Annotated in this window: 312 protein-coding genes, 1 tRNA gene, 2 rRNA genes, 6 pseudogenes and 1 riboswitch (1 of these 322 only partly in view); of the genes and pseudogenes, 133 read left to right on the plus strand and 188 right to left on the minus strand. The window is 73.0% G+C overall.

The window, feature by feature from the left end:
- The 6 genes in view from PKE99_RS04670 to PKE99_RS04695 are tightly spaced (at most 35 nt apart) and all read right to left on the minus strand, a layout consistent with a single transcriptional unit that may run on beyond the window.
- Positions 1-635: the 5' portion of an NAD(P)-dependent alcohol dehydrogenase gene (locus PKE99_RS04670; RefSeq protein WP_037043752.1), read on the minus strand. Its footprint begins 412 nt before the window's first position; 635 of the gene's 1,047 nt are visible here — the first part of the coding sequence; the start codon lies at positions 633-635; its stop codon lies off the left edge, out of view.
- Positions 632-1,699, minus strand: coding sequence for a TIGR03857 family LLM class F420-dependent oxidoreductase (locus PKE99_RS04675; RefSeq protein WP_231498143.1), 1,068 nt, complete (start codon positions 1,697-1,699; stop codon positions 632-634). The genes PKE99_RS04670 and PKE99_RS04675 overlap by 4 nt, the downstream gene beginning before the upstream one ends.
- Positions 1,699-2,793: a phosphotransferase gene (locus PKE99_RS04680; RefSeq protein WP_051737173.1), complete on the minus strand. Its 1,095-nt coding sequence runs from the start codon at positions 2,791-2,793 to the stop codon at positions 1,699-1,701. The genes PKE99_RS04675 and PKE99_RS04680 overlap by 1 nt, the downstream gene beginning before the upstream one ends.
- 35 nt (positions 2,794-2,828) lie before the next feature.
- A complete protein-coding gene (locus PKE99_RS04685; protein WP_037044047.1) occupies positions 2,829-3,755 on the minus strand; it encodes an alpha/beta hydrolase in 927 nt (308 codons plus the stop codon).
- A complete protein-coding gene (locus tag PKE99_RS04690; protein WP_051737172.1) occupies positions 3,752-4,399 on the minus strand; it encodes a TetR/AcrR family transcriptional regulator in 648 nt (215 codons plus the stop codon). The genes PKE99_RS04685 and PKE99_RS04690 overlap by 4 nt, the downstream gene beginning before the upstream one ends.
- 2 nt (positions 4,400-4,401) lie before the next feature.
- Entirely contained in the window at positions 4,402-5,772 is a 1,371-nt protein-coding gene (locus tag PKE99_RS04695; protein ID WP_037043750.1) for a flavin-containing monooxygenase, read from the minus strand.
- 213 nt (positions 5,773-5,985) lie between these two features.
- Here PKE99_RS04695 and PKE99_RS04700 point away from each other — a divergent pair, with 213 nt between their 5' ends.
- Positions 5,986-6,777, plus strand: coding sequence for a coniferyl-alcohol dehydrogenase (locus PKE99_RS04700; protein ID WP_037043749.1), 792 nt, complete (start codon positions 5,986-5,988; stop codon positions 6,775-6,777).
- Between the two features lie 135 nt (positions 6,778-6,912).
- On the plus strand, positions 6,913-7,959 hold the full coding sequence (locus tag PKE99_RS04705; protein ID WP_037043747.1) for an alpha/beta hydrolase: 1,047 nt from the start codon (positions 6,913-6,915) through the stop codon (positions 7,957-7,959).
- A 42-nt stretch (positions 7,960-8,001) separates the two neighbouring features.
- Here the strand turns inward: PKE99_RS04705 and PKE99_RS04710 are convergent, their stop codons facing one another.
- The 15 genes from PKE99_RS04710 to PKE99_RS04780 form a co-directional block, all read right to left on the minus strand.
- The gene (locus tag PKE99_RS04710; protein WP_081923989.1) at positions 8,002-8,841 is read right to left on the minus strand and encodes an alpha/beta fold hydrolase; all 840 of its coding nucleotides are present in this window, start codon (positions 8,839-8,841) and stop codon (positions 8,002-8,004) included.
- 46 nt (positions 8,842-8,887) lie between these two features.
- On the minus strand, positions 8,888-9,640 hold the full coding sequence (fabG, locus tag PKE99_RS04715) for a 3-oxoacyl-ACP reductase FabG (protein WP_037043746.1): 753 nt from the start codon (positions 9,638-9,640) through the stop codon (positions 8,888-8,890).
- Entirely contained in the window at positions 9,637-9,867 is a 231-nt protein-coding gene (locus PKE99_RS04720) for a GntR family transcriptional regulator (protein WP_037043744.1), read from the minus strand. Before PKE99_RS04720 ends, fabG begins: the two co-directional genes overlap by 4 nt.
- A complete protein-coding gene (locus PKE99_RS04725) occupies positions 9,860-11,059 on the minus strand; it encodes a CoA transferase (protein WP_037043743.1) in 1,200 nt (399 codons plus the stop codon). Before PKE99_RS04725 ends, PKE99_RS04720 begins: the two co-directional genes overlap by 8 nt.
- Positions 11,056-12,270: an acetyl-CoA C-acetyltransferase gene (locus tag PKE99_RS04730; RefSeq protein ID WP_037043741.1), complete on the minus strand. Its 1,215-nt coding sequence runs from the start codon at positions 12,268-12,270 to the stop codon at positions 11,056-11,058. The genes PKE99_RS04725 and PKE99_RS04730 overlap by 4 nt, the downstream gene beginning before the upstream one ends.
- A gap of 70 nt (positions 12,271-12,340) precedes the next feature.
- On the minus strand, positions 12,341-13,744 hold the full coding sequence (locus tag PKE99_RS04735) for an aldehyde dehydrogenase family protein (RefSeq protein ID WP_051737171.1): 1,404 nt from the start codon (positions 13,742-13,744) through the stop codon (positions 12,341-12,343).
- A gap of 133 nt (positions 13,745-13,877) precedes the next feature.
- Positions 13,878-14,741: an SDR family NAD(P)-dependent oxidoreductase gene (locus PKE99_RS04740; protein ID WP_037043740.1), complete on the minus strand. Its 864-nt coding sequence runs from the start codon at positions 14,739-14,741 to the stop codon at positions 13,878-13,880.
- A 37-nt stretch (positions 14,742-14,778) separates the two neighbouring features.
- Entirely contained in the window at positions 14,779-15,582 is an 804-nt protein-coding gene (locus tag PKE99_RS04745) for an enoyl-CoA hydratase/isomerase family protein (RefSeq protein ID WP_231498142.1), read from the minus strand.
- Positions 15,579-16,364 (minus strand): enoyl-CoA hydratase/isomerase family protein, encoded by a 786-nt coding sequence (locus PKE99_RS04750; RefSeq protein ID WP_037043738.1) that lies wholly within the window; start codon positions 16,362-16,364, stop codon positions 15,579-15,581. The genes PKE99_RS04745 and PKE99_RS04750 overlap by 4 nt, the downstream gene beginning before the upstream one ends.
- A complete protein-coding gene (locus PKE99_RS04755) occupies positions 16,361-16,582 on the minus strand; it encodes a hypothetical protein (RefSeq protein WP_197040555.1) in 222 nt (73 codons plus the stop codon). The genes PKE99_RS04750 and PKE99_RS04755 overlap by 4 nt, the downstream gene beginning before the upstream one ends.
- Before the next feature lie 34 nt (positions 16,583-16,616).
- Positions 16,617-17,135, minus strand: coding sequence for an aromatic-ring-hydroxylating dioxygenase subunit beta (locus PKE99_RS04760; RefSeq protein ID WP_051737170.1), 519 nt, complete (start codon positions 17,133-17,135; stop codon positions 16,617-16,619).
- The gene (locus PKE99_RS04765; protein ID WP_231498141.1) at positions 17,132-18,427 is read right to left on the minus strand and encodes an aromatic ring-hydroxylating oxygenase subunit alpha; all 1,296 of its coding nucleotides are present in this window, start codon (positions 18,425-18,427) and stop codon (positions 17,132-17,134) included. Before PKE99_RS04765 ends, PKE99_RS04760 begins: the two co-directional genes overlap by 4 nt.
- Before the next feature lie 110 nt (positions 18,428-18,537).
- The gene (locus PKE99_RS04770) at positions 18,538-18,990 is read right to left on the minus strand and encodes a MaoC family dehydratase (protein ID WP_037043737.1); all 453 of its coding nucleotides are present in this window, start codon (positions 18,988-18,990) and stop codon (positions 18,538-18,540) included.
- A gap of 23 nt (positions 18,991-19,013) precedes the next feature.
- Positions 19,014-19,205, minus strand: a complete 192-nt coding sequence (locus tag PKE99_RS04775; RefSeq protein WP_037043729.1) for a ferredoxin — start codon at positions 19,203-19,205, stop codon at positions 19,014-19,016.
- A gap of 26 nt (positions 19,206-19,231) precedes the next feature.
- Positions 19,232-20,485 carry a cytochrome P450 gene (locus PKE99_RS04780; protein ID WP_037043726.1) on the minus strand — a complete coding sequence of 418 codons (1,254 nt, stop codon included), beginning with the start codon at positions 20,483-20,485 and terminating at the stop codon, positions 19,232-19,234.
- Between the two features lie 146 nt (positions 20,486-20,631).
- Here PKE99_RS04780 and PKE99_RS04785 point away from each other — a divergent pair, with 146 nt between their 5' ends.
- From PKE99_RS04785 to PKE99_RS04805, 5 genes are all read left to right on the plus strand, one after another.
- Complete coding sequence (locus PKE99_RS04785; RefSeq protein WP_037043723.1) at positions 20,632-21,429, plus strand: SDR family NAD(P)-dependent oxidoreductase; 798 nt, start codon at positions 20,632-20,634, stop codon at positions 21,427-21,429.
- Between the two features lie 96 nt (positions 21,430-21,525).
- A complete protein-coding gene (locus PKE99_RS04790; RefSeq protein ID WP_156067412.1) occupies positions 21,526-22,716 on the plus strand; it encodes an enoyl-CoA hydratase-related protein in 1,191 nt (396 codons plus the stop codon).
- Between the two features lie 19 nt (positions 22,717-22,735).
- A complete protein-coding gene (locus PKE99_RS04795; RefSeq protein ID WP_037043721.1) occupies positions 22,736-23,902 on the plus strand; it encodes an acyl-CoA dehydrogenase family protein in 1,167 nt (388 codons plus the stop codon).
- A 10-nt stretch (positions 23,903-23,912) separates the two neighbouring features.
- Positions 23,913-24,545 carry a TetR/AcrR family transcriptional regulator gene (locus PKE99_RS04800; RefSeq protein ID WP_037043718.1) on the plus strand — a complete coding sequence of 211 codons (633 nt, stop codon included), beginning with the start codon at positions 23,913-23,915 and terminating at the stop codon, positions 24,543-24,545.
- Positions 24,546-24,572: 27 nt separating this feature from the next.
- Positions 24,573-24,965, plus strand: coding sequence for a nuclear transport factor 2 family protein (locus PKE99_RS04805; protein ID WP_197040554.1), 393 nt, complete (start codon positions 24,573-24,575; stop codon positions 24,963-24,965).
- On the opposite strand, the gene PKE99_RS04810 is transcribed toward PKE99_RS04805, so the two are convergent.
- The 4 genes from PKE99_RS04810 to PKE99_RS04825 form a co-directional block, all read right to left on the minus strand.
- Positions 24,956-25,927, minus strand: coding sequence for a DUF7064 domain-containing protein (locus PKE99_RS04810; RefSeq protein WP_037043713.1), 972 nt, complete (start codon positions 25,925-25,927; stop codon positions 24,956-24,958). The genes PKE99_RS04805 and PKE99_RS04810 overlap by 10 nt on opposite strands.
- Positions 25,928-25,949: 22 nt before the next feature.
- On the minus strand, positions 25,950-26,975 hold the full coding sequence (locus PKE99_RS04815; protein WP_051737169.1) for a phosphotransferase family protein: 1,026 nt from the start codon (positions 26,973-26,975) through the stop codon (positions 25,950-25,952).
- A gap of 34 nt (positions 26,976-27,009) precedes the next feature.
- Complete coding sequence (locus PKE99_RS04820) at positions 27,010-28,704, minus strand: class I adenylate-forming enzyme family protein (protein ID WP_037043710.1); 1,695 nt, start codon at positions 28,702-28,704, stop codon at positions 27,010-27,012.
- 65 nt (positions 28,705-28,769) lie between these two features.
- Positions 28,770-29,930, minus strand: coding sequence for a CaiB/BaiF CoA transferase family protein (locus PKE99_RS04825; protein WP_037043707.1), 1,161 nt, complete (start codon positions 29,928-29,930; stop codon positions 28,770-28,772).
- Positions 29,931-29,979: 49 nt separating this feature from the next.
- On the opposite strand from PKE99_RS04825, the gene PKE99_RS04830 reads away from it, so the two are divergent.
- From PKE99_RS04830 to PKE99_RS04845, 4 genes are all read left to right on the plus strand, one after another.
- Positions 29,980-30,738 carry an SDR family NAD(P)-dependent oxidoreductase gene (locus PKE99_RS04830; protein WP_051737168.1) on the plus strand — a complete coding sequence of 253 codons (759 nt, stop codon included), beginning with the start codon at positions 29,980-29,982 and terminating at the stop codon, positions 30,736-30,738.
- Complete coding sequence (locus PKE99_RS04835) at positions 30,728-31,378, plus strand: TetR/AcrR family transcriptional regulator (protein WP_051737167.1); 651 nt, start codon at positions 30,728-30,730, stop codon at positions 31,376-31,378. The genes PKE99_RS04830 and PKE99_RS04835 overlap by 11 nt, the downstream gene beginning before the upstream one ends.
- Positions 31,379-31,445: 67 nt before the next feature.
- Entirely contained in the window at positions 31,446-32,618 is a 1,173-nt protein-coding gene (locus PKE99_RS04840) for an acyl-CoA dehydrogenase family protein (protein ID WP_037043697.1), read from the plus strand.
- Positions 32,619-32,681: 63 nt separating this feature from the next.
- Positions 32,682-33,995 (plus strand): phytoene desaturase family protein, encoded by a 1,314-nt coding sequence (locus tag PKE99_RS04845; RefSeq protein ID WP_037043695.1) that lies wholly within the window; start codon positions 32,682-32,684, stop codon positions 33,993-33,995.
- A 53-nt stretch (positions 33,996-34,048) separates the two neighbouring features.
- Here the strand turns inward: PKE99_RS04845 and PKE99_RS04850 are convergent, their stop codons facing one another.
- Entirely contained in the window at positions 34,049-35,146 is a 1,098-nt protein-coding gene (locus PKE99_RS04850; protein WP_231498140.1) for an MBL fold metallo-hydrolase, read from the minus strand.
- Positions 35,147-35,200: 54 nt separating this feature from the next.
- Here PKE99_RS04850 and PKE99_RS04855 point away from each other — a divergent pair, with 54 nt between their 5' ends.
- Positions 35,201-36,001 carry an enoyl-CoA hydratase/isomerase family protein gene (locus PKE99_RS04855; RefSeq protein WP_231498139.1) on the plus strand — a complete coding sequence of 267 codons (801 nt, stop codon included), beginning with the start codon at positions 35,201-35,203 and terminating at the stop codon, positions 35,999-36,001.
- A 38-nt stretch (positions 36,002-36,039) separates the two neighbouring features.
- Here PKE99_RS04855 and PKE99_RS04860 read toward each other — a convergent pair whose 3' ends face one another.
- Positions 36,040-37,209 carry a thiolase family protein gene (locus PKE99_RS04860; protein WP_037043690.1) on the minus strand — a complete coding sequence of 390 codons (1,170 nt, stop codon included), beginning with the start codon at positions 37,207-37,209 and terminating at the stop codon, positions 36,040-36,042.
- A 100-nt stretch (positions 37,210-37,309) separates the two neighbouring features.
- Here PKE99_RS04860 and PKE99_RS04865 point away from each other — a divergent pair, with 100 nt between their 5' ends.
- Positions 37,310-37,939, plus strand: a complete 630-nt coding sequence (locus PKE99_RS04865; RefSeq protein WP_037043688.1) for a TetR/AcrR family transcriptional regulator — start codon at positions 37,310-37,312, stop codon at positions 37,937-37,939.
- 38 nt (positions 37,940-37,977) lie between these two features.
- Here the strand turns inward: PKE99_RS04865 and PKE99_RS04870 are convergent, their stop codons facing one another.
- The 11 genes from PKE99_RS04870 to PKE99_RS04920 are packed head-to-tail and all read right to left on the minus strand — an operon-like array spanning position 37,978 to position 49,175.
- Positions 37,978-39,024: an ABC transporter ATP-binding protein gene (locus PKE99_RS04870; protein ID WP_271214842.1), complete on the minus strand. Its 1,047-nt coding sequence runs from the start codon at positions 39,022-39,024 to the stop codon at positions 37,978-37,980.
- Positions 39,025-39,031: 7 nt separating this feature from the next.
- A complete protein-coding gene (locus PKE99_RS04875; RefSeq protein WP_051737164.1) occupies positions 39,032-39,895 on the minus strand; it encodes a hypothetical protein in 864 nt (287 codons plus the stop codon).
- A 17-nt stretch (positions 39,896-39,912) separates the two neighbouring features.
- Positions 39,913-40,467: an Rv1363c family protein gene (locus PKE99_RS04880; RefSeq protein ID WP_037043685.1), complete on the minus strand. Its 555-nt coding sequence runs from the start codon at positions 40,465-40,467 to the stop codon at positions 39,913-39,915.
- Positions 40,464-41,843 (minus strand): MCE family protein, encoded by a 1,380-nt coding sequence (locus tag PKE99_RS04885; protein ID WP_051737163.1) that lies wholly within the window; start codon positions 41,841-41,843, stop codon positions 40,464-40,466. The genes PKE99_RS04880 and PKE99_RS04885 overlap by 4 nt, the downstream gene beginning before the upstream one ends.
- On the minus strand, positions 41,840-43,111 hold the full coding sequence (locus tag PKE99_RS04890) for an MCE family protein (RefSeq protein WP_051737162.1): 1,272 nt from the start codon (positions 43,109-43,111) through the stop codon (positions 41,840-41,842). The genes PKE99_RS04885 and PKE99_RS04890 overlap by 4 nt, the downstream gene beginning before the upstream one ends.
- A complete protein-coding gene (locus tag PKE99_RS04895; protein WP_037043683.1) occupies positions 43,108-44,340 on the minus strand; it encodes an MCE family protein in 1,233 nt (410 codons plus the stop codon). Before PKE99_RS04895 ends, PKE99_RS04890 begins: the two co-directional genes overlap by 4 nt.
- On the minus strand, positions 44,337-45,374 hold the full coding sequence (locus PKE99_RS04900; protein WP_051737160.1) for an MCE family protein: 1,038 nt from the start codon (positions 45,372-45,374) through the stop codon (positions 44,337-44,339). The genes PKE99_RS04895 and PKE99_RS04900 overlap by 4 nt, the downstream gene beginning before the upstream one ends.
- Entirely contained in the window at positions 45,371-46,402 is a 1,032-nt protein-coding gene (locus tag PKE99_RS04905; RefSeq protein WP_037043681.1) for an MCE family protein, read from the minus strand. The genes PKE99_RS04900 and PKE99_RS04905 overlap by 4 nt, the downstream gene beginning before the upstream one ends.
- A complete protein-coding gene (locus PKE99_RS04910; protein WP_051737159.1) occupies positions 46,399-47,577 on the minus strand; it encodes an MCE family protein in 1,179 nt (392 codons plus the stop codon). Before PKE99_RS04910 ends, PKE99_RS04905 begins: the two co-directional genes overlap by 4 nt.
- A gap of 4 nt (positions 47,578-47,581) precedes the next feature.
- The gene (locus PKE99_RS04915; RefSeq protein WP_051737158.1) at positions 47,582-48,427 is read right to left on the minus strand and encodes an MlaE family ABC transporter permease; all 846 of its coding nucleotides are present in this window, start codon (positions 48,425-48,427) and stop codon (positions 47,582-47,584) included.
- 13 nt (positions 48,428-48,440) lie between these two features.
- Entirely contained in the window at positions 48,441-49,175 is a 735-nt protein-coding gene (locus PKE99_RS04920) for an MlaE family ABC transporter permease (RefSeq protein WP_306470729.1), read from the minus strand.
- A gap of 295 nt (positions 49,176-49,470) precedes the next feature.
- On the opposite strand from PKE99_RS04920, the gene PKE99_RS04925 reads away from it, so the two are divergent.
- Complete coding sequence (locus PKE99_RS04925; protein ID WP_037043674.1) at positions 49,471-50,121, plus strand: TetR/AcrR family transcriptional regulator; 651 nt, start codon at positions 49,471-49,473, stop codon at positions 50,119-50,121.
- A gap of 6 nt (positions 50,122-50,127) precedes the next feature.
- On the opposite strand, the gene PKE99_RS04930 is transcribed toward PKE99_RS04925, so the two are convergent.
- A complete protein-coding gene (locus PKE99_RS04930) occupies positions 50,128-51,663 on the minus strand; it encodes an acyl-CoA synthetase (RefSeq protein WP_037043670.1) in 1,536 nt (511 codons plus the stop codon).
- Between the two features lie 192 nt (positions 51,664-51,855).
- Here PKE99_RS04930 and PKE99_RS04935 point away from each other — a divergent pair, with 192 nt between their 5' ends.
- The gene (locus tag PKE99_RS04935; RefSeq protein ID WP_037043668.1) at positions 51,856-52,263 is read left to right on the plus strand and encodes an SCP2 sterol-binding domain-containing protein; all 408 of its coding nucleotides are present in this window, start codon (positions 51,856-51,858) and stop codon (positions 52,261-52,263) included.
- 63 nt (positions 52,264-52,326) lie between these two features.
- Here the strand turns inward: PKE99_RS04935 and PKE99_RS04940 are convergent, their stop codons facing one another.
- Together PKE99_RS04940 and PKE99_RS04945 are read right to left on the minus strand one after the other, a co-directional pair.
- On the minus strand, positions 52,327-53,478 hold the full coding sequence (locus tag PKE99_RS04940) for an acetyl-CoA C-acetyltransferase (protein ID WP_037043665.1): 1,152 nt from the start codon (positions 53,476-53,478) through the stop codon (positions 52,327-52,329).
- 51 nt (positions 53,479-53,529) lie between these two features.
- The gene (locus tag PKE99_RS04945; protein WP_037043662.1) at positions 53,530-54,774 is read right to left on the minus strand and encodes an NAD(P)/FAD-dependent oxidoreductase; all 1,245 of its coding nucleotides are present in this window, start codon (positions 54,772-54,774) and stop codon (positions 53,530-53,532) included.
- Positions 54,775-54,869: 95 nt separating this feature from the next.
- Here PKE99_RS04945 and PKE99_RS04950 point away from each other — a divergent pair, with 95 nt between their 5' ends.
- On the plus strand, positions 54,870-55,907 hold the full coding sequence (locus tag PKE99_RS04950; RefSeq protein WP_037043659.1) for an LLM class F420-dependent oxidoreductase: 1,038 nt from the start codon (positions 54,870-54,872) through the stop codon (positions 55,905-55,907).
- A 30-nt stretch (positions 55,908-55,937) separates the two neighbouring features.
- Here PKE99_RS04950 and PKE99_RS04955 read toward each other — a convergent pair whose 3' ends face one another.
- Positions 55,938-57,296, minus strand: coding sequence for an MFS transporter (locus PKE99_RS04955; protein WP_037044003.1), 1,359 nt, complete (start codon positions 57,294-57,296; stop codon positions 55,938-55,940).
- A 568-nt stretch (positions 57,297-57,864) separates the two neighbouring features.
- On the opposite strand from PKE99_RS04955, the gene PKE99_RS04960 reads away from it, so the two are divergent.
- Positions 57,865-58,098: a hypothetical protein gene (locus PKE99_RS04960; RefSeq protein WP_051737156.1), complete on the plus strand. Its 234-nt coding sequence runs from the start codon at positions 57,865-57,867 to the stop codon at positions 58,096-58,098.
- Entirely contained in the window at positions 58,074-59,441 is a 1,368-nt protein-coding gene (locus tag PKE99_RS04965; RefSeq protein ID WP_051737155.1) for an AMP-binding protein, read from the plus strand. Before PKE99_RS04960 ends, PKE99_RS04965 begins: the two co-directional genes overlap by 25 nt.
- Positions 59,442-59,484: 43 nt before the next feature.
- On the opposite strand, the gene PKE99_RS04970 is transcribed toward PKE99_RS04965, so the two are convergent.
- The gene (locus PKE99_RS04970; RefSeq protein WP_037043657.1) at positions 59,485-60,330 is read right to left on the minus strand and encodes an LLM class F420-dependent oxidoreductase; all 846 of its coding nucleotides are present in this window, start codon (positions 60,328-60,330) and stop codon (positions 59,485-59,487) included.
- Positions 60,331-60,413: 83 nt separating this feature from the next.
- On the opposite strand from PKE99_RS04970, the gene PKE99_RS04975 reads away from it, so the two are divergent.
- Positions 60,414-61,190 carry an SDR family NAD(P)-dependent oxidoreductase gene (locus PKE99_RS04975; RefSeq protein WP_037043656.1) on the plus strand — a complete coding sequence of 259 codons (777 nt, stop codon included), beginning with the start codon at positions 60,414-60,416 and terminating at the stop codon, positions 61,188-61,190.
- Complete coding sequence (locus PKE99_RS04980) at positions 61,190-62,152, plus strand: AraC family transcriptional regulator (protein WP_037043654.1); 963 nt, start codon at positions 61,190-61,192, stop codon at positions 62,150-62,152. Before PKE99_RS04975 ends, PKE99_RS04980 begins: the two co-directional genes overlap by 1 nt.
- On the opposite strand, the pseudogene PKE99_RS38930 reads toward PKE99_RS04980, so the two are convergent.
- Positions 62,089-63,443, minus strand: a pseudogene (locus tag PKE99_RS38930) (phosphotransferase family protein). The gene PKE99_RS04980 and the pseudogene PKE99_RS38930 overlap by 64 nt on opposite strands.
- 121 nt (positions 63,444-63,564) lie before the next feature.
- Here PKE99_RS38930 and PKE99_RS04990 point away from each other — a divergent pair.
- The 13 genes and pseudogenes from PKE99_RS04990 (at position 63,565) to PKE99_RS05045 (ending at position 78,150) form a co-directional block, all read left to right on the plus strand.
- The gene (locus PKE99_RS04990) at positions 63,565-63,789 is read left to right on the plus strand and encodes a hypothetical protein (RefSeq protein ID WP_051737152.1); all 225 of its coding nucleotides are present in this window, start codon (positions 63,565-63,567) and stop codon (positions 63,787-63,789) included.
- A 13-nt stretch (positions 63,790-63,802) separates the two neighbouring features.
- Positions 63,803-65,821, plus strand: coding sequence for a hydantoinase/oxoprolinase family protein (locus PKE99_RS04995; RefSeq protein WP_037043652.1), 2,019 nt, complete (start codon positions 63,803-63,805; stop codon positions 65,819-65,821).
- Between the two features lie 3 nt (positions 65,822-65,824).
- Positions 65,825-67,744, plus strand: coding sequence for a hydantoinase B/oxoprolinase family protein (locus PKE99_RS05000; protein WP_037043649.1), 1,920 nt, complete (start codon positions 65,825-65,827; stop codon positions 67,742-67,744).
- A 9-nt stretch (positions 67,745-67,753) separates the two neighbouring features.
- Positions 67,754-68,773 (plus strand): LLM class flavin-dependent oxidoreductase, encoded by a 1,020-nt coding sequence (locus tag PKE99_RS38935; RefSeq protein ID WP_369075868.1) that lies wholly within the window; start codon positions 67,754-67,756, stop codon positions 68,771-68,773.
- Positions 68,770-69,329: pseudogene (locus PKE99_RS05005) on the plus strand (GMC oxidoreductase). Before PKE99_RS38935 ends, PKE99_RS05005 begins: the two are co-directional and overlap by 4 nt.
- A gap of 457 nt (positions 69,330-69,786) precedes the next feature.
- Positions 69,787-70,254 carry a hypothetical protein gene (locus tag PKE99_RS05010; RefSeq protein ID WP_156067410.1) on the plus strand — a complete coding sequence of 156 codons (468 nt, stop codon included), beginning with the start codon at positions 69,787-69,789 and terminating at the stop codon, positions 70,252-70,254.
- A 62-nt stretch (positions 70,255-70,316) separates the two neighbouring features.
- Complete coding sequence (locus tag PKE99_RS05015) at positions 70,317-70,523, plus strand: hypothetical protein (protein WP_197040552.1); 207 nt, start codon at positions 70,317-70,319, stop codon at positions 70,521-70,523.
- 98 nt (positions 70,524-70,621) lie between these two features.
- Positions 70,622-71,722, plus strand: a complete 1,101-nt coding sequence (locus PKE99_RS05020) for a TrbL/VirB6 family protein (protein ID WP_037043636.1) — start codon at positions 70,622-70,624, stop codon at positions 71,720-71,722.
- Positions 71,719-73,194: an SCO6880 family protein gene (locus tag PKE99_RS38895; RefSeq protein WP_037043633.1), complete on the plus strand. Its 1,476-nt coding sequence runs from the start codon at positions 71,719-71,721 to the stop codon at positions 73,192-73,194. The genes PKE99_RS05020 and PKE99_RS38895 overlap by 4 nt, the downstream gene beginning before the upstream one ends.
- A 1,422-nt stretch (positions 73,195-74,616) precedes the next feature.
- The gene (locus PKE99_RS05030; protein WP_037043632.1) at positions 74,617-76,407 is read left to right on the plus strand and encodes a type IV secretory system conjugative DNA transfer family protein; all 1,791 of its coding nucleotides are present in this window, start codon (positions 74,617-74,619) and stop codon (positions 76,405-76,407) included.
- Positions 76,404-76,868 (plus strand): DUF4913 domain-containing protein, encoded by a 465-nt coding sequence (locus tag PKE99_RS05035; protein WP_051737151.1) that lies wholly within the window; start codon positions 76,404-76,406, stop codon positions 76,866-76,868. Before PKE99_RS05030 ends, PKE99_RS05035 begins: the two co-directional genes overlap by 4 nt.
- Positions 76,869-76,877: 9 nt before the next feature.
- Entirely contained in the window at positions 76,878-77,465 is a 588-nt protein-coding gene (locus PKE99_RS05040) for a VldE C-terminal domain-containing protein (RefSeq protein ID WP_037043631.1), read from the plus strand.
- 358 nt (positions 77,466-77,823) lie between these two features.
- Complete coding sequence (locus PKE99_RS05045) at positions 77,824-78,150, plus strand: hypothetical protein (protein WP_156067404.1); 327 nt, start codon at positions 77,824-77,826, stop codon at positions 78,148-78,150.
- 49 nt (positions 78,151-78,199) lie between these two features.
- Here PKE99_RS05045 and PKE99_RS05050 read toward each other — a convergent pair whose 3' ends face one another.
- Together PKE99_RS05050 and PKE99_RS05055 are read right to left on the minus strand one after the other, a co-directional pair.
- Positions 78,200-78,613 (minus strand): histone-like nucleoid-structuring protein Lsr2, encoded by a 414-nt coding sequence (locus PKE99_RS05050; RefSeq protein ID WP_051737150.1) that lies wholly within the window; start codon positions 78,611-78,613, stop codon positions 78,200-78,202.
- Positions 78,614-78,786: 173 nt separating this feature from the next.
- On the minus strand, positions 78,787-79,695 hold the full coding sequence (locus PKE99_RS05055) for a bifunctional DNA primase/polymerase (RefSeq protein WP_271214843.1): 909 nt from the start codon (positions 79,693-79,695) through the stop codon (positions 78,787-78,789).
- Positions 79,696-79,861: 166 nt separating this feature from the next.
- On the opposite strand from PKE99_RS05055, the gene PKE99_RS05060 reads away from it, so the two are divergent.
- The 14 genes and pseudogenes from PKE99_RS05060 to PKE99_RS05120 form a co-directional block, all read left to right on the plus strand.
- A complete protein-coding gene (locus tag PKE99_RS05060; protein ID WP_156067402.1) occupies positions 79,862-80,503 on the plus strand; it encodes a hypothetical protein in 642 nt (213 codons plus the stop codon).
- 206 nt (positions 80,504-80,709) lie between these two features.
- A complete protein-coding gene (locus PKE99_RS05065) occupies positions 80,710-81,357 on the plus strand; it encodes a hypothetical protein (protein ID WP_156067400.1) in 648 nt (215 codons plus the stop codon).
- Positions 81,354-81,971: an SAF domain-containing protein gene (locus PKE99_RS05070; protein WP_037043622.1), complete on the plus strand. Its 618-nt coding sequence runs from the start codon at positions 81,354-81,356 to the stop codon at positions 81,969-81,971. The genes PKE99_RS05065 and PKE99_RS05070 overlap by 4 nt, the downstream gene beginning before the upstream one ends.
- 3 nt (positions 81,972-81,974) lie before the next feature.
- Positions 81,975-82,715: a CpaE/TadZ family protein gene (locus PKE99_RS05075; protein WP_156067398.1), complete on the plus strand. Its 741-nt coding sequence runs from the start codon at positions 81,975-81,977 to the stop codon at positions 82,713-82,715.
- The gene (locus PKE99_RS05080; RefSeq protein WP_197040550.1) at positions 82,712-84,058 is read left to right on the plus strand and encodes a TadA family conjugal transfer-associated ATPase; all 1,347 of its coding nucleotides are present in this window, start codon (positions 82,712-82,714) and stop codon (positions 84,056-84,058) included. The genes PKE99_RS05075 and PKE99_RS05080 overlap by 4 nt, the downstream gene beginning before the upstream one ends.
- On the plus strand, positions 84,055-84,939 hold the full coding sequence (locus PKE99_RS05085; protein WP_051737148.1) for a type II secretion system F family protein: 885 nt from the start codon (positions 84,055-84,057) through the stop codon (positions 84,937-84,939). Before PKE99_RS05080 ends, PKE99_RS05085 begins: the two co-directional genes overlap by 4 nt.
- Positions 84,936-85,814, plus strand: coding sequence for a type II secretion system F family protein (locus PKE99_RS05090; RefSeq protein WP_037043619.1), 879 nt, complete (start codon positions 84,936-84,938; stop codon positions 85,812-85,814). Before PKE99_RS05085 ends, PKE99_RS05090 begins: the two co-directional genes overlap by 4 nt.
- A gap of 21 nt (positions 85,815-85,835) precedes the next feature.
- Positions 85,836-86,039 (plus strand): hypothetical protein, encoded by a 204-nt coding sequence (locus PKE99_RS05095; RefSeq protein WP_037043616.1) that lies wholly within the window; start codon positions 85,836-85,838, stop codon positions 86,037-86,039.
- A complete protein-coding gene (locus PKE99_RS05100) occupies positions 86,036-86,416 on the plus strand; it encodes a hypothetical protein (RefSeq protein WP_051737147.1) in 381 nt (126 codons plus the stop codon). Before PKE99_RS05095 ends, PKE99_RS05100 begins: the two co-directional genes overlap by 4 nt.
- 50 nt (positions 86,417-86,466) lie before the next feature.
- Complete coding sequence (locus PKE99_RS05105) at positions 86,467-86,838, plus strand: hypothetical protein (RefSeq protein WP_051737146.1); 372 nt, start codon at positions 86,467-86,469, stop codon at positions 86,836-86,838.
- Positions 86,838-87,251 carry a hypothetical protein gene (locus PKE99_RS05110; protein ID WP_037043614.1) on the plus strand — a complete coding sequence of 138 codons (414 nt, stop codon included), beginning with the start codon at positions 86,838-86,840 and terminating at the stop codon, positions 87,249-87,251. Before PKE99_RS05105 ends, PKE99_RS05110 begins: the two co-directional genes overlap by 1 nt.
- A complete protein-coding gene (locus tag PKE99_RS05115; RefSeq protein ID WP_037043612.1) occupies positions 87,248-90,325 on the plus strand; it encodes an AfsR/SARP family transcriptional regulator in 3,078 nt (1,025 codons plus the stop codon). Before PKE99_RS05110 ends, PKE99_RS05115 begins: the two co-directional genes overlap by 4 nt.
- A 185-nt stretch (positions 90,326-90,510) precedes the next feature.
- A complete protein-coding gene (locus PKE99_RS38940) occupies positions 90,511-90,948 on the plus strand; it encodes a prepilin peptidase (RefSeq protein ID WP_051737145.1) in 438 nt (145 codons plus the stop codon).
- 111 nt (positions 90,949-91,059) lie between these two features.
- Positions 91,060-91,161 (plus strand): annotated as a pseudogene (locus PKE99_RS05120) (IS5/IS1182 family transposase); the annotation flags it as partial.
- Positions 91,162-91,239: 78 nt separating this feature from the next.
- Here PKE99_RS05120 and PKE99_RS05125 read toward each other — a convergent pair.
- From PKE99_RS05125 to PKE99_RS05135, 3 genes are read right to left on the minus strand one after another with little or no spacing between them, the layout of a single operon-like run.
- On the minus strand, positions 91,240-96,294 hold the full coding sequence (locus PKE99_RS05125) for a helicase HerA domain-containing protein (RefSeq protein WP_037043609.1): 5,055 nt from the start codon (positions 96,292-96,294) through the stop codon (positions 91,240-91,242).
- Positions 96,294-97,928, minus strand: coding sequence for a methylation-associated defense system protein MAD7 (gene mads7 / locus PKE99_RS05130; RefSeq protein ID WP_037043606.1), 1,635 nt, complete (start codon positions 97,926-97,928; stop codon positions 96,294-96,296). Before mads7 ends, PKE99_RS05125 begins: the two co-directional genes overlap by 1 nt.
- A complete protein-coding gene (locus tag PKE99_RS05135; RefSeq protein ID WP_081923979.1) occupies positions 97,925-101,797 on the minus strand; it encodes a protein kinase domain-containing protein in 3,873 nt (1,290 codons plus the stop codon). The genes mads7 and PKE99_RS05135 overlap by 4 nt, the downstream gene beginning before the upstream one ends.
- Before the next feature lie 170 nt (positions 101,798-101,967).
- On the opposite strand from PKE99_RS05135, the gene PKE99_RS38945 reads away from it, so the two are divergent.
- Both PKE99_RS38945 and PKE99_RS05140 read left to right on the plus strand, forming a co-directional pair.
- The gene (locus tag PKE99_RS38945) at positions 101,968-102,234 is read left to right on the plus strand and encodes a DUF6884 domain-containing protein (RefSeq protein WP_369075869.1); all 267 of its coding nucleotides are present in this window, start codon (positions 101,968-101,970) and stop codon (positions 102,232-102,234) included.
- A gap of 215 nt (positions 102,235-102,449) precedes the next feature.
- Positions 102,450-103,553: a three-Cys-motif partner protein TcmP gene (locus PKE99_RS05140; RefSeq protein WP_037043601.1), complete on the plus strand. Its 1,104-nt coding sequence runs from the start codon at positions 102,450-102,452 to the stop codon at positions 103,551-103,553.
- On the opposite strand, the gene PKE99_RS05145 is transcribed toward PKE99_RS05140, so the two are convergent.
- Positions 103,540-104,295, minus strand: coding sequence for a DUF5131 family protein (locus tag PKE99_RS05145; protein WP_037043599.1), 756 nt, complete (start codon positions 104,293-104,295; stop codon positions 103,540-103,542). The genes PKE99_RS05140 and PKE99_RS05145 overlap by 14 nt on opposite strands.
- A 349-nt stretch (positions 104,296-104,644) precedes the next feature.
- Between PKE99_RS05145 and PKE99_RS05150 the strand changes: the two genes are divergently transcribed.
- Positions 104,645-104,938 (plus strand): hypothetical protein, encoded by a 294-nt coding sequence (locus PKE99_RS05150; protein WP_037043598.1) that lies wholly within the window; start codon positions 104,645-104,647, stop codon positions 104,936-104,938.
- 84 nt (positions 104,939-105,022) lie between these two features.
- Here the strand turns inward: PKE99_RS05150 and PKE99_RS05155 are convergent, their stop codons facing one another.
- The 3 genes from PKE99_RS05155 to PKE99_RS05165 form a co-directional block, all read right to left on the minus strand.
- On the minus strand, positions 105,023-105,625 hold the full coding sequence (locus tag PKE99_RS05155; RefSeq protein ID WP_156067396.1) for a hypothetical protein: 603 nt from the start codon (positions 105,623-105,625) through the stop codon (positions 105,023-105,025).
- 94 nt (positions 105,626-105,719) lie between these two features.
- On the minus strand, positions 105,720-107,075 hold the full coding sequence (locus PKE99_RS05160) for a relaxase/mobilization nuclease domain-containing protein (protein ID WP_051737144.1): 1,356 nt from the start codon (positions 107,073-107,075) through the stop codon (positions 105,720-105,722).
- Positions 107,072-107,353: a hypothetical protein gene (locus PKE99_RS05165; RefSeq protein WP_156067394.1), complete on the minus strand. Its 282-nt coding sequence runs from the start codon at positions 107,351-107,353 to the stop codon at positions 107,072-107,074. The genes PKE99_RS05160 and PKE99_RS05165 overlap by 4 nt, the downstream gene beginning before the upstream one ends.
- 854 nt (positions 107,354-108,207) lie before the next feature.
- Here PKE99_RS05165 and PKE99_RS05170 point away from each other — a divergent pair.
- Positions 108,208-108,378: a helix-turn-helix transcriptional regulator gene (locus PKE99_RS05170; protein WP_037043590.1), complete on the plus strand. Its 171-nt coding sequence runs from the start codon at positions 108,208-108,210 to the stop codon at positions 108,376-108,378.
- 135 nt (positions 108,379-108,513) lie between these two features.
- On the opposite strand, the gene PKE99_RS05175 is transcribed toward PKE99_RS05170, so the two are convergent.
- Positions 108,514-108,586, minus strand: a tRNA-Asn gene (locus tag PKE99_RS05175).
- Positions 108,587-108,748: 162 nt separating this feature from the next.
- Between PKE99_RS05175 and PKE99_RS05180 the strand changes: the two genes are divergently transcribed.
- From PKE99_RS05180 to PKE99_RS05185, 3 genes and pseudogenes are all read left to right on the plus strand, one after another.
- Entirely contained in the window at positions 108,749-108,955 is a 207-nt protein-coding gene (locus PKE99_RS05180; RefSeq protein WP_037043979.1) for a hypothetical protein, read from the plus strand.
- Between the two features lie 155 nt (positions 108,956-109,110).
- Positions 109,111-109,233, plus strand: a pseudogene (locus tag PKE99_RS39690) (AAA family ATPase); the annotation flags it as partial.
- 1 nt (position 109,234) lies between these two features.
- Positions 109,235-109,528: a hypothetical protein gene (locus PKE99_RS05185; RefSeq protein ID WP_231498152.1), complete on the plus strand. Its 294-nt coding sequence runs from the start codon at positions 109,235-109,237 to the stop codon at positions 109,526-109,528.
- Here the strand turns inward: PKE99_RS05185 and PKE99_RS05190 are convergent.
- Complete coding sequence (locus PKE99_RS05190) at positions 109,513-110,520, minus strand: GlxA family transcriptional regulator (protein ID WP_197040549.1); 1,008 nt, start codon at positions 110,518-110,520, stop codon at positions 109,513-109,515. The two genes, PKE99_RS05185 and PKE99_RS05190, sit on opposite strands and share 16 nt — an antisense overlap.
- Before the next feature lie 43 nt (positions 110,521-110,563).
- Here PKE99_RS05190 and PKE99_RS05195 point away from each other — a divergent pair, with 43 nt between their 5' ends.
- Complete coding sequence (locus tag PKE99_RS05195) at positions 110,564-111,355, plus strand: NAD(P)H-dependent oxidoreductase (RefSeq protein WP_037043585.1); 792 nt, start codon at positions 110,564-110,566, stop codon at positions 111,353-111,355.
- Here PKE99_RS05195 and PKE99_RS05200 read toward each other — a convergent pair.
- The 9 genes from PKE99_RS05200 to PKE99_RS05240 all read right to left on the minus strand — a co-directional run bounded on the left by PKE99_RS05200 (position 111,352) and on the right by PKE99_RS05240 (position 120,528).
- On the minus strand, positions 111,352-113,037 hold the full coding sequence (locus PKE99_RS05200) for an EAL domain-containing protein (protein WP_037043583.1): 1,686 nt from the start codon (positions 113,035-113,037) through the stop codon (positions 111,352-111,354). The two genes, PKE99_RS05195 and PKE99_RS05200, sit on opposite strands and share 4 nt — an antisense overlap.
- Positions 113,038-113,176: 139 nt before the next feature.
- The gene (locus PKE99_RS05205) at positions 113,177-114,577 is read right to left on the minus strand and encodes an FAD-binding oxidoreductase (RefSeq protein ID WP_037043581.1); all 1,401 of its coding nucleotides are present in this window, start codon (positions 114,575-114,577) and stop codon (positions 113,177-113,179) included.
- 98 nt (positions 114,578-114,675) lie between these two features.
- Positions 114,676-115,434, minus strand: coding sequence for a trans-aconitate 2-methyltransferase (locus tag PKE99_RS05210; protein WP_037043578.1), 759 nt, complete (start codon positions 115,432-115,434; stop codon positions 114,676-114,678).
- Positions 115,435-115,495: 61 nt separating this feature from the next.
- Positions 115,496-115,948: a hypothetical protein gene (locus PKE99_RS05215; protein WP_037043977.1), complete on the minus strand. Its 453-nt coding sequence runs from the start codon at positions 115,946-115,948 to the stop codon at positions 115,496-115,498.
- A complete protein-coding gene (gene dnaG, locus PKE99_RS05220; protein ID WP_037043576.1) occupies positions 115,945-117,810 on the minus strand; it encodes a DNA primase in 1,866 nt (621 codons plus the stop codon). Before dnaG ends, PKE99_RS05215 begins: the two co-directional genes overlap by 4 nt.
- 99 nt (positions 117,811-117,909) lie before the next feature.
- Positions 117,910-118,329, minus strand: a complete 420-nt coding sequence (locus PKE99_RS05225) for a hypothetical protein (RefSeq protein ID WP_037043573.1) — start codon at positions 118,327-118,329, stop codon at positions 117,910-117,912.
- 79 nt (positions 118,330-118,408) lie between these two features.
- Positions 118,409-118,810 (minus strand): hypothetical protein, encoded by a 402-nt coding sequence (locus PKE99_RS05230; RefSeq protein ID WP_037043571.1) that lies wholly within the window; start codon positions 118,808-118,810, stop codon positions 118,409-118,411.
- A 35-nt stretch (positions 118,811-118,845) separates the two neighbouring features.
- Positions 118,846-119,592, minus strand: a complete 747-nt coding sequence (locus tag PKE99_RS05235; protein ID WP_037043568.1) for an SDR family oxidoreductase — start codon at positions 119,590-119,592, stop codon at positions 118,846-118,848.
- A gap of 15 nt (positions 119,593-119,607) precedes the next feature.
- A complete protein-coding gene (locus tag PKE99_RS05240; RefSeq protein WP_037043566.1) occupies positions 119,608-120,528 on the minus strand; it encodes an RNA polymerase sigma-70 factor in 921 nt (306 codons plus the stop codon).
- Between the two features lie 79 nt (positions 120,529-120,607).
- On the opposite strand from PKE99_RS05240, the gene PKE99_RS05245 reads away from it, so the two are divergent.
- From PKE99_RS05245 to PKE99_RS05260, 4 genes are all read left to right on the plus strand, one after another.
- The gene (locus tag PKE99_RS05245) at positions 120,608-121,684 is read left to right on the plus strand and encodes a serine hydrolase domain-containing protein (RefSeq protein WP_037043564.1); all 1,077 of its coding nucleotides are present in this window, start codon (positions 120,608-120,610) and stop codon (positions 121,682-121,684) included.
- Positions 121,685-121,688: 4 nt separating this feature from the next.
- Positions 121,689-122,567 carry an RNA polymerase sigma factor SigJ gene (gene sigJ, locus PKE99_RS05250; protein WP_037043563.1) on the plus strand — a complete coding sequence of 293 codons (879 nt, stop codon included), beginning with the start codon at positions 121,689-121,691 and terminating at the stop codon, positions 122,565-122,567.
- 73 nt (positions 122,568-122,640) lie between these two features.
- A complete protein-coding gene (locus PKE99_RS05255; protein WP_081923975.1) occupies positions 122,641-123,366 on the plus strand; it encodes an HNH endonuclease family protein in 726 nt (241 codons plus the stop codon).
- Between the two features lie 152 nt (positions 123,367-123,518).
- Positions 123,519-124,055, plus strand: a complete 537-nt coding sequence (locus tag PKE99_RS05260; protein ID WP_037043562.1) for a DUF732 domain-containing protein — start codon at positions 123,519-123,521, stop codon at positions 124,053-124,055.
- On the opposite strand, the gene PKE99_RS05265 is transcribed toward PKE99_RS05260, so the two are convergent.
- The 4 genes from PKE99_RS05265 to PKE99_RS05280 form a co-directional block, all read right to left on the minus strand.
- Complete coding sequence (locus PKE99_RS05265; protein WP_051737143.1) at positions 124,037-124,627, minus strand: carboxymuconolactone decarboxylase family protein; 591 nt, start codon at positions 124,625-124,627, stop codon at positions 124,037-124,039. The two genes, PKE99_RS05260 and PKE99_RS05265, sit on opposite strands and share 19 nt — an antisense overlap.
- A gap of 196 nt (positions 124,628-124,823) precedes the next feature.
- On the minus strand, positions 124,824-126,155 hold the full coding sequence (locus PKE99_RS05270) for a deoxyguanosinetriphosphate triphosphohydrolase (protein WP_051737142.1): 1,332 nt from the start codon (positions 126,153-126,155) through the stop codon (positions 124,824-124,826).
- 11 nt (positions 126,156-126,166) lie between these two features.
- Complete coding sequence (locus tag PKE99_RS05275) at positions 126,167-126,718, minus strand: YdcF family protein (RefSeq protein ID WP_081924007.1); 552 nt, start codon at positions 126,716-126,718, stop codon at positions 126,167-126,169.
- 227 nt (positions 126,719-126,945) lie between these two features.
- Positions 126,946-127,983, minus strand: coding sequence for an XdhC family protein (locus tag PKE99_RS05280; protein WP_231498136.1), 1,038 nt, complete (start codon positions 127,981-127,983; stop codon positions 126,946-126,948).
- 217 nt (positions 127,984-128,200) lie between these two features.
- Here PKE99_RS05280 and PKE99_RS05285 point away from each other — a divergent pair, with 217 nt between their 5' ends.
- The 3 genes from PKE99_RS05285 (at position 128,201) to PKE99_RS05295 (ending at position 131,865) form a co-directional block, all read left to right on the plus strand.
- Positions 128,201-129,556 carry a hemolysin family protein gene (locus tag PKE99_RS05285; protein ID WP_037043560.1) on the plus strand — a complete coding sequence of 452 codons (1,356 nt, stop codon included), beginning with the start codon at positions 128,201-128,203 and terminating at the stop codon, positions 129,554-129,556.
- Positions 129,553-130,539 (plus strand): CNNM domain-containing protein, encoded by a 987-nt coding sequence (locus PKE99_RS05290; RefSeq protein WP_037043558.1) that lies wholly within the window; start codon positions 129,553-129,555, stop codon positions 130,537-130,539. Before PKE99_RS05285 ends, PKE99_RS05290 begins: the two co-directional genes overlap by 4 nt.
- A gap of 459 nt (positions 130,540-130,998) precedes the next feature.
- Positions 130,999-131,865 carry a type IV toxin-antitoxin system AbiEi family antitoxin domain-containing protein gene (locus tag PKE99_RS05295; RefSeq protein ID WP_037043556.1) on the plus strand — a complete coding sequence of 289 codons (867 nt, stop codon included), beginning with the start codon at positions 130,999-131,001 and terminating at the stop codon, positions 131,863-131,865.
- 202 nt (positions 131,866-132,067) lie between these two features.
- On the opposite strand, the gene PKE99_RS05300 is transcribed toward PKE99_RS05295, so the two are convergent.
- Entirely contained in the window at positions 132,068-133,465 is a 1,398-nt protein-coding gene (locus PKE99_RS05300; protein WP_037043547.1) for a glycine--tRNA ligase, read from the minus strand.
- Between the two features lie 87 nt (positions 133,466-133,552).
- Positions 133,553-133,879: an antibiotic biosynthesis monooxygenase gene (locus tag PKE99_RS05305; RefSeq protein ID WP_037043546.1), complete on the minus strand. Its 327-nt coding sequence runs from the start codon at positions 133,877-133,879 to the stop codon at positions 133,553-133,555.
- Positions 133,880-134,000: 121 nt separating this feature from the next.
- On the opposite strand from PKE99_RS05305, the gene PKE99_RS05310 reads away from it, so the two are divergent.
- Positions 134,001-134,348: an ArsR/SmtB family transcription factor gene (locus PKE99_RS05310; protein WP_037043958.1), complete on the plus strand. Its 348-nt coding sequence runs from the start codon at positions 134,001-134,003 to the stop codon at positions 134,346-134,348.
- Entirely contained in the window at positions 134,345-134,746 is a 402-nt protein-coding gene (locus PKE99_RS05315) for a Fur family transcriptional regulator (protein WP_037043545.1), read from the plus strand. Before PKE99_RS05310 ends, PKE99_RS05315 begins: the two co-directional genes overlap by 4 nt.
- Positions 134,747-134,806: 60 nt before the next feature.
- Here the strand turns inward: PKE99_RS05315 and PKE99_RS05320 are convergent, their stop codons facing one another.
- Positions 134,807-135,580: an SDR family NAD(P)-dependent oxidoreductase gene (locus tag PKE99_RS05320; RefSeq protein WP_037043543.1), complete on the minus strand. Its 774-nt coding sequence runs from the start codon at positions 135,578-135,580 to the stop codon at positions 134,807-134,809.
- Positions 135,581-135,774: 194 nt separating this feature from the next.
- Here PKE99_RS05320 and PKE99_RS05325 point away from each other — a divergent pair, with 194 nt between their 5' ends.
- Positions 135,775-136,392 (plus strand): hypothetical protein, encoded by a 618-nt coding sequence (locus PKE99_RS05325; RefSeq protein WP_037043541.1) that lies wholly within the window; start codon positions 135,775-135,777, stop codon positions 136,390-136,392.
- A gap of 49 nt (positions 136,393-136,441) precedes the next feature.
- Here the strand turns inward: PKE99_RS05325 and PKE99_RS05330 are convergent, their stop codons facing one another.
- A complete protein-coding gene (locus PKE99_RS05330; protein ID WP_037043539.1) occupies positions 136,442-136,837 on the minus strand; it encodes a hypothetical protein in 396 nt (131 codons plus the stop codon).
- Positions 136,834-137,625 (minus strand): isoprenyl transferase, encoded by a 792-nt coding sequence (locus tag PKE99_RS05335; protein ID WP_051737201.1) that lies wholly within the window; start codon positions 137,623-137,625, stop codon positions 136,834-136,836. The genes PKE99_RS05330 and PKE99_RS05335 overlap by 4 nt, the downstream gene beginning before the upstream one ends.
- 63 nt (positions 137,626-137,688) lie before the next feature.
- Between PKE99_RS05335 and PKE99_RS05340 the strand changes: the two genes are divergently transcribed.
- On the plus strand, positions 137,689-138,582 hold the full coding sequence (locus tag PKE99_RS05340) for a hypothetical protein (RefSeq protein ID WP_063739714.1): 894 nt from the start codon (positions 137,689-137,691) through the stop codon (positions 138,580-138,582).
- A 6-nt stretch (positions 138,583-138,588) separates the two neighbouring features.
- Here PKE99_RS05340 and PKE99_RS05345 read toward each other — a convergent pair whose 3' ends face one another.
- On the minus strand, positions 138,589-139,215 hold the full coding sequence (locus PKE99_RS05345; protein WP_037043534.1) for a trimeric intracellular cation channel family protein: 627 nt from the start codon (positions 139,213-139,215) through the stop codon (positions 138,589-138,591).
- Between the two features lie 173 nt (positions 139,216-139,388).
- On the opposite strand from PKE99_RS05345, the gene PKE99_RS05350 reads away from it, so the two are divergent.
- On the plus strand, positions 139,389-140,942 hold the full coding sequence (locus PKE99_RS05350) for a P-loop ATPase, Sll1717 family (RefSeq protein WP_063739713.1): 1,554 nt from the start codon (positions 139,389-139,391) through the stop codon (positions 140,940-140,942).
- Positions 140,943-141,011: 69 nt separating this feature from the next.
- Here the strand turns inward: PKE99_RS05350 and recO are convergent, their stop codons facing one another.
- A complete protein-coding gene (recO, locus tag PKE99_RS05355; RefSeq protein ID WP_037043532.1) occupies positions 141,012-141,803 on the minus strand; it encodes a DNA repair protein RecO in 792 nt (263 codons plus the stop codon).
- A gap of 141 nt (positions 141,804-141,944) precedes the next feature.
- Between recO and PKE99_RS05360 the strand changes: the two genes are divergently transcribed.
- Positions 141,945-142,253 carry a hypothetical protein gene (locus PKE99_RS05360; RefSeq protein ID WP_037043530.1) on the plus strand — a complete coding sequence of 103 codons (309 nt, stop codon included), beginning with the start codon at positions 141,945-141,947 and terminating at the stop codon, positions 142,251-142,253.
- Positions 142,254-142,395: 142 nt separating this feature from the next.
- Positions 142,396-142,704 (plus strand): hypothetical protein, encoded by a 309-nt coding sequence (locus tag PKE99_RS05365; RefSeq protein ID WP_037043528.1) that lies wholly within the window; start codon positions 142,396-142,398, stop codon positions 142,702-142,704.
- Positions 142,705-142,719: 15 nt separating this feature from the next.
- Here the strand turns inward: PKE99_RS05365 and PKE99_RS05370 are convergent, their stop codons facing one another.
- Positions 142,720-143,553: a class II glutamine amidotransferase gene (locus PKE99_RS05370; RefSeq protein ID WP_037043525.1), complete on the minus strand. Its 834-nt coding sequence runs from the start codon at positions 143,551-143,553 to the stop codon at positions 142,720-142,722.
- A 130-nt stretch (positions 143,554-143,683) separates the two neighbouring features.
- Here PKE99_RS05370 and PKE99_RS05375 point away from each other — a divergent pair, with 130 nt between their 5' ends.
- Positions 143,684-144,193 carry a HugZ family pyridoxamine 5'-phosphate oxidase gene (locus PKE99_RS05375; protein WP_051737140.1) on the plus strand — a complete coding sequence of 170 codons (510 nt, stop codon included), beginning with the start codon at positions 143,684-143,686 and terminating at the stop codon, positions 144,191-144,193.
- Here the strand turns inward: PKE99_RS05375 and era are convergent.
- From era to dhaK, 8 genes are all read right to left on the minus strand, one after another.
- Positions 144,169-145,095, minus strand: a complete 927-nt coding sequence (era, locus tag PKE99_RS05380; RefSeq protein ID WP_037043523.1) for a GTPase Era — start codon at positions 145,093-145,095, stop codon at positions 144,169-144,171. The two genes, PKE99_RS05375 and era, sit on opposite strands and share 25 nt — an antisense overlap.
- Positions 145,096-145,153: 58 nt before the next feature.
- On the minus strand, positions 145,154-146,386 hold the full coding sequence (gene lhgD, locus PKE99_RS05385; RefSeq protein WP_037043521.1) for an L-2-hydroxyglutarate dehydrogenase: 1,233 nt from the start codon (positions 146,384-146,386) through the stop codon (positions 145,154-145,156).
- Positions 146,383-146,739: a cytidine deaminase-like protein gene (locus PKE99_RS05390; protein ID WP_037043518.1), complete on the minus strand. Its 357-nt coding sequence runs from the start codon at positions 146,737-146,739 to the stop codon at positions 146,383-146,385. The genes lhgD and PKE99_RS05390 overlap by 4 nt, the downstream gene beginning before the upstream one ends.
- On the minus strand, positions 146,726-148,117 hold the full coding sequence (locus tag PKE99_RS05395; RefSeq protein ID WP_081923974.1) for a hemolysin family protein: 1,392 nt from the start codon (positions 148,115-148,117) through the stop codon (positions 146,726-146,728). Before PKE99_RS05395 ends, PKE99_RS05390 begins: the two co-directional genes overlap by 14 nt.
- 28 nt (positions 148,118-148,145) lie before the next feature.
- A complete protein-coding gene (gene ybeY, locus PKE99_RS05400; protein ID WP_037043515.1) occupies positions 148,146-148,703 on the minus strand; it encodes an rRNA maturation RNase YbeY in 558 nt (185 codons plus the stop codon).
- Positions 148,704-148,812: 109 nt separating this feature from the next.
- Complete coding sequence (gene ptsP, locus PKE99_RS05405; protein ID WP_037043512.1) at positions 148,813-151,485, minus strand: phosphoenolpyruvate--protein phosphotransferase; 2,673 nt, start codon at positions 151,483-151,485, stop codon at positions 148,813-148,815.
- A 4-nt stretch (positions 151,486-151,489) separates the two neighbouring features.
- Complete coding sequence (dhaL, locus tag PKE99_RS05410) at positions 151,490-152,116, minus strand: dihydroxyacetone kinase subunit DhaL (protein WP_037043945.1); 627 nt, start codon at positions 152,114-152,116, stop codon at positions 151,490-151,492.
- Positions 152,113-153,111: a dihydroxyacetone kinase subunit DhaK gene (gene dhaK, locus PKE99_RS05415; protein ID WP_037043511.1), complete on the minus strand. Its 999-nt coding sequence runs from the start codon at positions 153,109-153,111 to the stop codon at positions 152,113-152,115. The genes dhaL and dhaK overlap by 4 nt, the downstream gene beginning before the upstream one ends.
- Before the next feature lie 92 nt (positions 153,112-153,203).
- Between dhaK and PKE99_RS05420 the strand changes: the two genes are divergently transcribed.
- A complete protein-coding gene (locus tag PKE99_RS05420; protein WP_037043508.1) occupies positions 153,204-153,968 on the plus strand; it encodes an IclR family transcriptional regulator in 765 nt (254 codons plus the stop codon).
- Between the two features lie 203 nt (positions 153,969-154,171).
- On the opposite strand, the gene PKE99_RS05425 is transcribed toward PKE99_RS05420, so the two are convergent.
- The 7 genes and pseudogenes from PKE99_RS05425 to hrcA all read right to left on the minus strand — a co-directional run bounded on the left by PKE99_RS05425 (position 154,172) and on the right by hrcA (position 162,009).
- Entirely contained in the window at positions 154,172-155,227 is a 1,056-nt protein-coding gene (locus PKE99_RS05425) for a PhoH family protein (protein WP_037043505.1), read from the minus strand.
- A gap of 166 nt (positions 155,228-155,393) precedes the next feature.
- Positions 155,394-156,396, minus strand: a pseudogene (locus PKE99_RS39580) (IS5 family transposase).
- 38 nt (positions 156,397-156,434) lie between these two features.
- Positions 156,435-158,057 (minus strand): thiamine pyrophosphate-binding protein, encoded by a 1,623-nt coding sequence (locus PKE99_RS05440; RefSeq protein ID WP_037043499.1) that lies wholly within the window; start codon positions 158,055-158,057, stop codon positions 156,435-156,437.
- The gene (locus tag PKE99_RS05445) at positions 158,054-158,827 is read right to left on the minus strand and encodes a cyclase family protein (protein ID WP_037043496.1); all 774 of its coding nucleotides are present in this window, start codon (positions 158,825-158,827) and stop codon (positions 158,054-158,056) included. Before PKE99_RS05445 ends, PKE99_RS05440 begins: the two co-directional genes overlap by 4 nt.
- A 169-nt stretch (positions 158,828-158,996) precedes the next feature.
- On the minus strand, positions 158,997-159,761 hold the full coding sequence (locus PKE99_RS05450; RefSeq protein WP_051737139.1) for a 16S rRNA (uracil(1498)-N(3))-methyltransferase: 765 nt from the start codon (positions 159,759-159,761) through the stop codon (positions 158,997-158,999).
- A gap of 5 nt (positions 159,762-159,766) precedes the next feature.
- Positions 159,767-160,927, minus strand: a complete 1,161-nt coding sequence (gene dnaJ / locus PKE99_RS05455) for a molecular chaperone DnaJ (RefSeq protein WP_037043494.1) — start codon at positions 160,925-160,927, stop codon at positions 159,767-159,769.
- A gap of 62 nt (positions 160,928-160,989) precedes the next feature.
- Positions 160,990-162,009 carry a heat-inducible transcriptional repressor HrcA gene (gene hrcA / locus PKE99_RS05460; protein WP_037043492.1) on the minus strand — a complete coding sequence of 340 codons (1,020 nt, stop codon included), beginning with the start codon at positions 162,007-162,009 and terminating at the stop codon, positions 160,990-160,992.
- A gap of 199 nt (positions 162,010-162,208) precedes the next feature.
- Between hrcA and PKE99_RS05465 the strand changes: the two genes are divergently transcribed.
- The 4 genes from PKE99_RS05465 to PKE99_RS05480 are packed head-to-tail and all read left to right on the plus strand — an operon-like array spanning position 162,209 to position 165,684.
- Positions 162,209-162,763 carry a hypothetical protein gene (locus PKE99_RS05465; protein ID WP_037043488.1) on the plus strand — a complete coding sequence of 185 codons (555 nt, stop codon included), beginning with the start codon at positions 162,209-162,211 and terminating at the stop codon, positions 162,761-162,763.
- Between the two features lie 55 nt (positions 162,764-162,818).
- Complete coding sequence (locus PKE99_RS05470) at positions 162,819-163,901, plus strand: LolA-like protein (protein ID WP_271214844.1); 1,083 nt, start codon at positions 162,819-162,821, stop codon at positions 163,899-163,901.
- Positions 163,898-164,857 (plus strand): ABC transporter ATP-binding protein, encoded by a 960-nt coding sequence (locus PKE99_RS05475; protein WP_231498135.1) that lies wholly within the window; start codon positions 163,898-163,900, stop codon positions 164,855-164,857. The genes PKE99_RS05470 and PKE99_RS05475 overlap by 4 nt, the downstream gene beginning before the upstream one ends.
- Positions 164,854-165,684: an ABC transporter permease gene (locus PKE99_RS05480; RefSeq protein WP_037043485.1), complete on the plus strand. Its 831-nt coding sequence runs from the start codon at positions 164,854-164,856 to the stop codon at positions 165,682-165,684. Before PKE99_RS05475 ends, PKE99_RS05480 begins: the two co-directional genes overlap by 4 nt.
- A 7-nt stretch (positions 165,685-165,691) precedes the next feature.
- Here PKE99_RS05480 and PKE99_RS05485 read toward each other — a convergent pair whose 3' ends face one another.
- The 3 genes from PKE99_RS05485 to PKE99_RS05495 form a co-directional block, all read right to left on the minus strand.
- The gene (locus PKE99_RS05485; protein WP_081923972.1) at positions 165,692-166,492 is read right to left on the minus strand and encodes an esterase/lipase family protein; all 801 of its coding nucleotides are present in this window, start codon (positions 166,490-166,492) and stop codon (positions 165,692-165,694) included.
- A complete protein-coding gene (gene hemW, locus PKE99_RS05490; protein WP_037043481.1) occupies positions 166,489-167,652 on the minus strand; it encodes a radical SAM family heme chaperone HemW in 1,164 nt (387 codons plus the stop codon). Before hemW ends, PKE99_RS05485 begins: the two co-directional genes overlap by 4 nt.
- A gap of 280 nt (positions 167,653-167,932) precedes the next feature.
- Positions 167,933-168,136 carry a hypothetical protein gene (locus tag PKE99_RS05495; protein ID WP_051737137.1) on the minus strand — a complete coding sequence of 68 codons (204 nt, stop codon included), beginning with the start codon at positions 168,134-168,136 and terminating at the stop codon, positions 167,933-167,935.
- A gap of 1,169 nt (positions 168,137-169,305) precedes the next feature.
- Here PKE99_RS05495 and PKE99_RS05500 point away from each other — a divergent pair.
- From PKE99_RS05500 to PKE99_RS05540, 9 genes are all read left to right on the plus strand, one after another.
- Entirely contained in the window at positions 169,306-170,598 is a 1,293-nt protein-coding gene (locus PKE99_RS05500) for a serine/threonine-protein kinase (RefSeq protein WP_051737136.1), read from the plus strand.
- Between the two features lie 273 nt (positions 170,599-170,871).
- The gene (locus PKE99_RS05505) at positions 170,872-172,542 is read left to right on the plus strand and encodes a nitrite/sulfite reductase (protein WP_037043478.1); all 1,671 of its coding nucleotides are present in this window, start codon (positions 170,872-170,874) and stop codon (positions 172,540-172,542) included.
- Positions 172,539-172,709, plus strand: a complete 171-nt coding sequence (locus PKE99_RS05510) for a hypothetical protein (protein ID WP_037043475.1) — start codon at positions 172,539-172,541, stop codon at positions 172,707-172,709. The genes PKE99_RS05505 and PKE99_RS05510 overlap by 4 nt, the downstream gene beginning before the upstream one ends.
- Entirely contained in the window at positions 172,706-173,419 is a 714-nt protein-coding gene (locus tag PKE99_RS05515; protein WP_037043472.1) for a phosphoadenylyl-sulfate reductase, read from the plus strand. The genes PKE99_RS05510 and PKE99_RS05515 overlap by 4 nt, the downstream gene beginning before the upstream one ends.
- A gap of 31 nt (positions 173,420-173,450) precedes the next feature.
- Positions 173,451-174,365, plus strand: coding sequence for a sulfate adenylyltransferase subunit CysD (gene cysD, locus PKE99_RS05520; RefSeq protein WP_037043469.1), 915 nt, complete (start codon positions 173,451-173,453; stop codon positions 174,363-174,365).
- A 2-nt stretch (positions 174,366-174,367) separates the two neighbouring features.
- Positions 174,368-175,660 carry a sulfate adenylyltransferase subunit 1 gene (locus PKE99_RS05525; RefSeq protein ID WP_037043466.1) on the plus strand — a complete coding sequence of 431 codons (1,293 nt, stop codon included), beginning with the start codon at positions 174,368-174,370 and terminating at the stop codon, positions 175,658-175,660.
- 45 nt (positions 175,661-175,705) lie between these two features.
- Entirely contained in the window at positions 175,706-176,401 is a 696-nt protein-coding gene (locus PKE99_RS05530; RefSeq protein ID WP_037043464.1) for a sirohydrochlorin chelatase, read from the plus strand.
- 323 nt (positions 176,402-176,724) lie between these two features.
- A complete protein-coding gene (locus tag PKE99_RS05535; protein ID WP_269322965.1) occupies positions 176,725-176,850 on the plus strand; it encodes a hypothetical protein in 126 nt (41 codons plus the stop codon).
- A gap of 90 nt (positions 176,851-176,940) precedes the next feature.
- On the plus strand, positions 176,941-177,921 hold the full coding sequence (locus PKE99_RS05540) for a sulfite exporter TauE/SafE family protein (RefSeq protein ID WP_081923971.1): 981 nt from the start codon (positions 176,941-176,943) through the stop codon (positions 177,919-177,921).
- A gap of 73 nt (positions 177,922-177,994) precedes the next feature.
- Here the strand turns inward: PKE99_RS05540 and PKE99_RS05545 are convergent, their stop codons facing one another.
- Positions 177,995-179,878, minus strand: coding sequence for an FAD/NAD(P)-binding protein (locus tag PKE99_RS05545; protein WP_037043462.1), 1,884 nt, complete (start codon positions 179,876-179,878; stop codon positions 177,995-177,997).
- Positions 179,879-180,100: 222 nt separating this feature from the next.
- On the opposite strand from PKE99_RS05545, the gene PKE99_RS05550 reads away from it, so the two are divergent.
- The 3 genes from PKE99_RS05550 to PKE99_RS05560 all read left to right on the plus strand — a co-directional run bounded on the left by PKE99_RS05550 (position 180,101) and on the right by PKE99_RS05560 (position 182,705).
- Positions 180,101-180,310 (plus strand): hypothetical protein, encoded by a 210-nt coding sequence (locus PKE99_RS05550; protein ID WP_037043461.1) that lies wholly within the window; start codon positions 180,101-180,103, stop codon positions 180,308-180,310.
- Positions 180,311-180,381: 71 nt separating this feature from the next.
- Positions 180,382-181,542: a coiled-coil domain-containing protein gene (locus PKE99_RS05555; protein WP_037043459.1), complete on the plus strand. Its 1,161-nt coding sequence runs from the start codon at positions 180,382-180,384 to the stop codon at positions 181,540-181,542.
- A 71-nt stretch (positions 181,543-181,613) separates the two neighbouring features.
- Positions 181,614-182,705: an LLM class flavin-dependent oxidoreductase gene (locus tag PKE99_RS05560; RefSeq protein WP_037043926.1), complete on the plus strand. Its 1,092-nt coding sequence runs from the start codon at positions 181,614-181,616 to the stop codon at positions 182,703-182,705.
- 40 nt (positions 182,706-182,745) lie between these two features.
- Here the strand turns inward: PKE99_RS05560 and PKE99_RS05565 are convergent, their stop codons facing one another.
- From PKE99_RS05565 to PKE99_RS05575, 3 genes are all read right to left on the minus strand, one after another.
- On the minus strand, positions 182,746-184,116 hold the full coding sequence (locus PKE99_RS05565; RefSeq protein ID WP_037043457.1) for a phenylacetate--CoA ligase family protein: 1,371 nt from the start codon (positions 184,114-184,116) through the stop codon (positions 182,746-182,748).
- Positions 184,117-184,155: 39 nt separating this feature from the next.
- Positions 184,156-185,016, minus strand: coding sequence for an LLM class F420-dependent oxidoreductase (locus PKE99_RS05570; protein WP_037043455.1), 861 nt, complete (start codon positions 185,014-185,016; stop codon positions 184,156-184,158).
- A gap of 102 nt (positions 185,017-185,118) precedes the next feature.
- The gene (locus PKE99_RS05575) at positions 185,119-185,511 is read right to left on the minus strand and encodes a PaaI family thioesterase (protein ID WP_037043453.1); all 393 of its coding nucleotides are present in this window, start codon (positions 185,509-185,511) and stop codon (positions 185,119-185,121) included.
- An 88-nt stretch (positions 185,512-185,599) separates the two neighbouring features.
- Here PKE99_RS05575 and PKE99_RS05580 point away from each other — a divergent pair, with 88 nt between their 5' ends.
- Positions 185,600-186,400, plus strand: a complete 801-nt coding sequence (locus PKE99_RS05580; protein WP_037043451.1) for a helix-turn-helix domain-containing protein — start codon at positions 185,600-185,602, stop codon at positions 186,398-186,400.
- Positions 186,401-186,420: 20 nt separating this feature from the next.
- On the opposite strand, the gene lipP1 is transcribed toward PKE99_RS05580, so the two are convergent.
- The 4 genes from lipP1 to PKE99_RS05600 all read right to left on the minus strand — a co-directional run bounded on the left by lipP1 (position 186,421) and on the right by PKE99_RS05600 (position 190,476).
- Entirely contained in the window at positions 186,421-187,350 is a 930-nt protein-coding gene (gene lipP1 / locus PKE99_RS05585; protein WP_037043449.1) for a LipP1 family hormone-sensitive lipase, read from the minus strand.
- Between the two features lie 2 nt (positions 187,351-187,352).
- On the minus strand, positions 187,353-188,144 hold the full coding sequence (locus PKE99_RS05590; protein ID WP_037043446.1) for an alpha/beta fold hydrolase: 792 nt from the start codon (positions 188,142-188,144) through the stop codon (positions 187,353-187,355).
- Complete coding sequence (locus PKE99_RS05595; protein WP_037043443.1) at positions 188,141-189,379, minus strand: LLM class flavin-dependent oxidoreductase; 1,239 nt, start codon at positions 189,377-189,379, stop codon at positions 188,141-188,143. Before PKE99_RS05595 ends, PKE99_RS05590 begins: the two co-directional genes overlap by 4 nt.
- Before the next feature lie 110 nt (positions 189,380-189,489).
- Entirely contained in the window at positions 189,490-190,476 is a 987-nt protein-coding gene (locus PKE99_RS05600; protein ID WP_051737135.1) for a helix-turn-helix domain-containing protein, read from the minus strand.
- Positions 190,477-190,593: 117 nt separating this feature from the next.
- On the opposite strand from PKE99_RS05600, the gene PKE99_RS05605 reads away from it, so the two are divergent.
- The 4 genes from PKE99_RS05605 (at position 190,594) to PKE99_RS05620 (ending at position 192,528) form a co-directional block, all read left to right on the plus strand.
- On the plus strand, positions 190,594-190,803 hold the full coding sequence (locus PKE99_RS05605; protein WP_037043441.1) for a DUF4177 domain-containing protein: 210 nt from the start codon (positions 190,594-190,596) through the stop codon (positions 190,801-190,803).
- Entirely contained in the window at positions 190,800-191,231 is a 432-nt protein-coding gene (locus PKE99_RS05610) for a VOC family protein (RefSeq protein ID WP_037043439.1), read from the plus strand. The genes PKE99_RS05605 and PKE99_RS05610 overlap by 4 nt, the downstream gene beginning before the upstream one ends.
- A gap of 14 nt (positions 191,232-191,245) precedes the next feature.
- Positions 191,246-191,671, plus strand: coding sequence for an MmcQ/YjbR family DNA-binding protein (locus PKE99_RS05615; protein WP_037043437.1), 426 nt, complete (start codon positions 191,246-191,248; stop codon positions 191,669-191,671).
- Between the two features lie 86 nt (positions 191,672-191,757).
- The gene (locus PKE99_RS05620; RefSeq protein ID WP_037043919.1) at positions 191,758-192,528 is read left to right on the plus strand and encodes an enoyl-CoA hydratase-related protein; all 771 of its coding nucleotides are present in this window, start codon (positions 191,758-191,760) and stop codon (positions 192,526-192,528) included.
- A gap of 3 nt (positions 192,529-192,531) precedes the next feature.
- Here the strand turns inward: PKE99_RS05620 and PKE99_RS05625 are convergent, their stop codons facing one another.
- Positions 192,532-193,122: a TIGR03086 family metal-binding protein gene (locus PKE99_RS05625; RefSeq protein WP_037043435.1), complete on the minus strand. Its 591-nt coding sequence runs from the start codon at positions 193,120-193,122 to the stop codon at positions 192,532-192,534.
- Between the two features lie 65 nt (positions 193,123-193,187).
- Here PKE99_RS05625 and PKE99_RS05630 point away from each other — a divergent pair, with 65 nt between their 5' ends.
- The gene (locus PKE99_RS05630; protein WP_051737134.1) at positions 193,188-194,087 is read left to right on the plus strand and encodes a Sir2 family NAD-dependent protein deacetylase; all 900 of its coding nucleotides are present in this window, start codon (positions 193,188-193,190) and stop codon (positions 194,085-194,087) included.
- On the opposite strand, the gene PKE99_RS05635 is transcribed toward PKE99_RS05630, so the two are convergent.
- Complete coding sequence (locus PKE99_RS05635) at positions 194,088-194,270, minus strand: hypothetical protein (protein WP_037043434.1); 183 nt, start codon at positions 194,268-194,270, stop codon at positions 194,088-194,090.
- A 43-nt stretch (positions 194,271-194,313) separates the two neighbouring features.
- Here PKE99_RS05635 and PKE99_RS05640 point away from each other — a divergent pair, with 43 nt between their 5' ends.
- Positions 194,314-195,279: a zinc-binding dehydrogenase gene (locus PKE99_RS05640; protein WP_037043433.1), complete on the plus strand. Its 966-nt coding sequence runs from the start codon at positions 194,314-194,316 to the stop codon at positions 195,277-195,279.
- A gap of 123 nt (positions 195,280-195,402) precedes the next feature.
- Positions 195,403-195,837: a MarR family winged helix-turn-helix transcriptional regulator gene (locus PKE99_RS05645; protein WP_037043431.1), complete on the plus strand. Its 435-nt coding sequence runs from the start codon at positions 195,403-195,405 to the stop codon at positions 195,835-195,837.
- 97 nt (positions 195,838-195,934) lie between these two features.
- On the opposite strand, the gene lepA is transcribed toward PKE99_RS05645, so the two are convergent.
- Positions 195,935-197,776 carry a translation elongation factor 4 gene (lepA, locus tag PKE99_RS05650; RefSeq protein WP_037043430.1) on the minus strand — a complete coding sequence of 614 codons (1,842 nt, stop codon included), beginning with the start codon at positions 197,774-197,776 and terminating at the stop codon, positions 195,935-195,937.
- Between the two features lie 117 nt (positions 197,777-197,893).
- Between lepA and PKE99_RS05655 the strand changes: the two genes are divergently transcribed.
- Positions 197,894-198,832 carry a hypothetical protein gene (locus PKE99_RS05655; RefSeq protein WP_051737133.1) on the plus strand — a complete coding sequence of 313 codons (939 nt, stop codon included), beginning with the start codon at positions 197,894-197,896 and terminating at the stop codon, positions 198,830-198,832.
- Positions 198,833-198,889: 57 nt separating this feature from the next.
- Here PKE99_RS05655 and PKE99_RS05660 read toward each other — a convergent pair whose 3' ends face one another.
- Positions 198,890-199,492: a maleylpyruvate isomerase N-terminal domain-containing protein gene (locus PKE99_RS05660; RefSeq protein ID WP_037043429.1), complete on the minus strand. Its 603-nt coding sequence runs from the start codon at positions 199,490-199,492 to the stop codon at positions 198,890-198,892.
- Positions 199,493-199,583: 91 nt separating this feature from the next.
- On the opposite strand from PKE99_RS05660, the gene PKE99_RS05665 reads away from it, so the two are divergent.
- Positions 199,584-200,657 (plus strand): glycosyltransferase family 9 protein, encoded by a 1,074-nt coding sequence (locus PKE99_RS05665; protein ID WP_037043428.1) that lies wholly within the window; start codon positions 199,584-199,586, stop codon positions 200,655-200,657.
- Positions 200,658-200,738: 81 nt separating this feature from the next.
- Here PKE99_RS05665 and PKE99_RS05670 read toward each other — a convergent pair whose 3' ends face one another.
- A complete protein-coding gene (locus tag PKE99_RS05670) occupies positions 200,739-201,491 on the minus strand; it encodes an alpha/beta fold hydrolase (protein WP_037043426.1) in 753 nt (250 codons plus the stop codon).
- A gap of 169 nt (positions 201,492-201,660) precedes the next feature.
- On the opposite strand from PKE99_RS05670, the gene PKE99_RS05675 reads away from it, so the two are divergent.
- On the plus strand, positions 201,661-203,097 hold the full coding sequence (locus PKE99_RS05675) for an MDR family MFS transporter (protein WP_037043424.1): 1,437 nt from the start codon (positions 201,661-201,663) through the stop codon (positions 203,095-203,097).
- Between the two features lie 63 nt (positions 203,098-203,160).
- On the opposite strand, the gene PKE99_RS05680 is transcribed toward PKE99_RS05675, so the two are convergent.
- From PKE99_RS05680 to PKE99_RS05690, 3 genes are read right to left on the minus strand one after another with little or no spacing between them, the layout of a single operon-like run.
- Positions 203,161-204,003: a transglutaminase family protein gene (locus PKE99_RS05680; RefSeq protein WP_037043423.1), complete on the minus strand. Its 843-nt coding sequence runs from the start codon at positions 204,001-204,003 to the stop codon at positions 203,161-203,163.
- Positions 204,004-204,005: 2 nt separating this feature from the next.
- Entirely contained in the window at positions 204,006-204,950 is a 945-nt protein-coding gene (locus tag PKE99_RS05685) for an alpha-E domain-containing protein (protein ID WP_037043422.1), read from the minus strand.
- A complete protein-coding gene (locus PKE99_RS05690; protein ID WP_231498149.1) occupies positions 204,950-206,605 on the minus strand; it encodes a circularly permuted type 2 ATP-grasp protein in 1,656 nt (551 codons plus the stop codon). Before PKE99_RS05690 ends, PKE99_RS05685 begins: the two co-directional genes overlap by 1 nt.
- Before the next feature lie 408 nt (positions 206,606-207,013).
- On the opposite strand from PKE99_RS05690, the gene rpsT reads away from it, so the two are divergent.
- Positions 207,014-207,280: a 30S ribosomal protein S20 gene (rpsT, locus tag PKE99_RS05695; RefSeq protein WP_037043419.1), complete on the plus strand. Its 267-nt coding sequence runs from the start codon at positions 207,014-207,016 to the stop codon at positions 207,278-207,280.
- A gap of 244 nt (positions 207,281-207,524) precedes the next feature.
- On the opposite strand, the gene holA is transcribed toward rpsT, so the two are convergent.
- Complete coding sequence (gene holA / locus PKE99_RS05700; RefSeq protein ID WP_037043417.1) at positions 207,525-208,493, minus strand: DNA polymerase III subunit delta; 969 nt, start codon at positions 208,491-208,493, stop codon at positions 207,525-207,527.
- Between the two features lie 228 nt (positions 208,494-208,721).
- A riboswitch (SAM riboswitch) is annotated at positions 208,722-208,866 on the plus strand.
- 6 nt (positions 208,867-208,872) lie between these two features.
- Between holA and thrC the strand changes: the two genes are divergently transcribed.
- Positions 208,873-210,138, plus strand: coding sequence for a threonine synthase (gene thrC / locus PKE99_RS05705; protein ID WP_037043414.1), 1,266 nt, complete (start codon positions 208,873-208,875; stop codon positions 210,136-210,138).
- 366 nt (positions 210,139-210,504) lie between these two features.
- Here thrC and PKE99_RS05710 read toward each other — a convergent pair.
- The 9 genes and pseudogenes from PKE99_RS05710 to PKE99_RS05750 all read right to left on the minus strand — a co-directional run.
- Positions 210,505-212,616, minus strand: a pseudogene (locus PKE99_RS05710) (ComEC/Rec2 family competence protein); the annotation flags it as partial.
- Positions 212,613-213,548 carry a ComEA family DNA-binding protein gene (locus tag PKE99_RS05715; RefSeq protein ID WP_081923967.1) on the minus strand — a complete coding sequence of 312 codons (936 nt, stop codon included), beginning with the start codon at positions 213,546-213,548 and terminating at the stop codon, positions 212,613-212,615. The gene PKE99_RS05715 and the pseudogene PKE99_RS05710, both read right to left, overlap by 4 nt.
- Before the next feature lie 1,590 nt (positions 213,549-215,138).
- Positions 215,139-215,984: a DegV family protein gene (locus tag PKE99_RS05720; protein WP_037043909.1), complete on the minus strand. Its 846-nt coding sequence runs from the start codon at positions 215,982-215,984 to the stop codon at positions 215,139-215,141.
- 576 nt (positions 215,985-216,560) lie between these two features.
- Positions 216,561-217,376 carry a diglucosylglycerate octanoyltransferase gene (gene octT, locus PKE99_RS05725; RefSeq protein ID WP_425566454.1) on the minus strand — a complete coding sequence of 272 codons (816 nt, stop codon included), beginning with the start codon at positions 217,374-217,376 and terminating at the stop codon, positions 216,561-216,563.
- A gap of 40 nt (positions 217,377-217,416) precedes the next feature.
- On the minus strand, positions 217,417-218,043 hold the full coding sequence (locus PKE99_RS05730) for a histidine phosphatase family protein (RefSeq protein ID WP_037043409.1): 627 nt from the start codon (positions 218,041-218,043) through the stop codon (positions 217,417-217,419).
- The gene (rsfS, locus tag PKE99_RS05735) at positions 218,040-218,426 is read right to left on the minus strand and encodes a ribosome silencing factor (protein ID WP_037043406.1); all 387 of its coding nucleotides are present in this window, start codon (positions 218,424-218,426) and stop codon (positions 218,040-218,042) included. Before rsfS ends, PKE99_RS05730 begins: the two co-directional genes overlap by 4 nt.
- Before the next feature lie 74 nt (positions 218,427-218,500).
- A complete protein-coding gene (gene nadD, locus PKE99_RS05740) occupies positions 218,501-219,115 on the minus strand; it encodes a nicotinate-nucleotide adenylyltransferase (RefSeq protein WP_037043405.1) in 615 nt (204 codons plus the stop codon).
- Between the two features lie 49 nt (positions 219,116-219,164).
- On the minus strand, positions 219,165-219,776 hold the full coding sequence (locus tag PKE99_RS05745) for a TetR/AcrR family transcriptional regulator (protein ID WP_037043403.1): 612 nt from the start codon (positions 219,774-219,776) through the stop codon (positions 219,165-219,167).
- 80 nt (positions 219,777-219,856) lie between these two features.
- On the minus strand, positions 219,857-220,483 hold the full coding sequence (locus PKE99_RS05750; RefSeq protein WP_037043400.1) for an alpha-ketoglutarate-dependent dioxygenase AlkB: 627 nt from the start codon (positions 220,481-220,483) through the stop codon (positions 219,857-219,859).
- Positions 220,484-220,648: 165 nt separating this feature from the next.
- Here PKE99_RS05750 and PKE99_RS05755 point away from each other — a divergent pair, with 165 nt between their 5' ends.
- From PKE99_RS05755 to PKE99_RS05765, 3 genes are all read left to right on the plus strand, one after another.
- On the plus strand, positions 220,649-221,578 hold the full coding sequence (locus PKE99_RS05755; RefSeq protein WP_037043398.1) for an ABC transporter substrate-binding protein: 930 nt from the start codon (positions 220,649-220,651) through the stop codon (positions 221,576-221,578).
- Complete coding sequence (locus tag PKE99_RS05760; RefSeq protein WP_037043394.1) at positions 221,575-222,402, plus strand: siderophore-interacting protein; 828 nt, start codon at positions 221,575-221,577, stop codon at positions 222,400-222,402. Before PKE99_RS05755 ends, PKE99_RS05760 begins: the two co-directional genes overlap by 4 nt.
- Before the next feature lie 102 nt (positions 222,403-222,504).
- Positions 222,505-223,689, plus strand: coding sequence for an MFS transporter (locus tag PKE99_RS05765; protein WP_037043391.1), 1,185 nt, complete (start codon positions 222,505-222,507; stop codon positions 223,687-223,689).
- A gap of 1 nt (position 223,690) precedes the next feature.
- Here PKE99_RS05765 and PKE99_RS05770 read toward each other — a convergent pair whose 3' ends face one another.
- The 3 genes from PKE99_RS05770 to PKE99_RS05780 all read right to left on the minus strand — a co-directional run bounded on the left by PKE99_RS05770 (position 223,691) and on the right by PKE99_RS05780 (position 225,844).
- A complete protein-coding gene (locus tag PKE99_RS05770) occupies positions 223,691-224,260 on the minus strand; it encodes a TetR/AcrR family transcriptional regulator (protein WP_037043379.1) in 570 nt (189 codons plus the stop codon).
- Positions 224,261-224,328: 68 nt separating this feature from the next.
- Positions 224,329-224,691, minus strand: a complete 363-nt coding sequence (locus PKE99_RS05775; RefSeq protein ID WP_037043894.1) for an SPW repeat protein — start codon at positions 224,689-224,691, stop codon at positions 224,329-224,331.
- Positions 224,692-224,821: 130 nt separating this feature from the next.
- A complete protein-coding gene (locus PKE99_RS05780) occupies positions 224,822-225,844 on the minus strand; it encodes an iron-siderophore ABC transporter substrate-binding protein (RefSeq protein ID WP_037043376.1) in 1,023 nt (340 codons plus the stop codon).
- 154 nt (positions 225,845-225,998) lie between these two features.
- On the opposite strand from PKE99_RS05780, the gene PKE99_RS05785 reads away from it, so the two are divergent.
- On the plus strand, positions 225,999-226,784 hold the full coding sequence (locus PKE99_RS05785) for a S41 family peptidase (RefSeq protein WP_051737131.1): 786 nt from the start codon (positions 225,999-226,001) through the stop codon (positions 226,782-226,784).
- Positions 226,785-226,829: 45 nt separating this feature from the next.
- Here the strand turns inward: PKE99_RS05785 and PKE99_RS05790 are convergent, their stop codons facing one another.
- The 10 genes from PKE99_RS05790 to PKE99_RS05835 all read right to left on the minus strand — a co-directional run bounded on the left by PKE99_RS05790 (position 226,830) and on the right by PKE99_RS05835 (position 237,876).
- On the minus strand, positions 226,830-228,260 hold the full coding sequence (locus PKE99_RS05790) for a vWA domain-containing protein (protein WP_037043373.1): 1,431 nt from the start codon (positions 228,258-228,260) through the stop codon (positions 226,830-226,832).
- 23 nt (positions 228,261-228,283) lie between these two features.
- Positions 228,284-229,159, minus strand: coding sequence for an AAA family ATPase (locus PKE99_RS05795; RefSeq protein ID WP_231498134.1), 876 nt, complete (start codon positions 229,157-229,159; stop codon positions 228,284-228,286).
- Between the two features lie 94 nt (positions 229,160-229,253).
- The gene (locus PKE99_RS05800; RefSeq protein WP_037043367.1) at positions 229,254-229,883 is read right to left on the minus strand and encodes an aspartate/glutamate racemase family protein; all 630 of its coding nucleotides are present in this window, start codon (positions 229,881-229,883) and stop codon (positions 229,254-229,256) included.
- Positions 229,865-231,229, minus strand: a complete 1,365-nt coding sequence (locus PKE99_RS05805; protein ID WP_037043364.1) for an MmgE/PrpD family protein — start codon at positions 231,227-231,229, stop codon at positions 229,865-229,867. Before PKE99_RS05805 ends, PKE99_RS05800 begins: the two co-directional genes overlap by 19 nt.
- A gap of 1 nt (position 231,230) precedes the next feature.
- Positions 231,231-232,520, minus strand: coding sequence for an MFS transporter (locus tag PKE99_RS05810; protein ID WP_051737197.1), 1,290 nt, complete (start codon positions 232,518-232,520; stop codon positions 231,231-231,233).
- Between the two features lie 176 nt (positions 232,521-232,696).
- The gene (locus PKE99_RS05815; RefSeq protein WP_037043362.1) at positions 232,697-234,130 is read right to left on the minus strand and encodes an MmgE/PrpD family protein; all 1,434 of its coding nucleotides are present in this window, start codon (positions 234,128-234,130) and stop codon (positions 232,697-232,699) included.
- Complete coding sequence (locus tag PKE99_RS05820; protein ID WP_037043361.1) at positions 234,127-234,954, minus strand: cyclase family protein; 828 nt, start codon at positions 234,952-234,954, stop codon at positions 234,127-234,129. Before PKE99_RS05820 ends, PKE99_RS05815 begins: the two co-directional genes overlap by 4 nt.
- Positions 234,951-235,838 carry an HpcH/HpaI aldolase/citrate lyase family protein gene (locus PKE99_RS05825; RefSeq protein ID WP_063739710.1) on the minus strand — a complete coding sequence of 296 codons (888 nt, stop codon included), beginning with the start codon at positions 235,836-235,838 and terminating at the stop codon, positions 234,951-234,953. Before PKE99_RS05825 ends, PKE99_RS05820 begins: the two co-directional genes overlap by 4 nt.
- Positions 235,835-237,049: a CaiB/BaiF CoA transferase family protein gene (locus PKE99_RS05830; protein WP_037043360.1), complete on the minus strand. Its 1,215-nt coding sequence runs from the start codon at positions 237,047-237,049 to the stop codon at positions 235,835-235,837. The genes PKE99_RS05825 and PKE99_RS05830 overlap by 4 nt, the downstream gene beginning before the upstream one ends.
- Positions 237,046-237,876, minus strand: a complete 831-nt coding sequence (locus PKE99_RS05835; RefSeq protein ID WP_063739709.1) for an IclR family transcriptional regulator — start codon at positions 237,874-237,876, stop codon at positions 237,046-237,048. The genes PKE99_RS05830 and PKE99_RS05835 overlap by 4 nt, the downstream gene beginning before the upstream one ends.
- A 163-nt stretch (positions 237,877-238,039) precedes the next feature.
- Here PKE99_RS05835 and PKE99_RS05840 point away from each other — a divergent pair, with 163 nt between their 5' ends.
- From PKE99_RS05840 to PKE99_RS05855, 4 genes are all read left to right on the plus strand, one after another.
- Positions 238,040-239,425: an FAD-dependent oxidoreductase gene (locus PKE99_RS05840; protein ID WP_037043359.1), complete on the plus strand. Its 1,386-nt coding sequence runs from the start codon at positions 238,040-238,042 to the stop codon at positions 239,423-239,425.
- Positions 239,422-240,891, plus strand: a complete 1,470-nt coding sequence (locus PKE99_RS05845; RefSeq protein ID WP_037043358.1) for a dihydroorotase — start codon at positions 239,422-239,424, stop codon at positions 240,889-240,891. Before PKE99_RS05840 ends, PKE99_RS05845 begins: the two co-directional genes overlap by 4 nt.
- A gap of 87 nt (positions 240,892-240,978) precedes the next feature.
- Positions 240,979-243,072 carry a RecQ family ATP-dependent DNA helicase gene (locus PKE99_RS05850; RefSeq protein ID WP_037043356.1) on the plus strand — a complete coding sequence of 698 codons (2,094 nt, stop codon included), beginning with the start codon at positions 240,979-240,981 and terminating at the stop codon, positions 243,070-243,072.
- Between the two features lie 117 nt (positions 243,073-243,189).
- A complete protein-coding gene (locus PKE99_RS05855) occupies positions 243,190-243,648 on the plus strand; it encodes a DUF6918 family protein (RefSeq protein ID WP_037043354.1) in 459 nt (152 codons plus the stop codon).
- Between the two features lie 99 nt (positions 243,649-243,747).
- On the opposite strand, the gene PKE99_RS05860 is transcribed toward PKE99_RS05855, so the two are convergent.
- The gene (locus PKE99_RS05860) at positions 243,748-244,056 is read right to left on the minus strand and encodes a hypothetical protein (protein ID WP_037043353.1); all 309 of its coding nucleotides are present in this window, start codon (positions 244,054-244,056) and stop codon (positions 243,748-243,750) included.
- A gap of 63 nt (positions 244,057-244,119) precedes the next feature.
- On the opposite strand from PKE99_RS05860, the gene PKE99_RS05865 reads away from it, so the two are divergent.
- Positions 244,120-244,563 (plus strand): nitroreductase/quinone reductase family protein, encoded by a 444-nt coding sequence (locus tag PKE99_RS05865; protein ID WP_037043351.1) that lies wholly within the window; start codon positions 244,120-244,122, stop codon positions 244,561-244,563.
- Here the strand turns inward: PKE99_RS05865 and PKE99_RS05870 are convergent.
- The 7 genes from PKE99_RS05870 to PKE99_RS05900 all read right to left on the minus strand — a co-directional run bounded on the left by PKE99_RS05870 (position 244,529) and on the right by PKE99_RS05900 (position 253,935).
- Positions 244,529-245,719 (minus strand): methyltransferase domain-containing protein, encoded by a 1,191-nt coding sequence (locus PKE99_RS05870; protein ID WP_037043349.1) that lies wholly within the window; start codon positions 245,717-245,719, stop codon positions 244,529-244,531. The genes PKE99_RS05865 and PKE99_RS05870 overlap by 35 nt on opposite strands.
- Positions 245,720-245,782: 63 nt before the next feature.
- Positions 245,783-246,895 (minus strand): glutamate 5-kinase, encoded by a 1,113-nt coding sequence (gene proB / locus PKE99_RS05875; protein WP_037043347.1) that lies wholly within the window; start codon positions 246,893-246,895, stop codon positions 245,783-245,785.
- 94 nt (positions 246,896-246,989) lie between these two features.
- On the minus strand, positions 246,990-248,573 hold the full coding sequence (gene obgE, locus PKE99_RS05880) for a GTPase ObgE (protein WP_081923964.1): 1,584 nt from the start codon (positions 248,571-248,573) through the stop codon (positions 246,990-246,992).
- A gap of 110 nt (positions 248,574-248,683) precedes the next feature.
- Complete coding sequence (rpmA, locus tag PKE99_RS05885; RefSeq protein ID WP_037043345.1) at positions 248,684-248,941, minus strand: 50S ribosomal protein L27; 258 nt, start codon at positions 248,939-248,941, stop codon at positions 248,684-248,686.
- Between the two features lie 13 nt (positions 248,942-248,954).
- Entirely contained in the window at positions 248,955-249,263 is a 309-nt protein-coding gene (gene rplU / locus PKE99_RS05890) for a 50S ribosomal protein L21 (RefSeq protein WP_037043344.1), read from the minus strand.
- 147 nt (positions 249,264-249,410) lie between these two features.
- The gene (locus PKE99_RS05895) at positions 249,411-252,950 is read right to left on the minus strand and encodes a translation initiation factor IF-2 N-terminal domain-containing protein (protein ID WP_271214845.1); all 3,540 of its coding nucleotides are present in this window, start codon (positions 252,948-252,950) and stop codon (positions 249,411-249,413) included.
- Between the two features lie 163 nt (positions 252,951-253,113).
- A complete protein-coding gene (locus PKE99_RS05900; RefSeq protein ID WP_197040547.1) occupies positions 253,114-253,935 on the minus strand; it encodes a TIGR03936 family radical SAM-associated protein in 822 nt (273 codons plus the stop codon).
- Between the two features lie 187 nt (positions 253,936-254,122).
- On the opposite strand from PKE99_RS05900, the gene PKE99_RS05905 reads away from it, so the two are divergent.
- Positions 254,123-256,621 carry a lysylphosphatidylglycerol synthase domain-containing protein gene (locus tag PKE99_RS05905; protein WP_037043342.1) on the plus strand — a complete coding sequence of 833 codons (2,499 nt, stop codon included), beginning with the start codon at positions 254,123-254,125 and terminating at the stop codon, positions 256,619-256,621.
- 4 nt (positions 256,622-256,625) lie between these two features.
- On the opposite strand, the gene PKE99_RS05910 is transcribed toward PKE99_RS05905, so the two are convergent.
- Together PKE99_RS05910 and PKE99_RS05915 are read right to left on the minus strand one after the other, a co-directional pair.
- Entirely contained in the window at positions 256,626-257,156 is a 531-nt protein-coding gene (locus tag PKE99_RS05910) for a GNAT family N-acetyltransferase (RefSeq protein ID WP_037043340.1), read from the minus strand.
- Positions 257,149-259,089 (minus strand): TIGR03960 family B12-binding radical SAM protein, encoded by a 1,941-nt coding sequence (locus PKE99_RS05915; RefSeq protein ID WP_037043875.1) that lies wholly within the window; start codon positions 259,087-259,089, stop codon positions 257,149-257,151. Before PKE99_RS05915 ends, PKE99_RS05910 begins: the two co-directional genes overlap by 8 nt.
- Positions 259,090-259,203: 114 nt before the next feature.
- On the opposite strand from PKE99_RS05915, the gene PKE99_RS05920 reads away from it, so the two are divergent.
- Positions 259,204-260,025 (plus strand): class I SAM-dependent methyltransferase, encoded by an 822-nt coding sequence (locus tag PKE99_RS05920; protein ID WP_037043338.1) that lies wholly within the window; start codon positions 259,204-259,206, stop codon positions 260,023-260,025.
- Between the two features lie 131 nt (positions 260,026-260,156).
- Complete coding sequence (locus PKE99_RS05925; RefSeq protein WP_037043336.1) at positions 260,157-261,752, plus strand: AfsR/SARP family transcriptional regulator; 1,596 nt, start codon at positions 260,157-260,159, stop codon at positions 261,750-261,752.
- Between the two features lie 237 nt (positions 261,753-261,989).
- Here the strand turns inward: PKE99_RS05925 and dapA are convergent, their stop codons facing one another.
- The 11 genes from dapA to PKE99_RS05980 all read right to left on the minus strand — a co-directional run bounded on the left by dapA (position 261,990) and on the right by PKE99_RS05980 (position 273,173).
- Positions 261,990-262,868, minus strand: a complete 879-nt coding sequence (gene dapA, locus PKE99_RS05930) for a 4-hydroxy-tetrahydrodipicolinate synthase (protein ID WP_037043873.1) — start codon at positions 262,866-262,868, stop codon at positions 261,990-261,992.
- A gap of 698 nt (positions 262,869-263,566) precedes the next feature.
- Positions 263,567-264,397 carry an ABC transporter permease gene (locus tag PKE99_RS05935; RefSeq protein WP_037043334.1) on the minus strand — a complete coding sequence of 277 codons (831 nt, stop codon included), beginning with the start codon at positions 264,395-264,397 and terminating at the stop codon, positions 263,567-263,569.
- Positions 264,394-265,233 (minus strand): ABC transporter permease, encoded by an 840-nt coding sequence (locus PKE99_RS05940; protein ID WP_037043332.1) that lies wholly within the window; start codon positions 265,231-265,233, stop codon positions 264,394-264,396. Before PKE99_RS05940 ends, PKE99_RS05935 begins: the two co-directional genes overlap by 4 nt.
- On the minus strand, positions 265,233-266,156 hold the full coding sequence (locus PKE99_RS05945) for an ABC transporter ATP-binding protein (RefSeq protein ID WP_037043330.1): 924 nt from the start codon (positions 266,154-266,156) through the stop codon (positions 265,233-265,235). Before PKE99_RS05945 ends, PKE99_RS05940 begins: the two co-directional genes overlap by 1 nt.
- 10 nt (positions 266,157-266,166) lie before the next feature.
- Complete coding sequence (locus PKE99_RS05950) at positions 266,167-266,757, minus strand: GNAT family N-acetyltransferase (protein ID WP_051737130.1); 591 nt, start codon at positions 266,755-266,757, stop codon at positions 266,167-266,169.
- A gap of 2 nt (positions 266,758-266,759) precedes the next feature.
- Positions 266,760-267,170, minus strand: coding sequence for a nucleoside-diphosphate kinase (gene ndk / locus PKE99_RS05955; RefSeq protein ID WP_037043328.1), 411 nt, complete (start codon positions 267,168-267,170; stop codon positions 266,760-266,762).
- Positions 267,171-267,204: 34 nt separating this feature from the next.
- Positions 267,205-267,744 (minus strand): DM13 domain-containing protein, encoded by a 540-nt coding sequence (locus tag PKE99_RS05960; RefSeq protein WP_081923960.1) that lies wholly within the window; start codon positions 267,742-267,744, stop codon positions 267,205-267,207.
- 52 nt (positions 267,745-267,796) lie between these two features.
- Positions 267,797-268,189, minus strand: a complete 393-nt coding sequence (locus tag PKE99_RS05965; RefSeq protein WP_037043326.1) for a DUF4233 domain-containing protein — start codon at positions 268,187-268,189, stop codon at positions 267,797-267,799.
- Between the two features lie 49 nt (positions 268,190-268,238).
- The gene (folC, locus tag PKE99_RS05970; protein ID WP_081923959.1) at positions 268,239-269,723 is read right to left on the minus strand and encodes a bifunctional tetrahydrofolate synthase/dihydrofolate synthase; all 1,485 of its coding nucleotides are present in this window, start codon (positions 269,721-269,723) and stop codon (positions 268,239-268,241) included.
- A gap of 43 nt (positions 269,724-269,766) precedes the next feature.
- Entirely contained in the window at positions 269,767-272,394 is a 2,628-nt protein-coding gene (locus tag PKE99_RS05975; protein WP_037043324.1) for a valine--tRNA ligase, read from the minus strand.
- Between the two features lie 77 nt (positions 272,395-272,471).
- Positions 272,472-273,173: a hypothetical protein gene (locus PKE99_RS05980; RefSeq protein WP_156067388.1), complete on the minus strand. Its 702-nt coding sequence runs from the start codon at positions 273,171-273,173 to the stop codon at positions 272,472-272,474.
- 142 nt (positions 273,174-273,315) lie between these two features.
- On the opposite strand from PKE99_RS05980, the gene PKE99_RS05985 reads away from it, so the two are divergent.
- Positions 273,316-273,741 (plus strand): PPOX class F420-dependent oxidoreductase, encoded by a 426-nt coding sequence (locus PKE99_RS05985; protein ID WP_037043322.1) that lies wholly within the window; start codon positions 273,316-273,318, stop codon positions 273,739-273,741.
- Here the strand turns inward: PKE99_RS05985 and PKE99_RS05990 are convergent.
- The 3 genes from PKE99_RS05990 to PKE99_RS06000 are packed head-to-tail and all read right to left on the minus strand — an operon-like array spanning position 273,738 to position 275,605.
- The gene (locus tag PKE99_RS05990; RefSeq protein WP_156067386.1) at positions 273,738-274,046 is read right to left on the minus strand and encodes a DUF6457 domain-containing protein; all 309 of its coding nucleotides are present in this window, start codon (positions 274,044-274,046) and stop codon (positions 273,738-273,740) included. The two genes, PKE99_RS05985 and PKE99_RS05990, sit on opposite strands and share 4 nt — an antisense overlap.
- A gap of 45 nt (positions 274,047-274,091) precedes the next feature.
- On the minus strand, positions 274,092-274,229 hold the full coding sequence (locus PKE99_RS05995; RefSeq protein WP_197040546.1) for an MFS transporter small subunit: 138 nt from the start codon (positions 274,227-274,229) through the stop codon (positions 274,092-274,094).
- Positions 274,226-275,605 (minus strand): OFA family MFS transporter, encoded by a 1,380-nt coding sequence (locus tag PKE99_RS06000; protein WP_037043319.1) that lies wholly within the window; start codon positions 275,603-275,605, stop codon positions 274,226-274,228. The genes PKE99_RS05995 and PKE99_RS06000 overlap by 4 nt, the downstream gene beginning before the upstream one ends.
- Positions 275,606-275,733: 128 nt before the next feature.
- On the opposite strand from PKE99_RS06000, the gene PKE99_RS06005 reads away from it, so the two are divergent.
- On the plus strand, positions 275,734-276,906 hold the full coding sequence (locus tag PKE99_RS06005) for a CaiB/BaiF CoA transferase family protein (protein ID WP_197040545.1): 1,173 nt from the start codon (positions 275,734-275,736) through the stop codon (positions 276,904-276,906).
- 149 nt (positions 276,907-277,055) lie between these two features.
- On the opposite strand, the gene clpX is transcribed toward PKE99_RS06005, so the two are convergent.
- The 6 genes from clpX to PKE99_RS06035 all read right to left on the minus strand — a co-directional run bounded on the left by clpX (position 277,056) and on the right by PKE99_RS06035 (position 282,422).
- A complete protein-coding gene (clpX, locus tag PKE99_RS06010) occupies positions 277,056-278,333 on the minus strand; it encodes an ATP-dependent Clp protease ATP-binding subunit ClpX (RefSeq protein WP_037043315.1) in 1,278 nt (425 codons plus the stop codon).
- A gap of 239 nt (positions 278,334-278,572) precedes the next feature.
- Positions 278,573-279,187, minus strand: coding sequence for an ATP-dependent Clp protease proteolytic subunit (locus tag PKE99_RS06015; RefSeq protein ID WP_081923958.1), 615 nt, complete (start codon positions 279,185-279,187; stop codon positions 278,573-278,575).
- Positions 279,188-279,198: 11 nt separating this feature from the next.
- On the minus strand, positions 279,199-279,801 hold the full coding sequence (locus PKE99_RS06020; protein ID WP_051737195.1) for a ClpP family protease: 603 nt from the start codon (positions 279,799-279,801) through the stop codon (positions 279,199-279,201).
- A 265-nt stretch (positions 279,802-280,066) separates the two neighbouring features.
- Positions 280,067-281,584 (minus strand): trigger factor, encoded by a 1,518-nt coding sequence (gene tig, locus PKE99_RS06025; RefSeq protein WP_051737127.1) that lies wholly within the window; start codon positions 281,582-281,584, stop codon positions 280,067-280,069.
- A 141-nt stretch (positions 281,585-281,725) separates the two neighbouring features.
- On the minus strand, positions 281,726-282,160 hold the full coding sequence (locus PKE99_RS06030; protein WP_231498133.1) for an Asp23/Gls24 family envelope stress response protein: 435 nt from the start codon (positions 282,158-282,160) through the stop codon (positions 281,726-281,728).
- 88 nt (positions 282,161-282,248) lie between these two features.
- Positions 282,249-282,422: a CsbD family protein gene (locus PKE99_RS06035; protein ID WP_037043311.1), complete on the minus strand. Its 174-nt coding sequence runs from the start codon at positions 282,420-282,422 to the stop codon at positions 282,249-282,251.
- Between the two features lie 185 nt (positions 282,423-282,607).
- Here PKE99_RS06035 and PKE99_RS06040 point away from each other — a divergent pair, with 185 nt between their 5' ends.
- From PKE99_RS06040 to PKE99_RS06050, 3 genes are read left to right on the plus strand one after another with little or no spacing between them, the layout of a single operon-like run.
- Positions 282,608-283,249 carry an RNA polymerase sigma factor gene (locus PKE99_RS06040; protein ID WP_081924004.1) on the plus strand — a complete coding sequence of 214 codons (642 nt, stop codon included), beginning with the start codon at positions 282,608-282,610 and terminating at the stop codon, positions 283,247-283,249.
- Positions 283,240-283,923 (plus strand): Asp23/Gls24 family envelope stress response protein, encoded by a 684-nt coding sequence (locus tag PKE99_RS06045; protein ID WP_037043308.1) that lies wholly within the window; start codon positions 283,240-283,242, stop codon positions 283,921-283,923. Before PKE99_RS06040 ends, PKE99_RS06045 begins: the two co-directional genes overlap by 10 nt.
- A complete protein-coding gene (locus PKE99_RS06050) occupies positions 283,920-284,339 on the plus strand; it encodes an Asp23/Gls24 family envelope stress response protein (protein ID WP_037043307.1) in 420 nt (139 codons plus the stop codon). The genes PKE99_RS06045 and PKE99_RS06050 overlap by 4 nt, the downstream gene beginning before the upstream one ends.
- On the opposite strand, the gene PKE99_RS06055 is transcribed toward PKE99_RS06050, so the two are convergent.
- Positions 284,282-285,004, minus strand: coding sequence for a (2Fe-2S)-binding protein (locus PKE99_RS06055; protein WP_156067384.1), 723 nt, complete (start codon positions 285,002-285,004; stop codon positions 284,282-284,284). The genes PKE99_RS06050 and PKE99_RS06055 overlap by 58 nt on opposite strands.
- A 571-nt stretch (positions 285,005-285,575) precedes the next feature.
- On the opposite strand from PKE99_RS06055, the gene gltB reads away from it, so the two are divergent.
- Positions 285,576-290,141, plus strand: a complete 4,566-nt coding sequence (gene gltB / locus PKE99_RS06060; RefSeq protein WP_037043861.1) for a glutamate synthase large subunit — start codon at positions 285,576-285,578, stop codon at positions 290,139-290,141.
- Positions 290,134-291,585 carry a glutamate synthase subunit beta gene (locus tag PKE99_RS06065; protein WP_037043305.1) on the plus strand — a complete coding sequence of 484 codons (1,452 nt, stop codon included), beginning with the start codon at positions 290,134-290,136 and terminating at the stop codon, positions 291,583-291,585. Before gltB ends, PKE99_RS06065 begins: the two co-directional genes overlap by 8 nt.
- 93 nt (positions 291,586-291,678) lie before the next feature.
- On the opposite strand, the gene PKE99_RS06070 is transcribed toward PKE99_RS06065, so the two are convergent.
- The 4 genes from PKE99_RS06070 to PKE99_RS06085 all read right to left on the minus strand — a co-directional run bounded on the left by PKE99_RS06070 (position 291,679) and on the right by PKE99_RS06085 (position 294,539).
- The gene (locus PKE99_RS06070; RefSeq protein WP_425566457.1) at positions 291,679-292,617 is read right to left on the minus strand and encodes a cation diffusion facilitator family transporter; all 939 of its coding nucleotides are present in this window, start codon (positions 292,615-292,617) and stop codon (positions 291,679-291,681) included.
- A gap of 384 nt (positions 292,618-293,001) precedes the next feature.
- Positions 293,002-293,448: a nitroreductase family deazaflavin-dependent oxidoreductase gene (locus PKE99_RS06075; protein WP_037043303.1), complete on the minus strand. Its 447-nt coding sequence runs from the start codon at positions 293,446-293,448 to the stop codon at positions 293,002-293,004.
- Positions 293,449-293,547: 99 nt separating this feature from the next.
- Positions 293,548-293,799 carry a hypothetical protein gene (locus PKE99_RS06080; RefSeq protein ID WP_037043301.1) on the minus strand — a complete coding sequence of 84 codons (252 nt, stop codon included), beginning with the start codon at positions 293,797-293,799 and terminating at the stop codon, positions 293,548-293,550.
- Between the two features lie 71 nt (positions 293,800-293,870).
- Complete coding sequence (locus PKE99_RS06085) at positions 293,871-294,539, minus strand: DedA family protein (protein WP_037043300.1); 669 nt, start codon at positions 294,537-294,539, stop codon at positions 293,871-293,873.
- Between the two features lie 165 nt (positions 294,540-294,704).
- On the opposite strand from PKE99_RS06085, the gene PKE99_RS06090 reads away from it, so the two are divergent.
- Both PKE99_RS06090 and PKE99_RS06095 read left to right on the plus strand, forming a co-directional pair.
- Positions 294,705-295,232, plus strand: coding sequence for a DUF1697 domain-containing protein (locus PKE99_RS06090; protein ID WP_037043298.1), 528 nt, complete (start codon positions 294,705-294,707; stop codon positions 295,230-295,232).
- A gap of 60 nt (positions 295,233-295,292) precedes the next feature.
- On the plus strand, positions 295,293-296,117 hold the full coding sequence (locus PKE99_RS06095; RefSeq protein WP_156067380.1) for a hypothetical protein: 825 nt from the start codon (positions 295,293-295,295) through the stop codon (positions 296,115-296,117).
- A gap of 28 nt (positions 296,118-296,145) precedes the next feature.
- Here the strand turns inward: PKE99_RS06095 and PKE99_RS06100 are convergent, their stop codons facing one another.
- Both PKE99_RS06100 and PKE99_RS06105 read right to left on the minus strand, forming a co-directional pair.
- Positions 296,146-297,399 carry a flavin-containing monooxygenase gene (locus tag PKE99_RS06100; RefSeq protein WP_081923953.1) on the minus strand — a complete coding sequence of 418 codons (1,254 nt, stop codon included), beginning with the start codon at positions 297,397-297,399 and terminating at the stop codon, positions 296,146-296,148.
- Between the two features lie 31 nt (positions 297,400-297,430).
- The gene (locus tag PKE99_RS06105) at positions 297,431-298,162 is read right to left on the minus strand and encodes a Crp/Fnr family transcriptional regulator (protein WP_156067378.1); all 732 of its coding nucleotides are present in this window, start codon (positions 298,160-298,162) and stop codon (positions 297,431-297,433) included.
- Positions 298,163-298,298: 136 nt separating this feature from the next.
- On the opposite strand from PKE99_RS06105, the gene PKE99_RS06110 reads away from it, so the two are divergent.
- Positions 298,299-299,642: an ABC1 kinase family protein gene (locus tag PKE99_RS06110; protein ID WP_037043852.1), complete on the plus strand. Its 1,344-nt coding sequence runs from the start codon at positions 298,299-298,301 to the stop codon at positions 299,640-299,642.
- A 2-nt stretch (positions 299,643-299,644) separates the two neighbouring features.
- Here the strand turns inward: PKE99_RS06110 and PKE99_RS06115 are convergent, their stop codons facing one another.
- Positions 299,645-300,742 carry an MFS transporter gene (locus tag PKE99_RS06115; protein ID WP_063739705.1) on the minus strand — a complete coding sequence of 366 codons (1,098 nt, stop codon included), beginning with the start codon at positions 300,740-300,742 and terminating at the stop codon, positions 299,645-299,647.
- 137 nt (positions 300,743-300,879) lie between these two features.
- Entirely contained in the window at positions 300,880-302,067 is a 1,188-nt protein-coding gene (locus PKE99_RS06120) for an MFS transporter (RefSeq protein ID WP_037043294.1), read from the minus strand.
- A 173-nt stretch (positions 302,068-302,240) separates the two neighbouring features.
- Here PKE99_RS06120 and PKE99_RS06125 point away from each other — a divergent pair, with 173 nt between their 5' ends.
- A complete protein-coding gene (locus PKE99_RS06125) occupies positions 302,241-303,218 on the plus strand; it encodes a hypothetical protein (protein ID WP_037043292.1) in 978 nt (325 codons plus the stop codon).
- 115 nt (positions 303,219-303,333) lie between these two features.
- Here the strand turns inward: PKE99_RS06125 and PKE99_RS06130 are convergent, their stop codons facing one another.
- On the minus strand, positions 303,334-304,344 hold the full coding sequence (locus PKE99_RS06130; RefSeq protein ID WP_156067376.1) for a thiamine-phosphate kinase: 1,011 nt from the start codon (positions 304,342-304,344) through the stop codon (positions 303,334-303,336).
- Positions 304,345-304,433: 89 nt separating this feature from the next.
- On the opposite strand from PKE99_RS06130, the gene PKE99_RS06135 reads away from it, so the two are divergent.
- The gene (locus PKE99_RS06135; RefSeq protein WP_037043291.1) at positions 304,434-304,670 is read left to right on the plus strand and encodes an Lrp/AsnC ligand binding domain-containing protein; all 237 of its coding nucleotides are present in this window, start codon (positions 304,434-304,436) and stop codon (positions 304,668-304,670) included.
- A gap of 30 nt (positions 304,671-304,700) precedes the next feature.
- Positions 304,701-305,282 (plus strand): DUF3515 domain-containing protein, encoded by a 582-nt coding sequence (locus PKE99_RS06140; RefSeq protein WP_063739704.1) that lies wholly within the window; start codon positions 304,701-304,703, stop codon positions 305,280-305,282.
- Between the two features lie 111 nt (positions 305,283-305,393).
- Here PKE99_RS06140 and PKE99_RS06145 read toward each other — a convergent pair whose 3' ends face one another.
- Together PKE99_RS06145 and PKE99_RS06150 are read right to left on the minus strand one after the other, a co-directional pair.
- Positions 305,394-306,518: a D-alanine--D-alanine ligase family protein gene (locus tag PKE99_RS06145; protein WP_037043287.1), complete on the minus strand. Its 1,125-nt coding sequence runs from the start codon at positions 306,516-306,518 to the stop codon at positions 305,394-305,396.
- 118 nt (positions 306,519-306,636) lie between these two features.
- Positions 306,637-307,521: an isocitrate lyase/PEP mutase family protein gene (locus PKE99_RS06150; RefSeq protein WP_051737124.1), complete on the minus strand. Its 885-nt coding sequence runs from the start codon at positions 307,519-307,521 to the stop codon at positions 306,637-306,639.
- A 50-nt stretch (positions 307,522-307,571) separates the two neighbouring features.
- On the opposite strand from PKE99_RS06150, the gene PKE99_RS06155 reads away from it, so the two are divergent.
- Together PKE99_RS06155 and PKE99_RS06160 are read left to right on the plus strand one after the other, a co-directional pair.
- Positions 307,572-308,018 carry a TIGR03618 family F420-dependent PPOX class oxidoreductase gene (locus PKE99_RS06155; protein ID WP_037043285.1) on the plus strand — a complete coding sequence of 149 codons (447 nt, stop codon included), beginning with the start codon at positions 307,572-307,574 and terminating at the stop codon, positions 308,016-308,018.
- A 228-nt stretch (positions 308,019-308,246) separates the two neighbouring features.
- On the plus strand, positions 308,247-310,823 hold the full coding sequence (locus PKE99_RS06160; protein WP_081924001.1) for an MFS transporter: 2,577 nt from the start codon (positions 308,247-308,249) through the stop codon (positions 310,821-310,823).
- 69 nt (positions 310,824-310,892) lie between these two features.
- On the opposite strand, the gene PKE99_RS06165 is transcribed toward PKE99_RS06160, so the two are convergent.
- Positions 310,893-311,237 carry a nuclear transport factor 2 family protein gene (locus tag PKE99_RS06165; protein WP_037043283.1) on the minus strand — a complete coding sequence of 115 codons (345 nt, stop codon included), beginning with the start codon at positions 311,235-311,237 and terminating at the stop codon, positions 310,893-310,895.
- 67 nt (positions 311,238-311,304) lie between these two features.
- A complete protein-coding gene (gene pdxR, locus PKE99_RS06170) occupies positions 311,305-312,672 on the minus strand; it encodes a MocR-like pyridoxine biosynthesis transcription factor PdxR (RefSeq protein WP_081924000.1) in 1,368 nt (455 codons plus the stop codon).
- Between the two features lie 80 nt (positions 312,673-312,752).
- On the opposite strand from pdxR, the gene PKE99_RS06175 reads away from it, so the two are divergent.
- Entirely contained in the window at positions 312,753-313,427 is a 675-nt protein-coding gene (locus tag PKE99_RS06175) for a pyridoxamine 5'-phosphate oxidase family protein (protein WP_197040544.1), read from the plus strand.
- 58 nt (positions 313,428-313,485) lie between these two features.
- On the opposite strand, the gene PKE99_RS06180 is transcribed toward PKE99_RS06175, so the two are convergent.
- On the minus strand, positions 313,486-314,025 hold the full coding sequence (locus PKE99_RS06180; protein ID WP_037043281.1) for a TetR/AcrR family transcriptional regulator: 540 nt from the start codon (positions 314,023-314,025) through the stop codon (positions 313,486-313,488).
- Positions 314,026-314,070: 45 nt separating this feature from the next.
- Between PKE99_RS06180 and PKE99_RS06185 the strand changes: the two genes are divergently transcribed.
- Genes PKE99_RS06185 through PKE99_RS06205 form a run of 5 tightly spaced genes read left to right on the plus strand, consistent with a single transcriptional unit; the run spans position 314,071 to position 319,685 of the window.
- Positions 314,071-314,580, plus strand: coding sequence for a GNAT family N-acetyltransferase (locus PKE99_RS06185; protein WP_037043279.1), 510 nt, complete (start codon positions 314,071-314,073; stop codon positions 314,578-314,580).
- A gap of 11 nt (positions 314,581-314,591) precedes the next feature.
- Positions 314,592-316,691 (plus strand): prolyl oligopeptidase family serine peptidase, encoded by a 2,100-nt coding sequence (locus tag PKE99_RS06190; protein ID WP_037043277.1) that lies wholly within the window; start codon positions 314,592-314,594, stop codon positions 316,689-316,691.
- Positions 316,688-317,677 carry a mechanosensitive ion channel family protein gene (locus PKE99_RS06195; protein WP_231498132.1) on the plus strand — a complete coding sequence of 330 codons (990 nt, stop codon included), beginning with the start codon at positions 316,688-316,690 and terminating at the stop codon, positions 317,675-317,677. The genes PKE99_RS06190 and PKE99_RS06195 overlap by 4 nt, the downstream gene beginning before the upstream one ends.
- Positions 317,674-318,057, plus strand: a complete 384-nt coding sequence (locus PKE99_RS06200) for a globin (RefSeq protein WP_037043275.1) — start codon at positions 317,674-317,676, stop codon at positions 318,055-318,057. Before PKE99_RS06195 ends, PKE99_RS06200 begins: the two co-directional genes overlap by 4 nt.
- 38 nt (positions 318,058-318,095) lie before the next feature.
- On the plus strand, positions 318,096-319,685 hold the full coding sequence (locus PKE99_RS06205; protein ID WP_037043273.1) for a glycoside hydrolase family 13 protein: 1,590 nt from the start codon (positions 318,096-318,098) through the stop codon (positions 319,683-319,685).
- Between the two features lie 70 nt (positions 319,686-319,755).
- On the opposite strand, the gene PKE99_RS06210 is transcribed toward PKE99_RS06205, so the two are convergent.
- The 10 genes from PKE99_RS06210 to PKE99_RS06255 all read right to left on the minus strand — a co-directional run.
- Positions 319,756-320,400 (minus strand): DUF8185 domain-containing protein, encoded by a 645-nt coding sequence (locus PKE99_RS06210; protein WP_037043271.1) that lies wholly within the window; start codon positions 320,398-320,400, stop codon positions 319,756-319,758.
- On the minus strand, positions 320,397-320,834 hold the full coding sequence (locus PKE99_RS06215; protein ID WP_037043269.1) for an acyl-CoA thioesterase: 438 nt from the start codon (positions 320,832-320,834) through the stop codon (positions 320,397-320,399). Before PKE99_RS06215 ends, PKE99_RS06210 begins: the two co-directional genes overlap by 4 nt.
- Positions 320,771-321,511 (minus strand): alpha/beta fold hydrolase, encoded by a 741-nt coding sequence (locus PKE99_RS06220; protein WP_063739703.1) that lies wholly within the window; start codon positions 321,509-321,511, stop codon positions 320,771-320,773. The genes PKE99_RS06215 and PKE99_RS06220 overlap by 64 nt, the downstream gene beginning before the upstream one ends.
- A gap of 30 nt (positions 321,512-321,541) precedes the next feature.
- Positions 321,542-321,928 (minus strand): STAS domain-containing protein, encoded by a 387-nt coding sequence (locus tag PKE99_RS06225; protein ID WP_037043268.1) that lies wholly within the window; start codon positions 321,926-321,928, stop codon positions 321,542-321,544.
- 38 nt (positions 321,929-321,966) lie between these two features.
- A complete protein-coding gene (locus tag PKE99_RS06230; RefSeq protein ID WP_051737123.1) occupies positions 321,967-326,691 on the minus strand; it encodes an NAD-glutamate dehydrogenase in 4,725 nt (1,574 codons plus the stop codon).
- Between the two features lie 254 nt (positions 326,692-326,945).
- Positions 326,946-331,517: a hypothetical protein gene (locus tag PKE99_RS06235; RefSeq protein WP_156067374.1), complete on the minus strand. Its 4,572-nt coding sequence runs from the start codon at positions 331,515-331,517 to the stop codon at positions 326,946-326,948.
- Between the two features lie 79 nt (positions 331,518-331,596).
- Complete coding sequence (ettA, locus tag PKE99_RS06240) at positions 331,597-333,273, minus strand: energy-dependent translational throttle protein EttA (RefSeq protein ID WP_037043827.1); 1,677 nt, start codon at positions 333,271-333,273, stop codon at positions 331,597-331,599.
- Positions 333,274-333,298: 25 nt separating this feature from the next.
- Positions 333,299-333,814 (minus strand): single-stranded DNA-binding protein, encoded by a 516-nt coding sequence (locus PKE99_RS06245; protein WP_051737121.1) that lies wholly within the window; start codon positions 333,812-333,814, stop codon positions 333,299-333,301.
- Positions 333,815-334,054: 240 nt separating this feature from the next.
- Positions 334,055-334,171, minus strand: a 5S ribosomal RNA gene (gene rrf, locus PKE99_RS06250).
- A 122-nt stretch (positions 334,172-334,293) separates the two neighbouring features.
- A 23S ribosomal RNA gene (locus PKE99_RS06255) occupies positions 334,294-334,391 on the minus strand; the annotation flags it as partial.

Genomic DNA, 334,391 nt, shown 5'->3' on the forward strand with positions numbered 1-334,391 from the left:
GCCGCCTCGAGCCGGTCCTCGCGGACGTCTACCGCGACGATCCGCGCCGCGGTGGTGGCCCGCAGAATCTGCACGGCGACGTGCCCGAGGCCGCCGACGCCGATCACCAGGGCGGTCGCGTCCGAGCCGAGCCGGTCCTGCGCGCTGCGGATCGCGTGCATCGGGGTCATCCCGGCGTCGGCCAGCGGGGCCGCCAGCACGGGGTCGAGGTCGCCGATCGGCACGACGTGCCTCGCCGGCACCCGGACGTACTCGGCCATGCCGCCGTCCGGGCCGAGCCCGGGACAGAGCGGCTGAGCCATCCGCCCCGCCGCCTCGCAGACGTTGTCCTCACCCGCCGCACAGGCGCGGCACACCCCGCAGGACCAGCACAGGTGCACCACGACCGCGGTGCCCTCGCCGATCCCCGCCGCCGGGTCGACGCCCGAACCGAGCGCGGCGACGGTGCCCGCGATCTCGTGGCCCAGGGTCAGCGGCGTCGGGAAGGGCAGCTCCGGCATGTGGGCCGCATGGACGTCGGAGTGACAGAGCCCGGCCCCGCCGACCCGCACGAGGACGTCGCCGGGCCCGATCTCGGGTACCGGGACGTCGGTGACCTCGACGACGGTCGGTGCGACCAGCCGCACGGCCTTCACCCCGCCACCACCTTCCGGTAGGCGTCGACGACCGGAGCGAGCTCGTCCGGTGTCGCGCCGTGCATGATCACGCCGGTCGCCCCGTGGTCGAGCTGCGCCCGGACCGCACGAGCGCACTGCTCGGGCGTGCCGTACGCGGCGGGGGCGGTCCACTCCTCCGGGAGCAGCCCGGCGATGTGCTCCAGCTGCTCGGCCGTGGCGACCTGGTCGATGACCTGGTGGCCGAAACCGCTAACGACGGGGTCGGTCCGGAACCGGGCCAACACCGCCGGGTCCCACTCGTTCGCGGCGACCAGGCCCTCGCCGTACCCGGGGGCCTGCAGGTAGGTGGCCAGTCGGGCGGTCACCTTCTTCAGCAGCACCTCGGGGGCGACGTCGCCGCAGATCGTCGCGTAGACCGACCAGATCTCGATGGCGTCCGGGTCCCGCCCGGCCTGTTCGGCCGCCCGCCGGACGTCCGCGGCGCAGCGCTCGACGGCGGCGTCGGTGAAGAAGGTGTGCAGCACGACCTGGTCGAAGGCCCGACCCGCCAACGCGCACGTCTTCGGCCCCCACGCGGTAATTCCGAGCGGGATGTCCTCGTCGAAGCTCGAGTCGAGCAGCCGCAGCATGTCGTAATGACCGGCGGGGCCGTCGTGGCCGAGGATCGTCTCGCCCTTCCACAACCGGCGCATGATGCCGGCGAAGTCCTCCATCTCGGCGATGGTGGCGGGCGCGAGGCCGAGCATGCCCATCAGCGGCTTGATCCCTCGCCCGAGGCCGAGGGTGAACCGGCCGCCGGTCATCCGGTGCATCGTCGTGGCGTAGCTGCCCGTGATGACCGGGTGGCGCGTCGAGTGGTTGGTGGCCGCGGTGGCGATCTTGATGTGCTCGGACACCGCGCCCGCCGCGCCCGAGAGCACGGCGGCCTCCTTGACGTTCCACCGTTCGGAGATGAACGCGGCACCGAGGCCGATCTCCTCGGCCCGGCGCACCTCGTGCACGAGATCGCGGGGGGACTCGGCGTGCCCGGCCAGGGTGTAGAAGCCCAGCTCGGCGAGCATGGGCTGGTTCGCGGTGACCATCAACCCTCCAGCAGCGCGACCGCGCCGCAGTCCTTGATGTGCGCGGCGTGCCGTGCGGCCATCGTGGTGAACAACGCGTCGCCCTCCGGGGAGCGCTCGGTGCCGATCGACACCACGACCGAGATGACGAACCCGGCGAGCGAGTTCACGCGGTACTCGGCGAGGCACTGCTCCCACGAGTAGTCCGTGACCCCTCCGCGGACAAGCGCGTCGTGGTAGCCGCGGAGCAGCTCCTCCTCGTGCTCGCGCCGGACCTCGGTGGGCAGGCCCGCCCCGATGAAGTAGCTCGCGTCCACCGGCCCGGACGCCAGCGCCACGCTCTGCCAGTCGACGACGGCGACCGGGACCCGGCCACCGGAGGCGTCGAAGAGCAGGTTGTCCAGCCGGAAGTCGCTGTGCCACAGGCAACGGGGCTCGGTCAGCTGCTCGACCCAGCGCGCGGCGGCTCCTCCGGCCACCGACTCCGCGACCTCGATCGTCGTGTCGTCGAGCAGGCCGGCGTAGCGCTCGCGGAAGGCCACCTGCGCCTGCGGGAGCGCCGCGGACATCTGCTGCCAGACGGGCAGCGCGCTCAGCAGCCACTCCTGCTCGGCCAGCGCGGGGTCCCTCCAGGACCCGGCGTGCAGCGCGGCCGCCTGCTCCAGTGCGGCCCGGGCGTGGGCGAGGTCGCAGCCCTCGACCTGGGTCACCTCCGCGGCGGGCGTGAGATCTTCGAGCAGCAGGCAGAAGTCCTGCCCGTCGGCGGACACCGACGCGTGGTAGCACTCCGGGGTCCGGATGGGGAGCGTGCCCGCGAGGTTCGAGTAGAAGGCGACCTCGCGGCTGTAGCAGGCCAACGACGCCGCGAGCGCGCGGTTCGCCGGGTCGAGTGCCGGCAGCTTCGCGACCATCCGGGCAGGCTTGCCGACACCACCGTCCGCGTAGGTCACCTCCAGCAGGTAGGTGGTGCCGAGCTGCCCGGTCCCGATGCGCGTCGCGACGACATCGGCGACCCTAGCGTCGCCCGTGATCCGGGGCGAGTCACCGAGCACCTGGGTGAGCCAGGCCGGCGTGATGTCGGCCGCGGTGGCGATGACGGTGGTGGATGCGGACATGGTTCTCCTTCGTCGGCGGTGACGGGGAACGTCGGTCAGGCGGTGACGGCGTCCCGCACGGCGAGATGACGGCGCAGGAAGCCGAGCTGGTGGGCCACGGCCGCGGCGTGCCAGGGGCGGCCCGGGTAGATGTCGAAGTGGTCGCACGGGTAGTGCCGGACCTCGGACCGCGGGGCCCGCGCGGCCGCGGCCGCCGCCGCCGCGGGTGGGGCGCTCTGGTCGAGATCGGCGATCTGGACCAGGATCGGGCCGTCGATCCGCCGGGCTGCCCGACCGGGCCGGTACAGCGGCAGCTGCAGGAAGGCGCGGGCCGCGACCTCGTTGCGCCAGGTCTCGCCCGCGATCCCCGTGTAGGCCTCGTAAGCGCCGGGAGCGTTCAGGGCGGCGAGCTCGCCGGGCATCGCGGCAAGCGGAACCAGGACCGGCCCGCGCCCGAGCCGGGTGGACAGGACGTCCCTCAGCCCGGCCACCGTGCTGCGCAACGCCCCCGGCACGCCCTCACGCTTGACGATGGCCAGCGCGGCGGCGGCGCCGTCGGAGGCAGGGGTCATGGCGACCGTTGCCGCGATCCGCGAGTCCTCGGCGGCGAGCGCGAACACGTGGCCGCCGGAGAAGGAGACGCCCCAGAGCACGATCCGGTCCGGGTCGACGCCGTCGAGCCCTCGGGCGAACGCGACGGCGGCGCGGTAGTCGTGGAGCTGCCCCGGCACGTCCGCGACCTGACGTCGGTCGCCCCCGCTGGCGCCGAACCCGCGATAGTCGAACACCAGGGCGTCCAGGCCCGCCGCGGCCAGTTCCTCGGCGAAGCCCTCCAGGCCGGCGTCCCGGGTCGCCCCGAAGCCGTGCGCCATGACGACGCACGGGCGCCCGGCCGGGCCGGCGAACCCGTCGTCGTCCGCGGTGTAGCGCCACGCCGCGACGGGGGAGCCGTGGGAGGTGAAGGTGAGGTCGGTGCGTGTCACGAGATCGGTCCCGTCGTCGGGCCGTACAGCGCGGCGGTCCACACGGCGACGAGCGCCTCCAGGGCGTCGTCGATGAGGGTGGGACTCGCGCCGGAGCGGCTGAGTCGTTCGAAGGTGCGTTCGTTGGCCGCCAGCAGCACGGCCACGAGATCCGCGGCGGCCACCCCCGCGGGGGCCATCCCGGCCTGCCGGTGGCCCTCCACGAGCACCGCGACCGGCGCCACGAAGCGATCGATCCAGGCGTCCCACAGCTCGCGGACGGCCGGATCGGTGCCGCGCGCGTCGAGCATCGCGAGCACGAGGCCCTGGTGGTCCCGCCAGGACTCCCAGGTGTGGCGCAACGCCTGCCGCACGGCTTCGCGGGGGTCCTCCGCGGCCGCGAGCAGGTCGATCGCACCCGCGGCCATCTCGCCGAAGACGTCGGCGAGCAGCGCCGTGACCACGGCGCCCTTGCTGGCGAAGTAGAAGTAGAAGCCGGAACGGGCCACCCCGGCGGCGGAGGCGATGTCGCCGACCGAGATCTCCGCAAGCGACCGCTCACGCAGCAGCTCCTCGGTGGCACCGAGGATCAGCGCCCGGCGCTCCTCGCCCACGGAGCGGCGGCGTCGCTCCGGCAGGCGCGGGAGCGGGCTGACGTCACCCACCGCTATGCGTCCTGGAGTGCGCTCGCCCGCCCGGCGAGCCGGACCGGTCCTTCGCGGCGGACGCGGTCGAGCCCCGCCGCGAGTTCCTTCGTCCGCATGTCGTGCTCGTAGACGAAGTAGTCGACCTGCTGGGTGTGGCGCGGCCGGTCGGCGAAGTGCCCGGTGTAGCGGCGCTCCTCCTCGACGATGACCCGCTCCATCTCCGCGGGCGCTGGGGGCCGGTAGGTGCCCGCGAAGTAGGCCGCCACCAAGCGGGCCTGGCACTCCACGAACGGGAACAGCGTGGGCAGGGCTTGGGCGAATCCGACGAAGGCGAGGTCGTCGAGGTCCGGACGGAGGATCCGCTTGTAGAGCGAGAGCCGGTTGTCGGGCGCGGAGAGGAACTCCGGATCGAAGAACGGGAAGCTGATGTTGTACCCGGTGGCGTAGACGATCGCGTCGAAGTCCGCCGAGGTGCCGTCGACAAAGTGCACCGTCCGCCCGTCGAGCCGCTCGACGTTCGGCTTCACGGTGGCGTCCCCCGATCCGAGGCGCAGCAGCAGCTCGCTCGACATCGTCGGGTGGGCCTCGAGGAAGTTGTGGTTCGGCCGTGGCAGGCCGTAGTGCTCCGGCTTGCCCGATATGAGGATCGGGAGCTTGCGGACGAGTGCCCGCTGGAAGCGACCGGGGATCTGCGGGATGGTGCGGGCGAGCCGGTCTCCCGGCATCCCGAACATGTACTTGGGCACCACCCAGGCACCGGAGCGGGTGGACATCACCACGGTGTTGCGGTGCGAACGCTGCGACAGCTCGCTGACCACGTCCGCGGCCGAGTTGCCGATCCCGACGACCAGGATCCGCTTGTCGTGCAGGTCCAGCGGGTGGCTCGGGTCGACGTAGTGGTGCGAGTGGATCGACTCGCCGGTGAACTCGCCCGGGAAGTCCGGGAACCGGGGGTCCCAGTGGTGACCGTTGGCCACGACGAGCGCGTCGTAGCGGCAGAGCTCGCCGTCCTGCGTCCGCAGCTCCCACCCGCCGCCCGGCAGTCGCTCGGCGTGCTCGACACCGTTGCGGAAGTGGATCCTCTCGAGCAGGCCGAACGCCTCGGCGTAGCTGTCGAGGTAGCGCTTGATGTGGCTGTGGTGCGGGAAGTCCGGGTACGACGCCGGCATCGGGAAGTCCTTGAAGGACAACCGCTCCTTCGACGTGTCGATGTGTAGGGACCGGTAGGCGCTGGAGTGGCCGTTCGGGTTGCCGAAGGCCCAGTTGCCACCGATGCGGTCCGAGCTCTCGAAGCAGTCGTACTCGACGCCGTAGTCGCCGAGCATCTTGCCGGTGGTGAGCCCGCTGATGCCGGCGCCGATCACGGCGACGTGCGGGGTGGAATGCGTCATGAGTACTCCGTGCGACAGTGCGCGAAAGTGTGACCTGGCTGACGTGTCGAAGCGACATTAGAAGCTTGACTCGACAGGTGTCAAACCGCTCCGACAGGCGTCGAGTCGGTCCGCGACAGCGAGTCGTCCGGGAGACCGGTCCGCGTTTGACCACTCGGCGTGTTTAATCTACTTTCAATTGCGAGAGTCATGGACGACATCGAGAGGACCCACATGGACGTTCAGGGACTGCGCTGCCTGGTCACGGGCACCGCGTCGGGCATCGGGGACGCCGTCGCGCGGCAGCTCGTCGCCGCGGGCGCCACCGTGGTGAGCCTCGACCGCAACACGCCCACGGCACCGGTCGAGCAGCACGTGAAGGTGGACCTCGCCGACCCTGCGAGCATCGACGCGGCGCTGGAGCAGATCGACGGGAACTTCGATGCCCTGCTCAACGTCGCGGGCATCCCCGGCACCGCCCCGGCGGACCTCGTGTTCAAGGTGAACTTCCTCGGCATGCGCCACCTCACCGAGTCGCTGTTCGAGCGGCTGAACGAGGGCGGCTCCATCGTCGTGGTCTCCTCCACCGCGGGCTTCGGCTGGCCGCAGCGTCTCGACGTCCTCAAGGAGGTCGTGGCGACCGAGTCCTTCGCCGAGGGGGAGAAGTGGTTCGCCGAGCACCCTCAGCAGGGCAACGCCTACAACTTCTCCAAGGAGGCGGCCACGGTGTACACCCTGGCCATGGGCGGAGCCGTGCGAGAGATGAACGAGCTGCGGATCAACGCGGTGCTCCCGGGACCCGTCGAGACGCCGATCCTGGCGGACTTCGAGGAGAGCATGGGCAAGGAGACGCTCGACGGTGTGAAGGCGTTCCTCGGCAGGCACGCCACGGCCGCGGACATCGCCTCGGCCGTCGTCTTCCTCGCCTCGCGCGACTCGCGGTGGATCAACGGCACCACCCTCATCGCTGACGGTGGCATCACCGGAGCGGTGCTGGCCGGGCTGGTGCCCGCCCCCACCATCTGACGCGACCGCCCCACGACCCCGCCTCCTCGCCCGGGGGCGGGGTCCTCGCATGCGGCCACCCGATCGACGGACGATACCGCGGAACCGAATCTTCGTTAAACCCAGACGACACGGTTCACCGTCGAACGGAGCCTCATGCCCTTCCCCCGACGTGCCAGGCTGGTCGCCGGACTCGCCGCCGCAGCGGCCGCCGTCGCGGCGACTGCGCTGCTCGCGCCCGCGGCGGCCGCGGACCAGACCGACCACCCCGCCGCCTGCAGGACGGTCCGGGTGCCGGTCACGATCCTCGGCGGCGCGGGCGACGTCGCGGGTACCCTCTGCGGCCCGCTGGACGCCTCCGTGGTGCAGGTACTGGTCCACGGTTACACCTACGGCCAGTACTACTGGGACCTGCCGTACGAGCCGGATACCTACTCCTACGTGCGGCACGCGAGCGAGGCCGGACAGGCCACCCTCAACATCGACCGGATCGGCACGGGCGACTCGTCACACCCGCTCAGCGCCACGCTCACCTACGACAACCACGCCGACGCCGTCCACCAGGTGATCCAGGCCGTCCGCCGCGGTGACCTGGGAGGACACTTCGAGAAGGTCGTCCTGGTCGGGCACAGCTACGGCTCCGTGACCGCCTACCTCGAGGCCGGTCGCTACCAGGACGTCGACGGGGTGATCGCGACTGGCGGGGGCCACAAGCTCAACGCCGTCACACTCGCCACGGACGTCGCCGCCAACACCGTCCCCGTCGCGCTCGACCCGAAGTACCGCGACGCCGGGCTGGACCCCGGCTACATGACGACCCGGCCGGGCAGCCGAGGGGTTTTCTATCACCTGCCCAACGCGGACCCGGCGGTGGTCGCGCTGGACGAGGAGTTGAAGGGCACCGGCAACGACCTGGAGCTGGCGACCGCCGCCACCTTCCTCACCCGCACGGAGTCCACGGCGATCAACGTCCCGGTCCTCACCGTGAACGGTTCGGAGGACAGCATCTTCTGCTCCGCGGGAGCGTCGGACTGCTCGTCGGCCGACGCGCTGGCGACACAGGAGGCGGGCTACTTCGGCCCCGGGGCGACCTCCGAAGCGTTCGTGGTGCCCGGCGGCGGGCACGACGTCAACCTCGAGCGAACCGCGCCGCTCGCCTACGACGCCATGACGGCGTTCGTGCTGCGACACTTCGGCCGCTGAATCGCCGTCGCGAAGTCGGCCCGAGGGCCGACTTCGCGACGGTCACGGGTGCCGCATCGGGGGCGCCCCCATCCGGGCGCCCCCTCCGGTCGCACGCTCGGCGGCCGCCGCATGACCGAGGACGGTCGCAGCGACGAGGGCCGGGTCGTCGTCCATGGGCCGGTGCCCGACGCCGGGCAGCCGGCGCAGCTCGGCGGCTGGGAGCAGACTCAACAGCGGCCTGCCGTGGGCCTCGAACGGCGAGAGCCGGTCGGCGCTCCCCCAGCACACCATGACGGGGCACACGGGAAGCAGGCACGGCACGGGACCGGTGGAACGCACCGCGTCCAGAAGGACGTCGAGCCCGGTGCATCCGACGGCATCGTAAACGACGGTGGCGACGGCTTCAGCGGACAGCAGGTCGGGGCGCGCGACCCACCGGCCGAGGACGAGCCGGCGGACTCCTCCGGCTACCGGCAGGCGGGGCACCGCGGTCCACGACCGGTTCGCCCGCCGGATCCCCCGCAGCAGACGTTCGAGGTCACCCGGTTCCCGCCACGCACCCATCGGCGACAGCGCCGTGACGGACCGGGCGCGGCCGCGCCGGGCCAGCTCGAGGCCGACCCATCCGCCCAGCCCGTTCCCGACGATGTGGGCGCGACCCAGCCGCGTGGCGTCCATGGCCCGTTCGACGCCGTCGACGAGGGAGGAGAGCACTCGCCGCGGGTCCGCAGCCAGGGGTCCGCCACCGTTATGTCCTCGAAGGGTCGGAGCAAGCACCGTGTGGTGTGACTCGAGAGCGGCCAACAGCGGACGCCAAGCCCGCCAGGACGAGAGCACATCATGCAGCAGCACCATCGTGCTGCCCGCACCGCCCACGTGGGCGGCTGCGAGGTCGTTCATCCGTTCCACCTCCGGGTGTCGTCTCTGACCCCCCGACCGGTCCTGTTCAGGCGCGCGGACCGCCCGCGACGTAGAGGACCTGACCGGACACGAAACCGGCTCGCTCGTCGACGAAGAACGAGACCGCGTTGGCGATGTCCTCGGGCTCACCCGCCCGTGCGACCGGGATCGCCGCCGCGCGCTGGGCGACGTAGGCCTCCCAGTCCTGGCCGATCCGCTCGGCCGTCGCCCTCGTCATGTCGCTGGCGATGAAGCCGGGCGCGATGCAGTTCGCCGTGACGCCGAACCTGCCGAGCTCGATCGCCAGGGTCTTGGTGAAACCCTGCAGCCCGGCCTTGGCGGTCGAGTAGTTGGCCTGGCCGCGGTTGCCCAGCGCCGACGTCGACGACAGGTTCACGATCCGACCCCAGCCGGCCGCGACCATGTGCTTCTGCACGGCCTTCGTCATCAGGAACGACCCGCGGAGGTGGACGCCGAGCACCGCGTCCCAATCCGACTCGGACATCTTGAACAACAGGTTGTCCCGGGTGATGCCCGCGTTGTTGACCAGCACCGTGGGGGCGCCGAGCTCCTCCGTCACACGCGCTACCGCCGCCTCGACCGCCGCTGGGTCCGAGACGTCCGCGCCGACCGCGACGGCGGACCCCCCGACTCCGGCGACGGCGTCCACCGTGGCCTTGGCGCTCGCCTCGTCCAGGTCCAGCACCGCGACGGCCAGGCCGTCCTGCGCGAGCCGGACCGCCGTGGCCGACCCGAGCCCGCGCGCGGCCCCGGTGACGATCGCGACCCTGCTGCTCATCTCGTCCTCCTCGTCTCGTTCTCGTGGCGCACCACCACGGTGCCCACCTGCGACAATGTGCAGACCAGCCCGTTGGCGTCGAGCCGCTTGAGAGCCGACCGCACGACCGCCCGACCGACGCCGAGCTGCGCGGCGAGCACGCGCTCGGCGGGCAGCCGAGCCCCCGTCGCGGTGCAGCGGACCTGGGTCCGGAGGGCGGCGTCGGCCGCCGCGTGCGGATCAGACACCGGAGATGACCTTCCGGTCCCGCAGGCCACCGATCTCCGCACCGGTCAGGCCGAGCACGTCCGCGAGGATCCTCTCGGTGTCCGCGCCCAGGGCGGACGGCGTGCCCGCCTCCCCGTGCTCGCCCGCCCAGCGCAGCGGCGACCGTGCAGTGATCAGTAGCTCGCCGTGCGGCATAGGGACGTCCGCGAGCACCGGGTGGGCACCGGTCCGGTGCGCGGTCACGACGTCCGGCATGCCCTGGTAGCGGCCCCAGAGCACTCTCGCGGCCTCCAACTCGTCCCGGACCTGCTTGACGTCCCGCGCGGCGAACCACGGCCGGAGCACGGCCGCGATCGTCTCCCGGAGCCGGTAGCGCTCGGCCTCCTGGGTCAGGTCAGCCGCCAGGGCCGACTCCAGCGCGGTGAACACCTCCGCGGTTCCCGTCACCGCCATGAGCGCAGACCACTGCCCGGGGGTGAGCGCGACGACCATCACCCGCTCGCCGTCCGAGCAGGCGAAGTCCACGCCGAACGAGCCGTACACGTGGTTCCCGTGGCGGGGCCGCTCCCGGCCGCGGTCGACAGCCTCCGAGAGCCAGCCGAGGTTCGCGACGCCGGCGAGGGCCACGTCCGACAGCGCGATCTCGACGAACGAGCCCTCGCCCGTCCGGAAGCGGTGGTGCAGTCCGGCGAGCACCGCGGTGGACACGCTGAGTCCGGTGACCAGGTCCCAGGCGGGCAGGACGTGGTTGACCGGAGCGCCGCCGTCCTCCGACCCGGTGATCTGCGGGATTCCGACCTCGGCGTTGACGGTGTAGTCCACCGCCGGCCGTCCGTCCGGATAGCCCTGGACGCGCACGTGAACCAGGTCCGGCCTGCGCTCGGCGAGCACGGGATGGGCCATCCAGCGCCGGCCGACCACGTTGTCCACCAGGACCCCGATGGCGGCGACCAGCCCGACGACCAGCTCACGGCCCTCGTCCGACCGCAGGTCCACCGCGACCGAGCTCTTGCCCTTGTTCAGCGACGCCCAGTAATAGCTCTCGCCGTCCGGCGCAAGCGGCCAGCGCAGGTGGTCCGAGCCGCCGCCGACCGGATCGACACGGATAACGTCGGCTCCGAGCTGGGCGAGCGTCATGCCGCCGGTGGGCCCGGCGACGAAGCTCGCGCACTCGACGACACCGAGCCCGGCCAGCGGACGCTGCGCGCTCACGCGACCTTCTCGAACACCGCGGCCAGTCCCTGCCCGCCGCCGATGCACATGGTCTCGACGCCGTATCGGACGTCCCGACGCACCATCTCTCGGCTCAACGTGGCCAGGATCCGCCCGCCGGTGGCGCCCACCGGGTGGCCGAGCGAGATGCCCGAGCCGTGCACGTTGAACCGGTCGAAGTCCGACGGGGTGAAACCCCACTCGCGGGTGCACGCCAGCACCTGCGCGGCGAACGCCTCGTTCAGCTCGACCAGATCGACGTCCTTGAGCGCCAGCTCGGCGTTGTCCAGCGCGCGGGCCACGGCGGGCACGGGCCCGATTCCCATCGTCCGCGGCGGCACCCCGCCGACGCCCCACGAGACGAGGCGAACGAGCGGACGCAACCCGAGCTCGGCGGCCTTCTCCGGGCTGGTGACGACGCAGACGGCGGCACCGTCGTTCTGCCCGGACGCGTTGCCGGCCGTGACGGTGGCCTCCGGATCGTCGCGGCTCAGCACCGGGCGCAGACCCGCGAGCTTCTCGGCGGTCGAGTCCGGCCGGATGTGCTCGTCGGTGTCGACGACGACCTCGCCCTTCCGGGTCCGGACGGTCACCGGGACGATCTCCTCGGCGAACAGCCCGGACTGGCGGGCCGCCGCGGCGCGCTGATGGCTCCGTGCCGCGTACTCGTCCTGTTCCTCTCGCGCGATCGAGTACTCGCGGCGCAGGTTCTCCGCGGTCTCGAGCATCCCTCCGGGGACGGGGTAGCGGTCCCCGCCCGCGCGCATTCGGCCGGTGGACAGCGAGTCGTGCAGCATGACCCCGGGCCCGGCCTTCGCACCCCAGCGCATCGAAGTGCTGTAGAACGGCGCGTTGCTCATCGACTCCGCGCCCCCGGCGAGCACCACCTGCGACGCACCCGCCTGGACCTGCATCGCCGCATAGATCACGGCTTGCAGGCCCGAGCCGCAGCGGCGGTCGATCTGCAGGCCCGACGCGGTCACGGGCAGTCCGGCGTCGAGCGCGGCGACCCGACCGAGCGCGGGCGCGTCCATGGTGGGGTAGCAGTTCCCGAGCAGCACGTCGTCGACCGAGTCGGGCGGCAGTCCCGTCCGCTCCATGAGCGCGGCGATCACGGTCGAGGCGAGCTCGTGGGCGCGCAGGTCGCGCAGCGAGCCGCCGAACCCGCCGACGGGGGTACGCAGCGGTTCGCAGATCACGGCGTCGGGCACGGTTGGTCCTCCTCGTTCCCGGGTCCGCGGGCGGCCGGGCGGTGGTGTGGCCGCCCGCGGAGGCTCCGGACTACATGAAGCGGCGCAGCAGCTTCATCTTCTTGTCGGTGTACGGCGGGTACATCAGGGCCGGGTCCGGCTTGGCCGGCTTGGCCAGCACCGCTTTGCGGTGGCTGAGCGCCTGGAAGCCCCACTCACCGTGGTAGGCGCCCATCCCGCTGTTCCCGACGCCGCCGAAGGGGAGCTGCGGGACCAGGCAGTGCATGGCCAGGTGGTTGATCACGACTCCGCCGGAGCTGGTCTCGGCCAGGACCCGCTCCTTGATTCCTTTGGAACCGGTGAACAGGTAGAGCCCGAGGGGCTTGGGCCGCGCGGTGACGAAGGACAGTGCGGCGTCGATTGAGTCGACCGTCAGCACGGGCAGGATCGGACCGAAGATCTCCTCCGCCATGAGTGCCGAGTCGGGCGAGGGGTCGACGACGACGGTGGGCTCGATCGCCACGGCGGCCTCGTCCCGGCCTCCGCCGAGCACGACCTCGCCTCCGTGATCTGTGAGCAGACCGGACAGCCGGTCGAACTGGCGGCGGTTCACGATCCGCTGCGCGGCAGGCTCGCCCCGCTGGAACTCCTCGACGGTGCGTCGGATCGCCGCGACCAGCCGGTCCTTCACCGCCGCGTCGACGAGCACGTAGTCCGGGGCGATGCACGTCTGCCCGGAGTTCATCAGCTTCACCCACGCGATCCGCCGGGCGGCGACCTCGACGTCGGCGTCCGCGGTGATGATGACCGGGCTCTTGCCGCCGAGCTCGAGGACCACGGGCGTGAGGTGCGCGGACGCCGCCTCCATGACCCTTTTGCCGATCTCCGGTCCGCCGGTGAAGAACGCCAGGTCCACGCCCCGGGCGAGGATGGCCTGGGTGACCGACGCGTCCCCCTCCAGGACCGCGACTGCGTCAGGGTCGAGGTACTCCGGGATCAGCCGGGCAATGAGCGCCGATGTCGCAGGGGCGTGCTCCGATGGCTTGACCACGGCCGCGTTGCCCGCCGCGACGGCGGCGATGAGCGGCCCGAGAGTCAGGTAGACCGGGTAGTTCCAGGGCCCGATCACGAGCACGACGCCCAACGGCTCGTACTGGTAGAAGCCCTTGCCCGGCAGCATCGACAGCGGCAGCCGGGTGCCACGACGGCGCATCCACCGCTTCACGTGCTTGCGGGCGTAGGCCGCTTCGGCGGCGGTGGAGGCGATGTCCCCCAGCCAGGAGTAGGGCGCAGGACGCCCCAGGTCCTCGGCCAGGGCCGCCGCGATGTCGGGCTCCCGCTCGGCAAGCAGACGCTCGATTCCCGCCAGCTGGCGGATGCGCCACTCGGCGGGCCGGGTACGCCCAGAAGCGAACACGGTTCTCAGTCGCGCGACAGTGGCCGCCACCTCCGGCTGCTCCGCCGCCTCGGCGACCCGGGGTGCCACTGAGGTCATGTCGTCTCCCAACTTCCCGGCGGCCGCGTCGCCGCCTTATTAATCTAGATTAAAACAGGTGCACGGTCCAGTCCTCGACGCGACGGGACGCCCCCGACGGAGGTCGGGGGCGTCCAGGCGGGGGCGGTGCGGATCAGGCGACGGGATTGGACCCCGGCACCGCGCCGTCCAGGTCGACGATCTCCGACCACCGGTCTCCCACCTGCGCGATGGACGGCACCTCGGCGAAGGTCACGCCCTTCGTCTGGAACCAGCACACCCGGTGGACCATCCCGCCGCCCGCCACGAGCACTCCGGCGGTCTCGGTGCACTCGTCCGTCATCAGGTATCCCACAACGGGGGCGACGTGTGCCGGGTTCAGACGTTCGAAGACCTCGGCGGGCACCAGGTCCTCAGTCATCCGGGTGCCTGCCATCGGCGCGATGGCGTTGGCGATGATGCCGCTCTTGGCCCCCTCGATGGCCAGTGTGTTGATCAGCCCGATGAGCCCGCCCTTGGCGGCGCCGTAATTGGCTTGGCCGAAGTTGCCGTAAATGCCCGAGGTCGAGGTGGCCACGACGATCCGGCCGTGCTTCTGCTCGCGGAAGTGCGGCCACGCAGCATGGATCACGTTGAACCCGCCGTACAGGTGCACCTGCTGAACGGCGTCCCAGTCGTCGGCCGACATCTTGTGGAACGACTTGTCCCGCAGGATGCCGGCGTTGGACACCACGCCGTCGATGCGGCCGTAGGCGTCCAACGCGGTCTGCACCACCGCGGCGCCCCCGGCCTCCGTGGCCACGCTGTCGTGGTTCGCGACGGCCTCGCCGCCCGCAGCCGTGATCTCCTCGACGACAGCGTCGGCGGCGGCTACGCCGCCCCCACTGCCGTCCCGGGCACCCCCCAGGTCGTTGACGACGACCTTTGCGCCGCCCGCGGCCAGCAGCCGAGCGTACTCCCTGCCCAGGCCGTTGCCTGCCCCGGTGACGGCGATGACGCGACCTTCGACTCCTGCCATGACGTACGGACTCCTCTTCGTCGAGTGGATGCGGCGATCAGTTGCCGGTGAAGACGGGCCTGCGGCGTTCCAACACCGCAGCCAGACCTTCCCGGGCGTCGGCGGTGCCCGAGAGCTCGGACACGGTGCGGGCCTCCTCGGGGAGCTGCGCCTCGACCCGGTTGCCCAGACCCGACCACACGAGGCGCTTGATCGCGCCGTGGGCCCTCGGTGCGCCGGCCGCGATGGACCTGGCGACCGCGAGGGCCTCGGCGTGCAGGTCCTCGTCCGGGACGACCTTGGTGATCAACCCGATCTCCAGCGCCTCAGACGCGGAGAGGGTGGGATTGAGCAAGAGGATCTCCATGGCCTTGCGCACCCCGACCAGCTGAGGGAGCGTGGCCGAGGATCCCGCGTCCGGTGCCATGCCGACCCGGGCGGCTCCGGACATGAACTTCGCGGACTCCGCCGCGACCACGATGTCCGACGCGCACACCAGGCCCAGGCCGCCGCCGCCCGCGGCGAACCCGTGCACCGCGGTCACCACCGGCACCGGCAGGGCGAGCAGACCGGCGGCGACGTTCTGCAGCCAGGCGGTGGCCTCGCGCAGATAGTCCGGGAGCGCCTCCCCCTTGCTCGCGAACGTCTTGACGTCCCCGCCCGCGCAGAAGTTCGGGCCCTCGCCGCTGAGCACCAGTACACGCAACCCGGGTTGCCCGGTCGCGACCATGATGCCGTCGTAGAGGGCACGCAAGAACGGGACGTTCATGCCGTTGGCGGCCTCGGGCCGGTTGAGCCGCAGGTGGCCCACGCCGTCCTCGTCGAGGTCCAGCAGGACCATGCCGGTGTCGATCAGCTTCACGCGCGTTCTCTCCCCATGAACCGGCCGATCCCGACGCCGGCCTTCTCCCCACCCAGGTGGGCGAGGGTCGTCTCGACCTCAGCAGCGAGGCCGTCTGTCAGCGAGCCGCGCAACCCGGCCCGGACGAGGTGCTTGATGCGGGCCAGTGCGTCCCTGTCCTTGCCCGCGAGGTTCGCGACGACCTGGTCAAGAACGGCGTCGAACTCCGACGCGGGCGCGGCGCGATAGACCAGGCCCCACTCGGCGGCCTGCGCCCCGCTGAGCCGGTTCCCCAGCAGGATGTGCCCCAACGCCCGCGGCACGCCGACGATCCGCGGCAGCCGTTGCGAGCCGCCGCCGCCGGGGATCATCCCGAAGTTGGCGTGGTTGTCAGCGAGGACCGCGTCCTCGCGCACGACGGCGATGTCGACGGACTGGATCAGCTCGAAGCCGCCCGCCATCGCATAGCCCTCGACGGCGGCCACCACCGGCACCGGCAGCTCGGCGATGAGCTCGCAGGCCCCGATGAACGTCTCGAACAGCGGCCGGAGCGCTTCGGCGCCTTCCGCGCGGAGCCGGGACACCTCGTGGAAGTCCCCGCCCGCGCAGAAGTGTCCACCCGAACCGCGGATGACGATCACGTCCGCGCGCTCCGCCGCCTCCGCCAGCCGCTCCCGCAGAGCCGCGGCCAGATCCACGGTGATGGCGTTGCGGGCTTCCGGGCGGTTCAGCGTGACCCTCGCGACCCGGCCGTCGGCCTGGTCCTCGACCTCGAGGAGGACGGGGTCCGCCTCGACACTCACGCGTCCTCCTCGCGCCAGCGGTCCGCGGAGGGGTCCAACAGCTTGGCGAGGTTGCCCTCGGGCAGCCAGACCAGCGTCTCCAGCTCCAGCGCATCGAGGTACCGGACCTTGCCGGTCTTCAAGTCCTCCAGCCGCAGCCTGCGACTGTTGGCCTCCTCGTCGATGGTCAACGAGACCTCGGCGAACTCGTTGCCGACGATGTCGGGTCGGATGTACATCAGCTCGGGAACCTCGTCGGATCGGGTGGGCAGGTCAGATCAGGAACGACAGCGTGGCGATCGCCCGTGCGTTGTCGACGAGGGCGACCTTCTTGTAAGACATGGCGATCGCCCCGTCGACCACGCGAAGGCGGTAGGTGTAGCGGCCCGCCCACAGCTCGTTGCTCCGCTCCCGGGACTCGACCAGGACGAAGTTCGCCCCGACCTCCAGGTCCCCGTTCTCGGCGTTGCCGAGGATCTCCACGTTGGACACGACGCGTCGCAGCCGCGAGTGCGGCACCTGTGAGTGCCTACGTCCGGTCTGGAACTGCCGAATCCGGGTGGCGATCCGACTGCGGTTGTCGTGGATGATCGACATCTTCGCCATGCGGTCGGCGTCGTCGTCGTTGGCGGGAACCCAGTACAGACCGTCCTGGGTCCAGAGCGCCTCCCAGTCGTCGTAGCGGTGCTCGTCGGCGAACCGGGCCTCGCGGTAGAGGAACTGCTCGACGTCCCGGACGTCGAGCTGGGTGGGCTCGGCGTCGGTCGGGATCGCCGTGGCTGCGGCGGTCACTGGGCCCGTCCTTCGGTCATCAGGTGCTTGTAGTGCTTCCAGAACCCACGCATGCCGGTCTCGTCCGTGGCGCCGCCGACGGTCAGCCCACGCTCGTCGATCTCCTCGCGGTGCACGCCGCGCCGCACGTCCAGCCACTCGGGGCGCAACTCGGCGACACCGGCCTGGTTGCGCTCGTACATCTCGGTGTCGTCCGCGAGCAGCATGCCCGCGGGCCCGACGGAGCCGATGCACTGCTGCAACATCCGCTTGTTCATCTCGGGAGCACCCTTGAACTGCACCGCCGTGACGTGCTGCACGGTCAGGTTCGCCGCCAACGGCTGGATGGTGAACATCTGGATCTCGGCGATGAACAGGTTCGGGAAGATCATCACGTGCGGAGCGCCCTCGATGAGGATCTCCTCCGCGGCGTCGCCGTATCGGGCGCGCATCGCGGCGGAGTACTCCGGGACCTTCTCCTCGGTCGTGCCGAACCAGCCGAGCGGGGCGCCGATCCGGCGGAACTCGGGCCGCAGGTCGTTCTCGCTGTGCCCGTTGCCCAGCGCACGGGTGACCGCCGTGGACTTCTCGCCGTAGAGCGCACCGATGCCGCTCTGCGCCACGCTGAAGATCGATGCGTGCACGAATTGCGGGTGGTAACCGTCCGTCTCGTTCTCCGCGAGCAACTTCCAGTTCGCGCGCGCCTTGTGCTTGAGGAAGCCCGCGGTGATCTCGACCTCGCCCTCCGGCGACAGCCGCACCAGTCGGTCGATCTCCCCCTTCGCCTCACCAAGGTGCTCCTCGAGCGTAGGCCCGTCGGGCGCGAAGCTGCCGAAAACGAAGCCCTGGTAGATCCCGACGCGCGGCACCCGGCCGAGCCCGAGGTCGAGCTTGCCGCGGCCGCCGTAGCCCCCGTGGAACGGGTAGCCGAGCATGTCGCCGGTGTTGCGGTAGGTCCAGCCGTGGTAGGGGCAACGGAACGAGCTCGAATTGCCCGCGTCCGCCTCACAGACCAGGTTGCCGCGGTGCGCGCAGCGGTTGAGGAGCAGGTGCACCTCGCCGTCCGCGCTGCGCGTCATGATCACGTCCTGCGGGCCGATGTTCTTGCGCACGTAATCGTTCGGCTCTGCGATCTCGCTCACGTGGCCGACGTAGACCCACGTGCGGTACCAGATCTGCTCGAGCTCGTCGGCAAAGATCGCGGGCGACGTATATAGCGACCCGTGCACACGCTGTGCCTCGATCAGCTCGTCGTACGGCGCCGCGGGCCCCCGCGCGCCGGACGAGGAGGTGGGGATGTCCGTCAGCGTCACGGTCGGCTCCTCTCGTTGACCGGTGACCAGCGCCGACGCCGGCCACTTGCTTAATGCCGATTAAATAGTACGCCCACGACACCGCCCCTGCAATCCGGGCGGTCTGTGGTTCAGCCGTAGAGGCGGGCGATGCTCTCGATCACGCAGGCGGGCTTGCCGCCGCCCTCCACCTCGATCGCCGAGCTCAGGGTGATGTCCACGAACCTCTCCCCCGGCACCGAGTCGGCGATCGTGGTGGTCAGGCGCACCCGCGCACCCACGGGGACGGGCGAGGGGAACCGGACCTTGTTCAGCCCGTAGTTGATCCCCATCGCCACGTTCTCCACGGTGTAGAGCCGCCCGAGCAGCTCGGGCAGCAGCGACAGCGTCAGAAACCCATGGGCGATCGTGCCGCCGAACGGCCCCGACTTCGCCCGCTCCGGGTCGACGTGGATCCACTGGTGGTCCCCGGTCGCCTCGGCGAACGTGTCGACTCGCACCTGGTCGATCTCCACCCAGTCGGTGGGGCCGAGTGTCTCCCCCTTGGCGGCGGCGAACTCGTTCGGGTCGGCGAAGGTCCTCATTCGACTTCCTCCCTGTCGTCCGGTCAGCCCTCGAGGCTCAGCGCCTCGGTGGGGCAGGCGCGCACGGCCTCCTCGAGCTCGGCACGCTGGCTCTCCGCGCCCTCGGTCTGCAGCAGCTCGAGCGAGCCGTCGTCCTGGACCTCGAAGAACTCCGGGGCCAGCGACTCACAGAGTCCCAGCCCGGTGCACTTGTCATAGTCGACGCAGACCTTCATATGGTCCTCCTTCGTCTGTCGAATGGTCAGAGATTGAGCGTGCAGGGCATCGACTTGACGCCGTCCACGAAATTGCCGACGACCTGCACCGGCTCGCCCCCCTGGAGGTCCGGCACCCGGTGCAGGAGCTGGTCGAAGAGGGCCCGCAGCTGCGTCTTGGCGAGGACGTTGCCCATGCAGAAGTGCGGCCCCCCGCCGCCGAAGCCGACGTGCTGGTTCGGCGTGCGGCGCACGTCGAACGTGTACGGGTCTGCGAAGGCGCGCTCGTCCCGGTTCCCGGAGGCGTAGTACATGACGACCCAGTCGCCCTCGCGGATCTGCTGCCCCTGCAGCTCGACGTCCCGCGTTGCGACGCGCTTGAACGTCATCACCGGACTGGCCCAGCGGACGAACTCCTCGATCGCGACACCGATCGTGCCCTCGTAGTCCGCCTGCAGGATCTTGCGCTGGTCCGGGAACCGGGTCAGCGCCTCCAGGGTGCGGGTGATGGTGTTGCGCGTCGTGTCGTTGCCCGCCACGGACAGCAACACGAAGAACGCGGCGATGTCCTCGTCCGTGAGCTTGACGCCGTCCACCTCAGCCTGGACGAGGTTCGTCATCAGGTCGTCGCGCGGGTGGGCCCGACGGTCCTCCGCCAGGTCGATGCCGATGTTGATCAACGTGATGAGCGAGTCGTTGAGCAGCTCGGCCGGCTCCTTGCCCTGCCGGACGTCCTCGTCGGACCAGGAGACCATTCCGTCAGCGGCGTGCGCGGCGTCGGAGCGGCGCTCGGCCGGGAGCCCGCACATCTCGTAGATGGTCCACATCGGGAGCTTGCGGGCGACCTGGTCGACGAAGTCGCAGTCCCCGACCTCGATGAGCTCGTCGGTGATGCGGCGAGCCTGGTCCTTGATCTGCTCGTCGATCCTCTTGACCTGCTTCGGCGTGAACGCCGCGCTGACCAGCTTGCGCAACTGGGTGTGCCGTGGGGCGTCCATCGCGAGGAACGACGACGCCGCCTCCAGGATGTCCGGCGGGACGTCCTCGATCATGACGCCCTGGCCGGAACAGAAGTCCTTGGGGTTCTTGCTGACCGTCTGGATGTCGGCATGTCGGGTCACCGCCCAGAACCCCGCGCCGTCCTCCTGCGGCAGCATGGAGCCCTCGGCGGGGCGCTGCCAGCTGACCGGCCGCTCGTCACGCAGGATCCGGAAGCGCTCCTCCCGCTCCTCGGGAGTCTTCGCCCAGAACTCGAGCGAACCGACGGACACAGTGTCGTATGCGGGGCGAGTCTGCACCATTGCCACTCCCTGGCGGGTCGTTCGGGACCAACGTTTTTAACCTGCGTTAACCGCAGAACACCACGCCCGCCCGCTACTGTCAAGGCGGGCAGGCTGGCTTAATCTGGCGTCGAAACCGAGTCGATGATCGCATGCGAGGGAGCACGATGGACCTGGGACACACGGACGCGCGCGTCGTCGTCACCGGAGCGGGTGCCAACATCGGTCGCGGCATCGCCCACGTCTTTGCCCGCGAGGGTGCCCGTGTGCTCGTCGTGGACGTCGATCGCGAGCAGGCTGAACAGGTAGCCCGAGAGGCGACAGCGCTCGGCGCGAAGGATGCGGCAGCCCTGCCGATCGACCTGACGTCCGACGGCGCGGGCGGGCAGGTCGTTGCGCGCTGCGTAGAGCTGTGGGGCGGCATCGACGTGCTGGTCAATAACGCGGGTTGGAGCAGCCCAGGCTGGTTCACCGAGCAGACCGACCGCGAGCTGTGGCACCGCACGGTCGATCTCAACCTGCTCGCAGCCGTCGACTGCAGCCAGGCCGCCCTCGTGACCATGCAGGAGGCCGGGCGCGGCGCGATCGTGTTCCTCTCCAGCGATGCGGCTTTCGGCGCGGTGCGACAGGGCATCTACGGCAGCACCAAAGCCGCCCTGATCTCGCTCGCACGCACGATCGCCCGCGAGAACGGGCGCTATGGCATCCGCGCGAACGTTGTCGCGCCGGGGATCGTGCTGCCGCCGGAGGACGCCGAGGTCGGCGCGCACAGCGTGTGGGCCGTGGGCCGGGACAACCTGTTCTCCCCCGAACAGGTGCAGTCGATCCTGAAGACTCAGGCCCTCCGCAGGCTCACCACCCCCAAGGACGTCGGCAATGCCGTCGCGTGGCTCGCATCGGAGACCGTGGCCCGCCAGGTCACCGGCCAGGTGGTCGCGGTCGGCGGGGGCTCCTCGATGCCGTGACGTTCCCTGACCCGGCGGGCGGCAGATTGACTCCCCGGCACACTGATCCTATTCTCGATTAGAAAAGAGAGGGCGGTGCGAGCTGTGGACAACGGTGTGACTACGACGGCGGGCCCGGCGGAGGTCGCTCGCCGCCTCTACTCAGCGCTGGCCGGCGGCGACCGGGACACCCTGGACGAGATCCTCCATCCGGACTTCGTCGGCCACCTCGCCGACGGCATGCCGTTCGGCATCGGCGGCGAGCACCGCGGGGCCGAGGCCATGCGCCGGTCCGGCTGGGGTGGCATCGCCAAGCACTTCGCCGCGAGCGCCGAGGCCGAGCAGTTCGCCCTTCTGGAGGACGGCAGGCTGCTCGTCACCGGCCGCTACCGAGGTCACGGCCGCCGCGGTGGCGGCGCGGTCGACGCCACGTTCGCGCACGTCGTCACCGTGCAGGACGGACGGATCACGGCGCTTGACCAGTACACGGACACGGCTCGCTGGGCGCGGGGCGCACCGCCCTACAGCGCGATCGAGTTCGAGGTGGCGGGCGGCCTGGCCACGATCACGCTGAACCGCCCGAAGGAGGGCAACGCGATCGACCAGGTCATCTGCGAGGACCTGGCGCGCGCGGCGACGCGGCTCGCCGAGGACCCGGGCGTCCGCGCGGTGCTGCTCAAGGCGAACGGGCCGATGTTCACCGCGGGCGGTGACATCCGGGTCTTCACGGCCACCCCGCCCGAGCGGCTGCCCGCCCAGCTGCGGTTGATGATCGACCCCTACCACTTCGCCATCGAACGGCTGACCGCACTCGATGCGCCGTTGGTCGCCGCAGTCAAGGGTGCCGCCGCGGGCGGTGGCCTAGGCCTGGTCGGCATGGCGGACATCGTCGTTGCGGCGGAGGACGCCGTCTTCACAACGGGCTACGGCGCGATCGGCATGACCTCCGACGGCGGCAACTCCTGGTTCCTCCCCCGGCTGATCGGGATGCGCCGCACCCAGGAGCTGTATTACACCAACCGCAGACTCACCGCCGCCGAGGCGCTGGATTGGGGCCTGGTCACCTCGGTCGTCCCCGCGGACGAGGTCGACGCCGAGGGCGAGCGCATTGCCGCCGGGATCGCCCAGGGGCCGACACGATCGTTCGGCGCCATCCGACGGCTTCTGCGGCAGAGCTTCGACACCGGCCTACGCGACCAGCTCGCCGACGAGGAGCAGACCATCGTCGACGCCTGCGGCACCGCGGACACGCTGGAAGGCGTGACCGCATTCGCGGAACGCCGCCGCCCCACCTACACCGGCACCTGACCGACCGGCAGGAGTGATCATGAACCCCTCGTCCATCGTCGCGGACACCGAGGAACGCGCCGCCCTCCGCGAGGCCGTCGGCAAGCTCGTCGGCAAGTACGGCCACGACTACTTCATGGCCAAGTCGGCCGCCCACGAGGAGCCGACCGAGCTCTGGCAGGACCTCGGCGCGGCGGGCTTCCTCGGGGTGCACCTGTCCGAGGAGTACGGCGGTGGCGGCGGCACCATGTCCGATCTCGCCGTCGTCGTCGAGGAGGCCTCCAGCCAGGGCTGCCCACTGCTGATGATGGTCATCTCCCCCGCGATCTGCGGGTCGATCATCGATGCGCACGGCAGCCACGAGCTCAAGCAGCGTTGGCTGCCCGGCATCGCGAACGGCACGCTGAAGATGGCGTTCGCCATCACCGAACCGGACGCCGGTTCCAACAGCCACGAGATCACCACGACCGCCCACCCGGACGGCGACGGCTGGCGGATCAGCGGCACGAAGTACTGGACCTCGGGCATCGACGAGGCCGACGCGGTGCTCGTCGTGACCCGTACCCCGCAAGCCGGGCCGAAGGGTCGCCACCCGCTGTCGCTCTTCGTGGTGCCGACGGACGCCGAGGGCGTGAGCTGGCAGCACATCCCGGCCGCGCTGCAGCAGCCGGAGCATCAGTTCACGGTGTACTTCGACGACGTCCGCGTCGGCCGCGACGCGTTGATCGGCGACGAGGGCAACGGGCTCCGGCAGGTGTTCGCCGGGCTCAATCCGGAGCGGATCACGGCCGCGTGCATCAGCAACGGCATCGCCCGCTACGCGCTCGGCAAGGCCGCGCAGTACGCCAAGGACCGTCAGGTGTGGCGCGTGCCCATCGGCAGCCACCAGGGTGTGGCCCACCCGCTGGCCGAGTCCTACATCGGGACGCAGCTCTCCCGGCTCATGGCCTACCGGGCCGCCGAGCTGTTCGACGCCGGCGCCGACGCCGCCGAGGCGTCCAACATCGCCAAGTTCGCGGCTGCGGACTCGTCGCTGCGCACGCTGGACCAGGCGATGCAGACCCACGGCGGGAACGGGATGGCGCTCGAGTACGGCCTCGCAGACCTGTGGTTCGTCGCCCGGATGCTCAAGACTGCACCGGTCAGCCGCGAGATGGTGCTCAACTTCGTCGCGCAGCGCAGCCTCGGGCTGCCCGCGTCGTACTGATCGGGCGAGCGTGACCACGGAGCAGGCCGTCGAGTCCAAGTCGACACACACACGGCGGCGGATCCTCGACGCTGCCGCGTCCCTGCTCGCTCGCCGTGGGTACGCCGGGACCCGGCTGTCCGACGTCGCCGAGATCGCCGGGATCCGAGCCCCTGCGATTTACTACTACTTCGACTCACGGGAGGACCTCGTCGAGGAGGTCGTCACCACGGGGATGGTCCGCAACCTGGAGCACGTGCGGGCCGCCCTCGCCGACCTGCCCGCCGAGTCCTCGGCCCTCGACCGGATCTGCCGAGCGGTCGAGGCTCACCTGCAGGTGGTGCTGCGGACGTCGGACTACACCATCGCCGCCGTCCGGAGCACATCGCAGCTGCCCCCCGATCTGCGGGAGCGCCAGATCCGTGAGCAGCAGCGCTACGCCGAGATCTGGCGAGAGCTGATCGACGCGGGTCGGGTGGCAGGCGAGATCCATCCGGGCCTGGACCCCCGTGCCGCCCGCATGCTGATCCTGGGTGCGCTGAACTGGGCGTGCGAGTGGTGGAGCCCGGGACGTGGGTCTCTCCGGTCAGTGGTCTTTACGGCACAGGCCCTCGTCCGCCGGGGTCTCGCTCCGCCCGCCACCGTCGACCAGCGTCCCGCTTGAAGGAGTCCCGTGCCTCTGCCCCCCGCCGTGGACGAGCTCCTCGCCGCTGTAGCGCGGCGGGACGCTGACGCCGTCGCCGCGTGCTTCACCGTCGACGCTGTGTACCACGTCGCCGTGCCCTACGAGCCGCTCACCGGCAGGGACGCCATCCGTGCTGCCTTCGCCGCGATCCTCGCCGAGACAGACGCAGCGCAGTGGGACGTGGTTTCCAGTGCGGTCGCCGGCGACCTGGTGTTCCTGGAGCGCGTCGACCACTTCCAGTTCGCCGGCGGGGACGCCCCGATCGAATGCCTGGGCGTGATCCGGATGTCCGGGGATCTGATCGCCGAGGTGCGGGACTACTGCGACATCGGCCTCTGGAATTACCGGCGGGCCGAGGCGCGGGGGGTGAGCCCGCGCATCGTGCCCGCTCAGACCTGAAGTCCGACGGGGCGGCCGTCTCGAATCTGGTCGAGATACTCCGCCATGCCATGGAGCGCCCGGCCGTCGTCGAGTGACCAGATCATCAGGCTCTCCACGATCCGGGTGACGTCGTGCCCGCCGGCACCGTCGGGGCGGCGGTTGCGCAGCGGGACCGTGGCGAGTGCTCGACCCCGTACCGTCCAGTCCCGGTCACCGGCCCGCAGGAACAGGTTCACGGCGGACTGCTCCTCCCTACCGTCCCGGCGCGTGGCGATCCGGATCTCGTCGATCGAAACGAGCGCGTCGCCGTCCCAGACGAATCCGCCGCATACCGCCGACCCGTCTGGGTTGCCGAACCATGCCCCCATGAAGCCGAACCCGTCCGTGCACCCGTGGACCCAGCGGTAGAACCACGGCGTCTGCCAGTAGCGCGGCCCCCAAGAGTGGTCCCGCAGCCCGTGACCGTGGATCTCGACCACGGCGTCCCCCAGCGCGATCCGCCCTACGGTCACGTGCAGCTGCTCGTAGTGGTTAGGGGCGAAGGAGCCCTCGCCGGTGTCGAAGCTGTGGGCGAACTCGGGCGCGAGGGCGCGTACGGCGAGGTCGATGGTGCACGGGACCCGAGGGCTCCCGCCCAGCGCCGCGCGCGGCTCGTCCATCATGGTCGGGTCGGCGAGCCGGGCGACGGTGCCGCTGAAGCTCACGTCGAGATGCTTCATCGGTTCGCGGACGCGCAGCGCCATCCCGGCGGCGGCGAGCCGCTCGTTGGTGCGCACCTCGGGCCGCGCGTAGGAGAACGCCAGCCCACCGTCGGGGAGGAAGAGGCACACCGTCACCTCCCCGCGTCCCTCGTTGGGACGGTTCGCGATCCGCACAAATCCACCGAGCCCGACCGCGGGGTCGTGGAAGTGCACGTACATCGACTCGTTGAAGTTCGGCTCGGGGCCGACGGGATGGGTGTAGTCGTCCTCCGGACGCACCGGCGCGGCTCCTGAGGTGGGGTCAGCCGCCCACGAGGTGGAGTGCCCCGTCGAGCAGGTAACGGATGCTGTGTTCGAGGTCGAGCAGGTCCAGCGCGCCGTGCACGCCGAGGCTGCCGGCCCGGCGCCGCTGGGCGACGCCCTGCAGCAGCGTGGCGGCCCGCCAGTGCGTGAAGGCCCGGTAGTAGCCGAGATGCTCCACGTTCAATCCGGTGCGCCCGGCATAGTCGGCGACGATCTCGGCCCGGTCGGCGAAGCCGCCCACCCTGGTCGGCGAAGGGATGGTGATGGAGGGATCCTCCGGACCGCGCCAGTCGTCGACCAGCCAGGCCAGGTCCGCCAGCGGATCGCCGAGGGTGCAGAGCTCCCAGTCGAGCACCGAGGAGAGGCGACCGTCCGCCACGAGGATGTTGGACAGGCGGTAGTCGCCGTGGACGATCACGCACCGTTGCTGCGTCGGGACCGCTCGGGACAGCCGATCGAACCCCTCCCGCCATACTGCGTCCGCGGCCGACTCCGTCCCCCAGGCCGCCCAGTTGGCGGCGGACCGCGCCAACTGCCGGGTGAGGTATCCGTCCCGCCTGCCGAGATCGCCGAGCCCGACCGATTCGGGGTCGAGCGCGTGCAGCGTGGCGAGCAGCTCCACCGCCTCGTCCCCGACCGCCCGGCGCTCCGGCGGTGACAGTCGGCCGGCGTCGGCCTCGTCCTCCAGCGGCCGTCCCGGCATCCGCTCCATCACGAGGAACCCGCCCTCGATGCCGGCGGCGTCGCGTCCCTCGGCGACGACAGCAGGCACCGGCACCGAGGTCGCCGCGAGCGCCCGCAGGATCCGTGCCTCTCGGCGGACGTCGGCTCGCCCCCCGGCCGGATACCGCAGGATCCACTCGCGCCCCTCGGCGTCGCTGATGACCGACGTGAGGTTGGACTGTCCGGTACCCACGCGTTCGACCCGCACGGGTGGGACGAGGTGCTCGACTCGCTCGCCGAGCCACTCGGCCAGGGCGAACGTGACTCCCGGGCGCGGACCACCGTCGATGTCGGCTCGCACTCCGTGAGCCCTCCCTCCGCAAGCCGTGCCGCACTCAGCCGAGGAGCTCGGCCGCACGCTGCGACAGCTTGAACTTCTGGACCTTGCCCGTCGGCGTCGTCGGCAGCTCGGCGGCCGTGGTGACCAGGATGTGCTTGGGCACCTTGAACCGGGCCAGCTTCTCCTTGCACAGAGCGAGCAGTGCCTCGGTGTCGACGGTGGCGCCGGGCTCGGGAACGACCCAGGCGCAGCCCGCCTCGCCCCAGCGCTCGTCCGGCACACCGACGGCGTAGACCTGGCTGACCCCGGGGAACTCGTTCAGCAGCTCCTCGATCTCCTTAGGCATCACCAGCTCGCCCCCGCTCTTGTACAGCTCTTTGCTGCGACCGGTGATCTGGATGTAGCCGTCGTCGTCCACCCGTCCGAGATCCCCGGAGAACACCCAGCCGTCGCGCAGCGCGGCCGCGGTCTCGACGGGCTTGTCCCAGAACCCCAGCATGTGGGTCGGGCCGGTGGAGACGATCTCTCCCTCGGCGCCGTCGGGGAGCATCGCGCCGGACTCGGGGTCCGCGGTGCGGTACCAGCAGATGTCGTGGCCGTGGTCCGGCATACCCGCCGCGCCCGCCATCTTGACCCGGCCGACCGTCAGGGAGTGTCGTTCCAGCGGGTCCTCCGGCAGCGACATGGTCATCGCGCCGCCACATTCGGTCATTCCGTAGCCGGTGGTGATCTCGGTGATCCCCAGGTCCCGCTGCGCCTTCTCCCACACCCACACTGGCGCCGGGGCCGCGCCACAGAGCACCGCGAACAATGACGAGACGTCCCTCGAGTGCCGGTCCGGATGCTCCAGCAGAGCCACCATCATCGTCGGCACACAGAGGATCTCCGTCGCGCGGTGCCGTTCGATCCCCTCGAAGTAGTCCGCAGGAGAGAACGAGGTCCGCGGCACGATGGCCCCGCCGACGAACATCGCGGCCAACAGTCCCTCGACGTAGCCGAACATGTGGTAGCAGGGCAGCGAGAAGAGAATCCGTCTGCCGTCCTCGAACGCCCTGGTCAGGGCGGATGCGTAGCCGGTGCGCTGCACTGCGTCGTGCGTCACCATGACACCCTTGGGCGAGCCGGTGGTACCCGAGGTGTACAGGATGTCGCCGAGGTCGCCCGGCTCGGCCTCCTGGCCGATCGCCGCACGCGGGTTCTCGTCGCCGAGGGTGGCGAGTTCGTCGATCGTGCGGACGCCCTCGCGGGTACGGCCGTCCGTGGGCAGCTGCACCACCGCGCGCAGGTCCGGCAGCGCCTCGGCGGCACCGGTCTCCCAGCCCGGGGCGATGCCGTCCAGCATGGCCGGATAGTCCAGACCGGCGAAGCCGGTCATGGTGATCAAGACGTTGCAGCGCGACTGGCGGAGTACATAGGCGAGCTCCTCCGCCCGGTACAGGTAGTTGAACGGGATCGCGACCGCACCCGCCCTGGCGATGGCGAACTTCAGCGGAGTGAACTCGAGATAGTTCGCCATCAGCATGCCGACGCGGTCGCCCCGTCGCACACCCAGAGTCGCGAGCCCGTCCGCCAGCCTGCGCGACCACGAAGCCGTCTCCGCGTAGGACAGGGTCCGGTCGTTCGTGATCACCAGCGGCCGATCCGGGAACTCGGCCGCACACCGGTCGAGGAACCCGTCCAACGTCGTTGGGGTCCAGGTCGGGTGGCGCGCGTCGAGCGCGACACGCCTCTGCTCGATCGTGTCCACCACAGCGTCCTCCTCGACGTCTTTAATCGTTCGTAGATTAGTGAGTCACCCCTGGGGCTGACAAGGGCTCACTCCGCCTGCAGAGCGACGCCCTCCGCGAGCAGCGCGTCGGCGTCGAGACCCGCCGCGGCGAGGACCGCGCGGGTGTCCCGACCCGGGGCCGGGGCTGGTGCGGGCGGTGTGGCGGCGTGGCCGGAGAACCGGGGAGCCGCACCGGGCTGGAGCACGCCCTCCACCTCGACGAGGCTGCCGCGGGCCGCGACGTGAGGGTGCGTGGCGGCCGCACGCAGGCCCAGGACGGGGGCGACGCACGCGTCGGTGCCGTCAAACAGCTCGGACCACTCCGCCTGGGTCCGCCCGGCGAACCGGTCGGCGAGGATCGCGCGCAGCTCGGGCCACCGGGACCGGTCGGCCCGGTCCCGAGGAGCGAAGGTCGACTCGGGCACATCCAGGAGCCGCAGCAGCTCGGCGAAGAACTTGGGCTCGAGCGCGCCGACCGCCATGTGCCTGCCGTCGGAGGTCTCGTACACCGCGTAGTACGGGGTGCCGCCGTCGAGCATGTTGACGCCGCGCCGGTCCTCCCAGCGGCCGGCCCCCAGCAGGGCATGGATGACGGCCATGAGGTGGGCCGCACCGTCGACGATCGCTGCGTCGACGACCTGGCCTCGGCCCGTCCGTTCTGCCTCCAGCAGAGCCGCCAGCACGCCCATGACCAGGTACGTCGAGCCTCCGCCGAAGTCCCCGACGAGGTTTAGCGGGATTTGCGGCGGCCCGTCGGCCTCACCGATGGCGTGCAGGGCTCCGGTCAGCGCGATGTAGCCGATGTCGTGGCCCGCGGAGTGGGCCAGCGGGCCCTCCTGGCCCCAGCCGGTCATCCGGCCGTAGACCAGCTTCGGTTTGCGGGCCCACACTGCGTCGGGGCCGATCCCGAGCCGCTCGGCTACCCCGGGCCGGTAGCCCTCGACCAGCACGTCGGCTCGCTCGACGAGCCCGAGGATCGCGTCGACGGCCTCCGGACGCTTCAGGTCCAGGACGATGGATCGCTTGTTCCGGTTCAGGACGTCCGCCGTCGTCGCCGCGGGGACGGCGCCGCCGATGGGCCGGTCGACCCGGATGACGTCGGCCCCCATGTCCGCCAGCACCATGCAGGCGAAGGGGCCCGGCCCTATCCCCGCGAGCTCGATCACCGTGCGCCCCGCGAGCGGTCCGCGCGCAGCCTCGTCCACCATCCGTGCCTCCGTCCTTTTTCTTACGAAGATTAGATCGTAGGCTATTCCCATGGCGGAAGCGCAGCGCTGGGCTCTCGTGGCGGGCGGATCGGGTGGTATCGGGTCTGCGGTGACCGCCGCACTGGCCTCGGACGGATGGGACGTCGTGGTCACCTACCGGTCGAACGCGGAGGCCGCCGAGGCCGCCGCGGCACGGGTGGAAGCCGCGGGCCGACGGGCGATCGTGGCGCAGGTCGACCTCACCGACGCCGGAGCCGTGGCCGAGGCCGTGCGCTCCTCCGCGCCCGACGCACTCTCCGGCGTGGTCTACGCAGCGGGGCCCTACATCCCGATGAAGTACATCTCCGCGATCTCACCGGAGCGCTACCGCGAGCAGATCCTCGGCGACACCCTCCCCGCCTACAACCTGTTGCACGCGGCCATCGAGCCGCTCCGCAGCACCGCGGGCACTATGGTCGCCCTGGTCACACCCGCGATCCAGCGGTACTCGAAGAAGGATGTGCTGTCCTCGTCCCCGAAGGCCGCGGTGGCCGCGCTGGTGCGCGGGCTGGCGTCCGAGGAGGGCCGGTTCGGGGTCCGGGTCAACTGCGTGGGCGTCGGCCTGATCGAGGGCGACGGCCTCTGGCAGGAGCTGGTCGCGCGCGGCGACTACACCGACGAGCTCCTGGCCACGGCGAAGCGCAACCTCGCGCTGCGCCGGTTCGGCGAGGTCGCCGACATCGCCGAGGCCGTGGCGTTCCTGATGTCCGACCGCGCGAAGTGGATCACCGGCCAGACCTTGGACGTGGACGGCGGGTATGCACTCTGAGCCGGACGTCGCCGCATCGCGACCGGTGGCGCGACGGGGGCGCGAGTCCGAGACGTCGAAATCCGCCCTGACTCGCGAGCGCATCCTCAACGCCGCGGCGATCGTGCTGAACCGTAATGGCTACGCGGGGACCCGGCTGTCGGACATCGCCGCAATCGCCGAGCTGCAGGCGCCCGCTATCTACTACCACTTCGCCTCCCGGGACGAGCTGATCCAGGAGGTCGTCCAGGTGGGCCTGCGGCGCACCATGAACCACGTCCGGAAGTCCCTCGATGCACTGGGCCCCGGCGCCCGTCCCATGGAGCGCATCCTCACCGCGGTGGGGGCGCACCTGGAGATCGTGTTGCGGGAATCCGAGTTCGCCGCCGCCGCCATCCGAAACGCCGCCCAGTTGCCCCCCGCGATCCGCGACGTCCAACTGCTCGACCAACGCCGCTATGGCGCGCTGTGGCGCACCCTGGTCACGGAGGGCATCGCCGAGGGCGAAGTGAGCGGCGACCTGGACCCGTGGGCCGCGCGGATGCTCGTGATCGGCGCCCTGAACTGGGCGCCAGAGTGGTGGCGGGAGGAACGCGGCACCCTCGAGGACATCGTGCACACGGCCCGGCTGCTCGTCCGGCAGGGCTTGTCCCCCGGCTGACCGGCGGGCGACACGTCGGTTATTCTAGTCTATATTAGACGAACTCCACACGGAAGGACTGACCGCGATGCAGCGGACGCTCTACACCGACACCCATGAGCAGTACCGAGAGTCGGTACGAGAGTTCCTGGCCCGTGAGGTGGAGCCGCACTTCCTCCGGTGGGAGGACGAGCACGAGATCGACCGGACGGTCTTCCGCGCCGCCGCCGAGCAGGGAGTTTACGGCCTCCCCATCCCCGAGGAGTACGGCGGATCCGGCGAGACCGACTACCGCTTCCGACTGGTCGTGTGCGAGGAGGTGGCCCGAGTCGGTGCCACGTCGTTCGGCATGACGCTCGGTCTGCAGGACGACCTGGTGTTGTCCTACCTTCTCGACCTCACCGACGACGAGCAGAAGAAGCGCTGGTTGGCGCCGATGGCGCGCGGGGAGAAGCTCGGCGCGCTGGCCATGACCGAGCCCGGCACCGGCAGCGACCTGCAGGGCATCAGGACCGTCGCCCGTCGGGACGGGGACGGCCCGGACGCCGACTGGATCCTGAACGGCCAGAAGACCTTCATCTCCAGCGCCCTCAGCGCGGACTTCGTGATCGTCGCAGTCCGGACGGACCCAGAGGCGGGCTCTCGGGGGTTCAGCCTCCTCGTCGTCGAGGACGGAATGGAGGGCTTCGAGCGCGGCCGCAAGCTGGCCAAGGTCGGTCTACACGGCCAGGACACCGGCGAGCTGTTCTTCACCGACGTCCGAGTCCCCGCGGCGAACCTCATCGGCGTCGAGGGACACGGCATGATGCACCTGATGAGCCACCTGCCGCAGGAGCGGCTCGGGCTGGTCGCGACCGGCTACACCGCCGCGCGCGCGGTCTACGAGCACACGGCGCGATACTGCTTCGAGCGCAAGGCCTTCGGCCAGGACATCGGGGACTTCCAGAACACTCGGTTCGTCCTCGCGGAGATGGAGACCGAGCTGGACGTCGCCGAGGCCTTCGTGGACAAGAGCGTCCTCGCATTCAACGCAGGCGAGCTCTCCCCCACCGACGCGGCAAAGGGCAAGTGGTTCCTCACCGAGCTGCAGAAGCGCGTGGTCGACCGGTGCGTCCAGTTGCACGGTGGCTACGGCTACATGCTCGAGTACCCAGTGGCGCGGGCGTTCGTCGACAGTCGGATCCAGACGATCTACGGCGGCACCACCGAGATTATGAAGGAGCTGATCGGCCGGGACATCGCCAAGCGCAACCGGCCCTGACAGGTTGCTCCTGCATCGTTACATAATTTACTATCGATTAAAAGTCTGATTGAAGGAGACGCCGTGCCCGAGCACACCGTGGATGCACTCGTGGTCGGCGCGGGCGCGGGTGGCCTGTTCGCCGCCGCGCGGCTCGCGCACGCCGGTTACCGCACGCTCGTGGTGGAGCGTCTGGACAAGGTCGGCGGACGCGCGTCCACGACCGACATCGACGGCTTCAAGGTCAACGACGGCGCCATCGTGATCGAGGTCGGCGGCATCACCGAGGAGACCTTCGCCGAGGTCGGCGCCGAGTTCGACATCCGCACGCCCGAGGTCCCGGTGCTCTATCGGGTCGGCGACAGGAACCTCGACGTCACCCGCGGGGGCTGGGGCCTGCTTCTGTCGAAGCTGACCCGTCAGGGCGCGAAGCTGCTCAACGGGATCGGCGCCGCCCGCAAGGACGACGACGCACTTCCAGGCAGTGAGCTGTCCACCGCGGACTGGGTGGCGAAGTACACGAAGAACGAGGCGGTGCAGGGCGTGTTCCGCAACATGTGCGCTTCGGTGTTCGCCGTCGGCTCCGAGGAGCTCCCCGCGCGCGTGTTCCTCACCTACTTCACCCGCAAGTCGGCGTTCAAGCGCTTCGGGTTCTGTCCGGCCGGCACGATCGGGATCTGGGAGGCCCTGGCTGCCACAGTCACCGCCCGCGGTGGCGAGATCTGGCTGTCATCCGAGGTCGAGACGCTGCAGGTCACCAACGGCCGAGTCACCGGAGCCACCGTGCTGCACGCTGGCGAGCGGGTGGAGGTCACCTGCGGGGTCGCGGTGAGCGACGCCGGACCCGCGGCCACGATGGCCCTGGCCGGCGAGGAGCACCTACCCGAGGAGTACTGCGAGCAGGTCAGGGCCAAGGATCGACCGTGCTCCATGCTCGCCGTGAACTTCGCGAGCCGCGAACCGCTGACCGAAGTGCCCGGCCTGCTGCTGTTCTCCAAGAGCGAGCGGCTCTGCTACATCGCGAACTTCACCGAGACCTGCCCCGAGATGGCGCCTCCCGGCTGGCACCTGTACGTCGGCGCCTCGGTTCCGAATCCCTCGGTCGGAGACTTCGACGAGGATGCGGAGATCGCCCTGCTGAAGAAGGACCTCGCCACCCAGCTGCCCGGCTTCGATGACGCTCGCATCCTCTCGACCGCCGTGATGCGGGACGGATGGCCGCCGCAGCGGGCCGTCGCGGGATACGACCTGCCGTCCGACACCCCGATTCCGAACCTGTGGAACGTGGGTGACGGCGTCAAGGAGTACGCCAACGGCGGCACGACCGCGTGCGCGGAGACGGCGAAGCTCGTCGTGGAGAGGATCAAGGCCGAGCACCCGCTCGGCGCCGCGGTCTGACCCGAGCCCCGCCGCCGCCCGATGCCCTCGGACGGCGGCGGTGTCGTCTGCGCTCAGGCGAGCGCGTACCGGCGGACGCCGTCCGTCTCGTCGGCCACCAGATGACCAGCGGTGACCAGCACGTCCAGGTGCGCCGCGATCTCCAGCACCGCGAGTGCCGCGTGCTCGGTCTCCAGCTCGTCGATGCGCTTCTGCCGACGCGTCCACGGCAGCTTGCTCGCGACCCCGTAGGCAGTGTCCGCACCTGCCCGCACCTGGTCCAAGGCGGCGGCGAGGCGCTGGGCATGGTGTTCGAGGAGCTCGTCCACCCGGGTGTGCACGCTCGGGGTGACCGGTCCGTGCGCCGGCAGCTGAAGCGTGTCGGGGAGGTCGCGGACCAGCCGCAGCGAGTCCAGGTAGCTCCGCAGCGGTGCCGGCTCGGGCGCCCGCTCATAACCGATCGACGGTGTGATGTGCGGCAGCACGTGGTCCCCGGAGAACAGGGCGCCGAGCGCGGCGTCCCGCAGCACGATGTGGCCACGAGTGTGTCCGGGCGTCGCTCGGACCTCCAGGTCACGACCACCCGCCCGGACGATCTCGCCGTCGTCCAGCCAGCGGTCCGGCTCGCCCCACGGGGCGTCGTCCGCCGCGTCCTCGGCTTTCTGGTGCATCCCCATGGCCACGGCCAGCTCCCGGGCTCCGGCCCGCCGCAGCAGACCCTCTTGTGGCGCGGCGACCTCGCCGCGACTACGCATCGCGGCGACCGACGGGGCCTCGCCCCGCCCAAGAAGCACCTGGACCGGGTGGTCGAGGCGAAGGGCGAGCGCTTGCGTGTAGTGGTCGTGGTGGGCATGCGTGACCACGATTCGGGAGATGTCGGCCGGTGCCAGCCCGAGCTCACGCAGCCTGGTGGTCAGAGTCTCCCGACCCGTCCCGCCGGCCCAGCCCGAGTCGACCAGCGTCGGGCCCTCGGGGTCGTCGAGCACGTAGACGTTGACGGCACGCAGGCCGCTGAGCGGCAACGGGAGCGGAATCCGGTGCACTCCGGGGACCACCGGGTGCGCGCCCGGCTCGGTCCAGTCCTCCGGCTGTGCGGCCAGTTCCGTCATCGCGTCGTCCTCCAGGTGGCGGGTTATTTTGTAACAAATTTTAGGCGGTTTGGTCGTCGGCACCGTGTGACCGAGCCTGCTCTTTTGAACACAGATTCAGGGCGGTACCGTCACGGCGTGTCCACGACGACGTACACCGACGTGCGCTACCGGGTCGAAGATGCGGTCGCGCACATCCAGCTCCATCGCCCCGAGGCGCTCAACGCCTGGACCCCCGCGATGGGGGCCGAGCTGCTCGACGCGGTCCGCCGCGCCGCGACGGACGACGCTGTCCGGGCCGTCCTCATCACCGGCGCCGGGCGGGCATTCTGCGCGGGTGCGGACGTGAAGAACCAGCGCGAGCTGACCCCGGACGGCGATCCGGACCTGACCTCCCGCCTCCGCGAGGTTTACAACCCGATCATCTTGGAGATCCGCGGAGCACGGAAGCCCTTTGTGGCGGCCGTGCAGGGTGCCTGCGCGGGTCTCGGGGTGTCCCTCGCCCTGTCCTGCGACCTGTTGCTCGCTGCCGAGGACGCGTACCTCCTGCTCGCGTTCGTGCGGATCGGTGTGATGCCCGACGCCGGCGCCACCGCGTTCCTGGCGGAACGGGTCGGGCTGGCCAGGGCTGCCGAGCTCTGCATGCTCGGGGAGAAGCTGCCCGCTGCGAAGGCCGAGCGGTGGGGCCTGGTCAACGCCGTACACCCCGCGGAGGAGCTCCAGTCGGCTGCCGAAGGGCTGGCGCGACGCCTCGCATCGGCGCCGACCGTCGCCCTCGGGAACATGAAGCGCGCCTTGAGCACGGCGGCCCAGCGGGGCCTCGCCGACCAGCTGGAGCTCGAGGCGACCCTGCAGCAGGAGCACGGTGCCACCGCGGATTACCACGAGGGCCGGTCCGCGTTCGCCGAGAAGCGCAAGGCCGTCTTCCAGGGCCGATGAGTGCCGGCCCGCCCGGAACGGCCGGGCGGGCCGACACGTCAGAGCCGCTCGATGATGGTGGCGTTCGCCATGCCGCCCGCCTCGCACATCGTCTGCAGGCCGTACCGGCCGCCGGTCTGCTCGAGATGGTTGAGCAGCGTGACGAGCAGCCGGGTGCCGGACGAGCCGAGGGCGTGCCCGAGCGCGATCGCTCCGCCGCGCGGGTTCAGCCGCGCGAGGTCAGCGCCGAACTCGCGTGCCCACGCAAGCGGAACCGGCGCGAAGGCCTCGTTGACCTCGTACGCGTCGATCTCGTCGAGACTCAGGCCGCTGCGCGCGAGGACCCGGTGCGTCGCCGGGATCGGCCCGGTGAGCATGAACAGCGGGTCGTCGCCGACGACGGCGAAGGAGTGGAACCGCGCCCGGGGACGCAGTCCGAGCTCGTTCGCCCGCCGCTCGCTCATGATCAGCACAGCGGAGGCGCCGTCCGTGATCGGGGACGAGTTGCCCGGAGTGATCTTCCACTCGATGTCCGGGAAACGCGCGGCCATCTCTTCGGTGCGGAAGGACGGCTTGAGCCCGGCCAGCCCCGCGGCAGTGGTGCCGCCGCGAATCGTCTCGTCCACGGAGAGGCCCGAAGCCTCGGGGACCTCGACCACCTCGGCGTCGAACCCGCCTTCGGCCCATGTGCGCGCGGCCCGCTGGTGCGACTCGGCCGAGTAGGCGTCCAGCTCGTCGCGCTCGAGCTTCCAACGCTGAGCGACGAGCTCGGCGGAAACGCCCTGGTTGACCAGCCCCTCGGGGTAGCGGGCCTCCACCCGGGCCCCGGGGCTCTTCGGCCGCGAGCTTCCGATCGGTACCGCGCTCATCGACTCGATGCCCGCGGCTATGACGATGTCGTGCACCCCCGCCATGACCGCCTGGGCCCCGAAGGACGCCGCCTGCTGGCTCGACCCGCACTGCCGGTTCAGCGTCGTACTGGGAACGGACTCGGGAAATCCGGCGCCCAGAACAGCGTTGCGTCCGATGTTGCCAGACTGCTCACCCACCTGCTGGGCACAGCCGGTGATCACGTCTTCTACCAGCGCCGGGTCGATGCCGGTGCGGTCGACGAGGGCACGAAGCTGGCCTGCGAGCAGGTCGCTCGGGTGGACTCCGGAGAGGCCTCCCCCAGCCTTGCCCTTCCCGACGGGTGTTCGGACGGCATCGACGATGACGGCGTGCTCCACGGCGGACTCCACTCCTCACGGCACTGTTTCTAACTTCGAGTAAAACACGCCGAAGAGCCGTCGGGCAACGCAGCGCAACGGTGTCGAATATCCTTCCGCCGTGCCCAGGAAGACCATCGCCAACACAGACGCCACGGAGAGCGCTGACACGAAGTCGGCCCGCACCCGCGCGCGCCTGCTCGACGCGACGGCGAAGGTCCTGGCACGGAAGGGCTTCGCCGGTACACGACTCTCGGACATCGCCGAGGAGGCCCACGTCCAGGCCCCGGCGATCTACTACTACTATCCCTCGCGCGAGGACCTGATCGAGGCGGTGCTGTTCGCAGGTGCTCAGGCGATGCACGAGTTCTTGACAGCGCGCCTGGCCGAATTGCCCGATGGGACCTCGCCTTCCAAGCGGATCGAGGTCGCGGTCGAGGCCCACCTGCGTCACGAGTTGGAACTATCCGACTACGCCCGGGCCGTCATCCGCAATGCGAACCAGATGCCCGAGCAGTTCAGCAGGCGCGCGCTGGAGACCATCACCGAGTACAACGACATATGGCGCGACCTCGTCGCGGACCTTGCCGACGCGGGACTTCTCCGCGAGGACGTCGATCCCTCCATCGGCCGCATGATCGTGCTCGGCGCACTCAACTGGAGCGTCGAGTGGTGGGACCCAGCGCGAGGCTCGATCGAGCACGTCATCGCCGTTACCCAGTCCATGGTGCTACACGCCCTTCGGCCGTGACGTGTGCGGACCGCTGCTGCAGACATCATGAGCTGCGGTCAACCGAGGTGGTGTTTGCCACCAGGCTGAACACGCGGTAGCACCTGGGTCGGTGCGTCCGCAGGAGTACCCGTTCTCGTGCCCTGTTCGGCCTCGGCCCGGCGGATGGCCTCCTGCGCGGCGGCCGGCAGGGTGTGCAGCATCTCCGCCACCCGCTGCTGCCGGCGGGCCACGGCCTTGCGCTCGGGCAGGCCCGCGGTCGCCTCCAGCTGGGGCTTGATCGGGGGCAGCCCGGACAGCTCGTCGACCTCGGCCATCTCCCGGGCGGCCTGGGCGGTGTCCTTCTCCTCCGACATGCCGATCGGGCCCTGCCGGCGGCCGTTGAGGAACTGCGCCACCACCGGGTCCTCGCTGGTCAGCAGCACCTCTCGCGGCCCGAACATCGCCAGGTGCTTGCGGTAGAGCATCCCGATGTTGTCCGGCACCGTCTGCGCGGTGTTGATGTCGTGGGTGACGATCAGAAACGTCGCGTCCGTCTGCGCGTTCAGGTCGATGATCAGCTGGTTCAGGTACGCCGTGCGCACGGGGTCCAGGCCGGAGTCCGGCTCGTCGAACAGGATGATCTCGGGGTCGAGCACCAGCGCGCGAGCCAGGCCGGCGCGCTTGCGCATCCCGCCGGAGATCTCACCCGGGAGCTTCTTCTCGTCGCCCTTGAGCCCGACCATGTCCATCTTCTCCGCGACGATGTCGCGGATCTCCGACTCCGGCTTCTTGGTGTGCTCGCGCAGCGGGAAGGCGATGTTGTCGTAGAGGTTCATCGAGCCGAACAGCGCGCCGTCCTGGAACAGCACCCCGAACAGCTTGCGGATCTCGTAGAGCCGGTTCTCGCTGCACCGCACCAGGTCGGTGTCGTGGATGACGATCGAGCCCTTCTCCGGCTTGAGCAGCCCGATCAGCGACTTCAGGAACACCGACTTACCCGTGCCGGACGGGCCCAGCAACACACTGACCTCCCCCGGCGGGAGCGTCAGCGTGACGTCCGACCAGATGTTCGCGCGCCCGAAGGACTTCGTCAGTCCCTCGACCCGCACCTCGACTCCGGGCACTGTTCTCCTAGATCGGCTTGAGGTCGGACACAAGCCAGCGTCCGTCCACGCGGTCGAGCGTCACCCGTACACGGCTCCCCGATTGGGCGGGCGCGGGCACGTTCGGCGACTGGGTGGTCTGGTTGACGAACAGCAATACGACGTTCTCGTCCGCGGCTTGGGCGTCGAGCACGACGGAGCTGCCCTTGATCTCGGTGTTCGTCGTGATCTGCTGGTTCTTCGCGGCGGGCGCCACGACCTGCGTGACCAGCGCGCCGTAGTCCTGGCGGAACGAGTCGGTCAGACCCGGCCCGGCCCGGTCGATCAGCGAGTCGACAGAGTTCGGATCGTAGCTGAGCAGCGCAGGCACCGCCGCTATCGCCGCGTCCCGTGCGGCCTGCCGGTCTGACTCGGCGGAGGCAGCCGCGCGCCAGAACCACACGCCCGCGCCGGCCAGCAGCACCAGCACCAGTGCCGCGATCCCTGCGACGAGGAGAACCGAGCGGGGATTGCGGTCCAACCGCGTGCGGTAGGCCCGGCCGACCCGGCCGGGCACGGCGCCTGCGGCGCGCAGGCCGGTCGCGACAACGCGCAGCGCCCGTCCGACGATCCTCGGTGTCCGCCGACGACGGCCGGAAGCAGCCGTGTCGGCAGACCCCGCGGCATTGAATTCCGCATCCTCGGCAACGGTGTCGACCGCAACGGTGTCCTCGAGGCCGGCGCCCTCGGGATCGGGTCGTGTGTGAACGGCGTGGAGCATTTGTGTGGGGGCTTCGCCACGCGGACCGCCACGGTCCGCGCGGTCCGGCGCGCCGTCCGTCGCGCTCTCCGCGTCGTCGACGACCCCGTCGAGGAGGTCGTGGTCGGTGAACCCACTGCTGCGTGTCGCCATGGTCCTCTCCCTCCCGCTCAGGCCACGAACTCGACGGACGAGGCGAGCCAGCGCCCGTCGACGCGATCGAGGGTCACCGCGAGCCGGTAGTCGCGGTTCTCCGGCTGCGTGGCGGCGGAGTTCGTCACCGTCGAGTGCACGGCCACCAGGGTCCGCGCCGTGTCACCGTCAAGGCTGTCCAGCCCCGCCTCGACGACCTGTCCCTCGGTCGAGACCTTCGCCTGCTGCACGATCTGGACGAACGGGCCGCGGCGCTGCTCGAACTCCGCCTTGAAGTCGCCCGTCGTCCCGTCCAACAGCCGCTGCAGGTCCGCGTCCGCGGTGTCCTGCTTGATCGTCGTCAGGTTGGTCGCGACCTGCCGGGCCGCGTCCACCGCGGCCCGTCCGTCGGCCGCGGAGCGCTGAGCGATGCCGGCGTAGACCCCGGCGACAGCCGCGGCGACGAGGGCCACCAGGGCCAGCACGGTCACCGCCCGCGCGGGACCGCGTCGGCGGTCACCGGATGCGGGTGCGTCGGCGGCCGTCTCGGGACGCTCGGCGTCGGGCTCGACGACCGTGGTGGATCCGCTCATCGGCCGACCGGCCGGAGCAGGAGCCTCTGCCATGTCATCTCCTCCTCGGGCGCCGTCGGCTCACCGACGGCCCTCAGGTAGTAGGGCGTTCCATCCGGCCCGATCGCGCGACCGCCCAACGGGTCGGTCCGGGGCCGGCTGCCGTCACCCAACAGGCTGCCGAGCGCGGTGCCCGGCGCGAACGGCGGGTTGTTCGGCGCCACGGGCCTGGTTCCGCCGCCCCGGCAGTCCATCGGGGTCCCCGCGCGGGTGCCCGGCGCCTCGGCGCACGGGGTGTTCCGTGCGCCGCGGACGCCGCTCACGTCGTCCGCCGGAAGCCGGCAGAAGGCGCTGATCGGCGGGGCGACCGAGGTGTCGGCCGGGTCGCGCCACTGGTCCGCGGGGACGAAGCCCTGTGTACACGCGGGTGGCGAGTTGAGGGCGAGGTCGAGGTCGACGTTCGCTCGATGGTCCTCCCCGTTCGGCAGGACGATCGTCTGACCGTTCGTCGCAAGGGCCGGGTAGACGGACAGCGCCTGGGCCAGGTTCGGCTCGTAGGTGTCGAGCACCCCGCCGACGGTGACGAGGTTGGCGAGCAGAGTCGGCACGGTCCCGCGCACGTCGCCGAGCAGGCCGTTCACCTCGCGGGCGAACGGACGGCCGTCGGTGAGCAGGCCGCGGATGTCCCCGTCGCTCTCCCGCAGCTGGTCGGTCACCGAGGCGAGGTCCGCGCTCAGCGACCGCAGCTCCGGGGAGATCTCGTCGACCGAGCCGAGCACCGGCCGCAGGTCGTCGAGGAGCTGCGCCGTCGGGGCGTAGTTCGCGTCCGCGGCGTCGAGGAGGGTGCCCCCGCTGTCGATGATCCGCTGCAGGTCGCCGCCCGACCCGCGGAAGGCGTCGAACGCCTCGTTCACGACGACGTTGAGATCGTCGGCGGGAAGCTTGGCCACCAGCGCGTTGACCTGGTCCAGCACCGGTCCGATCTGGACGGGCGTCGACGTCTGGCTCACCGGGATGGTGTCCCCGGAGGCCAGGAAGGGACCGTCGAGGTTGTCCGGCACGAGGTCGACGTACTGCTCGCCGACCGCGGAGAGGCTGTGCACCTCGGCACGCGTCGTCGTGGGCACGTCGTGGCCGCTGTCGATCCGCAGGTCGGCCTCGACGCCGGTGTCGCTGAGCCGGACGGCGGTGACCCGACCGACCGAGCTGCCGCGGTAGTTGACCTCGGCGCCCTCGTACAGCCTGCCCGCCTCGGCGAAGTTCGCAGTGACCGTGTAGTTGCCGATTCCGAGCTGGTCCGGCACCCGGAGGTAGACGATGCCGAGGATCAGGCTGCCGACGACCGTCGCGATGACGAGCGCGGTGAGCTGGCCCCGGATGAACCTGGTGAGGATCACCGGCCACCTCCCAGGAGCGAGCCGAGCAGGCCGCCGGATCCCCCGCCCGAGTCCGCGGGCGCCGCGGGCGCCGGCGACGGGGCGGGGGTGGCGGGGGGAGCGGACGGGTTCGTGGTGGGAGCGGCCCCCGTGAAGGCGTCCAGCGGATCGCGCAGGGGGTCGCCTGCACCCCCGGCGGAACCCGGGGCGGCGCCGCCGAGCAGGTTCTGGATGCCGAACAGGCTGCCCTCGAGCGGGGTGCCGCTGAGCAGGTTGGCGTCGATCTTCGACAGCTGCAGGTCGACCATCAGGCTCAGGTTGCAGTAGTCGCCGCGGCACGCGTTCGGGGTGGTCGCAGCCGGGAACGGGAAGGTCAGGACCAGCCCCAACGCACCGACCAGGTGGTCCTGCGTGTCGCCCAGCGACTTCAGGACCGGCTGCAGGTCGCGCAGGTTCGCGGTGAGGTTGTCCCCGCTCTCGGCCACGATCTGGGAACCTGTCGCGCTGAGGGCCTTGAGCTTGTCCAGGGCGGTGACCAGGTCGTCGCGCTCACGGTCGAGCACCTGCAGGGCCGGGCCGAGCTGGTCGAGGGCACCGGTGATGGTGTCGGTCTGCCCCGCAAGCTGTCCCGAGAGCCGGTCGAGGCCGTCGATCGCCGTTGTGATGTCGTTGCGCTGTGCGTCGAGTCCGGTGACGAACGTGTCGAGCTGCGGGAGCAGCCGTCCGACGGCGCCGTCATCGCCGCCCAGGGCGCGGTCCAGCTCCCGGGTCACGGTGCTGAGCTGGTTGAGCCCGCCGCCGTTGAGCACCAGCGAGGTCGCCGCCAGCACCTCCTCGGTGGTCGGGTACGCCCGCGTGTTGGCGAGCGGTACGACGTCACCCTCCACCAGCCGCCCGGTCGGGGCGGGCTCGGTCGGGGCGCTCATCTCCAGGTAGGACGCGCCCAGCAAGCTGTTCTGCCCGACCGCAGCGACCGCGTTCTGGGGCAGCTGGACGTCTCGTCCCAGCCGGACGTTCGCCACGGCGTGCCAGTCCCGGGTGGCCAACGAGGTGATCGTACCGACGGCGATGTCCCCGACCTTGACCTGGGCGTTCGGCTTGAGCGTGCCGACGTCGGGGAGCTCGACCTGCACCGTGTAGGAGCCGTCTCCCCCGCCCACGCCACCGGGCAGTGGGAGGGCGTTGACGCCCTCGAAGCGACAGCCGGTCAGCCCGAGGGCGACCGTGGTCGCCAGGACGGCGAACGGTAGCGCCCGTCGGAGCCCGCCGGTTCGCGACGACCGGGTCATCGGGTGCCTCCCTGGGGGGTGAGGAGCTCGGAGAGACCGCCCTGTCCGGTGACCGGCGGGAGGATCGCGGACGGGCCGTCCGCGGGCAGCGGCGCCCGCGGGCTGGCCTCGGTAGGGAGGCTGCCCGGGCGGCTCAGGGGGTTGGCTGCCACTGGCGGGTAATTGACCTTCAGCAGGTCCAGCAGCGGACCGAGGGCCGCCGCGCACTGCTTGGCCGCCTCCTGGGGGTCCAGGTTGCCCGCCGCGGCGATGCCGGAGCAGACGAACAAGGAGGGGTTCTGGAGGTTGGCCAGAGCCAGCTGTCCGTGCAGCGAGGCGGTGCCGGGCTGGATGGCGTTGTAAAGGTTCGTCAGCGGCAGCGGCGCCGCATGCAGCACCCCGGCCAGGTCCTCCTGCTGAGCGGCCAAGATGCCGGTGACGCCGGCGAGCCGGTCGACCGAGGTGCCGAGCCGGTCGCGGTTGTCCGCGACGAACTGCTGCACGGTGCCCACCGTGGTGCGCAGGTCCGCCAGCGCGGCGCCGAGCTGGTCGCGGTTCTCGTCCAGGATCCCGGAGACCGACGCCAGTCGGGTGCCGAACTCCTCGATCTGCTTGTCGCTGGTGGCGAGCGCGGCCGTGAACACCTGCAGGTTGTTGACCGTGCCGAACAGGTCGTCGCTGCCGTCGGCGAGGGTCGTCGTGGCCGCCGCAAGCCGCTTGAGCGTGTCGTTGAGCCCCGCACCCTGCCCCTGCAGGGTGTCCGCGCCGACCGACAGCGCACGCGCGAGCGACCCGTCGGGGTCGTCGGCGACCGGACCGAGGTCGGTCGACAGCCGGGAGAGCTGGTCCTTGATGGAGTCCCACTCGACGGGGACGGCCGTTCGCTCGAGCGGGATGATCGCGCCCTCCGCCAGCGTCGGTCCCCCTGTGTAGCGGGGCGCCAGCTGCAGGTACCGAGTGGTGACCAGACTGGGTGCGACGATCGCGGCCTGCGCGTCCGCCGGGACCTCCTGGTCGGAGTCGTAGTGGAAGTCGACCTTGACCTGGTTGCCCTCGGGGGTGATGGCGTCGATCTTGCCGACGGGGACGCCGAGGATCCGGACCTCGTCGCCCGGGTACATACCCGTCGTCGAGGTGAAGTAGGCGGAGGCCTTCCGGGTGCCGCTCACGCTCACGGCGACGAGCACTCCCGCGACGAGGACCGCGACGACGACGGCGGCCAGCACGCGGAGGATAAGGATGCGGCTCACCGGTTACCTCCCTGCTGGGCGGGCGCGATGGACGCCCCCTGGTTCGAGCCCAGCTCCGGCAGGTAGTCCGAGAGCGGGATCAGGTTGCCGGGGATCAGGTTCTGCACGTAGGCGTTGAAGAACGGGCCGTTGCTCACGGCCTCCCCGACGCCGGTCGCGTAGCCGACGGCGCCCTTGAGGATCTTCGCGATGTTGTCCTCGTTCTGCTGCAGGGTCGCGAGCACCGAGTTCAGCCGGTCCAGCGCGGGCTCGATCTGCTCGCGGTTGTCGGCGACCAGCCCGTTCAACTCCTGGGCGAGCGCCGAGGCGTTCCGCAGCAGCTCACCGATGTCCTTGCGCCGCTGTTCGAGCTCACCGAGCAGCAGGTTGCCGTCGGTGATTAAGAGCTTGACCTGGTCGGAGCGCTGGGCCAGCACCCCGGTGACCCCCTGAGCGTGGGCCAGCAGCTCGCGCAGCTCGGCATCCCGGGAGGCGATGGTCGTGGAAAGCCGTCCGACCCCGTCCACGGCCGAGCGCAGCTGCGGCCCCTTGCCGTCCAGCGTCTCCGACACGGTGTCGAGCGCCTTGGACAGCTGCTGGGTGTCGATCTGCTGCGCCGTCGTGGTGAGCGTCGAGAGCGCCTCGGGCAGGTCGTACGGGGCGACCGTGCGGTCCCGGGGGATGGGGGTCCCCGGGTCCTGGTCGGTGGTCCCGGAGGGCTCCAGCTTGAGGAACTTGTCGCCCAGCACGGTCGCCACCGAGACCGAGGCCCTGGTCCGGTCGCCGACCTCTGCCTTCGAGTCCGTGACCCGGAAGTCGACACGGACGTTCGGGCCGTCGAGGCTCACGCCGGTCACCCGGCCGATCTCGAAGCCGCCCACCTTCACGGGGTCGCCCTCGCGGAGGCCTCCGGCCTCGGAGAACAGGGCGCTGTACGCGGTTCCGCGCAGGTCGAGCAGGGACGTCGTGTTGAGCGCCGCGGCGAGCACCAGGAGGATGGCGACGAGACCGATCGCCCCGACGACCACGGGGTTCTTGTCGCGGAAGCGGATCATGGGAGTCGGCACCTCGGGGTGTTCTGGTTCGAACCGAAGACCGGCGAGGAGATGGGCTGGCCGTCGGGCCCGGTGACCTTGACCTGGACGCTGCAGAGATAGAAGTTGAAGAAGGTGCCGTAGGAGCCGACCCGGTCGAGGCTCTCGTAGGCCCTCGGGATCTGCGCCAGGACGGCGTTGAGCCGGTCGGTGTTGTCGTCGAGGTTCGTCGCCACCCTGCCCAGCTCGGCGATCGAGCCCTGCAGCGGCGGTCGGACCTGGCCCAGGAGGGACGCGAGGTCCCCGGCGAAGCCGTTGACCCGCGTGATCGACTCACCGATGGTCTGCCGGTCCGCGGCGAGCCCCGAGACGACCTTCTGCAGCTGGTCCAGCGTCGTGCTGAGCTGCGAGTCGCGGGTGTCGACCGCACCGAGGACGGTGTTGAGGTTCTGCACCGTCCGGCCGATCACCTCGTCGCGGTCGGCCAGCGTGCTGGTCAGCGAGGCGGTGTGGCGCAACAGCGAGTCGACCGTGCCGCTCTGTCCCTGCAGCGTTCCGATGAGGTCGGTCGCCAGCGAGTTGACCTGGTCCGGCTGCAGGCCCTGGAACAGCGGCTTGAAGCCGTTGAGCAGAACGTCGAGGTCCAGAGCCGGCACCGTCCGCGTGTCGGGGATCGTGGCGTCGGGGTCCTGACGACTGCCGTCGCCCGGACCCGGCGCCAGCTCCAGGTACCGGTCGCCGATCAGGTTCTCGTAGCGGGCCAGCACCTTCGTCGAGGCGGTGACGGGCTGGTCGTCCCGCACGTCGAAGTCGACCTTGACTCGGTCGCCGTCGCCGAGCTCGACACCGGTCACCTGCCCCACGTCGACGCCGGCCACCTTGACCAGGTCACCGTCGGAGAGTCCGCTGACGTCGGCGAACTCCGCCGAGTACGAGGTGTGGGCGACACCCACGGTCGACCGGCCCAGGGTCACCCAGAGCAGGCCACCGAAGAACACGCCGACCACGAGGAAGGCAATGACCTTGATCAGTTCGGAGCGGACCTTCACCGCTGCTCCTCCCTTGCCGCGTTGCCCAGGGGCGCCGTGAGCAGCGGCGCGAACGACTGCCGGCCCAGCTGGACCCGGTTGCTGTTCTCGCGGTCCACCTGGACGTCGGTCGGGACCCGCTTGATCGGACGCTCGGACTCGTCGACCTGTGGCAGCCCGTAGCAGCCGGGGCCGTTGTCGACGTTGATTTTCGGCAGGTCCCGCGGGTTGGTGTAGGGGTCCTGGCCGATGGAGATGGTGGTGTTGAGCCGCAGCTCCGGCGAGTCCCCACCGATGGCCGGCTCCAGCACCTTGCGGGACTCGTCCAGGCCTTCGATGAAGCAGGTGAGCATGGGGTCATAGCGGTGCAACAAGGCAGCCGGGCTGCGCAGCAGGTCGAGGGAGGTCGCGAGGTTCTCGCGGTTCTCCGCCAACACCGTCTGCGCGTTGCCCGCCAGGACCGAGACGTCCATCAGGAACGCGTCGAGCTGGTCGGCCTGGTCGACCAGGGTGGCGCCGGTGACCGTGGTGTTGTCGAGGATGCGCAGGACGTCCGGACTGATGTCGGCGAAGGTCTGCGTCACCGGGCTGAGCCTGCGAAGGTCCTCCTGCAGGACCGGCAGCTTGTCGTTGAGCTTGCCGAGGTAGCCGTCGGCGGCGCCGGCGAGCTGGGCGATTCGGTCGCCGCGCCCGCCGAGGGCGTGGGCCAGCTCACCGAGGGTGGCGTTCAGCTTGGCCGGGTCCACGGTGCGGAGCACGGTGGCGAGGTTGTCGAACACGGTGTTGACCTCGACCGTGACCTGACGGGTGTCGAGCACCGCGCCCCGGGCGAGCGGGGTCGCGCTGGGCGCGTCCGGAAGGCTCAGGCTCACGTTTTTCGCCCCGAAGATCGTGCTCGGCTCGATCTTCGCGAGGACGTTCGCCGGGATCCGGTCGATCTCGTCGGGGTCCAGTCCGAGGGTGAGCCTGGCGCCACCGTCCGTTGCCTCGACGTCGGTGATCGTGCCGACCTGCACGCCGCGCAGGGTGACGGTGTTGCCCGCGTCCATCACCAGCCCGGAGCGGTCGACCTGCAGGGTCACCGGCACCCGGATGACGAAGACCTGCGCGTAGAAGGCAGCGGCGAGACCGAACAGGCCGGCCATCACCACCACCATGACGAGCCCGACGACGCGGACCTTGACTGTGCGGGGCATCGACTCAGCCCGCCAGGTGGAAGGTGTTGAAGTTCGCGTAGAGCGCCATCGCGACGAGCAGGTTCACGATCATGACTCCGGACAGGGAGGAACGGACCGAGCGCCCGACGGCCTCGCCGACACCCGCGGGCCCGCCGCCTGCGGTGTACCCGTAGTAGGTGTGGATGGACATGACCACGATGACCATGGCGATGACCTGGATGTAGGCGAAGACGATGTCGAGGGGGCTCAGGTACAGGAAGAAGTAGTGACTGAAGTTGCCCGCCCCGGTGTCGTAGAAGAACACCAGGATCAGGTAGTCGGCCAGGAAGCCCGCGAGCGATGCGAAGATGTAGAGCGGGGTGATCACGATCAGCCCGGCGAGCACCCGGGTCGTCACGAGGTACCGCATGGAGGGGACGGACATGACCTCCAGCGCGTCGATCTCCTCGGAGATCCGCATGGAGCCGATCTGCGAGGTGGTCGCCGCGCCGATCGTCACGGCCAGCGCGACGCCCGCGAGCAGCGGAGTGGACAGCCGCGCGGTGAAGTAGGCGGCGAGGAGCGGGGCTAGCGAGCCGACCCCGATGTTGGACGACGACTCGAAGCCCTGCGCCGCGGCCACCGCGCCTGCGAAGAAGGTGATCGACCCGACGATGACAGCGGACCCACCGACCAGGGCGAGCGCGCCCGCGCCCATGCCCATCTCGGCGATGAGCCGAAGGAGCTCCTTCTTGTAGCGGCGCAGCGTGGCCGGCACCGAGCCGACCACGCGGCCGTAGAACAGGCCCTGTTCGCCCAGGGCATCCAGCGTCTTGAGCGGACTGGTGACGACGCGCAGCAGCGTCGCGGACGCACTTCTGTCTGCCATGGCGGTGCGCCTCCTACAGGACCGCGAACTGAACGATGGTGATGGTCAGACTCACCGGCACGAGGACGGTGATGGTGATGACGACCGCCTGGTTTACGGCGTCCCCGACCCCCTTCGAGCCGCCCGAGACCGTGAGTCCCCGGTAGCACGCGATGAGGGCGGCGATGATGCCGAAGACCAGCGCCTTGACCATGCTGAAGATCAGCTCCGCGGGGCCTGTGAACAACGGGATGCTGTCGACGTAGGCGCCTGGGGTGGCGCCCTGCAGGTAGACGCTGAAGAAGTAGCCGCCGATCAGGCCGCCTGCTCCGATGATGAAGTTCAGCACCTGGGCCACGACGACCATGGCGATCACTCGCGGCACGACGAGGCGCTGGATGGGGTCGATGCCCAGCACCATCATCGCGTCGATCTCCTCGCGGATGGTCCGGGCGCCGAGGTCGGCGCAGATCGCCGTGCCGCCCGCGCCCGCCACCACGACCACCGTGACGAAGGGCCCGATCTGTTGAATGGAGGCGATGCCCGCGATCCCGCCGGACAGGTCGAGCGCTCCGAGGTCCTTCAGCAGCAGGTTGACCTCGAAGATCACAAGCAGCGTGAAGCCGAGCATGACCAGCAGGGTGGGCACGATCGAGACGCGGATGATGAACCACATCTGCAGGATCGCCTCGCGCCACTGGAAGGGACGCTTGAACATCGCCTGCAGCGTGTCCAGCGACATCGCGAAGAGCCCGCCGAGCGGCTTCAACGGTCGTGCGAGCACCGAGGTGGTTCCGGTCGCCATCGTCGGAGCACTCTCCTGTCCGGCGGACCCCCACTGGTCCGCGCTCGCAACCTTTAACGACGGTTCGAGAACGAGGTGACGGACAGAGTGTCCGGGAGTTCGACGAGCGCCGCCCTTTCACTCGTTCAGGGCAGCAGAGCCCCGCGTCGACCTGCCGAAACGGGCTCATGCGTGACTCCTGCACCGTTCGCGCGTTGAATCCAGCATCGAAATCGGACGCAGTCGAGGGGGATGGGTGCCGGGACCACAGGCGAGGCCCATGGCCGAGCGCCGGACGGAGATGGCTGTGCGCCTCGCGCCCACAGTGCACGAGCTGCTCTGCGCGGGACTGCGCTACCGCGACCTGAGCGTGGAGCAGATCATGGCAAAGGCCGGCATGGCCCGCTCGACCTTCTACGCCCACTTCGAGGACAAAGGCCATCTGCTAGCCCTGCTGGGCCGGGACATCGTGGACGAGATGGCCGGCTGCGCGCTCCCCTGGACCACCTTCCCGGGAGACGGCACCGAGGACGACCTTCGGGCCCTGCTGGCGCCCATGCTCGACTGCTACCGGAGGCACTCCCGGCTCATGGGGGCCCTCACCGAGGAGGCGGTCTCCGACCCGAGGGTGAAGCTCGAGTTCGAGCGGCTGTACCGGATCGGGAGGGAGCTGCTCGCGGTCCACGTGGCGGACGGTCGACGCAAGGGCACCGTGGACCCGGCAGTCGACCCCGGGCCGACCATCGACTGGCTGCTGGCGATGCTCGACCGGGGGATGTACCTCCTGGTCAGAAACTCCGCAGAGGACGACCCGGGTCGTTGTGCCACGATGGCGCGGATCGTCTGGCTGACCCTGTACGCGGGCGCACCGAGCAGGTCGGCCAGCCCGGCCGCCGCCGGGTCGGGCCACCGGGGCGGCCCGACCCTGTAGCGAGCCTCAGCTCGTCGCGTACTTCTTCTTCAACTCGCCCTTGACCAGCTTGCCGGTCTCGGTGCGGGGCAGGTCGTCGACGAACTGCACGCTACGCGGGGCCTTGAAGCCGGCGATCTTCGACTTCACGAACGCGATGATCTCCTCACCCAGGGCTTCGTCCGGCGAGACCCCGACGGCCGGCTGCACGAAGGCCTTGACGGACTCGCCCATCTCCGGGTCCGGAACTCCGATCACCGCGACGTCGTGAATCGCGGGGTGCAGGGCGAGCACGTTCTCGATCTCCTGCGGGTAGATGTTGACCCCACCGGAGATGATCGTGAAGGACTTGCGGTCGGTCAGGAAGAGGAAGCCGTCCTCGTCGAGGTAGCCGATGTCCCCGAGAGTCGTCCACGTCTCGTGCTGCGGATGCTGCGACTCCCGGGTCTTCTCCGGGTCGTTGTGGTAGGTGAACGGCACCTGCTCGCGCTCGACGAACACGGTGCCGACCTTTCCTGACGGCAGCTCGATGCCGTCGTCCGCGCACACGTGCGGGGTGCCCAGCACGAACCGCCCGACCGAGCCCGGCTTGGTCAGCCACGTCTTCGCGTCGATCATCGTCATGCCGTTGCCTTCGGTGCCCGCGTAGTACTCGACCAGGATCGGCCCCCACCAGTCCAGCATCTTCTGCTTGACCTCGACGGGACACGGCGCCGCGGCGTGGATCGCGAGCCGCAGCGTGGACACGTCGTAGGCGCTGCGCACCTCGTCCGGCAGCTGCAGCATCCGGACGAACATCGTCGGCACGAACTGAGCATGGGTCACGCCGTGCTCGGCGATGGCCTTGAGCGCACCCTCGGCGTCGAACTTGCGCAACATGATCACCGTGCCGCCGTACGCGTGCACGGCGCCGCACCAGCGCAGGGGGGCCGCGTGATAAAGGGGCGCGGGCGAGAGGTAGACAGTCCCCCTGCCGAAGCCGAAGTGCTGGCCCGCGAGCCCGACGACCGGGTCTCCGATCTGGTCGACCTGCACCGGCGGCAGCGGCAGCCGAACGCCCTTCGGCCTGCCGGTGGTACCGGACGAGTAGAGCATCGGCGCCCCGTGGGGCTGCTCTGCGAACGGCTCGGCCGAGACCGCGGCCAGCGCGTCCTCGTAGGACTCGAACCCCTCCACCGGGCCGTCGAACGCGAAGCGGGACTTCGCCCCCACGCCGTCCTCGACGACACCTGCGGCGAGCTCCGCCTTGCCGTGCGACGCGATCAGGGCCGTGGCCCCGGAGTCGTTGACGATGTACGCCACCTCGGCCGGCGCCAGGTTGTGGTTCACCGCGGTGATGTAGAGACCGGACCGCAATGCCGCCCAGTAGACCTCGAAGGCACGCAGATTGTTCTCGGTCAGCAGGGCGACGGTGTCACCCTTGCGCAGGCCGGCGTCGTACAACACATGGGCGAGGCGGGCCGAACGTTCCTCCAGCTCGCCGTAGGTGAGCACCTCGCCGGTGTCCGCGAGCAGGGCGGCGACGGTCTGCGGGGCCTCAGCGGCGTAGGTGCCGGGATACATGGATCGTGCCTCCACGTCGGTGTGCTGCAAGTCTGAATTTAATCCAGATAAGATTACCGGTCAGAGTCGCCTGCGACAAGTCGTTGGAGGTTCTCGTGCCGACACGATCACGGAGAGCGACCAAATTATTGACTGCAGGATAGAAAACTGCGAGCCTGGGACCCACCACCGCACCAGGAAAGGGAGGGCAGCATGCCCGGCTTCGCCAACGAGGACGAGCTGTACAAGTACGTCGGCGGCATCTTCGAGAAGGCCTTCGCGGACCCCGAGCTGGCCCCGAAGATGGAGGCCACCGGAATGGTCTTCGCCACGCGGTGCACCGACCCGGACTCCGTGGTCGTCATCGACATGGTGAACCGCAAGGTCTACAAGGGCAGCGAGGGCGGCCCGGAGCCAGACGCGTCACTGATCATGTCGACCGAGACCGCCAACGCGTACTGGCAGGGCAAGGTCAACCTCCCGTTCGCCATGGCGCGCAACAAGGTCAGGGTGGAGGGCAACGTCGCCAAGCTGCTGGCACTCTCGCCGCTGGGCAAGAAGCTCTACCCCCAGTACGTCGAGACCCTGAAGGCCGACGGGCGAGACGATCTGCTCGTCTGATCCGGCGCGACGTGAGGAGGGGGCGGCCCGCCGGGCCGCCCCCTCCTCACTTTCGTCGCGGGATCAGAGCCGCTCGATGATGGTGACGTTGGCCTGGCCGCCGCCCTCGCACATCGTCTGCAGGCCGTAGCGACCGCCGGTGCGCTCCAGCTCGTGCAGCATGGTTGTCATCAGCCGGGCGCCCGTGGCACCGAGCGGGTGACCCAGGGCGATCGCGCCGCCGTTGGGGTTCACGATCGCAGGGTCCGCGCCGGTCTCCTTGAGCCAGGCCTGCACCACTGAGGCGAACGCCTCGTTGATCTCCACGGTGTCGATGTCACCGATGGACAGGCCCGTCTTCTTCAGCGCGTGCTCCGTCGCCGGGATGGGCGCGGTGAGCATCGACACCGGGTCCGCACCGCGCACCGATACATGGTGCACGCGGGCTCGCGGGGTGAGACCGTGGGTCTTCACCGCGGACTCCGAGGCGATCAGCAGGGCCGCGGCGCCGTCGGAGATCTGGCTGGACACTCCCGCCGTCAGCCGACCGCCCTCGCGCAGGGTCTTGAGCGCGGCCAGCTTCTCCAGCGAGGTGTCGCGGCGCGGGCCCTCGTCCGTGGTGACCTCGCCGAGGGGGACAATCTCGCGCTCGAAGCGACCCTCGTCGATCGCGCGCAGGGCCCGGTGGTGGGACTCGAGGGCGAAGACCTCCATGTCCTCCCGCGAGATCTCCCACTTCTCCGCGATCATCTCCGCGCTGCGGAACTGGGAGATCTCCTGGTCCCCGTAGCGAGCAGCCCATCCCGGGCTGGTGTTCCACGGGTCGACGGCGCCGTAGGGCTCGCCCGCCCCGAACGACGACAGGATCGGGTACTGGCTCATGTTCTGCACGCCACCGGCGATCACCAGGTCCTGGGTACCGGACATGACCGCCTGCGCCGCGAACGACACGGCCTGCTGACTGGAGCCGCACTGGCGGTCGACCGTGGTGCCTGGGACGGACTCCGGCAGGCCCGCGACAAGCGCCGCGGTCCGCGCGATGTCACCGGCCTGGGCGCCGATCGCGTCGATGCAGCCGTAGATCACGTCCTCGATGGCTGCCGGGTCCACACCCGTGCGCTCCACGAGGGCCTTGATGGGGTGCGCCCCCAGGTCCGCCGGGTGCACCCCGGCGAGTCCGCCCTTGCGTCGCCCCACCGGGGCCCGGACGGCGTCGACGATGTAGGCCTCGCCCATGAGTTCCTCTTCCTCGATCTGTGTCGGACCGCGCACGGGAGCCCGGCGCGGTCAACCCTTCGCGGCCGCGGCCGCGTTCCGCTTCTCGGCGAACGCGAGAGCGTCGGACCAGCTCGTCCGGCGTCCGATCTGGACCCGGTACTTCATGACTTCCGCCCGCCGGTCCAGCGTGAGGCAGCCGGTCAACCGGTCCCCGGTCCGGTAGAGCGCCACGAACCGCTGCTCGTCCACCGACCCGGACACCACGCGGATCTCGTCCGCGCTGGGCACACCGACGAACTGAATACGGCTGTCGTACCAATCCGACCAGAAGTACGGAACCGTCTCGTACGGCTTCGCGTTCTCCGGGTCCAGCGCGTTGCGCGCTGCCTGGGCGCCCTGCTCGGCGGCGCTGGTCCAGTGCTCGATTCGCATGAGACCACCCGTCGGCGACTCGGCGAACAGCGGATTGCGCCAGCGCACCACGTCGCCCGCGGCGTAGACCCCGGTCAGATCGGTCCGCAGCGTCTCGTCCGCGACGATGCCGTTGTCCAGCTTGACCCCGGAGCCCTCGAGCCACTCCGTCTCGGGGATCGCGCCAATGCCGGCCACGACGAGGTCGGCGGGGAGCACCGTGCCGTCGGCCAGACGCACCCCCGTGACGTGGTCGGTGCCCTCCAGGGCGTCGACGCCGACACCGCACCGCAGGTCCGTGCCGTGCGCGGCGTGCAGCGCGGACAGCGCGGTGCCCATCTCCTCGCCGATCGCGCGCACGAGGGGGGTCGGCAGCGCCTCGACGATGGTGACCGGCAGCCCGCGCTTGCGAGCACCGGAGGCCACCTCGGAGCCGATGAAGCCCGCGCCGATCACGACCGTGCGCGACCCGGCCTCCAACGCCGAACGGACGGCGATAGCGTCGTCGAGGGTACGCAGGGCGTACACACCGGCGAGATGGTCCGTGCCCGGCAACAGCCGAGCGCGGGCCCCGGTCGCCAGGACCAGCGCGTCGTAGCCGATCCGTCGATCCCCGACCACCACCTCCCGGCCGTCGGCGTCCAGGGCCGACGCCGGCGTGCCGAGGACCAGGTCGACCCCCAGTTCGCGCAGGTGCTCCTCCTCCCGGAACCGCACCTGGGGCACCTCCTCGCCGTCGAGGTAGGCCTTGGACAGCGGAGGCCGGTCGTACGGCAGGTGCGGCTCGGCCCCCACCAGGGTGACAGGCCCCTCGTGCCCGGCGTCTCGCGCCGCCTCGACGGCGCGGAGTCCGGCCAGAGACGCCCCGACGACCACGAGACGGGCACTGCTGGGGGTCGTCATCCTCGGCACCTCCGACGTTCCGGCTTTTGAATCGAGAGTAAACTTCACCCGGTCGTCCGTCAACGTGACGGGCCGCAACGACGAGGAGCCACGGGGTGCGCATCGGGATCCAGTTCGAGCACAGCGGCGACTTCGCAGCGGCGGTGGACCGCCTCGTGGAGTTCGAGAAGGCCGGTGTCGACAGCGTCAGCGTGCCGGAGGCGTACTCGTTCGACGCCGTCAGCCAGCTCGGCTACCTCGCGGCCCGGACCACCTCGGCGGAGCTCAGCTCCGGCATCCTCCAGCTCTACGCCCGCACGCCCGCACTCACCGCCGCCACCGCCGCTGGACTGGACATGGTGTCCGGCGGCCGCTTCGCCCTCGGTGTCGGAGCCTCGGGCCCACAGGTGGTCGAGGGCTTCCACGGCGTCCCGTACGACGCGCCACTGGGCCGGACGCGCGAGCTCGTGGAGATCTGCAGGCAGGTCTGGCGACGCGAGCCGCTGGTCCACGAGGGGACGCACTTCCGGATCCCGCTGCCCGCGGACCGGGGCACGGGACTGGGGAAGCCGCTTAAGCTGATCGACCACCCCGTTCGACCCCGGATCCCGATCACGATCGCGGCGATCGGACCGCGCAACGTAGCGCTCGCCGCCGAGGTCGCCGAGGGCTGGGAGCCCATCTTCTTCCACCCCGAGCGGGCCGAGCGCGCGTGGGGTGCCGCACTCGCGGAGGGGCGGTCGAAGCGGGACCCTCGGCTCGGGCCCCTGCAGATCGCCGTCTGGGCGCCGCTCGCCGTCACCGACGATCCCGGCCCGGTCCGAGACCTCCACCGTCCCGTGCTGGCCCGCTACATCGGCGGCATGGGCTCGCGGGGCCGCAACTTCTACAACGACCTGGCGGCCCGCTTCGGCTACGAGGACGCCGCCAGGGAGATCCAGGACCTGTTCCTGAACGGCAGGCGCGACGCGGCCACCGCGGCCGTCCCGGACGACCTGGTCGACGCGGTGTCGCTGATCGGCTCGGCCGGCCACCTGGCCGAGCGGATCGCGGCGCTGGCCGCCGCCGGGGTCACGACCGTGCGGGTCAAGCCGATGGCGAGAGGCCACCGCGCGAGGCTCGCCGACGTCGAGGTGCTCCGCGGTCTGACGTGAGCACGGCCAGGGCGGGCGACGGCCTCGGGGTCACTCGAGACCGACCTTCGTCGTCCGACTCCCGAAGACGCCGACGACGACAGCCAGGATGGCGCACACCACGGCGACGTAGACGTAGATCGCCGAGAAGCCGAACCCCGCGTAGATGGCCGGCACCAGAAGCGACCCGCCGATGCCCGCGAGCCGCCCGGCGGCCTGGGCCGCCCCGACCCCCGCACCCCGCACCCCCGTCGGGAACAGCTCCGGAAGGTAGGCATAGACCGTCGACATCACGGCATTCACCGCCGCCATGGCCAGCAGACCGATCCCCAGGAACAGGGGCATCGACCCGGTGAAGCCGAAGACGAGGACGCACGCCGCGACGATCATCGCGATGGTCGCGATCACGTTCTTCCGCTGCCACCGGTCGATGTAGAGGTAAGTCGAGAACGCTCCGATGGCCCCGGCGACCGCCATCGCGGTGGAGTACTGCAGCGACTCGACCTGGCTGTAGCCGCGCTCGACGAGCAGTACGGGAATCCATGACGAGAACCCGTACTGAATCATGATCACGCCCATCGCGGCCAACATCCCGATCAGCAGCCTGCCCACCAGCCGGCCCGAGAGGAGGTCGCGGAGCGGGAGCGGTCGCACCGCCGGTGCCGGAACCGGCTCGGGCAGCGGGCCGTCGAAGCGTCGCTGCACGTCCGCCTCGAGGTCGGCCACGATGCGCACGGCCTCGTCCTCGCGGCCGCGGGCGAGCAGCCAGCGGACGGACTCGGGGAGTCGGCGGCCGAACAGCAACGCGACCACCGCGCCGAGGGCGCCGATCACGAACATCCACCGCCATGCGCCCGTGGAGAGCGGCACGATCAACGTCGAGAGCACCGCGGAGAGCGGGACCGCCAGGAAGCCGAGGGCCACCACGAGTGCGGTGCATCGGCCTCGCTGTCGGGTGGGCAGCATCTCGCTCGCGTACACGAGGACGGTGCCCGCCATGGCCTGGATCCCGATGCCGGTGACGACGCGCAGCAGGGCGACCGTCTCGTAGTTCTGGGCGAATGCCGTCGCCAGGGACCCTGCCGACATCAGGAGGACGCCGCCGAGGATCAAAGGCCTGCGTCCGAACCGGTCGGCGAGCCTGCCCCCGAAAAGGCCGCCGATCATCATCCCCGCGAACGTCGCCGAGGTGATGATCCCGAACTGTCCGACGGTGGTGCCCCACTCCACGCGCCACGCCGGCGAGGAGTACGAGCCGAGCGAGAGGTCGATCATGTCGAACACGTAGAAGGCGCCCAACATCGCCACCCACACACGTTGCTTTCGGGCGAGCACGGGAAGGCGTTCCAGGCGCGCGGTGATCAAGCCGTCCGCTGCCCTGTTCTTCTCCGTGCCTTGTATCTCGGACATGAACACTCCAGTGTGTCGTCGGGCCATGTGAGGTACGTGGGGTCGGCCGCCGAGCGGGGCGAGGGCATGTCTCGGCTGGGCTTCTCGGACGGGGCCGCACGAGTCCACTCGCTGGAACCGGGATCCGGCGGGTAGGCGTCGGTTCTTGCGCGAATCCCCCGACAGGCCCTCTCGACCGTAAGGGTGGCCCCAACCGAGCGTCAAGTCGTTGACGACCAGATGGTCGGCTTCTAATGTCGACTCCGGCACTGCTGGACGTCGTGACCTCCGATTGATGCTCGAGGCCCTTTCGCGCACGCTTGAACACGCCTCCAGCGGCTGATCGACGGCCTCGCGCGCCGGCCCGCCCCGTGAAGAAGGACCTGGCGATCGAGGGAGACCACCTGTGCGGAGCCAGACGTAGGGCCACCGACCATGCGCTATATTGTTCGACCGGTCGGTCGGTCGGTCTTAGTCGCCGATGACTCGTCACCCGCCCTGTCGTCCAGGGGCAGGGACCGGGACCGATCGGGCGGGATCGCGACCATGCCGGAAACCCGCCCGATCACTCCGACCGATGAGGCTCTGAATGGATCAGCTCGCCCCGCCCCCCGTCGCCGCGATCGACCGCGACTCCGTCCCCGAGACCAGCCGCGCCCTGACCCTGGACGCCCTCCTCACCCGCGCCGCGCGTAAGGCGCCGGACAACCTCGCGATCCGACACCGCGAGGAGCACGTCGGCTACGCCGAGCTCGACGAGCGGGTGGACAGGCTCGCCGGGGTCCTCGCCCGCGGGGCGTGGTCCCGGGCGAGCGCGTCCTGACCCTCCTGCAGAACGGGATCGGCACGGTCGAGACCTACTTCGCCACGCTGAAGGCCGGCGGGATCGTCGTCCCGGTCAACACCAGGCTGGCGGCGGACGAGATCGCCTACATGATCGCCGACTCGGACCCACGCCTGGTGGTCGTCGACCCGACGCTCGCCGAGGAGGCGCGCGAGGGCGCACGACTGGCGGGAAGCGAGGCGCCGCTGCTGACGGTCGACGAGCTGCGCGCGGAGGTCTCGGACGATCTAGGCGACCCCCGCAGCGAGGAGTCGGACACCGCCTTTCTGATGTACACCTCGGGCACGACCGGACGCCCCAAGGGTGCGATGATCACCCACCGCGGACTCGTGGTCCATACGTTCAACCTCGTCGCCACCTTCGGCATGACCGAGCCGACCGAACGCGTCCTGTCCGGCATGCCGCTGTTCCACATCGGTGGGGTCGACATCCTCCTGTACCCCCTGATGGGGTGCGGGGGGACGATCATGCTCGACTCCACGAACTTCAGCGCCGAGGACGTCGTGGGGATCATCGAGCGGGAGCGGGTCACCGCGTGCTTCTTCGTCCCGACACAAGCGGACGAGCTGTGCGACGTCCCGGATGCCGCCCGACGGGCGGCGAGCCTGCGGCGCATCTGCTGGGGCGCCTCCAACGCACCGGCGTCGGTCGTCCAGAAGCTGCTGCGGACCTTCCCGGAGATCTCGGTCTTCGCCAGCTTCGGGCAAACCGAGATGAGCGCAGCCACCTGCGTGCTGGACGTCCGCACCGCGATGGACCGGCTCGGCTCGGTGGGCAGACCGCTCATCAACGTCGAGGCGAGGATCGTCGACGAGGACATGGAGGACGTCGGCGTCGGGCAGGTGGGCGAGATCGTCTACAACGGACCGACAGTCATGAAGGGCTTCTGGCGCAAACCCGCTGAAACGGCCGCGGCGTTCGCGGGCGGCTGGTTCCACTCCGGTGACCTTTGCCGTCGCGACGAGCAGGGCTACGTCTACGTCGTCGACCGCAAGAAGGACATGATCATCTCGGGTGGCGAGAACATCTACTGCGCCGAGGTCGAGGCCGCCATCGCTACCCACCCGAAGGTTCGCGACGTCGCCGTGATCGGCGTACCACACGAGCGCTGGGTCGAGACCCCGCTGGCCGTCGTCACCGTGATGGACCCGAGCGACCCCCCGACGTTGACCGAGATCGTCGACCACACCAGGGCACGGCTCGCGCGGTTCAAGGCCCCGACCCAGCTCGAGGTGGTGGAGGACCTGCCGCGCAACGCGATGGGCAAGGTCCAGAAGTTCGCCCTGCGCAAGGACCGCTCTGCCGGAGGGGCGACCAGCTGAGGCTCCGCCGCGCAAGCCCGACCTCGCTCTCGGGCCGGCGCGATCAGCCCAGGCCGAGACCACCGGCGAGGGCTCGCAGCGCCGCCCGGTACTCCTCGTCCGGGGCGCCGGGGGCGGTGAAGACCTGGGCGCAGACGTGGTCGGCGCCTGCCGCGAGGTGGGCGTCGAGGCCCGCGGCGACGGTGTCGGCGTCGCCATGCAGGACGAGGGCGTCGATCAGCTGGTCCGACTCGGTGTCGATGTCGGTCTCGGTGAAACCGGTCCGCAGCAGGTTGCGCCGGTAGTTCACCAGCTCCAGGTAGGGCCTGCGCACCCGGGACCTGCCCAACTCGCGGGCATGAGCGGCATCCGTGGACACGACGACCTTGTGCTCCGGGGCGAGCAGGGGACCCGTACCGAGGATCTCCCGCGCCTCCCGGGCGTGTTCGGGGACCGTGAGATACGGGGCCGCGCCGGCGGTCCGCTCCCCGGCGACGCGCATGACCTTGGGCCCCAGCGCGGCCAGGGCGCGGTCCTCGACCGGCACACCGGCCGCGTCGAGGTCGTCGAGGTAGGTCTGGATCGTGTCGAACGGGGACCGGTACTCCTTCTGCCCCTCCGGGTGACCGATCCCGACGCCGAGCAGGAAGCGCCCCGGGTGCCGGGCCACGATGCGATGGTAGGACTCGGCGGTCTCCTTGGCCGCGGCCTGCCACATGTTGACGATCCCGGTGGCGACGACGACGTGCTCGGTCGCGTCGAGCAGGGACTCGGCGAGCGCGAGGTCGGCGGGCGGTGAGCCGCCGATCCAGATCGTGCCGTAGCCGAGCCGCTCGATCTCAGTCGCGAGTCCGGGGGTGAGCATGCCCGCCAACTGCCAGATCCCGTACCGCCCCAGATCCACCGCCATGCGGGCGACTGTAGCCTGTTCCGTTTTTCTCACGCTCGTTCTAATTTCGGACCTGTCCCGGCTCGACGACGAGGGGAACGACAGTGACGGATAGGTTCAGGGGCAAAGTCGCGATCGTCACAGGTGCGAGCGCGGGCATCGGGCGAGCGGTGGCTCTGGCCCTCGCGGCCGAGGGCGCCCGGGTCGTCGTGAACGCACTCGACCCCGTCGGCCTGGAGAAGCTCGGCACCGAGGCCGACCTCGTCGCGGTGGTCGGCGACACCGCGGAGGAGGACACCGCCGACCGGCTGGTCGCCGCGGCCCTGGACACGGGCGGCCGGGTGGACCTGCTGGTGAACAACGCCGGCGTGCATCGCAGCGTTCCCACGGCGGAGTTCTCGTCCGCCGAGTGGCGACGGGTGATCGACATCAACCTCAACGGCTACTTCTACCTGGCCCGGGCCGCTGGTGCGGTGATGATCCGGCAGCGTGCCGGCGTGATCCTCAATGTGGCGTCCACAGCGGGCGTCGCAGCGGCGCTGAACAGCGCGGCGTACGTCGCGTCGAAGCACGGCGTCGTCGGGTTGACCAAGGCCTTGGCGGTCGACTGGGCGCGCTACGGCATCCGGGTCAACGCACTCGGCCCCGGGCTGACCACGACCGGCATGGTGCAGGCCTTCGCCGAGTCCGCACCGGATCTGTACGCGGCCCGCGAGCGGAGGGTTCCGCTCGGGCGCGCCGCCTCGCCCGAGGAGCAGGCCGCCACCGCGCTGTTCCTGCTGTCCGACGAGTCCGCCTACACAAGCGGTCAGATCCTCGTCGTGGACGGCGGCGGCGCCGCCCTCTACTCCGGGTACGAGGCCCCTGCGCAGGAGCGCTGATGTCCCGCGGGGTGTCGTACGCGACGGCGGACGCCGACGAGGCACGGGAGCTGGCCAGCCGCACGTTCAGCGAACACGACCTGCGCCTGGTCGACGGACACCCGCTGGAGTTCCGGCTCGACCTCGTGCCCTCGGCCAGGCTGACAGTAGGACGGATGTCCTACGGGGCCGACGCCACGCTGGCCGGACCGTCGATGCGCACCTGCTACCACGTCAACCTCGCCACCGTGGGCGAGTCGCAGGTCTCCCAGCATGGCCGCCGGGAGACAGCGGGCGTCGGTCGGGCCGGCGTCGCGTTCCTGCCGGACGGCCCGTTGGAGGTCCGCTGGAGTCCGGACGCGGTGCAGTACGCGCTGAAGTTCCCCAAGGAGCTGCTCGAGTCGCACGCCGCCAAGCTGGCGGGCACCCCGCCCGGTGAACCTATCCGGTTCGACCTGACTTTCGACCTGTCCTCGCCCACGGGCCGGTCGCTGGTCGCGACGGCCGCCTTCCTGCACGCCCAGCTCGCCCGACCGGGCGGTCTCGCCGAGATGCCGGTGGCCTGCCACGAGCTCGAGGCGGCGCTGATGACGCAGTTGCTCATGGTCGTGCCCAGCCAGTTCAGCGCCCGCCTGCGCCGCCGCGAACCGAACCGGCGCGCGCGGGTCCGACTGGTCGTCGACCATCTCGACGCCCATCCCGAGAAGGAGACGACGACCGCCGAGCTGGCCGAGCTGGCGGGCATCGGCCCACGCGCGCTGCAGGCGGGGTTCCAGGAGCTCGTCGGCCTGCCGCCGCTGGCCTACCTGCGCGCTGTGCGGCTCGACCGGGTGCACGCCGAGCTCGCCGCGGGCGGCCGCTCCGTCACGGAGGTCGCGGCGGCGTGGGGCTTCTACCAGCCCGGTCGCTTCGCCCGGCTCTATCGCGAGCGGTTCGGGGAGCTCCCCTCGCAGACCGCGGGCGGGCCGGTCACCTCGCGCTGAGCCGCGCCTCTACCCTGGACGCGGCGGCGCGCGCGCCCGCCCGGGGCGCTGTCGCCGGAGCGCGCAGGCGACCGACCTCGTGGCCGTCTCCCAGCGGGTCGCGCGGTCACGAGAGCCCTGTGCCTGCGCGACCACCGCTGCTTCCGAGGGGGTCGGTCCTCGAGCCGGTTCCCGAGGGTGCTGCCGAGCCGGCGGTCAGCGGACCGCCAGGTCGCCCTGGGTGGCGGTATGGGCGCGCGCGAGAGCTCGGGCACCTCGCAGCCCAGACGATCGACCTCTGCGGGCTCCGCACCGGAGGCGAGATGACGCTGATGGAAGCCTTCCAGCCCGATCGTCACCCGCCAGGACACGAACGCTGTGTACCAGTGAGGTCGTGCACGGCGTGCACGCTCCGCGCGGCGTACCTCTGGACCAGGTGTCGTCGGCCTGGGAACAGGGGCGGTCGCACCACTCCGGCGAAGTCGAGCAGCACCCCGGCGTCGCTCGCCGGGCTCGGGCCACGTGGACAGCAGATAGCCCAGGTCGGCCATGGGGTCGCTCAGCGCCGCCACCTCCCAGTCCAGGACGGCGGCGACCCGCGGCTTCCGGCCGGCGACGGTCACGTTGCCGAGCCGGTAGTCGCCGTGCGTGAGGGCGACGGCCCGCTGGTTCGGGACGTGGGCGCGTAGCCAGGCCGCCGTGGCATCGGCCTCGGGATGTCGCGGTGCGGGGAGGAGTCCCAGATGCGACCGAACGAGTCGACGCGGCGCTGCCGCATCGTGTCCGGCCTGCCGAAGTCTGCGAGGTCGGTGTCCAGCCACGGCAGCTCGTGCAGCGCGACGAGAGTGTCGACCAGCTCGTCGGCCAGAGCGGTGGCCGCCTGCGTGGACTGCCAGAACGCCGGCAGCGTGTCGGTGAGCACCTCGCCCTCGACGTGTTCCATCACGTAGAACGGCGCCCCGATCGGCCCCGGGTCCTCGCACGTCGCCAGAACTCTCGGCGGCCACGGGACGGCACGGAGCGCGGTCAGCAGCCTGGCTTCCCGGAGCACGTCGTGGGCGCGTTGGTGGTACGGCGGACGAGGTGGCCGCCGGAGGGCCATGCGTCGGTCGTCGCGCTCCAGCAGGAACGTGACGTTGCTGATCCCCTCCCCGATCCGCCGGGCGCGGACCGGTCCCCGACTCAGGCCGTGCCAGTCGAGCAACTCCAGGACCGGCTCCAGCACGAGCAGCGGGGACTCCCCCTCGCCCGAGCCTCCACCACCGAGCCCACGACGTCGTCGGGACTCATCAGACCTCCGTTCCCCGGGCACAGACCTACCAGGTGCGTTCCGCGCACCCCGAGGCGCGCTGCGCGCATGGTGACAGGGGATACGCCGCTCCTAGCGTGGTCGCGCACCCGCACGAGGTGCGCGACTCGCGAGGAGGACGCCGATGTCCGAGGAACCGACCACGCGGACGAGCCCACCGCTGACGCTCCAGCGTGAGCCGGTCGAAGGCAACTGCCCGCGCTGTGCCGCCACGGAGCTGGCGCGCTATCCGGTTCTCTCCGAGGGCGGCTGGTTCCAGGTCGTGAAGTGCGGCAACTGCCTGAACTCGGTCAGCCGCGAGCGCTGGAACCTGCTCGGCCCCATCCAGCTGCTGTCGGACATGGTCTGAGGGAGGCACACACATGATCGCAGTCGATGTCGGCGGAACCTTCACGGACGTCGTTGCCCTGCAGGACGGCGTCATCCGAACCGCCAAGGTCTCCACGAACGTCACCGACGTCCACCAGGCCGTGCTCGCAGGTGCCGCGGAGCTCGGCGTCGAGGGTTCGCAGGTGTTCAACCACGCCAGCACCCACGGGCTCAACGCGGTGATCATCCGGCGGCTGCCCAAGATCGGGTTCCTGACCACCGAGGGCCACCGCGACATCCTCGACATGGGCCGGGTCTGGCGCCCCGCCCACGCCATCATGGACCCGCGCTGGCGGCGCAGCTTCGGCGACGCCGCCCGGCCCCTGGTCCCCCGCTACCTGCGCCGCGGCATCCGCGAGCGGATCACCGCGGACGGCGGGGTGCTTTTCGGTCTCGACGAGTTGCAGGCCCGCGAGGAGCTGGAGGTCCTGCGCCGCTGCGGGGTCACCGGGGTGGCGATCTGCCTGCTCAACGCCTACGTCGAGCGCCGCCACGAGGAGCGGCTGCGCGAGCTCGTCCGCGAGGTCCTCGGCGACGTGCCGTGCTCGATCTCAAGCGAGGTCTCCCCGCTGGCCAAGGAGTACGCGCGGGCGTCCACCACCGTCGTGGACACCTTCATGAAGATCATCTACTCGGACTACACGGGCAAGCTGCAGAAGGGCCTCGCCGATCTCGGCTTCACCGGGGCCCTGAACTTCGCCGACTGCGCGGCCACCCTGGTCCCGGCCGAGCGGGCGATGGAGCAGCCCTTCCGGGTCGTGTTCTCCGGACCGGCAGCGGGCACCGTGGCCAGCGCCCACTTCGGCGAGCTGATCGGCGAGGCGAACCTGCTGTGTGCGGACGTCGGTGGCACGTCGTGCGACATCTCCGTGGTGACCGACGGCGCCCCCTTCGTCAACACGACCTTCGAGCTCGAGCACGACCTCGTCGTCAACGCGCTGGCCAACGACATCTCGAGCATCGGGGCGGGCGGCGGATCGCTCGTGTCCATCGGTCCGTCCGGGGAGATCGAGGTCGGCCCCGGCAGCGCGGGCGCAGACCCTGGTCCCGCCTGCTACGGCCGCGGCGGCACCCAGCCGACCACGACCGACACCTGCCTGATGATCGGCATCATCGACCCGCAGTCCTTCGCGGGCGGTCGGGTCGCGCTGAACATCGAGGCGTCGCAGCGGGCCTTCGAGTCCCTCGAGACGGACTTCGACCTCGGCCGGCGGGTGCGCTACGCCTACGAGATGGGCGTGAACAACATCGCTCAGGGCGTGCTGAACGTCGCGATCAAGAACGGCGTGGACCCCCGCGACTACAGCCTGGTCGCCTACGGTGCCGCCGGACCGATGCTGCTGCCGGCCGTGCTCGACACCGTGCAGTGCAAGCAGGTCGTGGTCCCGCCACACCCCGGCCTGTTCTCGGCGCTGGGCCTGCTGTCGACCGACCAGGTCTTCACCGCCGACCGCAGCCTCTACACGATCCTCACCGCCGAGGCCGCCCCCGCGATCGATGACATCTTCACGGCGCTCGAGGCGCGGCTGCGCGAGCGGCTCGTCGTCCACGCCTCGGTGACCTTCCACCGCAGCTTCGACGCCCGACTCGTCGGGCAGAGCTGGGAGACCCCGTTCGTCCCCGCGCCCGACGGCACGATCGACGGCGCCGCGATCGAGGGCATGGTCACCGGCTTCCACGAGACCTACGAGACGCGCTCGGGCAACCGCTTCGACATGGTCCCGGTCGAGGGCGTCACGTTCCGGGTCCGCGCGGTCGTGGACACCCCCAAGGTGACCTATCCCGAGCTACCGACCCGCTCCACGGACGACCCGCTCACCCCGGTGCGGCGGGTGGAGCTGCGCTACATCGACTGCGACGAGGCCGCCGTCTACGACCGGGAGTCCCTGCGGGCGGGCGACGAGTTCGCCGGGCCCGCGATCGTGAACGAGCAGCTGTCCACCACGCACGTCGGCGTGGGACAGCGCGTGACCGTCGGCCGCCACGGCGAGCTGCTGATCCGGAGGGCCTGAGCGATGACCCTGCTGAAGGACCTGCCCGAGGCCGAGTTCCGGCAGACCTACCACTGCGACCGGTTCACCGCGTCGGTGATCACCAACCGGCTCCGACACGCCGTCGAGCACATGTCCACGGGCTTCCTGCGTGAGGCCTTCTCCCCCATCATCCGCGACTGGTACGACTTCGCCTGCACCATCTCCGGCCCACCCGAGCAGGACTACCCGATGTCGGTGGTCAGCAACAGCCTCGTGGTGTTCCTCGGAACGATGGCCGACGCCGTGCGTAACAGCGTCGAGGAGTACGGCCCGGACAACCTGCGGCCCGGAGACGTGCTGATCTGCAACGACCCCTACCGGGCGGGCACCCATGTCAACGACGTCTGCTTCATCCACCCCGTCTTCGCCGACGACCGCCTGGTCTCCTTCGTCAACCTGCGCGCCCACCAGCTTGACATCGGCGGCACGGTGCCCGGCGGCTTCTCCGGCACGAAGACCAACGTCTACGAGAACGGCCTGGTCATCCCGCCCGTGCTGTTGTACTCGCAGGGCAGGCCGGTCCGGTCCACGTTCAGCCTGATCTTCGACAACTCGCGGTTCGGCGGGCTGCTGCTCCCGGATTTCAAGTCCATCCACCAGCAGCTGCAGCTCGGCGCGCGGCTGGTGCTCGACAATATCGAGCGATACGGCCTAGACGCCTACCTCGGCACGCTGCGGTACGCCTGCGACACCTCCGCCGAGCGGATGCGGGCGGCCATCGCCCGCATCCCGGACGGCGACTACACCGGCACCGGCCTGATCGACGCCGACGGGCTCGACGACACCGTCGACTACGCGGTGCACGTCACGCTGCGCAAGCGCGGCCACGACATCGAGGCGGACCTGTCCGGCACCTCGACCCAGGCCCGGACCTGCATCAACGCGAGCATGCTGGATTCCAAGACCGCCGTTGCCGTCGGGTTGACCATGCTGCTGGACCCCCAGATCCCCTTCACGTCCGGCACGTGGCGTTCGGTCGACCTCGTCGGTCCGATGGGCTCGCTGCTGTCGTCGCTACCGCCCGACGGCGGGATCTTCCTGTTCTGGGAGAGCACCGGCGCCCTGGTCTCGGCGATCTTCGACGCGTTGAACCCGGTCCTGGGCGAGAACGCGGTGGCGGGTGACTACGGCTCGACCAACACCCACAACGCCAACGGGCTGCTCCCGGACGGCACCCCGTGGGCCAACATCGCCCAGTGCGGCGGCGAGCACGGGCCGTGGGGCGCCACGAAGGAGGGCGACGGGGACAGCTACACCGTGCTGTTCACCCTCAACAACCTCGACCCGCCCACCGAGGCCATCGAGCACGACGCCCCGGTCGTCGTGCTGCGTAAGGAGCACGCGATCGACACCGGCGGCCCGGGGACCCACCGCGGGGGCGCGGCCAACCTCAAGGACACCCTCTGGCTCACCGACGCCGAGCATTACAGCTCGCCCTTCCACACGAAGGTGTCCTCGGGCGTCGGCGCGGCGGGCGGCGAGGCCGGGCCGTGCGGCGGGGTCTGGATCTTCCCTGCCGACCACCACGACCCCCGCGAGACGGGCGCCCTCGTGGGGACGGAGGCACAGACCTACCGGACCAGCGACCCGGTCGCGGGCGTGCTCGATCCGCAAAGCCGCGTGCTCGATCCCGCCAACGGCACCTACCACTACTTCGCCAGCACACCGGTGTGGCGGACGAAGGCGGGCTCGGTGTTCCGCTACCTCACCAACGGGGGCGGCGGCTGGGGCTCGCCGTTCGCCCGGGACGCGGAGGCGGTGCTGCGGGACGTGCGGGACGAGTACGTCAGCATCGAGGGTGCCGCACGGGACTACGGCGTGGTCGTGGTCGGCGACCCGCACCACGATCCCGAGGGCCTGACGATCGACCGGGAGGCCACCGCCGAACTGCGTACCGGCTAGCTTCGGATCATGCAGATCGGTCTGTCCACCGCAGACCTCCCTCGGCCGCCCGTGACACGCGGGCGGCCGAGGCGGCCGGTTCGACCTCCTGGTCAGCGGCGAGCACCTGTTCTTCCACGGGCCCACTCCCAACGCGTTTCGTGCACCTGGTGCAGGCCGGAGCCACGAGCACGATCCGGCTGCTCAGCACGATCGCGCTGCTCCCGCTCTACCCCGTCGCGCTGGCGGCGAAGCTCGCCGCGCCGCTCGAGGTGGCCGCAAGCGGGCAGGTTCGAGTTCGGCGTCGGCGGCGAGTTCCCGCGGGAGTTCGAGGCCACGGACGTCCACCCCACGGACCGGTTCCGCAGGCTCGACGAAGGGCTGCGGGTGCTGCGGGCGCTGTTCACCGGCAATCGGGTCACGCTCCACTGCGAGTTCACGACCCTGCGCGATCTCGTCCGGGACCCGCCGCCCGTACAGCCTGGCGGTCCACCGATCTGGCTCGGCGGCGCACGGAGGGCGCGATGTGCCGCGCCCGGCGCTACGCCGACGTTTGGACGCCCTCCATGGTCGAGCCGGCGCAGCTCGCCGGCTCGATCGCCCGGGTCCGCGAGCACGCCCACGACGCGCGGCACGACCCCGCCGCCCTGTCCGGTGCCGTCTTCGTCTGGACGTGCGTGGACGCCCGACGGCGCGTGGGCCCGCGAGACGGGGATCGCCGCGGTGAGCCGCACCTACGCGCACGACTTCGGCCGGCTGGCCGACCGGTATCTCGTCCTCGGCGGACCCGCCCGCGTGGGTCGAGCGGCCGCGCGAGTTCGCGGGGGCCGGAGCCGACCGGGTGGTCCTCGCGTGCGCGTGTCCGCCCGCCGATCGCGCGCGGGTACCGCGACCGACATCGACGCGACGTGGCTGAGCGCCGGAACTTCCAGGACCACCTGGTCTCCGCCCAGTACCGGAGGTCGATGGTCCCCACCATCAACACGGTGGGACCCGTCGCGGCGACCAAGGCGCTCGGCTCCCTGCTCACGAACGGCACAGGGGCGATGACGACCACGCCCTTCGAGGCCCAATTGGTCACCGAGGACTTCCAGATCGCACTCACGCCGGTGCACTCCAGCCTCGATCGCATCAGCGGCCGGGCCGCTCTCGAGCGCACGGACGCGTTCACCGTCTACACCGTTCTGCTGCACCCCCGAGGACGCGGCCGGGTCCGGCTGCTTGCCGGTCGCCCGCTCGTCGAGTTCGAGCGGTTGGGCGACCGGGACGACGTGCGCGCTCTGCTCAAGGGGTCCGAGCTGGCCCGCGAGCTCGTGGCCCAGCCCGCCACGAGAGGCATCGCCGGCGCCTGCCTGAGCGGTGACGGCGCGGCGGTGGTCGATTGGCTGGCCGACCAGGAGGACACGATCTTCCATGCTGCCGGAACCTGCCGGATGGGAACCGACGACCTCGCCGTCGTGGACCCCCACTGCGGGTGCACGGAATCAAGGCGCTACGGGTCGTCGACGCCTCGGTGATGCCGACCATGCCGTCCGGCAACACCAATGCGCCAACGGCGATGATCGCCCACCGGGCTGCCGACCTGGTTCTGCACGTCCGGGCCTGACCCGGGGACGCCTCGGACGAGCAGGCCGACCAGCCTGCGGTCGCGGATCTGGTCGAGGTACTCGGCCACATCGCCCCGCGGTGAACGAGGTCGTCGTGTTCGGCGTCGCGCCCCCCGAGTGGATCGAGACGGTCGTCGATGAGGGCGACGACGAGGCGCGCGGGCGGCTCGGGTAGGTGCGGTCGACCGGGGCGGGGACTGCGAGAGCGCCGATGCGGCGGCCGCCGACGGTGTTCTCGGGCAACCAGAAGTGGATCGGGGCGGCTGGGGCGGTCCGCTGACCAGTGCTGAACGATACGCCTGAACTCCTTCAGCGCTGCTCGCATCTCTGAAAGAGCGTTCACGAACAGAGCGGGAGCGGTCAGGACGGATCTTCGGCGGCACAGCTCGCCGTCAGGAGATCCTCATGTCAGCAGATGTCCTTGCCCAGTCCCCAGACGCACCGCTTGTAGCGGGCGTGTCCGGTGGTGTCGGGACCACCAGCCTCGCCACCGCGCTTCGCGCCCAAGACGGCGGTGTGCACCGCGGAGAACGCGTTCAGGTTCTCGTGTGTCGAGCGACCACCGAGTCGTTGCTCCGCGCCGCCACGGCGATCGGACGAATGCCCGGTCAGCCCATCCTGGCGGTCAACGCCGTCGATGGCGCTCGGCCGGGCCGGGCGGTCACGGCTCGGATGACCTTGATCGCGCCCTACACCGCGCGCACGGTCCTGCTCCCCCATGTCGCCCGTTGGCGCGAGCTTCCCCGCCCGATCGACGACATCCGAGCCCTCACGACCGCGGCACGGCGCGATCTCGACCGCAGCAGCCGTCGCTGGCTTGATGCCGTCGACCAGATCGCCGGCACCGCCCCGACCGCGCCGCGTGCCGCGAGCACGCTCGTGCCGATGGTCGGGCACGTCCTGCGCCCGGAGCGTGCACGGTGAGGACGGTCGTCGTGGCCCAGCCACCCAACCCGGCTCCCACCCGTCCTCCCGGGCTGGACGGCATGGCCGACATGATCTTGGGCTGGCTCAAATGGGGTGTGCTGGCCGCGGGGGTCGCCGGTCTCTTGATCTGCGCTGTCATGATCATCGTCGGACGGCGTAATCGCTCGGCCACCGCCTACGATGGCCTGATCGGGTCCGCCTGGATCCTCGGCGGCCTCGCGCTGGCCTCGGTCGCTGCGGTCATCGTCGGCGCGTTCCAGGTGTAGCCGATGTATCGACAAGACAAGAGCCCTTGGCAGATCGACCTTCCGGCGCCCACGACCCCTCTCCCGATCGAGCGGCACCTGATAGCGGGGCCGTCGTCATGAGGGCACTGGCGCAGGCACCAGCTGACTGTGGGGTCTTCGATCTCGAGTGCAAGTCGGGCCAGGTCGTCCAGAACGCCTTCGACGAGGTCGTCGTCCGCGTCACGCAGGGCGCGGCCGACCTCGTCGTAGCGGCAACCTCGTGGTGGGCGCAGACCGACAGCGTCAACCCTCTCGACCCGGCAGTGCTCGCGGCGCAGGGCGAGCTGCGCTACCTCGTCCTGGTCATCCTGACCGTCTCGGTGGTCGTGCAGGCCGGACGTCTCGTCCTGTCCCGCAAGGCCGAGCCGCTGATCACCGTCGCGACAGGGCTACTTCGCTTCGTCGCGGTGTCAGCCCTCGGCCTCATCGTTCTGCAGGCCGGGCTACGGGCCGGTGACCAACTCAGCCGCGACGTCCTCGATGACGCCGCGAACAACTTCGCCGTGCTCATGGTGGACAACCTGCGCAGCCAGGAGGGCATGAAGAACAACTTCGTGCTGCTGCTCGTCGGGCTGGTGGCGGCGGTCTTGTCTCTGCTGCAGTGGGTGCTCATGCTCGTCCGGCAGGCTGGGCTGCTGGTCCTCGCGGCGATGCTTCCGCTCGCTGCCTCCGGCTCCCTGACCCGGACGACGCGGGGTTGGCTCACGCGGCTGCTGCCCTGGCTGATCGCCATTGTCGTCTACAAGCCCGCGGCGGCCTTCGTCTATTTCATCGGCTTCACCTACCTGTCCACCCGGTCGTCGAACCAGCCCGGCGAGGTCAGCACCCTGCTGGCGGGGCTGGTCGTGCTCCTTCTCGCGCTCGTCGCCATGCCGGCCCTGATGAAGTTCTTCTCCTGGTCCGGCACCCAGGTCGGCGGGCAGAGCATGGGGGGCTCCGGGCTGGTGTCCGCGGCAGGTGCGATAGCCATGTCGAGTCGCTCCCCCGGCCAGCGGGCCTCGGCCCAGGAAGCCACCGGTCCTGGATCCGCCGGAGCCGGACCACGAGGTGCGGGCCCGGCTGCGGGAGCTGCGGGATCTGTTGCGACGGCGGCCGTGGCGGTCGGGTCCGCGGCCGTGAAGAAGGCGCGGGACACCGCGACCGGAGGTAGCGGTGAGGAGCCGGGGGCGAGGAAGTGACCCCGCCCAGCGATTCCCTGCCCCGCCTCTATGGGAACTGGCGTGCAGAACGCGGCTGGGGCATCGGTTCGTTGAGCACCGGTTCCACCGTCGTTCTCTTCCTGGCCGTCCTCGTCCCGCTTCTGGCCTTCTCGACCGTTCCGCGCGCCGCAATCCCTTTGACGGGCACGGCGGTAGTCGTGGTCGCGGCGGTGGTGGTCCGTGTCGGCGGCGTCACGCTCGCCGACGTCCTCACGCGTGTGCTGCGGTTTCGCCGGGCTCGGGCGGCCGGGTGGACCGACTGGGCGGGCGGCATCCTCACCACCCACCCTCGCGGCGTCGACCTTCCGGGCGTCCTCGCCCCGGTCGTGCCGGTCGACGCCGACGACGGGCGCGGCGGTCGGCAGTGCTGGCTGTGGGACCGGCGCACAGGCCGCTTGTCTGCGGTCCTGCGCGTCTCCCCGGTCGGCCTCGATCTTGCCGACAACGATCAGATGGACCGTTGGGTGGCCGGCTGGGCCGCGCTCCTGGCCGACCTCGGGTATCAGCGCCTCGTCACCCATCTCTCGGTCACCGTCGACACCGCGCCGACCGGCGGGACAACGACCCGCGACCACGTCACGGCCTCGCTCGATCCGGAGGCTCCCGCTCTGGCCCGGCGCGTCCTCGAGGAGCTGATCGCGGCCAATCCGGAGGCCACCGCCGAAATCGACGCCCGCGTCACCGTCACCATGGACCCGCAGCACGCCTCACCACGCCCGGGCGACCTCGTCGAGGCGACCATCACCGCCGGGCGCGGGCTGCCCGGGATCGAGCAGGCCCTCGCCGCCGCGGGTGTCGCGGTGCTCGGCCGAGCCGGAACCGCATGGCTCGCCGGCCGGCTGCGAGCCGCCTTCGATCCGTCGACCCGCCGCGACCTGACCACCGATCGCGTCCTGCTCGAGGAGTGGTCGGATGCGGGCCCCGTCGCAGCCACCGAGACCTGGGACGACTATCGCCACGACTCCGGTGTGTCCGTCACCTGGGGTATGCGTGAGGCACCGCGCCAGTCCGTCAGCCCGCACATCCTGACCCCGCTCCTCGCCCCCGGGCCGTTCCCCCGACGGGTCACCCTGCTCTACGAGCCCTACGACGCCGAACACGCCGCGGCCAAGGTCGAGGCAGAGATCACCAGCGGCCAGATACGGCGCGCCTGGGCCGAACGCACCCGACGCGACGAGACCCAGCGTGACCGCGACGATCGCAACCGCGCTCTCCAGTCCGCCCGCGAGGAGGCCGAGGGAGCCGGGGTCGGCCGCTTCAGCCTCTACGTCACCACAACCGTGCTGGATCCCGCGGACCTTCCTGCCGCGGTCGGCGACGTCGAGACCCGCGCCGGCCAAGCCAAGCTCAGGCTCCGTCGGCTACGCGGAAGCCAAGCCTCCGGGTTCGCCGTCGCCCTCGGCGTCGGTCTCGATCCCGTCGACCTCACTCGTCGCCGCGGCGGACGCTGACTCGGAGGACAACATGACTACTTCGCCGGTACCGCGCAGGTGGGGCTGGCCCGCACGCGATGGCGGCCGCGCCGCCAACGTCGAGGCCGCGGCCCGCTACACCGCAACGACCAGCCAGGCCTGCGGCCTCTACCCGTTCGCCGTGTCCTCCGGTGCCGTCGTCCAGGGAGTACCGATCGGGAGGCACCTCCATACCTCGGAGCCCATCGGCCTCGACCCCGCCGAATGGCTTCGCACAGGGCTCGTCTCGAACACCGGAGTCTGGGTGCAAGGTCAGCCCGGCATCGGCAAGTCCTCCATCACCAAACGGCTACTGGTCGGCCTCGTCGGATTCGGCATGACCGCAGTGGTGCCGGGTGACGTGAAGGGCGAGTACAGCGAGCTGATCGCTGCCCTCGGCGGTGCGGTCTGGGAGGTAGGACGCGGTGCCCACTCCCTGAACCCACTCGACGCCGGCCCACTCGCCGCCGCCCTCGACGCGGCGAAGGGCTCCGAACGGGAACGACTCGCGGAGACCATCCGCGCCCGCAGGCTGTCGCTGCTCGAGGCGCTCACCACGATCGTGCGGCGAGCAGAGATCACCGTCACCGAACGGCGACTGCTCGGCGCCGCCCTCGATCTCGTCGTCGGCGTGCGCGAGACCAGCCAACCCCTCATCCCCGACGTCCTTCACGTCCTCAACACTGCTGCCGACGACCTCGTCGCCATCACCGCCGCCGGCGACGAGCATGAGTACCGCCGAGCTGCCCGCGAACTGATCAACACCCTCGGCCTGCTCTGCGACGGAGCCCTGCGGGGCATCTTCGATCGCCGATCCAGCGTCCGCGCCGACACCGGCACCACCGCCCTGTCCCTCGACCTGTCCGCGCTCGACGAGGAGGACGACGACGCCGTGGCAGCTGCGATGCTCTGTTCCTGGGCCTGGGCGGCGGGCGTCATCGACGCGAACACCGCCGCCGGCCGCCGACGCAACGTGGTCCAGGTTCAGGACGAGCTCTGGCGAGCCCTCCGCGTCGCCCCCGGACTCGTCGAGCGGTCCGACAGGATCACGCGACTCAACCGCCATCGCGGCGTCGTCTCCATCCAGGTCACCCACTCCCTCGACGACCTCGAGGCCCTGCCCACCGAGTCCGACCGGGCGAAAGCCCGCGGTATGGCCAGTCGCAACGGCGTTCTCATTCTCGGCGGCATGGCGGAGAAGGAACTGGACGGCCTCCGCCGGATCACCTCGCTCACCAGCGGCGAGGCGGCCCTCGTAACCTCGTGGGCGGCCCCGCCCACCTGGCACTCCGGGCGCGCGCACCCGGGCCGGGGCAAGTACCTGATCAAGTCCGGTGAACGGATGGGGCTCCCCGTCGCGTTGACCCTGACACCGAGCGAGCGCCGCCTCTACGACACCGATGGCGCCTTCCGGACGGCGTCATGATCAGGCCAGGGCTGGGAGAGGCCGCCGCCCCCCTCGCGTTGATCGGCGCGATCGCTCTCGGAGCCGGCACCACCACTGCGGTATGGCTCGCTTCCGGGGTGTCCCGGCTGGCGGCCACCGGCCGCTGGACCCCGCCGGTCTGGTCACCCGGCCTGCTCGTCCACACCGACACCCCGGAACGCGGGTGGTTCGCGGCCGTTCTCGGCTGTTTGCTGGTCGTGCTCGTGCTCGCCGTCGTGCTCATCGGCTGGGGAATCCGCCGGCTGCTTCGACAGGCCAGCCCGCGCACGCTCCTGCGCGCGACCGAGCTCGGTGACCTCACCGGAACCGCGCAGGAGAAACGAGCCCGCTCACTTCGTCGCCTGCCGGATGATCGCGCGCTCACCAGCGCGGACCGCGGCATCCGGCTCGGCGTTCTCGGCGGGCACGAGGTGTGGATGTCCTGGGAGGACGTGGCGCTCGTGATCATGGGCCCCAGGTCGAACAAGACCAGTGCCGTAGCGGTGCCGGCTGTCCTCAGCGCCCCCGGCCTCGTCGTCGCCACCTCGAACAAATCCGACCTCTGGGCCCTCACCTCCGGCCCCCGCGCCGAGGTCGGGCCCGTCTGGACCTTCGACCCGCAGCAGATCGCCTACGCCCCCCAGACGTGGTGGTGGGATCCGCTCCGCTCGATCCGCGACGCCCCCGACGACCATCGCTACGAGGCCGCTGCACGACTGGCCGGCCACTTCATGGGCACCATCGGTGGACAGCGCCGGGACCCGTTCTTCCACGCCGCAGGCGAGCAGGTACTCACGGGCACGTTGCTGGCTGCCGCGATCGGTCGTCGGACGATGCGCGAGGTCGTGATCTGGCTGCAGCACGGCCGCCGCGACGCCGTCGCCGCTCTCGATGGCGTCGGCGCGGTCGTCGAGGCCGCCGATCTGGACGCAGCATTGCGGGGAGCCGACGTCACGGCGAAGGGCATCTATCAGACCGCTCGGACCGCGACGAAAGCCCTCACCTCCGAACGGATCCTGCGCTGGATCACGCCGCCGCACACCTGGCGAACCGGCCCCGACGACATGCAGGTCGAGCTCGACCCCTGGCAGCTGTTGACCACAGCATCCGAACAGCCGGTCACGGCCCACCTGCTGTCGAAGGAAGGCGCCGGGACGGCGGCCCCCGTAGTCGCCGCGCTCGTCGATCGTCTGCTCGAGGTCGCCGAGCTGCAGGCTCAAGCCGCAGGTGGCCGACTCGATCCACCCGTCGTCGCCGTTCTGGACGAAGCCGCCAACATCTGCCCGATCCAGCAACTCCCCCAGCTGTACAGCCACTACGGCTCCCGCGGCATCCAGGTCCTGACGATGCTTCAGAGCTACCAGCAGGGCGTCGGCGTTTGGGGCGCGCAGGGCATGGACTCTCTCTGGTCCGCCGCGACCATCAAACTGGTCGGTGCCGGCGTCGACGACCACGCCTTCCTCCAGCGCCTGTCCGGCCTGATCGGCGATCACGACGTCGAAAAGAGATCGACCAGCTACGGACGAGGAAACGGCCGCACCTGGCAGACCAGCACCACACGCCAACCGATCCTGCCGCCGGATGCGCTGCGATCACTCAAACGTACCCACGCCGTACTGCTCACCTCCGGTCGACGAGCCGGACTCGCGCAATTGCTGCCGTGGTACCGCGAGAGACACGCCGCGGACATCACCGCCTACGCCGACTCCGCGCTCAACGAACTCCGCGAGACCGCTCAACGGGTCCTCGGCGCCTTGTACGAGTCACCACAGGAGAAGACACCGTGACGGACGATCCAGAGACCGAGGCCCGCCTGGCCGCGCTCGAAACGTGGCGCGAACACCAGAGCGCCCTGCTCGACGACCTTCTCGACCGAACCGGGCCGGACGAGGATGACCTCCCCACTGCAGGTCTGGACCCGAACCGTCTCGTCCGCTGGGTTCACGGCCATGTCACCTCGGTCATTGCACGCCCGCTGCGGGGCGAGCTGCACTGGTGCCCAGTGTGGTGGGAACACCCCGAAGCAGTCTTCCGGCTCGAGGCACTCCGCCGGGCCTGGACCGAACTCGCTCCCGATCCCGGCACCGCCATGTCGAGTTGGATCCGAGACCACCTCGATCCGTGCCTGCGCGCGCTGCTCGCCGCGGACGGGCCATTCGTGGACTGCGGTCACGACGACCGGTTCGGCGCTCGAGCCGGTCACACCCCGCTTCCCACGCTGCCCACCGCGCCATACCCGGACGCCTGAGCCGTGCGAATGATCGCGATGGGGGCAGCCGGCCTGAGTGCCGTCCTGCTCGCCATCGCCCTCATGCTCTCCATCGTCCTCGGCACGATCGGCCCGGTCCTGTCCGATCAGAACGGCTCGGGCTTAGAAGGGCCGGCTCCCGCGCAGCCGTTCCGCGGATCGAGCGCGGGCTGCACCGAGGACGATCCGACGACGAGGGGCTGTCTGACGCCTGCAACGTTGAACGCGCTGAACGCGGTGTTGGCAACCTTCGGGCCTACTGGCCGAGCGATCCGGGCCGTGTCGTGCTGGGATCCTCACCTGCAGAACCCCAGCAGCGATCATCCAAAGGGCCGAGCCTGCGACATCTTCCCCACCACGGCCGGCACCTTCCCCGTCGGAGACCAGCTCGCGCACGGCTGGCAGATCGCGAACTGGCTTCGGACCAACGCCGCCTCCCTGCATGTGCACTATCTGATCTGGCAGGGGCGCTACTGGGACATCACGACGGCGGACGAGAACGGTTGGGGAGTGCCCTACAACGGAGGCGGAATCTACAACGTCAGCGACCCCACCGGCGGGCACTACGACCACATCCACCTCAGCGTCGCCGACTGAAGACCAACGCAGGACAAAGGGTCGCCGTCCGGGTAGAACGCAGCAGGCGGGCGACGACGAGCAGCGCGACCACGCTCGCCAACGCGGGAACTGTCGTCTCGGCGACAGCCGTCACACGGGTGGCGGGCCCAACCCGGCTCTCGGCCCGGGGAAGTCCGTCCAAGCTCGTGCCGGTGGCCGCCCTCAGCTCGTTGGCGCGCAGAACGAGGCTCATTGCACGTCCGCTCACGGTGCGAGACACGGTCGCGGAAACGGCATCGACGGGGTACGGCGAGGCCGTCCAGCCGGCCAGGGCCATCCGTCTCACCGCCTCCTCTGCAGGTATGCCCGGGCAGGAGTCCGCCTCGACCGACAGGACTTGGACGCCGGCCGCCTGCTGAACCTCGAAGGCCGGATGGTCGGTGCAGCCGACTTCCGCGAGCGCACGCAGGAGCGGGCTGCTTGGGAACGCAGTGGCAAGGGCGAGCCAGAGCGCCAGTCCTACCGCCCACAGTGCGAGTGCTCGTCGGAGAAGCGACATGACGACACCATGACGTTGTGCTTCACCACGCGGGATCTCGCTGCCAGCCCTGTGGACCAATTCAAGGAGGCGGCCATTGCTGTGGATAGCGTTCTCACGCAGCCACTCGAGGCCGCCGTCGATCCGACGCCCGCTCATTCGACCGGGCCATGTCCGGGCGGGTGAGCACGAGAGAGGGGCCGAGGCAGCGGCCTCGGCCCCTTCCGCTGACGAATCAGGCTGCGTCGGCAGCCTTCCTGCGCGCACGACGCTTCGGCTTCTCCTCGGCCACGGCCGGAGCGGGCGTGTCGTCGCGGTCGGCGTAGGCATGCAACACCTCGGACGGAATCCGTCCGCGCTCGGAGACCTTGTATCCGTTCTGCTGCGCCCACTGGCGGACAGCCGCGTTCTCCTCGCGGTTCGACTTGGGCGGTGTCGACACAACGCGGGCAAGGCTGCGACGTCCACCGCCAGTCGTCGTGCGCCGTGCCGCATCGATGTACGAGGCCATCGCATCGCGAAGTTGCGAGGCGTGCGCAGCGCTCAGATCGATCTCGAACGCCTTACCGTCCAAGGAGAACGCGACGGTCTCGTCCGCCTTGCCGCCATCCAGGTCGTCAACCAGCGTCACTTCAGTGACCTGGGCCATATTCTTCCACTTCCGTTCGATGGTTCTGAGGGGTCGTCTCGCAGTATGCGGGTTCAGCAGAAAAAGTCCAGCCGAATCACCGAGCAGCATACGATGACCGCATTCTCTTAGCGAATTCACAGCTTACGAGTTTTCCGCGTGCGCCGGTATCCACGCGGCTACGGCTGGGGCACCTAGCGGGAACGATGGCGCTCGGCTGAGGTCGGCGACGGAGTGCCGCTTGTGGCCGACCCGTATCGACGAAGCCCGGATGCAATAGTCCGGGTGATCTCTCCGTCGGTCAGTCCGCCCGGCCCTCGATGCCGATCGACCGCGCGCAGGAGCGCGTCCCGAGCGACGCCCTCTTCGAGACGTCCGGCGTGGACGAAGCGGCCCAGGCGTACGGCGGCAACGAACAGTGAGTGGTTGCGGTTGCCGGCCGTTGCCTCGGCGACTCGCCGGACCTCGCCGCGAAGCGCGGCGGCGATGTATGCGCTGCTGGCGGTATGAACGCTCGCGGGTGTCGGCGTGGGCGGAGTCATGGCGAGACGATCAGCGATCCAGCCGGGTAGAGCGGCCGGATCCAGGTCGCAAGCGAGGCGATAGCGGCGCCCCGCCACGGCCGAGCCGGCCCCCACGACGTAGCCCCCCGATCCGCGCGTGTCGATCTTCGCGCCGAGGCGACCGGCGGTGTTTCGATAGCCGCCGTCGCCCGCCAAGAAGTAGAGGTGCTCGCCCCCGGGCGTGAGAACGGTGTAGGTGTCGGCCGGGATCACCTGGCCCGCGCCTGCAGCCAGGGCAGCCAAGCGCTGCCGCCCGTGGTCGCCGCGATCCCCTGCATCCAGGTCGACGACGAGCAGGGCCGCCGGCCCACAGGCGACGCCAATATTCCATGGGGCGACCTCCCAGGTACGGCGGATCAGATCGGGGTCCGTCGTGGCCCGGCGTTCCCAGTTGCGAATTGCCGGTTCCTTACGACCCGGACGGAGCGGGAACACCGGCCACCCCCGCCCAGCAATCTCGAGCGCCGAGCGGACCAAACCACTCCCCCGCTGTCCTTTGTTGCCCGCCACACCTTCCTCCAGCTCATCGGCGGATTTCACCGTGGCCGGCGCCTGCTCGGTCGCTGGTTCGTCGACGCTCTCGCCGAGCGAGCAGCTTGCTCGTCGGCCGCTCGCGCTCGCTCGAGTCAACTACTCCATATGGGCGATCGCTGGTCGTTCCGCTCCGCGCACGGACATGACCTGTCACCTTGATCGCGTCGGGAAGGTGATCAGCAAGGACCGGCCTCGTCGACAGGAGCAGCGAGTGCGAAGCGAGCAGCGAACGAACGCGAACGAGAGGCGAGCCGCCCTGGCCAGGCTCGGAGCCGTGCTCCACTACTGCCGTCCGCGCGCCTACCCGCTCGCTGCCGCCACCGCGATCTGCGTGGCGTCCATCGCCGGCTGCTCGCAGACGTCCCCCAACGACCCGCCGCCTCCGCCCACTTCGACCGCATCGTCGTCAGACGCCCTGGCGGTGTACGCCGAGTTCTGGCGGCTCAGTCAGTTGGCGATGCAGGCGCCGCGCAGCCAGGACTGGTCGGTTCCGCTGGCCACCGTCGCTCGGAGCCAGGCCCTCGACGACCTGCTTCTCGAGGTTCGGAACTACGCCTCGTTGTCCGCGCACGTGGACGGCTCCGTCACCGTCGCGCCCCAACTCGATCCAACCATCGCGCCCACCATGGACCGGGTAGCGGTCCTCGACTGCATCGACCTCAGCGGTTCGCGCTTGGTGTCGGACACGGGCAGCGGCGTCCTCGACGACGAGCAGAACCAGAGCACCCGATACCGCTACCGTGCCGAGCTCGCGCGCGAGGGCGAGCGGTGGTTCGTGGAGCGAACGGCGCCCGCCCTGGCGGAGCCATGCTGAGCGAGGCGGCACAGCGCGTCGCGGTCTCGATGGTCCTTATGCTTCCGGCCGCCGGGCCGCTACCCGCGCTGCAACAGCCTGCCCAGTGCAAGGTCATCATGAGTTCGGGGCGATGCGTCATCACAGCAGCGGACCCGGGACGCCCGGGCGGCCCGGCTGGCCCACCCGCCGTGCAGCCCGGGCCGCCGACAAGCCCACACGCCCGCATGGCCACTTCGGGCCCGACCACCGCCGTGGTCCGTGAAGAGGCAGACGACGTCGTCGAGGAGCTACAGCGCGTCTTCGGCTTCTCGCCACAGCTCGCCCCGGCTGCAGCGAGTACAGCGCCCAGGCCGACTGGCAGAGCAGCGCCGGTCGACGACCCCGGCATCCCCGTTCGCTCGGCAATCTCCCAGCTTCAGCTCGCTGAGCCCACCATCCGCCTGGCCGGCGGCGCACCGGCCGTGGTCGGCGTTCCGGTGTGGCTCTGGCTCGACGACGTCCCCGACTCCGCGCCCACGGCAACCGCTGCCGTCGGCGACGCACAGGTCACCGCCACGGCGCGACTCACCTCGGTCGAGTGGACCCTGGGACCCAGCGGAGCGACGGTGAGTTGCGCAGGACCTGGCACTCCGTGGAACGGACAAGTTGGCGCCTCACCGGACTGCGGCTACGTCTATCGCGAGCGCTCCCTTCCCGAGCGCACCGGAGGCACCGGGCGGTGGCCAATTACAGCCACTGCGGTCTGGCAGGTCGGCTGGCGCGGAATTTCGGGCGGTGCACCCGTGGCCGGCGGCCAGGAGCTGCGCCTGACATCGGAAACGTCGATCGCCGTGGACGAGATCCAGGTGCTGGTCGTGGGAGGTGGCGAATGACCACGCGCACAGATCCGGCGCCTGTCGATGACTTCGTGCCCGGTCGTCCCCGGCGGCTACACCGACGACGCACGCTCGCGATCTCGGCGGCCCTCACGATCCTTGGGGCTCTGGGCGGAGTCGCGGTACTGAACACGGTCGCGCAGCGGGTACAGATCGTCGCCGTTGCTCGCACAGTTCCCGTCGGCTCCCAAATCCACGCTGATGACCTCGTCGCCGCGCAGGTTCCCGCCGATTCCGGACTCACGGCGCTGCCCTGGGCAGAGTTCGACCAGATTGTGGGGCAGACCGCGGCGGTCACCCTGATGCCCGGGCAGATCGTGGTGCCCGGATCAGCCGGAGCTTCGCCGCTGCCCGGGCCGGGGCAAGCGATCGTGGGCATCGCGGTCGAGATCGGGCAAGCGCCGGCGAGTGTCCTGACCGCCCAGGATCGCATCGCGGTGATCGACACCGAGGACTCGACGAGCGCCGGCATCACCGCCGAGGTCGTGCGGGACCTGGGTGCGGACGGCAGGAGGACCGTCGACGTGCTGGTGGATGCCGCCGACGCGGCGGCCGTCGCTAGGCTCGCTCTGACCGGTCATGCAGCTCTCGTGTTGCTCGAAGATCGGTGACCGATGCTGATCACCTTCGTGTCGATCAAAGGCAGCCCGGGTGTCACCACGCTCACTCTGGCCGCGGCAGCAACGTGGCCGCGACCGGCCATAGCGCTCGATCTCGATCCGCAGGGTGGGGATCTGCTCGCCGGACTCACCGGCGGCGCCGTCCCCGCCGAGCACACCATCGTCGACGTCCTGCTCGAGGCCCGGCTCACCGGACCCGAGGCAGCACTTCGTCAACATGTATGCCGACCAGTCGAGCATGGGCCGCATCTCCTCGCGGGGTTCGGCACAGCCGGGCAATCCAATGCAGTCCCGTGGCAGAGCTTCGCTGCGACAGTGACCGAGATCGTGGACGCCGATGTCCTGGTCGACCTCGGCCGCTTCGTGATCTCACATCCCGCCAACGCGATGCTGCGATGCAGCGATCTGGTCGCGGTCGTCACCGGAACCTCGCTGCGAGCGCTCCGGGCAACGGCCAGGACACTCCCAGCGCTGCAGAGCGAGACCGATGGTGCGCCGACGGGGCTCGTGATCGTTGATCCGGGCCGTCCCTACTCCGCCACCGACGTCTCGCGTGCGTGCGGAATACCCGTGCTCGGTGAGATCCCGTTCGACCGGCGAGCTGCGATCGTCTGGACCGAGGCGGCCCCACCCGCCCCCCGGCACATCCGATCGCCACTCACACAAGCGGCTCGTGCCTTCGCTACACGAGTGCTCTCCGGACCTCAGACATGGGCAAGGACGGCGAGCTCATGACCGCCGATCTGATCGAACGGCTACGCGTCGCCGTCATCGGCCGGCTGGAGCGACACGAAGGCCAGGAGCGGCTCACAGCAGCGGATCAGCGGCAACTCGTCAGGTCGTGGGTGGAGCAGGAGCTCGCCGTCGAGGCGCGTCGACGACTCGACTCGGGCAAGGCCCTGCTGTCGCCGGAGGCAGAGGCCGCAGTCGTCCGGCAGGTCGACAACGCGATCTGGGGACTCGGCCGCCTGCAGGAGCTCCTCGACGACCCCGACATCGAAGACGTGCACATCACCGGCTGCGACCGCCCGTACCTGCGGCTGCGGGGTGGTGCGCTGCGCGTGGCACCCGACCCGATCGCCGAGTCCGACGCCGCGCTCGTGGAGCAGATCCAGTACATCGCTGCTCACCACGGCTCGTCGGAGCGCTCCTTCTCCCCCGCCCAGCCCTTCCTCAACATGCGGCTTCCCGACGGCTCCCGTCTCGCCGCCATGCGAGAGGTCGTGCCACGGCCCACCGTCACCATCCGGCGGCACCGCCTGCAGAGCATCACGCTGCAAGACCTCGTGCGCATGGGGACGCTGTCCACACAGGCAGCCGGATTCCTTCGAGCGATCGTCGCGGCCAAGGCGAACGTCGTCGTGACAGGAGCACCGTCGTCGGGCAAGACGACCTTGCTGAGGTGTCTCGCCCGGGAGATCCCAGCAACCGAACGCATCGCCACGCTCGAGACCGAGTTCGAGCTGGGCCTGCACGAACTGCCCGGCTCCTCACCGCTGGTCCTGGCGCTCGAAGCCCGACCAGGCTCGACGGAGAGCATGGGCGGCCAACGAGCCGGCGAGATCACGCTCGCGGACCTGGTTCACCAGACCCTGCGAATGTCCGTCACACGAGTCGTGGTCGGCGAGGTCCGAGGCGCCGAAGCCCTGCCGATGCTCGAGGCGATGAACTCGGGCATGCCCGGCTCGATGTGCACCCTGCATGCGGGCTCCGCCGGCGACGCGTTCGAGCGGCTGGTGACGGCGGCGATGAAGGGAGCAGGCAACGGCTGGACGGACTCCTTCGTGACGAGGCTCGCGGCCCAAGGCATCGACTACGTCGTCCATCTCCGGCAGCTCGACCATCCGGCGCTCAGAGGCCGGGGTCGAGTGGTATCGGAGATCGCCGAGGTCACCGGCGTCGTCGAGACCGGCGCAGTCTCCATGAACCGGATCTTCTGCCCGGACTCTTCTGGCGATGATCCGCGTGCACGCTTCCACATGTTGCCGCAGGTCCGGTGGCGATTCGACGAGGCGGGGATCGATCTCGGGTTTCTCGTCGGGGCGCAGTCTCGAAACGGGCAGGTGCGGAAAGGATGATCTCCACAGTGCTGCTCGCCGCTGCGTCGGGCGCCGCTCTGGGCTTGGCGGTGGCCCGGCTGGCAAGCCCGCTCAACCAGCGCTCCTCTGAACACTCCACACGGCTCAAGGCCCAAGCCCGTCACCTCGCCCACGCACTCCGGAAGGTTCACCCCACGTCGCCGACGGAGCGTCTCCGCATCCTCGCCTGGGTCATCGGCGGCATCGGCGCCGCGGCGCTGACAGGGTGGCCCGTCATTGGGCTCGCCCTCGTCTGCACCGGAACCTGGTTGCCCTGGTTGCTCGGGTCGGCGCGCGTGGCCCGCGAGCAGATCGAGGTCCTGGCCAACCTGGCAACGTGGTGTCGACGGATGGCTGATGTGCTCGTCGGTGGAGGCGCCGCCGGGCTCACCGAAGCGATCATCGCGTCCGGCAACTCGGCTCCGGAGCAGATCGCCGGACCGGTCCGACGCCTCGCCGCAGCCCTGAGGCACGGGCGGCAGGACAGAGTGACCGCCCTCGCCTCGTTCGCGGACGAGATCGACGACCGCGTTGCCGACAGCATCTCGGCCGCTCTCACGCTCGCGCTTCTTCACCAGACGCCCGGGGTGGGCATGATCCTCCGGCAGCTTGCGACATCCGTCGAGCGCGAGGTCCGTAGCCGGCGAGAGATCGAGGCCGACCGCGCGGAGTCCCGACAGTCGATCGTGATGCTCCTCGTTATCCAGGCCGGAGTGTTCGTCCTCCTTGCACTCGCCCCTGGGTTCGCCGACGCGTATCGGACTCTGGGGGGCCAGCTCGTCATGGCGGCGCTCCTGATGGGCACCGCCGCTCTCCTGATCTGGATGCGCCGGCTCGCCCTCGGCTCGGCTGCTCCTCGCTTCCTTGGTCGCCTCCGATGACCACGACCGTCGTCGGCGCCATCGCGGGCGCACTTCTCGGTCTCGGCTTGGCCATCGCCATCGACTTCTTCCGCCCTTGGCATCCCGCCCTCGTCGACGGGCTGCGGATGCTGGACGAGCGTCACCGGCCCGGCCGGCCCCGCCAACGGCGGGCGCTGTCGGTGCGGGCTGCCCAGCTACTTCGTCATCTGCCCGACGCTGTCGACGCGAAGGATCTGCGGCTTGTCGGCGTGGCGCGGGACCAGGTCTTCGCCCGCCGGGCGGTGGAGACCCTCGGCGGTGCGGCGTCCGGTCCGCTCCTGCTGCTGCTGACGGAGCTGCTGAGCATCGAGCTACCCGGCGTTGTCGCCCTTGCCTTCACCGTTGTGGGCGGAGCGGCCGGCTGGACAGGAGCGGCGCGGCGGATCCAACGGCACGCCGATTCTCGTCGCGAGGAGATGCGATACGCCCTGGTCGCCTACCTCCAACAGGTCAGTCTCCTGCGCCGCGGTGGCGCCGGGGTGGCCACTGCGCTGCGCGCCCCGGCGAGCCTGCTTGGAGGAAGCTGGGCGATGGGGCAGATCGCGCGTCAGCTTGATCTAGCGGAGCGCAGCGGTCAAATGCCCTGGGAGGGCCTGCGCCAGCTGAGCGAAACGATCGACCTGCCCGAGCTCGACGATCTCGCGGCCATCACGCGGACCGCGGGAACGGACGGCGGCGCTGTGATCGACACACTCCTGGCCCGGGCGGAAACCCTGGAGGACGAGCTGCGCGAGGACGCCCGCGCCGAGGCGAATCGAGCCAGCGGCCAGATGAGCACGCCGGGCGCCCTGCAGGTCCTTCTCATCGCCGCATGGGTCCTCTATCCCGCCACGACGGTCCTGCTGTCCCTGTGAATCCCTCTGGAGGTCTCCACCATGCGTGCAGCGTCAACACGTCTCCGGCTGGCCGTCACCGAACTCTACGTCGCCCTGATACAGCGGACGGGCCCGATCGACGAGCGCGGTGGCGGGCGCAACTCCGACGAAGGATTCCACATCGGGGCCGGCGCGGTGATCGGGGGCGTCATCGCGACGGCGGTCGGCGCGTTCGTCGCCAAGAAGCTCGGAGCGCTCGAGTGAGCGACTCCGAGCGCGGCGGCGCCACCAGCGTTGAGCTCGCGCTGCTCTGGTCCGGAACCCTCGCTCTCGTCCTGGTCGGCGTTCAGGCCGCCATACTCGCAATGGCTTCACAGCTCGCCTTATCCGCAGCCGAAGACGGCCTTCGCGCCGGCCGATATCGAGGGATCGAGTCTCCGGACGTTGCCCGGCAGGCTGCCGCGGCCTTTGCCAACCGCACCACAGGCAACCTGCTCCGCGAGGTCGAGGCAGAGGCCCACGAGGAACCTGGCGGACGGCTCACCGTCACGGTCAGCGCGAGCGTCGCGGCGGTGCTTCCGGGGCTACCGCTGACCGTGACTCGACGGGCGACGGGTGCGCTGGAAAGGCCGGCGGCGTGATCCCACGGATAGACGAGCGTGGAGGCGCACCGGCCGTCGAGGCGGCCATCGTGGCCGGGATCTTGGGGCTGCTGGTGGCGTTCACAGTCGCCGGCGTCCGAGTCGCCGCAGCAGAGTCCGCGACCGAGCAGGCGGCCCGAGCCGCCGCGCGCCTCGCGTCGATCCAACGACAACCGGCAGGCGCCGCGATGGTGGCCGCACCGGCGGCTCGCGAGGCCCTCAGCACGCGCGGTGTCCGGTGCACCGCATTGGACGTCGGGGTGGAGGTGAGCGGCACGCTCGCACTCGGCGCAGCGGCGGAAGTGCGCGCTGAGGTCGTGTGCGACGTGCCGTGGTCCGATCTGGGCATCCCCGGCGTCCTCGGAACGCACCGAAGCCGGGCCACCGCCACGAGCAGCATCGATCCGCTGCGGGAGCGCTGATGGACGAGAGCGGAGGCGGGTCCCTGACCGTCCCCGGCGCGCTGCTCGCGCTCGTGCTGGTGCTTGCCGCCGGGCTCGGAGTCGACGGTGTGCGGAAGGCTCAGCAGATTGCGACAGCAGACTCGATCGCCGAGGAGGCTGCGCGCGTCGGCGCTCAGCAACTCGACATCGCCGCGCTCCGCGCAGGCGCGGTCCGTCTGGACCCGGCGCGAGCCGCCGTCGCGGCGCAGAGATACCTCGACCGGTCCGGAGCGACGGGCTCCATCGCGGTCGTGGGCAACGACCGGGTGCGGGTACGGGCAGTCGTTCGGCGCTCCACGGTGCTGCTCGGCCTCATCGGCATCAATGAGCTCGACACACGCGGCTCCGCGGAGTCCGAACCGCTGCTCATGCCGTCAGGAGGCGTCGCATGATGGGTCTGGGCCGGGCGAGCCGTGTGCTCGTCGCACTCGTCGGTCTGGCTGCGGTCCTCATCGGCCTTCCGCTCGCGCTCTTCCGGCTCGGCGCACGCCATCTACCCGATTCACTACCGCGGCTCGACGAGGCATCCGCTGCGCTCCTGCACCCGCAGGACGGGAGGTTGTTGCTCGGCCTGATCGTGGTGGCCGGCTGGCTGTTCTGGGCCTACCTGGCCTTCGGATGCGTCGTGGACACGGCAACGATGGTCCGCCACGGCGCGCGCGCCGTCTCGCTGCGGCGGACCGGCCCGCGTGCGATCACCGGTCTGCTCATTTTCTGGCTCGCGTCGGCTCTTGCGGCGAACCAGGCCCCTGCGACCCCGGCAGCACCGATGCTCGTCGCGGCAGCGCTTGAGCGGAATCCCGCGCCAGTCGAACCGGCACACCTCTATGTCGTCAAGGAGCGCGACACCCTGTGGGACATCGCCTCCCGGGAACTCGGAGATCCGCTTCGCTGGCGGGAGATCCTCGATCTCAACCGGAGCAGAACACAACCGGACGGGAACCGGCTCACCGACGCGGCCCGCCTCATCCCGGGTTGGCGGCTTACGCTGCCGACGAAGACCGTCGACGACGGCGTCGTGGTTGTCCATGTCGGCGAGTCTCTGGCGTCGATCGCGAGAGACCAGCTCGGCGACGCGAGACGCTACGGCGAGATCTATGAGGCCTCCCAGGGCCTCGCTCAGCCCGGCGGCGAAGTACTGCGAGATCCCGACGTCATCAAGCCGGGCTGGCTTCTCCACATCCCTAAGGACGGCGCCAGTACGACAACGCCGCCCACCGAGGGTCAGGGAAGCCCGTCCCAGGCGCGAGAACCAGCGCCCACACCATCCCGTCCGTTGCCAGGGCCTCCTGCCGACCCGGCGCCGATAACGGTGTCGCCCCCGGTTGCACCAGACCCAGCGCCCGAGCCCTCGGTGGATGACAGCACAGACACAGCCCCCTTTGATGTCGTCGGGGGAGTTGCTGTCGGCGGCGGTGTCGCGGCAGGCGTCCTCGGCCTTCTCGCACACCTACGCCGTCGCCAGCGCCGCCTGCGCCGCTACCGCCGACAGATCGCGCTGCCAGATCCGATCGACGCCGCCGCGGAAGTGGTAGCCATGCACGCCGACGAGCGCAACCCTGACCTCGCGCTGCTCGAGAGCGCCCTTCGCCTAGCCTCGGCCACCACACCGCTCCCCGACATCACCGGCGCGGTAGTCGGGACCGACAGCGTCGAACTCCTGGGCACGCACGAGACGGATCTCGGCGATGGCTTCTCGCGTGGCCCGGACGGCAACTGGCGGCTCACCGCCGACCAGACCGCACACATCGACGTCGGTAACGGCTACCCCGCGCTGACGTCGATCGGCCGCCTCAACGACGGCCGGACAGTCTTCGTCGATCTGGAAGCCGACGGCGTTCTGCACCTCGTCGGCCACCGGACACGCGCGTGCGACCTGCTTCGCAACATGACACTCGAACTGGCAACAGCAACCTGGGCGGAAAACACCGAGCTGATGGTCGTGGGACTCGAGGACGAGTTCGAGGTCCTTCCTCGCCACCGGATCCGCTGCTTCAGGAACCTGCGCCAGGCGCTACCCCCGTTCACATCGGCAGTAGACGCCGCCGAACGCAGCCTGGAATCGGCGCACCGGACAGCATCGGAGCTCCGCGCAGCCGGCGAGATCGGCGACGAACTCGTCGTCACGATCCTCGTGGTCGCCGGCGTCGACCTCGAGGACCAGCCCAGCCTCACGAGCATCTGCAGCCGACTCCTCGAGGGCCCCCGCACCTGCGCAGCCGTGGTGACCTCAAGTACCGCTACGTCCCTGCCGGGTCCCCGACTGACGGTCCAGGAGGACCAGACCATGGCCGACGTGGACCTGCCCGGCGCCCCGATCATCGCCGAGCAGATGCCGAGCGACGTCGCGGTGTCCCTGCTCGCTGCGATCCGCACCGCGGCCAGGAACGAGGACGAGCCCGTACCGGCGGTGGACGGCACTCAGACCTGGTCTTCGGAGATGACGATCGACGGCTCCTGGGCCTCGCCGACCTCCGAGCAACCCGCCGACCAGCCAAGCGAGGACGATCCACCGCCGAGCCCCTCCACTGCTGACGGAGCCCCCGACACCGCTGCCCACACTGCAACGCTGACCCGCGAACACAGGCACCTGAGGCGCGTCGAGCACGACGACCCGCATCTGGACGACGACCTGGCGGAATGGCTCAGTCCTGGCCCACCGAAACGCCCGCTCATCAGCATCCTCGGCGAGCCGGCGCTGCGTGCACCGGGCACACCTCCGACCGGACGGGCGGCCTGGCAGTGCGAGGTCGTGGTCTATCTCGCGCTCCATGAACGCGGCGTCACCCGCGACAAGCTCGCCACGGACCTGTGGCCCGACGGGAAGGCCGTGAGTTCATCGAGCGTGCGACGCACTATCGCCGAAATCCGCCCCTGGGTCGGCAGGCATCCCGACCAGCCCGAGATGGAGTTCATCCCGACCATCAGCACGAGCGGAGACGACCGCTACCGCATCGTCGGGCACCTCCTCGACTGGGACCTCTTCCGACGACTCCGCAAGCGCGCCCAGGCCCGAGCAGCCGCTGGACGTCCTGCTGAGGCCAGAGCCGACTACGTCAGCGCCCTCGGCCTCGTGCGGGGCCCGATCCTGCGACCGGTGCGCGACCGCGGCTACGCATGGCTACGCGATGCCGACCAACACCACGACATCCTCATCCCGGGATTCGTGATCGACACCGCCCACGAACTCGTCGACCTCGCACTCGCCCGCGACGAGCTCGACCTGGCTCACTGGGCCGCCGGTCTCGGCCGGCTGGTCGACCCCGACTCCACCCACGACCGCCCCTTCCTCGACCTCATGCGCATCGCACACGCCGAGGGCAACACCGGCGCCATGCGCCAGTACGCCGAACTGCTACTCGCCGAGCGCGACTTCGAGATAGGCGAGGACCTCCCGCCCGAAAGCTTCGCTGTCTTCCACGAGCTCTTCCCCAATGGCCTCAGCCGAACGGTCGACGACCAATGAACCCGTCACTCCCCTGCCTGCTCGGCACGTCCTGCGGGCTGCTCCTCACGCCTGTCGTTGCTCGACTGGTACGAGCGACAGCGCGAGCGAACGTGCTGCCACGCCGCCACGTCGCGGTCATAGGCGGTTGGATGGGGACTGTGGGCGCAGCGGCCGGAGCGAGACCGCTCGGCGTCACTACCGCAATGCTGGCCGCCGTAGCTGTCCTCGGGACCGCAGCGGCGGAGGTGGACGTCCTCGAGCGCCGCCTTCCGGACCGATTGACCGGTCCCCTTGCGCTCGCGGTTGCCGGCGTTGGGTTACTGACCATATCTCAGAGTTCAGAGGCACTCCAGCGCATGGCCGTCGCTGCGACGATCACCATCGGCACAGCCGGTTTGCTCCTTCTTGTCGCGCCGGCCGCCATGGGATGGGGTGATCTCAAGCTGGCACCGAGCCTAGCCGCGGCGACGGCAACCATCAGTTGGACATGCTTCATGAGTGCGGTCGGGCTAGGCGCCGTCCTACTCCTTTCGACCGCAAGCGCGGAGTTTCTGAGGCGCCGCAATGCGTCGCTCGTGCCTTACGGACCTTCCCTCGTGGGAGCCGCGTCTTTTGCCATCGGTCTCAGCACGACCGGGTAACAAATCGCCCGTAGAAGGCCCCCTCGCGCGAGTACTCCCCCCATGGTCGCGGTCCCGCAGCGGCGCGGACGCAAGGACCCCGACACCGACCGGTACCGCAAGCTGTCGCAGAACCAGAAAGACGTCAACACCGCCCACGCCCGCCGTCGCGGACCGGGCGAGCGGGTCAACGCCGAGCTGAAAACTGGCGCGTGCTGCGCAAGATCCGCTCCAGCCCCAGCAACGCTGCAACGCTCATCGCCGCAGTTCAGACCCTCATGATTGCCAACACATCATCAGGTTGACAAAGGCTCAGTCACGGGCCATGAATACCTTCCGCGCCTCGGCCTGGTCCGGCGTCGACACGTAGGCCTCGCCCACACCGAGCTTCTCGAGGGCGACGGACATGTTCTGCCCCTCCCGTCCCCTCAGGAACCCGGCCACGGTCTTGCTCTGCGGGAAGTTGCAGCGGAAGGAGACCTTCGTGCCGGCGTTGCTGAGGACGTCCTTGTGGAAGTCGTCCACGCCCTGGCTCGCGACGACCACGGCGACGCCGTACTTGCGGCCTTCCTTCATGATCTTCGGGAGCGTGACGTCCCGGGCGAGCCGATGTGCCTCGTCGAGCACGACCGCCAGGCGGAGACGGCCCGTGGCCCCCCACCGGAACATCTCCCGGTAGACCTTGCGGAGGACGAAGGCGCCCGCGGCGAGCTGGACCTGCTCCATCAAGCCGTGCACGTCGAGGACGAGGCCACGACGCAGTAGGTCCGCGAAGCTGGGGCCACTCCCCTGCTCCTCGACGAAGAGCCCGAAGTCGGTCAGCGGGCGAAGCCGGGCGACGGTGTTCTTGCTCCGACCCGTCGCCTCCAGCTCGCTCATGATCTCTCCGAGCTCGGTCATGGACGGCAGCCCGGTAGGCCCGCCCGCGGAACCGAACCCGTGGCGTTCGTACAGCTCCCGGGCACCCTCGTAGACGCCGTTGCGCTGGATCTCCCCCATCCCGCACACGTAGGCAATGACCTCGGAAAGCTCCCACGCGGCCTGCGCATAGCGACGGTGGTTGTCGTCGCGCATCTCGAACGGCCTGATGACGAGGCCCTCCGACGCGTCGAGGACGGCGGCCCCGCCCGCTGGCTCGGCGGCCATGTCGCCGTGGAAGTCCAGGACCAACGCCGGCAGGCCCTGCTCGGCGAAGGAGTTCAGCACGTGACGGGTCGTCACCGACTTGCCCTGCCCGGGGATGCCGAGCACGAACATGTGCGGGCTACCGGCCGTGCTGATCCGCCACCGAGCCGCCGCGCCGTGTGCGTCCTGACCAAGCACGACCTCCACCTGCTGGGGTGCACGACGATCGACGCTGCTCGCCCCAAGAGTCGTCGGGGGAAGTTCTTCGAGCGGTGACGGCGAAGCCGGCACTTCCTCCGGCGGTACAGCCTCGACAGGCATGAGGTAGGGAGCGTGTTCGGTCGCCGGGGCGACTTCGGGTGCCGGTGCCGGTGGGGGTGGCGCATCATCCGGCACCCGAGGACGCGGAGACGGACGTGGCCGAGGCGACGGACGCGACGGCGCCACGGCTTCGGCCGACGACCCCGGATGCAGCCAAGGCCCCGTTTCCGTCGTCTGCCCGGACGCAGCTGAACGCTTGGACACTGGGGTGCCCTCGGCTGTCGACGCCGGCACCGCAGGGGACGAAGCGGGCGCCCGATGACTGCTGCGCAGGCCGGTCGGCGCGAGGTGCTCGGCGGTGAGCACCTCTATCCGGACGCCCCGGTGCTCTCGGGGGAAGGCCTCCGCCGCCCCCAGACTCACCACGTAGCCCCGCCGCCCGATCTCGGGCACGAGCGAGCCGTCCTCGACCTTCTCGAACATCCGCTCCGCGTCCGCTCGCCGCTTAGCGTCGAGCAGGCCGGTGGCCAGCGCACGGTCGGCGTGGTGGCGCAGGATGCCGACGAGCCGCGCGCGCTGGAGCTCCGCGTCGATCCGCGGCGGGTCTGACCGGAAGAACGTGTCCAGCAGCATCGAGCGGGTGGAGTCGACCTGCTCGACGATATCGTCCACCAGCGCCGCCGGGAGGGCGGCTGCCTTGCGCGACTTCACCTCCACGCACTCCATGCGGAGGCTGCGAGTGGTCGCCCGGACAAGGATCAGGTCGCAGCGCCGGGACCCGGTGGCGTCGCCGGCGTCGCCGAACATCTCCTGGTGGGCGTCTACCGGCACGATCACCGTGTTGTCCAACTCTCCGCGGTGGCGGAGGTAGGCGACGAGAGCAGCCAGGCTGACGGCCTCGGTGGCGAGACTCGACTTGCCCACCAGCCGCAGGGCCAGGCGCCCGGAGACGATCTGGAGGTTGCCGAGGATGTCGCGGATCGAGTCGTCCACGGCGGCGAGGTCGAGCTCGGTCATCGCGTCCGCGAGCAATCGGGTCACCTCGCCCCGATGACTCGTGGTCACGGTGAGTCGCGGGCCGAGTCCCTCGATGAAGTCCGGGGCGTAGTCGAGGATGTACGGCCGCTCGCGTCCCTCGGCCGCGACGGCCTCGGCGAACAGGTCGATGCCGACGTTGCGGTCGAGCGTGAGCACCCAGTCCGAGCGCTCGTGGACCGCGTGCAGCGCCGCGACCTCGTCGGTGCCGAGCCGCGCGGTGACGGCCATCCCGGCACCGGGGTAACCGAGCTGGGTCGCCAACCTGCGCTGGTAGGCACGGTGGCAGTCGACGACGTCTGCCGCACCGTCACGGCCTCGGGCGCGGACTGCGGGTGCGGTCCGCCAGGCGATGCCCTGCCCGTCAGCGACCCGGACCGTCGTCGCAGGCGTCAGCAGGTTCCGGAACGAGGCAGCGACGTCCTGGGCCTTGTCCGACCCGGAAGCGGAGACCTGGGCGAGGTCGGCAACCACGCTCAGCTGGGCTGCGGCCGACTGCTCCGACAGCTCGTGATGCGGCCGAACGCTCAGACCGAGAGCCGGGGTGAGGTAGCTGCGGCTGCCGCGGACCTGCAGGGTGGCGACCTGCTTCTGGAGGTCGGTGAGAGCTGCCAGCGGGTCGGTGAACGACGGCCTTCGGCTGTACGCGATCACCTCGACACGTGGCGGGGGTGCGACATCATCGTCGTCCTCGGCGTTCTGGCGCAGCGCCGATGCTGCGAGGGCTTGGGCGACGAGCTCACCGGATCCGGGGTTGTAGGCGAGCATCCGCAGCGCGTCCTGTCCCGGATGGACGGTCCGGTACGCCTCGACCCGTTCGGCGACGACGGAGGGCGGCAGATCCGGCGGAACGTCTCGGCGGTCCAGCCCCACCATGTCGAAGACGGCCTGGACGGCAGCCCCAGGCTCGGCCTCGCCGGGATCGAGGTACAGCCCGGTGCCTAGGGTCGCCTCGCGGAGGTAGACCAGGGGCGAGCCCTCCACCGCGAGCACCGTGTACGGAAGGTTCGCGGGCGTAATTCGGGAAGCGAGCCGGGAGTCAACGGTCTGCCGGCGGCGGGCCTTCGGCATCCCGGAGTCGATTATCTCGCGGGCCCACGTGCGCAGGACCGCGTCATGCTCGGCGAACCACGCCAGCCGCATAGGGTGCAGCGGGAGGACCGCGACGGCTGCGATGGGGCGATGCCCGGCCGTGTCGATGCTGATCGACACCGTGTCCATGGTCAGCAGCGCGAGCCGCGTGTCCTCGTCCGCCGCGGCGTCGAGGGCGCGCCGGTAGGTCTGGCAGTAGGCGACCACCTCGTCGCGCAGGTCGGTGTCCCAGTCGAGGGTCTCGACGACGTCGCGCGGGGCGCGGCTCGCCAAGGTGGCGAAGAGCTTCCGCCGCCGCTCGGCGAGGGTCGGTGGGAGAGCGAGCACGTGCCCCTCGATGTCCCGCTGGTCCAGCAGCTCCCCTTGCCGACCCTCGGTCGTCCACAGGGTCCGACGGCCCTGTTCGGCCAACGCCCGACGCTGTAGGTCGACGAGGACTGGGCTCAGTCCGAGCAGGACGGTCCTGCGCCCGCCGAGACGCAGCGAGAAACCGCCTCCGCTCCAGCTCGGAGCGTCCTCGGTGAGGTCGTTCTGCCCGTCCAGCGCGGCGTCCAGGCGAGCCTGTGCCAGCGACAGCGCCGTCGAGCGGCGGCCGCCGGTGCTGAGGACCTCCGCCTCCCACCGCAGAGCGAACTGCTCGCCGTCCGCGACGGCCTCGGACCGGTCGGTCAGCAGCACCGGCTGCCCGTCGGCATCGAGGCCGGTGACGCGGAGGTAGAGGAGGGCCGCGCCGGCGAGCTCGTCCTCGTCGAGCTCGATCTTCACCGTCGCCTTGCGCTTGTCGCCCTTGACCGCGGTCCGGACCACGGGCTCGGCGTCCGCCTCGCGGAGGTCCTCCGGCGGCAGCGCCTCCACCAGCCAACGGTGGACATCGGCCGACTTGTCCGGGTCCGTCTTCCAAGTCACTGTGACCGACGCCGGCGTCGACTCACCGATCTCCGCGTACGGGAGCGTCCCGGGGCCATCCTGCTTGAGCCGCGTACCCGCCCGCAGCACGCCGTCACCCTTGAGGAACGGCACGACGGTGAGGCTGTCGATCGGCACCGACACCGGCGTCGTCAACGGCCAGAGCTCGAAGGTCAGCTCCTCGTCGGCCAGTCCTGCGGCCCAGACGGGTGCGTTCGAGAGGTCCACATCCGGACGGCCGAGATAGCGGGCGATCCGGTCCCGGACGGCGCCCTCCTGCAGCCCCGCGGTGGTAACCCGGTCCGCGACCGAGGCGACAGCGCGCAGCGGGCGGGAGATCTCCTTGACGCACCGGGCGTTGCGGTCGAGCCGATCCACGAGGTCCTCACCGCCGAGGTCGGGGATGAGGCCGACTTCCGGGAGCATGCGCCCCACCGTCGCCCAGTCCGGATCCGCGGCGATCGCGGCCACGTACCGCGCCCAGGCCTCGACCGGACGGTTCCGTCCCAGAGCCCGTGCGACTCGCAGGACCGCCCGGCGGACGTCGTCGTCCAGATCCTGGACCATCGCCTCCGCGGCCGCGCGCAGCAGTCCCGAGAGGTCGGTCCGCTCGAAGCTGTTGTCCAGCGAGCTTGCCGCCGAGCCGGAGCCCACCGGGACCATGAGCAGGAGCTGGCGTTCCTTGCGGTTGCGCAGCTCGACGGCGCGCTCCGCGGCGATCGCCACCCGGCCGTCCGCTGCGGACGGGTCGTCCGCGAGCACGTGGACGTCGGCGACGTCGTGCGGCAGGGCGCCTTGCACCGCGTGCACGAGCAGTGGTGCGTCGTCGGAGCGAATCGAGTCGATCCGCATGCAGTGGCCGGGCGCGTGGGCGTCCGTCTGCTCGACGAGTTGCTCGGCGATCTTCTGGACGACCAGCGTGGGCAGCGGCGGGAACGTCACCGACATCAGGCGGCTCCGAGGGGATGGTGGACGACCTGCACGGAGAAGTCGTCGGAGAGGCTGTCGAAGCAGCCGAGCAACTGGAGGCGGACCTTGAAGGCCTCGAGGTTGGCGTCCGCCGCAGCGCGCGCCTCCGCACCGTCGAGGAACGCGGGCGGCCGGTCCACGAGGATGCCGAAGCGCTCGTGGAGGATATCGAGGACCGCCCGCAACGAGAGCCGGTTACGCACGGTCCGGGTGTCCGGGTCGACGAACACTGCGAGTAGCAGTGCTTGCAGCAGTTCGTCGCTCGGGGCGTAGCGCCAGCTCCGGCGGTTCGCGTTGCTGCCCTGGAGGACGCCGTACGGCTTGGTGATACCGCCGACACTGGAGTACCACTTCACCGAGTTCTTCGTGGCCTTGTCCTGGTTCACATCGGCGAGCACGTCCAGGAGCTTGTCCAGCTCCGAGCTGTCGGACGCCTGAATCCGCCGGAGGAACTCGATCTCCGCCTCGGTCGCGCCCTCGTCCGGGGCTCCGTCGATGAGGTCGTCCAGCCGAGCACCCGCGAAGTTCTCGACCCGTCGGTGGTCCTTGAGGGCGGCAAGGGCGACGAGCTGGTCCGCAGGCGGGAGCGCGCGGATGCGCGCCATCTCCTCCGGGCCTCGGGAAAGAGCGTTCTCCACTACGACGAAGGTCATACGGTCGCGGAAGGCTTGCCGGACCCGGTCAAGATCGCGCTCCACGCACCGCCGACACATCCGGTCGGACTCCGACCAGAGGTCCCCGGTGAAGTCGCAGTAGAGCTCTAGCCCGGACGCGGGCGCAAGATCCGCCATATCGGCGGGTCGCTCCCCGGCCAGGATCAGCTCGCGAGCCGCTCGGTCGGTCCGCAGGGTGTAGGTGAATAATCCGACCGCGAGCAGCGCGGCGAACGACGACATCAGAGCGGGGGTCGGGAGACGGTCGCCGTACGACTCCACGTGGGTGAGGAGCGTGGCAGCGAGATCGGCCGCTACGCCCGGTAGGGGGCTCGGGAACACGCCGCCAGCAACCGGTCGGGCGTCGCCCATCTCGATCGCCTCAAGGAAGCGGAACTCCAGCAACGCACCAATGTCGAGTCGGTCGGGGTCCACGAGCTGCGGCTCCCACCGAGGCTCGGGGCCCAGGGCGAGTCCCTTCCCAGTCGCGGCCGCGACGATCCCCCGGAGTTCAGCGCGTGGGTTTCCCGAGCCTCGCCGCTCCAGCTCGTCGAGCAGCAGGCGGTAGACGATGTCGTCGACGCCTCGATGCCGGACTCGCTCAGTGGGCAGACCGGCGCGGTACGACGCCAGACTGAGCGGCGCCGCCGCGACCATCTGCTCCCCCGTACGGCTGCGGCTGACCGCCCCCATCTCAATCACGCAGGAGCGGAGCCACCCGTCGAGCAGCGCCCGGTCCGCCTTGTCCTCGAAGCCGATCACGGCACCGGAGGCCAGCATCCGGTCCCGATAACCCGCGAAGTCCTCGGCGTCCGTCGTCGGGGGGCTGGACCGGCCACCTTTGACGCACAGCTCGAGCAGCCGCGGCAGCACCCGGTCGGTATCCACGTCGAGCAGGGAGAACACCGTCAGCGGACGGTACTGGTAGGTCCGCAGCGCCTTGGGCAGGGTGATCGTCACTGCCGCCTCCCCACGATCCGGCCGTCGATCGCCTCCGCGGTCAATCTGTTCCCGGCCCCGTCCACGACGAGGACGGAGCGTGCGGGCTCCAGGCGCAGCCGCTGTCCGAAGCCCTCGATCTCCTGGCGCAGCGCCGCCGAGGCCGGGTCGCCGAGCACCTCGCCGTCCGCCGCGCGCAGGATCAGTTCCGCGGCGTCGAGGGCAATCGCCAACCGTTGGCCGCGCTCGTGGCGCAGCTCGAGCCGGTCCGCGAACGACTCGACATAGCCGGACCCGGAACCGACCGCAGCCAGCTCGAAGGTCGTCACCGGCAGTTCCTTGACCACGACGATCGCGCGGACTGCGGGATCCTCATAGGTGCGGTCCTGCAGCGCGAGCCCTTTCCCTTCGTAGCGCGGGAACGCCAGGATCCGGGACAGGCCGAGGAGGACCCGCGCCAGGGCGGGGCCGGGCTTGTCCAGCGCGTCGAGGTACTCCTCGAAGTACCGGTAGCTGCGCACCTCGGCACGCCCGCTGGGCGCGGTCCACTCCCCGAAGTAGAGCGCTCGCTTCAGCCGACCGAGCGACTCGGCGGTCACGGCGGCGAGATCCGGCACGAGGTCGCGTGAGGCCCGGGCCGCGCGCGCCGCGGCAGGTGCCGCCTGATGAGCGGGGTCGAGCTCGCGCCACTCCTCGACGAGGTAGTCACCGGTGTCCGCCGCGAAGGCCAGGTCGGGAGCACGACGACCCGCGCCTGCGCGCGGATCCTGTCCGGTGCGGTTCTCCGCGTGGACCGCCTCGCAGGACAGGTCGCCGGTGATCAACCATCCGAAGGCCGAGCGGACGTCGCGCATCGTGGCCCGACGACGTCGTCGGAGATGGCTGGTCAGGAGCAGCTCCGACACGGCCTCCCGGGCCCCAGGCGTGCGCAGTCGCTCCGCGTTGTCCCGGATCGGGCAGACGTCTCGCGCCGTGCAGGCCTCGCAGTCCGCCCATCGCTCGTCCGCGGTGAAGAGCGACAGGACAGCGGTGCCGAGGCCTGAGGCCCCACGATCCGGCGTCGCGAGCGCCCGGCGTTTGAGGTCCACCAGCACGATCCGCCCCTCGGCAGGCTCCCCCGCCCGCTCCCGGTCGACCTCCGCGGCCAGCTCCGGGTAGCGGTCGCCGAAGTCACCGAGGAACTGAGCGATTCGGCCGTCGTTGGCTGCGAGCAGGGCCGTGTGGGGCCCGCCCGAGGGCGCGAGGACGGCGTGAATCAGGTCGTCCGAGCTGAGGTCGCCGTGTGACTCCGAGGCGTCGTACACGGCGCTGAACGTGCGACCGCCGAGCTCCTTGGTCCAACCCGCGGCGTCGGAGCGACGGGTGGTCGCCCCCGCGCCGTCGAGAGCGGCACCGACCTGGACGAGGAACGAGGTCTTCCCGTCGCCCGGGTTGCCGCTTAGCACGACGACGTCGAGCTCGCCCCCGATCACCGCGGGGAGGAGCGCGGTGTCGAGCAGGGTGTCGGTGTAGGTGCTGCGGGCAAAGTCGTCGTCCATCCCGCGATTGCCCGCGTTGCCGATCCCGCTGCGCCGGTACAGTCCACGGAGCGCCGCGACCGTGGGGTTCACCATCGGACGGCCACTGCGGACGGACGTGTCGCGGGCGCGCAGGATCCGGTCCGCGTACGTCGCGGCGTCCTGCGGACGCTTGCCGGGGTCGGCCGTGACACCTTCGTAGAGCGCCCCGAGCAGCGCTCGGCCGAACCGGGCGAAGTGCGCCTCGGTAGGCGGGACGAGGACCTCGCGCTCCTCGACGCCCGGGCCCGAGTACGGGTATCGCCCGAGCATCACGCGCAGCAGGGAGGCACAGGCGCTGTAGATGTCGGCCGCCGGTGTCCAGTGCCGCCGCGCCCACACTTCGGGGGCGGTGAACGGCGGGGATCCGACCGCGGACTGGGCTGCGTCCGCCTTCGCGGCCAGGCCGAAGTCGATGAGCGCGGCGCTGCCGTCGTCGCGGACGATGATGTTCGTCGGGCTCACGTCCCGATGGAAGACAAGCTGCTCGTGGGCGTCCGCGAGGCCACGCAGGACGTCCACCGCGATCCGGCGGAACTGCTCGGCGTCGAGGTCTCGACCCGCCGTCAGCTCCAGGAGGGTCTGTCCGGGGATGTACTCCTGGACCAGGACTCCGGGTTCAGGCGCGTCGAGCACGTCGTAGGGCCGGGCGCACCGTGAGCTGCGCAGCGCGTTGCCATGCCGGTACTCGTCGAGGACCTGCGCGTAGTCGACGCGACCGGGTCGCATGTGCTTGAGCGTGCGCGGCTCGCCGAGCTTCTCGTCGAACGCCAGCCAGGTGACCGCCCACGCACCCTCGCCGAGCTTCCGGTCGATCCGATACCGACCAGCGAGGAGCGCCCCCGGCTCGAGGACCGCGGGCGGAGGGGGACTCACGGGCGGGACGACGAGCGGCGGGACCGGTTTCTCGATCGGCTGGGGCGCCGATTCGGCGGCGGCAGCGGAGGCGTCCGGGCGGTCGTCGTAGCGCGGAGCCAGGCAGCGGGCCAGCAGCGACCCGACGACCGGGTAGGAGGCCACCCACTCCCGCGCCTCGGCGTGATCCGGTTGGTCCGACGCGTCACCGCGAAGCCACTGCGCGAGACAGAGCGCGAGGCTGTAGACGTCGTCGCGGGCGGTCAGGAACTCGAGCGGGGTGCCGGGTGCCTGGAACGCCGCCGACGGGTGGTCGTTGTCGAGCGACGGGGCGATGGTCTGGGTGCGTGGCAGCTTGGAGCGGCTGAAGTCCCGGAACCGCACCCGGTTCGCCGGTGTCACCTCGACGGTTCGCAGCTGCAGGGCGCGATGCAGCACACCCGCTCGATGTACCTCGGCCAGGGCGGTGAACGCGTCGTGGACGACGGCCACCCCGACCTCTACGGGTACGCGGCCGTCGACGTGTGCCGGCAACTTGTCGGACGCCAACTTGCCCAGGCTCGACCCGTCCAACGCGACGACGACGGGCGTGACGCGATAGCCCTCCCAGTCGAACCACTGCTGGACCCGCCAGGTCCGCCGGGCAACCGCGAGGGCGTCGAGTGCGTCGTGGTCCCGCACGGCGAGACGGGCGGCCTCGGCCGGGTTCTCCGAGTTGGCCACTGGAACGCAGTACAACATGACCGGCTCACCGGCCGGGCTCTGCGCGGGGAAGGTCAGGGTGTTGCCCTGCACCCCGGGCTTGCCCATCACCCGGTACATCATGATCGTTGGAGGGAACTCCGCGGTCCGACGCTGGGGCAGGCCGACCAGGTAATCCATTAGCGCTGAACGCAGTGGCGCCATCGTCGGCGGGAGCGCCGCATCCTCCGCCACCAGCACGGACGCCGCGTCGGCCAGCCGCACGACGACGTTCGCGCCCAGCTCAGCCGCCCCCTCCAGCCGCAGGGCGTCATGCGACATGACGACGTGCCCGGCGACGGGATGGACACCGCGGGGAAGCTGCTTCTGCGCGCCCGCCCACCCGCCGACCTTCTCCCGCAGCCGCCCCGCGAGCACCTTCGTGGCGTGGGCGAGCTGGTTGCCGGGATTCGGCCGGTGCTCACCGTTGGAGTACCACCCGACCTCCCCGACGACGACGTGCGGACCCCACGCCTTCTCCTCGCAGACGTAGACGCCCCGCTCCCCCACCACGACCAGGTCGAGGTCCACGGCACTCATGTTGTGCGGGACCTGGCGTCCAGCGATCACGTCCCACGACGCCGGCAGGTCACCCGCCAGCCGACGGGCCGCCTTCTCCTCGCCGGGCCCGTGCCAGTCCCCCAGAACGTGCAGCCGCGCCATCAGCGACAATGCCCGGCCGGTCCAGCCGCCACAGTCGTCGACAACTCCCCCGGAACCACGTTCGGCATCAGCCATCCCCCTCGTGCGCTAACCGCTCATCGCCATGAGATCACCCGCTGTTACCGCTATGCCCTCCGGGTGACCACTTCCGACGGTCGTCGCATCGTCTCGCCGGCAGCGAGTCCGCGCGGGCCCAGTCACTCGATCGAACGAGGGCACCACGGTCGACGCTCGCGGCCGACATCCTGCTCGTCACCTGCGTGAAGGCGACGCGCTCGACGCCGTCTGCGGCGAAGGACCTCTACACCTCACCGTTGCTCCGCAAGCAGCGGGCGTACGCGGAGTCCCAGTCGGCCCTCTGGTTCAGCCTCTCCGCAGAGCACGGTCTCGGGCGGACTCGGGCACCTCGAAACCGAAGTCCTCGACCGCTGGTCCCTCCGTTGAACCTGCGGGGGCGGCCTGCCTCACCGGTCCGTCAGCGACTGAGCGAACTTCGCCGCCCTCACCGCTGATCATCGCCCGGCGCCCACGTCGCCGCCCATCGCGTCGGGATGGCAAGGGCCGCCAGCCTGTTGATCTGCCCGCCCGGCGAGGGCTGGTGTCTGCACTTAAATCGATCGCTCTCTGCGACACGCACCCATTCTCACGAGCGATCTTCACCCTCCTGAACGCAAGCGACCGCTACTCTCCAACTCGCAGTAGTCGATCAGTGTCGTTAGGGAGCCCCGTGAGCTTGCTATGGAAGCTGGAGCCTGCCACCGAGGCCAAGCACCGGCTCAACCGGAGTTACCTTGACGCATGGTGGCCGATCATGCTGCAACCGAGCGGACAGTACGGATACGAACGCCCTCGGGTGACCTACGTCGATGCGTTCGCGGGCCCCGGCAAATACCTCGACGGTGAAGATGGCTCGCCCGTTTTCGCATTGGATCGACTCCTCAATCACACCGCCAGAGACCGAATGAACCTTCGCAGGGACAGGGTCTACCTGATCTTCATCGAGAAGGACAAGGATCGGTGTGCCCACCTTCGCACCCTCCTCATCGAGCGCTTCGGCCAGCTAGAGCAGCTTCCCGTCACAGTGATCGTCAGGGAGGGCGAGGCTGCTACGGCGACTCCGGAACTGCTGACGCAGACCAGGGCCTGGGACCATCCAATTCTGGCCATCTTCGACAGCTGGGGAAACGTCAATATTCCGTTCGAGTTAGTCGGCAGGATTGCTGGCGTTCGCTCCGGCGAAGTGATCACTACATTCGGTCCCAACTGGTTCAGCCGCCGCGAATCTCAAGATCCGAGTGAGCTTGATCGAGTCTTCGGCGGCAATCAGTATTGGCAACCGGCTGAACGGGAAGCTCGACCCGACGAACGTTGGCGAGCATGGCTTGAGACCTACAGGGACTCGCTTAAACGAGCAGGCTTTCCCTATCAGCTCCAATTTCGCGTGACGCCACGGACCGGACAGCCACTCCATCTGGTATTCGGCACGAGCAGCGACAAGGGCGTCGAGGTGATGAAGGACGCCATGTGGAAGGTCGACGGCGAAGAGGGCATGAGCTTCCATGATCCGCGAACTCGGGAGGCTGTGCCTGCGGGCCAAATGGATCTCTTCCGAGAGCATGACCACCATGCTGAACTAAGCGAACTAATCTGCCAATGCCTCGCTCCAGGCGAGAAATCGGTCGAGGATGTGAGGGAGTGGCTCCTGAGAGAGACGGCGCGTTGGCGCAGGAAAGACGCGATCAGCGCCCTGTCGAAGATGCGCGAGAGGAACGTGGTGCAGACAGAACCCAATGGGCGTATCGTGAGGAGCAGTAAGGTCAGGCTGCTGTAACTCCTGATCGACGAGGCATCTCGTCCCACGTTCGACCATCAAGTAGGCGCCCCCCAGCCTTCGGCGTTCGCCCACCCCACTGCTTGAAGAAGAAGGGTACACCCGCAGCTACGCATGCGTCACGAATGGCCCTTACCCAATCTTCCCGTATCGGCCTGCTGCGATGTCCGGACTCTCCGCCTACAATTACCCAGCCAATTCCCGTGAGGTCGATGTTGGCTAGCGGACCCAGTAGGGGCTCGAGAGATAGAAATTTGACCGTTGCGCGAATATCGCGAATCTCATCGATCCTTGCTGCTTCGTCCGCCGACTCGACCGATGTTCCAAGCCACACGTTTGACGGCCAATCAATTCCTTCTGAGATCAGACGCATTCGCTTCGGTCGCTTCGTCAGCACTTGGTAAGTGTGCTGCGGCGTACGGCGCATCGTGTCAGCGACATCGGCGACGAACGTACGCGGGACGCGTGCGTGGAATAGGTCTGACATAGAGTTGACGAAGATGAGGCGAGGCTCTCGCCAGCGCAGGGGAATCTGCAGCGAATCAGGATGAACGGTAAGCGCAAACCCCGGTCCGCTGGTGCGCGGGTCGCCGTCCAGCTGATATTTAGCGGATCCCATCGCTTTGAGTCGCTTGGCCAGGGCCAAGGCGTAGCAGTTGTCGCAGCCAGCAGAGATGCGGTCGCACCCGGTGGTGGGGTTCCAGGTCGCTTCCGTCCACTCGATCGCGCTCTGGTCCGCCATCCGTGCAGCCTATCCAGCCGGTAGAGGAAGCCTCGGATGCACACTCGGCCTGTCGCCGATTCCTCCGCGGCGCCGGGGACCGGCCGGAGGCCGCAGCCCCCGCGCCCGGCGGCGAAGCCGTCGCCTTGATCAGGTAGAGAAAGTCTGAACCCGTGCGCGAGCGCCGCGAGCGCCGCGGCGCCGGCTGGAGGTTGGCGTCCGATGTCGTCCGGTGAGCGGCGAGACCCGAGCTTCACTGACTCGAACTAACGTTCGATCTTTGCTATCGTAGAGCTTCGTGCGGTGGCCCGTCGTAGGGGAAGTACGTCGGGTCCCCGCACGCCCTACTCGATCGCGGCGGAGGCAGGCGATGGGCAGTCAGAGCAGGTACGACCGAGACCCCTCAGTCGGCGACTCGATCCTGGCTGAGGCACAGGCCTACTCGACCATCGCTGAGCTGCTTGACGACTACCGTGACGAGATCGTCGGAGACCGCGCTGTCGCCCTACAGATCGGCAACGTCCTCCACAGCGCTGCCATCGAGCTGCGGGGCGGACGCGCCCTTCCGATCGGTGTCCGTCGCGCCGTCCGGGGCCTCGCCAACGCCCTCCGCGAGATCATGGACCCGGGCGCGGTGAACGTCCCTAAAGATCACGATGCCTAGGCCGCGGTCTCCCTGATCTTGGAAGCGGATGATCTGCCTAGGCAACTTCCTGCGCCCCCTCCCTGTGCAGCGGGCTCAGCGGGTCTAAATTTGAGGTGTCGGCTTCGGGACCGCCAGCCCGGCGTTGGCCTGGAGTCGCTCGGTTGTGGTGGGGGTCGTTCGTTTCTTCGGTGCGCGGAGGTCGTCGATGTCGCTGGTCGGGTAGAAGGCGTCGCCGGCGACTTCGAAGGCTCCGTGCACGATGAGGTTCTTCCCCGGTTGCACGAAGGCCAGGGCGGCTTGTTTGCGGGCGTAGGCGAAGGAGTTCGCGCAGGTGTTGAAGGCGTCGCGGTCCCGGACCTCGTAGGCGATCCGGCCGAGCTGGACCCGGATGTAGGGCTTGGGCGGGTCGCCCTTGGTCTTGCCGGTAGTCACGGCGCAGGCCGGCATGCCGACCGCGTTCGCCGCGATGGCCGGCTCCGGCATACCGCGCAGGGCCCGGGTGAGTCGCTGGTCGGCCGAGGCGGGGAGGGCCTCGACGGCGTCCTTGGCTTCCTCCCAGACCCGCTGAAAGTGCTCGGCGGTGCTCTCCTGGTGGAGGTAGAGCAAGACCTTCCCGATGCGGACGCTGACCGCGGCGTCGTCGGTGCCGGCGTGCAGGATCTGCACCTCGGTGCGCTGCGGCCCGACCAGCCGTGCCACAGCCATTACCGCCTGCTCGGCTCGCCGACCGACTGGGCTCACCGCAGATCCTCAGGACGGCGCGAGACAGCACCCCAGAACATGCTCATAGCGGCGAGCGTCAACGGGTCCGGCTCCGGGCTTGTTCGCGGGTGATCGCGTCCGGGGCTTGGGCCGAGCGGGCTGAGGGTTCGAGCGAGCGGACGATCTTTGCCGCGGTCTCGATCGCCGTTCGGGCATGTGGACGTTGGCGATGATGTTCAGCGACGACGAGGGCGAGGCGAGCGAGCGCGAGCGTCAGCTCGACCCCGGCCCGCTCGCGGTCGCTCTGCAATCGGCGGGCGAGCATCAACCGGCGGGCAAGCTGCGTCAACTCTCCGCCTCCCTGCGGGCGCGGCGGTGTCGACATGGCAGCGCGGATCTGCTCCGCGGCAGCGCTAAAACGATAACGGTTGCCCACGGTCGCAACGGCGGACATCGCGGTCAGCACGTCGCACAGGCCCTGCCCCGCGGCGACGACATCTCCTTCGCCCGCGCTAAACGAACCGGCGATCAGGCCGACGCGTTTCGCCACGGTGGAGCAAGCTACGCGGGAGCGCGGGGCCGGTGGCTGGGCGTCCCAGCGCTGCTGGAGCCGGGGCAAGGACAGGTCCGGAGCGAGCTTGCTGCCCGAGTAGAAGATCGGCGCCCCTGTCGCCAGCAGGTCCGGGGGCAGCGCGATCGCGTAGCCCAGCGCGTCCCCGGACGGGCCGCGCCGGATCGTGACCAAGAGCCCCTCGCGCTGCAGGGCCTGCTCGAACTCCGCCACCGACGCCGACCGCAACGCCGCCTGGCGTGCTGCCGCCCGCAGCACCTCCCGCGCCGGGGGCCGTGATTCCCGCTCGGCCTTGGCCAACTCGCCCCGCTGCGGGCGCTTCGCGGCGACATTCTCCGCCGGCGCGGTCGCTCGCAGCCCGAGGCGGGCTTCGATCCGCTGCGCGCTGGCGCGCAGCTTCGGGTAGTCGTGGCGCGGCCAGAACCGGCGGCCGGTGTCCTGGCGCACCAGCACCACGGCGATGTGGATGTGGTCATCGGCATGCCGGATCGCCACCCACCGCGGTCCGCCCCGATCATCACGGGTGGCGACGCCGGCGTCGTGCAGCAACTCGCGGGCGATCGACGCCCACTCCGCGTCCGGGAGTACCCGGTCCGACTCGGCCAGCCGCACCGAGCAGTGCCACACATAGCCCCGGCCAGCGTCCTTCGGCGCTCGTAGCGGCAGCCCGGCCGCGACCGCGGGCGCCTGCAACGCCCGGATCAGCGGGCCGAGCTCCAGATCATGCTCCCCCGCCCCACGCCGGGCGGGCTGCCAGGTTGTGTCTCGGCCGTCCCAGCTCGCAACCACCCGCGGATTCCGGTGTTCATCGGCCACGCCCGGGCCGAACAGATAGGCGAGCAGCCCGCCGGCCCGCCATCCGTGCACGACCTTCGCGATCACCGGACTCGCCCTGCCGCCGTGACGAGAAGGTCGAGCAGCTCGTCGAGCCGGTCGGTCAGCCGGGTCAGCTCACCGCGGTCGACCAGCTCGGCGGCCGCGATCAACTCGAGACGCAGCCGCAGCAGCTCGGCCACCACTCCACGCAGGCTGTCTGGCACGCCGTCGGGCGCGGCGGCTCGAAGCGCCTGCTCCCCCAGCCACGCCCCGACCGCGACGCCCGCGTGCAGCGCGGCCTCGGCCACCAGAGCGTGCTCCTGCGCAGTGAACGCGACCCGCACCGACCGCGTCCGCCGCACAGCAGATCGTGGACGACGAGCTGCGCGCGGCTTCACCCCCGCAGGCTTGCTACAGACGGATCCTCGATTCGTTCGGGGCCGCTCAGCTCACTGCCGCGTGTAGCTGCAGCCTGGGCCGACACATCAGCTCACCAGGACGCGGCCCACAGCCCGAGAGCAAAGCCTGCGATCAGCATCCCCGCTGCCACGACCAGGAGGAGCATCCATCGGTGCGGCCGGGCGGGGCTGGTCGGCGGCGGCCATGTCTGTCCAGTCCGTCGATGCCGGCGGGTTCTTCCGATTCGACTTCTGCCGGGCGGAGGCATGGAAGGGTTGCGCACAGCCGTCTCCTGTCGCTGCAGGGCCGGTCAGGCCCCGGTGCCGGCGCTGCAACGCCGGCCCGGGGCCGCCCACGTGGTCGTTCACGAACAGCACGCCCGCAGGACGCGAGCGCACGTCCGTCGAGACCACCACTGACCCGCCCGCTCCGCGACAAGCGCGAGTGCCCTGGGGAAGAACGCCCGGCCGCACGCCCGACTGTGGACCACCAAGCAGTGCGAACGCCCCCGTTCGCACCCCACTCGATCGCGCCCCCGCGATCGCAGAAGGTTCACTTCTGCATATCTTGCTCCGCCCAGGAAACACAGGGCGAGCGACCGGATTGGTCCGGCTCTCGACCGTGCCGACGGGACGCCCGGCGCTTCACCCCAGTCGTCCGAAGCTCGCCGAGGAGCGATTCGTCTCGCCATGAGCAGCTGCCCGCCCGTCTGACAGAACGACCGCGTACGACGACGACCACGATCAGCCACAACCCTCCAGAGCTGTCACCGAGCCCGACGCGTGAGAGGCGGACTGCCATGAAGGATCGACTGTGGGGCGTGAGGGACGTCGCCGAGTTCCTCGGAGTGCCCGTCGCGACGCTGTACCAGTGGCGTCAGCGCGGCTACGGCCCGAAGTCCCGCCGGGTGGGGCGCTACGTCCGCTACGAGCAGGCGGAGGTCCGAGCCTGGTTCGCGGCGCAGGAGTGAGGTGCCGCATGTGCGGACCTAAGGTCCGCAGACGCGGACAGGACGCAAGATCACATCACGAAGTGAATCATGTGACTATCCTGTGACTAGATCTTCGCAAGATCCGACGAGACCCGCTCTGACCTGGGGAGAAAGCTCCTCCGACTGGACTCGAACCAGTAACCCTGCGATTAACAGTCGCATGCTCTGCCAATTGAGCTACGGAGGACCGCCGGCCTGCGAGCGGAACCCGCTCGCTGACAGGGGAAACCCTACAACACCGGTTCCGGCGCCCCCGCACCCCCCTCCCCCGCCCTGGGCGAGCGTCGGTCCGGGGCTCTGGGGCAGGATGGCGGGGCAGGCGATCACGACCGTCCCCCGTGGAGGCGACATGCTCAAGTTCCTGCTGGGTGCCGCGGTCGGCTACGTGCTGGGCGCGAAGGCCGGCCACGAGCGCTACGAACAGCTGCACCGCACCTACCAGCGCGTCGCCGACCACCCGGCGGTCCAGGGCGCGGCCGGGGTGGTCCGGGCCCGCGTCGAGCAGGTCGTGAAGGGCGGCACGCACGACCCCGGCTCGAACGGGTCGGCGCGCTGAGCCGAGCCCGTCCCCCGCGCGGGGCAGGGCTGTACCTGCGGCGCGTCGAGGTCGACGCGCCCGAGGCGGGCCGAGGCCACTACCCGTTCGCCCTGCCCGTGGTCGCCGCCCTGCGCGGACGACGGCTGGAGTTCGGCCCGGGCGTCACGTTCCTGGTGGGCGAGAACGGGTCCGGCAAGTCGACGCTCGTCGAGGCCATCGCCGTCGCCGCCGGGTTCAACGCCGAGGGCGGCTCGCGGAACTTCGCCTTCGCCACCCGGGCGAGCGAGTCCTCGCTGGGTGGGTCGCTGCGCATCGGGCGGGCGCCGGGCAAGGAGCGCTCGTCGTTCTTCCTGCGCGCCGAGTCGTACGACAACGTCGCCCGCCCGCATCCAGGACCTGACCACGCAGGGTTCGCAGTTCCTGATCGCCACCCACTCACCGATCCTGCTCGCGCTCCCCGGCGCGCGGATCCTCGAGATCGGCGACGACGGCGACCTGCGCCCCGTTCCCTACGACGACGCCCTCCCCGTCCGCACCACCCGGGACTTCCTCGCCGACCCCGCGCGGACCCTGCGTCACCTGCTCGGCTGAGCCGCCCGGCAGCGGAAGGTGCGCCGGTACGCCGTCGGCGAGACGCCCAGCTCCGCCTGCAGGTGCAGGCGCATCGAGCCGGCCGTGCCGAACCCGGCCCGCTCCGCGACGTCGTCGACGGACAGATCGCTCTCCTCCAGCAGCGTGCACGCCCGCTCGATGCGCTGCCGCGTGAGCCACTGCCCCGGTGAGGTGCCCATCTCGTCCCGGAAGCGGCGGGTGAAGGTGCGGGTGCTGGTGGCCTCGCGGGCCGCGAGCTCCCGCAGCGTGACGGGCCGGTGCAGGTTGTCCAACGCCCACGCCCGCGCCCGGGCCGTCGACGACACCACGGGCTCGGGCACCGGGCGTCGGAGGTACTGGGCCTGCCCGCCGTCCCGGTGTGGCGGCACGACGGTGCCGCGCGCGACCTCGTTGGCCACCGCGGCGCCGTGGTCGGTGCGGATCATGTGCAGGCAGAGGTCGATCCCGGCCGCCTCGCCCGCCGACGTGAGCACGCCGTCCGCGTCGGTGTAGAGCACGTCGGGATCGAGGTCGACCTCGGGGTACAGCTCGCGGAACCGGGCAGCGCACTTCCAATGGGTGGTGGCCGGGCGCCCGTCGAGCAGCCCGGCCGCGGCCAGCACGAACGAGCCCGTGCAGATCGACGCGATCCGCGTGCCGGGCCGGATCCGGGCCAGCGCCTCGGCGAGCCCCGGGGGCGGCGGCGCGGGCTCGTAGTCGAGGTCCGACGCCGGAACGATCACGGTGTCGGCGGTGTCGAGCACCTCGGGCCCGTGCTTCACCAGGACCGGGAAGTCGGCGTCCGTGCGGACCGGGCCGGGCACGAGTGTGCAGGTCAGGACCTCGTAGAGCGGCCGGCCGGCGGTGTCGCGGGCCTGCCCGAACAACCGGTGGACGATGCCGAGCTCCATGGGCAGCAGACCGTCGCGCACGAGGACCGCGACCCTGTGCCGCTCGTCAGCCATGGCCGGATCCTCGCACATACTGTCCATCGAGCCACTCGTCCGACGGGCACGCGCGGCCGACGATCGGGACATGGACGTTCTGTGGGTGGTCGCGCATCCGGAGCCACGCTCGTTGACCGGCGTGCTGGCCGCGGAGGGCCGCGCGGCGCTGGAGGAGCAGGGACACCGGGTCGCGGTGTCGAACCTGTACGCGATGCGCTGGGACCCGGTGCTGACCCGGGAGGACTACGGGCTCGACGCGAACGAGCGGCTGTTCGTCTCCCACGGGTCCCGGCGGGCGTACGACGCCGGGACGCTGCCGCCGGAGATCCGCGCCGAGCAGGAGAAGCTGCGCCGGGCCGACGCGCTGGTGCTGCAGTTCCCGCTGTGGTGGTTCGGGATGCCCGCGATCCTCAAGGGCTGGGTGGACCGGGTGTTCGTCGACGGCTTCGCCTACGGGGTGCGCGGCCCCGACGGACGCACGCGCCGCTACGGCGACGGGGTGCTCGCCGGGAAACGCGCCCTCGTCGTCACGACGACCGGGGGTCCGGACTCGGCGTTCGGGCCGCGCGGGATCAACGGGCACGTCGAGGAGCTGCTGTTCCCGCTGCTGCACGGCACGCTCTTCTACGCCGGCGCCACGGTCCTGCCGCCGTTGCTCGTCCCCGGTGCGGATCGCTTCACCGAGGAAGACCGGCTCCGCGCCGGCGCGGCTCTGCGCGGGCGGCTCGCCGGGCTCGGGACCGACGCCCCGCTCCCGTTCCGCCCGCAGCGCGGCGGGGACTACGACGAGCACCTGGTGCTGCGCCCGCACCTCACGCCCGGGCAGGCGGGGCTGTCGGTGCACATGGCCGACAGCCCCGAGGTCCGGGCGGCGAGCTAACCCGCGAGCGGGCGCGGGGCCTCCCCCGCCGCGGCGGACACCGCGGCGTCCGGGCCGAGCCGACGGGCCTGCTCGCGGAGTCGGCCGAGCTCCCGCGCGACGTCGGCCGCCCCGGTCGGCAGGCCGGGCGGCTGACGTAGCCAGGCCGTCGCGACCCGCGGCGCCCGGTGCGCGGCGAGCGCGGCGCGCAGGGCGGCGTCGAGCGCGGGCGGCGCGCCGAGATCGGTGACGATCACGAGGTCGTCGCCCGTCCCGTGCGCGGCGCTGCTCCCGGCGAACCGGGGCAGGACGTCGGTCACCGCGCGGGCCACCCGCCGCAGCCCGTCGACGACGGCGTCGAACCCGCCGCGCAGGGTCAGCGCGCCCAGGTCGGCGGTGACCAGCCCGATCCCGGCGCCCTGCCCCGCGAGCAGCCGCTGCTCGAGCGCCTCGGTCAGCGCGGGCACGCCGGGTAGGCCCGTGACCGGGTGCAGGGCCAGCGCCCGGTCGTACTCGAGCGCCGCGACCGCGCGGAGCAGGTCGCCGATCCGCGCGACGCCGCGGCAGCGCCCGTACCCGTCGACGAGCGCGATGTCGTCATGGGCGCGGCGGGGGTCGCCGAGCTGCAGCGCCTCGCGCGGTTCCGCGTCGAGCGGCAGCACCCTCGCGGGGTCGGCGAGGTCGCGGACCGGCCGCTCGGCGTGCAGGGCGTAGCCGAACCGGGCGGAGACGGCGAGCAGGAAGCGGGTGCGTTCCAGCATCGCGACCGGCCGCTCCGACGCCGTGGTCAGCACGATGCCGGCGAGCTCCGGCGAGTCCTGGAACAGGGCACGGGCCTCGGCGCCGGTCGCGGTGTCGCGCAGCATCACGGCCGGGCGGGCGAAGTCGCCCAGCACGGGCCCGACGGGATCGGCGCGGTCCGGGCGCACGTGCGGCGTCGGGGCGGGCAGCGGGGCCGCGAGCCGGTCGACCGGCCGGCGGCCAGGCGCGCCCAGGAGCGGACCGCAGCCGCGGCGGACACCGTGCCGGCGGAAGGCCTCCAGGTCGGCCGCGGTCGCGATCCCGGCGGCGACCAGCTCGGCGCCGGTGCGCCGGCACAGCCGCGCCACGGCGTCGAGCACGACCTGGCCGCCGGGGTCGGCGTCGAGTGCGCCGGCGAGCTCCGGGTCGAGGGCGACGACGTCGGGCGCGAGCCGGGCGATCAGCGCGAGCGGGTGGTCGGCCGGCCCGACCTCCCCCACCCCGATGCGGTGGCCGCGGGACCGCAGCACGCGGAGGCCGGCCTCCACGTCCGCGTCGGCCGGGTCGCCGATCGGGGCGGCGATCCGGATCACGACGTCGCGCGGGGCGAAGCCCGCGTCGCGGACGGCGGCGTGCAGCTCGGCGAGCGCACCGCCGTCGTCGGCCACGGTGTCCGCCAGCAGCGTGACGTGCAGGGGGACACCGAGGCCGTAGCCGCCGGCCCGCCGGATCCCGGCGGCCGCGGCGCCGACGTCGAGGGCGGCCCGGCGGTTCGTGCGGGCGGCCGCCGCGACCACCCCGGCCATCGCCCCGTCCCGCGGCTGCGGCACCGCCTCGACGGCCACCACCGCGCCGGTGGCCAGGTCCGCGATCGGCGCGAACAGGGGCCGGATGCCGTCCGCCCGGCTGTACGAGGCGGCCCACGCCGCGGGGCCGTCCGGCCCGTCCTGCGCGATCGTCACGCCGTCCCTCCACCGCTCGGGCGACCGGTCACGCTGCCGCCCCGGTCGCGGGCGCCGCGACCGTCCCCGATGGACGGAACGGGGGCCGGGCCGTCCCCCTCCCGGCGGGTGGCCGGGAGGTGAACGGACGGAGATCACATCAGGCGGGCGGGATGTTCTGGTTCACCCGGAACAGGTTGCCGGGGTCGTACCGGCGCTTGACCTCCTGCAGCCGCGGGAAGTTCTCGCGGTACGACGCGCGGACCCGGTCGGCGCCCTCGTCCATCATGAAGTTGACGTACGCGCCGCCCTCGGTCAACGGATGCAGCGCGTCCCAGTACTCCCGCGTCCAGTTCGTGATCAGCTCGGCGTTCGCGGGGTCGGGGTCGACGCCCACGATCACCCCGTTCCACCCGCCCTCGCGGTAGGCGAAGGCCGTCTCCTCCGGGCCGACCCGGGCCGCGGCGCCGTCGATCGGGTAGAGGTGCATGGTCGACTGGCCGGTGGGCAGGCGTGCGCCGAAGCGGCGGTGCACCTCGATCGCCTCGTCGGAGATCTCGCGCACGAAGTCGGCCCGCCAGTACCACTGGTGCCCGGGCGGGAAGAGGTCGTCGAAGGCACTCTGCAGGGCCGCGAACGGCATCGTGTCCAGGCCGACGAGCAGGGGCGACCCGAACTCCCGCACCGGCGCGAGGACGCGGTCGGCATCGGCCTGGGGGCCGCTGTAGCACCAGAGGATCGCGCAGACCGTGCGGTTCCACAGCTCCTCGGGGAACAGTGGTACCGGCGGGACGGCGAGGACGCCGATCCAGCCGTTGAGCTCCTCGGGCAGCGTCGGGAGCACGTCGCGGTACCAGCGCATGACCTCGCCGATGTCGTCGAGGTCGTAGAACACCGGACCGGCGACCACGTTCCCGTTCTCGCCGATCTCGTGGCAGCGGAACACGAACGAGGTGACGACGCCGAAGTTCCCGCCGCCCCCGCGCAGCGCCCAGAACAGGTCCGGGTGCTCGTCCGCACTCGCCCGCACGAACGAGCCGTCGGCGAGGACGACGTCGGCGGACAGCAGGTTGTCGATCGTCAGGCCGAACGGCCGGGTCAGGTTGCCCGTTCCGCCGCCGAGGGTCAGCCCGGCGACGCCCGTGGTGCCGATGATCCCGGACGGCGTCGCCATACCGAAGGCGGCGGTGGCGTGGTCGACGTCGCCCCAGGTGCAGCCCCCGTCGACGCGGACGGTGCGGGCGACCGGGTCGACCGTCGTGCTGCGCAGGCCGGACAGGTCGACGACGAGTGCTCCGTCGGCCACGCCGAGCCCCGCGGCGTTGTGCCCGCCCCCGCGGACCGACAGCAGCAGCCCGTGCTCGCGGGCAGCCCGCACGCAGGCGATGACGTCGGCGACGTCGGCGACCCGCGCGATCGCAGCCGGCTTGCGATCGATCATGGCGTTGTACACGGCCCTGGCCTCGTCGTAGCCCGGATCGCCGGGCCCGATCAACGGGCCGCGGAGGGTGGCGGCGAGTTCCGGGCCCCACGCGGGGCCGGCGGTGTCGGTGTTGGTCATGGTTCCCTCCCGAGCGTCGGGGGTGCGGCCCGTGCATTGGCCGCACCCGGCGGTGACGCCAGGAGCCCAACGTTCGCGCAGCTTTCGTGACAGGGCCTTCAGGCCTTGTGCGCCACGGCGAAGAGGCGGCGGAAGGGGAACCAGGTAGTGCCGTCGGCGGAGGCCGGGTAGGCCGCGCGCAGGCGCGGGGCCAGCCGGTCCGTGAACCGGGCGTACTCGGCCTCCCCCAGCGCGTCGCGCACGGGACGCAGGGCGGTGCCGCTGATCCAGTGCAGCACCGGGTCCTCGCCGGTGAGGCGCTGGAGGTAGGTCGTCTCCCAGACGTCGGCGGTCGCGCCGGTCGCCGCGAGGAGCTCGGCGTACTCCGCCGGCTCCGCCACGGCGGCCTCACCGCGCAGGACGATCGGCTGCTCCCACTCCGCGGCGAGCTCCCGCACCAGGGCGTGGGAGGGGGCCTCGAAGTTGCCCGGGACCTGCATCGCGAACGTGGCCCCCGCCGGCAGCGCCTCGATCCACCGCGGGATCAGCGCGGTGTGGGTCGGCACCCACTGCAGCACTGCGTTGGTGACCACGAGGTCCGTGTCCGGGGCGGGCGTCCAGTCCTCGGCGGCCTGCAGCCGGGCGTCGACACCCGAGGCGCGGGCCGCCTCCACCATGTCCGGCGAGGAGTCGAGGGCCTCGACGACGGCGCCCGGCCACCGCGCGGCCAGCACCGGGGTGAGGTGGCCGGGGCCGCAGCCGAGGTCGACGACCCGCCGCGGGTCGGTCGTGCGCACCCGGGCCAGCAGGTCGTGGAAGGGGCGGGCGCGGTGGTCGTCGAAGTCGAGGTAGAGGGCGGGGTCCCAGGTCGTCGCCATGCGTCCTCCCAGGTCGGCGGGGGTCGTGAGTGCGAACGGCCGCTCTAGGGGCAGTAGGCACTCACGGGTCGGGGTGGATCTGCCGGATCGTGCCGTCGCGACCGGGGACGTGACGTTCGAGCACCCAGGCCTCGCGGCCGTCGGGCATCGTGGCGCGCTCGCGGGACACGATCGAACCGGTGACGCGCTGGTGCACCGCCTGCGGCACCTTGCCCGGCTCGCCGAGCCGGAAGCGCCGGGGCGGCCCGTCGTGCAGCAGGAACGCCTTGCCGAGATCCTCGTGCGTGGCCACGACGAAGGTCATCGCGCCGTCCGCCCAGGTCGCCTTGCTGACCAGGTGCCAGCCGACCCGCTCCGGCTCGCCGGGGAACCACACGCCCAGGTTGGAGACGACGAGGTGCCCGCCGCCGCGCACGACGTCGGCCACCGCGACCACGTGCTCCTCCGGGTCGAGCGTGCCGGCGAACCCCTCGGGCAGGTCCTCCTTGCCGAGCAGCCGCCGGAGCAGGTTCACCGGTGCGCCCCGGACGCCTGCTCGCGCAGCGCGATCTTGTACTGCTCGAGCGGCACGAGGTCGCCGAACAGCTCGTTGTAGAGCTCCGGGTCCTCGGTCGGGTTGGTGCGCTGCAGCCGGGACTTCACCTCGGCGATCTGCGCCTCGACCAGCGCGAGCTTGACGCCGGCGAGCACGCTGCCCACGTAGCGGGCCTCGTCGCCGAGCTTGCGCGGCAGCTCCAGCGGCTCCACCGCCAGCTCGCTCAGCAGCTTCCGCTCCTCGGGACCGCACTCGGCCGTGACCGCCTCGATCCACGCCGGACCCTCGATACCCGCGCACACCCCGCCCGCCTTCTGGATCGCGACGTGCACCGCGGCGAACGCGGGATGGGTGAAGACCTGCTCGGGCAGCTCGTCGTAGGCCGGGCCGGCGACCGCCGGGATCTGCAGCGCCGCCTTGACCGCCTCGCGCTGCAGGTGCAGGCGCGGATCGTCCCGGCGCGGGGCCGCGACCGGCTCCGGACGACGCCCGCGCGGCCGCTCGGGGGCGACCCCGGCCTCCTCGCGCACCCGCCGCACGACCATCGCGATGTCGTCCCAGCCGGTCCAGCCCGCGAGCCGGCGCGCGTACTCGTCCCGCAGGTCCTCGCGCTTGATCTTGGCGACGACCGGGACCGCCCGCTGCAGCGCCTGGATGCGGCCCTCGGCCTTGTCCAGGTCGTGCTCGCGCAGGATCTGGCGGATCGCGAACTCGAACAGCGGCTCGCGGCGGGCGACGAGATCGCGGACGGCGGTGTCGCCGTGCGCCTGGCGCAGCTCGCAGGGGTCCTGCCCGTCCGGCGCGATGCAGACGAAGGTCTGCGCGGCGAAGGACTGGTCGCCGTCGAAGGCCTTCAGCGCGGCGGCCTGGCCCGCCGCGTCGCCGTCGAACGTGTAGATGACCTCGCCGCGGTCGAACGAGTCGTCCCCCATCAGCCGGCGCAGCACGGTGATGTGCTCGGTGCCGAAGGCGGTGCCGCAGGAGGCGACGGCGGTGGGCACGCCCGCCAGGTGCATCGCCATCACGTCCGTGTAGCCCTCGACCACCACGACCTGCCGGCGCTTGGCGATCTCGCGCTTGGCGAGGTCGAGCCCGAAGAGCACGTGCGTCTTGCGGTACACCGGGGTCTCGGAGGTGTTGAGGTACTTGGCCTCGATGCCGTCGTCGTCGAACAGGCGGCGGGCCCCGAAGCCCACGACGTCGCCACCCAGGTCCCGGATCGGCCACAGCAGCCGGCGGTGGAACCGGTCGATCGGGCCGCGCCGGCCCTCCTTCGACAGGCCCGCCTTCATCAGCTCGTCGAGCGAGAAGCCCTGGGCCAGCAGGTGCTTCGTGAGCGTGTCCCAGCCCGCGGGCGCGTAGCCGCAGCCGAACTGCTCGGCGGCGGTCGCGCCGAACCCGCGGGTGGTGAGGAACTGCATGGCCTGCGCGCCCTCGGGGGTGCGCAGCTGGGCCGCGTAGAACTCGGCGGCCTTCTTGTTCGCCTCGAGCAGCCGGGTGCGGGTGCCGCGGTCGCGCTGGACGCTCGAGCCGCCGCCCTCGTAGGTGAGCCGCACGCCCACCTTGTCCGCCAGCCGCTCGACGGCCTCGACGAACCCGATGTGCTCCATCTTCATGACGAAGTCGATCGCGCTGCCGCCCTCGCCGCAGCCGAAGCAGTGGAACGTGCCGTGGGTGGGCCGGACGTTGAACGACGGCGTCTTCTCGTCGTGGAAGGGGCACAGGCCCTTCAGCGAGCCCGCGCCGGCCCGGCGGAGTGCGACGTACTCGCCGACGACCTCCTCGATCCGGGTGCGGTCGCGGACCTCCGCGATGTCGCTGTCCCGGATGCGGCCTGCCACGCCCCCGAGTCTAGGCGCGCGCCCGCCCCGCGGTCCCGCAGGTCGCCGGACGGGCGCGGGGAGCCGCGGTGCGGGCGGCGGCAGGCTCGGCGGGTGGGCTCAGCTGAAGCGGGAGACCGGGCGCTGGAGCGGGATGACCGGGGCGAGGGCGGTGCGCTGGAACGGCAGGCTGATCTCGCGTGCGGCGCCGCGGAGGGTCAGCGTGCCCCGGGCCTGCTCGGGGGCCTCGGCGGACTCGGCGTCGGCCGGGCCGCCCTGGGCGGGCACCTCCACCCGCGCCGGGGCACCGCCGCTCTCCTCGGACGCCACGACCGGCTCGACCGGAGCGGTACCGACGGATGCGGCGACCGGGGCGGCGGCGGGCAGCGTGCCCACCGCACCGCCGGGCAGCCGCCGCTTCCGCGGGCCGACCAGGTCGACCAGGAGCGGCGCGCCGGCGACCAGGAGCAGCACGGCGATCGCGGCGGCGGCACCGAGCGCGGTCAGCATGTCGGCGAGGGGTCCGGCGGAGAAGCTCATGCCTACGAATCTCCGCCCGGACCCTGGGCGTTACATCACTCGGCCCTGAGAATTCGTGAAGAACGCTCGTGCATTCGGACTAGTGCACGACACGCCGTCGCGATACGCCCACCAGCACCGCCACGCCCACGCCGACCTGCAGCACGAAGCCGACCGTCTGGGCCACGGCGTCGACGGTCGGGAAGCCGTGCAGGTGCAGGCTGTGGAACACCGCGTGCGGCACGGTCGCGGTGAGGAACGCCAGCAGCACGACGACCGTGAGCCGCCGCTCCGGCCGCAGGGCCGCCCCGACCAGGGCGACGGTGAGGGCCAGGCTCAGCGCCCCGACGTCGCGCACCAGATGCTCGTTGTAGGGCGGGAGCATCGCCACCCACGGATGCCCCGGCGCCGGGAAGCCGGCGTAGAACCCTGCGGGCGCGAGCAGCGCCCACGCCCCCACGACCACCTCGGTGAACGCGAGGAACCACAGCCCGGCGCGCACGGCAGCCCCTCCGACCGCTGCGACCCGAGGCTCGCTCACCGTGCCACCCCCACACCCTGCAGGTACTGCGGGAAGGTGATCCGGCCGTCGGCGTGCTCCGGAACCAGGTTCGCCCCGGTCCGCACCGCGGCCGCGAGCCGTCCGGGCACGGGGACGGTCACGACCCGGTGCCTCCGGCCGCGGGCGTCGAGCCAGGCCCGCGCGAGGTCGTCGAACGTCCGTACCTCCGGCCCGCCGAGGTCCGCGACCCGTCCGGCCGGTTCCCCCATGGCGAGCACGCAGAGCCGGTCGGCGACGTCCCGCACGTCGACCGGCTGGAACGCCACCCCGCGCGGCACCGGCAGCACCCCCGGCACCCGGCCGAGCACGCCCAGCATCGCCGCGACGAGGTCGTGGAACTGCGTGGCCCGCAGGATCGTGTACGGCAGGCTCGACCCGGCGAGCAACCGCTCCACCGCGAGCTTCTCCCGGTAGTAGCCGAGCGGGATGCGGTCGATCCCCACGATCGAGATGAAGACGAGGTGCGGCGCCCCGTTCCGCAGCGCCGCCTCGACCAGCCGCGCCGAGGTCTCGCCGTCCTTGCGCCCGGTCGCGCAGTGCACCACCACGTCGCAGCCGCGGACGGCCGCGTCGATCCCCTCGCCCGTCGCGAGGTCGCCCACCACGTGCCCCTCACCGGCCCTGCGGCTGAGCACCCGCGTCGGTCGCCCGGCCGCCTGCAGCCGCTCCACCAGGACCCTGCCGAGGGTGCCCGTCCCCCCGGTCACCAGCGTGTCCGCCATGTCGGACTCCTTCCGTCAGGAGGAGTGACCGGGCAGCGCCTCGGAACGTGACAGCTGCGCGGCGAGGAAGGCGAGCTTCTCGGGGTTCAGCACGAACCGCAGCCCCGTGACCTGCGCTCCGTTCCGCTCGACCGCCAGCACGGAGGTGAGCTCGCCGTCGCGGAGGGCGAGCAGCGCGGGCTCCCCGTTGACCTCGGCGACCCGCCCGACCAGCCCGGTGGTGAACCTCGCGAACACCCCGGCCAGGAACCGCGCGACCTCGGCCCGGCCGCGCACCGGCCGGCGGGCGGCGCTGACCCGGCCCCCGCCGTCCGACCAGGCGGCGACGTCGGCGGCGAGCAGGGCCTCCAGCTCGGCGATCTCGCCCTCGCGGGCCGCCGCGAGGAACCGCTCGACGAGCGCGCCCCACGCCGCCGGGTCGGCCTCGAGCGGGTCCGCGGGCGCCTCGGCGAGGTGCCGCCGGGCGCGGGTGTGCAGCTGGCGGGAATGTGCCTCGGAGACGTCGAGGATCGCCGCGACCTCCGCGTGCGTGTGCCCGAAGGCCTCCCGCAGGACGTACACCGCGCGCTCCAGCGGGGACAGCCGCTCCAGCGTCACCAAGAGGGCGAGCGACACCGACTCCCGCTGGGCCGCGGTCTCCGCCGGCCCGACGGGCGGGTCGGTCGTGAGGATCGGCTCCGGCAGCCAGGGCCCGACGTAGGTCTCGCGACGGGCCCGCGCCGAGGTCAGCCGGGTCAGGCAGAGGCGGGTCAGCGCCGTGGTCAACCAGGCGCCGGGGCTCGCGATCTCCCCGTGGTCGGCGCCCGACCAGCGCAGCCACGCGTCCTGGACCGCGTCCTCGGCGTCCTGCGCGGAGCCGAGCAGGCGGTACGCGAGCCCGAACAGGCGCGGCCGGTGATCCTCGAAGGCCGCCACCGGGTCCGTCGCCGTGCTCATGTCGAGAAGACTGCCATCGCTCCGACCGATGACCGAGCGGGGCGGGATCGGTCCTCCCCTGGAGCCGAGAGGAGCGGACATGACCGACGTGCAGGAGATCGTGGCGGAGCAGGCGGCCGAGCTGGTGCGGTCCGGCGGCGAGCGCGGGCTGCAGGTGGCCGCGTACGTCGACGGGCGGCCGGTGGTCGACGTGGCCGCGGGCATCGCGGACCCCGCGACCGGACGGGTGGTCGGGCCCGGGACGCTGTTCTACAACTGGTCCGTCGGCAAGGGCGCCACCGCCACGCTGGTCCACCGCCTGGTCGACGCCGGCGTCCTCGGCTACGACACCCGGGTCGCCGAGGTGTGGCCGGAGTTCGCGGCCCACGGCAAGGACGGGATCACCGTGCGGCAGGCGCTCGACCACAGCGCCGGCGTGCCCGGTCTGCCCGCGGGCGTGACCGTCGACGACGTCTGCGACTGGTCCCGCATGGTCACCGCGCTGGAGGAGGCGGAGCCGTGGTGGGAGCCGGGCACCGCCGTCGGCTACCACGCCTACACCTTCGGCTTCCTGAACGGCGAGATCGCCCGGCGGGCGAGCGGGCGCGAGCTGTCCGACCTGCTCGCGGACCTCACGGACGTCCTCGGCTTCCCCGGCGAGATCCGGTTCGGCATGCCGGACCCGTCCGGGCTGGCCGTGCTCGAGGACGCGCCGATGCCGGAGACGGGCGGGTTCACCCTGCCCGAGGAGATGCTCCGGGCGGTGCCGACGGCGCTGTTCCCCACCGCGGCGCTCGGCTCCGACCCGCGGGTCCTCGCGGCCGACATCCCGGCCGGGGCCAAGGTGTCCGCGCGGGGGCTCGCCCGGATGTACGCGGGCTGGCTCGACGGCACCGTGGTCTCCCGCGACCGGGCCCCGGCGGCGTACACCGAGTCGTCGTCGGGGACGGACCAGGTCTACGGCAACCCGAGCCGGTGGGGCCTGGGCTTCGGCCTGGGCCTGCCGTGGGACCAGGAGGGCGCGCCGCGGGTGTTCGGCATGGCGGGCGCGGGCGGCACCTGGGCCGGCGCCGACCCGGACCGCGGCGTCGCCGTGGCCGTCACGCGGAACGTGATGAGCATGGACTTCGAGACCGTCCGGGTACTGGTCACGGCGGTGCTCGACACGGTCCGATAGGCGGGTGGACTTCGAGGAGCTGCGGCCACACCTCCTGCGCGTCGGGTACCGGATCACCGGCAGCCTGGCCGACGCCGAGGACGCCGTGCAGGAGGCCTGGCTGCGCTGGTCCGCCCACGAGGCGGAGGTGCGGGACCCGCGGGCCTGGCTGACGACCGTCGTCGGCCGGATCTGCCTGGACCGGCTGACCTCGGCGGCGGCCCGGCGGGAGACCTACGTCGGGCCGTGGCTGCCCGAGCCGCTGGTGACCGCACCCGACGACGAGGGCCCGCTCGCGGCCGTCGTCCGCGGGGAGGACGTGCGGCTGGCCGCCCTGCTGCTCCTCGAGCGGCTCACCCCGGCCCAGCGGGTCGCGCTCGTCCTGCGCGACGCGCTGGGCGAGGCCCACGCGGAGATCGCTGCCGTGCTGGGCTGCAGCGAGGCGGCGGCGCGGCAGCACGCGGCGCGGGCCCGGCGGATCGTGGCCGCGGCAGACCCGCTCCCACCCCGGGTGCCGGCCGCGGCCGAGGAGAAGGTGCTCGCCGCGTTCGCCGACGCCCTGGCCCGCGCGGACCGCCAGGCGCTGCTCGGGGTCCTGCACCCGGACGTCGTGCTCACCAGCGACGGCGGCGGCGCGGTGCGGACGGCGCTGCGGCCGGTCGTCGGGGCCGAGCCGATGGTCCGGCTCCTGGCCGGCCTGCTGCGGCAGTACGGCGCCGACCTCGACCCGGCCGGCTGGATCCCGGTGCGGGTCAACGGCGAGCCCGGCTTCGCGACCCCCGGCTCGCCGCGCGTGGCGGCCTCGGCGACGGCGATCACCGTCGTCCTCGACGAGACGGGCGAGCCCCGCATCGCGGCGGCCCGGCAGGTGATGAACCCGGCGAAGCTGCGCGTGTGGTGGTGACACGTGTAGCAGTGATGCGGTCGTCACGGCGTGTCACCGCGGCTCCCCGGCCGCGGGACGGCAGGATCGTCCGGTGCACGGCGCCCGGATCCTCACCGCAGTCCTTCTCGTCCTCCTGACGGCGTCCGGGTGTGCCACCCTCGCCGACCGGTACACGCCCTTCACCGCCCCGGCCGCGGCCCCGACCGGCACCGCCGCACAGGCCCTGGAGAAGCTCGCCGTGAAGGGGCGGGCCCCGAAGACCGGGTACGCCCGCGACCAGTTCGGCCCGAGCTGGTCCGACGTCGACCGCAACGGCTGCGACCAGCGAAACGACGTCCTCGCCCGGGACATGACCGGCGAGACCTTCAAGCCCGGCACGCACGACTGCATCGTGCTCACGGGCACGCTCGCGGACCCGTACACGGGGAAGACGATCTCCTTCACCCGCGGCCAGGGCACGAGCGAGGCCGTGCAGATCGACCACGTCGTCGCGCTGTCCGACGCCTGGCAGAAGGGCGCGCAGCAGCTCGACGCCGACACCCGCAAGCGGCTCGGGAACGACCCGCTCAACCTCCTCGCCGTCGACGGGCCCACCAACAACCGCAAGAGCGACGGCGACGCCGCGACCTGGCTGCCGCCGAACCGCGCCTACCGCTGCGACTACGTCGCCCGGCAGATCGCGGTGAAGGCCAAGTACGACCTGTGGGTCACCCAGGCCGAGCACGACGCCATCTCCGGCATCCTCGCGGGGTGCCCCGGTCAGCCGATCCCGGTGGACGACACCGTGCCCGGCACGGTTCACTCCTCCGGGGCGTAAGGCCCGGCCCCCCGGAGTGCGATGAACCGGGAGACGGGGCGTCACGGCAGTCGGGGGGAACAGTGTCCGATCGGGGGGCCGGGTACGGGGACGGGCAGGGGCACACGGTGCCGCGGCAGCGCGGGCCGGGGGGTGCCCCGCCGGGATCCCCCGTGCCCGCGGGCGCCCCGGGGCGCCACGCCGCCGCCGGTCCCCGGCACGCCGTGCCGCAGGTCCCCGCGCCCCGCGACCCCTCGGCCGGCCACCGGGTCGGCCCCTCCGCCCCGCCGCCCGGGTACGGGGTGCCGGGGTACGGGCCACAGCCCTACACCCCGCCGCTCCCGCCCGCGCCGGCCTCCCGCGTGCCGCGCTGGGTGCTGCCGGCCGCGCTGGTCGCCGTGATCCTCGGCGCCGGGGCCGCGATCGGCGGCATCTCCGCGGCCGCCCTCGCGGCGGGCGTCGGCGAGACGTCGACCGTCGCCGCCGGCACCGGGGACCGCGCCTTCCTGGCCGCCGTGTCGACCCGGCCCGCGCTGGCCGAGGTCCCGCCGGACACCCTGATCGAGCTGGGCCACGGCGTCTGCTCGTCCCTCGAGGGCGGGGCGAGCCGGGGCGACCTGGTGTCCGCCGCCGTGTCGGCCGGCTTCGGCACCCGGGACGCCCAGGTACTGGTCGACGCCGCCCGCACGAGCTACTGTCCCGGCGCCTGAGCCACCCGCGGCCCACCGAGCCGCACCCGGCACGCCGCGTCGAACCCCTGGTCGACGATGCCCAGCGCGTGGTTCCCCCGCGCCCGCTGGTTCTCGACGGCGATCGCCTGGGTCAGCTCGAGCAGCCCGGCCCGGCCGAACTCCCGTTCCAGCTCCGCGACCTGCGCGTCGGTGACGGTGGGCGGGGTGGCCGTCATCGCGTCGGCGTAGGCCACCGCGAGGCGCTCGGCCGGGCTGTAGAGCGGGTCGGTGGCGTAGTCGTCGATGCGGGCGAGGCGGTCGACGTCGAGCCCGTCGAGTCGCTGCAGCATGGTGCCGAAGTCGACGCACCACGAGCAGCCGACGACCGTCGCCGTCCGGTACACCGCGAGCTCGCGGACCCGCGCGGGCAGCACCCGGGCGGCGCGCTCGTAGGCCAGCTCGGACACCAGCGCCGACCAGAACAGCCCGCGGTGGTGCCGGGCCACCGCGAACGGCTCCGGGACCGCGCCGAACCTCCGGCGCGCCAGGCGGTAGACCAGCCGGCCGAACACACCGGCGTCGGCCTCGGGAACGGCGGGGATGCGTGCCATGTCGTCCTCCTCGGGTCGGATACCTCGGGGTACGAGGGAGCTCGGGGTACGAGGGAGCTCGGGGTACGAGGGAGACGACGGCGACACGATCGATGTGAGGCGCTGTGTCCCAGGTCACGCTTTCCCGTGAGCGGCAACTGCCCCTAGAGCGGCACCTCCCGCTCACGACCCCCGATGACCAGGCCGGACGAGCCGGTCAGCGCTCGCACAACCGGCGGTGCCAGGCGAGCGCGCCGGCGTCCGTCAGCACCGCGATCTGGTCGACGACGACCCGCAGCCGGGCGGCGTCGTCGCCGGCCGCGGCCCACTCCCCCGCCCGCACCGGGTCGAGGGTCCCGGGGGCGCCGGCCAGCAGCGCCTCGCCCAGCTCCTTCAGCAGCTCCCGCTGCCGCGCCTGCATCCGCAGCCGGTCGGGGTCGCTCATCACGTACCGCAACGCGACGGCCTTGAGCAGCGCCACCTCCGCGGCCGCCTCGGGGGGCACCACGAGGTCGGCGGTGTAGCGGAGCACCGGCCCGTCGCCGTGGGCGTCGAGCGTGGCGTCCGTCGCCGCGCGGACGAACCGCCCGACGAGCTCGCTGGTCAGCCGCTTGAGCGCGGCGTGCGCGACGGCGGGTGCGGTCGCGGTGTCGAAGCCCTTCACCGCGTCGACGACGGGCAGCCGGGCGAGCTCCGCGGCCGCGACCTCGCACGCGGCCGGATCGGCGCCGAAGTGCGTGCTCGCCAGGAGCGCGAGCACGGCCCGCTCCTCGGGCGCGGCCAGCGCGGCCAGGTCGATCCGGCCGGAGAGGATCCCGTCCTCGACGTCGTGCACCGAGTAGGCGACGTCGTCGGACCAGTCCATGACCTGGGCCTCGACGCAGCGCCGGGGCCTGGGGACGGAGCCGCCCGTCTGCTCCGGGGCACCCTCGCGCACCCAGTCGAACACCGCGCCGTCCTCGTCGTAGGCGCCGAACTTCCGCTCCGCGCCGCGCCGCCGCCAGGGGTACTTGCAGCTGGCGTCGAGGGTCGCGCGGGTGAGGTTGAGGCCGCCGGGGTGCTCGCCGGTGTCGTCGACGAGGGCGACCTTGGGCTCGAGCCGGGTGAGGATCCGCAGGGTCTGGGCGTTGCCCTCGAACCCGCCGCAGGCCGCGCCGAACTCGTCGAGCGCGCGTTCGCCGTTGTGCCCGAAGGGCGGGTGCCCGATGTCGTGCGCGAGCCCGGCGGTGTCGACGACGTCCGGGTCGCAGCCGAGCTCCTCGGCGATCCCGCGGCCGATCTGCGCGACCTCCAGCGAGTGGGTCAGCCGGGTGCGCGGGATGCCGGTGATCTCGGCGGCCTCGCCCGGCCCCACCACCTGTGTCTTCCCCGCGAGCCGGCGCAGCGCCGCGGAGTGCAACACCCGGGCGCGGTCGCGGGAGAAGGGCGAGCGCTTCTCCGGGCGGTGGTGCTCGCCGAGCCCGGACCCCTTGGGCGGCTCGGGAAGCAGGCGGGCGCGGTCGTGGTCGTCGTACCCCTCCCGGGCCGGCGCCGGGACCGTCGCGGTCATGGTCGGCGCCCTCAGCCGAGCCCGGTGTTCTCGGTCTCGGCCGAGGCGTGGGTGAGCCGGTAGTACAGCAGCGCAGCGGTCTCGCGGAGGATGTAGCGCGCCTGCGTCTCCCGCGTCTGCACGACGGGCCCGCTGCGGGTCGGCGAGGTCCAGGCCTCCAGCCCCGAGTCGCGGGCCATGGTGCGGGCGCGCAGCGAGTGCCACGGGTCGCTGACGATCAGTGCGCTGCTCCACCCGTCCCGGCTCGCCCGCGCCGCGACGGCCTTGAGGCTGCCCAGCGTGTCCGCGCCCTCGGCGACCGTGGTGATCGCGCCGGCCGGGACCCCGTTGCGCTCCAGGTACCGCGTGCCGGCCTCGGCCTCGGTGTACTCGTCCCCGGCGCGGTTGCCGCCGACCGTGACGATCCGCGGGGCGAGCCCCTCCTGGTACAGCGCGACCGCGTGCCGCAGCCGGGCGGCCAGGATCGGGCTCGGCTCGCCGTCGTACTGCGCCGCCCCGAGGACGACGACGGCGTCGACCGGCCGGTCCCCGTCCACCCGGGCGGTCTGCCAGACCCGGAACATGGTGCCGCCCAGGATGATCGCGGCGGTGAGCAGCGTTCCGACCACCAGCCGGGCGGCCCAGGTCAGCCCGGTGCGGGTGCGGGGCGTCGGGGTGGTGGGCGGGTCGTCCGTGTCGCCCGCGCCGGGGCGCGCGGGGCCGCGCACGTGCCGGAGCCGGACGGTCTCCGGCTCGCGGCCACCCCGGCCGGCACCCCGGACAGCACCGCGCCGGTGCCCGCTCGGTGCGCTCACCCCCCGATCTTCCCCTCCGACGTGCCCAACGCGCGGGCGGCGCGCCCGGAGCGGGCCGCGATGACCTCGGCGACGATCGAGACGGCGGTCTCGGCCGGGGTGCGGGCGCCGAGGTCCAGCCCGACCGGGCCGTGGATCGCGGCCAGCTCCTCCTCGGTGACGCCCGCGCGCAGCAGCCGCTCGCGGCGGGCGGCCTGGGTGCGGCGGGAACCGAGCGCGCCGAGGAAGCCCCGGCCGCGGCGGATGCCGTCGATCAGCATGGCGTCGAAGCGCGGGGCGTGGTCGAGCAGCACGACGACGTCGGCCTCGGTGAAGGCCGACACCGCGGCCCGGGCCTCGTCGAGCCCGGTGACGGTGCGGCCGGCCCAGCCGAGCAGCGCGGCCTGCGCGAGCAGCGCCTCGCCGATCGCGCCCGAACCCACGACCAGCACGGACGGCACGGGGACCCACAGGTCGAGGAGGATCTCGGTGTCGCCGACGGTGCGGCGGTCGGTCACGGTGGCGCCGCGGCGCAGCAGCTCCCGCGCGGCCGCCGTGGCCTCGGCGTCGAGCCCCGGGGTGCCGTCCTCGAGGGTGCCGTGCACCTCCTCCAGGTCCGGACCGGTGAGCACGAGCGCGGCCTCACCGTCGATCGTCGAGACCAGCGCGGCCGGGCGGGCGTCCTCGAGCGCGGCGCCCAGAGGATCGGCGAGGGCTGCGGGCAGCGGGTGGCCGAGCAGCGTCGCGCCGCCCGCGCACGCCAGCCCCGCCCGCAGCGCCGCGCTCTCCGCGACGTGCGCGGTACGGGTCTGCGGGAGCCCGGCCGCGGCGCCGGCGAGCGGGACCGCCGAGTCGTCGAGCGCGCCGAGGTAGAGCAGCCCGGCGGTCTCGCCGTCCGCGGTGCCGGCCAGCAGCTGGCCGGACTCGACGGTGCCGAACCCGTGCCGGTCCAGGACCCGCACGACGCCGACCGTCCCGGTGCCGCCCGCGGCCCAGCGACGCAGCGCGGCCCCCAGCTCGCGACGGGGATCGATGGACGGGGCGGGAGCGGTCACGAGCGCCAGGGTAGCCATCGCGGCCGCCCGCCGAGGGCCGGGCCGGGGCCCGATCGGGGGTGCGGGGCTGCGCTCCGGGAACCGGCACGGGATCATCGCCGTTGTCCGGGAAACGGACTTACCTCCTACCGACTCGTCACGGAGCCATGGACCCCTCCTGCAGTACCGGCACCGTCCCCCACGGACGGACGTTCCCCTCCCCCGCCGGAGCGATCGCATGACGATCCTCGGCATCCTCCTCGGCGTGCTGGTCGTCGTGGGCATCACCGCCCTGACCGGCTTCTTCGTCGCCCAGGAGTTCGCGTACATGGCCGTCGACCGGTCGCGGCTCAAGGCCCGCGCGGCCGAGGGCGGGCCCGACGCAGCGGGCGCCGAGCGCGCCCTCACGGTCACCCGGCGCACCTCCTTCATGCTCTCCGGCGCGCAGCTGGGCATCACCGTCACCGGCCTGCTGGTCGGTTACGTCGCCGAGCCGCTGATCGGCGAGGGCATCGGCGAACTGCTCGGCGGCGCAGGCTGGGCCGTCGCGCTCGGCACGGTCGTCGCCCTGCTGCTCTCGACCGTCGTGCAGATGGTCTTCGGCGAGCTGTTCCCGAAGAACCTCGCGATCGCCCGGCCCGAGCCCGTCGCCCGCCGGCTGGCGCTGCCCACCACGATGTACCTGGCCGCGTTCGGCTGGATCGTGCGGGTGTTCGACGCCGCCTCGAACCTGCTGCTCAAGGCGTTGCGCATCGAGCCGGTGCACGACGTCGAGCACGCGGCCACGCCGCGGGACCTCGAGGCGATCATCGACGAGTCCCGCGACAGCGGCGACCTGCGCCCCGACCTGTCGACGATGCTCGACCGCGTCCTCGACTTCACCGACCGGCCCGCGCGGGCGGCGATGATCCCGCGGCCGCGCGTCACGTCGGTGCAGGCCGACCTGCTGGTGCCCGAGCTCGCCGAGGCCATGGCGGCGGGGCACTCCCGCTACCCGGTGCTCGACGAGACCGGCGAGGAGGTCGTCGGCGTCGTCTGCCTGCGGGACCTGCTCGCCCTCGAGGGGCGCGACACCTCGGCCCTGCGGGTCGCGGAGGTCATGCGCCCGGCCGTCGTGGTCCCGGCGTCCCTGCCGCTGCCCGCGGTCGTCGCCGCGCTGCGCGAGGCGGGCGACGAGTTCGCCTCCGTCGTCGACGAGTACGGCGGCCTGGCCGGCGTGATCACGCTGGAGGACATCGCCGAGGAGCTCGTCGGCGAGATCACGGACGAGCACGACCCCGCGCTCGCCGACCGCCCGGTCGGCGCGCCCGACGGCTGGGTCGTCCCCGGCACCATGCACGTCGACGAGGTCGGCCGGCTGATCGACGCCGACCTGCCCGAGGGCGACTACCAGACCGTCGGCGGCCTGGTGATCGCCGAGCTGCAGCGGCTGCCCGAGCCCGGCGACGTCGTCAGCGTGCGGCTGTCGCGCGGTGCGGACTCCGACGAGCCCGAGCGGGACCTGCGGATCGAGGTCCGCGAGGTCGCCCGCCGGGTGCCCGAGCAGGTCCGGGTGCGGGTCGTGGAGACCGCTCCGGTGGAGGTGGAGCGATGAGCGCCGTGTCGATCGTCGTGTCGATCGCGCTGGTGGCCCTGTCGGCCTTCTTCGTGGCCGTCGAGTTCGCGCTGGTCGCGGCTCGGCGGTACCGGCTGGAGGAGCAGGCGGGACACAGCGCGTCGGCCCGCGCCGCGCTCCGCAGCGCGCGCGACATCTCACTGCTCCTCGCGGGCTCCCAGCTCGGCATCACCCTCTGCACGTTGGGCCTCGGTGCGGTCGCCAAACCGGCGGTCGACCACGCGCTCGAGCCCGTGTTCGTCGGGTGGGGGCTGCCCGCGGGCGCCGCGGGGATCGTGTCGTTCGTGCTGTCGCTGGTCGTGGTGACCTTCGTGCACCTCGTCGTCGGCGAGATGGCGCCGAAGTCCTGGGCGATCTCGCACCCGGAGCGCTCGGCCACGCTGCTCGCGCTGCCGATGCGGGCGTTCATGGTCGTCACCCGGCCGCTGCTGGTGGCGCTCAACGGGATGGCGAACTGGTGCCTGCACCGGGTCGGCGTCGAACCCGTCGACGAGATGGCCTCCGGCCGGAACGCCGACGACCTCCGCCAGCTCGTCGACCACTCCGCCCGGGCCGGCGCGCTCGACGAGGAGCGCCGCGACCAGCTCGTCACCACCCTCGAGCTGGACCGGGCGCCGGTGCGCTCGCTGGTCCACCCCGACCCCGCGGGTGTGACCTGCGACGACACCGTGGCCCGCATCCGCGAGGTCTCCCGGGACAGCGGGCACCTGCGGCTCGTGGTCCGGGACGGCGACCGCGTGACCGGCTTCGTGCACGTCCGGGACACCCTGGGCAGGCCGGAGACGGTGCGGGCACGCGACCTCGTGCGCGACATCCTCACCTTCCCCGCCGACACCCCGGTCCACCAGGCGCTGTCGACCATGCGGGAGAAGCGGGGGCAGCTGGCGCTGGTCACGGAGAACGGGACGCTCCTCGGCATCGTCACCATGCAGGACGTCGTCGACCGCCTCCTCCCCGCCTGACGCTTGCGCCGGCGCTCGGGCCGTCTCGGGCCGTGATCGCCGGCTGGGACCGTTGTCGGCCGCAGGTGGCCGTCATCGGTCCGGTTCGGTGATCACGCCCCGAGGCACGGCTCCCCTCGACCGTGATCGCCGGCCTGGCCCTAACACGGCCACATATGGCTGTGAACGGTCCGGCTCGGCGATCACGCTCGCAGGCTCAGAAGGCTCCGCCGTGATCGCCCCCGACGACTGCTTCCGGCCATCAGCGGCCGTGAATGGTCCGGTTCACTCATCACCCCCGGCCCGCGGCTCCACCTCGGCCGTGATCGTCGGTTGGGACCGCTCGCTGCCGCATACGGCCTGCAGCGATCCCATCCGGTGATCACGCGAAGCCGAGCGCCGGCCGCGGGACCGTGCACACCTGCAAACACCTGCTCCGATCCGGCCTGCCGACGCCCCGTCGCGCGGCATCGTCGAGCGATGGATCTCGACTCCCTGCTGCGCAACCAGGCCGGAGTGCTGTCCCACGCCCAGGCGGTGGCCTGCGGGGTACCGCCGCGGACCGTGTCGCGCCGGGTCGCCGAGGGACAGTGGGTGCGCGTCCTTCCCCGGGTGTACCGCGCGGCGAGCCACCGCTACGGCGACGAGGCACGCATCCGGGCGGCCTGGCTCTGGCTGGGTGACGACGCGCTCGTCTCAGGCCCGGCGGCGGCGTACTGGCACGGCATGCTCGGTGCTGCACCGCCGATCATCCAGGTCACGGTGCCGCGCACCGAGCATCGCGGACCCCGGCCCGGCGTCAGCATCCGACGGCGCACACTCGACGCCGCGGACCGCACCCGGATCCGTGGCGTCGGCATCACCGCGCCGCCGCTCACGGTCCTCGAGACCGCGGTCGCGCTCGACGCCGGTTCCGCGTTCCTCGACCGCGCCCTGCAACGGCACGTCCGCTTCGCCGAGGTGCACCGTGCCTACTCGTGCATGCTCGGCAGCCGCGGCTCCCGGCGCGCCGGCCGACTGTTGGCCGCCGCCGCGGACACAGCGGGATCGGACGCGGAACGTCTGCTGGTCGCGCTGCTCCGCGAGGCCGGGATCGGGGGCTGGGTGCTCGGCCACCCCTTCGGACCATGGACGATCGATCTCGCGTTCGTCGATGCCCGGGTCGCCGTCGAGTTCGACGGGTGGGCCTGGCACGTCGACCAGGTGCGGTTCGCCAACGACCGCCGCAAGGGCAACGCGCTGGTCGGCGCCGGCTGGACCCTGCTGCGCTTCACGTGGCACGACCTCACCAGGACACCCACACTCGTCGTCGGCCAGATCAGAAGGGCCGTGTCGACGGCGGCATGACAGCGAAGATCACCGATGCGGACTGCTCCGCGCCGCATCCGGCCGTCGACGGTCCCGAACGACGATCAGTGCACCGGAGCCGCGACGCCCGCACACCGTGATCGTCGGACGGGACCGGACGCGGCCACATGCGGCCGGGAACGGTCTCGTCCGACGATCACGCCGGAGGCCCCGACACGGAGCCGAACCGGAAGACCTCAGGTCAGCAGCCCACCAGGCACTGGGCCAGGTAGCCCTCGACCTGGTCGAGCGGGATGCGCTCCTGCGCCATGGTGTCCCGCTCCCGGATGGTGACGGCCTCGTCCTGGAGGGTGTCGAAGTCGACCGTGATGCAGAACGGGGTGCCGATCTCGTCCTGGCGGCGGTAGCGGCGGCCGATGGCGCCGGCGTCGTCGAACTCGACGTTCCAGTTCTTCCGCAGCCGCGCGGCCAGGTCACGTGCCTTGGGCGAGAGGTCGGCGTTGCGGGACAACGGCAGCACGGCGGCCTTGACCGGGGCGAGCCGACGGTCGAGGCGCAGCACGACGCGCTTGTCGGTACCGCCCTTGGCGTTGGGCGCCTCCTCCTCGTGGTACGCGTCGATGAGGAAGGCCATCATCGAGCGCCCCACGCCGGCGGCCGGCTCGATGACGTACGGCCGGTACCGCTCCTTCGTGTTCTGGTCGTAGAAGGAGAGGTCGACCCCCGAATGGTTCGAGTGCGTGGTGAGGTCGAAGTCCGTGCGGTTCGCGACGCCCTCGAGCTCGCCCCACTCCTGCCCGACGAACTCGAAGCGGTACTCGATGTCGACGGTGCGCTTCGAGTAGTGGGAGAGCTTCTCCTTGGGGTGCTCGTAGTGCCGCAGGTTCTCCCGCGCGATGCCGAGGTCGACGTACCAGTTCGTGCGCTCGTCGATCCAGTACTGGTGGAGCTCCTCGTCCGTGCCCGGCTCGACGAAGTACTCCATCTCCATCTGCTCGAACTCGCGCGTGCGGAAGATGAAGTTGCCCGGCGTGATCTCGTTGCGGAAGCTCTTGCCGACCTGGCCGATGCCGAACGGCGGCTTCTTGCGCGAGGTGGTCTGCACGTTGAGGAAGTTCACGAAGATGCCCTGGGCGGTCTCCGGGCGCAGGTAGTGCAGGCCCTCCTCGGACTCCACCGGGCCGAGGTAGGTCTTGAGCATCATGTTGAAGTCGCGCGGCTCGGTGTACTGGCCGCGGGTGCCGCAGTTGGGGCACGGGACGTCGGACAGGTCCTCCTCCGACGCCTCCTTGCCGGTGCGCTCGGTGTACTCCTCGGCCAGCTGGTCGGCGCGGAAGCGCTTGTGGCAGTGCTGGCACTCGACGAGCGGGTCGGTGAACACGCCGACGTGCCCGGAGGCGACCCACACCTGGCGCGGCAGGATCACCGACGAGTCGAGGCCCACGACGTCCTCGCGGCCGGTGACCATCGACTTCCACCACTGCCGCTTGATGTTCTCCTTGAGCTCCACGCCGAGGGGCCCGTAGTCCCACGCCGACCGGGTACCGCCGTAGATCTCACCCGACGCGAAGACGAATCCGCGGCGCTTGGCGAGCGCGACGATGGTCTCGATCTTGGCGGAACTGGGCTTGCTGGCCACGGAGGATCTCCCGGGAACGGTGTGGGGCGACCCCGCCGGATGCGGGGGCGGAGTCTCCAGGGTATCGACCGGCACGAACGGGTTCCCCTAGTCCCCCGCCCGCAACGAGGCCCGCCGCTCGACGGCGCCGCCGGCGGCCCCGAGCAGCGTCTCGTACGTGGCGGGCGAGTCGGCCAGCGCTTCGGACAGCAGCGGGACGACGTGTTCGCGGACCGGGAAGGGCGACAGGGCCCGGCGGTAGGCGTCGACCCCCGTGAAGCGCACGGTGAGCACCCAGTGCGCCGGGTCGTCGACGGCCCGGCCAGCCTCCCCACCCAGGCAGCCGGGCTGCGCGGTGAGCAGCTCCAGGGCGTGCACGAGCCGGTCGGCGAAGGCGGCCGGATCGGCAGGTGTGAAGCGGCACACGAGCAGCACGCGGCGGACCCTACCGGCCGCCTTCCCGCCTTGTTGAAAACGCCTATCATGGCCGATGCGGCCCGGCGAGGCTCACGACGCGACCGAGGGTGCGGCCGCCGCCCCCGGGGACTGGACGGTCATGTCGATCACGCACGAGCACGAGGGCACACTCTGCCCGGCCGCCGAGCCCGCCCCCGTCCACCCGCCGCGCACCCTCGCCGCCGCGGGCGACCTGCTCCGCGCCCTCGCCGCGCCGGTCCGGATCGCGATCGTGCTGCAGCTGCTCGACTCCCCGCGCTGCGTGCACGACCTGGTCGACACCCTCGGCGTCACCCAGCCCCTGATCAGCCAGCACCTGCGCGTGCTCAAGTCGGCCGGGGTGGTCGAGGGCGAGCGCAGGGGCCGCGAGGTGCTGTACTCACTGGTCGACGACCACCTCGCGCACATCGTCGTCGACGCGGTGGCGCACGTTCAGGAGGACGCATGACCACAGGCGGCACCCGGGTGCTGCGCGCGACGAAGCAGCGCGCCGCCGTCTCCGCCCTGCTCGACCGGCTCCCCGACTTCCGCTCGGCCCAGGAGATCCACGAGGAGCTGCGCCGCTCCGGCGAGGGCATCGGCCTGACGACCGTCTACCGAACCCTGCAGACCATGGCCGACGGCGGCGAGGTCGACGTCCTGCGCAACGCCGGCGGCGAGGCCGTCTACCGCCGCTGCGCGTCCGACGAGCACCACCACCACCTGGTGTGCCGGCGCTGCGGCGCGGCGGAGGAGATCGACGCCCCCGCCGTCGAGGAGTGGACGCAGCGGGTCGCGCGGGAGCACGGCTTCACCGAGATCTCGCACACCGTGGAGATCTTCGGGGTGTGCCGGTCCTGCGCCTGAGCGCGCGACGGCGCTCCCGCTCATTCGTGGTGAGCGAGAGCGCCGTTCGCGCGACGAGGGTCAGGACTTCGGGGGCATCCGGATCGCGCCGTCGAGCCGGATCGTCTCGCCGTTCATGTAGTCGTTGGTGAGCACCTCGACCGCCATGGAGGCGTACTCCTCGGCCTTCCCGAGCCGGTTCGGGTAGACCACGCTCTGGCCGAGCGCGGCCTTGAAGGCCTCGGCCTTCTCGCCCTCGCCGTAGATCGGGGTGTCGATCAGGCCGGGGGCGATGGTGTTGACGCGGATGCCGTGCCGGGCCAGGTCGCGGGCCATCGGCAGGGTCAGGCCGACCACGCCGCCCTTCGACGCCGAGTACGGGGTCTGGCCGATCTGGCCGTCGAACGCGGCCGCGGAGGCCGTGTTGAGGATCGCGCCGCGCGAGGTGCCGTCCTCGAGCGGGTCGGTCTTGGCCATCGCCGACGCCGCGAGCCGGGCGCAGTTGTAGGTGCCGGTCAGGTTGACCCGCACCACGAACTCGAAGGTCTCGAGCGGGACCGGCTCGAGGTCGCGGCCGATGATCCGGGCGGCACGGCCGAGGCCGGCGCTGTTGACCAGGATCCGCAGCGGGCCGAGCTCCGAGGCCGCCTCGACGGCCGCCTTGACCTGGGCCTCGTCGGCGACGTCGGCCTTGGCGAACACGCCCCCGATCTCGGCGGCGACCTTCTCGCCCCGGTCCTCGTTCAGGTCGAGCACGACGACCTTCGCCCCGCGCTGGGCCAGCAGCCGCGCGGTCGCCTCCCCGAGACCGGACGCACCGCCGGTGACGATGGCCGAGGCTCCCGTGATGTCCATCAACGCTCTCCTCTCCGCGGCGGCGTCGGTGCCGCCGTGATGCACGTGCATTGTCTGCCCACTCTGCTGTGCCGGGAGCGTGCTGTCGACCACATCGGCAGCCCCGGCGGAGTGGCCGGCGTCTCATATCGAGATCCACCCGGCGCCGGCACGGGGATACCGTGCGCCGACGCGACGAAGCGGGAGGCGTGCCCATGACCGACGGCGGGACCCCAGGGGCATCGGGCCCGGACGCACCGAGCACGGTGCGCAGGCTCGACACACCGGAGTCCGGCGAGCTGGCCCAGCTCTCCGCGGTGTTCGAGGACCTGCAGTACGTGCTGCGCTGCTGCGAGCACCTGGTCGCGGCGCTCGCCGTGCCCCGGCCCGACCCCGTGCTGGTCGAGGCGCTGTGGACCGGCGCGCTCGTCGGGTACGTGCGCTGCTTCTCGGGCCGCACCAAGATCCTCACCGACGGGGACGTCGAGTCCCTCGAGCTCGACGACGAGGTGGTGAAGTTCCACAAGACCTTCCCGACCCTGCGGGACCACTACGCCTCGCGGCACGTCAACCCGCGCGAGGCCTTCACGATCGGCATCGCGCAGGCCAACGACGGGCACCCGACCGGCGTCGCCGTCGTCTCCGCGCCGCGGCCCCCGGTCGACGACACCACGGTCCGGCTGCTCGGCCGGATCTCCTACGGCCTGTCCGGGCTGGTCGACGGCCGGATGCAGGAGGCGCAGGCGCGCGTCCTGGAGAACGCCCGGCAGATGAGCGCGGCCCAGCTCGCCGAGCTGCCGCTGGTGCACCTGTCCGAGTCCCCCGTGGGCTGACCCCGTGAGTGGCGATAGTCGCTATGGCGACTATCGCCACTCACGAGGGTCACGAGCCGACGAGCTCGGCGCGCATGGCCGAGGCGCTGCCCACCACCAGCATCAGCAGGGTCCCCATCGGACCCTCCGCCAGGCCGGCCGCGGGAAAGGCGTAGCGGAGCGTGACGTCCCAGCCGTTCTCGCCGCGCACGACCCGCGGCGTGCCGAACAGCCCCTCGCCCACGCCGAGGGCGACGCGGGTGGGGACGTCCGTCGCCGGGTCCGCGGACACCGGCAGGTCCCATGCCACGACGCAGGTCAGGTTGAGGACGGGCAGCCCCTCCTCCAGCTCGGTGCCCTGCACCACGCACAGCACGCCGCCGTGGGCGAAGGTGAGCGCGCCGTCCTCGCCGACCTCGACGTCGTGGTAGCGCTCCAGTGCCCTGCGGGCGATCTCCAGGCTCACGAGGACCCCGCCTTGTCGATCGCCCCGCCGAACCGGCGGTCCCGCCTCGCGTAGATCTCGATCGCCTCCCAGATGTGCCGGCGGTCGAAGTCGGGGAAGAGCGTGTCGAGGAAGACCATCTCGGCGTAGGCGCTCTGCCACAACAGGAAGTTCGACGTCCGCTGCTCGCCGCTCGACCGCACGAACAGGTCGACGTCGGGCATGTCCGGCTCGTCGAGGTACTTCGCGATCGTCCGCTCGTCGATCTTGTCCGGCCTGATCTTCCCGGCCTGGACCTGCCGCGCGATCTGCTGCACCGCGTCGGCGATCTCCGCCCGCCCCCCGTAGTTCACGCACATGGTCAGCGTCAGCACGTCGTTGTGCCTCGTCTTCTCCTCGGCGACCTCGAGCTCCCTGATCACCGACCGCCACAGCCGCGGCCGCCGCCCGGCCCACCGGACCCGGACGCCCATGCCGTGCATCTCGTCCACCCGGCGGCGGATGACGTCCCGGTTGAAGCCCATGAGGAACCGCACCTCGTCCGGGCTGCGCTTCCAGTTCTCGGTGGAGAAGGCGTAGGCGGACAGCCACTTCACGCCGATGTCGATGCAACCCCGCGCGACGTCCATGAGCGAGGCCTCGCCGCGGCGGTGCCCCTCGATCCGGGGCAGGCCGCGGGCGTTGGCCCAGCGGCCGTTGCCGTCCATGACCAGGGCGACGTGGTTCGGGACCAGCTCCGGCGGGATCGCCGGCGGCCGGGCTCCCGACGGGTGCGGCGGCGGGGGCTGGAAGGGCCCAGGAGTCGGCACGGCCACGGAGCCTACGTCCGCCGTCCCTGGACGCCGGGGCCCGGTCTGGAGTAGGCACTGCACATGGGGGCCTGGTTCACGAACACGATCGTCGCGACCGGGCGCCTGCCCTTGTTCTGCTTCCTCTGCGCGTTCCTCGTCGCGTTCCTCTTCATCCGGTTCAGCGTGCGGATGATCCGTGCCCAGGTGTCGTGGTGGCCGGGCAACGTGACGCCGGGTGGGCTGCACATCCACCACGTGATGTTCGGGATGGTCATGATGCTGGTCGCGGGCTTCGGCCTGATCGCGCTGGCCGAGGTGAGCACGCCCGTCCCGAACGTCGTCCTGGCGAGCCTGTTCGGGATCGGCTCGGCACTGGTGCTCGACGAGTTCGCGCTGATCCTGCACCTGTCCGACGTCTACTGGAGCACCCAGGGCCGCAGCTCGATCGACGCCGTGTTCGTCGCCGTCACGATCACCGGGCTGTTCCTGTGCGGGCTGCACCCCCTCGGGTTCGACGACGACCTCGTCGGAGTGACCTCGACCGACGCCGTCGAGGTCGTCCTCACGCTCGTCTTCTTCGCGCTGCAGCTGGTCCTGGTGGTGATCACCCTGGCCAAGGGCAAGCTGTGGACGGGTCTGCTCGGCCTGTTCCTCACGCCGCTGCTGCTCTTCACCGCCGTCCGGCTGGCCCGGCCGGGCTCGCCCTGGGCACGCTGGCGGTACCTGTCGCGGCCGAAGAAGATGGAGCGCGCGGTGCGCCGCGAGAAGAAGTACCGGGTGCCGGTCGTCCGGGCCAAGATCGCGGTCCAGGAGGCGATCGCGGGCCGCTTCGACGCCGACCCGGAGCAGCGCCACGCCGTGACCGAGGCCGCGCACCGGGAGGCGGAGCGGGCGGCGCTCGACGCGGCCGAGGCGGTCCGGCGCGCGGGCCCGATCGGGGCGCCGCGCACCGCCGATCAGCCGGAGCCCGTCTGACGCCGGTCAGCCGGCCACGCGGGGCAGGTTCCACCCCTGCCACACCGCGACCAGCCGCAGCACGACCGTGACGACGGCGCCGAGGGCCAGCACCAGCACCCGCGGTGCCCCGTAGCGCAGCCCCACCGCCGTCACGCCGGCACCGGCCAGGGCGGCGACCGCGTAGACGTCCGAGCGCAGGACCAGCGGCACCCCGCCCAGCAGGACGTCCCGGATCACGCCGCCGCCGACCCCGGACACCGTCCCGAGCAGTGCCGCGAGCAGCGGGGACATCCGGTGGTCGATCGCCTTCGCCGCCCCGACCACCGCGAACAACGCGAGTGCGGCCGCGTCGAGCGGGATGAGGACGTCGCGCGGGACGTCCCGCACGGTGGTGTAGAGCAGCACCACCACGGCCCCGCCGGCGAACGCGGTGATCGGGTAGGCGAGGTCGCAGAACACCGCCGGCGGGGTGTCGCCGAGCAGCAGGTCACGGATGATCCCGCCGCCCACCGCCGTCACGAAGGCGATGACGAGGACGCCGAAGACGTCCAGCCCCGCCGCGGCGGCGGTGAGCCCGCCCTGCAACGCGAACAGCGCGGTCCCGGCCAGGTCGACCGTGCGGAGCAGGTGGGCGGGGCGGAGGCGGCGCACGATCGTCTCCGTCCTTCGACGAACGAGCAGAGCAACGGACTGAGGCGGATCACCCTAGCCGTGAGCTCTGTCAGCACGCGGAGCGACCGCTCGGCGTCGGCGCGTGTACGTAGTTCCCGCCCCTTCGGGCTCCCCCGGGTAGCACCCGAGTGCCCGATACCGAGCGTCATCACATGGCTACACGGCTGGCGAACTCACAGAAGATCGATCTCGGTGCTCCGGCCGCGGAGCGGGACATCACCCGAGGACTCGAGCACTACTTCGTCGAGTCGGGCGTCTTCCGACGGGTCCTGTCCGGCGAGACGACCGTCATTCTCGGAAATCGCGGAGCCGGAAAGAGCGCGATCTTCCAGATGCTGGCGCGGCGGAGCAGGGCCGCCGGCCACAAAGTGATCGAACTGTCGCCCGATGACTATTCGTACGAGATGCTCGGCGAAGCCATGCATTCCGAGAAGGCGGGGTCGTGGGCCAAGCACGGAGCATATGCAGCCGCGTGGAAGTACATGCTGTACGTGCAGGTGATGAAGGAGATCTGCACGAAGCAGGTGCGGTCGAAGAACGCGTCCGAGGCGGCCATCCGCAAGTACATCCGGGACAACCACCATCACCCGGGCATGGGGAAGCTCTGGGCCCTGATCTCCTACCTCAAGCGACTCGAGGGGATCAAGATCGGCAACGTCGAGGGCTCGATCAAGATGCGGGAGCTCGAGAAGCTGTACAAGGTGGACGAGCTGCGCCCCCTCCTCCCGCACCTCAGGAACGCCCTCACCGAACAGCGGGTGATCGTCATCATCGACGAGCTCGACAAGGGCTGGGACGCGTCGGAGGATGCGCGGGCGTTCATATCCGGCCTGTTCCAGGCCTGCATCACGCTGAACCAGCTCTCACCGAACCTGCGCACCTACGTCTCGCTGCGCCAGGAACTCTACGAGAACACGCCGGCCCTGTACGAGGACGCCCAGAAGTACCGCGACCTGGTCGAGACGGTGTCCTGGAACGAGCAGGGCCTGCAGAGCCTCATCGCCCGGAGGATCAGACACAGCCTGCCGAGGCTCGCGACCGCCTCGGACCAGGAATGCTGGAACGTACTGTTCGACGAGAACCTCCACTACCGTCGCGGCAACTCCTTCGGCTACATGGTGAGCCGCACCCTCCACCGCCCCCGCGAGATGATCCTCTTCTGCGCCCAGGCGTTGCAGACGGCCGAAGAGACCAGCGCGGCGCTGCCGCTCAACTACAGGACCATCGCGGCCGCGGAGTCGGACTACTCCCATGGCAGAACCCATGACGTCGCCGCCGAACAGCGCTTCCAGTACCGCGACATCCTCAGCGTGTTCGAGGCGTTCCGCGGAAGGACCACCAGCTTCGACCGCGAGGCTCTCGAGTGGCTCATGCTCGAGATCATCTCTGGCGAGGTGTCCGTACGACCGGCCGCACGAGCATGGCTCTCCGGCTACGACGAGAACTCCCTGATCGAGGTCCTGTGGAGAGTCGGCTTCCTCCAGGCCCAGATGGTCGGCGGAATCCGAGCGGGACGGCGTAGTGGCAGCTCCTACGTCGCGTTTCACGAGAGTCCCGCCCTCGACCTGCGCAACGTCCGCCGTTTCCAGGTGCACCCCATGTTCCGCGCCTACCTCGGCATGAAGGAGGGCCGCGGGCGAAGCCGGGGGCAGGACCCGCAGACCGACACCGACGTCGAGCCGGAGGCGGTCGGAGCCGCGGAGTGACGGACCCGACGGATCCCGCCGTGGGCCCGAGCACCACTCCTGATCCGACCCGACGTCAGGTCGGCGGATTCAGGCGATCGGGGTCGCCCCCGGCGCGGCGGCGGCGGTGGGGTCGCCGCGGCGCTCGACGAAGGGCAGGGAGCGGAGCTGGCGCTCGAGGTGCCACTGCAGGTGCGCGGCGACCAGGCCGGAGGTGTCGCGGCGGGTAGGGGCCTCGGCGGCGTCGGTGACCTCCCAGTCGCCGTGCAGCAGGGCGTCGAGCAGGTCGAACACGGCCGGGCCGGGGAGGACCGAGCCGGGCGGGCGGCACACCTCGCACACCGCGCCGCCGCCCGCGACGCTGAACGCCCGGTGCGGCCCCGGCGAGGCGCACTTTGCGCACTCGGTGATCGCCGGCGCCCAGCCGGCGTGGCTCATCGCGCGGAGCAGGAAGGCGTCGAGGATCAGCGAGGCGTCCCGTTCGCGCCCTGCGAGCGCCCGGATCGCCCCCACGAGCAGCAGGTAGACGCGCAGGGTCTCGCCACTCTGCCCACTGCCCTCCTCGGACACGAGCCGGTCGGCCGTCTCGAGCATCGCGCAGCCCGCGGTGTAGCGGGAGTAGTCGGAGACGACGCCGGTGCCGAAGGCGTCGAGCGTCTGGCACTGTGTGATCACGTCGAGGCTGCGGCCGGTGTAGCACTGCACGTCGACGTGGTTGAACGGCTCGAGCCGCGCGCCCCACCGCGACCGGGTGCGGCGCACGCCCTTCGCGACCGCCCGGATCTTGCCGTAGCGCCGGGTCAGCAGCGTGACGATCCGGTCAGCCTCACCCAGCTTCTGCACGCGCAGCACCACACCGGTGTCGCGGTACAGGGTGCTCACCGGGGAAGCCTACGACCTCCGCCGCGCACCCACGCCGCGACCGGCCGATTGACCACCCTGCGCCGCACGAGGATCATCGAGGTCCCCGGTGGGCGGTCCGGGCGAGCGGCACGGCCCGACGCGGCCGGACGAGGGGGACCCATGACCGTCATCGTCATCACCACCCTGCACGGCGTGACCGCCGACGGGCTCCGCGAGGCCAACCGCACCCAGGACGCCACGATGCAGCGGATCGTCGAGGACGCGAGGTCCAAGGGCTGCCGGCACCACGTGTTCGCCGAGGCGGAGGACGGCAGCGTCGTGGTGTTCGACGAGTGGACCAGCCGTGAGGACTTCGAGTCGTTCTTCGGCGGGCAACGGGAGATCCCGGACGTCATGCGCGCCGCCGGTGCCAGCGCGACACCGACGGCCGCCAGCTACACGATCATCGAGACCACCGACAGCTACTGAGCCGGCCCGACGGGTCGACCGCGAGGGGCCGATGGACCCTGGACCGCCCCTCCCGCCGCGAGGACCGTGTGCGCCCCGCCGCCCCGGCTGCACGACGGTGGAGCGACGGGAGACACGGACAGATCCCGATCGGGAGGGCAGCATGAGCGTCGTCGTCATGATCACGTTGCCGGGCGTCCGCGAGGACCGGCTCCTGGAGGTGAACCGCTCCCACGAGGCCGCGATGAAGCGGATCATCGAGGACGCGCAGGCGAAGGGGGCGGTCCACCACGCGTTCTCCGTCACGGAGGACGGCGCGTGCGTCGTGATCGACGAGTGGAGCTCCCGCGAGGCGTTCGACGAGTTCTTCGCCGCGCAGCAGGAGATCCCGGAGATCATGCGCGAGTCGGGGGCCACGGGATCGCCGGCGATCACGAGCTACCGGCTCCTGGAGACCTCCGACCGGTTCTGATCCCTGCTCCGACCCCTACGACGGGGGTTGCGGCCGGAAGGGCTGCTCGACGTCCGGTCCCTTTTGCAGCACGAGCGCCGTCGACGGCGGCACCTCGTGCCACAGGCCCGGCAGGTCGGTCAGCGGCTCGGAGACGACCGCCCGGGAGTCCTCGGAGAAGTGCTGCCAGCGCTCGTCCTCGGGGTAGAGCCGGCGCAGCGCGTCGACCTCGCTGCTCACGTACAGGGTGTTGACGACGGGGCCGCTGGCGTACCGGACGGCGTAGAGCCGCTCGCCGTCGGCGACCCCGACCGTCATCTGCAGCGGGTGCTCGGAGCCGGCGGCGTGGCCCGCGGCCTCGACGTAGCCGGCCATCCGCTCGAGCGCGGGCAGCGGCTCCTCCTCCAGCCCGAACGTGAGCGCGAGGTGGAAGAGGACCTCCGAGTCCGTGCTGCCCTGGACGTTGTCGAAGAGATCGGGCCGGACGGCGAAGAGCAGGTCCCGGCGCAGCTGGGCCCACCGGTCGACGAAGCCGTTGTGGACGAAGATCCAGTTGCGGTACCGGAAGGGATGGCAGTTGGTCTGCTGCACGGGTGTGCCGGTGGCCGCGCGGACGTGCGCGAGGAACAGCCCGGACTGCACGACGCCCGCGATCTCGCGCAGGTTCCGGTCGCCCCAGGCCGGCGACTCGCTGCGGTACAGCGCGGCGTCCCGTCCCTTCCCGTACCAGCCGAGCCCGAAGCCGTCGCCGTTCGCGATGGCGCTGTCCGGGGCGGCGCGCCGGCTCTGCTCGATCAGCGAGTGCCGGGTGTCGTAGATCAGTTCCTTCGGCTCGATGGGGTTGCCGTAGTAGCCCAGCCACCGGCACATCGGCGCCTCCCTGGTCGCGTCCGCGTCAGGCTGACGTACCCGGTGCGCCCGGGACCTCACCCCGGCGGGACGACCTTGACAGTCGCCGGCGCAGAAGTAAGGGTCACCTCAGTTCCTGCGGAGGTGACGGGTGGGCGAGCTGGAGGAGGTCCGGGCGCTGCTGTCCGGGCAACGGTCGGGGACGCTGGCGACGATCGGGTCCGCCCCGGGCCCGACGAGCACGTCGGCCGGCGCTGCGGCCGCGGGCCACCCGTTCGGGTCGGTGGTCGCCTACGCGCTCGACCACGACGGGTCACCGCTGCTGTGCCTGTCCGACCTCGCCGAGCACAGCCGGAATCTGGCGGCCGACCCGCGGGCGTCGCTGCTGGTGGCGGGGCCGGTCTCGACCGACGCGGACCCGCTGGCCGCGCCGCGGGTCACCCTCGTGGGCCGGGTGTGGGTGCTCCACGGCGACGAGCGCACCCGCGGCCTCGCCGCCTACCGCCGCGCCTTCCCCGACGCCGGGTACGTCGACTTCGCCGACTTCCAGCTCTACCGGCTCGAGGTCCGCACCATCCGCTACGTGGCCGGGTTCGGCCGGATGGCGTGGCTGGAACCGGATGAGCTCGAACCGGGTCAGAAGCCGAGCTTGCGCAGCTGACGAGGGTCGCGCTGCCAGTCCTTCGCGACCGTGACGTGCAGGTCCAGGTAGATCTTGGTGCCGAGCAGCGCCTCGATCTGCTTCCGGGCGGCCGTGCCGACGTGCCGCAGCCGCTCGCCGCCGCGGCCGATCACGATGCCCTTCTGGCTCTGCCGCTCCACGAAGATCGTGGCGTGCACGTCGAGCATGGGGTCGTCGGCGGGCCGGTCCTCGCGCTCGATCATCTCCTCGACCACGACGGCGATCGAGTGCGGCAGCTCGTCCCGGACGCCCTCCAGGGCGGCCTCGCGGACCAGCTCGGCGACGAGGGTCTCCTCCGGCTCGTCCGTCAGCTCGCCGTCCGGGTACAGCGGCGGGCCCTCCGGCAGCTTCCCGACCAGCAGGTCCGCGAGCAGCTGCACCTGGTAGCCGCTCTTCGCCGAGCAGGGCACCACCTCGGCGAACTCCATCAGCTCGGTCAGCTGGGTGAGCCGCTCGGCGATCTGCTCGGGCTGTGCCTTGTCCGTCTTCGTGACGACGCCGACGACCGGCGTGCGGCCCGCGACGGACTTGAGCTCGTTGGCGATGAACTCGTCGCCCCGGCCGACCGGCTGGTCCGCCGGCACGCAGAACCCGACGACGTCGACCTCGGCCCAGGTTTCGCGCACGACGTCGTTGAGCCGGGAGCCGAGCAGGGTCCGCGGCTTGTGCAGGCCGGGGGTGTCGACCACGACGAGCTGGGCATCGGGCCGGTGCACGATGCCGCGGATCGCGTGCCGCGTGGTCTGCGGGCGCGACGACGTGATCGCGATCTTCTGTCCGATCAGCGCGTTCGTCAGCGTGGACTTGCCCGCGTTGGGCCGGCCCACGAAGCAGGCGAAGCCGGACCGGAAGTCCTCCGGCCAGGACCCGAATGCGGTCATGATGCCTCGCTTCGCTCGGGCCGTGAGTGGCAATAGTCGCTATAGCGACCATCGCCACTCACAGGGGGCCCGGGTTGTCGCCGGTGAGCCGCTCGAGGATCTCGCGGCCGATGGGCAGGGCGGCGGTGGCCGCCGGGGAGGGCGCATTGAGCACGTGCAGGATCGAGCCCGCCCCCGTGCCTTGCTCAACGAAGAGGAAGTCGTCGACCAGCGTGCCGTCGGGCTTCACGGCCTGGGCCCGCACCCCCGCGCCCGCGGGCGTGAGGTGGCGCGCCTCGACCTCGGGCAGCATCCGCTGGATCTGGGTGACCATCGCCGCCTTGGACAGCGACCGGTGCACCTCGCCCAGGCCGTAGCGCCAGTGCCGCTTCGCGACCCGCAGCATCCCCGGGTACACCAGCGAGCCCAGCAGCTCCTTCGGCTTGACCGTGCCCCACGAGTAGCCCTCGCGGGCCAGCGCGAGGACGGCGTTGGGCCCGGCGTGGACGTGCCCGTCGATCCCGCGGGTGGCGTGCACCCCGAGGAACGGGAAGGCCGGGTCCGGCACCGGGTAGATCAGGCCCTTGACCAGCTCCGCGGCGTCGGCGGTGAAGCCCGAGTACTCCCCTCGGAACGGGATGATCCGCACGCCCGGGTCGGCGCCGGCGGCGCGGGCGAGCTCGTCGCAGCGCAGCCCGCCGCAGACCACGACCCGCTCCCCCAGCAGGTCGCCTTGCTCGGTCCGGACCACGACGTCGGGCCGGGCGGACGTCTCGCGGCGGACCATCCCGGTGACCGCGCGGCCGAGGTGGATCTCGCCGCCCTCCTTGGCCACCAGCTCGCCGAGCTTCTCGGCGATCGCCCGGTAGTCGCAGATGCCGGTCGAGGGCACCCACAGCGCCTCGAGCCCGCGGACGTGCGGCTCCCGCTCGCGGATGCCCGCCGCGTCGAGCCGCTGCGTCTCGACGCCGTTGGCCGCCCCGCGCCGCTCCAGCTCCGCCATCCGCGGCAGCTCCTCCGGCTCGGTGGCCACGACGAGCTTCCCGCACACCTGGTGCGGCAGGTCGTGCTCGCGGCAGAAGGCGACGGTCTCGGCGCACCCGGCCACCGCGAGCCGGGCCTTCAGCCCGCCCGGGGCGTAGTAGAGCCCGGAGTGGATGACGTTGGAGTTGTTGCCGGTCTGGTGGTTCGCCAGCCGCGGCTCCCGCTCGACGACGGCGACGCTCAGCCCGCTGCGGACCGCCGCGTGCGCCGTGGCCAGGCCGACGATCCCGCCGCCGACGACGACCAGGTCGTACCGGGGGGTGCTCATGCGGGCGTCAGCACGCTCACGACGGCGCCGGACGCGTCGGCCACGATCACCGGCGCGGCCGCGGTCAGGTCGCGCACCGCGGCGACCGAGGCCTCGTCCGCCTCGCCGCTCTCGGTGACGACGGCCGCGGCCTCCAGCCCCGGCGCACCGCTCGACACGGCGGCGGCCACGGCCGCCTGCAGGGCCGTGAGCCGCAGGGACGGCAGCGCGACGGAAGCGGCGGCGTAGGTGCGGCCGTCCGTGTCGCGGACCGCGGCCCCCTCGGCGGCGCCGGTGCGGGCGCGCGAGGACCGCGCCAGCGTGACGATCTTGGCGTCCTCGGCGTCGAGCTCGGGCGGGTTACTGCCGGACATCGGTCTCCTCCCGGACGTCGGCCTGCTCGGCGGCGTCCTCCTTCTGGTCGCCGGCTTCGGCGGCGCCGACGAGTTCGGGCACGGCCAGCGGCGTGACCAGCACCGACGTGATGCGGATGCGGCCGCGGGCGTCCTTGCCGCCCTCGCCGCGCAGGTGCAGCAGGCCCTCGACCTCGGCCTCGGCGCCGGGCAGCGGCACCTTGCCGAGCCGTTGCGCGAGCAGCCCGCCCACGGTGTCGACGTCCGCCTGCGCCAGGGCCTCGCGCAGCAGCTCCTCGCGCTCGGTGCCGCTGAACTCGCCGGCGAACAGCTCGCTGAGGTCCTCGACGGGCAGCCGGGCGGCCAGCCGGAGGGTGCCGCCGTCGAGCCGCTGGACCTCGGGCACCTCGTCGGTGTCGTACTCGTCGGAGATGTCGCCGACGATCTCCTCGAGGATGTCCTCGATCGTGACGACGCCGGCGGTGCCGCCGTACTCGTCGACCACGATCGCCATGTGGTTGCGGGTGCGCTGCATGTCCTTGAGCAGCTCGTCGATCCGCTTGGAGTCGGGCACGAACACCGGCGGCCGCACGACCTCGACCAGCCGGGCGTCGGGCCGGTCCCAGCCCGCGCCGACCAGGTCCTTCAGGTACGCGACGCCGATGACGTCGTCGATGCCCTCGCCGAGCACCGGGACCCGGGAGTAGCCGCTCTTCAGCGCCAGCCGGACCACCTTCTGCACCGGGGTGTCCTGCTCGGCCCACACGACGTCGGGCCGGGGCTGCATGACGTCCCGGACGATCGTGTCACCCAGCTCGAACACCGAGTGGATCATCTTCCGCTCGCCCTCCTCGACCACGCCGCTGGTGCTGGCCATGTCCACCAGCTCGCGCAGCTCGACCTCGGAGGAGAACGGGCCCTCGCGGAAGCCGCGGCCCGGGGTGATCGCGTTGCCGACCAGGATCAGCAGCTTGGTCAGGGGGCTGAGCAGGGTCGCGATGATCCGCACGGGCGCCGCGACGGCCAGCCCCAGCGCGTACGGGTGCTGGCGGCCGAGCGTGCGCGGGCCGACCCCGATCAGGACGTAGCTGACCACGACCATGATCACCGCGGCGAGCAGGACGCCGAGCCAGGCCGGGTCGAACCAGCTCGCGAGCGCGACCGTGAGGAGCACCGTCGCGACGGTCTCGCCCATCAGCCGCAGCAGGATCAGCAGGTTGACGTACCGGGCGCGGTCGTCGACGACCTTCGACAACGCGCGCGACCCGGGCCGGTTCGCCCGCACCAGGTCCGTGACGCGCGCCCGGGAGATCGAGGTGAGCGCGGCGTCGGCCGCCGCGCACAGCCCGGCGAAGGGGATCAGGACGATCGCGACGGCGAGCAGGCCAGCGGCGTTCATCGGTCTCCTGCGGTCGGTGTCCGGGCGGTCAGCGCGGTTCGGCGGGGCCGGCCGGGTCGTCGAGCCCGACGGTGCCCAGCACGCGCGAGTCGCTGCGCCGCTGGGCCTCGCGGGCCGCGACCTGCGCCCGCCGGGTGCGCCAGTCGTGGAGCAGCTTGTTCTGCAGCGCGAACATCTCGCGCTCCTCGTCCGGCTCGGCGTGGTCGTAGCCGAGGAGGTGCAGCACGCCGTGCACGGTCAGCAGGTGCAGCTCGTCGGACAGCGCGTGGCCTGCCTTGACCGCCTGGTCCTTGGCGAACGCCGGGCAGAGCACGATGTCGCCGAGCAGCGCCGGGCCGATCTCGGGGGCGTCGGGGCGGCGGGTGTCGTCGACCAGCTCGTCCATCGGGAAGGACATGACGTCCGTGGGGCCGGGCTCGTCCATCCACCGTTCGTGCAGCTCGGACATGGTGTCGAGGGTGACCGCGGTGATCGCCAGCTCGACGGCCGGGCTGACCCGCATGGCGTCGAGCGCGTACCGGGCGACGGACACGATGAGCGACTCGTCGACGGCGACGCCGGACTCGTTGACGACCTCGATGCTCACGGCAGTTCTCGGACCAACCTTCTCGGGCGAACTCGGCGGACGGGACCGGTGACGAGGGTAGTCGCACCCCGGTCGGGGCCGTTCGGTCGGCCGTGGTGGGAGGAGGCGGTCAGTCGGCGGCCGTGAGCAGGGCGCGGACGGCGGCGGGGTCCGGCGCGTCGAGGGCCCGGGCGGCGAGCGCGGCCGCCTCCCCGGCGTCGGCCTCCCGGACGGCCTGCTTGACGAGCGCGACCGCGGGCGGCGCGACCGAGAGCTCCCGGACCCCGAGCCCGACGAGCAGCGGGGCGGCGACCGGGTCGGCGGCCAGCTCCCCGCAGACCGCGACCATCGCGGTGCCCGCACCCCGGCAGGTGGCGTCGACCAGCCGCAGGACCGCCGGCGAGAGCGGGTCCGCGAGGGCCGCGACCTCGGCCGAGCCCCGCTCGGCGGCGAGCGTGTACTGGGTGAGGTCGTTGGTGCCGATGCTGAGGAAGTCGACCGCCGGGGCGAACGCGGCCGCGGTCAGCGCGACGGCCGGGACCTCCACCATGATCCCGACCTCGAGGCCCGGCGGCCGGCCGCGGCCCTCGGCGGCGACCGCCTCGTCGAGGGCGGCGCGCGCGGCGTGCAGCTCGGCGGGGACGGTGACCATGGGGAACATCACGCTCACCGGCGTCGCGTGGGCGGTGCGCACGATCGCGCGCAGCTGCTCGGCGAGCAGGTCCGGGCGGCGCAGGGCCAGCCGCAGCCCGCGGACCCCGAGGAACGGGTTGCCCTCGGCGGGCATCGGGACGTAGGGCAGGGGCTTGTCGCCGCCGACGTCGAGGGTGCGCAGGACGATCCGGCGCCCGCCCAGCGCCTCGGCGACGGCCCGGTAGGCCGCCTCCTGCTCGTCGACGTCCGGCGGTGCGGCCCGGTCGAGGAAGAGGAACTCGGTCCGGACCAGGCCCGCGAGGTCGGCGCCGGTGCCGGCGGCGCTCGCGGCTTCGGCGCCGACGTTCACGCCGACCAGGACGTCGGTGCCGTCCCGGGTGCGGGCGGGCTCGTCCGCCCGGGCCCGGGCCGCCGCCTCCTGCTCGGCGCGTTGGGCGAGCCGGGCGCCGAACACGGCCCTGACCTCGGCGGACGGGTCGACGACGAGCCTGCCGGCCGTGCCGTCGAGCGCGACCGGGGTGCCGGGGTCCAGGTCCAGGACGGCGGGTCCGGCGCCCATGACGGCCGGGATGCCGCGGGCGCGCAGCAGGATCGCGGCGTGCCCGGTGGCGCTGCCGCCGGCCAGGACCACCCCGACCACCGCCTCCGGGTCGAGCACCGCGACCTCGGCCGGGGTGAGGTCGGCGGCGACGAGGACCGCGGGAGCCGTGGGTGGGTCTTCGTGGATCTGGTCGGTCGGTGCCCCCGACGGTGCCAGTGGGGTCGGCGCCGGGGAGGGGGTCGGCGGTTCGTCCCCGGAACTCGCGACTCGCGGTGCGGAATCTCCCGACTCGAGGGGGGTTGCGTCCGTTCCGCGAGTCGGGACGTCCGGCACCGCGAGTCGGGAGCTGCTCGTCAACAGCGCGCGGAGCACCTCGTCGCCGACGGCGCGGACGTCGGCGGCGCGGGCGCGGAGGTACTCGCCCGGCAGTGCGGCGAGGGTGCGCTCCGCCGCGTCGACGCTGGCGGCCCAGGCCGCGGGGGCCGCGGACCCGGCGGCGATCCCGTCGCGCGCGGCGTCGACCAGCGCAGGGTCGTCGAGCATCGTCAGGTGGGCGTCGAAGATCGCGGCCTCCGACGCGGGTGTGGCGTCGCGGACGGTCGTGATCGTGCGGCGTGCCTCGTCCAGGGCGCGGTCCAGGCGCTCCCGCTCGACGGTGGGATCCTCCGCCTTCTCGTCGGGAACCCGCAGGTCCACGGCCCGGTGCAGGCGTGCCGGGCCGATCGCGATGCCGGGTGAGGCGGGCAGCGGACCGGTCTCCTGCCCGAACGCCGCGGCCCTGGGCGCCTGCCCCGCGGCCGCTTCGGCGGTCGACGTGGTGGATGGAGTCGGCGCAGCGGTCGGCGCGGCCGTCGGTGGTGCCTCGCCGAACCCCGTGGCGGCGAGGGCGAGGAGGGCATCGACGGCCTCGCGCGCCTCGGGCCCCCGGGCACGCACCTCGATCTCGGCTCCCGCACCCGCGCCGAGCGAGGCCACGCCGGTGAGGCTCGCGGCGGGGACCGGGCCACGGCCGGTGCGGGGATCGCGCAGCTCCACCCGCGCGTCCAGCCCGCGCAGGGCCTGGACCAGCAGGGCCGCGGGGCGGGCGTGCAGGCCGTGCGGCGGGGTCACCACGAACGTCCCGATCGCCTCGGCTCCCCCCGCGCCGACGGCAGGCTCGACGGCCGGCGCCGGTGCGACCGGTCCCAGCTGCGCGGCCTTCGCGTCCGCTCCCGATGCCGCCTCCGCCGCGACACCGGCCCGGTCCGCCCCGCCCGCGGCCGCGACCGCCGCCGCCACCAGCCCCTCCACCAACGGCGCCGGGCAGAGCAGGACCTGGTCCCTGGCGGACGGGTCGTCGAGCAGCTCCAGCGCCAGCTCCGCGGACAGCACCGCGCTGCCGAGGTCCATCAGCACCACGACCCCGGCGCCCGTGTCGGCCGCGGTGATCGCCTCGGCGACCGCGGTCGCGTCCGTGCCGAAGGTGGTGGCGTCGAGCCCGGCCGCCACCTCGATCCGGACCGCCTCCCCCGCCGGCCCGTGCAGCATCTCGCGGGCCAGCGCCACGGCCGCCTCGCCGAGGGCACGGCTGTGCGACACGGCGACCAGGCCGACCGCCGCCTCGGTCACGCGCTCACCCCAACGTCGCGGCCGCGGCGGCGACGAGCAGGGCCACCGACGTCGCCCCCGGGTCCTGGTGCCCCACGCTGCGCTCGCCGAGGTAGCTGGCCCGGCCCTTGCGAGCGAGCATCGGGATGGTGGCATCGCGGCCGGCGTCGGCGGCCGCCGAGGCGGCCCGCAGCGCGTCGCCGAGGGAGGCGCCGCCGGCGAGGGACTCGTCGAGGGCGTCGAGGGCCGGGGCCAGGGCGTCGTACATCGTCTTGTCCCCGGCCTCGGGGCGCCCGCGCGCCACGACACCCTCCAGCCCGGCGCGGAACGCCTTGGCGAAGCCTGCCGGGTCGAGCTCGGTGACCTCGCCCGCCGCCGTGCCGAAGCGCAGGAAGAGCGTCCCGTAGAGCGGGCCGCTCGCGCCGCCGACCTTGCTGACCAGCGTCATCCCGACCTTCTTGAACACCCCGCCCGCGGTCGTCTGCGGGTCCGCGTGGAGGGCCTCGACCGCCGCCCCCATCCCGCGCGCCATGTTGGCGCCGTGGTCGGCGTCGCCGATGGCCGAGTCCAGCGCGGTCAGCTCGTCGCGGTGCTCGGTCACCTGACGGGCGAACTCGCGGACCCAGGCCAGCAGCTCCTGCTGTGTGGTCATGCGCCCCACCGCAGTCCCGGGGTGTCGACCGGGGCGTCCCAGAGCCCGAGCAGGTCGTCGTCCGCGCGCAGCAGCGTGACCGAGCAGCCGGCCATGTCCAGGCTGGTGATGTACGAGCCGACCAGCGACCGCGCGATCCGGACCCCGGCCTTCTCGAGCAGGCCCGCGACCTCGCCGTACATGAGGTACAGCTCCAGCAGCGGGCTCGCACCCATGCCGTTGACGAAGCAGATCACGGGCTCGGCGGTGAAGTCGGCGTCGGCCAGGATCGGCTCGACCAGCATCTCCGCGATGTCCTTCGCGGGCGCGATCGGCACCCGGCGACGGCCCGGTTCGCCGTGGATGCCGATGCCGATCTCCATCTCGTCGTCCGGGAGGTCGAAGGTCGGGCGGCCCGCGGCGGGCACGGTGCACGAGGTCAGCGCCATGCCCATGCTGCGGCCGCGCTCGTTGACCTTGCGCGCCACACCGGCGACCTCGGCGAGGCTGCGGCCCTGCTCGGCCGCGGCACCGACGATCTTCTCCAGCAGCACGGTGGTGCCCACGCCGCGGCGGCCGGCGGTGTAGAGGCTGTCCTGGACGGCCACGTCGTCGTCGACCACCACGGCCTGGACCTCGACGCCCGTCTTCGCGCTGGTCAGCTCGGCCGCCATGTCGAAGTTCATGACGTCGCCCGTGTAGTTCTTCACGATGTGCAGCACGCCGGCACCGCCGTCGACGCCCTCCGTCGCGGCGACCATCTGGTCCGGCACGGGCGAGGTGAAGACCTCGCCGGCGCAGGCGGCGTCGAGCATCCCGCGGCCGACGAACCCGCCGTGCATCGGCTCGTGGCCCGAGCCGCCGCCCGAGACCAGCCCGACCTTCCCCCGGACGGGGGCGTCGCCGCGGAAGACGACCCGGTTCTCGAGGTCGACTCGCAGGCCCGGATGCGCCGCGGCCATCCCGCGCAGCGCCTCGACGACGACGTCGGCCGGGTCGTTGATCAGCTTCTTCATGGGGTCCTCCGTCGCACCCGAAGCCTGTTCGGCTATGCCGAAGACCTGTCGGACGCTACTGTGACCTGGCCCACGAACACAAGGAGCGAACGGTGATCCAGTCCGTGGACCGGGCCCTGCGGGTGCTGGCGGTGCTGCAGGGCGCACGGCGGCGGAGCCTGGGCGAGATCGCGTCGGGCTGCGGGCTCGCACCGTCGACGGTGCACGGCCTCGTCCGGACGCTGCTCGCGCACGGCATGGTGGTGCAGGAGCGCGACTCGGGCCTCTACCGGCTCGGCCCCGCCACGCTCCGGCTGGGCAACGTCTACCTCGACAACCTCGAGCTGCGCGCCCGCGCCCAGCCGTGGGCGGAGGACCTGGCGCGCCGCACGGGGTGCGCGGTGCGGGTGGCCGTGGCCCTGCAGCGCGACGCGATCGTGGTCGGCCACGAACCCCGGCCCGACGGGAGCCGGCAGATGACCGAGGTCGGCATCGTGGTGCCGGCGCACGCGTGCGCGGTGGGCAAGGCGCTGCTGGCCTACGGCGCCTGCGAGCCCGCGGACCGGCCGCACCGGATGACCGGGGAGACCGTGACCGAGCCGCGGGAGCTCGAGGCGCAGCTGGCCGCGGTGCGCCGCACCGGCCTCGCCACCGAGGTGGAGGAGGCGGTGCTCGGCGAGTGCGGGCTCGCCGCCCCGGTCGCCGCGGCCGACGGCGTAATCGCGGGCGCGATCGGGCTCGTGGTACCGGCCGGCGAGTGGCCGCTTCCCCCCGGCGCGCCCGACGCCCTGCGGCACGCCGCCCGCGCGGTCTCCCGCGAGCTCGGCGCCGCCTCCTGGCCGCCCCTCGCCGAGGGGCGGGACGAGGCGGCCTCCTGATCGCTGGTGCGGCCCGTCGCAGCCGGCGATCACGGCGACGGAGACGTGAGCGGATAGGGGCGACCCCGTCCATGATCACCGAGCCGGCCTCATTCCGGCCACATACGGCCGTGAACGGTCCCGACCGGCGATCATGGACAGGCGGCCGCGTCGACCCGCGACCGCCTGCCTCTGATCACCGCGACGCCGGCGCCACGACCCGCTCAGCGGCGGCGGGAGCGGCGGTCCTGGGGCGGGCCGGTGCGGGGGGCGGCACTGCGCAGCTGCCCCCGGCCCTGGTCGGCGTCGAAGCGGGCGTAGGCGTCGACGATGTCGCTGACCAACCGGTGCCGCACGACGTCGCTGCTGGTCAGCTCGGGGAAGGCCACGTCGTCCACCCCGAACAGGATGTCCTGGACGACCTGCAGCCCCGACCGGGTGCTCCCCGGCAGGTCGATCTGCGTGACGTCGCCCGTGACCACGATCTTCGAGCCGAAGCCGAGCCGGGTCAGGAACATCTTCATCTGCTCGGGCGTGGTGTTCTGCGCCTCGTCGAGGATGATGAACGCGTCGTTCAGTGTGCGGCCGCGCATGTACGCCAGCGGCGCGATCTCGATCGTCCCGGCGGCGATGAGCTTCGGGATCGACTCGGGGTCGACCATGTCGTGCAGCGCGTCGTACAGCGGGCGCAGGTACGGGTCGATCTTCTCGTAGAGCGTGCCCGGCAGGTAGCCGAGCCGCTCCCCTGCCTCGACGGCCGGCCGGGTGAGGATGATCCGGTTGACCTGCTTGGCCTGCAGCGCCTGCACGGCCTTGGCCATCGCCAGGTACGTCTTGCCGGTACCGGCGGGGCCGATCCCGAAGACGATGGTGTTCGCGTCGATCGCGTCGACGTAGCGCTTCTGGTTCAGCGTCTTCGGCCGGATGGTCCTGCCCCGGCGGGAGACGATGTCGAGGCTCAGCACCTCCGCGGGCGACTCGCCGCGCACGGCGGCGACCGCGGGGTCGGCCTCGCCGAGCATCTCGACGGTGCGGCGCACGGTGTCCGACCCGACCTGTTGCCCCCGCTCGGCGAGGGTGATGAGCTCGGCGAACACACGCTCGGCGAACGCCACGTCGGCGGGCTCGCCCGAGAGGGTCAGCTCGTTGCCCCGGACGTGCACGTCCGCGGCCAGCAGCTCCTCGGCGGTGCGCAAGGACTCGTCTCTCGAGCCGAGCAGCGCGAGCAGCGCGGTGTCCGGGACTGCGATGCGGGACTGGACGGGGTCCGGCTGCGTCACGTGGTCTTGTCGCCTGCTTCCTGCTGCTCTGTGGTCCCCGTGACGGGGGTGCCCTGCGATGTCGGCGGTTCGATGTTACCGCCGGGCACCGACACTCCGCCCCGCCATTCGGCCGTCGCGGGGCCCACCCCGAGCGGCCGGGCGCCCCCAGGAAGTGTCTGGCGGATCATGGAAGCCAGGTGAGCAGGGCGGCGAGGTGTAGGGCGCCGAGGTAGTTGCGGGCGTGTCGGTCGTAGCGGGTGGCCAGGCCGCGCCAGTGTTTGAGCTGGCAGAAGCCGCGCTCGACGACGTTGCGCCGCTTGTAGCGGGCCTTGTCGAAGCCGACCGGCCGGCCGCCGGCCGAGCCGACCGGCCGGCCGCCGGCCGAGCCCCGTCGGCGCCGGTTGGCCTGCTGGTCACGCGGCTCGGGGATGGTGTGGGCGATCCCGCGCCGGCGCAGCAGCTCCCGGTTCGCCCGCGAGCTGTAGCCCCTGTCGGCGAGCAGGTGATCGGGCCGGGTGCGCGGGCGCCCGCGGCCCGGCCGGGCCACCCGCAGATCGGCCAGGAGCGGGGCGAACTGGGTGGTGTCGTTGACGTTGCCGGCGGTCAGCTGCAGCACCAGCGGGCGGCAGCGCCCGTCGATCAGCGCATGAATCTTGGTGGTCAACCCGCCCCGGGAACGCCCGATCGCATGATCTGCCGGCTCGGCCACCACCGGACCGCTCGCCCCGACCGCGAGATCAGCTCGACAATTCCTGTAATTTGGCTCAGCCCCCTGTGAGCGGGGCCGGCGGCGGCTCGGGGCCGGCCGCGCTCGCGGCGTTCCCGCCGAACCGCCGCGCCGCCGCACCGTGCTGGTGCACCCGCACCAGCGACGAGTCCACGGACACCAACCAGTCCAACTCGCCACCGGCGTCCGCCCGGGCCTGCGCCGCGGCCAACAGCCGCGCCCAGGTCCCGTCCGCGCTCCACCGGCTGTGCCGCTCGTAGGCGGTCTGCCAGGGCCCGAACCGCTCCTCGGGGATCTCCCGCCAGGCCACCCCGTTGCGGTACTTCCACACGATCGCCTCAATCACCTGCCGGTGATCACGCCACCGCCCGCCGCGACGCGGCGTACGGTCCGGCAACAACGGCTCCACCCACGCCCACGCCTCGTCCGACAACACTCGCCGACCACCCACACCCAGCATCCTGACCCCAACAGAGATCAAGATCCGTCAGACACTCCCTAGTGCCCGCGGAACGCCTCCTGCAGCCACCAGGACCCGCCGTCGGACGCGATCTTCGCGTTGACCAGCAGCGCCCGGCTCCGCGGCCCGGCCAGCCAGTCCTCGACGCCCTTGAGGTCCTCCGGGGTCCGGACCGTCACCGCGTCGAGCCCGTGGCCCCGCCCGACCGCGGCGATGTCGGTCTCCGGGAACCGCACCGTGGCGTGGTCGGCCCCGGTGAAGTGGTGCACCTCGGCGCCGTAGGCCCGGTCGTCGTAGACCACGATCACCATCGGGATGCCGAGCCGGGCGACCGTGTCGAGCTCGGCCGCGCCCATGAGCGCCCCGCCGTCGCCGAGCGCGGCGACGGCGAGCCGGTCCGGGCGGGCCAGCGCCGCGCCGAGCGCCGTGGCCAGGCCGAGCCCGACGGACTGGAAGCCCTGGGTGAAGCAGAACCCGAACTCGTCGGGAACCTGCAGGTAGGCCGCCGGGTATCCCATGAAGTTGCCGGAGTCGACGGCGACCACCCGCTCGGCCGGGAGCAGGTCGTCGAGCGCGACGGTGAGGGTGCGCGGGTCGATGCCCTCGGGCCCGGTGAGGTCGGTGTACGGGACGTCCCGCAGGCGCCCGCGGTCCGCGATCGCGGACCGGACCTCCGGCGTGCGGTAACCCCTGCGTCGCGCGACGGCGCCGAGCAGGTCCGCGGCCGTGGCGGCCACGTCCCCCACCACCCCGAGGTCGACGGGCCGGTGGGCGCCGAGCGCGTCGACGTCCAGGTCGACCTGGGCCACCCGCGCCCCCTCGCCGATCAGCCGGCCGTGCCGGGTGGTCCACATCGTCAGCGCGCACCCCCACGCGACGACGAGGTCGGCGCCGGTGATCAGCTCGGCGGTCAGCGGCGAGGCGAACCCGCCGGAGATGCCGAGCGACCACGGGTCGTCGTGGAACAGCCCCGAGGCGACCGCCGAGGTCGCGAGCAGGGCACCCGACTCCTCGGCCAGCGCGCGCAGCTCCTCCCGGGCCCCGCGGGCGCCGCGGCCGGCGACGAAGACCGGATGCTCCGCGCCGTCGAGCAGGGCGGCCAGGGCGGCGATCCCCTCGGCGGACGCCCGCGGCGGGGCGACGGGCGGGAGCGCGGGCAGCGGGGCCGGCTCGGCAGGGGCGGCCTGGACGTCGAGCGGCAGGTTGAGCACCACCGTGCGGCGCTGCTCGACCGCGGTCCGGTAGGCGCGGACGGTGTCGGCGAGCGCGGTGTCCGGCGAGTGCACCCGCTCGGCGACCGCCCCGACGGCCGTGACCAGCGCGTCCTGGTCGATCCGGAAGTTGGAACGCACGGCGGAGCCGGCGGTGTCGGCGGCGAGGACGATCAGCGGGGTGCGGCTCTTCGCGGCCTCCGTGACGCCGGTCAGGGCGTTGGTCAGGCCGCAGCCCTGGTGGACGCTCAGCACCGCCGGCCGCCCGGACATGCGGGCGAAGGCGTCCGCCATGGTCGCCGCGCCGCCCTCGTGGCGGGTCGCGGTGAACGGGACCCCGGCCTCCCGCAGCGCGTTCGTGACGTGGAAGTTCCCGCTCCCGACGACCCCGAACGCGTGCCCGACGCCCAGCTCCGCGAGCGTGCGCCCGACCAGCTCGGAGACGATCACTTCTCGACCAGTGCCAGCACCCGCGCCGGCGATCCGGAGCCGCCGACGATCGGCAGCGGCGAGGTGAGCAGCACGGCCCCGGTCGGCGGGAGCGTCGCGAGGTTCTGCAGCTGGGTGAGCCCGTACCTGCCCGCGCCGAGCAGGAACGAGTGGCACGGGAAGGGCGGGTCGAAGGAGTGCGCGGCGCCGGCGTCCGTCCCGACGGTCTCGGTGCCGAACCCGATGATCGGCGCCTCCTCCGCCAGCCAGGTCGCGCACTCGACCGAGACGCCGGGGGTGTGCGGGCCCTTCTCGTCGGCGTTGAGGAAGGCCTCGGCGTCGGCGGAGCGGGCGTCCCAGCCGGTGCGGTAGAGCAGCCAGCCGCCCTCGGGCAGCGGGCCGTGCTCGGCCTCCCAGGTCTTGACGTGGTCGATCTCGAGCAGGAAGTCCGGGTCCGCGGCGGACTCGGCCGAGAAGTCCAGTACGGCGGCCGGGGCGAGCAGCCGCGCCGCGGGCACCTGCGAGACGTCCTCGCCGTCCCGGCCGGTCACCCAGTGCACCGGGGCGTCGAAGTGGGTGCCGCTGTGCTCGCCGGTGTGGATGTCGTTCCAGTACCAGGCCGGGCCGCGCTCGTCGTACCGGCTGATCTCCGACAGCGAGAACGGGATCGTGTTCGCGAACGGCGGCGGCAGCTGCAGGATCGGCGTGCCGGAGTGCAACGGGGCGGTGAGGTCGACGACCTCGACGCGCCGGGAGGACAAGGCGGAGAGCAGCTCCTGCAGGACACCCATGGCCGGAACCTACGGCCTTCCGGAGGCGCGCCGCGACGACCGGGGGGAGGATCGTCGCGGCGCGGCCGCCGGGACGGCGGCTCCCGCAGCGCCGTGAACGGGCTGCGGGACCGGGTGCTCACCAGGGGGGTGGGTGAGCGCCACGAGACTAGACCAGTTCGTTGCGGGGTCACGCAGTCGGTGCGGTGTGCGCCACGTGGTGCCGGTCACCCCATCGTCCGGTCAGCACGCCGATCGCCCCCAGTGCGACCGCCGCGGCGGTCGACGCGCGCAGCACCTCCGGCCCCAGCCGGACCGGCCGGGCACCGGCGGCGGTGAGCGCGGCGAGCTCCTCGTCCGAGACCCCGCCCTCCGGCCCGACGACGAGCAGCACCTCGCCGTCCGCCGGCAGGTCGGCGACGGACAGCACCGCCTCGGCGCTCTCGTGCAGCACGAGGGCCGGGCCGCCCCGTGCGACCAGGTCGGCGGTGGTGACGGGCCCGCCCACCTCGGGGATCCACGGCCGGCGGGCCTGCTTGGCGGCCTCGCGGACCGTCGAGCGCCAGCGGGCCAGCGCCTTCTCGCCGCGCGGGCCCTGCTCCCAGCGCACGACGCAGCGCGCCGCCCGCCACGGCAGGATCACGTCGACGCCCGCCTCGGTGGCCAGCTCGACGGCCAGCTCGCCGCGGTCGCCCTTCACCAGCGCCTGCGCGAGCACGACCCGCGGCGCGGGCGCGGGATGGTGCACCACCTCGTCGAGCGCGAACTCGACCGAGTCCTTGGCGACGGCGACCGCGTGCGCCCGGGCGACGGCGCCGCGGCCGTCGCCGAGCTGCACGACCTCGCCGACCCGGATCCGCTTGACCGCGGCAGCGTGCCGGCCCTCCGGCCCGTCGAGCACGACGGTCCCGGCCGCCGGCAGCTCCCCGACCAGGAACAGCGGGGCGGTGCTCACGCCGGCTACCGGAAGGAGTCGCGGAGCCGGGCGAACAGGCCGTGCCCGTTGCGGGCGCCGACGGCCAGGTCCGGCTGCTCCTCGCCGCGTAGCTTCGCGAGCTGGCGCAGCAGCTCGGTCTGCTCCTTGTCCAGCTTGGTGGGGACGGTGACGTCGACGTGCACGACCAGGTCGCCGTGGCCGTCGACCCGGCCGGTGGAGCGCAGCCGCGGCATGCCCTTCCCGCGCAGCGTGCGGAGCGTGCCGCCCTGCGTGCCCGGCTCGACGTGCAGGTCCTCGGTGGACCCGTCGAGCATCGGCAGCGGGAGCGTGGCCCCGAGCGCGGCCGCGGTCATCGGCAGCGGCAGCCGGACGTGCAGGTCGGCGCCGTCGCGCTGGAAGACCTCGTGCGGGATCTCCTCGACCTCGACGTACAGGTCGCCGGCCGGGCCGCCGCCCGCGCCGACCTCGCCCTGGCCGGCCAGCCGCACGCGCATCCCGTCCGCCACGCCGGCCGGGATCCGGACGCCGACGCTGCGCCGCGAGCGCACCCGCCCGTCGCCCGCGCACTGCCGGCACGGCTCCGGGATGACCTCGCCGAGGCCCCGGCACGTCGGGCAGGGGCGGGAGGTGACGACCTGGCCGAGGAACGAGCGCTGGACGCTCTGCACCTCGCCGCGACCGCCGCAGGTGTCGCAGGTGTGCGGGCGGGTGCCCGGCGCGCAGCCGTCGCCGCCGCACTCCGAGCAGAGCACCGCGGTGTCGACGGTCAGCTCGCGCTGCACGCCCGTGGCGCACTCCTCCAGCGTGAGCTGCATGCGGATGAGCGCATCGGCCCCGGGCTGCACCCGGCTGCGCGGCCCCCGCGAGCGGCCGCCCGCGGCACCGCCGAAGAACGCGTCCATGATGTCGCCGAAGCCGAAGGCGCTGAACGGGTCGCCCCCGCCCGCGCCGGCCCCGCCGCGGCCGTTGTCCAGCGGGTCGCCGCCCAGGTCGACGATCCGCCGCTTCTCCGGGTCCGTGAGGACCTCGTAGGCCGTGCTGACCTCGCGGAAGCGCTCCTGCGCCCCCGGTTCCGGGTTGACGTCCGGGTGCAGCTCCCGGGCCAGTTTGCGGTAGGCCCGCTTCAGTTCGGCGGCATCCGCGCCGGGCTCCACGCCCAGGATGCCGTAGTAGTCCCGTGCCACCCTCGAAGTCCCCATGATCCTTCTGTGCTCGACAGCTCAGCTCGGTGGGAGTCCCGCGACTCCTAGCGCCCCGCCAGGATCTCACCCACGTACCGGGCGACGGCGTGCACCGCCGCCATCGTGCCCGGGTAGTCCATCCGGGTCGGTCCGACGACGCCCATTCCGCCCACGACCGTGCCCGGCCCGTAGCCGATCGACACGACCGAGGCCGTGTGCAGGTCGGCCGACTCGTTCTCCTCGCCGATGCGCACCGTGACCAGGCCCGGGTCCTGCGCCGCGGCCAGCAGCTTCAGCACCACGACCTGCTCCTCGAGCGCCTCGAGGACCTGCCGCAGCGACCCCGGGAAGTCCGCGGAGTTGCGCGTGAGGTTCGCGGTGCCGCCCAGCACCAGCCGCTCCTCGGGGTGCTCCACCAGCGTCTCGATCAGCACCGTGGACACCGTGAGCACCACGTCGCGCAGCTCCTTCGGCGCGGAGTGCGGCAGCTCGGCGACCCGCGCCGACGCGTCCGCCAGCCGCCGGCCGGCCAGCGCCTGGTTGAGCAGGGCGCGCAGCCGGGAGGCGTCCTCCTCGGTGACGACCTGGCCCAGGTCGACCATGCGCTGGTCCACCCGGCCGGAGTCGGTGATCAGCACCAGCATCAGCCGCGCGGGCGTGAGCTGGACGACCTCGAGGTGCCGCACCGTGGAGCGGGTCAGCGTCGGGTACTGGACGACGGCGACCTGCCGGGTCAGTTGCGCGAGCAGCCGGACGCTGCGGCGGAGCACGTCGTCCAGGTCGAGCGCGCCCTCGAGGAAGGTCTGGACGGCCTTGCGCTCGGCGGCCGACAGCGGCTTGACCTGCGCCAGCCGGTCGACGAACAGCCGGTAGCCCTTGTCGGTCGGGATGCGGCCCGCGCTGGTGTGGGGCTGGGCGATGAGCCCGTCCTCCTCCAGCGCGGCCATGTCGTTGCGCACCGTGGCACTGGAGACCCCGAGGTTGTGACGCTCCACGATCGCCTTGGAGCCCACGGGTTCCTGGGTCGACACGTAGTCCGCCACGATCGCCTGGAGGACCGCGAAGCGGCGTTCGTCGGCGTTCACCGCACACACCTCCCTGCTGACCCGCACACGTCACCGGACGTTCGTCCAGTCTATGCGGAAGCGACCCTCCGCCGCCCGGACGCGAGGTGTGACCCGGCTCAGGATTCTGCGTCTGCCCCGCTCAACCCTTCCCGTGAGCGGCAACTGCCCCTAGAACGGCAGTCGGCGCTCACGACCATCGCCGACCAGGGGGTTCGCCGTGCTGCTCCGCCGCCCCACGCTCGACGGCATCGCCGCCGGCGAGATCACCTGCGCGTTCCGCCGCTGGGAACGGCCGCGGGTCAGGCCGGGGACGCGCCTGCGGACCGCGGTCGGCGTGCTCGCGGTGACGGCCGTCGACGAGGTCGAGCCGGACGCGCTGACGACCGACGACGCCGCGGCCGCCGGCCAGACCCTCGACGACCTGCGCACGATGCTCGCCCGCGGCTCCGGCCCCGTCTGGCGGGTCGCGCTGCACCTCGACGGGCCGGACCCGCGGATCGCCCTGCGCTCGGCGGACGTGAGGCCGGAGGAGCGCACCGAGCTCGACGCCCGCCTGGCCCGCTTCGACCGGGACCACCCGTGGACCGCGGAGACCCTGGCCCTGATCGCGGACAACCCCGGCGTCCGGGCCCCCGACCTGGCCGCACGCGTCGGGCGGGAGACCGCGCCGTTCAAGCGGGACGTCCGCAAGCTCAAGGAGCTGGGGCTCACCGAGAGCCTGGAGGTGGGGTACCGGCTCAGCGCCCGCGGGCAGAGCTACCTGAGGGGCTGACGTACGCGGGTCTCACCCGCGGCTGGCAGTCTGGAGAGGGATGACTGCTGCCCGGGTGACGCGACGCTGGGTGCTGGTCGCCGCCGGCACCGCGGCGGTCGTCGGCGCGGCCGCGATCACGCTGCCGGCGAGCGGGTCGGACGAGCCCGCCGAGGCCCTGCGTGGCCGGGTGCTGGCCGGGAGCCCGCCGCACGTCGGGTACGCCGAGAGCACCGGACGGCTCGGGCTCCCCGAGATCCCGGCGCTGGAACGGGTCACCGCACTGTTCACCGGCGTCACGCAGCTGCGGGCGTACGTGGCCGGCCCGGACCGCTGGCGGGTCGACGAGCTGACCCCGGCCGGCGAGCGGGACACCTACCGCCGGGACGGCCGCGAGTACCTCTGGGACTTCGGCGCGAACCAGCTGACGACGGTCACCGGCGAGACCCCGGTCCGGCTCCCCCGCGCCGCCGACCTCGTCCCGTCCGAGCTGGCCCACCGGCTCGTCGGGCTCACCCGGGCCGACCCCGTCACGTCCTTGGAGCCGCGCCGGGTCGCGGGCTGGTCCGCGGCCGGGTTCCGGGTCACGCCCGCCGACCCGGACACCACCGTCGGGCGGATCGACGTCTGGTGCGACCCGGCGTCGGGCCTCCCGCTGCGCGTCGAGGTGGCCGCGCGGTCGGACGACCGTCCCCTGCTGTTCACCGAGTTCCTGGAGGTCGCGCTGACCACCCCCGACGACCGCACCCTCACCCCGGCCGTGCCGCCCGGCGCCGGGTCGGTCACCGCCGAGGCCGCCGACCTCGCCGGGGCCCTCCGCCAGCTCGACGCCGCCGAGCCGCCCGCGCGCCTGGCCGGCCGCGAGCGGGTTCCGCTCGGGTCCGGGCTGCCCGGCGTCGGGGTCTACGGCGCGGGCGTCGCCGGGTTCGTGCTGGTCCCGGCCTCGCGCGGGATCGCCGACCGGGTGATCGACGGCGCCGCCTCGGCCGGCGGTGTCACCGTCGAGGTCCCGGTCGGGCGGGCGGCGCGGCTCAGCACGCCGCTGCTGTCGGTCGTCGCGCGCGGCGGGATCCGGCGCGGCGGGGTGCTGCTCGCCGGGACCGTCGCGCCCGAGGTGCTGGAGCAGGCCGTGCGCGAGCTGCCGGGGCGGCGCGCGTGATCGTCGCGACGAGCGGGCTCACCAAGCGGTTCGGCCGGGTCACCGCGGTCGACGGGGTGTCCCTGCAGGTCCAGGAAGGCGTCCGGTTCGGGCTGCTGGGCCCCAACGGCTCCGGCAAGACCACGCTGGTCCGGATGCTGCTCGGGCTGGTCCACGCGACGTCGGGCTCGATCGAGGTGCTCGGCGAGCCGATGCCGCGGCGGGCCCGCACCGTGCTGCCGCGGGTCGGCGCGCTCGTGGAGGGCCCGGCCGCGTGGGACCACCTGTCCGGGCGGGCCAACCTCCGGCTGCTCGACGCCGCGGGGCCGGGCCGGGCGCGCCACCGCCGGCGGCGGGTCGACGCGGTGCTGGAGCAGGTCGGGCTCGGCGGCGTCGACCGGCGCCCGGTGAAGGCCTACTCGCTCGGCATGCGCCAGCGCCTGGGCATCGCCGCCGCCCTGCTCCGCGAACCCGAGCTGCTGCTGCTCGACGAGCCCACCAACGGCCTCGACCCCCGCGGCATCCAGGAGATGCGCGCGCTCCTGACCTCGCTGAACGAGGCCGGGACCACGGTCGTGCTCTCCTCGCACCTGCTCACCGAGGTCGAGGCGCTGTGCACCCACGTCGGCGTGATGGACAGGGGCCGGCTGGCGCTCTCGTCGGAGCTGGGCGCCCTGCGCACACCCACCGGGCGGGTGCTGGTGCGCAGTCCGGAGCCCGACGCCGTCGTCGGGCTGCTCGACGGGCAGGTCGTCGACCGGCGCGGGGACACTCTGACGGTCCGCGGGGCGGAGCCCGCCGCGCTCAACGCCCGGCTGGTCTCCGGCGGCGTGCGGGTGACCGGGCTGACCGAGGAGCGGCGGACGCTGGAGCAGGTGGTGCTGGAGCTGACCGGGACGGGGAACGACCGGGTGGACCGGAGGCCGCGCGAGGCCGTGGTGCCGGGGCGGTCCCGCGGAGCGGGGGGACCGCGGTGATCGGGGTCGAGCTGCGGCTGATGCTCCGCCGACGCCGGGTGTGGCTCTGCTGGGTGCTGCTCTGCGCGCTGCCGACGCTCGTCGCGATCCTGCTCGCGACCACCCGGCTCGCGCCGCCTCCCGGCCGCGGCGGCGCGTTCCTGTCGGCCGTGGTGAGCAACGGCCAGATCTTCCCGGCGGCGGCGCTCGCGCTCGTCATCCCGATCTTCCTGCCGATCACGGTGGCGATCGTCGCGGGCGACACCGTGGCGGGCGAGGCCTCGGCCGGCACGCTGCGGTACCTGCTCGTGCGGCCGGTCGGGCGGGTGCGACTGCTGTGGGCGAAGCTGATCTCCGTGGCCGCGTTCGTGCTGCTCGCCGTGCTGTTCGTGACCCTGGTGTCGTACGTCGTCGGCGTCCTGGCCTTCGGCTTCGGGCCCGACGCCTCGATCGGCGGCGCGGGCGCGATCCCGTCGCTGTCGGGCGTCGAGCTGACCCCGCTCGACGTGGTGGGCCGGACCGCCGCGACCGTCGGTTACCTGGCCCTGTGCATGCTCGCGCTCGGCGCGGTCGGGCTGTTCTTCTCGACGCTCACGGACTCGCCGCTCGCCGCCACGCTGGGGGTGCTGGCCTTCGTCGTGGCGAGCGCGGCGCTGCAGCCGCTCGACGCCGCCGCGGCGATCGAGCCCTATCTGCCGACCTCGCACTGGCTGGCGTGGATCGACCTGTACCGCGACCCGATCCTCTGGACCAACCTGCGGGAGGGGGTGCTGGTGCAGCTCGGGTACGTCGTCATCGCCTTCGGTGCCGCCTGGGCCAACTTCAGCACCAAGGACGTGACGACGTGAGATCGCCTCACCGGCCCGGCGCGGCGGCGGTGCCGCAGCCGGCGCCGGTGAGGTCGATGGGCCGGGGCGCGATCCCCCGCAGGACCAGGCCGGTCGCGGTCGCGTCGGTCGGCAGGCCCGAGTGCGTGACGCGCGCGCCCGGGCACACCTGCTGCACCGGCACGTTGACCGCGCCGGGGAGGTTCGCGGTGTCGGGCGGGGTGGAGGTCTCGTCGTTCCCGGTCCAGACCGAGAGCCAGGGCAGGGCGCTGCCGACCCTCGCCCGCGCCAGCTCGGTGAGCTCCGCGGACCCGGGGGCGAGCTGGCGGCAGGCGGTGGGGCAGGCGTCGGGGGCCCGGGCGATGGCGAGCGCGGCGAGCGACGTGCCGTTCAGCGGTGAGCCCAGGGTGACGATGCGGCGGGCCTTGGCGGCGCCGTCGTCCCGGGCGACCCACAGGCCGGCGACCACACCGCCGGCGCTGTAGCCGACGACGTCGACCGACGGGGCGCCGGCGGCCAGGGCGGCCGTGACGGCGTCGTCGAGCAGGCGGACCTGCGCGGAGAGGTCGCCCGTGCCGTCGCCGACGAGGGTGAGCACCCGGGCGTCGCGGCCCGTCGCCTGGATCTGCGCCGCCAGCCGGAGCAGGGAGTCGCGGCCGCCGCCGTAGCCGGGAACGAGCAGCACCGGGCCGGGGCGGTCCTGGGCGGGGCGGGCGTCGGTGTCGACCGACGGCCGGGTCGAGCTCGCCACCCGTACCCCGACGACCACCGCCGCGACCAGCACGAGCGCGGTCAGGACCGCGACCAGCACCCGGCGCCGGGGGCTCACGCCGGGGTGCTCTCGCTCGCGAGCAGCAGGTCCTGGACCACGCGGTCGGCGAGCAGGCGGCCGAGGCGGGTGAGGATCGCCCGGCCGCGGTCGAGGGCGGCGGCGTCGAGCAGGCCGTCCGCGGCCGCGCGCCCGGCCTCGCGGCGGGCGGGGTCGTCGAGCAGCGCGAGGTCCAGGCCCTCGGCGAGGCGCAGCCGCAGCATCACGCGCTCGGTGTGCCGGTCCGCGGCCGTCAGCACCTCGTGGTCCGCCTCCGGTGAGCCCTCCGCGACGGCCGCGGCGTAGCGGGCGGGGTGCTTCACGTTCCACCAGCGCCGGCCCGCGAGGTGCGAGTGGGCGCCGGGCCCGACGCCCCACCAGTCGCCGTCGAGCCAGTAGCCGAGGTTGTGCCGGCACTCGGCCTCGGGCGTGCGGGCCCAGTTGGACACCTCGTACCAGTGCAGGCCGGCGGCGGTGAGGAGGTCGTCGATGAGCTCGTAGCGCTCGGCGGCGACGTCGTCGTCCGGCGCGGGCAGCTCGCCGCGCGCGACCCGGCGGGCCAGGGCCGTGCCGTCCTCGACGATCAGCGAGTACGCCGACACGTGGTCGACGCCCGCGGCGAGCACCGCCTCGACCGACGCGCGGAGGTCGTCCGTGGTCTCGCCGGGGGTCGCGTAGATCAGGTCCAGGTTGACGTGGGCGATCCCGGCGGCCGCGGCCTCGCGGGCGGCCTCGACGGCCCGGCCCGGCGTGTGCCGGCGCTCAAGCACGCGCAGGACGTGCGGCGCCGCGGACTGCATGCCGAGCGAGACGCGGGTGAACCCGGCCCCGACGAGCCCGGCGAAGAACTCCGGGGACGTCGACTCCGGGTTCGACTCGGTGGTGACCTCGGCGCCCGGGGCGAGGCCGAACTCGTCGCGGATCGCGTCGAGCACGGTGCCGAGGCGGGCGGCGCCGATCAGGGACGGCGTGCCCCCGCCCACGAAGACCGTGTCGACGGCCCGGTCGCCGACGGTCCGGCGGGCCAGCGCGAGCTCGCGGCGGACGGCCTCGAGCCAGCCGTCGGGCGAGGAGCCGGAGCCCGCGAGCTCGGAGGCGGTGTAGGTGTTGAAGTCGCAGTAGCCGCAGCGCGACGCGCAGAAGGGCACGTGCACGTAGATCCCGAACGGCGTCCTGCTCACGACTCCACGGTACGGACTCGTGGTGCGGAGCCGGCGTCCGCGGCGGGGTCGTTGGTCAAGGTCGGCCGTCCATGATCACGGCGAATGGAGCGGGATCCGCGCTCAGCGCGGAGAGCGTTCCCTATCCGACGATCATGCAGGGCCTGCGCTGCCGGCTCGGGCGAGTTGCGGTGCAGGGGCCGCTGTCGCGCGGCTCGTGCACCGCAGAGGTGGGACCAGCGCGGACTGCTGCCGGCCGCGACCGCGTCTGTCGCTTCCTCCGCGCCGCGAGCTCGGCGTCTCAGTCGGCGCGATGCCGGCCGCCGACGGTTCGATCCCGATCGGCGCCGTCCCACCACCCGGTGCCCCAGGAATCCTCGGAGTCGGTGAGGTCGGCCGCCGGGTCCTCCTCGACGGCGGGCAGCTCGGCCTGCTGTCCTTCCTGGTCGGCGTGGCGTTCCTCCTGGTCGATCCGGAGTTCGCTCCGGCGCTCGGCGTCCTCCACCGCCAGCTCCGCGCGGCGCTCGGCCTCGTCGGCGGCCTCCTCGGCGCGGCGCTCCGCGTCGTCGGCTCGGCGCTCCGCCTCATTCGCGCGGCGTTCGGCGCGGTCCGAGGCGAGGTCGTCGTCCGGGTCCTCCGACGGGTCGGGGACGACGCGCCGGGAGCCCGGGTTCGTGGGTTCCGGAGTCGGGGCGACGACACCCGGCGGCGGGGCGGCGACGGCCGGAGGCGGTGCGGCGACGGCCGGGGGCGGTGTGATCGCCGGTCCGGCAGGAGCAGGGGCCGCGGGAGCAGGGGCCGCAGGAGCAGGGGCCGCAGGAGCGGGAGCACCCGGAGCAGGGGCGCCGGAGCCGGCTCCCGGTACGGTCGAGCCCGCTCCACCACCCGCCGGACCGGAGGAGACGCCCCCACCGCCGCCCGAGCCGACCGAGCCGCCGGCGCCCGAGCCCGACCCACCCGCACCGCCGGAGCCCGGACCCCCGGACCCTGCGGACCCGGAGCCACCGGCTCCGCCCGAGCCGCCGGACCCTCCCGCGCTGCCTGAGCCGGCCGAGTCCCCCGAACTGCCGGAACCTCCCGCGCCGCCGGAGCCGGCCGAACCAGGACCCGCCGGACCAGAACCCGCCGCCCCGGACCCGTCCGACCCACCCGCCCCAGGGCTCGTCGACCCCGTCCCACCCGACCCGGGCACGTCCGTCGCGGAACCCCCGGGCGCAGGAGCGGACGACATGGTCGGCAGCGCCACCCGGGGCTGCTCGGAACCTCCGTCCGAGGTGACCGCGGCCCAGGTCGCGGCGCCGCCCACCCCGAGCACCCCGACGGCCGCGAGCGCCGCCAGCAGCCCGCGTCGCCCCGGTCGCGTGGGCCGGCGGTCCCCGCGCAGCAGGTCCGCCGCGGGGATGCGCCCGCGCGCCCGTCCGTGCCGCGGAGCCATGGTCCTCCTTCCGCCCGCGCCCGGGTGCCCGTTTCGGGGTGTCCCGAACCCCGTGGATCATTCCGCCGCGGGCGCCCGCGCGCGACCCCGAACCGGAACCCTGAGAGATCGTCTCCGCCGTTCGGCCGCCGCCGATCTTCCCCGCGGGCGCGTGGCGGTCGGGCCGACCCGGATGGGGTACCAAGGACCCCACCGCGCGGCCGCCGCCGCGACGGCGGAAGACGGAGGTCCCACAGGGCATGGAGATCGGGACGGGCACCGGGGCGGACCCCGGCTCGGACGCGGAGTACGACGTGCTCGGCGAGCGGTACCGGCTCGACGAGCTGATCGGCGTGGGCGGCACCGCGCACGTCCACCGCGCCACGGACCTGCGGACCGGCCGGGCGGTCGCGGTCAAGGTGCTGCACCCCGGGATCGACGTCCGCAGGCTCGGCGTCCGCGGGCTCGACCAGGTCCCGCGCCATCCCGCCCTGGTCGAGGTCCTGGACAGCGGGGTCGACGGCGGCGGGGCCGACGGCGGCCGCGGCTTCGTCGTCATGCAGCTGGTCGACGGCGGGTCGCTGGCCGACCTGGTCGAGCTCGGCCCGGTCCCGGACGGGCGCGTGACCGCGATCGGCACCGTGATCGCCGGCGCCCTCGCCCACCTGCACGCGCTCGGTGTGGTGCACCGCGACGTCAAGCCCGCGAACGTGTTGCTCGACCGCACCGGCCGGGCGTTCCTCGCGGACCTCGGCGTCGCCCGGCTGCTCGACGCCACCCGCGTCACGACCACCGGCCTGGCCGTCGGGACCCCCGCCTACATGGCCCCCGAGCAGGTGAAGGGTCGCGAGGTCGGGCCGCCCGCGGACGTCTACTCCCTCGGCCTGGTCCTGCTGGAGGCACTGACCGGCCGGCGCGAGTACGCCGGCGCCGCCCTGGAGTCGGCGGTCGCGCGCATCCACCGCCGCCCCGACGTGCCGCCGCACCTCGATCCCCCGCTGCGCACCCTGCTGATCGCGATGACCGCCGACGAGGTCGCGGCCCGGCCGAGCGCCGCCGAGGTCGGCGAGCGGCTGGGGGAGATCGCGGTCCCCCGCCCGCGCACCACGCCGCTGCCCGTCCCCGCACAGGCCCGGCACCGCTCCCCCGCCCGGCCCGCGCCGCGCCGACGGCTGGCGACCGTCGTCGCCGGAGGAGTGGTCGCGGCCGGTGGTGTCGTCGTCCTCGGCACGAGCCTGCTCTCCGGTCCGACGGAGACGGCGCCGGCCGTCGTCCCCACCCCGGCGCCGACCGCACCCGCCGAGCCGGCGGCGCCGACGACCCAGCCGGTGCCGCACCTCGCGACCGCTGCCGGCGCCGCGCTCGAGCAGGCCACGCCCACCCCGAAGCCCGTACCGACCCGCGCGCCCCGCGTCGTCCTGCGCGACGACGAGGAGGACGAGGAGTTCGACCTCCGCGACTACCTCGACCAGCTCGGCGACGAGGACGGCGACGACGGCGACCGGGGCAACGGGAACGGCAACGGGAACGGGAACGGCCGCAACCGGGACTGACGCCCGGCGCCTGTGAATCCCCTCCCAGCATCCGGGCGCCCGGTGGCCTTTGGTCCGGACAGCGTGGCACCCTGTGGTGCGTGACTGCGCTGACTCTGCGCCTCGTGGCACGACGCCACGTGGACCTGCACCGGGTGAACAGCGCGCTCTGTCGACGGTAGCGCCACGCCGCGCCCTCGACCCCGTCAGACCAGGCCCCGGTCCGCGCCGGAATCCCGAACGCCCCGGCATGCCCCGACGCCGCCCCCGCAGAGCTCAGGAGCTCCCACCACCATGCCCACGGAAACCCCTGCCAAGCGCAAGCGCGGCGAAGGCCAGTGGAAGCTCGGCCACCGCGAGCCGCTGAACCCGAACGAGCGCAGCAAGCGCGACGACGACGGGCTCAACGTCCGCACCCGGATCGAGAACATCTACGCCAAGCGCGGCTTCGACTCGATCGACCCCGCCGACCTGCGGGGCCGTTTCCGCTGGTGGGGCCTCTACACCCAGCGCAAGCCGGGGATCGAGGGCGGGCGCACGGCCGCCCTGGAGCCCGAGGAGCTCGACGACCGCTACTTCATGCTGCGGATCCGGTGCGACGGCGGCGCCCTCACCACCGAGCAGCTGCGGGTCCTGGGTGAGGTCAGCCAGCAGTACGCGCGCAACACCGCGGACATCACCGACCGGCAGAACATCCAGTACCACTGGATCCAGGTCGAGGACATGCCGGCGATCTGGGAGAAGGTCGAGGGTGTCGGCCTGCTGACCACGGAGGCGTGCGGCGACACCCCGCGCGTGATCCTCGGCTCGCCCGTCGCGGGGATCGCCGCCGCGGACCCGGTCGACCCGGAGCCCGCGATCCGCACGATCCTGGACCGCTACATCGGGTCCAAGGAGTTCTCGAACCTGCCCCGCAAGTTCAAGACGGCCATCTCCTGGCAGCAGGACACCGCGCACGAGGTCAACGACATCTCGTTCGTCGGCGTCGAGCACCCCGAGCACGGGCCCGGCTTCGACCTCTGGGTCGGCGGCGGCCTGTCCACCAACCCCAAGATCGCGCAGCGGCTGGGCGCGTGGGTCCCCCTCGACGAGATCCCCGAGGTCTGGGCCGGGGTCGTGTCGGTCTTCCGGGACTACGGCTACCGGCGGCTGCGCAACCGTGCCCGCCTCAAGTTCCTGATCTCCGACTGGGGCGCGGAGGAGTTCCGCCGCGTGCTCGAGGAGGAGTACCTGGGCCGCACGCTGGTCGACGGGCCCGCCCCGGCGATCCCGGAGCGCCCGATCGACCACGTGGGCGTGCACAAGCAGAAGGACGGCGCCAACTACATCGGCCTCGCCCCGGCGTCCGGCCGCGTCTCCGGGGACACCCTGGTCGCGCTGGCCAAGGCCGCCGAGTCCGCGGGGTCGCGCCGGGTCCGGCTGACCCCCCAGCAGAAGGTCGTCGTGCTCGACGTGCCCGACGCCGCCGTCGACGCCCTGGTCGCCGAGGCCGAGGGGCTCGGTCTGCAGGCGAACCCCTCGCCGTGGCGGCGCGCGACCATGGCGTGCACCGGCATCGAGTTCTGCAAGCTCGCGATCGTCGAGACCAAGGAGCGGGCGATCCGCCTGGTCACGGATCTGGAGGAGCGGCTCGCCGACATCCAGGGCGACATCGACACGCCGGTGTCGATCCACCTCAACGGCTGCCCGAACTCCTGCGCGCGCACCCAGGTCGCCGACATCGGCCTCAAGGGCATGATCGTGCGCGACGCCGAGGGCAACCAGGTCGAGGGCTTCCAGGTGCACCTGGGTGGCGGGCTGGGCCTCGACGCCGGCTTCGGCCGCAAGCTGCGCGGGCTCAAGGTCACGAGCAAGGAGCTCGGCGAGTACGTCGAGCGCGTGGTGCGGAAGTACGTCGCGCAGCGCGAGCAGGGTGAGCGCTTCGCCCAGTGGGTGCTGCGGGCCGACGAGGACGACCTCAAGTGACCTCGCGGGTCGTTCCGTACCACTGCCCGTACTGCGGCGAGGAAGATCTCGCCCCCGCCGAGCGTTCGGAGAAGGTGCCCGGTGCCGCCTGGTGGTGCGCGTCCTGCCTGCGCACCTTCGTCGTGACGTTCGTGGGCATCGGGATCCCGGAGGGAGTCGAGTCATGAGCGCTGCTGTCCGAACCGCCACGGAGACCGACCTGCGCGCCGTCGCCGAGCAGGGCGCGGAGCAGCTGGGCCCGGACGCGACCGCCGAGCAGGTGCTCGCCTGGGCCGCGGAGACCTTCGGCGACCGCCTGATCGTCGCCTCGAACATGCAGGACGCCGTCCTGGTCGACCTGGCCGCGAAGGCCCGGCCCGGCGTGGAGATCCTCTTCCTGGAGACCGGCTACCACTTCGCCGAGACGATCGGCACGCGCGACGCCGTCGAACAGGTCTACGACGTGCGGATGGTCAACGCGCAGGCCGCGCAGTCCGTCGCCGAGCAGGACGCCGCCGAGGGCAAGGACCTCTGGTCGCGCGACCCGAACCGGTGTTGCGCGCTGCGGAAGGTCGCGCCGCTGCAGGACACCCTCGCGAAGTACGACGCCTGGGTCACCGGCGTCCGCCGCGTCGAGGCCCCCACCCGAGCGAACACCCCCCTGGTCACCTACGACGAGAAGTTCGGGCTGGTCAAGATCAACCCGATCGCGGCGTGGAGCGACGAGGAGATGGAGCAGTACATCGCCGACCACGGGATCCTGGTGAACCCGCTGGTCGGGGCGGGGTACCCGAGCATCGGCTGCGCCCCCTGCACCGCCAAGCCCCTCCCCGGGGCCGACCCGCGCAGCGGCCGCTGGGCGGGCACGTCGAAGATCGAATGCGGGCTGCACACGTGACCGAGCTTGCGAGGGCACCGAGGGATCGAGCATGACCACTCTGGAGAAGAAGGCGACGCTCGACGCGCTGGACGCGCTCGAGTCCGAGTCCATCCACATCTTCCGCGAGGTCGCCGGCGAGTTCGACCGGCCGGTGATCCTGTTCTCCGGCGGCAAGGACTCCACGCTGCTGGTGCACCTCGCGGTCAAGGCGTTCGCACCGGCGCCGGTGCCGTTCCCGCTGCTGCACGTGGACACCGGGCACAACTTCGACGAGGTCATCGACTTCCGGGACTCGATCGTCGAGCGCCTGGGCCTGCGGCTCGAGGTCGCGAAGGTGCAGGACTACATCGACGACGGCCGGCTGGTCGAGCGGGCGGACGGCACCCGCAACCCGCTGCAGACCCAGCCGCTGCTCGACGCGATCGTCGAGAACAGGTTCGACGCCGTGTTCGGCGGCGGGCGCCGGGACGAGGAGCGGGCGCGGGCCAAGGAGCGGATCATGTCGCTCCGGGACGCGTTCGGCCGCTGGGACCCGCGCAAGCAGCGCCCCGAGCTGTGGAACCTCTACAACGGACGGCACGCCCCCGGCGAGCACGTCCGGGTGTTCCCGATCTCCAACTGGACCGAGCTCGACGTCTGGCGCTACATCCAGCGCGAGGAGATCGAGCTGCCGTCGATCTACTACGCGCACCGGCGCGAGGTGTACAAGCGGGACGGCATGTGGCTGGCCGAGGGCCCGTGGGGCGGGCCGCGGTCGACCGAGACGGTCGAGAACCTCTCGGTCCGCTACCGAACGGTCGGCGACGGGTCGTGCACCGGCGCCGTCGAGAGCACGGCCACCACGCTCGACGAGATCATCGCCGAGGTCACCGCCTCCCGGCTCACCGAGCGCGGCGCCACCCGCGCCGACGACCGCCTCTCCGAGGCCGCCATGGAGGACCGCAAGCGCGAGGGGTACTTCTGATCATGGGCTCTGCTGGATCTCACAGGGACCTTCTGCGGTTCGCGACGGCGGGCTCCGTCGACGACGGCAAGTCCACGCTGGTCGGGCGGCTGCTCTACGACACCAAGTCGGTGCTCGCGGACCAGATCGAGGCCGTGCAGCGTGCGTCCGTCGACAAGGGACTGTCCACGCCCGACCTGTCGCTGCTGGTCGACGGTCTGCGCGCCGAGCGCGAGCAGGGCATCACGATCGACGTCGCGTACCGGTACTTCGGCACCCCGACCCGCGAGTTCGTGCTCGCGGACACCCCGGGGCACGTCCAGTACACGCGCAACACGGTCACCGGCGCGTCCACGGCGGAGCTCGGCGTCCTGCTCGTCGACGCCCGCAACGGGATCGTCGAGCAGACCCGCCGGCACGCCACCGTGCTCGCGATGCTGCGCGTCCCGCGGCTCGTCCTGGCGATCAACAAGATCGACCTCGTCGGGTACGACGAGGAGACGCTGCGGGCGATCGAGAAGGAGTTCACCGGGCTGGCGAGGTCGCTCGGGTTCGCCGACGACGCCGTGCAGACCATCCCGGTGTCCGCGCTCGTCGGGGACAACGTGGTGGAGCGCTCGGAGCACACCCCCTGGTACGACGGGCCGACGCTGCTCGGGCACCTCGAGTCCGTCCCCGTCGTCGGGCCGGAGGTGGCCAAGCCCTTCCGGATGCCGGTGCAGTACGTGATCCGCCCCCGCACCGAGGAGCTGCACGACTACCGGGGCTACGCCGGGCAGATCGCCGCCGGCACCGTCGCGCCCGGCGACACCGTGGTGGTGCTCCCGGAGGGCCGCGAGACCACGGTGACCCACGTCGACACCGCCGACGGGCCGCTCGACGAGGGCACCGCCGGCCGCTCGGTCACGATCCGGCTCGCCGACGACATCGACATCTCCCGCGGGGACATGCTCGTCGCGGCGGACGCGCAGCCCGCCGTGACCTCGGAGATCGACGCGACCCTGTGCTGGCTGAGCGACAAGCCGTTGCGGCCGAACGCCCGCCTGCTCCTCAAGCACGGCACGCGGACCACCCAGGTCATGGTGGGGGCCCCGGAGTCGCGGATCGACACGGACACGCTCACCGAGGTCGAGGCGGACGCCCTGTCGCTCAACGACATCGGCCGGGTCACGGTCCGCACCGCGGACCCGCTTCCGGTCGACGAGTACGCCGACATCCGCGCCACCGGCAGCTTCCTGCTGATCGACCCGCCGACGGGCAACACGCTCGCCGCCGGCCTGGTCGGCACGCCGCTGGCCCTGAGCCCCGCCGAGTGACCACTCGCGGGACGGGAGCGGCGGCGTGATCGGAACCGACCTCTGATGGCGTTGCCCACCCTCGTCGCCGTCGCGCACGGCAGCCGGGACCCGCGGTCCTCGACGACCGTCCGGGATCTCGTCGACGTCGTGCGCGCACGGGCCCCGGAGCTCGACGTCCGGCCCGCCTTCCTCGACTTCCACGAGCCCGGGTTCGGCGAGGTGCTGGCCGACCTGGACGGACCCGCGGTCGTGGTGCCGCTGCTGCTCGGCTCGGCGTACCACGCGCGCGTCGACATCCCGGCCGTCGTGGAGGAGTCGGGGGCGCCGCACGTCCAGGTCGCCGACGTCCTCGGCCCCGACCCCGCCCTGCTCGACGTCGCCGCCGAGCGGCTCGCCGCGCTCGGCCTGGCCCCCGGCGACCCCGGTCTGGGCCTCGTGCTCGCCGGCACGGGCTCCTCGCACCAGGCCGCCAACGCCGTCGTGCAGCGGCTGGCGGAGCGCTGGCCGCACACGGTCGCCGCCTTCGCCACCGCCTCGCCCGGGATCGCCGAGGCGGTCGCGGAGCTGCGGGAACGCGGCGTCCGCCGCATCGCCGTCGCGTCCTGGTTCCTCGCCCCCGGTCGCCTGCTCGACCGGGTGCACGAGCAGGCCGCCGGCGCACCCGTCGCCGAGGCGCTCGGCGCCCACCCCGCGATCGCCGACGTGGTGCTGGCGCGCTACCGCGCCACCGCAGCGACCCTTCTCCCCGCCGCAGCCTGATCCGGCCGCCGCGCCGCGTGCCGGCGCGGGCGGCGCGCTGTCACCTCGGACCGACCTTGATCGTCAGTGGCGTGTAGTGCGGCCACGGAGGACAGTCGAAATGTCCGGTCCCGCACGGCTGCCTCTGAGACAGGAACCGGACAGGGCGACGGACAGGTCTGAGAGGCTGACCACGCCGATCGGCGGAAGCGATCATCAACCTGCGCGTCCCCGCACGTCAGAACCCCGCCTCGACCAGCACCGTTTCGTCCGGACATTTCCCGCTGCTCCCGCATCACGGACGCCCGGTTGAGCCTCCGCGCCCGTGATCGCACGATGGGGTCATGCCCGCCGACGACCTGCGCCCGCTCTCCCCGGGCGCCTTCGCCGTGCGGCCCCTCCGGGTCTCGGACCTGGAGCTGTTCTGGCCGTCGCGCCGCGGCCACGCCTTCGACGAGCTCTGTCGCTGAACCTCGTCGTCGCTCCCCTGCTCGACCGCGCCGCGCCCAGGCCCGCTCGCCGTGCCCGCGCGCGCCCACCATCGCGAGAGAACCACCGCAATGCGCACCCTGATCGTCTTCGCCCTGGTCGGCCTCGGCGCCCAGCTCGTCGACGGCGCCCTGGGCATGGCCTACGGCGTCACGTCCTCGTCGCTGCTGCTGATCGCCGGCGTGAACCCGGCCGCCGCCAGCGCCTCCGTGCACCTCGCCGAGGTCGGCACCACCCTCGCCGCCGGCGCCTCGCACTGGCGCTTCGGCAACGTCGACTGGAAGCTCGTGCTCCGTCTCGGCGTGCCGGGCGCGATCGGCGCCTTCATCGGCGCGACGGTGCTCTCGGCGCTGTCGACCGAGGACGCCGCCCCGATCATGGCCGGCATCCTGCTGGCGCTGGGCGTCTACATCCTGCTGCGCTTCTCGGTCCGCCCGCCCCGCGAGGCCACGGCCCGGCGCTCCCCGCACCGCTCCAAGTTCCTGTCGCCGCTGGGCCTGGTCGCCGGATTCGTCGACGCCACCGGGGGCGGCGGCTGGGGTCCCGTCGCGACGCCCGCGCTGCTGACCGCGGGCAAGACGGCGCCGCGCACCGTGATCGGGTCCGTGGACACCTCGGAGTTCCTGGTCGCGCTGTTCGCCAGCATCGGGTTCCTGCTCGGGCTGGGCAGCGCCGTCCTCGACCCGTGGACGATCGGCGGCCTGCTGCTCGGCGGCCTGGTCGCCGCGCCGATCGCGGCCTGGCTGGTCACGAAGATCCCCGCGCCGGTGCTGGGCACCGCGGTCGGCGGCATCATCGTGTTCACCAACGCCCGCACGATCCTCGACGCGCTCGACGCGTCCGGCCCCGTGCTCGCCGTGGCCTACACGCTGATCGTCGCGGCCTGGGTCGCCGCGGTCGCCGTCTCGGTGCAGCGGCTCCGCCGGACCCGCGCCGCCGCGGCCGCGCAGCCGGCATCCGAGGGCCGGGAGCTGGCCGGTGCGACGGCCGGCGGGTCGACCGAGCGCATCCCCTCCGACTCCACCCCGCGCCCCCTCCCCGACGAGGACTGACCAACCCGGAGCGAACGGCGCTCTCGCTCACCGGATGCGAGCGAGAGCGCCGTTCGTCCGTGTGGGGGCGGGGCTAGGCGGCGGCGCTGCGCGCGCCCGGCAGGGACAGCAGGACGGCGCGAGCGACGGCGTCGTTGTAGCGCAGGCTCTGCGCGTTCATCCCGGGCCGCGTGAAGGCCCCCGCCACCTTGACGGTGGTGTGCGGCCCGACCGCGAACCGCTGCGCGTGGGCGTGACCGGCCGCGTCGATGAGCGCCCCGTCGGCCGGCCGCACCCGGACCAGCCCGGTGTGCCGCAGGACCGCGCCCGAGTCGTCCCGCAGTACCTCCTCGGACACCTCGCCGGTGGCGCGCAGGCCGGCCAGCAGCGGGTCGGCTGTGCGCTCGACGCTGGGTTCGGGCAGCCGGGCGTCGACGAGGATCGTGGACCGGACCGGCGGCGCCCCGGCCAGCGTGGTGCTGCCCGCGCGGAAGCCGTCGTCGTCGAGGTCGACCCACATGCCCGGGCCCAGGAACTGCACGAACCCGGCCTCGGAGAGCGCCAGCAGCTGCCGGACCCGGAACCCGGGCGGGCCGCTCGCGACCGAGTTGAAGAAGCTCTGCCACCACGGGACGTCGCGGGCCCGCGAGACGGCCGAGAGCAGCCCGGCGCCCTGCACCCGGGTGATCTCCCCGTAGACGGCGAGCATGGCCGTGAAGGCGCCGAGGTGCGGCGTGTGCCGCTCGTCGGTGTGCTGGCGCAGGTCCTCGGCGATCCTGGCCCGGACCAGCGGCTGCAGCTCCTCCAGCGACCCGGCCGCGAGCCCGTCGAACGGCCGGTCCAGGGCCGCGAAGTCGAGCCGGTCGATCGGGTCGGGGACCGCCGACGCCAGCAGCTCGGTCATCTCCGGGGAGTCCCAGTCGAGCGCGGCGTAGCGCGGCTCGAACTCCTCCCAAGGCAGCGCGACGAGCTCGGGGTGGCCCAGGAACAGCTCGTGGTACCAGCCGAACGCGATCTCCTTGGCCATCAGCGGCCAGAGGTCGCGGCGCAGCTCCAGCGGCCGCGGCAGCGCGTCGACCACGTCCGGGGTGAGGAACCGCGGCACCGGCGGGCGGCCCGCGCGCAGCTGGTAGTGCGTCTTGGAGTGGTACGGGGCACCGCGCGGCGACCCGGCGACCAGCCGCGGCTCCCGGCCCGACGGAACGTAGGTCAACCCGCCGGGGCCCTCCTCGAACCGGCCGCCGCGCCCCTCGAACAGCAGCACCATCAGGTCGACGAACGCGAGCCCGAGCCCGCGCGCGATCACCGTCTCCCCCGGCTCGACGACCGAGAGGTCCGAGTCCGTGGTCTGCTCCGGCGGGAGGTAGCGCAGCCCGCGCGCGGTGGCGGCGTCGAGCAGGGCCTGCTCGTCCGGCGCCGGGGTGGCGTCGAGGTGCCCCGACGCGAGCACCACGGCGTCGACCGTCAGCGCGGGCTCCCCCTCGACGGCCAGCACCTGCCGGCCGGCCCGCTCGGTCAGCCCGGTGGCGCGGGCGGCGTGCACGTGCACGCGGATGTTGCCCGGCAGGTCGGCGACGACCGCACGCAGCACCGCGGCGAGGTAGCGGCTCTGCAGCCGGCGGCTCGGGAACGTCGAGGCGGTGACGGCGCGCAGCTCGGCGGCCAGCTCCGGCGGCCAGTCGGCGAGGTCGGCCTCGGACAGCCCCTGCGCCCACTCCCAGAACGACGGCCCGGGGATGATCGGCCCGTCGCACACCACCGAGTCGTCCGTGTACATCGTGACGTCGGCGGCCATCGAGTTCATGGCCAGCAGCGGCGACTGCGCGTCGCGCCAGATGCGCCCGGCGCCCGCCGGGTACGGGTCGACGAGGTGGACGTCCAGGGCGTCGCCGAACAGCTCGGGCGCGCTGGCCGAGATCCGCTCCAGGATCCCCACGCCGCGCGGACCGGCCCCCACGATCGCGATGGCGGTGCTCATCGTCCTCCCGGCAGTCGACCTTCGGACTGTGCAGCGCATCGACCCACCGCCGGTATTCCCGGGGACCCTGCCCCCGCGCCGGGGTGGGGTCCACCCCACGCCCGGAACGGGGGCCGACGACCGGTGTGCGGGGGTTGACTCGGTCGTTCCGTCCGGCGCGGATCGGCACAGTTCTCGGCATCGGAGGCCCGGACGGGGCCTCCACAACCCGAGGAGCACACCATGCCGTGGCAGAGCACCTACAGCGAGGACTACGACTACGAGGAGAGCTGGGACGAGGAGGAGTTCGAGGAGACGGGCGAGGACGAGGACGGCGGCGACGACTTCGAGGAGACCGCCAGCTTCGACGAGGACGACTCCGCCGAGGAGGTCTCCGACGACGACGGCGGCGACGACGAGGGCGACGACGACTACGACGACTTCGCCGCATGACCGGACCCGGCCGGCCCGCACCGCGGGCCGGCCGGAGCCGTCCCCCGACCCCACCACCCGAGGAGCCGGAGATGCCCGAGACGATCACCGCCCCCACCCGCAGCACCGCCGCCGAGGCGGCCGAGCTCCTCGACGAGACCCTGGCCGGCGCGGAGGCCAACGACCGCGCGGACCTCATCCGCCGGGTGCGCCGCGCCCGGGAGACCCTGCGCTCGGCCCGCAACACCGAGCACGAGGCCGCCGCGATCCGCGCCGCGGGCGAGGAGACCGACCGCGCGCTCGCCTCCCTGGGCGCCGACCTGCGCTACCGCCGCGCCTCCCTCACCGACCCCACCCGCGCCAACCGGCTGCGCGCCGAGCTCGCCCGCACCCGCACCCGGTCCGACCACGAGCGCGCCCTGGCCCGGGAGTGGCCCCAGCTCCTCGCCGACGGCTTCGCCACCCTCGTCTCCGACGCCGAGTTCGCCGTCCGCACCGCCTCCCGCAGCGTGCTCGCCGAGGCCGAGGCCGCCCTCGCCGCGACGGACCCGCGCAAGGACCGCGCCCGGCTCGACGAGCAGCTCCGCACGCGCCTGGTCGTCGAGGCCGACCGGACCCGCGAGCAGGCCCGCGACACCGTCGCCGCGCTCGCCGCCCGCCTCGACCGGCACCTCGAGCTCGACACCCCGCTCGAGGTCCCGGCGCTGCCGATGGTCACGCCGGCCTCGCTCGTCGAGAACCTGGCGCCGCCCACGGCGACGCACGACGGCGGCCGCATGCCGGTACCCGCCCGGATGGCCAGGATCGTCATGCCCTCCTACGCCGGCATCATGATGTCCCTCGTGCTCACGCGGGTCTTCCACGTCACGATGCCGCTCTGGATCCTGATCACCGGGGCCGTGGTGGCCGCGCTCGCCCTCGGCGGGTCGGCGGTGGCCGCCGAGCGCAAGCGGTCCCTCGACCGGCGCCGGCAGGAGGCGCGCACGCGGAACCGCGCCGTCGTCGACGAGTTCCAGATCGTGCTCGTCAAGCAGCTGCGCGACGCCTCCCGCACCGCCCAGACCACGCTGCGCCGCGCGGCCGGCACCGCCGTCACCGCCCGCGAGAGGGAGACGACGGCGCAGCTCGAGGAGGTGCGCCGCACCGTCGAGGAGCTGCGCGACACGAGCCGGGCGATCAAGGCCGTGGACGCCGACCTGACCTCCGTCGCCGACCTCCGGGCCCGCGCCCGCCGGCTCGCCGAGGGCACCTGAGGGGAACACGCCGGGCCTCGGCGTGCTTGTGCGAGGGGAGAGCCGACTCCCGTCCGCGAAGGAGCACGCCAATGCCCGTGGAGTTCCTCGGCATCGGAGCGACCAACGACGGCACCGAGACCCGTCCGCGCTCCGGCCCCGCCTTCGACCCCGAGTTCACCCTCGCCCTGGCCCGGGCGCACGAGGACAGCGGCTGGGACCGCGTCCTCACGGCGTACTCGTCGGGCAGCCCGGACCCCGCGCAGGCCGCCGCCTACATCGCCGACCACACCGAGCGGCTGCAGCTGCTGCTCGCCCACCGGCCCAACGTCTCCTACCCGACGTTCACGGCGAAGACCGTCGCCACGCTCGACGCGATGTCCGGCGGCCGGCTCACCCTGCACGTGATCACCGGCGGCAACGACCACGAGCAGCAGCGCGAGGGCGACGTCCTGCCGAAGGACCGTCGCTACGACCGGACCCGCGAGGCCATCCAGATCCTCAAGCGGGCGTGGACCGAGCGCGAGCCGTGGGACTTCCACGGCGAGCACTACGACTTCTCCGACTTCGTGCTCGACGTCGAGCCCGCCCAGCAGCCGCGGCCCCGCATCTCGTTCGGCGGCTCCTCCCCCGCCGCCTACAAGGTGGGCGCCGAGGAGGCCGACATCTACGCGCTGTGGGGCGAGCCGCTGGCCGGCACCGCCGAGCAGATCGCGACGATCACCCAGCTCGCCAAGGAGGCCGGCCGCCCTGCGCCGACCTTCCAGGTGGCCTTCCGTCCGATCCTCGGCCGTACCGAGGAAGAGGCCTGGGAGAAGGCGCACGCCACCGTCGCCCGGATCCGCGAGCGCACCGCGGGCGGGCAGCAGCTCACCCGGCGGCACAAGCTGACCGACCCGGAGAACGCCGGTTCGCAGCGGCTGCTCGCCAGCGCCGCCGAGGGCGAGCGGCACGACCGCGCGCTCTGGACCGTGACGGCGGCGGCCACCGGCGGCGCGGGCAACTCGACCGCGCTGGTGGGCACGCCGGAGACGGTCGCCGCGGCGCTGATGGACTACTACGACCTCGGCGTCCGGATCCTGTCCGCCCGCGGCTACGACCTGCTCGAGGACGCGAAGGAGTTCGGCCGCGAGGTGATCCCGCTGGTCCGCCAGGAGGTCGCACGCCGCGACGCCGCCGCCTGAGGTCGTGAGTGGCGATAGCTGCTATAGCGACTATCGGCACTCACAGGGGCTTGAAACGGGACAACTTGCCGGTCGAGGCGTGCCGCGGAATCCGGTCGACGGTGCGAACGGTGATTGCCGCGTCGGAGAGGCCGTAGGGCCGCAGCGCCTCCACCAGCGCGGTGGTCACCGCCGGGAGGTCCGGGGAGCCGACCACCAGCACGTCCGCCCCGCCCGGGGTCTGGTGCACCTGGTACTCGGAGATCCGCGGGTCGGTGCCCAGGACGTAGCGGAACGCGCTGGCCGGGACGAGCAGCCCGCCGTAGCGGAAGTCGTCGTCCCGGCGCCCGGCCACGGCGGCCACCCGCGGCATCGCGCTGCCGCAGGGGCAGGTCCCGGGCAGCAGGGTGACCTCGTCGCCCAGGTCGTAGCGGACGAACGGGAACGTGCGGCCCGCCAGCCCGGTCGCGAGGGTGCGGGCGGCCGGCTCGTCCGGGCCGACGGGGCGGCCGTCGGCGTCGACCCGCTCGAGGATCACCTCGTCGTCCGAGATGTGCAGGCCGTCGCCGACCCCGCACCCGACGGCCTGGACGCCGATCTCGGTCGAGCCCCAGAGGTTGTGCACCGGGGCACCCCAGGCCGCGCCGATCGCGGTCCGGTCCTCCTCGGTCAGCGGCTCGGAGTTGGTGCTCACCCGCAGCGGCCGGACGTCCAGCTCCCCGGCGAGCGAGGCCCGGGCGAGCCGGCCGATCACCGACGCGTACCCGACCAGCGCGGTCGGGCGGGCGTCGGCGACGGCCTTGACGACGTCGTCGAACGGCGCCGCGGCCGGGATCACGACGGTCTGCGTGGACGCGTCGGTGGCGACGTCGAACAACGGGGTGCTGGCGTGCGGCGGCCCGCCGGCCGAGAGCACGGCCAGCCGGGCGGGCCCGTCGACGCCCGTGGCGCGGTCGGCCCGGACCTGCCAGCGCCACGCCAGACAGGCCAACGTGACGTACTGCTCCCAGTCCCACACGTACACGCCGCGCACCCCGCTCGACCCGCCCGAGCTGAACACCTGGTGCCCCTGCGGGGTGTAGGAGAACCAGCGCTGCTCGGCGAGCACCCGTTCGGCCCCGGCGCGGTCCAGGCCCGGGATGGTGACGATCGCGTCCCACTCCTCCTGGGCCTGCGCCTTGGTCATCACGGGCAGCCGCGCGAGGTCCGCGACGCTCGCCGTGGCCGGGTCCACCTCGCCCATCCGGGCGGCGTGGAAGGGCGAGCGCTCGCGCGCCCACCCGAGCAGCGCCCGGAGCCGCTCGGTGCGGTGCCGCTCGATCGCCGCGCGTGGTCGGTCGAGCCGTGCCACGTGGTCGTCGAGCGCGGCCCGCACCGCGCTGAGGTGCGCGGCGCGGAGCCGCTGGTAGGCCGTGCGGTCCTCGTCCGGCATGCGGACAGTGTGGGACCTCCCCGCGCCGCGGGGAACGGGTCAGAGGTCCGCGACCGCCGGGACGACCTCGCGCCCCAGCTCCCGCAGGGGCTCGAGCTCGGACACGTCCGGCATCAGGCCGTGGTACTCCTGGACGCCGAGCTTCGCGAGCTCCTCCAGGTGTGCGACCAGCTCCTTCGGGTCGCTCCCGTAGCCCCGGCCCATGACCGTCTTCTCGATGTCGTCGTAGTCGCGGCCGACCTCCTCGCACCGCTGCCGCAGCACGTCGAGCTTGTGCGGCAGCTCCGGCCCGTCGAACAGGTTGCACGCGTTCGCGTACTGCGCGACCAGCCGCAACGTCTTCTTCTCACCCCCGCCGCCGATGAGGATCGGCGGGTGCGGGCGGGTCAGCGACTGCGGCACGTTCAACGTCCGCTCGAGCCGGTAGTGGGTGCCCTCGAACGAGCCCTCGTCCGCGCTCCACATCTGCAGGCAGATGCGCAGCGTCTCCTCCAGCCGCTCGAACCGCTCCGCGGTCGACGGGAAGAACAGGCCGAGTCCGCGGGCCTCCTCGTCGTTCCAGGCGGCGCCGATGCCGAGCCACGCCCGCCCCTTCGACAGCACGTCGAGGGTGGTGACGAGCTTGGCGAGCAGCCCCGGGTCGCGGTAGCTGACCGCGGTGACCCAGGCCAGCAGCTCGACGCGCTCGGTGCGCGCGGCCAGGTAGCCCAGCGTCGTGTACGCCTCCAGCATGTCGTTCTCGATCGGTCCCACGGGCCGGATCTGCCAGACGTGGTCCATCACGCTGACCCGCGCGATCCCGGCCTCCTCGGCCGTGACGGCGATCCGGGTGAGGTCGTCGGCGAGGCCCTGCGGGCCGCTCGGGTAGGTGAAGTCCGCGATGTGCAGGCCGAGTTTCACGCGCTCTCCTCACAGGTGGATGGTCCTCCGGTTACGACGCTAGCCCTGCCCGGCGCGTCGCGCCCGGCGCGAGCCTGGTCCCGTCGGTACCACCCTGAGCGCCTACAACACCGCCTGTGACTGGGTCACCCGCGCGGTGAGCCGGCCGCGGTCGTCGGTCACGTCGACGACCACCACGATCGCGGTGCGTCCCGCGTGCAGCACCCGGGCGGAGGCCTCGACCGCGCCGCCGGTCACCGGCCGGAGGAAGTGGGTCGACGACGACGTGGTCGCCGTCCCCGAGGACCCCTCCGGCAGGTTGAGGAACCCGGCCCAGCCGCCGGCGGCGTCGGCGAGTGCGAGGGTGGCGCCGCCGTGCAGCAGGCCGCCGCTGGTGCAGCGCTCGGGGGTCCACTCCAGCCGCAGCCGCACCTCGTCGCGGTCGGCCCGCACCGCCGTCGCCCCGAGGACCTGGGTGAACGGCATGGCGGCGTACATCTGCTCGGTCGAGTCCATGTCCGGGACTCTCGCGCGCGGGCGTGCGGTCGCGCCATTACCTCGGAGGTCATCGCCCGGCCCCGGTCGGCTTTGTACCGTTCGGGACATGACAGCGGTGACGGTCCCGGTCGAGACGGCCTTCGGCGGGCTGCTGCGGGAGTGGCGGCAGCGCCGCCGGCTCACCCAGCTCGACCTCGGCAACAAGGCGGAGGTGTCGGCGCGGCACCTGTCGTTCCTGGAGACGGGGCGGTCGCGGCCGAGCCGCGAGATGGTGCTGCACCTGTCCGAGGAGCTCGACCTGCCGCTGCGCGCCCGCAACGAGCTGCTGGTGTCGGCGGGGTTCGCGCCGGCCTACTCGCAGCACTCGCTGCACTCGTCGGAGATGGCGGAGGTGCACAGCTCGCTGAACCGGCTGCTGGCGGCGCACGACCCGTTCCCCGCGGTACTGGTCGACGGGCAGTGGGACATGATCGACACCAACCGGGCCGTCGCGGTGTTCGTCGAGCTCGTCGACCCGGGGCTGCTCGAGCCGCCGGCCAACGTGCTGCGGCTCGCCCTGCACCCGCGCGGCCTCGCCCGGTACGTCGAGGGCCTCGACGAGTACGCCGCCCACCTCGTCTCGCGGCTGCGCCGGCAGGCCGACCGTTCGGCCGATCCCGCCCTCGGTGCGCTGCTCGACGAGCTGGTCGGGCACTGCCGCACCCTCGGCCTCGACCCCGACGCCCACCCGCGCAACCGGGTCGTGCTGCCGCTGCGGCTGCGCCACCCCGACGGCCTGCTCACCTTCTTCTCGACGGTCTCGGTGCTGGGTGCGCCGCTGGACATCACCCTGGAGGAGGTGGCGGTGGAGTCCTTCTTCCCCGCCGACGCCCCCACCGCCGACTACCTGCGCAGGCGCTTCGGGTAGGCGGCGGCGGGGACCTCGGTTCAGGCCAGGGCGGTGCGCAGGGCGTCACCCGCCTGGTCCAGCGTCTCCCGCGCCTTGTCGATCACCCCGGCCATCTGGAAGAAGCCGTGGATCATGCCGTCGACCGGCAGCAGCTGCGCGTCGACGCCGGCCTCCCGCAGCTTCCCGACGTACGCGGCGCCCTGGTCGCGCAGCGGGTCGAACTCGGCGGTGACCACCAGCGCCGGCGGCAGGCCGGACAGGTCGTCCGCCCGGCCGGGCGAGACGCGCGGGTCGAGGCCGTCGTCGGGGCTGGTCAGGTAGCAGCCGAGGAACCACTCGATCCACGCCCGGGACAGCAGCGGGCCGAGCGCGTTCTCCCGCATCGACGGGCTGTCGTCGAAGCGGTCGGTCGCCGGGTAGATCAGCAGCTGGAAGGCGATCCGCGGCCCGCCCTGCTGCTTCGCCAGCTGCGCCACGACGGCCGAGAGGTTGCCGCCCGCGCTGTCCCCGCCGACGGCCAGCCGGGCCGGGTCGCCCCCGTGGTCGCCGATCTTCTCGGCGGCCCAGACGAGGGCGGCGTAGGCGTCGTCGACCGCGGCCGGGAAGCGGTGCTCGGGCGCGAGCCGGTAGTCCACCGCCGCGACGAGGCAGCCCGCGCGGGCCGCCAGCGCCCGGCAGACGGCGTCGTGGCTCTCCAGGTCGCCGATCACCCAGCCGCCGCCGTGGTAGTAGACGAGCACGGGCAGCGGCCCGTCGCCCGGCGGCACGTAGATCCGGACCGGGATGTCGCCGGCGGGTCCCGGCGCGGCGGTGTCCTCCACGCGCGCGAGCTCGGCGGGCGGCCCGGCCAGGCCGGCCAGGTCCGCGATCATCGCCCGGCTCTCGGCGACGGTCATGCTCTCCGGCGACTTCGCGCCCTGCTCGGCCATCTGCGCGAGCAGGGCCTCGATCTGCGGGTCGAGCGGCATGGTCAGGACCGTCCTTCCAGGAACGGGAGCACCTGCGCCAGCACGGCGCCGGTCTGCTCGAGCTGCGGGAGGTGCCCCGCGTCGGGCACCCGGGCCAGCCGGGAGTCGCGCAACCGGGAGGTGAACTCCTCGGCGTACGCGGGATCGACGAGCCGGTCCTGCTCACCCCACACGAGCAGGGTCGGCGCGCTCACCCGGTGGATGCGCCCGGCCAGGCCCTTCTCCGGCAGCGGCCAGATGAAGTGCAGGATGCTGGCCATCCGCATGGCGGCCTCGAAGAGCGCCTGCGGGTCGTCGGCCGGCGGGGTGAGCATCGCCGCGAGCGGGCTCTCCGGGTCGGCGAGCACCAGCCCGGGCAGCGTCTCCGGCGGGATGCCCGCGATGTCCGGGATCGGGTGGTCGTCGCGCCAGAACCCGACGGGGCACAGCAGGACCAGCCGGGAGACCCGGCGCGGCGAGTTGGCGGCCAGCTCCGCGGCGACCATCCCGCCGAACGAGTGTCCGACGACCCGGACGGAGTCCAGCCCGAGGGCGTCGAGCAGCTCGTCGTAGAACAGGACGAGCTCCCACAGCCCCGGCAGGTGCTCCAGGTCCTCGGAGACGTTCGCGCCGGGGTGCTCGACGGCGTAGACGGTGTGGTGGCGGGCCAGCTCCTCGAGGAACGGGTCCCACCAGAGCCCGCCGGCGCCGTGCAGGAATAGCAGCGGCTCGCCGGTGCCCGCGACCAGCACGCGCGCGGCGATGGGTCCGACCTGGACGATCCGCTCGTCGACCGGGGATTCCGTCGTCGTCATGCCTGGGCTCCCGTCACCGCTCGGCTGGCCGCACCGGACGGCCACCACTCGTGGGTCCAGCCCTCCGCGTCCCAGATGTGCCGGATCCGCGGCATGACCTCCTCGGCGAACAGCGTGATGTTCTTCTTCGTCAGCTCGTGCGGCATCGATCCGATCTGCAGCAGGGCGTGGAGGTTGCCCACCCGCAGGGTCTTCGCGACCTCGATCAGCCGGTCCGCCACCGTCGACGGGCTGCCGGCGATGATGAAGCCCTCCTCGTTGAGGGTCTTCCAGTTCTTCTCCAGCGCGGCGGCCGCGGCGATCGCCCCGGGCTGGTTGGTCCTGATCGCGAACTCGGTGGACTTGCGGGTGCGGTAGCCCGGCGCCTCGAAGAAGTACGACGGGATGTGCAGGCACTTGTTGAAGAAGTACGTGACGTGCTCGAGGTACTCCTGCTCCGCCCGCTCGTCCGTCTCGGACACGCAGATCTGCTGGGCGAACCCGGCGCGGAACGGGTTGCGGTCGACCCCGAGCTCGTCCATCTTCGCCCAGAAGCCGTCCATCAGCTTCTTGCCGAACTTGGCCCCGAAGAAGGACAGGTAGCTGTAGGTGTAGTTCTTCGCCGCCGCGAGCTCCCAGGTCTCCACCGAGCCGCCGCCGGCGAGCCAGACGGGCGGGTGCGGCTTCTGCAGCGGCTGCGGCCAGGGGTTGACGTAGCGGAGCTGGTTGTAGCGGCCGTTGAAGGTGAACGGGCCGGGCCTGGTCCAGGCCTGGGTGATCAGGTCCTCCGCCTCGCGGAACCGCGGCCGGGTCTGGGTGGGCGGGATGCCGTAGCAGAAGTTGACGTCCATCGAGGTGCCGACGGGGAAGCCCGCGGCCAGCCGGCCGTTGGACAGGACGTCGAGCATCGCGAACTCCTCCGCCACCCGGGTGGCGGGCGAGTACAGGGCGAGCGTGTTGCCCAGCACCATGATCGCGGAGTTGTTGGGCGTGCGCCGGGCCAGCGCCGCGGCCATGAGGTTCGGCGAGGCCATGAAGCCGTAGCCGTTCTGGTGGTGCTCGTTCACGCCGACCCCGTCGAAGCCGAGCCGGTCGGCCAGCTCCAGCTCGTCGAGGTTCCACTGGTAGTACTGCGCGACCTTCCGCGGGTCGCACAGCTCGCTGTTGGGCGGGGTGATCCAGATGCTCTCGTAGCGCTGCTCGAAGTCGGCCGGGAGGTCCCGGTAGGGCATCAGGTGGAAGAAGATCGACCGCATCGGCTCTCCACTCCGTCGGGGTGATCCGGGTCACCTCGATCCTGCGGAGCGCGGCGGGCCGAGTCATGCACCTGCCTGCCGGAAACCGGCCGATCCCTGCCAGCCGGCGCCTATCGGGGCCGCAGGGTGGCCCGGTAGGCGCTCGGCGACGTGCCGAAGCGGGCGCGGAAGGCCCGCGAGAAGTGACTGGAGTCGCTGAAACCCCAGTTCCGGGCGATCAGCGCGACGGGCACGGAGCCGGCGGCCAGCTCGGCGCGCGCCCGCAGCAGTCGCCGGCCGCGGACGTGCGCGCCGACCGTGTCGCCCGAGGACTCGAAGGCCCGGTACACCGTGCGCACCGACACCCCGTGGGCGGCCGCGATCGCCGCGGGCGTGATCTCCTCGCCGAGGTGCCGGTCGATCCAGGCCTCCATCGCCGCGCGCAGCCCGGTTCCGTGCGGCGCGTCGCCGCCGGCCCGGACCAGGCCGGCGACCAGCTCCAACGTGGCGTTGCGGGCCGCCGCGACGGCCGACGGCGGCAGCTCCCCCGACCCGGCCAGCAGGTCGAGGTAGGCGACGAGCAGGCGCGCGGCCGGCTCCGCCCCGTCGAGCGGCCGGTCCCCGACCGACCAGCCGCGGCCCAGGACCTCGTCGAGCGCCGACCGGCGCGTGATCAGGGTGCGCTTGGCGAAGCGGCCCCGCACCGAGAAGCGGGCGGGCAGCCGCCCCTCCCACACCAGCAGGTCCCCCGGGCGCAGCCGGCGTCCGTTCTCGCCCTGCATCATGAGCTCGCCGCCCGACCGCGTGACGAGCACACCGACCAGGTCGTCGTCCGCGCTGCCGATGCGGGAGCGCGGCCGCACGCCGTCGCAGGGGTCGGACTCGCAGTCGACGAGCTCGAGGTCGCCGATCCGCCGTCGCCGGACGACGCCGTGGAAGGGCCGCGGCGGCCGGCCGGTCGCGAACCGCAACCGCATCGGCGCGTGCGACTCCGAGACGACCTGCTCCCAGAGCTCCTCGCGGTCCCCCTCGGCCACCCCCGCGAGGGAGTACTCCTCGGTGCCGGACTCCCCCGGGCCGGACTCCTCGGTCCCCGACGCGGTGCACACGGCGGTCACGGGCGCCTCCCCTCCGCCGGCCGACCTCGGCGTCGGCGGGCGTCGGCTCCATCATGGCCGCCGGTCGAGTGTCCGTGAATCCTCCGGTCGCGCCCCACCGCTGGCATGCTCGGATGCATGGCACGGCGATTCGAGTACAAGGTGATCCAACTCCGCGAGGGCCTGATCGGCGGGAAGCTGTCCGGGGACAAGCTGGAGAAGATCCTCAACGGCGAGGCCGGCGACGGCTGGCAGCTCAAGACCATCACCAGCGCGGACGTGAAGGGGCGGCTCGGCCCCGGCGGCGTCGAGGGCCTGCTGGTCACCTTCGAGCGGCCGGTGGCATGACGGGCACGACCGTTCGCCCGCCCTTCCACCTCGCGATCCCGGTCGACGACATCGACGCCGCCCGGCGCTTCTACGGCGAGCTCCTCGGCTTCCCGCGCGGCCGCTCCGCCGAGGCCTGGACGGACTGGGACGTGCACGGCCACCAGGTCGTCACGCACCTCGTCCCGGGACACCGCGGCGTCGCCGGCCGCAACCCCGTCGACGGGCACGAGGTCCCGGTCCCGCACTTCGGCGTGGTCCTGCCGGTGCCCGAGTTCACCGCCCTGGCCGAGCGGGTGCGGGCCGCGGGCGTGGAGTTCGTGATCGAGCCGTACGTCCGGTTCGCCGGCGAGCCGGGCGAGCAGCACACGATGTTCTTCCTCGACCCGGCCGGCAACGCCCTGGAGTTCAAGGCGTTCGCGGACCTGGACCAGCTGTTCGCGGTCTGACAGCATCTCCGGCCGTGGTCGACGACCGGCCGGCACGGGTCGAGGACGTGCACGCGCTCGCCGCCGGGATGCCGCACGTCACGCGCGTCGCCGGCACCGGCGGCAACGCGGTGTACCAGGTGGGCGGCAAGTCGTTCGTCTTCTTCCGCACACCGCGGCCCGACGCCGTCGACCCGGACACCGGCGAACGCTACGACGACGTGATCGTCTTCTGGGTCCTCGGCGACGAGGACAAGGCCGCGATGGTCCAGGACCCGGGCTCGCCCTTCTTCACCACGCCACACTTCAACGGCCACCCGTCGGTGCTCATCCGCGCCTCGCGCCTGCACGAGATCGGCCGCGACGAGCTCGCCGAGGTGGTGCAGGACGCGTGGCTGTCCCGCGCCTCGGCGAAGCGCGCGCGGGACTGGCTCGCCGCCCACGGGACCGCCGACGCCTGAACCGGTGTGCACGCGGGCGCCTCCGCCGACGAGATGCCGGACGAGGAGTGCGCCCGACCGGTGCGGGCTCGGTAGGGTCCGTGACCGTGAGCGAACTCGTCCACCGCGACACCGCCGACGGCGTCGCGACGATCACCCTCGACTCCCCCGCCAACCGCAACGCGCTCTCCGCGCAGCTGCGCCGCGAGCTGATCGCCCAGCTCGACGCCGCGATCGGCGACGACGAGGCGCGGGTGATCGTGCTGACCCACACCGGCACCGTGTTCTGCGCCGGCATGGACCTCAAGGAGTCCCGGGGGCGCAGCGCCGAGCAGCAGGGGGTCACCGAGGTCCCGCGGATCCTCGAGACGATCTGGACCTCGCCCACCCCCGTCGTCGCCCGGCTCACCGGCCCGGCCCGCGCCGGCGGGGTCGGCCTGGTCGCCGCCTGCGACATCGCCGTGGCCGCGGACACCGCCACCTTCGCCTTCACCGAGGTCCGGCTCGGCGTGGTGCCCGCGGTCATCTCGGTGACCGTGCTCCCCCGGCTGCTGCCGCGCGCCGCCCACGAGCTCTTCCTCACCGGGGAGACCTTCGACGCCGCCCGCGCCGCCTCGATCGGGCTGCTCAACCGCGCGGTGCCCGCCGACGAGGTCGACGCCGAGGTCGCCCGGTACGTCGACATGCTCCGGCTCGGCGCTCCCGGTGCGCTCGCGGGTGTGAAGGAGCTGCTGCGCCGCGAGCGCCCGAGCTCCATGTCCGCGGAATTCGCGCAGATGAACGCGCTGTCCGCGGACTACTTCGCGGGTGAGGAGGGCCAGGAGGGCATCCGCGCCTTCGGCGAGAAGCGCAGGCCCAGCTGGGTCACCCCCGGCTGAGGGTCACGGCCGCCAGGCCGGGTCCCTCCCGCTCACCCCGAGCGCCCGGTCCAGTGCGGGCGCCGCGGGGTCGACGGGCACCTCGGCGCCGATCCACCCGGCCTCGCGACCCATCGACGCCATGCCGCTCATCGCCTCCAGCGCGGCGTCGCCGAGTGCTGGGGACACGCTGAACGGCTGCCCGGTGGCCACGGCGAGGTCCCACGCGTGCACCACGAACTCGCCGGTCATCATCGCGCCGATCGCGGCGGCGGGCATCGGCCCGCCGCCCAGGTGCGACTCGCCCTCCCACACGCGCGGGTCGGCCCAGGCCGCGGCGGCCGCGGCGCCCTCCTTCTCCGCCGCGGCGGCCCACTCCGGCTCGGGCAGGTCGCGCAGGAACGGCGCCCGCGAGTCGGCCGTCCACGACTCCGGCCAGGGCTCGCGGGTCGCCGAGTGGTGGGCCAGCAGGAAGCCGAACGCGAGGTGGTTCACCAGGTCGGCGACGGTGTAGTCGGAGCATGGGGTCGGGTCGGCGTACCGGCCGGCCGCGGCGCCGCGGATCGTCGCGACGGCGAGGTCGACGGCGTCGGTGAACAGCGTCTGATCGGTCATGACCCCCAGCCTCGTCGGCCCCGAGCGCCGCGCATTGCACATTCGCGCCACGTACCCTGGAGATCGTGCAGAACGCCCTGGCCGCGCCCCTCGACGAGGCGCTCGACCTGCTCGCCGGGCGCCCGCTCGTCGCCCTGACCGGGGCCGGGCTCTCCACCGACTCCGGCATCCCGGACTACCGCGGACCGGGCTCGCCGCTGCGCCGCCCGATGACCTACGGCGAGTTCGTGTCGGGCCCCGCGGCGCAGCGCCGGTACTGGGCGCGCAGCCACGTCGGGTGGGCCCGGATGCGCCGGGCCGTGCCGAACCCCGGGCACCTCGCCCTCGCCGACCTGGAGCGCCGCGGCGTGCTCCGCGGCCTGATCACGCAGAACGTCGACGGCCTGCACGGCGAGGCCGGCCACCGCGAGCTGATCGACCTGCACGGCCGGATCGCGGACGTCGTCTGCCTGGCCTGCCGGGAGATCAGCTCGCGCGCCGTGCTGCAGGAGCGGTTCGAGGCGGCCAACCCCGGCTTCGCCGACTCGGTCGGCCCCGAGATCGAGACCGCGCCCGACGGCGACGTCCTCCTCGAGCGGACCGAGGGATTCCGGCTGGTCGGCTGCGCCACGTGCGGCGGGCCGCTCAAGCCCGACGTCGTGTTCTTCGGGGAGAACGTGCCGAAGGAGCGGGTGGTCCGCGCCTACGCGATGGTCGACGCGCTGCGGACCGCGGGCGGCGCGCTCCTGGTCGCCGGCTCCTCGCTGACCGTCATGTCCGGCCTGCGGTTCGTGAAGCACGCCGCGAAGCACGACGTGCCGGTGGTCATCGTGAACCGGGGCGAGACCCGCGGCGACCCGCTCGCCGCCCTGCGCGTCGACGCGGGCTGTTCCGAGGTGCTCTCCGCGCTGGCCGGCGCGTGCGGCGCCGCGGGGGTGGAGGTGCGGGACACCCCGATCCCGGAGTGGCGGGACCTGGCCCCCTGATCAGGGTCGTCTGCGGCGCGCCAGGGCGTCGGTCACCACACCGGCGGCCCGGTCCAGCAGCCCCGCGACGGCCCAGCACAGCGGCAGCACCACCACGATCGCCAGCCCGACCTGCAGCGGGAACGCGAGCTGCGTCAGCCACAGCTCCACTGCGTCCCACCAGTCCGCGATCGCCCTCGCCACGGTTCACACGGTAGCGCCGGGTCCGGCGGGTTAGGTTCTGGGCATGTTCGCCGTCTACGCCGCTGAGCCCAACGCCGACGCTCCGCTCGACTCGCTGACCGTCGGCGAGCGCCCCGACCCCGAGGTCCCCGAGGGCTGGGTGAAGGTGCGGGTCACCGCCGCCAGCCTCAACATGCACGACCTCTGGACGCTCCGGGGCGTCGGCATCAAGCCCGAGCAGTTCCCGATGATCCTCGGCTGCGACGGCGCCGGCACCCTCGAGGACGGCACCGAGGTCGTCCTGCACTCGATCATCGGCGACCCGACGTGGAGCGGCGACGAGACGCTCGACCCCAAGCGCACGCTCCTCACCGAGAAGCACCAGGGCGCGATGGCCGACTACATCGCGGTCCCGAAGCGCAACGCCGTCCCCAAGCCCGACGGCATCACCGCGAGCCAGGCCGCCGTCATGGGCACCGCGTGGCTGACCGCCTACCGGATGCTGTTCACGAAGTCCGGCCTGCACCCCGGGCAGACGATGCTCGTGCAGGGCGCGTCCGGCGGCGTCTCGACGGCGCTCGTCCAGCTCGGTCGCGCGGCCGGGATGACGGTCTGGGTGACCGGACGCACGGAGGACAAGCGCAACCTCGCCGAGAAGCTCGGGGCGCACGCCGTCTTCGAGTCCGGCGCGAAGCTGCCCGGGAAGGTCGACGCCGTGTTCGAGTCGGTCGGCGAGGCCACCTGGAAGCACTCCATGCGCGCCCTGCGGCCCGGCGGCGCGATCATCTGCTGCGGGTCGACGAGCGGGCCCAACCCGGGCGCCGACCTGCAGCGCCTGTTCTTCCTCCAGCTCCGCGTGGAGGGCTCGACGATGGGCACGCGGCAGGAGCTGGCGGACCTGCTGAGCTTCGTCGCCAACGCCGGCATCACCCCGGAGATCGGCCTCGAACTGCCCCTCGACCGGGCCGAGGAAGGCTTCCGCGCCATGCTGGACGGGGACACAGCGGGCAAGATCGTGTTCACGCACTGACACCGGCAACGTTGCTGTCGCGGTCTTCTCCTCGCGAACTGCGGCAATCGGGCCGCACAGCAAGTACAGTCGGTCATCGTGCCTGAGCCACTTAGTCCCACGGCGCCGGGGCACGGTCGGACCATGACCGTCCCGGCGCCGCGCGTCCCCGGTCTCGTCGAGCTCCTCGACCGGGTCGAGCGCGCCGTCGCGGCGTCGCTCACCCCGGCCACCTCGGCGCAGGGCGTCAGCCGCGACGGCTGGCGGGTCCTGCTGATGCTCGCCCGCGGCGGAGGCCGCAGCATGGGTGAGATCGCCTCGCACACCGCGCTCCCGGCCCCCACCGCGACCCGCGTCGTCGACCGCCTCGTCGCCGACGGGCACGCCTACCGGCAGAACGACCCGGTGGACCGAAGACGGGTGCTGGTGCATCTCGCCGCGGGCGGCCGCGAGGTCGTGGAGCGCGTGTGCGGGAGCATCGAGCGTCGGGTGGGCACCGCACTCGGCGCCGTCCGGACCCCGGAACGCGTGCAGCTCGCCCGCCTCCTCGACGACCTGGCGAACCCCGACCCCGAGTAGAGCTCCCCCAGCGACCTCGAGCTCCCCGGCTCCCCCCGTACCCGGCTCAGCAGCGCCGCCGGGCCCCCTCGGTCCCTGCGCCGAGACCTGCTTGCGGCTACTTCTTCGCCTTGTCCGCGGTGGACTCGGTGGACAGCGCCGCCACGAAGGCCTCCTGCGGCACGTCGACCCGACCGATGGTCTTCATGCGCTTCTTGCCCTCCTTCTGCTTCTCCAGCAGCTTGCGCTTGCGGCTGATGTCACCGCCGTAGCACTTCGCGAGGACGTCCTTGCGGATCGCGCGGATCGTCTCGCGCGCGATGATGCGCGACCCCACCGCCGCCTGGATCGGCACCTCGAACTGCTGGCGCGGGATCAGCTCGCGCAGCTTCGTGGCCATCGTGGTGCCGTAGGAGTACGCCGCGTCCTTGTGCACGATCGCGGAGAAGGCGTCGACCGGCTCGCCCTGCAGCAGGATGTCCACCTTGACCAGGTCGGAGACCTGCTCGCCCGCCTCCTCGTAGTCGAGGCTGGCGTAGCCGCGGGTGCGGGACTTCAGCGCGTCGAAGAAGTCGAAGATGATCTCGGCGAGCGGCATCGTGTACCGCAGCTCGACGCGGGTCTCGGACAGGTAGTCCATGCCACCGAGCTGGCCGCGCCGGCTCTGGCAGAGCTCCATGATCGCGCCGATGAACTCCGACGGCGCCAGGATCGTGACCTTGACGATCGGCTCGTGGATCTCGGCGACCTTGCCCGTGGGCCAGTCCGACGGGTTGGTCACGGTCATCTCGGTGCCGTCGTCCGTGAACACCTGGTACACGACGTTCGGTGCGGTGGAGATGAGGTCCAGGTCGAACTCGCGCTCCAGCCGCTCCCGGGTGATCTCGAGGTGCAGCAGGCCGAGGAAGCCGCAGCGGAAGCCGAAGCCCAGCGCGGCCGAGGTCTCCGGCTCGTAGGTGAGCGCGGCGTCGTTGAGCTGCAGCTTGTCCAGCGCCTCGCGGAGGTCCGGGTACTGCGAGCCGTCCACCGGGTAGAGGCCGGAGTAGACCATCGGGCGGGGCTCGCGGTAGCCGGTGAGCGGCTCGGTGGCGCCGCGCCGCTGGGAGGTGACGGTGTCGCCGACCTTCGACTGCCGGACGTCCTTCACCCCGGTGATCAGGTAGCCCACCTCGCCGACGCCGAGGCCCTCGGTGGCCTTGGGCTCCGGGGAGACGATCCCGACCTCGAGCAGCTCGTGGGTGGCGCCGGTGGACATCATCTTGATCCGCTCGCGCGGGACGATCTTCCCGTCGACGACCCGGATGTAGGTGACGACGCCGCGGTAGGTGTCGTACACGGAGTCGAAGATCATCGCGCGGGCCGGGGCGTCGGAGTCGCCGACGGGCGCGGGGATCTGCTTCACGCACTCGTCGAGCAGCGCCTCGACGCCCATGCCCGTCTTCGCGCTGACCCGCAGCACGTCCTCCGGCTCGCAGCCGACGATGTGCGCGATCTCGGCCGCGTAGCGGTCCGGGTCCGCCGCGGGCAGGTCGATCTTGTTGAGGACCGGGATGATCGTCAGGTCCTTCTCGAGCGCCAGGTAGAGGTTCGCCAGCGTCTGCGCCTCGATGCCCTGCGCGGCGTCGACCAGCAGGATCGCGCCCTCGCACGCCTCCAGCGCCCGCGAGACCTCGTAGGTGAAGTCGACGTGGCCGGGGGTGTCGATCAGGTGCAGGACGTGGTCGGTGCCGTCGACGGTCCACGGCAGCCGGACGTTCTGCGCCTTGATCGTGATGCCGCGCTCGCGCTCGATGTCCATGCGGTCCAGGTACTGCGCCCGCATGGCGCGCTCCTCGACCACACCCGTGATCTGCAGCATCCGGTCGGCCAGCGTCGACTTGCCGTGGTCGATGTGGGCGATGATGCAGAAGTTCCGGATGCGCTCCGGCGGGGTGAACGTGCGGTCGGCGTACGTCGTCACTCAGACATCCATTCCGGTACGGGGTCACCTCCATCGTCCCACGTCGTCCGATCGGGCCGCGCAGGCCCGCGCACGTGTGGGACGGACCACCGTCGGGTATCCGCCGCCATGGATTCCGTGAGCACCGGTACCCCCTCGTCGTCCGGCGCCCCGGCCGGCTCCGCCCCGACCGGGCCCGGACCGGACCCCGCCGCCGACCCCACGACCCGGGAGTTCCCGCGGACCCACGGGACGGCCGGGCCGGGCGAGTGGGTCGGACGGACCGTGCGCGGGCGGTCGGGTAACACGGTCGGGAAGCTCACGAGCGTCGTCGACGGGCCGGACGGCACTCCGTGGGGCGTCGTGCAGCCCCGGCTCGGCGGCGCCCGCACCATCCCCCTGAGCGGCGCCGCACCCGACGACCGCGGGATCACCGTGCCGATCGACCGGCGCACGTTGCGCAGCGCCCCCGCGCGCCGCGAACCCGACGCCGACCTGGCCCAGCACTACACCAGCCGCGGTGCGCTCACCGCCGCCCACGAGTACCAGCACGAGCGGTTCGGCGGGCTGAAGATCGGGTCGGCCTTCTTCGGCTGGCTCGTCGCCGTGGGCCTGACCGTGCTCCTCGGCGCGCTCGCCTCGCTCGTCGTCCGGCTCGCCGGGGTGTCGCCGGACATGAGCGGCGGGCCCGGGCAAGACCCGCGGATGCTCGGCGTCGCCGGCGGGATCGTCGCGGTCGTGGTGATGCTGCTGGCCTACTACGCGGGCGGCTACGTCGCCGGCCGCCTCGCCCGGTTCGACGGCGCCCGCAACGGCGTCGCGGTGTGGGCGATGGGCCTGGTCGTCACGGTCGCCCTGTCGATCGCCTCGGCGGTCACCGGCACCACGGACAGCCTGTTCGCCGCGCTGCGCGTGCCCGGCGTCGCGATCTCCGGCGAGTCGCTGACCCTGTCCGGCGTGATCGCGCTGCTGATCGCGGCGGTCGTCGCACTCATCGGCGCGGTCGTCGGCGGTAAGGCCGGCGAGCGCTACCACCGCCGGGTGGACCGCGCGGCCGAGACCGCGCTCACCCCCTGAAAGACCTGCTCAGCAGGGGTCGTGGGTGGCCGGTGACCCTCTAGGGGCAGTCGGCACTCACGGGGTCGTGGGGCTGTTGCCGTCCCACTCCTCGAGCGGGGCGCAGTGCCACCGCCAGTTCTCCAGCCGCGGCCGCGCGCCCAGGGGCGCGCGGCCGTTGGCCCAGCGCAGGGTGGGCCAGGAGCGTTCGTCGTGCGGCGCCCACGGGAACAGCCGGCGGACGACGCGGGCGGCGAGGTGCGCGTCGGGCTCGAAGGCGAGGCCCAGCCCGCGGGCGGCGTCGTCGGTGTGCACCAGCAGCTCGTCGCAGGCCATCGCGGCGAACCCCGACGGATCGGCGGCACCGTCCGGGTGGAAGCCGCGGACGTCGTCGTCGCAGGCGTCGATCGTCGCGGCCAGCACGAACGCCCCCGTCCGCACGGCCGCCACCAGGGTCGTCGGGGGCCGGTCGGCGTGCACCCGCAGCTCCACGACGTCGACCTCGGCCGGCCCGCCCGCCAGGTCCACCGCGTAGAAGTGCAGCACCCGCGCGACGTGCGCGACGACCTCGGACACCGTCATGTCCAGCGTGCCCGCCCGCGCCGACCAGTCCCGCTGCAGCGCGCCGCCGAGCAGGCCGGTGCAGGCGGCGGCCGCGGTCCGCACGTCGTCGCTGCGCACCCGTCCACGGTAGGAGGCCCGACGCCCCCGCGACACCCGCGCCACCCGGGCGGGGGTGTGTGCCGGCCGCGGGAGCGGGCATCCCTCCGCCGTGCCCGATCATGGTCTGCTCCCCGGGGTGCGGCGGATCGCCGTGCTCCGCGCCAACGGCCTCGGTGACTCCCTCGTCGCCCAGCCCGCGCTCGCGGCCCTGCGCGCCGCCTACCCCGACGCCTCGATCACGCTCGCGACCTCCGCGCCGGTCGTCGAGCTGCTGCGCGGGCGTCCGTTCCCGGTCGACGAGGTGCTGGAGGCCCCGCGGGTCTCCGGTGTGCGCGGGGAGGTCGGCGGGCCGCCCGACGACGCACCCGAGGTCGTCGAGGAGTTCTGCGCGGCGATGCGGGCCCGGGAGTTCGACCTCGCGGTGCAGCTGCACGGCGGCGGCGGCAACGCCAACCCGCTGCTGCTGCGCTTCGGCGCCCGGGTGACGGCGGGCAGCCGCGCGGAGGACGCCCTCGCGCTGACCCGGACCATTCCCTGGACCTCCTTCCAGCACGACGTGATGCGCTGGCTCGAGGTCGTCGACCTCGTCGGGGCGCGGCCCGTCACGCTGCGCCCGGAGCTCGCGGTCACCGACGCGGACCGCGCCGCCGCCGACGCCGCCCTGCCGGCCCTCCACGGCCCGCTGGTCGTGCTGCACCCGGGCGCGACCGACATCAGCCGCCGGTGGCCGCCCGAGCGGCTCGGCGAGGTCGGCCGCGCGCTCGCGGAGCAGCGCGGCGCCTGCGTCGCCGTGATCGGCGGGAAGTCCGACCTGGAGCTCGGCGAGCAGGTCCGGGCCGGGCTCGGCGACGCGCCCGTCGTGGACCTCGTCGGCACGCTCGACCTGAACGGGCTGGTGGGTGTGCTCGAGCGGGCGGACCTGGTGGTGGGCAACGACTCCGGGCCGCGGCACATCGCCGAGGCCGTCGGCACCCCGACCGTCGGCGTGTTCACCCGGGCCAACCTCGTCGACGTCAGCCCGCTGTTCCGTGCGCGGCACCGGGTGGTCGTCGACTGGGAGAGCCGCTGCGCGGTGTGCGGCGACCCGTACCTCGGCCGCAGCTGCGGGCACGAGGCCACGGTGCTCGCGGGGGTCGAGGTCCCCGAGGTCCTCGACGCCGCGCTCGCCCTGCTGCCGGCTTAGTTCTCAGGCCTCCAGCGGTTCTCAGGCCTCCAGCGCCCTGCAGGGCGAGGCCGTCGACCAGCGCCGCGACGCGCGTGGTGCTCAGACCTCCGCCCAGAACCGGTTCAGCACTGCGGCACCACGCTCGGGGTCCTGCGTCATCCACCAGTGCCCGAGCCCGGCGAGCACCTCGACGCGGGCACCGGCGCGGGCGGCCGACCGGTGCCGCTGCTCCTCGGTGCCGACCATGTGGTCCTCGCTCGGCACGAGCGCGAGCCCGGGCCGCGCGGCCGCCTCCTCCAGGTCCTTGCCCAGCTCCGCCATGACCGGCTGCGCCGCGGAGCGGTAGAGGCGCAGGATCGAGTCGGCCATCGGCTCGTCGAACGCGGCCGCGATCCGCTCGGCCACGGGCGCCGCCATCCCGAACCCGGTCAGCCGCTCGGCGCGCGCGAGCGGACCGGCGGCGAGCATGCCCGCGACCGTCTGCTCACCCACGCCCGGCTGCTGCCACGCCTGCGCAAGCTCGTGCCACACGTAGTCCGGGTCGAAGATGCCGACGACATCGGACACCCAGCTGCGCAGCAGGTCCGGCCGGGCCGTCGCGACGTTCACCACGTGGCCGCCGCCCCAGTCGTGCCCCACGAGGTCGACCGGGCCCTCGGCCGCCGTGATCGGCTCGAGCTCCCGGATCAGCCAGTCCCGGTACTCGAGCACGGTCGCGCCGAAGCCCTCCGGGACGGGCGCGCCGAACCCGGGCGGGGCGAGCCGGACCACGGGCCCGCGATCCAGGTGCGGGACGAGCAGGTCCCACACCTCGGGCGTCTCGGGGTTGCCGTGCACCAGGACGACGGTCATGGGGGCACCCTACGAGCCCCCACCGACAGTTGCGGGGCAATCGGCCGCCCAGGTGTCCGTACGGGTGTCCGCGCACCGCGAAACCGCGTGGCCGATGACCTTCGGGCCCGGATAGCGTCAGTACGTACGTGAGATCCACGTACGCCGTCCCCCGATCGGAGAACCCCGCATGACCGCGCCCGACGCACCCCCCAGTTCCGTCGAGGTGCCCCGGTCGGCGTCGACGGTCGTCTGGCTGCTGGTGGGCTCCGCCTTCGTCATGATCCTCAACGAGACGATCATGAGCGTCGCGCTGCCCGTCCTGGTCACCGACCTCGGGATCACGGTCGGCACGGCCCAGTGGCTGACCTCGGGCTTCCTGCTCACGATGTCGGTGGTCATCCCGATCACCGGCTTCCTCCTGCAGCGCCTCACCCCGCGCACCGTCTTCCTCGCCTCGATGTCGCTCTTCAGCCTGGGGACCCTGATCTCGGCGCTCGCGCCCGGCTTCGGCGTGCTCATGACGGGGCGGGTCGTCCAGGCGCTCGGCACCGCCGTGATGATCCCGCTGTTGATGACCACGGTGATCCGGCTCGTCCCGGCGGAGCGCCGCGGCGCGACGATGGGCACGATCACGGTGGTCATCGCCGTCGCGCCGGCCGTCGGCCCGACGATCTCCGGCGTGATCCTGTCCACACTGGGCTGGCGGTGGATGTTCATCGTCATCCTGCCGATCGCGCTGCTGGCGCTGGCCGCCGGCGCCACCTGGCTGCGGCTCGACAGCGAGACCCGGAGGATCCCGCTGGACTGGCCGTCCGTCGTGCTGTCGGCGCTGGCCTTCGGCGGGCTCGTGTTCGGGCTCTCCAGCATCGGTGAGTCCGCGCGCGGCGAGGCGCTGCTGCCGCCGTGGGCGCCCACGCTGATCGGGCTGGTCGCGCTCGCCGTGTTCGTGTTCCGGCAGCTCCGGCTGCAGCGGGAGGGGCGCGCGCTGCTCGACCTGCGCCCGCTCGGCTTCCGGCCGTTCGCGGTGTCGCTGGTGCTGGTCGTGCTCGGCATGATGGCGCTGTTCGGCGTGCTGATCCTGCTGCCGCTCTACCTGCAGGACGTGCTCGGCGTCTCCGCGTTCGTGACCGGGCTGGCGGTGCTGCCCGGCGGCCTGGTGATGGGTCTGCTCGGCCCCTTCGTCGGCCGGCTCTACGACCGCGTCGGCGCCCGCCCGCTCGTCATCCCCGGCACCGCGGTGCTGGCGCTGTCGCTGTGGGGCTTCACGACCGTGGGTGCCTCGACCCCGGTCCCGATCCTGATCGGCATGCACGTCCTGCTCGTGATCGGGCTGTCGTTCATGTTCACCCCGCTCATGACGGACGCGCTGGGCCGGCTGCCGGGCGAGCTCGACTCGCACGGCAGCGCGATCCTCGCCACGCTGCAGCAGGTCGCGGGCGCGGCGGGCACGGCGCTGTTCGTCACGCTCATGGTCGTGTTCGCGGCCACGCCGGGCGTCGCGGCCGACGTCCCCGGCGCCCGCGCGGCGTTCCTCTGCGCCGCGGTGATCGCGACGGTCGCCCTGCCGGTCTCGCTGCTCGTCGGCGGGAAGAAGCAGGTCGCGGAGGCCCCCGCGGCCGCCTGACGCGTCCCGGCGAACGGCGCTCCCGCTCATGGCTGATGAGAGCGAGGGCGCCGTTCGTGCGTCTCAGGCCAGGCGCGTCATGTGCACCGAGACGTCGAGCGCCTCGGCGGTACCGCCGGAGTAGATGCCCTTGAGCGGGGAGACGTCGGCGTAGTCGCGGCCGACGGCGACCCACACGTGCCGGTGCCCGATCGGGATGCCGTTGGTCGGGTCGAAGCCCCACCAGCCGCCGGTGCGCGCCTCGATCCACGCGTGCGACTGCCCGGACACCGTCTCGCCCACCGCGACCTCCTGGCGCGGCAGCAGGTACCCCGAGACGTACCGGGCCGGGATCCCCATCTCGCGCAACAGGACCAGGGTGAGGTGCGCGTAGTCCTGGCAGACCCCCTTGCCCGCCTGCCAGGCCTCGGTGGCCGAGGTGTGCACGCCCGTCGTCCCCGCCTGGTAGGTCATGGTGTCGCGGACCCGCTCGCAGGCGGCGAGCACGGCGTCGACGGGGTCCTTGCCGCGCTTGAGGTTCTTCGCGATCCGGGCCAGCTCCGCGTCCCGCCCGACGTACTCGGTGAACTCGAGCATCTCGGTGTACCGGTCGCGCACGGCCTCCGATGCCAGGTCCTCCCAGCTCGCCTCGCGGACCGGCTCGCCGGCGTCGCCCGTCTCGACCACCGAGGTGCCGGTGACCAGCAGCTCCTTGTGCGGCGCGTGCAGGTCGAACGCCGTGACCTGGGTGCCCCAGTAGTCCTCGTACCGGTACGCGCGGGTCGCCGGCACCGTCTCGACGCGGCTGACGATCACGTTCTGGTGGGTGTCGCTGCGCGGGGTCAGCCGCACCTCGTTGTAGGTCTCGTGCACCGGCGAGCTGTACTTGTAGCCCGTCTCGTGCACCACGCGGATGCGCCAGCCCATCCTCAGACCACCTCCGGCGCGGTCCACGCGACCCAGGGGGCGGCGTGGAAGAACTGCAGCGAGACGGCCTCGCCGACCTTCTGGATCGTCTCCTGCAGGGACAGGAGCTGGGCGGGCAGGTCGTCGAGCAGCTCCTCGGGGCGGAGGAACTCCAGCTCGCTGCGCGCCCGGCCGAGCAGCCGCAGCGCCTCGGCCTTCGCCCCGACCCGTGCCGTCGGCCGCTGGTCCAGCTGCTGCAGGCAGGTCTCGGCCTCGCGCAGCGAGTAGAAGACCGACCGCGGGAAGAGCCGGTCCATCAGCATGAACTGCGCGACCCGCACGGCGTCGACGGCGCCGCGGTAGGTGCGCAGGTAGGTGTCCTGGGCGCCCGCCGAGCGCAGCACCGACAGCCAGCCCGGCGAGCTCATCCGGTCCGACACGCGGGACAGCAGCAGCCGCACCACCATGTCGACCCGCTCGACCGAGCGGCCGAGCAGGTAGAAGCGCCACGAGTCGTCCCGGCTCATCGTGGAGGCGGCCAGCCCGGAGAACATCGCCGCCCGGTCCTCGATGTAGCTGAAGAAGGCGTGCGGCCCCACCCAGCGCGCGTACCGCTGCCGCTCGGGCAGGGCGTTCCAGGTGGCGTTGAGGCACTCGAACATCTCCGACGACACGACCTCGCGCGCGCCGCGGGCGTTCTCCCGGGCGCTGGAGATCGACGAGACGATCGAGCCGAGGGTCGCGGTGGAGTAGGCGAGCACCTCGGTGAGCGAGAAGGCGTCGAGCGGCTCGTCCGTGCCGGGGTCGACGCCCATGACACCGAGAAGCCGGCGGGCGACCGCGTCGACGTCGATCGTGGCGTCCTCGAGAAGCTGGTGGACCGAGACGTCGAGGATTCGCGCGGTGTCGTCGGCGCGCTCGACGTAGCGGCCGATCCAGTACAGCGACTCGGCGTTGCGGGCGAGCATCAGCCCATCACCTGCTCCTGGCGCATCCCGCCGAGCTCCTGGACCTGGCGGCCCTGCTGCTGTCGCTGCTGCTGCTGCTGCTGTTGCTGTTGTTGCTGCTGGCCGAGGGTCAGCTCGGGGCCCTGCTCGGCGGCGGGACCGCGGGCCGGGGCGGACGACGCGATCCCGCGCTCCCCCAGCTCCCGTTCGGCCTCGCTCGACCGACTCGCCGCCAGCACCCAGGTGTCCTTCGAGCCGCCGCCCTGGCTGGAGTTCACCACGAGGCTGCCCTTCGGCAGGGCGACCCGGGTGAGGCCGCCGGGCAGCACGAAGACGTCCTCGCCGTCGTTGACCGCGAAGGGCCGCAGGTCGACGTGCCGCGGCACCAGCCGGTCGTCGACCTTCGTCGGGACCGTGGACAGCTGCACGACGGGCTGGGCGATCCAGCCGCGGGGGTCGTCCCGGATCGCCTTGCGCGCCTTCTGCAGCTCCTTGGCCGTGGCGTTCGGGCCGAAGAGGATGCCGTAGCCGCCCGAGCCCTCGACCGGCTTGAGCACCAGCTCGTCGAGCCGGTCGAGGACGTGCCCGCGCTCCTCGTCCAGCCAGCACCGGAAGGTCGTGACGTTCGGGATGACGGGCTTCTCGTCGAGGTAGTACTTGATCATCTGCGGGACGTAGGTGTAGACGAGCTTGTCGTCGCCCACGCCGTTGCCCACCGCATTGGCGATCACCACGTTGCCCGCGCGGGCGGCGTTCATGATCCCCGCGACGCCCAGCACGCTCGTCGGCGTGAACTGAAGGGGGTCGAGGAAGTCGTCGTCGATCCGGCGGTACACGACGTCGACCTGCTGCTCACCCTCGGTGGTGCGCATGTAGAGGACGTTGTCGCGGCAGAACAGGTCCCGGCCCTCGACGAGCTCGACGCCCATCTGCCGGGCCAGCAGCGAGTGCTCGAAGTAGGCGGAGTTGTAGACGCCCGGGGTCAGCACGACGACCGTCGGGTCGGCGACGTTGGGCGCCGCGGCCGCGCGCAGCGCGTGCAGCAGATGGGTCGAGTAGTCGGCGACCGCGCGGACCCGCTGGCGCGTGAACAGGTCGGGGAAGACCCGCGCCATGGTGCGCCGGTTCTCCATCACGTAGGACACGCCGGAGGGGTTGCGGAGGTTGTCCTCCAGCACCCGGAACGTGCCCTCCTGGTCGCGGACGAGGTCGATGCCGGCGACGTGGATGCGCACCCCGTTGGGCGGGTTGAGCAGGTGCGCGGCCCGCTTGAAGTGCTCGCAGCTGGTGATCAGCCGGCGCGGGAGCACGCCGTCGCGGACGATCTGGGCGTCGTTGTAGACGTCGGCGAGGAAGGCCTCGAGGGCCTTCACCCGCTGCACGATCCCGCGCTGCAGCCGGCTCCACTCGCTCGCACTGATCACCCGCGGCACGATGTCCAGCGGGAACGGGCGCTCCTTGCCCGAGAGGCTGAACGTGATGCCCTGGTCCATGTACGCCCGGTCGAGCGCCTCCGAGCGCGCCGCCAGGTCGGCGGCGGCCGTCGGCGCGATCGCGTCGTGCAGGTGCCGGTACGGGGCGCGGACGCTGCCGTCGGCGTTGAACATCTCGTCGAACGCGTCGGGGTGGGGCCGGTCCGGCTCCAGGTACCCGTCGAACAGCGCGGAGCCGGTCACCCGGCCGGCCCCGTTCGTCCCCGCACCGGCTGCGGCAGCGGTCCCGTCGTCCTGTGCGGGTTTCCCGCCCGCCCGTGCTGGTCTGCGGTCCACTGCTCGGCTCACGGGGGTCATCTTGACCGTTTCGCCTGGCCGGAGCCAGACGGAGCGATGCTACGTCCGCGTTACGGACACGACCGGCCGGGTCCGTCGCGGAGCGCCGCGTTCCGCCCGCCGAGAGGGTCCTCGCTGTGCGATCCTGGCTCCGTGGGCCCGCGGAGCGCGGGCCCGTGCAGGGCCGTCCGCGCCGGGTTGTAGCATGGACGACCGAGTGCTCGGCGTGCTCGCTCGCATCGGTGGAGAACCGGTCGGGGTCGCCAGAGCCCCCCGATACGTACCCAGCACCAGGAAGACTCGAGGCACACCAGCGTGGCGAACATCAAGTCCCAGATCAAGCGGGTCAAGACCAACGAGAAGCGCCGTCAGCGCAACAAGTCGGTCAAGTCGTCGGTCAAGACCGCGATCCGCAAGTTCCGCGAGGCCGCCGAGGCCGGCGAGACCGAGAAGGCCGTCGAGCTGCAGCGCGCCGCCGCTCGCGCCCTGGACAAGGCCGCCAGCAAGGGCGTCATCCACAAGAACCAGGCCGCCAACCGCAAGTCGGCCATCGCCAAGCGCATCACCAAGATCGGCGCGTGAGTCCTCGGGCGCGGTCGCGCGCCCGGTGAAGCTCCCGGGTCTTTCCGGTCGAGCGTTCCGTCGACGGCACTGCCCTTTCCCGTGGGGCAGTGCCGTCGACGCGTTCTCAGGTGGTGGCGCGGCCGGTTCGTACTCCTGGTGCGTCAGGACTCCATCACGCGGTGGAGGGCGTACCTGTGGGCGTTGTGGCTCCGTGACGCGTCGGAGAGGCGCTGCTCGGCGCTTTCTGGCTCGCTGCCGCGGGTCAGCCGGTGCCGCGGGCGTCGACGACCGCGAGGACCGCGCGCTCCAGGGCGTAGGCGGGGTCGGCGGCCGCACCCTTGACGTCCGCGTTGACCTGCGCGGTCGCGGCGATGGCGGTCGCGAGGCCCGCCGGTCGCCAGGCCCGCACCTGCCCCTGCGCCTTGCGGATCTTCCAGGGCGGCATGCCGAGACTGCCCGCCAGGCGGTTGGGGTCGCCCCGGCCGGCCGCGCCGACCTTGGCGAGGGTGCGCACGGCGTCGGCCAGCGCGTCGGCCACCAGGACCGGCGCGACGCCCAGCACGAGCGCCCAGCGCAACGCCTCCAGCGCACCCGCCCGGTCCCCCGCGACCGCCTTGTCCGCCACCGCGAAGCCCGACGACTCGGCGCGTCCGCGGTGGTACCGGCGCACGGCCTGGCCGTCGACCTGCCCGCCCGTGTCGGAGACCAGCTGGTTCGTGGCCGAGGCCAGCTCCCGCAGGTCCGACCCGACCGCCTCGAGCAGCACGCTCACGGCCTCGGCGGTGATCGACCCGCCGGCCCGCCGCACTTCGGCGCGCACGAAGTCGGCGCGCTCCTCGGCCCGGGTCAGCCGGTCGCACTTGGTGACCGCCGCGCCGGCCTTCCGCAGGTCGTCGGCCAGCTGCTTGCCGCGGGCCCCGCCTGCGTGCACCGCGACCAGCACGATCCCGTCGGCCGGCTCGGCCACGTAGGCCATGATCGCGGCGACCAGGTCCTTGCCCGCCTCGTGGGCCCCCTGGATCACCACGACCCGGCCCTCCGCGAACAGCGAGGGGCTCAGGTACCCGACCAGCTCGCCCGGGGTGAGCTCGGCAGGACGGAACCGGCGGATGTCGGCCTCGGGGTCGACCGCCCGGGCGGCGCGGAGGATCTCGCTCACGGCCCGCTCGACCAGCAGCTCCTCCTCGCCGACGATGAGCTGCACGGGAGCGGGCGGCTTCGTGGCCGGCATGGGCCGGGCTCCTCTCGCACGCGTCGCGCGGTGCCGCGCACCGGGGCCCGGGCGTGCCGGGCCCGCGGGTCATCGTCGCGCACGGCACCGACAGTCCGTGACACGGCTCCCAGATGGTGAGTGCGGCTGGCCGGGACCGGGGCCGGTGCCGTAACGTGCATGTCATCCGGATCAATCCGGACGCCGCGCTCGCTCCGCGCACGAAGCCCGCTCGGCACAATCGCATATGGCTCATCCAGAGGGGCAGAGGGAACGGCCCGACGAAGCCCCGGCAACCGGCGTCGAACGACGATCCGCGCAGCGCACCGCTCGGTGCGCGCACGTCGACGGACCAGGTGCCAATTCCGGCCCGCGCCAGCGGGACAGATGAGGAGATCTGATGACTCTCACTGCAGACACGCCTGCCAGCACCACCCTCGACCTCGGCTCCGCGCGCGCCCTGTCCTGTCGCGAGTGTGGCCACCAGACGCCGCTCGCCGCGGAGTTCGCGTGTCCGCAGTGCTTCGGCCCGCTCGAGATCGCCTACGACTTCCCGCAGGTCACGCGGGAGTCGATCGAGTCCGGCCCCAAGTCGATCTGGCGCTACAAGGACCTCCTCCCCGTCCCGGCGGACGTTCAGTCCTTCCCGAACACCGAGCCCGGCTTCACCCGCCTGATCCAGGCCGACCGGCTCGCCGCCGAGCTCGGGGTCCGCAAGCTCTGGGTGAAGGACGACACCGGCAACCCCACCCACTCCTTCAAGGACCGGGTCGTGGCCGTCGCCCTCGCCGCCGCCCGCGAGCTGGGCTTCTCCGTCCTCTGCTGCCCGTCCACCGGCAACCTGGCCAACGCCGTCGCCGCGGCGGCCGCCCGCGCCGGCTGGGACTCGGTCGTGCTGATCCCCTCCTCGCTCGAGCAGGCGAAGATCACCACCACCGCGGTCTACGGCGGCACCCTGCTCGCCGTCGACGGCAACTACGACGACGTGAACCGCCTCGCCACCGAGCTCGCCGCGGAGCACGAGGAGTGGGCGTTCGTGAACGTGAACGTCCGCCCGTACTACGCCGAGGGCTCGAAGACCCTGGGCTACGAGGTCGCCGAGCAGCTCGGCTGGCGCCTGCCCGACCAGATCGTCGTCCCGGTCGCCTCCGGCTCGCAGCTGACCAAGGTCGACAAGGGCTTTGGCGAGTTCGTCAAGCTCGGGCTCGTCGACGAGAAGCCCTACAAGATCTTCGGTGCCCAGGCCACCGGCTGCTCGCCCGTCGCCTCGGCGTTCGAGGAGGGCCACGACTTCATCCAGCCCGTCCGACCGGACACCATCGCCCGCTCGCTGGCGATCGGCAACCCCGCCGACGGCCCCTACGTCCTCGACTCCGTGCGCCGCACCGGCGGTGCCGTCGGCCACGTCACCGACGAGGAGGTCGTCGAGGGCATCCGGCTGCTCGCCCGCACCGAGGGTGTGTTCGCCGAGACCGCCGGCGGCGTCACCGTGGCGACCGCGAAGAAGCTGATCGAGGCCGGCAAGATCGACCCCGACGCCGAAACCGTCCTGCTGATCACCGGCGACGGGCTCAAGACCCTCGACGCCGTGTCCGCCCACGCCCGTCCGACCGCGACGGTTCCGTCGACCAGCAAGGCCGTCCGCGAGGCGCTCGAGGGCCGCTGACCCGACACGCCAGGACCCCGACCGGGCCCGGAGGAAGCGTTCCTCCGGGCCCGTCGTCGTCCCCGATGCCCGGCGCCGGGTGCGGCGACCCGCACGGGAGCGACGCGGGGCCGGGAGCGGGTCCCCGCGGGCGACCAGCTGGTCGTCGCGCGTGAAGGCCACGTCGCCCGACTGGTCCGTGCGCCGCACGACGGCCCCCGACGCCTCCAGGAGGTCCAGCAGGCCCGGGTTCGGGTGCCGGTAGGAGTTGCCCGCACCCACGCTGACCAGGGCGACCCGAGGCGCGACGGCCCGCAGGAAGTCCGGATTGGTCGAGCGGGAGCCGTGGTGGGGCACCTTGAGCACCTCCGCCCGCAGGTCCGCGCCGCTGTGCAGGAGGTCGGCCTGGGCGTCGAGCTCGACGTCGCCGGTCAGCAGGATCCGGCCGGCCGGTGTGGTCGCCCGGAGGACGACGGACGTGTTGTTCACGGCGGTTCCGTCCTCGCCGTCGACGTACTCCGGCGCGCGGTCCGGTGCCAGGACGTCGAGCGTGAGGGCGGGCCATGCGAGGCGACGACCCGCGGTCAGCTCGAGCACCGGCGCGCCGGCGCCCGCCGCCTGCTGCGCGATCCGCCGCAGGGCCCCGGCCGGCTCGTGCGCCGGCCCCAGGGCGACCCCGCCGGCCGCCCGGCCGCGCAGCGCCCCCGCGAGGCCGCCCATGTGGTCGGCGTGCAGGTGCGTGACCACCACGAGCGCCAGCGCGTCGACGCCGAGTCGGCGCAGACAGGCATCCGTGGGGCCGTCGTCCGGACCGACGTCGACGAGGACCGCCTGGCCCGGAACGCCCGTGGCGAGGACGAGCGCATCGCCCTGGCCGACGTCGCAGGCGACCACGACCCAGTCCGGGGGCGGCCAGCCGGGGCGGATCACGCGGGTGGGCACCAGGACCAGCGCCAGCCCGACCACGACCGCGAGGACGAGCAGCCGGGAGCGGCGGAACCGGAGGAGCACCACCAGCACCAGCAGCACACCGGTCAGCAGGAGCGCGCCACCCACGCCGGCCGGCCAGGGCAGGACTGCTCCGGGGATCGCCGCGGCGCGGTCGGCCACCAGCACGAGCCACGCCACCGCCGGCCCGGCGAGCCATGCGCATACGGTGGCCAGGCCGGGTGCCAGCGGGGAGACCACGGCGGCGAGCACGCCCAGGACCGTCGCCGGCGCGACCGCCGGCACCACGAGCAGGTTCGCCAGCACGGTCACGAGGCTGAGCTGGCCGCTCAGACCGGCGATCAGCGGAGCCGTGGCGACGCACGCGGCCGCCGGGACCGCGAGCATCTCGGCGGCACCCTGCGGCACACCACGCCGCTGCAGTGCCGCGGACCAGCCCGGCGCGACCAGGACGAGGGCTGCCGTCGCGAGGACGGACAGGGCGAAGCCGAGGTCGACCGCGAGCGCCGGATCGACGACCAGCAGCACCAGCACGGCCGCGGCCACGGCCGGAACCGCTGAGCGGCCCCGTCCGAGCGCGAGCGCCAGCAGCACGATGCCGCCCATGACCGCGGCCCGTACGACACTGGGTGAGGGCCGGGCGAGCACCACGAAGCCGACCACGGCGGCCCCGGCCAGCACCGCGGATAGGCGGGGATCGGCCCGGAACAGGCGGAGCAGGCCGAGCACGGCCCCGCCGACGATCGCGAGGTTCGCACCGGAGACCGCGGTGAGGTGGGTGAGACCCGCGGCCCGGAAGTCCTCCTCCACCTCGGTCGACTGCTCGCGGGTGTCGCCGACCGCGAGGCCGGGCAGCAGGCCCGCCGAGTCCTCCGGCAGCACGTCGGCGGCCCGCCGCAGGCCGTCGCGGAGTGCTCCGGCCGCGGTCTGCCACCACGGCGGCGGGCCAACGGCCGTCGGGGATCCGCGCACCCGCAGCACCGCGATGGTGAGGTCGGCCCGCTGAGCAGGGAGGAGCAGGCCCTCGGCAGTGACCGTCTGGCCCGGGAGGAGGCCGCTCCACCCCTCGGCGGGCGCCAGCAGCAGGACGCGACCGCCCGACCGCCACTCCCCCGCACCGACCGTCGCGGTCTCCAGCTCGGCCTCGACCAGCATCCGGTCCGCTCCGAAGTCCGCGCCGTAGGCGGGGCCGCGCAGGGGCCGTGGGTCGTCGGTCAGCGTGACCCGCAGGACGGCGGCCGATCCGCGCTCGGCGGCGGCGCGCAGCGGGTGGTCGTGGACGTGGAGGGCGTGCAGGCCTGCGAGCAGCCCCACGGCCAGGGCGCACCCGGAGGCGGCGAGCATGGCGTGCCGGGTGCGGCCCGGTGCTCGACGAGTCGTCGTGATGAGCGTGGCCAGGGCGACAGTGGAGGCGACCAGCGCGGCGAGCGGTCCTGCGAGTACCGCGCAGAGCACGGCCGCCCATGCGGCGAGGGCCGCCGGGACCAGGCGCAGGTCCGGCCGGGCCCGTGGTTCCTCGGCGACCGCCCGGCGCTCCTCGGGGGTCCTCATACGGTCACCAGCTCCCGGAGCTGGGCGAAGCGGCGCTCGCCGATGCCCTCCACCTCGCGCAGCTGGTCGACGCGGGCGAAGCGGCCGTTGCGGGTGCGCCAGTCGACGATGCGTTGCGCGGTCACCGGCCCGACGCCCGGCAGCGCGTCCAGCTGCTCGACGGTCGCGTGGTTGAGGTCGATCTTCCCGGCGGGCCCCACACTGGCGGCGTCACCGCCGGTCGGTGCGGGACCGGACGCGGCACCGCCGGCGTCCGCTGCGGCCGGGACGCCGACCGCCACCTGCTCGCCGTCGGCGACACGGCGCGCGAGGTTGAGAGTCGCGAGGTCGGTACCGGGCACCGCACCACCGGCGGCCTCGAGCACGTCGGCCACGCGAGAGCCGTCCGGAACACGGACGAGACCCGGACGACGGACCTTCCCCGACACACTGACGACGAGCTCGGTCGGCGCTGCCGTGGGCGGAGCGGAGGTGACGGGGCTCGACTCGACCGCAGTGTTCAGCGAGACCGCGGGCAGCGGGGGCACCTGCTCCGCGCGGGGTCGTGCGCTCCAGACCCCGACGGCCGCCACCACGGCCGCCACGGCCGCGACCAGGACCAACGCGAGTGCTCCCGCGCGGCCGGGGTCGAGTCGGGAGCTGCGCCACGCAGCGGGTACCCAGCGCGAGGCGACGCGGGTGAGCCGGCTCGGCCGGCTGCCGGGATTCCGCGACCCCTGCTCCTCGTCGGCGTAGTCGTCGGAGTACTCGTCGGCCGACTCGTGGTGGTCGTCCGCCGGCTCGTCGACCTCGGCGAGCAGGGCGGCGAAGTGCGGGTTGCCGGACGCGTAGCGGAATGGCTCGTCGCGAATCTGGTCGGCTGTCCCGCCGGGAGTCAGGGGCAGCGGGAGGGTGGGTGGATCGTCGGCGACGAGGTCGGGGTTCAGAGGCATGGCCGGCCGGAAGACCTGAGGAAGTGGGCGGTGGCGAGGGACCTGCGCAGGCGGGGTTCTCGGTGCCGGGATCTCCTCGCCGCCCCGCTCCGTCGCCGGGTAGGGGCGGCCCACGGGTGTCCCGAGCACCGCGGACAGCCGCGCCGCGGATCGGGTGTTCGGGGAGCTCCGTGCCACGCCCGCGACGCTAGGGCCGCCGACACCCCTTTCCCGGACGACTGCGTCAGCTGTGGACGGAGAGGGCGGGGTGGGGACAACGCCATCCACACGGACCTCAGGAGCGCCGCCTCTGTCGGGGGTGTCGGGCAGGATGGGGCGGGATGCGTCGGCGCCGAGGTCGGGTCTGGTGAGGTACGGCTCAGGCAGACGAGCCCGGGTGCAGTGCCTGGGCACAACATCGCCGGCTGCGTTCCGCACCGAAGATCGCTGGTGGCGGTACTTGACGGCCGCCCGTGGCCGTCAGGCGTCACAGGTCATGATCATGTTGAATTGCGCGGCCGTCACGGGCGGTCCTTGGCGCCGGCCGTCACACGAGATCGCCGGTCGCGGCACATCCCGGCCACTCCTGGCCGCCAGGCACCGCAGGAGGTGATCATGCACGCGGGCGGCACAGCGACTCGGATCTCGGTGCTCCGAGCCGCTCCCCCGAGATCGCCAGTCCGTCATGTCCCGGCACTATTGGCGGCCAGACACCGCAAGTGGTGATCATGATGGTGACCGGCGCGACAGCCCGGATCTCGGTGCTCTGGGCCGCTCCCTAGATCGCCGGTCGCGTCACATCCCGGCCACCACCAGCCTCCAAGTACCGCAGACGGTGATCATGGTGGCTCGGCGGAAGCGCGAGCGGGCTTCCACGCCGGATGTCGCACAAGATCGGCAGTGCCGACCCGTCGCGGCTGCCGGAGCCGCGGTCATGGTCCACGAGTGGCGATCATGTTCCGTCGCAGCCAGGAGCCCGACATCGGGCAAGGGCAGGGCTCAAGATCGGCGATAGCGCTATTACACGGCTGCCGGAGCCGCCGTCATGGTCCGCAAGCAGCGATCATGCGCCGTCGCGGTGAGGGAGCCCGGGCTTCGGGCACGGAGAGTGCTCAAGATCGGCATTAGCGCTACTACACGGCCGCGGGAGCCGCCGTCATGGTCCACAAACAACGATCATGCTGTGTCGCCGCGTCTGCAAGATCGGCGTCAGCGCTACTACACGGCTGCGGGAGGCACCGCCATGGTCCGCAAAGGGCGATCATGCTGCGTCGCGGCGTCATGGAGACCCAGCTTCGGGGCGGAGCCTCGCCCAAGATCGCCGGTAGTGGTTCATGGCTCTGCCCGTCGCGCCTGATGCGCCGCTGACGGTGATCATGCGGCAGCGCCGTCACCCGCAGTGGCGTCGCCGCAGACCGGATCAATCGGCCGCCTGCACATGATCGGCGGTTGCGGTGCGACGCGGCCACCCCTGGCCGCCATGCACCGCGGGCAAATGACCATGTGACCGCGGAGGGCACGGACCGGCCTACGCATGGTCGCTCGAATCAGCAGCTGCGGTCCGCCGCAGCCGCCAGGTACCGCGACCGGCGATCGTGGACGCGGAGCCGCCTACGCTCGTGGCACCACCACGACCCCCAGGGCGCCGTTGCCGACGTGGGCGCCGATGACGGCGCTGATCTCGGAGACCACGGGGCGGGGGGAGGCGGGGAGGCGTTCGGCGAGGCGGTCCGCGAGCTCCTCGGCACGCTCGGGGACGCCGAGGTGGTGCACCGCGAGATCGGCCTCGGCGCCGGCGGCGGCGACCGCGTGCTCGACGAGCCGCTGGGTGGCGCGGGCGGAGGTGCGGACCTTCTCCAGGGCGGTGATGCGGCCGTCGACCAGGTGGAGCAGCGGCTTGACGGCGAGGACGGTGCCCAGCACCGCGGCCGCCGTCCCGATCCGGCCGCCGCGGCGGAGCCGGTCGAGCTCGTCCACGCAGAAGATCACCCGGCACCGGGCGGCCACGGCCGCGGCGGCGGCCTCGACGTCGGCCGGGTCCGCGCCCTCGGCGGCGGCGCGGTCGGCGGCGAGGACCGCGAACCCCAGGCCCATGCCCAACGCCCGCGAGTCGACGACCCGGACCCGGCCCGGGTCGACCTCCTCGGCGGCGAGCCGCGCCGCGTCCCACGTGCCCGACAGCTCACGGGACAGGTGCACGGAGACGACCGCGGACGCCCCCGCCGCGAGCAGGTCGCGGTAGGTCTCGGCGAACGCCTCCGGGGTGGGGCGCGAGGTCTGGACGTCCAGCCTGCGGTCGGCGATCGCCGCGCTCAGCTCGCCCGGGCCGATGTCGACGCCGTCGCGCACCACGCGGTCGCCCAGCCGCACCTCGAGGGGCACGACGCGCACGGCTCCGGCCAGCGAGGACGGCAGGTCGGCGGTCGAGTCGGTCACCACCGCGACGCGGCCCGCCACCTCCTCGGCGCCGGCCCGGCCCGCTGCGTCCGCAGGCGCCTCGGCGCCGTCGGGCGCGGTGTCCTCCGCGCCCTCGGGGTCGGTCGCGCGGTCGGCTCGCTCGGTCACCGCTGCGGACCGCGGGTCGAGTGCGGAATCGGGCACGGGGCCGAACCTAGAACCTCTCCAGTCGATCTCCAACCGGCTGCGCCGGTCGACGTCGCCGGCCGCTCACGACCCGCCGGGCCGCTCGCCGCCCACAGGATCGATCGCCCCTCGCGAAGCCGACCGCACCTGCGACGCCGATCGCCCGCAGGGCCGACCGCCGTCTGCGGAGCCGATCGCCGCCCGCAGAGTCGATCGCCACATGCACAGTCGATCGTCGCTGACGGGGCGGATCACGTTACACAGCAGAGCACGCTCGGCGGAGCCGATCGTCGAGCCCGCTCGCGCCCGCAGACCCGATCACGAGCGGAGAAGCGAAAAACGAGGACGGAAGCCGATTACGAGACAGAAGCCGACCACGAGCACAGAAGCCGACCACGAGCGGAACGGCCGAGTTCCCGCTCACGGGCGGCAGGCCGCCTTCCCCGCCGATCACGCCTCCACAGACGCAGGACCAGGCGCGCCGACGACGGTCTCCCCCAGCTCACGAGATCCCACGGAACCGTGTACCCGAGCGAGCTCTCCCCGCACCAGCTCGGCGAGCGTCTCCCCCACCCGCCGGTGCGCCTCCCAGCCCCAGTGCATCCCGTCGGGGTTGCCGCGTCCGCCCAGGACGTGCCCGGCGACCAGGGTGGGCGCGTCGAGCACCCGCACCCCGTGCGCGTCGGCCCAGATCCGGGTGGCCCGCTCGGCCGCCGCCCGCCCGGCGTGCACCCCGCCGTAGACCGCGGCCCGGTGCACCGAGGGCAGCATCGCGACGACCGGGAGCCCGGGCCGCAGCGCCGTCACGGCGGCACGGCACCGTTCCAGGTACGACACCGTGAGCCGCGGGGGCAACGCCACCGGCCCACCGCCGGGCAGCGCCGCGAACGCGCGCGACAGCCACGGCTGGGCGCGTAGGTATCCGTCCCGCACCCGCGCGCGGACGGAGGCGGGCCGCAGGACCGGGATCAGTTCCCGCAGCGACGTGGGCAGGGGCGAGGGCAGTGCGTCCATCCCGCCCACCCCGAGCACCAGCGCATCGATCCGCGGCATCGCCGCCCACACCCGCGGGTCGTGGGTCAGCGCGTGCCAGGCGTGCCGCGCCGTCCAGCCGATCCCGGCGACGAGCTCGACCCGCCCGCCGAGCGCGGCCGCGGCGACCTGCGGCCAGATCCGCGGGTGGTCGGCGGGTTCGGCCCGCTCGGGGCCGTGGAAGGCGAGCGAGTCGCCGAGGACCAGCAGCGTCGAACGGGATGGGCGGATCACCCCGTGTCCGGAGGCGCTCCGGCTCGGGGCCAATGGGTCCTCAGGAGGTGACACCGATGTTGTACCCGGACAGCCGCCAGCGCGGGTGGTCCGCGCGCCGCGCGACGACCGCCCACTTGCAGTTGCCCATGCCGCCGATGATCGGCCAGACGGTCTCGGGCAGGTCCAGCAGCCCGGAGACCAGGCCGCCGATCATCCCGCCGTGCGCCACGATCAGCAGGGACTGCGAGCCGGGCTCCTCGGCCAGGTCGACGTCGATCTCCTCGACGACCGGCAGCGACCGCCGGACGACGTCGACGCGGGACTCCCCGCCCGGCGGCGTCCAGCGCGGATCGCCGCGCCATTCCGCGATCTGCCCCGGGTAGTCGACCTCGACCTCGTCGACGCGGCGGCCCTGCCACTCCCCCAGGTGCGTCTCACGCAGCCGCTTGTCGAGCTTGACCGGCAGCCCGAGGACGTCGGCGATGGTGTTCGCGGTGTCGACGGCGCGGGTCAGGTCTGAGCTGACGACACGGTCGAAGGGCATGGCGCCGAGCACCGGGGCGGCCCGCAGCGCCTGCTCGCGGCCCTCCTCGGTGAGCTGGGAGTCGATGTGGCCCTGCATGCGGCCGGCGACGTTGTAGTCCGTCTGCCCGTGCCGCAGCAGCACGACCCGCCGGAGAGTCACTCCGACTCCTCGGCCGGGGTGGTGCGGGCCTCGGGGAAGTCGAGGGCCGGGCAGTCCTTCCACAGCCGGTCCAGCCCGTAGAACCCGCGCTCGTCCGTGTGCTGGACGTGCACGACGACGTCCGTGTAGTCCAGCAGGACCCACCGGCCCTCGCGGGTGCCCTCGCGGCGGGTCGGCTTCACGCCGTGCTCGCGGAGCTTCTCCTCCACCCCGTCGACGATTGCCTGGACCTGCCGCTCGTTGGGCGCCGAGGCGAGGACGAAGCAGTCGGTGATCACGAGCTGCCCCGACACGTCGAGCACGACGATGTCCTGGGCGAGCTTGTCCGCGGCGGCGGCCACCGCCACCCGGGCGATCTCCACCGCCTCTGCCGTTGCCGCCACGCGGCCTCCCTCCGCGACGGCCGGACCTCGGCCTCGCAGCCCCAGTGTCGCAGGCCGCGCCGGGTGGGTCCGGTTCAGGCCGGGATACCGGTTCCCGCGGGCGCGTCCGGGGTGTAGAGCCGGCGCTTCGAGATGTACTGGACCACCCCGTCGGGCACGAGATACCAGACCGGCCGGCCGGCGGCGACGCGGTCGCGGCAGTCCGTCGACGAGATGGCCATGGCCGGCACCTCGACGAGCGTGACGGCTCCCTTGGGCAGGTGCGCGTCGGCCAGCTCGTAGCCGGGACGGGTCACGCCGACGAAGTGCGCCAGCGTGAACAGCTCCTCGACCTTGTGCCAGGACAGGATCTGGGAGAGGGCGTCGGCACCGGTGATGAAGTACAGCTCGGCGTCGGGCACCGCGGCGTGGATGTCCGCCAGGGTGTCGGCGGTGTAGGTCGGGCCGCCGCGGTCGATGTCCACCCGGCTCGTCATGAACCGCGGGTTCGACGCCGTGGCGATCACCGTCATCAGGTACCGGTCCTCGGGCGGGCTCACCGCCCTCGCCGACTTCTGCCACGGCTGCCCCGTCGGCACGAACAGGACCTCGTCGAGCGCGAACCGGTCGGCGACCTCGCTGGCCGCCACCAGGTGGCCGTGGTGGACGGGGTCGAACGTCCCGCCCATCACCCCGATCTTGCGCTGCATCGCGGCAGGATATCCCGCCCCGGAGGCCCGGAACGGACACACCGCCGTCTCACCCGGCGGGCTGAGCAGCGGCGACCCGGCCGCGGGCCCGCTCGCACCGCTCTGCGAAGGCGGCGGCCGAGGCGGAGTGGGCTTCGGCGACCTCCGCCCCGTCACCCGTGCTGAGCAGGTCGAACTGCAGGCCGCGCCAGAGGGCGACGATCTCGCGCGCGATCGTGCCGGCCTCCGGGTCCGGCACGCCCTCGGCCCGCAGCCGCCCCGCGACGAGGTTGGTCCAGTCGTGCCCGACCCGCGCCAGGAAGTCGTCGAACCGGCCCGGCTGGTGCAGCGCCACGCCGTAGACCTCGAAGAACAGCCGGTGGAACGGGTGGTTCTCGCGGGCGGCGATCCCGGTCCACACGGCGTCGAGGCGCTCGCGGAGCGGGCCGGTGCCGTCGAGCGCGGAGAGGGCGGCCGCGAAGGTCGGGAACCGCAGCGAGGCCGCCATCAGCGCCTGCGCGATCAGCTGTTCCTTGGACGCGAAGTAGTACAGCAGCATCCGGTTGTTGGTGCCGATGGCCGCGCCGAGCCGGCGCAGCGTCAGCTCCGCGATGCCGTGCTCGAGGACGTAGTCCGCGATCAGGCCGAGCAGCCGGTCCCGCTCGGACTCCGGTGCCGCCATGGCGTCACCGTACCGACCGAGGGGCGGCCCGGACCCGCCAGCAGGGAAGGCCTCGGCACGGCCGAGGACGTACGGACGGATCAGGGGCGCCCCTCGTAGGCGTGGCGGAACTGCACGCTGATCCGGGCGGAGGCCGACCGCACCTTCGGCACGCTGTGCTGCCACGTGCGCTGGCAGGTCCCGCCCATCACCAGCAGGTCGCCGGGCCCGGGGAGGAACCCGACGGACGCGCCGCCGCCGTGCGGCCGCAGCCGGAAGGGCCGCACCCCGCCCAACGAGACCAACCCGACGAGCGCGGTGTCCATCTCCCTGGCCACCCGGTCCCCGTGCCACGCCACGCTGTCCGCCCCGTCGCGGTACAGGTTGGCCCCGACCTGCGTGAACTCCTCGCCGTAGCGCTCGCTCAACAGGCGCGCGGCCTCGGCGAACACCGGTTCCGGGAGACCCTGGTCGACGGTCCACCGGTGCGTGAGCCGCGGTTCGGGCAGTACCCGTTCGTACATCCGGATGTCCCGCTGTGCCCACGGCGTGCTCCGCAGCAAACGCGCGAACAGCTCGTCCGCCCCGCGCAGCCACCCGGGGACGAGGTCCACCCAGGCGCCGGAGCCCAGCTCGTGCCGGACCAGCCCGTGGAAGTCCGGGTCGACCTCGACGGCCGGGGCGCCCTCGTCGAACAACGACGGCTGCCACACCAGGTCCACTCCCATGAGTGCGACGCTACCCCTTCTCGAACATCAGTTCGAGATTTTCGATCGGAGTCCCCGCAGCCGGCAGCCGTCTTCGACCTGGCGGTTTCGGGCCCACGTCACATTCCGGACGCCGAGAGACAGGTTAGCCTTCCCTCTGCTCGCCGCCGAGAACTTGGAGCCCCGATGCCCCCACGCCGTGCCCGCCGCCTGCTCCCGACCGCCGTCGCGGTCGTCGGGGTGCTCCTCCTGTCGGCCTGCGGCGGCGACGCCGGCGGCGGCGAGCCGACGGCGGCGCCGCGCATCGTGGCGCACGCGCACGGCGAGACGCAGGTGCCGGCCGACCCGCAGCGGATCGTCGTGCTGGAGCCCGTGCAGCTCGACACCGCCGTCGCTCTCGGGCGCGTGCCGGTCGGGGCCGCCGTCCTGAGCACCGCCGCCGGCGTCCCGGCCTATCTGGGTGAGGAGGCGAAGGCGGTCGATCCGGTCGGGACCGTCGCCGAGCCGTCCCTCGAGAAGATCGCGGCGCTGGAGCCGGACCTGATCCTCGGCACCGAGTCCCGGCACCGCGAGCTCTACCCGCAGCTCGCCACGATCGCTCCCACCGTGTTCATGGCCAGCCAGGCCGACCCGTGGCAGGACAACGTCCGGTTCGTCGGGCGGGCGCTCGGCGCGGAGGACGCGGCGCAGGGCCTGCTCGACCGGTACCACCAGCGGTGCGACGAGGTGGCGGCCACGCACCGCACGGCCGGCCGGACCGCCCAGCTCATCCGGCCCCGCGAGGGGGTGCTCACCCTCTACGGCCCCACCTCCTTCGCCGGCAGCACGCTCGAGTGCGCCGGCTTCACGACGCCGCCGCGGGACTGGGAGAACTCGATCTCGGTGGACCTGTCCCCGGAGCTCGTCCTGGAGGCCCGGGCCGATCTCGTGCTGGTCACCGCGACCAGGGCCGGCGACGAGACGGTCGTCCCGCCCGCGGTGGCGGCGGTGCGGACCGAGTCCTTCCCGAACCTGCACGTGGTGGACCAGTCCTTCTGGATCACCGGCGTCGGGCCCCGGGGCGGACTGGCCGTGCTCGACGACCTCGAGCGCATCCTGGCCGGACGCGCCGCATGACGCGGTCGTTCGACACCTCGCCGAACGTCCTGTTCGACACCCGGGTCGCCGGCGTCGACCGGCTCTCGCCGGGCTTCGTGCGCCTCACTCTGCACGGTCCCCAGCTGGCCCACTTCGTCGCGCACGGTCCCGACCAGCGGATCAAGCTCCTCGTCCCGCAGGGCGACTACCCCGCCGCGTTCGGGCCCCGGACCGAGCCGCTGCCGGAGCGGGACTGGCGTGCGATCTGGCGGAGCCTGCCCGACGCCGGGCGGCCCGCGCTGCGCAGCTACACGCCCACCGCGGTGCGGTGGGCGCAGCGCGAGATCGACGTCGACGTCTTCGTGCACGCCCGGCCGGGCCCCGCCAGCCGGTGGGCCGGCGCGGCCCGGCCCGGCGAACGCCTGCTGGTCTCCGGTCCGGACGTGCGGCGGGGCCGGCCCGGCCACGGCGTCCAGTGGCAGCCGGGCGCGGCCACCTCCGTGCTGGTCGCCGCCGACGAGGCCGCACTGCCCGCCCTCCGCGGCATCCTCGCCTCCCTCGGCGCGGGAGTCGGCGGCACGACGCTCGTCGAGGTGGGTGATCCGGCCGACGCCGCCGGCCTGCCCGCGCCACCCGGTGTCGTGACCACCCTGTGCGCGCGCGGGGGCCTGCTCGCCGCCGTCGAGGAGTGGGTAAGCGTCCGGGGCGCCGCCGCCGCAGCGCTGGGCGGGGAGTTCTACGCCTGGGCCGCGACCGAGAGCTCCCGCGTCGCCCGGGTCCGCACCCTGCTCGCCGGGGCCGGGATCGCGGCGAACCGGATCCACACCCAGGGCTACTGGCACGACCGCCGCCGCGCGGGGTAGTCCGAAGGCAGTCCAGCACCCGAACGGGAAGCACGGTGCGGTTCCATCCCATGATCCGGGATCACTTTCTCATCTTCTGATACCGCGGCGTACGGTCCACCCATGCCCACCACCGCCTCCCGCCGCCGCTGGGTGGTGCTCGCGATCGGCGTCCTCGCCCAGACCTCGGCCTGCGCGTTCGTCTACGGGGTCCCGTTCCTGGTGCCGGGGCTGCGCGACGCGATGGGCCTGTCGCTGGCCGCCGCGGGCACCTACGTCGCCGCGCCGACCACCGGGCTCCTGCTCACGCTGATCGCGTGGGGCGCGGCCGCGGACCGGTTCGGCGAGCGGAAGGTGATGGCCTCGGGGCTGCTGCTGGCGGGGCTCGTGATCGGCACGGTCGCGCTGCTGCCCCACCCCGGGCACGCCACCGTGCTGGGCCTGCTGGCCGTGGGCGGGGCGGCGTCGGCCAGCGTGTTCGCCGCGAGCGGCCGGATGATCATGGGCTGGTTCCCGCGCACCGAGCGCGGCCTGGCGATGGGGATCCGGCAGACCGCGCAACCGCTCGGCGTCGCACTGGCCGGGCTGGTCCTGCCGAGCCTGGCGGAGCGGACCGGCGCGATCGGCGCGCTGGTCGTCCCCGCCGCGCTCTGCCTGCTCTCGGCCGTGCTGGTCGTCGGGTTCGCGCCCGACCCGGCGCGGCCGCCGCGGACCGAGGGTGCGCGCGAGGGCTCGCCGTACGGGACGCCGGTGCTGTGGCGGGTGCACGCGGCGAGCGCCATGCTGGTCGTCCCCCAGTTCGCGATCAGCGCCTTCGCCACGGAGTACCTGGTGCGCCAGCAGGGCTGGAGCGCCACCGGGGCCGGCGCGTTCGTCGCGGTGATCCAGATCGCGGGCGCGCTCTCGCGGATCGGCTCCGGCGTGTGGTCGGACCGGGTCGGGTCGCGGCTGCGGCCGATGCGGCAGCTCGCGGTGGGCGCGACGCTCGTCCTGCTCGTCTTCGCCCTGGGCGACGCGGTCGCCCCGTGGCTGGCCGTCGCCGCGCTGGCCGTCGGCGGGATCGTCACCGTGGCCGACAACGGGCTGGCCTTCACCGCGGTCGCCGAGATCGCCGGGGCGACGTGGTCCGGGCGGGCCCTCGGCATCCAGAACACCGGGCAGAACGTCGTGTCGTCGCTGACCCCGGTCGCGCTGGGCGCGGTCGTCGGGGCGGCGGGCTACGCGCTGGGGTTCGTGGTGGCCGCGGCGGCGCCGCTGGCCGCGATCGCCCTCACCCCGGTGCGGGACGAGCCCGAACCCAGCTGGTGAGTCAGCCGACGCCGGCGTCGAGGGCCGCGGCGAGGAAGCGCAGCTCGGGCCGCAGGTCGAGCCGGGCCGGCGACTCCTCGTCGGCGTGCCGGTAGACCGAGTGCCGGTAGCTCAGCGTCGACGCCAGCAGCAGCGCCGCGCTGTCGACGCCGGTCCCGGCGCCCTCCCGGGCCGCGAGCAGCACGGCCCGGATCTCCTCGACGAACCGGTCGAACCGGCCGTGCAGGGCGTCGCGCACCGCGGGGTGCGTGTCGGCCTCGCGCCACAGCAGGTGGGAGAGCACGGCGGAGGACCCGAGCCGCTCGTCGAGCACGGCGACGAGCCGGCAGAGGCTCTCCGTGACGTCGCCGGGCACGACCACCGCCGCCCGGTCGACGGTCTCCTCCGGCAGCCGCCCGACCAGCGCGGTGAGCAGGTCGACCTTCTTCGCGAAGTAGTAGTGCACCAGGCCCTTCGGCACGTCGGCGCGCTCGGCGATCTTCGAGGTGGGCGTCGCGTCGAACCCCCGCTCGGCGAAGAGCTCCTCCGCCGCGGCGAGGATGCGCTCGCGCGCCGGTTCCGGTGCGGTCATCGCGTCCCATCCTGCACGCACGAGGGGCCGCGACCCCCGCGGGTCGCGGCCCCTCGTCCCTCGATCGGTCAGTGGGTTCCGGCCAGCCCGCGGTGGGCGCTGGTGGCCGCCGGCAGGGCGCTCGCGGCGACCAGCACCGCGAGGACACCGGCGACCCACGAGGTCCACGCGGCCCCGGTGAGGTCGCTGTAACCCATCACCCACGGGGCGATGAACAGCAGCACACCGAGCACACCGTGCCCGTACTCGCTCGCCACCGAACCCGGTGCGGCGAGCGACCACAGAGCGGTCAGGGCGAGCACCACGCCGAGGACGACGAGCGGCCACGCCGCGGCCGCGTCCGTGGCCACCACGACGGGCGACAGGGCGGCCAGGACGCCGATCACCAGGGCGACCCAGTCCTGCCACCGTGTCCACGCCTTCGCGGTCATCACGATCACTTCCCTCCAGGAGACTTCCCGACGCCTCCGGTCTACGCCTTGACTGGCCGCCCGGTCAACTTCGTCGCCGAGTGATCCACGACTCGCCGGCCGGGCACGTCCCGACCGGCGAGCGCGCAGGTCAGCGGCGGCTTCGGGTGGCCGCCTCGGCGAGGACCGGCAGGTAGGCGTCGAGCACCCACGGGATCGACAGGACCGACGGCGACGAGCTGGCCGCCACCCGGTCCGCCCCGATGATCGGCGCGTAGCCCCCGGCCTTCACGGCGGGCATCTCCTGCACGGCAGGGTCGGCGCGGAACGCGGCGTCGAGGTCCGGCGTGCCGAAGAACCCGACGAGCAGGTCGGACTGCAGCCGCGGGACCAGCTCGGCGCTGACCGTGTAGTAGACCGCCTCGCCTCCGGGGGCGTTCTGCTCGACGAAGGGCGCCGACGTCATCCCGAGGTCTTCCAGCAGCCGGACCCGGACGTCCGTCGGCCGGAAGATGCCGAGCTGCCCGCCGTCCATCCCGCCGGTGTAGGCGAACGTGGCCCCCGCGAGCTGCGGGTACTCCGACGTGGCCGCGGCCAGCCGGGACTGCGTGGCCACGACGAGCTCCTCGGCCCGGGTGCTGCGGGCCAGCGCGCGGCCGGCGATCCGGGTCTGCTCCTGCCAGCTCGTGGAGTACGGCGCGTCCGGGTAGGCGACGACGGGCGCGGTCCGGGAGAGCGTGTCGTACTCGTCCTGGGTGAGCCCGGAGTAGGTGGCGAGGATCAGGTCGGGCTGCGCGGCGGCGATCGCCTCGAACGCGATCGGCTCCAGCGACCGCCCGACGACCTGCGGCATCGGCTTGCCGGCCAGCGCGTCCCGGACCCACGGGAGCACACCCTCGGCGTCGCCGCCGTAGTCGAAGAACGGCATCGCGACGGGCACCACGCCGAGCGCGATCGCCACGTCCTGGTTGGCGGCGCTCACCGTCGCGACGCGGGTGGGCTCGGCCTCGATCGTCGTGGTGCCGAGCTTGTGCGTGATCGTGACGGGGAAGCCGTCGCCGCCGCCCGCGGAGGAGGGCGTGTCCCCGCCGGACGCACACCCGGCGAGGGTCAGCGCGGCAAGGCCCGACGCGGACAGGACGAAGGAACGGCGGGACAGGGTCGGCACGTGCATGGCTCCCGGGACGTCGTGGCAGTACGTCGGTGAGCCTAACCTCAGTACTGCGGGGATCCTGCACGAATCGGACACACCCCGCGCAGGCCATACTGGGCCGGTGATCGGGCGCGGCAGGCGGGAGCGGAAGGCCAGGGAGAGCTCGGAGAGGGCGGTGAGCGCGGCGCTCGACCTCATGGAGGGCCGGGCCCTGCACGCCGACCGGGTCGACTGGTCCGCCGCCCGGACGGACGTCCTCGGCGCGCTCGACGACCCGGAGCAGCTCGAGCTGAAGCTGTTCCACCTCGTCAGGCAGGCGGGTGGGCCGCACGGCGGCGTCCGCCGCGCCCGGCCGGCGACCGGGGCTCCGGAGCTGCCGGGGATCGAGGAGCAGGGCGACGCGGTCGTCGTCGGCCTGCCCTCCTGTGCCGAGCACGACGCCCGGACCTACGTCGACGCCGCCCGCGCGGCACTCGGCGGCCGCACCCCGGAGCGGTGGATCGTGGACCTGCGCGGCACCGGCGGCGGGTCGCCGTGGCCGCTGCTCGCCGCCGTGGCGCCGCTCCTCGGCGAGGGCGAGGTCGGCGCGTTCGTGGACCGGAAGGGCGGCCGCACCCCGTGGACCGTGCGCGACGGCGTGGTCTCGCTGGGCGGGACCCCGCAGCTCCAGGGCCCGCCCGGCCGCTTCGACGGGCCCGTCTCCGTGCTGACGGACGGGAACACGGCGAACTCGGGCGAGGCCGTGGCCGTCGCCTTCCGCGGCCGGCCCGACGCCCGCTCCTACGGCGCCCCCACCCTCGGCTTCAGCACCGGCGTCGAGTCCGCGCCGCTGCCCGGCGGGCTGGTGCTCACGGTCGCGACCAGCCGCTTCGCCGACCGCACCGGCCAGGTGTACGGCGGCCCCGTCGCCCCCGACGTCCCCAGCGACGACCCGCTCAGCATGGCCCTCTGGGACCTGTGAGTGGCGATGGTCGCCAGAACGACCATCGCCACTCACGAGCGGGCGTCAGACGGGCAGGAGGGCCTCGACGACGTCGGCGAGCTGGCCCGCGGTGCGGCACTCGTGCATCGGCAGGACGTCGGCGTAGCGATGCGCGGCGGAGTCGCCGGTCCCCCACTGCCGCTCGGGCTCCGGGTTGAGCCAGTGCGCGTGCCGGGCCTGCCCGGCGAGCCGGCGCAGCACGGCGAGGTTCGGGTCGCGGTAGTTCGTGCGGGCGTCGCCGAGGATCAGCAGCGAGGTCTTCGAGGTGATCGCCTCGCCCCAGAACTCGCCGAAGCTGCCCAGCGCGTGCCCGTAGTCGGAGTGCCCGTCGAAGGCGGTGAGGTCCGCCTCGCGCAGCACCCGCTGCATGACCCCGGAGAGCTCGGCGCCGGGCTCGAACAGGTGCGTGACCTCGTCCGTCTTCTCGACGAACGCGAACACCCGTACCTTCGAGAACTGCTCGCGCAGCGCCTGGACCAGCAGCAGCGTGAAGTGCGAGAACCCGGCGACCGAGCCGGAGACGTCGCAGAGGATCACCAGCTCCGGGCGCCCCGGGCGGCGGGTCTTGTAGGCGGGCTTCATCGGCACCCCGCCGGTCGACATGGACCGCCGCAGCGTGCGGCGCATGTCCAGGGTGCCGCGCTTGGCGTGCTTGCGACGCACCGCGAGCCGGCTCGCCAACCGCCGGGCCAGCGGGTGCACGGTGCGGCGGAGCTGGGCGAGCTGCTCGGCGTAGGCGGAGAGGAACTCGACCTGCTCGGCCTGCTTGGGCACGGCCGTCTTCGCGACCTGGTCCCGGCCGCGCTGTTCCGCGGTCCGGCGCCGCACCTCGTCCTGCACCATCTTGCGGAACCGGGCGATGCGGTCGCGGATCTCGCGGCGGCGGACCTCGTCGGTGAAGTCGTCCGTCGGGTCGCCGTCCTGGCGCATCCCGTCGAGGATCCGGGCGAGCAGCGTCTCCGGCGACATCAGCCGCAGGGCCTGGTAGGCCGACCAACTGGGCCGGCCGTTGACGCCCTGCACGCCGGTGCCGCTGGCCCCGGCGGTGCCGAGGGCGTCGACGGCCGCGCGGGCCAGCTCGCGCAGTGCCTCCTCGTCGCCGGCGAGCAGCAGGTCGGCGAGCAGATCGCGCAGGGCGTCGACGTCGACCGGGCCCTCCGACCCGTCGTCCGTCTCCGTGCGCGGCACCTCCACGTCCTGGGCGCCGACCCCGAGGGCGGGCGGGAAGTACAGGTCGAAGAGGGTGTCGAAGACCTCGCGCTGGCCGGAGCGGCGCAGCAGCGCGGACGCGAGCCCCTCGCGCAGCTCGCGCCGGCGCAGCAGGTCGAGCGCGCCGACGACCTCGGCCGCGTCGACCGTCTCGCCCGGCCCGACGGCCACGCCGTGCCGGCGCAGCGCGCCGACGAAGTCGACGAGGTGACCGGGCAGCCCGTGCTCGGGGGTCGTGACGGCCATCGGGGCCTCCTCGGTTGGACGGCTCAGTTCAGCCGGAGTTCCGCACTCGCCTTGACCTGGTCGGACTGGTGCTTGAGGACGACGCCGAGGGTCTGCCGGACGGCGTCGTCGTCGAGGGTGTCGAGGCCGAGGGCCAGCAGCGTGCGGCCCCAGTCGATGGTCTCGGCGACCGACGGGACCTTGCGCAGCTCCATGGCCCGCAGCACCCGCACGGTCCGCACCAGCGCGTCGGCCAGCGCCTGGGGCAGCTCCGGGACGCGGGTCAGCACGATCCGGCGCTCGAGGTCCGGGTCGGGGAAGTCCAGGTGCAGGAACAGGCAGCGGCGCTTGAGCGCCTCGGACAGCTCGCGCGTGGAGTTCGAGGTCAGCAGCGCGAACGGCTTGCGGGTCGCGGTGACCGTGCCCATCTCCGGGATGGAGACCTGGTAGTCCGACAGGACCTCCAGCAGCAGGCCCTCGACCTCGACGTCCGCCTTGTCCATCTCGTCGATGAGCAGGACCGTCGGGTCGTCCCGGCGGATCGCGGTGAGCAGCGGGCGCGGCAGGAGGAACTCCTCGGAGAACACGTCGTCCCGGGTGGCGTCCCAGCTCTCGTGCCCCTGCCCGGCGGTGATCCGCAGCAGCTGCTTGGCGTGGTTCCACTCGTAGAGCGCGCGGGCCTCGTCGATGCCCTCGTAGCACTGCAGGCGCACCAGCCCGGAGCCGGTCGCGGCGGCGACCGCCTTCGCGAGCTCGGTCTTGCCGACGCCGGCGGGGCCCTCCACGAGGAGCGGCTTGCCGAGCCGGTCGGCGAGGTACACGGTCGTCGCGACGGCGGTCGACGCGAGGTAGCCGACGCCCTCGAGGCGCTCGGTGACCTCGTCGACCGAACCGAACAGCGGTGACTGGGTGGCCTTCACCCGGATCATCCTGCCTTGTGGGTACCGGCCCCGCCCAGCCGTGTTGCCGATCGGACGTTCAGTCGGGGGTGAGTGGTGCGTCACACCGCGATCGTCAGCGGAGCAGCCGCAGGGCCGTGGAGATCGGGTCGAGGAGCCGCGGCAGGGCCGGATCGAGCCCTTCTTCGACGTCGACGGCCGAGCAACCGTTGAGCACGACGTCGGCGCCGGCGGCCCCGGCCCGCTCCAGCGCGGGCCGCACCGCCCGCACCCAGCGGTCGCCGTCCTCGATGTCCTCGACGGCGAGGTCCAGCACGGTGACCCCGAGGAAGGCGCCGGACCAGCCGTAGGCGGCGATCCGCGCCTCGAGCTCCGCGGCGATGGCCCGGTTGCGGGCGACGGCGGCGACCCTGGCCCCGGCGAGCACGGCGGCCCCGACCCCGAGCCGCAGCAGGCCGAGCGTCGGCGGAAACGGCTGCTCACCCCCGGGGGCCGGTACCGCCGGGTCGAGCACGCAGTCCGGCAGGGTCGCGTCCACCCCGGGCCGCGCCGCGGCGAGGGCCTTCCCGACCAGTTCCTCCGACGCCCGGACGTCGGCCTCGGTCTCCAGTGCGCGGGGCGCCTCCGGCCCGATGTCGTGCAGCTCGACCCGGACGCCCCGCGGCGCCAGTGCGTCGTAGCGGGCCTGGCGGCGGGCGACCTCGGCCTCGTCGACGTGGATCGGGGTCACGGCGTGGATACGCACGACCGGTCCTCCTTCAGCCCGGCGAGACCGCGCAGCGCGTCCCCGACGGCGGGCAGGCCGGGCAACGCCGCGCACACGGCCTGGATCGCGTCCACCGGCTCGCTGCCGCCGAGCAGGTCCGCGAGCAGCGTCGGCAACGTCTGCGTGGTGAACGGGTGATGGTCGGCGTCGCCCACCGGGTTCGGGGCCTCCGCGGTGACCGTCCCGGCCACCGACCGGACGGTGACGCGCGCGGGGCGCTCCGCGGGCAGCCGGGCGTCGAGGTCGGGGGCGGCCCGGACCGTCACGCGGGCGGCCAGCGCCGCGGTCGCGGGATCGGCGAGGGCCTCGGCCGACAGTGCCGCCGGGTCCATCCGGCCGCGCCGCAGCGCCGTCGCGACCGTGAACGGCACCGAGAACATCGCGGCCAGCGGGCCGGTCCAGGTGCGGCGGTCGAGGCCGGCGGCGAGCGAGTGCGTCTCGACCAGCACCTCCTCCACCTCCCCGTCGAGGCGGCCGCGCAGCTCCAGCGCGGCGTCGACGGCGGCGTGGGTGAACGAGCACGAGGCGTGCCGCTTGACGTATCCGCCCTCGACCTCCCAGCGGCTGCCCGGATCCGCGTCGAGCTCCGCCGGATCGAGCTCGCCCAGCAACTCCCCGAGCGACCCGGCCGCGGTCCCGGTCGACCGGGCGAGCCCGGCCGCGGCCATCCGCGCCGCGGCGAGGCCGGAGACGTTCGCCGACCCCATCCACGCGTCGCGGACCCGGTTGCCGTCGAGCGCGCTGGCGAAGTGCCCGGCGATCGGCATGCCGCTGCCGGCGTCGATCGCCCCGGCGGTGGCCCCGGCGTCGAGCCCGAGCAGGCGCGCACAGCCCGCCGCCGCCCCGGTCACGCCCCAGTTGCCGTGCGGGTGCGTGCCGGGCCGCAGCCGGGTGGCCCGGCCGAAGCGGGCCCCGACCTCGTAGGCCGCGAGCAGGGCGGCGAGCGTGTCCGGCCCGGACGCGTCCCGCTCGGCGGCCAGGGCCAGCACCGCCGGGAAGGCGTGCGCGGCGGGGTGGCCCTTGGCCCGCTTGTGGCCCTCGTCGAGCTCGAGCCGGACGAGCGCGGTCGCGTTGAGCCACGCGGCCGCCTCGACCATCGTCGTGCACCCGGCCCCGACGAGCGGCGCCGGGCCGGGTCCCGGCGTCCAGGCCTCGACGAGCCGGCGCTGCTCGGGCTCGCGGGCGCCGAGCGCCGTCACACCGAGGACGTCGAGGAGGACCAGGCCGAGCCGCTCCCGCGGCCCGGCCGGCACGTCGGCCCAGCGCAGCCCCGCGACCCAGGCCCCGAGCCGGTCGACGGCCGCGCGGACCTCGCGCTGCCGCACCTCAGGCGGTGGTGGCGGTCGAGCGGGTCGCGGCGCCCTCGGCCGTGCGGGCGGGCTCGCGCGGCACCAGCAGCATGAGCAGCGCACCGCCGACGGCGAGCACCGCCATCACGATGAACCCGCTGGTGAACGTGCCGGTGCCGGCGACGATGAACCCCATGACCGACGGGGCCACGATGCCCGACGACGCGAAGGCGGCGTCGGCGAACCCGGCGGCGCTGCCCGGCTGGTCCGGGGCGGCGTCGATCGAGGCCACCCACCAGATGCCGCCCGTGACGAACCCGAAGCCCACGCCGCAGGAGATCGAGATGATCGCGACGGCCAGGCTGGGCACGAGCAGCATCGGGATCAGCGAGCACCCGGCGAGCAGCAGGGCCACGCCCATGACCGCGAACCGGCTGCGGATCCGCGGGCTGCGCCGGTACACCCGGTCGACCACGACGCCGCCGACGAGCGCACCGACCACGCCGGCCGCCCACGGGGCGACCGAGAACGCGCCGGCCTGCTTGAGGCTGAGCCCGTACGCGCTGGAGAAGAACGTCGGCAGCCAGTACATGAAGGCCCAGAACATGAAGCCCCAGGCGAAGTACCCGCCGGCGACGACCCACAGGTTGCGGTTGGTGAGCAGCGGCCGCCAGCGCACGGGGGCGCGCTCCGGCCGGGCGTCGGCCTCCTGGCCCGCGGCGATGTAGGCGCGCTCGGCGGCACTCACCCGCGGCGACTCGTCCGGCAGGTCGCGCAGCAGCGCGAGCGCGACCAGCGCCCAGACGCCGCCGAGGATCGCCATCGTCCAGAACATCCCCTTCCAGCCCAGCGCCCCGATGAGCCAGGTGAGCAGCGGGCCGGAGATGAGCAGACTGCCGGAGACCGCGACGCCGCCGCACAGCGCGAGGGCGACGCCGCGCTCGCGCACCGGCAGCCAGCGGCTCACGGCACGGGTGGCCGCCGGGAAGGCCGGGGACTCCCCGATCCCGAGCAGCAGCCGCACGATCAGCAGGCCGGCGAAGGAGCCCGCCACCGGGATCAGTGCGACGGAGACGGAGAACAGCATCACCGCGGCCAGCAGGACCTTGCGCGTGCCGAACCGGTCGACCAACGGCCCCGACACGAAGGCGAAGACCATGTACCCGACCGAGAAGACGCTGCTGATGATCCCGTACTGCGCGGTCGTGATCCCGAACGCCTGCTCCAGCGGTTGGACCGCGTAGGAGATGGCGCTCCGGTCCACGTAGTTGATGACGATCAGGGCGATGACCACCCCGATCGTCACGAAGCGGAAGCGACTGTGCATCTCGTGTTCCTCGGATTCCCCGGCCCGGTCCGGCGACCGGCCGATGTCCGCGTCATTGCGTTCCTGCCAGCGGAACAATCCTGACGCTCCTTTGCGCGGAAATACTCCTCTTATTGCTGCCTTACGTCAACGAACAGGTGAGTCGATAACAAGATCTCCTCAGGAATTCGTTCCGTTCAGAGGAACAATTCGGAGCGGCGCAGAATCGCGAGGGCGTCGCGGACGGGCCGGCCGTCGCGCAGGGCCCACACGGCGGCCACGACGTCCGCGGCGGCACCCGGCACCAGGGCGCGGTCGGCGTTCCCGGTGAACTTCGTCGACAGCTCGTCGGCGGAGAGCGGGTTGGCCGGACCGCCGCGGTTCGCCCGGACCCGTTCGGTGACCGTGCGGCCGTCGGCGAGCTCGGCGGTCAGGACCGCCGGGAACTGGCGCGGGAACAGCGCCGTCGACTCCTCGTCGGCGACCACCCGCACGCGGCCGGCCAGGTCGAGCCGCCGCGGGTCGGCGGCGGCCGCGTCGGTGAAGTCCTCGTGGAACACCCCGAGCCCGCCGCCGCCCAGCAGCGCGGCGGCCACGGTGTAGGGCCCGCTGAACGCCGCGTGGTACCCCGACCGCGGTCGCGCCTTCTCCTCGGGCGGCTCGGCGATGGTGCGCAGTACGGGGGCCGGGACGCCGAGGGTGAGGGCCCGCACGTCGTCCGGCTCCACCCCGTGGGCGCGCAGCGCGAGCGCCGCGTCGATCCCGGCGTGGGTGAAGTGGTTGCAGGGGTAGGGCTTGAAGAAGATCCCCGGCGTCTCCCACTCCTCGCCGAACCCGTCGGTGACACGCTCGACGTGCACCCGGTCGCCGCAGAAGGCCTGCAGGAACCCGAACCGCCCCTCGATCACGGTCGGCGGCCCGGTCAGGCCGTGCCGGGCCAGGTCCGCGGCGGCGACGCCGGCGTGCGCGGCCCAGCCGCAGTGCACCCGCTTGATCGTGCCGCCGGTCCGGTTCGCCTCGATGACCCCGGCGCCCATGCTGGCGGCGATCCCGACGACCGAGGTCAGCTGCTCGGCGTCGAGCCCGGACAGCATGCCCGCCGCGACGGCGGCGCCGACCGCGCCGCAGATCGCCGTGGCGTGCTGGCCGCGCTCGAAGAACACGGAGTTGCCCAGCTCCTCGTCGTAGCCGGCCATGCCGAGCCGGCAGGTCACCTCGATGCCGACGGCGGCCGCGGCCAGCATCGCCGGGCCGGACGCGCCGACCCGCTCGGCCGTTGCGAGCGCCGCCGGGATCACCGACGACGACGGGTGCAGCACGGACGGCAGGTGCGTGTCGTCGAAGTCGAGGGAGTGCGCGAGGGTGCCGTTGACCAGCGCGGCCGACGGGGCGGGCAGCGGCTCGGCGCGGCCGACGGCGGTGGCCGTGCCGCCCCCGCCCCACTCCCCCACGACCGCGCCGACGATCCGGGCCGGCTCCTCGCGGGTGGCCGCCAGGCAGTTGCCGAGGACGTCGACGGTGCGGGCGACGACGTCGTCCGCCACGTCGGTGGGGATGCCGTCGGCGGCGATCCGCGCGGCGACCTCGCCGATCCGCTGGGCCGGGGTGCGGGTGGCGGTCGGGGCGCTCACGCGGCCACCACCGCGAGCGGGCGGACCGGCGCACCCGTGCCACCGACGATGCGCAGCGGGGCGAACACGGCCAGGAACTCCCCGAGCCCGGCCGCGGCGGCGTCCTCGAGCGCGAGGTGCTCCACGATGTGGATGCCGTGCTCGACCAGCAGCACCCGGTGCACCGGCAGGACGCGGTGCCCGGCGCCAGCGGGGATCTGCTCGAAGGCGGTGGTGTCGGAGCCGGTCGCGACCACGCCGCGCTCGGCGAGCCAGCGCGCCCCGTCGACGGTCACGCCGGGCACCCCGGACTCCTTGCCGAGGTAGGCGGTCGTGTCGCCGAACAGGCGGCCCCACCCGGTCCGGACCAGCGCGATGTCGCCCCGCCCCGGCTCGGCGCCCACCCGCGCGGCCGCGGCCTCGAGGTCCCCGGCCGTGACGCCGTAGCCGCCCTCGAGGGTGTCGACCCCATGCACCGCGGCCACGTCGAGCAGCACCCCGCGGGTGACCATCGGCGGGATGGTCTCGGCCCCGTGCGCGGTGTGCTTCCCGCCGCGCTGCGCCTCGGCGGCGTCGATCCCGCCGTGCAGCAGGCCCTCGTGGCTGACGTGGGACAACGCGTCGACGTGGGTGCCGACGTGCCCGCCGGTCACGATGATCTCGTTCGAGGCCGAGCCGCCGTCGGGCCGGACGGCGTCGCCGTGCCGGCGCTCGAGCGTCATCCGGAAGCCGGGGTGGTTGGGCGAGCTGGGCATGCCGGTGTAGAGCGGGTGCCCCAGCTCGATCACGCGGGCGCCGGCGCGGACCGCGTCCAGCAGCGCGGAACCCGTGGTCGTGGCGGTCATGGGAGCTCCTTCCCGGCGCGCGGGCGGTGCTGCGCCGGTTCGTGGGGGTCGGGGAGGGTGTCCGCGAGCTCGACGACCCAGCGCGCCCCGGACACCACCGCGGGGTCGACGAACCGGCCCCGCGGGTCGACCCAGGCGGACTCGCCGGCCGACTCCAGCGACCGGAGCAGCTCGCGCGCCCGGGCGACCTCGTCCGGGTCGGGGGTGAAGGCCCGGTGCACCGGGCCGATCTGGGCGGGGTGGATCACCGAGCGGCCGAAGAAGCCGGCGTCGCGGGCGGCGGCGGAGTCGGCCGCGAGGCCCTCCGGATCGCCCAGGTCGGTCCAGACGCTGGCCACCGGGCTCGGCAGGCCGGCGGCCCGGGCGGCGACGACCACCCGGCCGCGGGCCCACTCCAGCCCGGACCCGCGGACCCGCAGGTCGGCGGCGAGGTCGGCCTCGCCGAGCGAGAGGCCGGCGACCAGCGGGTGGCAGGTGGCGAGCCCGAAGGCCCGTTCCACGCCCAGGGCGTTCTCGACCAGCAGGTGCAGCGGTCGGCCCAGCCGCTCGGCCAGTGCGGCGACGGCCGCGGGATCGTCCGCCTTGGGCACCCGGACCCCGTCGATGTCCGCCCCGGCGAGGGCGGCGAGGTCGTCGGCGGCCCAGGGCGTGCCGATGCCGTTCATCCGCACCCACACCGGGAGCCGGCCCCGCGAGACGGACGCGGCGGCCTCGCGCGCGGCGGCCTTGGCGTCGGCGGGGACGGCGTCCTCGAGGTCGAGCACCACGGCGTCGGCCGCCCCCGCCAGCGCCTTCGCGACGACGTCGGTCCGGTGGGCGGGTACGTAGAGCCAGCTCCGCGCGCGGCCGAGGGCGGTGCGCGGGGCAGTGGGCGCGACCGTCACACGACCCCCTCCGTGCGCAGCCGCTCCAGCTCGGCGGCGTCGACGCCGTAGCGGCCCAGGACCTCCGCCGTGTCGCGGCCCAGCCGCGGACCGGCGCTGCGGACCCGGCCGGGCGTCTCCGACAGCCGGAACGGCACGTTCTGGAAGCGGATCGGGCCGAGCTCCTCGTCGTCGACCCGGACGATGCTGCCGAGCGCGGCGTACTGCGGGTCGGCCAGCACGTCGGCGGCGGTGTAGATCGGGGCGACGGCGGCCTCGGCCTTCTCGAAGGCCTCGATCACGTCGTCGCGGTCCCGCGCCGCGATCCAGGCGCCCACCGCCGCGTCGAGCTCCTCGACGTGCTCGGCACGCGAGGCGCCGGAGGCGAACCACGGCTCGTCGATCAGCTCGGGCGCCCCGACCAGCCGCATCACGCGCTCGGCGATCGACTGGGCGCTGGTGGACACGGCGACCCAGCGGCCGTCCGCGCAGCGGTAGGTGTTGCGCGGCGCGTTGTTGGTGGACCGGTTGCCGGTGCGCGGCTGCAGGACGCCGAGCTGGTCGTACCCGATGACCTGCGGGCCGAGCAGGTGCAGCAGCGGCTCGATGATGGCCATGTCGAGCACCTGCCCGCGGCCGGTGGTCTCCCGCGCCCGCAGCGCCGTCATGATCCCGAACGCCGTGGTCAGGGCCGCGACGCCGTCGGCGAGGCCGAAGGGCGGCAGGGTGGGCGGGCCGTCCGGCTCGCCGGTGATCGCGGCGAAGCCGCTCATGGCCTCGGCGAGCGTGCCGAACCCCGGGCGCGACGCGTAGGGCCCGAACTGCCCGAACCCGGTGACCCGGGCGAGGACCAGCCGCGGGTTGCGGGCCGAGAGCTCCTCCCAGCCCAGCCCCCAGCGCTCCAGGGTCCCCGGGCGGAAGTTCTCGATCACCACGTCCGCGTCGGCGGCGAGCTCGCGGAACAGCTCCTGCCCGCGCGGTGTGGACAGCACGAGCGTGACGGACTTCTTGTTGCGCGCCAGCATCTTCCACCAGAGGCCGACGCCGTCGCGCTGCACGCCGTGGGTCCGTGCGGGGTCCCCGCGCGGGTGCTCGATCTTGATCACCTCGGCGCCGTGGTCGCCGAGCAGGGTCGCCGCGAGGGGCCCGGCGAACAGCGTGGACGCGTCGAGGACCCGCAGGCCCTCCAGCGCGTCCGGGCCGGCTCCGGGCAGGGTGCCTGGTGCGGTCATGACGTCCTTCCGGCTACGACGGGCGCAGCGTTGCGTGCGGGCGTGCGGGGCGGTCGGGCGGGAGCGCGGTCGGCGAGCCGTGCGGAGACCCGGGCTGCGGCCGCGACGACCTCGGGCGCGGTGGCCGCGACGAACTCGTCCGTGACCCGGAACCGGGGTCCGCAGACCGAGACCGCGCCGACGACGTCGCCCGACGGGCCGAAGACCGGGGCCGCGACGGACCCGGCGTCGGCCTGCCGCTCGCCGGCGGAGGCCGCGTAGCCGCACTCCCGGATCCGGTCGAGCTCGGCGTGCAGCACGTCCGGCTCGGTCAGGGTGGCGGCCGTCAGCGACGGGAGGGCACCGGCGAGCACCGCGTCGATCTCGTCGGCCGGGGCGAACGCGAGCATGCACTTGCCGGACGAGCCGGCGTGCAGCGGGAACCGGCGGCCGAGCTCGACGGACATGGTGATCTCGTGCGTCCCCACGACCTGGTCGAGGTAGACGCGGCCGCCGTGCACCTTCGCGCTCACCGTGGCGGTCTCCCGCAACCGGTCGCGCAGGTCGACCAGGTGGGGCAGCGCCGCCGAACGCAGGTCCGAGTCGCGCAGGGCGCGGCCGCCGAGGGCCACGGCGGCGGGCCCGAGACGGTACTCGCGGGTCGCCGGGTCGTAGGCGATCAGCCCGCGCCCGGTGAGCGACTGCAGGATGCGGTGCACGACCGCCTTCGACAGGTCCAGCTCGCGGGCCACCCGGGTGACCCCGAGCGTCGGCGGCCCGTCGGTGAAGAGCAGCAGCACGTCCGCCACCCGCTCGGTGGCCCCGGTGCCGCCGGTCGTCTCGGCCATGCGCCCCTCCGGTTGTCCCGCTCGACGGAACAAAGACTGAGCCGCGGGTGCGCCAGATGTCAAGCGATCCGTGTCAGGGCCTTGCATAAGTCCAGGTCGAGTGGTCTCATCGCTACACCCTACGAGGTCCGATGCTGTTTCTCTCAGCGGAACGGAGGTCCGGGTGACGGAGGTCGACCTGGTGATCGCCGGGGCGGGCGGTGGTCTCGCCGGCGCGACCCACGCCGCGCAGCTGGGGCTCGACGTGCTGGTGGTCGAGGCCGACCCGCACTTCCTGCGCGGCAACAACACCTCGATGTCGACGGCGATGGTCCCGGGCCCCGGGTCGCGCTTCCAGGCCGCCGCGGGGATCGAGGACTCTCCCGCCCGGTTCCTGGCCGACGTCGAGGCCAAGACGCACGGCACGGCCGACCCCGTGGTCGCCCGAGCCCTCGCCGAGGTCGGCGCCGAGCTGGTCGAATGGCTCGCCGACCACGTCGGCATGCCGATCGAGCTACCCACGGACTTCGACTACCCCGGCCATTCCGTTCCACGCGTGCACACGGTTCCGGGCCGGCACGGCTCGGCCCTGCTCAGGTACCTGTCCGACGCCGTGGCGGCGTCGCGGCGCGTCGACGTGCTCGCCCCCTGCCGGCTCGTCGACGCCCCGCCCGGGCCGGACGGGACCAGGGTCGCCGTCGTCGAGCATCCGGACGGGACCCGCGAGGAGATCGCGGCCCGCGCGGTCCTCCTGGCCACCAACGGTTTCGGCGCCGACCCGGAGCTCGTCCGGACCCACCTGCCGGAGATCGCCGACGCCCACTACCACGGCAGCGAGCACTCGCGCGGCGACGCGCTGCGGATCGGCACCGCACACGGCGCGGCCACGGGATGCCTGGACGCCTACCAGGGGCACGCCGCCCTCTCGGCGAAGGCCCGGACCCTCCTGACCTGGACCGCGGTCATGCACGGCGGGGCGGTCGTCGACGGGTCGGGCCGCCGCTTCGGCGACGAGACCACCGGTTACTCCGAGTACGCCGCCACCCTCGCCGCGCAGCCCGGCGGACGCGGCTGGATGGTGTACGACGGGCGGATCGACGCCCTGTGCCGCACGTTCACCGACTACCTCGACGTCCGCTCCGCCGGGGCCGTCCGCACGGGCGCGACCGTCGCGGAGCTCGCCGCCGCCACGGGTCTGCCGGCCGGGCCCCTGGCCGAGGAGATCGACGCCCTCGCCGCCGTCGCCCGCGGTGCGGCCGCGGACCGCTTCGGCCGCACGGTCGAGGCGCCGCTCACGAGCCCGTTCCACGCGGTGGAGATCGTGCCCGCGCTCTTCCACACCCAGGGCGGCCTGCGTGTCGACGCCCACGCCCGGGTCGTCGACGCCGGCGGCGCGCCGCTGCCGGGCCTCTACGCCTCCGGCGGGGCCGCGGTCGGGATCTCCGGCCACGGCGCCGCCGGCTACCTCGCCGGGAACGGGCTGCTGCCCGCCCTCGGCCTCGCCTACCTGGCCGCCGGGCACGTCGCCCGCGCGGCCGTTCCCTCCGTCGAAGAAGGTGCAGCACGATGAGCCAGCCCGACCTGATCATCCGCGACGTCCGGGTCGTCCGGCCCGGCGGGAGCGAGCCGCAGCACGCCGACATCGCCGTGACCGACGGGCGGGTGTCCGAGGTGGCGGGCCGGATCGAGGTGCCCGGGGGCACCGCCGTGCACGAGGGCCGCGGCCGCCTGGCCTTCCCCGGCGTGGTCGACGCGCACCAGCACTGGGGCATCTACAACCCGCTCGCCGAGGACACCGCGACCGAGAGCCGCGCGTGCGCCCAGGGCGGCGTGACGACCTCGCTGACCTACATGCGCACCGGGCAGTACTACCTCAACCGGGGCGGCAGCTACGCCGAGGTCTTCCCCGAGGTGCTGGCCGCGGCGGAGGGCCGCTCGTACGTCGACTACGCCTTCCACCTCGCCCCGATGCAGCGCTCGCACATCGACGAGATCCCGGCACTGGTCCGGGACCACGGTGTGACCTCGTTCAAGATCTTCATGTTCTACGGCAGCCACGGCCTGCACGGTCGCTCGGCGGACCAGAACTCGTTCCTCATGATCCCCGAGGGCGAGCGGTACGACCTGGCGCACTTCGAGTTCGTCATGCGCGGCATCCAGGCGGCGCGCGAGGCGAACCCGGACATCGCCGACCAGATCTCGCTGTCGCTGCATTGCGAGACGGCCGAGATCATGACCGCCTACACGAAGCTCGTCGAGGAGGAGGGGCGGCTCACCGGGCTCGAGGCCTACAGCGCCTCCCGTCCGCCGCACTCCGAGGGCCTCGCGGTCACCATCGCCTCCTACCTCGCGCACGAGACGCAGCTGCCCACGATCAACCTGCTGCACCTGTCGTCGGCCAAGGCGATGGAGGCGGCGATGACCATGGCGCGCGCCTTCCCGCACGTCGACTTCCGCCGCGAGGTCACGATCGGGCACCTGCTCACGGACGTGACCACGGCGGACGGCATCGGCGCCAAGGTGAACCCGCCGATCCGGCCGCGCGAGGACGTCGAGGCGCTGTGGGGGCACCTGCTGGCCGGGGACGTGAGCTGGGTCGTCTCCGACCACGCGTGCTGCAAGGAGGAGCTGAAGTTCGGGAAGGACAAGAACGACGTGTTCGCCGCGAAGTCCGGCTTCGGCGGCACCGAGTACCTGCTGCCCGGGCTGGTCGGCGAGGGCCGCAAGCGGGGGCTGTCGATGTCCCGGGTCGCCGAGCTGACCGCCTGGAACCCGGCGCAGCGCCTCGGGCTGCCGACCAAGGGCGACATCGCGCCCGGCTTCGACGCCGACATCGCCCTCGTCGACCCGGACCGGTCGTACGTGGTCGACCCGGCGGACTCCGAGTCGACGCAGGAGTACACGCCCTTCCGCGGGCTGGAGATCGGGTCGACGGTCACCACGACCTTCCTGCGCGGGCGGCCGGTCTACGACGACGGGCAGGTCGTCGGCGAGCCGACCGGGCGCTACCTGCACCGGCCGACCGGCCGGGCCTGAGCGCCCCCGGCCCCGGGCCCGCGGTTCCGCGCGCCGGATCCGCGGGGCCGGTCGGTTCCTGTCGGGGGTTGCCGCCACCATGGGGGCGTGACCACCACGGAACAGGACCTGCGCTCGCGCGCCGAGGAGCTGCTGCAGACCCTCGCGGGCGAGGGCGCCCGGCTGCGCGAGGACCAGTGGCGGGCGATCCACGCCCTCGTTGCCGAGCACCGGCGCGCGCTGGTCGTGCAGCGCACCGGCTGGGGCAAGTCCGCGGTGTACTTCCTGGCCACGGCGCTACTACGGGAGCAGGGCGCGGGGCCCACGGTGATCGTGTCACCGCTGCTCGCGCTGATGCGCAACCAGATCGACGCGGCCACCCGCGCCGGGATCGTGGCCGTCACGGTCAACTCCGCGAACCTCGACGAGTGGGAGCAGACCTACGCCGAGATCGCCGCCGGCGAGGTCGACGTCCTGCTCGTGAGCCCGGAGCGGCTCAACAACCCGGACTTCCGGGACCGCGTGCTGCCCGAGCTGACCCGGACCGCGGGGATGCTGGTGGTCGACGAGGCGCACTGCGTGTCCGACTGGGGGCACGACTTCCGCCCCGACTACCGGCGGCTGCGCGCACTGATCGCCGAGCTCCCCGAGGGTATCCCGGTGCTGGCCACCACGGCCACGGCCAACGACCGCGTGGTCACGGACGTGACCGAGCAGCTGGGGTTGCAGTCCGGCGAGCCGCTGGTGCTGCGCGGCTCGCTCGACCGCGATTCCCTGCGGCTGTCCGTGGTGTCGATCGACTCGCCCGCCGACCGGCTGGCCTGGCTCGCCTCCCGGCTCGACGAGCTGCCCGGCGCCGGGATCGTCTACACGCTCACCGTGCAGGCGGCGGAGGAGGTCGCGGAGTTCCTGCGCGAGCGCGGCTTCGCCGTGCGCGCCTACACCGGTAGGACGGACGCCGAGGAGCGGCTCGACGCGGAGGCCGACCTGCTCGGCAACCGGGTGAAGGCGCTGGTCGCCACGTCGGCGCTCGGGATGGGCTTCGACAAGCCGGATCTCGGGTTCGTCGTCCACCTCGGTGCGCCCTCCTCCCCCGTGGCCTACTACCAGCAGATCGGCCGCGCCGGGCGCGCGCTGGACCGGGCCGAGGTGGTGCTCCTGCCCGGCCGCGAGGACCGGGAGATCTGGGCGTACTTCGCCTCGCTGGCGTTCCCGCCGGAGCCGCTGGTGCGGCAGACCCTCGCCGCGCTGTCGGACCAGCCGCTCTCCACGGCCGCGCTGGAGACCCGCGTCGACCTGTCGCGCACGCGGCTCGAGATGCTGCTCAAGGTCCTCGACTCGGACGGGGCGGCGAAGCGGGTCAAGGGTGGCTGGATCGGCACCGGCGCGGAGTGGGTGTACGACCGCGAGCGGCACCAGCGGGTCGCCGCCGCGCGCAAGGCCGAGCAGCAGGCGATGCTCGACTACCTCTCCACGGACGAGTGCCGGCTGGTCTTCCTGCGCCGCCAGCTCGACGATCCGGACCCCACGCCGTGCGGCCGGTGCGACGTCTGCAGCGGCACCGTCTGGTCCCAGGAGGTCTCCGCCGACGTGTCGGCGGCCGCGGCCGAACGGCTGCAGAAGCCGGGCGTGGAGCTCGCGCCCCGCAAGATGTGGCCGAGCGGCATGAAGGAGCTGGGGATCCCGGCGTCGGGCCGGCTGAAGGCCGACGAGCTGGCCGAGCCCGGGCGGGCCGTCGGGCGGCTGTCGGACATCGGCTGGGGCACGCGGCTGCGCGAGCTACTCGCCGGGCCGGACCAGCCCGTTCCCTCCGACCTGCTCGACGCCGTGGTGCGCGTGCTCGCGGGCTGGGACTGGGCGCAGCGGCCGGTCGGCGTCGTCGGGATCGGGTCGCGCACCCGCCCCCACCAGCTCGAGCACCTGGCCCGCCGGATCGCCGAGATCGGGCGGTTGCCGCTGCTCGGCACGCTCCCCCCGGCCGGCGAGCGCCCGGGCACGCACGAGAACTCGGCGCAGCGGCTGGCCGCGGTGTGGGAGGGGTTCGACACCGCCGCGCTCCCCGACCTCTCGGCCGTCGGCGGACCCGTGCTCCTGGTCGACGACCTGGTCGACTCGGGCTGGACGATGACCGTCGCCGCCCGGGCCGTCCGCCGCGCGGGCGCCCCCGCCGTCCTCCCCCTCGCCCTGGCCCTGGCGGGCTGACCGCCTACCGCACCCGCCGTCACCGCGCGCTCACGGGGCCCGTCAGGGTGAATCACACGCGTGTAATACCTTCCGGACTCGCCCGCACCGACTCCCCGTGAGAGAGGACGAGCCCCCGTGACGCAGAACCTCGAGACCATCCTCACCGACCCCGCGCGCCGGCCCGCCGTCGTCGCCGACCTGAACGAGCTCGTCGGGCAGGAGGTGAAGGACAAGGGCGGCATGTCCGGCGCCGCCGTCAAGCTCGGCTACCAGACCGTGTCGAAGATCCGGCCCGGCGTGGTGCCCGCGGCGGTCGACCGGATGCTGCCCCAGTTCGCCGGCGCCCTGCAGCCCTTCTACGCCGACTACCGGACCGCCGGGGCGGGCACCGACTTCGGTGCCTACCTGGCCGGCCGCCCCGAGGCCGCCGACGCGCTGCTCGGTGTCACCGACCGGCGCGCCGAGGGCTCCAGCTCGGAGGCGCTGAAGAAGGCCTACGCCAAGCTGCGCCCGAACGCCCGCAAGAACGTCGAGGAGGCCCTCCCCCGCCTCGGCACCCTCATCGGCAGGCACGCGGCCTCCGCCGGCGTCTGAGCCGACCCCGACGCCTGCCGCGGCAGGCCGACGAGGCCGGGGGCGCCGACGACGTCGCCCCGGCCCGTCCGGGCACACCCGCCCGGCGGAGCACGCGCCTCAGTTCGGCGGCGCCTCGCCGAGCAGGTCGGCGACCAGCCGCTCGGACAGCCCCTCGGCGTCCCCGCGCCAACCCTGGTCGGCGTAGTCGAGCAGCTCGGCCGCGATCAGCTGGCCCACGGGCCCGGGATACCGGTCGAGCGCCACACCCGCCGCCCGGCGGATCCGCAGGACGGCCTCCGTGTCCAGCGGCGCGGGCCGCGGGTTCCACGGTCGCCGGGCCCGGATCCGTCCGGACGTCCAGCGGCCCGCAGGCGGCTCCAGCAGTACGCCCCCCGGCCGGTCCCGCCCGCTGTCCCCGACATCCACGCCCTGCCGTTCGCCCCGCCCCCGGCCGCCGTTACCCCGCTGAACGCGGCCTAGGCTCGGGCCGTGCCTCATGATCTCGTGCTGAAGGGCATGAACGCCGCCCACCGCCTGCTGCTCAAGGCGACCGGCGGCCGCGTCGGCCACGACGCCGCGGGGATGCCCGTCCTCGAGCTGACGACGGTCGGCCGGCGCAGCGGCGAGCCCCGCTCGGTCCTGCTCACCGCGCCGCTGGTGGAGGGCGACACCCTCGTGGTCGTCGCCTCGCGCGGCGGCGACGACCACCACCCGGCCTGGTTCCTCAACCTCCGCGACCACCCGGACGTGCAGGTCTCGGTGCGCGGCGGGCCGCGCGAGCCGCGCCGCGCGGAGATCGTGGGACCCGACGAGCGGCCTGCGCTGTGGGAGCGCATCGCCTCCCGCTATCGCAACTACGCCGGTTACCAGCGCCGGACCGATCGGGAGATCCCGCTGGTCAGGCTGGTGCCGGTGCCACCACCAACCGGCTGAGCTCCTTCTCGACGACCGCGCCCTCGCCGGGCAGCGCCGCCCCCGCGGGCACGGCGAGGATCCGCAGGTCCGCGGCGTGCGGCCGGCCTGCGGCGTGCCAGGCGTCGACCCCGGCCCGCAGCAGGCGCACGGCCGTCTCGCCCTCGGGCCCGAAGGCGCGCACCCCGGCCGGCTCGGTGACCAGCGCGGCGAGCCCGCCGGGCACGGTGACCGCCACCGTCGCCCGCCCCTGCCCGGTCGGGACCAGCCAGTACCCGGGCGGGTCCTCGGCGTCGCCGGTCAGCAGCCGCAGCGCTCCGGGGACCGTGAGCATGAGCCACAACCCCAGCCCGTCCCACACGTCCGCGCGGTCGAGGCTCCCGGTCGACCGGTGCAGCTTCCGCGGCTCGTCGAGCAGCCCGGCGACCGCCTCCAGGTCGGGGGTGTCGCCCTCCGGCACCTGCGCCGCCCACCCGGGTCCGACCCGCTCGACCGCCTCCGGCCCCGCACCGGCCCCGCGCAGCCGGATGAACGCGCAGCTGCGGACCGACCGGCTCTCCAGCACCCCGTCGGGCCGCAGGTCGAAGGCCACGGACAGCTGGCTGCCCCGGACCGTGAGCGGCAGCAGCAGCCGCCCGCCCGGCACGAGCTGGGCCACCCACTCCGGCCGGAGGTCCCAGCTGCCGACGGTGAGCACGATGCGGTCGTACGGGGCGGCGTCGGGGACGCCGAGTGCGCCGTCGCCGACCCGCAGGTCCACGCCGGTGATCCCGGCCTGCGCGAGGTGCCGCGCGGCCAGCTCGACCAGCTCGCCGTCGATGTCCACGGACACCACCCGCCCCGCGGGGCCGACGAGCCGGGCGAGCAGCGCGGCGTTGTACCCCGTGCCCGCACCGACCTCGAGGACGCGGTGCCCGGGCGCCGGCGCGAGCTGCTCCAGCATGATCGCCATCATCGAGGGCTGCGATGCGGAGCTGGTCGCGATCCCGTCGACGACCTGGGTCGGGACGGCCTCGTCGGCGTAGGCCTCGCGGATCGGGATACCGGGCAGGAAGAGGTGCCGCGGCACGGCCAGGAAGGCCTCGACCACGGCGGGGGTGATCGCGCACCCGTGCGCGCGGAGGCCGTGCACCAGCCGCGCGCGCGCCTGCGCCGGATCCGTCGCCGGGTCGGTCATCCGCAGAGTCTGCCCCTGCCGGACCGTCGGCCGCATCTGCGTGGCCGCCCGGCCCGGCCGGCGTCAGAGGATCACGAGGTCGTCGGCGTGCACGATCTCCCGCCGGTAGTGGCGGGGCAGGTCCGTGGAGCGCCGCCCGATGATCCCCGGCAGCTCGGCGGCGTCGTAGTTCACCACGCCCCGGGCCACGACCGCGCCGTACGGCCCGACCAGGTCGACCACGTCCCCGGAGACGAAGTCGCCGTCGATGCCGTGCACGCCCGGGGCCAGCAGCGAGCGCCGCCGCTCGACCACCGCGGTCACCGCGCCCGCGTCGAGGTCCAGGCGCCCGCGGACGTCCGCCGCGTGCTTCATCCAGAACAGCCGTGCGGACATCCGCCGGCCGGACGCCCGGAACGCCGTGCCGACCTTCGGCCCGCCCGTGTCGAGGGCATCGGCCACCTCGTCCGCCGCGGCGAGCAGCACCGGGATGCCCGACGCCGACGCCATCGCCGCCGCCGTGATCTTCGTGGCCATCCCGCCGGTGCCGAGGCTGCCCTGACCGGGCTTGGCCACGGTGACGGCCTCGAGGTCGGAGGGGGCGTCGACCTCGGCGAGCAGGGTGGAGCCCGGGCGGCGGGGGTCGCCGTCGTAGAGGCCGTCGACGTCCGAGAGCAGGACCAGCGCGTCCGCACCCACGATGTGCGCCACCAGGGCGGCGAGCCGGTCGTTGTCGCCGACACGGATCTCGTCCGTGGCCACGGTGTCGTTCTCGTTGACGACCGGGATGACGTCGAGCCCCAGCAGCCGCTCGAGGGTGCGCTGCGCGTTGCGGTAGTGCGAGCGGCGGATCATGTCGTCCGCGGTCAGCAGGACCTGCCCGATCCGCTGGTCGTGCCGGAGGAACGAGGCCGAGTAGGCGTGCGCGAGCAGCAGCTGCCCGACGCTCGCGGCGGCCTGCTGGGTGGCCAGGTCCCGGGGCCGGCGGGCCAGCCCGAGCGGCGCCAGGCCGGCCGCGATCGCCCCGGAGCTGACCAGCACGACCTGCGACCCGGCCGCGCGACGGGCGGCGAGCGCGTCGACCAGCCGGTGCAGGCGGGCGGGATCGAGCCCGCCCGCGAGACTGGTCAACGACGACGATCCCACCTTGACGACCACCCGCCGGGCGTCGCCGAGCAGCCTGCGGGTGTCGGTCACCGGAAGATCGTCCCGCGAGCCGGCACCTCCGGGCGACCGAGTTGCACATCCCCGTCGGCGCCCGAGGCCCGAGGACCGGGACGCACGCCCCCGGTCATCGGGGGCCGTCCTCGTCCGACCAGACCTCGAGCTCGTCGTCCCCGAGTTCGAAGAGCTCGCCGCCGTCGTCGAGGTCGTCCTCGTCGGCCGCGTCGTTGGTCCAGCGGGCCTCGTTCGCGTAGCTCGCCCCGGCGGCCAGCTCGGCGTCGGTGAGGTGCCGCCGGCGCGCGAGCCTCGCGAGCTTGCGCTCCGCGGCCGAGACGCGGGCGGAGCCGCCCTCGATGCGGGCGTCCGTACCGCGGCCGGACATGACCCGGGCGATCCCGGCCGGGGTGCTGGGCTGCCAGTCGAAGGTGACGTCGCCGATCGTGACCGGGCAGCCCGGGACGGCCCCGGCCTCGGCCAGCGCGTCCTCCACGCCGAGCCGGGCGAGCCGGTCCCCGAGGTAGCCGACGGCCTCGTCGTTGTCGAAGTTCGTCTGCCGGATCCAGCGCTCGGGCCGCGCGCCGCGCACCAGGAAGCCGTCCTCGAGCTGCGGGTCGGGCTCGACGGTGAAGCCGGCGTCGTCGACCGCCTGCGGGCGCAGCACGATCCGGGTGGGCTCGACGACGGGCTGGGCGGCGCGGTAGGCCGCGACCTGCTCGCCCATCGCGAACGACAGCTCGCGCAGCCCCTTCCGGCTGGCGGTGGAGATCGGGAAGATCGGCCAGCCGAAGCGTTCCTGCAGGTCCGCGGTCACGATCTCGACCATGTCCGCGGCGTCCGGGACGTCGATCTTGTTCAGCGCGATCAGCCGGGGCCGGTCGGCGAGGTCGCCGCCGAGCGCCGGGGTGTAGCGGGCGAGCTCGTCCTCGAGGGCCTGGACGTCGGCCACGGGGTCGCGGCCGGGCTCGAAGGTGGCGCAGTCGACGACGTGCACCAGCACCGAGCAGCGCTCGATGTGCCGCAGGAAGTCGAGGCCCAGCCCGCGGCCCTCGGAGGCGCCGGGGATGAGGCCGGGGACGTCCGCGACGGTGAACACCTCGTCCCCCGCGGTGACCACGCCGAGCTGCGGGACCAGCGTGGTGAACGGGTAGTCCGCGATCTTCGGCCGCGCCGCGGACAGGGCCGCGACCAGTGACGACTTGCCGGCCGAGGGGAACCCGACCAGCCCGACGTCGGCCATCGACCGGAGCTCGAGGGTGAGGTCGCGGGACTCCCCCGGCTCGCCGAGCAGGGCGAAGCCGGGCGCCTTGCGCGCCGACGACGCGAGCGCCGCGTTGCCGAGCCCGCCGCGGCCGCCCTCGGCGGCGACGAACCGGGTGCCCGGCCCGACCAGGTCGGCGACGATCTCGCCGCGCCGGTCGAACACCACGGTGCCGTCCGGGACCCGCAGCTCCAGGTCCTCGGCGTTGGCGCCGGCCCGGAACCCGCCCTGGCCCTGCTTGCCGTTCTTCGCGACGGCGTGCGGGCGGTGGTGGAAGTCGAGCAGGGTGTGCACTCCCGGGTCGACGACGAGCACCACCGAGCCGCCGCGGCCGCCGTTGCCCCCGTCGGGGCCGCCGAGCGGCTTGAACTTCTCGCGATGGATCGACGCGCAGCCGTTGCCGCCCGCCCCCGCGGTGGCGTGCACGACGACCCGGTCGACGAACCGCGACATGTCTGACTACTCCTCTACACGCGCCCCGGCGGCGGAGCCGCCCAGACGAAACGAGCGGCGGACCCCAGCCCGGGGCCCGCCGCTCGCGAACTGCCTGTGGTGGTCGGGCCTCAGGCCTCGACCGGCACCACGTTGACGACCTTGCGGCCGCGCTTGTGGCCGAACTGGACGGCACCCTCGACGAGCGCGAACAGCGTGTCGTCGCCACCGCGGCCGACACCGTCGCCCGGGTGGAACTTGGTGCCGCGCTGGCGGATCAGGATCTCGCCGGCGTTGACGGTCTGACCGCCGAACCGCTTGACGCCCAGCCGCTGAGCGTTCGAGTCGCGCCCGTTGCGGGAGCTGGACGCACCCTTCTTGTGAGCCATGGCGCAGGTCTCCTTACGCGCTGATGCCGGTGACCTGGACCTTGGTCAGCGGCTGACGGTGGCCCTGACGCTTGTGGTACCCGGTCTTGTTCTTGAACTTGTGGATCCGGATCTTCGGGCCCTTGGTGTGCTCGACGACCGTGGCGGTCACCGAGGCCTTGGCCAGCGCATCCACATCCGTGGTCAGCTTGTCGCCGTCCACGAGCAGCACGGCGGGCAGGCTGATCTCGGCGCCGGGCTCACCGTCGATCTTCTCGACGGTCAGCACGTCGTCGACGGCCACCTTGTACTGCTTACCGCCGGTCTTGACGATCGCGTACATCGTTGACGCACGACTCCTGAAACTCTCGGGGGGACTCATGGGCGCCCAGCCCCGGCGAACGGGGCACGGCGCGCACGCCGGCTCCCTCAGCACAGGCCGAGGGCGCGGCTCCTTGACTCCCAGGGTACGGAAGGGGAAATCGCAGGGTCAAACCGGGTCCCCCCCGGCCGATCCGGCGGGGCCGTCCTGCGTGCCGGCCCCCACGGACGAGGTCACCGGGACGGTGACCGTACCAGCGGCGTCGCCCTCGCTCGGCGGGCCCGCCGGGCGCGAGGCCGCCCGCCGCGACCTGCGCGGACGGGAGGTGACGGCCGTGTCGTTCGCGGGCTCCGGCCGGTCCGGGGCCGCGGGGGCGGACCCGGTCTCCGGCAGCGGTGCCGTGACGACGACCGGCTCGGCCGCCGTGCTCGGCGCGCCGGCCGAGCGCGTGACCCGGCGGCGCTTCTCCGGCTTGGCCGGGGCGTCGGCCGCCCCGGCGGGCTCCGCCGGCTCGGCCTGCCCGGCGGAGTCGGTCGGCCCGGTCCCGGTGGGCCCGGTCACCTCGGGGGTGTCCGCGGTCGCCGGGACCGCCGGGGCGTGCCCGTTCGACGTGGCGACCGGAGCAGCGTCCCCGGCCGCGGCGGCCGGAGCCGACGCGTCCTCGGCCGGTGCCTCCGAAGCCGACGCCTCCGAAGCCGACGCCTCCGAAGCCTGCGCCTCCGGGGCCTGCGCCTCCGGGGCCGCTGCCGCGGTCTCCTCGGGCACCTCGGCCGTGACGACGACGGCCTCGGCGGTGCCGGAGCTGCCCGCCGGGCGCTCGGCCCGGCGCCGCCCGCGCCGCCGGGCGGGGCGCCCGGAGTCCGGCTCGTCCATGCCCGTCGGCGCCTCGGGGGCGTCGGCGACCGGGGCCGGGGTGGTCTCGACCACCTCGGTGACCGCGGCGGCACTGGCGACACCCGCCGGGGTGTCCGTGTCCTCCACGTCGACGGCATCGGCGACGTCGGCCGGGGCCGCCTCGCCCGTCGTGTGCCGCGCCGCCGCCACGATCTCGGCGACCGCCGCCGCGGCGCTGCGGAGGTTCGGCCCCTGCTGCTCGGCGTGCTCGGCGTGGCGTTCCTCGCCGCGGCGCCGGCCGCGCTTGCGGCCGCCGCTCTCACCGCCGCCACCGCCCGCGCTGCCGTTCACGGGGTGCACGTGGTCGCCGTCGGTGGAGACGATCACGCCCCGGCCGCGGCAGTGCTCGCACGGCGTGGAGAAGTGCTCCAGCAGCCCGCCGCCGACCCGCTTGCGGGTCATCTGGACCAGGCCCAGCGAGGTCACCTCGGCGACCTGGTGCCGGGTGCGGTCCCGGGCCAGGCACTCGGTCAGCCTCCGCAGCACCAGGTCCCGGTTGGCCTCGAGCACCATGTCGATGAAGTCGACCACGATGATGCCGCCGATGTCGCGGAGCCGGAGCTGGCGGACGATCTCCTCCGCCGCCTCCAGGTTGTTCCGCGTGACTGTCTCCTCGAGGTTGCCCCCGGAGCCGGTGAACTTGCCGGTGTTGACGTCGATGACCGTCATGGCCTCGGTCCGGTCGATCACCAGCGTGCCGCCGGAGGGCAGCCAGACCTTGCGGTCCAGCGCCTTGAGCAGCTGCTCGTCGATCCGGTACTCGGCGAAGACGTCCTTCGGCCCGACGTGCCGGTGCAGCCGGTCGGCCAGCTCGGGTGCGACGTGCGCCACGTAGTCCGAGACGGTCTCCCACGCGTCGTCGCCGGACACGATCAGCGAGGAGAAGTCCTCGTTGAACTGGTCCCGCACGACCTTGACCAGCAGGTCCGGCTCCTCGTAGAGCAGCGCGGGGGCCTTGGGCGCCTTGGGGCCGGTCTTCTCGGACTTCTCCTTGACGACCTCCCACTGCGCCTGCAGCCGGCGGACGTCCCGCTCCAGGGCCTCGTGGCTGACGCCCTCGGACGCCGTCCGGATGATCACGCCGGCGTCGGCCGGGACGATCTCCTTGAGCATGTCCTTGAGGCGCTTGCGCTCGACGTCCGGCAGCTTGCGGGAGATGCCCGCCGCCCCGCCGCTCGGCACGTAGACCAGGAACCGGCCGGCCAGGCTGATCTGGGTGGTGAGCCGGGCGCCCTTGTGCCCGACCGGGTCCTTCGTGACCTGGACGAGGACGCTGTCGCCGCTGCTCAGGGCCTGCTCGATGCGGCGGGCCTTGCCGTTGAGCCCGGCGGCGTCCCAGTCGACCTCGCCGGCGTAGAGCACGGCGTTGCGGCCGCGGCCGATGTCGACGAACGCGGCCTCCATGCTGGGCAGCACGTTCTGCACGCGGCCGAGGTAGATGTTGCCGACCATCGAGGCGGGTGCGGACCGGTCCGCGGACCCGTTGCCGCCACCGGCGACGAAGTGCTCCACGAGCACGCCGTCCTCGAGCACGCCGATCTCGGTGCGCGGCCCGCTCTGCCGGACCACCATCGACCGCTCGACGGACTCGCGGCGGGCCAGGAACTCGGCCTCGGACAGGATCGGCGGGCGCCGACGGCCGGCGTCGCGGCCGTCCCGGCGGCGCTGGCGCTTGGCCTCGAGCCGGGTGGAGCCGCGGACGGACTGCACCCCGTCGTCCCCGGAGTCGCGGGTGTCCCGGGCGTCCCGGGCGTCCTTGTCCCGGGCGTCCTTGTCCCGGCCCTGGCGCACCTTGGTGACGGTGTTCGGCGGGTCGTCGTCGCCGCGCTCGTCCGCCGTGTCGCCCGCGCCGCGGCGACGGCGGCGGCGACGGCGGCGCCGCGAGCCACCGGCCTCGCCCTCGTCGGTGTCCTCGTCGTCCGCGTCGGATTCCTCGGCCGAGTCGTCGGACTCGGCGTCGGCGGCCTCGCCCTCGGCGGTGTCCGCGGCGTCCGACGCGTCCTCGGCGCCCTCGCCGTCCTCGCCGTTGTCCCCGCGGCCGCGGCCCCGGCCACGCCGGCCCCGGCGCCGACGGCGGCGGCCCGCGCCGTCGTCGTCGCCCTCGTCGGAGGCGTCGGTCTCGTCGACGGTCTCGGCGTCCCCGGTCTCGTCCCCGGTCTCGTCCGCGGGCGTCTCGGGGGTCCCCTCGGCGGCCTCCGGCTCGGGCCTGCCCGAGCGGCGGCGGGTGCGGCGGGGCTTCGCGGGGCCCTCGTCCTCGTCGGGAGCGGCGGCCTCGGCGGGCGCCTCGGTCGCGGCCTCGGCGGGCTCCGCCGCGGCGGCCCTGCGGCGGCGACCGCGGGTGGGCGCGGCGTCGGGCTGGGGGGCCTGGAAGAGCGGGGCGGGCGGCGCGAAGACCGGCGAGAGGGGGCCCTCGGTCTGCGCGGCGGAGGTGTCCGCGGCGGGCTGCTCGGCGGCGGGGCGTCCGCCGGCGGCCGGTTCGGTGTCCTGCCCGGCGGCGGCCTCGGCGGCCGGGACCGTCTCCGGCGCCGCGGTCTCCTCGGTCGTGTCCGACTCCGGGGCGGTCGCCGGGGCCTCGGGGGCGGCCCCGGTGGCCTGCTCGCCCAGCAGGGCGGTGACGACCTGCTCGGCCGTCTTCCGGTCGACGCCGGCCTGCGCGCTCCGCGCGGCACTGCCGAGCTCGGCGAGCGCCGCGAGGACCTCCTTGCTGGTCCGCCCGATCAGCCGGGCGAGGGCGTGCACACGCAGCTTCTCCGGCAGTTCCGACACGGAGAACTGCCCGCCGGTACCCCCGGCGGGCGCATCGTTGATCGACATTCAACTCCTTCGCCCCCGGGCGCCCCTCGAGGGCGGCCGCACAGGGGCCTCACGCGTTCTCCCGTCCCGCGGTGCGGGCCGGGCAATCCTGGTCGCTCGGCGGTGCTCGACGCCGCGTCCGGCCGGCCCACCCCGGGCCGGCGGCGGCACCGCTCCGCGGCGGTCAGGCCCGGGCGGTGACCCGGCCCGCTCCGAGCGGATCGGCGAGGCGGCCCCGGTCGTCGAGCAGGCCCTGCGCCATCCGGGTCGCCTTCGCGGGCACCGGCGGTTTCAGACCTGCGACAACGTCGAGTGCGCCCAACACGTCGTCGGGTCGAACAGCGGGTGTCGTCTGCCGTACGACCGCCGTCAGTATCGCACAGTCCGACCCCGCGGCGTCCGGTTCCGGTGTGACTCCGCCCGGTGCGTCACCCACCGGCGGTCCCCCCGCGGGTGCATCGTCGCAGGTCGTGACGGCCGCCGACACGACCGCGGCCCGGACGTCGATCTCCCGTCGCCCGGCCGGCATGACCCGCTCGACCACGAGCGCGTCGCGCGCCAGGAGCGCCTCGACGGCCGCCCGCAGCGCCGCCTCGGGGACGCCGGGGAGGACGATCCGCCACAGGCTCGCGTCGATCCGGTCGGCGAGCGCCGGCGGCTCGGCGACCACGGCGTCGAGGATGTCCAGCCCCGCGGGCAGCGCCGCGTCGAGCGCGGTGCGGACGACCTCGGGCTCGACCTCGCGGGTCAGGCCGATCTCGAGGTACTCGGCCTCGCTGGCCGTGCCGGTCGGGGCCGCGCCGATCCACGAGATCCGCGGGTGCGGGCTGAAGCCGTGCGAGTGCGAGACGGGGATGCCGGCGCGGCGCACCGCGCGTTCGACGCTGCGGGCCACGTCGCGGTGCGACAGGAACCGCAGCCGCCCGCGCTTGGCGAAGCGCACGCGGATGCGCTGCACCGTCGGCGGGGCGGGGTTCGCGGCCTCCCCGGGTCGCACTCGAGCCATGGGAGCAGGGTAGGCCCCGCCCGCCGCCGACCCGGCGCCCGGCCTCACCCCGGTCCCGGCGGACCGACTCGCCAGGAGGCCCGATCCGGCGGTTGGGGCGCGCGTCTTCCGGGGACACACTCGTCGCGGTCGGCACGGGCGCCGGCCGCGGCGGACCGGGAGCGGGGTCGAGGGCGGGGTCGGGAACGTGGACGACAGGCTGGACGACAGGACCGACGAGCGGGTCGACGCGCAGGTCGGGGCGCAGGTCGGGGAACGGGCCGACGAGGGGCCCCGGGAGCGGGTCCCGCACGGGCCCGCACCACAGCCGGAGGACCCCGTCGTGACGGTTCCCCCCACCGGTCCGCGCTCCCTGCGGCGGTTCTCCGTCGGCCGCCGGCCCCGCGACGTCGTGCGGGTCGTGGTGGCGGCCGCGGTCGTCACGCTCTGCGCGCTCGCGGCCGACGGCGCGGTCAACCCGGTCGAGGCGGCGATCTTCGAGGAGATCGGGGCCCTCCCCGCCGGCTGGGCCCCGGTGGCCGCCGGACTGCTCTGGGTCGGCACGTGGGCCGGGATCGCCGGGGCGGCGGCCGTCGCGCTGTACCTCAAGCACGTCCGCGCGGCGGCGCAGCTCGTCGCCGCCGGCACGGTCGCCTGGCTGGTGACGACGGCGCTCGGCCATCTCCTCCCCGACCGGCCCGTCCCGCCCGAGCTCGCGGGCGAGACCGGCCTGCGGCTCCCGGGCCCCGAGGGGTTCGCCTTCGCCGCCACCCACACGGCCGTCGCGGCGGCGCTCGTCACCGCCGCGGCCCCGTACCTGCCACGCAAGGCGGCCTCCGCGGGCTGGATAGTGGCGGTCGCGGTCGCGCTCGCGGAGGTGTACCAGGGCGCCCTGCCGCTCGCGGTGTTCGCCGGCGCGGTCGTCGGCTGGGGCGCCGGGTCGGCGTCGCACCTCGTGGGCGGGGCCCCGGGCCGCCGGACCTCGGTCGAGGCGGTGCGCCGCACCCTCGAGGAGGCCGGGCTCCGCCCGGACGACATCCACGCGGAGCGCGCCCACCTGGTGGGCCCCCGCCGCTTCACCATCACCACCCGGGACGGCCGGGTGCTCCGGGCCCGCGCGGTGGCGCGGCTGCACCGGCGGGCCGGCCCCTGGTACCGCCTCCGGCGACTCCTCGCCACGATCGACGTCCAGGACGTGCCCCGGCTCTCGAGCACCCACCACGAGGTGGAGCACGAGGCGTACGTGTCGCGGCTGGCCGAGGCGGCCGGGGTGCGGACCCCGCACGTCGAGCTGGCGTGCGTGATCGAGCACGGCTCGCCGGTGCTGGTGCACGGCGTGGTCGAGGGGCGGCCGCTCTCGGAGCTGCCGGTCCGGGAGATCGACGACCGGCTCCTGGACGCGGTGTGCACCCAGGTCGCGGTCCTGGGCCGGGCCCACATCGCCCACCACGACCTGCAGGCCGACAACATCCTGGTCGACGCGGACGGGAACCCCTGGCTGCTCAACTTCACCTTCGGCCAGGTCGGGGCGAGCCCCGCGCTGCTGGCCCAGGACCTCGCCGACGTACTGATCACGCTGGTCTCCATCGTGGGCGTGGACCGGACCGTCGCGGCGGCCGACCGGACCCTGTCCGCGGACCGGCTGGAGGCGGCGCTGGCCTACCTGCAGCCCCTCGCGCTGCACCGCGGGGTCCGGGAGCAGATCGCCGAGGGCCACTACCTGTTCAGCGAGCTGCGGGAGGCCCTGGCGGACCGGATCGGGCGGCCGCTGCCGAGCTACCCGTCCCCCGTCCGGCCGCGCGCGCTGGTCACGATGCTGTTCCTCGGCGGCGCGATCTACCTCCTGCTGCCGCAGCTCGCCGACCTGCCGGAGACGGTGGGCCTGCTCCGTGACGCCAACTGGTGGTGGCTCGCCCTGGCCGTGTTCACCGGGATGCTGGCGATCGTGCTGTCCGCGGTGTCCCTGCTGGGCTCCTGCGACACCCACCTGCCCTTCCGCCGCACCGTGGAGGTGCAGGTCGCGGCCGCCTTCACCGGCCGCACCACCCCGGGCGGCGTCGGCTTCTTCGGGATCAACATCGCGTTCATGGAGAAGCTGGGGATGCGCCGTTCGCTCGCCGTGGGCGTGACGATGCTGAACCTCGCGGCGACCGGCGCGGTGTCGGCCGTCATCTGCGTGGTGGGGATCTTCGCGGTGGGCATCACGGGAACCCTGCGGTTCGTCCGCATCCCCACCGGCTGGCCGCTGCTGGGCGCCATCGCCGGGATCCTCGTCCTCGCCGGGCTCGTGCTCGGGTCGCCGCTGGGCCGGCGCCGGATCGTCCGGCCCGGCCTGCAGGTCGTCCGCGAGCTGTGGGGCGCGATCCGCCGCCCGCTGCGGGCCGCGCAGCTGTTCGGCGGCGCCGCCGCGTACCACCTGATGTCCGCGTTGGGCCTGGCCACCTGCCTGGCCGCGTTCGACCCGCACTTCCCGTGGCTGGAGGTGCTCGTGGTGTTCGTCGTCGGGCAGACGCTCGGGCACATCGCGCCGACACCGGGCGGTCTCGGCGCGGTGGAGGCGCTGCTCGTCGCCGGGCTCGTCGCCGTCGGCGTGGCCCCCGCGCCCGCGGTCGCCGCGACCCTCACCTCGCGGCTGCTGACCTACTGGCTGCCGGTGCTGCCCGGCATCGGGATGTTCCGCTACCTGCAGCACCGGGGTGTGGTCTGACCGGCTACTCCGGCCCGGGCTCGAGGACCAGCAGGGTCTCCCCCGCCGGCCGGAAGCCCGCGCGCCGGTAGAAGGTCGTGCTGCGGGCGGTCGGGGCGAGGATCAGCCGCCGGTAGCGGCGGTCCCGGGCGTGGTCGACGACGGCCTGCAGCAGGGCGCGCGGGACGCCGCGATCGGCGAAGGCCTCGAGCACGAAGGCGTTGCCGACCTGCCCGACCTTGCCCGCGCGCGTCCCGGGCCGGGGCATCGGGACGATCTCCACGACGTTGATCGAGCCGATCGGCGTCCAGCCGGCCCGGTCGCTGCCGATCTCGGCCAGCCAGAAGGTCCGCCGGGGCTGCTCGACGCGCGCCCACTGCGCGAACGCCGCCTCGAAGCCCGCGTCGGACACCGGCCGGCCGGCCCGTTCCTCGGTCCAGGCACGGCGCAGCCTCGCCAGGGCCTCGACGTCGCGCTCGTCCGCGACACGGACGGTGATCTGCCGGGTGCCCGCCGACTGCGACCCGGCCGGCTGCCCGGAGAGGTCCTCAGCCACCCAGCTCCCGTCCGACGGGGTTCACCACCGTCAGCGGGAGCAGCGTCGTGCCGCTCGGCCCGACCTCGATGTCGGTGCCCGTCGAGGGGCACACCCCGCAGTCGAAGCACGGGGTCCAGCGGCAGTCGTCCTGCTCCCGCCCGGACAGGGCGTCCTGCCAGTCCGCCCAGAGCCAGTCCCGCTCCAGCCCGGAGTCGAGGTGGTCCCAGGGCAGGATCTCGCCCTCCTCGCGCTCCCGGGTGGTGAACCACTCCAGCGAGACGCCGAGCGGCTCCAGCTCGGCCTTGGCGGCGGTGATCCAGCGCTCGTAGGAGAAGTGCTCGGACCAGCCGTCGAACCGGCCGCCCTCGCGCCACACCCGCTCGATCACGGCACCGACCCGGCGGTCGCCGCGGGCGAGCAGGCCCTCGATCAGCGAGGGCTGCCCGTCGTGGTAGCGCATGCCGATGTTGCGCCCGAGCTTCTTGTTGCTGTTCACGGCCTCGCGGAGCTTCCGCAGCCGGGCGTCGACGACCTCCGGGTGCGCCTGCGCCGCCCACTGGAACGGCGTGTGCGGCTTGGGGACGAAGCCGCCGATGGAGATCGTGCAGCGGACGTCGTTGCGGCCGGAGGCGGCGCGGCCGGCCTGGATGACCCGGTGCGCCATGCCCGCGATCTCCAGGACGTCCTCGTCCTCCTCGGTGGGCAGCCCGCACATGAAGTAGAGCTTGACCTGCCGCCAGCCCTGCGCGAACGCCTCGGAGACGGTGCGGATGAGGTCCTCCTCCGACACCATCTTGTTGATCACCCGGCGGATCCGCTCGGACCCGCCCTCGGGCGCGAAGGTGAGGCCGGAGCGGCGGCCGTTGCGGCTGATCTCGTTGGCGAGGTCGATGTTGAAGGCGTCGACGCGGGTCGACGGCAGCGAGAGCGACGTGTTGGTGCCCTCGTAGCGGTCCGCCAGGCCCTTGGTGATGTCGGCGATCTCGGAGTGGTCGGCGCTGCTCAGGGACAGCAGGCCGACCTCGTCGAACCCGGAGGCCCGCACCGCGGCGTCGACCATCTCGCCGATCCCCTGCAGCGACCGCTCGCGCACCGGGCGGGTGATCATGCCCGCCTGGCAGAAGCGGCAGCCGCGGGTGCAGCCGCGGAAGATCTCCACGCTCGCCCGCTCGTGCACGGTCTCGGCCAGCGGGACCAGCGGCGCCTTGGGGTAGGGCCACTCGTCGAGGTCCGACGTCGTGCGCTTCTGGACCGTGGCCGGGGCACCCTCCGCCGGGGTGACGGCGGTGATCGCGGTGTCGTACTCCACCTCGTAGAACGAGGGGACGTAGCAGCCGTCGGTGTTCGCCAGCCGGCGCAGCAGCTCGCGGCGGCCCCCCGGCCGCCCCTCGGCCTTCCACGCCTTGACGACGTCCGTGATGTCGCCGACGACCTCCTCGCCGTCCCCCAGCGCCGCGACGTCGACGAAGTCGGCGATCGGCTCCGGGTTGAAGGCGGCGTGCCCGCCGGCGACGACGACCGGGTGGCTCTCGTCCCGGTCCACCGCGTGCAGCGGGATGCCGGCGAGGTCGAGCGTGGTCAGCAGGTTCGTGTAGCCCAGCTCGGTGGAGAAGCTCACGCCGAGGAGGTCGAACGCGGCGATCGGACGGTGGGTGTCGACGGTGAAGGCGGGGACCTCGTGCTCGCGCATGAGCTTCTCGAGGTCCGGCCAGACGGCGTAGCAGCGTTCGGCGAGGGCGTCGGCGCGCTCGTTGAGGACCTCGTAGAGGATCATGACGCCCTGGTTGGGCAGGCCGACCTCGTACGCGTCCGGGTACAGCAGCGCCCACCGGACCTCGGCGGACTCCCACGGCCTGGTCTGCGCGTTCAGCTCGCCGCCGACGTACTGCACGGGCTTGGACACCCGCGGCAGCAACGGTTCGAGGGCAGGGAAGACGGACCCTGACAGCACGGCGCTCACGCGAACCCAGGGTAGCCCTGCGCCGATTCCTCCTCCGCACACGGTTCCGCACACGCTCCCCCGCCACGCTCCCCGTGACCGGCACCACCGACACGAGGAGCCACCATGAGCACCCCGACCACCGACCCGATCCACACCATCGGCCCCAAGCACCGCGCGCTGTGGGCCTCCGGCGACTACGGCACCGTCGCCTCCGACCTCATCCCCGGCCTGGGCGCGATCCTCGTCGAGGCCGCCGGCATCGGCCCCGGGCAGCGCGTGCTCGACGTCGGCGCCGGCACCGGCAACGCCTCCATCCCGGCCGCGGCGGCCGGCGCCGAGGTCGTCGCCTCCGACCTGACGCCCGAGCTGCTCGACCGGGGCCGGCGCATCGCCCGCTCCCGCGGCCTGGACCTGGAGTGGGTCGAGGCCGACGCCCAGTCGCTGCCCTTCGAGACCGGCGAGTTCGACGCCGTGATCTCCTGTGTGGGCTCGATGTTCGCACCGTTCCACGAGCGCACGGCAGCCGAGACGCTGCGCGTCTGCCGGTCCGGCGGCACCGTCGGAATGATCAACTGGACGCCCGAGGGCTTCGTCGGGCAGCTCTTCGCCACCATGAAGCCCTTCGCGCCGCCGCCCCCGCCGGGCGCCCGCCCCGCGCCGCTGTGGGGCAGCGAGGAGCACGTCCGCGAGCTGTTCGGCGACGGCGTCCGCACGCTCCGCGCCGCGAAGCGCACCTACACCCTCGACGTCACCGACTCCCCGCAGGACTTCCGCGAGTGGTGGAAGCGCAACTACGGCCCGACGATCGCCGTCTACGGATGCGTCGCCGACGACCCGGCGCGCACCGCCGAGCTCGACGCCGCCTTCCTCGACTTCCTCACCCGCACGCAGCAGGGCGGGGTCTGGGAGTCGGAGTACCTGCTCGTGACGGCCGAACGGGCCTAGCAGGCGGGCGGGAACCGGCCCCGTCACGGCCGAACGGGGCTACCGCAGACGGCGGAACCGGCCGAACGGGCGACGCCGGACGTATCGGGCGGTGCCATCCTGACCTCCTTCCCAGCGGACGGGAGAGCGGGATGGAGCCGGACGACACAGGACGGGGGGACGACGGCGGGGAGGGGCCCGCCGTCGTCGTCCGGCTCCTCGGGCCGCCGCGCGTCGAGACCCGGGGTCCCCGCCCTCCCGTCCCTCGGGGCCGCAAGCCGTGGGCGCTGCTCGCGCTGCTGCTGACCACGACCGGCCCGGTGCCCCGCGGACGCGTCCAGGAGCTGCTGTTCCCCGATGCGGAGGACCCGCAGGCCGCGCTGCGCTGGACGCTCAGCCAGGTGCGCCGCGCCGTGGGGGACGCGGTGCGCCTCGAGGGCGACCCGCTGACCTGCGAGATCGCCGAGGGCGTCCGGGTCGACGTCGTCGACGTCCTGGCCGGGCGGGCCCCGGCCGGCTGGCCCCTCGCCGAGGCCACGCTCCCGCTGCTGGAATGCGCCGAGCCGGACGTGCCGGAGTTCGCCGCGTGGCTGCACGGCCGCCGGCACGGCCTCGCCCGCGCGGGTGCTCGGCTGCAGCGGCGGCACCGGCCCCGCGGCAGCTCCCCCGCCAGCCGTTCGGCGGTGCGGGAGCTCGTCCGCGTCGGCGAACAGGTGATGGATTCGGGGGCGGCGCGCGACGGCACCGCGATTCTCGCCGGCGCGGTCCGGCGGGCCCGGGAGCTGGGCGACGACGTCGTGCTCGCCGAGACGCTGGCGCACTACGGGCGCGGGTACGTCCACGCCGTCGCCAGCACCGACCCCGGCGCGGCCGCCGCGCTGCGCGAGGCCGACCGGCTCGCGACGCGCGAGGGCCTGGCCGACATCGCCTCCCTCGCCCGCCGCGAGCTCGGCTTCGTCGCCACGGCCACCGGCGACCCCACCGCCGCGCTGCGGTGGCTCGACAGTGCCGGCGTCGCCGCCGGGGAGCGGCCCGAGCAGCGGGCCGGGGTGGCGCACGTGCGGGGGTTCGCGCTCATCGACACCGGGCTCTCCGAGTGGGCGGTGCGCGAGCTCGACGCCGCCGTGGCCCTCGCCGAGACCGCCGACCGGCCGCGCGCCTTCACCGCCGCGGTCGCCATGCGGGCCCGCGCCCGGCTGCAGCGCGGCGAGGACGAGGCGGCCGCCTCCGACGTGGCCGAGGCCCGCCGGATGGCCTCGGAACTGGGGTGGACGTCGATGCGGCCGTGGATCGACGTGCTGCACGGCGAGGTCCTGCTCCGGGAGGGCCGGGTGGCCGAGGCCGAGGCCGTGCTGGCCGACGCCCACACCCTCGCCGAGGTCCTCGACGACGCCTGCTGGATCGCGCTGACCAGCCGCGGCCTCGCCGTCGCCCGGGCACGGCTCGGGAACCCGGCCGCCGCCGCGACGGCCCTCGACGGCGCCTGCGCCACCCTCGTCGCCGACGCCGACGTCTGCTGCTGGATCGAGCTGCACCTGCGGGACACGCTCTGCGCGATCACCGCCGACCTCGACCGGGACACCGCGCTCCGCGAGGCCGCCCTGCTCGCCCGGCGCGCCGAACACACCGGGCTCGCGGAGTACGCGGTGCGCGCCGCCCGCCACCGCGCCCGCCTCGGCGACCCCGACGCCGCCGCCGACGCGCGGGCCCGCGCCCTCCCCCACGACAATCCCGCCCTCCTCCGCTGACCGCACGAGCGGCACTCTCGTGCAAGAGGTCCGCACGAGCGCGCCAACTCGCTCACAGGAGGGCGCTGCTGGAGGGGTTTCGTCGGCTCGCCAGGTGGCACCACTGATCCTCGACCCTCACGGCGTCCCACACCCACCCGAGCGCCCCACCCGGTCGACGGGGTGTGAAGCGCTCCTCCCGGGTGCGGCACCGGGTCCGGGCGGGTGCGCGGTGCCCCTCAGGGTGTGGGGGGCGAGTCAGTCGAGGAGGCCGGCGGCGCGGAGGGCGGCGCGGACGTCCTCGTGGTGCCACTCGTCGAGCGGGACCAGCGGCAGCCGAATGCCGCCGGGCATCAGCCCCATCTCCGCCAGCGCCCACTTCACCGGGATCGGGTTGGGCTCGGCGAAGAGGGCGCGGTGCAGGCCGGCGAGGTCCGCGTCGATGGTGGCGGCCTCCTCGTCGTCGCCGGCGATGGCGGCCTTGCACATCCGCGCCATCTGCTCGGGCGCGACGTTCGCGGTGACCGAGATGTCGCCGTGGAAGCCGGCGAGCATGCTGGCGCGGGCGGTGGCGTCGTCGCCGGAGTAGAGCGCGAAGTCGGTGAGCCCGAGCGCGACCAGGTCGCGAACCCGGTCCAGGTCGCCCTTGGCCTCCTTGAGCCCGACGATGTTCGGCACCTCGGCGAGCCGCTCGACGGTCGAGGGCAGCATGTCGCATGCCGTGCGGCCGGGGACGTTGTACAGGTACTGCGGGATGTCGACGGCCTCGGCGACCTTCTTGAAGTGCCGGTACAGGCCCTCCTGCGGGGGCTTGTTGTAGTACGGCGTGACGAGCAGCGCCCCGTCGGCGCCCGCCGCCGCGGCGGACTCGGTCAGGTGGATGGCCTCGTCGGTGTTGTTCGCGCCGGTGCCCGCGATGACCGGGACCCGCCCGGCGACGACGTCGATCGTGCGGCGGATGACGTCCGTGTGCTCCTCGACCGACAGCGTGGAGGACTCGCCGGTCGTGCCGACGGACACGATCGCCGCGGTCCCGGCCAGCACCTGCCGCTCGACGAGCCGGTCGAGCGCCTCGTGGTCGATCGAGCCGTCCTCCCGCATGGGAGTGACCAGCGCGACGAGACTTCCGGTGATCATGATCATGCCCTTCGTGACGCGAACGCGACGGCGACGGTAGCAAGCGCGGGCGGCGGGGGCCCAGGGCGATCCGGCCCGTGCGACCGGGCCCCCGGACCCGGTCCGGACAACGGCGGGGTGGTGCTGGCCCCACCCCGTGTCGGGGGTCGGCGCGCCCGGATCCGGGGGCTCGCACCGGCGACGGGCGGCCCGGTGCTCCCTAGCGTTCCGGGCAGCGTTCCGGGTCCGACGAAGGAGCTGCGATGAGTCCGGTGTCCTCCCCGGTCGCGCCGCTCGGCCGGCGGCCGTCGCCCCGCGAGCTGCCGCGGCTGCGCGAGGCCGGCACCGCCGCGGCCCTGCTCGCGGTGGCCGCGCTCGGGCTGCGATGGTGGGGGTCGCCGTGGCACGAGGTGCCCGTGACGCACGTGGCCGAGTGGCACATACGCACGCTGCTGGGCCTCGGGCGGGCGGGCCGGGTGCCGGTCCTGCTGCTGCTCGGCCTGGCGGTCCTCGCGCTGGTCACGGGCGGGCTCGCGCGCTCGGGCCGACTGCGCTGCTGGCCGCACCACCTGGCACTGGCGGCGGCCGGCGCCACTTCCGTGCTGGCGGCGGTGCAGACGCTGACCCGCTGCCCCCTCGCCCTCGGCGCCTGGCTCACCGGGCTGCTGGGCCTGGTGGCGCTGGCCGGATCGACGGCGCGCTCGGAGCGCCGACCGGACCTACCGCAGCAGCAGCGCCTCCAGCCGGCGGGCGGCGACGACGACGCCGACCGCGGCCATGACCACGAAGTAGGCGAGGTGGCCGAGCATGCCGAGGTGGACCGCACCCGTGGTGAGCCCGCGCATGAGCTCGACCGCATGGAACAGCGGTAGGCACTCGACGAGGATCTGCAGCGGGCGGGGGTAGACGCCGAGCGGGTAGAAGGTCGTGGCGAACAGGAACATCGGCAGCACGGCCAGCGTGACCAGGTCGAAGTCCTGCCAGGAGCGCATGAACGAGGTCGCCGCCATCCCGATCGCGGCGAACGCGAACGCGACCAGCAGCGCTGCCGGCAACGCCAGCAGCGCCCAGGGCGAGGTGATCAGGCCGGCGACCGCCATGACCGACAGGAAGCCGGTGGCGTAGAGCCCGCCGCGCAGCAACGCCCAGCCGATCTCGCCGAGCGCGATGTCGACCGGGCCGAGCGGGGTGGCCAGCATCGCGTCGTACAGCCGGTTGTACTTGAGCTTGAAGAACACGTTGAAGGTCGCGTCGAACACCGCGCCGTTCATGGCGGACGCGGCAAGCAGGCCCGGCGCGATGAACGCGGCGTAGGAGATCGGCCGCCCGTCCGGCCCGGGCAGCTCGCCGACCAGCGAGCCGAGGCCCGACCCCATCGCCAGCAGGTAGAACACCGGCTCGGCGAACCCGGACACGATCGCCGGCCAGGTGCGGCGCGCGGCCGTGGCGGAGCGCAGCAGCAGCATCCGCGAGCGACCGGCGTAGCTGCCGCCGGGCAGCACCCGGGTCCACCCCGGGGCGGGGCGCGCCGTGGCGTCGATCGTGGTCACGGCGCGAGCCTCCGGGTGAACGCCCGGACCGACAGCCCGGTGCCGACGGCGAGGAGCGCCGCCAGGTAGGCGAGGTGCCCCAGCACCGCCCCGGCCGTACCGGTGCCCAGCGCCGCGGCGCGGGCCAGCTCCGTGCCGTGCCACAGCGGCGACACCCACGCCAGCGGCTGCACCCAGGCGGGCAGCGCGGCGACCGGGAAGAACGTGCCGGAGAACAGGGTCATGGGCAGCACGACGAACCGGAACAGCGCGTTGAACGCCGCGCCCTCGTCCTCCCGGCTCGCCGAGAACGCCATGACCGGCGCGGCCACGGCGGCCCCGGTCAGCACCGCGGCGGCGAGCGAGCCCAGGACCCCGATCGACGCGGCGCCGCCGAACACGGCGATCAGCACCAGGTAGACCGCGCCCGTGAGCGTCATCTTGGCCGCGACCCACACGAGGTGGCCGACGGCGATCTGGGCCCCGGTGAGCGGCGTGGCCGCCATACCGAGGTAGACGCGCTGCCACTTGAACCCGGACAGCACCGGGTAGGTCATCTCGAACGCCGCGCTCTGCACCGTGGACATCGCCAGCAGCGCCGGGGCCAGCCAGACCAGGTACGGCACGCCGCCCGTGGCCGCCTCCGCCCCGGGCCGCGACGCGATCAGGCTGCCGAAGCCGAGCCCGAACGCGAGCAGGAACAGGAGCGGCTGGAGCACCGACGACACCGCCGTCGCCCGCCAGTTGCGCCGGTACCACCGCCAGAACGACTCGACGACCAGCAGCACCCCGTGCACCCACCCGGGCGCCGTCGCCGGTGCGAGCCGGGTCGCGGGTACGCGTTCCTCGATCGCCATCAGTCCACCAGCGTCCGGCCCGTGAGCCGGAGGAACACGTCCTCCAGCGTGGACCGCCGCACCAACGCCGACAGCGGCCGCAACCCGGCGGCGTGCAGCGCGACCTGGGAGCGCTCCCCGTCCGCGGTGTAGAGCAGCGCCCGGTCCGGGAGCAGCTCGACGCGCTCGGCGTACCGCTCGAGGTCGCCGGCCGCGGGCCGTTCCTCCGGGAGGAACCGCAGCTCCAGCACCTCCCGCGTGGACCACCGCTCGATGAGCTCCGCAGGAGAACCCTCGGCCACGATCACCCCGCCGTCCATGACGACGAGCCGGTCGCACAGCTGCTCGGCCTCGTCCATGTAGTGGGTGGTGATGATCTGGGTGACGCCCTCGCGCTTGAGCTGGTACAGCCGCTCCCACAGCAGGTGCCGGGCCTGCGGGTCCAGCCCCGTGGTCGGCTCGTCGAGCAGGAGCAGCTCGGGGTCGTTGACCAGCGAGCGGGCGATGGTGAGCCGGCGCTTCATCCCGCCGGACAGCGGCTCCACCCGGTCCTCGGCGCGCTCGGTGAGCCGCGCGAACTCCAGCAGCTCCGCCGCCTTGGCCCGCACGTGCCGGCGGGGCAGCCCGAAGTACCGGCCGTAGATCTCCAGGTTCTCCCGCACCGACAGCTCGGTGTCGAGGTTGTCCAGCTGCGGGACGACGCCGAGCCGGGCCCGGATCCGTGGCCCCTCCCGGTCCGGGTCCATCCCCAGGACCTGCAGCGATCCCGACGTGCGCGGCGAGACGCACGCGATCATCCGCATGGTCGACGACTTGCCCGCCCCGTTGGGCCCCAGGAAGCCGAAGACCTCGCCCTGCGCCACGTCCACGTCGATCCCGCGGACGGCCTCGAACCCCCCGAAGCGCTTGCGCAGGTCCCGCGCCTGGACCAGTCCGTCCCCCACGACCGGAACGCTAACGGGAGGGACCGACACTTTCCTGTCGATTCCGGGTCCGGTCCCGGACGGCCTCGTCGTCGGTGATCTCGCGCTGGAACCAGTGCTCGTCCCGGACGTCGCCCGGCCCGAGGCGCAGCGCCGCGGGGAAACGGCCGACCTCGGTCCAGCCGCGAGCCGCGTACCACTCCGGGAGCCCGGTGCCGCCCCGGGCCGAGAGGATCAGCTGGGCGAGACCCAGCCCCGCGGCGCGGTCGAGGGCCGCGTCGAGCAGCCGTCCGCCGAGGCCGCGGCCCTGCAGGTCCGGCCGCACCATCAGCCGGATCACGGTGGCCCGGTGTGCCACCACGGGCCCGCGCCCGGGCTGCAGGAACACCGTGCCGACGAGCTCGTCCCCGGGCCCGTGCAGGGCGAGCAGGTGCAGCGTGCCGGCCCGGACCTCGGCCACGGTCGCCTCGGCGAGGGCCCGGACGTCCGTCTCGGGGGCGTCGGGCGGGAAGCCGACCGCCCCGCCCGCGCGGGTCACCGCCGTCCAGAGCGTGCCGAGCGCCGTCGCGTCGGGCTCGGTCTCCGGCCGGGGTCCGGAGAGCCCGGCCGGGGTCGCCGGCACGCTCAGAGGTTCGGGAACCAGAGCTTGATCTCGCGCTCGGCAGACTCGGGCGAGTCCGAGCCGTGCACCAGGTTCGACTGGGTCTCCAGGGCGAAGTCGCCGCGGATGCTGCCCGGGGTCGCCTTCTCCACCGGGTCGGTGCCGCCGGCGACCTGCCGCCACGCCGCGATCGCGCGCGGGCCCTCGGCGACCGCCGCCACCAGCGGGCCGGAGGTGATGAACTCGAGCAGCGACTCGAAGAAGGGCTTGCCGTCGTGCTCGGCGTAGTGCTGGCTCGCCAGCTCGCGGTCGACGGTGCGCAGCTCGAGCGCCACCAGCGTGAGGCCCTTGCGCTCGATGCGCGCCAGGCACTCGCCGATCAGGTTCCGGGCGACGCCGTCGGGCTTCACGAGGACCAGGGTGCGTTCAGTCACGCGACGGAGCGTAGCGACGCCGCCGGACGGGTCGTCACGGGGCCAGCGTGGCCGCGCCGAACGAGACCGAGAACCGTTCGCACCAGATGCTGACGCTGCTCAACCCGGCGAGGTCCGCGCCGGCCGGCACGGGGTAGTTGGCGCTGCCGACGTTGCCCTTCAGCGGGCCGAGGTCGAGGTACCGGCCGTCGTCGAACACGTGCCAGCCGTCCCGCCCGGGCAGCACGGGCGCGTCGGTCAACCAGACCCGTAGCCGCGGTCCGTTGCTCGTGACCAGGTCCTGCAGCCGCAGCACCCGGGAACCGTCCGGCAGGCCGAGGAGCAGCGCCTCGCCCGTGGTCGCGTGCTCGTGCGCGACGAGCCGACCGGATGCGAGCACGACGGGCTCGGCCTCGGGGACCCCGGCCGGGGCCGCGGCCACCGGAGCGGGCTCCGCCACCGACTCGTCGACGACGAGCTTCCACGGCTCGAACCACACCAGCCCGGCCGCGACGACCAGCGCGAGGACGACGGCGGCGGGCAGGAGGACGGACCGGCGCCGCCATCGGCGGCGGGTCCCGGGGCGACCGGACACCCGCGCAGGATGCCGGTCCGGCGGGCCCGTGACCAGGGCCGGAGGGCAGCCGCTACTGCTGCTGGGACGGCAGCTGCCCGCGGGCCATCCGGCGGGCGACGTCCCGGCGCATCCACAGCACCATGCCCCACACCAGGACGAAGATCAGGCCCATGGCCAGCAGGGACACGTGGAAGAGGCCCGTGGCCACCAGCCCCACCTGCAGGACCAGCGCGAAGCCCAGCCCCCACGGCCGCCGCTGCAGGCCCGAGGCCACGATCATCAGCAGCCCGAGCACCAGCACCACGGTGATCGCGACCGGGTTCAGCGCGCCCTCGGTGAACCTCGCGACGACGAGCACCCCGAGCAGCACGACGATCGCCTCGAGCACCAGCAGCCCCGCGCACACGCCGCGGAAGCCCTTCATCGGGTCCGTGGCGGGCGGGCGTACCGGTTCGGTGCTCACGCCGGCACCCCGGCGGTCCCGCCGCCGGTCACGCCGCTGGTCGCCGTGCTCACGCGGGCTCCTTCCCGAAGATCGACCGGGCCTCGCCCGCGGTCACCACGGAGCCGGTGACGATCACGCCGACGCCCGAGTCCCCGGCCTCCTCGGCCAGCTCGACGCCCTGGTCGATCGCCGCCGCCAGCTGCGGCTCCACGCTCACCCGGTCCCGCCCGAACACCTCGACGGCCAGCGCCGCCAGCTCGTCCGGGTCCATGGCGCGCGGCGACGAGTTCATGGTCACCACGACCTCGTGCACCGCGGGCTCGAGCGACTCCAGCAGGCCCTTCGCGTCCTTGTCCCGCATCACGCCGATCACCGCGACCAGCCGCGTGAACCGGAACTCCGACATCAGCGCGGCGGCCAGCGCGCGGGCGCCGTGCGGGTTGTGCGCGGCGTCGATCAGCACCGTCGGCCGGCCCGGCCCGCCCTGCATTGGCTCCAGCCGCCCCGGCGAGGTGATCGACGCGAACGCCGCGCGGACCGCGTCGGGATCCAGCGGCTGCTGCGGGCCCGCCCCGACCAGCGCCTCCGCGGCGGCCAGCGCGATCGCCGCGTTGGACGCCTGGTGCTCGCCGTGCAGCGGCAGGAAGATCTCGTCGTACCGGCCGGACAGGCCCTGCAGCTCCAGCCGCTGCCCGCCCACGGCCAGCTCGCGCTCGCGCACCCCGAACTCGGCGCCCTCGCGGGCCACCTGGGCGTCGACCTCGGCGCAGCGCTCGAGGAGCACCTCCGCCACGGCCTTGTCCTGCGCGGCGAGCACCGCGACGGAGCCGGGCTTGATGATCCCGGCCTTCTCCCGCGCGATTCCCAGGAGGTCCGTGCCCAGGTACTCGGCGTGGTCGAGGCCGACCGGGGTGATCACCGAGACCCGGGCGTCGACGACGTTGGTCGCGTCCCACCGGCCGCCCAGCCCGACCTCGACGATCCCGGCCTCGACCGGCGCGTCGGCGAACGCCGAGTACGCCATGGCCGTGAGCACCTCGAACTTGCTGAGCCTGATCTCGTTCTTCGCGTCGAGCAGCTCGACGAAGGGCTCGACGTCCCGGTAGGCCTGCACGTACTGCGCGGGCGAGACGGGCCGGTTGTCGAGGTTGATCCGCTCGGTGGCCCGCTGCAGGTGCGGGCTGGTGTACCGGCCCGTGCGCAGCCCGATCTCGCTGAGGATCGCGTCGACCATGCGGGCCGTGGAGGTCTTGCCGTTCGTGCCGGTGAGGTGCACGACTGGGTAGCCGGTCTGCGGGTCGCCGAGGACCTCGACGAGCGCCCGGATCCGGTCCAGCGACGGCTCCATGACCGTCTCCGGCCAGCGCCGGTCCAGCTCGGCCTCGACCGCGAGGAACTCGGCGTACTCCGCCACCGTGGACTGCGCGGGCACGACGTCCGGGGTGTCCGAGCCGCGGATCTGGTCCAGGACGTGGGAGATCACCGCGTCCTGGGCCTGCTCCTCCGGAGCGCGGACCTCGCCCTCGCCCTCGGGGGGTTCCGGATCCGTCACCGCGGCACCTCCACGCCGGCCGGGCGGACCGTGCGCACGAGGCTCATGAGGCCGGCAGCCCCTCGAGCCGCGCCGTGACCCGCTCGATCTCGGCGACGGCGGCCTCCCGCCGCGCCCGGATCCCGTCGACGACCTGCGCCGGGGCCTTCTCGGTGAACTTGGGGTTCCCGAGCTTCTTCTCGGCCTGCTCCAGCTCCTTCTGCGCGGCCGCCAGGTCGCGCCCCAGCCGGGCCCGCTCGGCGGCGACGTCGATCGCCCCGGACGTGTCCAGCTCGACGTGGACGGTGTCGCCGTTGAGCGCGACCTCGACCGTGGCGGTCGGCGCGAAGTCCGCGCCCGCCGGGTCGAGGCGGGTGAGGAACCGGACGGCCCTCTCGTGCCGGGCCAGGCCCGCGGTCTCCAGCCCGACCAGCAGCGCGGCGACCGACTTGCGGTCCGGCAGGCCCTGCTCGGTGCGGAAGCGGCGGACCTCGGTGATCAGCTTCTGCAGCGCCTCGACGCGTGCGACCGCGGCGGCGTCGACCGGCAGCCCGGTGTCCTCGCCGGGCCAGGTCGCGGTCACGACCGTCTCGCCGCCGGTCAGCGACGTCCACAGCGCCTCGGTGACGAACGGGACGATCGGGTGCAGGATCCTCAGCAGCGCGTCGAACACGTGCCCCAGGACGGCGCGGGTGCCCTCGGCCGTGCCCGGGTCGTCGAGCTGGGGCTTGGCCAGCTCGAGGTACCAGTCGCACAGCTCGTCCCACGTGAAGTGGTAGAGGCCCTCGGTGGCCTTGGCGAACTGGAAGTCCTCGAGCAGCGCGTCCGTCTGCTCCCGGACCTCGCGCAGCCGCCCGAGGATCCAGCGGTCCGCGTCGGTCGGCTCGGTGGGCAGCGGCAGGGCCGGGTCGGCGCCGTTGGCCTCCGCGAACCGGACGGCGTTCCACAGCTTGGTGGTGAAGTTGCGGGAGCCCGCGACCCACTCCGTGGACAGCGACATGTCCGTGCCCGGGTTCGACCCGCGGGCGATGGTGAACCGCAGCGCGTCGGCCCCGTAGGCGTCGATCAGCTCGAGCGGGTCGATGACGTTGCCCTTGGACTTCGACATCTTCTTGCCGTGCTCGTCGCGGATGAGCCCGTGCAGGTAGACGTGCTCGAACGGCGAGCGGCCCATCGCGTAGGTGCCGAACATCATCATCCGGACGACCCAGAAGAACAGGATGTCGTAGCCGGTGACCAGGACGGAGTTCGGGTAGTACCGCTCCAGGTCCGGGGTCTCGTCCGGCCAGCCCAGCGTGGAGAACGGCCACAGGCCCGAGGAGAACCAGGTGTCGAGGACGTCCTCGTCCTGGCGCCAGCCCTCGCCGGTCGGGACCTCGTCGTCCGGCCCGACACAGACCGTCTCGCCGCCGGGCCCGTACCAGACCGGGATGCGGTGGCCCCACCACAGCTGCCGGGAGATGCACCAGTCGTGCATGTTGTCGACCCAGTCGAAGAACCGCGACGACATCTCCGGCGGGTGGATCTTCGTCTCGCCCGAGCGGACGGCGTCGCCCGACGCCTTGGCCAGGGACTCGACCCGGACGAACCACTGCAGCGACAGCCGCGGCTCGATCGGGACGCCGGTGCGCGAGTCGTGCCCGACGCTGTGGACGTACGGCCGCTTCTCCGCGACGATCCGGCCCTCGGCCCGCAGCTGCTCGCGGATGGCCTCGCGCGCCGCGAACCGGTCCATGCCGTCGTACGGGGTGCCCGAGTTCGCGATGACCCCGGACTCGTCCATGATCGTCGGCATCGGCAGGTCGTGCCGGCGGCCCATCTCGAAGTCGTTCGGGTCGTGCGCCGGGGTGATCTTGACGGCGCCGGAGCCGAACTCCGGGTCGACGTACGGGTCGGCGATGACCGGGATGTCCCGCCCGGTGACGGGCATGCGGACGGTCCGGCCGACGAGGTGGGTGTACCGCTCGTCGTCCGGGTGGACCGCGACGGCCGTGTCGCCCAGCATCGTCTCGACGCGGGTGGTGGCGACGACGATCGAGTCCTCGCCGTCCCCGTAGCGCATCGAGACGAGCTCGCCCTCGACCTCCTTGTGGTCGACCTCGATGTCCGAGATGGCGCTCTGCAGCGCGGGCGACCAGTTGACCAGGCGCTCGGCCCGGTAGATCAGCCCCTCGTCGAACATCTTCTTGAAGACGGTCTGGACGGCGCGGGACAGGCCCTCGTCGAGCGTGAACCGCTCGCGCGTCCAGTCCACCCCGTCCCCGAGGCGCTTCATCTGACCCAGGATCGAGCCGCCCGACTCGGCCTTCCACTCCCAGACGCGCCGGACGAACTCCTCGCGCCCCAGCTCGCGGCGCCCCGGCTCGCCGGCCTCGGCCAGCCGGCGCTCGACGACGCTCTGGGTGGCGATGCCCGCGTGGTCCATGCCCGGCAGCCACAGCGCGTCGTACCCCTGCATGCGGCGTCGCCGGGTGAGGACGTCGATCAGGGTGTGGTCCATGGCGTGCCCGAGGTGCAGGCTCCCCGTGACGTTCGGCGGCGGGATGACGATGCAGTACGGCGGCTCGCCCGACGCCGGGTCCGCCTCGAAGTAGCCGCGGTCGACCCAGCGCCGGTACAGGACGCCCTCTACCTCCGCCGGGTTCCACTTCGGCGGGAGGGAGGTGGTGCGCGCTGGGAGGGTCTCGGTCACGCAGTCAAGTCTACGAGCCGGGTACGACACGTTTCCGGGGGTGGGTCGCGCCCCGGCACGCCCGGTCGTCGCGCCGATCAGCGGCCCCGCAGCGGCAGGAACACGACGTGCAGGTGCGCGAACCCGAGCACCGGGGCGAGCGCGCGGGCGCGGACCAGGCCGGGGTCGAGCGCGCGGACGGTGCCGCTGGTGGGCTCGTAGACCCGCCAGGTGCCGTCGTCGGCGATCCGCAGGGCGAGGCAGTAGTGCCGCGGCACCAGCGACCCGACGAGCAGCGGGACGGGCCGGCGGGCGGCCAGGGCCGCCTCGACCTCCCGGATCGCCGTGTCGACGTCCGTCGCCGAGGCGTCGTCGACGAACCGGATGCGGTAGCGGCCCGCGCCCGGGGCGTGGGTGTGCAGCCAGCGCAGGAAGCCCCACGGCGTGGTGCCCAGCGCTCGCGGCCAGAGCCGGTTGGTCGCGGCGTGGATCTCGCGCTGGCGCGCGTCGTAGCGGGCGGCGAAGCCGCGGACGATGCCGCTCGCGTCCGTCTCCCGCAGCTCCAGCTTCTCCAGCTCGGCGGGATCGGCCCAGGTGGCGAGGGCGAGGAGCACGGCGCTGCCGCACGTGGTGCCGTCGACCTGGTCGAGCCGGGTGCCCGCGTGCCGCTGCTCCCCCAGCGCCTCGCCGATCAGCGGCCGGCGCTCGCCGGACAGGACCTTCACGGCAGCGACGGGCACCGGCACGGGCCGCGAGACCAGCCGTTGCGCCGCCCTCCCGATCGCCGACACCGTCCGCACGCGGTCACGGTAGCGCGCGGCGGCGGGCGGGCGGCTCACGCCGGGCGCCGGTCGGCCGCACCCGTCGCCGGCGCGCGCACCACCGTCCGGGCGGCCCCGAGCGGGGCGGGCGGTCGTCCGGTTCCCGATCTAGGTTGGCCGCATGAGCGCAGAGCTGACCCCGGAGATCGTCGAGTTCCTCAACCACGGCACCCGCACCGGGGTGCTCGCCTGGACGGCGGCGGACGGCCGCCCGCTGGCCGCCCCGGTCTGGTTCCTGGTCGAGGACGGCACGCTGATCTTCAACACCGGGCGGGACACGGCGAAGGGGCGGGCGCTCGCCCGCGACCCGCGGGTCGCGCTGGCGGTCGACCTGCCGGCGCCGCCGTACGCGTTCGTGCAGGTCCAGGGCGTGGCGGAGACGAGCGAGGACCCCGCCGAGCTGCTCCGGACCGCCACCGCGCTGGGCGGGCGCTACATGGGCGCCGACCGCGCGGAGGAGTTCGGGAAGCGCAACGGGGTCCCCGGGGAACTCCTGGTCCGGGTGCGCCCGACCAAGGTCCTGGCGCACCTGGACGTGTCGGGCTAACCGCGGTTGTCGGGGTCGTTCGACGGGACACCGCGCTCGGTGTCGGCGTCCCAGCCCTCGGCGAGGGCGGAGATCTTCTGCGCGTAGTCCGCGGCGGCGACCTGCGGCTCCTGCGCCCGGCCCGCGGCGACCCCGATCAGGAACGCCGTCACCGGCGCGGCCGGCCGGCTCACGCCGTGCGCGACGTCCGACGTCAGGTCGAGCACGGCGTCCACGCTCTTCTCGCTGTCCACCTGACCCTCGAGCCCCAGCTCGCGGGACACGGCGGTGATCCACTCCGACATGGCCTTCGCGTCGTCACTCACGGCGGGAAGGTACCCCGGCGCACCGCGGCCGAACCCCCGTGCGGGTCAGCCGGAGAACAAGGCGGGGATCTTCGTGAGCAGCGCGATCAGGCCGTACAGGAAGGGCGCCGCCACCCACACCCACGCCAGGACGACGAGGGCGACGGGCGGGCCACCCGTGCGGTCCGGTGTGCTCGCGCTCATGTGCGTGCCTCCTCCTCGCTCCGTGCCGCCCGCTCGGGCTCGTGCCACTTGTCGGCGACCGGCCGCACCAGCTCGTTCGCGACGAAGCCGAGGACCAGCAGCACGATCATCACCAGGAAGGCGGGCGTGTACTTCGACGGGCCGGCGACGTCCGAGCGGGCGTCGGCGATCGCGTTGACGATGATCGGCCCGAGGACGCCGGCCGTGGACCAGGCCGTGAGCAGCCGGCCGTGGATGGCGCCGACCTGGTAGGTGCCGAACAGGTCGCGCAGGTACGCCGGGATCGTCGAGAAGCCGGCGCCGTAGAACGACAGGATCAGCATCGTGCAGATCAGGAAGACGGCCTTGTTGCCCTCGCCGATGAACGTCAGCGCCAGGTAGAGCAGCGCGCCGACGCCCAGGTAGAGCCGGTAGATGTTCTTGCGGCCGATGAGGTCCGAGACCGTGGACCACACGAACCGGCCGAGCATGTTGGCCAGCGACAGGATCGACACGAACGCCGTGGCCGCGGCGGCGAGCGTCTGCGCCGGCGAGGCGTCGCGGAAGAAGTCCTGGTAGATCGGGTTCGCCTTCTCCAGGATGCCGATCCCAGCGGTCACGTTGAAGCAGAGCACGATCCACAGCAGCCAGAACTGCGGCGTCTTGATGGCGTTCGCGGCGGAGACGCTCGCGGTGCTGACCATCGCCCGCGCCTTCTGCTTCGCCGGGTCCCACCCCGCGGGCTTCCAGTCGGCGGCCGGGACGCGGATGAGCAGCCAGCCCATCGTCATGAAGACCGCGTAGACCACGCCGTGGATGAGGAAGGCCAGCGCGATGCCGTTCGGGTTCGGGTCGTTACCGGTGGCGCCGAAGGCCGACAGCATCGACGCGGTCCACGGGTTGGCGATCAGCGCGCCGCCGCCGAAGCCCATGATCGCGATGCCGGTCGCCAGGCCGGGCCGGTCCGGGAACCACTTGATCAGCGTGGACACGGGCGAGATGTAGCCGATGCCCAGCCCGATCCCGCCGATGCCGCCGTACCCCACGACGACCAGCCAGTACTGACCCAGCCAGATGCCGAGGGCCGAGACCAGGAAGCCGGTGGCGAAACAGGCCGACGCGACGGCCATCGCCCAGCGCGGGCCGTTCGTGTCGACCTTCGTGCCGAACACCGCCGCGGAGATGCCGAGCATGACGATGCCCAGGGTGAACGGCAGCGCGCTGAGCACGCCGCTGATGTCCAGGCCCTTCTCGAGGGAGCCCTTGAACGCGCTCCACGCGTAGACCTGGCCGATCGCGAGGTGGATCGACAGCGCAGCGGGCGGGACCAGCCAGCGGCTCCAGCCCGGTGGGGCGACGATCCGTTCCCGCGAGAGGAACCCCGGCGTTCCCGACATGCGACCACCTCCGTGCCTGTGCGGGCCGAACCGTATGTCGCGGTACTTGACGCGGCAATTCCAGGCATTCCCCCTCGGCACGGCGGCCAACCCTCGGGCCCGTGCCCCTCGTGTGGTGGAGTGGACGGGTGAGTGCACCGCTGACCGGGATCCGCGTGGTGTCCTTCGACCACGCCGTCTCCGTGCCCTACGCCGGGCGGCTGCTCGCCGACCTCGGCGCCGACGTCGTCAAGGTCGAGCGGCCGGGCGGCGGCGACTTCGCCCGCGGCTACGACGCGGCCTGCGGCGACGTCTCCTCGTACTTCGCGTGGATCAACCGTGGCAAGCGCTCCGTGGTGCTCGACCTCAAGTCGGCCGACGGGCTCGCCGCGGCGCACCGGCTCGTCGACACCGCCGACGTCGTGCTGGCCAACCTCGGTCCCGGCGCCACCGCCCGGCTCGGGCTCGACGGCGACAGCCTCCGCGGCCGTCGGCCCTCGCTGATCACCTGCGAGCTGTCCGGGTACGGCGAGGGCGGGCCCGCCGCCGGCCGCAAGGCCTACGACGCGCTCATCCAGTCCGAGGCCGGTCTGCTCGAGCTGACCGGTGACGGCGACGTGACCGCCCGGGCCGGCATCTCCGTCGCCGACATCGCGGCCGGGGTGCAGGTCCAGTCCGCGGTGCTGGCGGCGCTGTTCCACCGCGAGCGCACCGGCGAGGGCGCCACGCTGCGGATCTCGCTGCTCGAGGCGCTCACCGAGTGGATGCACCAGCCGATGCTGTACGCGCTCGGCACCGGGCGGGCGCCGGCGCGCTCCGGCGGCCACCACCCCTCGATCGCGCCGTACGGCCCCTTCCCGTGCGCCGACGGCGCCGTGCACCTCGCCGTGCAGAACGAGCGGGAGTGGCTGCGGCTCTGCACGACCGTGCTCGGCGACCCGGCGGTCGCGGTCGACGAGCGCTTCGCCTCGGTGCGGGCGCGGGTGGAGCACCGCGACGCGCTGCACGACCTCCTGCACGCCCGCTTCGCCGGGCTCACGCAGGAGCGGCTCGGCGCGCTGCTCGACGAGGCCGACATCGCCTGGTCCGCGGTCGGGCACGTCGCCGAGCTCCCCCGGCACCCGCAGCTCGTCGCCCGCGCCCGGTTCGTCGGCGTGCCGGTGCCCGGGGGCGAGGCGGTGCCCATGGCCGTGCCGCCCGTCGACTCCAGCGCCTGGCCCCCGCCGCTCGACGCCGAGGTCCCCGCCCTGGGCGCCCACACCGCCGAGGTCCTCGCCGAGCTCGGCTACACGCCCGAGGAGATCGAGAAGCTGAGCGCCTGAGCAGCGCACCATGATCGCCGAGAGTGTGCGGTGACGGCTGCCCCGGCAGCCCTCACTGCACGCAGAGACCGATCATGTGCCGGGCGGGCGGCCCGAGAACGCGGAACGCCCGCCCTCGGGGAGGGCGGGCGTTCCGCGGTAGGTGTCGCTCAGGCGGAGCGCTCGCCCCGCTCCCGGCGCTGCGGGCGCCGGGGCACGATCGTCGGGTTGACGTTCTCCTTCACCGTCTCCTCGGTCACGACCACCTTCGCCACGTCCGTGCGGCTCGGGATGTCGTACATGACGGGGAGGAGCACCTCCTCCATGATCGCGCGGAGGCCGCGGGCGCCGGTGCCCCGCAGGATCGCCTGGTCGGCGACCGCCTCGAGCGCGTCGTCCGTGAACTCGAGCTCGACGCCGTCCATCTCGAAGAGCTTGCGGTACTGCTTGACCAGCGCGTTGCGCGGCTCGGTCAGGATCTTGACCAGGGCGTCCTTGTCGAGCGACGTCACCGAGGCCACGACCGGGAGCCGGCCGATGAACTCGGGGATCAGCCCGAACTTGATGAGGTCCTCGGGCATGGTGTCCGCGAAGCTCTCGGAGTTGTCCAGGTCCGACTTCGAGCGGATCTCCGCGCCGAAGCCCAGCCCGCGCCGGCCGACCCGGTCCGAGATGATCTTCTCGAGGCCCGCGAACGCACCCGCCACGATGAACAGCACGTTCGTCGTGTCGATCTGGATGAACTCCTGGTGCGGGTGCTTGCGCCCGCCCTGCGGCGGCACCGAGGCGGTGGTGCCCTCGAGGATCTTCAGCAGCGCCTGCTGCACGCCCTCGCCGGAGACGTCCCGGGTGATCGACGGGTTCTCCGACTTGCGGGCGATCTTGTCGACCTCGTCGATGTAGATGATCCCGGTCTCGGCCCGCTTGACGTCGTAGTCCGCCGCCTGGATGAGCTTGAGCAGGATGTTCTCGACGTCCTCGCCGACGTACCCGGCCTCGGTCAGCGCCGTGGCGTCCGCGATCGCGAACGGCACGTTCAGCAGCTTGGCGAGGGTCTGCGCGAGGTAGGTCTTGCCGCAACCGGTCGGACCGAGCATGAGGATGTTCGACTTGGCCAGCTCGACGCCGTCGCCGTCGCCCCGGGCCCGGTCGCCCGCCTGGATGCGCTTGTAGTGGTTGTAGACCGCCACCGAGAGCGTGCGCTTGGTGGCCGACTGCCCGACGACGTACTGGTCGAGGAACTCGTGGATCTCGGCGGGCTTGGGCAGCTCGTCGAGCTTCACGTCGCCGGTCTCGGCGAGCTCCTCCTCGATGATCTCGTTGCAGAGATCGATGCACTCGTCGCAGATGTAGACGCCGGGCCCGGCGATGAGCTTCTTGACCTGCTTCTGACTCTTCCCGCAGAAAGAGCACTTCAGCAGGTCACCGCCGTCACCGATGCGTGCCATGAGTGCAGCCCCAGTCCCATCCGGCCCGCCCTCGTCCGGGCGTGCCCACGTCGTCATGACGGTACCTGCCGGAGCCCCTCGCTGCGAAGGATCGCGGCGACCTGTCGGAATCGGGTCGGCAGGCGGTCGTTATGCGTTCACCCCGCAACTGGTGCGGGAGGTGCGGGGTGCACCGGGGCCGTCCTGCGACGGCCCCGGTGCACCGACGGCGGTGCGGGTGCTCGCGTGGCGAGCACCGCTCAGCCGACCGCGGACAGCTTCCGGCTCTGGATGATCTCGTCGACGATCCCGTACTCCTTGGCCTCCTCGGCCGTGAGGATCCGGTCCCGCTCGATGTCGTCGTGCACCTGCTCGGGCGTGCGCCCGCTGTGCCGCGCGAGGGTGCTCTCCAGCAGCTTGCGCATGCGGGTGATCTCGGCGGCCTGGATCTCCAGGTCGGACACCTGGCCGTAGAAGCCCTCGGTGGCCGGCTGGTGGATCAGGATGCGCGCGTTCTGCACCGCGAGGCGCCGCCCCGGGGTGCCCGCCGCCAGCAGCACGGCCGCGGCCGACGCCGCCTGCCCGAGGCAGACGGTCTGGATGTCGGGGCGGATGAACTGCATGGTGTCGTAGATCGCCATCAGCGACGTGAACGAGCCGCCGGGCGAGTTGATGTACATCGAGATCTCGCGGTCCGGGTCCGCGGACTCGAGGCAGAGCAGCTGCGCCATGACGTCGTTCGCCGAGGCGTCGTCGATCTGCACCCCGAGGAAGATGATGCGCTCCTCGAAGAGCTTGTTGTACGGGTTCGACTCCTTGACCCCGTAGCTCGTGCGCTCCACGAAGGAGGGCAGCACGTACCGGCTCTCCGGCATCCGGAATCCACTCACGACGAGCTCCCGTTCTCGCTCGGCTGCGGGAGGTCGCCCGCCCGCGAGATGACGTGGTCGACGAAGCCGTACTCCAGGGCCTCCTGCGCGGAGAACCACCGGTCCCGGTCGAAGTCCTGGGTGATCCGCTCGACGGTCTGCCCGGTGTGCCCGGCGATCAGCTCCGCCATCTCCTGCTTGTGCCGGCGGAACAGCTCGGCCTGGATCCGGATGTCCGACTCCGAGCCGCCGACGCCGGCCGACGGCTGGTGCATCAGGATCTGGGTGTGCGGCAGCGCGAAGCGCTTGCCGGGCGTCCCCGCCGAGAGCAGGAACTGCCCCATCGACGCGGCCAGACCCATCGCCGTGGTGGCCACGTCGCAGGGGATGAACTCCATCGTGTCGAAGATGGCCATCCCCGCGGTGACCGAGCCGCCCGGCGAGTTGATGTAGAGGTTGATGTCCGCCTCCGGGTCCTCCGCGGCGAGCAGCAGCATCTGCGCGGCGATCCGGTTGGCGATCTCGTCGTCGACCTGCTGCCCGAGCACCACGATCCGCTGCTGCAGCAGCCGCTCGAACACCGAGTCGGACAGCGTCATGCTCGAGGGGGCCGAGCGCATCTGCAGCGCGCGGCGGTCCTCCACGAGGCGGTCCGCGGTCGACCGCGGGCCGGTGTCCTGCTGACTCACTTCACCCTGCCTTCTGCTGGCGTCACTCGGGGGTCGTCTTCTCCGGGGGGCCGCCGGGGGATCGTGTCCCGCCGGCGGCCCGTCCCGTTGCTTCGATCCCGACCCTACGCGGCCACGGCACGCCGCGTCCGCGGACACGGCGCGTGTTCGCCGACAGCGCAGCGACCACCCGTCCGCGCAGGTCAGGCGCGCGCGATCAGGCCTTGCCGGCTGCCGGGCCCGCAGCCTCGGTGCCCACCGCGGCGTCGGTCGAGTCGTCCGCGGCCGGGGCCTCGACGACCTCGGGGGCGGCCTCGTCCGCGGCGGCGTCGGTCGCGCCGGCGGCGCTGTCGGCGGCCTCGGCGGCTGCCTCCGGGGCCTCCTCCGCGTCGACGGCGACGGCGGCGCCCTCCTCCGGGCCGAGGAGGTCGGACAGGTCGACCGGCTCGCCCGCGGCATCGGTGACCGTGGCGGCGCGGACGGCGACGATCAGCGCCTTGCTCCGCCGGACGTCCGAGTAGATCGCGCCGAGCTGGCCCGCCTGCTGGATGCGCTGGACGAACTCCTCGGGCGCCATGCCGTACTGCTGGGCCTGGTAGATGATCCGCTCGGTGAGCTCCTGGTCGCCGACCTGGACCTCCTCGGCGTCGGCCAGCGCGTCGAGCACGAGGCGGGTCTTGACCGACTTCTCGGCCTCGGCCCGGGTCTCGGTGTCGAACTCCTCGCGGGTCTTGCCCTGCTTCTCGAGGAACTCGTCGAACTGCTCGTCGCTGTGGTCGAACGCGTGCACGGCGTCGTGGTGCCGGGACTCGACCTCGGCCTCGACGATGCTCTCCGGCAGCGGGACCTCGGTGTTGTCGACGATCTCGTCGAGCACCTTGTCGCGGGCCTGGGTGACCTGCTCCATGCGGCGCACCCGGCCGAGCCGCTCCCGCAGGTCCGCGGTGAGCTCGTCGAGGGTGTCGAACTCGCTGGCCAGCTGGGCGAACTCGTCGTCGGCGTCGGGGAGCTGGCGCTCCTTGACCGCGGTGACCTTGACGGTGACCTCGGCGTCCTGGTCCGCGTACTCGCCCGCGACGAGCTTCGAGGTGAAGGTCTTCTCCTCGCCGGCGGACAGGCCGGTGATGGCCTCGTCGATGCCGTCGATGAGGCCGCCCTGGCCGACCTGGTACGAGTACCCGGTCGTCGTGGCCTCCTCGATCTCCTTGCCGTCGACAGCGGCGGAGAGGTCGATCTGGACGAAGTCGTCCGCCTGGGCGGCGCGCTCGACGCCGGTCAGGGTGCCGAACCGGGCGCGCAGCTGGTCGAGCTGCTCGGTGACCTGCTCGTCGGTCACCTCGACGTCGTCGACCTGCACGGTGATGCCGTCCAGCTCCGGGAGCGTGATCTCCGGGCGGACGTCGACCTCCGCGGTGAACGCGACCTTGTCCCCGTCGGCGAGCTCGGTGACCTCGATGTTCGGCTGGCCGATCGGCTTCACGTCGTCCGCGGCCGCGACGGCCTCGGAGTACTTGGCCGGGACCGCGGCGTTGAGCACCTCGTCCAGCACGACGCCGCGGCCGAGCCGCGCGTCGAGGATGCGGGCCGGCGCCTTGCCCGGGCGGAAGCCGGGGATGCGGACCTGCTGCGCGATCTTCTTGTACGCGCGGTCGAAGTCGGGCTTGAGCTCGTCGAACGGCACCTCGACTGTGAGCTTGACGCGTGTCGGGCCGATGTGCTCGACGGTGCTCTTCACGGTGGAACTCCTCGGACTGCTGGTGGCTCTGCTGTGTGGCGGGGCCCTGCTCGGTTCGTACTCGGGCGACCGGCGGCACGACGCCGCATCAACCGGGTAGGGAGGGGCGGTCACGCGCGCCGGGCACGTGTCCGGGCGAGTCTAGGCGAGACGCGTGCCGGGCGTTCCGGCCGGTCCGGGCCCTGTGGCCGGACCGCCGCCGGCCGGCTCCGCGAGGGCCCCGGGGACCGGCGCGGGGGCCGGCGCGGTGATCGGGGCGGGGACGAGGTCCGCGACGGTCACGTCGACCGGCCGCTCCCCCGCGACGCCGCGCACCCGCGCGGCGATCTCCTCGGCCAGCTCCGGCAGCGGGGTCCCGGCGGGCCAGCGCACGACCACCGCGACCTCGACGGGTTCGCCCGCCGCGGCGCCCTCCCCCGCGCGCACCCCGACGACGCGGCGCCCGGGGAGGTAGGAGGCGACGCTGCCGAACGGTCCGCCGTCCAGCCGGACGACGGCGGGATGGCTCAGCACGGCGGCGGCGACCCGCTCGGGCAGCGGCCGCTCGGACGGCTGCCCCGGAAGCTGCGCGGACACGCCGGCCACGCTAGCGCCGCACGCGCGACGGCGGCGCCCCGGAAGCCCGGGACGCCGCCGTCGGCGGGTGGGTCAGCGCCTGAAGTGGTCAGCGCCTGAAGACGTCCTTGACCTTCTCGCCGGCCTGCTTGAGGTCGGCACCCATCTGGTCGGTGCGGCCCTCGGCCTCGAGGCGCTCGTCGTCCGTGGCGCGGCCGGTGGCCTCCTTGGCCTTGCCCGACAGCTCCTGGGTCTTGTTGTCCAGCTTGTCCTTCATGCTCATCTGGTGAACCTCCCGGACTCGTGCGCCCGCCGCGCGGCCGGTCCGTCCGGCCGCTAGCGTCGGGCTCGCGGAGCGGTTACCCCCGGCCCCCGCCCGACACACGACCCTCGTGACCGGCGTCACGAGAGGTCATACTGTCGGCGTCGTCGGGGGAACGGCTGTCGGACGGGACCGTGGTGCAGGCGATGCGGACGAGGGGGGCGCGGGAGGACGTGTGCCCGCCGCCCCGGGTCCCGGCCGTGCCCCGGGAGCCCGAGCCCACCCCCGCCGAGCGCGAGCTCGACGACACCACGCTCGTCGTCCGGGCCCGCGAGGGCGACGTCCGCGCCTTCTCCGCACTCGCGCAGCGGCACCAGGCCGCGCTGTACCGGCTGGCGCTGCGCCTGGTCGGGAACGCCGCCGACGCCGAGGACGCGCTGCAGGAGTCCCTGCTCGACGCCTGGCGCCGGCTCGACCGCTTCCGCGGCGACTCGGCCTTCACCACCTGGGCGTACCGGATCGTGACGAACCGGTGCCTCGACCTGCTGCGCCGCCGGCGGGCGACGGTGTCGGTGGAGCAGGTGGCCGAGGTGGCCCCGGAGCGGCTGGCCGCGCCGGAGGCCGGCGCGCCCGAGCACGCCGCCGAGGTCGACGCCGGGCTCGCGGCGCTGCGGGCGGCGCTGCGCACGTTGCCGGACGAGCAGCGGGCCTGCTTCGTGCTGCGCGAGCTGGAGGGCCTGGGCTACGCCGAGATCGCGGAGATCACCGGCGCGTCGGAGACCGCGGTCCGCGGGCGGATCCACCGCGCCCGCCGCGGGCTGGCGGAGGTGATGCGGTCGTGGAGGTAGGCAGGACCGTCCCCGGCGGCCCGGCCGGCGAGACGCTCGGGGCCGCCGGACCGGCGGACGAGCGGATCGAGCCGCTGGCCTGCGGCCGCGACGCCGCCGACGTCTGGGACCACGCGGTCGAGGGCACCCTCGACGCGCACGAGCGGGACTGCCCGCACTGCCGGGCCGCGGCCGCCGACGCCCTCGGGCTCGACGGCGTGGTCCACCGGATGGCGGCGGAGCGGCCGGTGCCGCCGCCCTCGGTGCTCGACGGCGTGATGCAGGCGGTGATCGACACCGTCACCGCCGAGCTCCGCCCGCAGGACCTGCTGGCGCTCGACTCCCCCGCGGGCCCCGCGCGGCTGAGCCGGGCCGCCGCGGCCCGGGTGCTGCGGCACGTCGTCGACGGGATGGACGGGATGCGGGCCCGCAGCTGCCGGATCGAGCCCGTCGGGTCGGGGTCCGGTCGCACCGGGACGAACGGCGCGGCGGGGGACGGGGCGGCGACGAACGGGGGCGGGGCGGACCCGTTCGGCGTGACCGTCGCGATCACCGTGACGGCCCGGTTCGGCGTCGACCTCGCGTCGGTCACGGCGCGGGTGCGGCAGATGGTCGTGGCGGCGGGCGAGCAGGCCCTGGGGGTGCCGGTGCGCAGCGTGGACATCGCGGTGGTCGACCTGTGGGACGAGCCGTGACCCCGCCGGTGCGGCTGACGGTGGGCGACGCCGTCGTCGCCCGGATCGCGGCGGCCACCGCCCGGGAGGTGCCGGGCGTGGTCGCGCTCCGGCCGGACCTGGCCCAGACGCTGCTCGGGCTGGCCGGCTCGCTGCTGGGCGACCGGTCGGCCGGCGACGCGTTGTCGGCGGCCGGGGCGTCGGCCGCGGTGCAGGACGGCCGCGCGGAGATCGCGCTGACCCTCGTCACCACCCTCGGGCACAACGCCCGCGACCTCTCCGCCGCGGTGCAGCGGGCGGTCGCGGCGCGGGTGCGCGCCGAGACCGGTCTCGACGCCGTCGTCAGGGTGACGGTCGCCGACGTCCTCCTCGACGTCCCTCAGGCGGAGCGGGAGAGCAAGCAGTCCCCGCAGGTGCCGCCGCCCGGCAGCCGGTAGTAGAGGCAGCAGGAGCGACGGCGGAAGGTCCAGCCGCGGTCGGGCGGCCCGGGCGGGCGCCGCTCCCCCGTCCCGGCGAGCAGCGGGTGGTCGAGGACCGCGGCCGCGAGCTCGGCGGCGCGGATCGCCGCCTCCGGCCGCTCCGTGCCGAGCACGCGCTTCGCGCCCGCGACGGACGACGCGACGTTGCCCCACAGCACCCTCGGCGACACCGGCACCAGCGCCCGCACGACCTCGACCAGCGGCTCCGCGATCTCCTCCGCCACGAGGGCCGGCAGCTCACCGGGGTCCCGGGCCGGGCGGTCCGGGTCCGTCCACAACGGCCAGGGCCCGGTGCGGGAGACCCGCCAGTGCAGGGCGTCGCGGCCGAGGTCGGGCAGGACGCCGTGCAGCGCGACGGCCGCGAGCGGCGCGGACACCAGCCGGGCGGCCAGGCCCTGCAGCGCGATCGACGCGGCCACCCGCTCCTCCACGGTGCCTCCGGCCTGCTCGGACAGCACCCGGCGGACGTGCGCGATCCGCTCCCCCAGCGCACCGGGTGTCGTGACCAGCTCCCGGAGGGGCCGCCACGTCGGGTCGGCCGACTCGGCGGGGTCGGTGGACACGGAGAAGAAGGGGCCGGCCCGCGCGACGTCGGCGAGCACGGTGCGCACCGGGGCCGTCACCGTCCGCCCACCGGCAGGTCGAGCCCCCGTTCAGGTGTCACCCCGGTCACGCCGGGAAGGCGGACCGGGTGAGGCGTGCACTGCATCACCCCAGTGTGGCCGCCCGCCCGCCGATCCGGGCGGGGCGGAGGGCCGTGACCTGCCCGGACGGGCAGGCCCCGATCGTCCGCCGGTCGTCCGCCCCGCCCGTCGGAGGTCGCTCCGACGCAGGTCACAGCGGTTCGGCCCGCTACATCTGGCGTATCAACGCGTCGGCGTGTCACTCTTTCCCCGGAGAGACCGCATCCGACGCCGCGTGCGGTCCCCAAGTGCAAGCCGCCGGCCGGGCCCGAAGTCGGGCACCGGCCGAGACACGTGCGTCCGAACACCAGCAGGAGACGACTGAGGCGCAGTCCGGACGGTGCACCCGAACGGACCAGCGTCAGCGTTCCGTCGGAGCATCGCTGTATTCTGGACCCCCTTGTGGAACCACCCACACGTCGTCCCGATGCGAAGTCGGGGTGCACCGAGACGACAGGAGGAGCTGTTGGCTGCGATCAGCAACCGCCCCGGCGCCACGGAGACCACTCCGGTGACGAGCGCGCCGGTGCCCGGCGGGCTCTACTCCCCCGAGCACGAGCACGACGCCTGCGGCGTCGCGATGGTCGCCGACCTGCAGGGCCGGCGCGACCACTCGATCGTCGAGAAGGCGCTGACCGCGCTGCTCCGGCTCGAACACCGCGGCGCCCGGGGCGCCGAGGAGAACACCGGCGACGGCGCGGGCATCCTGATCCAGGTCCCGGACGCCTTCTACCGGGAGGTCGTCGACTTCGACCTGCCCGAGGCGGGCGCGTACGCCACCGGCATCGCGTTCCTCCCGCGTGACGAGGCGAAGGCCGACGAGGCCGTCGCCCGGATCAACGATCTGGCCGCCGAGGAGAACCTCCGCGTGCTCGGCTGGCGCGAGCTGCCGACCGACCCGGAGAAGGCCGACCTCGGCCCCACCTCGCTGGCCGCCATGCCCGGCTTCCGCCAGCTGTTCGTGGCCGGTATCGAGACGGGCATCGTGAAGCCCCCGCCCACCGGCATCGAGCTGGAGCGGCGCACCTTCTGCCTGCGCAAGCGGGTGGAGCACGAGACCGGCGTCTACTTCCCGAGCCTGTCCCCGCGGACCGTGGTCTACAAGGGCATGCTCGCCGAGCCACAGGTCGAGGCCTTCTACCCCGACCTGTCGGACCCGCGCGTCACCACCGCCCTGGCCGTGGTGCACTCGCGCTTCTCCACCAACACCTTCCCGGCGTGGCCGCTGGCGCACCCGTACCGGTACGTCGCGCACAACGGCGAGATCAACACCCTGCGCGGCAACCGCAACTGGATGAAGGCGCGCGAGGCGCTGCTGGAGTCCTCGGTGCTGCCGGGCAACCTGGACCGGCTGGTCCCGATCGTCACGCCGGACGCGTCGGACTCGGCGACCTTCGACGAGGTGCTGGAGCTGCTGCACCTGTCGGGCCGCTCGCTGCCGCACGCCGTGCTGATGATGATCCCCGAGGCGTGGGAGAACCACGCCGAGATGGACCCGCTGCGCCGCGCCTTCTACGAGTTCCACTCGAACCTGATGGAGCCGTGGGACGGGCCCGCGCTCGTCGCCTTCACCGACGGTACGCAGATCGGCGCGGTGCTCGACCGCAACGGCCTGCGCCCGGCCCGCTACTGGGTCACCGAGGACGGGCTGGTCGTGCTGGCGTCCGAGGTCGGCGTGCTCGACGTCGACCCGGCGCAGGTCGTGCGCAAGGGCCGGCTGGAGCCGGGCCGCATGTTCCTGGTCGACACCGAGGCGGGCAAGATCGTCGCCGACGAGGAGATCAAGGGCGAGCTGGCCGCGTCGCTGCCGTACGGCGAGTGGCTGCACGCCGGCCGCATCGCCCTCGAGGACCTGCCCGAGCGGCAGCGCGAGGTGCCCGCGCACTCCGAGCTGACCCACCGCCAGCAGTCCTTCGGCTACACCGAGGAGGAGCTCAGCGTCCTCCTCAAGCCGATGGCGGCGACCGGCGCGGAGCCGATCGGCTCGATGGGCAACGACGCGCCGCTGGCGCTGCTGTCCGAGAAGCCGCGGCAGATCTACGACTACTTCATCCAGCTGTTCGCGCAGATCACGAACCCGCCGCTGGACGCGATCCGCGAGGAGCTCGTGACCTCGCTGCGCTCGCTGCTCGGCCCGGAGCAGAACCTGCTCGAGGCCGGCCCGGCGAACTGCCGGCGGATCGTGCTGCCGTTCCCCGTGCTGGGCAACGACGATCTCGCCAAGATCGTCCACATCAACGACGACGGCGACCTCCCGGGCTTCGCGACCTACACCGTCAAGGGCGTCTTCAAGGCGGCCGAGGGCGGCGAGGGCCTGCTGCGGCGGCTCCAGGAGATCCGCGGCGAGGTCTCCGAGGCGATCCAGAACGGCGCCCGGCTGATCGTGCTGTCCAGCCGCGGCGTCGACCCGCAGCACGCGCCGATCCCGTCGCTGCTGCTCACCGGCGCGGTGCACCACCACCTGGTCCGGGAGCGCACCCGCACGCAGGTCGGCCTGGTCGTCGAGTCCGGCGACGCCCGCGAGGTGCACCACATCGCGCTGCTGATCGGCTACGGCGCGTCCGCGGTCAACCCGTACATGGCGATGGCGACCGTCGAGGACCTCGCCGAGCGGGGCGACATCCCGGGCGTCGACGCCAAGACGGCGGCGAAGAACCTGGTCAAGGCGCTGGGCAAGGGCGTGCGCAAGACGATGTCCAAGATGGGCATCTCCACCGTCGCCTCGTACACCGGCGCGCAGATCTTCGAGGCGGTCGGGCTGGGGCAGGAGGTCGTCGACACCTGCTTCACCGGCACCACCTCGCGGCTGGGCGGCGTCGGCTTCGACGTGCTCGCCGAGGAGGCGCTCAAGCACCACCGGCGCGCCTTCCCGGCGGACGGCACCCGGGCCAGCCACCGCGCGCTCGTCGTCGGCGGCGAGTACCAGTGGCGGCGCGAGGGCGAGCTGCACCTGTTCAACCCGCAGACCGTGTTCAAGCTCCAGCACTCGACCCGCTCCGGCCGGTACGAGATCTTCAAGGAGTACACGAAGGCGGTCGACGACCAGGCGAAGCGGCTGATGACGCTGCGCGGGCTGTTCTCCTTCAAGGAGGGCCTGCGCCCGCCGGTGCCGATCGACGAGGTCGAGCCGGTCGAGTCGATCGTCAAGCGGTTCGGCACGGGCGCCATCTCCTACGGCTCGATCAGCCAGGAGATGCACGAGACCCTGGCCATCGCGATGAACCGCCTCGGCGGCAAGTCGAACACCGGCGAGGGCGGCGAGGACCCGGAGCGGTTCACCCCGGACCCCAACGGCGACTCGCGGCGCAGCGCGATCAAGCAGGTCGCGTCCGGCCGGTTCGGCGTGACCAGCGAGTACCTGGTCAACGCGGACGACATCCAGATCAAGATCAGCCAGGGCGCCAAGCCCGGTGAGGGCGGCCAGCTGCCCGGCGGCAAGGTCTACCCCTGGATCGCCGAGACCCGGTACTCCACGCCGGGCGTCGGCCTGATCTCCCCGCCGCCGCACCACGACATCTACTCGATCGAGGACATCAAGCAGCTCATCCACGACCTGAAGAACGCCAACCCGCGGGCCCGCATCCACGTGAAGCTGGTCAGCCAGGTCGGCGTCGGCACGGTCGCGGCGGGCGTGGCGAAGGCCTTCTCCGACGTCGTGCTCATCTCGGGCCACGACGGCGGCACCGGCGCCTCGCCGCTGTCCTCGATCAAGCACGCGGGCGGCCCGTGGGAGCTCGGCCTGGCCGAGACCCAGCAGACGCTGCTGGCCAACAACCTGCGGGACCGGATCGTCGTGCAGACGGACGGCCAGCTGAAGACCGGCCGGGACGTCGTCATCGCCGCCCTGCTGGGCGCCGAGGAGTTCGGCTTCGCCACGGCCCCGCTGGTGGTCAGCGGCTGCATCATGATGCGCGTCTGCCACCTGGACACCTGCCCGGTCGGCGTCGCGACGCAGAACCCGGCGTTGCGCGAGAAGTTCGACGGACGTCCCGAGTACGTCGTCAACTTCATGCGGTTCGTGGCCGAGGAGGTGCGCGAGCACCTGGCGGCGCTGGGCTTCCGCACCCTCGAGGAGGCCGTGGGCCACGCCGAGGTGCTCGACACCGACGCGGCGCTGCACCACTGGAAGACCCGGGGCCTGGACCTCCGGCCGATCTTCCACGCGCCGGAGCTGCCCGAGGGCGCCTCCCGGCACCGCACCCAGGCGCAGGACCACGGCCTGGAGAAGGCGCTGGACAACACGATGATCCAGCTGGCCGAGGGCGCGCTGAAGAGCGGCGACAAGGTCCGCCTGGACCTGCCGGTGCGCAACGTCAACCGGACCGTCGGCACCATGCTCGGCTACGAGCTGACGAAGCAGTGGGGCCGCGAGGGCCTGCCGGACGACACGATCGACGTCACGCTGACCGGCTCGGCCGGGCAGTCGCTGGGCGCCTTCGTGCCGAAGGGCATCACGCTGCGGATGGTCGGCGACACGAACGACTTCTTCGGCAAGGGCCTGTCCGGCGGCCGGCTGATCCTGCGGCCCGACCCGTCGGCGCCGTTCACGGCCGAGGAGAACATCATCGCGGGCAACGTGATCCTGTACGGGGCCACGTCGGGCGAGATGTTCATCCGCGGCATCGTCGGCGAGCGCTTCTGCGTCCGGAACTCCGGCGCCGTGGCGGTCGTCGAGGGCGTGGGCGACCACGGCTGCGAGTACATGACCGGCGGCAAGGTGGTCGTGCTCGGCAAGGTGGGCCGCAACTTCGCGGCCGGAATGTCCGGCGGCATCGCCTACGTGCTCGACCTCGAGGCGGGTGACCGCACCCTGGCCAAGCGGGTGAACCCCGAGATGGTCGACATGGACCCGCTCGACGACGCGGACCGCGAGTTCCTGCGGACGTACGTCGAGAAGCACCACGCGGAGACCGACTCCCCGGTCGCCCGCGACCTGCTCAAGGACTGGGACGTGGCGGTGGAGCGCTTCGGCAAGATCATGCCGAAGGACTTCAAGCGGGTCCTGCAGGCCCGCGAGCAGGCAGAGAAGGATGGCCGCGACGTCAACGCGGCGATCATGGAGGCCGCACATGGGTGACCCGAAGGGCTTTCTGACCACTCCGCGCGAGACGCCGAAGCGCCGGCCCGTCGACCTGCGGCTGATGGACTGGCGCGAGGTCTACGAGGACTTTCCGCGCGCGACGCTGGAGAAGCAGGCGGGCCGCTGCATGAACTGCGGCATCCCGTTCTGTCACCAGGGCTGTCCGCTGGGGAACCTCATCCCCGAGTGGAACGACCTCGTCTACCGCAAGGACTGGCGCGAGGCGATCGAGCGGCTGCACGCCACGAACAACTTCCCGGAGTTCACCGGGACGCTGTGCCCCGCCCCGTGCGAGGCGGCGTGCGTGCTCGCGATCAACGACGACGCCGTCACCATCAAGCAGGTCGAGGTCGAGATCATCGACCGCGCCTGGGACGAGGGCTGGGTGACCCCGCAGGTCGCGCAGACCAAGACGGGCAAGAAGGTCGCCGTCGTCGGCTCCGGGCCGGCCGGGCTCGCCGCCGCGCAGCAGCTCACCCGCGCCGGGCACGAGGTCGTCGTGTTCGAGCGGGCGGACCGGATCGGCGGGCTGCTCCGCTACGGCATCCCCGAGTTCAAGATGGAGAAGTCCCGGCTCGACCGGCGGCTCGAGCAGATGCAGGCCGAGGGCACGCACTTCCGCGCCTCGGTCGACGTCGGCGTCGACGTCACCACCGAGCAGCTCCGCGAGGAGTACGACGCCGTCGTGCTCGCCGGCGGGGCCACCGCGTGGCGGGACATCCCGGCCAAGGGCCGCGAGCTCGAGGGCATCTACCAGGCGATGGAGTTCCTGCCGTGGGCCAACCACGTGCAGCAGGGCGACCTCGACGCCCCGCCGATCACCGCCGAGGGCAAGCACGTCGTGATCATCGGCGGCGGTGACACCGGGGCCGACTGCCTGGGCACCTCGCACCGGCAGAAGGCCGCGTCGGTCACCCAGCTCGAGATCATGCCGACGCCCCCGGAGCACCGCACCGAGGGCATGCCCTGGCCGACCTACCCGATGGTCTACCGGGTCTCCTCGGCGCACGAGGAGGGCGGCGAGCGGCTGTTCTCGGTCAACACCACCGAGTTCGTCGACGACGGCCACGGCAAGGTCAAGGCGCTGCGGCTGGTCGAGGTCACCCGCGGCGAGCGGGGCTTCGACCCCGTCGAGGGCACCGAGAAGGAGATCCCGGCGGACCTGGTCCTGCTGGCGATGGGCTTCGTCGGCCCGGAGAAGGGCAAGCTGCTCTCCGAGCTGGGCGTGGAGCTCGACGAGCGCGGCAACGTCGCGCGGGACCAGAACTACATGTCCAGTGTCGACGGCGTGTTCGTCGCCGGCGACATGGGCCGCGGCCAGTCGCTGATCGTGTGGGCGATCTCCGAGGGCCGCTCCGCGGCCGCGGGGGTCGACGCCTTCCTGACCGGGCGGGAGGTCCTCCCGCGCCCGATCAACCCCACGGACCGTCAGATCGCCTGACGCGTCCCTGATCGCACCGACGGCACTTTCGTGCGCACCTGGCGCGCGAAAGTGCCGTTCGTGCATTCCGGCGCCGGCCGGCCGCCCCGCCTCTCAGGCGAGGGTGCGGCCGTAGCGGTCCAGCACCCGCCCGCGCATGACCGGGTCGGTCCGCGGGACGGGTTCGAGGAAGATCTCGGCGAGGTCGGTGAAGCTCTTCCGCAGCTCGGCGTCGATCTCCACGCAGGCCCGCTCGACGTCGGCGGCGCCAAGCGAGTCGTCGAAGTCCAGGCGGGCGCAGAGCAGCACGCTGTCGGTGCCGAGCTGCATGGTCAACAGGTCCACCACGGCGTCGACCTCGGGACGGTCCTGCAACGCCCGGCGGATGGCCGTGACCAGCCTCAGATCCGCCTGCCGGCCGATCAGCAGGCCCTTGTTGGTGCGGCCCAGGATGTAGGCGACGCAGGCCAGCAGCAGCCCGATCAGCAGCGACGCGACCCCGTCCCACACCCCCGAGCCCGTCAGCTGGTGCAGCCCGACGCCCGCGAACGCGAGCAGCAGGCCGATCAGCGCCGCGCTGTCCTCGAAGAACACGGTCTTCACGGTGGGGTCGTCGGTCCCGCGCAACCAGCGGAAGAAGGTCGTCTCCTCGGCCGCCGCCTCGCGCCGCACCTGGCGCACCGCCTGCAGCCACGAGGTGCCCTCCAACAGGAACGACACCCCGAGCACGCCGTACGCGACCCAGGCGAGGGTCTGCTCGGCGCTCTCGCCGAGGATCGTCGTGACGCCCTCGTAGATCGCGAACACCCCGCCGGACACGAAGATCGAGACGGCGGCGATCAGCGCCCAGAAGAAGCGTTCCTTGCCGTAGCCGAAGGGGTGGCGACGGTCGGGCCGGCGGGCCGAGCGGCGCAGCGCGGCCAGCAGCAGGCCCTCGGTGGTGGTGTCGGCGACGGAGTGGGCGGCCTCGGCCAGCATCGCCGACGAGCCCGTCAGCAGGCCCGCCACCAGTTTCAGGACGCCGATCGCGGCGTTCGCGGCGCCCGCGATCAGGACGGTGAGGGTGCTCTCGCCGCCCGAGCCACCCTCGTCCGAGCGGTCGCGGTCCGGAGCGTCGGAGGGAGCGGGCCCGTCGGCCGCGGAGCGTTCCACCACAAAACGAACCTAGCGCCCGCCCCCGCGGCCCGCCGGGCGTCGGGAGGGTTGTCCGGAAGATCCGGTCCGGCGCCGCGCGGTCGCCACCGCGCGATCATCGGGAGGTCGTTGCCGCGGCACGCAGTCCGGCGCGGGAGCGACCGATCGGCGCATCTCGTGCCACGTTCGGCGGGACTGGTGGGGTTCGTGGGATTCCGACCGAAACCCCGGGCGGCCCGCCGCGTTGAACCCGACACCGGTGCCGGTGGACTGGGGAGCCCCCACCGGCACCGGACAGCAACCTCACCGGAGGCGGAAGGCGGGGAAGCCCGGGGCGGCCGCACGGAGCGCGTCGTCGGGCGAGTCCTTGTCGAGGTCCTCGAAGAAGGCACCGACCTCCCAGGCCCACTTCCGCAGGTACTCGCGCAGGATCGGGAGCTTCTCGTCGTCGTCGAGCTCGACGGCGGTGAACGTCTCGACCCGCCGGCCGAGGCGCAGCTCGCCGGTGCCCGCGGCCCGGAGGTTCCGCACCCACTGCGTGTGGCCCCGTGGCGCGACCAGGTACCGCTCCCCCTCGACCTGCAGCAGGTTCACCGGCGTGGTGCGCCACTGCCCGCTGGTGCGGCCGCGGACGGCCAGCACGCGGCTGCCCATGACGCTGATACCGGCCCGGGTCAGTGCGGCGACGATCCGGTTGAACACGGCGGTGCCGCTCTTCGGGGCCAGGTAGCGCTGCTGCGGCTCGATCATCGTGACTCCTCGTCTCGTTCGAGAGCAGTGCTCTCTCGATGTCGTGAGTGAACCGCAGGACCGCCCTCCGGTCAAGAGCAGCGCTCTCGATTCTGTGCGCTACTCGCGGTCGAGCTCGAACGCGTCCTCGCCGATCCAGACCCGCAGGCCGTCGGCGTCGTCGGTGAGGAAGCCGTCCTCCTCCTCGCCCAGCTCGCGCGCCGCACCCAGCGCGCGGGCGTTGTAGCGCACCCTGCCGTCCCCCAGGTCGACGGGCCGGTACTCGCGGGCCAGCCGCGCCGTCCGGCTCTCCGTGGCCAACCAGGCCGCGTTCTGCTCCCCCACCTCGACCACCCACGCCTCGTCGCGCACCCGATCATTCTCGGCCCGCACACACGTGCGGCCCGTCTCAGCGTGAGACGGGCCGCAGGAGTGGAACGGGGTCAGCGTGCCAGCGCGGGCTCCGGGGTGGCGACCGGGGCGACCGTGGCGGCCGCACGCCGGGCCAGCACACGGCGGCGGATGCGCCGGGCGGCCTCGAAACCGCCCGCCGTGACCACCGCCATGATCATGCCGGCGGCGAGGCAGAGCAGCGGGTTGCCCTTGGTGATCGGGCCGAGCACCGCGCCGACCAGCAGCATGTACACGCCCCAGATGGCCGAGCTGGCCGCGGTGGCGGGCAGGAACATCCGCACCGGCAGCCGCACGCGCCCGCACGCGGCGGTGCTCACCAGCCGCCCGCCGGGGACGAGCCGCGCGCCGACGCAGGCGACGATCGGCCTGCTCCAGAGGTTGCGCCGGACCCACGCGCCCAGCCCGTCGTCCTTCTGGCCCGCGCCGCGCAGGAGCCGGTTCGAGCTGCGGCCGAGGGCGTACACCGCCACGTCGCCGAGCATCGAGCCGACCATCGAAGCGAGGAACAGCCCGAGCACGCCGACGACGTCGCCGGTGCCGAACGCCGCGGCCGCGCCCACCGTCAGCAGCGTCTCGCTGGGCAGCACGGGGAACGGGCCGTCGAACGCGATCAGCACCGCGAGCACCGGTAGCAGCCACACGCTGTGCAGCACGGCGTCGAAGAGCGCCACGAGGGCGCCGGCGTCGAGAAGCTGCACGAGGGGGTCCTTCCCACGGGGGTCTCGCGGAGTACTCGGACCAGAGTCCCAGAACGTCACGGCAGGGTCACGGGGGAACACCCCCGTCCCGTCCCCGAGGTCAGCCGGATGCGCTCCGTGTGCGGTGAGCGGTCGGGTCGCCGGGGCGGGTGTAGGTTCCCGCCCGTGTCGGGCTACGCGGTGCTCCTGCGGGGCGTCAACGTCGGCGGCAACAAGAAGGTCGCGATGGCGGAGCTGCGCGAGATGCTCACGGGCCTCGGGTACACGCAGGTCAGGACGCTGCTGCAGAGCGGCAACGCCGTCCTCGCCGCCGACGAGCCCGCCGCGGTCGTCGCCGAGCGGGTCGAGGAGGCCCTCGCCGAGCGGTACGGCACGGAGATCAGGGTGCTGGCGCTGACCCGGGCCGACCTGGAAGCGGCGGCGGACGGACATCCCTTGCGTGACGTTGCCGACAACGGCTCCCGGATGCTCGTGCTCTGGCTCTTCGGCGAGCCCCCGCCGGGCGCGCCGAGCCCCGCCGAGCTCGACCCGGACCGGATCGTGGTGCGCGGCGGGCTGATCTACCAGTGGTGCCCGGACGGGATCTCGAACTCCCCGGACGTCGCCGCGTTCGTGCGCAAGGCGTGGAAGGTGCCGACCACCGGCCGCAACTGGAACACCCTGGAGAAGCTGATCGGGGCGATCCCCGACTGAGCCCCGGCGGTGGGCCCCGACCCCGTGCCCGACGACGGCGGATCGTGCGAGGGTGCCCGGATGGCCGGCGAGGACCGCGAGGGCGGCGAGCAGGTGCTGCGGACGGCGACCGCGGTGGCGCGCGAGGTCCTGGGCGACCGCCTGAGCGCCGCGTTCGCACTGGGCAGCCTGGCCCACGGCGGCTTCGCCCCGCTCGCGAGCGACATCGACCTGGCGCTGGTCCTCGACTCGCTCCCCGACGACGTCGGCGCCCGCGTCGCCGCGATCCGGCGCGCGACCGTCGAGCGGGCGGGGAACCCGCTCGCGGAGCGACTGTCGGTCTTCTGGTCGGACTGGCACGGCGTCCGGCACGGGGCCGGCCCGTGCTCGCGGCTCCCGGCGGTGGACCGGCTCGACCTCCTCGACGACGGCCGCCTGCTGTACGGGGTGGACGAGCGGGGCGACGCGACCCGTCCCGCTCCGACCACGCTGGTCGTGGAGGCGGCGCAGTTCGCCGTCGAGAGGTTCGACCGGGCCTACCTCGCCGCCCTGCACAGGACGGAGGAGCAGGTGGCCGCCGGCCCGCGGGTGGCGAGCAAGGCGGCGATGTTCCCGATCCGCTTCCTCTACACGCTCGCGTCCGGTCGCATGGGCCACAACGGCGCCGCGGCGACCTGGTACGGGCGGCACGGAGCCCACGCGCCGCTCGCGCACGCCGCCATGCGGTGGCGCGAGTCCGGCATCGACGACGCCGCCGCGGCGGTCCGCGACCTCCGGGCGCATCTGGTCGGCGTGTACGTCGAGTTCTTCGACGCCTACGCCCCGGCCGTGGCCGCCGCAGGTGAGGGGCCGGTCGCCGACGCCCTCCTCGGCCGCCGGGCCGAACTCCTGTCCGCGGCGCCCTGAGGCCCGTCGGCGCGCCCGTGGTGCACGTTCAGATGGTCCGGACGACGTCGAACGCGGCCGGGCGGGGCCTGCGCCGGGTCCCCGTCCCGTTCCCGTGCAGCGTCCGCGCGACCTCATCGGCGACCGTAGCCGCGTCACCCGGGAACCCGAAGAAGTTGCCCGAACACCGGCGGAGCAGCCACCGCAGCCCGAGGTACCAGATCCCCGGGAGCGCTCCCGCGGCGCCGCGGCGCACCGGCCGGCCGCCGTCGCGCAGCACGGGGTGCAGCCACGAGAAGTCCCCCGCGTACCCGGTGCACCAGATCACCGTCCCGATCCCGGCCGCGCCCAGGTCGAGGCTCGTCGGCGGGGTGATGTCCACCGGCTCGTCGGCGGGGTCGGGTTCCGGGGCGGGCACGGCACGACCGGTGCGCCGGAGGTGCTCGTCGAGCAGCGTCCTGATCCGTGCGGCGAACGCGTCGGCGGCGGTGATCGTGGCCGAGGTGCTGTCGTCGAAGCGGAGCCGCCGGCCGTCGATCCCGACGAGCCGGCCGGTCAGGACCGCGCCCCGCCGGACCAGGGTCTGCAGGCTGGCGCTGCGACCGCCGGGGGCGAGCAGCGGCTGTGGCGCGTGCACGACCGAGGGGTCGGCCAGGTCGTCGGCTCGCTGGTCGAAGAACCCGCTCTCGGCGAGCCACTCGATGGTCTCCCTCCCGGCGTGCCGGGCTGGGGCGCGACCGGCGCGGGAGGTCGCGAGGACGACCCGCCGTCCGGCGCCGAGCAGCTCGTCCGCGATCTGGTAGCCCGACTGCGCGCTGCCGACGACGAGCACCGCGCCGGCAGGCAGCAGCTCCGGCCGGCGGTAGCCCGCGGCGTGGAGCTGGACGATCCCGGACGGCAGCAGCCCGGCCGCGCGCGGCGTCCGGGGGACGCTCTCCCCGCCCGTGGCCACGACGACGGTGCGCGCGTGCAGCGGGCCTTCGCCGGTGCGGAGCAGCCAACCGCCCCCGTCCGGCATCAAGGAGGTCACGGGGACCTGTTCGCGCACGGGGCACCGCGCGGCCAGGAGCTCCAGGCGCCGGCACACCTGGGCGGCGGTCAGGTACGAGCCCGCCGGCTGCGCCCCGAGCATCGGGTTCATCCACCCCGGGTTGTTGAGGCGCAGCGAGTCCCACCGCTGGGTGCGCCAGGTCCGGCCGGCGACACCACGCTCCAGCACCACGTGGTCGATCCCGCGGTTGCCCAGCGCGATGCTGGCCGCGAGTCCGGCCGGGCCCGCTCCGACGACCACACAGTCAGCCATCCCGGAACGATAGGTTCGTGGTCGCGGCCGGTCAGGGACCTGTGTTCCACCCGTCCGGCGGTCGGAACGCCTCCGCCGACAGGCGCTCGGGCGCCAGGATCCGGACGCCGTGCCGGCCGGTCTCGAGCACCCCCTCCCGGCGCAGCTCGCGCAGCGTGCGGACCACCACCTCGCGGACGGTGCCCACGGCGTCGGCCAGCTCCTGCTGGCTGATCGGCGCGACGAGCTCGGGTCCCTGCTGGCACTGCGCGGCGAGGTCGAGCAGGTGCCGGCCCACGCGTTGGCGGACGGTGGAGAAGGCCGACCCGCCGATCTCCGCGGCGAAGGCGGTGGCGCGCTCGCTCAGCTCGTGCAGGAGCGCCCGGGCCACCCGGACGTCCCGGTCGGCGAGCCCGCGGACCACGCCCGGCCGGATCGCCAGCAGCTCCGAGTCGACCACCGCCTGGGTCGTGACCGGCATGACGAACGGCTCGGCGTAGAGGGACAGCGTCCCGATCAACGCACCCAGCGGGCAGTACCTGACGGTGAGCGTGCGGCCGTCGGGGGCACTCGCGTGCACCCGCACCAGACCCCGCACGACCAGTTCGACGTGGCGCTCGTCCTCACCGACGCGGTGCATCGTGTCGCCCGCCGACACACCGACGCACCGTGCGCCCTCCAGCAGCGCGGCGGTGAGTCCGGGAGGCAGCCCGCGCAGGTGCGAGGCGGCGAGAGCCGCCCTGACCCGCCCGTCCAGCGGCGCCGCGGCGCCGTCCACCACCACGAACGGGCACGCTAGCCGCACTCCCGGCCACCGGCCCACGCGAATGACACCCCGCGGTCGGGGTACGGGACCGGGTGCCGGGCTGCGCTCCCGCCGCGTGACAGTAGGGTCACCGTGGGTTGCGGAAAGGGGTGTGATGGCGGACGAGAGGGCGGACCGGGGCGTCCCCCGCAACGGGTTCGGCCGTTCCGCGCGGCTCGCCTCGCTGCCCCTCACGTTCGCCGGCCGGGCCGTCAGCGGCTGGGGGCGCACGCTCGCCGGGGCCGACGCGGACGAGGTCACCGCCACCACTCTCGCCCGCAACGCCGAACAGCTCTTCGCCGTGCTCGGCTCGCTCAAGGGCGGGGCGATGAAGCTCGGCCAGGCGCTGTCGGTCTACGACGCGATGATCCCCGCCGAGATCGCCGGGCCGTACCAGGAGGCCCTGGCGAAGCTCCAGACGTCGAGCCCGCCGATGCCGGTCGCGGACGTCCACCGGATGCTCGCCGAGCAGCTGGGCCGCGGCTGGCGGGAGCGGTTCACGGAGTTCGACGACGAGCCGCGCGCCGCCGCGAGCATCGGCCAGGTGCACCGGGCCGTCTGGCGGGGGTCGAACGGCCGGCCCCGGGACGTCGCCGTCAAGGTGCAGTACCCCGGCGCCGACCTCGCCCTCGACTCCGACCTGCGCACCCTGGAGCGGTTCTCCCGGCTGTTCGGCGCGATCTTCCCCGCGCTCGACGCCCGCGCCCTGGTCCGGGAGCTGCGCGAGCGGACGATGGAGGAGGTCGACTACCGGCTCGAGGCCGACCGCCAGCGCGCCTTCGCGGCCGGCTTCGCCGACTGGCCGGGCCTGCGCATCCCTGGGGTGGTGGCGTCGGCGCCGAAGGTCCTGGTCACCGAGTGGCTCGACGGGTTCCCGCTGCGGGAGCTGCTGGGCGGGCGCGGGGCCGAGGAGGACCGGGACCGGTTCGGGCACACCGTCGTGGAGACGATGTTCGCCTCGCCCGCCCGGGTCGGGCTGCTGCACGCCGACCCGCACCCCGGCAACTTCCTCGTGCTGGCGGACGGCAGCGGACTCGGCATGATCGACTTCGGGGCGGCCGCGAGCCTGCCGGACGGGATCCCGCCGGTGCTCGTGCGGATCCTCGGGCTCACCGCGGAGCAGGACGCCGAAGGCCTCGACCGGCTCCTGCGCGCCGAGGGCTTCCTCGCCCCCGGGGCCGAGACCGCCGACGTCCTCCGCTGGGTGGGCGCGCTGGCCGACCCGCTGCGCGTCGAGAAGTTCCACTTCACCGAGGAGTGGATCGCGCGGCAGGGAGCCCGGGTGGCCAACCCGACCAACCGGGCCTACCGCGACACCGGCCGCGCGCTGTCCTTCCCGCCCGAGTACGCGCTGGTCATGCGGGTGCTCTCGGGGTGGATGAACATCCTCGCGCGGCTCGACTGCACCGTGGCCGCCCGCGGCCTCGTCGAGCGCTGGGTGCCCGGCTTCGCCGGCTGAGCTCACGCACGCCGCAGCAGCCACCACACCGCCGGGGCGAGGACCAGCAGGCCGACGGCGACCGCCGGCGTCCCGCCCAGGCCCCAGGTCGCGAACACCGCGAGCGCCACGAGCTCGGTGCCGAGCGCCGAGACCGAGGTCGACGTGGCGCGGGCCCGGCCGGAGAGCCGCTCCTGCACGCGGGTGTCCGTGACGACCTGGGCGCACTGCTGCAGGGCGTAGTACGTGCCGAGGGCGGCCAGGCCGACCGCTCCCCCGTGCCCGGCGGCCAGCAGCGCGGCGGCGGCCGGCAACAGCAGCGTCGCGAGCCCACGCCCACGCAGGACCCCGGCCCGCCCACCCAGGGCGGCACCGGCCGCCCCTGCGAGCGCGACCAGCACCAGGAGACCGGGCACCGCGACGAGCGCCACCGCCTCCTGCTGACCCACGATCAGCGGGAAGTACTCCTCCAGCGCGTCGACCCCGCCGACCAGCGCGGCCGCGAGCAGGGCCCCCCGGACCGCGCGGCTGCCGACGGCCTCGGCGAGCCCGGCGCGCAGGGTCTGCCAGTACGTGAGGTCCTCGGCGGTCTCGTCCGGGCCGTCGTCCGGCGGACCGGCGCGCGGCGGGTCGGGGAAGGCGACGGTGAGCACGGCTGCGGCCAGGCAGGACCCGACGCTCACCCAGCCGACCAGCGTGTACCCGCCCGTCGCGACGAGGACCGTCGCGGCGGCCGCCGAGGGCACCTGTGCGGCGTGCCCGGCCGCGGTGACGAGTCCGCGGACCCCCGCGTACCGGTCGGCCGCCTCCGCGGCGCTCAGGACCTCGTAGACGAGGGCCTCGACCGTGCCGCTGAACAGCGACGTCCCGACGCCCCACACGACGAAGCCCGCGGCGAACCCGGGGAAGCCGGGCGCGAGCAGCCACAGGACGTAGGCCGCGGCCTGCAGGACCCCGCCCGCGGCGAGCACCCGCCGTCGGGAGAACCGGTCGGACAGGGCGCCCGAGGGCACCTCCGCGACCAGGCCCGTGACCGACCAGACCGCGAAGAGCGCGGAGATCTCCGCCCCGGACATGCCGTGCTCGGCGAAGAAGAGCGCGTAGAGGGGGTAGAGCGGCACGACGTCGGCGAGCAGGGCCCAGCCGACGACGAGGCGCGCCGGACCGCGGGCGGCGGGCGGCAGGGGGCGGGACGTGCGTCAAAGGAAGGGCACGGCGGCAGCGTAGCGACGCCGTCCGCACGCCGTCCCGGGTTTTCTCAGGTGGTCGCGGCGGCGGCCTCGCGCCGGTGGTCGCCGATCCCGATCGTCGCGACGATCTGCAGCACCGCGGCGCCGAGCAGCACCAGCAGCGCCGCGGCGTAGCCGTGCGTCAGGTCGACGAGCACGCCCATCAGCAGCGGCCCGATCCCCGCCACGGTGTACCCGACGCCGAGGGCGAGCCCGCTCGTCGCGGCGCTCGCCGCCGGGTCGGCGGTCCGGTGCGCGATCACCGACAGCCCGAGCGGGAAGCCCGCGCCGCAGCCGATCCCGATCAGCGCGACCCACAGCCACGCGCCCACCACCGGCGGCTCGGGCAGCAGCACCATCCCCAGCACCGCCACGACCACGCACGACGCCATGAGCAGCGCCCACCGCCGGAAGTGCCCCGACCGGTCGGCGAGGGTCGGCACGATCAGCGCCGACGGCATCTGCGCGACGCTCCACACGGCGATGAGCAGCCCGGCGGTGGCGGGGCTCCAGCCGCGGTCGACGTAGGCCGGCGCGACCCAGGTCAGCGAGCCGTAGACGGTGAGCGACACTCCGGACTGGTACATCGCGGCGAGGCGGGCGAAGGGGTCGCGCCAGGGCAGCCGGCGCGGGGTCGTCGCCGATCCGTCGCGGGCGCCGGTGTCGCCGCGCATGATCGCGACCCAGATGGCCACGGCCAGCAGGGCGGGCACCGCCCACAGTGCGAGGGAGTACGACCAGCCGCCCAGCGCGACGGCCACCGGCACGGCCAGGGCGCTGACGATCGTCGACCCCAGCATCATCGCGACGACGTACGCGCCGCTCACCGCGCCCGCGCGGGCGGCGAGGCGGTCCTTCACCACCGCGGTGAGCAGCACGCCCGCGACGCCGATGCCGAGGCCGATCACCAGCGTCCCGGCGAAGAGGGCGGCCAGCGCCGGGACCCCGCGGACCAGGCTGCCGAGCGCGACCAGCCCGACCGACCCGCCGAGCGCCCGCACGGCCCCGAACCGGGCCCCGACCCGCGGACCGATCAACGAGCCGGCGGCCATCGCGAGGATCGCGCCGGTCTGCGCGGCCCCGGCGGTGCCGGCGGCGATCCCGAGGGACTCGCGGACCTCGCCCAGCAGCGGCGGGTAGGCGGACAGCGCCGCCCGCAGGTTCAGCGACAGCGCGAGCAGCCCGACCAGGACGAGCGACGCGGACCGTGCGTTCACCGCTCCTGCGTACCCGACCGACCGCCCGCTCGCCGCCCCTGTGAGTGGCAATAGTCGCTATGGCGACGATCGGCACTCACGACCCCGGCCGGTGCCCGTGCGTGGTCGACCGGTCGCCGGGAGAGGTGCCGCCACCGCGTAACGGCACCGCGCGCAGGCCCGATAGCCGGGCCGTGAGCGAGTCGGGACGCAGCACCACCGAGGAGTCGACAGCATCGGGCACGCCCGACGACCGCACGGACGAGTCCGAGGTCCGGCCCGCCGAGCGCACCACCTACCTGCGGGTCCGTCCCAGCCCGCGCCCCCGCACCTCCCCCGCCGCGGACGCGCGCGACACGTCCGCGGCGGGGGCCCCGGTGCAGTCGGTCGAGGTGGCTGAGGCTCCCACCGCGGCCGCGGAGCCGTCCGAGGAGCCGGCGGGTGCGCCGGTCGCCGGCGGCGTCGAGGAGCCGACGGCAGCCGGGGTCGAGAAGGCCGGCGCGGACGAGGAGCCGACCGAGGACCGGGCCGTGGCGGACGACGCCGAGGCTCGGGTGACCCAGGCGGCCGAGGTTCGGGCCGACGAGGTGCGAGCCGACGAGGTGCGAGCCGACGAGGTGCGAGCCGACGAGGTGCGGGCCGACGAGGCGCGGGCCGACGAGGTGCGGGCCGACGAGCCGGAGACCGAGGACCTCGCCAAGGACCCGGGCGCGGAGCTCCCGGACGCGCCGGACGCGCCGGAGCCCGATGCCCAGCCGGAGACGGAGGCCTCACGGATCGAGCCCGCACCGCCGGCCGACGGGCAGCCGGAGGCCGAGAACCCGGTGGACGAGACGGCGGCGCAGCCGGCCGCGACACCGGTCGACCCGCCCGCCGCCGTGCCGGACGAGCCGTCGGAGCTGGAGACGACCGTCGAGCTGTCCCGCACGGATGACACCGGACCGAAGCCGACGCCGGCCCCGCGTCCGAAACCTGTCCGGACGGTCCCGCCCGCCTCCGGCCCGTCGACGAAGGTGCTGCAGCCGATCGCCTCGCCTCCCGCTCCCGCGACCATTCCCGCCCTGCCGATCGCCCCTGTCGACCCCGCGGACCGCCCCTTCGCACACCCGCAGCGCTCCGTGCCGGGCAAGCCGGACACGCTGCTGCGCAGGCTGTTCCGCCGCCGGAGCTGAGTGCGCTGTGGTGCAGCAGCCGCACCACGGCGGCTCCTGCACCACACGGCGCGACCGATCACGTTCCGACTCTCACAGCGACGACGGCCCTCACAGCGCACCGCGGGTGTCGCCGTCAGGTGAAGTGCTCCCACCCGGGGGCGCCGGCGTAGGGCTCGCCGTCGACGACCACGCCCTCTCCCTCGACCACCGCGCCGACCTCGACGAAACCTGCGGGCAGGGTGGTGCCGGCCGGGAAGGTCGCGGCCAGCGCGTGGTCCTCGCCGCCGGTCAGCATCCAGTCGATCGGGTCGACGCCGAGCGCCGGTGCGACCTCCGCCAACCGGTCGGGCACCGCGAACGCGTCGCGCCGCAGCTCGATCCGCACCCCGGAGTCCGCGGCGACGTGCCCCAGGTCGGCCAGCAGGCCGTCGGACACGTCGATCATCGCGGTGGCACCGGCGTGCGCGGCCGCGGGCCCGGCGGCGTACGGCGGGGTGGGCACGCGGTGGGCGTCGACGAGCACGCCGGGCGCCCGGAACCCGCGGGTCAGCACGGCGAGCCCGGCGGCGGCCCAGCCGATCCGCCCGCACACGGCGACGACGTCGCCGGGCCGGGCACCGTCGCGGGTCACCGGGGCGCGTCCCTCCAGCGAGCCCAGCGCGGTCACCGAGACCACGAGCGTGGGCGAGGAGGCGACGTCGCCGCCCACCAGCCCCACGCCGACGACCTCGGCCTCGGTCCACATTCCGGTCGCCAGCCCTTCGAGGGTCTCGACGGGCGTGTCGCGGGGCGCGGCGAGGCCGACGAGCAGGCCGGTCGGCACCGCCCCCATCGCCGCGACGTCGGCCAGATTGGCCGCGACCGCCTTGCGCCCGACGTCCTCCGGCGCCGACCAGTCGAGCCGGAAGTGCACGCCCTCCACGAGGACGTCGACACACGCCACGGCCCGCCCGTCCGGCTGGGCCACGACGGCGGCGTCGTCGCCCGGGCCGAGCAGCGTCGCGGGCGGCTGGACCCGGTCCCGGGTCACGCGCTCGATGAGCCCGAACTCCCCGATCGTGGCCAGTGCGGGCGTTTCGTCCGCTTCGCTCGGTGTGTCGCTCGCCTCGGTGGCCCCCGACGGGGTGCGCGACGATGGGGACACGGGCTCTCCTCAGGTACGTTGCCTTCCGACTTTCCCGTCGGACGCCGTCCGGCGGGTCCCCAGACAAGCAGAACCGGAAGGGGCACGCCGTGGTGCAGGCCTACATCCTCATCCAGACCGAGGTCGGCAAGGCGGCGGCGGTCGCCGCCGAGATCGGTGCCATCCAGGGCGTCGTCACCGCCGAGGACGTCACCGGGCCGTACGACGTCATCGTGCGCGCCGAGGCCGCCGACGTCGACGAGCTGGGCCAGCTCGTCGTCGCGCGGGTGCAGGGGGTCTCGGGGATCACCCGGACCCTGACGTGCCCGGTGGTCAAGCTGAGCTGAGCGCGCCGGATCCCGGAACCCAGCACGTCGATGTCCTCCCCGACCAGTCCGCGGCACGGCCCCGACCTGCGAAGGCCGGCGGTGGTCCTCGCGATCGCGTTGCCGGTCCTGCTCGCGCTGGTCGTGGCCGGGTTCGGGATCGCGGCGCGGGCCGGGGCGTTCGACGCGCCTGCCCCGGCTCCGGAGAGGGGACCGCTCGCCCTCGCGCCGGTCGACGCCCCCGATGCGTCCTCCCCGGCCTGCACGAGCCTGCTCGCGGCGCTGCCCGCCGACCTCCCCGGCGACCCGGCGTTCCCCACGCGGCCGCTCGCCGAGCCCGCGCAGCCCGGGGCGCGCGCGTGGGCGGCCGTGCCGCGACCGGTGGTGCTGCGCTGCGGTCTCCCCCGCCCGCAGGAGCTGACGCCGACCTCGACCCTCACGGACGTCAACGGCGTCAGCTGGCTCACGATCTCCGACGGCACCCCGCAGCCGACGCTCGTCACCTACGTGGCGGTCGACCGCGGGGTCTACGTGGCGCTCACGACGCCCACCGCCGTCGGCACCGGCCCGGTCCAGGCGGTCTCCGACGCGATCGCCCGCACCCTCCCCCGCACCGCCATCACCGTCCGCTGACGCACTCAGCCCCGACTCGCGCTACCAGAACCCCCGACTCGCGGAGCCGGAACCCCCGACTCGCGGGACAACGCCCGCGAGTCGGGAGAGGGGACGCGCGAGTCGGGAGCTTCAGCGCAGGCCGGTGCCCCGCGCGAGGGCGGTGTCGACCAGCGTGGCGAGCAGCGTGGGGTAGTCGACGCCCGTGTGCGCCCACATCCGCGGGTACATGGAGATGGGCGTGAAGCCGGGCATGGTGTTGACCTCGTTGACGGTCAACTCCCCGCCCTCCCCGACGAAGAAGTCGACGCGGGCCAGGCCCTGGCAGTCCAGGGCGCGGAAGGCGGCGATCGCCGTCTCGCGCAGCCGCTCGGCGACGGCGTCGTCGAGCTTGGCGGGGATGTCGAACTCGCAGACGTCGTCGAGGTACTTGGCCTCGAAGTCGTAGAACTCGCTGGCCCCGCCGACGAGCCGGATCTCGGCGGGCACCGAGGCGCGCAGCGTGCCGTCGGGCAGCTCCAGCACCCCGCACTCCACCTCGCGCCCCACGATCGCGGCCTCGACCAGCACCTTCGGGTCGTGCACGCGGGCGGTGGCGACCGCGGCGTCGAGGTCGGCCCAGTCGCTCACCTTCGTGATGCCGACGGACGACCCGGCCCGAGCCGGCTTGACGAACACCGGCAGCCCGAGCCGCTCGCGCTCGTCGGCCGACAGGGTCCGCGCCTGCGGCCGCAGCACCACGAGGTTCCCGGCCGGCAGCCCCTCGGCGGCCAGGAGCTTCTTGGTGAACTCCTTGTCCATGCCGGCCGCGGAGGCGAACACCCCGGCGCCGACGTACGGCAGCCCGGCCATCTCGAGCAGGCCCTGGATGGTGCCGTCCTCGCCGAACGGGCCGTGCAGCACCGGGAACACCACGTCGACGCCCGCGAGCACCTCACCCGCGCGGCCCGGGTCGAGCCGCAGCAGGCCGCCCCGGGTCGGGTCGCCGGGCAGCGCGAGCGCCGTGGCCGTGGCGTCGACCTGTGGGAGCGCGCGGTCCCGGATGCGCAGGGCCGCCGGGTCGTCCGTGCCGAGGACCCAGGCGCCGTCGGGCGCGATCCCGACCGGCACGACGTCGAACCGCTCCCGGTCGAGATGGGTCAGCACGCTGCCCGCGGAGACGCACGAGATCGCGTGCTCGGAGCTGCGCCCGCCGAAGACGACGGCCACCCGGATCCGGCCGGACCGGGACGCGGACTCGCTCGCGGGCTCGCTCATGACCGGGGAGCGTAGGCGGGCCGGCCACCGGCCCGCCGCACGGCCCGCCGAACCCCGGCCCCGGGACCGGCGAGTGGGCGCCCTCGTTCACCGGCCATGAACGAGAGTGCCGCAGGGATCAGCGGAAGCGCTGCTCCAGCTCCTGCACCTCGGGCAGGCCGACGAGGGAGGTGAACTCGTCGAAGGCCGGCAGGCCGGGCAGCGCGGCCTGCGGCGTCCCGTCCTTGCGCAGGGTCTCCAGCAGCGTCCGGATCCCGGCGGTCGCCGCGAGCAGCGTGCCGATCGGGTAGATGACCAGCCGGAACCCGAGCTCGGTCATCCGCTCCAGGGTCAGCGGCGGGGTCTTCCCGCCCTCCGCCCAGTTGAAGACGAGCGGGGCGACGCCGGAGAGCTCGCCCGCGATCCGCTCGATGTCCGCCTCCGCGGTGGGCGCCTCGACGAACAGCAGGTCGGCGCCGGCCTCGCGGAAGGCCTTCGCCCGCGTGATCGCCGCGTCGACGCCCTCGACGGCGACCGCGTCCGTCCGCGCGATGATCAGGAACTCCGGGTCGCGGCGGGCCTCGGCGGCCGCGCGGATCTTCCCGAGCATCTCCGGCAGCGGCACGATCTCCTTGCCGCTCATGTGGCCGCACTTCTTCGGCGTGACCTGGTCCTCGAGCTGGATCGCGGCGACGCCGGCCTGCTCGTAGGTCTGCACCGTGCGCAGCACGTTGATCGCGTTGCCGTAGCCCGTGTCGCCGTCGGCGATCACCGGCACGTCGACGGCCGCGACGATCCGGCGGGCGTTGTCGGCCATCTCGGTCCCGGTGAGCAGGCCGACGTCCGGGCGGCCGAGCAGGCCGGCCGTCGTCCCGAAGCCGGTCATGTAGACGGCGTCGAAGCCCGCCTGCTCGACGAGCCGGGCGGAGAGGGCGTCGTAGGCGCCGGGGGCGACGAGCGGGGCGGGCCCGGAGAGCAGGTCGCGCAGCCGTGCGCGCGGAGCTGTGGACAGCAGGTCGGACATGCCACGAGCGTGACACAGGTTCGTCGGTGACCGGGTCCACACTGAGGTGCATGAGCACTGGGGACATCAGCGCCGCCCTGGAGGCGGCCCGGCGGATGGTCGGGCAGGAACACGGGCTCGCGTCGATCAGCGTGGTGCGGGAGGACGGCACCCCGCACTCGTCGCTCGTCAACGCCGGGGTGCTCGAGCACCCGCGGACGGGCGCACCGGTGGTCGGGTACGTCACGTACGGGCGCGTGAAGCTGCGCAACCTGCGGGCGCGGCCGGCCACATCGGTGCTGTGGCGGGCGGGCTGGCGCTGGGCGGCGGTCGACGGCACGAGCGAGCTGATCGGGCCGGACAACAGCGATCCCGAGGACCTGCGGCTGCTGCTCCGGGCGGTCTTCACCGCGGCCGGCGGCACGCACGACGACTGGGAGACCTACGACCGCGTGATGCGGGAGGAGGGCCGCGTCGCGGTTCTCGTCACCCCGACGAAGGTCTACGGCAACGCCTGAGTCTCACGCAGCGTGGTCGCGCGCTCCACTGTGGGAGATCACACCCCCGGTCGCGGAACTTCCCGCTCGACCGTGGCACGCCGAAACGGTTAGCCTGAGACAACTAATCGTCGTCCGTGGGGAGAGACCGTGCCGGCCGAGCAGGCTGCCGTCATCGACCGACCGGGGGAGGCCCGCGACCCCGGCCCCGGCTACAAGTGGATCGCGCTGTCCAACACCACGCTGGGCATGCTCATGGCCACGATCAACTCGTCGATCGTGCTCATCGCGCTGCCCGACATCTTCCGCGGGATCGGGATCAACCCGCTGGAGTCGTCGAACACCAGCTACCTGCTGTGGATGATCATGGGCTTCCTGGTCGTCACCGCGGTGCTGGTCGTCGGCTTCGGCCGGCTCGGCGACATGTTCGGCCGCGTCCGGATGTACAACCTCGGCTTCGCGGTCTTCACGATCTCGTCGATCCTGCTGGCCGTCACCTGGCAGCAGGGCGACGCCGCCGCGATCTGGCTGATCGCCTGGCGCATCGTGCAGGGCATCGGCGGCGCGTTCCTCATGGCGAACTCGAGCGCGATCCTCACCGACGCGTTCCCGGTCAACCAGCGCGGGCTCGCCCTGGGCATCAACGGCGTCGCCGCGATCGCCGGCTCCTTCCTGGGCCTGGTGATCGGCGGCCTGCTGGGCCCGGTGAACTGGCACCTGGTGTTCGTCGTGTCGGTGCCCTTCGGCGTGTTCGGCACCTTCTGGGCGTACTACAAGCTGCACGACAACGGCCGCCGCGTGCGGGCGAAGATGGACTGGTGGGGCAACATCACCTTCGCGGTGGGCCTCATCGTGCTGCTGATCGGCATCACCTACGGCATCCAGCCCTACGGCGACAGCGTCATGGGCTGGGGCAGCCCGATGGTGCTGAGCTGCATCATCGGCGGGATCGTCGTCCTGGTGATCTTCGGGATCATCGAGACGAAGGTCGCCGCGCCGCTGTTCGAGCTCTCGCTGTTCCGCAACCGCGCCTTCACGCTCGGCAACCTCGCGAACCTGCTGGCCTCGCTCGGCCGCGGCGGACTGCAGTTCGTGCTGATCATCTGGCTGCAGGGCATCTGGCTGCCGCAGCACGGCTACAGCTTCGAGCAGACGCCGCTGTGGGCCGGCATCTACATGCTGCCGCTCACCGTCGGCTTCCTCGCCTCGGCGCCGCTGTCCGGGATCCTGTCGGACAAGTGGGGCGCCAAGTGGTTCACCACCGGCGGGATGGTGATCACCGCGATCAGCTTCGTCCTGCTGGAGATCCTGCCGGTCAACTTCGACTACTGGGCCTTCGCGGTCATCCTGCTGGTCAACGGCATCGGCATGGGCCTGTTCGCCTCGCCGAACCGCGCCGAGATCATGAACAGCCTGCCGGCCGACGCCCGCGGCGCCGGCGCCGGCATGACGGCGACCTTCCAGAACGCCGCCATGGTGCTGTCGATCGGGTTCTTCTTCAGCCTCATGATCGCCGGCCTGTCCACGCACCTGCCGACGGTCATGGAGACCGGCCTGGTGCAGAACGGCGTGCCGGCGGCGGACGCCTCGCGCATCGCGGACCTCCCGCCGGTCGGCGTGCTGTTCGCGGCGTTCCTCGGCTACAACCCGATCCAGGAGCTGCTCGGCGGCGTCCTGGACCGGATCCCGGTCGACCAGGCGAACTTCCTCACCGGGCGCAGCTTCTTCCCGAACCTGATCTCGCAGCCCTTCTCCGAGGGCCTCACCGCGGCGTTCTGGTTCGCCGTCGCGGCCTGCGTGGTCGCGGCCGTCGCGTCGATCTTCACCGGGCGGCGGCAGACGTCGCCGGTCCCCGAGACGGTCGGCGCGGAGCTGGCGGCCGAGGGCGGCGAGCTGGTCGACACGGAGGAGTGGTCCGACACGGCGACCTCGCCGCTGCCCACGGTGGGTCCGGCCGTCGGGACCGCCGCGCTCGCGGGCTTCGCGGGAGCCGCCGAGGCGGTCCCGGAGACGGGCACGGTCGTCGGTTCGCTGCGCACCCCGCACGGCACGGCCATCCCGGGCGGCGTCGTGACGGTCACCGCGCCCGACGGGCGGCAGGTCGGCCGCACCGAGGTCGACCAGGGCGGCACCTACGCCCTGCACGGCCTGCCCAGCGGCACGTACATGGTGGTCGCGACCGCGCCGGGCTTCCGGCCCGAGGTCGCCACCGTGGCGCTCAACGGCAGGGGCGCGGCCCAGGACTTCGACCTCAGCGGGGACGGGGCGGTGCACGGCCTGGTCCGCGCGGGCGAGCGGCCGGCGCCGCAGGTCTCGGTGCTCGCGCTCGACGGGACGGGCCGGCTCGTCGGCCGCGCCGTCACCGGGGAGGACGGGCGCTTCCGCCTCGACGGCATCCCGGTCGGCACCACCACCGTCACCGCGACCCTGGCCGGGCACGAGCCCAGGGCCACCACGGTGCACGTGACCGCCGAGGGCGCCACCCCCGTCGAGCTGGTGCTCGACGCCGGGGGCGGCCTGGGCGGCACGGTCACCGGGCCGGACGGGCGCCTCCTGCCCAACGCGCTCGTGACCGTGGTCGACGGGGCGGGCGAGGTCGTCGGCACCGCCACCAGCGGGGCGGACGGCCGGTTCACGGTGCCGCGGGTCGTGCCCGGCACCTACACCGTGACCACCAGCGTGCACCTGCCCGCGGTCACACGGGTGGAGCTGTCCGGCGCCGGCACGACCGACGTCGAGCTGCGGCTCGGCGCCGTGGGCCCGGCCGCGGAGACGGCCGATCCCGCCCGGCACGCGCAGCGGAACACCCCCGTCGCCGGGGACTGACACACCACGCACCACCGGCCCGCGTCCCGAGGGATGCGGGCCGGTGGCGGGCGGGGACCGGACGAGCGGTCAGCGGGGCTGGGGCGTGAACCGGGCGGTCTGCGCGACGATGAGCCCGTCGCGCACCACCACGGTGTCGATGCCGTCCGACACGGTCGCGACGTCGGACTCCAGCGCCCATTCCAGGAGGATCACCCCGTCGGCCTCCGTGACCGACTTCTCGGTGAACACGCAGTTCGGCATCTGCTCGATCAGCCCGCCGAAGGCCTGGCGCAGCGCGTCGTGCCCCTGCAGGGCCGCGCCGGGGGTGATCAGCACGGCGTCGGGGGCGTAGTCGGTGAGGATCGCGTCCACGTCGTGCGCGTTGAGCGCCTTGAGGTGGTCGGTGAGGACTTCGACGGGGGTGCGCGTCATCGCGGTCGCCTCTCGCTCCGGTGCGGGGAACTCCGCACGGGAGCCTAACGACCGTTCGACAGCTCTGTCAGCCCTCTGCGACCCGTCCCTCGAGCACCTCGGCCAGGACCGGCAGCGCGGCGGCGAACTCGGCGCGCGTGGACCCGGCGTACCCGATCACGATCCCGCCCCCCGCCTCCGCGCCCGCATAGCGCTCCAGCACCTCGAGGCCCACCCCGCGCTCGGCCGCCGCGGCCTGCACGGCCCGGGCCGTGGCCGCGTCGGGCAACGGGACGAGGACGTGCGCGCCGGCCCGGTCGCCCCGCAGCGGCACACCGGCCAGCGCCTCGACCAGCAGCCGTCGGCGCTCCCCCAGCTCGCGGCGCAGCCGGCGCAGGTGCCGGGCCAGGTCGCCGGAGGTGGCGAAGGCCGCGAACACCCGCTGCCCCGCCGGCGCGGGCCGCGACCCGGTCCGCTCCCGGCGCTCCGCCACGGCCGCACGCACCACGGGCGGCGCGACCAGCCAGCCCACCCCGAGCGTCGGCGTGAGGATCTTGCTGGCCGTCCCGACGTGCGCGACGACGTCCGGGCCGAGCGCGGCGAGCAACGGCAGCGGGGCGACGTCGTAGCGCAGCTCGCCGTCGTAGTCGTCCTCGATCACCAGCAGGCCCTCGACCCGCGCTCGCTCGACCAGGGCGATCCGCCGCGCGGCCGGCATCCGCCCGCCGACGGGAAACTGGTGCGCCGGGGTGCAGTAGACCGCGGCCAGGCCGGTGGGCAGGTCCTCGACCCGCAGCCCCTCGTCGTCGACCGGCACGCCGACGACCTCGAGCCCGGCTGCCGCCAGCGCGTCGGCGGCCCGCCGGTACCCCGGCTCCTCCACCGCGACCCGCGCACCCTCCGGCAGCACCCGGGCCAGCTCGGCGATCGCGCCCGTGCTCCCGCCGGTGGCCAGGACCTCGTCGGGCCGCGCGACGAGCCCGCGGTGGCGCAGCAGGTGCTCGCCGACGGCGGCGCGGAACCCGGGCAGCCCGGCGTACCGGGGCAGCAGGTCGGGCTCGGGATCCGCCGCCGCCCGCCACGCCCGCCGCCACGCGGCCCGGTCCAGGACCTCGGTGCAGGGCGTGCCGGGGCGCAGCTCGATCCGCGCCCCCTCGTCCGCCGGCTCCCTGCGCGGCTCCGGACCCGGGGCCGGACCGGCCGCCGGGACCGCGGTCACGAAGGTGCCCGCGCCCACCCGCCCCTCGACCCACCCCTCGGCCAGGAGCTGGTCGTAGGCGGCCGCCGTCACGGTGCGGCTGACCCGCAGGACGGCAGCCAGCTCGCGGGTCGACGGCAGCCGGTCCCCCGCCCGCAGCGCGCCACCCGCGGCCGCGGCGCGCAGCGCGTCGGCGAGCTGCGCCGCGAGCGGCTCGGGGCCCGCGCGGTCGAGGTGCAGCGGCGGCAGCTCGGTCACGATCGACACGGCAGTGGCCTTCCGGATCAGAGGCGGAGTGGCCGTTCCAGGATGCCACCTCCGGCCTCAGACTCGAGACCGTGAGCGACGCCGTGAGCACCACCCTGTCCCCCACCCCGCGCAGCACCGTCGGCCGCCACCGCGAGCGCGGGGCCACCGACCGGGCCGCGCTGTACGACGTCCTCGACCACGGCCTCGTCTGCCACCTCGCGCTGGTCCGTGACGGCGCCCCGGTCGTGCTGCCCACCGGCTACGGCCGCATCGGCGACACCCTCTACGTGCACGGGTCCTCCGGCGCGCGCTGGCTGCGCGAGGGCGGGGTCCCGGTGTGCGCGACCGTCACGCACCTCGACGGGATCGTCTACGCCCGCTCGGCCTTCCACTTCTCGATGAACTACCGCAGCGCCGTCGCGCACGGCACCGCGCGGCTGGTCACCGCGGAGCCCGAGCGCACGGACGCGCTGCGGGCGATCGTCGAGCACCTCGCGCCCGGCTCCTGGGACTACACGCGCCAACCCACCCGCCGCGAGCTGGCCGCCACGGCCGTGCTGGCGCTGGATCTCGACGAGGCCAGCGTGAAGATCCGCACCGGCCCGCCCGCCGACGACCCGGAGGACCTCTCGCCCGAGGTCTGGGCCGGCGTCGTCCCGCTGACCAGCACGTTAGGCACACCCCGGCCCGACCCGCACGTGCCCGCCGACGCCCCGATCCCCCCGCACGTCACCACCCGCACCGTGAGCGGCAACTGCCCCTAGAGGGGCGGTCGGCACTCACGACCCCCGACGAGCTGCAGAAACCCGCCCCGCCGCGAGCTCAGCCCAGGCGGGCGGCGTGCGCCGCCACCGCCGCGCCCGTCCGGTCCGCGTCGCCCGTGGCCAGCAGGTCGAGCAGGGCGCCACGCAGGACGGCGAGCGCCTCGGTGGCGGCGGCCTCCGGCAGCACCCGGCCGAGCACCACCAGCCAGTCCCGGACCGTGGCCTCGGCGAACCCCGCCCACGGCCCCCCCGGCTCGACGAGCGCGCGCCCGTACCCCTCGACCCACAGCCGCAGCAGGTCGCGGTGCGGGGGCGCGGCGAGCCACTCCCACAACGCCCGCAGCAGGCCGGGTGCATCGCCCTCGGGCAGGTCGGCGAGCAGGGCGAGCTCGGCGGTGCGGGCGCGCCCGAGCAGGGCCCGGACCAGCCCGTCCTTCGACCCGAAGAGGTAGAGCAGCACGCGCGGACTGCTCCCGACCTCGCGGGCGAGCGGGCGCAGCGACAGGTCGGCGAGCCCGTGCCGCAGCACGTACGCGTACGCAGCCTCCAGCAGCTCCTCCCGCCGCGGCGAGCCCGCCCCTTGCCCTTCTCCGGTCACCGCGCCATCCTGCACTGAAACACTCGTTTCAGTCGAGGAGGCGCGATGGCCGAGATCGAGATCCGCGAGATCGGCAGGCCCGGCGACCTCGGGTGGGTCGTTGGTGCGCACGGGGAGCTGTACGCCGCGGAGTACGGCTGGGACACGAGCTTCGAGGCTCTCGTCGCGCGGATCGTGGCGGACTTCACCTCCGGTCCCCGGGAGCGCGGCTGGGTCGCCGAGCTCGACGGCCGCCGCGTCGGCTGCGTGCTGTGCGTGGCCGGCCCGGACCCGGACACCGCCGTGCTGCGGATCCTGCTCGTCCACCCCGACGCCCGGGGGCACGGGCTCGGCCGCCGGCTCGTGGCCACCTGCGTCGACTTCGCGCGGGAGCAGGGCTACGCCACGCTGCGGCTCTGGACCAACGACGTCCTCGACGCGGCGCGCCGCCTCTACCTCGACGCGGGCTTCCGGCTCGTCGCCGAGGAACCGCACCACAGTTTCGGCGCGGACCTGATCGGGCAGGACTACGTGCTGTCCCTGGGGCCCGGCGGCCACACCCGGGTGGTCACGTAACCTCCGATCGTGTGAGCACGCCGCCCTATCCCGTGGCGCCCCGCCTCGCTCTCGTCGAGGAGCTCCACGGGCGCCCGGTCGCCGATCCGTACCGCTGGCTCGAGGATCCGGAGGACCCCCGGACCCGCGAGTGGTCGGCGGTGCAGGACGAGCTCGCCCGCGGCCGGCTCGACGCCCTGCCCGGCCGCGAGGTCCTCGAGGCGCGGCTGCGCGATCTGCTCTCCGCCGGCTCGATCTCGGTGCCGCTCTGGCGGGCCGGGCGGGCGTTCTTCTCCCGCCGCGAGCCGGGCCAGGAGCACGCCGTGGTCCACGTCCGGGAGCCCGACGGGAGCGAGCGGGCCCTGCTCGACCCCATCGCCCTCGACCCGACCGGCCTGACCACGCTCGACACCTGGGTGCCGGACCTGGAGGGCGAGCGGATCGCCTACCAGGTCTCGCACGGCGGCGACGAGCAGTCGGTCCTCTCCCTGCTCGACGTCGCGACCGGCGAGGTCGTCGAGGGTCCCATCGACCGCTGCCGCTACTCGTCGGTGGCGTGGCTGCCCGGCGGCGCCGAGTTCGTCTACGTGCGCAAGGTCGCCCCCGGCGAGGTCGAGGACGGCGAGGAGGACTTCCACCGGCGTGTCTGGCGGCACCGCGTCGGCACCCCGGACACCGAGGACGAGCTGGTCACCGGCCCGGGCCTGTACGAGGACCACACCTACTACGGCGTGCGCGTGTCCCGCGACGGTCGCTGGCTGGTCGTGACCGCCAACGTCGGGACCGCCCGCCGCGACAGCGTGTGGATCACCGAGCTGAGCGACGGCAAGACCCCCGAGCTCGTCCCGATCCTCACCCAGGCGGACGACGTCCAGGCCACCTGCTGGGTCGAGCGCGACGGCCGCCTCTACATCCACACCACGGACGGGGCGCCGCGCTGGCGGCTCGCCGTCACCGACCCCGCCACGCCGCAGCGCGAGTACTGGCACGACCTGGTCCCCGAGGACCCCGGCTCGGTGCTGCAGGCCGTCCGCTGGCTCGAGCCCGCCCCGGGCACCGACGACGTGCCTCGACTCGTCGTCGCCCGGGCCCGGCACGCGGTCGCCGAGCTGGCCCTGCACGCCGTCGACGGCGCCCCGGTCGGGGAGATCCCGCTGCCGGGCACCGGCTCGCTCACCGGTCTCACGGTCGCGGACCGGGACACCCCGGACCGCTACGGGCAGGTCTGGATCGGCTGGACCGACCTCGTCACGCCGCCGCAGGTGCACCGGTACCAGCGGGGCACCACAGTGCTCGAGGCCACCGCGCCCGGCCAGGTCGAGCTGCCCGTCGTGCGCTCCGAGCTGCGCGAGTTCACCTCGAAGGACGGCACCACCGTCCGGATGTTCGTGGTCACCCCGGGCGAGGGGGACGGTCCTTGGCCGGTCCTGATGACCGGGTACGGCGGCTTCTCGATCGCCCGCGAGCCGGCGTACACGTCGTCGGCGCTGGCGTGGGTCGCCTCGGGGGGCGCGTACGCGCTCGTCGGGCTGCGCGGCGGCAGCGAGGAGGGCGAGACCTGGCACCTCGCCGGCAACCGCGCGAACAAGCAGAACGTGTTCGACGACTTCCACGCGGCCGGCGAGGCCCTCGTCGCCGCGGGCACCACCACGCCCGCGCAGCTCGGCATCCAGGGCGGCTCGAACGGCGGGCTGCTCGTCGGCGCCGCGCTGACCCAGCGCCCGGACCTGTACGCCGCCGTCGTCTGCTCGGCGCCGCTGCTGGACATGGTCCGCTACGAGCTGTTCTCCCTGGGCCGCACCTGGAACGACGAGTACGGCACCGCCGACGACCCCGAGCAGCTCGACTGGCTGCTCTCCTACTCGCCGTACCACCACGTCCGCGAGGGCGTGGCGTACCCGGCCACCCTCTTCACAGTCTTCGAGTCGGACACCCGGGTGGACCCGCTGCACGCCCGCAAGATGTGCGCGGCGCTGCAGCACGCCACCACCGGTGACCTGCTCGGGCGCCCCGTCCTGCTCCGGCGCGAGACCGACGTCGGGCACGGGGCGCGCTCGATCTCGCGCACCGTCGCGCTGTCCGTGGACACCCTGGCCTTCCTGGCCTTCCACACCGGTCTGGAGCTGACGTGACCCCTCTGCAGGACGCCGTCGACGCCCTGCCCCTCGCCGAGCCGCCCGCCTGCGCCGCGCAGGCCGGGAGCTGGTGCGCCCGCTTCTACGAGTGGACCAACAACGACTTCCTGGCCAGCTCGGCCGACGTCGTGGTCAACGGCACGATCAAGATCGTGCTGATCATCGTGGTCGCGTTCGTGGCGCGGCACCTGCTGCACCGCGCGATCACGCGGGTGGTGGAGGGCGCGTCGAACGGGGGCCTCTCCAAGGTGCTCGGCCGCGCGCCCAAGCGGATCCGCACCACCCCGCTCATCTCGCAGCGGCGCATCCAGCGCACCCGGACCATCGGCTCGGTGCTGCGCTCGATCACCTCCGCGGTGATCCTGCTGATCGCGGCGGTGATGATCCTCGCCGAGTTCGGCGTGGCGCTCGGGCCCATCCTGGCGTCGGCCGGGATCGTCGGCGTCGCCGTCGGTTTCGGCGCGCAGAACCTGGTGCGGGACTTCCTGTCGGGCATGTTCATGCTGCTCGAGGACCAGTACGGCGTCGGCGACATCGTCGACCTCGGCGAGGCCAGCGGCACGGTCGAGGCGGTCGGCCTGCGCATCACCACGATCCGGGACGTGCAGGGCACCGTCTGGTACGTCCGCAACGGCGAGATCCTGCGCGTGGGCAACAAGAGCCAGGGGTACGCCGTGGCCGTGGTCGACCTGCCGCTCGCCCACTCCGCGGACATGGCGGAGGTCTCCGAGCTGGCCGGGCGGGTCGCCGCCGAGCGCGTCGGGCAGGAGGACATCGCCGAGGACGTGCTGGAGGACCCGGAGGTCCTCGGCGTCGAGAAGGTGACCGCGGAGGGCGCCACGCTGCGGCTCACGGTCAAGGTCAACCCGGGCAAGCAGTGGGCCGTGCAGCGCGCGCTCAACGCCGCCATCACGGACGCGTTCGACGACGAGGGTGTCCCCCGGCCCGTGCCGCTCGGCCTCGGGGGGAGACTGGGCACGTGACCGCACCACAGAACTTCTACGCGGAGGTGGGGGGCGACAAGGTCTTCCACCAGATCGTCCACCGCTTCTACGAACAGGTCGCCGAGGACGAGATCCTCCGCCCGCTGTACCCCGAGGAGGACCTGGGCCCGGCCGAGGACCGGCTGCGGATGTTCCTCGAGCAGTACTGGGGCGGCCCCCGCACCTACTCCGAGCAGCGCGGACACCCGCGCCTGCGGATGCGGCACTTCCCGTTCACCATCGGCCCGATCGAGCGGGACGCGTGGCTGCGCTGCATGCGCGTGGCCGTCGACGAGTCCGACCTCGACGAGGCCCACCGCGCGCAGCTCTGGCAGTACCTGGAGTACGCCGCGGCGAGCATGGTCAACTCCGGCTTCTAGGTAGGGACCGGCCGCCGCGTTTGGCATGATGACGTCTCGTGCGGCACGACGGGCAGTGGTGGGCGGAGGCCGTCGTCTACCAGGTCTACGTCCGCAGCTTCGCCGACTCGGACGGCGACGGGGTCGGCGACCTCGCGGGCGTCCGCAGCCGGCTCGGGTACCTCGAGCTCCTCGGCGTCGACGCCCTCTGGCTGAGCCCCGTCAACCCGTCGCCGGGTCTCGACCACGGCTACGACGTGACCGATCCGCGCGAGGTCGACCCGCTGCTCGGCACGCTCGACGACCTCGACGGGCTGATCACCGACGCGCACGCGCACGGCCTGCGCGTGCTCGTCGACGTCGTGCCCAACCACACCTCGGACCAGCACGAGTGGTTCCGGGCGGCCGTGTCGTCGGCACCCGGGAGCCCGGAGCGGGCCCGCTACCACTTCCGTCCCGGCCGGGGCGATCGCGGCGAGCAGCCGCCGAACAACTGGCAGAGCGTGTTCGGCGGGCCGGCGTGGACCCGGCTCACCGCGACGGACGAGGACGGCACGAGCCGGCCGGACGAGTGGTACCTGCACCTGTTCGCCCCCGGCCAGCCGGACCTCAACTGGGAGAACCCCGAGGTCTGGGCGGACCTGGAGAAGACGCTGCGGTTCTGGTGCGACCGCGGCGTCGACGGCCTGCGGATCGACGTCGCGCACGGCATGGCCAAGGCCGCCGGGCTGCCGGACGACCGCCGGCAGCCCGGCTGGACCCCGGTGTCCGACGAGCTCGTCGACCCGCGTTTCGACCAGGACCCGGTGCACGACGTGCACCGGCTGATCCGCGCCGTGCTCGACCACTACCCGGACCGCATGGCCGTCGGCGAGGTCGGCACGGTGCGCGACGACGCCCGCTGGGCCGGCTACGTCCGCCGGGACGAGCTGCACCTCGCCTTCCACTCCGCGCTGCGGGACGCGGCCTACGACGCGGTCGCGGTGCGCGAGGCGATCGACCGCACCCTCGCGGCCGCGGGGTCCGCCGGTGCGCCCGCCGTGTGGACCTTGTCGAACCATGACCTCGTCCGCCCCGCGACCCGCTACGGGGAGGGCGCGGACGGCCCCGCCCGGGCGCGGGCGATGGCGCTGGTCGCGCTGGCCCTGCCCGGGACGGCGTACCTCTACCACGGCGACGAGCTCGGTCTGCCGGACGTCGAGCTCCCGGCGGAGGCGCGGCAGGACCCGACCTGGGAGCTGTCCGGGCACACCGACCCCGGCCGCGACGGCGCCCGGGTACCGCTGCCGTGGGAGGGCGAGGGCCCCGGCTACGGCTTCACCACCGGCACGCCGTGGCTCCCGATGCCCGAGGCGTACGGGGCGCTCACCGCCGCCGACCAGCTCGAGGACCCGAACTCCACGCTGTCGCTCTACCGGCACGCCCTCGATCTGCGCCGCAGCCATCCCGCCTTCCACGGCGACCAGGTCGAGTGGTTCGGGGCGCCGGCGGGCTGCCTCGCCTTCCGCCGCACCGGCTCCACCCTGGTCTGCGCACTCAACGCCGGCGACCGGCCCGTCCCGCTCCCGCCCGGCGACGTCCTGCTCACCAGCGCCCCGCTCACGGACTGCGGCGAGCTCCCCCCGGACACGGCCGCCTGGCTCGCCTGACCCGTGAGTGCCCACTGCCCCTAGAGCGGCAGTTCGCCCTCACGACCCCGTCTGAGCTGCGGAAATGCTGTCAGGTCAGCAGGGGCAGCGTGGTGATCCGCCGGCGGACGACGGCGCCGAAGCGGGCGTCGAGCCGCATCCACGAGCCCGTTGCGGAGACCCGCACGATCGGCTCCGGCCCCTCGCCCGCCCCGGTGTCGGCGCCGCCGAGGAAGCCCATGCCGGACAGGGCGAACAGCGCCCGCATCGGCACCGAGACCGTGCCCGGGACGTCGCCGGAGACCGTCAGCACGGTCTGGTCGAGCAGCGAGGCCGGCGGCCCCATCGGCCCGCCGTGCTCCCGGGCCAGGGCCAGCCCGCGCTCGGTCAGCGCCTCCAGCTCCCGCGCGGGGACGTCCTCGAGCCGGGTCCAGCCCTCGTCCGGCGGCAGCGTGCCCGTCCAGAACCCGGCGGCGCCGCCGAGGTCCACCTCCTCGGACCGGTCCACGGCCAGCGCGGTGAGCAGGGCGGATCCCTGGAGGGTGACGTCCTCCGGCTCCATCACCGCGGCGACCGAGCGGGTGGCGAGCGCCTCGAACGGGGTCGGTGCCCAGGCCGTCACCCGGCCGCGTGCGGACCGCAGCCTCACCGGCGCGGACTCGTCGAGGCGGACCAGCCGGGCGGTGAAGGCGCCCAGGTCCGCGCGCTCGGACGGGTCGGCGAACCGGAGGCTCACGACACCGCCTCGCTCGCCTCGGGGGCCCAGCGCAGCAGGAACGCCTTCTCCTCGGCCGTGAGCCGGCGCGGCCGATGACCGTTCAAGTCGAACAGCGCCATCCGGGTCTCGGCCTCGATCGCGACGGGATCGGACTCGGCCGGGCCCGCGCGCATGACGTAGTCGATCGTGAACGACGCGGCCCGCACGTCCCGCACGGTCATCTCGACCCGCAGGTCGTGCGCCCGGTACGGGATCTGCCGGCGGTACTCCACGCCCAGCCCGGCCACCAGCAGCCCGGCGGCGAAGGTGTCGACGCCCTCCGCGGCGGCGGCGGTGAACATCAGGTCGATGCGCGCCTCCTCGAGGAGCGTGACCGCCCGGGCGTGGTTCAGGTGCCGGTAGGAGTCCTGGTCGGTCCAGCGCAGCGGGACCTGGGCGACGTAGCGGGCCACCCGCCCACCCTCTCACCCGCTCGGACGGCCGCGACCAGCGCCTCCGCCACCTCGACCGGCCGGGACAGGGCGTTGAGGTGCCCGCCCGGCACCGCGACGACGTCGAGCCCGAGCCGCTCGCGGGCCACCCGCCGTTGGAAGGCCAGGGGGAACAGGCGGTCGTCGGCGCCGGCCAGCACCGTCGTCGGGACCTCCGGCCACGCCTCGAGCGGGTACGGCTCGGCGAACGAGCGCTCCGACTGGTTCCTGCCGCCGCGCCTCAGGTCGGCGCGCAGGTCGTCGGGCATGTCGTGCAGGAAGTCCCGCTCGAGGTCGAACCCGTCGAACCCCGCCTCGGCCCGGGCCTCGGCCTGCCTCGTGGCCTCCCACCAGCGCCCGGCGCTCTCCCCCGGCGCCGGGATCATCGGGTTCACCAGCACGAGCCGCCGGGCCTTCGTCGCCGCGCAGACCAGGGCGCCGGTGTAGGCGCCCATCGACTGCGCGACGACGACCGGATCGGGCCGGCCGCCGAGGGCTTCCAGGGCGAGGGCGGTGTAGTCCGCCCAGCCCACGGTCTCGTCGTCGGCGGGCAGGTCGACGGCGACGGGCTCGTGGCCGCGCGCCGTCAGCTCCGGGACGACCCGGTCCCAGTACCAGGCCTCGCCGCCCGCGCCGGGCAGCAGCAGGAACGTCGTCACGTGGGGGTGGACCGGCCGGGCGGCCGGAACTCATCGCTCCCGGCAGGCCGACGCGACGGAGCCGTGGAGGTCGAAGCTGCCGACCACCCGCAGCAGCTGCTCCTGCAGCGGATCGCCGGACACCACGACCCGCATCTCGCTCCCCCGGCGCCGGAACGTCTCCTGGGCCTCGGCGAGGCGGCGGGCGCCGCAGGCGGCCAGCAGCTCCACGCAGGTCAGGTCCACCACGACCCGGTCGGCGGCGTGCGACTCGACCCAGGAACCCATCTCGAAGCAGTTCGTCAGGTCGATCTCACCCGCCATCAGCAGCAGCGCGAGCCACGGGACCGGCCGCACGGCCCGCAGCTCCAGCGGCGTCCCGCCCGGATACTCGCGCAACGACGGCAGGGCGACCACCTTCGCGTCGCGGTCGTCCACGAGGGCCTCCCTCCGCCGCGGGTGTCGACCCCGTCACGCTACCGCGCGAGACCCCGCAACTGCCGGGAGACGACGGAGAGCGTGGCCAGGTCGAGCTGCCCGGCGCCGGCGATCTCCTGCAGCGCCGCCCGCGCGCGGACGAGCCGGGATGCGTTCGCCCGCTCCCACTGCGCGATCGTCTCCGGCACCGGCGTGCCCGGTGCGGCCTCGCGCAGCGCGTCGAGGGTGATCGAGCGCAGCGACCCGTAGAGGTCGTCCCGCAGCGCGAGCCGGGCGAGCTGGTGCCAGCGGTCGCCGCGGGGCAGCGCACTGACCGAGGTCAGCGCCACGTCGACGCCGAGGTGGTCGCTGAGCGCGAAGTACGTGCGCGCGACCTCCTCCGGGTCCCGCGGCTCGCCGTCGCGCTCGGACAGCTCGATCAGGTCGACGACGTCGAGCAACCCGAAGCCGTGCACCGCCGTCGCCGCGCGCCGGGCCAGCCGGTCGGGCACGCCCTCGTCGAGCAGCGCGGCGGTCCGGTTCTCCACGGCCTCCTTCTCCCGGCCCACGAGGAAGTCCGGGAGCCGGCGCCACAGCGTGCGCACCTGCCCGGCGAAGCGGGCGGCCTCGGCCCCGACGGCCAGGGGCTGGGGGCGGTTGGCGAGGAACCAGCGCGACGCCCTGTCCAGCAGCCGGCGGGACTCCAGGATCAGCCGGTCGGCGACCTCGACGGGCAGCCCGGCGGCGCGGATCTGCCGCCAGTGCGTCCGCAGCGCGTACACGCCGGTCACCACCGCGTAGGCGCGGACGGCGTCGGACGCGGCGGCGGCGGTCTCCTCGCCGATCCGGAACGCGAAGGTGATCCCGGCGCCGTCGACCATCTCGTTGACCAGCAGCGTGCAGAGGATCTCGCGGTGCAGCGGGTGGCGGCGGATCGCGTCGGGGAACCGCTCGCGCAGCGGGTGCGGGAAGTACTCCGGCAGCCGGGGCGCGAACGCGGCCCCCTCGAGCAGGTCGCTGTCGAGCAGCCGGCGGGTGAGGTCGAGCTTGACGTGCGCGAGCAGCGTCGACAGCTCCGGCCCGGTGAGGCCCTCCCCGGACCGTTCGAGGGCCTTGAACCCCGCCGGCGTGGGCAGCACCTCCAGGGCCCGGTCCAGCCCGGTGCGTTCCTCCAGGTCCGCGATGACCCGGGAGTGCACGTTGGCCATCTCGCCGGAGTGCGACCGGGCGACGCCGAGGACGGCGTTCTGGTCGGTGTTGTCGGCCAGGACCAGCGAGGCGACCTCGTCGGTCATCTCGGCGAGCAGGGCGTTACGCCCCGGGCGGTCGAGCTCGCCGACGGTGACCAACCGGTCCAGCAGGATCTTGATGTTGACCTCGTGGTCGGAGCAGTCCACGCCGGCCGAGTTGTCGATCGCGTCGGTGTTGACCCGCCCGCCGTGGCGGGCGTACTCGATCCGGCCGCGCTGGGTCAGCCCGAGGTTGCCGCCCTCGCCGACGACCTTGACCCGCAGCTCCCGGCCGTCGACCCGGATGACGTCGTTGGCCTTGTCCCCGGCGTCGGCGTGCCCCTCGGTGGAGGCCTTGACGTAGGTGCCGATGCCGCCGTTCCACAGCAGGTCGGCCGGGGCGAGCAGGATCGCCCGGATCAGCTCGGGCGGGCTCAGCTTCACCACGTGCTCGGACAGGCCCAGCGCCTCCCGCATCTCCGGGCCGACCGGCACCGCCTTGGCCGTGCGCGGCCAGACCCCGCCGCCGGGACTGATGGCGGAGCGGTCGTAGTCGTCCCACGAGCTGCGGGGCAGCGCGAACAGCCGGCTCCGCTCGGCGAACCCGCGAGCGGCATCCGGCGTCGGGTCGACGAACACGTGCCGGTGGTCGAAGGCCGCCACCAGCCGGATGTGCTCGGAGAGCAGCATCCCGTTGCCGAACACGTCGCCGGACATGTCCCCGACGCCGACGACCGTGAAGTCCTGGGTCTGGGTGTCGACCCCGAGCTCGGAGAAGTGCCGCTTGACGCTCTCCCAGGCGCCGCGGGCGGTGATGCCCATGGCCTTGTGGTCGTAGCCGACCGAGCCGCCGGAGGCGAACGCGTCACCGAGCCAGAAGTCGTAGCTCGCGGCGACCTCGTTGGCCACGTCGGAGAACCGGGCGGTGCCCTTGTCCGCGGCGACGACCAGGTAGGAGTCGTCGCCGTCGTGACGCACCACGTCCGGCGGCGGGACGGTCTCGCCCCGCACCAGATTGTCGGTGACGTCGAGCAGCCCGGAGATGAAGAGCCGGTAGCAGGCCTCGACCTCGGCCGGGTCCGGCCGGGCGGCGCGGACCACGAACCCGCCCTTGGCGCCGACGGGCACGATCACCGCGTTCTTCACCATCTGGGCCTTGACCAGGCCGAGGATCTCGGTGCGGAAGTCCTGCGGGCGGTCGGACCAGCGCAGCCCGCCGCGGGCGACCGGCCCGAACCGCAGGTGCACGCCCTCCATCCGCGGCGAGTACACGAAGATCTCGAAGCGCGGCCGCGGCGCGGGCATGTCCGGCACCGCGGCCGGGTCGATCTTGAACGAGGTGAACGCGCGGTCGCGGAACCAGTTCGTGCGCAGCGTCGCGACGATCGTCGCCAGGAAGCCGCGCAGGATCCGGTCCGCGTCCAGGCCGGTGACCTGGTCGATCAGCGTGGTGACCTCGGTCAGCGCCTCCTCGGTGACCTTCGACCGGTTCTCCTCGGCCGGGTCGAACCGGGCCCGGAACAGCTTCACCAGCCCGCGTGCGACGGCGGGCTGGGCCAGCAGCGTGTCCGCCATGTACTGCACCCCGAAGGTGCTCCCGACCTGCCGCGAGTAGCGGGCATAGGCACGCAACAGCGCCGCCTCCCGCCAGTGCAGACCGGCGTGCAGCACCAGCGCGGAGAACCGGTCCGCCTCGGCGTCGCCGCCCCAGGTCGCGCGGAAGGCGGCGCAGAAGTCCCGGTCCAGCGCGGCCTCGTCGCGGCCGGCGAGGTCGGTGTCGGCGAAGTCGGCGGGGTCGAGGCGCAGCCCGAAGTCGTAGAGCCAGCAGCGGCGGCCGTCGGGCCGGACGAACTCCGACGGGTGCTCGTCGACGACCTCCACGCCCAGGTGCTGCAGTACCGGCAGGATCCGGGTCAGCGACACCGGCGCGTCCAGGTAGATCGCCAGCCGGCGCTCGCCGTTCTCGTGGTGGAGCCGGACGTCGAACCCGCCCTCCGGCAGCGCCAGGATCCGCTTCAGGTCCTCCACCGCGCGCTCGGGCCGGACGCCCGCCTTGTAGGAGTCCGGGACGCCGGCGAGCAGGCCGGGCACCGTGGCCGTCGCCGCCGGAGCGCCGAGCCGGTCGACGAGCCGGTCGTCCCAGGTCCGGACGGCCTCCGTGAGGGCGTCGGTGAGCTCCTGCGCGTCCGGGTCGACCGGCGCCTGCGCGGCGTCGGTCTGCACCATGAAGTGCACCTGCGCGTAGGGGGCCTCGGTGACACGCGCGGTGTAGTCGACGGTGCTGCCGCGCAGCCGGTCTCGCAGGACCTCGGCCATCGCCAGCCGGCTCGTCGTGGTGTACCGGTCGCGCGGCACGTAGACCAGGCACGAGACGAACCGGTGGTGCGGGTCCCGGCGCAGGAACACCCGCACGGCGCGACGGCCCGCCAGCCCCAGGACGCCGACCCCGACGTCGTGCAGGTACTCCGTCGTCGCGCTGAACAGCTCCTCGCGCGGCAGTCCGGAGATCACCTCGAGCATCTGCTGCCCCGAGTACGACTCCTGCGGGAAGCCCGCCCTCCGGATCGCCCGGCGCACCCGCCGCGCGATGACCGGGATGTCGAGCACGCTCTCGTACATTCCCGGGACCGTGAGCATGCCGAGGAAACGGTGCTCGCCGGTGGGCGCGCCGTGCTGGTCGAAGGTGCGCAGGCCCACGTAGTACGGGTGCGCAGGGCGCAGCACCCGGCTGCGCACGCCGGCGCGGGTGAGGATCAGCAGCTCCTCGGCCCGGTCCGCCCCGCCGCCGTCCGGGACGAACGCACCGTTGTCGAGCGTGTCCCGGCGCAGGACACCCAGGCCCGACGCGAGCTCGGGCCGCAGCCGCTCGCCGTCGATCCGGTAGTGGCGGTAGCCGAGGAAGGTGAAGTGGCCGTCGGCGAGCCAGCGGAGGAACTGGGCGGTCTCGTGGCGCTCGGAGCCGCGGTCGGTGCGGACCCCGCGGGGCACGAGTTCCTCGGCGAGCAGCTCGTCGGCGAGGGTGCGGATCCGGCGTTCCATCCGGTCGCCGTCCTCGACGGTCTCGCGGACGTCGTGCAACGCGTCGCGCAGCTCCTCGGTGAGGGCGGCGGGATCGACGGCGGCGTTCAGGTCCAGGCGGATCCAGGACTCGGCGAACGTGCCGCGGGGCGGGTCCGCGGGGTCGGCGTCGGGCAGGACCTCCTGCAGCTGCCCCGCCACGTCCCGCCGCACGACGACGATCGGGTGCAGCAACCGCCGCATCTCCGCCCCGGCGCGCGACACCGCGACCAGGGTCGAGCCGACGAGGTAGGGCATGTCGTCGGTGACGATCCGGACGGCCGTCCCCTCGACCTGGACGAGCGGCTCGCCGACCAGGCGGCGGGCGGCCAGCGACAGCTGCTCGGCCGCGACCTCGGCGAGCCGGGGCAGCTCCGGGCTGTCGGCGTGGGCGGGCGCCCCGTCCGCGGGCGCGTGCCGGGCGTAGAGGGCGGTCAGGCCCTCCAGATCCGCGTCGGCCGGCTCCGCGGCGGTGGTGTGCTCACGGGTCCGGCTCATTCTCGGCGACTCCGGGTCTTGCGAGGGTTGCTCGGGGCGGCGTCCACCCTAGCCCCCGATCGGCTGATCGCGGCGCCGGCCCGAGCGCGATCCGGTCACCCAGGGGAAGCGCCTGGTGGCGGTGGGTGGCAACGGTCGTCCCCGTTCGCTCCACCGCGGCCGGCCGCCGTTGCCGGCCGTCCTGTCGGCCCGGGCGGTGTCGGCCCCGGGCGGACCAGCTCGATGTGGAGGCCGTCAGAGTCCGTCAGAGTCCGTCAGAGGCCGCGGTACGCCGCCATCGCGCCGGCGAGGAGGTCCCCGAGGCCCAGGGACTCGGTGGGCGTCTCCTTCGCCGCCGCACCACCCGGTTCGGCGGCGCCGCCGGACTCGGTCGCAGCGTCGGCGTTCGTCGCGGAGTCGGTCGCCGCGGCACCGGGGTCACCGGTGCCGTCAGTCCGGTGGTCGGCCTGGCCGGCCGGACGATCGTCCCGTCGCGCCGGCGTCGCCGAGGCTCCGGGCGATCCGGTGCCGGCGGCAGCTGCCGGTGGCGTCGAGGCGGCGGAAGGTGCCGCGGTGGGCGCCGTCGAGCCGGCCGGGTCGCCCTCGTCGTCCGCCGTGCCCTCGGCGCCGGCGGATCCGGCTGCTCGCCGGTGCCGACGGCCGCCGCTCCCGGGGCGGACCGCCAGGTCCTCCATCCGGAACGCAGCCGCACTCGTGCGCCCGCTCGACGACCGCCCCCCGGGCGGCGGCTCCAGGTCCTGGATGAGCTGTACCCCGGTGACGCCGTCCGTCCCGTGCACGGTGCCCCGCAACCGCGCGCCCCGGAGCTCCGCCCCGCCGTCGACGCTCGTGGCCAGATCCCGCATCACCGGGTGCAGCCACGCCGCGGTCTCGCTCCGGTCACGCCCCGGCAGGTCGACGCGCAGGGTGCTGGGGTCCTCGCTCCGCACGCGACCGCGGCTCGGGAGGTGCACCCGCATCCGGTCGGTGAGCCCCCGTAGCACCCGCTCGGCGTCCGGCGACCCGATCCGCCGGTCCCCGTCCACGAGGTCGAGCACCACGGACGTGCCCACCGCATCACTGTCGCTCTCGGTGGGCTCGCTCCGATCGACAGGCAGGGCCCCCGACAGCGCGTCCGGCTTGCCCCACACGCGGTCCAGTTCCGCGATCGCCGAGCGCAACCAGTCGTCCGCCGCCTGCGCCGCGGCCGACGGCTCGACCCCCGCCGGCGCCGGCTCACCCGCCCGCGCCGACGTCCCGTCGAGTGCCGACAGCCCGCCGTCCCCCGGCGTGCCCGTGCTCACCACGTCCTGAGGTCCGGACACTCCGGCACGCCCCAGCTCGTCCCCCCGGGTCCGCTCGGCACCGCTCGCCTCGCTCGACTCACCCGCCCGCCCCGACTCACGCCCTCGGCCCGACTCACCTCCGCGCCCCGACACAGCTTCGCGCCCGGACTCGGCTCCCTGGCTCGGCGCAGTGCCGCGACCCGGCTCAGGTCCACGGCCCCACACCCCTTCGCGGCCCGGCTCACCTCCGCGCCACGGCTCGGTCGCCCGGCCAGGCTCAGTCGCGCGAACGTTGTCGTCCGCGCGACCCAAGTCCTCGACGCTGCTCAGCTCGTCGGCCCGACCCAGGTCATCGCCGCGACCGAGCGCATCGGCGCGGCCCAGCTCATCGGCCCGAGTACGGCGCGCGCCGGCCCGGCCCGGCTCGCTCGCACCGCCCAGCGCACCGAGGCTCGCCTCCGCGGCGCCGCGCCGCTCGGCAACCGGCTCGCCGTGTCGTGCCGGCGCGGTCGACGCCGTGCGCTCGGACTGTGCCTCGGCAGCCTCGCGCGCCCGGCGCCGAGCAGCGCGGCCTCCACCCTCCGAAGCAGCTAGCAGGTCCGCCACCAGACGCGCGGCAGGCTGCCCCTCCGCGGAGAGCCGGTCGGCCGAGCGACGCGACCGGGACCGCTCGCCCTCGGCCGCCCGCGCCCCACGGACCTCACTGCGCAGCACGTCCTCGACCTGCGCACGAGACCTGGCCGAGCGCTCAGCACTCTGCGCCTCGGTTCCCGCGCTCGACTCCCGGGCGCCCTCGTGACCGGGACGCTCAACCTCGCTCGGGCCGGCGGCTGCGGGGCCACGTCTGGCCCCCTCCACACTTCCGTTGGAGAGTTCGTCGCTGATCCGGCCAGGACGTCCAGCCGAGTCGCCCCGCTCGTCACCCGCCTCGCCCCGCGGCTGCGAATCGTCGCCTTCCCGGCGCAGCCCCGCGGTCGTCCGCGCAACGCCCTCATCCGACCCGGGGCTGACACCACTGCGATCGTCGACAACGCCGGGCAGGTCGTCGTGATCGGACCGCAGACGGGGCCAGGAACGGGGCCGTCCGTCGTCGCTCCACTGACCCGAGGCCCGCAGCTCCGAGATCAACGCGTCCCCGAGCAGTGACCCGTAGGACGCCGTCCGCCGCTGGTCCGCGTCGTCGATCGGGACCGCGGTCGCCATGGTCCGCGGACCAGTCTTCGCGGGTGGCTCGTGTGCGCGCTCGGACTCACCCTCGGCGTCGGTCGACGTGCTCGGCGAGTCGACCGAGCCGCCGAACAGCGCACTCCATCCGCTGTCGCTGCGGCCACGGCCCGGCGCCGGTTCTCGGACCCGGCCGTTCGTGGCCGTCGCCGGGTCGTCGCGGAGCACCGACCCCCGCCCGTCGTCCTGCGAGCTGCGCCTTGCGCTCGTCGCGCCGGCGCCATCGGTCGGGCGTTCGTCCGGGCTCGTGGGCGCCTCGCCCTCGCCCCGCCGCACATCCCGACGGCCGTGCACGGTCTCCTGCTCGTCACGGCGTCCGACGCCGGCAATCGGGAGGAGGTCCTCGGCACCGCCCCGGCTCGCGCGACCGGAGGCCGGGAACAGACCTTCGGCAGGGCCACCACGGCTCGCGCCGGCAGAGTTGCCGCCTCCGCGCCGACCAGTACCCGTAACGACATCCTCGCGGCCACGACCCACGGCCGCGGAGTCGCCTTCGCTGCGCCGACGACCGGGCTCCGACAGGGCGCCTTCGGGGCGGGCGCCCCGAGCCGAGTCTGCGGAGTCGTTCCCCTCGCCGCGCCTGCGGCCGACGGTCGGGGCCACCCCCTCGTCGAGATCACCCGGCCCCGAGCCTGCGGAGCCGACCCCTGCACCTCGGGTGCGATCGGAGGCCGACGCTGCGCCGCCGGCGGTCTCCGCGCGCTGCCCGCCGCGAATCGCCTCGAGGGTTGCGGCCGGACCGGCGTCGTTGCGCCGCCTGGCGCCATGGTCACCGGACCGCACAACGCTGCGCGTGCCCGGGTCGCCGATCTTGGCGCGGTCGGCGTCGGTCCGCCCGGTGCCGACGGTCAGCTCGGCACCGCCGTCGTCCTTCCGCCGCCGCCCGGCCGTCACCTCGAGCTCGTCGGCGACCTCGTCCACTGCGCGGCGCCGACGGCCGCCGCCCTCGGCGGCCGTCGTCTCGCGACGGTGCACCGCGGATCGCGGCTCGGCCAACGGATCAGCGATCGAGCTGCTCCACGCGGCCGGCAGGATCCCTGCGTCGAGTCCGCCCAGCAGGGCGTCGATCGCGCTCGTCGGTCCCGTGACGCTCGCGGCCGGGTGCGCAGGAGACGTCCCGTTCCGCGTTCCGCTTCCGGGCAGGGTGCCGGGGGACGCGCCGGTACCCGTTTCCGTGGCACGGGAACGACCGGGCGTGCCGGCACCATTGGCGTCGGCCCGGCCGTCGGCACGCGGAGCGCTGCCACCTGCAGCGGACCCGACGACGTCGCGGCGCCCTCGATCGGGAGTGCTGTCGCCGATCAGCCGATCGGCAACAGCGGCGACCAGCTCGCGGAACCGCCGCCCGCGCTCCGCGTCGCGATGCTCCGCCTCGAGCCCGGCCCGCGTCGCGGCCAGGGCGACGTCCAGCCGGCCCTGCTTCTCGACGAGGTCGCCGAGCGCGATGCGGCACGCACCCTCGAGCCCGGGGCTGTCGGCGGCGGCCGCGTACTGGGCGGCCTCGGCCAACGCCCGCTCGGCCGCGGCGCCGTCGTCGGCCGTCGCTTGCGCGACGACGAGCCGGAGCTGCGCGGCCTGCCGCGTCGCCTTCGTTCCCGCGCGTCCGGCCACCGCATCCGCCAGCGCGCGTGCCTCCGTGCGACGTCCGGCCTCGAGCAGGGCGCCGAGCCGCTGCGCCGTGAGCGCGTCGACCAGATGGGGTGACACCGGACCGGGGGTCTCTGCGTCGCCGGCTCCGAGGACGCGCAGCCCTTCGGCGGCGGCGTCGACGGCCTCGTCCGGTCGCCCGCCCTCCCGTGCGGCCGACGCCCGCGCGAGCGCGACGGCAGCCGCGTAGGCGGGGCCGGGCAACAGACGTGCGGCCTCCGCCCGAGCGTCGTCGAGGAGGCCGCTCACCTCGCCCGACTGGTCACCGGTCCCACAGCGCGCCAGGACCAGCCGAGCGTCGAACCGGGACTCCGGCGACTCGTCGGCACGTGTCAGGACAACCTGTGCGAGCCGCCGGGCGAGGGCGACATCGCCGTTGTCCCGGCACGCCAAGGCGACCTCGACCAGCAGACGCAGGGCCGCCGTGTCCGCAGGATCGACGTCCACCCCTTCCAGCGCCGCGAGCGCCTCGACGACGGCCGAGCGGCCGTCGCCCACCGCCGCGATCCCGTGCACCCGCCACCCGAGGGCGGCGAGCCACAGGGCCGGGTCGCCGGACCGCGCCGCATCGGCGACGTGCCCGGCGAGATCGGCCGTGAGATCCGGCCTGCTCCACCGCAGCGACGAGGCGACACCGACCATCGCCGCCCCGGAGATCTGGTCCCCGTCGTGCCGGACCACTTCGGACATGCACCCTCCCGTGCACCCCGACTCCGGGGTCGCTCCCGCTGCCGCTCCGTGCCCTCAGGCCGCCGGAGAGTGATAGCTCTCAGTCACGGGTCAGCTTACGGTGCGTCACACGGTGCGGTCGCGCGGCATCCGCTCCGAGGCGCTCGATCTTGTTCTTCTCGTACGCCTCGAAGTTGCCCTCGAACCAGAACCAGCTGGCCGGGTTCTCGTCCGTGCCCTCCCACGCGAGGATGTGGGTCACGACGCGGTCGAGGAACCAGCGGTCGTGGGAGATCACCACGGCGCAGCCCGGGAACTGCTCCAGCGCGTTCTCCAGCGACCCCAGGGTCTCGACGTCCAGGTCGTTCGTCGGCTCGTCGAGCAGGATCAGGTTGCCGCCCAGCTTGAGCGTGAGGGCCAGGTTCAGCCGGTTCCGCTCACCACCGGACAGCACGCCGGCCGGCTTCTGCTGGTCCGGGCCCTTGAACCCGAACGCCGCGACGTAGGCCCGGGACGGCATCTCGGTCTGCCCGACGTGGATGTAGTCGAGCCCGTCGGACACGACCTCCCACACGTTCTTCTTCGGGTCGATGCCGGCCCGGTTCTGGTCGACGTACGACAGCTTGACCGTGTCGCCGACCTTCACCTCGCCCGAGTCCGGCTTCTCCAGGCCGACGATCGTCTTGAACAGCGTGGTCTTGCCCACACCGTTCGGCCCGATGACGCCCACGATGCCGTTGCGGGGCAGCGAGAAGGACAGGTCCTTGATGAGCTGCCGCCCGTCGAAGCCCTTGTCCAGGTGCGAGACCTCGACGACGGTGTTACCCAGGCGGGGGCCCGGCGGGATCTGGATCTCCTCGAAGTCCAGCTTGCGGTGCCGGTCCGCCTCGGCCGCCATCTCCTCGTAGCGGTCGAGCCGCGAGCGGCTCTTCGCCTGGCGCGCCTTGGGGTTGGAGCGGACCCAGGCCAGCTCCTCCTTCAGCCGCCGCTGCAGCTTCGCGTCCTTCTTGCCCTGGACGGCGAGCCGCTCCGCCTTCTTCTCCAGGTAGGTCGAGTAGTTGCCCTCGTAGGGGAAGGTGCGGCCGCGGTCCAGCTCGAGGATCCACTGCGCCACGTTGTCGAGGAAGTACCGGTCGTGGGTGACGGCCAGGACCGCGCCCGGGTAGGAGCTGAGGAACTGCTCCAGCCACAGGACGCTCTCGGCGTCGAGGTGGTTGGTCGGCTCGTCGAGCAGCAGGAGGTCCGGCTTCGACAGCAGGAGCTTGCACAGCGCGACCCGGCGGCGCTCACCACCGGAGAGGTGAGTGACCTCGGCGTCCGGCGGCGGGCACCGCAGCGCGTCCATCGCCTGCTCGAGCTGGGAGTCGAGTTCCCAGGCATCGGCGTGGTCGAGCTCCTCCTGGAGGGTGCCCATCTCCTCCATCAGCGCGTCCGAGTAGTCCGTCGCCATCTGCTCGGCGATCTGGTTGTACCGGTCGAGCTTCTGCTTGATCTCGCCGACGCCCTCCTCGACGTTCCCGAGGACGGTCTTCTCCTCGTTCAGCGCGGGCTCCTGCTGGAGGATGCCGACCGTCGCCCCGGGCGCCAGGAATGCCTCGCCGTTGTTGGGCTGGTCCAGCCCCGCCATGATCCGCAGCACGCTCGACTTGCCGGCGCCGTTCGGCCCCACGACACCGATCTTGGCCCCCGGGTAGAAGCTGATCGAGGCGTTGTCGAGGATGACCTTGTCGCCGTGCGCCTTGCGCACGTTCTTCATGGTGTAGATGAACTCCGCCACGCCCACGATGGTAGTTCCGCCCGGGTCAGGCCCTCGCGGCCGGTACGACCTCGGCCACCTGTCCGAGCCGCTCCTCCTCCGGTGCGGAGCGCGGACCGATCGGCACACCCTCCTGGGCAGCACCTTCGTCGCCCGGCACCGGCGTGCCGGCCTCCTCCACCAGGCTGCCGTCGGCGGTCCGTCGCACCCTGGTGACAGCGGCCATCGCCGTGTTGAGGTCGGGCCCGACGGCGTCGGCGACGAGGGTGACCGCGGTGCGGGTGCGCCCCTCCTGCTCGTAGTCCCGCACGTACAGCCGGCCGTGCGCGATCACCGGGTCGCCCTTCACGAACGACCCCTGCACGTTGCGGCCCAGGTGCTTGCGCCAGATGTCGACGGACACGTAGGAGGTCGACGACTCCTTCCACTGCCCGGTCGTGCGGTCCAGGTACCCGTGGTTGCAAGCCATTCGGAAGGAGACGACCTCGCGGCCGCCACCCAGGTCCCGCGTGACAGGCGCATTCGTCAGGCGGCCCACCACGGTCGTCAGGATCTCGGTCATCTTCTCGCTCCTCGTATCGGTCTCATCCGGTGCACCAAGCATCGGCCGAGGACGGGAGCTCGGCGGTACGAATGTCGATCCTGTGGACACGCGGACCCGGGTGGGGAAAGATCGACGTCTCCCGACACGGCGAGGCGAAAAATTGTCGGTGGAGCTTGGTAGCCGCTTCCGCCGCACTCTGAGCCGAGAACGCGAGAAAGGCCCCGGAACCGAAGTTCCGGGGCCTTTCCCAAGGTTTGATGTCGGCGGCGACCTACTCTCCCACACCCTGGCGAGTGCAGTACCATCGGCGCTGGAGGGCTTAGCTTCCGGGTTCGGGATGGGACCGGGCGTTCCCCCTCCGCAATGACCACCGACAACACTATTCACCTATCCCAGCCTTGCCCTTCGACGAGGGACCGACCGGGTCGAACACCAACCGCCGGCAAAACACCGATGGTTGTGTGCTCAGGGTCACACAGTGGATGCGAACAACATGTCGTGGCAAGCCCTCGGCCTATTAGTACCAGTCAACTCCACCCCTCACAGGGCTTCCATCTCTGGCCTATCAACCCAGTCGTCTACTGGGAGCCTTACC

The sequence above is a fragment of the Pseudonocardia halophobica genome (genome assembly GCF_027922425.1).
GTDB classification, from domain to species: Bacteria; Actinomycetota; Actinomycetes; order Mycobacteriales; family Pseudonocardiaceae; genus Pseudonocardia; species Pseudonocardia halophobica.

Excerpts from the sequence above, each read along its gene's own strand:
- PKE99_RS05670 (WP_037043426.1), bottom strand. The coding sequence starts at position 201,491 with ATGACCGTCGTCCTGGTGCACGGCAACCCCGAGACGCCCGAGGTGTGG.
- clpX (WP_037043315.1), bottom strand. The coding sequence starts at position 278,333 with ATGGCACGCATCGGTGACGGCGGTGACCTGCTGAAGTGCTCTTTCTGC.
- holA (WP_037043417.1), bottom strand. The coding sequence starts at position 208,493 with ATGCCGGCCACGAAGCCGCCCGCTCCCGTGCAGCTCATCGTCGGCGAG.
- PKE99_RS06155 (WP_037043285.1), top strand. The coding sequence starts at position 307,572 with ATGAGCACTGGGGACATCAGCGCCGCCCTGGAGGCGGCCCGGCGGATG.
- PKE99_RS05310 (WP_037043958.1), top strand. The coding sequence starts at position 134,001 with ATGTCGATCACGCACGAGCACGAGGGCACACTCTGCCCGGCCGCCGAG.
- PKE99_RS06160 (WP_081924001.1), top strand. The coding sequence starts at position 308,247 with ATGCTCATGGCCACGATCAACTCGTCGATCGTGCTCATCGCGCTGCCC.
- PKE99_RS05870 (WP_037043349.1), bottom strand. The coding sequence starts at position 245,719 with ATGACCGACCCGGCGACGGATCCGGCGCAGGCGCGCGCGCGGCTGGTG.
- PKE99_RS06100 (WP_081923953.1), bottom strand. The coding sequence starts at position 297,399 with ATGGCTGACTGTGTGGTCGTCGGAGCGGGCCCGGCCGGACTCGCGGCC.
- PKE99_RS05595 (WP_037043443.1), bottom strand. The coding sequence starts at position 189,379 with ATGCGGTCGATCTTCTTCCACCTGATGCCCTACCGGGACCTCCCGGCC.
- PKE99_RS04795 (WP_037043721.1), top strand. The coding sequence starts at position 22,736 with ATGAACCCCTCGTCCATCGTCGCGGACACCGAGGAACGCGCCGCCCTC.
- PKE99_RS06035 (WP_037043311.1), bottom strand. The coding sequence starts at position 282,422 with ATGAGCATGAAGGACAAGCTGGACAACAAGACCCAGGAGCTGTCGGGC.
- PKE99_RS05000 (WP_037043649.1), top strand. The coding sequence starts at position 65,825 with ATGACCCTGCTGAAGGACCTGCCCGAGGCCGAGTTCCGGCAGACCTAC.
- PKE99_RS05900 (WP_197040547.1), bottom strand. The coding sequence starts at position 253,935 with ATGGCTCGAGTGCGACCCGGGGAGGCCGCGAACCCCGCCCCGCCGACG.
- PKE99_RS05565 (WP_037043457.1), bottom strand. The coding sequence starts at position 184,116 with ATGCCGGACGAGGACCGCACGGCCTACCAGCGGCTCCGCGCCGCGCAC.
- dhaL (WP_037043945.1), bottom strand. The coding sequence starts at position 152,116 with ATGACCACACAGCAGGAGCTGCTGGCCTGGGTCCGCGAGTTCGCCCGT.
- PKE99_RS04675 (WP_231498143.1), bottom strand. The coding sequence starts at position 1,699 with ATGGTCACCGCGAACCAGCCCATGCTCGCCGAGCTGGGCTTCTACACC.
- PKE99_RS05530 (WP_037043464.1), top strand. The coding sequence starts at position 175,706 with ATGGCGTTGCCCACCCTCGTCGCCGTCGCGCACGGCAGCCGGGACCCG.
- PKE99_RS05895 (WP_271214845.1), bottom strand. The coding sequence starts at position 252,950 with ATGTCGATCAACGATGCGCCCGCCGGGGGTACCGGCGGGCAGTTCTCC.
- PKE99_RS05030 (WP_037043632.1), top strand. The coding sequence starts at position 74,617 with ATGATCAGGCCAGGGCTGGGAGAGGCCGCCGCCCCCCTCGCGTTGATC.
- PKE99_RS05085 (WP_051737148.1), top strand. The coding sequence starts at position 84,055 with ATGATCTCCACAGTGCTGCTCGCCGCTGCGTCGGGCGCCGCTCTGGGC.
- PKE99_RS05155 (WP_156067396.1), bottom strand. The coding sequence starts at position 105,625 with ATGGCTGTGGCACGGCTGGTCGGGCCGCAGCGCACCGAGGTGCAGATC.
- PKE99_RS06095 (WP_156067380.1), top strand. The coding sequence starts at position 295,293 with ATGGCCGGCGAGGACCGCGAGGGCGGCGAGCAGGTGCTGCGGACGGCG.
- PKE99_RS04830 (WP_051737168.1), top strand. The coding sequence starts at position 29,980 with ATGGCGGAAGCGCAGCGCTGGGCTCTCGTGGCGGGCGGATCGGGTGGT.
- PKE99_RS05515 (WP_037043472.1), top strand. The coding sequence starts at position 172,706 with ATGAGCGCTGCTGTCCGAACCGCCACGGAGACCGACCTGCGCGCCGTC.
- PKE99_RS05145 (WP_037043599.1), bottom strand. The coding sequence starts at position 104,295 with ATGGCGGACCAGAGCGCGATCGAGTGGACGGAAGCGACCTGGAACCCC.
- PKE99_RS04890 (WP_051737162.1), bottom strand. The coding sequence starts at position 43,111 with ATGACCCGGTCGTCGCGAACCGGCGGGCTCCGACGGGCGCTACCGTTC.
- lipP1 (WP_037043449.1), bottom strand. The coding sequence starts at position 187,350 with ATGCCGCTCGACCCGCAGATCGAGGCCCTGCTCGCGCAGATGGCCGAG.
- thrC (WP_037043414.1), top strand. The coding sequence starts at position 208,873 with ATGACTCTCACTGCAGACACGCCTGCCAGCACCACCCTCGACCTCGGC.
- PKE99_RS04735 (WP_051737171.1), bottom strand. The coding sequence starts at position 13,744 with ATGACCTCAGTGGCACCCCGGGTCGCCGAGGCGGCGGAGCAGCCGGAG.
- PKE99_RS06075 (WP_037043303.1), bottom strand. The coding sequence starts at position 293,448 with ATGATCGAGCCGCAGCAGCGCTACCTGGCCCCGAAGAGCGGCACCGCC.
- PKE99_RS05925 (WP_037043336.1), top strand. The coding sequence starts at position 260,157 with ATGGAGCCGGACGACACAGGACGGGGGGACGACGGCGGGGAGGGGCCC.
- PKE99_RS04925 (WP_037043674.1), top strand. The coding sequence starts at position 49,471 with ATGGCCGAGCGCCGGACGGAGATGGCTGTGCGCCTCGCGCCCACAGTG.
- PKE99_RS05845 (WP_037043358.1), top strand. The coding sequence starts at position 239,422 with ATGAGCCAGCCCGACCTGATCATCCGCGACGTCCGGGTCGTCCGGCCC.
- PKE99_RS04825 (WP_037043707.1), bottom strand. The coding sequence starts at position 29,930 with ATGGTGGACGAGGCTGCGCGCGGACCGCTCGCGGGGCGCACGGTGATC.
- PKE99_RS05525 (WP_037043466.1), top strand. The coding sequence starts at position 174,368 with ATGGGCTCTGCTGGATCTCACAGGGACCTTCTGCGGTTCGCGACGGCG.
- PKE99_RS04915 (WP_051737158.1), bottom strand. The coding sequence starts at position 48,427 with ATGGCAGACAGAAGTGCGTCCGCGACGCTGCTGCGCGTCGTCACCAGT.
- PKE99_RS05675 (WP_037043424.1), top strand. The coding sequence starts at position 201,661 with ATGACCGCGCCCGACGCACCCCCCAGTTCCGTCGAGGTGCCCCGGTCG.
- PKE99_RS05920 (WP_037043338.1), top strand. The coding sequence starts at position 259,204 with ATGAGCACCCCGACCACCGACCCGATCCACACCATCGGCCCCAAGCAC.
- PKE99_RS05135 (WP_081923979.1), bottom strand. The coding sequence starts at position 101,797 with ATGGCTGATGCCGAACGTGGTTCCGGGGGAGTTGTCGACGACTGTGGC.
- PKE99_RS05535 (WP_269322965.1), top strand. The coding sequence starts at position 176,725 with ATGCCCGCCGACGACCTGCGCCCGCTCTCCCCGGGCGCCTTCGCCGTG.
- PKE99_RS05830 (WP_037043360.1), bottom strand. The coding sequence starts at position 237,049 with ATGACCGCACCAGGCACCCTGCCCGGAGCCGGCCCGGACGCGCTGGAG.
- PKE99_RS04835 (WP_051737167.1), top strand. The coding sequence starts at position 30,728 with ATGCACTCTGAGCCGGACGTCGCCGCATCGCGACCGGTGGCGCGACGG.
- PKE99_RS04935 (WP_037043668.1), top strand. The coding sequence starts at position 51,856 with ATGCCCGGCTTCGCCAACGAGGACGAGCTGTACAAGTACGTCGGCGGC.
- PKE99_RS05325 (WP_037043541.1), top strand. The coding sequence starts at position 135,775 with ATGACCGACGGCGGGACCCCAGGGGCATCGGGCCCGGACGCACCGAGC.
- PKE99_RS05545 (WP_037043462.1), bottom strand. The coding sequence starts at position 179,878 with ATGAGCACCGCCATCGCGATCGTGGGGGCCGGTCCGCGCGGCGTGGGG.
- rplU (WP_037043344.1), bottom strand. The coding sequence starts at position 249,263 with ATGTACGCGATCGTCAAGACCGGCGGTAAGCAGTACAAGGTGGCCGTC.
- PKE99_RS05810 (WP_051737197.1), bottom strand. The coding sequence starts at position 232,520 with ATGCACAGTCGCTTCCGCTTCGTGACGATCGGGGTGGTCATCGCCCTG.
- PKE99_RS38935 (WP_369075868.1), top strand. The coding sequence starts at position 67,754 with ATGCAGATCGGTCTGTCCACCGCAGACCTCCCTCGGCCGCCCGTGACA.
- PKE99_RS05745 (WP_037043403.1), bottom strand. The coding sequence starts at position 219,776 with ATGGCGGCACCGGAGTCCGAGCGGGACCGGCTGCTCGGCCTGATCGCG.
- PKE99_RS05315 (WP_037043545.1), top strand. The coding sequence starts at position 134,345 with ATGACCACAGGCGGCACCCGGGTGCTGCGCGCGACGAAGCAGCGCGCC.
- PKE99_RS05835 (WP_063739709.1), bottom strand. The coding sequence starts at position 237,876 with ATGGCCGAGACGACCGGCGGCACCGGGGCCACCGAGCGGGTGGCGGAC.
- rpmA (WP_037043345.1), bottom strand. The coding sequence starts at position 248,941 with ATGGCTCACAAGAAGGGTGCGTCCAGCTCCCGCAACGGGCGCGACTCG.
- PKE99_RS06245 (WP_051737121.1), bottom strand. The coding sequence starts at position 333,814 with ATGACCGAGATCCTGACGACCGTGGTGGGCCGCCTGACGAATGCGCCT.
- PKE99_RS05995 (WP_197040546.1), bottom strand. The coding sequence starts at position 274,229 with ATGAGCGCGAGCACACCGGACCGCACGGGTGGCCCGCCCGTCGCCCTC.
- PKE99_RS05095 (WP_037043616.1), top strand. The coding sequence starts at position 85,836 with ATGCGTGCAGCGTCAACACGTCTCCGGCTGGCCGTCACCGAACTCTAC.
- PKE99_RS05110 (WP_037043614.1), top strand. The coding sequence starts at position 86,838 with ATGGACGAGAGCGGAGGCGGGTCCCTGACCGTCCCCGGCGCGCTGCTC.
- PKE99_RS04995 (WP_037043652.1), top strand. The coding sequence starts at position 63,803 with ATGATCGCAGTCGATGTCGGCGGAACCTTCACGGACGTCGTTGCCCTG.
- PKE99_RS05290 (WP_037043558.1), top strand. The coding sequence starts at position 129,553 with ATGAGCGCCGTGTCGATCGTCGTGTCGATCGCGCTGGTGGCCCTGTCG.
- PKE99_RS04780 (WP_037043726.1), bottom strand. The coding sequence starts at position 20,485 with ATGGTGCAGACTCGCCCCGCATACGACACTGTGTCCGTCGGTTCGCTC.
- PKE99_RS04875 (WP_051737164.1), bottom strand. The coding sequence starts at position 39,895 with ATGGCGACACGCAGCAGTGGGTTCACCGACCACGACCTCCTCGACGGG.
- PKE99_RS05395 (WP_081923974.1), bottom strand. The coding sequence starts at position 148,117 with ATGAACGCCGCTGGCCTGCTCGCCGTCGCGATCGTCCTGATCCCCTTC.
- PKE99_RS05150 (WP_037043598.1), top strand. The coding sequence starts at position 104,645 with ATGGGCAGTCAGAGCAGGTACGACCGAGACCCCTCAGTCGGCGACTCG.
- PKE99_RS05540 (WP_081923971.1), top strand. The coding sequence starts at position 176,941 with ATGCGCACCCTGATCGTCTTCGCCCTGGTCGGCCTCGGCGCCCAGCTC.
- PKE99_RS05390 (WP_037043518.1), bottom strand. The coding sequence starts at position 146,739 with ATGTCCGGCAGTAACCCGCCCGAGCTCGACGCCGAGGACGCCAAGATC.
- PKE99_RS05765 (WP_037043391.1), top strand. The coding sequence starts at position 222,505 with ATGCCCACCACCGCCTCCCGCCGCCGCTGGGTGGTGCTCGCGATCGGC.
- PKE99_RS05210 (WP_037043578.1), bottom strand. The coding sequence starts at position 115,434 with ATGGCGACGACCTGGGACCCCGCCCTCTACCTCGACTTCGACGACCAC.
- cysD (WP_037043469.1), top strand. The coding sequence starts at position 173,451 with ATGACCACTCTGGAGAAGAAGGCGACGCTCGACGCGCTGGACGCGCTC.
- PKE99_RS05125 (WP_037043609.1), bottom strand. The coding sequence starts at position 96,294 with ATGTCGGTGACGTTCCCGCCGCTGCCCACGCTGGTCGTCCAGAAGATC.
- PKE99_RS04710 (WP_081923989.1), bottom strand. The coding sequence starts at position 8,841 with ATGAACGACCTCGCAGCCGCCCACGTGGGCGGTGCGGGCAGCACGATG.
- PKE99_RS05075 (WP_156067398.1), top strand. The coding sequence starts at position 81,975 with ATGCTGATCACCTTCGTGTCGATCAAAGGCAGCCCGGGTGTCACCACG.
- PKE99_RS05610 (WP_037043439.1), top strand. The coding sequence starts at position 190,800 with ATGACGGGCACGACCGTTCGCCCGCCCTTCCACCTCGCGATCCCGGTC.
- PKE99_RS05050 (WP_051737150.1), bottom strand. The coding sequence starts at position 78,613 with ATGGCCCAGGTCACTGAAGTGACGCTGGTTGACGACCTGGATGGCGGC.
- lhgD (WP_037043521.1), bottom strand. The coding sequence starts at position 146,386 with ATGAGCACCCCCCGGTACGACCTGGTCGTCGTCGGCGGCGGGATCGTC.
- PKE99_RS05780 (WP_037043376.1), bottom strand. The coding sequence starts at position 225,844 with ATGCACGTGCCGACCCTGTCCCGCCGTTCCTTCGTCCTGTCCGCGTCG.
- PKE99_RS05760 (WP_037043394.1), top strand. The coding sequence starts at position 221,575 with ATGACGCGGTCGTTCGACACCTCGCCGAACGTCCTGTTCGACACCCGG.
- PKE99_RS06165 (WP_037043283.1), bottom strand. The coding sequence starts at position 311,237 with ATGACGCGCACCCCCGTCGAAGTCCTCACCGACCACCTCAAGGCGCTC.
- PKE99_RS04775 (WP_037043729.1), bottom strand. The coding sequence starts at position 19,205 with ATGAAGGTCTGCGTCGACTATGACAAGTGCACCGGGCTGGGACTCTGT.
- PKE99_RS05790 (WP_037043373.1), bottom strand. The coding sequence starts at position 228,260 with ATGGCCGTCACGACCCCCGAGCACGGGCTGCCCGGTCACCTCGTCGAC.
- PKE99_RS05015 (WP_197040552.1), top strand. The coding sequence starts at position 70,317 with ATGGCCGACATGATCTTGGGCTGGCTCAAATGGGGTGTGCTGGCCGCG.
- PKE99_RS04980 (WP_037043654.1), top strand. The coding sequence starts at position 61,190 with ATGTCCCGCGGGGTGTCGTACGCGACGGCGGACGCCGACGAGGCACGG.
- PKE99_RS05640 (WP_037043433.1), top strand. The coding sequence starts at position 194,314 with ATGTTCGCCGTCTACGCCGCTGAGCCCAACGCCGACGCTCCGCTCGAC.
- PKE99_RS05770 (WP_037043379.1), bottom strand. The coding sequence starts at position 224,260 with ATGACCGCACCGGAACCGGCGCGCGAGCGCATCCTCGCCGCGGCGGAG.
- PKE99_RS05040 (WP_037043631.1), top strand. The coding sequence starts at position 76,878 with ATGATCGCGATGGGGGCAGCCGGCCTGAGTGCCGTCCTGCTCGCCATC.
- PKE99_RS05445 (WP_037043496.1), bottom strand. The coding sequence starts at position 158,827 with ATGGGTGTCCTGCAGGAGCTGCTCTCCGCCTTGTCCTCCCGGCGCGTC.
- PKE99_RS05625 (WP_037043435.1), bottom strand. The coding sequence starts at position 193,122 with ATGACCGATCAGACGCTGTTCACCGACGCCGTCGACCTCGCCGTCGCG.
- PKE99_RS04700 (WP_037043749.1), top strand. The coding sequence starts at position 5,986 with ATGGACGTTCAGGGACTGCGCTGCCTGGTCACGGGCACCGCGTCGGGC.
- PKE99_RS05365 (WP_037043528.1), top strand. The coding sequence starts at position 142,396 with ATGAGCGTCGTCGTCATGATCACGTTGCCGGGCGTCCGCGAGGACCGG.
- nadD (WP_037043405.1), bottom strand. The coding sequence starts at position 219,115 with ATGCAGCGCAAGATCGGGGTGATGGGCGGGACGTTCGACCCCGTCCAC.
- PKE99_RS06000 (WP_037043319.1), bottom strand. The coding sequence starts at position 275,605 with ATGTCGGGAACGCCGGGGTTCCTCTCGCGGGAACGGATCGTCGCCCCA.
- PKE99_RS04945 (WP_037043662.1), bottom strand. The coding sequence starts at position 54,774 with ATGACGACCCCCAGCAGTGCCCGTCTCGTGGTCGTCGGGGCGTCTCTG.
- PKE99_RS04910 (WP_051737159.1), bottom strand. The coding sequence starts at position 47,577 with ATGCCCCGCACAGTCAAGGTCCGCGTCGTCGGGCTCGTCATGGTGGTG.
- PKE99_RS05070 (WP_037043622.1), top strand. The coding sequence starts at position 81,354 with ATGACCACGCGCACAGATCCGGCGCCTGTCGATGACTTCGTGCCCGGT.
- PKE99_RS05505 (WP_037043478.1), top strand. The coding sequence starts at position 170,872 with ATGCCCACGGAAACCCCTGCCAAGCGCAAGCGCGGCGAAGGCCAGTGG.
- PKE99_RS06150 (WP_051737124.1), bottom strand. The coding sequence starts at position 307,521 with ATGTCCGACCTGCTGTCCACAGCTCCGCGCGCACGGCTGCGCGACCTG.
- PKE99_RS05340 (WP_063739714.1), top strand. The coding sequence starts at position 137,689 with ATGGGGGCCTGGTTCACGAACACGATCGTCGCGACCGGGCGCCTGCCC.
- dapA (WP_037043873.1), bottom strand. The coding sequence starts at position 262,868 with ATGATCACCGGAAGTCTCGTCGCGCTGGTCACTCCCATGCGGGAGGAC.
- PKE99_RS05020 (WP_037043636.1), top strand. The coding sequence starts at position 70,622 with ATGAGGGCACTGGCGCAGGCACCAGCTGACTGTGGGGTCTTCGATCTC.
- PKE99_RS05245 (WP_037043564.1), top strand. The coding sequence starts at position 120,608 with ATGACCGACGTGCAGGAGATCGTGGCGGAGCAGGCGGCCGAGCTGGTG.
- PKE99_RS06065 (WP_037043305.1), top strand. The coding sequence starts at position 290,134 with ATGGGTGACCCGAAGGGCTTTCTGACCACTCCGCGCGAGACGCCGAAG.
- PKE99_RS05360 (WP_037043530.1), top strand. The coding sequence starts at position 141,945 with ATGACCGTCATCGTCATCACCACCCTGCACGGCGTGACCGCCGACGGG.
- PKE99_RS05275 (WP_081924007.1), bottom strand. The coding sequence starts at position 126,718 with ATGTTCCGGGTCTGGCAGACCGCCCGGGTGGACGGGGACCGGCCGGTC.
- PKE99_RS04705 (WP_037043747.1), top strand. The coding sequence starts at position 6,913 with ATGCCCTTCCCCCGACGTGCCAGGCTGGTCGCCGGACTCGCCGCCGCA.
- PKE99_RS05500 (WP_051737136.1), top strand. The coding sequence starts at position 169,306 with ATGGAGATCGGGACGGGCACCGGGGCGGACCCCGGCTCGGACGCGGAG.
- PKE99_RS06230 (WP_051737123.1), bottom strand. The coding sequence starts at position 326,691 with ATGAGCCGGACCCGTGAGCACACCACCGCCGCGGAGCCGGCCGACGCG.
- PKE99_RS04680 (WP_051737173.1), bottom strand. The coding sequence starts at position 2,793 with ATGTCCGCATCCACCACCGTCATCGCCACCGCGGCCGACATCACGCCG.
- PKE99_RS04960 (WP_051737156.1), top strand. The coding sequence starts at position 57,865 with ATGGATCAGCTCGCCCCGCCCCCCGTCGCCGCGATCGACCGCGACTCC.
- PKE99_RS06185 (WP_037043279.1), top strand. The coding sequence starts at position 314,071 with ATGGCCGAGATCGAGATCCGCGAGATCGGCAGGCCCGGCGACCTCGGG.
- PKE99_RS04695 (WP_037043750.1), bottom strand. The coding sequence starts at position 5,772 with ATGACGCATTCCACCCCGCACGTCGCCGTGATCGGCGCCGGCATCAGC.
- PKE99_RS05195 (WP_037043585.1), top strand. The coding sequence starts at position 110,564 with ATGGACGTTCTGTGGGTGGTCGCGCATCCGGAGCCACGCTCGTTGACC.
- fabG (WP_037043746.1), bottom strand. The coding sequence starts at position 9,640 with ATGAGCAGCAGGGTCGCGATCGTCACCGGGGCCGCGCGCGGGCTCGGG.
- PKE99_RS05320 (WP_037043543.1), bottom strand. The coding sequence starts at position 135,580 with ATGGACATCACGGGAGCCTCGGCCATCGTCACCGGCGGTGCGTCCGGT.
- PKE99_RS04955 (WP_037044003.1), bottom strand. The coding sequence starts at position 57,296 with ATGTCCGAGATACAAGGCACGGAGAAGAACAGGGCAGCGGACGGCTTG.
- PKE99_RS06140 (WP_063739704.1), top strand. The coding sequence starts at position 304,701 with ATGTCCTCCCCGACCAGTCCGCGGCACGGCCCCGACCTGCGAAGGCCG.
- PKE99_RS05115 (WP_037043612.1), top strand. The coding sequence starts at position 87,248 with ATGATGGGTCTGGGCCGGGCGAGCCGTGTGCTCGTCGCACTCGTCGGT.
- PKE99_RS04990 (WP_051737152.1), top strand. The coding sequence starts at position 63,565 with ATGTCCGAGGAACCGACCACGCGGACGAGCCCACCGCTGACGCTCCAG.
- PKE99_RS05775 (WP_037043894.1), bottom strand. The coding sequence starts at position 224,691 with ATGACCGCGAAGGCGTGGACACGGTGGCAGGACTGGGTCGCCCTGGTG.
- PKE99_RS06110 (WP_037043852.1), top strand. The coding sequence starts at position 298,299 with ATGGCGGACGAGAGGGCGGACCGGGGCGTCCCCCGCAACGGGTTCGGC.
- PKE99_RS04740 (WP_037043740.1), bottom strand. The coding sequence starts at position 14,741 with ATGGCAGGAGTCGAAGGTCGCGTCATCGCCGTCACCGGGGCAGGCAAC.
- PKE99_RS06015 (WP_081923958.1), bottom strand. The coding sequence starts at position 279,187 with ATGCCGGAGAGCCGGTACGTGCTGCCCTCCTTCGTGGAGCGCACGAGC.
- PKE99_RS05170 (WP_037043590.1), top strand. The coding sequence starts at position 108,208 with ATGAAGGATCGACTGTGGGGCGTGAGGGACGTCGCCGAGTTCCTCGGA.
- PKE99_RS04930 (WP_037043670.1), bottom strand. The coding sequence starts at position 51,663 with ATGTATCCCGGCACCTACGCCGCTGAGGCCCCGCAGACCGTCGCCGCC.
- PKE99_RS05750 (WP_037043400.1), bottom strand. The coding sequence starts at position 220,483 with ATGGGAGTGGACCTGGTGTGGCAGCCGTCGTTGTTCGACGAGGGCGCC.
- PKE99_RS05295 (WP_037043556.1), top strand. The coding sequence starts at position 130,999 with ATGGATCTCGACTCCCTGCTGCGCAACCAGGCCGGAGTGCTGTCCCAC.
- PKE99_RS05680 (WP_037043423.1), bottom strand. The coding sequence starts at position 204,003 with ATGGGCTGGCGCATCCGCGTGGTGCACGAGACGGGCTACAAGTACAGC.
- PKE99_RS04970 (WP_037043657.1), bottom strand. The coding sequence starts at position 60,330 with ATGGCGGTGGATCTGGGGCGGTACGGGATCTGGCAGTTGGCGGGCATG.
- PKE99_RS05265 (WP_051737143.1), bottom strand. The coding sequence starts at position 124,627 with ATGGCACGCATCCCCGCCGTTCCCGAGGCCGACGCCGGTGTGTTCGGC.
- PKE99_RS05235 (WP_037043568.1), bottom strand. The coding sequence starts at position 119,592 with ATGGCGGACACGCTGGTGACCGGGGGGACGGGCACCCTCGGCAGGGTC.
- PKE99_RS05190 (WP_197040549.1), bottom strand. The coding sequence starts at position 110,520 with ATGGACAGTATGTGCGAGGATCCGGCCATGGCTGACGAGCGGCACAGG.
- PKE99_RS06235 (WP_156067374.1), bottom strand. The coding sequence starts at position 331,517 with ATGTCCGAAGTGGTCCGGCACGACGGGGACCAGATCTCCGGGGCGGCG.
- PKE99_RS04840 (WP_037043697.1), top strand. The coding sequence starts at position 31,446 with ATGCAGCGGACGCTCTACACCGACACCCATGAGCAGTACCGAGAGTCG.
- PKE99_RS05065 (WP_156067400.1), top strand. The coding sequence starts at position 80,710 with ATGGCCACTTCGGGCCCGACCACCGCCGTGGTCCGTGAAGAGGCAGAC.
- PKE99_RS05550 (WP_037043461.1), top strand. The coding sequence starts at position 180,101 with ATGCCGTGGCAGAGCACCTACAGCGAGGACTACGACTACGAGGAGAGC.
- PKE99_RS05575 (WP_037043453.1), bottom strand. The coding sequence starts at position 185,511 with ATGGACTCGACCGAGCAGATGTACGCCGCCATGCCGTTCACCCAGGTC.
- PKE99_RS05555 (WP_037043459.1), top strand. The coding sequence starts at position 180,382 with ATGCCCGAGACGATCACCGCCCCCACCCGCAGCACCGCCGCCGAGGCG.
- PKE99_RS05350 (WP_063739713.1), top strand. The coding sequence starts at position 139,389 with ATGGCTACACGGCTGGCGAACTCACAGAAGATCGATCTCGGTGCTCCG.
- PKE99_RS38940 (WP_051737145.1), top strand. The coding sequence starts at position 90,511 with ATGCTGGCCGCCGTAGCTGTCCTCGGGACCGCAGCGGCGGAGGTGGAC.
- obgE (WP_081923964.1), bottom strand. The coding sequence starts at position 248,573 with ATGTCGCGGTTCGTCGACCGGGTCGTCGTGCACGCCACCGCGGGGGCG.
- PKE99_RS04940 (WP_037043665.1), bottom strand. The coding sequence starts at position 53,478 with ATGGGCGAGGCCTACATCGTCGACGCCGTCCGGGCCCCGGTGGGGCGA.
- PKE99_RS05685 (WP_037043422.1), bottom strand. The coding sequence starts at position 204,950 with ATGCTCGCCCGCAACGCCGAGTCGCTGTACTGGATCGGCCGCTACGTC.
- PKE99_RS05080 (WP_197040550.1), top strand. The coding sequence starts at position 82,712 with ATGACCGCCGATCTGATCGAACGGCTACGCGTCGCCGTCATCGGCCGG.
- PKE99_RS05940 (WP_037043332.1), bottom strand. The coding sequence starts at position 265,233 with ATGGCGATCGAGGAACGCGTACCCGCGACCCGGCTCGCACCGGCGACG.
- PKE99_RS05270 (WP_051737142.1), bottom strand. The coding sequence starts at position 126,155 with ATGACCGCGACGGTCCCGGCGCCGGCCCGGGAGGGGTACGACGACCAC.
- dhaK (WP_037043511.1), bottom strand. The coding sequence starts at position 153,111 with ATGAAGAAGCTGATCAACGACCCGGCCGACGTCGTCGTCGAGGCGCTG.
- PKE99_RS06020 (WP_051737195.1), bottom strand. The coding sequence starts at position 279,801 with ATGCGCTCGGCCCCCTCGAGCATGACGCTGTCCGACTCGGTGTTCGAG.
- PKE99_RS04785 (WP_037043723.1), top strand. The coding sequence starts at position 20,632 with ATGGACCTGGGACACACGGACGCGCGCGTCGTCGTCACCGGAGCGGGT.
- PKE99_RS05820 (WP_037043361.1), bottom strand. The coding sequence starts at position 234,954 with ATGACCGCCACGACCACGGGTTCCGCGCTGCTGGACGCGGTCCGCGCC.
- PKE99_RS04880 (WP_037043685.1), bottom strand. The coding sequence starts at position 40,467 with ATGAGCGGATCCACCACGGTCGTCGAGCCCGACGCCGAGCGTCCCGAG.
- PKE99_RS05755 (WP_037043398.1), top strand. The coding sequence starts at position 220,649 with ATGCCCCCACGCCGTGCCCGCCGCCTGCTCCCGACCGCCGTCGCGGTC.
- PKE99_RS05560 (WP_037043926.1), top strand. The coding sequence starts at position 181,614 with ATGCCCGTGGAGTTCCTCGGCATCGGAGCGACCAACGACGGCACCGAG.
- PKE99_RS04755 (WP_197040555.1), bottom strand. The coding sequence starts at position 16,582 with ATGTACATCCGACCCGACATCGTCGGCAACGAGTTCGCCGAGGTCTCG.
- PKE99_RS05370 (WP_037043525.1), bottom strand. The coding sequence starts at position 143,553 with ATGTGCCGGTGGCTGGGCTACTACGGCAACCCCATCGAGCCGAAGGAA.
- PKE99_RS05285 (WP_037043560.1), top strand. The coding sequence starts at position 128,201 with ATGACGATCCTCGGCATCCTCCTCGGCGTGCTGGTCGTCGTGGGCATC.
- PKE99_RS05580 (WP_037043451.1), top strand. The coding sequence starts at position 185,600 with ATGACAGCGGTGACGGTCCCGGTCGAGACGGCCTTCGGCGGGCTGCTG.
- PKE99_RS05180 (WP_037043979.1), top strand. The coding sequence starts at position 108,749 with ATGCTCAAGTTCCTGCTGGGTGCCGCGGTCGGCTACGTGCTGGGCGCG.
- PKE99_RS05240 (WP_037043566.1), bottom strand. The coding sequence starts at position 120,528 with ATGAGCACGGCGACGGACCCGGTGGCGGCCTTCGAGGATCACCGGCCG.
- PKE99_RS06040 (WP_081924004.1), top strand. The coding sequence starts at position 282,608 with ATGCGGACGAGGGGGGCGCGGGAGGACGTGTGCCCGCCGCCCCGGGTC.
- era (WP_037043523.1), bottom strand. The coding sequence starts at position 145,095 with ATGACCGCATTCGGGTCCTGGCCGGAGGACTTCCGGTCCGGCTTCGCC.
- PKE99_RS05985 (WP_037043322.1), top strand. The coding sequence starts at position 273,316 with ATGAGCGCAGAGCTGACCCCGGAGATCGTCGAGTTCCTCAACCACGGC.
- PKE99_RS05225 (WP_037043573.1), bottom strand. The coding sequence starts at position 118,329 with ATGAGCTTCTCCGCCGGACCCCTCGCCGACATGCTGACCGCGCTCGGT.
- PKE99_RS05645 (WP_037043431.1), top strand. The coding sequence starts at position 195,403 with ATGACCGTCCCGGCGCCGCGCGTCCCCGGTCTCGTCGAGCTCCTCGAC.
- PKE99_RS06145 (WP_037043287.1), bottom strand. The coding sequence starts at position 306,518 with ATGAGCGAGCCCGCGAGCGAGTCCGCGTCCCGGTCCGGCCGGATCCGG.
- PKE99_RS05205 (WP_037043581.1), bottom strand. The coding sequence starts at position 114,577 with ATGACCAACACCGACACCGCCGGCCCCGCGTGGGGCCCGGAACTCGCC.
- PKE99_RS05605 (WP_037043441.1), top strand. The coding sequence starts at position 190,594 with ATGGCACGGCGATTCGAGTACAAGGTGATCCAACTCCGCGAGGGCCTG.
- PKE99_RS04900 (WP_051737160.1), bottom strand. The coding sequence starts at position 45,374 with ATGATCCGCTTCCGCGACAAGAACCCCGTGGTCGTCGGGGCGATCGGT.
- PKE99_RS05590 (WP_037043446.1), bottom strand. The coding sequence starts at position 188,144 with ATGACGACGACGGAATCCCCGGTCGACGAGCGGATCGTCCAGGTCGGA.
- PKE99_RS05090 (WP_037043619.1), top strand. The coding sequence starts at position 84,936 with ATGACCACGACCGTCGTCGGCGCCATCGCGGGCGCACTTCTCGGTCTC.
- PKE99_RS04770 (WP_037043737.1), bottom strand. The coding sequence starts at position 18,990 with ATGAGGACCTTCGCCGACCCGAACGAGTTCGCCGCCGCCAAGGGGGAG.
- PKE99_RS05715 (WP_081923967.1), bottom strand. The coding sequence starts at position 213,548 with ATGCCTCTGAACCCCGACCTCGTCGCCGACGATCCACCCACCCTCCCG.